414 protein-coding genes, 7 pseudogenes and 1 riboswitch are annotated in these 451,226 nt (G+C 66.5%); of the genes and pseudogenes, 203 read left to right on the forward strand and 218 right to left on the reverse strand.

Going from position 1 to position 451,226, the window contains the following annotated elements; translation table 11 throughout:
* The 4 genes from ACA097_RS00005 to ACA097_RS00020 all read left to right on the forward strand — a co-directional run bounded on the left by ACA097_RS00005 (position 1) and on the right by ACA097_RS00020 (position 3,298).
* Entirely contained in the window at positions 1-888 is an 888-nt protein-coding gene (locus ACA097_RS00005) for a TIGR02285 family protein (RefSeq protein WP_043252205.1), read from the forward strand.
* Between the two features lie 309 nt (positions 889-1,197).
* A complete protein-coding gene (locus ACA097_RS00010; RefSeq protein ID WP_371367597.1) occupies positions 1,198-2,397 on the forward strand; it encodes an MFS transporter in 1,200 nt (399 codons plus the stop codon).
* A gap of 135 nt (positions 2,398-2,532) precedes the next feature.
* Positions 2,533-3,096 (forward strand): GNAT family N-acetyltransferase, encoded by a 564-nt coding sequence (locus ACA097_RS00015; RefSeq protein ID WP_052355267.1) that lies wholly within the window; start codon positions 2,533-2,535, stop codon positions 3,094-3,096.
* Between the two features lie 16 nt (positions 3,097-3,112).
* Positions 3,113-3,298 (forward strand): hypothetical protein, encoded by a 186-nt coding sequence (locus tag ACA097_RS00020; protein WP_043252201.1) that lies wholly within the window; start codon positions 3,113-3,115, stop codon positions 3,296-3,298.
* 31 nt (positions 3,299-3,329) lie between these two features.
* Here the strand turns inward: ACA097_RS00020 and ACA097_RS00025 are convergent, their stop codons facing one another.
* The 3 genes from ACA097_RS00025 to ACA097_RS00035 all read right to left on the reverse strand — a co-directional run bounded on the left by ACA097_RS00025 (position 3,330) and on the right by ACA097_RS00035 (position 5,307).
* On the reverse strand, positions 3,330-3,566 hold the full coding sequence (locus ACA097_RS00025; RefSeq protein WP_043252199.1) for a hypothetical protein: 237 nt from the start codon (positions 3,564-3,566) through the stop codon (positions 3,330-3,332).
* Positions 3,567-3,581: 15 nt separating this feature from the next.
* The gene (locus ACA097_RS00030) at positions 3,582-4,478 is read right to left on the reverse strand and encodes a universal stress protein (protein WP_043252198.1); all 897 of its coding nucleotides are present in this window, start codon (positions 4,476-4,478) and stop codon (positions 3,582-3,584) included.
* Positions 4,479-4,572: 94 nt separating this feature from the next.
* Positions 4,573-5,307 (reverse strand): hypothetical protein, encoded by a 735-nt coding sequence (locus ACA097_RS00035; protein WP_371367600.1) that lies wholly within the window; start codon positions 5,305-5,307, stop codon positions 4,573-4,575.
* Positions 5,308-5,512: 205 nt separating this feature from the next.
* On the opposite strand from ACA097_RS00035, the gene ACA097_RS00040 reads away from it, so the two are divergent.
* Positions 5,513-6,070 carry an Hsp20/alpha crystallin family protein gene (locus tag ACA097_RS00040; RefSeq protein WP_371367603.1) on the forward strand — a complete coding sequence of 186 codons (558 nt, stop codon included), beginning with the start codon at positions 5,513-5,515 and terminating at the stop codon, positions 6,068-6,070.
* A gap of 142 nt (positions 6,071-6,212) precedes the next feature.
* Positions 6,213-6,959: a fumarate/nitrate reduction transcriptional regulator Fnr gene (fnr, locus tag ACA097_RS00045; RefSeq protein ID WP_371367605.1), complete on the forward strand. Its 747-nt coding sequence runs from the start codon at positions 6,213-6,215 to the stop codon at positions 6,957-6,959.
* A gap of 74 nt (positions 6,960-7,033) precedes the next feature.
* On the opposite strand, the gene ACA097_RS00050 is transcribed toward fnr, so the two are convergent.
* The 14 genes from ACA097_RS00050 to flgB form a co-directional block, all read right to left on the reverse strand.
* Positions 7,034-7,639, reverse strand: coding sequence for a DUF4157 domain-containing protein (locus ACA097_RS00050; protein ID WP_052355266.1), 606 nt, complete (start codon positions 7,637-7,639; stop codon positions 7,034-7,036).
* 344 nt (positions 7,640-7,983) lie between these two features.
* Positions 7,984-8,310, reverse strand: coding sequence for a tryptophan synthase subunit beta (locus tag ACA097_RS00055; protein ID WP_371367607.1), 327 nt, complete (start codon positions 8,308-8,310; stop codon positions 7,984-7,986).
* A gap of 115 nt (positions 8,311-8,425) precedes the next feature.
* Positions 8,426-9,466, reverse strand: coding sequence for a hypothetical protein (locus ACA097_RS00060; RefSeq protein WP_371367609.1), 1,041 nt, complete (start codon positions 9,464-9,466; stop codon positions 8,426-8,428).
* A gap of 12 nt (positions 9,467-9,478) precedes the next feature.
* Positions 9,479-10,393: a flagellar hook-associated protein FlgL gene (gene flgL / locus ACA097_RS00065; protein ID WP_160287024.1), complete on the reverse strand. Its 915-nt coding sequence runs from the start codon at positions 10,391-10,393 to the stop codon at positions 9,479-9,481.
* Between the two features lie 23 nt (positions 10,394-10,416).
* Entirely contained in the window at positions 10,417-11,781 is a 1,365-nt protein-coding gene (flgK, locus tag ACA097_RS00070; protein WP_371367611.1) for a flagellar hook-associated protein FlgK, read from the reverse strand.
* Positions 11,778-12,773 carry a transglycosylase SLT domain-containing protein gene (locus tag ACA097_RS00075; RefSeq protein WP_371367613.1) on the reverse strand — a complete coding sequence of 332 codons (996 nt, stop codon included), beginning with the start codon at positions 12,771-12,773 and terminating at the stop codon, positions 11,778-11,780. The genes flgK and ACA097_RS00075 overlap by 4 nt, the downstream gene beginning before the upstream one ends.
* Positions 12,774-12,782: 9 nt before the next feature.
* Positions 12,783-13,886 carry a flagellar basal body P-ring protein FlgI gene (locus tag ACA097_RS00080; protein ID WP_371367615.1) on the reverse strand — a complete coding sequence of 368 codons (1,104 nt, stop codon included), beginning with the start codon at positions 13,884-13,886 and terminating at the stop codon, positions 12,783-12,785.
* A gap of 13 nt (positions 13,887-13,899) precedes the next feature.
* Positions 13,900-14,574, reverse strand: a complete 675-nt coding sequence (flgH, locus tag ACA097_RS00085; RefSeq protein ID WP_371367617.1) for a flagellar basal body L-ring protein FlgH — start codon at positions 14,572-14,574, stop codon at positions 13,900-13,902.
* Positions 14,571-15,356 (reverse strand): flagellar basal-body rod protein FlgG, encoded by a 786-nt coding sequence (gene flgG / locus ACA097_RS00090; RefSeq protein ID WP_043252179.1) that lies wholly within the window; start codon positions 15,354-15,356, stop codon positions 14,571-14,573. The genes flgH and flgG overlap by 4 nt, the downstream gene beginning before the upstream one ends.
* 54 nt (positions 15,357-15,410) lie before the next feature.
* The gene (gene flgF, locus ACA097_RS00095) at positions 15,411-16,136 is read right to left on the reverse strand and encodes a flagellar basal-body rod protein FlgF (RefSeq protein ID WP_371367620.1); all 726 of its coding nucleotides are present in this window, start codon (positions 16,134-16,136) and stop codon (positions 15,411-15,413) included.
* Positions 16,137-16,145: 9 nt separating this feature from the next.
* Complete coding sequence (gene flgE / locus ACA097_RS00100) at positions 16,146-17,336, reverse strand: flagellar hook protein FlgE (RefSeq protein ID WP_371367622.1); 1,191 nt, start codon at positions 17,334-17,336, stop codon at positions 16,146-16,148.
* 23 nt (positions 17,337-17,359) lie between these two features.
* The gene (locus tag ACA097_RS00105; protein ID WP_371367624.1) at positions 17,360-18,022 is read right to left on the reverse strand and encodes a flagellar hook capping FlgD N-terminal domain-containing protein; all 663 of its coding nucleotides are present in this window, start codon (positions 18,020-18,022) and stop codon (positions 17,360-17,362) included.
* Positions 18,019-18,450, reverse strand: coding sequence for a flagellar basal body rod protein FlgC (gene flgC / locus ACA097_RS00110; RefSeq protein WP_043252175.1), 432 nt, complete (start codon positions 18,448-18,450; stop codon positions 18,019-18,021). The genes ACA097_RS00105 and flgC overlap by 4 nt, the downstream gene beginning before the upstream one ends.
* A gap of 2 nt (positions 18,451-18,452) precedes the next feature.
* Positions 18,453-18,821, reverse strand: coding sequence for a flagellar basal body rod protein FlgB (gene flgB / locus ACA097_RS00115; RefSeq protein WP_043252174.1), 369 nt, complete (start codon positions 18,819-18,821; stop codon positions 18,453-18,455).
* A gap of 80 nt (positions 18,822-18,901) precedes the next feature.
* Here flgB and flgA point away from each other — a divergent pair, with 80 nt between their 5' ends.
* Both flgA and ACA097_RS00125 read left to right on the forward strand, forming a co-directional pair.
* Positions 18,902-19,702 carry a flagellar basal body P-ring formation chaperone FlgA gene (flgA, locus tag ACA097_RS00120; RefSeq protein ID WP_371367626.1) on the forward strand — a complete coding sequence of 267 codons (801 nt, stop codon included), beginning with the start codon at positions 18,902-18,904 and terminating at the stop codon, positions 19,700-19,702.
* Positions 19,703-20,196: 494 nt separating this feature from the next.
* Positions 20,197-20,664, forward strand: coding sequence for a BRO family protein (locus tag ACA097_RS00125; RefSeq protein WP_043252173.1), 468 nt, complete (start codon positions 20,197-20,199; stop codon positions 20,662-20,664).
* 101 nt (positions 20,665-20,765) lie between these two features.
* On the opposite strand, the gene ACA097_RS00130 is transcribed toward ACA097_RS00125, so the two are convergent.
* From ACA097_RS00130 to ACA097_RS00145, 4 genes are read right to left on the reverse strand one after another with little or no spacing between them, the layout of a single operon-like run.
* The gene (locus ACA097_RS00130) at positions 20,766-21,362 is read right to left on the reverse strand and encodes an acyltransferase (protein WP_371367628.1); all 597 of its coding nucleotides are present in this window, start codon (positions 21,360-21,362) and stop codon (positions 20,766-20,768) included.
* Positions 21,359-22,102, reverse strand: a complete 744-nt coding sequence (locus ACA097_RS00135; protein WP_371367630.1) for a methyltransferase domain-containing protein — start codon at positions 22,100-22,102, stop codon at positions 21,359-21,361. The genes ACA097_RS00130 and ACA097_RS00135 overlap by 4 nt, the downstream gene beginning before the upstream one ends.
* Positions 22,078-23,238 (reverse strand): dTDP-4-amino-4,6-dideoxy-D-glucose aminotransferase VioA, encoded by a 1,161-nt coding sequence (gene vioA / locus ACA097_RS00140; RefSeq protein ID WP_371367632.1) that lies wholly within the window; start codon positions 23,236-23,238, stop codon positions 22,078-22,080. Before vioA ends, ACA097_RS00135 begins: the two co-directional genes overlap by 25 nt.
* An 11-nt stretch (positions 23,239-23,249) precedes the next feature.
* Positions 23,250-26,786, reverse strand: a complete 3,537-nt coding sequence (locus ACA097_RS00145) for a glycosyltransferase (protein WP_371367634.1) — start codon at positions 26,784-26,786, stop codon at positions 23,250-23,252.
* A 346-nt stretch (positions 26,787-27,132) separates the two neighbouring features.
* Here ACA097_RS00145 and lafA point away from each other — a divergent pair, with 346 nt between their 5' ends.
* From lafA to ACA097_RS00160, 3 genes are all read left to right on the forward strand, one after another.
* A complete protein-coding gene (gene lafA, locus ACA097_RS00150) occupies positions 27,133-27,996 on the forward strand; it encodes a lateral flagellin LafA (protein ID WP_043252167.1) in 864 nt (287 codons plus the stop codon).
* Between the two features lie 225 nt (positions 27,997-28,221).
* Positions 28,222-29,055, forward strand: coding sequence for a transcriptional regulator (locus tag ACA097_RS00155; RefSeq protein WP_371367636.1), 834 nt, complete (start codon positions 28,222-28,224; stop codon positions 29,053-29,055).
* Positions 29,052-29,513 carry a hypothetical protein gene (locus ACA097_RS00160; RefSeq protein WP_043252163.1) on the forward strand — a complete coding sequence of 154 codons (462 nt, stop codon included), beginning with the start codon at positions 29,052-29,054 and terminating at the stop codon, positions 29,511-29,513. Before ACA097_RS00155 ends, ACA097_RS00160 begins: the two co-directional genes overlap by 4 nt.
* Here the strand turns inward: ACA097_RS00160 and ACA097_RS00165 are convergent.
* The 17 genes from ACA097_RS00165 to ACA097_RS00245 form a co-directional block, all read right to left on the reverse strand.
* Complete coding sequence (locus ACA097_RS00165) at positions 29,507-30,538, reverse strand: OmpA family protein (protein WP_371367638.1); 1,032 nt, start codon at positions 30,536-30,538, stop codon at positions 29,507-29,509. The genes ACA097_RS00160 and ACA097_RS00165 overlap by 7 nt on opposite strands.
* Positions 30,535-31,407, reverse strand: a complete 873-nt coding sequence (gene motA, locus ACA097_RS00170) for a flagellar motor stator protein MotA (protein WP_043252161.1) — start codon at positions 31,405-31,407, stop codon at positions 30,535-30,537. The genes ACA097_RS00165 and motA overlap by 4 nt, the downstream gene beginning before the upstream one ends.
* Before the next feature lie 3 nt (positions 31,408-31,410).
* Complete coding sequence (locus tag ACA097_RS00175; RefSeq protein WP_043252159.1) at positions 31,411-32,145, reverse strand: FliA/WhiG family RNA polymerase sigma factor; 735 nt, start codon at positions 32,143-32,145, stop codon at positions 31,411-31,413.
* A 10-nt stretch (positions 32,146-32,155) separates the two neighbouring features.
* Positions 32,156-32,653, reverse strand: a complete 498-nt coding sequence (locus ACA097_RS00180) for a flagellar basal body-associated FliL family protein (protein WP_043257254.1) — start codon at positions 32,651-32,653, stop codon at positions 32,156-32,158.
* A 43-nt stretch (positions 32,654-32,696) separates the two neighbouring features.
* Positions 32,697-33,899 (reverse strand): flagellar hook-length control protein FliK, encoded by a 1,203-nt coding sequence (locus ACA097_RS00185; RefSeq protein WP_371367643.1) that lies wholly within the window; start codon positions 33,897-33,899, stop codon positions 32,697-32,699.
* A gap of 2 nt (positions 33,900-33,901) precedes the next feature.
* A complete protein-coding gene (locus tag ACA097_RS00190; RefSeq protein ID WP_371370587.1) occupies positions 33,902-34,225 on the reverse strand; it encodes a hypothetical protein in 324 nt (107 codons plus the stop codon).
* Positions 34,209-34,604 carry a flagellar export chaperone FliS gene (gene fliS, locus ACA097_RS00195; protein WP_371367645.1) on the reverse strand — a complete coding sequence of 132 codons (396 nt, stop codon included), beginning with the start codon at positions 34,602-34,604 and terminating at the stop codon, positions 34,209-34,211. Before fliS ends, ACA097_RS00190 begins: the two co-directional genes overlap by 17 nt.
* Entirely contained in the window at positions 34,601-35,908 is a 1,308-nt protein-coding gene (gene fliD, locus ACA097_RS00200) for a flagellar filament capping protein FliD (protein ID WP_371367647.1), read from the reverse strand. The genes fliS and fliD overlap by 4 nt, the downstream gene beginning before the upstream one ends.
* 446 nt (positions 35,909-36,354) lie before the next feature.
* Positions 36,355-36,795 (reverse strand): flagellar export chaperone FlgN, encoded by a 441-nt coding sequence (gene flgN / locus ACA097_RS00205; protein ID WP_371367649.1) that lies wholly within the window; start codon positions 36,793-36,795, stop codon positions 36,355-36,357.
* On the reverse strand, positions 36,792-37,076 hold the full coding sequence (flgM, locus tag ACA097_RS00210) for a flagellar biosynthesis anti-sigma factor FlgM (RefSeq protein WP_371367651.1): 285 nt from the start codon (positions 37,074-37,076) through the stop codon (positions 36,792-36,794). The genes flgN and flgM overlap by 4 nt, the downstream gene beginning before the upstream one ends.
* Before the next feature lie 74 nt (positions 37,077-37,150).
* On the reverse strand, positions 37,151-37,573 hold the full coding sequence (locus ACA097_RS00215; RefSeq protein WP_043252137.1) for a flagellar FliJ family protein: 423 nt from the start codon (positions 37,571-37,573) through the stop codon (positions 37,151-37,153).
* Positions 37,570-38,922, reverse strand: a complete 1,353-nt coding sequence (gene fliI, locus ACA097_RS00220; RefSeq protein ID WP_371367653.1) for a flagellar protein export ATPase FliI — start codon at positions 38,920-38,922, stop codon at positions 37,570-37,572. The genes ACA097_RS00215 and fliI overlap by 4 nt, the downstream gene beginning before the upstream one ends.
* A gap of 2 nt (positions 38,923-38,924) precedes the next feature.
* Positions 38,925-39,620, reverse strand: a complete 696-nt coding sequence (gene fliH / locus ACA097_RS00225) for a flagellar assembly protein FliH (RefSeq protein ID WP_371367655.1) — start codon at positions 39,618-39,620, stop codon at positions 38,925-38,927.
* Between the two features lie 7 nt (positions 39,621-39,627).
* Positions 39,628-40,671 (reverse strand): FliG C-terminal domain-containing protein, encoded by a 1,044-nt coding sequence (locus ACA097_RS00230; protein WP_043252132.1) that lies wholly within the window; start codon positions 40,669-40,671, stop codon positions 39,628-39,630.
* On the reverse strand, positions 40,643-42,352 hold the full coding sequence (fliF, locus tag ACA097_RS00235; RefSeq protein WP_371367657.1) for a flagellar basal-body MS-ring/collar protein FliF: 1,710 nt from the start codon (positions 42,350-42,352) through the stop codon (positions 40,643-40,645). Before fliF ends, ACA097_RS00230 begins: the two co-directional genes overlap by 29 nt.
* Positions 42,353-42,372: 20 nt before the next feature.
* Positions 42,373-42,705: a flagellar hook-basal body complex protein FliE gene (locus ACA097_RS00240; RefSeq protein WP_043252128.1), complete on the reverse strand. Its 333-nt coding sequence runs from the start codon at positions 42,703-42,705 to the stop codon at positions 42,373-42,375.
* A gap of 15 nt (positions 42,706-42,720) precedes the next feature.
* Positions 42,721-44,109: a sigma 54-interacting transcriptional regulator gene (locus tag ACA097_RS00245; protein ID WP_371367660.1), complete on the reverse strand. Its 1,389-nt coding sequence runs from the start codon at positions 44,107-44,109 to the stop codon at positions 42,721-42,723.
* A 511-nt stretch (positions 44,110-44,620) separates the two neighbouring features.
* Between ACA097_RS00245 and ACA097_RS00250 the strand changes: the two genes are divergently transcribed.
* The 7 genes from ACA097_RS00250 to ACA097_RS00280 are packed head-to-tail and all read left to right on the forward strand — an operon-like array spanning position 44,621 to position 50,888.
* Positions 44,621-45,460, forward strand: coding sequence for a FliM/FliN family flagellar motor C-terminal domain-containing protein (locus tag ACA097_RS00250; protein ID WP_043252123.1), 840 nt, complete (start codon positions 44,621-44,623; stop codon positions 45,458-45,460).
* The gene (locus ACA097_RS00255; RefSeq protein WP_043252121.1) at positions 45,457-45,816 is read left to right on the forward strand and encodes a flagellar motor switch protein FliN; all 360 of its coding nucleotides are present in this window, start codon (positions 45,457-45,459) and stop codon (positions 45,814-45,816) included. Before ACA097_RS00250 ends, ACA097_RS00255 begins: the two co-directional genes overlap by 4 nt.
* Positions 45,813-46,568, forward strand: a complete 756-nt coding sequence (fliP, locus tag ACA097_RS00260) for a flagellar type III secretion system pore protein FliP (RefSeq protein ID WP_371367663.1) — start codon at positions 45,813-45,815, stop codon at positions 46,566-46,568. Before ACA097_RS00255 ends, fliP begins: the two co-directional genes overlap by 4 nt.
* A gap of 7 nt (positions 46,569-46,575) precedes the next feature.
* The gene (locus ACA097_RS00265; RefSeq protein ID WP_043252117.1) at positions 46,576-46,848 is read left to right on the forward strand and encodes a flagellar biosynthetic protein FliQ; all 273 of its coding nucleotides are present in this window, start codon (positions 46,576-46,578) and stop codon (positions 46,846-46,848) included.
* 14 nt (positions 46,849-46,862) lie between these two features.
* Positions 46,863-47,663: a flagellar biosynthetic protein FliR gene (fliR, locus tag ACA097_RS00270; protein WP_371367665.1), complete on the forward strand. Its 801-nt coding sequence runs from the start codon at positions 46,863-46,865 to the stop codon at positions 47,661-47,663.
* Positions 47,656-48,795, forward strand: a complete 1,140-nt coding sequence (locus ACA097_RS00275) for a flagellar biosynthesis protein FlhB (RefSeq protein ID WP_371367667.1) — start codon at positions 47,656-47,658, stop codon at positions 48,793-48,795. The genes fliR and ACA097_RS00275 overlap by 8 nt, the downstream gene beginning before the upstream one ends.
* The gene (locus ACA097_RS00280; RefSeq protein ID WP_371367669.1) at positions 48,792-50,888 is read left to right on the forward strand and encodes a flagellar biosynthesis protein FlhA; all 2,097 of its coding nucleotides are present in this window, start codon (positions 48,792-48,794) and stop codon (positions 50,886-50,888) included. Before ACA097_RS00275 ends, ACA097_RS00280 begins: the two co-directional genes overlap by 4 nt.
* Positions 50,889-50,890: 2 nt before the next feature.
* On the opposite strand, the gene ACA097_RS00285 is transcribed toward ACA097_RS00280, so the two are convergent.
* A complete protein-coding gene (locus ACA097_RS00285) occupies positions 50,891-51,238 on the reverse strand; it encodes a PilZ domain-containing protein (RefSeq protein WP_043252109.1) in 348 nt (115 codons plus the stop codon).
* 309 nt (positions 51,239-51,547) lie between these two features.
* On the opposite strand from ACA097_RS00285, the gene ACA097_RS00290 reads away from it, so the two are divergent.
* The 4 genes from ACA097_RS00290 (at position 51,548) to ACA097_RS00305 (ending at position 60,355) form a co-directional block, all read left to right on the forward strand.
* A complete protein-coding gene (locus ACA097_RS00290) occupies positions 51,548-54,607 on the forward strand; it encodes an EAL domain-containing protein (protein ID WP_371367672.1) in 3,060 nt (1,019 codons plus the stop codon).
* A gap of 89 nt (positions 54,608-54,696) precedes the next feature.
* Positions 54,697-56,349 (forward strand): VRR-NUC domain-containing protein, encoded by a 1,653-nt coding sequence (locus ACA097_RS00295; RefSeq protein ID WP_371367674.1) that lies wholly within the window; start codon positions 54,697-54,699, stop codon positions 56,347-56,349.
* Entirely contained in the window at positions 56,346-58,736 is a 2,391-nt protein-coding gene (locus tag ACA097_RS00300) for an ATP-dependent DNA helicase (protein WP_371367676.1), read from the forward strand. The genes ACA097_RS00295 and ACA097_RS00300 overlap by 4 nt, the downstream gene beginning before the upstream one ends.
* Positions 58,737-58,858: 122 nt before the next feature.
* Positions 58,859-60,355 (forward strand): diguanylate cyclase, encoded by a 1,497-nt coding sequence (locus tag ACA097_RS00305; RefSeq protein WP_371367678.1) that lies wholly within the window; start codon positions 58,859-58,861, stop codon positions 60,353-60,355.
* On the opposite strand, the gene ACA097_RS00310 is transcribed toward ACA097_RS00305, so the two are convergent.
* The 7 genes from ACA097_RS00310 to ACA097_RS00340 form a co-directional block, all read right to left on the reverse strand.
* Positions 60,352-60,969, reverse strand: a complete 618-nt coding sequence (locus ACA097_RS00310) for an START domain-containing protein (RefSeq protein ID WP_160286996.1) — start codon at positions 60,967-60,969, stop codon at positions 60,352-60,354. The two genes, ACA097_RS00305 and ACA097_RS00310, sit on opposite strands and share 4 nt — an antisense overlap.
* Positions 60,966-61,769 (reverse strand): transcriptional regulator, encoded by an 804-nt coding sequence (locus ACA097_RS00315; RefSeq protein ID WP_160286995.1) that lies wholly within the window; start codon positions 61,767-61,769, stop codon positions 60,966-60,968. The genes ACA097_RS00310 and ACA097_RS00315 overlap by 4 nt, the downstream gene beginning before the upstream one ends.
* On the reverse strand, positions 61,766-62,257 hold the full coding sequence (locus tag ACA097_RS00320; RefSeq protein ID WP_371370588.1) for an RNA polymerase sigma factor: 492 nt from the start codon (positions 62,255-62,257) through the stop codon (positions 61,766-61,768). Before ACA097_RS00320 ends, ACA097_RS00315 begins: the two co-directional genes overlap by 4 nt.
* 152 nt (positions 62,258-62,409) lie before the next feature.
* The gene (locus ACA097_RS00325) at positions 62,410-62,967 is read right to left on the reverse strand and encodes a tetratricopeptide repeat protein (RefSeq protein ID WP_043252100.1); all 558 of its coding nucleotides are present in this window, start codon (positions 62,965-62,967) and stop codon (positions 62,410-62,412) included.
* A gap of 113 nt (positions 62,968-63,080) precedes the next feature.
* On the reverse strand, positions 63,081-63,368 hold the full coding sequence (locus tag ACA097_RS00330; protein WP_160286992.1) for a hypothetical protein: 288 nt from the start codon (positions 63,366-63,368) through the stop codon (positions 63,081-63,083).
* 69 nt (positions 63,369-63,437) lie between these two features.
* Positions 63,438-63,908 carry a GNAT family N-acetyltransferase gene (locus ACA097_RS00335; RefSeq protein WP_371367681.1) on the reverse strand — a complete coding sequence of 157 codons (471 nt, stop codon included), beginning with the start codon at positions 63,906-63,908 and terminating at the stop codon, positions 63,438-63,440.
* Positions 63,909-63,980: 72 nt separating this feature from the next.
* Complete coding sequence (locus ACA097_RS00340) at positions 63,981-65,714, reverse strand: diguanylate cyclase (protein WP_371367683.1); 1,734 nt, start codon at positions 65,712-65,714, stop codon at positions 63,981-63,983.
* A 239-nt stretch (positions 65,715-65,953) separates the two neighbouring features.
* On the opposite strand from ACA097_RS00340, the gene ACA097_RS00345 reads away from it, so the two are divergent.
* The 3 genes from ACA097_RS00345 (at position 65,954) to ACA097_RS00355 (ending at position 73,444) form a co-directional block, all read left to right on the forward strand.
* The gene (locus tag ACA097_RS00345) at positions 65,954-67,645 is read left to right on the forward strand and encodes an EAL domain-containing protein (protein ID WP_371367685.1); all 1,692 of its coding nucleotides are present in this window, start codon (positions 65,954-65,956) and stop codon (positions 67,643-67,645) included.
* 45 nt (positions 67,646-67,690) lie between these two features.
* A complete protein-coding gene (locus ACA097_RS00350) occupies positions 67,691-72,175 on the forward strand; it encodes a PAS domain S-box protein (protein WP_371367687.1) in 4,485 nt (1,494 codons plus the stop codon).
* 93 nt (positions 72,176-72,268) lie between these two features.
* Positions 72,269-73,444 carry a GGDEF domain-containing protein gene (locus ACA097_RS00355; protein ID WP_371367689.1) on the forward strand — a complete coding sequence of 392 codons (1,176 nt, stop codon included), beginning with the start codon at positions 72,269-72,271 and terminating at the stop codon, positions 73,442-73,444.
* Positions 73,445-73,456: 12 nt separating this feature from the next.
* Here the strand turns inward: ACA097_RS00355 and ACA097_RS00360 are convergent, their stop codons facing one another.
* A complete protein-coding gene (locus ACA097_RS00360) occupies positions 73,457-74,245 on the reverse strand; it encodes an alpha/beta fold hydrolase (RefSeq protein WP_371367691.1) in 789 nt (262 codons plus the stop codon).
* A 226-nt stretch (positions 74,246-74,471) separates the two neighbouring features.
* Between ACA097_RS00360 and ACA097_RS00365 the strand changes: the two genes are divergently transcribed.
* Positions 74,472-74,933: a hemerythrin domain-containing protein gene (locus ACA097_RS00365; protein ID WP_371367693.1), complete on the forward strand. Its 462-nt coding sequence runs from the start codon at positions 74,472-74,474 to the stop codon at positions 74,931-74,933.
* A 69-nt stretch (positions 74,934-75,002) separates the two neighbouring features.
* Here ACA097_RS00365 and ACA097_RS00370 read toward each other — a convergent pair whose 3' ends face one another.
* The 6 genes from ACA097_RS00370 to ssuE all read right to left on the reverse strand — a co-directional run bounded on the left by ACA097_RS00370 (position 75,003) and on the right by ssuE (position 79,890).
* Positions 75,003-75,218, reverse strand: a complete 216-nt coding sequence (locus ACA097_RS00370) for a molybdopterin-binding protein (protein ID WP_043252087.1) — start codon at positions 75,216-75,218, stop codon at positions 75,003-75,005.
* Between the two features lie 43 nt (positions 75,219-75,261).
* A complete protein-coding gene (ssuB, locus tag ACA097_RS00375) occupies positions 75,262-76,086 on the reverse strand; it encodes an aliphatic sulfonates ABC transporter ATP-binding protein (protein WP_371367695.1) in 825 nt (274 codons plus the stop codon).
* Positions 76,083-76,871 carry an aliphatic sulfonate ABC transporter permease SsuC gene (gene ssuC / locus ACA097_RS00380; protein ID WP_043252083.1) on the reverse strand — a complete coding sequence of 263 codons (789 nt, stop codon included), beginning with the start codon at positions 76,869-76,871 and terminating at the stop codon, positions 76,083-76,085. The genes ssuB and ssuC overlap by 4 nt, the downstream gene beginning before the upstream one ends.
* Positions 76,872-76,947: 76 nt before the next feature.
* Positions 76,948-78,096, reverse strand: coding sequence for an FMNH2-dependent alkanesulfonate monooxygenase (ssuD, locus tag ACA097_RS00385; protein WP_371367698.1), 1,149 nt, complete (start codon positions 78,094-78,096; stop codon positions 76,948-76,950).
* 152 nt (positions 78,097-78,248) lie between these two features.
* Positions 78,249-79,220 carry a sulfonate ABC transporter substrate-binding protein gene (locus ACA097_RS00390; protein ID WP_371367700.1) on the reverse strand — a complete coding sequence of 324 codons (972 nt, stop codon included), beginning with the start codon at positions 79,218-79,220 and terminating at the stop codon, positions 78,249-78,251.
* A 76-nt stretch (positions 79,221-79,296) separates the two neighbouring features.
* Positions 79,297-79,890 (reverse strand): NADPH-dependent FMN reductase, encoded by a 594-nt coding sequence (ssuE, locus tag ACA097_RS00395; protein ID WP_371367702.1) that lies wholly within the window; start codon positions 79,888-79,890, stop codon positions 79,297-79,299.
* A 287-nt stretch (positions 79,891-80,177) separates the two neighbouring features.
* On the opposite strand from ssuE, the gene ACA097_RS00400 reads away from it, so the two are divergent.
* Positions 80,178-81,170, forward strand: a complete 993-nt coding sequence (locus ACA097_RS00400) for a sulfate ABC transporter substrate-binding protein (protein ID WP_371367704.1) — start codon at positions 80,178-80,180, stop codon at positions 81,168-81,170.
* A 51-nt stretch (positions 81,171-81,221) separates the two neighbouring features.
* Here ACA097_RS00400 and ACA097_RS00405 read toward each other — a convergent pair whose 3' ends face one another.
* The 3 genes from ACA097_RS00405 to ACA097_RS00415 form a co-directional block, all read right to left on the reverse strand.
* Positions 81,222-81,701, reverse strand: a complete 480-nt coding sequence (locus ACA097_RS00405; protein ID WP_371367706.1) for a cytochrome C — start codon at positions 81,699-81,701, stop codon at positions 81,222-81,224.
* 13 nt (positions 81,702-81,714) lie between these two features.
* Positions 81,715-82,323, reverse strand: coding sequence for a TetR/AcrR family transcriptional regulator (locus ACA097_RS00410; RefSeq protein WP_371367708.1), 609 nt, complete (start codon positions 82,321-82,323; stop codon positions 81,715-81,717).
* A gap of 361 nt (positions 82,324-82,684) precedes the next feature.
* Positions 82,685-83,266, reverse strand: coding sequence for an RBBP9/YdeN family alpha/beta hydrolase (locus ACA097_RS00415; protein ID WP_371367710.1), 582 nt, complete (start codon positions 83,264-83,266; stop codon positions 82,685-82,687).
* A 244-nt stretch (positions 83,267-83,510) separates the two neighbouring features.
* On the opposite strand from ACA097_RS00415, the gene oscA reads away from it, so the two are divergent.
* The 5 genes from oscA (at position 83,511) to ACA097_RS00440 (ending at position 87,630) form a co-directional block, all read left to right on the forward strand.
* Positions 83,511-83,693 carry a sulfur starvation response protein OscA gene (gene oscA / locus ACA097_RS00420; RefSeq protein ID WP_043252066.1) on the forward strand — a complete coding sequence of 61 codons (183 nt, stop codon included), beginning with the start codon at positions 83,511-83,513 and terminating at the stop codon, positions 83,691-83,693.
* A 123-nt stretch (positions 83,694-83,816) separates the two neighbouring features.
* Entirely contained in the window at positions 83,817-84,815 is a 999-nt protein-coding gene (locus tag ACA097_RS00425; RefSeq protein ID WP_371367712.1) for a sulfate ABC transporter substrate-binding protein, read from the forward strand.
* 119 nt (positions 84,816-84,934) lie between these two features.
* Complete coding sequence (gene cysT, locus ACA097_RS00430) at positions 84,935-85,753, forward strand: sulfate ABC transporter permease subunit CysT (protein WP_043252062.1); 819 nt, start codon at positions 84,935-84,937, stop codon at positions 85,751-85,753.
* Between the two features lie 10 nt (positions 85,754-85,763).
* Positions 85,764-86,636: a sulfate ABC transporter permease subunit CysW gene (cysW, locus tag ACA097_RS00435; RefSeq protein WP_043252061.1), complete on the forward strand. Its 873-nt coding sequence runs from the start codon at positions 85,764-85,766 to the stop codon at positions 86,634-86,636.
* Between the two features lie 10 nt (positions 86,637-86,646).
* Entirely contained in the window at positions 86,647-87,630 is a 984-nt protein-coding gene (locus ACA097_RS00440; protein ID WP_160286979.1) for a sulfate/molybdate ABC transporter ATP-binding protein, read from the forward strand.
* A gap of 19 nt (positions 87,631-87,649) precedes the next feature.
* Here the strand turns inward: ACA097_RS00440 and ACA097_RS00445 are convergent, their stop codons facing one another.
* The 3 genes from ACA097_RS00445 to ACA097_RS00455 form a co-directional block, all read right to left on the reverse strand.
* Positions 87,650-88,036, reverse strand: a complete 387-nt coding sequence (locus ACA097_RS00445) for a DUF488 domain-containing protein (RefSeq protein ID WP_160286978.1) — start codon at positions 88,034-88,036, stop codon at positions 87,650-87,652.
* The gene (locus ACA097_RS00450; RefSeq protein ID WP_043252058.1) at positions 88,033-88,485 is read right to left on the reverse strand and encodes a thioesterase family protein; all 453 of its coding nucleotides are present in this window, start codon (positions 88,483-88,485) and stop codon (positions 88,033-88,035) included. The genes ACA097_RS00445 and ACA097_RS00450 overlap by 4 nt, the downstream gene beginning before the upstream one ends.
* 69 nt (positions 88,486-88,554) lie before the next feature.
* Positions 88,555-88,863 carry a putative quinol monooxygenase gene (locus ACA097_RS00455; protein WP_371367716.1) on the reverse strand — a complete coding sequence of 103 codons (309 nt, stop codon included), beginning with the start codon at positions 88,861-88,863 and terminating at the stop codon, positions 88,555-88,557.
* A 107-nt stretch (positions 88,864-88,970) separates the two neighbouring features.
* Here ACA097_RS00455 and ACA097_RS00460 point away from each other — a divergent pair, with 107 nt between their 5' ends.
* From ACA097_RS00460 to ACA097_RS00470, 3 genes are all read left to right on the forward strand, one after another.
* Entirely contained in the window at positions 88,971-89,930 is a 960-nt protein-coding gene (locus ACA097_RS00460) for a GlxA family transcriptional regulator (RefSeq protein WP_371367718.1), read from the forward strand.
* Positions 89,931-90,095: 165 nt separating this feature from the next.
* Complete coding sequence (locus ACA097_RS00465; RefSeq protein WP_160286974.1) at positions 90,096-90,707, forward strand: RNA polymerase sigma factor; 612 nt, start codon at positions 90,096-90,098, stop codon at positions 90,705-90,707.
* Positions 90,701-90,928 (forward strand): anti-sigma factor, encoded by a 228-nt coding sequence (locus tag ACA097_RS00470; RefSeq protein ID WP_160286973.1) that lies wholly within the window; start codon positions 90,701-90,703, stop codon positions 90,926-90,928. The genes ACA097_RS00465 and ACA097_RS00470 overlap by 7 nt, the downstream gene beginning before the upstream one ends.
* Positions 90,929-91,024: 96 nt before the next feature.
* On the opposite strand, the gene ACA097_RS00475 is transcribed toward ACA097_RS00470, so the two are convergent.
* Positions 91,025-91,351 carry a hypothetical protein gene (locus ACA097_RS00475; protein WP_371367722.1) on the reverse strand — a complete coding sequence of 109 codons (327 nt, stop codon included), beginning with the start codon at positions 91,349-91,351 and terminating at the stop codon, positions 91,025-91,027.
* Between the two features lie 202 nt (positions 91,352-91,553).
* Here ACA097_RS00475 and ACA097_RS00480 point away from each other — a divergent pair, with 202 nt between their 5' ends.
* On the forward strand, positions 91,554-92,276 hold the full coding sequence (locus ACA097_RS00480) for a transglutaminase-like cysteine peptidase (protein ID WP_160286971.1): 723 nt from the start codon (positions 91,554-91,556) through the stop codon (positions 92,274-92,276).
* A gap of 45 nt (positions 92,277-92,321) precedes the next feature.
* Here the strand turns inward: ACA097_RS00480 and ACA097_RS00485 are convergent, their stop codons facing one another.
* Positions 92,322-93,260: a p-hydroxyphenylacetate 3-hydroxylase reductase component gene (locus ACA097_RS00485; RefSeq protein ID WP_371367724.1), complete on the reverse strand. Its 939-nt coding sequence runs from the start codon at positions 93,258-93,260 to the stop codon at positions 92,322-92,324.
* A gap of 142 nt (positions 93,261-93,402) precedes the next feature.
* A complete protein-coding gene (locus ACA097_RS00490) occupies positions 93,403-94,572 on the reverse strand; it encodes a p-hydroxyphenylacetate 3-hydroxylase oxygenase component (RefSeq protein WP_371367726.1) in 1,170 nt (389 codons plus the stop codon).
* A 337-nt stretch (positions 94,573-94,909) separates the two neighbouring features.
* On the opposite strand from ACA097_RS00490, the gene ACA097_RS00495 reads away from it, so the two are divergent.
* The gene (locus tag ACA097_RS00495; protein WP_371367728.1) at positions 94,910-96,115 is read left to right on the forward strand and encodes an MFS transporter; all 1,206 of its coding nucleotides are present in this window, start codon (positions 94,910-94,912) and stop codon (positions 96,113-96,115) included.
* 56 nt (positions 96,116-96,171) lie between these two features.
* Here the strand turns inward: ACA097_RS00495 and hpaA are convergent, their stop codons facing one another.
* Positions 96,172-97,086, reverse strand: a complete 915-nt coding sequence (gene hpaA / locus ACA097_RS00500; protein ID WP_371367730.1) for a 4-hydroxyphenylacetate catabolism regulatory protein HpaA — start codon at positions 97,084-97,086, stop codon at positions 96,172-96,174.
* Between the two features lie 27 nt (positions 97,087-97,113).
* A complete protein-coding gene (gene hpaR / locus ACA097_RS00505) occupies positions 97,114-97,536 on the reverse strand; it encodes a homoprotocatechuate degradation operon regulator HpaR (protein ID WP_371367732.1) in 423 nt (140 codons plus the stop codon).
* Positions 97,537-97,803: 267 nt separating this feature from the next.
* Here hpaR (ACA097_RS00505) and ACA097_RS00510 point away from each other — a divergent pair, with 267 nt between their 5' ends.
* The 7 genes from ACA097_RS00510 (at position 97,804) to hpaI (ending at position 103,883) form a co-directional block, all read left to right on the forward strand.
* Positions 97,804-98,469, forward strand: coding sequence for a fumarylacetoacetate hydrolase family protein (locus ACA097_RS00510; RefSeq protein WP_371367734.1), 666 nt, complete (start codon positions 97,804-97,806; stop codon positions 98,467-98,469).
* Between the two features lies 1 nt (position 98,470).
* Positions 98,471-99,241: a fumarylacetoacetate hydrolase family protein gene (locus ACA097_RS00515; protein WP_371367736.1), complete on the forward strand. Its 771-nt coding sequence runs from the start codon at positions 98,471-98,473 to the stop codon at positions 99,239-99,241.
* 14 nt (positions 99,242-99,255) lie between these two features.
* Entirely contained in the window at positions 99,256-100,716 is a 1,461-nt protein-coding gene (hpaE, locus tag ACA097_RS00520; protein WP_371367738.1) for a 5-carboxymethyl-2-hydroxymuconate semialdehyde dehydrogenase, read from the forward strand.
* Between the two features lie 114 nt (positions 100,717-100,830).
* Entirely contained in the window at positions 100,831-101,754 is a 924-nt protein-coding gene (hpaD, locus tag ACA097_RS00525) for a 3,4-dihydroxyphenylacetate 2,3-dioxygenase (protein ID WP_371367740.1), read from the forward strand.
* A 10-nt stretch (positions 101,755-101,764) separates the two neighbouring features.
* Positions 101,765-102,175, forward strand: coding sequence for a 5-carboxymethyl-2-hydroxymuconate isomerase (locus ACA097_RS00530; protein ID WP_371367742.1), 411 nt, complete (start codon positions 101,765-101,767; stop codon positions 102,173-102,175).
* Positions 102,176-102,182: 7 nt separating this feature from the next.
* Positions 102,183-102,986, forward strand: a complete 804-nt coding sequence (hpaH, locus tag ACA097_RS00535; RefSeq protein WP_043252029.1) for a 2-oxo-hept-4-ene-1,7-dioate hydratase — start codon at positions 102,183-102,185, stop codon at positions 102,984-102,986.
* 90 nt (positions 102,987-103,076) lie between these two features.
* Complete coding sequence (gene hpaI, locus ACA097_RS00540; RefSeq protein ID WP_371367744.1) at positions 103,077-103,883, forward strand: 4-hydroxy-2-oxoheptanedioate aldolase; 807 nt, start codon at positions 103,077-103,079, stop codon at positions 103,881-103,883.
* A 33-nt stretch (positions 103,884-103,916) separates the two neighbouring features.
* Here the strand turns inward: hpaI and hpaR (ACA097_RS00545) are convergent, their stop codons facing one another.
* A complete protein-coding gene (hpaR, locus tag ACA097_RS00545; RefSeq protein WP_043257227.1) occupies positions 103,917-104,339 on the reverse strand; it encodes a homoprotocatechuate degradation operon regulator HpaR in 423 nt (140 codons plus the stop codon).
* 114 nt (positions 104,340-104,453) lie between these two features.
* On the opposite strand from hpaR (ACA097_RS00545), the gene ACA097_RS00550 reads away from it, so the two are divergent.
* The 12 genes from ACA097_RS00550 to ACA097_RS00605 all read left to right on the forward strand — a co-directional run bounded on the left by ACA097_RS00550 (position 104,454) and on the right by ACA097_RS00605 (position 114,867).
* A complete protein-coding gene (locus tag ACA097_RS00550) occupies positions 104,454-104,894 on the forward strand; it encodes a heme-binding protein (RefSeq protein WP_371367747.1) in 441 nt (146 codons plus the stop codon).
* A gap of 124 nt (positions 104,895-105,018) precedes the next feature.
* Positions 105,019-106,317 (forward strand): FAD-binding oxidoreductase, encoded by a 1,299-nt coding sequence (locus ACA097_RS00555; RefSeq protein WP_043252023.1) that lies wholly within the window; start codon positions 105,019-105,021, stop codon positions 106,315-106,317.
* 35 nt (positions 106,318-106,352) lie between these two features.
* Complete coding sequence (locus tag ACA097_RS00560) at positions 106,353-106,718, forward strand: cupin domain-containing protein (protein WP_371367749.1); 366 nt, start codon at positions 106,353-106,355, stop codon at positions 106,716-106,718.
* 134 nt (positions 106,719-106,852) lie between these two features.
* Positions 106,853-107,527, forward strand: a complete 675-nt coding sequence (locus ACA097_RS00565; RefSeq protein ID WP_371367751.1) for a response regulator transcription factor — start codon at positions 106,853-106,855, stop codon at positions 107,525-107,527.
* 59 nt (positions 107,528-107,586) lie between these two features.
* Positions 107,587-108,408: a molybdenum cofactor biosynthesis F family protein gene (locus tag ACA097_RS00570; protein ID WP_371367753.1), complete on the forward strand. Its 822-nt coding sequence runs from the start codon at positions 107,587-107,589 to the stop codon at positions 108,406-108,408.
* Positions 108,401-109,198: an SDR family NAD(P)-dependent oxidoreductase gene (locus tag ACA097_RS00575; RefSeq protein WP_371367755.1), complete on the forward strand. Its 798-nt coding sequence runs from the start codon at positions 108,401-108,403 to the stop codon at positions 109,196-109,198. The genes ACA097_RS00570 and ACA097_RS00575 overlap by 8 nt, the downstream gene beginning before the upstream one ends.
* Complete coding sequence (locus ACA097_RS00580) at positions 109,195-109,962, forward strand: SDR family oxidoreductase (protein WP_371367758.1); 768 nt, start codon at positions 109,195-109,197, stop codon at positions 109,960-109,962. The genes ACA097_RS00575 and ACA097_RS00580 overlap by 4 nt, the downstream gene beginning before the upstream one ends.
* Positions 109,963-110,109: 147 nt before the next feature.
* Positions 110,110-111,096: a LuxR C-terminal-related transcriptional regulator gene (locus tag ACA097_RS00585; protein ID WP_052355252.1), complete on the forward strand. Its 987-nt coding sequence runs from the start codon at positions 110,110-110,112 to the stop codon at positions 111,094-111,096.
* 103 nt (positions 111,097-111,199) lie between these two features.
* Positions 111,200-112,069, forward strand: coding sequence for a transporter (locus ACA097_RS00590; RefSeq protein ID WP_371367761.1), 870 nt, complete (start codon positions 111,200-111,202; stop codon positions 112,067-112,069).
* A gap of 10 nt (positions 112,070-112,079) precedes the next feature.
* The gene (locus ACA097_RS00595; RefSeq protein WP_371367763.1) at positions 112,080-113,237 is read left to right on the forward strand and encodes an MFS transporter; all 1,158 of its coding nucleotides are present in this window, start codon (positions 112,080-112,082) and stop codon (positions 113,235-113,237) included.
* 12 nt (positions 113,238-113,249) lie between these two features.
* Positions 113,250-114,362 (forward strand): class II histone deacetylase, encoded by a 1,113-nt coding sequence (locus ACA097_RS00600; protein WP_371367765.1) that lies wholly within the window; start codon positions 113,250-113,252, stop codon positions 114,360-114,362.
* A 166-nt stretch (positions 114,363-114,528) separates the two neighbouring features.
* Positions 114,529-114,867, forward strand: coding sequence for a hypothetical protein (locus tag ACA097_RS00605; RefSeq protein ID WP_160286950.1), 339 nt, complete (start codon positions 114,529-114,531; stop codon positions 114,865-114,867).
* Between the two features lie 7 nt (positions 114,868-114,874).
* On the opposite strand, the gene feaR is transcribed toward ACA097_RS00605, so the two are convergent.
* The 3 genes from feaR to ACA097_RS00620 form a co-directional block, all read right to left on the reverse strand.
* The gene (feaR, locus tag ACA097_RS00610) at positions 114,875-115,822 is read right to left on the reverse strand and encodes a transcriptional regulator FeaR (RefSeq protein ID WP_371367768.1); all 948 of its coding nucleotides are present in this window, start codon (positions 115,820-115,822) and stop codon (positions 114,875-114,877) included.
* Positions 115,823-115,975: 153 nt separating this feature from the next.
* Entirely contained in the window at positions 115,976-116,554 is a 579-nt protein-coding gene (locus tag ACA097_RS00615; protein ID WP_371367771.1) for a DUF3156 family protein, read from the reverse strand.
* A complete protein-coding gene (locus ACA097_RS00620) occupies positions 116,535-118,034 on the reverse strand; it encodes an APC family permease (protein ID WP_371367773.1) in 1,500 nt (499 codons plus the stop codon). The genes ACA097_RS00615 and ACA097_RS00620 overlap by 20 nt, the downstream gene beginning before the upstream one ends.
* 318 nt (positions 118,035-118,352) lie before the next feature.
* Here ACA097_RS00620 and ACA097_RS00625 point away from each other — a divergent pair, with 318 nt between their 5' ends.
* Complete coding sequence (locus ACA097_RS00625; protein WP_371367775.1) at positions 118,353-119,852, forward strand: aldehyde dehydrogenase family protein; 1,500 nt, start codon at positions 118,353-118,355, stop codon at positions 119,850-119,852.
* A gap of 158 nt (positions 119,853-120,010) precedes the next feature.
* Entirely contained in the window at positions 120,011-120,577 is a 567-nt protein-coding gene (locus ACA097_RS00630; RefSeq protein ID WP_371367777.1) for a hypothetical protein, read from the forward strand.
* Positions 120,578-120,590: 13 nt separating this feature from the next.
* Here the strand turns inward: ACA097_RS00630 and ACA097_RS00635 are convergent, their stop codons facing one another.
* Entirely contained in the window at positions 120,591-121,034 is a 444-nt protein-coding gene (locus ACA097_RS00635) for a LytTR family DNA-binding domain-containing protein (protein ID WP_371367780.1), read from the reverse strand.
* Between the two features lie 212 nt (positions 121,035-121,246).
* On the opposite strand from ACA097_RS00635, the gene ACA097_RS00640 reads away from it, so the two are divergent.
* Together ACA097_RS00640 and ACA097_RS00645 are read left to right on the forward strand one after the other, a co-directional pair.
* Positions 121,247-121,465, forward strand: a complete 219-nt coding sequence (locus ACA097_RS00640) for a hypothetical protein (RefSeq protein ID WP_371367783.1) — start codon at positions 121,247-121,249, stop codon at positions 121,463-121,465.
* A 48-nt stretch (positions 121,466-121,513) separates the two neighbouring features.
* Positions 121,514-121,714, forward strand: a complete 201-nt coding sequence (locus ACA097_RS00645) for a hypothetical protein (protein ID WP_043251994.1) — start codon at positions 121,514-121,516, stop codon at positions 121,712-121,714.
* Positions 121,715-121,972: 258 nt separating this feature from the next.
* Here ACA097_RS00645 and ACA097_RS00650 read toward each other — a convergent pair whose 3' ends face one another.
* The gene (locus ACA097_RS00650) at positions 121,973-123,259 is read right to left on the reverse strand and encodes a putative porin (RefSeq protein WP_371367786.1); all 1,287 of its coding nucleotides are present in this window, start codon (positions 123,257-123,259) and stop codon (positions 121,973-121,975) included.
* A 587-nt stretch (positions 123,260-123,846) separates the two neighbouring features.
* Here ACA097_RS00650 and ACA097_RS00655 point away from each other — a divergent pair.
* From ACA097_RS00655 to ACA097_RS00665, 3 genes are all read left to right on the forward strand, one after another.
* Positions 123,847-124,584, forward strand: a complete 738-nt coding sequence (locus ACA097_RS00655) for a hypothetical protein (RefSeq protein ID WP_371367788.1) — start codon at positions 123,847-123,849, stop codon at positions 124,582-124,584.
* Between the two features lie 151 nt (positions 124,585-124,735).
* Positions 124,736-125,074, forward strand: a complete 339-nt coding sequence (locus tag ACA097_RS00660) for a hypothetical protein (RefSeq protein ID WP_371367790.1) — start codon at positions 124,736-124,738, stop codon at positions 125,072-125,074.
* A gap of 187 nt (positions 125,075-125,261) precedes the next feature.
* Positions 125,262-125,747, forward strand: coding sequence for a hypothetical protein (locus tag ACA097_RS00665; RefSeq protein ID WP_371367792.1), 486 nt, complete (start codon positions 125,262-125,264; stop codon positions 125,745-125,747).
* Between the two features lie 98 nt (positions 125,748-125,845).
* On the opposite strand, the gene ACA097_RS00670 is transcribed toward ACA097_RS00665, so the two are convergent.
* From ACA097_RS00670 to ACA097_RS00680, 3 genes are all read right to left on the reverse strand, one after another.
* Positions 125,846-126,280: a hypothetical protein gene (locus ACA097_RS00670; protein ID WP_043251986.1), complete on the reverse strand. Its 435-nt coding sequence runs from the start codon at positions 126,278-126,280 to the stop codon at positions 125,846-125,848.
* Positions 126,281-126,307: 27 nt separating this feature from the next.
* The gene (locus ACA097_RS00675) at positions 126,308-127,075 is read right to left on the reverse strand and encodes a membrane protein (RefSeq protein ID WP_043257222.1); all 768 of its coding nucleotides are present in this window, start codon (positions 127,073-127,075) and stop codon (positions 126,308-126,310) included.
* A 412-nt stretch (positions 127,076-127,487) separates the two neighbouring features.
* Complete coding sequence (locus ACA097_RS00680; RefSeq protein ID WP_043251984.1) at positions 127,488-128,237, reverse strand: SDR family oxidoreductase; 750 nt, start codon at positions 128,235-128,237, stop codon at positions 127,488-127,490.
* Between the two features lie 180 nt (positions 128,238-128,417).
* On the opposite strand from ACA097_RS00680, the gene ACA097_RS00685 reads away from it, so the two are divergent.
* Together ACA097_RS00685 and ACA097_RS00690 are read left to right on the forward strand one after the other, a co-directional pair.
* Positions 128,418-129,341, forward strand: coding sequence for a LysR family transcriptional regulator (locus ACA097_RS00685; RefSeq protein WP_160286938.1), 924 nt, complete (start codon positions 128,418-128,420; stop codon positions 129,339-129,341).
* A gap of 61 nt (positions 129,342-129,402) precedes the next feature.
* Positions 129,403-129,750, forward strand: coding sequence for a VOC family protein (locus ACA097_RS00690; protein ID WP_043251981.1), 348 nt, complete (start codon positions 129,403-129,405; stop codon positions 129,748-129,750).
* A gap of 3 nt (positions 129,751-129,753) precedes the next feature.
* On the opposite strand, the gene ACA097_RS00695 is transcribed toward ACA097_RS00690, so the two are convergent.
* On the reverse strand, positions 129,754-130,245 hold the full coding sequence (locus tag ACA097_RS00695) for a GNAT family N-acetyltransferase (RefSeq protein WP_043251979.1): 492 nt from the start codon (positions 130,243-130,245) through the stop codon (positions 129,754-129,756).
* A gap of 311 nt (positions 130,246-130,556) precedes the next feature.
* The gene (locus tag ACA097_RS00700) at positions 130,557-131,513 is read right to left on the reverse strand and encodes a GlxA family transcriptional regulator (protein WP_043251977.1); all 957 of its coding nucleotides are present in this window, start codon (positions 131,511-131,513) and stop codon (positions 130,557-130,559) included.
* Between the two features lie 115 nt (positions 131,514-131,628).
* Between ACA097_RS00700 and ACA097_RS00705 the strand changes: the two genes are divergently transcribed.
* From ACA097_RS00705 to ACA097_RS00730, 6 genes are all read left to right on the forward strand, one after another.
* Complete coding sequence (locus ACA097_RS00705) at positions 131,629-132,630, forward strand: SLAC1 anion channel family protein (RefSeq protein WP_371367795.1); 1,002 nt, start codon at positions 131,629-131,631, stop codon at positions 132,628-132,630.
* Between the two features lie 65 nt (positions 132,631-132,695).
* Entirely contained in the window at positions 132,696-133,022 is a 327-nt protein-coding gene (locus ACA097_RS00710; RefSeq protein WP_043251973.1) for a multidrug efflux SMR transporter, read from the forward strand.
* A 559-nt stretch (positions 133,023-133,581) separates the two neighbouring features.
* Positions 133,582-134,136, forward strand: a complete 555-nt coding sequence (locus ACA097_RS00715) for a helix-turn-helix domain-containing protein (RefSeq protein WP_043251972.1) — start codon at positions 133,582-133,584, stop codon at positions 134,134-134,136.
* A 168-nt stretch (positions 134,137-134,304) separates the two neighbouring features.
* On the forward strand, positions 134,305-135,081 hold the full coding sequence (locus ACA097_RS00720; protein WP_371367798.1) for a gamma-glutamyl-gamma-aminobutyrate hydrolase family protein: 777 nt from the start codon (positions 134,305-134,307) through the stop codon (positions 135,079-135,081).
* Between the two features lie 36 nt (positions 135,082-135,117).
* A complete protein-coding gene (locus ACA097_RS00725; RefSeq protein ID WP_043251970.1) occupies positions 135,118-136,482 on the forward strand; it encodes an aspartate aminotransferase family protein in 1,365 nt (454 codons plus the stop codon).
* Positions 136,483-136,610: 128 nt separating this feature from the next.
* On the forward strand, positions 136,611-136,736 hold the full coding sequence (locus ACA097_RS00730; protein ID WP_371367801.1) for a hypothetical protein: 126 nt from the start codon (positions 136,611-136,613) through the stop codon (positions 136,734-136,736).
* A 38-nt stretch (positions 136,737-136,774) separates the two neighbouring features.
* Here the strand turns inward: ACA097_RS00730 and ACA097_RS00735 are convergent, their stop codons facing one another.
* Both ACA097_RS00735 and ACA097_RS00740 read right to left on the reverse strand, forming a co-directional pair.
* Positions 136,775-137,227, reverse strand: a complete 453-nt coding sequence (locus ACA097_RS00735; protein ID WP_160286934.1) for a hypothetical protein — start codon at positions 137,225-137,227, stop codon at positions 136,775-136,777.
* A 129-nt stretch (positions 137,228-137,356) separates the two neighbouring features.
* Positions 137,357-137,995 carry a TetR/AcrR family transcriptional regulator gene (locus tag ACA097_RS00740; protein WP_160286933.1) on the reverse strand — a complete coding sequence of 213 codons (639 nt, stop codon included), beginning with the start codon at positions 137,993-137,995 and terminating at the stop codon, positions 137,357-137,359.
* Positions 137,996-138,115: 120 nt separating this feature from the next.
* Between ACA097_RS00740 and ACA097_RS00745 the strand changes: the two genes are divergently transcribed.
* A complete protein-coding gene (locus tag ACA097_RS00745; RefSeq protein ID WP_043251964.1) occupies positions 138,116-138,451 on the forward strand; it encodes a hypothetical protein in 336 nt (111 codons plus the stop codon).
* Between the two features lie 134 nt (positions 138,452-138,585).
* Here the strand turns inward: ACA097_RS00745 and ACA097_RS00750 are convergent, their stop codons facing one another.
* A complete protein-coding gene (locus ACA097_RS00750; RefSeq protein WP_160286931.1) occupies positions 138,586-138,948 on the reverse strand; it encodes a hypothetical protein in 363 nt (120 codons plus the stop codon).
* Between the two features lie 382 nt (positions 138,949-139,330).
* Between ACA097_RS00750 and ACA097_RS00755 the strand changes: the two genes are divergently transcribed.
* The 3 genes from ACA097_RS00755 to ACA097_RS00765 all read left to right on the forward strand — a co-directional run bounded on the left by ACA097_RS00755 (position 139,331) and on the right by ACA097_RS00765 (position 142,282).
* Positions 139,331-140,104, forward strand: coding sequence for an ABC transporter substrate-binding protein (locus ACA097_RS00755; RefSeq protein ID WP_371367804.1), 774 nt, complete (start codon positions 139,331-139,333; stop codon positions 140,102-140,104).
* A 67-nt stretch (positions 140,105-140,171) separates the two neighbouring features.
* On the forward strand, positions 140,172-141,284 hold the full coding sequence (locus ACA097_RS00760) for a succinylglutamate desuccinylase/aspartoacylase family protein (RefSeq protein ID WP_371367806.1): 1,113 nt from the start codon (positions 140,172-140,174) through the stop codon (positions 141,282-141,284).
* A 65-nt stretch (positions 141,285-141,349) separates the two neighbouring features.
* Positions 141,350-142,282 carry a MurR/RpiR family transcriptional regulator gene (locus ACA097_RS00765; RefSeq protein ID WP_371367808.1) on the forward strand — a complete coding sequence of 311 codons (933 nt, stop codon included), beginning with the start codon at positions 141,350-141,352 and terminating at the stop codon, positions 142,280-142,282.
* A gap of 60 nt (positions 142,283-142,342) precedes the next feature.
* Here the strand turns inward: ACA097_RS00765 and ACA097_RS00770 are convergent, their stop codons facing one another.
* The 5 genes from ACA097_RS00770 to ACA097_RS00790 all read right to left on the reverse strand — a co-directional run bounded on the left by ACA097_RS00770 (position 142,343) and on the right by ACA097_RS00790 (position 148,160).
* The gene (locus ACA097_RS00770; protein ID WP_371367810.1) at positions 142,343-142,825 is read right to left on the reverse strand and encodes a Bro-N domain-containing protein; all 483 of its coding nucleotides are present in this window, start codon (positions 142,823-142,825) and stop codon (positions 142,343-142,345) included.
* A 265-nt stretch (positions 142,826-143,090) separates the two neighbouring features.
* Positions 143,091-144,602 carry a flavin monoamine oxidase family protein gene (locus tag ACA097_RS00775; RefSeq protein WP_371367812.1) on the reverse strand — a complete coding sequence of 504 codons (1,512 nt, stop codon included), beginning with the start codon at positions 144,600-144,602 and terminating at the stop codon, positions 143,091-143,093.
* Positions 144,603-144,621: 19 nt separating this feature from the next.
* Entirely contained in the window at positions 144,622-145,572 is a 951-nt protein-coding gene (locus ACA097_RS00780; RefSeq protein ID WP_052355246.1) for an extracellular solute-binding protein, read from the reverse strand.
* A gap of 309 nt (positions 145,573-145,881) precedes the next feature.
* The gene (locus tag ACA097_RS00785) at positions 145,882-146,934 is read right to left on the reverse strand and encodes a polyamine ABC transporter substrate-binding protein (RefSeq protein WP_084166791.1); all 1,053 of its coding nucleotides are present in this window, start codon (positions 146,932-146,934) and stop codon (positions 145,882-145,884) included.
* Positions 146,935-147,335: 401 nt separating this feature from the next.
* Positions 147,336-148,160 (reverse strand): nuclear transport factor 2 family protein, encoded by an 825-nt coding sequence (locus ACA097_RS00790; protein WP_043251952.1) that lies wholly within the window; start codon positions 148,158-148,160, stop codon positions 147,336-147,338.
* 419 nt (positions 148,161-148,579) lie between these two features.
* On the opposite strand from ACA097_RS00790, the gene ACA097_RS00795 reads away from it, so the two are divergent.
* Entirely contained in the window at positions 148,580-149,326 is a 747-nt protein-coding gene (locus ACA097_RS00795) for an SDR family NAD(P)-dependent oxidoreductase (protein ID WP_371367815.1), read from the forward strand.
* Between the two features lie 64 nt (positions 149,327-149,390).
* On the opposite strand, the gene ACA097_RS00800 is transcribed toward ACA097_RS00795, so the two are convergent.
* A complete protein-coding gene (locus ACA097_RS00800; protein WP_371367817.1) occupies positions 149,391-149,924 on the reverse strand; it encodes a cytochrome b in 534 nt (177 codons plus the stop codon).
* Positions 149,921-150,985 (reverse strand): catalase family peroxidase, encoded by a 1,065-nt coding sequence (locus tag ACA097_RS00805; protein WP_052355245.1) that lies wholly within the window; start codon positions 150,983-150,985, stop codon positions 149,921-149,923. Before ACA097_RS00805 ends, ACA097_RS00800 begins: the two co-directional genes overlap by 4 nt.
* Positions 150,986-151,501: 516 nt before the next feature.
* On the opposite strand from ACA097_RS00805, the gene ACA097_RS00810 reads away from it, so the two are divergent.
* The 8 genes and pseudogenes from ACA097_RS00810 (at position 151,502) to ACA097_RS00845 (ending at position 160,597) form a co-directional block, all read left to right on the forward strand.
* Positions 151,502-152,302, forward strand: a complete 801-nt coding sequence (locus ACA097_RS00810) for an EAL domain-containing protein (protein WP_052355244.1) — start codon at positions 151,502-151,504, stop codon at positions 152,300-152,302.
* Positions 152,299-153,240: a diguanylate cyclase gene (locus tag ACA097_RS00815; protein WP_371367820.1), complete on the forward strand. Its 942-nt coding sequence runs from the start codon at positions 152,299-152,301 to the stop codon at positions 153,238-153,240. The genes ACA097_RS00810 and ACA097_RS00815 overlap by 4 nt, the downstream gene beginning before the upstream one ends.
* Before the next feature lie 208 nt (positions 153,241-153,448).
* A pseudogene (locus tag ACA097_RS00820) lies at positions 153,449-154,552 on the forward strand (PAS domain S-box protein); the annotation flags it as partial.
* A 411-nt stretch (positions 154,553-154,963) separates the two neighbouring features.
* Positions 154,964-155,135: pseudogene (locus ACA097_RS00825) on the forward strand (methyl-accepting chemotaxis protein); the annotation flags it as partial.
* A 323-nt stretch (positions 155,136-155,458) separates the two neighbouring features.
* The gene (locus ACA097_RS00830; RefSeq protein ID WP_371367822.1) at positions 155,459-155,941 is read left to right on the forward strand and encodes a formate dehydrogenase subunit gamma; all 483 of its coding nucleotides are present in this window, start codon (positions 155,459-155,461) and stop codon (positions 155,939-155,941) included.
* On the forward strand, positions 155,935-157,494 hold the full coding sequence (locus ACA097_RS00835; protein ID WP_371367824.1) for a formate dehydrogenase beta subunit: 1,560 nt from the start codon (positions 155,935-155,937) through the stop codon (positions 157,492-157,494). The genes ACA097_RS00830 and ACA097_RS00835 overlap by 7 nt, the downstream gene beginning before the upstream one ends.
* Positions 157,491-160,379: a formate dehydrogenase subunit alpha gene (fdhF, locus tag ACA097_RS00840; protein ID WP_371367826.1), complete on the forward strand. Its 2,889-nt coding sequence runs from the start codon at positions 157,491-157,493 to the stop codon at positions 160,377-160,379. Before ACA097_RS00835 ends, fdhF begins: the two co-directional genes overlap by 4 nt.
* A complete protein-coding gene (locus ACA097_RS00845; RefSeq protein ID WP_043251935.1) occupies positions 160,376-160,597 on the forward strand; it encodes a formate dehydrogenase subunit delta in 222 nt (73 codons plus the stop codon). The genes fdhF and ACA097_RS00845 overlap by 4 nt, the downstream gene beginning before the upstream one ends.
* A gap of 99 nt (positions 160,598-160,696) precedes the next feature.
* Here ACA097_RS00845 and ACA097_RS00850 read toward each other — a convergent pair whose 3' ends face one another.
* Together ACA097_RS00850 and ACA097_RS00855 are read right to left on the reverse strand one after the other, a co-directional pair.
* Positions 160,697-162,439, reverse strand: coding sequence for a diguanylate cyclase domain-containing protein (locus ACA097_RS00850; RefSeq protein ID WP_371367829.1), 1,743 nt, complete (start codon positions 162,437-162,439; stop codon positions 160,697-160,699).
* A 364-nt stretch (positions 162,440-162,803) separates the two neighbouring features.
* On the reverse strand, positions 162,804-163,772 hold the full coding sequence (locus ACA097_RS00855) for a phytanoyl-CoA dioxygenase family protein (RefSeq protein WP_371367831.1): 969 nt from the start codon (positions 163,770-163,772) through the stop codon (positions 162,804-162,806).
* A 143-nt stretch (positions 163,773-163,915) separates the two neighbouring features.
* Between ACA097_RS00855 and ACA097_RS00860 the strand changes: the two genes are divergently transcribed.
* The gene (locus ACA097_RS00860; RefSeq protein WP_371367834.1) at positions 163,916-165,499 is read left to right on the forward strand and encodes a bifunctional 3-(3-hydroxy-phenyl)propionate/3-hydroxycinnamic acid hydroxylase; all 1,584 of its coding nucleotides are present in this window, start codon (positions 163,916-163,918) and stop codon (positions 165,497-165,499) included.
* A 65-nt stretch (positions 165,500-165,564) separates the two neighbouring features.
* Positions 165,565-166,197, forward strand: coding sequence for a TetR/AcrR family transcriptional regulator (locus tag ACA097_RS00865; protein ID WP_160286912.1), 633 nt, complete (start codon positions 165,565-165,567; stop codon positions 166,195-166,197).
* A 4-nt stretch (positions 166,198-166,201) separates the two neighbouring features.
* On the opposite strand, the gene ACA097_RS00870 is transcribed toward ACA097_RS00865, so the two are convergent.
* From ACA097_RS00870 to ACA097_RS00880, 3 genes are read right to left on the reverse strand one after another with little or no spacing between them, the layout of a single operon-like run.
* Positions 166,202-167,434 carry an NADH:flavin oxidoreductase/NADH oxidase family protein gene (locus ACA097_RS00870; RefSeq protein WP_371367837.1) on the reverse strand — a complete coding sequence of 411 codons (1,233 nt, stop codon included), beginning with the start codon at positions 167,432-167,434 and terminating at the stop codon, positions 166,202-166,204.
* Positions 167,435-167,438: 4 nt separating this feature from the next.
* Positions 167,439-168,632 (reverse strand): amidohydrolase family protein, encoded by a 1,194-nt coding sequence (locus tag ACA097_RS00875; protein ID WP_371367839.1) that lies wholly within the window; start codon positions 168,630-168,632, stop codon positions 167,439-167,441.
* 8 nt (positions 168,633-168,640) lie between these two features.
* On the reverse strand, positions 168,641-169,714 hold the full coding sequence (locus ACA097_RS00880; protein ID WP_371367841.1) for an amidohydrolase family protein: 1,074 nt from the start codon (positions 169,712-169,714) through the stop codon (positions 168,641-168,643).
* A gap of 250 nt (positions 169,715-169,964) precedes the next feature.
* Between ACA097_RS00880 and ACA097_RS00885 the strand changes: the two genes are divergently transcribed.
* From ACA097_RS00885 to ACA097_RS00915, 7 genes are all read left to right on the forward strand, one after another.
* Positions 169,965-170,579 (forward strand): TetR/AcrR family transcriptional regulator, encoded by a 615-nt coding sequence (locus tag ACA097_RS00885; protein WP_371367843.1) that lies wholly within the window; start codon positions 169,965-169,967, stop codon positions 170,577-170,579.
* Positions 170,580-170,661: 82 nt separating this feature from the next.
* Positions 170,662-171,753: a VOC family protein gene (locus ACA097_RS00890; protein WP_371367845.1), complete on the forward strand. Its 1,092-nt coding sequence runs from the start codon at positions 170,662-170,664 to the stop codon at positions 171,751-171,753.
* Between the two features lie 143 nt (positions 171,754-171,896).
* Positions 171,897-172,850: a fumarylacetoacetate hydrolase family protein gene (locus ACA097_RS00895; protein WP_371367847.1), complete on the forward strand. Its 954-nt coding sequence runs from the start codon at positions 171,897-171,899 to the stop codon at positions 172,848-172,850.
* Positions 172,850-174,751, forward strand: coding sequence for an acyl-CoA synthetase (locus tag ACA097_RS00900; RefSeq protein ID WP_371367849.1), 1,902 nt, complete (start codon positions 172,850-172,852; stop codon positions 174,749-174,751). The genes ACA097_RS00895 and ACA097_RS00900 overlap by 1 nt, the downstream gene beginning before the upstream one ends.
* A gap of 189 nt (positions 174,752-174,940) precedes the next feature.
* Entirely contained in the window at positions 174,941-176,782 is a 1,842-nt protein-coding gene (locus ACA097_RS00905; protein ID WP_371367851.1) for a DUF1302 domain-containing protein, read from the forward strand.
* A gap of 13 nt (positions 176,783-176,795) precedes the next feature.
* The gene (locus ACA097_RS00910) at positions 176,796-178,154 is read left to right on the forward strand and encodes a DUF1329 domain-containing protein (protein WP_160286904.1); all 1,359 of its coding nucleotides are present in this window, start codon (positions 176,796-176,798) and stop codon (positions 178,152-178,154) included.
* A 137-nt stretch (positions 178,155-178,291) separates the two neighbouring features.
* On the forward strand, positions 178,292-178,630 hold the full coding sequence (locus tag ACA097_RS00915) for a hypothetical protein (protein ID WP_160286903.1): 339 nt from the start codon (positions 178,292-178,294) through the stop codon (positions 178,628-178,630).
* 136 nt (positions 178,631-178,766) lie between these two features.
* Here ACA097_RS00915 and ACA097_RS00920 read toward each other — a convergent pair.
* Positions 178,767-178,877 (reverse strand): annotated as a pseudogene (locus ACA097_RS00920) (methyl-accepting chemotaxis protein); the annotation flags it as partial.
* Between the two features lie 95 nt (positions 178,878-178,972).
* Between ACA097_RS00920 and ACA097_RS00925 the strand changes: the two are divergent.
* Positions 178,973-179,637, forward strand: a pseudogene (locus ACA097_RS00925) (M24 family metallopeptidase).
* A 209-nt stretch (positions 179,638-179,846) separates the two neighbouring features.
* Positions 179,847-182,564, forward strand: a complete 2,718-nt coding sequence (locus tag ACA097_RS00930) for a cation-transporting P-type ATPase (protein WP_371367855.1) — start codon at positions 179,847-179,849, stop codon at positions 182,562-182,564.
* 82 nt (positions 182,565-182,646) lie between these two features.
* Here the strand turns inward: ACA097_RS00930 and ACA097_RS00935 are convergent, their stop codons facing one another.
* From ACA097_RS00935 to ACA097_RS00965, 7 genes are all read right to left on the reverse strand, one after another.
* Positions 182,647-182,958: a hypothetical protein gene (locus tag ACA097_RS00935; protein WP_371367857.1), complete on the reverse strand. Its 312-nt coding sequence runs from the start codon at positions 182,956-182,958 to the stop codon at positions 182,647-182,649.
* A gap of 15 nt (positions 182,959-182,973) precedes the next feature.
* On the reverse strand, positions 182,974-183,948 hold the full coding sequence (locus ACA097_RS00940; protein WP_371367859.1) for a hypothetical protein: 975 nt from the start codon (positions 183,946-183,948) through the stop codon (positions 182,974-182,976).
* 217 nt (positions 183,949-184,165) lie between these two features.
* Entirely contained in the window at positions 184,166-185,425 is a 1,260-nt protein-coding gene (locus ACA097_RS00945; RefSeq protein WP_371370589.1) for a DUF6396 domain-containing protein, read from the reverse strand.
* A 25-nt stretch (positions 185,426-185,450) separates the two neighbouring features.
* On the reverse strand, positions 185,451-186,653 hold the full coding sequence (locus ACA097_RS00950; protein WP_371367861.1) for a DUF6396 domain-containing protein: 1,203 nt from the start codon (positions 186,651-186,653) through the stop codon (positions 185,451-185,453).
* A gap of 86 nt (positions 186,654-186,739) precedes the next feature.
* Positions 186,740-188,641 carry a phosphatidylserine/phosphatidylglycerophosphate/cardiolipin synthase family protein gene (locus ACA097_RS00955; RefSeq protein ID WP_371367863.1) on the reverse strand — a complete coding sequence of 634 codons (1,902 nt, stop codon included), beginning with the start codon at positions 188,639-188,641 and terminating at the stop codon, positions 186,740-186,742.
* Positions 188,638-191,367, reverse strand: coding sequence for a type VI secretion system Vgr family protein (locus tag ACA097_RS00960; RefSeq protein ID WP_371367865.1), 2,730 nt, complete (start codon positions 191,365-191,367; stop codon positions 188,638-188,640). The genes ACA097_RS00955 and ACA097_RS00960 overlap by 4 nt, the downstream gene beginning before the upstream one ends.
* A 426-nt stretch (positions 191,368-191,793) precedes the next feature.
* On the reverse strand, positions 191,794-193,050 hold the full coding sequence (locus ACA097_RS00965) for an MgtC/SapB family protein (RefSeq protein ID WP_371367867.1): 1,257 nt from the start codon (positions 193,048-193,050) through the stop codon (positions 191,794-191,796).
* A 183-nt stretch (positions 193,051-193,233) separates the two neighbouring features.
* Between ACA097_RS00965 and ACA097_RS00970 the strand changes: the two genes are divergently transcribed.
* The gene (locus ACA097_RS00970) at positions 193,234-193,635 is read left to right on the forward strand and encodes a DUF2501 domain-containing protein (RefSeq protein ID WP_371367869.1); all 402 of its coding nucleotides are present in this window, start codon (positions 193,234-193,236) and stop codon (positions 193,633-193,635) included.
* 170 nt (positions 193,636-193,805) lie between these two features.
* The gene (gene cax / locus ACA097_RS00975) at positions 193,806-194,876 is read left to right on the forward strand and encodes a calcium/proton exchanger (protein ID WP_371367872.1); all 1,071 of its coding nucleotides are present in this window, start codon (positions 193,806-193,808) and stop codon (positions 194,874-194,876) included.
* Between the two features lie 17 nt (positions 194,877-194,893).
* Here cax and bcsC read toward each other — a convergent pair whose 3' ends face one another.
* From bcsC to ACA097_RS01085, 22 genes are all read right to left on the reverse strand, one after another.
* Positions 194,894-198,457 (reverse strand): cellulose synthase complex outer membrane protein BcsC, encoded by a 3,564-nt coding sequence (bcsC, locus tag ACA097_RS00980; RefSeq protein ID WP_371367874.1) that lies wholly within the window; start codon positions 198,455-198,457, stop codon positions 194,894-194,896.
* The gene (bcsZ, locus tag ACA097_RS00985; RefSeq protein ID WP_371367877.1) at positions 198,445-199,536 is read right to left on the reverse strand and encodes a cellulose synthase complex periplasmic endoglucanase BcsZ; all 1,092 of its coding nucleotides are present in this window, start codon (positions 199,534-199,536) and stop codon (positions 198,445-198,447) included. Before bcsZ ends, bcsC begins: the two co-directional genes overlap by 13 nt.
* Before the next feature lie 2 nt (positions 199,537-199,538).
* Positions 199,539-201,842, reverse strand: coding sequence for a cellulose biosynthesis cyclic di-GMP-binding regulatory protein BcsB (bcsB, locus tag ACA097_RS00990; RefSeq protein WP_371367879.1), 2,304 nt, complete (start codon positions 201,840-201,842; stop codon positions 199,539-199,541).
* Positions 201,839-204,445, reverse strand: a complete 2,607-nt coding sequence (gene bcsA, locus ACA097_RS00995; protein WP_371367881.1) for a UDP-forming cellulose synthase catalytic subunit — start codon at positions 204,443-204,445, stop codon at positions 201,839-201,841. Before bcsA ends, bcsB begins: the two co-directional genes overlap by 4 nt.
* Positions 204,442-205,152, reverse strand: a complete 711-nt coding sequence (bcsQ, locus tag ACA097_RS01000; protein ID WP_371367883.1) for a cellulose biosynthesis protein BcsQ — start codon at positions 205,150-205,152, stop codon at positions 204,442-204,444. The genes bcsA and bcsQ overlap by 4 nt, the downstream gene beginning before the upstream one ends.
* Positions 205,149-205,361 (reverse strand): cellulose biosynthesis protein BcsR, encoded by a 213-nt coding sequence (gene bcsR / locus ACA097_RS01005; protein WP_371367885.1) that lies wholly within the window; start codon positions 205,359-205,361, stop codon positions 205,149-205,151. Before bcsR ends, bcsQ begins: the two co-directional genes overlap by 4 nt.
* An 8-nt stretch (positions 205,362-205,369) precedes the next feature.
* The gene (bcsG, locus tag ACA097_RS01010) at positions 205,370-206,962 is read right to left on the reverse strand and encodes a cellulose biosynthesis protein BcsG (protein ID WP_371367887.1); all 1,593 of its coding nucleotides are present in this window, start codon (positions 206,960-206,962) and stop codon (positions 205,370-205,372) included.
* Positions 206,955-207,155: a hypothetical protein gene (locus ACA097_RS01015; protein ID WP_371367889.1), complete on the reverse strand. Its 201-nt coding sequence runs from the start codon at positions 207,153-207,155 to the stop codon at positions 206,955-206,957. Before ACA097_RS01015 ends, bcsG begins: the two co-directional genes overlap by 8 nt.
* A complete protein-coding gene (locus tag ACA097_RS01020; RefSeq protein WP_371367891.1) occupies positions 207,152-208,690 on the reverse strand; it encodes a BcsE family c-di-GMP-binding protein in 1,539 nt (512 codons plus the stop codon). Before ACA097_RS01020 ends, ACA097_RS01015 begins: the two co-directional genes overlap by 4 nt.
* A 137-nt stretch (positions 208,691-208,827) precedes the next feature.
* Positions 208,828-209,610: a cyclase family protein gene (locus ACA097_RS01025; RefSeq protein WP_371367893.1), complete on the reverse strand. Its 783-nt coding sequence runs from the start codon at positions 209,608-209,610 to the stop codon at positions 208,828-208,830.
* Complete coding sequence (locus ACA097_RS01030) at positions 209,607-210,587, reverse strand: NAD-dependent epimerase/dehydratase family protein (protein ID WP_371367895.1); 981 nt, start codon at positions 210,585-210,587, stop codon at positions 209,607-209,609. The genes ACA097_RS01025 and ACA097_RS01030 overlap by 4 nt, the downstream gene beginning before the upstream one ends.
* Positions 210,578-211,570 carry a fumarylacetoacetate hydrolase family protein gene (locus ACA097_RS01035; protein WP_371367897.1) on the reverse strand — a complete coding sequence of 331 codons (993 nt, stop codon included), beginning with the start codon at positions 211,568-211,570 and terminating at the stop codon, positions 210,578-210,580. Before ACA097_RS01035 ends, ACA097_RS01030 begins: the two co-directional genes overlap by 10 nt.
* Positions 211,567-212,139: a cupin domain-containing protein gene (locus ACA097_RS01040; protein WP_371367899.1), complete on the reverse strand. Its 573-nt coding sequence runs from the start codon at positions 212,137-212,139 to the stop codon at positions 211,567-211,569. The genes ACA097_RS01035 and ACA097_RS01040 overlap by 4 nt, the downstream gene beginning before the upstream one ends.
* Positions 212,140-212,150: 11 nt before the next feature.
* Positions 212,151-212,924, reverse strand: a complete 774-nt coding sequence (locus ACA097_RS01045; protein ID WP_371367901.1) for an SDR family NAD(P)-dependent oxidoreductase — start codon at positions 212,922-212,924, stop codon at positions 212,151-212,153.
* Positions 212,921-214,111, reverse strand: a complete 1,191-nt coding sequence (locus ACA097_RS01050; RefSeq protein WP_371367903.1) for an MFS transporter — start codon at positions 214,109-214,111, stop codon at positions 212,921-212,923. The genes ACA097_RS01045 and ACA097_RS01050 overlap by 4 nt, the downstream gene beginning before the upstream one ends.
* A 138-nt stretch (positions 214,112-214,249) precedes the next feature.
* Entirely contained in the window at positions 214,250-216,733 is a 2,484-nt protein-coding gene (locus tag ACA097_RS01055; protein ID WP_371367905.1) for an RND family transporter, read from the reverse strand.
* Between the two features lie 3 nt (positions 216,734-216,736).
* On the reverse strand, positions 216,737-217,792 hold the full coding sequence (locus ACA097_RS01060; RefSeq protein ID WP_371367907.1) for a WD40/YVTN/BNR-like repeat-containing protein: 1,056 nt from the start codon (positions 217,790-217,792) through the stop codon (positions 216,737-216,739).
* Positions 217,793-217,915: 123 nt separating this feature from the next.
* Positions 217,916-219,283, reverse strand: coding sequence for a DUF1329 domain-containing protein (locus ACA097_RS01065; protein ID WP_371367909.1), 1,368 nt, complete (start codon positions 219,281-219,283; stop codon positions 217,916-217,918).
* Positions 219,284-219,297: 14 nt separating this feature from the next.
* Positions 219,298-220,980, reverse strand: a complete 1,683-nt coding sequence (locus ACA097_RS01070) for a DUF1302 domain-containing protein (protein ID WP_371367911.1) — start codon at positions 220,978-220,980, stop codon at positions 219,298-219,300.
* An 87-nt stretch (positions 220,981-221,067) separates the two neighbouring features.
* A complete protein-coding gene (locus ACA097_RS01075; RefSeq protein WP_371367913.1) occupies positions 221,068-222,192 on the reverse strand; it encodes an FAD-dependent oxidoreductase in 1,125 nt (374 codons plus the stop codon).
* A 138-nt stretch (positions 222,193-222,330) separates the two neighbouring features.
* A complete protein-coding gene (locus ACA097_RS01080; RefSeq protein ID WP_043251907.1) occupies positions 222,331-222,681 on the reverse strand; it encodes a Rieske 2Fe-2S domain-containing protein in 351 nt (116 codons plus the stop codon).
* Positions 222,682-222,684: 3 nt separating this feature from the next.
* Complete coding sequence (locus tag ACA097_RS01085; RefSeq protein WP_371367916.1) at positions 222,685-223,626, reverse strand: VOC family protein; 942 nt, start codon at positions 223,624-223,626, stop codon at positions 222,685-222,687.
* Between the two features lie 279 nt (positions 223,627-223,905).
* Here ACA097_RS01085 and ACA097_RS01090 point away from each other — a divergent pair, with 279 nt between their 5' ends.
* Positions 223,906-224,853, forward strand: coding sequence for a LysR family transcriptional regulator (locus ACA097_RS01090; RefSeq protein ID WP_371367918.1), 948 nt, complete (start codon positions 223,906-223,908; stop codon positions 224,851-224,853).
* A 41-nt stretch (positions 224,854-224,894) separates the two neighbouring features.
* On the opposite strand, the gene pobA is transcribed toward ACA097_RS01090, so the two are convergent.
* The gene (gene pobA, locus ACA097_RS01095; protein ID WP_371367920.1) at positions 224,895-226,079 is read right to left on the reverse strand and encodes a 4-hydroxybenzoate 3-monooxygenase; all 1,185 of its coding nucleotides are present in this window, start codon (positions 226,077-226,079) and stop codon (positions 224,895-224,897) included.
* Positions 226,080-226,242: 163 nt separating this feature from the next.
* On the opposite strand from pobA, the gene ACA097_RS01100 reads away from it, so the two are divergent.
* The 7 genes from ACA097_RS01100 to ACA097_RS01130 all read left to right on the forward strand — a co-directional run bounded on the left by ACA097_RS01100 (position 226,243) and on the right by ACA097_RS01130 (position 232,702).
* Positions 226,243-227,115 (forward strand): helix-turn-helix domain-containing protein, encoded by an 873-nt coding sequence (locus ACA097_RS01100; RefSeq protein ID WP_371367922.1) that lies wholly within the window; start codon positions 226,243-226,245, stop codon positions 227,113-227,115.
* Positions 227,112-228,041 (forward strand): pca operon transcription factor PcaQ, encoded by a 930-nt coding sequence (pcaQ, locus tag ACA097_RS01105; RefSeq protein WP_160286871.1) that lies wholly within the window; start codon positions 227,112-227,114, stop codon positions 228,039-228,041. The genes ACA097_RS01100 and pcaQ overlap by 4 nt, the downstream gene beginning before the upstream one ends.
* 120 nt (positions 228,042-228,161) lie before the next feature.
* A complete protein-coding gene (pcaH, locus tag ACA097_RS01110) occupies positions 228,162-228,881 on the forward strand; it encodes a protocatechuate 3,4-dioxygenase subunit beta (protein ID WP_371367924.1) in 720 nt (239 codons plus the stop codon).
* A gap of 11 nt (positions 228,882-228,892) precedes the next feature.
* Entirely contained in the window at positions 228,893-229,498 is a 606-nt protein-coding gene (pcaG, locus tag ACA097_RS01115; RefSeq protein ID WP_371367926.1) for a protocatechuate 3,4-dioxygenase subunit alpha, read from the forward strand.
* Between the two features lie 19 nt (positions 229,499-229,517).
* A complete protein-coding gene (locus ACA097_RS01120; protein WP_371367928.1) occupies positions 229,518-230,876 on the forward strand; it encodes a 3-carboxy-cis,cis-muconate cycloisomerase in 1,359 nt (452 codons plus the stop codon).
* Between the two features lie 62 nt (positions 230,877-230,938).
* The gene (gene pcaC / locus ACA097_RS01125) at positions 230,939-231,334 is read left to right on the forward strand and encodes a 4-carboxymuconolactone decarboxylase (protein ID WP_043251887.1); all 396 of its coding nucleotides are present in this window, start codon (positions 230,939-230,941) and stop codon (positions 231,332-231,334) included.
* A gap of 210 nt (positions 231,335-231,544) precedes the next feature.
* On the forward strand, positions 231,545-232,702 hold the full coding sequence (locus ACA097_RS01130) for an alpha/beta hydrolase family protein (RefSeq protein ID WP_371367931.1): 1,158 nt from the start codon (positions 231,545-231,547) through the stop codon (positions 232,700-232,702).
* Between the two features lie 672 nt (positions 232,703-233,374).
* Here the strand turns inward: ACA097_RS01130 and ACA097_RS01135 are convergent.
* Positions 233,375-233,755 carry a nuclear transport factor 2 family protein gene (locus tag ACA097_RS01135; protein WP_371367933.1) on the reverse strand — a complete coding sequence of 127 codons (381 nt, stop codon included), beginning with the start codon at positions 233,753-233,755 and terminating at the stop codon, positions 233,375-233,377.
* A 261-nt stretch (positions 233,756-234,016) separates the two neighbouring features.
* Here ACA097_RS01135 and ACA097_RS01140 point away from each other — a divergent pair.
* A pseudogene (locus ACA097_RS01140) lies at positions 234,017-235,360 on the forward strand (amidohydrolase family protein).
* A 2-nt stretch (positions 235,361-235,362) separates the two neighbouring features.
* A complete protein-coding gene (locus ACA097_RS01145) occupies positions 235,363-235,809 on the forward strand; it encodes a heme-binding protein (protein WP_371367935.1) in 447 nt (148 codons plus the stop codon).
* On the opposite strand, the gene ACA097_RS01150 is transcribed toward ACA097_RS01145, so the two are convergent.
* The 7 genes from ACA097_RS01150 to ACA097_RS01180 form a co-directional block, all read right to left on the reverse strand.
* A complete protein-coding gene (locus ACA097_RS01150; RefSeq protein ID WP_371367937.1) occupies positions 235,800-236,729 on the reverse strand; it encodes a LysR family transcriptional regulator in 930 nt (309 codons plus the stop codon). The two genes, ACA097_RS01145 and ACA097_RS01150, sit on opposite strands and share 10 nt — an antisense overlap.
* A gap of 84 nt (positions 236,730-236,813) precedes the next feature.
* Positions 236,814-237,239, reverse strand: a complete 426-nt coding sequence (locus ACA097_RS01155) for a VOC family protein (protein WP_160286814.1) — start codon at positions 237,237-237,239, stop codon at positions 236,814-236,816.
* A 193-nt stretch (positions 237,240-237,432) separates the two neighbouring features.
* Complete coding sequence (locus ACA097_RS01160) at positions 237,433-238,320, reverse strand: LysR family transcriptional regulator (RefSeq protein ID WP_371367939.1); 888 nt, start codon at positions 238,318-238,320, stop codon at positions 237,433-237,435.
* 2 nt (positions 238,321-238,322) lie between these two features.
* Positions 238,323-238,631: a DUF202 domain-containing protein gene (locus ACA097_RS01165; protein WP_371367941.1), complete on the reverse strand. Its 309-nt coding sequence runs from the start codon at positions 238,629-238,631 to the stop codon at positions 238,323-238,325.
* Entirely contained in the window at positions 238,628-239,008 is a 381-nt protein-coding gene (locus ACA097_RS01170) for a YidH family protein (RefSeq protein ID WP_371367943.1), read from the reverse strand. The genes ACA097_RS01165 and ACA097_RS01170 overlap by 4 nt, the downstream gene beginning before the upstream one ends.
* A 1-nt stretch (position 239,009) precedes the next feature.
* On the reverse strand, positions 239,010-240,362 hold the full coding sequence (locus ACA097_RS01175; protein ID WP_043251868.1) for a DUF1329 domain-containing protein: 1,353 nt from the start codon (positions 240,360-240,362) through the stop codon (positions 239,010-239,012).
* Positions 240,363-240,378: 16 nt separating this feature from the next.
* The gene (locus ACA097_RS01180) at positions 240,379-242,229 is read right to left on the reverse strand and encodes a DUF1302 domain-containing protein (RefSeq protein ID WP_371367946.1); all 1,851 of its coding nucleotides are present in this window, start codon (positions 242,227-242,229) and stop codon (positions 240,379-240,381) included.
* Positions 242,230-242,518: 289 nt separating this feature from the next.
* Between ACA097_RS01180 and ACA097_RS01185 the strand changes: the two genes are divergently transcribed.
* Positions 242,519-243,454, forward strand: a complete 936-nt coding sequence (locus ACA097_RS01185) for a LysR family transcriptional regulator (protein ID WP_371367948.1) — start codon at positions 242,519-242,521, stop codon at positions 243,452-243,454.
* Here the strand turns inward: ACA097_RS01185 and ACA097_RS01190 are convergent, their stop codons facing one another.
* The 3 genes from ACA097_RS01190 to ACA097_RS01200 are packed head-to-tail and all read right to left on the reverse strand — an operon-like array spanning position 243,455 to position 247,511.
* Positions 243,455-244,729, reverse strand: coding sequence for an MFS transporter (locus tag ACA097_RS01190; RefSeq protein WP_371367950.1), 1,275 nt, complete (start codon positions 244,727-244,729; stop codon positions 243,455-243,457).
* Between the two features lie 53 nt (positions 244,730-244,782).
* Entirely contained in the window at positions 244,783-245,952 is a 1,170-nt protein-coding gene (locus tag ACA097_RS01195) for an acyl-CoA dehydrogenase family protein (RefSeq protein WP_371367952.1), read from the reverse strand.
* An 11-nt stretch (positions 245,953-245,963) separates the two neighbouring features.
* Positions 245,964-247,511 (reverse strand): class I adenylate-forming enzyme family protein, encoded by a 1,548-nt coding sequence (locus tag ACA097_RS01200; RefSeq protein ID WP_371367954.1) that lies wholly within the window; start codon positions 247,509-247,511, stop codon positions 245,964-245,966.
* Positions 247,512-247,797: 286 nt separating this feature from the next.
* Between ACA097_RS01200 and ACA097_RS01205 the strand changes: the two genes are divergently transcribed.
* Together ACA097_RS01205 and ACA097_RS01210 are read left to right on the forward strand one after the other, a co-directional pair.
* Entirely contained in the window at positions 247,798-248,856 is a 1,059-nt protein-coding gene (locus ACA097_RS01205) for an extracellular solute-binding protein (RefSeq protein ID WP_371367956.1), read from the forward strand.
* A gap of 177 nt (positions 248,857-249,033) precedes the next feature.
* Positions 249,034-249,300, forward strand: coding sequence for a DUF2790 domain-containing protein (locus tag ACA097_RS01210; protein WP_371367958.1), 267 nt, complete (start codon positions 249,034-249,036; stop codon positions 249,298-249,300).
* Positions 249,301-249,359: 59 nt separating this feature from the next.
* Here the strand turns inward: ACA097_RS01210 and ACA097_RS01215 are convergent, their stop codons facing one another.
* The 5 genes from ACA097_RS01215 to ACA097_RS01235 all read right to left on the reverse strand — a co-directional run bounded on the left by ACA097_RS01215 (position 249,360) and on the right by ACA097_RS01235 (position 255,565).
* Positions 249,360-250,286, reverse strand: coding sequence for a LysR family transcriptional regulator (locus ACA097_RS01215; RefSeq protein WP_371367960.1), 927 nt, complete (start codon positions 250,284-250,286; stop codon positions 249,360-249,362).
* A 100-nt stretch (positions 250,287-250,386) separates the two neighbouring features.
* Positions 250,387-251,325: an aldo/keto reductase gene (locus ACA097_RS01220; protein ID WP_371367962.1), complete on the reverse strand. Its 939-nt coding sequence runs from the start codon at positions 251,323-251,325 to the stop codon at positions 250,387-250,389.
* A gap of 97 nt (positions 251,326-251,422) precedes the next feature.
* The gene (locus tag ACA097_RS01225) at positions 251,423-252,841 is read right to left on the reverse strand and encodes an efflux transporter outer membrane subunit (protein WP_371370590.1); all 1,419 of its coding nucleotides are present in this window, start codon (positions 252,839-252,841) and stop codon (positions 251,423-251,425) included.
* 88 nt (positions 252,842-252,929) lie between these two features.
* Entirely contained in the window at positions 252,930-254,429 is a 1,500-nt protein-coding gene (locus tag ACA097_RS01230; protein WP_371367964.1) for a DHA2 family efflux MFS transporter permease subunit, read from the reverse strand.
* A 2-nt stretch (positions 254,430-254,431) separates the two neighbouring features.
* Positions 254,432-255,565 (reverse strand): HlyD family secretion protein, encoded by a 1,134-nt coding sequence (locus ACA097_RS01235; RefSeq protein WP_371367966.1) that lies wholly within the window; start codon positions 255,563-255,565, stop codon positions 254,432-254,434.
* A gap of 318 nt (positions 255,566-255,883) precedes the next feature.
* Between ACA097_RS01235 and ACA097_RS01240 the strand changes: the two genes are divergently transcribed.
* The gene (locus ACA097_RS01240) at positions 255,884-256,507 is read left to right on the forward strand and encodes a TetR/AcrR family transcriptional regulator (protein WP_043251841.1); all 624 of its coding nucleotides are present in this window, start codon (positions 255,884-255,886) and stop codon (positions 256,505-256,507) included.
* Positions 256,508-256,518: 11 nt separating this feature from the next.
* Positions 256,519-257,040, forward strand: a complete 522-nt coding sequence (gene mug / locus ACA097_RS01245) for a G/U mismatch-specific DNA glycosylase (protein ID WP_371367968.1) — start codon at positions 256,519-256,521, stop codon at positions 257,038-257,040.
* A 19-nt stretch (positions 257,041-257,059) separates the two neighbouring features.
* Here the strand turns inward: mug and betA are convergent, their stop codons facing one another.
* From betA to speB, 4 genes are all read right to left on the reverse strand, one after another.
* On the reverse strand, positions 257,060-258,745 hold the full coding sequence (betA, locus tag ACA097_RS01250; RefSeq protein WP_371367970.1) for a choline dehydrogenase: 1,686 nt from the start codon (positions 258,743-258,745) through the stop codon (positions 257,060-257,062).
* Positions 258,746-258,782: 37 nt separating this feature from the next.
* Positions 258,783-260,288: a cytosine permease gene (locus ACA097_RS01255; protein ID WP_371367972.1), complete on the reverse strand. Its 1,506-nt coding sequence runs from the start codon at positions 260,286-260,288 to the stop codon at positions 258,783-258,785.
* A 133-nt stretch (positions 260,289-260,421) separates the two neighbouring features.
* Complete coding sequence (locus ACA097_RS01260) at positions 260,422-261,930, reverse strand: aldehyde dehydrogenase family protein (protein ID WP_371367974.1); 1,509 nt, start codon at positions 261,928-261,930, stop codon at positions 260,422-260,424.
* A 63-nt stretch (positions 261,931-261,993) separates the two neighbouring features.
* Positions 261,994-262,965 carry an agmatinase gene (gene speB, locus ACA097_RS01265; RefSeq protein WP_160286792.1) on the reverse strand — a complete coding sequence of 324 codons (972 nt, stop codon included), beginning with the start codon at positions 262,963-262,965 and terminating at the stop codon, positions 261,994-261,996.
* Positions 262,966-263,362: 397 nt separating this feature from the next.
* Here speB and ACA097_RS01270 point away from each other — a divergent pair, with 397 nt between their 5' ends.
* The 8 genes from ACA097_RS01270 (at position 263,363) to lipA (ending at position 274,453) form a co-directional block, all read left to right on the forward strand.
* Complete coding sequence (locus ACA097_RS01270) at positions 263,363-264,277, forward strand: LysR family transcriptional regulator (RefSeq protein WP_043251833.1); 915 nt, start codon at positions 263,363-263,365, stop codon at positions 264,275-264,277.
* A gap of 27 nt (positions 264,278-264,304) precedes the next feature.
* Positions 264,305-265,825 carry a sigma-54-dependent transcriptional regulator gene (locus ACA097_RS01275; protein WP_371367977.1) on the forward strand — a complete coding sequence of 507 codons (1,521 nt, stop codon included), beginning with the start codon at positions 264,305-264,307 and terminating at the stop codon, positions 265,823-265,825.
* Positions 265,826-266,156: 331 nt separating this feature from the next.
* On the forward strand, positions 266,157-266,534 hold the full coding sequence (gene gcvH, locus ACA097_RS01280; RefSeq protein ID WP_371367979.1) for a glycine cleavage system protein GcvH: 378 nt from the start codon (positions 266,157-266,159) through the stop codon (positions 266,532-266,534).
* Positions 266,535-266,544: 10 nt separating this feature from the next.
* On the forward strand, positions 266,545-269,418 hold the full coding sequence (gcvP, locus tag ACA097_RS01285) for an aminomethyl-transferring glycine dehydrogenase (RefSeq protein WP_371367981.1): 2,874 nt from the start codon (positions 266,545-266,547) through the stop codon (positions 269,416-269,418).
* Between the two features lie 62 nt (positions 269,419-269,480).
* On the forward strand, positions 269,481-270,734 hold the full coding sequence (gene glyA / locus ACA097_RS01290) for a serine hydroxymethyltransferase (protein ID WP_371367983.1): 1,254 nt from the start codon (positions 269,481-269,483) through the stop codon (positions 270,732-270,734).
* A gap of 111 nt (positions 270,735-270,845) precedes the next feature.
* Positions 270,846-272,222 (forward strand): L-serine ammonia-lyase, encoded by a 1,377-nt coding sequence (locus ACA097_RS01295; RefSeq protein ID WP_371367985.1) that lies wholly within the window; start codon positions 270,846-270,848, stop codon positions 272,220-272,222.
* A gap of 50 nt (positions 272,223-272,272) precedes the next feature.
* Positions 272,273-273,394 (forward strand): glycine cleavage system aminomethyltransferase GcvT, encoded by a 1,122-nt coding sequence (gene gcvT, locus ACA097_RS01300; protein WP_371367987.1) that lies wholly within the window; start codon positions 272,273-272,275, stop codon positions 273,392-273,394.
* A 99-nt stretch (positions 273,395-273,493) separates the two neighbouring features.
* Positions 273,494-274,453: a lipoyl synthase gene (gene lipA, locus ACA097_RS01305; protein ID WP_371367989.1), complete on the forward strand. Its 960-nt coding sequence runs from the start codon at positions 273,494-273,496 to the stop codon at positions 274,451-274,453.
* Here lipA and ACA097_RS01310 read toward each other — a convergent pair.
* Entirely contained in the window at positions 274,450-274,842 is a 393-nt protein-coding gene (locus ACA097_RS01310; protein ID WP_371367991.1) for a GFA family protein, read from the reverse strand. The genes lipA and ACA097_RS01310 overlap by 4 nt on opposite strands.
* Before the next feature lie 331 nt (positions 274,843-275,173).
* On the opposite strand from ACA097_RS01310, the gene ACA097_RS01315 reads away from it, so the two are divergent.
* From ACA097_RS01315 to ACA097_RS01345, 7 genes are all read left to right on the forward strand, one after another.
* Positions 275,174-275,611 carry a hypothetical protein gene (locus ACA097_RS01315; RefSeq protein ID WP_371367993.1) on the forward strand — a complete coding sequence of 146 codons (438 nt, stop codon included), beginning with the start codon at positions 275,174-275,176 and terminating at the stop codon, positions 275,609-275,611.
* A gap of 303 nt (positions 275,612-275,914) precedes the next feature.
* Entirely contained in the window at positions 275,915-276,292 is a 378-nt protein-coding gene (locus tag ACA097_RS01320; protein ID WP_043251818.1) for a sulfite exporter TauE/SafE family protein, read from the forward strand.
* A gap of 214 nt (positions 276,293-276,506) precedes the next feature.
* Positions 276,507-277,367 carry a sulfurtransferase gene (locus ACA097_RS01325; RefSeq protein WP_371367995.1) on the forward strand — a complete coding sequence of 287 codons (861 nt, stop codon included), beginning with the start codon at positions 276,507-276,509 and terminating at the stop codon, positions 277,365-277,367.
* Between the two features lie 422 nt (positions 277,368-277,789).
* A complete protein-coding gene (locus ACA097_RS01330) occupies positions 277,790-278,272 on the forward strand; it encodes a Bro-N domain-containing protein (protein WP_371367997.1) in 483 nt (160 codons plus the stop codon).
* A 295-nt stretch (positions 278,273-278,567) separates the two neighbouring features.
* The gene (locus tag ACA097_RS01335; RefSeq protein WP_371367999.1) at positions 278,568-279,926 is read left to right on the forward strand and encodes a glutamine synthetase family protein; all 1,359 of its coding nucleotides are present in this window, start codon (positions 278,568-278,570) and stop codon (positions 279,924-279,926) included.
* Positions 279,927-279,969: 43 nt separating this feature from the next.
* Positions 279,970-281,067, forward strand: a complete 1,098-nt coding sequence (locus ACA097_RS01340; RefSeq protein WP_043251813.1) for a polyamine ABC transporter substrate-binding protein — start codon at positions 279,970-279,972, stop codon at positions 281,065-281,067.
* 14 nt (positions 281,068-281,081) lie between these two features.
* Complete coding sequence (locus tag ACA097_RS01345; RefSeq protein WP_371368001.1) at positions 281,082-282,377, forward strand: NAD(P)/FAD-dependent oxidoreductase; 1,296 nt, start codon at positions 281,082-281,084, stop codon at positions 282,375-282,377.
* 211 nt (positions 282,378-282,588) lie between these two features.
* Here ACA097_RS01345 and ACA097_RS01350 read toward each other — a convergent pair.
* Positions 282,589-283,730, reverse strand: a protein-coding gene (locus tag ACA097_RS01350; RefSeq protein WP_371365441.1) for an IS3 family transposase whose coding sequence is annotated in 2 segments (ribosomal slippage) — positions 282,589-283,478 and positions 283,478-283,730 — 1,143 coding nt in all. Because the reading frame shifts where the segments join, the coding sequence is not laid out codon by codon here.
* A gap of 198 nt (positions 283,731-283,928) precedes the next feature.
* Here ACA097_RS01350 and ACA097_RS01355 point away from each other — a divergent pair.
* Positions 283,929-285,062 (forward strand): IS481 family transposase, encoded by a 1,134-nt coding sequence (locus tag ACA097_RS01355; RefSeq protein ID WP_371365690.1) that lies wholly within the window; start codon positions 283,929-283,931, stop codon positions 285,060-285,062.
* A 535-nt stretch (positions 285,063-285,597) separates the two neighbouring features.
* On the opposite strand, the gene ACA097_RS01360 is transcribed toward ACA097_RS01355, so the two are convergent.
* Positions 285,598-286,614, reverse strand: coding sequence for an IS110 family transposase (locus ACA097_RS01360; protein WP_371367040.1), 1,017 nt, complete (start codon positions 286,612-286,614; stop codon positions 285,598-285,600).
* A 137-nt stretch (positions 286,615-286,751) separates the two neighbouring features.
* Entirely contained in the window at positions 286,752-287,633 is an 882-nt protein-coding gene (locus tag ACA097_RS01365; protein WP_371368003.1) for a helix-turn-helix domain-containing protein, read from the reverse strand.
* Between the two features lie 199 nt (positions 287,634-287,832).
* Here ACA097_RS01365 and ACA097_RS01370 point away from each other — a divergent pair, with 199 nt between their 5' ends.
* Complete coding sequence (locus ACA097_RS01370; RefSeq protein ID WP_371368005.1) at positions 287,833-288,813, forward strand: helix-turn-helix transcriptional regulator; 981 nt, start codon at positions 287,833-287,835, stop codon at positions 288,811-288,813.
* Positions 288,814-288,912: 99 nt separating this feature from the next.
* Here the strand turns inward: ACA097_RS01370 and ACA097_RS01375 are convergent, their stop codons facing one another.
* The gene (locus tag ACA097_RS01375) at positions 288,913-290,838 is read right to left on the reverse strand and encodes a tyrosine-protein phosphatase (RefSeq protein ID WP_371368007.1); all 1,926 of its coding nucleotides are present in this window, start codon (positions 290,836-290,838) and stop codon (positions 288,913-288,915) included.
* Positions 290,839-291,087: 249 nt separating this feature from the next.
* Here ACA097_RS01375 and ACA097_RS01380 point away from each other — a divergent pair, with 249 nt between their 5' ends.
* From ACA097_RS01380 to ACA097_RS01410, 7 genes are all read left to right on the forward strand, one after another.
* On the forward strand, positions 291,088-292,002 hold the full coding sequence (locus ACA097_RS01380) for a LysR family transcriptional regulator (protein ID WP_043251804.1): 915 nt from the start codon (positions 291,088-291,090) through the stop codon (positions 292,000-292,002).
* Between the two features lie 3 nt (positions 292,003-292,005).
* Positions 292,006-292,908: a LysR family transcriptional regulator gene (locus ACA097_RS01385; RefSeq protein WP_371368010.1), complete on the forward strand. Its 903-nt coding sequence runs from the start codon at positions 292,006-292,008 to the stop codon at positions 292,906-292,908.
* 136 nt (positions 292,909-293,044) lie between these two features.
* Complete coding sequence (locus tag ACA097_RS01390; RefSeq protein WP_371368012.1) at positions 293,045-293,671, forward strand: glutathione S-transferase family protein; 627 nt, start codon at positions 293,045-293,047, stop codon at positions 293,669-293,671.
* Between the two features lie 54 nt (positions 293,672-293,725).
* Complete coding sequence (locus ACA097_RS01395) at positions 293,726-295,768, forward strand: pyridoxamine 5'-phosphate oxidase family protein (RefSeq protein WP_371368014.1); 2,043 nt, start codon at positions 293,726-293,728, stop codon at positions 295,766-295,768.
* 12 nt (positions 295,769-295,780) lie between these two features.
* The gene (locus ACA097_RS01400) at positions 295,781-295,972 is read left to right on the forward strand and encodes a hypothetical protein (protein ID WP_371368016.1); all 192 of its coding nucleotides are present in this window, start codon (positions 295,781-295,783) and stop codon (positions 295,970-295,972) included.
* A gap of 135 nt (positions 295,973-296,107) precedes the next feature.
* A complete protein-coding gene (locus tag ACA097_RS01405; RefSeq protein ID WP_371368018.1) occupies positions 296,108-297,514 on the forward strand; it encodes a DUF2252 domain-containing protein in 1,407 nt (468 codons plus the stop codon).
* Positions 297,515-298,618 carry a hypothetical protein gene (locus tag ACA097_RS01410; protein WP_043251793.1) on the forward strand — a complete coding sequence of 368 codons (1,104 nt, stop codon included), beginning with the start codon at positions 297,515-297,517 and terminating at the stop codon, positions 298,616-298,618. It abuts the gene before it with no gap.
* Positions 298,619-298,639: 21 nt separating this feature from the next.
* Here ACA097_RS01410 and ACA097_RS01415 read toward each other — a convergent pair whose 3' ends face one another.
* Together ACA097_RS01415 and ACA097_RS01420 are read right to left on the reverse strand one after the other, a co-directional pair.
* Positions 298,640-299,287, reverse strand: a complete 648-nt coding sequence (locus tag ACA097_RS01415; protein ID WP_371368020.1) for a TIGR02466 family protein — start codon at positions 299,285-299,287, stop codon at positions 298,640-298,642.
* A gap of 274 nt (positions 299,288-299,561) precedes the next feature.
* Positions 299,562-300,767 carry an NAD(P)/FAD-dependent oxidoreductase gene (locus ACA097_RS01420; protein ID WP_371368022.1) on the reverse strand — a complete coding sequence of 402 codons (1,206 nt, stop codon included), beginning with the start codon at positions 300,765-300,767 and terminating at the stop codon, positions 299,562-299,564.
* Between the two features lie 140 nt (positions 300,768-300,907).
* On the opposite strand from ACA097_RS01420, the gene ACA097_RS01425 reads away from it, so the two are divergent.
* Positions 300,908-302,428, forward strand: a complete 1,521-nt coding sequence (locus ACA097_RS01425; protein WP_371368024.1) for a PLP-dependent aminotransferase family protein — start codon at positions 300,908-300,910, stop codon at positions 302,426-302,428.
* A gap of 32 nt (positions 302,429-302,460) precedes the next feature.
* Positions 302,461-302,738, forward strand: a pseudogene (locus ACA097_RS01430) (ArsB/NhaD family transporter); the annotation flags it as partial.
* 122 nt (positions 302,739-302,860) lie between these two features.
* Here the strand turns inward: ACA097_RS01430 and ACA097_RS01435 are convergent.
* Positions 302,861-304,636 (reverse strand): acyl-CoA dehydrogenase C-terminal domain-containing protein, encoded by a 1,776-nt coding sequence (locus ACA097_RS01435; RefSeq protein WP_371368026.1) that lies wholly within the window; start codon positions 304,634-304,636, stop codon positions 302,861-302,863.
* A 57-nt stretch (positions 304,637-304,693) separates the two neighbouring features.
* Positions 304,694-306,316 (reverse strand): acyl-CoA synthetase, encoded by a 1,623-nt coding sequence (locus ACA097_RS01440; protein WP_043251785.1) that lies wholly within the window; start codon positions 306,314-306,316, stop codon positions 304,694-304,696.
* Positions 306,317-306,520: 204 nt separating this feature from the next.
* Between ACA097_RS01440 and ACA097_RS01445 the strand changes: the two genes are divergently transcribed.
* The 4 genes from ACA097_RS01445 (at position 306,521) to ACA097_RS01460 (ending at position 312,465) form a co-directional block, all read left to right on the forward strand.
* Positions 306,521-308,776 carry a PAS domain S-box protein gene (locus tag ACA097_RS01445; RefSeq protein ID WP_371368029.1) on the forward strand — a complete coding sequence of 752 codons (2,256 nt, stop codon included), beginning with the start codon at positions 306,521-306,523 and terminating at the stop codon, positions 308,774-308,776.
* Between the two features lie 11 nt (positions 308,777-308,787).
* Positions 308,788-309,420: a response regulator transcription factor gene (locus ACA097_RS01450; RefSeq protein ID WP_043251781.1), complete on the forward strand. Its 633-nt coding sequence runs from the start codon at positions 308,788-308,790 to the stop codon at positions 309,418-309,420.
* A gap of 596 nt (positions 309,421-310,016) precedes the next feature.
* Positions 310,017-311,396, forward strand: coding sequence for a cytosine permease (locus ACA097_RS01455; protein ID WP_371368031.1), 1,380 nt, complete (start codon positions 310,017-310,019; stop codon positions 311,394-311,396).
* Between the two features lie 271 nt (positions 311,397-311,667).
* Positions 311,668-312,465: a class I SAM-dependent methyltransferase gene (locus tag ACA097_RS01460; protein ID WP_043251780.1), complete on the forward strand. Its 798-nt coding sequence runs from the start codon at positions 311,668-311,670 to the stop codon at positions 312,463-312,465.
* A gap of 187 nt (positions 312,466-312,652) precedes the next feature.
* Here the strand turns inward: ACA097_RS01460 and ACA097_RS01465 are convergent, their stop codons facing one another.
* Entirely contained in the window at positions 312,653-313,729 is a 1,077-nt protein-coding gene (locus ACA097_RS01465; RefSeq protein WP_043251771.1) for an ATP-binding protein, read from the reverse strand.
* Positions 313,726-314,460: a response regulator gene (locus ACA097_RS01470; RefSeq protein WP_043251772.1), complete on the reverse strand. Its 735-nt coding sequence runs from the start codon at positions 314,458-314,460 to the stop codon at positions 313,726-313,728. The genes ACA097_RS01465 and ACA097_RS01470 overlap by 4 nt, the downstream gene beginning before the upstream one ends.
* A gap of 273 nt (positions 314,461-314,733) precedes the next feature.
* Here ACA097_RS01470 and ACA097_RS01475 point away from each other — a divergent pair, with 273 nt between their 5' ends.
* The 5 genes from ACA097_RS01475 to chrA all read left to right on the forward strand — a co-directional run bounded on the left by ACA097_RS01475 (position 314,734) and on the right by chrA (position 322,999).
* Positions 314,734-315,777, forward strand: a complete 1,044-nt coding sequence (locus tag ACA097_RS01475; protein ID WP_236658373.1) for an efflux RND transporter periplasmic adaptor subunit — start codon at positions 314,734-314,736, stop codon at positions 315,775-315,777.
* Positions 315,778-315,793: 16 nt separating this feature from the next.
* Positions 315,794-318,931, forward strand: coding sequence for a multidrug efflux RND transporter permease subunit (locus ACA097_RS01480; protein WP_371368034.1), 3,138 nt, complete (start codon positions 315,794-315,796; stop codon positions 318,929-318,931).
* On the forward strand, positions 318,931-320,367 hold the full coding sequence (locus ACA097_RS01485; RefSeq protein ID WP_043251778.1) for an efflux transporter outer membrane subunit: 1,437 nt from the start codon (positions 318,931-318,933) through the stop codon (positions 320,365-320,367). The genes ACA097_RS01480 and ACA097_RS01485 overlap by 1 nt, the downstream gene beginning before the upstream one ends.
* Positions 320,368-321,069: 702 nt before the next feature.
* Entirely contained in the window at positions 321,070-321,552 is a 483-nt protein-coding gene (locus ACA097_RS01490) for a Bro-N domain-containing protein (RefSeq protein WP_043251770.1), read from the forward strand.
* 82 nt (positions 321,553-321,634) lie between these two features.
* On the forward strand, positions 321,635-322,999 hold the full coding sequence (chrA, locus tag ACA097_RS01495; protein WP_371368037.1) for a chromate efflux transporter: 1,365 nt from the start codon (positions 321,635-321,637) through the stop codon (positions 322,997-322,999).
* 5 nt (positions 323,000-323,004) lie between these two features.
* On the opposite strand, the gene ACA097_RS01500 is transcribed toward chrA, so the two are convergent.
* From ACA097_RS01500 to ACA097_RS01510, 3 genes are all read right to left on the reverse strand, one after another.
* A complete protein-coding gene (locus ACA097_RS01500; protein ID WP_371368039.1) occupies positions 323,005-323,442 on the reverse strand; it encodes a YqaA family protein in 438 nt (145 codons plus the stop codon).
* Between the two features lie 81 nt (positions 323,443-323,523).
* Positions 323,524-323,811, reverse strand: a complete 288-nt coding sequence (locus ACA097_RS01505; protein WP_371368041.1) for a metal-sensing transcriptional repressor — start codon at positions 323,809-323,811, stop codon at positions 323,524-323,526.
* A gap of 73 nt (positions 323,812-323,884) precedes the next feature.
* On the reverse strand, positions 323,885-324,235 hold the full coding sequence (locus ACA097_RS01510) for a DUF3147 family protein (RefSeq protein ID WP_371368043.1): 351 nt from the start codon (positions 324,233-324,235) through the stop codon (positions 323,885-323,887).
* 495 nt (positions 324,236-324,730) lie between these two features.
* Here ACA097_RS01510 and ACA097_RS01515 point away from each other — a divergent pair, with 495 nt between their 5' ends.
* Positions 324,731-325,534, forward strand: a complete 804-nt coding sequence (locus ACA097_RS01515; RefSeq protein ID WP_371368045.1) for a lytic transglycosylase domain-containing protein — start codon at positions 324,731-324,733, stop codon at positions 325,532-325,534.
* Positions 325,535-325,705: 171 nt separating this feature from the next.
* Here ACA097_RS01515 and ACA097_RS01520 read toward each other — a convergent pair whose 3' ends face one another.
* Both ACA097_RS01520 and ACA097_RS01525 read right to left on the reverse strand, forming a co-directional pair.
* Positions 325,706-326,662, reverse strand: a complete 957-nt coding sequence (locus ACA097_RS01520) for a DMT family transporter (protein WP_043251761.1) — start codon at positions 326,660-326,662, stop codon at positions 325,706-325,708.
* Positions 326,659-327,231 carry a TetR/AcrR family transcriptional regulator gene (locus tag ACA097_RS01525; protein WP_043251759.1) on the reverse strand — a complete coding sequence of 191 codons (573 nt, stop codon included), beginning with the start codon at positions 327,229-327,231 and terminating at the stop codon, positions 326,659-326,661. The genes ACA097_RS01520 and ACA097_RS01525 overlap by 4 nt, the downstream gene beginning before the upstream one ends.
* A 606-nt stretch (positions 327,232-327,837) precedes the next feature.
* Here ACA097_RS01525 and ACA097_RS01530 point away from each other — a divergent pair.
* Positions 327,838-328,635 (forward strand): GyrI-like domain-containing protein, encoded by a 798-nt coding sequence (locus ACA097_RS01530; protein ID WP_371370591.1) that lies wholly within the window; start codon positions 327,838-327,840, stop codon positions 328,633-328,635.
* A gap of 610 nt (positions 328,636-329,245) precedes the next feature.
* On the opposite strand, the gene ACA097_RS01535 is transcribed toward ACA097_RS01530, so the two are convergent.
* The 4 genes from ACA097_RS01535 to ACA097_RS01550 form a co-directional block, all read right to left on the reverse strand.
* Positions 329,246-329,755 (reverse strand): ProQ/FinO family protein, encoded by a 510-nt coding sequence (locus ACA097_RS01535; RefSeq protein WP_371368048.1) that lies wholly within the window; start codon positions 329,753-329,755, stop codon positions 329,246-329,248.
* An 80-nt stretch (positions 329,756-329,835) separates the two neighbouring features.
* Complete coding sequence (locus tag ACA097_RS01540) at positions 329,836-330,150, reverse strand: EthD family reductase (RefSeq protein WP_371368050.1); 315 nt, start codon at positions 330,148-330,150, stop codon at positions 329,836-329,838.
* Between the two features lie 398 nt (positions 330,151-330,548).
* Positions 330,549-331,970: an IS1182 family transposase gene (locus ACA097_RS01545; protein WP_371368052.1), complete on the reverse strand. Its 1,422-nt coding sequence runs from the start codon at positions 331,968-331,970 to the stop codon at positions 330,549-330,551.
* Between the two features lie 99 nt (positions 331,971-332,069).
* Positions 332,070-332,996, reverse strand: a complete 927-nt coding sequence (locus tag ACA097_RS01550; RefSeq protein ID WP_371368054.1) for a cation diffusion facilitator family transporter — start codon at positions 332,994-332,996, stop codon at positions 332,070-332,072.
* Positions 332,997-333,293: 297 nt separating this feature from the next.
* On the opposite strand from ACA097_RS01550, the gene ACA097_RS01555 reads away from it, so the two are divergent.
* The 3 genes from ACA097_RS01555 to ACA097_RS01565 all read left to right on the forward strand — a co-directional run bounded on the left by ACA097_RS01555 (position 333,294) and on the right by ACA097_RS01565 (position 335,994).
* A complete protein-coding gene (locus ACA097_RS01555; RefSeq protein WP_160286754.1) occupies positions 333,294-333,635 on the forward strand; it encodes a YciI family protein in 342 nt (113 codons plus the stop codon).
* Positions 333,636-333,948: 313 nt separating this feature from the next.
* On the forward strand, positions 333,949-334,638 hold the full coding sequence (locus ACA097_RS01560; RefSeq protein WP_371368057.1) for a GNAT family N-acetyltransferase: 690 nt from the start codon (positions 333,949-333,951) through the stop codon (positions 334,636-334,638).
* 315 nt (positions 334,639-334,953) lie between these two features.
* Entirely contained in the window at positions 334,954-335,994 is a 1,041-nt protein-coding gene (locus ACA097_RS01565) for a sterol desaturase family protein (protein ID WP_371368059.1), read from the forward strand.
* A gap of 248 nt (positions 335,995-336,242) precedes the next feature.
* On the opposite strand, the gene ACA097_RS01570 is transcribed toward ACA097_RS01565, so the two are convergent.
* Both ACA097_RS01570 and ACA097_RS01575 read right to left on the reverse strand, forming a co-directional pair.
* On the reverse strand, positions 336,243-336,599 hold the full coding sequence (locus ACA097_RS01570; protein ID WP_084166789.1) for a YkgJ family cysteine cluster protein: 357 nt from the start codon (positions 336,597-336,599) through the stop codon (positions 336,243-336,245).
* A gap of 213 nt (positions 336,600-336,812) precedes the next feature.
* Complete coding sequence (locus ACA097_RS01575; protein WP_043251741.1) at positions 336,813-337,043, reverse strand: hypothetical protein; 231 nt, start codon at positions 337,041-337,043, stop codon at positions 336,813-336,815.
* A gap of 445 nt (positions 337,044-337,488) precedes the next feature.
* Here ACA097_RS01575 and ACA097_RS01580 point away from each other — a divergent pair, with 445 nt between their 5' ends.
* Genes ACA097_RS01580 through ACA097_RS01605 form a run of 6 tightly spaced genes read left to right on the forward strand, consistent with a single transcriptional unit; the run spans position 337,489 to position 343,202 of the window.
* A complete protein-coding gene (locus ACA097_RS01580; protein WP_160286752.1) occupies positions 337,489-338,154 on the forward strand; it encodes a GntR family transcriptional regulator in 666 nt (221 codons plus the stop codon).
* A 60-nt stretch (positions 338,155-338,214) separates the two neighbouring features.
* A complete protein-coding gene (locus ACA097_RS01585) occupies positions 338,215-339,024 on the forward strand; it encodes an ABC transporter substrate-binding protein (protein WP_160286751.1) in 810 nt (269 codons plus the stop codon).
* Between the two features lie 11 nt (positions 339,025-339,035).
* Complete coding sequence (locus tag ACA097_RS01590; RefSeq protein WP_371368062.1) at positions 339,036-339,803, forward strand: amino acid ABC transporter permease; 768 nt, start codon at positions 339,036-339,038, stop codon at positions 339,801-339,803.
* Position 339,804: 1 nt separating this feature from the next.
* Positions 339,805-340,584, forward strand: a complete 780-nt coding sequence (locus ACA097_RS01595; protein WP_371368064.1) for an amino acid ABC transporter ATP-binding protein — start codon at positions 339,805-339,807, stop codon at positions 340,582-340,584.
* Positions 340,585-340,600: 16 nt separating this feature from the next.
* On the forward strand, positions 340,601-342,217 hold the full coding sequence (locus ACA097_RS01600) for a gamma-glutamyltransferase family protein (protein ID WP_371368066.1): 1,617 nt from the start codon (positions 340,601-340,603) through the stop codon (positions 342,215-342,217).
* Between the two features lie 22 nt (positions 342,218-342,239).
* Positions 342,240-343,202: an aldo/keto reductase gene (locus tag ACA097_RS01605; RefSeq protein ID WP_371368068.1), complete on the forward strand. Its 963-nt coding sequence runs from the start codon at positions 342,240-342,242 to the stop codon at positions 343,200-343,202.
* Positions 343,203-343,237: 35 nt separating this feature from the next.
* Here the strand turns inward: ACA097_RS01605 and ACA097_RS01610 are convergent, their stop codons facing one another.
* Positions 343,238-343,888: an HD domain-containing protein gene (locus ACA097_RS01610; RefSeq protein WP_371368070.1), complete on the reverse strand. Its 651-nt coding sequence runs from the start codon at positions 343,886-343,888 to the stop codon at positions 343,238-343,240.
* A gap of 97 nt (positions 343,889-343,985) precedes the next feature.
* Positions 343,986-344,627, reverse strand: a complete 642-nt coding sequence (locus ACA097_RS01615; RefSeq protein ID WP_160286745.1) for an HD domain-containing protein — start codon at positions 344,625-344,627, stop codon at positions 343,986-343,988.
* A 112-nt stretch (positions 344,628-344,739) separates the two neighbouring features.
* Between ACA097_RS01615 and ACA097_RS01620 the strand changes: the two genes are divergently transcribed.
* On the forward strand, positions 344,740-345,726 hold the full coding sequence (locus ACA097_RS01620; protein ID WP_371368072.1) for a GlxA family transcriptional regulator: 987 nt from the start codon (positions 344,740-344,742) through the stop codon (positions 345,724-345,726).
* Between the two features lie 307 nt (positions 345,727-346,033).
* Here the strand turns inward: ACA097_RS01620 and ACA097_RS01625 are convergent, their stop codons facing one another.
* The 8 genes from ACA097_RS01625 to ACA097_RS01660 form a co-directional block, all read right to left on the reverse strand.
* Positions 346,034-346,381 carry a RidA family protein gene (locus ACA097_RS01625; RefSeq protein WP_236658372.1) on the reverse strand — a complete coding sequence of 116 codons (348 nt, stop codon included), beginning with the start codon at positions 346,379-346,381 and terminating at the stop codon, positions 346,034-346,036.
* Between the two features lie 96 nt (positions 346,382-346,477).
* Positions 346,478-347,896: an aldehyde dehydrogenase family protein gene (locus ACA097_RS01630; RefSeq protein ID WP_043251725.1), complete on the reverse strand. Its 1,419-nt coding sequence runs from the start codon at positions 347,894-347,896 to the stop codon at positions 346,478-346,480.
* Between the two features lie 12 nt (positions 347,897-347,908).
* Positions 347,909-348,952: a homoserine dehydrogenase gene (locus tag ACA097_RS01635; protein ID WP_043251724.1), complete on the reverse strand. Its 1,044-nt coding sequence runs from the start codon at positions 348,950-348,952 to the stop codon at positions 347,909-347,911.
* A 195-nt stretch (positions 348,953-349,147) separates the two neighbouring features.
* Entirely contained in the window at positions 349,148-349,585 is a 438-nt protein-coding gene (locus tag ACA097_RS01640) for an Lrp/AsnC family transcriptional regulator (protein WP_043251723.1), read from the reverse strand.
* Positions 349,582-350,967: a threonine synthase gene (thrC, locus tag ACA097_RS01645; protein ID WP_371368075.1), complete on the reverse strand. Its 1,386-nt coding sequence runs from the start codon at positions 350,965-350,967 to the stop codon at positions 349,582-349,584. Before thrC ends, ACA097_RS01640 begins: the two co-directional genes overlap by 4 nt.
* 19 nt (positions 350,968-350,986) lie before the next feature.
* Entirely contained in the window at positions 350,987-351,877 is an 891-nt protein-coding gene (locus ACA097_RS01650) for a LysR substrate-binding domain-containing protein (protein ID WP_371368077.1), read from the reverse strand.
* A 47-nt stretch (positions 351,878-351,924) separates the two neighbouring features.
* Positions 351,925-353,364, reverse strand: a complete 1,440-nt coding sequence (locus ACA097_RS01655; protein ID WP_371368079.1) for an amino acid permease — start codon at positions 353,362-353,364, stop codon at positions 351,925-351,927.
* 144 nt (positions 353,365-353,508) lie between these two features.
* Positions 353,509-354,768, reverse strand: a complete 1,260-nt coding sequence (locus ACA097_RS01660; protein WP_371368081.1) for a cystathionine gamma-synthase family protein — start codon at positions 354,766-354,768, stop codon at positions 353,509-353,511.
* 502 nt (positions 354,769-355,270) lie between these two features.
* Here ACA097_RS01660 and glsB point away from each other — a divergent pair.
* Positions 355,271-356,179, forward strand: coding sequence for a glutaminase B (gene glsB, locus ACA097_RS01665; protein ID WP_043251714.1), 909 nt, complete (start codon positions 355,271-355,273; stop codon positions 356,177-356,179).
* A 112-nt stretch (positions 356,180-356,291) separates the two neighbouring features.
* Here glsB and hemH read toward each other — a convergent pair whose 3' ends face one another.
* Entirely contained in the window at positions 356,292-357,317 is a 1,026-nt protein-coding gene (hemH, locus tag ACA097_RS01670; protein WP_371368084.1) for a ferrochelatase, read from the reverse strand.
* A gap of 282 nt (positions 357,318-357,599) precedes the next feature.
* Between hemH and ACA097_RS01675 the strand changes: the two genes are divergently transcribed.
* The 3 genes from ACA097_RS01675 (at position 357,600) to ACA097_RS01685 (ending at position 360,050) form a co-directional block, all read left to right on the forward strand.
* Entirely contained in the window at positions 357,600-357,815 is a 216-nt protein-coding gene (locus ACA097_RS01675; protein WP_043251710.1) for a TIGR02450 family Trp-rich protein, read from the forward strand.
* A gap of 93 nt (positions 357,816-357,908) precedes the next feature.
* A complete protein-coding gene (locus tag ACA097_RS01680) occupies positions 357,909-358,871 on the forward strand; it encodes a YbgA family protein (protein WP_371368086.1) in 963 nt (320 codons plus the stop codon).
* Between the two features lie 234 nt (positions 358,872-359,105).
* Entirely contained in the window at positions 359,106-360,050 is a 945-nt protein-coding gene (locus ACA097_RS01685; RefSeq protein WP_371368088.1) for an L-threonylcarbamoyladenylate synthase, read from the forward strand.
* A gap of 38 nt (positions 360,051-360,088) precedes the next feature.
* Here ACA097_RS01685 and ACA097_RS01690 read toward each other — a convergent pair whose 3' ends face one another.
* Complete coding sequence (locus tag ACA097_RS01690; RefSeq protein WP_371368090.1) at positions 360,089-362,536, reverse strand: YbcC family protein; 2,448 nt, start codon at positions 362,534-362,536, stop codon at positions 360,089-360,091.
* Complete coding sequence (locus tag ACA097_RS01695) at positions 362,533-364,065, reverse strand: NADH-quinone oxidoreductase subunit L (protein WP_371368092.1); 1,533 nt, start codon at positions 364,063-364,065, stop codon at positions 362,533-362,535. Before ACA097_RS01695 ends, ACA097_RS01690 begins: the two co-directional genes overlap by 4 nt.
* 103 nt (positions 364,066-364,168) lie before the next feature.
* Between ACA097_RS01695 and ACA097_RS01700 the strand changes: the two genes are divergently transcribed.
* Positions 364,169-365,041 (forward strand): LysR family transcriptional regulator, encoded by an 873-nt coding sequence (locus ACA097_RS01700; RefSeq protein ID WP_043251702.1) that lies wholly within the window; start codon positions 364,169-364,171, stop codon positions 365,039-365,041.
* Here ACA097_RS01700 and ACA097_RS01705 read toward each other — a convergent pair.
* Entirely contained in the window at positions 365,001-365,306 is a 306-nt protein-coding gene (locus tag ACA097_RS01705; RefSeq protein ID WP_371368094.1) for a hypothetical protein, read from the reverse strand. The two genes, ACA097_RS01700 and ACA097_RS01705, sit on opposite strands and share 41 nt — an antisense overlap.
* Before the next feature lie 193 nt (positions 365,307-365,499).
* Here ACA097_RS01705 and ACA097_RS01710 point away from each other — a divergent pair, with 193 nt between their 5' ends.
* Together ACA097_RS01710 and ACA097_RS01715 are read left to right on the forward strand one after the other, a co-directional pair.
* Positions 365,500-366,801, forward strand: a complete 1,302-nt coding sequence (locus ACA097_RS01710; RefSeq protein ID WP_160286732.1) for an MFS transporter — start codon at positions 365,500-365,502, stop codon at positions 366,799-366,801.
* 16 nt (positions 366,802-366,817) lie between these two features.
* Complete coding sequence (locus tag ACA097_RS01715) at positions 366,818-367,594, forward strand: substrate-binding domain-containing protein (protein WP_371368096.1); 777 nt, start codon at positions 366,818-366,820, stop codon at positions 367,592-367,594.
* On the opposite strand, the gene ACA097_RS01720 is transcribed toward ACA097_RS01715, so the two are convergent.
* Positions 367,580-368,488, reverse strand: a complete 909-nt coding sequence (locus ACA097_RS01720; RefSeq protein ID WP_371370592.1) for a LysR family transcriptional regulator — start codon at positions 368,486-368,488, stop codon at positions 367,580-367,582. The two genes, ACA097_RS01715 and ACA097_RS01720, sit on opposite strands and share 15 nt — an antisense overlap.
* Positions 368,489-369,218: 730 nt before the next feature.
* On the opposite strand from ACA097_RS01720, the gene ACA097_RS01725 reads away from it, so the two are divergent.
* Positions 369,219-369,632, forward strand: coding sequence for a nuclear transport factor 2 family protein (locus ACA097_RS01725; protein WP_197539250.1), 414 nt, complete (start codon positions 369,219-369,221; stop codon positions 369,630-369,632).
* A gap of 72 nt (positions 369,633-369,704) precedes the next feature.
* On the opposite strand, the gene ACA097_RS01730 is transcribed toward ACA097_RS01725, so the two are convergent.
* The gene (locus ACA097_RS01730) at positions 369,705-370,583 is read right to left on the reverse strand and encodes a LysR family transcriptional regulator (RefSeq protein WP_043251686.1); all 879 of its coding nucleotides are present in this window, start codon (positions 370,581-370,583) and stop codon (positions 369,705-369,707) included.
* A gap of 107 nt (positions 370,584-370,690) precedes the next feature.
* Here ACA097_RS01730 and ACA097_RS01735 point away from each other — a divergent pair, with 107 nt between their 5' ends.
* Positions 370,691-371,692, forward strand: coding sequence for a zinc-dependent alcohol dehydrogenase family protein (locus ACA097_RS01735; RefSeq protein WP_371368098.1), 1,002 nt, complete (start codon positions 370,691-370,693; stop codon positions 371,690-371,692).
* 140 nt (positions 371,693-371,832) lie between these two features.
* Here the strand turns inward: ACA097_RS01735 and ACA097_RS01740 are convergent, their stop codons facing one another.
* Complete coding sequence (locus ACA097_RS01740) at positions 371,833-372,393, reverse strand: nitroreductase family protein (RefSeq protein ID WP_043251682.1); 561 nt, start codon at positions 372,391-372,393, stop codon at positions 371,833-371,835.
* 202 nt (positions 372,394-372,595) lie between these two features.
* A complete protein-coding gene (locus ACA097_RS01745) occupies positions 372,596-373,090 on the reverse strand; it encodes a Bro-N domain-containing protein (protein ID WP_371368102.1) in 495 nt (164 codons plus the stop codon).
* A 255-nt stretch (positions 373,091-373,345) separates the two neighbouring features.
* Here ACA097_RS01745 and ACA097_RS01750 point away from each other — a divergent pair, with 255 nt between their 5' ends.
* A complete protein-coding gene (locus ACA097_RS01750) occupies positions 373,346-375,610 on the forward strand; it encodes a hypothetical protein (protein WP_371368104.1) in 2,265 nt (754 codons plus the stop codon).
* Positions 375,611-375,874: 264 nt separating this feature from the next.
* Here ACA097_RS01750 and ACA097_RS01755 read toward each other — a convergent pair whose 3' ends face one another.
* The 3 genes from ACA097_RS01755 to ACA097_RS01765 all read right to left on the reverse strand — a co-directional run bounded on the left by ACA097_RS01755 (position 375,875) and on the right by ACA097_RS01765 (position 380,914).
* Positions 375,875-377,695 (reverse strand): ATP-binding protein, encoded by a 1,821-nt coding sequence (locus ACA097_RS01755; RefSeq protein ID WP_371368106.1) that lies wholly within the window; start codon positions 377,693-377,695, stop codon positions 375,875-375,877.
* Between the two features lie 369 nt (positions 377,696-378,064).
* Positions 378,065-378,535 (reverse strand): hypothetical protein, encoded by a 471-nt coding sequence (locus ACA097_RS01760; protein ID WP_371368108.1) that lies wholly within the window; start codon positions 378,533-378,535, stop codon positions 378,065-378,067.
* Between the two features lie 174 nt (positions 378,536-378,709).
* Positions 378,710-380,914 carry an OsmC domain/YcaO domain-containing protein gene (locus ACA097_RS01765; RefSeq protein WP_371368110.1) on the reverse strand — a complete coding sequence of 735 codons (2,205 nt, stop codon included), beginning with the start codon at positions 380,912-380,914 and terminating at the stop codon, positions 378,710-378,712.
* A gap of 180 nt (positions 380,915-381,094) precedes the next feature.
* On the opposite strand from ACA097_RS01765, the gene ACA097_RS01770 reads away from it, so the two are divergent.
* The gene (locus ACA097_RS01770; protein ID WP_371368112.1) at positions 381,095-382,279 is read left to right on the forward strand and encodes an NAD(P)/FAD-dependent oxidoreductase; all 1,185 of its coding nucleotides are present in this window, start codon (positions 381,095-381,097) and stop codon (positions 382,277-382,279) included.
* Here the strand turns inward: ACA097_RS01770 and ACA097_RS01775 are convergent.
* From ACA097_RS01775 to ACA097_RS01820, 10 genes are all read right to left on the reverse strand, one after another.
* Positions 382,276-383,196: an NTP transferase domain-containing protein gene (locus ACA097_RS01775; RefSeq protein WP_371368114.1), complete on the reverse strand. Its 921-nt coding sequence runs from the start codon at positions 383,194-383,196 to the stop codon at positions 382,276-382,278. The genes ACA097_RS01770 and ACA097_RS01775 overlap by 4 nt on opposite strands.
* A gap of 10 nt (positions 383,197-383,206) precedes the next feature.
* Positions 383,207-384,709 (reverse strand): aldehyde dehydrogenase, encoded by a 1,503-nt coding sequence (locus ACA097_RS01780; protein ID WP_371368116.1) that lies wholly within the window; start codon positions 384,707-384,709, stop codon positions 383,207-383,209.
* 18 nt (positions 384,710-384,727) lie between these two features.
* Positions 384,728-385,768 (reverse strand): aminoglycoside phosphotransferase family protein, encoded by a 1,041-nt coding sequence (locus tag ACA097_RS01785; RefSeq protein ID WP_371368118.1) that lies wholly within the window; start codon positions 385,766-385,768, stop codon positions 384,728-384,730.
* A 5-nt stretch (positions 385,769-385,773) separates the two neighbouring features.
* On the reverse strand, positions 385,774-386,118 hold the full coding sequence (locus tag ACA097_RS01790; RefSeq protein WP_043251667.1) for a cupin domain-containing protein: 345 nt from the start codon (positions 386,116-386,118) through the stop codon (positions 385,774-385,776).
* Between the two features lie 274 nt (positions 386,119-386,392).
* Positions 386,393-386,758 carry a cupin domain-containing protein gene (locus tag ACA097_RS01795; RefSeq protein WP_371368120.1) on the reverse strand — a complete coding sequence of 122 codons (366 nt, stop codon included), beginning with the start codon at positions 386,756-386,758 and terminating at the stop codon, positions 386,393-386,395.
* Positions 386,751-388,037, reverse strand: a complete 1,287-nt coding sequence (locus tag ACA097_RS01800) for a nucleotide disphospho-sugar-binding domain-containing protein (protein ID WP_371368123.1) — start codon at positions 388,035-388,037, stop codon at positions 386,751-386,753. The genes ACA097_RS01795 and ACA097_RS01800 overlap by 8 nt, the downstream gene beginning before the upstream one ends.
* A 32-nt stretch (positions 388,038-388,069) precedes the next feature.
* Complete coding sequence (locus tag ACA097_RS01805; protein WP_371368125.1) at positions 388,070-389,149, reverse strand: ABC transporter ATP-binding protein; 1,080 nt, start codon at positions 389,147-389,149, stop codon at positions 388,070-388,072.
* Positions 389,142-389,948, reverse strand: coding sequence for an ABC transporter permease (locus ACA097_RS01810; RefSeq protein ID WP_371368127.1), 807 nt, complete (start codon positions 389,946-389,948; stop codon positions 389,142-389,144). The genes ACA097_RS01805 and ACA097_RS01810 overlap by 8 nt, the downstream gene beginning before the upstream one ends.
* Complete coding sequence (locus tag ACA097_RS01815) at positions 389,941-390,813, reverse strand: ABC transporter permease (RefSeq protein ID WP_160286716.1); 873 nt, start codon at positions 390,811-390,813, stop codon at positions 389,941-389,943. The genes ACA097_RS01810 and ACA097_RS01815 overlap by 8 nt, the downstream gene beginning before the upstream one ends.
* 169 nt (positions 390,814-390,982) lie before the next feature.
* On the reverse strand, positions 390,983-392,032 hold the full coding sequence (locus tag ACA097_RS01820) for a spermidine/putrescine ABC transporter substrate-binding protein (protein WP_371368129.1): 1,050 nt from the start codon (positions 392,030-392,032) through the stop codon (positions 390,983-390,985).
* A 213-nt stretch (positions 392,033-392,245) separates the two neighbouring features.
* Here ACA097_RS01820 and ACA097_RS01825 point away from each other — a divergent pair, with 213 nt between their 5' ends.
* The 3 genes from ACA097_RS01825 to ACA097_RS01835 all read left to right on the forward strand — a co-directional run bounded on the left by ACA097_RS01825 (position 392,246) and on the right by ACA097_RS01835 (position 396,382).
* Positions 392,246-393,178: an FCD domain-containing protein gene (locus ACA097_RS01825; RefSeq protein WP_371368131.1), complete on the forward strand. Its 933-nt coding sequence runs from the start codon at positions 392,246-392,248 to the stop codon at positions 393,176-393,178.
* Between the two features lie 90 nt (positions 393,179-393,268).
* Entirely contained in the window at positions 393,269-394,552 is a 1,284-nt protein-coding gene (locus ACA097_RS01830) for a nucleotide disphospho-sugar-binding domain-containing protein (RefSeq protein WP_371368133.1), read from the forward strand.
* Positions 394,553-394,657: 105 nt separating this feature from the next.
* Complete coding sequence (locus ACA097_RS01835) at positions 394,658-396,382, forward strand: SulP family inorganic anion transporter (RefSeq protein ID WP_371368135.1); 1,725 nt, start codon at positions 394,658-394,660, stop codon at positions 396,380-396,382.
* Positions 396,383-396,389: 7 nt separating this feature from the next.
* Here the strand turns inward: ACA097_RS01835 and ACA097_RS01840 are convergent.
* The 4 genes and pseudogenes from ACA097_RS01840 to ACA097_RS01855 all read right to left on the reverse strand — a co-directional run.
* Positions 396,390-396,494 (reverse strand): annotated as a pseudogene (locus ACA097_RS01840) (hypothetical protein); the annotation flags it as partial.
* 31 nt (positions 396,495-396,525) lie between these two features.
* A complete protein-coding gene (locus tag ACA097_RS01845; RefSeq protein WP_160286711.1) occupies positions 396,526-396,903 on the reverse strand; it encodes a sulfite exporter TauE/SafE family protein in 378 nt (125 codons plus the stop codon).
* 28 nt (positions 396,904-396,931) lie between these two features.
* Positions 396,932-398,299 (reverse strand): sensor histidine kinase, encoded by a 1,368-nt coding sequence (locus ACA097_RS01850; protein ID WP_371368137.1) that lies wholly within the window; start codon positions 398,297-398,299, stop codon positions 396,932-396,934.
* Positions 398,277-398,969, reverse strand: a complete 693-nt coding sequence (locus ACA097_RS01855; RefSeq protein WP_043251646.1) for a response regulator transcription factor — start codon at positions 398,967-398,969, stop codon at positions 398,277-398,279. The genes ACA097_RS01850 and ACA097_RS01855 overlap by 23 nt, the downstream gene beginning before the upstream one ends.
* A gap of 137 nt (positions 398,970-399,106) precedes the next feature.
* Here ACA097_RS01855 and ACA097_RS01860 point away from each other — a divergent pair, with 137 nt between their 5' ends.
* Entirely contained in the window at positions 399,107-399,832 is a 726-nt protein-coding gene (locus ACA097_RS01860; RefSeq protein ID WP_160286709.1) for a response regulator transcription factor, read from the forward strand.
* Between the two features lie 205 nt (positions 399,833-400,037).
* Here the strand turns inward: ACA097_RS01860 and ACA097_RS01865 are convergent, their stop codons facing one another.
* From ACA097_RS01865 to ACA097_RS01905, 9 genes are all read right to left on the reverse strand, one after another.
* Entirely contained in the window at positions 400,038-400,253 is a 216-nt protein-coding gene (locus ACA097_RS01865; RefSeq protein WP_371368139.1) for a co-regulatory protein PtrA N-terminal domain-containing protein, read from the reverse strand.
* Positions 400,254-400,444: 191 nt separating this feature from the next.
* Positions 400,445-401,461: a DUF2955 domain-containing protein gene (locus ACA097_RS01870; protein ID WP_043251640.1), complete on the reverse strand. Its 1,017-nt coding sequence runs from the start codon at positions 401,459-401,461 to the stop codon at positions 400,445-400,447.
* Complete coding sequence (locus ACA097_RS01875) at positions 401,451-402,566, reverse strand: HlyD family secretion protein (protein WP_371368141.1); 1,116 nt, start codon at positions 402,564-402,566, stop codon at positions 401,451-401,453. Before ACA097_RS01875 ends, ACA097_RS01870 begins: the two co-directional genes overlap by 11 nt.
* Positions 402,563-404,083 carry an efflux transporter outer membrane subunit gene (locus tag ACA097_RS01880; protein ID WP_160286706.1) on the reverse strand — a complete coding sequence of 507 codons (1,521 nt, stop codon included), beginning with the start codon at positions 404,081-404,083 and terminating at the stop codon, positions 402,563-402,565. The genes ACA097_RS01875 and ACA097_RS01880 overlap by 4 nt, the downstream gene beginning before the upstream one ends.
* A 16-nt stretch (positions 404,084-404,099) precedes the next feature.
* Positions 404,100-405,203 carry an AI-2E family transporter gene (locus tag ACA097_RS01885; protein WP_371368144.1) on the reverse strand — a complete coding sequence of 368 codons (1,104 nt, stop codon included), beginning with the start codon at positions 405,201-405,203 and terminating at the stop codon, positions 404,100-404,102.
* Positions 405,204-405,287: 84 nt separating this feature from the next.
* Positions 405,288-407,030: a monovalent cation:proton antiporter-2 (CPA2) family protein gene (locus tag ACA097_RS01890; protein ID WP_084166609.1), complete on the reverse strand. Its 1,743-nt coding sequence runs from the start codon at positions 407,028-407,030 to the stop codon at positions 405,288-405,290.
* A gap of 102 nt (positions 407,031-407,132) precedes the next feature.
* Complete coding sequence (locus ACA097_RS01895; protein WP_043251634.1) at positions 407,133-407,804, reverse strand: DUF3313 domain-containing protein; 672 nt, start codon at positions 407,802-407,804, stop codon at positions 407,133-407,135.
* A gap of 50 nt (positions 407,805-407,854) precedes the next feature.
* Positions 407,855-408,676: a polyphosphate kinase 2 gene (gene ppk2, locus ACA097_RS01900; RefSeq protein ID WP_043251633.1), complete on the reverse strand. Its 822-nt coding sequence runs from the start codon at positions 408,674-408,676 to the stop codon at positions 407,855-407,857.
* Positions 408,660-408,953: a hypothetical protein gene (locus ACA097_RS01905; protein ID WP_160286704.1), complete on the reverse strand. Its 294-nt coding sequence runs from the start codon at positions 408,951-408,953 to the stop codon at positions 408,660-408,662. Before ACA097_RS01905 ends, ppk2 begins: the two co-directional genes overlap by 17 nt.
* Between ACA097_RS01905 and ACA097_RS01910 the strand changes: the two genes are divergently transcribed.
* Positions 408,952-409,134, forward strand: coding sequence for a hypothetical protein (locus ACA097_RS01910; protein WP_160286703.1), 183 nt, complete (start codon positions 408,952-408,954; stop codon positions 409,132-409,134). The two genes, ACA097_RS01905 and ACA097_RS01910, sit on opposite strands and share 2 nt — an antisense overlap.
* 3 nt (positions 409,135-409,137) lie before the next feature.
* On the opposite strand, the gene ACA097_RS01915 is transcribed toward ACA097_RS01910, so the two are convergent.
* Entirely contained in the window at positions 409,138-409,539 is a 402-nt protein-coding gene (locus ACA097_RS01915) for a hypothetical protein (RefSeq protein WP_371368147.1), read from the reverse strand.
* Positions 409,540-409,925: 386 nt separating this feature from the next.
* On the opposite strand from ACA097_RS01915, the gene ACA097_RS01920 reads away from it, so the two are divergent.
* From ACA097_RS01920 to ACA097_RS01935, 4 genes are all read left to right on the forward strand, one after another.
* Positions 409,926-410,942, forward strand: coding sequence for an alpha/beta hydrolase (locus tag ACA097_RS01920; protein ID WP_371368149.1), 1,017 nt, complete (start codon positions 409,926-409,928; stop codon positions 410,940-410,942).
* 214 nt (positions 410,943-411,156) lie between these two features.
* Entirely contained in the window at positions 411,157-411,813 is a 657-nt protein-coding gene (locus ACA097_RS01925; RefSeq protein ID WP_043251627.1) for a hydrolase, read from the forward strand.
* Between the two features lie 57 nt (positions 411,814-411,870).
* A complete protein-coding gene (locus tag ACA097_RS01930) occupies positions 411,871-412,413 on the forward strand; it encodes an antibiotic biosynthesis monooxygenase (RefSeq protein WP_156958022.1) in 543 nt (180 codons plus the stop codon).
* Positions 412,414-412,437: 24 nt separating this feature from the next.
* Positions 412,438-414,276: an amidohydrolase gene (locus ACA097_RS01935; protein ID WP_371368153.1), complete on the forward strand. Its 1,839-nt coding sequence runs from the start codon at positions 412,438-412,440 to the stop codon at positions 414,274-414,276.
* Positions 414,277-414,313: 37 nt separating this feature from the next.
* On the opposite strand, the gene ACA097_RS01940 is transcribed toward ACA097_RS01935, so the two are convergent.
* The 4 genes from ACA097_RS01940 to ACA097_RS01955 all read right to left on the reverse strand — a co-directional run bounded on the left by ACA097_RS01940 (position 414,314) and on the right by ACA097_RS01955 (position 419,187).
* Complete coding sequence (locus ACA097_RS01940; RefSeq protein WP_043251623.1) at positions 414,314-415,387, reverse strand: ABC transporter ATP-binding protein; 1,074 nt, start codon at positions 415,385-415,387, stop codon at positions 414,314-414,316.
* Positions 415,384-416,886, reverse strand: a complete 1,503-nt coding sequence (locus tag ACA097_RS01945; protein WP_371370593.1) for an ABC transporter permease — start codon at positions 416,884-416,886, stop codon at positions 415,384-415,386. The genes ACA097_RS01940 and ACA097_RS01945 overlap by 4 nt, the downstream gene beginning before the upstream one ends.
* A gap of 103 nt (positions 416,887-416,989) precedes the next feature.
* A complete protein-coding gene (locus ACA097_RS01950) occupies positions 416,990-418,006 on the reverse strand; it encodes an iron ABC transporter substrate-binding protein (protein ID WP_371368155.1) in 1,017 nt (338 codons plus the stop codon).
* A 260-nt stretch (positions 418,007-418,266) separates the two neighbouring features.
* Entirely contained in the window at positions 418,267-419,187 is a 921-nt protein-coding gene (locus ACA097_RS01955; RefSeq protein ID WP_043251619.1) for a LysR family transcriptional regulator, read from the reverse strand.
* A 152-nt stretch (positions 419,188-419,339) separates the two neighbouring features.
* Between ACA097_RS01955 and ACA097_RS01960 the strand changes: the two genes are divergently transcribed.
* The gene (locus tag ACA097_RS01960) at positions 419,340-419,594 is read left to right on the forward strand and encodes a hypothetical protein (RefSeq protein ID WP_043251617.1); all 255 of its coding nucleotides are present in this window, start codon (positions 419,340-419,342) and stop codon (positions 419,592-419,594) included.
* 38 nt (positions 419,595-419,632) lie between these two features.
* Here ACA097_RS01960 and ACA097_RS01965 read toward each other — a convergent pair whose 3' ends face one another.
* Both ACA097_RS01965 and ACA097_RS01970 read right to left on the reverse strand, forming a co-directional pair.
* The gene (locus ACA097_RS01965) at positions 419,633-420,739 is read right to left on the reverse strand and encodes a WD40/YVTN/BNR-like repeat-containing protein (RefSeq protein ID WP_371368158.1); all 1,107 of its coding nucleotides are present in this window, start codon (positions 420,737-420,739) and stop codon (positions 419,633-419,635) included.
* Between the two features lie 20 nt (positions 420,740-420,759).
* Positions 420,760-421,029, reverse strand: coding sequence for a MoaD/ThiS family protein (locus ACA097_RS01970; protein ID WP_371368160.1), 270 nt, complete (start codon positions 421,027-421,029; stop codon positions 420,760-420,762).
* 177 nt (positions 421,030-421,206) lie between these two features.
* On the opposite strand from ACA097_RS01970, the gene ACA097_RS01975 reads away from it, so the two are divergent.
* The 3 genes from ACA097_RS01975 (at position 421,207) to ACA097_RS01985 (ending at position 424,424) form a co-directional block, all read left to right on the forward strand.
* Positions 421,207-421,395: a hypothetical protein gene (locus tag ACA097_RS01975; RefSeq protein ID WP_043251610.1), complete on the forward strand. Its 189-nt coding sequence runs from the start codon at positions 421,207-421,209 to the stop codon at positions 421,393-421,395.
* A 164-nt stretch (positions 421,396-421,559) separates the two neighbouring features.
* Positions 421,560-422,924: a glutamine synthetase family protein gene (locus ACA097_RS01980; protein ID WP_371368162.1), complete on the forward strand. Its 1,365-nt coding sequence runs from the start codon at positions 421,560-421,562 to the stop codon at positions 422,922-422,924.
* Between the two features lie 186 nt (positions 422,925-423,110).
* On the forward strand, positions 423,111-424,424 hold the full coding sequence (locus tag ACA097_RS01985) for an NAD(P)/FAD-dependent oxidoreductase (protein WP_371368164.1): 1,314 nt from the start codon (positions 423,111-423,113) through the stop codon (positions 424,422-424,424).
* Positions 424,425-424,671: 247 nt separating this feature from the next.
* Here the strand turns inward: ACA097_RS01985 and ACA097_RS01990 are convergent, their stop codons facing one another.
* Both ACA097_RS01990 and ACA097_RS01995 read right to left on the reverse strand, forming a co-directional pair.
* The gene (locus ACA097_RS01990; protein ID WP_371368166.1) at positions 424,672-425,583 is read right to left on the reverse strand and encodes a GTP-binding protein; all 912 of its coding nucleotides are present in this window, start codon (positions 425,581-425,583) and stop codon (positions 424,672-424,674) included.
* Positions 425,580-427,328, reverse strand: coding sequence for an amidohydrolase (locus tag ACA097_RS01995; RefSeq protein ID WP_371368168.1), 1,749 nt, complete (start codon positions 427,326-427,328; stop codon positions 425,580-425,582). Before ACA097_RS01995 ends, ACA097_RS01990 begins: the two co-directional genes overlap by 4 nt.
* A 103-nt stretch (positions 427,329-427,431) precedes the next feature.
* Between ACA097_RS01995 and ACA097_RS02000 the strand changes: the two genes are divergently transcribed.
* The 6 genes from ACA097_RS02000 to ACA097_RS02025 all read left to right on the forward strand — a co-directional run bounded on the left by ACA097_RS02000 (position 427,432) and on the right by ACA097_RS02025 (position 433,447).
* Positions 427,432-428,475 carry an AraC family transcriptional regulator ligand-binding domain-containing protein gene (locus tag ACA097_RS02000; RefSeq protein ID WP_371368170.1) on the forward strand — a complete coding sequence of 348 codons (1,044 nt, stop codon included), beginning with the start codon at positions 427,432-427,434 and terminating at the stop codon, positions 428,473-428,475.
* Positions 428,476-428,481: 6 nt separating this feature from the next.
* Entirely contained in the window at positions 428,482-429,405 is a 924-nt protein-coding gene (locus ACA097_RS02005) for a LysR substrate-binding domain-containing protein (RefSeq protein ID WP_371368172.1), read from the forward strand.
* 123 nt (positions 429,406-429,528) lie between these two features.
* On the forward strand, positions 429,529-430,614 hold the full coding sequence (locus ACA097_RS02010) for an ABC transporter ATP-binding protein (RefSeq protein ID WP_371368174.1): 1,086 nt from the start codon (positions 429,529-429,531) through the stop codon (positions 430,612-430,614).
* 53 nt (positions 430,615-430,667) lie between these two features.
* Positions 430,668-431,783 (forward strand): ABC transporter substrate-binding protein, encoded by a 1,116-nt coding sequence (locus ACA097_RS02015; RefSeq protein WP_371368176.1) that lies wholly within the window; start codon positions 430,668-430,670, stop codon positions 431,781-431,783.
* Positions 431,784-431,793: 10 nt separating this feature from the next.
* Positions 431,794-432,627, forward strand: a complete 834-nt coding sequence (locus ACA097_RS02020; RefSeq protein ID WP_043251590.1) for an ABC transporter permease — start codon at positions 431,794-431,796, stop codon at positions 432,625-432,627.
* 4 nt (positions 432,628-432,631) lie between these two features.
* On the forward strand, positions 432,632-433,447 hold the full coding sequence (locus tag ACA097_RS02025; RefSeq protein WP_371368179.1) for an ABC transporter permease: 816 nt from the start codon (positions 432,632-432,634) through the stop codon (positions 433,445-433,447).
* Between the two features lie 159 nt (positions 433,448-433,606).
* On the opposite strand, the gene mqo is transcribed toward ACA097_RS02025, so the two are convergent.
* Positions 433,607-435,244: a malate dehydrogenase (quinone) gene (mqo, locus tag ACA097_RS02030; protein ID WP_371368181.1), complete on the reverse strand. Its 1,638-nt coding sequence runs from the start codon at positions 435,242-435,244 to the stop codon at positions 433,607-433,609.
* A 566-nt stretch (positions 435,245-435,810) separates the two neighbouring features.
* Here mqo and ACA097_RS02035 point away from each other — a divergent pair.
* The 14 genes from ACA097_RS02035 to ACA097_RS02100 all read left to right on the forward strand — a co-directional run bounded on the left by ACA097_RS02035 (position 435,811) and on the right by ACA097_RS02100 (position 450,834).
* Positions 435,811-438,852: a type VI secretion system Vgr family protein gene (locus ACA097_RS02035; RefSeq protein WP_371368183.1), complete on the forward strand. Its 3,042-nt coding sequence runs from the start codon at positions 435,811-435,813 to the stop codon at positions 438,850-438,852.
* The gene (locus ACA097_RS02040; protein WP_043251582.1) at positions 438,849-439,268 is read left to right on the forward strand and encodes a hypothetical protein; all 420 of its coding nucleotides are present in this window, start codon (positions 438,849-438,851) and stop codon (positions 439,266-439,268) included. Before ACA097_RS02035 ends, ACA097_RS02040 begins: the two co-directional genes overlap by 4 nt.
* Positions 439,261-441,126: a phosphatidylserine/phosphatidylglycerophosphate/cardiolipin synthase family protein gene (locus ACA097_RS02045; RefSeq protein ID WP_371368185.1), complete on the forward strand. Its 1,866-nt coding sequence runs from the start codon at positions 439,261-439,263 to the stop codon at positions 441,124-441,126. The genes ACA097_RS02040 and ACA097_RS02045 overlap by 8 nt, the downstream gene beginning before the upstream one ends.
* Positions 441,126-442,415 (forward strand): DUF6396 domain-containing protein, encoded by a 1,290-nt coding sequence (locus ACA097_RS02050; protein ID WP_371368187.1) that lies wholly within the window; start codon positions 441,126-441,128, stop codon positions 442,413-442,415. The genes ACA097_RS02045 and ACA097_RS02050 overlap by 1 nt, the downstream gene beginning before the upstream one ends.
* Positions 442,416-442,517: 102 nt before the next feature.
* The gene (locus ACA097_RS02055; protein WP_043251575.1) at positions 442,518-442,883 is read left to right on the forward strand and encodes a DUF5329 domain-containing protein; all 366 of its coding nucleotides are present in this window, start codon (positions 442,518-442,520) and stop codon (positions 442,881-442,883) included.
* Positions 442,884-443,146: 263 nt separating this feature from the next.
* Positions 443,147-443,250, forward strand: a riboswitch (guanidine-I (ykkC/yxkD leader).
* Positions 443,251-443,294: 44 nt separating this feature from the next.
* Positions 443,295-444,302 (forward strand): ABC transporter substrate-binding protein, encoded by a 1,008-nt coding sequence (locus ACA097_RS02060; protein WP_160286685.1) that lies wholly within the window; start codon positions 443,295-443,297, stop codon positions 444,300-444,302.
* Between the two features lie 47 nt (positions 444,303-444,349).
* Entirely contained in the window at positions 444,350-445,372 is a 1,023-nt protein-coding gene (locus tag ACA097_RS02065; RefSeq protein ID WP_371368190.1) for a fatty acid desaturase, read from the forward strand.
* Between the two features lie 2 nt (positions 445,373-445,374).
* The gene (locus ACA097_RS02070) at positions 445,375-446,250 is read left to right on the forward strand and encodes an EamA family transporter (protein ID WP_371368192.1); all 876 of its coding nucleotides are present in this window, start codon (positions 445,375-445,377) and stop codon (positions 446,248-446,250) included.
* Positions 446,251-446,261: 11 nt separating this feature from the next.
* Positions 446,262-447,014: a creatininase gene (locus ACA097_RS02075; protein WP_371370467.1), complete on the forward strand. Its 753-nt coding sequence runs from the start codon at positions 446,262-446,264 to the stop codon at positions 447,012-447,014.
* Positions 447,011-447,640, forward strand: a complete 630-nt coding sequence (locus ACA097_RS02080; RefSeq protein WP_371368194.1) for a cysteine hydrolase family protein — start codon at positions 447,011-447,013, stop codon at positions 447,638-447,640. Before ACA097_RS02075 ends, ACA097_RS02080 begins: the two co-directional genes overlap by 4 nt.
* On the forward strand, positions 447,637-448,413 hold the full coding sequence (locus ACA097_RS02085; protein WP_160286679.1) for an N-acyl homoserine lactonase family protein: 777 nt from the start codon (positions 447,637-447,639) through the stop codon (positions 448,411-448,413). The genes ACA097_RS02080 and ACA097_RS02085 overlap by 4 nt, the downstream gene beginning before the upstream one ends.
* Complete coding sequence (locus tag ACA097_RS02090; RefSeq protein ID WP_371368196.1) at positions 448,410-449,138, forward strand: hypothetical protein; 729 nt, start codon at positions 448,410-448,412, stop codon at positions 449,136-449,138. Before ACA097_RS02085 ends, ACA097_RS02090 begins: the two co-directional genes overlap by 4 nt.
* 14 nt (positions 449,139-449,152) lie before the next feature.
* A complete protein-coding gene (locus tag ACA097_RS02095) occupies positions 449,153-449,986 on the forward strand; it encodes an ABC transporter permease (protein ID WP_052355234.1) in 834 nt (277 codons plus the stop codon).
* Positions 449,987-449,991: 5 nt separating this feature from the next.
* Positions 449,992-450,834: an ABC transporter ATP-binding protein gene (locus tag ACA097_RS02100; protein WP_371368198.1), complete on the forward strand. Its 843-nt coding sequence runs from the start codon at positions 449,992-449,994 to the stop codon at positions 450,832-450,834.
* A gap of 17 nt (positions 450,835-450,851) precedes the next feature.
* Here the strand turns inward: ACA097_RS02100 and tusA are convergent, their stop codons facing one another.
* Positions 450,852-451,091, reverse strand: coding sequence for a sulfurtransferase TusA (tusA, locus tag ACA097_RS02105; protein WP_043251558.1), 240 nt, complete (start codon positions 451,089-451,091; stop codon positions 450,852-450,854).
* Positions 451,092-451,226: the final 135 nt, after the last annotated feature.

Raw genomic sequence — 451,226 nt, forward strand, 5'->3', positions numbered from 1 at the left:
GTGCGACACCGCTTCAGCGCCTTTCTGCTGATCGCCGCCCTCACCCAGGCCGCCCAGGCGGCCCCTGCCCCGACGGCCCCCCCAACCGTCCGCTGGCTCATCACCGACTTCCCGCCGCAATTCATCCTCACCGGCCCGAACCAGGGCCAGGGCCTGGCGGAGATCGCCCAGCGGATCGCCGAGCGCCGGCTGACCGCCTACAGGCACATCCAGGAAACGGTGCCGGCGAACTATCCGCGCATCGAGCGCGAGCTGAAGACCCGCGACAACGCCTGCTTCGCCGCCTTCCTCAAGACCCCGGAGCGCGAACGCGCCTTCGCCTTCAGCGGCTCCTATCGGGTGATGCTGCCCATCGAACTGTTCGTGCCGGCCGACCGCGAGCAGCCGCCCACCCGCGACGCCAAGGTGGACTTGCGGGCACTGCTGCAGGACGGCAACTTCCGCCTGGGCGTGATGGGCGGACGCAAGTACGGCCCGGGTATCGATAGCACCCTCGACCAGCACCCGCACGACGCCGCGGTGTACCGCCGCCTGGCCCAGGACCAGCTCGAAGGTCTGCTTAACATGATGGCCACCGAAGGCCGGCAGATCGACGGCGTGCTCGCCTACCCCAACGAGCTGGAGCAACGCCTCGCGCTCTCGGGCAAGACGGCGCCGGCCATGCGCCGCTACGCCATCGCCGGCACGCCGGAATACCTCGAAGGCTACATCGCCTGCTCGCAGAGCCCGCTCGGCCGCCAGGTGGTGCAGGACATCAACCGCCTCCTCGGCGAAATCCGCCCAGCCGTCTCCGCCGCCTATGCCGCGCAACTGCAAGGCGAAGACCGGGAGCGCTACCAGGCACTAGTGAAAAAGGTGTTCGGCGCGGCGGAAACGACACCGCCGTAGGATGGGTTGAGCGAACCCCATGCGGCGAAAGCCTCGCACCGGACTTATCCCGGAACCCGCCCCGCATTCGCCCCGTTGAAGCGCGTTGCCGAAGCCCACGACGACAGCATGGGTTTCGTGCCTCAAGCCATCCTACGGCCCCTGGCGGAGATTTCCCGCCCATCGCCAAACCGCGCGCCAGACGCATTCACCAGCCCATCGACCGGACGGTTCTGCTATCCTGCGCGTCCTTCTGCTGTTGGCCCGCCTTGCCCGTGCCCCGCAAGACAGCCGCGCCTCGGCGCACCTCATAAGACCAAGGAATCCCTGATGACTACCCGCAAAACCGAACCGCATCGCGGTACGGCGCTGGTGCTATTCGCATTGGCCGTCGGTGGCTTCGCCATCGGCACCACCGAGTTCGCCACCATGAGCCTGTTGCCGTACTTCGCGCCGGCCCTGGGCATCGATGCGCCCACCGCCGGCCATGTGATCAGCGCCTACGCCCTTGGCGTGGTGGTGGGCGCTCCGCTGCTCGCCGTGCTGGGCGCGCGCCTGCCGCGGCGCACCCTGCTGGTGCTGCTGATGGGCCTGTTCGCCCTCGGCAACGGCCTCAGCGCGCTGGCGCCGACCTACCACTGGATGCTGCTGTTCCGCTTCATCAGCGGCCTGCCCCACGGCGCCTACTTCGGCATCGCCGCGCTGGTCGCCGCCTCCGTGGTGCCGCCGCACCGGCGCACCGTGGCGGTCGGGCGGATGTTCCTCGGCCTGACCGTCGCCACCATCGTCGGCGTGCCCCTGGCCAACTGGCTGAGCCAGGCCGTCGGCTGGCGCTGGAGCTTCGCCCTGGTCGCCGCGCTAGGCGTGACCACCATGCTCTGCGTCCGCCTGTTCGCCCCCTACTCGCCCGCCGAGGCCGATGCCAGCCCGCTGCGCGAGCTGGGCGCGCTCAAGCGCGGCCAGGTGTGGCTGACCCTGGGCATCGGCGCCATCGGCTTCGGCGGCCTGTTCGCCGTGTACACCTACCTGGCCGACATCCTCGGCGCCGTCACGCATGTCTCGCCGACCCTGGTGCCGCTGGTGCTGGCGGTGTTCGGCGTCGGCATGACCCTCGGCAACATGTTCATCCCGGTGCTCGCCGACCGCGCCGTGATGCCCACCGCCGGCGGCCTGCTGGTGTGGAGCGCGGTGGTGCTGGCGATCTTCCCGTTCACCGCCGGGAACATCTGGACCGTCTCGATCTGCGTGTTCTTCGTCGGCTTCGGCGGCGCGCTGGGTACCGTGCTGCAAACGCGCCTGATGGACGTTGCCGAAGACGCCCAGGGCCTGGCCGCGGCGCTGAACCACTCGGCCTTCAACTTCGCCAACGCACTCGGCCCCTTCCTCGGCGGCCTGGCCCTGGCCGCCGGCTACGGCTGGACCTCGCCCGGCTGGGTCGGCAGCCTGCTGGCCATCGGCGGCTTCGTGCTCTGGTCGATCTCCGTGGCCACCAGCCGCCCGGCGAAGAGCGCCCTGCAGGGCGACTGCTGACCCCTCGGCGCCGTTCGGCTGCGAACGGCGCTGACCTCCTCGGCTTTTGATCCGGATCAATCCGCGATTCAACGCCCGGCGTAGAAGTGATCCGGCGGTACTCGCCTACACATCCGCCGATGCCAGGAGGTTTCCATGCCCGCTTCCCCCGCAACCCTGCCCGCCCAAGATCCCAGCGGCGAACACTGGGTCGAATCCCTCACCGACGGCACGCACGTGCTGATCCGCCCGTTGCGCGCGGAAGACCGCCAGCGCGAAGCCGACTTCATCGCCCGGCTGTCGCCGGAGGCCCGGCACTTCCGCTTCCTCTGCAGCATGCGCGAGGTGAGCCCGGCCCTGCTCGACCAGCTGATGGCGGTGGACTTCCACGACAGCGTTGCCTACGTCGCCCTGGTCCATCAGGACGGCGAGCTCATCGAGGTCGGCATCAGCCGCTACTCGGTGGGCCAGGACAAGCAGCAGTGCGAATGCGCAGTCACAGTCGCGGACGACTGGCGCGAGCGCGGCCTGGCCGTCGCGCTGATGCGCCACCTGATCGACTGCGCACGACGCAATGGATTGCAGCAGATGTTTTCAGTGGACTCGGCGGCCAACACGGCCATGCATGACCTGGCGCGTTTCCTCGGCTTCAGCAGCCACCAGGACCCCGAAGACGCCACCCAACTGATCCATACCCTGAAGTTGCAAGCGGCGTCCTGAGCCGCGGGAGGTTTCCATGCGCATCCAGTTGCTCACCATCGACGGCCACTGCTACGTGCAACTGGACGAATGGCGAGTACCCTTCCATGACGAGCGCCAGGCCCGCGACTACCTGGCCCGGCTGGAACAGCGCATCGCCGCGCCGCATGTCCTGCCTGCAAGCGCGTCGCACCTCTCGCCGAAGCTGCGCCGACCCGCCTGAAACTCCCGATTGAACGCGAAGCGCCGACGGCCTAGGGCCGCGGCGCTTCGCGCGTCGTACCGTCCTGTTGCACCCAGAGGGTGCGCAAATCGCAGATGATCTTCGAGGGAGACGCCGGGGAAACCAGGCACAGCCGGTTCTCCCAGCGATCCCAGAGGAACACGTACTGTGAATCGCCGCCGGCCGGCGTATAGCGATACTCCATCCAGGCCACACAGGCGGCGGCCCAGAAAGAGAACAGCAGACTGAGAAAGGCGACCACCTTCATGCCGGAGCCCCCTCCTCAGGGGCGAATCGCCAGGATGCTCGACTTAACCTTGTATAGCGCCTGTTCCGTCGTACTGCCGATAATCTTCGCCAGCCCGGCGTGGTACAAGGTGCCCATCACCACCACGTCCATGTGCTGTTCGGCGGCGAACTCGGCGATCACCTTGGTCGCCTGACCTTTCACCACGTGCTGGAAATTCAGTGGCACGCCAAAACGCTCGCCCAGGCGAATCATGCGCTGGTGCGCGCGACCGGTGATTTCCTCCTGCACTTCGGCATTCCACGACACCGGGCCGGCGGCATACGCGAGGAAGCTTGGCGACAAGTCGTAGGCTTCGAGCAGGTGCAGTTCGGCATCGCACTGTTCGGCGAGTTGCTGCGCCGCCTCGACGATACGATCGTTCAGGGTGTCGACCTGCGGATCGTCCTGGGACAGGTCCAGCGTCGCCACCACTCGCCGCGGCAGCGGGTGCTCAGCCAGGCTGACCAGATGCAGCGGCGCCGGGCAGACGCGCAGCAATTGCCAGTCCAGCGGCGCCATCAGCGCGCGGCTCAGCGCCGGTTCGTACTGACTGTCCTTGATCAGCAGGTCGATGGAGCGCTCATTCACCAGCTGCAACACCTCCTGCAGCGGCTCTTCGCTCCAGATGGCCTCGGCGCTGGCCTCGATGCCATGGCCGCGCATGAGTTCGACCTGATTGCGCAGCCAGATCTGCTGGCGCTCCAGGGCCTCCTCGCGAGCGCGGATCTGCAGGCTGTTGTCGAGAATGCGCAGCCCGACCGGCAGGCTGCCGAGCGCCACCATGTGCAAGGTGGCGCCGCTGGAGCCGGCCAGCGCCTGGGCGCGGGCCATGGCGGGGGAATAGTGCAGGACCGGGTCGCAGATCAGAAGCAGACGCTGATAGGTACTCATGATGACCTCCGCATGGGTGGCACCCCGCTAGGGGCATGCTCGTTGGATCTTGCTCAAGCCTGGGCCGATCGCCCGGCTGTCGATTTGATGTGCATCAAGTCCGACCCCGTCCCGCCGGTGGATAGCGATCCAGGCGGAAGACCGGGCCCTCCTCCGCCGGCGGACCGTCGATAGGCGGCAGGACGTCGGCGCGCAACCAGATGTTCCTCTCGGCCACTCCGTGGCGTAGGCACAGCTCGGCGCAGGCGAGGCTGAAGCGCTGCGAACCGCTACAGAACACCAGGTCCGGGGGCTGCGCGCGGAGCTGCCCTTCGAGTCGGTCGAGCAAGTCGCCGCAGTGCCAGTCCGGATTGGCCGCCGGCGCCAGCCCCAGCGAGCGCAGCCAACCACGGCATTCCTGCGGCAGGCGCTCGAAGCACTGCGGTTCGCAGAGCAGGCGCAGCGTTACCCAGGGCATCCAGCAGCCGAGTTCGTCGACCAGCGCGGCCAGGTTCAGAAGGCCATTGTCGGTCACCAGCAACAGCAGGTGGCTGGCGTGCAACGGCAACGGCCAGCCGCAGCCCAGAGGGCCTCGGTAGTCGAGCCGCTCGCCCACCGAGACGGCAGAGCGCGCACCGTCCACGGCGACCATGAAGCAACCGTCGTGGTCAGGCAGGCTCACGTAGCTGCAGGCCTGCGGCACCAGCCCCGGTCCGGAGAGGCGGCAATACTGGCCGGGAGCCACTGGCTCGAAGTCGGCATCCTCCAGGCACAGGCGCAGGCAATGCACGTCCTGGCCCAACGCGATCCGCTGCATCACCCGCACGTGCCCTTCGCTTACCGTCTGCATGACGCTCCTCCTCGACCATCCAGGCCGCTGTTTCTTCAGGCTACGGAGGACAACCGCGGGCGACTTGATTGCCATCAACATTCCGCCGTCGAACGGTAGCGGCGATGGGCTTCGAAATTTGATCATGATCAAGATCGGCACCCGAACGGCTTTGCAGAATCGACTCGACCCTCAACCGGGCAAGCCTCAAACGGAGGAAGCCGTCATGTCCAACATCGCGAAGAAAGTCCCCGTTACCCCCGTCCCCAGTCAGAGCAGCAAAGCGCCGGTGCCCAGCAGCGGCCCGTCCGATTTCTGGCATCCCTTCGACAACCTGCGCCGGCAGATCGACAGCCTCTTCGACGACTTCGGCCGCGCGCCGCTGCGCCTGCCTTTCGGCCACAGCGCCTTCGACGTCGAACCGTTCTGGCATCGCGAGCCGTTTCGCCACATGCCGGCCGTGGACCTCAGCGAGCACGCCGAGGAATACCAACTCAGCGCTGAGCTGCCGGGCATGGACGAGAAGGACATCGAGATCAAACTGAGCAACGGCAACCTGGTGATCAAGGGCGAGAAGAAGGAGCAGAAGGAAGAGAAGCGCAAGGACTACTTCCTCTCCGAACGCCGCTATGGCTCCTTCGAACGGGTCTTCCGCCTGCCCAAGGAAGTCGATGCCGACAAGATCAACGCCCAGTTCGCCAAGGGTGTGCTGCAAGTGCACTTGCCCAAGCGCCCCGAAGCCGTTCATCCGGAAAAGGTGATTCCGGTAAAGCCGGCTGATTGAGCCGGACCGGCCGCGCGCGCTCTGGGAAGGACGTGCGCGCGGCACCCGGGCACCGCGATTTTCTGCCCCTCATCCGACGAACCCGCATGCTCATACCGCAGGGCTATAGTGAATAAACTCACTAAATCGTTGCGGGTTTGTCATGCCTGAAGAGCGCCCCCTTCCCCGTCTCCAGGTCACTTGTCAGGCCTGTTCACTGAGTCGCCTTTGCTTGCCGGCGAGCCTCAGCAACAGCGAAGTCGAAGAGCTCGACCACATCGTTCGGCGCAATCGTCCGCTGCACAAGGGCGAGTACCTGTTCCGCGCCGACGACCTCATGCAGCACGTCTACGCGGTGCGCTCCGGCGCCATCAAGACCTACCTGCTGGATGCGAATGGCGAAGAACAGGTGACCGGCTTCATCCTCCCCGGCGAGATGCTCGGCCTCGACGCCATCGGCGCCGAGCGATTCCGCGGCTACGCCACGGCCCTGGAGACCTCGCTGGTCTGCGCCATCGGCCTCGATCAGCTGGAAGAGCTTTCCGGACGCATCCCCGGCCTGCGCCACCAGTTGCTGCACATTCTCAGCCAGGGCATCCACGTTGAGCACGAACACATCCGCCATAGCCGAGAACGGGCCGAACAGCGCCTGGCCACCTTCCTCCTCGGGCTGTCGACCCGCTATCACCAGCGTGGCCTGTCACCGGATGCCTTCATCCTGCCGATGACCCGCGCGGAAATCGGCAACTACCTCGACCTCACCGTGGAAACCGTCAGCCGGCTGTTCACCCGCTACGCCCAGGCTGGGCTGATCGAGTGCCATGGCCGCGAAGTGCGCCTGCTCGACCGTGGCGGCCTGTGCCGGATGGGCGGGCAGCACGAAACCCACAACCCGACGCAGAGCACCTGAAACCCCGAACCAGAGGCCCAACGGCGCTGCGCGAGTAGATCAAGCGGACCTTCCAGTTGCCTTGAGCGGCGAGGTCAGTTGCTGCGCGATGCGGTATGCAGGCCCTTTTCGACCTGGTTCTGGATGGCGTAGGCCGGGTCTTCAAGGGTGTGGTAGTTGCGCACGTACTGCTGGGCAAAGCCGTTCACGCCCAGCTCGCGGTATTGCTGCACGTGCTTGAGTTCGTGGGCCCAGAGCGCCAGGTCGCTTAGCGCGTCGTCACGATTGCGGAACACGATCACGTCCACCAGGGTCACGGCGACCACGTCCTGGTTCTGCAGCATGGCGCTGGCGGCATCGACGTCGTCGCCCTGGCCGACGCGGTAGCGCACGCTTTGCAGCAAATCGTCCGGGTACCAGGCCTGCAACTTCACGCGCAGATCCAGCGGAATGGGCTCGGCGCCGGCGGCCAGCGCCTGCTCGCGCGACTGGTTCAGCCACAGCGCCAGGGCGGGCGCGGCGACTTGCCGGGCGCTCTCCTGCAGGCCGCCCAGCGTGCCATCGGGATCGGACACGCAGATGCATTCGCCCATGCAGATTTCCGCCTGGCCGGCCGGGCAGGCATAGAGAGATGCGCTGAGACTGAGGCAGGCCGCTGCAACGAAGGAAAGCAACGGGCGTGAGGCAAGAGGGATCGACAAGCGGGGCTCCGGGATCAGGCAGGCGGGCGAGTATACCCGCGCTACCTAGGACAACGGCCGGAGCCGAATTGCTCACTGGGAGGGAGCGGACGAGCGGTGTTTCCCGCCGAGCTGCAGAGCGTTGAGCGGGAAAGGCACTGCACCGATCCAGCTGTAGGGTGCATAACCGCGTAAGCGGTTATGCGCCGCCGCCCGGCGCGAAATCGGCGGATAACCCCTTCGGGGTTATTCGCCCTACAGGGGAGCACCGTGCCGTGCGGTTCGCAAGCAAGCTCGCTCCTGCGGAGTGCGCAGGAGCCTTTGGGATAAGCAGCGAAAATCGGCGAAAACAGCCTATTGGGCGACTATTCGTCGCCCGGATGGTCGGCCAGGCCTTCCAGCTCGGCGCGCGCGACGGCGCGGTCGTCGAGCTTGCGGCGGGCCGCTTCGGGCAGGTCGGTGTAGCGGATCACGCCGCGCTCGACCAGCACGTTGACCACGTCTTCCAGCACGCGGACCAGGTCCAGGTCGGAGTGGCGCAACAGGTCCAGGCGGCTGCGCACCTCGGTGCGGGCCTCCAGCCAATCCTTGAGTTCGTCGCTCTGGTAGGCCAGCGTGTCGTTCATGCCCTCGAACGGCTGGCTCTCAACCCTCAACAGATTTCCTTGTCCATCACGTTGTACGTAAACCATGCGGATCGCCTTCACCGTCTGTGCCTGAGGTACACGCGGGGCCTGTCCCTTGCCTCCGCCGCATGCTCGGACCGTCGAACGGTCCATTGGTTCGACGGAGCTTAACAAGGTCGACTCAAGAAAGCAGGCTGACCACCGTGAATCGGCTCAAGTTCGCTTGCGCGACCACGGTCTGGGTCACCGCGGCGTAGCTCGAACCGCTCTGGCGGACCAGGTCGAAAACCGACTCGGCGTAGTCCTGCGCCCACTGCTGTTCGTCGCTGCCGGCCTGGCGTGCAAGGAACTCGCGAATCTCGTTCTGCCGCTGGCGCAGCTGGTCGCGCAGGGTGCCGATGCGGTCCAGCGCGTCGATCACCTGGTCGAGCATCTGCCGCAGCTCGCGCTGGCCACTGCCGGCCAAGCTTTGCGGCAGGTCCAGCAGACGCTGCTCGCGGGTCTGCGCCCGGCTGGTGCGGTCCTTGGCGAAGCGCTTGCCCTCGCCTTTCACGTTCAGTTCGCCGCCGTTGCGCTGCCAGTCGGTCTCGGCCATGGAGAAGGTCAGCTTGCCGTCCGCGCCGACTTCCGCGCGAATGCCCGCGGACGCCAGGCCCAGATTGAAGCTGCGCAGGATCTGCTGGTCGCTCATGGCGTCGTCGAGCACCACCACGCCCGGCTCGGTCTGGCTGCGCCCGGCGCTGAACAGCAGGCTCTCGCGGCCGCCGCTGCGCGCCTGGTCAAGGGTTTCCAGGCCGTCGATGGAGAAGCGCGTGCGCGCCGGCTCGTGCAGGCGCAGTTCGAGGTTGGCGTCGAGCCCGCCGGCACTGCGCTCGCTGCGCTGGTCGAGCAGGTCGGCCGCCTGCTTGAGCGGTTCGTCCAGTTGCTTGCGGCTGCTGCCCTGGCTGGACGCCAGTTCGCGGCCGAGGCTGAGCTTGAGCTGATTGAGACGGTCGGACAGCTCGCCCAGGTAGCCCTCGGCGCTCTGCATGGCGCTGAGTTGCTGGTTGAGCTGGATGCTGAAGCCGGCGGCCTTGCCCGGACCGCGCTCGACCTGCACGGCATCGCTGGCACCAGCGCTCTTGCGCTGGCGTACGCCGCCACGGCCGGACAGCGGCACCGGCGTGCGGCGCTCGTTGCCCTCGATGGCGGCGACCGCCGGAAACGGATTCTCGACCTTCATCGCCGGGGGACCTTAGAGGATGCTGAACAGCGACAGCCCGTTGACCGTCACGTAGGTCTTCTGGGTCGCCTGCAGCGCCAGCTTGTAGTTGTTCAGGTCGATGCTCGCCTTGCCGTAGTCCAGCGCCGAGAGGTCGCCCTCGATCTTCTGGTTGACCAGCGACACGTCCTGGTTGCTGTTGTCCAGCAGGGTCAGGGTGTTCTGCCGGCCGCCCAGGTCAGTGATGGTCGAGAGCACCTTGCCGTGGCTGTCGTCCAGCAGGTTCATGGTGTCCTTGATGCTCTGCAGGACGGTCGGGTCGGTGGTGTCCAGCGCCGGGTCCTGCAGCTTGGCGACCAGGCCGTGGAGGCTGTTGAGGAAGTCCATGCTGCTGCCGAAGATCGGCTGCACGGCGACGTTCTCGTCGACCAGCACGCCGTTGGCCACGGCGGCCTGGCGGGTCTTGGCGTTGCCGGTGGCCGAGTAGGTGCCGGTGGTCGAGTCGTAGGTCACCGCCGGCTGGTCGGTGAGGGTGCCGGAGAACAGGTAGCGGCCCTCCTCGTCCTGCACGTTGAGGTAACTCACCAGGGTGGTTTCCAGGGTCGACAGCTGCCCGGCCATGGCGCTCAGCTCTTCCTTGCCGTTGGAGCCGTTGGAGGCCCACAGCAGCAGGTCGCGCACGTCGAGCATGGTGTCGGAGGTCGACTGCAGGTTGGTTTCCTGGATCGACAGGCTGCCGGACAGGCTGGAGATGTTGCTGCCGTACTGGGTCAGGCTGGCCTCGGCGCGCTGCACGCGCATGATGCTCACGGAGGCGATGGGGTCGTCCGAGGGGTGCAACAGGCGGTTGCTGCTCGACATCTGCTGCATCAGCTGCGACAGCTTGTCGTTGTTGCGGGTCATCGAGTCCAGCAGGATCGAGGTGGTCTGCGAATTGGTGATGCGCATCGGGCGTTTTCCGGTCAGGCCGCTCAGAAGGCGGCGAGCATGCTGTCGAACAGGTCCTTGGCGGTGCTGATGACCTTCATGTTGGCCTGGTAGGCCTGCTGGTAGGTCATCAGGTTCACCGCTTCTTCGTCCAGGTTCACCGCGCTGACGCTGTCGCGCTGCGCCTGCGCCTGGGTGGTCACGGACTTGGCGGTATCCAGGTCGCCCTGGTTCTGCCGGCTGGCGCTGGCGACCTCGCCGATCATCCCGGCGTAGGCGTCGTTCAGCGACGCGGCGTTGCCATCGAGGGTGATGGACTGGTTCTTCAGGTCGATCAGCTTGAGCAGGTTGCCGTTGTTGCCCGCCTCGCCGACGCTGTCCGACAGCGCCAGCTGGCGGGAGGTGAGGCCGGTCAGGGTCAGCATCTTGGTGCTGCCGGCGTTGTACTGCAGCAGCGGCTGGCCGGCGTTGCCGTCGAGGTCGAAGCCACCGGCAAGGGTGTTGTTCACCAGGTCGGCAACCTGCGAGGCCATCTGCCCGAGGCGGTCCTGGTTCGGCCGCAGGGTCTGGTATTCGGTGTCGTAGAGCGCGCCCATGCCGCCGCCCAGGCCCTGCTGGTCGATGGAGAACTGGGTGCCGGCGAAGGACAGGCTGACATTCTGCTCCCCCGTTGAGGTCAGGCTGACCTTCAGTTGCGCGGCGGAAGCGCCGGCCACCAGCGGCTGGCCGTTGGCCAGGGACACCGAGATCGAGCCGTCGTCGGCAGTCGCGGTGCGGATGCCGCTGTACTGGCTGAGCTGGGTGATCAGCGCATCGCGCTGGTCCTGCAGCGCCGAGGGATCGGCGGCGGCGGACTTGGCCGCGACTATCTTCTTGTTCAGCAGGGCGATGTTGGAAGTCAGCCCGTTGATCTCGCCGACCATGCTGCTGCGCTGCTCCTGCAGCGACTTGAGCTGGGTGTCGATGTTGCCGGAGAGCGTATTGAAGCGCTGCGCCAGGTTGCCGGCCTCGGTGATGATCTGCTTGCGCAGGGCATCGGAATCCGGCGTGCCGGTGGCTTCGCTCAGGGCGGTGAAGAAGTTGTCCAGGCCGACGTTGATGCTGGCGCCGTCGCTGGACATCAGGTCTTCCAGCGCGCCCAGGTACTGCTGCGAGTCGCTGTAGTAGGTCTGCGCGGTGGTGGCGCGCCACAGCTGCTGGTTGTGGAAGTCGTCGGACATGCGGCGGATGCTGCTCACCGTGACGCCGCCACCGGGGTTCGACATGCCCTGCCCGCCCAGCGAGCTCATCACCGTGGACAGCCGGCTGAAACCGGGGGTGTTGACGTTGGAGGTGTTCTGCCCGGTGACCGACAGGGCGATCTCCGAGGCGCGCACGCCGCTGTAGGCGATCTGCGTCAAATTGCTCACGACTGCTTCCCTTTCGGCTGAAGGCGGATCGGTTGGGCGAAGGCGGCGGACAGCGCCTGATGCTGTGCGCCCTGTTGCTGATAGGCGACGGGATCGGCCTGCGGCTTAAGCGGCGCTGCCGGCGCACTTTCATTGCTGCGCGCCGGAGCCGTGGCGGCATGGCCGCGGCGGGCCAGGTCGTCGAGGATGCCGCGGGTGTAGTTGCGGGTTTCGTCGTAGGGAATGCGCTGTACCCAGGTGTCGATATCGACTTCGCCGTTGCGCGGGTCGCCATTGGTCTTCAGCCACTCGTCGACCCGCGCCGGGCCGGCGTTGTAGGCAGCCAGTGCAAGTGCGCGCTGGCCGTCGTAGCGCTGCAGCATCTCGTCCAGGTAGGCGCTGCCGAGCTGGCGGTTGTACGCGCCGTCCTGGGTCAGGCGCTGCTCGTCGAAATCCAGGCCGAGCTTGGCCGCCATGTCCTTCGCGGTGTCCGGCATCAGCTGCATCAGGCCGCGCGCGCCGCGCGAGGACACAGCGGCGACGTCGCCGGACGATTCATGGGAAATCAGGCTTTCGACCAGGTCGGAAAATGCCGCGCTACCACGCTGCCAAAGGCGCCCGACGCTCTGCACGCTGCGCTGCCAGTCCGCCGCCACCGCCTGCTGCAGGCTGCGCGGCAGGCCCAGGCGGTCGCCGCCGGCCAGCGCCTCGCCCTGCCCTTGCGCGTCGTGCCCGGAGAGCTGGCGCACCAGCATGTCGGCGATGCCGGTCTGTTTCTTCTGCGCCAGGTCGTCGGCCATCACGCCGTCGTAGAAGTCACGCATGGTGTCCAGGTCGCGGCTGCGCAGCATGCTGCCGGCGGAAAGCACGTCGCTGGCCTTGCGCATCTGCTTGAGGATCTGCTGCAGGAACAGCGCCTCGAACTGCTCGGCCGCGGCCTGCAGGCGCGCCTGCGGGTTGGCCTGCTGGCCACGTGCGACATTCAGCGCGGTGGGTAGGGAAACGATGCTCATGGCCCGGCCTTAGATGACGATGAGTTCGGCGTTCAGCGCGCCGGCCTTCTCCAGCGCCTGGAGAATGCTCATGACGTCGTCCGGCGTCGCGCCAAGGCTGTTCACGGTGTCGATGATGCTCTGCAGGTTGGTGCCTTCCGGCCAGCGGAACATCGGCTTCTTGTCCTGGCTGACGTTGACGCTGGACTGCGGCGTGACGGTGGTCTGGCCGTTGGAGAACGGCGCCGGCTGGCTGACCTGCGGGTTCTCGCTGATGGTCACGGTGAGGCTGCCGTGGGACACGGCGGCGGCCTTCACGCGCACGCCCTGGCCGATGACCACGGTACCGGTGCGGCTGTTGAAGACGACCTTCGGCCGCTCGCGGCCTTCCTTCACCTCGACGCCTTCGAGCAAGGCCATGAAGCTTGTGCGCTGGTTCGCCGAGACCGGCGCGCGCACGCTGACCTTGGTGCCGTCGAGCGCCTGGGCGCTGCCGGCGCCGAGCATGCCGTCCAGCGCGGTGACGATGTTGGTGGCGGTCTGGAAGCTCGGCTGGCGCAGGTTGAGCATGATGTCCGGGCGCGTGGTGAAGTCGCTGGGGATCATCCGTTCGATGGTCGCGCCATTGGGGATGCGGCCGCCGTTGGCGGTGTTGATCGCCACGCTGGAGCCGCTCTGGCCGCTGGCGTTGAGGCCGCCGACGGCCACCGCCCCCTGGGCCAGGGCGTAGGTTTCGCCGTCGATGCCGCGCAGCGGCGTGAGCAGCAGCTGGCCGCCGCGCAGGCTCTTGGCATCGCCCAGCGAGGAAACGGTGACGTCCACCGTCTGGCCGGGGCTGTAGGACGGCGGCACCTCGGCGGTGATGCTCACTGCCGCCACGTTCTTCAGCTTGGGATCGACGTTGGCCGGCAGGTTCACGCCGAACTGCTTGATCATGTTCACCACCGACTGGCTGGTGAACTTCACCTGGTTCTTGTCGCCGGTGCCGTCGAGGCCCACCACCAGCCCGTAGCCGATCAGCTGGTTGCCGCGCACGCCCTCGATGTCGACCAGGTCCAGCAGCGGCACCGCGCGGCTCGCCAGCGGCCATAGGAGCAAGGCCGCGGGAAGGAAAAGCTTGAGCGTCAGGCGCATGACCGGTCTCGTCTCACAGGGGGAAGATGGGGTGGGTGAAGAAGCGCGTCAGCCAGCCGGCCGAGTTGCTGTCGTTGAGCACGCCGCGCCCGGCGTAGGAGATGTTGGCGTTGGCGACGTTCAGCGAGGACACCTGGTTGTTGCGGTTGATGTCCTCGACCCGGACCATCCCGGTCAGGCGGATGAACTCCGAGCCCTGGTTCAGGCGCAGGTTCTTCTCGCCGCGGATCAGCAGGGTGCCGTTGGGCAGCACCTGGTGCACGGTCACCGCGATGGAGCCGCGCAGGGAGTTCTGCTGCTCGCTCTTGGCGTCGCCCTTGAAGTCGCGCTTGCCGCTGGCCGAGCTTTCCAGGCGGTCGTAGTCGTGGCCGAGGATCTTCGGCACGCCGATGCCCAGGCTCGAGCTCTTGTCGAAGCTGGTGCCGGCGCTCTTGCTCGACTGGGTCTGCTCTTCCAGCACCACCGTGAGCACGTCGCCCACGCGCAGGGCGCGCTGGTCCTGCACCAGGCCGCCGTAGAAGCCGGTACGGTACAACCCGCCGGCGGTGGTCGGCGGCATGCTGTAGTCGAACTTCGGCGGCTGGTAGGCGCTGGAATCCTCTTCCGGAAGCATCTCGTTGAAGCTCGCGCAGCCGCCCAGCAGGAGCAGCGCGGCAAGCAGCATCGGCAGGCGGATCATGGCGGTCATACGGTCTGGTTGAGGAACTGCTGCATGCCGGAGGCGGCGTCCAGCACCTTGGCGTTGGCCTCGTAGGCGCGCTGGATGGCGATCATGTTCACCATCGCTTCCACCACCTGCACGTTGGAGCCTTCCAGCACACCCTGCTTGAGCGTGCCCAGGCCCTCCTCGCCCGGCGTGCCTTCCACCGGTTGGCCGCTGGCGACGGTCTCGCGGTAGAGGTTGCCGCCCAGGGCTTCGAGGCCGGCCGGGTTGGTGAAGTTGACCAAAGTGATCTGGCCGAGCTGGGTCGGCTGGGTCTCGCCCGGCAGGATCGCGGTGACGGTGCCGTCGCTGCCCACGGTGAAGCTGCTGGCGCCGGCCGGTACTTCGATATTGGGGATCAACGGCAGGCCCTGGGCGTTGACCACCACGCCATCGGAATTGAGCTGCAGCTGGCCGTTCTCGGTGTACAGGGTGTCGCCGTTGGGCGCTTCCACCTGGAAGAAGCCGCGGCCGACGATCGCCAGGTCCATCGGCTGGCCGGTGGTCTGCATGCTGCCTTCGGTGAACACCTTCTGCGTGCCGGCGACGCGCACGCCGCTGCCCAGCTGGATGCCCGAGGGCACGGTGTTGACCTGGTCGGCCTGGGCGCCGGGCTGGCGGTCAATGGAATAGAACAGGTCCTCGAAGACCACGCGGTCGCTCTTGAACCCGTTGGTGTTGACGTTGGCCAGGTTGTTGGCGACCGCCGACAGCGCGGTGTCTTGCGCCGCCAGACCGGTCTTGCTGACCCAGAGTGCCGAACTCATGTGGATGCTCCTTCACGGCCGCGCCCTACGCGACCTCAAGTTGTACGGGTGGCGTCAGTCGCGCAGCAGGCGATCGCCGGCGGACGCCATGTCCTCGGCGGCCTTCATCATCTTCACCTGGGTCTCGAACGTGCGATTCAGGCTGAGGGTCGCGGTGAGCTGGTCGATCGACGACACGTTGCTCGCCTCCAGGTAGCCGCTGACCAGGCGCACGTTCTCCGTGGCCTGGGCCGGCTGACCGTCCTTGCGCACCAGCAGGCCGGCGGCGTTCTTCTTCAGTTCGGCGGCCGGCGCGTCGACCAGCTTGATCTTGTCGACCTCGGTCATCAGGTAGTCACCGCGCGGCATCACCGAAATGGTGCCGTCTTCGCCGATGCTCACGTTGTCGTACTCGGGCAGCACGATCGGGCCGCCCTCGCCCATCACCTGGCGGCCGTTGATGGTCAGGCGTCCCTCGCTGTCGACCACCATGCTGCCGTGGCGGGTATAGGCCTCGCCGTTGCCGTCCTGCAGGGCGATCAGGCCCTGGCCGCGGATGGCGAAGTCGAGGTCGCGGCCGGTCACCGTGAGGGTGCCCGGGGTCATGTCGACGCCGTCGTTCTTCACGGTTGCCAGGTGCCGGCTGTCGTAGCCGTAGCCTTTGATGTCCACCGCCTGGGCGCTTTCCATGTCGGCACGGAAACCCGGGGTATTGGCGTTGGCCAGGTTGTTGGCGCGCACCGAGAGCGACTCCAGGGTGCGGTTGGCGGCGGTCATCGCGGTGTAGGCAAGGCGGTCCATGGGTCAGCCTCAGATGGCGCCGAACAGCGCTTGGGTGAGTTCCTTGTCGGTGGTCAGCACCTTGGTGTTGGCCTGGTAGTTGCGCTGGCCTTCCATCAGGTCCACCAGCTGCGCGGTCAGGTCCACGTTGGAGCCTTCCAGGGCGCCGGCCACCAGGTCGCCGAACTGGCCGTTGCCAGGCGCGCCGACCAGCGCGCTGCCGGAGGACGAGGTCTCGGTCCAGGCAGTGCCGCTGACCGCTTTCAGGCCCTGCGGGTTGGTGAAGTTGGCCAGTACCACCTGGCCCTGCAGCAGGCGCTCGCCGTTGCTGTAGTTGACGTAGACCATGCCCTGGTCGTCGACGGTCAGGCCGGTCTTGTCACCCGAGGCGTAGCCGGTGGGGGCGTTGGTGGTCACCGCGAAGTCCGAGCCGTACTGGGTGGTGCCGGTGAAGTCGACGGCGATCGACAGCGGCGCCACGCCGCCGGGCAGGCCGGCGACGCTGAGGGTGGTCGGGGTGGTCGGCGAAGTCAGCATGCCGGCCGAGTCGAAGGTCAGCGCCTGGCTGCCGGCGGCGGTGCCGTCGACGTAGTAGTTGCTGGTCCAGTCGTTGGCGGCGTTCTTCACGAAGTACTGGGTCAGGGTGTGCTGCTTGCCCTGGGAGTCGTAGATCTTCGTGGTGTAGGTGGAGTTGTAGCTGGCCTTGGTCGCCGGATCGAAGGGCGTGGTGGTCGGCACGGCTTCGTCGGCGTCGAGGTTGGCGACGAAGGACAGCGCGTCGGTGGCCTTGGCCGGCAGGCTGGCGGTCTTCACCTGCAGGTCGCCCACGGTGCCGGACTGCAGGTTGCCCGCGGCATCGGTCATGTAGCCCTGCAGGCGCTGGCCGGAGGCGTTGACCACGTAGTTGGCGTTGTCGGTGTTGAACACGCCGGCGCGGGTGTACTGCGTCTCGCCGGTGCCGCCCTTGACCATGAAGAAACCGGCGCCGGAAATCGCCAGGTCGAGGTTGCGGCTGGTGTTGGTGATGCTGCCGCCGAGGCTGATGCTCTGGGTGTTGCCGAGCACTTCCACGCCCATGGCCTGGCTGTCGGCGTAGACGCTGCCGAACTCGGTGCGCGAGGACTTGAAGCCGGTGGTGCCGACGTTGGCGATGTTGTTGCTGACCGCGTCCAGTTTCTCGCTGACTGCGTTCAGGCCGGTCAGGGCGATGTTGAAGCTCATCTGGGGTTGCTCCTAGGAAGGGCTCAGGCAGCGCCGCTGCCGAATTCGACGATGTTGTAGAAAGGCACGGAACCCACGCCGTCAACGTCCAGTACCGGGCCATTGCTGCTGACCCGCACGTTGCTGACCTTGCCGCCGATCTCGACCTTGGGCTTCTCGCCGCTGCTGGTCTGCACCTCGACGGCGTACTTGCCCGGCGCCAGGCCGAGCTTCTCGGGATCGACGGTGAACATCACGGTGCCGGCCTCCTGCGGGCCGAGGGCGACCTCGGTGACCTCGCCGGTGGCGCTGCTGGTCAGCTTCAGGGTGGTGCTGGTGGAGGCGTGCTCCAGCTGCACCTGGCCGTCGATGGCGGCATCGTCCAGGCTCAGGCTGTCCGCCGAGACCATCACCTGGTGGCCCACCAGCCCGGCGGCGGTGAGGTTCTGCAGGTTGTCGGCGAGCACCAGGCTGTTCTTCTGGATGGTGTTGAGGTTCTCCAGGCTCTGCACCTGCGACAGCTGCGAGTACTGGTTGACGAACTGGGTGCTGTCCACCGGATCGGTCGGGTCCTGGTACTGGATCTGCGCGACCATCAGGCTGATGAAGTTGTTCTGCAGCTGGCTGACGTCCGTCAGGTTGGCAGTCGGGCTGCTGCTGGTGCTGTCCGTGGAACTGCCGGACGTGGTGCCGTTGACGGTGGTCATGCCTCTTCTCCGAGCTTCAGCAGGCCCTGCTGCATGCTGCGTACGCGGTTGAGGACGTCGACGCTGTTCTCGAAGCTGCGGGTGGCCGACATCATGTCGGTCATTTCCTCGATCTCGTTGACGTCCGGGTAGAACACGTAGCCGTCGCGGTCGGCCAGCGGGTTGTTCGGCTCGTAGCGGCGTTGCGGCTGGCGGCCGGAGGTGACCACGTCCATCACCTGCACACGCGCGCCGCCCATGCCGGCGCCGCGGGTCAGCTCGTCGTTGCCGTAGACCGCGGCGAACATCGGCTTGCGCGCCTGGTACACGGCGCTCGCGCTGGAGGCGGCGGAATCGGCGTTGGCCAGGTTGCTGGCCACGGTGTTCAGGCGCACGGTCTGCGCGGTCATCGCGGAACCGGCGATGCGGTAGATGGAATCCAGTGCCATGGTCAATGTCCTTCGATGGCTTGCTTGAGGCCGCGGAACTGCATGCCGAGGAAGGTCAGGCTGGTCTGGAAGCCCATGGCGTTGCGCGAGAACTCGGCCTGCTCGACACCCTGCTCGACGGTGTTGCCGTCTTCGGACGGCTGGTTGGGAATGCGGTACTTCAACTGCGCCGGGCTGTCGGCGGACACCAGGTCGGCGTCAGCGCCCTGCGGATCGAGGCGCTGCATCTCGCCGGCGAAATCGATATCGCGGGCGAGGAAACCCGGGGTGTCCTGGTTCGCCAGGTTGGCGGCGAGGATTTCGCTGCGCTCGCCGCGCACCTGCAGCGCGCGAATGTGCACGCCCAGCGATTCTTCTACCCGTATGCTCATCGTTCGTGTCTCCGGCCTGACTCTTGCTGGGATCCCCTTCAGCAGGAACCGTGCCTATCTTGAGAACAGCGAGCAAAACCTTGATTTCATTGACTTTCAGCCAGCAGGAAGGACAACAGGCACAACGCCGCCTTCCGCTTTCGCGTCGTTCGGCGACGGCAGGCGGAAAAGCCATTTCCGCCCTCTTCCTCCTCTTCGCCGGCCTCTGCTGCGCGCCGGTGAGCGAAGCTGCCGACGGCGTGCGTGCCCAGGTCGAACAGGCGGTGAGCGCACAGCTTTCGGCGCAACTGGCCGACGAGGCGCAGCGCAATGGCTGGCAAGGCGCCCGCAGCCAGTTCAGCCACGAACTGCTCGGCGCACTGCCGCCGACACCCTGCGCCACCCCGCTGCAGGTGCTGCGCCGCAGCGACGAGCCTTCGGTGCTGGCTCGGCAGCGCTATGAAGTGCGTTGCGGCGATGGCTGGTCGCTCGTGGTCAGCAGCCAGGCGGAAGTCTTCCTCCCGGTGCTGGTGACCGGCGCCGTGCTGGAGCGCGGCCACGCCCTGGAAGCCGGCGACCTGCAGCTAAAGGCCCAGAACATCGCCCGCGCCCACCATGGCTTCTACGTGCGCGCCGACCAGGTGCTCGGCCAGGCCCTGCGCCGCCGAGTACGCGCTGGCCAACTGCTGACCCCGGCGCTGCTCACCGAGGCCGCGCAGGTAAAACGCGGCCAGCAAGTCCGCATCAGCGCCAGTCGCGACGGCATCCAGGCGAGCATGCCCGGCGAGGCGATGGCCAACGGTCAGCAAGGCGAAGTGATCAAGGTGCGCAACCTGAGCAGCCAGAAGGTGATCCAGGCCAAGGTGATCGACGCCGGAGTGGTCAGCAGCACCTTCGAATGAAGAAAGGGGCAACGTATCCGCAGGATGGCGTTGAGCGAAGCGAAACCCATGCTGCCCGCGGTCGCCCCCCCTCCAATGACGAACACAGCGCGAACGTCACCGACGACCGCATGGGTTTCGTGCCTCAACCCATCCTACGGTTTCCAGCCCAGCCCCGACGTGGCTGCGGCAGGCGAGAAAAAGGCTCGTGCCGCCTACCAGGCGAAATTTCCTACGCTGTAACTGCATTGCGGTCCTACAAGCTCTCTGCGTAGTTTTCGCCCGCCGCGATTTTCGCGGTCAGGTGTGGAAACCTGAGCTATTACCTACGCGCCATAGCAGAGAGGGTCAGGCCTTAAACAAGCCGGGCCTTCTCTGGCTGTCTATGGCGGACCGTGCAAGGCGGGCTTCGGCCCGGCCGGTCTGGTAATAGCCGGTTTTCCACCCTTGCACGGTCCGCCTCCCCTCCCGGCATTCCGGTGGCGGCTTCTTGAATACAGCAAGGAGCGACAGCAATGAGCCCTTCCGATTCCGTCCTGATTCCCTCCACTTTCCTGCGCTACCACCGCCAGCTGCGCGTCGTGTTGATCGAGCGCCAGGCCTGGTTCGTCGCCCGCGACCTGGCGCGGCTGACCAACAGCCACGTCACCGAACGGGTGATCCATCGCCTGGACCCGGACCAGCACCGCAAAGCCCTGCTGATGGGGCCGCGAGGCGCAGCCGAAGAAGAGCTGCTGGTCAGCGAGAGCGGTGTCTACGCGCTGCTGGCGGTCAACTTCTACCATCCGGAAAACCGCAGCCTGCGCCAGTGGCTGAGCAACGAAGTGATACCGGTGCTACGCGACGAAGAGCAGCACAACCAGCACTTGCCGCGCCGCCGTTATGGCCAGGCGTTGGGCCGCGAGCTGGGCCTGCTGGACTGGCAAGGCACGCTCTGGGTGCGGGCGAAGGACGCGCTGACGCTGCTGGAAACCAGCCCGTAGGCTGGGTTGGGCCCATTGCTCCTGCGAAAAGCAGCATCCCGCGCCCTCCTCTGCGCGTCATCCCCGCGAACGCGGGAACCCAGAAAACCGAGCGCCACCTTTCAGCCGTAAAGCGCCCGCATATCTGGCGGCACCAGCGGCTCGAAGGGTCGCTCGGCCATCAGCTCGCGCTCCAGGCGCAGGATGGTTTCCGACTCGCGCGCTTTCAGCCGGCGCGCAGGTGCCCCCAGGTAAACACCCCAGGGCTCCAGCGACTTGCCGACCACCGAGTTGGCGCCCACCGCGGTTCCCTCGCCAATATGCACGCCCGGCAGGATGCTGCAGTTGGTGCCGACCAGCGCGTGGCGTCCGAGGTGAACGAACGAACGCTTCACGCTGCGGTACTGCGCCGGCACCGTGGGATTGGTCAGGCCGCCGCCGAGGAAATCGTCGCTGCCGGCAATGATCCGCGTACCGGACGAAAGTGCGGAAAAGTCCTCCAGCACGGCCGCGCCGCCAGTTATGGAGACGTACGAGGCGATATGCACGTAGCTGCCGATGTACACCGGCGCGGTGGCGTAGATCAGCACGAAGTCGTCGATGATCACGTTGCTGCCGATATGGATGTTCTCGCAGCCGATGATCTTCGCGCCGGGAAAGATCCGCACGTTTTCGCCGACGTGCTTGAAGCCCATGCGGCTCACATCTAGACAGGTCATCCGTCGTTCCTCGATTCAGTTTTGCGGCCAATGTAGAGCACCGATTGCTCGGTGATGCCGTGCTGGCGGAACACCCCTTCGCCGAAGGTCGCGCTATCCAGTTCGAGCACCTCGAAACCGCCCCGACGCAGGCGCGCCAGGTAGTCCTCGCGGGCGTACATGCGCACATGGTCGTCCTGGCCGAAGCGCCGCCAGCGCTCGTTGACGTCGTCCACTGCGGGGTCCTCGTCGGTTGCGTCCCGCCCCAGCAGGATCGGCACCATGAGGATCGCCGCGCCGCCCGGGGCCAGCACCCGGTACAGCTCGGCGATGGCCTTGGCGTCATCCGGCACGTGCTCCAGCACATGCGAGCAGAGGATGAAATCGAAGGACGCATCGGCGTAGAGCGCCATGTCGGTGATGTCCACCTGGTCATCGGCCAGCGGCGAACAGAGGTCGGCGGAGCGGTAGTGAACGTGGTTCAGGCCGCTGAGCAGGCGCGACAGGGCCGGCGCCGGCGCGATGTCGAGAATGCGCATCGGCTGCTCGCCGCCCCACTGCAGGCAGGCACGCACGAAGAGCGCGTAGAGCCGCTCGCGGTCCGCCGCGCCGCAGCTCGGGCAGCTGTACTGGCCGACATTCAGCGTCTCGAAGTCTTCCAGCGAATAGTCGACCTCCAGGCGGTTGAACAGGCGCACCAGGTTATCGGGCAGGGGCAGGAAATTCGGCACCTGGCTCAGGCACAGGGAACACTGACGCATGGGGCTTGGCTCGCGAAGGCTGGAATGGCGCAGGCACGCAGCACATCGATCACGCGCTGTTGCTGCTCGTCGGTCAGGTCGGGGTAGATCGGCAGGCACAGCACCCGCTCGGAAATGCCGGCGGCCACCGGCAGGTTGCCGCTTTGCGCCGAAGGCAGGCCGCGGTACATCGGGAAATCGGAGATCAGCGGGTAGAAATAGCGCCGCGCGTGGATGCCGTGTTCGCGCAGCCGCGCGTAGAGCGCATCGCGGGACAGCGGGTAGCCGTCCTCGACCAGGATCGGGAAGTAGGCGTGATTGTCCCGCGCAGCCCCGTCGCGCGGCAGGCAATGCAGGCCGGCCACTTCGCCGAGCGCATCGCGGTACTGGCGGTCGAGTTGCCCACGACGCTCGATGGCAGCATCCACGTGCTTGAGCTGGAGCATGCCGAAGGCGGCGTTGATCTCGCTCATCTTGCCGTTGATGCCCGGCGCCACCACCGTCACCTCGTCGACGAAACCGAAGTTCTTCAGGTGGTCGATGCGCTGCTTGGTCTTGGCGTCCGGGCAGACGATGGCGCCGCCCTCGAAGGTGTTGAACACCTTGGTGGCGTGGAAGCTGAGGATCGCCAGGTCGCCATGGCGCAGCACGCTGCCGCCGGCGTCGCGCACACCGAAGGCATGCGCGGCGTCGTAGATGACCTTGAGGTTGTAGTTGTCGGCGATGCGCTGGATCGCCTCGACGTCGCACGGCCGGCCGTAGCAGTGCACCGGCAGGATCGCCGTGGTCTGCGGGGTGATGGCCGCCTCGATCTGCCGTGGATCGAGATTGAGCGAGTGCGGGTCGATGTCGACGAACACCGGCTTGATGCCGTTCCACAACAACGAGTGCGCCGTCGCCACGAACGAGTATGGCGTGGTGATCACCTCGCCGGTGATGCGCAGCGACTGCAGCGCCGTGACCAGCGCCAGGGTGCCGTTGGCGAACAGCGCGATGTGCTCCACGCCCAGGTACTCGCACAACGCCTTTTCCAGCTGCTGGTGGAAAGGGCCGCCATTGGTGAGGATGCGTCGCTCCCAGATTTCCTCCAGGTACGGCAGGAACTCCTCCAGCGGCGGCAAGTGCGGCTGGGTGACGTAGAGGGTCTTGTCGGTCATGGCAGTTTCCCTCAGCCCGGCAGCCAGGCTTGCAGCCAGCGTTCGAGGTTCGCGCCTTCGAGCATGTAGTCGCGGCGGATGGCCGCTTGCAGCTCGTCACCCATGCGCGCGTTGGCGTCGAGGTCGGCCAGGTGCATGCGGATGGCGTCGACCCAGTCCTTGAAGCGGTTCTTCACCCGCGTCACCGGCAGCTCGCCCTGGTAGCAGCGCACGTCGCTGGCGATCACCGGGAAGCCGCAGACGCCGTACTCCAGCAGGCGCAGGTTGCTCTTGCACTCGTTGAACAGGTTCTGCTCCACCGGCGCCAGCGCCAGGTCGAGGTTCAGCGCCGCCAGCGCCGCCGGATAGCGGGCGATGGGGATGCCGTGATGGAACTCGTGCACGTAGGGGCGCAGCTTCTCCGGGCACATGCCGAAGAACACCCACTCCACTTCGTTGGCCAGTTCCTTGACCACGTCGGCGATCAGCTCCAGGTCGCCGGTGTGGCTGGAGCCGCCGGCCCAGCCCACGCGAGGCTTGGCTGACACGCGCCGCTCGCTCTTCAGATCGCCCCACCACAGCGGATCGAGGCAGTTGCGCATCACCCGCACGTCGCTGTGCAGGTGGCCCAGGGCCTCGGCCAGCGGCTCGGTGGAAACTACGAAACGGTCGACGTAGGACAACCCGCGACGCAGGTAGCGGGTCATGTCGCTGGACACGAAATGCTGGCGGTGGATGCTCTTCATCGGCACGCCGGGCAGGTAGTCGTCCAGCTCGTAGACCTTGAAGGCGCGGGAGAATGCCTGGTAGCGGCGCATCGCTTCCAGGCGCTGGTCGCCCAGTTGGCGCTGCAGCAGGATGATGTCCGGCTGGTAGCGCTCCAGGCTCGGCACGTCGAGCAGGGTCAGCGACATGCTGCCGTCGAGCGCCCCCTCGGCACGCAGCGCGTTGAACGGCTGGATCACCCGGTAGTGGCCGCAGCCATGCAAGTCGCCAGGGTGCGCCAGCAGGCTCGGCACCGGCTGCCAGCCCTGCAGCGGACGCCAGGCCTGCACCGGGTCGCCGAGGGTGTAGCCCTGGTCGCCGCCGAGGGCGAAGCCGGCGTTATAGGAAGGGTCGCGCGCCAGCAGCGGCAGCCAGCGCTGGTACATGGCGTCCTCTTCCTCGACGCTGGCGGCCGGCTGCGCGGGCATGTCCATCATCAGGTACGCGCGCGGCGTCCAGACGTTCAGGTAGCCGGCCTGTTGCAGGCGCAGGCACAGATCCACCGCCGCCCAGCGCGACAGCTTCGGCTCGCGCTCGAAGCCACCGGCCTCGAGGAACAGCGCCTTGCGTAGCAACAGGCAGTCGCCGCTGAGCGCAGCGTGGTTCTGGTCCACCAGCAGTCGGCTCATGTAGCCCGGCGCATCCATAGCAGCGCCGTGGAAGGCGCTGCCCACCGGCGCGCCCAGGCCGAGCAGCAGTCCGCCCTGGCGCACGGTGCCATCGGCCGCCAGCAGCTTGCCACCGACCGCGCCGACCTCCGGACGCAGGCCGTGGTTGAGCAACTGCTGCAGCCAATCGCGCTGGAGGATGCCGGCGCCGGCGCCCAGCCAAAGCAGGAAGTCGCCCCTGGCCGCCTGCGCCGCCTCATTGCAGGCCGCCTCGCGACCTTCACCGACTGGCTGGCGCAGCACGCGCAGGCGCGCCTGGCCCAGGCCCTCGATGCCGCGCAGCCAGGCACAGGTCTCGGCGTCCTGGGCACCGACGCAAACCAGCAGCAGTTCGTAGTTCGGGTAGGCGGTCTGCTCCATCAGGGTCTGCACGCAGCGCTGCAGCCGGCCCAGGTCACCCTCGACGACCACCAGCACGCTGACGGCCGGGGCCGGGGCATGCCCGTAGTCGATTTCGTAGCGCCCCGGATAGCGCGATTGCACCTGCGCCTGCGGATAACCGCGCTCGCCGAGATGGCGCTGCAGCACCCGGCGCTCATCGGCGCTATCGGCCAGCGGCGGATGCTCGGCGAGCAGCAGCGGCTCGCTGATGTGGCCGAACGAGGCGAGACCTTCGCGCTCGATTAGGCGCAGTTGGTAGTCCAGCTCGAAGGCCTCGCCCGCTGCCTCGTCGAAACCGCCGGCCGCCTGCAACGCCTCGCGACGGAACAACCAGTGGCGCGCCAGGCCGGCGGGGAAGCTGAGCAGCAGGTCGAGGTTGACGTCCGGGCGCAGGGCCAGGCCGAGCTCGCCCTCGCCGACACGCAGCACCTCGTCGGCGTATGCCGCGCGGCAACTGTCCGGGGCTTCGAGCAGATCCAGCGCTGCCACCAGCAGGCCGCCGGGGGTGAACTCGACTCCGGCGTCCGCGATCAGCAGCCAGTCGCCCGTGGACGATGCCAACGCACGGTTGACCGCCCTGACCGGCGCCTCGCCCGCCAACGGCAGGCACTCGACGCCCAGCCCGGCCAGCCGCTCCGGCGCATCGCTCAGCACGCGCACGGCGTAGCGCCGGTAGCCGTTGCGCTCGGCCAGGCTGTCCAGGCTGCACCGCACCCTATCGGCAGCGCCAAGAAGATCGAGCAGCAGAATCTCGATCTGCGGACCGCCGCCCCGCTCCGCCAGGCGCTGGTCGATCAGCCGCTGCTGGGCTGGGGTCGGCTGGCGAACGCCCAGCCAGGAGGCCAGCGAGAAACCGCCATGGCCGGCCGCCTGGGCGATGGCCGTGAGCAGGTCGACGCTCCTGAACGCACGCGTCTTGACCCGGGTAATGGGCGCCACTTGCAACCAGTGACAGGTCGCGACCGGTCGATTCCAGCCGAGATCGCGCAGCGCCTGCTTGAACTGCTCGTGGCACGAGAGCCACAGCGAGGGATCGTCGCGCCCCTGCTGGGTCACCTGGCTGGCAGTCACCCGGTAGTCCATCAGCGGTTCGGCGAGCAGCGCCAGGTGGCCATTGCGCAGGAGGTTCACGTACAGCGCCAGGTCGCCGACCCAGGAGATGCGCTCACCGTTCAGCGACATCAGCTCGTCGCCCAGCGCCAGCAGGTCGCTGCGCCGGCAGAGCACGGCACTCGGCTCGCCGATGAAGTTGACCAGGTGCTCGGCGAAGAAGCCGCCAACGTCCTGGCCGTCGATCAGCACGTCGCCGGCGAAGGGGAAGGCCGTCTCGCGAATGTCTGGCAACGGTGCGCCGGCCTCGTCGATGCGGCGGCGCCGCGAACTGGCGAGCACGACATTGCTCTCGCGGCGCATCACATCCAGCAAAGCCTCGACACAGCCAGGCGCGAGGCGGTCATCGTCATGGAGGAACTTGATGTACTCGCCGCTCGCCAGCGCCACGCCGGCAGCTGTGTTGAGACGCTCGCCGAGGGCCTCGGCATTGTGCTTGTAGACGATGGGAAAATCGGCCTGGGCGCGGAAGTCGTCGACCAGCGCGCGCACCGCATCGCTGCGGCAGTCGTCGGAAACCACCAGCTCGAGCGGCCGGTAGGTCTGCAGCAGCACGCTGCTCAGGGCATCGGCAAGGAAGTCGGCGCGATACGCCGGGATCACCACGCTGACCAGCGGGCCGGCTTCGTTGGAGTGACTCAACACACACCTCGGGGCAAAGAACTCGTTTGCCGCGTGGTGCACAAAGCGCGCCACCCTGCAGAGCAGGCCTAAACAATTGATTTTATTGGGCAACCAGGCACAGGCAGAGGAGTTGCGCTTCCGCCTGCGCAGCCTTGGCGAGCATAGGCGGAAGTCCGGCTTCCGCGCCCTGGACAGGCACCCCAAAAGGCGACAAGGCGCGGTTCGCCGGGCTTCTTCCGGCGTTTCTCGAGTGCTGCGAAAAAATTTTCGAACGCCATTTAAGTGCCGCCGAAAGTTCGTCGCCCTACCCCTTCAGCAGCCGAGCTAAGCCGGCTTCGACAGCCCACTCCTACGAAGGATCAAGTCCATGGCTCTCTCGATTCATACCAACTATTCCGCTCTCGTTACCCAGACCAACCTGAGCAAGACCAACTCCAAGCTGGCCACCAACCAACAGCGCCTGGGCACCGGCTTCCGCGTGAACAGCGCCGCGGACGACGCCGCCGGCCTGCAGATCGCCACCCGCCTGGACGGTCAGTCCCGCGGCATGGCCGTCGCCACCCGTAACGTCAACGATGCCGTTTCCCTGCTGCAGACCGGCGAAGGCGCCTTCAGCGAAATGACCGACATCGTTCAGCGCATGAAGGACCTGGCCACCCAGGCCGCCAACGGCACCAACAGCCAGACCGACCGTGATGCCCTGCAGTCCGAGTTCGACGAACTCGGCAAGGAAATGGGCAACATCATGAACAACACCAGCTACGCCGGCGACAAGCTGTTCGCCACCGGCGGCAAGTTCACCGCCAACGTCGACTTCCAGATCGGTTCGAGCAGCGGCGAAACCCTGAGCCTGGACGCTTCGGCCAACGTCAGCGGCGTTTCCACCGCACTGAGCGGCATCTCCGCCACCTTCGGCGGCACCAGCGGCGGCACCGAGCTGTCCACCGCTTCGGGCGCCAACGCCATGATCGACAAGATCGCCTCGGCCCTGGACAGCATCGGCACCCTGCGTGCCCAGTTCGGCGCCAACATCAACCGCCTGAACCACACCGCCAACAACCTGGCCAACATGAAAGACAACACCGACGTGGCCAAGGGCACCATCATGGACGCCGACTTCGCCTCCGAATCGGCTTCCATGACCAAGAACAGCATGCTGATGCAGTCGGGTATCTCGATGCTCAAGCAAGCTGGCCAGATGCCTGGCATGGTGATGTCGCTGCTGGGCTGATCCGCCGCGTAGCACCTCCCACGACAAACGCCCCGACTGCTTCGGGGCGTTTGTCGTTGCTTGGCGAAAAGTTTCGTCGGAAAGGTCTGCCACCCATCCATGTCAAGCCCCAGAGATTCAGAAATGGGACTTGTCTCTACATTTTGTTGACGCCAAAATGTCGGCCCTTTCTTACAAACGTCGAACAATTCCTACAAGAACGGGCCGGCGCAGCACCCCATGCACATGAGTCAGATTCCCCAGGCCCCCGAGGTCCGACCCGCTCCCCTGGGCAGCATCCGCACCGGGCTGGGCGACGGCTGCATCGCCCATTTCCATCCGGAGCTGTATCAGCTGGTCCTGCGTCGCGACGGCTACGAGGAAAAGGTAGAGCTGGGCTTTTCCGGCAGCCGCCTGCTCGAGCGACTGATGCGCGAGCCCGGCGAAGTGGTAGCGCGCGACGAACTGCTCTCCCACGCCTGGAGCGACCGGGTGGTCGGCCAGGGCAGTCTGAACCAGCAGATCTATACCCTGCGCCAGGTCCTGGGCGACGAAAAGCGCCGCGAGATCATCCAGACCCTGCCCCGCCGGGGCTACATGCTCAATCCGCAGTACGCCAGCCGCACCCCGCCGCCGGAAGCCCAGCCCATCGAAGCGCCGGAGCCGCTCAAGGCGATTTCCCTGGAGGAGGTCCTGCCGCCCGCGCTACGCCGCCGGCCAGTGGACTGGTTCGCCCTGGCGACGCCGCTGCTGCTGATCGTGCTGACCCTGGCCGCCGCGCTGCACCTGTTCAGCCAGCAGCCGCGCCTGGCCCGCGAAGAAACCAGCGTCGGCAACAAGCACTTCATCTATCTGGATGCCGACCACGACCGCCTGCGCCAGTTGCGCGAGCGGACCGCCGAACTCAGCGTGCGCCTGGGCGCCCTGAGTACGGCCGCCATGAATTTCACCTTGTCACGGCACGCCGGGTTCTACGAGATCGCCTGCAGTGACGCCGACGGCGCCACGCGCCTGCTGGTGGTCCACCAGGACCGCCTGGCCGCCCTCGACATCGGGCAACTGCGGAGCTGCCTGCCATGAAACCTGTACACCGGCTCGCCGCCAGTGCGGCGATCAGCCTCTGCCTGGCCGCCGGATTGCTCGGCGCCTGGTTCGAATACGGCTCCGCCAGCGAGTTCGCCGGCCGCTACCACAGCAGCGGCAAACTCTTGCTCAGCGACGGCCGCGACCTGCGCCTGGAATACAGCCTGCTGCTGAAGAACGACCGCTTCTACGCCATGACACGCCAGGGCGACACCGTGCAGCGCAGCGCCGGCAGCGTCGAATCGAGCTTCCTCGGCCACCTGCGCCTGCGCGTGGACAAGAGCGAGCTAAGCGAACTCACGCAGGCCGGCGCAACCGACAACGAGCTGCTTTTCGACCTGCTTTACGGCGGCGAGAGCAACAACGTCATCGACCTCGTTCCGCAAGGCGATTGCCTGTTCGCCGAGGAAACCCGGCAACTGTTCTGCCCCGAGCGCTACGCCGGCGATCACTGAGCCTTGACCGCTGCGGCGGGTGCAGCAGGCGCCGCGACTGTCGCTGCAGTTGCCGCTGGAGCCGGGCCCTGCCCTTCCTTCACACCCGGATCGCGCGGCGCGCTGAACGAAGCGCCGTGCGGGCCGAACTCGATCTGTGCCTGGTCTTCGCTGAACAGCTGGCGATAGAGCTTCTCCGCGCTGTCGGTCAGCAGCAGCAATTCGATGCGGCGGTTGGCGCCGTTCTGCGGGTCGGCCGGCAGCAAGGGCATGCCGTCCGCCTGGGCCGTCACCTGCAGCACGTTGGTCGCCGGCAGGCCCGACTCCACCAGCACGTTGCGCGCGCGCAGGGCGCGGTCGCCGGACAGGTTCCAGTTGTTGTAGCCATTGGCGCCACGGTACTGCACCGCATCGGTGTGGCCGCTGATGATCAGCTTGTTCTCGACCTTCGCCAGCACCGCGCCCAGGGCCGTCAGCAAGGTGCGGAAGTGCGGGTCGAGGTTGGCGCTGCCGCGCTCGAACATGAAGCGCTTCTGGTCGTCCTTGATCAGCACACGCAAGCCCTGCGGCACCACCTTGATCTCGACGTTGGCCAGCGCATCGACCTGTCCGGATACGGCGCGGATCAGCGCGGCCAGCTCTTGCAGGTCGACATTCGAATCGTAATGGCGCGGCTCTTTCGCGGTGTTCGGCTGCTGGTCGCCATTCGCCTCGGGCGTCGCCGTGGCGGCAGGCTGTGCCGGACGGGTCGGATCCTGCGGCTGCACTGGCATGGGCAATCCATCCAGGGCGATCGGGCTGCGGCTGGAGCCGTCGAAAACGCCGGCGCCGCCATCCACCAGCGGGTTGCTCTGCAGGTCGCCGGAAGACGGGTTCTGCAGCGCGCTGCGCGGCTGCACGATCCACAGCACCATGAACAGCGCCATCATCGCCAGGGTGAAGTCGGCAAAGGCCACCTTCCAGGCGGAGCTGTGCTCCTCGGCGTGGCCCTTCTTGCCGCGCCGCTTGATGATGATCTCGTGGTTCTGTTCGGCGCGCTTCCTCATGCCGCTTCCCTTTCATCCTCGTACTGGTTGACCCAGGTCTCGAGCTGGCGGAAGGCCGGCTTGACGTCCTGCTCGATCAGCTTGCGCCCGGCGTCCACCGCCAGCAGCGTGGGCTTGCCGGCGACGTGGGCGACCAGCGTGGTGCGCACGCACTCCAGGGCCGACAGCTCGGTCTTCACCCGCTGCGCCATGGCGTTGGAAAGCGGATCGAGCACGCAGTAGCAGAAGAAGATGCCGAGGAAGGTGCCGACCAGCGCGGCGGCGACGTGCGCGCCCACCTCGGCGACCGTGCCGCCGATGCTGCCCATGGTGATGATGATGCCCATGATCGCGGCGAGAATGCCGAAGCCAGGCATCGCCTCACCGACCTTGTGCAGCGACTTCGACGGCAGCAGCAGCGCGTGCTCCATGGCGTCCAGCTCCTGCTCGAGGAAGCCTTCGAGTTCGTGCGCGCTGATCTTGCCCATGGCCATCAGGCGGAAGTTGTCGGCGATGAACGCCATCAGGTTGTCTTCCTCGAGAATCAGCGGATAGCGTGCGAACAGCTCGCTCTGGCTGGGGTCCTCGATGTGCTCGTCGAGCACCTTCAGGCCGCCGACCTCGACCATCTCCAGCAGTTGGTAGAGGAGCATCAGCAGCTGGCGCTGGAACTCCTCGCCACGGCGCTTCTGGACGAACACGCCCTTGAGCTGGTGGAGCATTTCCACCAGCACTTCACGCGGGTTGGCCACCACCAGGCTGCCGAGACCGGCGCCGAGGATGATGAGCACTTCCGCCGGCTGCCAGAGCACGCCCATTTCGCCATGGGACATGGCGTAGCCGCCCAGGACGCAGGCGACGATGATCAGCGCGCCTATGACTTTCTGCATGATTCAGCTTCTCTCGCTCAGGTAACGGCAGGCCTTGTTCAACGCCTGCTTGCTCAATTGACAGACCCGGGCGTCGCTCACGTCGAGGACCAGGGCGATTTCCTTCAGGCTCAGCTCGTGCTGGTAGTACAGGGTCAGCACCAGGCGTTCGCGCTCGCTCAGCTGCGCCAGGGCCTGGGCCAGCATGCGCTCGCGCAGCACCCGCACCTCCAGTGCCGACTCGCCGTCGGCCAGGTGCTCCAGGCCCTCGCCGAGCAGCGCGTCGAGGCTCTCGATGGCCTCGGAAGTCTCAGCCTGCAGGTAGTCCTGGTAGCCGCGCTCGTCGAGGCCGGTGTGGGCGAGGATTTCCTTCTCGCTGGGCGCGCGGCCCAGGCGTCGGGTCAGCTCACGGATGCTGTCGCGCACCTTGTGCGCCTGCAGGCGCACCTGGCGCGGACGCCAATCCTGGCGGCGCAGCTCGTCGAGGATGGCGCCGCGGATGCGCAGCACGGCGAAGCCGGCGAAATGCTCGTCGGGCGTGCCGTAGCGGCGCAGGCTTTCGAGCAGGCCCATGAGGCCGATCTGCTCCATGTCCTCGCGATCCAGCACCTGGTTGGCCTGCAGCGACAGCTGGCTGACCACCCGCTTGACCAACGGCAGGTAGCGCAGCAGCCACTGCTGTTCGGCGCCGGGCGCGATGGCCGGATGACCGGCAGCCGGTGCGTGGTTCTGGTAGTCGAGGGCGCAATGGGCATTCATGGCCGTGGCCTTACTGGACGATCAGCTTGCTGACCAGCACATGCTGGAAGGGCGCGATCACCTTGCGCGTGGCGAAGTCGGCGAGCAGCACCTGCTCCAGCTCCGCCTGCAGCGCCGGCACGCTCTTGCCGCGCAGCTGCTCGAAGGTCAGCGCGCTCAGGTGCGCCACCGCCGAGTTGCGCACCATCGGGTCGATCTGCTCCAGCTTCTTCTGCGCCGTGCCCTGCTCCGCCTGCAGCACCAGGTCGAGCACGAAGTAGTGCTCGCGGCCGTCGCTGCCCGGCAGGCTGACGATGATCTTGGTGACCGGGAAGAACTCGAACTCGGCCGGCTCCTGCTCCTTCTCTTCTTCCTTGCCCTTGTCCTTGTCCGCGCCAGCCTTGGCCGCTTCGGCCTGGGCGCGCTCGGCCAGCAGCGGCCGCGCCAGGAACCAGGTCGCCGCCACGCCACCGCCGGCGACCAGCAGGTTGAGCACGGTGACCAGCAGCATGATCCGCGGCATTGTCATAAAGGGTTTGCGAACCTCGATTTCATCCATTGCTTGCTCGTCCTCAGACGGTTACCAGCACGTCGCGCGGGCGCCGTTCGGCATCCTCGGCAGTGCCCTGCTCGCCATTCGCGGCGCGCACTTGTGTTTCTTCCAGCCAGGGCGCCGGGCGCCCCTGCTGGGCCTGTTGCTGCGACCCCTGCTGCGCGGTGCGACCGTCGGAGACCTGCACATCGACCACCTGCAGGCCGTTGCCGGCGATGTCCTGGCGCAAGCGCTCGGCGCCCTGCTGGATCATTCGCGCAACGTCGCTCTGCTGGGCGTGGATCTGCACCGTCAGGCGTCCGGCCTCCTGGCTCAGGTGGATGTCCAGGCGCCCCAGTTCCGCGGGGTCGAGGCGAATGCTCGCGCTCTGCTGGTTCTGCTTCAGTTGCAGCTCGACGTTGTCGCGCAGCGCATCGAGCATCTGCTCGCCCCAGCGCTCGGCTGGGGCCTGCAGGCTCAACTGACGCTCCGGAACGGGCATCGATGCGGGCGCTGTCGAAGGCTGTGCCGGCGCTGTCGGAGCGCTAGCTACAGGCGTGGTTCCAGCGGGTTCGCCAGCCTGGGCGGCGAGCTTGTCGAGCTGGCTGCGCAGGGTGTCGTCGAGCGTGGAGTCGGTCTTGCCCGGTGCGGCATCCGGCGTGGCATGCGCCTCTTTCGGCAAGGCCGCCAATGGCAGCGCCTGGCCGCCTGCCGGCTGCACCGGCATGGCCTGCACGGCCGGCAGGCCGGAGCGCCACTGCGGCAATGCGCTGGCGGCCGCCTGCGCGGCTTTCAGCACGCCCTGCGCAACGCCAGACGCATCGGCGCCCGAGTCGCGCGCCTGCAGGGTCACTTCGCGCTGACCCAGCATGCTCGCCAGCCATTGCTCGGCCGCGGGCACGGCAGATTGCGCCGGATCGGCCTGGGGCACATCGGTCGGCGTCGGCGTCGCAGCCTGGGCGTCCTGGGGCGTATCGGCACCGGTCGCCTGGACCGGCACTGCGTCCTGCGCGGCATCCGCCTGCAAGGCCAGTTGAGCACCGAAAACATCGCCCGGCACAACCGCATCGGTGGCGCCATCGCGCGCGGCTTCCGCCTTGCCCTTGGCGCCTTTCGCATCCTTGGCATCTCGGTCGCCGTCGGCACGGCCCATGGCCGGCACGCTGCCCAGTTGCGCCGCCGGCAGCGGCGCGTCGTTGCCCGGCGTCGCTTTCGCCGCCAGGCCGGGATTCACTTGCAGCACCCTTACCTCCCAGCCAACACGCGGTCGATGTGCATGTACGCGGAGCGCCCTTCGGCGTACTCCAGATGACTCATGAGCAATTGCCGCAGGCGCTCCAGCTCGCGCGAACCTTGCTGCCGAGCCTGCTCGTGCAGGGCCTGCAGGTCGCGCTTGGCGGCCAGCGCGGCGTCATCCAGCGCCGGGCCGGCGGCCAGGCGCTCGAGCAGCGTGCGGATCAACTGGTCGATCTCGCCCAGGCGCTGCCAGTCGCCGAGCGCCAGCACTTCGGCCAGGCGCGCATGAACTTCACGCAGTGCGCGCACGACGTTGTCAGCCACGGGCGGCATGGACACCGGCCCACCCCTCGCGGAGCGTGCCAAGCAGCCCGACCACTTCGTCCAGGCCTTCCAGGGACAGGCTCACGCTGACCTCGGAAAGCTTGTAGATGCAGTAGTCGTAGAGGCGCGCCAGGTCCTGCACGACCTGCCCACCGGCGTCGAGGTCGAGGGCGCTGGAGAGGCCGTTGAGGATGTTCATGCACTTCTCCAGGGAACGGCCCTTCTGCTGGAAGCGCCGCGCCTCGATATGGCCGCGCGCGCGGGCCAGCTCGTCGAGCAGGCCGTCGAACAGCACCAGCACCAGTTCGTAGGGGGAAGCGGCGGCGGCGCGAGCCTCGAGGTCCACCGAGCGGTAGCTGTCGTAGCCTTCGTTCATCGAGTAGGTCATGTGAACATGCTGGAGGTCTGGTCCATGGAATTCATGACTTGCATGAGGTTGGTGTACTGCTTCAGGTAGCGGTTGTAGGACGCGTCATAGCGGGTCTGCAGCGCATCGAGCTGGTCGCTGACGTCACTGAGCTTCTGGTTCAGGCTGTTCACCCGCGAGGTCAGCAGGCCGCTGCTGGAACTGGTGTAGGTCTTCAGCGTGTCGTGCAGGCTGTCGATCAGGTTGCCCTTGCCGCTGAACAGGTTCTCGAAGCCTTCGGCGTTCTGCGCCAGGGCCTTGTCGAACTTGCTGCTGTCCACGGTCAGCTTGCCGTTGCTGTCGGCGCTGATGCCGTAGGCGATCAGGTTGGCGCCGCCGAAGCTGGTGCGGATCAGGCCGTTCACCGCCGACTTGATCGCCTGCACGCTGGAATCACCGGCCAGCGCGCCGCGCGAACTGCTGCTGGAGCCGCTGGCGGTGAGCGTGGAAAGGCTGCTCACCAGGGCGTTGTAGGCGTCGAGGAAGGTCTGCAGTTTCTTGGTGGTGCCGGCCTTGTCCTGGCCGATGTCCAGGGTCAGGGGCGAGCCGGCCGGGTCGCTGACCTTGTTGAAGGTCAGGCTCACGCCGTCGATGGCGTCATCGAAGGTGTTGCTGCCGTTGCGCAGCTCGATGCCGCCCTGCCCGCCCAGGTAGACGATGGCGTCCTTGGCGCTGGTCAGTTGCTTGCGGCCGTCGATGGAGGTCTGCACCGCGGTGTTGCTGCTCGACACGCTGATGGCCTGGTCGGCGCCGGTGTCGTTGCTGGTCAGCACCAGGTTGACCGCGCCGTTGCTGCGCACCAGGGTCGCGGTGAGGCCGGTGTTGTCGCTGGCGCCGTTGATCTTGGTGGCCAGCGCCGAAAGGCTGGTCACGCCGGTCATGTCGACGTTGAAGGTCTTGCCGTTCTGGCCGAGGGTCAGGCTGCCGCTGCCCAGGTCGCTGTCGCTCAGGCCCTGCAGGGCGAACTGGTCCTTGGACGCCAGCTGCTGGACGAAGAACTGGTAGCTGCCGGCGGTCGCAGTGGCGCCGACGGTGGCGGTGGCATAGCCGTCGTCGCTGAAGGTCGCGCTGTTGACCAGCATGCTGCTGGCGCCGCTAGTGGTGCTCTTCAGGCCCGTCACTGCCGAGTCGAAGGTGCTCAGGGCGGTCTTGAGCTGATTCACAGCACTGAGCTGGTTGTTGTAACTGGTCTGATTACGGTTCAGCCGGGTCTGCGACGCCTGGATGTCGTACTTGGCCAGCTGCGTGGCCATGCTCTGGACGTAATCGGAATCTATGGTTGCCATGGTCAGGTACCCCTTTGCGAGCCTTAGAGCAATATCGATGCCAACGCCTGAAAGCCCCATGAAACGGGGCTTCCAGACATCCGCAGGGTGAAAGGACACTTCCGCCAGAAGAAACCGGAAGCCAGCCCGGAAACGGCGTTTCCGCCTGCCGGGAACGGAGCTGCTCCCCTCTACAGGCGACGCGCAGAAGGCGGGGCTTAAGCGGTGGGATAGGGGAAATCCCGTAGGAGCGAGCTTGCTCGCGAACCGCACGGCACGACGCCCCCTGTAGGAGCGGCCCATGGCCGCGATTCGCGCGCATGGCGCGCTCCTACGAGGGGCATCGGTACGGGGATTTTCGCGGATGAGTTCCGCTCCTACGGGGGATGCCGAAGGTTCGTGGCGGGCGCTTTGGCAGGGGCAGCAGGCAAAAAAACGGCGCCCTGGGGCGCCGTATAGGAATGGATTCAGTAGACGGGCGAGTAGACCCCGTGCCCGCCTCTGTCGGCCAGTAGCTGGCCGAGGATTTCGTGGTGCATCGCCAGCAGGCGGCCGTTGCGTTCGTTGAGCAGGCGGCATTCCTCGACCTGTTCGCCCAGTTGCTGCCAGTCGCGCTGCAGGGCTTCGCGGCCGGCGCCGGGGAAGTGTTCGAGCAGGCGCTGCATGCCGGCGCGGTCGATGTGCAGGCCGAATGCCTGGAGGACCTTGGTGCGGCGTTCGGCGCGTTCGCGCACGCTGGCCACCAGCTCTTCGATGCGCTGGTTGCCGCGGGCGATGGCTTCGCTGTCACGGGCCATCAACTGGTCGTGCAGCTCCAGCAGCGCCGCGCGCAGGTACAGGTAGTCGGCCCGGTCGAGGCGGACGTCGGCCTCGATCAGTTGCAGCAGGCGGGCGCGCTTTTCGCTCATGCACCGCCGCCGTGGAAGTCGAGCATGCTGCGCGACAGCGCCTCGGGGTCGAGGGAGATCTCGCCGCGCGCCAGGGCGTCGCGAATCGCCGCGACCTTGTCCAGGTCGACGTCCGGCAGCGCGCCCAGGGCGTCCTGCAGTTGCTCGACCGGCAGGGTCGCGGCAGTGCCGGTGGCCTGGCTGGTAGCGCCTTGCGCCGTGGCCTGGGTGGACGCGCGCGAGGTCGCGGCGGTCTGCACCGGGGTGCCGAGGGCGGGCTTGAGTTGGCGGGTGATTTCCATGCTCGAATCCAGAATAAGGGGGGCCTATCGACCCACAGGCGACCCATGCGCCGAAGAACTTAAATGCTGCCTCATCAATCCTGCCCGCGCCACCACGCCTGGGCGGCCAGGCCGTCCTGGATCTTCTGTTCCTGGCGCGCCAGCTGCGCCTGCCATTGCTCCAGGCGCGATTCGATGACGTGCTCCAGCACCTTCTCGCCACGCATGGCCTGCAGCAGTTCGGCCTGGATGCGCTCCAGGGTCTGCTCGGCCACTTCCAGCTCGCGCTGCTGCAGGGCCAGCATCTTGAACAGCGTGGCCTTGTACTGCTGCTGGTTGCCGCGTTGCAGCGCGGTGCTGGTCGGCACCACGAAGCCGCACAGGCGGTTCAGGCCGGTGATGTTGTTGCGGTAGCGCTGGCACAGGCCGCGCTGGTAGTTGACCCGCCCGAGCATCTCGCGCACGCGGTTGCCGCGCACGCCGGCGAGCCGGCGCAGGGTGTCGATCTGTTCTTTCATCCGCGCAGTACCGTTTGCAGGGTTTCACGGCTGGCCGCGAGGTCGGCGCCCTCGCCCACCTCCTGGCGCAGGAAGCGTTCCAGGGCCGGGGCCAGTTGCACGGCACGGTCGGTGCGCGCGTCGAGCCCCGCCGTATAGCCGCCGAGTGGGATCAGCTCGCGGATTTTCTCGAAGGTGCCGTGAAACTCCTTGAACTGCCGCGCCGCGCGCAGTTGCTGCGGGTCGCCGACCTGCGCCATGCAGCGGCTGACCGAAGCGCCTATGTCGATCGCCGGGTAGTGGCCGATATCGGCCAGGCGCCGCGACAGCACGATGTGGCCGTCGAGGATGGCCCGCGCGCTGTCGGCGATCGGGTCCTGCTGGTCGTCGCCCTCGGCGAGCACGGTGTAGAGCGCGCTCAGGCTGCCGCTGCCGGCCACGCCGTTGCCAGCGCTTTCCACCAGCTCCGGGAGCATGCCGAACACCGACGGCGGGTAGCCCTTGGTCGCCGGCGGCTCGCCCAGGGCCAGGGCGATCTCGCGCTGGGCCATGGCGTAGCGGGTCAGTGAATCGACCAGCAGCAGCACGTCGCGGCCCTGGTCGCGGAAATAGGCGGCGATGCTGTGGCACAGCTCGGTGGCCTTCAGGCGCATCAAGGGCGACTCGTTGGCCGGCGCGACTACCACCACGGCCTTGCGCCGGCCTTCCTCGCCGAGGGAGTGCTGGATGAATTCCTGCACTTCGCGGCCGCGCTCGCCGATCAGCCCAACCACCACCACATCGGCCTTGGTCTGCCGGGTGATCATGCCCAGCAACACGCTCTTGCCCACGCCGCTGCCGGCGAACAGGCCCACGCGCTGGCCCTTGCCGAGGGTCAGCAAGCCGTTGATGGCGCGCACGCCGACGTCCAGCGCCTCGGTCACCGGGCGGCGCTTGAGCGGGTTGACCGTTGGCAGCTGGGTCGACAGCGGATCGCGCCCGCCGAGCCGGCCGAGTTCGTCGAGAGGCTCGCCGAGGCCGTTGACCACGCGTCCCAACCAGGACTCGTCGATACGCAGCGCGGCCTGCTCTTCCGCCGGGAACACCCGCGAGCCGGCGGCCAGGCCGACCGGTTTCTTGAACGGCATCAGATAGGTGGTGTCGCGGTTGAAGCCAACCACCTGGGCGTCGAGCAGGCTGCCGTCGGCCTGTTCGACCATGCAGCGCTGGCCGGTGGCGCGGCGGCAACCGAGGCTCTCCAGGAGCAACCCGGAGACCCGCACCAGGCGCCCGCTGACCTTCGCCAGCTGGACTGCATCGAGCGAGCGCAGGGCGCCGTCGAGATCGAGGTCGCGGTCGAAGCCGAAGCCGAAGCCGTCGCCCAGGGCCATGGTCAGGCTTCGCCCAGCAGGTGCTCGTCGAGCACTTGCATGCAGCTATCCAGGCGCTGCTGGCAGCCGATATCGGTTTCCTCTTCGGCGGTCAGCAGCCGGCACTCGCCCAGCGCCAGGCGCTCGTCGGGTACCAGGCGCCAGGCCGCCGCACGCTCCGGGGCCAGCTCGCGGATGCGCGCGCACTCCTCGGGGTTGAGCAGCAGCTGCACGCTCTCCGGGCGTTCCGGCATCGCCGCCAGGGCCTCGTCGGCCAGGCTCAGCAATTGGGTCGGATGCAGGGTCAGCTCGCAGCGGATGACTTGCCGGGAAACCTTCTGCACCAGCTCCAGCAGCTGCTCGCGGCGCTGCGCCTCGAACTGCTCGGCGAAGCGGCGGAACTCCTGGCACAGGCGATCCAGCGGCTGCGCCGCGGTTTCGAACACCTGGCGCCCCTCGGCACGGCCTTCCTCGCGGCCCAGGCGCAGGCCTTCCTGGCGACCGCTGCGCAGGCCTTCCGCGTGGCCGGCTTCGCGCCCTTGTTCGAGGCCTTCGTGGTAGCCCTTCTCGCTGCCCTGCTGGTAGCCGTCCGCTACGGCGCGTTGCAGTTCGGCCGGATCGCCGCCCTGCCACTGCTCCTGCAGGGCCCCGCTGCAACGCGGCGGGAATCGGTACGGCCGCCACTCGCGGGTGCTGCCGCGGATAACCTTGACCGTCATGTTCGCCTCACTCCACCGTCTGTTCGCGGAACAGCTGCAGCTGGATTTCGCCTTCGGCGGCCAGCTCGCGGACCATGCCCATGATGTCGCGGCGCACCTGCTCGACGCGGCTCAGCGGCACCGGACCCTGGCGGCGCTTGATGGAGTCCATCTGCTGCGCCTGTCGCTTGGGCATGGCCGCCTGGATGGCCTTGACCAGCGCCGGCTCGGCGCCCTTGAGCGCGACCACCCACTCTTCCAGGGGGATGGCTTCGAGCAGCGCCTGCAGGGTGTCCTGGGACTGCCGGGAGAGGATGAAGAAGTCGTACATCTCCTCCTCGATGCGCTCCACCAGGTCCTCGCTGTGCCCGCGCAGCAGCTCGAACATCTGGTTCCGGTCGCCCTTGAAGCGGTTCATGATGTCCGCCGCCTGCTTGATGCCGCGTACTTGCGAGCCCTGCGCGGAAAGCACCTGCAGGCTGCGGTCGATCAGTTGCTCGAGTTCGGCGATGACTTCGCTGCTGACCTCGCTGAGGTTCGCGATGCGGTAGAGCAATTCGTCCTGGCGCTCGGCCGGCAGGCATTCGAGCACCTCGCTGGCCATCGACGGCGGCAGGAAGGCAAGGAACACCGCCTGCATCTGCGCGTGCTCGTTGGCGATCAGCGCAGCGAACTGCTTGGGATCGAGCCATTCCAGGCGGGCCATCTTGGCGCGGATTTCCTCGCCGTAGATGCTGTCCAGCAGGCTGCGGGTGATGTCGCTGCCCAACGCCTTGCCGAGCATGCCGGCGAGGTAGCCGCGCGAGGCACCCTTGATGCTGCTCTGCTCCTTGTAGTCCTCGAAGAAGCGGCCGATGACGTCCGAGACCATCGGCAGCTTGACGTTGTTCAGCCGCGCCATGGCCTGGCTGATGCTGATGATCTCCTCGCGGGAGAAGTGTCGCAGCACGCCGGCGGAGGTTTCGTCACCCATGCTCAGCATGAGGATCGCCGCCTGTTCCATGGAGCTCATGTTGCGCCGGCGCGCCGGTACGCGCGGCTCTTCAGCCGACGGGTTGGAGGTCTCGCTCATTGCGCCCTATCCATTGCTTGATCACTTCGGAGACCCGCTCGGGATCGTTCTTGGCCAGCATCTGCAGGTGTTCGATCTGGTGCTCCAGGCCCGAGCCGGGCGCCGGCAGGCGAATCTCCGACAGCGGGTTGAGTTCGCTGAACACACCCAGCGCGCGCGGTTCGTCGCCGACCCGGGCGAGCAGGCGCTCGGCGGCGCGTTCGCCGCTGAGCAGCGGCGCCAGGCCGTCGTTGTCGTCCACTGCCACGCCCGACGCCGGACGGTTGCTCAGGCTGCGGACCGCCGGGCGTACCACCAGCAGCACCAGCAGCAGGCTGACCAGGGTGAAGGCACCCAGCCGGGCCCAGCCCTGCAATTGCGGGTCGGCCCACCAGGGGCTCGCCGCGTCAACGGGTTCGGCGGCGACGAAGGGCAGCACCGAGATCGACAGGCTGTCGCCACGCGCGGCGTTGAAGCCGACGGCGTTCTTCACCGCCTGTTCCATCTGTTTGCGCGCCTCTTCGTTCCAGCCATCCTTGGGCGCGACGTTGGCGTTGATCATCACCGCGATGCTCTGCTGGCGCAGGTTGAAGGGCGCGCGCTTCACATGGGTGACGGTCTGGTCGTAGTCGATCTGCCGGTTGGATTCCTGGCGCAGCGAGGTGGCCGACTTGTTCTGGCCCTTCTCGCCACCAGCACCATTGGCGCCACCGGCTGCGGCCGCCTGCGCATTGCCGGCGCCCTGCTGCGGGTCGTTCGGCTTGGCCGGGGCCAGGTTGCTCAGCGAGCCGGGCACGCCCAGGGCGAGCTCGTCCAGGGTGCGGTCGTCGCGGGTGGTCTCGCGGCGCAGGCGCGGGTTGTCGCCGTAGGTCTGGCGGGTTTCCTCGGCCTGGCTGAAGTCGATGTCGGCGGCCACGCTGACGCGGTAGTTGCCGGCGCCGAGGATGGGCGCGAGGACCTGCTCGACGTTGGCCACGGCCTTCTGCTGGAAGTCGTCGACCAGTTGGCCGTTTTCCTGCGAGCCGCCCCAGGCGCTGAGCCCGCGCGACAGCAGCACGCCGTGCTGGTCGACCACGCTGACGCTCTCCGCCTGCAGCTGCGGCACGCTGTTGGCCACCAGGTTGACCACCGCGGCGACCTGGTCCGGCTTGAGCTTGTAGCCCGGCGCCAGTTGCAGCATCACCGAGGCCTTGGCCGGGTCGCGCTGGCTGACCACGAAGGAGCTGTCCTGCTCCAGGGCCAGGTGTACACGCGCCTGCTGCACGCCTTCCAGGGTCATCACGGTGCGCGCCAGCTCGCCTTCGAGGCTGCGTTTCAAGCGCACGTCCTGGACGAACTGGCTGGTGCCCAGCGGCTCGTCCTTGTCGAACAGTTCGTAGCCAGCCGGCACCGCGACCTTCACACCCTTGGCCGCCAGCAGCATGCGCACGTGGGCCAGCTGGTCGTCACGCACCAGCACCTGGCCGCTCTGCGGGTGCAGGCGATAGGCGACGCCCTCGGCGTCGAGCACCTGCATGACCTCGGCGGCCGGGAAGGCTTCGCCTGCGCCATACAGCGGATGGAAGGCGCCCTGGTCGCGCCACAGGTACCAGGTGCTGCCCAGGGCCAGCAACGCGGCGCCGCCGGCCAGGCCGAGCAGGCTCAGGCGCGGGTCGAAGCGCAGCTTTTCCAGGGGCAGGCGGGTTTTGATCTTCTGCAGCACGGTTCAGCCCTTGTCCGCCGTCACAGCGGCATGCTCATGATTTCGTCGAAGGCGCTGCTCAGCTTGTTGCGCACCTGCAGCAGCGCACTGAAGGAGACGCTGGCCTTCTGGCTCTCGATCATTGCCCCGGCCAGGTCATCGCTCTGCCCGCTGTCTACCGCTGCCATGGCCGCGCTGGCCTGGTGCTGCTGGGCGTCCACGGCGCGCAGCGCGTCCTCGAAGGCATTGCCGACGCCGGCCTCGGCGACCGCGCCGTCGATCTGCGCGGCCGGGCGGATCGGCGCCGCGGACAGCTCGCGCATTTGTTCCATCTGCCCGAGCATGTCGTTACGGGCCTGCAGAATTGGGTTCATTCACGGGGTCTCGGGTCAGAAGGACAGGTGCACGCCCTGCTCGCGCATGGCATTGAGCCGGTAGCGCAGCGCGCGCGGCGTCATGCCGAGGCTTTCGGCGGCCTTGGTCTTGTGCCCGCCGAAACGGCGGATGGTGTCGATCACGTGCTGGTACTCGGCCCACTTGCCGCTGGCGCGCAGCGCAGCCTTGCCGCCTTCGGCCGGCAGCTGCGCCACCGGGGCGGCTTCCACCAGCCCGGCAGGCGGTGCGAGGCCCAGGTCGCGGGGCTGGATGAACAGCCCGGCGCGCAGCACCAGGGCGCGCTGGATGACGTTTTCCAGCTCGCGCACGTTGCCCGGCCAGTCGTGGGCCAGCAGCGCCTGGCGGGCCGGCTCGGTGAGCAGCTCGGCGTGGCGCTCCTGCGGCGCGTACTGGCCGATGAAACGCTGGGCCAGGGCCAGGATGTCGTCCTTGCGCTCGCGCAGCGGGCTGATGTGCAGCGGCAGCACGTCGAGGCGGAACATCAGGTCGGAACGGAAACGCCCGGCGGCCACTTCGTCCTGCAGGTCACGGTTGGTCGCGGCGATGATGCGCACGTCCAGGCGAATCTCGCGCTGCCCGCCCAGGCGCTCTACGCGCTGCTCCTGCAGCACGCGCAGCAGCTTGGCTTGCAGGCCCAGCGGCAACTCGCCGATCTCGTCCAGCAGCAGGGTGCCGCCGTTGGCCTGTTCGAACTTGCCCGGCTGGGCGCTGACAGCGCCGGTGAACGCGCCGCGTTCGTGGCCGAAAAGAATCGATTCGAGCATTTGTTCGGGGATTGCCGCGCAGTTCACCGCGACGAAGGGCGCCTGCGGATCGGCGGAGAAGCGATGGATGTAGCGCGCCATCAGCTCCTTGCCGGTGCCGGTTTCGCCAGTGATGAGGATGGGCGCGCGGGTCTGCGCCACGCGCTGGGCCATGGCCAGCAGGCGGCGGCCGGCGCGCGATTGCGAGACGAAGCCCTCGCCGGCGGCCTGGGCCTGTTCGTGGCGGTGCAGTAGCGCGGCCAGCTGACTTTCGCTGAAGGGCGCCAGCAGGTAGTCGACGCAGCCCAGCTCCAGCAGCTGCGCGGCCACTTCCTGGTCGGCGTACTCGACCACCGGCACCAGGCTCAGCTGCGGCACCCGCTGCAGCAGCTCGGCGATGTGCGGGAAAGTGCGCGCCGGTTGGCGCTCGGCGAAGACGAACACCGGGCCGAACGCCTGCAGGTCGTAGCCGTCCAGCTCGGCCGGATGGCGTACCCGCAGCACCTCGCGACCGAGTCGCGCCAGCCCCTCGTTGAGCAGGTCCAGGCCGATCTCGCCGGTCCCGCCGACGATCACCACCTGCTGCTCGGCCGGGGTGATCCGGGCCGCCTGACTGGACAATTGATTGAACTGTTTCAATGCAACTTTCCTGCTTCTCGGCTGCCTTGGGCAGCACTCGTTTATTTCATCGCCCGCACATCGACGATGAACTTCCGCCGTTTATGGAGGTCATTTCCCTGGCAACTTTCCGGCCTTTTATAAAGACCCTCGAAAAGTTCACCTCTTTCTTCAGTTCTTTCTTCGACAGGGCTTAAGAAGTTCCACTTCCCGGTCGCCCTGCTCATTCACGGGCTGCTTTTTGTTGCGCACCCCGTCACTGCCGCAACGTTAACCAGATCACAGCGAAACTCCCCAGTCAGTTCTCGTCAAATTCGCTTAGGCGCCCTCCGCTGACGATCAAAAACGTCATTTGATATCTATTGATTTAACCGCAAGCCCCCGCCGCCATAGACTTCCGCCCATCTGCAGAGGCTCCCCGGTGATTTTCCCGACGGCCCCGGCGAGCACCTCAGGTTCGTCCTGCCCGGCACCGTCCGGGAGCGCCGCGAACGCCTTGAGCAGCCCCAACTTCCGGAATTCGACACAACCCATGACTGGCCCATCCAAAGTCCACCACGGCGTGCCCTCGGAAAGACTCACGCGCTTGCAGCCACACAAGTTGGGCCGGCATCACCATCGCGTTCCGCAATATATTCGCGAGATCGTCCATAAATATCCGCGGACCATCAGCGACTATTTCCTGCGCAACTACCGGATCAACCTGGAGTTGCAGAAGATCGAGGTCCACGAGCAGGCGCCGCGACCGGCCGAATGCGTGTTCAGCTGCCCCGGCGGCAAGGTCGGTTTCGCCATCGATCGCCCGCTGCTGACCGAGGCCCTGGAGTGCTACTACGGCGGCACCTCGCTGCCGAGCCACGACACCCCGCCGATCAGCACCTCCGAGCAGCGCATGCGCAAGCGCCTGGGGGTGGACGTCAGCCAGCTGTTCGCCCGCTCGCTGCTGCTGGGCGACACCTTTGGCGAGCTGAGCCCGCACGACAACGACTACGAGATCGTGCAGTGGGAATACGTCGCCGAGTTCCAGTTCCTCAGCCACATCACCGGCAACACGGCAGCGCTGCACATCTACCTGGACGGCGAGCTGACCGACGAACTCACGGCGCGCCTCTCCGGCCCGCCGCCGGCGCGGCTCAACGGCGACCCCATGCAGCACCTGCTGCACCTGCCGGTGCGCCTGGATTGCGTGATCGCCGCCCTGCAGCTGCCGTTGAACCAGGCGCTGGACCTGCGTCCCGGCGACATCATCCCGGTGCGCATGCTGGAGCGCTGCGACGTGCAGGTTAACCAGCAGAAACTCTTCCGCGGCAGCCTTTTCGAAGAAGATGGCGGCCTTTTCCTGACCTCCCTGGAAAGCGTGACAAGCCCATGAGCCAAGTGACCGACAGCGAACTGGACAACCTGCTCAACGATGCGGGCCTGGCCCTCGACGAGCCGTCCATGCCCAGCCCCGAAGCCTCCCCGGCGGCGCGCCAGGACCTGAGCTTCTTCGGCAAGATCCCGGTGAACCTGACCCTGGAGGTCGCCTCCACCGAGATTTCCCTGAAGGAGCTGATGGAGGTCGACACTTCCAGCGTCATCGTCCTCGACAAGCTGGCCGGCGAGCCGCTGGACCTGAAGGTCAACGGCGCGCTCTTCGCCAAGGCCGAGGTGGTGGTGATGAACGGCAACTACGGCCTGCGCGTGCTGGAACTGTGCGGCGCCGGGCTGGACGACCTGACCCGATGAACCGCGCGCGGCACTGGCTGGCGCTGGGCCTGGGGCTTGCCGGGATGCTTCCCGGCGTGGTCCTGGCCGCCGGCGGCGAGGTTTCGTTGCTGAGCCTGAACGACACTGGGCATGGCCAGGAACTGAGCGTGAAGCTGCAGATCCTGGTGATGATGACGCTGCTCGGCTTCCTCCCGGCCATGCTGCTGATGATGACCAGCTTCACCCGCTTCATCATCGTCCTGTCGATCCTGCGCCAGGCCCTGGGCCTGCAGCAGAGCCCGCCGAACAACATCCTGGTGGGCATCGCCCTGTGCATGACCCTGCTGGTCATGCGCCCGGTGTGGAAGGAGGTCTACACCGAGGCCTACGTGCCCTTCCAGGCCGACAGCATCACCCTGGAAGAGGGCCTGGGCCGCGCCAAGGGCACCCTGAGCCGCTTCATGCTCGCGCAGACCTCCAAGACCTCGCTGGACACCCTGCTCGCCCTGGCGGGCGAGAAGATGCCGGAGAACAAGGCCGATCTCGACTTTTCGCTGCTGTTGCCGGCCTATGTGCTCAGCGAGCTGAAGACCGCCTTCCAGCTCGGCTTCATGATCTTCGTGCCCTTCCTGGTCATCGACCTGGTGGTGGCCAGCGTGCTCATGGCGATGGGCATGATGATGCTCTCGCCGATGATGATCTCGCTGCCGTTCAAGCTCATGGTGTTCGTCCTGGTCGACGGCTGGGCGCTGCTGATGGGCACCCTCACCTCCAGCATCCAGCCGTTCTGAGGCCGCCATGCTCACCCCGGAATACGCCGTCGAGTTCATCGCCAACGCAGTGCACATCACGGCCATCGTGGTTTGCGTGCTGGTCGTGCCGAGCCTGCTCGGAGGCCTGCTGGTGAGCATTTTCCAGGCCGCCACGCAGATCAACGAACAGATGCTCAGCTTCCTTCCGCGCCTGCTGATCACCCTGGGCATGCTGGTGTTCGCCGGGCACTGGATCCTGCGCACGCTGAGCGACCTGTTCATCGAGACCTTCAAGCAGGCCGGACACCTGGTCGGCTAGGCAGGACGCGACGGATGCTTGCCAACGAGTCGCTGCTTGAGGCCAGCCAGTACCTGCAGGAGATGCAGCGCTACTGGTGGCCGTTCTGCCGGATCATGGCGCTGGCGACCACCGCGCCGGTGCTCGGCCACAAGTCGCTTCCCAAGCGCGCCCGGGTTCTGCTCGTCCTGGCGCTGACCCTGGCGCTGTCCACTGCCCTGCCCCGCCCTCCGCAACTCGACGCGCTGTCGGCCGCCGGCATCCTCGCTGCCATCGAGCAGGTCGCCGTGGGCGCCCTGCTCGGCCTGACCCTGCAACTGGTGTTCGTGATCTTCAGCGTGGTCGGAGAGATCGTCTCGACCCAGATGGGCATGAGCATGGCGCGCTACAACGACCCGGTGAACGGCGTGTCCTCGTCCTCGGTGGTCGGCCAGTTGTACTTCCTGCTGATCGCCCTGCTGTTCCTCGCCAGCGACGGCCACCTGCTGGCGGTCAGCGTGATCTACCAGAGCTTCGTCTATTGGCCGGTGGGCAGCGGCCTGAGCTACGCCGGCTTCGCCACCTTCATCTACGCCATGGCCTGGGTGCTGTCCGCCGCCACGCTGCTCAGCCTGCCGCTGGTGTTCGCGCTCTTCCTCGTGCAGTTCTGCTTCGGTTTGCTCAACCGCATCTCGCCGGCGATGAACCTGTTCTCCCTGGGCTTCCCCATGGCGATCCTGGCGAGCCTGGCATGCATCCACCTGACCCTGCCGGAGCTGCCGGAAAACTACTTGCACCTCTCCCGCGAGCTGCTCGACAACCTCGGCCACCTGCTGCGGGAGGCCAGCCATGGCTGAGAACAGCTCCGGGGAAAAGACCGAAGAGGCCAGCGCGCACAAACTGCGCAAGAGCCGCGAACAGGGCCAGGTGCCGCGCTCGAAGGACCTGGCCGGCACGGTCGCGCTGCTCTGCACCCTGCTCGTGCTCAAGGCCTGCGTCGGGCGCTTCTGCCAGGGCCTGGAGGACAGCTTCCGCTTCTCCTACCTGGACCTGAAGCACAGCGAGATCGGCCTGAACGACCTGGCGCTGATCCTCGGCCAGCACATCTGGCTGCTGGTCCAACTGCTCCTGCCGCTGCTGCTAACGCCCTTGCTGGTGGTGACCTTCGGCATGGTGCCTGGCGGCTGGATCTTCGCTTCCGCGAACCTGGCCTTCAAAGCCGGCAAGATCAACCCGATTTCCGGCCTGGCGAAGATGTTTTCGCCGCAGAACCTCACCGAATTGCTGAAATCGCTGCTGAAGATGGCCGTGCTGCTGACAGTGGCCTGGTATCAGTTGCAGGAAGCGATCCCGGAGCTGATCCAGCTGCAGCGCGGCGACATCCGCACGGCCATCGGCGGCTCCCTCGGCCTGCTCTACGACACCCTGATCGGCCTGCTCATGGTCTTCGTCCTCTTCGCCTTGCTCGACGTGCCGCTGCAGCGCTTCCTGTTCCACCGGCGCATGCGCATGACCAAGCAGGAGCGCCGCGAGGAGCACAAGAACCAGGAAGGCCGCCCGGAAGTGAAGGCGCGTATCCGCCAGGTGCAGCGGCAGATGCTGCAGCGGCAGATCAACCGCGTGCTACCCAAGGCCGACGTGGTGGTGACCAACCCCACGCACTTCGCGGTGGCGCTCAAGTACGACCCGAAGAAGGCCCAGGCGCCCTACGTGCTCGCCCGCGGCATGGATGAGATGGCCCTGTACATCCGCCAGGCCGCCGCCAAGCACCAGCTGGAAGTACTCGAGCTGCCGCCGCTGGCCCGCGCCATCTACTTCAGCACCCAGGTCAACCAGCAGATCCCGGCCGGCCTGTATACCGCCGTGGCCCACGTGCTGACCTACATCCTGCAGCTGCGTGCCTACCGCCAGGGGCGCCGGCAACGCAAGCCGGAACTGGCCACCCACCTCCCCATTCCCGACAGCCTGGCAAGCAGAGGCCACCCATGAATTTCCTCGAGCAACTCCTGCCGACACTGCGCAGCGGGCGGATCGGCATCCCGCTGGTCGTCCTCTCCATCCTGGCGATGATCATCCTGCCGCTGCCGCCGCTGCTGCTGGACGTGCTCTTCACCTTCAACATCGGCATCGCCCTGCTGGTGCTGATGGTCAGCGTGTCCTCGCGCAGCCCGCTGGACTTCTCGCTGCTGCCGACCGTGGTGCTGGTCACAACCCTGTTGCGGCTGTCGCTGAACGTCGCCTCCTCGCGCGTGGTGCTGCTCGACGGCCATACCGGCTCGGGCGCGGCGGGCAAGGTGATCGAGGCCTTCGGCCACGTGGTGATCGGCGGCAACTTCATCGTCGGCATCATCGTCTTCGTGATCCTGACCATCATCAACTTCATGGTCATCACCAAGGGTGGCGAGCGGATTTCCGAAGTGACCGCGCGCTTCACCCTGGACGCCCTGCCCGGCAAGCAGATGGCCATCGACGCCGACCTCAACGCCGGCCTGATCGACCAGGCCGAAGCGAAGAAGCGCCGCGCCGAGGTGGCCAAGGAAGCCGACTTCTACGGTGCGATGGACGGCGCCTCGAAGTTCGTCCGCGGCGACGCCATCGCCGGCATCCTGATCCTGCTGATCAACCTCTTCGGCGGTGTCGCCATCGGCGTCTTCGTCTACGCCATGGCCGGCGGCGAGGCGTTCCGCCAGTACGCCCTGCTGACCATCGGCGACGGCCTGGCGGCGCAGATCCCGGCGCTGCTGCTGTCCACCGCGGCGGCGATCATCATCACCCGGGTCAACGAGTCGGCGGAGATCACCGCGCTGGTGCGCCGGCAGATGCTCGCCTCGCCCTCCATCCTTTATACGGTGGCCGGCATCGTCACCGTCCTGGCCATGGTGCCGGGCATGCCGCACCTGGCGTTCTTCAGCTTCGCCGCGCTGATCGCCTTCGTCGCCTGGCGCGTGTCGCTGGCCGAGCCACCGAGCGAGGCGCAGGAACTGGACAAGGTCGAAGCCCTGGGCAAGGCGATGGACCAGGAGCGCGTGCAGAACCTCGACTGGGACGACATCCCGCTGGTCGAGCGGCTGTCGGTGTCGCTGGGCTACAAGCTGGTCGGGCTGGTCAACGAAGCCGGCGGCGCGCCGCTGGTGCAGCGCGTGCGCGGAGTGCGCCAGACGCTCTCGGAAAGCCTCGGCTTCCTCCTCCCGGAAGTGCATATCCGCGACAGCCTGCGGCTGAAGGCCGGGCAATACAGCATCCACATCAGCGGCGAGCGCATCGACGGCGCCGAACTGCACGCCGACCGCCTGATGGCGATTCCCTCGGCGGAACTCTACGGCGAGATCGACGGCATCCTCGGCCACGACCCGGCCTACCAGATGCCGGTGGTGTGGATTCGCCCGGAAGACAAGCCGCGCGCGCTCAACCTCGGGTACCAGGTGATCGACTGTGCCAGCGTCATCGCCACGCACCTGAACAAGGTGATCCGCGAGCACCTGCCGGAAATCTTCAAGCACGACGACGTCGAGCAGCTGATGCAGCGCCTGGCCAGCCAGTCGCCGAAGCTTGCCGAGCACCTGCGTTCGCAGCTGAGCTTCAGCCTGCAGCACCGCGTCTACCGCCAGCTGCTGCAGGAGCAGGTGCCGCTGCGCGACGTGGTCAGCATCGCCACCACCCTGGTGGAGTCGGCGGAAACCACCAAGGACCCGGTGCTGCTGGCCTCCGACGTGCGCTACGCGCTGCGCCGCAGCATCGTCTCGGGCATCGCCGGCGAACGCGGCGAGCTTTCGGTGTTCATCCTCGACAACAACCTGGAGAACACCCTGCTCAGCGCCCTGGCCATCGCCCAGCAGGCAGGCCCGGTGAGCCTGGACAACATCCCGGTGGAGCCGAACCTGCTCAACCAGTTGCAGAACACCATGCCGGTGGTGAAGGAAAAGCTGCGCAAGGACGGCCACCCGCCGATCCTCACCGTGATGCCGCAACTGCGCCCACTGCTGGCGCGCTATGCCCGCGTGTTCAGCCCCGGCCTGCACGTGCTGTCGCAGAACGAAATCCCCGAGCGCGTGGCGGTGAACATCCTCGGCACCCTCGGCTGAGGTCAGCCCGGCGCCGGCGTGCGACGACCGGCGCGCAGTTCGTTCATCAGCTCGTTGAAGGTGACCGAGGGCAGCTCCAGCTTCAGACCGGCCTCGTACTGGCCGGTCTGCGCGTTTTCCCGCGCCCAGACGCAGCGCATCTTCACTTCGGCCACGCGCATGCGGTCCTCGCGGTCACGCATGCGCAGGCGCAGGTCGAGCAGGCTGTCGACCTCCAGCAGTACATCGCAGCGCAGCTTCAGGCCGCTTTCCGAGACATCGGCGGCATAACCGATCAGCGCGCCGCTGGCGGCGTCGTGGACACGAATACGGAACATCGAGCGGAAAGCAATTCGGTCGTGCTGGCGCATGGGAAACCTGGTCGTTGGCGGACTCTTCGGAAAAGAGGGCGACCGCCGGACGGTCTCGCTTAAGTCCATCGCGATGCCAAAATGCCGCAATACCGGATATTGTGACTGGCATCACAGGAATGCTCTTACAGACTTCGCTCGCGACCGCCTGCCGAAGGTCGAAATGACGACCTCGGCTCCGCGCTGACAGACTCGGCGCCGGCACGCTTGAACCAATCTGCAATGAGCCAGAAGCCACGGGCTGAACACCGGCGAACGGCGCCGATCATGCCGCTATCGTGGCAACCACGCACACACAGGAAGTGATGGATGGCAATGTCTCCCCGCGGACGATTCGTCGGTCTCGCCGCCAGCGGCTACGCGCTGGCTTCCCTGGCCTGGATCTACTGCTCGGATCGTCTGCTCGCCGACCTGGCCAGCACCCAGGCGATGGTCTGGCTGTCCATGGCCAAGGGCGGCTTCTTCGTCATCCTCACCACCGCCCTTCTCATCTATGCGCTGAACACAGTGCCGCCGGCGGCGACCAGCATCACCGATAGCGCCCCCTTTGCCGACGCATCGCAGCGCGGTCTGCTGCAACGCTCCGCCAGCTACCTGTTCGCCGCCCTGGTGACCCTCGCCATGCTGCTGGTGCACCACAGCCTGGCCGGACTTCTCGACCACCACACGCTACCGGTCCTGCTGCTCCTGCCCATAGTCGTCAGTGCCTGGCTGGGCGGTTTCGGCCCCGGCACGCTGGCCACCCTGCTGGCCGGTCTTGGCCTGGACTACCTCGCCCTGCCACCGCTGAACAGCCTGCGGATCGATAGCGACCATGACCTGCTGCAATTCACCGTCCTCTGCATCAGCGGCCTGGCCATCAGCCTGCTCAGCCACCTGCGCCTGCGCACCCAGCGCCACCTGAACGCACAGCGCCAGCTGCTCGACGCAGTGGTCACCGGCACTACCGACGCCATCTTCGTCAAGGACCGCGACGGCCGCTACCAACTGGCCAACCGCGCCTTCGCCGAGCTGCTGCGGGTCACCCCGGAGGAAATGCTCGGCAACGATGACAGCCTGCTGTTCTCCGACAAGCAGGCGCGCCAACTGCGCGAGGAAGACCTGGCCCTGATGCGCGAGGCGCGCACTCACAGTTGGGAGAAGAGCCTGACCATCCGCGATGGCCGCGTCCTCGACTTCCTGGTCACCAAAGGGCCGATCTACGACGCTGCCGGCCAGGTCCGCGGCGTGTTCGGCATCGCCCACGACATCACCGCTCGCAAGCGCACCGAGGAAGCCCTGCAGCGCAGCGAGACCGCCATGCGCATGGCCCAGCGCCTGGCCAACGTCGGCAACTGGGAGTGGGACGCCGCAAGCGACCGCCAGCTGTGGTCGGAGCAGACCTACCGCATCTTCGGCCTGCCCACCGACCAGCCTCCGCCGCCGTTCTCCGAACTGCGCCACTGGTTCGGCGAGAAGGACTGGACATTGATCGAGGAGGCCGCGAGCAAGGCCCTCTCGCAGGGCGAAGACTTTGCCGTCGATGCCGAGTTGCGCGACCAGGCCGGTGTACAGCACTGGGTATCGGTGCGTGGCTATGGCCGCCGCGGCAGCGACGGCAAGGTTCGCCAGCTCTATGGCGCGCTGCAGGACATCACCGAGCGCAAGCTCGCCGAACTGGCGCTGCACCAGGCGGCAATGGTCTTCGACAGCAGCCACCAGGGCATCATCGTGGTCGATCCGCAGATGCGCATCAGCCGGGTCAACCCGGCTTTCACCCGGATCACCGGCTACACCGCCGAGGAAGTCGTCGGCCAGCGGCCCAACGTGCTTTCCTCCGGCCTGCATGACCCCGCCTTCTACAGCGAGCTGTACGCAAGCCTCGCGCGCGACGGCTATTGGAGCGGCGAAGTGTGGAACCGCCGCAAGTCCGGCGAGACCTATCCGGAAATGCTCTCGATCAGCGTCGCCCGCGACGACCAGGGCCAGCCGCTGCACTACATAGGCGTGTTCAGCGACCTCACGCAGATCAAGAGCCAGGCCGACCAGCTCGACCGCATGGCCCACTTCGACCCGCTCACCGGCCTGCCCAACCGCCGCCTGCTCGGCGACCGCCTCGACCAGGCCATCGCCCGCAGCCTGCGCTCGTCGCACTCACTGGCGGTGTGCTACCTGGACATCGACGACTTCAAGTCCATCAACCAGCAAGGCGGTACGGCCCTGGGCGACAGCCTGCTGGTAACGGTCGGCGACAACCTCAAGCATGTGCTGCGCAGCGAGGACACCCTGGCGCGCCTGGGCGACGACGAGTTCGTGGTGCTGCTGACCGAGATCGAGTCGGTGGAGGACTGCTCGTCCTCCCTCGACCGCATGCTCGCCGCCATCAACGCACCCATCGCCACCGAAGCCGGTGAGTTCCGCCTCTCGGCCAGCATCGGCGTGTGCATCTACCCCGACGACGACGTCGATGCCGGCCTGCTGCTGCGCCACGCCGACCAGGCCATGTGCCTGGCCAAGGCCGCCGGGAAGAACCGCTACCACCTGTTCGACCCGGACAGCGACCGCAAGGCGCACGCCCGGCGCAAGCTGCTCGACCGCGCACGCAGCGGCCTGGAGGCCGGCGAGTTCGTCCTCCACTACCAACCCAAGGTCGACCTCGACAACGCCGCGCTGGTCGGCGTCGAGGCACTGGTGCGCTGGGCCAACCCCGACCAGGGCCTGCTGATGCCTGGCCTGTTCCTGCCGGCGCTGCAGGGCAGCCCGCTGGACATGCACCTCGGCGAATGGGTGATCCGCACGGCCCTGGCCCAGGCCGAAGCCTGGCGCCTCGAGGGAAAGCCGGTAGCGATCAGCGTCAACGTCAGCGCCTGCCACCTGCTCGACCAGCATTTCCCGGAGTGGCTGGGCGGCTGCCTGGCGCGCTACCCCGACCTGCCGCCGGCAAGCCTGGAGCTGGAAATCCTCGAAAGCGTCGCCATCGACGACATGGCCCGCGCCATCCAGGTGCTGCGCCAGTGCCGCAAGCTGGGCGTGCATTTCGCCCTCGACGACTTCGGCACCGGCTACTCCTCGCTGACCTACCTGCGCCAGCTGCCGGTGGACACCCTAAAGATCGACCAGACCTTCGTCCGCGACATGCTCCACGACGGCGACGACCTGGGCATCGTCGAAGGCGTGATCCGCCTGGCCGAAACCTTCGACCGGGAGGTGGTCGCCGAGGGCGTGGAAACCCTCGAGCACGCCCGCCAGCTGCGACGCATGGGCTGCCGTTTCGGCCAAGGCTACGGCATCGGCCGGCCGATGCCGGCGCAGGAGCTGCCGATCTGGCTGGAAAGCTGGCGCCAGCAGAGCCCGGCGCTGCACCTGGAGGCCAGCGGGCAGCAAAGCTGAGTCGAGCGCGCGGGCCATCCATCCCGCGCGGATTGCCATTCGGCGCTCTGGCTGATATCTGTATAAAAATACAGCCTTTGCCTTCAGACATGTCCGCCCTTTCCGACCCGCGTTTCTATTACCTCGCCAACTTCCACCGGGCCATTGCCTGGCTGGAGGAGCGTTACGACGACCTGTTCGACGCCGATGAACGTCGATTCCTCGCCGAATTCCAGCAAATGCCCCTGGAAAGCCGGGCCTTGCTGGTACGGCTGGTCATGCGCAAGGGCCCGCACTTCCGTGCCAGCAAGCTGGACTACGCCGAGATCGGCTGCCCGCGCGCTGCCGCCGCGCCGCTGCTGGAGGCCGGCTGGCTGGACGGTCGCGCCGCACTAGGCCTGGAGGAGTTGTTCGGCCTGTTGCGCAAGGACGAGATCCTCGACTGCTTCGGTGCGCGCCTGTCCAGCCGCCAGTTGCGCAAGCCGGAGCTGCTTGCCGAGCTCGCCGAGCAGGAGGCCGAGCCACGCCCCTTCGCCGACTGGTGCCCGCAGCTGGACGACCCGGTCTACAGCCTGGCCATCGGCGAGCGCATCGAGCGCCTGCGCCTGATGTTCTTCGGCAACCTGCGCCAGGACTGGAGCGAATTCGTCCTCGCCGACCTCGGCATCATGCGTTACGAAAGCGTACCGCTGACCCGCGAATCCCGGGGGTTCGCCAGCCGCGAGGAGATCGACGGGCACCTTTTCCTGCAACGTTGCCGCGAAGCCTTCGAGCTGGGCGCCGATGCGGCAACGCTGCTTCCGCTGATCGCCGCGCTCGACTGCTCGACCGCCAGCCTGGAGCGCCGGCGCGGGCGCCTGCTGTATCACATCGGCCAGCAGCTGGAACGCGAAGCCGACTGGGAGGGTGCGCTGCCCGTCTACGCCGCCAGCGGCCACTCAGCCGCGCGGCAACGCCAGGTGCGCGTGCTGGAACGCCTGGAGCGGCATGCCGATGCCTATGAACTGGCCGTGCAGGCCGAAGCCGAGCCGCAGGACGCCGCCGAGGCCCAACTGATCGAGCGCGCCCTGGTCCGCCTGCGCCGCCAGCTCGGCCTGGCCCAGCCTGCGAAAACCAAGGCCGCGCCGCCCGCGCGCATCGATCTGGAACTGGAGCCAGTGCCCGGCCTGAGCGTCGAACAGTGCGTGCAACTGCACCTGCAACGTCCCGATGCCCCGGTGCATTACGTGGAGAACACGCTGATCTGCAGCCTGTTCGGCCTGCTCTGCTGGGACGTGGTCTTCGCGCCCCTGCCCGGCGCCTTCTTCCACCCCTTCCACAGCGGGCCGGCGGACCTCTTCGACAGCCGCTTCCGCGCCCGCCGTGCGGAACTGTTCGCGGAGCGCCTGGCGCTGCTCGACAGCGATGCCTACGCCGACGAGATACGCCGCATCCACCGCGCGAAACAGGGCCTGCAGTCGCCCTTCGTCTATTGGGAGCTGCTCGACGAGAACCTGCTGGAACAAGCCCTGGCCTGCCTGCCGGCGGCGCACCTGAAGGCCTGGTTCGAGCGCCTGCTGCAGGACCTGCAGGCCAACCGCGCCGGGATGCCCGACCTGATCCAGTTCTACCCCGCCGAAGGCCGCTACCGGATGATCGAGGTGAAAGGCCCCGGCGACCGCCTGCAGGACAACCAGAAACGCTGGCTGGCCTTCTGCGCCGAGCACGGCATGCCGGTGGAGGTCTGCTACGTGACCTGGGCTGGCGCGGACGACTTAGCATGAACTACCAGGTCGCCGTGCGCGCGCTGTGCGAATTCACCGCCAAGGTCGGCGACCTCGACCTGCGCTTCACCCCCTCGCCCACCGCCCAGGAAGGCATGGCCGGGCACGCCACCGTGGTCGGCAGGCGCGGCCCCGGCTACTGCGCCGAACTACCGCTGGCCGGCGCCTACCGCAACCTGGTGGTGCGCGGCCGCGCCGACGGCTATGACCCGGCGCGCAACTGCCTGGAAGAGATCAAGACCCATCGCGGCGACATCGCTCGTATTCCCGACAACCACCGCCAGCTGCACTGGGCCCAGGTGAAGGTCTACGGCTGGCTGCTCTGCGCCCTGCAGGACCTGGAGGAGATCGACCTGGCGGTGGTCTACTTCAACGTCATGACGCAGAAGGAGACGGTGTTCCAGGAAAGCTTCACGGCTGACGAGTTGCACGCCTTCTTCGAGCTGCAGTGCCAGCGCTTCATCGTCTGGGCCGAACGCGAGATGGCCCACCGCGAGGCGCGCGACCAGGCCCTGGAGACGCTGCAATTCCCCTGGCCGCAGTTCCGCCACGGCCAGCGCCAGCTCGCCGAGGCCGTGTATCGCGCCGCCCGCGACGGTCGCCACCTGATGGCGCAGGCCACCACCGGCATCGGCAAGACCCTCGGCACCCTCTTCCCCCAGCTCAAGGCCATGCCGGGCCAGGGCCTGGACCGGCTGTTCTTCCTCAGCGCCAAGACCCCCGGCCGGCGCCTGGCGCTGGAAGCCCTGGCCAGCCTGCGCCAGGACGACCCGCACTTGCCGCTGCGGGTGCTCGAACACGTGGCGCGCGACAAGGCCTGCGAACACCCGGACAAAGCCTGCCACGGCGATTCCTGCCCGCTCGCCAAGGGCTTCTACGACCGCCTGCCGGCCGCGCGCCAGGCCGCCCTGGACAGTGCCTGGCTGGACCAGGCGCGGGTCCGCGAAGTGGCCCGCGAGCACGCCATCTGCCCCTACTACCTGAGCCAGGAGCTGAGCCGTTGGGCCGACCTGGTGGTCTGCGACTACAACTACTACTTCGACATGAGCGCCCTGCTCTACGCGCTCACCGCGCTCAACGAGTGGAAAGTGGCGCTGCTGGTGGACGAGGCGCACAACCTGGTCGAGCGCGGCCGCAAGATGTACACGGCCGAGCTCGACCAGGCCGACTTCCAGGACCTGCGCCGCGTCGCCCCGACCAAGCTGAAAGGCGCACTGGAGCGCGTCGGCCGCCACTGGAACCAGCTGCACCGCGACCAGGAAGTGGAATACCAGGTCTACCCGCTGGCACCCGAGCTGTTCATCCTCGCGCTGCAGAAGGCGGTGACCGCGATCACCGACCACCTCAGCGAGCAACCCGACGGTAACAGCCTCGAACTGCTGAGCTTCTACCTCGATTCCATGGCCTTCTGCCGCCTGGCCGAGGCCTTTGGCGAGCATTCGATCTTCGACATCACCCGCCGCGAGAGCGAAAGCGGCCGGGTCTACTCGACCCTCTGCCTGCGCAACGTGATCCCGGCGCCCTTCCTCGCCCCGCGCTTCGAGGAGGCGCACAGCTGCACGCTGTTCTCCGCCACCCTGACCCCGGCTCACTACTATCGCGACCTGCTCGGGCTGCCGCAGGACAGCGCCTGGCTCGACGTCGAGTCGCCGTTCCGCGCCGAACAGCTCAGCGTGCAGGCGGTGCGCAACCTCTCCACCCGCTACCAGCACCGCGCGCAGTCGGTGCGACCGATCTGCGAGCTGATGGCACGGCAGTACCGCGAACGGCCGGGCAACTACCTGGCCTTCTTCAGCAGCTACGCCTACCTGGAGCAGGTGCGCGAGCGCTTCGTCCGCGACGAGCCGGACGTGCCGGTCTGGGTTCAGGCGCGCAATATGGACGAGACGGCGCGCGAGGGCTTTCTCGAACAATTCCAGGAAGGCGGTCGCGGCATCGGTTTCGCCGTGCTCGGCGGCGCCTTCGGCGAAGGCATCGACCTGCCGGGCGAGCGCCTGATCGGCGCCTTCGTCGCCACCCTCGGACTGCCCCAGGTCAACCCGGTGAACGAGGAAATCCGCCAGCGCATGCACAGCCAGTTCGGCGACGGCTACGACTACACCTATCTCTACCCCGGCCTGCAGAAAGTGGTGCAGGCCGCCGGCCGGGTGATCCGCACCCAGCAGGACCAGGGCGTGGTCTGGTTGATCGACGACCGCTTCGGCCAGGGCGCGGTACGCCAGCTGCTGCCGCGCTGGTGGAAGGTCGAGAACTGCCGCCTGGCCTTGCCGCCGCCGGAGGCCGAACCGGTCTCGCGGTCGACGACCTCCCAGGCGCCCAAGAGGCCAAGCCGTGAGCGCCCGCGTCCCGAGCAGCGCCAGGGCGAACTGGGCTTCGACGAAGGTTGAGGCGGATCAGTCTTCGATCGGCCTCCGCGTGCAACAATCTGGCTACCTGCTATATGCGATGAAGGCTCTGATTTAGTTGTCAGGCCATTCGCCCGGGCACCCGTCCGGCGAACCCAATCGCAATGGGCCCGTCCGCCATGCTGTTCCGCCGCCCCCATGTCATTCTCTACATCAGCCTGGCCCTGGCCGTGGCGATCTCGGCACTGACCGCCGCAGTCATCCTGCAGATGCGCCAGGACGCCCTGGCAATCGCGCGTGACAGCGGCCACAACATCGCCTTGCTGGTCGAGCGCGACCTCAAGCACAACATCGATGCCTACGACCTGGCTTTGAACACGGTGCTCCACGCCTATCGCGAACCGAGCGTGCTGGCGCTGCCGGCGACGGTGCGCAACGCGCTACTGCAGGACTACGTGGCGACCACCAAGGGCATGGGCTCGATCTTTCTCACCGACGAAAACGGCAAGGTCATCTTCCAGTTCGGCAAACGCATGCCGCAGCCGGCCAGCCTTGCGCTGAACGAGCTCTTCGCCAGCCAGCGCATCGCCGGCGACGATGCGTTGCACATCAGCCAGCCGTTCCTGCCGCTGGTCGAGGGGGCCCAGCGCAGCATCGCCGTCAGCCGCCGCCTGACCTCATCCGACGGCAGTTTCGCCGGGGTGGTGGCGGCGACCCTGGAACTGGACTACCTGCGCGAACAGTTCAGCGGGTTGTCCCTGGGCAAAGGTGGCGAGGTCACCTTGCGCATGCTCGACGGCACGCCCCTGGTGCGCTGGCCGGTGCTCGACACGCCCATTCCCGACGACCGCGACACGCCTGCGTTCAGCCGTTTCCTGCTGTCCAGCCGCGGCGACTTCATCGAGACATCGCACGTCGATGGCCAGCAAAGCTGGTACAGCTTTCGCCGCGTCGGCAACTACCCGCTGGTGTTCAGCGTCGCCCTGCCGGAGCAGCAAATCTTTCTGCGCTGGCGGCTGCGCGCCTGGACCATTGGCCTTTTGGCCGCCGGGCTGGACCTCGCCATCATCGGCCTGGCGCTACTCGCCGCACGCCAGATGCGCAAGCGCACGGCGCTGGTCAGCGAATTGCGCGAGGAAGCCCACACCGACGCGCTCACCGGCCTGAACAACCGCCGCGCCTTCGACCGCCGGGCCGCCGAAGAGTGGTCACGCACGCAGCGCAGCGGCGAGCCGCTGGCCCTGCTGATGCTCGATATCGACATGTTCAAGGCCTACAACGACCACTACGGCCACCCACAGGGCGACGTGGCCCTGCGGCTAGTGGCACAGACCATAGGTGGCCTGGCGCGACGCCCCAGCGACTTCGCCGCCCGCTACGGTGGCGAGGAGTTCGTGGTCCTGCTGGGCGACAGCGACCTGGCCAAGGCCCTGGCGCTCGGCGAGCAGATCCGCGCCGCCGTACAGGCCCGCAGCCTGCCCCACGAACGCGGCCCGCTGGGCATCCTGACGCTGAGCGTGGGCGTAGCCAGCACCTCCGAATGCTCCGCAGGGAGTCTGGAAGAACTGCTGGAAGCGGCGGATGGGGCGCTCTATCGGGCCAAGTCCGAAGGTCGCAACCGCGTCGCCAGCTACAGCGCAGGCGCGGTCGCAGCCCACTAGGGCGTGCGCGGCGCCTGGCGCTCTGCCACCGCGCGCAAGGTGCGCAGGGTGTCCAGCGGCGCATCCACCACGAAGCTGTTGGCCAGCCAGGACGGCACGCTGCCGCCGGGTTCGGCGCGCATCTGGTAGGTCACCCGGGTGCGCCCGTCGGGCAGCGGCGCCAGTTGCCAGATACCGGCCAGCATGGGCACGCGGATCTGCCCCGGCACCGGCGGCAGGTAGTCCGGCACTGCCTGGATACGGCGCAACAGGCCGCCGTCGTCGCTGTGCTGAGTCGTCACCCGCAGCACCATGTCGCGCGGCTGCGTCGGCCACGGCAGCTCGGTGCGCATGTAGAGCCAGACGTCATCGCCGCTGGCCTTGAGCAGGCGCAGCTCGGCGCAGGCATACAGCCATTTGCAGGCGACCCGCAGGTTCTCTTGCAGGTCGACCAGGGTCTGCACGTTGGCGCGGATATCGACCACCCCGCGATAGCTCTGGTACTGCGAGCCGGGCACCGGACTCAGGTAGACGCGGATGCCGTCCTCTTCACGGGACAGGCGCCAGCGCTCCTGCGCACTCACCTGCCCTCCTGCTGCACAGAGCAGCAGGAGCGCCACCAGCAGCCGTTTCATGCCCCACCGCCCGTCCCCAGGCGTTCGCGCAGGCCGGCCGCCATGGATTGCAGGGCCTGGGCCGGGCTATGGCCGATCAGCAGGTAGGCGTGCCGGGCATCCTTCCAGTAGACCAGGTTCATGCCTTCGCGACGCTCCTGCTCCAGGGCCGCCGGCTGCCCGTCGCCGCGGGTGATGCACAGCGCCATGGGGCCGTAGCGCTCGTCCAGGTAGGTCAGCTGGGCGATGGGCACGCCGTCGTACTCGAGGATCTGCGCGCGGCGCAGGCTGGCTCCGTCCAGGTCCAGCGCCGGCGCCGGCAGGGCCAGGTCCAGGCGCGCGCCGACCGCGTTGAGCTGCGCCTGGCGGGTATCCAGGTCGCCCGGCAAATGGTCGAGGGTCTGCACCGTGTACAGCGACATGTAGTCGGCCACGCGCTGGCGCCAACTGGCCGATTCGTCGTGTGTCTGTACGGCCAGGCCGCCGAGCAGCAGGTGGTCGAGGGCCATGCCCAGCACCAGGCAGGCGGCAGCCGCCAGCGCCAGGCCACGGCGGCCGATACCGCGCGGCGCCGGCTCCGCCGGTGGCAGGGCAGCCAGTCCGGCGCCCAGGCGCTCCATGGGAGCCTGCTGCAGCAATTGGTCGAAGGCTTCGGCCAGCCCCCGGTCGCCCTGGCACAGGAGGTCGAAGCGCTGGGCCAGTTCGGCGTCTTCAGCGAGTTTCAGCTCGATCTCGCGGGCCTGGGCGAAGTCCAGCTCGCCATCGATGAAGGCCACCAGGGTTTCGTCGGACACCCGCGGGTGATTGTCACGTTCGCTCATCGCGGACCTCCCCTGGCAAGCTCCGCGTCTTCTGCCGCGGCATCCGCCAGTTTCAAGCGCGCCGCCGCCAGGCGGCTCATCACGGTGCCGATGGGCACCCCGAGAATCTGCGCCACCTCGCGGTAGCTCAGCCCCTCGATGTAGGCGAGGAACAGCGTCTCGCGCTGCGCCTCGGGCAGTTCCGCCACGCGCCGCAGGACCTGCCCGGCAAGCACTTCGGCCTGGGCCTGGCGCTCGCCGTCGACGACCAGTTCGCCCTCGGCATCGACCACCCCGAAGCCGCTGCGCACCCGCCGTGCGCGCACTTCGTTCAGCCAGATCGAGCGCAGGATGGTGAACAGCCAGCGGTCCAGCCGGCTCCCCGCGGTGAATTGCGCGGCGCGCTCCAGGGCGCGCACGCAGGTGGCCTGCACCAGGTCGTCAGCGACGTGCGTCTGCCGCGACAGGACCATGGCGTAGCGCCACAGGCGCGCCAGGTGCTGGCCAATCTCGGTGCGGATATCCGCTGGCTGTGCGATGGTTGCCTCCGCGATGCTGCGCAGCCGCCTGCTCGGCGGCGCGGGTGGATGACGCTCGGTCGCGGCAGCCGGGGCCCGCGGATGCTCCCATGGCGAAGGCCGCAGGGGCTGGGGGAACTCTCTCATAGCTGCCGTGACTGATCGATGGCCTCGGCCAGATCACGATACTCCTCGCAACCGGTGCCGCAGATGCCGCGGATGCTCTGCAGCTGCTCGCGGGCCAGGTCCAGGCGACCCTTGGTCACGTAGGCTTCGCCGAGGTACTCGCGCACCTTGGCGTAATGCGGATCCAGGCGTACCGATTGCTGATAGTAGCCGATGCCTTCGTCGACGCGACCGAGCTTGCGCGTGGCGTAGCCGCGGTAGTTGAGCGCCTCGGGGGTGTTCGGCTGGCGCAGGGTGTCGAGCAGCGCCAGGGCTTCCTGGTAACGGCCGGCCTTGGCCAGGCGATAGGCATATTCGGCGCGGTCGGCGTCCGGCAGGCGGCTGCTGGTCTGGTCCAGGCAGCGCTGCTCGGCGGAGTCGCGCACCTGGCCGGCCGGGCAATCGGGGGCAAGCTTGTTCTTGTTGTCGTCGTCACTGCCGCCGCCACTGGCCGAAACCGGCCCAGCGTGGAGGGCGGCGCCGAGGCAGGCCAGCAACAGCAACGAAGGAAAACGCAGGAAAGGACGCGGGCTCATCACGGTATCTCCGGGCAGTGGCGGGATCGCTAGCAATGAACACCGCAGCGAGGCGGATTATTCGCTGCCGAAGCGAGTTTTTTCGTCCGCTCGCTCCGGCACTCGGCGCAGCCTCAGCCCAGCAGCTCCGGCTCGACCATGTCGGACTCGAAGCTCAGCCAGCCGCCCTTGGGGTCGGCCTGGCCGTCGACGATCGGACCGTAGTAGGCCAGGCCGTTGTCCAGGGTCACGCAGACGTGGGTGGCTTCTTCCGGCGCCGCCAGCTGGCCGTTGAAGCTCAGCTCGAAGACGCCCGGCGACAGGGTGCGCAGGCCGACATCGATGGCGGGATTGTCGACGGCCTCGGTTTCACGCCCCCAATGCTCGGCGCTGACGGTCACGGTGGCGGTGTATCGGGGCATGGAGGGCTCCAGGGAAGAGAAAAACGGGCCGCCAATCTGCCCGCCGGCGGCGCTGCTGGCAAGTCCCGCTCAGGCCCCCGGCGGTGGCACGCGGAAACGCAGGCGCAGATGCGGCCAGTGCGGTGGCTCGTCGATCAGCGCCGGCCGCGCATCCACCGGCAGCAGCTCAGTCCAGAACGCCAGCGCCCGGCGGTTCGCCGGCAACACGCTCAACGCCCAGTCGCCCGGATGCGCGGCGAACAGCGCGCGCACCGCCGCCCGGCCGACACCCTGCCGACGAAAGGCGGCGGCGACATAGAACTCGGCCATTTCGAAACGGCCCTCCTCGTCCAGCCAGCGCACCAGGGCAAAGCCGGCCAGCGCGCCGTCGGCGCGGATCAGGTAGGGAAAGCGGCCGGCCTCGACCCAATACAGCGCCAGGTACGGATAGGCCAGCATGCCCACGCCCAGCTCGCGCAGGTAGACCGGCAGCATGGCAGCCAGCAGCGGCTCTTCTTCGGGCGCGGCAAGCCGCACCTCGACCCGGATACTTGCGCTCACGGCCCGCCTCGCCCCGTCACCTGTGTTCCCTGACGTTAGCCGATCGCCGCAGCCGCCACCGCGCCGGGAGGCTCAGAGCGCCTCGATGCGATTGCGCCCGTTCTGCTTGGCCCGGTACAGCGCCATGTCGCTGCGGGAAAGCACGGCTTCCACCGAGGTGTCGTCGGCGCTCATGGCGGCTACGCCGATGCTGATGGTCAGCGGGATGCGCTCACCGTCCAGAACCAGCGGCGACTCGTCCAGTTGCTGCTGCAGGCGCTGGGCAAAGGTGATGGCGCTTTCGCGGTCGGCATCGCTCAGGACCACCGCGAACTCCTCGCCGCCCATGCGCCCGGCGCTGTCATTGCGCCGGATGATGCCGGCCAGGATGGTCGCGAAGTGGCGCAGCGCGTGGTCGCCCACCGCATGGCCCCAGCGGTCGTTGATCGCCTTGAAGTGGTCGAGGTCGCACATCAGGATCGCCGCGCTGCGCTCGCTGGCGCGCTGCACCCGGGCCAGCTCCGACTCCAGGTGGAGCATGAAGCAGCGGCGGTTGGGCAGTTGCGTGAGGAAGTCGGTGGTGGCGAACACCTGCAGCTCGGCTTCGATGCGCTTGCGCTCGGTGACGTCGGTGATGAAGCCGTGCCAGATCACCCCGCCATCGGGCTGGCGGCTGGGGTGCGCGCTGCCCTGGCGCCACTGCACGCCCTGCCCCGGCAGTTGCACGCGGTACTCCAGCGACCAGGGCACCAGGTCCTTGGCCGAGGCCTCGAGCGAGGCCTGGTAGCGAGGCAGGTCCTCGGGGTGGATGAGCGCGCGGATGCGTTCGGCGGGCACCTCGGCCATCTGCTCCGGGCTCAGGCCGAAGATCTCCTGGCTGCCCGCGCTGACATAGGGGAAGCGTGCCGTACCGTCGGGCTTGCGCTGGAACTGGAAGACCATCCCGGGGATTTCGTTGGTCAGGTTGGTCAGCAGCTCGATCCCCTGGCGCAGCCGCTCGGACATCTCGCGCAGGGCGGTGATGTCGGTGGTGGTGCCGATCATGCGCAGCGCACGGCCTGATGGATCGCGCTCGACCACCTTGCCGCGGCTGGACACCCACATATAGCTGCCGTCCTTGCGGCGGATTCGGTGTTCCACCTCGTAGAGCGGCGTGCGCTGCTCGAAATGCGCCAGGATGGTGGCCCGCACGTAGCCGAGGTCGTCCGGGTGGATACGCGTGTAGCTTTCGTCGACGCTGTCGCCGACCTCCGTCTCGTCGTAGCCCAGCAGCGCCTTCCAGCCGGTGGAGTAATGGATCTTGCCGCTGGGCACGTCGCGATCCCAGAGGCCGGTGCCGCTGCCATCCAGGGCCAGCGCCATGCGCCGTTCGCTTTCGCGCAGGCGCGCCTCGACGCGATCCTGGCTGAGGATGGCCATGGCCAGCGCGGCGAATTCGCCCAGGGCTTCCTGTTGCGGCGCATCGAATTCGCGCAATTGCTCGTCGAACAGGTGCAGTACGCCCAGCGCTTCCCCCTGCGGGTCGAGCAAGGGCTGCATCAGGTGCAGGCGCAGGCGCTTCGCCAGCCCGCGCCAACGCCGGTCGCTGCGCAGGTCGCGCACTTGCGCAAGGCCCGAGGCACAAGCCAGGTCGCCGTCCAGGCTGCACAGGCAATCGACCTCTGCAGCGGCCAGGCCAACGCTGCCGCACAACTGCGCCGATGCCGCGCCCGTACGGGTCACCGCCGCCGCGCTTACCGCGAAATGGCGCAACGCCAGGCGCAACAGGCCTGCATAGCGTGGCTCTCCGGCGCTCTCCGACGCCCTTTCAGCACCTACCGACTGCATCTGCACACCGCTCGCTAAGGCACAAGGGGAGCTGTCCTAGGAATATTCGGACAATTGCTCGCAATCTAACCATAATGGCAATCTGGCGTCATCGCTGGCCATCGGTAATTCTCCCCACGTCATCGCCCGCTGCCTGGCGGCCAGAGACCGCAGGCGACGGCGCCCTGATGCAGGATTGATACGCTGGTCTAGCCTGATCCGACAGACACTTCGTTCAGATGTGCGCGCGGAGCGAGGGAATGCCCGAAGACACTCAGCCTTTCGACACGATCATCCTGATCGTCGATGACCAGGTCAGCGACATCCAACTGCTCGGCGAGGCCGCCAAGGGGCTGGGTGTCATCCATTTCGCCAGCAATGGCTGGCAGGCCCTGGAGATGGCCCGGCGGCTGCGCCCGGACGTCATCCTGCTGGACATCGAGATGCCCGACATGGACGGCTTCGAGGTCTGCCAGGCGCTGATGGCCGACCCCAAGCTGTGCGATGCCGCGGTCATCTTCGTCACCGCCTACAACCAGGTTTCCCACGAACTGCGTGCCCTGCAGCTGGGCGGCGTGGACTTCATCTCCAAGCCGCTGAACCTGCCGGTCGCCCGCGCGCGCATCCGCACCCACACGCGGCTGCGGCGGATGGCGAAGATCCTCGCCAACCAGGACCCGCTGACCAACCTGCCGAACCGCCTGCTGCTCACCGACCGCCTGGCCCAGGCCATCGAGTCCGCGCGACGCAGCGGCCAGCGCGTCGGCCTGCTGCTGCTCGACCTGGACAACTTCAAGGCGGTCAACGACGGCGAAGGTCACGCCATCGGCGACGCCATCCTGCAGGAAACCGCGCGCCGGCTGACCGAGCACTCGCGGACGATGGACACCGTGTGCCGGCCCGGCGGCGACGAGTTCGTCATCCTCCTGCCGGAGGTGCAGGGCTTCGAGGCCGTCGGCGATTACGCCGAGCGCCTGCAGGCGCTGATCGGCGAACCCTACGTCGTGCGCAACAACAGCTATCACCTCTCGGCCAGCATCGGCATCAGCCTCTACCCCGACGACAGCCAGGACCCGGAGTCGCTCTACCGGCACGCCGACAGCGCCATGTACCAGGCGAAAACCTCCGGGCGAAACGGTTACTGCTTCTTCTCCTCGGACATCGAGCAGCGCATGCGCGCCCGCCACCTGCTCGACCGCAACATGCGCCTGGCCCTGGAGCTGGGCGTGTTCGAGGTGTTCTACCAGGCCAAGGTCGCCGCCGCTGACCAGCACATCGTCGGCGTCGAGGCGCTGATCCGCTGGCGCAACGGCGAAGGCCGGCTGATCCCGCCCGCGGAGTTCATTCCGCTGGCCGAGGAAACCGGGCTGATCGTGCCCATCGGCCAGCAGATCCTCCTGCGCGCCTGCCAGGACACGCGGCGCTGGAACGACGCCGGCCACGACCTGCGGGTCAGCGTGAACATCTCCGCCGTGCAGTTCCGCGACGAGCGCTTCGTCGCCCAGGTCGCCGACATCCTCGCGCAGACCGGCGTGCAGCCGCAGCGAGTGGAGCTGGAGATCACCGAAGGCGTGCTCGCCAGCGACAGCCTGGGCTCGCGCCAGACCCTGGCCGCCCTGCGCGAACTGGGCGTGCGCATCGCCATCGACGATTTCGGCACCGGCTATTCCAGCCTGGCCTACCTCAAGCGTTTCCCGGTGGATGTACTGAAGATCGACCAGAGCTTCGTCCGCGACATGCTCCACGACCACAGCGACGCCGCCATCATCGAGGCCATCGTCATGCTCGGCGAGGCCCTCGACCTGGAACTGGTGGCCGAGGGGGTGGAAACCCGGGCGCAGGAGCAGGCCCTGCTCGCCCTCGGCTGCGACGTCATGCAGGGCTATCTGTACTGCCGGCCGATTCCCTGCGAGGCGATGACCGAACTGTTGCTCACCGGCCTGCCGCACTGAAGCGGCGCCAGCTGCCTTCGCTCCCCCTGATCAGGAAAGTACCGGGTGAAAACGACGACGCCAGGCAATCTGAAATTCAACCGCTGGGCCTGGGCGGCCCTGGCCCTGGGCGTGTTCTGCTCCGCTCTGGGCGCCGTGCTGTTGCAGCACAGCAACCAGCAGCAGGCCGCCAGCGCCGTGGCGCAGGAGGCGCAACGCCTGGCCGACACCGTGCTGAGCCGCATCGCGTTGTACCAGTACGGGTTGCGCGGCGCGCGTGGCGCGGTGCTCACCGCCGGCGAGGACGGCATCAGCCGCGCACTGTTCCTGCGCTACAGCCGGACTCGCGACCTCACGCGCGAGTTCGTCGGCGCCCGGGGCTTCGGCTTCATCCGCCGGGTGCCGCACGAGCGCGAGGAAAGCTTCCTGCGCCAGGCCCGCGAAGACGGCGCACCGGACTTCGCCATCCGCGAGCTGAGCGCCAATCCGGGCGAACGCTACGTCATCCAGTACATCGAGCCGCAAGCCTCGAACCTGCAGGCGGTGGGCCTGGACATCGCCTCCGACGACAGTCGCCGGCAGGCCGCAGTGGCCGCCATGCGCAGCGGCGAGGCACGCCTGACCGCGCCGATCACGCTGGTCCAGGCCACGGGCGAATCCCTGCAGTCGTTCCTCTTCCTGATGCCGATCTACCGGGGCGGCGTGACGCCAGCGAGCGTCGACGAGCGCGAACGCCAATTGTTCGGCTGGAGCTACGCGCCGCTGCTGATGAGCGAAGTGCTCGCCAACCTGCTGCCCAGCAGCGAAGACGTGTATTTCCAGCTCAGTGACATCACCGAAGGCGCCCCGGTGCGCACCTTCTTCACCGGCAGCGACGATGCCAAGGCGCCACGCCTGTTCAACCAGGTGCTGCAGCGCGAGGTGTTCGGCCGGCACTGGCAGATCGAATTCGGCGCCCACCCGGCATTCGTCCAGCGCCTGCACCAGGTATCGCCGCTGCTGGCCTTCGCCCTCGGCAGCCTCGCCAGCCTGCTGCTCGCCGCCCTGCTCGGCGCGGTCTCGGTGAGCCGCCGGCGCCGCCACAACATCGTCGAGCAGCAGGCGCGCCTGGCCGCCATCGTCGAATCCTCGAACGACGCCATCATCGGCACCGACCTGCGCGGCGAGATCAGCACCTGGAACGCCGGTGCCGAAAAGCTCTTCGGCTACAGCGCCGAACAGGCCGTCGGCCGCTCCATCGCGCAGCTACTGGTGCCCCAGGAAGCCGCCGAGGAGGAAAGCCGCATCCTCGCCGTGGTCGCCCGTGGCGAAAGCGTCCAAAGCTTCGATACCCAGCGTTTGCACCAGGACGGCCGGCGGATCGACGTTTCGGTCAGCGTGGCGCCGATCCGCGGGCGCAAGGGCAACGTCGTCGGCGCCTCCAAGACCCTGCGCGACATCACTGCCAAGAAGGCTGCCGAGGCGCGCATCCACGAACTCAACAGCAACCTCGAACAGCAGGTGGCGGCGCGTACTGCCGAGCTGCACGAGTCGAACCTGCTGCTGAGCAACGTGCTGCGCTCGGCTTCCGAGCTGTCGATCATCGCCACCGACGTGCAGGGCAACATCCGCATCTTCAACCACGGAGCGGAGCGTCTGCTCGGCTACAGCGCCGACGAGATGGTCGGCCGGCACACGCCCAGGAAACTGCACGTCGAAGAGGAGCTGGAACTGCGCGCCGCGCAACTGAGCCGTGAGCTCGACGAGTCGGTCGAGGGCTTCCACGTGCTTTCCCGCCCGGCCGAGCGCGACGGCGCCGAAGTGCGCGAGTGGACCTATGTGCGCAAGGATGGCTCGCGCGTGCCGGTGAACCTGATGGTCACGGCGATCCGCGACGACCAGGGCAGCCTCACCGGCTACCTCGGCATCGCCACCGACATCACCGAGCGCAAGGCCGCCGAGGAGCGCCTCAAGTCGGCCCGCGACCAGCTGGCGCTGGCCGCCGAAGTGGCCAACCTGGGCATCTGGAGCTGGGACCTGGCCGACGACTCGCTGCAGTGGAACGAACACATGTTCGCCCTCTACGAACAGTCGCCGCGCCTGGCCGGCGCCGGCCTGAACTTCGAGCACTGGCGCGAGCGCCTGCACCCGCAGGATCGCCAGGCCACCCTCGACAGCCTGCGGGCGGCCGTCGAAGGCAGCGGCGCCTACGTGCCGACCTTCCGCCTCGTCCTGCCCAGCGGACGGGTGCGCTACGTCCAGGCCGGCGCGCGGGTCGAACGCGCGGCCGACGGCACGCCGCTGCGCGTCACCGGGATCAACCTCGACATCACCCACGAGCGCGAGATGCAGGCCACGCTGCGCCTGGCCAAGGAGCAGGCCGACGCCGCCAACGCGGCCAAGTCGTCGTTCCTCGCCAACATGAGCCACGAGATCCGCACGCCGATGAACGCCGTGCTGGGCATGCTCTACCTGACCCAGCAGACCCACCTCGATACCCGCCAGCGCGACTACGTCGACAAGGCGCACTCCGCCGCCACCTCGTTGCTCGGCCTGCTCAACGACATCCTGGACTACTCCAAGATCGAGGCCGGCAAGCTGCAGCTGGACCTGCACCCCTTCGAGCCGGAAACCCTGCTGCGCGACCTCGCCGTGGTGCTCTCGGGCAACCTCGGCGACAAGGACGTCGAGGTGCTCTTCGACATCGACCCGGCGCTGCCCGGCAGCTTGCTCGGCGACGCCCTGCGCCTGCAGCAGATCCTCATCAACCTTGCCGGCAACGCCATCAAGTTCACCGATAGCGGCCAGGTGGTGGTCAGCGTCCACCCGCTGCGCCGCGAAGGCGACTGCCTGCATCTGCGCATTGCCGTCAGCGACAGCGGTATCGGCATCAGCGAAGAACAGCTGCAGCGCATCTTCGAGAGCTTCACCCAGGCCGAAGCCTCCACCACCCGGCGCTTTGGCGGCACGGGCCTGGGGCTGTTCATCTGCCAGCGCCTGGTCGAGCTGATGGGTGGCAAGCTGCAGGTGGAGAGCCGCCTGGGCGTCGGCAGCCGGTTCTGGTTCGACCTGCCGCTGCCGGTCGTTGCCGAGACCGTGGCCAAAGCACCGGCCACGGCCCCGCAGCGCCCCCTGCGCCTGCTGGTGGCCGACGACAACGCCAGCGCCGGCGAAGTGCTGGTGCGCACCTGCGAAGCCCTCGGCTGGCGGGCCGACCTGGTCAGCGGCGGGCTGTATGCGGTGCTGCATTACCGCGAGGCACGGCGGCAGGGCATCGACTACGACGTGGTGCTGATGGACTGGCGCATGCCCGACCTCGACGGCCTGCAGGCTGCCCGGCAGATCCAGCGCGAGGCCAGCCCGCTGGCGCCGCCGACCATCATCATGATCACCGCCTACGGCCGCGAAGTGCTGGCCAACGAGCAGGACGGGCCGAGCGCGCCCTTCATGGACTTCCTGACCAAGCCGGTGACGCCACGGCAACTGGCCGACTCGGTGCGCCAGGTGCTCGGCGAGCTGCCCGCGCCCGCCGCCCCTGCCCCGCGGGAGAAGCCGCGGCGGCTGGCCGGACGGCGCCTGCTGGTGGTGGAGGACAACGCGCTGAACCGCCAGGTCGCCGCCGAGCTGCTGGCCAGCGAAGGCGCCACCGTTCTGCTGGCCGAGGACGGGTTGGCCGGGGTGAGCCAGGTCTGCGCCGTCGCCACGCCGCCGGATGCGGTGCTGATGGACATGCAGATGCCCGGCATCGACGGCCTGGAAGCGACCCGGCGGATCCGCGCGGACGGCCGCTTCGCCGAGCTGCCGATCCTCGCCATGACCGCCAACGCCTCCCAGGCCGACCGCCAGGCCTGCCTCGACGCCGGGATGAACGACCACATCGCCAAGCCGATCGACAAGGAACAGCTGGTGCGCTGCCTGCTCGCCCAGCTTGGCGCGCCGGCAATCCCCGGCGAACTGCGCGTGGCATCCAGCACCACCGGCCTGGTGGAAAGCCGCGAAGCGATCCTCGACCGCTTCGGCGGCGACGAGCAGCTTGTCGTGCGGGTGCTGCGCACCTTCGAGCCGGAAATGGAAAAGCTCCTCGCGCGCTTGGAACAGCAGCAGCTGGCCGGCGACGCGGAAACCCTCGGCGGCACCCTGCACACGCTCAAGGGCAGCGCCGGCACCATGGGCGCCCGCGTGCTCGGCGAGCGCGCCGCGGCGCTGGAGGCCGAACTGCTGCAACGCGCCACCGAAGATCCGCGCGCCAACCTGGAGCCGCAATGCATCCAGGAACTGCGCCAGTTGCTCGGCAGCAGCGTGCTCGAGTTGCAGGGGCAGTTCAGCCCCCCCGATCCCTTCGCGACGCCAGGCGAGCGCCCGGCGTTGAGCCGGCCGCAGGCGCGCCAGCGGCTCGACGAAGTCCTCATGCTGCTGGAGGCCGGCAACCTCGAAGCCGTCGCCCGTTTCGACGCCCTGGCGCGCCACCAGCACCCCTGGCCGAAGCACTTCAAGCGCCTGCACGAGCGCATCCAGTCGCTCGACTTCGGCAGCGCGCTGCGGATCGGCCGGGAAATGTTCGAGGAACTCTGAAACCGCCGTACCAAGGCGGTTCGGCCGGCTGGACGCTGGCCGACCGCCTCCCTACACTGGCCCTTGGCCATAACTCGGGCAACGCACTTCTCCATGACCGTCCTTGAAACCCCTGCCCGCCCCCGCACCGGCCAGATCCCCGACGACCAGCGAGCGGCCTTCGCCGCCTACGTCCTGCAGCACTATCGTGGCTTCCTGCTGGCGATCAACTTCATCGCCATGGCGGCGTACGACTCCTACGTGTTCGCCGACGCGCTGCTGATCCCGGACATGGCGCTGACCTCCCTGCTGCTGCGCGGCGGGCTCAGCCTGGTCGGCCTGCTGAACATCTTCCTGGTGTTCCGCTACAGCCGCAGCGTGCTGCTGATGGACATGCTGATGCCGCTGCACGACATCGTCTCGACGGTGGCCTGGTTCGAGTTGCTCAAGCGCAGCGCCTCGCCGGACGTGCCGACCTTCCTCTACGCCTCGGTGGTGTTCATCCTGCTCGGCAACCTGGGCGTGCGCTATTCGTTCCGCGGCATCCTGGCCTGCTCGCTGGTGATCTCGGCGATCATTCTCTACAACGTCTCGCTGATCCATGCCGGCGACCCCAAGGCGTTGCTGGTGTTCACCCTGGTCTACCTGCCGGTGGCGCTGTTCAGCCTGTTCATCAGCTGGACCAACATCCGCGGCGTGCGCCAGGCCTTCCTCGCCGATCTCGAAGGCAGCCGCCAGCGCAGCGAGCTGGCGGCGCTGAACCTGCGCCTGCAGGAACTGGCCGCCACCGACGCCCTGACCCAGGTCGGCAACCGCCGCGCCCTGGACCTGCAACTGGAGCAGAACTGGCGGCAGGCGCGGCAGAACGGCCGGCCGTTCGCCCTGCTGCTGGCCGACATCGACTACTTCAAGCCGTTCAACGACCACTACGGCCACCCGGCCGGCGACCAGTGCCTGTGCGAGGTCGCCAGCTGCATGGCCGATACCCTGCGCAACGGCCAGGCGCAGATTTTCCGCTACGGCGGCGAGGAATTCGTGGTGATGCTGCAGGTCACCAGCCGCGAGGAGTTGCAGCGCATCGCCGAGCGCCTGCGCGAGCGCGTTTCCTCGCTGTCCATCGAGCACCTGTATCGACCGGACGCGCTGCGCCACCTGACCATCAGCCTGGGCGGCGCGCTCTCCTCCAGCGAAGGGCTACAGCAGCCGGCCGACCTGCTGGCCTGCTGCGACCACCTGCTCTACCGGGCCAAGCAACAAGGCCGTAACCAGACCTGCCTGGCACCGGCCTGAGGCGCCGGCAACTCAGCCCCGCGCCGCGAGAAAGCGCGCCACCGCCGCCAGCACCGTTTCCGGCTGCTCGCGATGCGGCACGTGGTGAAGCTCCGGCAGGATCAGCATTTCGGCATCCGCTGCCAGCTCGGCAATCAGCTGCGGATGGCGCGACGAGCCGTACTCGTCCTCGCTGCCGTGCAGGACCAGCAACGGGCACTCCAGCTGCGGCAAACCTGCCGCCAGCATCCAGGGCGCGAAGGCATCCGACAGCCAGGTCTCGGCCCAGGCCGCCAGCACCCAGGCCGCCTTGTCGCCGTGGTAGCGGACGAGCCGATCCAGCTGCCCCGGCTTGGCAAATTCATCGCGCGCCTGGGCAATGCCGTCGCGCGTGCGCTGCTCGACGAAAGCCTGTGCCGACTCGGTAACGAGCGCCTGGCAACGCTGCGTGAAAAGCGCGGCGCAGTGCGCGGCCATGGCGCCGCCGACGCTGTGACCGAAGGCGATGAAGTCGTCGATGCCCAACTGCTCGCACAGCAGCGGGAAGAACTGCGCCGCCTCCTCGCCGATGAAGCGGGTCGACAGTAGGCCGGGATGTGCATCCGAGCGGCCGAAGCCCAGGCGGTCGTAGGCGATCACCGTGCGCCCGGTGGCGGCGGCGAGCCGTTCGGGAAAGTCGCGCCAGAGTTCGACGCACCCCAGGGAATCGTGGAACAGCACGATGGGCGCCGCCACGGCATTCGCGCCTGGCCAGCGCCGGGCGAACAGGCGGCCGCCGGGTGTGGCGATCCACTGGTCTTGCGGTCGAAGGCTGTCGGTCATGCGGGCTCCCCTGCGAATCGGCCACTCGGCGGCGCGGCCCGGCGATGCGCCGGCGAGGCCGAGGGCGGAACTATACTTGCATCAGCCCACTGAATGCGCAGGACGCGCCATCTTTACACAGGCGATTCGCATGTCCTTCGCATCGCTGGCATGGCCGTAAGCCCGGCGCTCGAAGCCGCTATCGACGGTACGGCGGGATGTGCGAATCCACTCCCGAGGATCGATCATGAATCGCCTGCTGCGCGACCTGCGCGAGTACCACCACGACGTCGGCATCCACATCAATCGAATCAAAGGCCTGCTCGGCGCCCTCAAGGATGCGTCCTGCACCGACGCCGACTGCAAGCAGCTGTTTCGCCAGCTCGATGCGCTGCACGGCGTCCCCGAGATGCTGCACCACGAGAACGAAGAGCTGATCCGCCGCGCCCTGCTGCGCACCGATGCGCCTATCCACCCGCGGGTGAAGGATATCGAGCGCGATCACCTGGCCTTCGAACGCATCGCCACGCAGCTGCGTGCATTGGAAGGCTCCGGCCACAGCCCACGGGAGATCGCGGCGATCGTCGAAGACTTCCTCGGCAAGTATTTCGACCACATGGATGGCGAGGAGAACATCTTCTTCCCGATGGCCGAAGAATGGCTGTCCGACGAGCAATGGGAAGAAGTCAGGCACCTCTGGCGATACTGAGGGCCGAAGCGAACACGCCCCGGAACGGCGAAACCCGTCCGGGGCGTGGCTTGCGATAACCGCTGCCGATCACAGCTTGGCGATGGACACTTCGGTCGACTTCACGAAGGCGATCACTTCGCTGCCTACCTGCAGTTCCAACTCGCGTACCGAGCGAGTGGTGATCACCGAGGTGACCACGCCGGCGGCGGTTTGCACGTCGATTTCCGACAGTACGTCGCCGATCACGATTTCCTTGATGGTGCCCTTGAACTGGTTGCGGACGTTGATGGCTTTGATGGTCATGGCGTTTCTCCTTGGGGGAATGGGTCTTGCGCGGATGAAGGATTCAGAGCGCCCAGCGCAATTGCGTGGGCAAGGGGGATACGGGTTCCGGCTCGGGCGGCAGCGGCGGTAGCGACAGCACGCGGTCGAGCACTTCGGCCTCGAGCGCGGCCAGGCGCGCCGAGCCACGCGAACGTGGCCGCGGCAGGTCGACGGCCAGGTCCAGGCCGATCTCGCCGTCCTCGATGAGGATCACGCGGTCGGCCACGGCCACCGCCTCGGCGACATCGTGGGTCACCAGCAGCACGCTGAAACCGTGCTGTTGCCAGAGGCGTTCGATCAGTTGCTGCATCTCGATGCGGGTCAGCGCATCCAGCGCGCCCAGCGGCTCGTCGAGCAGCAGCAGGCGCGGCCGGTGGATCAGCGCGCGAGCCAGGGCTACGCGCTGCTTCTGCCCACCGGACAGGCTCGCCGGCCACTCGCCGGCGCGGTCGGCCAGGCCGACCGCCTGCAGCGCTTCCAGGGCCTGCTGGCGCCAGTCGCCCTTCAGGCCGAGGCCGACGTTGTCGATCACTCGTTTCCACGGCAGCAGGCGCGAGTCCTGGAACATCAGGCGGGTGCCTTCGCGGGCGTCTTCCAGCGGCGCAGCACCGGCCAGCAGTTGGCCCTCGCTGGGCGCATCCAGGCCGGCCAGCAGGCGCAGCAAGGTGCTCTTGCCGCAGCCACTGCGACCGACGATGGCGACGAACTGCCCGGCGGGGATGCGCAGGTCGATGCCCTTGAGCACCTCGCGCTCACCGAAGCGCTTGACCACGCCTTCGAGCGCCAGCGGGATGCCCTGCTTGAGCTGTTGCGGCGTGCTCGGCGCCAGGTTGCTCAGCGCGTTCATGCCGCACCTCCCTTGTGCTGATAAGCCGGGTGCCAGCGCAGCCAGACGCGTTCCAGGCCGCGCGCGGCGAGGTCGGCGAGCTTGCCCAGGACCGCGTAGAGCAGGATCGCCAGGACCACCACGTCGGTCTGCAGGAACTCGCGGGCATTCATCGCCAGGTAGCCGATGCCGGAACCGGCGGAAATGGTCTCGGCGACTATCAAGGTCAACCACATGAAGCCCAGGGCGAAACGCACGCCGACCAGGATCGACGGCAGCGCGCCGGGCAGGATCACCTGGCGGAACAGCCCGAAGCCCGACAGCCCGTAGCTGCGCGCCATCTCCAGCAGGCCCGGGTCGATGTTGCGGATGCCGTGGTAGGTGTTGAGGTAGATGGGGAACAGGGTGCCGAGGGCAACCAGGAAGATCTTCGCCGACTCGTCGATGCCGAACCACAGGATCACCAGCGGGATCAGCGCCAGGTGCGGCACGTTGCGGATCATCTGCACCGAGCTGTCGAGGAGGCGCTCGCCCCACTTCGACAGGCCGGTGATGAGCCCCAGGCTCAGGCCGATGGAGCCGCCGATCAGGAAGCCGAGGGCCGCACGCCAGGTGCTGATCGCCAGGTGCTGCCAGAGCTCGCCGCTCTTCACCAGCTGATAGCCGGCCTCGAACACCGCGCTGGGCGCCGGCAGGATGCGCGTGGAGAGGAAGCCCCCTTCCACCGCCACCTGCCAGGCCAGCAGCAGCGCTACCGGCAAGGCCCAGGGCGCTAGGCGCCGGGCCAATCGATTGGAAACGCTCATTGCAACTCTCCGAATCCTTCGCAAGGCGGATAACCGTTCGCGGTTATCCGCCGCGCCCCAACGGGGGCCATCGTTTTCAGCTCGCCGCTGCCGCCTTGGGCAGGATGTCGTCGGCGATCATCTCGCCGAAGGGGCTGATGTAGCCGCGGCCCTCCGGCTGCGCCGGGCGGGCGACGTCGAGGTGCGGGAAGAGCAACTCGGCGACCCGGTAGGACTCCTCCAGGTGCGGGTAGCCGGAGAAGATGAAGGTGTCGATGCCCAGGTCGGCGTACTCCTTGACCCGCGCGGCCACGGTCGGGCCGTCGCCGACCAGCGCAGTGCCGGCACCGCCGCGCACCAGGCCGACCCCGGCCCAGAGGTTCGGCGAGACTTCCAGGTTGTCCTTCTTGCCGCCGTGCAGCGCGGCCATGCGTTGCTGGCCCACGGAGTCGAAGCGCGCCAGGGAGGCCTGGGCGCGGTCGATGGTGTCCTGGTCGAGGTGGCTGATCAGGCGGTCGGCGGCCTTCCAGGCTTCCTCGTTGGTTTCGCGGACGATCACGTGCAGGCGGATGCCGAAGCGCACGCTGCGGCCCTGCCGGGCGGCCTTCTCGCGCACCTGGGCGATCTTCTCGGCCACCGCGGCCGGCGGCTCGCCCCAGGTCAGGTACAGCTCGACCTGCTCGGCAGCGAGGTCCTGGGCGGCCTCGGAAGAACCGCCGAAGTACAACGGCGGGCGCGGTTGCTGGATCGGCGGATAGAGCAGCTTGGCGCCCTTCACCTGGATGTGCTTGCCATCGTAGTCGACGGTCTCGCCTTCCAGCACGCGGCGCCAGATGCGGGTGAATTCGACGGAGGCTTCGTAGCGCTCCTCATGGCTCAGGTGCAGGCCGTCGCCGGCCAGCTCGTCCGGGTCGCCGCCGGTGACCAGGTTGAACAGCGCGCGGCCGTTGGACAGGCGGTCCAGGGTCGCGGCCTGGCGTGCGGCCACGGTCGGCGAAATGATCCCCGGGCGCAGCGCGACCAGGAACTTCAGGCCCTGGGTCACCGGGATCAGCGAGGCGGCAACCAGCCAGGAGTCCTCGCAGGAACGTCCGGTGGGAATCAGCACGCCGCCGAAGCCGAGACGGTCGGCCGCCTGGGCGATCTGCTGCAGGTAGCCGTGGTCGACGGCGCGGGCGCCCTCGGCGGTGCCCAGGTAGTGGCCGTCGCCGTGGGTGGGAAGGAACCAGAAGATATTGAGGCTCATCGCTTTAACTCCAGGTGAGCGCGCCGGCGTGGCGTAGCCGCGCGATGATTCGTTGTGTGCGTTTGGTGTCGTTGTCGCCGTAGGCGGATCTCATCCGCGAATCGCGCCGGGATCTCCGGCATTCGCGGACAAGGTCCACTCCTACAGGGCGGTCATTGGGTGGTAGCGACCTTGGCACCGGCCGGCGGCGTCCAGATCACGTCCTTGATGCTCAGCGGCTTGGGAATCAGCTTCAGGCGGCTGAAGGTGTCGGCGATCTTCTGCTGCTTGGTCACCACCTCGGGGGTGATGAACTGTGCGCCGAAGCCCTGGCGTTCGACTGCCTGGCGGGTGATCTCCGGCGACAGGCCGAGCAGCGGGGAGACTTGTTCAGCGACCTGCTGCGGGTTCTGCTTCGACCACTCGCCGACCGAACGCACTTCGTCGATCAGCGTGGTCAGCACTTGCGGATGGTCCTTCGCGTAGGTACGCGTGGCGAGGTAGAACTGGTGGTTGTCCGCCAGGCCCTTGGCATTGACCAGGGTGCGCGCGTTGAGCTGCTTCTCGGCAGCCGACTGGTAGGGCTCCCAGATCACCCAGGCGTCCACCGAGCCGCGCTCGAAGGCGGCGCGGGCGTCGGCCGGCGGCAGGTACACCGGCTGGATGTCGCTGTACTTCAGGCCGTTCTGCTCCAGGGCGCGCACCAGCAGGTAGTGCACGTTGGAGCCCTTGTTCAGGGCGACCTTCTTGCCCTTGAGCTCGCTCACCGATTTGATCGGCGAATCCTTGGGCAGCAGGATGGCCTCGCTGGCCGGCGCCGCCGGCTCGTTGGCCACATACACCAGGTCGGCGCCGGCGGCCTGGGCGAACACCGGCGGGGTTTCACCGGTCACGCCGAAGTCGATGCTGCCGACGTTCAGTCCTTCGAGCAGCTGCGGGCCGCCGGGGAATTCGGTCCATTGCACCTGGATGCCCTGCTCGGCCAGGCGCTTCTCCAGCGTGCCGCGAGCCTTGAGCAGCACCAGGGTGCCGTACTTCTGGTAACCGATGCGCAGGGTATCGGCTTGTGCTTGCGAGAAGGCGCCGTAGGAGATCGCCGCGGTAAGCAGGGCGAGCAGACTCCGGCGCAAAGTGTTGGCGCCCATGGCGACCTCCTTTGCTATTGAGTGTGTGCGTGCCTGCTGGCCCGTTGGCGGGCGAGTAAGGACGGATTTCGGTGGATCAGATACTCCAGCGGGCCTTCACCAGCCGGTCGTTCAACACGTGCGGATCTATCGATCCGGGGCGACGCGCCAGGGCGGCGAGCAGTTGCTCCACCGACTCGTCCAGGCGCTCGCGCAATTCGTCATCGATGCGCGCGGGCTGCGCGCCTTCGGCGTAGGCGATCTGCTTGTCGACGCCGAACACGCCGGGCAGGATTTCCTGCGCCTTGAGCGCACCCAGCACCGGTTTCAGCGCGTAGTCCACCGCCAACAGGTGCGCGGGGCTGCCGCCGCTGGCCAGGGGCAGGATCACCTTGTGCGCCAGGGCTCGCTCCGGAAGCAGGTCGAGCAGCACCTTGAGCGCACCGGAGAAGGAAGCCTTGTACACCGGAGTAGCCACCACCAGGCCATCGGCGCTCGCCACGAGCTTCTGCAGGTGCTGCACCGCTTCGCTGGCGAAGTCCGCGTGGAGCAGGTCCTGCGCGGGGAAATCGCGCAGCCTGACTACGCTCACTTCCAGTCGTTGCGCTTGCAGGCGCTGGGCGACATGGTCGAGCAGCAGCTCGGTGCGCGAACGCGCCGCAGGGCTGCCGGAAAGGAGGACGACGTGCATGGCCGCTCCTCAGCGTTGCCGAGCGACGAGCCACAGGGGCTGCGGCGTATCGGCGTCGCGATGCAGGTAGTAGCGCTGGCTCATGGTTGCGGTCCTTCCGGGTCGTTGTGGGAGCCACTATGCGCAGAAACGAAAAGAATTAGAACGAATAAATAATTATTTTGTTAGATCATTAATGAATATTCAGGTTTTGCGTTTAATGCATAAGCACCCAACAAATGATTCTTTTATCGAATAAAGAGAAACGCCTATAGTCCGGCGTTGCTCAACCCCCAGAAGGATCTCCGATGAAACGCCTACTGCCCCTCGCCGCCCTCGCCAGCTTCGCCCTGGCCGGCAGCGTCCAGGCCGCGTCACTGCTCAACGCCTCCTATGACGTCATGCGCGACTTCTACAAGGACTACAACGCCGCCTTCCTCAAGCACTGGCAGGCCGAAGGCGGCAAGCCGCTGACCATCCAGATGTCCCACGGCGGCTCGAGCAAACAGGCCCGCGCGGTGATCGACGGCCTGCCGGCCGACGTCATCACCATGAACATGGCCACCGACATCAATGCCCTGGCCGACAACGGTGGCCTGGTGCCGAAGGATTGGGCGACCCGCCTGCCCAACGACAGCGCGCCCTTCACCTCCGCCACCGTGTTCATCGTCCGCAAGGGCAACCCCAAGGGCCTGCACGACTGGCCGGACCTGCTCAAGGACGGCGTGCAGGTCGTAGTGCCGAACCCGAAGACCTCGGGCAACGGCCGCTACACCTACCTCTCCGCCTGGGGCTACTCGCTCAAGCACGGCGGCGATGAGGCCAAGGCGAAGGCATTCGTCGGCCAACTGTTCAAGCACGTCCCGGTGCTGGACACCGGCGGCCGCGCCGCCACCACTACGTTCATGCAGAACCAGATCGGCGACGTGCTGGTGACCTTCGAGAACGAGGCCGAGATGATCGCCCGCGAATTCGGCCGTGGCGGCTTCGAGGTGGTCTACCCGAGCGTCTCCGCCGAAGCCGAACCGCCGGTGGCGGTTGTCGACAAGGTGGTCGACAAGAAAGGCACCCGTGCCGAAGCCGAGGCCTACCTGAAATACCTGTGGTCCGACGAAGGCCAGCGCATCGCCGCCGAGAACTACCTGCGCCCGCGCAACCCGCAGGTGCTCGCGCAGTACGCCGACCGCTTCCCGAAAGTCGACTTCTTCAACGTGAACCAGACCTTCGGCGACTGGCCGAGCATCCAGAAGACCCACTTCGCCGACGGCGGCGTGTTCGACCAGATCTACACCGCCCAGTGACGCCCTCGAGCCCGGCCCAGCGCCGGGCTCGATGTTTCTGCACTCGCACTTTTACGGGAAACGCACCACCGGCCCCGTCGGCGCACCGCCGGGCGGCACATAGGCCGGCGCGGGTTCCCCCGCCGCCCCCATCGCTCGCGTGTACGCATAGATCGCCTTGAGGTCGGCTTCGCTCATCGAACGCAGGTTGAACCAGGGCATTGGCGGCCGCGGCTGCATGTTGCGCACCAGGTGCAGCCACTGCTCTTCGCTCAGGCCGGCCAGGCGCAGGCGCAGGTTGGTCGCGTAGGTCGTGCCCCAGGGGCCCGACCAGCCGAGGCGGTCGCCGGTGAGCCAGAGCTTCTCGTCGACCTGCCCCAGCGACGGAGCGTAGTTCGGCGTGTGGCAATCGTTGCAGCCGGCGATGCGCACTAGGTAGCGGCCACGCTGGACCGGATCGCTGGAGTCGGTTGGCGCCGGGTCGGCCGCGAGGCCGGCGGTACAGGCGGCGAGCAGCGCCGCCGCGCAGGATGCCTGGACGTGGGGTTTCATCAACTGCCCTCCTCTATCGGGATTGCGGATCGACCGCCCGGACCAGTGCGCGGATAGCCCAGCGCCTGACCCGGCGGGCCTCGGCATCGTCGAGTTGCAAGACATCCTTGAACACGATCATCGCCTCCGGCCCCATCACCAGGGCCAAGGCATGCCTGAGGTTCTTCAGCGCCGCCGGGGTGAAGCGCGCGTACAGCGGCTCCAGTGCGGCATCGATCAAGGGCGTGCGGCGGTTCTGCCGAACCGGCAGCACGGCATCGGACTCACCTCGCGCGCTCAGCTCCAGTGACTGCGCGAGCATCATGCGCAAGGCGACCTCGTTGGCCCGCGACATGGCATCCAGCGCATCGTCGACCCGCCGCAAGCGAGCCACCGCATCGCGACCGGAAACCCCGGCGAGCACCTGCTCGGCCTGGGGCGTATCCACATCGATGGAAGCTTCCAGGTAGAGCGTCTCGATCTTCGGGAAATAGCGATAGGCCGTGGCCCGCGAAACCATCGCCTGTGCCGCGACCTCCTCCAGGGTCGGCCGTCCGCCCTGGCTGAGCAACGTGGCCGCCGCCTGCAAGAGCGCCTGGCGCGTGCGCTGCTTCTGCTGTTGGCGCAGGTTCGACGGACTCATCGCCCCACCTCCGACTGCAACCGTTCGGAGCGCCCCTGCGTGGATTCCGGGTAGATCAGCGCCATGCGCGGCTCCCTTGGCGAGTTTGAGTTCGGAGCGTTTCGTGAGACTAAAATCTCTTAAAGATATTTATTGCTCACAAAATAAACAGACTCAAGCACCAATGAAAGCGTGGCGACGGATGGTGGATTGGAGGTCACGACGCCTCGTCTCCTGGGCCCGGCGTTCGCGGGGAAGACGAAGGAGAGCAAGGCCCCTATCCGCTGATGTCGTTTCCGCGGACGCGGGCTCCTGCTTGATCGCTGACAACAAAAAGCCACCCGAAGGTGGCTTTCGTTTAGCTCGCAGTGATTGAAGGAAATCACGCCCGCTTGCGCTCGTCCTGCTCGATGCGTCGCTGCAGGCGGTAGAGGAAGGCGAAGCCTTGCTCCCATTGCTGGTGGCCGGATTTCACGTTGATGTGCCCGGCGCCGGGCAGGATTGCTGCCTGAGCCCCCCAGTCGGCGGCCAGCTCGATGGCGCGTGCGGCGCTGGCGGCGGGGTCGCTGTCCGAGCCGACCAGCTGGCTGGGGAATGGCAGCGCGTCCCGCGGGATGGGCGCGAAGCCCTGCAGCGGCGCCGGGCAGTTCGGCCGCTCGACGTCGGCCGGCGCCACCAGCAGCGCGCCGCGAACCTTGTTCAGCGAGGCCCAGGATGCCTGTGCGGCCCAGTGGGCCACCGTGATGCAGCCCAGGCTGTGCGCCACCAGGACCAGCGGCGAGCGGCTGGCTGACACGTGCCGCTCCAGGGTTTCGACCCATTGCTGCAGGTCCGGGTTGACCCAGTCGGCCTGCTCCACCCGGCGGGCATTGGGCAGGCAACGCTGCCAATGGCTTTGCCAATGCTCGTCCGGCGAACCCTGCCAGCCCGGCAGGATCAGGTAGTGCGTGGATGTGCTGGCCATGGCTTGAAGCTCCCTGAAGGTAATGGGGCGCAGTCTAGGCAGGCGAACGAAAAGAGTTAAGGAATAAGAATTCATTTGCTTATTCCAATGATCCAGATCAGCCCCGCTTCATGGACAGGCCCTCAAATAGAACATAAAGGAATATATAAATGAATATTAAGTATTTTTAAGAATAATCACCCCTCTCTACTATCCGCTCCAAGCCCGCCCCGAAGCGCGGGTATCCGTCCAAGGAGCAAAGAACATGAGCGCCCCACTCAGAAGCCTCGAAGGCAAGGACGAAGCCGACGTCCTCCACGACATCCAGGCCGCCCTGCAGGGCCTGCGCTTCGGCTCGGTGGAAATCACCGTGCACAACGGCCAGGTCGTGCAGATCGAGCGCAAGGAAAAATTCCGCTTGCAGGCCCAGGCCCCCAAGCGCAGCTGACACCCCCAGCATCCCTACCAGACCACTGATGGGCATGACGACCCCGGCGCCGGCCAGCGAATCCCGCCTGACCGCGCAGTGAAAACAGAACAAACGCCAATAAGCATTTCCAGGAGCCGTACCATGTCCATCCGCCGTTTCGCCCTGGCCGCCCTCGCCAGTGCCCTGATCGCAGGCCCGGCAGCCGCCGCCACCCAACTGCTGAACGTTTCCTACGACCCGACCCGCGAGCTGTACCAGGCCTACAACGCCGCCTTCATCAAGCACTGGAAGGCCCAGGGCGGTGACGACCTCGCCGTGCAGCAATCCCACGGCGGCTCGGGCAAGCAGGCCCGCGCGGTCATCGATGGCCTGAAGGCCGACGTGGTGACCCTGGCCCTGGCCGGCGACATCGACGAGCTGAGCAAGAACGGCAGCCTGCTGCCGGCCGACTGGCAGGCACGTCTGCCGAACAACAGCACCCCCTATACCTCGACCATCGTGTTCCTGGTGCGCAAGGGCAACCCCAAGGGCATCAAGGACTGGGCCGACCTGACCAAGAATGGCGTCGAGGTCATCACCCCGAACCCGAAGACCTCCGGCGGCGCCCGCTGGAACTTCCTGGCCGCCTGGGCCTGGGCGAAGAAGCGATACGGTAGCGACGAGAAGGCCGAGGCCTACGTGAAGGACCTGTACAAGCACGTTCCGGTGCTGGATACCGGCGCCCGCGGCTCGACCATCACCTTCGTCAACAACAACATCGGCGACGTGCTGCTGGCCTGGGAGAACGAAGCCTTCCTGGCGAAGAAGGAACAGGGTGGCGAGAACTTCGAGATCGTCGTGCCTTCCCTCTCCATCCTGGCCGAGCCGCCGGTGGCGGTGGTCGACAAGGTGGTCGACAAGAAAGGCACCCGCAAGGTCGCCGAGGAATACCTGAAGTACCTGTACAGCCCCGAAGGCCAGCGCATCGCCGCGCAGAACTTCTACCGCCCGCGCGACGCCAAGGTTGCCACCGAGTTCGCCAAGCAGTTCCCGAAACTCGACCTGGTGACCATCGACAAGGAGTTCGGCGGCTGGAAAGTCGCGCAGCCGAAGTTCTTCAACGACGGTGGCGTGTTCGACAAGATCTACCAGGCGCAGTGATGCGCCACTCGCCCGGTTCCGACCGGGCAACAGACCTCGGCGGCCGGTGCACCGGCCGCCACGGTGAAAACCCCCGCCCCAGGGCGGGGGCTCAACGCGTTAACGAGTAAGGACAGACGATGTCACGACGCATCTCCCCGGTCATACCCGGCTTCGGGCTGACTCTGGGCTACACCCTGGTGTATCTCAGCCTGTTGGTGCTGATTCCCCTGGGTGCCTTGTTCCTCAAAACCACCCAGCTTTCCTGGGACCAGTTCTGGGCCGTCATCACCGCGCCTCGCGTGCTCGCCGCGCTCAAGCTGAGCTTCGGCACCGCGCTGATCGCCGCGCTGGTGAACGGCGTGATCGGTACCCTGCTGGCCTGGGTGCTGGTGCGCTACCGCTTCCCCGGTCGGAAGATCATCGACGCCATGATCGACCTGCCCTTCGCCCTGCCCACCGCCGTCGCCGGTATCGCCCTCACCGCGCTCTACGCCCCGGCCGGCGCGGTCGGCAAGCTGGCCGCCGAATTCGGCCTGAAGATCGCCTACACCCCGCTGGGCATCACCCTGGCGCTGACCTTCGTGGTCCTGCCCTTCGTCGTGCGCACCCTGCAGCCGGTGCTGGCAGACATCCCGCGCGAAGTCGAAGAGGCCGCCGCCTGCCTGGGCGCCAAGCCGCTCCAGGTGTTCCGTCACATCCTCGTGCCGGCGCTGCTGCCGGCCTGGCTGACCGGCTTCGCCCTGGCCTTCGCCCGCGGCGTCGGCGAGTACGGCTCGGTGATCTTCATCGCCGGCAACATGCCGATGAAGACCGAGATCCTGCCGCTGCTGATCATGGTCAAGCTGGACCAGTACGACTACACCGGCGCCACCGCCATCGGCGTGCTGATGCTGGTCGTGGCCTTCGTCCTGCTGCTGCTGATCAACCTGCTGCAACGCCGTATCGAGACCCCGTGAGGAGCGCGCCATGACATCCGCATCGCTTTCCGCCGCGCAAGCGGCGAACGCTGCCCGCCGCGGCAACCTCTGGGGCCGCCGGGCGCTCATCGGCCTGGCCTGGCTGGCCTTCACCCTGTTCCTGCTGCTGCCGCTGCTGGTTGTGCTGAGCGAGGCACTGAAGCAGGGCCTGGGCGTCTTCGTCGAGTCCATCCTCGAACCCGACGCCATCGCCGCGCTCAAGCTAACGCTGCTCGCCGTGGGCATCTCGGTGCCGCTGAACCTGGTGTTCGGCGTGGCCGCCGCCTGGTGCGTGAGCAAGTTCGAGTTCCCCGGCAAGAGCCTGCTGGTGACCCTGATCGACCTGCCGTTCTCGGTCTCGCCGGTGATCGCCGGCCTGATCTACGTGCTGCTGTTCGGCGCCCAGGGCTACTTCGGCAAATGGCTCAGCGACCATGACATCCAGATCGTCTTCGCCGTGCCCGGCATTGTCTTGGCGACCATCTTCGTCACCTTCCCCTTCGTCGCCCGCGAACTGATCCCGCTGATGCAGGAACAGGGCACCCAGGAGGAAGAGGCTGCGCGCCTGCTCGGCGCCAACGGCTGGCAGATGTTCTGGCACGTGACCCTGCCGAACATCAAATGGGGCCTGATCTACGGCGTGGTGCTGTGCACCGCGCGGGCGATGGGCGAGTTCGGCGCGGTGTCGGTGGTTTCCGGGCACATCCGCGGCGTCACCAACACCCTGCCGCTGCACGTCGAGATCCTCTACAACGAATACAACCATGTCGCCGCTTTCAGCGTCGCCACCCTCCTGCTGCTGATGGCGCTGGTCATCCTGCTGCTCAAGCAGTGGAGCGAGTCGCGTCTGTCCCGCCTGAAAGTCAAAGCTGACGAAGAGTGAGAGCCACACCATGAGCATCGAAATCCGTAACGTCAGCAAGCATTTCAACGCCTTCAAGGCGCTCGACGAAATCAACCTGGACATCCACAGCGGCGAACTGGTGGCCCTGCTCGGCCCGTCCGGCTGCGGCAAGACCACCCTGCTGCGGATCATCGCCGGGCTGGAAACCCCGGACGCCGGCAACATCGTGTTCCACGGCGAGGACGTATCGAAGCACGACGTGCGCGACCGCAACGTCGGCTTCGTGTTCCAGCACTACGCGCTGTTCCGCCACATGACGGTGTTCGACAACGTCGCCTTCGGCCTGCGCATGAAACCGAAGAAAGAGCGCCCGAGCGAATCCCGGATCGCCGAGAAGGTCCACGAACTGCTCAACATGGTGCAGCTGGACTGGCTCGCCGACCGCTACCCCGAACAGCTTTCCGGCGGCCAGCGCCAGCGTATCGCCCTGGCCCGCGCGCTGGCGGTGGAGCCGAAGATCCTGCTGCTCGACGAGCCTTTCGGCGCCCTCGACGCCAAGGTGCGCAAGGAGCTGCGCCGCTGGCTGGCGCGCCTGCACGAGGAGATCAACCTGACCTCGGTATTCGTCACCCACGACCAGGAAGAAGCCATGGAAGTGGCCGACCGCATCGTGGTGATGAACAAGGGCGTGATCGAGCAGATCGGCTCGCCCGGCGAGGTCTACGCCAACCCGGCCAGCGACTTCGTCTACCACTTCCTCGGCGACGCCAACCGCCTGCACCTGGGCGATGACGAGCACGTGCTGTTCCGTCCCCACGAGATCGAGCTGTTCCGCAGCCCCGAAGCCGGCCTGACCGGCGGCGAGGTACGCGACATCCGCCCGTTGGGCGCGACCACCCGGGTTACCCTCAAGGTGCCAGGCCAGGACGCGCACATCGAAGCCGAAGTGACCGCCGAGCACGCCAGCCTCGCCGGCCTGGCGCGTGGCGACCAGCTGTACTTCCGCCCGCGCAACCAGCGCGCGCCCAGCTGAGCCAGACGGCGCCGGCCGCTCAAGCGAGGCTGGCGCCGCGCTCCTGCAGCAACTCTCGCAATACCGAGCGGTGGCAGCGCCGCTCTTCCTCGCAATAGCACCCCAGCGTCATGTCCGAGTCATGCGACAACAGCGCCAGCAAGTCGAGCAGTTGGCTGGCCGCAGGCTCCGCCATTTCGCGACGGAAGCGCTTGGTGAAACGCCCCCACTCTTCCTCCGATTCCACCGCCCTGCCCTCGGCCATCAACTCGGCGCTGGGCGCCAGAGCCGGTAGCCAGGTGTCGTAGAAATCGCGGCTGGCAAATTCGGCCTTGGGCACGCCGCGCGGTGGACGACGCACGGTGCCCAGGCGCGGCCCTTCGCCCGGTGAGCGCGGCGACCCCAGGCGCAGGATGTGGATGCTCATGAATCCCCCTTCAGGCTCGACGGCAGCACTTCGCAATCGACGCCCTCGGCCAGCGTGCGCAGGGCTGCCAGCAAGGCCGGCGGCGGCGCGGTCAGGCGGCGCTCGGCGAGGTTGAGCCAACCCACGCTGGAGACCACCCGCGCCACCGTCTTGCCATCCGCACGCAGGAACTCGTTGCGCATGCGCATGCGGCTGCCGTCTTCCGCCAGCCCGATGATTTCCAGGCGGACGACCAGCCGGTCCAGCAGGTGGGTCTCGCGGAAGTACTCGATCTCGTCCTTCATGACCACCGGCCCCAGGCGCAGGCGGGCGAACTCGCTCATGGGGAAGCCGTGTTCGGCGAAGAACAGCATGCGCACGTCGGCGGACTTGTCCAGGTACGCTGTGTTGCGCATGTGCGCGTTGAAATCCATGTCGCCCCAGCCGGCCATCAGCTCTTGTTGGTACATGGCGATCCTCCTCGTTCGGGGTTGATTGAAAGGGCCGCGGACCTCGCTCCGCGGCCTTGTCGCGGCGGCTCAGCAGACGCCGGTGTTCTTCAGGCCGAGCACCTCGATGGGCTCGATGCTCGGCGCACCGACCAGCAGCTCCGGGGCCTTGGCCATCAGCGCGGCGGCGATCGGGCCGTTCAGGTGGGCCTGGCGGCCTTCTTCGTCGGCGAAGGCATCGAACACGCCGAAGGTACTCGGCCCCAGGCGCAGGGCGAACCAGATCGGCGTGCGTTCTTCCTGGTTGGCCAGCGCCAGGCCGGTTTCCAGCAGTGCGGCGACCTCGGACTCCTTGCCGGGCTTGGCTTCCAGGCGGGCGAACAGGGCGAGCTTGATCATGAGTGTCTCTCCGGTTGGGCGATCCCGAATGGGAACCCGACCACTGTACGGTTGCCGGCAAGCGTGCTCCTATTGGCAAGATTGACAACTTCGATAGGGATCTTGCCGTGAAGCTGCACCTCCTCGCCCTCGATGGCGTCTTCGATACCGGCCTTTCCGTGCTGCTCGATGCCTTCACCACGGCCAACGAACTGGCGGCCATGCAGGGGCTGGAATCGTTGCGCTTCGACGTCACCCTGGGCGGTGTGCGCAAGCGCGTACGCAGCGCCCAGGGATTCACCGTACCGGTGTGCGAAGCACCCACCGACGCACGCCCCGACTGGGTGGTGGTGCCGGCCATCGGCTACAAGATGCCCGACGCCCTGCAGCAAGCCCTGCAACGGCCGGACGTGCGCGACGCGGGAACCCTGCTGCGCACCAGCGCCGAGCAAGGCGCGAACGTCGCCGCCGCCTGCATCGGCACCTTCGTGCTCGCCGAATCGGGGCTGCTCGACCAGCGCCCAGCGACCACCACCTGGTGGCTGGCGCCGCTGTTCCGCCAGCGCTATCCGCGGGTGCAGCTGGACGAGTCGCGCATGCTGGTCAGCAGCGAAGGCCTGGTCACCGCCGGCGCTGCCCTCAGCCACATGGACCTGGCGCTCTGGCTGATCCGCCAGGAGAGCCCGGCGCTGGCGGCGTTGGTGGCCAATTACCTGGTGGTCGACTCGCGCCCGGCGCAATCGGCCTACGTGCTGAGCGATCACCTGGCCCACGCCGATCCGCTGGTCGCGCGTTTCGAGCAATGGGCGCGGCACAACCTCGCGCAGGGCTTTTCCCTCGATAACGCCGCAGCGGCGCTGGCGACCAGCAAGCGCACCCTCGCCCGGCGCCTGCACGACTGCCTGGGCAAGACGCCGCTGTCGTACTTCCAGGACCTGCGCGTGGAGCGCGCCGTGCACCTGCTCAAGACCGGTGACGGCAATATCGAGCAGGTCGCCACGCAGGTCGGCTACGCCGATGGGGTCACCCTGCGCACACTGTTGCGTCGCCGCCTGGGGCGCAGCGTGCGGGAGATTCGCCAAGGCTGAAACGCGCGCCTTCCCGCCCCTTCCACGGACTATTCGACGAGCGGACCGCCGCCGGCGCGAAAGCCGGACCAGCGGCCATCAGAACGGCCCCCGAAACCTGTCTAAGCATACCGGCGAGGGGACGCCCCTGCGGTTCTGTGGCTCGGGGGAAGGATGGCAAAGGGAATGAAGAACGAAGAGGAGTTGGTCAGGCGACTGCGCGAGGGCGAAAGCGGCGCCTTGCATGAAGCGATCAAGCTGCACCATGGGTTTCTGCTGGTCATGGCAAGGACCCTGGTGGGCCCGGCGCTGGCCGAGGATGTGGTGCAGGAAACCTGGCTGAAGGCACTCGCCTCGGTGGGCAAGTTCGAAGGTCGCGCCAGCTTCAGGACCTGGCTCGCCCGCATCGCCATCAACGAGGCCCATGCCCTGCAGCGCAAGCAACGGCGGGAACTACCCCGTCAAACCGCCGAGCGCAACCACGACAGCGGCTCGCCGATAGGCTCGCTGTTCGACCAGGCCGGCGCCTGGCGCGTGTCGCCGCCGCAATGGCACCACGACACGCCGGAGGAACTGCTGACCGAGGCCGAGCTGCACGCCTGCATTCGCAAGCACCTGCAAATGCTCCCCGGCGACCAGCGCACCGTGGTGATGCTGCGCGAGCTGGCCGGGCTCGACTACGAGGAGATCGCCCAGGCCCTGGGCCTGGGCGAGGGCAATATCCGCGTGCTGCTGCACCGTGGCCGCCAGCGCATGCACGCGATGCTCGCGCGTTTCCAGGAAGAAGGCACATGCTGAGCTGCCGGGAGCTCTCGGAGCTGGGCTCGGCGATCATCGAAGGCGAGCTGGAACAGGACACCGCCCAGGCGGTGTCCTGTCATTTGCAGGACTGTCCGCGCTGCGCGGCCTACGTCCGCCAGCTGCAGGTCACCTCGCAACTGCTGCAAGGCCTGGACCTCGCGGACTCGTCCATCGACACGCAAGCCGTCGTCCGGAAATTGCTGGGCGGGGCCGGATGACCCGGCCGTGCGGAAACGCTCGGAGCACCTCCCTGTGCTCGTGGCGCATGCCGCTCGCGAAACGACGTGCGCCTGGTCCGTTGCTCGGGCCTCTGCCTACTTCGGTGTGCCGTAGATATCGCGGTCGCGCTCGATGGGCGTGGCGTAGTGCGGCAGGGCCTGGTCGGTCGGCGGCTGCATTGCCTGGTACTGCACGTCGTCCGCGTCCTGCATCGCGCTGATCGGACCGGCCGCAGTGGGTTGCGCCTCGACCATCTGGGCGAAACGCTGCGCGGAATCGCTCGGTTGCTCTTGGGCCGCCAGGGGCTGCGCCCCGAGGTGTGAATCGAAAACACGATCACCGCCACTTTCGGCCAGCGCCGGGCCGGCGGCAGTTCCCATCACCATGGCGATAAAGGCCACATTACTGATGAGTGATCTCATGGTGTCATCCTCCTTAACTAAGTCCCCCCTTCGACTTGAGCCCCGTAATTGGATGCGCGAGGTACTGCCTTGTTACAGACCGTTCGGAGGCAAAACCGGGACGGCGCAGGGACGCCTTGCCCGTTGCCGGAAGGCAGGCCTATGGTGTCTGGACTCGCCCTGGGCCGACGGGTGCCCAGCGGCCGCTGAGGAGGGTTCGCGCATGACCGGACTGCCGTTTCTCGGCTCGCTCCTGCTGGGGCGCCGCCGGCACATCCTCGCCGGGCTGGTGGTGGGCGGCAGCCTGATCATGGGCGCGGCGAAGGCCAGCACCGCCCATCCGAAGACCGCACAACGCAACGCCGCGCAAAGCGCCGCCCGTCAGGAACTGCTGGAGCTGGTACGCAACGCCGCCGGGCTGAGCGACGCGGAGAAGCTGGAGCGGGTGAACCAGTTCTTCAATCGACGCCTGCGCTATGGCGAGGACATCCAGGTCTGGGGCCGCCTCGACTACTGGGCCTCGCCGCTGGAGACGCTGGAGCGCGGCGCGGGCGACTGCGAGGACTTCGCCATCGCCAAGTACTACGTCCTGCGCCTGCTCGGCATCCCCGAGAGCAACCTGCGGCTGATCTACGCCACCCTCGACGCCACCCGCCAGGCGCACATGGTGCTCGGTTACTGGAGCGATGGCGCGCAGGTCCCGCTGGTGCTCGACAGCCTGGTCATGGAGATCCGCCCGCTGTCGCAGCGCCACGACCTGCTCATGCAGTTCGCCTTCGATACGGAGCACCTCTACCGCTTCGATCACGACCGCCTGGTGACGGTCGGCGACGCGCAACTGATCCCGCGCTGGCGGCGCCTCCAGGAGCAGGTGCTGGCGGAGCGCCTGGTCGCGCCGGAGCCAGTGCGGATGGCCAGCGCGACAGCGGGCGCGCCGACGAACTGACGAACGCCACCCGGCGCTGGCGGGCGGCGTCCTGACTGGAGCGGATTACAGCGGCTGGGCGATGCCGCGCAGCACGGCCTTGAACGTCTCGATCTGCTCGCTGCTGAAGCGCGCGAAGACCTTGGCCTGCTGCTCCTCGGCGATGCTCCAGAGGGTTTCGGCCTGGTCGATGCCCGCAGCAGTCAGCGCGCAACCGCCCTCGCCCACCTGCAACAGGCCCTTGCGTTCGAGGTTGGCCCGCGCCTCCTCGATCTCGCGCAACGGCATGGCCACCAATTGCTGCAGCGCCAGGGTGTCCAGGCTGGCGTCCTTCTCCATCACCATCAGCATGCGCGCCTCGCTGGTGCGCAGGCCGCTGGCCATCTGCCGCGGCTGGTATTCCGCCTGGTAGCAGCGCACGGCCTGGGTCATCAGATAGTAGAGGTTGTGGTTCAGCCGGCCCTGGAAGGCCGTGCGCGGCGCACCGGCCTGGACCTCGCGCAGACGCGGATGCGGCAGCACGCTGGAATAGACGCCCTGGTGGTACAGCAGCGGCGTGCGACCAAGGTCGTCGAAGGCCAACACGCGACCGATGAGAATCCAGTGGTCGCCGCCATCCACCCGCTGGTGCAGCTCGCACTGGAAGCGCGCCGCGCAGTCCGGCAGCAGCGGCGCGCCGCCGGCGCCCTCCTCGCAGGCCACGCCGGCGAACTTGTCGGCGCTGGGCCGGGCGAATTGATTGGAAAGGTCGATCTGGTCGGCAGCCAGCACATTCACCGCGTAGTGGCTGGCACGCTCGAAGACCTCGAGGCTGCTGGAGCGCTTGTCGATGCTCCAAAGCACCAGCGGCGGATCGAGGGAGACCGAGTTGAAGCTGTTGGCGGTGACGCCGACACGCTGGCCATCAGCGGCGGCGGTCATCACGGTGACGCCGGTGGCGAAATTGCCCAGGGCACGGCGGAAGGCGCGCGGGTCGAGGCCCGCTTCGTTGTTGTTCTGGCTCATGGCGTTTTCCTCCGCGCCGGCGCGGGGCCGGCGGGACAAGGCTTGATTGTTTTTTTGTTGGGTCCCCGCGTTCGCGAGGAAGACGAAGAGATATCCCGTTCCACCGTCATCCCCGCGCACGCGGGGAACCAGAAAAATCGACTCAGACCATGCTCGGGTCCGGCTCCAGGCCCATCAGCTCGCGGCCGAGGATCTGCGCGCAGACGTCGTAGTCGGTGTAGGCATGGGCGCCGGTCATGTGCGAGTCGCGGAACAGCCGCTGCATCTCGTTGCTCTCGAACCAGGCGGTGCCGCCGGCGGCCTCGAACAGGCGGTCGACCGCCTGGATGCACATCTTCACCGCGTAGGCCTGGTTGGTGCGCCAGAAGGCCAGGGTCTCGCGGCTGGGGTACTCGTGGCGCTCGCCATGCTCGGCGTGCTCCTGCCAGGTCTTCTCGAGAAAGGCGCGGGCGGCGGCGACCTGGTGAGTCGACTCGGCCAGGCGCATCAGCGCCGGGGTGGCGGTGCCGACGCTGACGCCGGTGTAGGCGCGCACGCGGTTGCGGGTCTTCTCCTTGAACGCCTCCAGCATGCGCTCGGCGACGCCCAGGCTGATGGAGGCGAAGCCGCTGGCGAAGTACGGGCGGTACGGGGTGTAGAAGATCTTGCTGTAGGGGTAGAGACCGAAGCCGGCGGACTTGCCTTCCATCATGTCCTTGGCCGACTGGATGCGGTGGTTGGGCACGAAGGCGTCCTTCACTACCAGGGTCTTGGTACCGCTGCCCTTCATGCCCATGGCGTACCAGTCGTCGCGGATCTCGTAGTCGCTGCGCGGCAGCACGGCGAAGCAGTACACCTGCTCGCCTTCGGCGTTCTGCCGGCGGCAACCGAGGATCGCCCACTCGGCATGGTCGCTGCCGCTGCTCCAGCCCATCTCGCCGTTGAACAGGATCCCGCCCTCGACTTCCTGGATGCGGCCGAAAGGCGCGATGCTGCTGCTCGCGGTGGCGTCGGGGTTCTCGCTCCAGACCTCGTCCTGCAACTGCTTGGAGAACATCGCCAGCTGATGGCTGTGGGTGCACAGCAGGCTGAAGGCCCAGGCGGTGCTGGCGCAGGCGCCAGCCAGGGCGATCACGCAGTCGGCGAACTCGGGCAGGGAAATTTCCATGCCGCCGTAGCATCTCGGCTGGAAGGCGCGGTGCATGCCGATGCCCTTTAGCAGGGCGATGTTCTCGGCGGGCACCATGCGCGCCTGTTCGGCGCGGGCGGCATTGGCGGCGATGGCCGGCAGAATGGATTTCAAGTCTTCGAGCAGGGGGTTTGGCTTTTTCATCTGGGCGGCCCTTGATTGTTATTGGAGGCTTGCCGCAGCTCCGGTCCGCCGCATGGGGCGGTAGAACGACTGCCGGCAGGGCTCTCGAACCGTTGGCGAGAGTGTCGGAGCCGATTATGGGAGCGCTCTGCCGGGGCCTTGAATGCAACTTCCGAGGACTCGATTGCACTTTTCATGGGAAATATCCGACAGGCATGACCGCTGCCTACAGTCCGAATTTCCCTACGACGCAGGCGCCACGCGGGCCCCAGGCAAAAATTAGTTAACATCTGAACGTTATGCCGGAAATTCGCTATCATGGCGCCCGTCTCTCCCCCACTACTCGCCCGAGCCATCGATGCCCGCTGCCCGCTCCTGGCCCAATGGCCTGCGCGCCCTGCGCCACCGCAACTTCCGCCTGTACTTCAGCGGCCACGCGATATCCACCCTGGGCACCTGGATCCAGCAGGTGGCGCTGGCCTGGCTGGTGTACCGGCTGACCGGCTCGGCGGCGCTGCTCGGCATCACCAGTTGCGTGGCGTTGCTGCCGCAACTGTTCATCGGCCCGCTGGCCGGCGCCTGGATCGACCGCCACGACAAGCGCCGCCTGCTGCTCATCAGCCAGAGCCTGATGGCGGTGCAGGCCGCCGGCCTCGCCGCGCTGACTGCCAGCGGACTGATCACCCCGGCGCTGATCGTCGGCATGTCGGCGCTGCTCGGCGTGCTCAGCGCCTTCGACACGCCCTTGCGGCAGTCGCTGCTCAGCCGCTTCGTCGACGACCGCGCCGACCTGCCCAACGCCCTGGCGCTGAACGCCTCGCTGTTCACCTGTTCGCGCTTCGTCGGCCCGCCGCTGGCCGGGTTGCTGCTGGGCCTGACCAGCGAAAGCCTGTGCTTCGCGCTCAACGCGCTGTCCTACCTGGCGCTGGTGATCGGCCTGCTGCTCGTACGCCTGCCGCCGGCGATCCGCGCCAGCGGCAGCATGGGCAGCGTGTTCCGCGAAGGCCTGGACTATGCCCTGCGCACACCCAACGTGCGGGGGATGATGTTCGGCGTACTGGTGGTCAACGTCACCGCTTCCAGCTACGCCGCGCTGTTGCCGGTGTTCGCCCGCGACGTCTTCGCCGGTGATGCACGCACCCTCGGCTGGCTGTGGGGCGCGGCCGGACTGGGTTCGCTGCTGTCGAGCCTGTTCCTGGCCCAGCACCAGGACCCGGCACGCCTGCCGCGGATCATCCTGCTCTCGGCGCTGGCCAGCGCCGGCGCGCTGCTGCTGTTCGCCGCCAGCCGCCACCTGCCGCTGTCGCTGCTGGCGATGGCGGCACTGGGCTTCGGCGTCACGGTGAACAACGTCGGCACCAACATCGTCCTGCAGAGCAGCGCACCAGAGGAGTTACGCGGTCGCGTGGTGTCGATCTACACCGCGACCCGCTTCGGCTTCGACGCGATCGGCGGGCTGACCGCCGGGCTGCTCGCCGCGCATTTCGGCGGGCCCTGGGCGATGGCGGCGGCTGGGGTGGTGCTGTTGGCGTATTGCGCCTGGCAGGGTCTTTCCCGCCTGTAGGAGCGGCCCATGGCCGCGATTCGCGCGCATGGCGCGCTCCTACATACGGCGGATGCTCAACGCCAGGCCTCTTCCTTGTCGTCGGCCTTGCGCTGGCGGTATTCCCCCGGCGCCATCCCGGCGTTGCGCGCGAAGAAGCGACTGAAGTAGGCCGGGTCCTTGAAGCCGAGCTGGTAGCAGATCTCGTTCACCGAACTGCCGCTGAACAGCAGCAGGCGCCGCGCCTCCTGCATCAGCCGCTCGTGGACCAGGCGCTTGGACGGCAGCCCGGCGACGCGCCGGCAGATGTCGTTCAGGCGCGCTTCGGTGACACCGATGCGTTCGGCGTAATCCGCCAACGGCCAGTGCTCGGGGTAATGCTGCTCGATCAGTTGGTTGAAGCGCTGGAAGCAACGCAGGTCCTCGCGGCGCATCGGTTGCGCCTTCAATGAACGCGAAGACAGGCGCAACAGACTCACGAAGATCAGCCGCACCAGGTCGGCCAGGGCGATCTCGCGCCCCGGGCGCTCGCCCCTGAACTCGTCGCGGAGCATGTCGAACAGCCCATCCAGGCGCTGCACGTCACCAGCGAAGGATTCGTCCAGCTGGTCGAAGGCCACGCATACCGGGGCTATGACCGGCCCCTCGGCCAGCCCCTTTTCCGGCGCCAGCAGCGGCCAGAGCAACTGCTGGCGCACGGTCAGCACGTGGCCGTCGGCATCGTTCTCGGTGACGAAGGCGTGGGGGATGGTCGGCGGCGTGAGGAAGAACAGCGGGCCCTGGCGGTGGTAGAGCTGCTCATCGAGGTAGACGCGCACCGAACCGCTCTTCACGTAATGCACCTGGAAGAAGCGGTCGTGCCGATGCACCGGCATGTTGCGACCGAAGAAGTCGGCCAGCTTGCCCAGCTCCTCGTAGTGCACCTCGGCCTCGGCGTAGCGCAGGTCGTAGACCTGGCCGATGTCGATATTGGGAATGGGCGTGCGGGCCATGGGGTTACCAACCTTGCAGAAAAGCCATCAGGGCTTGATCTGTTTCAGCTCGTTCAGCAACTCCAGCAGCTGCTGCAGCTTGTCCTCGCCGAACTGCTCGAGGATGCGCCGGTAGTTGTTCTCCATGTCCTCGCTCATCTGCACGAAGCACTGCTGGCCCTGCTCGCTCAGGCACACCAGCACGCGGCGCTGGTCGAGCTCGGACTTCCAGCGGCGCACCAGGCCATCGCGCTCCATGCGCGCCAGCACGCCGGTCATGCTCGGCTTGAGGATGCAGGCCTGCTGCGCCAGTTGGTAGATCTCCATCTCCCCCTGCTGGCGGAGGATGCGGATGATCCGCCACTGCTGCTCGGTCAGCTCGTGCTGGTTGAGCGACGGCCGGAAGAACGCCATGGCGGCCTCGCGGGCCTGCAGCAGGGTGAGGGTCAGGGACGGGCGCGGATTGGACATGGGTGCAAGTGCTCTACCGAAGATGAGGAAGATTTTAACCACCATCGCAGGCCCTCGGGCAAACCCCTCCGGGCGGTTCTGGCAGTGGCGATCAAGGCCCTGGCAGTCCTGGACAATCACTGCCGGTGGGGAGCTGCTGGAATGCCTCCAGCGAAGTCCGACCCTGGCTGCCAGGGTTGATCATAGTTAACATATTAACTATAAACGCTAACATGTTAACGATCCCGGCCGCCGATGGCGTTCCGGGAGGAACCAGGAGAAGAAGCCATGCGTCGCGCTGTCAGCGAAGTCGCAACCGGGACCCTGTTCGGCGTCGCGCTGAACTACCAGGGCCTGTTGCAGAGCCGGCTGGAGGAATTCCAGCAGCCGCCCTACCAGAAACCGCCGGTCAAGCCGGTGCTGTTCATCAAGACACCGAACACCCGCAACGGCGACGGCCAGGCCGTGGTCTTCCCCGCCGGGGTCGAGCGCCTGCAGCCGGGCCCGGCGCTGGGCGTGGTGCTCGCCCGTGACGCCAGCCGCGTCAACGAAGCCGAGGCCATGGACTACGTGGCCGGCTACGTGATCGTCAACGAATTCAGCCTGCCGGAAGACAGCTACTACCGCCCGGCAGTGAAGGCCAAGTGCCGCGACGGCTTCTGCCCACTGGGCAGCGAAGTGGTTGGCCGCGAAGAGATCGCCGACCCGCACGCCCTGCCGGTCCGCCTGTTGGTCAACGGCGAAGTGCGCCAGCAGAACAGCACCGCCAACCTGGTGCGCAGCATTCCCAGGCTGATCGCCGAGATCAGCGAGTTCATGACCCTGCATGCCGGCGACGTGCTCATCACCGGCACCCCCGAGGGCCGCGTCGACGTGCAACCCGGAGACGAGGTGGTAGTCGAGATCGAAGGTCTCGGCCGCCTGCGCAACACCGTAGTGGCGGAGGAAGCCTGAGATGAAACACGCACGCATCCGCTACCAGGGCGAAGTCCATGCTGTCACCGTCGAGGCTGACAACGCCGTGCGCCTGGCCGATGGCCGCCTGCTCGGCGAGCACGAGGTCGAGTGGCTGCCGCCGGCGGCCGGGACCATGTTCGCCCTCGGCCTGAACTATGCCGATCACGCCGCCGAACTGGCCTTCAAGGCGCCCACCGAGCCGCTGGCGTTCATCAAGTCCAAGGGCACCTACACCGGCCATAACCAGGTCACCTGGCGCCCGGACAACGTCGCCTACATGCACTACGAGTGCGAGCTGGTGGCGGTGATCGGCATGCCCGCGCGCAACGTGAAACGCGAAGACGCCCTCGCCTACCTCGCCGGCTACACCGTCTGCAACGACTACGCCATCCGCGACTACCTGGAGAACTACTACCGCCCCAACCTGCGGGTGAAGAACCGCGACGCCACCACCCCGGTCGGCCCGTGGATCGTCGATGCCGCCGACGTGGCCGACCCGTCGCAGCTGAAGCTGCGCACCTGGGTCAACGGCGAGCTGAAGCAGGAAGGCTCGACCTCCGACATGATCTTCGACATCCCCTACCTGATCGAATACTTCTCCAGCTTCATGACCCTGCAGCCGGGCGACATGATCGCCACCGGCACGCCGGAAGGCCTGGCCGACGTGGTCCCGGGCGATGAAGTGGTGGTGGAAGTGGAAGGCGTCGGCCGCCTGGTCAACCGTATCGTCAGCGAGGCCGAGTTCTTCGCGAACCGCGCCCGCGTGTAACTGGAGTCAGCAGCATGATCAAGCACTGGATCAACGGCCGCGAGGTCGAGAGCAAAGAAGTCTTCACCAACTACAACCCGGCCACTGGCGACGCCATCGGCGAAGTCGCCAGCGGCGGCGCGGAGGAAATCGCCCTGGCCGTCGCGGCGGCCAAGGAAGCCTTCCCGAAATGGGCCAACACCCCGGCCAAGGAACGCGCCAAGCTGATGCGCAAGCTGGGCGAGCTGATCGATGCCAACGTGCCGAACCTGGCCGAGCTGGAAACCCTCGACACCGGCCTGCCGATCCACCAGACCAGGAACGTGCTGATTCCGCGCGCCTCGCACAACTTCGAGTTCTTCGCCGAGGTCTGCACGCGCATGGACGGCCACAGCTACCCGGTGGACGACCAGATGCTCAACTACACCCTGTACCAGCCGGTGGGTGTGTGTGGCCTGGTCTCGCCCTGGAACGTGCCATTCATGACCGCCACCTGGAAGACCGCGCCGTGCCTGGCGCTGGGCAACACCGCGGTGCTGAAGATGAGCGAGCTGTCGCCGCTGACCGCCAACGAGCTGGGCCGCCTGGCCCTGGAAGCCGGCATTCCGCCGGGCGTGCTCAACGTGGTGCAAGGCTACGGCGCCACCGCCGGCGACGCCCTGGTCCGCCACCCGGACGTACGCGCCATCTCCTTCACCGGCGGCACCGCCACCGGCAAGAAGATCATGCAAACCGCCGGCCTGAAGAAGTACTCCATGGAACTGGGCGGCAAGTCGCCGGTGCTGATCTTCGACGACGCCGACCTCGACCGCGCCCTGGACGCCGCGCTCTTCACCATCTTCTCGCTCAACGGCGAGCGCTGCACCGCCGGCAGCCGCATCTTCATCCAGGAGACGGTCTACGACCGCTTCGTCGAAGAGTTCGCCGCCCGCGCCAAGCGCCTGATCGTCGGCGACCCGCAGGACCCGAAGACCCAGGTCGGCTCGATGATCACCCAGGCCCACTACGACAAGGTCACCGGCTACATCCGCATCGGCATCGAGGAAGGCGCCACCCTGCTGGCCGGCGGCCTCGAGCGCCCGGCCAACCTGCCGGCGCACCTGAGCAAGGGCCAGTTCATCCAACCCACCGTGTTCGCCAACGTCGACAACCGCATGCGCATCGCCCAAGAAGAAATCTTCGGCCCGGTGGTCTGCCTGATGAAGTTCAAGGACGAAGCCGAAGCCCTCAGACTGGCCAACGACACCGAGTACGGCCTGGCCTCCTACATCTGGACCCAGGACATCGGCAAGGCGCATCGCCTGGCGCGCGGCATCGAGGCCGGCATGGTATTCATCAACAGCCAGAACGTCCGCGACTTGCGCCAGCCGTTCGGCGGCGTGAAGGGCTCGGGCACCGGCCGCGAAGGCGGTCAGTACAGCTTCGAAGTCTTCGCCGAGATCAAGAACGTGTGCATTTCCATGGGCAGCCACCACATCCCCCGCTGGGGCCTGTGAAGCGCGAGCCGATGACAGAGCGGCCCCTCGAGGCCGCCGACATCGCCGGCGTGCATCCACAATGAGAACAATCCGGGCGCTCCATCGAGGGCGCCCGCCGCTAGGAGAACCGTCATGGGCAAACTCGCTCTGGCTGCCAAGATCACCCACGTTCCCTCGCTCTACCTCTCCGAACTGCCCGGCCCGCGCCAGGGCTGCCGCCAGGCGGCGATCGACGGGCACCGCGAGATCGGCCGCCGCTGCCGCGAACTGGGCGTGGACACCATCGTGGTGTTCGACACCCACTGGCTGGTCAACGCCGGCTACCACGTCAATTGCGCGCCGCACTTCCAGGGCCTGTACACCAGCAACGAACTGCCGCACTTCATCGCCAACATGGAGTACGACTTCCCCGGCAACCCCGCGCTCGGGCGCATCCTCGCGGACGGCTGCAACGCCCTGGGCGTGGACGTGATGGCCCACGATGCCACCAGCCTCGGCCCGGAATACGGCACCCTGGTGCCGATGCGCTACATGAACGAGGACCGCCACTTCAAGGTCATCTCGGTCTCGGCGCTGTGCACCGTGCACTACCTGAACGACAGCGCGCGCCTGGGCTGGGCCATGCGCAAGGCGGTCGAGGAACACTACGACGGCACCGTCGCCTTCCTCGCCAGCGGCTCGCTGACCCACCGCTTCGCCCAGAACGGCCAGGCCCCGGACTTCGCCGACCGCGTCTGGAGCCCCTTCCTGGAAACCCTCGACCACCGGGTGGTGGAGATGTGGAAGGCAGGCGACTGGCAGACCTTCTGCGGCATGCTCCCGGAGTATGCGGCCAAGGGTCACGGCGAAGGTTTCATGCACGACACCGCGATGCTGCTCGGCGCCCTGGGCTGGTCGAAGTACGACGGCCAGGCCGAAGTCGTAACGCCCTACTTCGGTTCCTCCGGCACCGGCCAGATCAACGCGGTCTTCCCGGTCACCGCGCAGGACGGCTCGGCGATCCCCGCCGCCCAGGCTTCCGACCCGGCCAACCGCAGCCTCGCCAGCCGCCTGTAGGAGCGCCGCCATGCCCCATCTGGTCCTGCTCTATAGCCCCGACCTGGAAGCGGAAACGGACATGCGCGGCCTCTGCCGCGCACTGGCCGACTGCATGCTCGAACAGCGCGACGAAGCCGGCAAAGCCGTGTTCCCGAAAGGCGGCACCCGCGTGCTGGCCTACCCCGCCGCGCACGCCGCGATAGCCGACGGCCAGGGCGACTATGGCTTCCTCTACGCCAACCTACGCATGGGCGCCGGGCGCAGCGCGGCCGTGCACAAGCAGGTCGGCGACAGCCTCCTGGCGGTGCTGCGTGGCCACCTCGACGCCCTGCTGGAACGCCGCCCGGTCGGCGTCACCCTGCAGATCGACGAAAGCCCCGGCCAGGTCTATGACGCCAAGCACAGCAGCCTGCACCCCCTGTTCGCGAAGAATTCCTGAGGTTCCCATGCTCGACCCGCAACTGATCCAGCAAGCCGCCGCCCGCCTCGACGCCGCCGAGCGTTCGCGCGAGCAGGTCCGGCAGTTTTCCCTCGACTACCCGGACATCGCCATCGAGGACGCCTACGCCATCCAGCGCGCCTGGGTGGCTCAGAAAATAGCCACTGGTCGCGTGCTGAAAGGCCACAAGATCGGCCTGACCTCGCGCGCCATGCAGGTCTCCTCGAACATCACCGAGCCGGACTACGGCGCGCTGCTGGACGACATGTTCTTCGACGAAGGCAGCGACATCCCCTTCGAGCGCTTCATCGTGCCGCGCGTGGAAGTGGAGCTGGCGTTCATCCTCGGCAAGCCGCTGAAAGGGCCGAACGTCACCCTGTTCGACGTGCTGGAAGCCACCGAATGGGTGATCCCGGCACTGGAGATCATCGACGCGCGCATCCAGCAGGTGGACCCGCAGACCAAGGCCACCCGCAAGGTCTTCGACACCATCTCCGACAACGCGGCCAACGCCGGCGTGGTCATGGGCGGCCGCGCCGTGCGGCCGACCGAGATCGACCTGCGCCGCGTGCCGGCAATCCTCTACCGCAACGGCGTGATCGAAGAGTCCGGCGTCTCCGCCGCGGTGCTCAACCACCCGGCCAAAGGGGTGGCCTGGCTGGCCAACAAGCTGGCGCCCTACGACGTCACCCTCGAACCCGGCCAGGTGATCCTCGGCGGCTCCTTCACCCGCCCGGTGGCGGCGGCGCCCGGCGACACCTTCCACGTCGACTACGACCAGCTCGGCAGCATCTCCTGCCGTTTCGTCTGACCATGAGGTAACGGCCCGGCCCTGGCCACGAGTCTGGCAGCTCGCGGCGGCCAGGTCCGGGTCGTTCCTCGCCCTTCGCAGGACTTCCCCATGAACGTCCCCGTCAACACCTTCAAGCAACGCCTGCTCGCCGGCGAAGCGCAGATCGGCCTCTGGCTCGGCCTGGCCGACCCCTACTGCGCGGAACTGGCCGCCAACGCCGGCTTCGACTGGCTGCTGATCGACGGCGAACACGCGCCCAACGACCTGCGCAGCCTGCTCGGCCAGCTGCAGGCGGTGGCGCCCTACCCGTCGCAGCCGATCATCCGCCCGGTGCTCGGCGATACCGCGCTGATCAAGCAGTTGCTCGACATAGGCGCGCAGACCCTGCTGGTGCCCATGGTCGACAGCGCCCAGCAGGCCGGTGAACTCGTCCGCGCCATGCGCTACCCGCCGTTCGGCGTGCGCGGTGTCGGCAGCGCCCTCGCCCGCGCTTCGCGCTGGAACAACATCCCCACCTACCTGGCCGATGCCGACGAGCAGATGTGCCTGCTGGTGCAGATCGAGAACCTCGAAGGCCTGGCCAATCTCGACGCCATCGCCGCCGTCGAGGGCGTGGACGGAGTATTCATCGGCCCGGCCGATCTCAGCGCCGCCATGGGCCATCGCGGCAACCCCGGCCACCCCGAGGTGCAGGACGCCATCGAAGACGCCATCGCCCGCATCCGCCGAGCCGGCAAGGCTGCCGGCATCCTCAGCGCAGACGAGAAGCTGGCGCGGCGCTACCTCGAGCTGGGCGCGAGCTTCGTCGCCGTGGGCGTCGATACCAGCCTGCTGATGCGCTCGCTGCGCGAGCTGGCCGGGCGCTTCAAGGGCACGCCGGCCCCCGTCGCGCCGAGCGTGCCCTCGGTCTACTGAACCCCAGGCCCCGGCTTCGGCCGGGGCGCTCGTTCAGGGTCGCAAACCCTTCAGCTCGTGCAGCAGCGTGTGCAGAAGCACCACCTTGTCCTCGCCCAGGCGCTGTTCGAGCAGCCGATAGTTCTCTTCCATCTGCCCGCGCATCGATTCGAAGCACGCCAACCCCGCCGCCGCCAGGCTCACCAGGCTGCGGCGCTGGTCGCGCGCGTCGCGTCGCCGGCACACCAGACCGGCTTCCTCCAGGCGCGCCAGCACGCCACAAAGGCTCGGCGGCAGGATGCAGGCGAGCGGCGCCAACTGGCCGCTCTCCAGCTCGCCGTGCTGGTGCAGCAGGCGGATGACCCGCCACTGCTGCTCGGTCAGGCCGTGCTCGGCGAGGTGCGGACGGAAGAAGCGCATGGCCGCCTCGCGCGCCTGCAGCAGCGCGAGGGTCAGGGAAGGGGGAGTACTCGGCATGAAGAAAACCATCGACAACAGAACTGCCGGCCATTGAAAGGCCGCGCGCGCCGCCGGTCATGACCCAGCCTGCCAGGCGCCATGCACCGGCCTGCCATTCGTGAGGAATACCCGATGTCCGCGTACCTTCGCCAACAACCGCAAATCACCCTCAAGCTCGCCATGCAGGCGCTCCAGGCCGCCCTCGAACAGGCCGAATTTCGCGGCCTGCGGGTCAGCATCGCGGTGGTCGATGCGGGTGGCCAACCGATCCACTGCGCGCACATGGACGGCGCCCCGGCGCCCTGCCGCGAGATCGCGCTGAACAAGGCCCGCACCGCCGTCGCCTTCAACCTGCCCACCGGCGACTGGCAGGCGCGTCTGGAACGCTGCTCCCCGGCGGTACGCCAGGGCCTGCCGCTGCAGGCCGGGCTGGCCCTGTTCGGCGGCGGCGAGCCGCTGCGCCTGGGTGACGTCTGCATAGGCGCAATCGGCGTTTCCGGTGCCTCCGAGGCGGACGACACACTGTGCGCACAAGCCGCCGCCGAGCGTGTGCGCCAGTTGCTGGCCGGCTGACGCGTCAGCCCCGGACAAGAAACCGGGCAGCCTGGGTCAAGACAGCCGAGGCCACCCGAGCCCCTAATAGGCCATCCGCGCGGCAACATCCGCGCTCCGTTCAATCCGGTTCCAGGCTGCAGTCATGATCAACATCGAGACCCCCACCTACTACACCGCGACCAAGAAATACGACCTGTCCTTCCCCTCGCTGGAAGCGGACCTGGAAGCCGACGTGGTCGTGATCGGCGGCGGCTTCTCCGGCATCAACACCGCCCTGGAGCTGGCCGAGAAAGGCATCACCAACATCGTCGTCCTGGAAGCGCGCTACCTCGGCTTCGGCGGCACCGGGCGCAACGGCGGGCAGATCATGGCCGGCATCGGCCACGACCTGGAGAAGATCCGCAAGGACGTCGGCGAGGACGGCCTGCGGCAGATCTTCGAGATCAGCGACCTGGGCGCCGACATCATCAAGGGCCGCATCCAGAAGTACGGCATCGACGCCGACTTCTGCCACGGCTACGGCTACATGGGCTTCAATGCGCGCCAGGCGAAGACCCTGCGGACCTGGGAGAAGGAGTTCAAGTCGCTCAATTCCAAGCACGAGATCCGCTACCTGGACGGCTCCGAAGTGCGCCAGATCATCGGCTCCGACGCGTATTCCAGCGCCCTGCTGCACATGGGCGGCGGCCACGTGCACTCGCTCAACCTGCTGCTGGGCGAAGCCAAGGCGCTGGCCAGCCACGGGGTGAAGATCTTCGAGTACAGCCCGGCCCTGGACGTGCAGTACGGCGAGCGCATCACCGTGCGCACCGCCAAGGGTTCGGTTAAGGCCAGCAAGCTGCTCTGGGCCTGCGACAGCTTCCTCAACAAGCTGGAGCCGGAGCTGCACAAGAGCACCATCAACACCTACGCCTTCCAGATGATGACCGAGCCGCTGTCGGACGAACTCATCCAGCGCATCAGCCCGATCCGCGGCGCCTACAGCGACATCCGCCCGGTCATCGACTACTACCGCGTGACCAACGAGAACCGCCTGCTGTTCGGCGCCGCCACACCCTTCATCGAGCACATCCCGCGCGACCTCAAGGCATGGAACCGCGCGCTGATGCTGAAGATCTTCCCGTACCTGGAAAACGTGAAGATCGACCTCGCCTGGGGCGGCCCGATGGCCTGCAGCCCGAACCTCTTCCCGCAGATCGGCAGCCTGCCGGGCCGCCCCAACGCCTTCTTCGTGCAGGGCTACTCCGGCTTCGGCGTCACCCCCAGCCACATCATCTGCAAGGTGCTGGCCGAGGGCATGAGCGAAGGCTCGGCGCGCTACGACCTGATCAGCTCGGTGCGACGCATCCGCGTCCACGGCAAGGACCAGATGCGTCCGCTGCTGCTCAGCGCCGGCAAGACCTGGCACCAGGTGTCCGGCTACTGGTCCGGCCGCCGCTGATCCACCCTTTCCCCCACTCGTACAGGAGCACCACCATGGCCCTCACCGCCATCAAGCAAGGCATCACCCTCGACCAGCTGGACGCCTGGGGCACCGTCGCCGACCTCGGCTCGGAAATCCTCGAAGGCGAGGTCCGCGCCTTCGGCAAGATGACCGCCGGCGCGCCCACCGACCCGGTCAGCGCGGCCTATTTCGGCACCACCAAGGGCAAGTTCCGCATGACCTACCCGTTCAACGAACAGGCCACCGTGGTCAGCGGCGAACTGCGCCTGACCGACGAATCCACCGGCCACAGCCAGACCTACAAGACCGGCGACACCTGGTTCGTCACCAAGGGCACCCCGGTGCTCTGGGAAGTGCTGAGCGACAGCTTCGTGAAGCACTACTACGCGGTGGTCTAAGCCCTCCGCGCCGCCTGGTTCGCGAGCAAGCTCGCTCCTACAACGTCCGCGTCGGAACCGATCGGCCCTTCGTAGGAGCGAGCTTGCTCGCGAACGGTTACCCTCTGCTCCACAGCCGAGGAGCCCACCACACCATGCCCACCCCCGAACAGATCGGCCAGCGCTGCCTGCACGCCTTCGACCAGTTGGTGCCCGCCGCGCAGTCCGCCTTCTACCGCATCGACGCCGACCTTCAGGCCTGCGACTTCCAGCTGCAGCGCATGCGCCCGCAGATGCACGCCGACTACCTCGCCCACTACCGCCCGCTCGACCCGCTGCAACCGGCCAGCTGCCTCGCCACCGGCCTGCCCGTGGTGCCGCTGGCGGTCGGCATGGCGCAACAGTCTTCCGAGCGCAGCCAGCGCTACGGCGGCTTCCTGCGCCAGCACGGAGTGATCGACGTAGTCGAGATCATCGCCGCCGACAAGGGTCGCCCGCTGGCCGGGCTGTCGCTGCTGCGCCGGGTCGGAGAAGCGCCCTTCTCCGCCGACGAACTGAATCGCCTGCACGCCCTGCAGAGCCTGCTCGAACTCGCCGCCCAGGGCCTGCCTCGCGCCAACGCGCAGGCAGCGTTGGAGCAGCTCACCCCGCGCGAACGCGAGATCGCCCTGCTGCTGCGCGACGGCGCCCGCAACAAGGACCTGGCGCGCCAGCTCGACCTGGGGCTGGCGACGGTGAAGACCCACCTCATCCACCTGTTCCGCAAGACCGGTGTGGCCAGCCGTAGCGAACTCATCGCCCGGCTGTTCCTGGATCAACCATCCGGTTGATGTTGCGCGCGGCGCCCGCCGCGCAGCATGGGGGCTCCACAAACAAAGGAGTTCCACCCATGACCGCTTCCTCCGACTGGATCACCGTTGGCGCCCTCGCCGAGGGCTTCGCCCCCGAAGCCTTCATCCTGCCCCGCCTGGCCGACCTCGCCGGCCAGCGCATCGAGCTGAACTTCGCCAACGGCTGGCGCATCGAGCACCACTTCGACGCCGAGACCACCCGCTGGAAAGCCGCCGACGGCCACTCCGCCGGCGAGGCCCCCTACCGCGCCACCTCGGTGCGTCCGGGCATCGTGCTGGTCGACTTCATCAAGCACGAAGGTGGCCAGGCCTGGTCGATCAGCCTGGTGCTGGACCGCCACAGCCAGTCCTTCACCGCCGTGCTGGGCCGCCTGCCGGAAGCCGCCGAAACCCACGAGGGCCTCTACCACCGCGCGCTGGCCGGCAAGGACCTGACCGGCGTGCAGGTCGAGTTCCTCCACGGCAGCCTCGACCGCCCCTGGCAGGATGGCGCCTGCCCGCACGCGCCCACGGCCGATCTGGTCGGCCTGCGCAACCGCTATCGCTACAGCCCCAGCGAGGTCTACGAGCACATCTACCTCAACGAGAACTACTACAGCTGGCAGTGCCTGCGCGGCGTCGAGGCCGGGCTGTGCGACACCGACCGCTGCCACTACTACAAGATCGCCGACCAGCTCTACCTGTTCGTCTGGCGCGAGAAGATCGTCCCGACCCTGGGCCTGGTGATGATCGACATGCAGCAGCACCGCAGCGACGGCAAGATCTTCGGCTACGCCGGCGCGAGCTTCGATGAGGTGTCGAACTTCCCGGTCAGCTCCTATTGCGACGTACTCAACCGCACGGACTATGGCCATGAGTGACGCCCGCACGGTGGTCATCACCGGCGCTGGCAGCGGTATCGGCGAGGCCTGCGCGCGGCGCTTCGCCGCCGAAGGCGCCAACCTGGTGCTGGTCGGCCGCCGCCGCGAGGCGCTGCAGCGGGTCGCGGCGGAAACCGGCGGGCTGGTGCTCGCCGGGGATGCCGCCGACAGCGCGACCTGGCGTGGCTTCGTCGAGCAGATCAGGGCGCAATTCGGCGGCATCGACGCACTTATCGGCTGTGCCGGCGGCCACGGCCTCGGCAGCGCCCTGCAGACCAGCGACGAAGGCTGGCAGGCCGCGATGCGCGGCAACCTCGACAGCGCCTTCCAGAGTGCCCGGGCCTGCCTGCCGGATCTGATCGAACGGCGCGGCAGCATCGTCCTGGTCGGTTCCATCGCCTCGCTGGCGGCCGGCCCGGAAGTGTGCGGCTACACCACCGCCAAGCACGCGCTCATCGGCCTGGTGCGCTCCCTGGCGCGCGACTATGGCCCAGGCGGCGTACGGGTCAACGCAGTGTGCCCGGGCTGGGTGCGCACGCCCATGGCCGACGAGGAAATGCAGCCGCTGATGCAGCACTACGGCGAGAGCCTGGACGCCGCCTATGCGCGGGTAACCGCCGAGGTGCCGCTGCGCCGCCCGGCGCGCGCCGAGGAGATCGCCAGCCTCTGCCGCTTCCTCGCCAGCGACGAGGCGTCCATCGTCACCGGCGCCTGCCTGGTCGCCGACGGCGGCTCGACCATCGTCGACGTGCCGACCCTCGCCTACGAACGCCTGGGAGATGCCGGATGAACGCCCGCTTCGACTTCACCGGCAAGACCGTGCTGGTCACCGGCGGCGCCCAGGGCATCGGCCGGCGCATCGTCGAACGCTTCGCCGCGAGCGGCGCGCAGGTGTTGATCGCGGACCTGCAGATCGAGCCCGCCGAAGCGCTCGCCAGTGAGCTGCGCGCGCAAGGCCGGGACGTACAGGCTGCGCAGGTTGACCTGGCCAAACTTCAGGCCATCGCCGGTCTGTTCGCCGGCCTGGCGCAACTGGACGTGCTGGTGCACAACGCCGCGTACTTCCCGCTGACGGACTTCCAGGCGATCACTCCGACGCTGCTGCAACGCACCCTGGACGTGAACCTCGGCGCGCTGTTCTGGCTGACGCAAGGCGCCCTGCCGCTGTTCGAGCGCCAGGGCGGCGGCTGCGTGCTGGCGACCTCCTCGGTGACCGGGCCACGCGTGGCCTATCCGGGGCTGAGCCATTACGCGGCGTCCAAGGCTGGGGTGAACGGGTTCATCCGCAATGCGGCGCTGGAACTGGCGCCACGCAAGGTGCGCGTCAACGGTGTGGAACCGGGCATGATCCGTACCCCGGCCATGGCCAACCTCGGCGACGACCAGCTCAACGCGAACATCGCTGTCGGCGTGCCGCTGGGCCGTCTGGGGGAACCGGACGACATCGCCAGCGCCATGCTCTTCCTTGCCTCCGACCAGGCGGCCTACATCACCGGGCAGACGCTGGTGGTGGACGGCGGCGCAACCCTGCCGGAGACCGCCGCGCGCACCTGACGAATACCCCTGCCATCCTGCATCTGCAGGATGGCAGGGGGCGCATATGGCGCGGATACTCGACTCCAAGGCCCTGCCCCGTCGCACTGACGCCCGGCCGCTCACTGATGACTGACAACAACAAATAAAGTCGCAGCAGGGGTATCCATGAGCAGCACCCAAGACCTGACGCTCAGCGCGCGCCGCTTCGGCGAATTCAACACCCTGGTGCTGGACCTCCAGCGCCTGGCCCAGGAATGCGCCCTGCCCGGTTTCCACGACAGCGCCATGCGCCGCCTGCAGCAACTGCTGGACTTCGACATGGCCTGGTGGGGCCGCGCCGGGCTGGTCGACGACCTTCCCTACGTGCACAGCAGCCACCTGTTCCAGCTGCCGGACAGCTACCTCGACGACTGGCGGGCGATCCTCGACCAGGACATCACCGTCAGCCGCGTCTACGCCAACCCCGGTCACTCGGTGCGCATCGACACCCGCGCCGCCGACTGCACGCCCGGCCTACGCTGGTTGGCCGAGAGCCACGGTTTCGGCGAATTCCTCTGCATCATCCACATCGACCCGAGCACCCAGCTCAGCCTGCACCTGAGCCTGTACCGGCGCATCGGCGCCCGGCCCTACGACGAGCAGGATCGCTTCCTCGTCGACCAGTTGATGCCGCATCTGGTGGCAGCCGAAGGCGCCAACCAGATCCGTGCGCTGGTCGCCCTGCGCGAGCGCCTGGACGCGCCGAATCCCCTGGCGCTGGCGGTGTGCGACCGGCACGGCATGCTGCATTACGCCGAGCGTGGCTTCGTCGGCCTGCTGCTGCGGGAGTGGCCGCGGTGGACCGGCCCTTGCCTGCCCACTGCGGTCGACCCGGCCGCTGGCTACAGCGGCCAGCACCTGCAGCTACAGGCCACCGCGGTGCACGACCTGCTGCTACTCAGCGCCCGCCTGCGCCCAGCCATGGCCCGCCTGAGCACCCGCGAGGCCGAGGTCGCGCAGCGCTTCGGCGGCGGCAGCACCTACAAGGAAATCGCCCGCGACCTGGGCCTCGCGCCGAACACCGTGCGCCATCACATCCGCAGCATCTACAGCAAGCTCGGCGTCAACGGCAAAGCCGGCATCGCGCAACTGCTGCATCACCCGCCCGGCTGATCGCCGACCGCTTTCCCCACCGCCTCCAACGCCTGACGCCGCGCCCGCGCGCGACGCCCGGGGAGGCTTTCGCTCGCCCCACCGTCAGAAGAAGAAAACCTCCATGAGACTGCACAGAAGCCTTTCGCTCTGCGCCCTTGGCGCACTATCCCTCGGCCACGCGCAGGCGGCCGACCTCAACGCCCGCGACTTCGTCACCGCACCGGTCGGCACCACGGTCGGCGTCACCTACCTGCCGCTGACCCGTTCCGAGGACTTCCACGGCGACGCCGACGCCAACGGCAAGGCCGACCTCAAGGTCAACGCCCTGGCCTACCGCCAGCTGTGGTTCAGCGACATCTGCGGAACCCTGTGTACCCCGCAGTTCATCGTGCCTTACGCCGACATCGAAGCGCGCACGCCCGGCGCCAGCGAGCACAGCCACGAAAGCGGCCTTGGCGATCCGCAGGTGGGCGGCACGCTGTTCTTCATCAACGACCCGCAGGCGCGTACCTACAGCGGCCTGCTGGTGCTGCTCGGCCTGCCGCTGGGCGAGTACCACGCCAAGGATCCGGGCGTCTCGCCGGGCGCAAACCGCTGGAGCCTGGACCTGAACTACAACTACACCCAGGGCGTCGGCGAGAAGTGGATGCTGGAAGCCAACCTCGAAGCCCAGCTCTACGGCGACAACGACGATTACCTTGGCGCCACCCTCGAACAGAAACCGCTGTACCGCCTGCAAGCCTTCGCCTCCTACGACTTCACCCCCAGCACCTACGGCGCGCTGCGCTTCATCGCTGCCGACGGCGGCGCCCTGCGCCTGGGCGGCCACGACCTCGACGACAGCCACCAGCGCTACACCCAGGCCGGCTTCGAGGTCGGCCACTGGCTGGACGCCCAGAACCAGTTACTGCTCGGCCTGACCGCACCACTTTCCACCGACAACGCCTATGCCCAGGACAACCTGCTGCTGCGCTTCGTCCACGTATTCTGAGGACCCCGTCATGACCCTCTCGCGCAATTCCTCGCCGGCTCTGCTGGCGGCCGTGGTGCTGTTCGCCGCGATCACCCCGGCGGTGCTGCTCACCGCGCCCGCCATCGCCAGCCAACTGGCCGTCCAGCTGCAGCTGGAACCGGCGCGCATCGGCGACCTGTTCGCCGTCGAGCTGGGCGCCATGAGCCTGGCCACCCTGCCCTCGCTGTACTGGCTGAAGCGCGTCGACTGGCGCCTGGCCGGCCTGCTCGCGGCGCTGGGCTTCATCCTCGCCAACCTGGCCTCGGCACAGGCTGTCGACTACCACACGTTGCTCGGCCTGCGCGGTCTGAGCGCCTTCTGCGGCGGATCGCTGATGATCCTCTGCCTCTCCTGCGCCGCCGGCATGCCCAACCCCAGCCGCGCCTACGGCATCTGGGTGCTCGGCCAACTGGTGCTAGGCGCCATTGGCCTGGCCTTACTGCCTCGGCTGTACCAGGCATACGGCCTGGGCGCAGGCTATCTGGCCCTCGCCGCACTCATGCTGCTGGCGCTCCCACTGGTGCGCGCCTTCCCGGCCGGCGCAAGTGCGGTCGCAAGGGGCGGCAGCCAACAGCCGGCGCCCGCGCGCTGGAAGGTGCTGACGGCAATCCTCGGGCTGTTCGGCTTCTACGTCGCCCTTAGCGCCGTCTGGACCTTCGTCGGTGCCATCGGCGCGCGCGCCGGGTTGTCCGCCACCCTCGGCGGCGAGGTACTGGCCGTGGCCACCCTGGCCGGCATCGTCGGGGCCGGCTGCGCGAGCCTGATTGGCGAGCGCTGGCGTCGCGAACGCCAGTTGGTCGCCGGCTTCTCGCTCATGGCCCTGGCCATCCTCCTGCTGCTCGGCGACCCGCCCCTGGCGCGCTTCGCCCTGGCCGCGCTGCTGTTCAAGTTCACCTGGACCTACGCCCTGCCGTTCATCCTCGCCAGCCTCGCCGAACTCGACGCCAGCGGCCGCCTGATGAGCCTGAGCAACCTGGTGATAGGCGCAGGCCTGGCCCTCGGCCCGGCCATCGGCGGGCGCCTGATCGGCGCCGACGGCAGCTTCCAGAACCTGCTGCCGGCCGCCGCCGCGCTCACCGTCCTCGCCCTCCCGCTGATCCTCGGCAGCCGCCCGCGCGCGGCTACCGCCACGCCCCAACCCCTCTGAATGGAGCTTCCCATGAGCCGACGCACTGCGTTCTTCTTCGATGAACTGACCCTCTGGCACAGCGCCAGCCAGCACGCCCTGTTCCTCCCCGTGGGCGGCTGGGTACAGCCGCCGGCCGGCGGCGGCCACGCCGAATCGCCGGAAAGCAAGCGCCGGCTGAAGAGCCTGATGGACGTTTCCGGCCTGACCCGTCGCCTCGACCTGCGCAGCGCCGAACCGGCCAGCGAGCAGGATCTGCTGCGCATCCACCCGGAGCACTACCTGCAACGCTTCAAGGCCCTCAGCGACGCCGGCGGCGGCGAGCTGGGCGACCACGCGCCCATCGGCCCGGGAAGCTACGAGATCGCCAGGCTCTCCGCCGGCCTGGCCATGGCAGCGGTGGATTGCGTGCTGCGCGGCGAGGCGGACAACGCCTACTCGCTGTCGCGCCCGCCGGGCCACCACTGCCTGGCCGACCAGGCCATGGGCTTCTGCATGCTGGCGAACATCCCCGTCGCCATCGAGGCAGCCAAGGCACGCCACGGTCTCGAACGGGTGGCGGTGATCGACTGGGACGTGCACCACGGCAACGGTACCCAGGCGATCTATGAGGAGCGCGGCGACGTCCTGAGCATTTCCCTGCACCAGGAGAACTGCTTCCCGCCGGGCTACGGCGGCGTCGCCGACCGCGGCCGCGGCGCAGGCCTGGGCGCCAACCTGAACATCCCGCTGCCCGCCGGAAGCGGCCACGACGCCTACCTGCAGGCACTGGACGAAATCGTCCTGCCGGCGCTGCAGCGTTTCCGCCCGCAACTGATCATCGTTGCCTGCGGCTACGACGCCAACGCAGTCGATCCGCTGGCTCGCATGCTGCTGCACAGCGGCAGCTTCCGCGCCATGACCGCGCGCCTGCGCGAGGCGGCCGAGCAGCTGTGCGACGGGCGTCTGGTGCTGGTCCATGAAGGCGGCTACGCCGAGGCCTACGTGCCCTTCTGCGGCCTGGCGGTGCTGGAGGAAATGAGCGGCCTGCGGACCGCGGTGGAAGACCCGCTGCTGGAATTCATCCAGTTGCAGCAGCCCGGCAGCGAAGCAGCTGCCTTCCTCCGCCAGCGTGTGCATGAGCTGGCGAAGCAACTCGCCGACTGACCGTCCGGCTGCCACGGCGGGCGCCGGCGCGGCGCCCGACCGTCCGCCGCAAAAGCGATGACGGTCACGCCGCCAGGCGGGACAATCGAAGCTGGAGCCGATCCTCGGTCTGACTCTTTTGAAGGCTGGGCAACACCTTGCCCGCCATCATGCAGGAGGCCATGCCATGAGCACCCTGACCATCGAGGGCTGGTGGAAGCCCAGCCCGGACGCCATGTCCACTCCCATCGAAGACATCCACTTCTACATCAGCGGCGCCGACCACCGTCGGTTGGAAGAAGCAGAAGAAAAGCTGCAGCGGACCCACGAAAAGGAATGCTGGGTAGACGTCGACATGAGCACCCTGGAGCTAGAGGTGCCGGAGGGCTACGGCCCGCTGAAGGATTGCCAGTTGCGCGTGTACCTGGACTTCGAGGAACGCGGCCACTTCCACCTGGTCGGCCACCGCGCCAACGACGGCAGCCTGATCTATACCAACGCCGTGCTCGTCGACCAGTTGCACTGAGACAACGTCAGGCCGCGCCTTGCAGCGCGCCGGCGCGAAAATCCTTGGGCGAACGCTCGAAGTGTTTCTTGAAGGCGCGGCTGAAGTGCGCCGAGTCGGTGAAGCCCCACTTGTAGGCGATGGTGGTGATCGACTCGCCCTTGAGGAATGGGTTGGCCAGGTCGTCGGCGCTGCGCTGCAGGCGCGCGCGCTGGATGTAGCGGCAGACGCTGTCGCCCTGCTCCTCGAACAGCCGGTACAGGTGGCGCACCGAAATGTTCAGGCGCTGCGCCAGGCCGACCGGCGTGAGGTTGGGTTGGGTGAGGGATTCGTCGATGACCTTCTGCACATAGCTGCGCAGGTTGGAGCCTTGCAGCGCGACGCCGCCCGAAGGTTCCGGGGTGCCGGCGGAAAGCGCCGGGCCCAGCAGGCTGATGAAGGCGTTCACCAATGCCTCGCTCTCGGCGCCGTGCTGGGTCGACTCCGGTTCGCGGCAGAGCTGGTCGACCAGCAGGTGCAGCATGCGCCCGCTGGCGCACGAAGACGACACCTTGCCGAACTTGCTGCGCCCCGGCAGCACCTTCTCCACTGCCGCGCGCGGCAGGTGCAGGGAGGCGTGTTCGATTAGGCCGAAGGGGTTGATCTCGCAGCTGCCCACCGAATCCATCAGCAGCAACTCGCCGGGGGCCAGCTGGATGTTCACGCCGTTCTGGCTGATCTGCGAGAAGCCGCTGCGCTGGCTGATCAGGAAGCAGTGACGGTCGTCGTCCTGGTCCGCATTGAGGCGCTTGCGGGCGATCAGCCCGGCATTGGTGCGCAGGTGCGCCATGGTCAGGCCGGAGTGCGATTGCGCGTGGATCTCGCCGATGAACAGCGAGCGGCTGAAGGCCAACTCGGTCTCGAATTGACCGCAGATCGAGCGCAGGGCCGCGCTCCAGCCTTCCAGTCCGACTCGTGCCGCGTGTTGGGCTTGCATACGCACCTCCATGGGGTGGCCTTGTTTTTGTTGCAAAACAGTTAACATGTTATCTATTTGCTCGCAACGAATTTCTGACAGCCCTTTCCTACGCAAATCGGATGCCAGTCGCGCTCGATAACCTGTAAATGAAAAGAGAGCGGCGAACCGCTCTCAGAAGTCGCCCAGCACCCGGCGCAAGTGGAACAGCGCGCGCAGCAGGTAGTCGCGCTGCTCGCGGCTCAGGCGCAGGTAACGGCGGAAGTTGGGCAGGCGGTTGACCACCTCGCTGGCCGCCATGTGCTCCAGGCGGATGGTCCAGCGACCGGCGGTGCGCTGCAGCTGCAGGCGCTTGAAGTCCAGCGGCAGCAATGCGCATTGCAGGTGCTCGTCCTGCGCCAGGCGCTCGGCGAGTCTCTCGCCCAGCGCGGCATCGCCGTCGCGCACCTTGCAGGCGATGCCCTGGCGGCGCAGGGCGCCGGTATGGCGCAGCTCCAGGGTCGCCGCCTCGTCGCCCAGTGCCGGCCCTTCGACGACGAACTCGGTCAGCACCAGGTGCATGAGGAACTGCGCCTGCGGCTTCTCGTGCAGCTCGAAGACCAGGCCGCCGTCCACCGTGGCGAAGCGCCCTGCCCCCGGCGCCAGCGCCTCGAACGCCAGGCCACCGAGGTTGCGCCGCGCCTGCTCCAGGGTCACCCCCGGGCGATAGCCCGAGGGTGCCTGGTTCCACCAGTCAGACAGCCTTGGAAGCATGGCCGTAGAACTCGCTGGAATGGATGCCCGGCTCGTTGCGGAATTCCTTCTCCAGCACCTCCTCCACCGGCACAGGACGGAACGGGTTGACCTTCTGCACCAGCAGGGTCCAGCCCAGCGCGTAGACGGCGGTCAGGCCGAGCATCACGGCGAAGGGCACGTAGATGTCGGCGGGGTTCATGCCCGGCGGGGTGATGTACCACATGCCGATCAGGATGCCGACGCTGGAAACGATCTGCGGCAGCGGGAACCACGGCGAGCGATAGGCGCGCGGCAGGTCCGGGCGGCGGATGCGCAGGCTGACCACCGAGATTGTCACCAGCAGGTAGGCCACGCCCCAGGCGCAGACCGCCGCCAGCACCAGGTTCATGATGTGGTCGGTGTTGCCGCGCAGCCAAAGCGCGTGGGCGCACGGAATCAGCACCGCCACCAGGATGCAGATCACCGGGGTCTTGAAGCGCGGGTGCAGGTAGGTGAAGAACTTCGGCAGCGCGCCGTCCACCGCCATGCCGTACATGATCCGCGGCACGCCGGCCATCAGGGTGTTGATGGTGGCGGCGCCGGCGAACAGGAAGCCCAGGCCCAGCCAAAGCGGACCGACGTGCCCCATCACCTGCTCGGCGAATTTCGGGATGGCCATGGGGGTGTCGAGCAAGTGCACGCCGGCGGCGGCATCGAGCAGCACGTTCTCCACCTGGCGCTTCATCGCCGCACCGTAGATGAACATGCACGCCGCAACGCCCACCAGGCCGAGCGCCATCGCACGCGGCATCACCTTCGCCGAGTTGCGCAGGTCGGGCGCCAGCGGGGTGACGAACTCGCAGCCGACGAACATGAACATCGCCATGCCCACCAGCGACAGCACGGTCTGCAGGTCGGTGCCCACGGTCGAGGCGCCGAACCAGCCGTCCAGCTGCACCGCGGGTGCCTGCATCAGGCCGAGCACGCCGAACACCATCAGCGTGGTCCACATGCCGAAGGTCAACACCACCTCGGCCTTGCCGAAGGCGTTGACGCCGAACACGTTGAGGATGCCGAACACCACCACGAAACCCACGCCCAGCAGCCAGGAACCGCCGGCCGACTCGGCCAGGGTGTTGAGGTGCTCGAAGTTCACCAGCGCCATGACCCCGGAGAGGATGGTCTCGGCGGTGCCGGCGAAGACGTGGACGATCAGGTAGGCGGCGATGGTCCCGGTGATGGCGAAGAAGCGCCCCATCCCGCAGGAGATGTAGTCGTACACCGAACCCGTGGTGGGCAGCACCGAGGCGGCTTCGGCGAAGGTGGTGGACTGCGCCAGCATCATCAGCATGGCGATCAGCATCGCCGCGGCGAAGGCGCTGCCGCCGATGCCGAAGCCCATGGTCGCGGTGAGGATGACGGGGCTGGCCATGATCAGCCCGATGGCGCTGGCCAGCGCGGTGGGGAATCCGACCGAGCCGCGTTGCAGGTGCTCGCTGAGCTTGTGGTTGATCGACATCTTGGTGGGCCTCTAAGCAGATGTTTTCGATTCTTGTGGGCTTAGGCATCAAGGGGCGGAGCCCCGCTACGACGGCGCGGCCGATTGTTGTGGAAGCGGGCCGCGATCCACCGGCACCGGCGCAGGACGCGGTCCGGTGAATCTTGCCAAACACTCTGCGCCTGCGCGCCGGCCGGTTCTTGCCCACGGCTGCCGGCGAATTTGTTGCTGGCTGCCAGGGCCGGCAGCCCGGGTCATGCGCCGCTGGCAGGCTCAGACAAGCCGCCCCTGCGGCGGCCTGGATAGCCTGAACGCCTACTTCGTTTCGGGAGCCACCCCATGACCAGCCAACTGATCCAACCCCTCGCCAGCGTCGAAGCCTTCCTCGCCCGCCGCCACGCCTCCTTCATCGACGGCGAGCAACGCCCGCAGGGCGACGAAGCCGTGCGCGTGCTGCGCAACCCGGCCGACGACAGCGCCCTGGCGGAAACCTGCCAGGCCGACCTCGCGCAGGTCGAGGCCGTCGTCCAGTCGGCGCACCGCGCCTTCCGCTCCGGCGCCTGGAGCCGCCTGGCGCCGGCCGAGCGCGAACGCACCCTGCTGCGCTTCGCCGACCTGGTGGAACAGCACGGCGAGGAACTGGCCCAGCTGGAAAGCCTCAACCAAGGCAAGTCGATCCACATCGCCCGCGCGATCGAGGTCGGTGCCACCGTCAATTACATGCGCTACATGGCCGGCTGGGCGACCAAGATCGAAGGCCAGACCCTCGACGTCTCCATCCCCATGCCCGCCGGTGCGCGCTTCAACGCCTACACCCGCCGCGAGCCGGTGGGCGTGGTGGCCGGCATTGTGCCGTGGAACTTCCCGATGATGATCGCGCTGTGGAAGGTGATGCCGGCGCTGGCCTGCGGCTGCACCATCGTCATCAAGCCCGCTGACGAAACCCCGCTGACCGTGCTGCGCCTGGCAGAACTGGCAATCCAGGCGGGCATCCCCGCCGGCGTGTTCAACGTGCTGCTGGGCCGCGGCTCGGTGGCCGGCGCGGCGCTGGTGGCGCACCCGCTGGTGAGCAAGGTGTCCTTCACCGGCTCCACCGAAGTCGGCAAGCAGGTCGGCGGCACGGCGCTGCAAAACATGACCCGCTTCACCCTCGAACTGGGCGGCAAGAACCCCATGCTGGTGCTGCCCGACGCCGATCTCGACAAGGCCGTGGCCGGCGCCATCGGCGGCGGCCTGCTGAACCAGGGCCAGGTGTGCGCGGCAGCCTCGCGCTTCTTCGTCCACGCGAGCTGCTACGATGCCTTCGTCGAACGCCTTGGTGCCCAGGTCGCGGAACTGAAGATAGGCGCGGGCATGGACCCGCAGGCGCAGATCAACCCGCTGGTCTCGCGCCGCCAGCAGGAAAGCGTGCTGCAGCACCTGCAGGTGGCCCGCGACCAGGGCGCGCGCATCGTCTGCGGCGGCAACCGCCCGGAGCTGCCCGGCTACTTCGTCGAGCCGACCGTGCTCGCCGGCGTTAACGCCGGCATGGCCTGCGCCCGCGAGGAAATCTTCGGCCCGGTGCTCTCGGTGCTGAAATACGAAGACCTCGACGTCGCCGTGGCGCAGATCAACGACAACCCCTACGGCCTGGCCGCGAGCATCTGGAGCAACGACCTGGGCAAGGTGATGGACCTGATCCCGCGCATCGAGGCCGGCACCGTCTGGGTCAACAACCACGTCCCGCTCGACCCCAACCTGCCCTTCGGCGGCTTCAAGCAATCGGGCATCGGCCGCGAATTCGGCCGCGCGGCCATCGAAGGCTTCACCGAAAGCAAATCGGTGTGCATCACCTATTGAGGGCGACCGGCAGGGCAACCATGGGGCTGCCCTGCCAGCGACTAGACTGCCCATGGGCAACCGAGCCGAATACGGATCCGATGCAAGTCGCGAAGGCCTGGGTTCCGTTGCATTTCGCTTCTTCGAGTGGCCGCAAATTCACAGAAGGAGAAAGGCCAATGCTTGGAACCACACCCCTTGAAGTGAGGGACCAGCTCCCCCTTCTGGACGAAGTGCTGGATTTCCACGCGGCCCAGCTGGGGCGCGACTTCACCGCCTACCGCAACCACGCCTATCGCATCGCCAACCTGTGCTTGGCGATGGTCACGGGCTCTGACGAAGACGAACGACTGACGCGCACGATCAGCCTGGCAGCCGCTTTCCACGACCTGGGCATCTGGACCGACGACACCTTCGACTACCTCGCGCCATCCCGGCGGCTGGCGCGGGACTGGATCGCGGCGAAGGGATGTCCGGTGGACACGGCGGAAATCGAGTCGATGATCGAGCAACACCACAAGATCACCCCGTTCAGGGGCGAAGGCGGCCGATTGGTCGAGGCGTTCAGGCGCGCCGACTGGGCCGACGTGTCATTGGGGATACTGTCTTCGGGGCTGGCGCGAGACTTTCTGCGCAAGCTCCACGCTGCCTTTCCTGCCGCGGGTTTCCACCTGCGCCTGCTGCAACTGACCGGCAAACGCACCCTCAAGCACCCGCTGAGCCCGCTGCCGATGATGCGGCTCTGATCGCCGGCGCTGGCTACCACTCCCCGCCGCTGAAGCACAGAAGCGGTTCGTAGCCGTTGCTGGCCTCGATCAGATGCGCCTGCTCCCCAATGGCTGAGCCCACTTGCCGAATGCGCAGGGTGCTGACCGGCGGGCCCTCGATCAGGGATCGCACATACGCGCATCGAGGTCGGGCCACCGGTATTCGCTCCTCGCATCCCCGGAGCGAAACGCTGGCCAGATAGCCATTCCAGCGAAGACCGAGCAACTCGCTCCTGCGCACCAGATGGCTGCGATGGATACGAACGAAATCCGCAGCGAACTCCTCTTCCAGAGCCTTCAGCGTCCCTTCGAAACACACACTCTTCGTCAGCGTGTGGGCGACGATGTACTTGTCTTCAGCGGCGAAACGAATGACATCCTGGGTTTCGACGATAAGTACGCAGTTCCCGATCTTGCTGCAGATCTTCTGTCGCATGGCACATACCACCTTGTTTTTTCTAATGAATACCTGGTCATGCGTGAAGGCAATGTAGTGGCACGCGGCGGTAGCGTCATCCGACGACCTGGTACGAGCGGCTGTAATTGATCGGATTCCGTCTGCAATTCGTCCGTTCGCGAAGCCGGCCCTAATCCCGACTGTATTCATCAGCTATTTCCTCTTGGAGTGTCCTCATCGGGAGCTGAACAGTGAGCGCAATGACTGAGCAGTTTCGCCGCACGATTCGCACCACGGCTTTCAACAATGCCGCGGCAGCCGAATTGCTGCGCAAGGTTTCCAAGTACGTGGCGGAGGACTGGCTGGCCAGCGAACTCGAAGCGGCCGCCGTGCAGCTGGAGATCGATGCCGACTCCCTCGACGTCTTCGCCGCCGAGATCCAGGAAGGAAGAATCACCCGCTGTCCGTGAAACGCACGCCAATCAACTCCAGCTAGTTGCGAAGTAGGAGGGTCAGCGATGGAGGACGCCTGCGACAAACAGCGCCTGATGGCGGAATCGGTTGCCGCGCATCAGCGCCTGCTGGAATTTCTTCACCGCGTCACGATTCCGATCACGCCCGCACAACGCGTCGAATTCGAGCGACTGATCGGCGAAGCGGCCAGTGCCCACAGGACCCTGACCAATGCATTTGGGCGATCGGTGGAAATAACCTACTGATCGACTGGCCGGCTGGCGTCCTGCCGAAAGTTGCGCCCTGAGTGCTCAACGCCAGAATAAAACAGGCCGCCAAAGCGCATGGGGTCGCTGTGACGGCCAAGGGGAAAAACGGATGATGAAGTTACCAGCAGCGCTCCGCCGACTCTCTCCACAAACTTTGAAAGTCAGGCAAAGAGAGTCCTTGTCGATTTCAGCTGGATACTGAAACCGTACGCTTGATATCAGGCGTTGGCGGAGCGGTATTACAGAAGGAAGCGATTAGAACTTGGCTTCCAGATCCAGTTGCAGCGTATCGATATTGGCATCCTTGCGCGTGCCGCTGGCGGCGTCGGATTCGGCCATGTAGTAAGTGGCGCCCAAGGCGAAGTTCTTGTCGATGTCGTAACCCACCTTGAACTTGTGACCGCGCGAGGCGGTATAGCCGTTGGCGAAGTCCGAATCGGTGAAGGCCCCGACTACCGCATTACGCTGAACGTCGCGGTAGTTGTAGTCGAAGCTGAAATCACCCACTTTCGACTTGGCGCCGGTCAGCCAGGCAGTGTCCTGGTTGCTATTGGTCGCCTCGTTGACCACGTACTGGCCGTACAGCGACAGCGGGATCGGCAGGTTGGCGAAGTCCAGCTGGCCGAAGCCTTCGTAGAGGCGGAAGTCCTTGGTGGTGTTGCCGTTGGCGGAGAGCTGGCACGGCGTGGTGGTCGAGGTGCCGCAAGCACTGTTGTCGCCGTTGTCGTAGGCGTAGACGCTCGCCCCCAGGGTCGCCTTGACGCCGTCGATGGGCGCGAAGCGCGTGCCGAGCTGGCCGCTGTACAGGCGCAGGTCATGCTGGAAGGCGTAGCCGTCGCCATCGACGTTGTCCTTCAGGTTGAAGTAGCCGGCGCTGCCGAACAGTTCGGCGCTACCGCCCAGCGGGTACTTGTAGGTGGCGGCGAAGCCTTCGGGGTTGATGTCGCCGTCCCAGATGATGTCGCCTTCGCTGACCCAGGGCTGGTTCATCTTGCCGCCGATCAGGTGCAGGTTCTTGATCGCGGTGGGGTGGAAGTCGATGTACGCCTGGTCCAGCCACAGCTGCTTCTTGTCGAAGTAGTTGTCCATGCTCTGGTTGGTCGAGCGGGCGTCGTCGCCGCTGCCGGTAGCGATGCGGATGCCGGTGTCGACCTGCGGGTTGATCTGGCTGTAGAAGCCGACCCGGGCGCGGATGCGCTGGCGGTTCTGGTCGCCCTTGGTGCCGCTGTTCTGTGCATGCACGGTTTCCTGGCGAACACGCACGTCGCCCTTCACCTGGGTCTTCGCGGCCCAGGCCAGGCTCTGCTCGAAGGCGCTCATCTGGTCGCTCTTGGCCTTGGCAGCCTTGGCTTGCTCGGCGGCAACCTGGTTCTCCCGCTCCAGTTCGCCCTTGAGCTCGGAGTACTGAGCGGCGGTGATCGAGCCGTTGCTCTTGAGCATCTCCAGCAACTTGGCATCGACTCCTGCATGTGCCGGAGCGCTCAGGACGAGCAGCGCCCCCGTACAAATCCCCATACCGCTCAGTGCAGAAATACTACGCATCAAGACTCTCCTGATCATCAAGAAAGGCGGCACTTTCCGCCCAAGAAGTTTGGTTCTCGCAAAGCTCCGACTCATGCGAAGTCCTTGTCCCCAAACTGCGGCGGAATATTGTTTTTCGAATATTTCAGAACGATGTCAAAGCAACTAGAAAAGTTTCCGCACCAGGAAAACCCAATAGCCATACACCTGCGCAGCCCTTGAAATACGGGGATTCACAAACTATTGGGTAATAGTGTTTTACCGATTAAAATATATTTTGCGGAGAGAGAAATAATTAGAATTGCACGAGTGAAGAACCAACTTACGTGCCGAATCAAATAACTTCTATTTACTATGCTTGCATGACTTCATGAGAATTCGGCAACCCTTCGAATAGCCAATCCCGGATTCACGCCCATGCGCAGGCCGCTGCCTTGGTGCCAGAGGTGAACCACCGCAGAAAACGGCGCCGGTTTTTGCTCCGTTGCGAACAACGTCGATCCTGGCAAGGGCCATAATCCCTCCAAGCCCAAATGCCCAATCCAAGGCTGGATGGGTCAACAAGGAGACGCTGCGTGAATCGGACGCCAACGATCATCGCCAGGTGCATGTCCGTGACTGCACTCCTGTCCTTTACCGCAAGTGCCCAATCGCCCACGGACTTCCTGCAGGGGCGGGTCTACGAACTGCGCCGGAACGCCGCGCCACCGCAGTGCCACGAATGGCCGCAAGGGCTGCCCGATGGAATCTGGGGCGATGCCGGCAGCTATGACCGGCAAACCTCGAAGCTGAGCGACGATGGCGCCGTCCTGGTTGCCTCGGCGACCTACAAACCCACCGGCGAAACGCTTGCCTACCGCTTCTACAAAAGCCGAACAGCCTGCGAAAACGCCCTGGCCAAACAGCCGCCGGCCACGCCGACCCGAAAGCTGCTTGCCCCATCGACACAGGCCCCCGGCCCTGTGGCAGGGCCGAGTTACGTGGAGAAGCTGCAGCGCGATTTCGGCCCACGGCTGCATTTCAGTTCACCGCAGGCCGAGGCGACCGTGAGGAAGATCAACATCGACTGCAAATCCAGCGATGGCCGCAAGCTTCCGCTCTACAACGCCCTCCTCGCCCGCCTCCATGAAGGGAGCGAACCTGAAGCCTGGATGGAATCCCGCGTGGTCAACGCGGGCAACAACCTGCGCATCTACGACAGCGTGCACTTGAAGAGCGGCAAGGTACTCGACCCGCAATTGGTACTGGAGATCGACCAATGGGGCGGCGTGAATGCGCACAGCGTCCGGCGCGACGCCCTCGAAAACGCCTGCGTTGGCGCTTACGGCCCGATCTGGAAGTTCTAGGTTCTGCGCGCAAACCGCTGTTGCCTGCATCGGCACGGCGGAAGCGGCGCGGGCGGCCCGGCAGAAAAATCGAATCTTGGACGCCGGCCTCGGTCAGAAAACTCTGAAGGCCGGGCAAAACCCTGTCCGCCGTCGAACGGGAGGCCACGCCATGAGCACCCTGACCATCGAAGGCTGGTGCAAGACCAGCCCCGACGCGCGCTCGACGCCCATCGAGGACATCCACTTCTACCTCAGCGGCACCGACCACCGGCGCCTGGAGCAAGCCGAGGAAGAGCTGCAACGCACCCATGAAAAGGAATGCTGGGTGGACGTCGACATGAGCACCCTCGAACTGCAGATGCCCGAAGGCTACGGGCCCCTGACCGACTGCCAGCTGCGCGTCTACCTGGGCCGCGACGAGCGCGGCCAGTTCCACCTGGTCGGCCACCGCGCCAGCGACGGCAGCCTGATCTACAGCAACGCCGTACTCATCGACCAGCTGATCTGAGCAGCGTCGGCACTTGTAGGGTGCAGGCCCCGGGCGGGCTCATGCGCCCTACTCCCCTGGGCGTCGAAATCGCTTCACGCGCCGGGCGCAGGTATCCGCTTCGATACCAAGTCGATAACAAATCACCCTCAACGTTTTCGCCCGATGGCCGCCACTTCAGGGGTCGACCATCAGCCGGAATCGCCCCATGTCCAGCATCAGCTCCCTGAGCAACATCAACATCAGCTACCCCACTTCCTCGGCCTCTTCCTCTACCGCCACCACCTCGACCAATGACGATGGCAGCACCACGTCCGATGCCACGAGCACGACCCAGGCCAATGCGAGCGGCTCGACGCAGAGCGCGGGTGGCGCTGGGGGAGCAGGCGCAGCCGGAGCGAGCAGCGGCAGCTCCAGCAGTTCCTCCGACAGCACGCTGGAAAAACTGAAACAGGCCATCGAGCAGGCGCAGAAAGAACTGCAGGAAGCCGAGCAGGAACTGGCGAAAGTCGACAAGGGCAGCGGCAATGAAACCGCTGAGGAGAAGCAGACTCGACAGGTCGCGGAGCAAGCCGCGCAAGCGCGCGTTTCGACCGCATCCGCGGCAGTGGCAGCGGCCTACTCCGCCTATGCAGAAGCGCTGACGGAATCCGGCAGCAGCACCAGCGGTACTTCGGTGAGCACCACGGCCTGAGCGATCCCGAGCGAGCGGCTGGCATGCGATGACGCAATGCTCGCCCCGCTCGCGGATCAAGCACTCAGCACCGCTCGTTCAGGGAGCTTTTGTGTAGCTCAGGCCTTGCCCTGAAGGCTGTCGAAAGCCTGCAGCAGGTCCGACATGGCGGCTTTGCAGTTGGCCTGTTGCGGGCTGCTGTCACGCAACGCATCCAGCGCGCGGTCGATGGCCTTGTCGAGCACATGCCAGTCGCTCGCAGCGCGCGGCTTGAGGCCGGCTTCCGCCTCGTCCCACGCCGACTCCAGGTCCTTGATTCGGTGCTTCGCGTTCTCCAGTTCGTTCTTGTCCACCAGCGCGGCAACGTCGCTGGCAATGACGCGGAACTCGGACAGATCGCCCAATTTGGAAGCGGCGTGCTGGGCCGCACCGCTCTGCAGATCGGTGCCGGGCTTCGGCGGCTCCGCCGGTTTCGAGCAGGCCGCCGCCAGGCTGAGCAATGCAATGGCCGAGGCGAGCGACGCTTTACAGATCACTTTCTTGAAAACATTCATGTTCATTTCCAACCAAAGCCAGAAGAGTTATTGAGAAAGCTGTTTTCTGCTGTTGGCGGCGAACTGCGCGGCAGCCACCAGAACAACGATTACGCAGAGGAAGATCACGCTGGTCCAAGTCGCCCCGATACCCAGTCCGCCGTACTTGTGCGCTTGAGTCAGCAGGTCGCCCAGCGAGGCGCCCAGCGGGCGGGTCAGGATGTAAACGACCCAGAAAGCGGGCACGGCGTTGAGGCCGTAGCGCCAGGCGACACCGGCCAAGGCGATTAGAGCGGCGAAGATCATGGCACCGAGCGTGAAGCCCAGGCCCAGCGCCTCGGTCGCGAGATCGCCGGCGGCGGTGCCCAATGCGAAGGTGCAGAGCACCGTCGTCCAGTAGAAGAGCTCGCGACGGGGCGTGATGATTTCCCTGATGGAGAGGTTCTTCTCCACCGCGTACCAGACCGCGAAGTTGACTACCAGGAGCCCGGAGAAGACTGCGGTACTTGTGTAGAGGCTGACATCCAGCACATCGGTGAGGATGTCGGTCAGTTGCGTTCCGACGATGCTGACCAGCACTACCGACAGCCAATAGATCCACGGCGTGTAGGTGCGGCCGCGAACCTGGACGACCAATGCAACGGCCAGCAGTGCAGCCATGACCGCACTCGTTATTCCAAGGCCAAGCCCGGCGTCGACGGCAAGAAAGTCCGCGAAAGTTTCGCCCACCGTGGTGGACATGATCTTGATGACCCAGAAGGCCAGAGTCACTTCAGGCACTTTGTTGAGCCAGTCGTGAGTGGTCATTTTCGTCATGTCGTATTTTCCCTTGTGCAAGGCATTGCGTGGGCGGAGGAAGTCCTTGGACATACACCGCTTCCAGCCCCCGACGATTGTCTCGATGCGTGCAAAACGAAGCTTCGCTTCAGCTGCGGCCAAGTTCGGATGGCGCAAGCCTATCGAGATGCGAATGAATGACTTATGAACGCGCCGCTAAGGAATGCCGGCGCTCAGTTCCGCGCCCCTGGCATTGCACCGATGGGGTGGGATTGCTTCGCTGAGGTAGCGCCGGGGCGCGCACTGAAGTTGATGGGCCGGTGCCGTTCGGGCTTCAGGCCACAACCGGACAAGGCAAAAAGGGCGGATTCATGCCCCTGCCTTGAATCCGCCCGAGAGCCGGCTCGAAAGCAGTCGCATGAATCCGCCCTTCCGGGTTTCTGGCGGGCGCTTACACCTGAGCCATCCCGCCATCGACGAACAGCTCGATGCCGTTGACGAAGCTCGATGCCTCGGACGCGAGGAAGACCACGGCCTTGCCGATCTCCTCCGGCTCGCCGAGGCGACCCAGCGGCACTTGCGCGGCCAGCGCGTCGAACAGCCCCTGGCGCGCTTCATCAGGCACCAGCCCGCCGAGGCCCGGGGTACGGACGGGGCCGGGGCTGACCACGTTCACGCGGATGCCGCGGTCCTTCAGGTCCAGCGCCCAGGAGCGGGCGAAGTTGCGCACGGCCGCCTTGCTCGCGCTGTAGACGCTGAAGCCGGCGGTGCCCTGCACCGAGGTAGTAGACGCGGTGAGGATGACCGAGGCGCCATCGGTCAGCAGCGGCAGCGCCTTCTGCACGGTGAAGAGCACGCCGCGCACGTTGGTGCCGAAGATGCGGTCGAAGTGCTCCTCGGTGATCGCGCCCAGGGGCAGCATGTCGCCGCCGCCGGCGTTGGCGAAGAGGATGTCGAGCTTGCCGGCGCTTGCGGCGATCCGGGCGTAGACCGCGTCCAGGTCGGCGAGCACCGAGGCATCGGCGCGGATGCCGGTAGCTGCAGGGCCGATTGCCTCAACAGCCGCATCGAGTTCCGCCTGGCGGCGGCCAGTGATGAACACCCGCGCGCCCTGGGCGGCGAGCTCCTGGGCGGCGGCCAGGCCGATGCCCGTGCTGCCGCCAGTGACGAGTGCGATCTTGCCAGTGAGTTGCTTGTTCATGATGAGCTCCAGATAGCTGAATGTGAGAGGTCTGCCGCGTCTGCCGAGATCGCTATTCGTCGTGGCTCGTCGTCAGGCATGGCGCTACTCTAGGGCCCGTCGATTAACCGAAAAAGCGCATACAATGGAATGACTATCCATGCACATGGATAATCAAGAACCCGTTTGGAGCCCTTCTCGATGGATCAGCTGATGGCGATGCGCGCCTTCGCCCGCGTCGTGGAAGCCGGCAGCTTCACCCGCGCCGCCGACTCGCTCGACATGCCCAACGCCACCCTGAGCAAGCTGGTGCGGGAGCTGGAGGCGCACCTGGACGTACGTCTGCTGCAGCGCACGACGCGGCGGGTCACGGTGACACCGGAAGGCCAGGACTACTACGCGAAGGCCACGCGCATCCTGCGCGACCTGGAGGACATCGACTCGTCCTTCAACCTGGCGCGCGGCAAGCCCCGTGGCCATCTGCGAATCGACATCGGCGGCTCGACCGCACGCGATGTACTCATTCCCCTGCTGCCGGATTTCCTGGCGCGCTACCCCGACATCCGCATCGACCTGGGTGTGTCGGACCGCGCGGTGGACCTGATCAGCGACAGCGTCGACTGCGCGATCCGCGGCGGGCCGCTGGACAACTCGTCGCTGGTCGCGCGAAACATCGGCCACGCCGAGATGATCACCTGCGCGAGCCCCGGCTACCTGCGCCAATGCGGCGTACCGGCCTACCCGGAAGAGCTGAAGAACGGCCACCGGCTGGTGACCTACCTGTCCCCCCGCAACGGCCGGGCCTTCCCCTTCCGCTTCGAGCACGATGGCGAGAAAAGCGAAATCAAGCTGGAGCACCGCGTAGGCGTCAACGAAAGCAACGCCCACCTGGCCGCCTGTGTCGCCGGGCTCGGCATCATCCAGACGTTTCGCTATGCGGCAGCGCAAGCGCTGCGCGAAGGCGCGCTGGTGGAGATCCTGCAGAAGTGGCAACCCGCGCCCTACCCCTTCCACGTCGTGTACCCGCAGAACCGCCACGTCACGCACCGCTTGCGGGTCTTCATCGACTGGCTGGTGGAGCGCTTCCCCGAGCGGCTGGCGGGCGGCGAAATACGCCAGGACTAGCACTCGCCCGGGCTATGCTCCCGCACGAAGATCGTCCAACCATTCCATTTCGGGAGCTCGTATGCCGCTAGTCGCCCTGCTTCGCTGCAATGACCTGGACCTCACCCGCGAACACTACCGGGACGCGCTGGGCTTCGAGGTGAGCGAAACCGCCGAAGGGACCCTCAGCGTCCGCCTCGAAGACTGCCGTGTCGTCTTCACCGCACAAGACCTGTGGGCCGCTCCGGCTGCCTGCTCGGGCACCTTCTACTTCCACATCACCGACGTCGAAGGCTACTTCGCGAAGGTGCAGGACAAAGCCCGGATCGCCTGGCCGCTGCAGGACATGCCCTACGGCTCCCGCGAGTTCGGGGTGCGCGACTGCAACGGCTATCACCTGGCTTTCGCGCAGAGCGCAGCCGCGAGCTGACGCCTACAGCGCCATGACCATTTCGTGCCAGGCCATGCCGCCATGGTCGGAGGCGGACGGGCGCACGTACTGGTAGCCGTACCGGCGATACAGCTCGACGTGGCGCTCCTTGCACATCAGGTGGATGGTCTGTTTGTGCAGGGCGCGCATGCGCTCGATGAAGGTACGCATCATCAACGAGGCATAGCCCTTGCCCTGCTGGGCCGGGTCGATCACCACCGACATGATGACCACGTTCGGCGCCTCGGCATCGTGGCCGACCAGTTCCTTGAAAGCCTCGTCGGACATGACGACTTCGTATGCGCAACCGCAGTTGATGAAGCCGATCACCTCGCCGTCCAGCTCCATGATCAGGAAGCCCTGCGGATACTGCGCGATGCGCGTGGCGATTTTCTCGCGGGTGGCCGCCTCGTCGCCTTCGTAGGCCGAGATTTCGATCGCGTAGCAGCGGTCGGTGTCTGCTGGCGTGGCGATGCGGAAGGTGGGTGCGCTCATGGCTTCTGTTCCTGACAGCTGGGGTATTACGAAGGGAAATCGGGAAGGGATGATAGCGAAGGTCGCGGGCGCCTTTCATAGTCGCCGGCTCCGATCACCCGTTCACCCTGCCGCGTCGGGCAGCAATGCAACTGAGCAGCGCCGCGCCGGAGCTTCAACGCACCGCTGGATGCGGGAGCAGATGCTGTTGGCGCTGGGTATCGACGAGGCTAATTCCAACGCGGGGTTACTGCGGGGCCCTGCGGACCTTGGGTCGACTGCGGCCTGTTGCAGCGGGCAGAGAACAGCCAGAAGCGCACGATGAAGTCACATCACCCCGAGGAAAAACGCTTTCGATAATCACTTGGGCCCACCCCAAGACGGCGCATAAAAGCCCTTCTGAACCCATCCGTATTGGCATAGCCGACTGTATCGGCCAAGCGTTTGAGTGATACGTCGGAGTCTTCGATCAGCCGCCTGGCCGCATCGATGCGCGCCAGTTCGACAAATTCGGCCGGGGTCGAGCCGGCTTCGGCCTTGAAGGTTCGGGCGAAGTTGCGCTCGCTCATACCGGCGCGCGCGGCCAGGCTGGGAACGCTCAAGTCGGCCTTCAGGTGCGTTACCACATAATCCTGCACGTCTCTGATAACGCTACGTTCGGCGGTTTGCGCTGCCAGTTGCGCGCTGAACTGCGATTGCCCGCCAGGTCGTTTGAAGAACATCACCATTTCACGGGCAACGCTGAGCGCCAATTCTCGGCCGTAATCTTCTTCGACCAATGCCAAAGCCAAGTCCATGCCCGCGGTAACGCCGGCCGAAGTGTAGATGTTGCCATCCTTGATAAAGATGCTATCCGGATCGACCTGTGCTTGCGGATGCTCCTTCGCGAGTTTCGCGCTGGAATTCCAATGGGTGGTAACGCGGCGCCCGTCGAGAAGACCAGTAGCGGCCAGCAGAAATGCTCCGCTACAGACTGATCCAATACGACGTACGGATTTAGCTTGCCGACGCAGCCAATCTTGCAGTGCAGGGTCCCGCGCAATTTCATCGATGTGTGGGCTGCCCGCCACGAGCAAGGTGTCGATCTTGCCTTTATAGGTTTCGAACGTTTCGTCGATGGCCAGCTTCAATCCGTTCGAGCCTTTGATCATCCCCTTGACGGTACCAATGACTTCAACCCGATAGGCGCGCGGATTGCCCAGTTGCTTGGCCGCTTCGGCGAAGACGTCGGCCGGCCCGATTACGTCCAGCAACTGCACACGGGGGAATGCCAGGAGGGTTATGCGCATGATGTCTGTCCCCGTCGAGTCATTGGCTGAATACGTCGCACTGCGACTATTTCAGCCAGTGCATGTTTGGCTGAAAATATCTCCAACAGCAAATTCAGTCAAACGGGAGACTGCCATGAACACTGTATACCCCCCCACCACCGATGTTGCTCAAGCGGTCACCACCAGCAAGACATCGATCAAAAACCTGCCTATCAATTTGTTCGGATCAGTCATGGGTTTGGCCGGCCTGGGACTGGCCTGGCGCTTGAGCGGCCAGTACTACGGCGTCGGCGGCGCGCTGGGTGAAGCGATTGGCGCCTTGGCCGGCCTGGTGTTCGTGCTGCTGACCTTAAGTTACCTGGCAAAATGGGTGAAACATCCAGAAGCGGTAAGGGCCGAGTTCGGCCATCCGATCGCCAGCAACTTTTTTGGCACCGTCACCATTGCACTGTTGCTGCTTTCGGCAGTCGCGGCGCCCCACAACGCGTTACTCGGACAGGCGCTCTGGATACTGGGTAGCGCACTGACGGTGTTGCTCGCAGGCCTCGTAGTCTCCCGTCTCTTGTCGGGCAACCAGGATTCGTCGAATGCCGTACCTGCCTGGCTGATTCCTGGAGTTGCCACCCTCGATATCGCGGTAACCGGTGCGCACATGCCAATGGCCTGGGTCGCTGAATTCAACCTGTTTGCCCTCGCCGTGGGAGCGGTACTGGCACTGGTTTTCTTCACCCGGATCTTTTCGCGACTGACGCATGAGGCAGTGCTCGCCAAAGGCATGGTTCCTTCGCTGATGGTCCTGATTGCGCCGTTTGAAGTAGGTTTCCTGGCGTACACCAACGTGTTCGGTCAGATCGACCAGTTTGCCAGCGTGTTGTTCTATTTCGGCCTGTTCCTGTTCGTGGTGCTGAGCTTCAAAGTGTTCCGTCGCGATGTGCCCTTTGCCCCTTCGTGGTGGGCAATCAGCTTTCCCATCGCGGCCCTGAGCAATGCGGCGCTGAGATATGCACATGCCCACGACAACACCGTGCTGACGGTAATCGCTGCTGTGATCCTGCTGTTTCTCACTGTGGCGCTGACCGTGCTGATGGTGAAAACCCTGAACAGCCTGTTCAGCGGCAAACTGTTGGCCAACTAGCCTTTTACCTCTCTTTGGCGAGCCTTCATCGGCTCGCTTTTTTTTACCCAGATAGGTTTCATCGAATGACTTACAACACATCCTGGCTGCTGCTGATCGTTGCCGGATTCCTGGAAATTCTCTTTGCGGTTGGGTTGAAATCTGCAAATGGCCTTGAACGGCCCTGGCTGCTGGCCGGCACGGTCGTAGTATTGGCCGGCAGTTTGTCCTTGTTGACGATGGCGTTACGGGTGCTGCCCGTTGGAACCGCCTATGCGGTCTGGACCGGCATAGGCGCTGCCGGCACAGCCATCGTCGGAATGTATTGGTTGGGTGATGCAGTATCGTTGTGGAAACTTGTCTGGATCGGCTTGATCCTGTTGAGTGTCGCCGGACTACGCTGGGTGGCCTGAACAGAGCGATTACTTGATTGATTCGATGAAAAGCCGATGTCGAAGAGCATTGAGAAAGAAGGATTCTTGTCGTTCGTGCGAAGAAGCGACAGCTAAAGCAATTCCCTTGGCGAACGGCAGCCTGGGGGCCGAAAGAAGCCATCTCTCCTTTCGCCCATCCCGAGAAGTTTTCTCGCTTGGCCCCCATCCCCTGAACGAATCCGCCAAACTCTCCTCGCCAAGGCAATGCCCTCCAGGACAGCGCCGAGGTAAAGGCCGTATCGATGGGGTGCGGCCTTTTTCATTTCTGCGCCGGCACGGATTTCCAGCTTGCCGGCGCGGCCTTCCCCGCCCAATCCGCACCTGCAGCATCGAACGCCAAACGCACATTCAACGCTGCGTCGGGCCAGCGCATCACTCCCTCCTGGCACGCCTGACTGGCGCGGGTCCTTCAACCGGCGCGCTCCCGCATTTTCGTCCCCTCTGATCGCAAGGGCTTGCCTCGTGAAAATAATAATGTATATTTTCATGAAATAATTTATGTGAAATTTCACAGACACCCTCGCCCACGGAACCCCTCATGAAGATGCAAGAAGAAGTCGAAGGTCTGGCGATCCTGATCCGCGACCTGCGCAAGTTCAGGGGGCTGACGCTGGCCGAGCTGGCCGAACGCATCGACCGCTCGCTCGGTTTCCTGTCGCAGGTCGAACGGGGTGTCTCGCGGCCAACGGTGGCGGACCTGACCGCCATCAGTGAAACCCTCGGGGTGTCGACCGCCTATTTCTACAACCTGAAAAAGCCACGGGACCTCCACTGGGTCACTCGCCCGCAGGAACGGCGCACGCTGTATCTGGGTGGCGGCATTACCGACGTGCTGGCGTCGCCGTCCATCTCCGGTGGTTTTTCCATGCTAGACAGTCGCCTCGAACCCGGTGCCAGCAGCGGCGAAGCGTATTTGAGCGACCGATCGGAACAGGGCTGCTTCGTGCTGGAGGGCGAGCTGACGGTCTGGCTGGACGAAGCCGACGCGGTGACGCTCCACGCCGATGACAGTTTTCAGCTGCAACCCCACGCCAAGTTCCGCTACGCCAACCTGACGGACCGGCTCACCCGCGTGCTCTGGGTATTCAATTGAATGGGTGATGCGCTGCCGCGAAAGGAAAAGTTGGACCTGCTGAATTAAATCAATACCCGCAAGTACCGATGACTCTTGCATAACTCAATAGCGAGAGCGCTTTTCCACACCCGTTATCAGCCAATTTGAATACCACTCGAAATATTGTTTTGCCGGAGGATGACCTATATGCCACGCGTGCCTGTTATCGGCATCACCGCATGCACCAACATGATTGAGCAGCACGCAGCCCAGACTATTAACGAGAAATATATTCGCGCTGCAAAGAACGCAGCGCGCGGACTGCCGATTGTCATTCCCTGCCTGGGCGAGCTGGTTGATGCGGACGACATCCTCGATACCGTGGACGGGCTGATCTTCACCGGCTCGCCGTCCAATATCGAACCCTTCCACTACAACGGCCCGGCCAGCGCCGCGGGTACCCAGCACGACCCTGCGAGGGACGCCACCACCTTGCCGCTGATGCGCGCGGCCATTGCCGCGGGCGTGCCGGTGCTGGGCATCTGCCGTGGTTTCCAGGAAATGAACGTGGCGCTGGGCGGCACCCTGCACCAGAAGGTCCACGAGACCGGCCGGTTCATGGACCATCGCGAAGGCCAGGACGAGTCGATCGACCAGCAATATGGCTTCCGCCATCACGTTCACGTGCAGCCTGGCGGCTTGATGCAAGGCATGGGTCTGCCGGCGGTTATCGATGTCAATTCGATTCATGGCCAAGGCATAGATGTATTGGCCCTGGGTTTAAGAGTTGAAGCTGTTGCTCCCGATGGTTTGGTAGAAGCCATCTCGGTTGAAAAAAGCAAAAGTTTTGCGCTGGCCGTTCAATGGCACCCGGAGTTCAAGGTGCTGGATAACCCGCATTACCTGACCATTTTCCAAACATTCGGCAAAGCCTGTCGACAACGCGCGGCCCTGCGCGAGCCGATGTTGAAAGCATTCGCCTGATCATTTGCTGTTTTGAATAAATAAAGAGAGATGAACATGACCCAGAAGAATTCCCAGACCCTCGCCTGGCAGGCCATGAGCCGTGACCACCACCTGGCACCCTTCAGCGACGTAAAACAGCTGGCGGAGAAAGGCCCGCGGATCATCACCTCGGCCAAGGGCGTCTACCTGTGGGACAGCGAGGGCAACAAGATTCTCGACGGCATGGCCGGCCTGTGGTGCGTGGCGGTCGGTTACGGCCGCGACGAGCTCGCCGACGTAGCCGCCCAGCAGATGAAGGAACTGCCCTACTACAACCTGTTCTTCCAGACCGCCCACCCGCCGGCGCTGGAGCTGGCCAAGGCGATCTCCGATGTCGCCCCCGCCGGCATGAGCCACGTGTTCTTCACCGGCTCCGGCTCCGAAGGCAACGACACCGTGCTGCGCATGGTCCGCCACTACTGGGCGATCCAGGGCAAGCCGAGCAAGAAGGTCATCATCGGCCGGATCAATGGCTACCACGGCTCCACCGTCGCCGGCGCGGGCCTGGGCGGCATGAGCGGCATGCACCAGCAGGCTGGCCAGATCCCCGACATCGTGCACATCCCGCAGCCGTACTGGTTCGGTGAAGGCGGCGACATGTCCGAAGCCGACTTCGGCGTCTGGGCCGCCGAGCAACTGGAGAAGAAGATCCTGGAAGTGGGCGAGGAGAATGTCGCCGCCTTCATCGCCGAGCCGATCCAGGGCGCCGGCGGCGTGATCATCCCGCCGTCGACCTACTGGCCGAAGGTCAAGGAGATCCTCGCCAAGTACGACATCCTGTTCGTCGCCGACGAGGTGATCTGCGGCTTTGGCCGTACCGGCGAATGGTTCGGCTCCGACTACTACGACCTCAAGCCGGACCTGATGACCATCGCCAAGGGCCTGACTTCCGGTTACATCCCCATGGGAGGCGTGATCGTGCGCGACAAAGTGGCCAAGGTGATCAGCGAAGGCGGTGATTTCAACCATGGCTTCACCTATTCCGGCCACCCGGTGGCGGCGGCGGTGGGCCTGGAAAACCTGCGCATCCTGCGCGACGAAAAGATCATCGAGCAGGTCCACGCCGACACCGCGCCCTACCTGCAGCAACGCCTGCGCGAGCTGGCCGACCACCCGCTGGTGGGCGAAGTGCGCGGCCTGGGCATGCTCGGCGCGATCGAGCTGGTGAAGGACAAAGCGACCCGTGCGCGTTACGAAGGCAAGGGCGTGGGCATGATCTGCCGCCAGCACTGCTTCGATAACGGCCTGATCATGCGCGCCGTGGGCGACACCATGATCATCGCGCCGCCGCTGGTGATCAGCCGTGCCGAGATCGACGAGCTGGTGGAAAAGGCTCGCAAGTGCCTCGACCTGACCTACCAGGCCATCCAGCAGGCCTAACGGCATAGAGGGACGAGCCCGCTGCCGCAGTGGTCCGGTGAACGCCGACACCCTGTGGCAGCGGGCTCTTTCCGTTTCAGCACGCGCAACCTCATGCCGGCGAGCACTGCCGGCAAATACAGGGATTGATGCAGGCCTTCGGCGGCGCCAGCCTCATCCGGCTGCGCGGGCTGGTGTTCACGATCAACTTCCTCGCCACACTGGGGCTGTGGGTCGTCGTGCTGCTTTCCTTCCAGGCGGGCGCCGCAGCCTGACGGCCGGAAACCCAGCCGACGCGCCCTGCCCCCTTTGGCTATTTCGCCGCGCCTTCCTGCCGAATATCGCCGCAGAAAATATCGAAGCTGCCATCGGTCGCGGCAGTCTGCAGCACGATGGAGTACTCACCGGCAAGCAAGGTGGACAGAGGGACGGGCGCCACCCTTGAAAGCGTCCAGCCGCGCACGGGTTCGCGCTTGGTGTTGACCAGATCATTCATCGCGTAGGCAACCGGCCCGCGTTTCTCGCAACTGCCTTTGTAGATGAAGGAGTTCAGCCGCAGCGGCAGCGTGACGCCGCTGGGTGCGCCGCTGATGAAGAAACTGAGGCCGGTCTGCTTGTTCCAGTCGCTAAGGACGACGTTGCCAATCTGGCCGGCGTTCTGCCGTGTGGCCACCAAGGTAACGTTGACGGACCGGCTTGATGACGTGGCGCAGCCGAGCAGGCTTGCGGTGATCGCCAGCACTGCAAGTGTCTTCGTGGATTTCATAGCCATCCTCCCGTACCGGGGCGCTGCGAACCTAGATTAGCGGGTATAGCTCACGCCCTCGTTTTCCGCCGGCAGCGGTCGGTTTGGATGGGCCGCTATCGGCACGCTCCGCAGAAACGCAGCTCGGGTTCAACGCTCGCCCCAGTAATACCCCAGCACCAACTGCACCAGCGCTTCCTCGATACCTTCGCGCCGCGCCGGCGCCATGGCGTCGGGCTCTTCCAGCAGGGCTCGCAGCACGCCGCTGACCGCATGGGCGAGGACGAAGGCCTGGGCTTCGCCGAGGTTGCGCAGTTGCCGATCGGGGCCGGTCACGCCGCGGGCGACCAGGTGCGCCATGATGCTGCCGCGCAAGCCGGGCAGCGGATTACCGCCGCCGCGGGTGAGCAGGTATTGCATCAGCGCCCGGTGTGCGCCGCTGCGGCCGCCATAGGCGCTGACCACGGCATGGATCACCGCGCGAATCCGCTCGCCGGGCGCCTCCGCCGGGCGGTCGCCCAGCGCTTGCATGATGCCGGCGGTCAACTGCGCCAGCTCGTGCCGCGCCAGCTCGTCGAGGATGCGGTCCTTGTTGGGGAAGTACTGGTACAGGGTGCCGACGCTGACGCCGGCCAGCTCCGCCACGTGGTTGGTGGTGAAGCCCTCCAGGCCGTGGCGGTCGAGGATGCGCCGCGACGCCTCCAATATGAGTTCGATCTTCTCCAGCGCCCGCGCCTGACGCGGGCGGCGTCGACTATCTGGCTGATTTTCCGAAGGTTTTCTGGCCATCGGGGGCTTCCGGGAAAGCGAGTACAGGAACGCGCGGGTCCTCCCTATCATGGCAGCCACATCGAGACCGGCAAGCCAAGCGGACCAGCCGCAACGCCGGCGCAGCGGAGAACCCCCGACATGAGCAACAAGACCCACACCGCCCACCTGGACGACGACATCTGCGTGCACATCTTCGCCGCGTCCGGCGCCATGGTCGGCGTGTGCCTGACAGTCGTCAGCGTGCTGCGGATCATCGTCGGCCAGCACCGCATCGACCTGATCGGCCAGGACATGCTCGCGCTGAACACCGTCATCTACCTGGCCACCAGCCTCACCGCCTACTTCGGCCTGCGCACCCGCAAGCTGCAACGCAACCCGCGCCTGGAACGCGCCGCCGACCTGCTGTTCCTGCTCGGCCTGATCCTCACCACGCTGACCACGACCTTCATCGCCTGCGCCATGTCCTGCAGCTGATAGCGAGAAAAAGGGGGCGGATGCGCCGCCCTCCCCCCCGCCGCCACCAGGCACGCGGAGCCATACGCTCCTCGTTCATCAACCGAGGCAACGCCCGATGCTCGGGATCGTGCAGGCCTCGGTGCGCACGTCAGTCATGGCGTCGCCTCCCGCAGCCCCTCAGGGCCGGCACCCTCCGATAAGAGTTCGCTCGCCAGGCTTGGCGCATCCAGGCCCCCGTCGCAGACCGCCTCCAGGCACAAGCGCGAATCGCCAACCGGCCAGCAGACGAAAAATCCGCCGCGCTTCTGCAACCCGACCCGGAACTTCCATTCGCACTCCGGCAGGTGGTCCAGATCGCAAAAGCCAGGCGGCAGCTCGATCAGCGCGTAGAAGCCGACGGGCGTCCGGACCCGCTCCAGTACGCGCGTCGCCGCACTCAGCAGCGCCTCGTCGATCGACGGGCGGTGCGCGATGAGTTTGCCCAGGGCAAACCGCTCCAATCCGTTCAGTTGCATCTCTCTTCTCGCATGCCAGATGTCCGGCCCTCAAAACCCGCGCCGGCCGCTCGAACCGCAACCACCCGGCTGAAATCGCGGCGCAGATGTCCCTACCGAATCACGCGAAGCGGGCGTTCATCTCCCCTCCCAGATCCGCGCACCGCTCCACGCACGGGGCCTCACCCCTAAAATGACATGATTTTTTTCAGACAAACACGTAGTTGACACATATTTTTTTACCGCCTAGCCTTCCGTCACGAACGGAAAGCCTCGACCTGCCGGTTCGGATTCGGCGCGCCCAGCGGTGCGCCAACGGAAAGACCGTCAGCTCTGCAGTCCCTCGCCACTTCTTTTTCCAGCTCGTCACGACGGGCACGACAGCCACGACAGGAGTAACAAGATGAACAAGATCGCTCTGCTCGGCGCCCTGGTACTGGGCACCTGCGCCACGCTGGCCCAGGCGCAGGAGACCCTGCGCATCGGCATCGAGGCGGCCTATCCTCCCTTCGCGTTCAAGACGCCGGATGGAAAGATCAGCGGCTTCGACTACGACATCGGCAACGCGCTCTGCGCGCAGATGAAAGTGAAATGCGAGTGGGTCGAGCAGGACTTCGACGGCCTGATTCCCTCGTTGAAGGTCAGGAAAGTGGACGCGGTGCTGTCGTCCATGTCGATCACCGCGGACCGCCTGAAGTCCGTGGACTTCACCCACAAGTACTACCACACCCCCGGCAAGCTGGTGATGAAGGCGGGCAGCGTGGTGAAGGACCCGCTGGCGGACCTCAAGGGCAAGCGGGTCGGCGTGCAGCGCGCATCGACCTACGACCGCTACGCCACCGACAACTTCGCCCCGGCCGGTATCGAAGTGGTGCGCTACGGCTCGCAGAACGAGGCCTTCCTGGACCTCACCTCCGGACGCATCGACGCCACCCTGGCCGACATCGTCAACATCAGCGAAGGCTTCCTCAAGACCGACCCCGGCAAGGGCTTCGCACTGGTCGGCCCCGACTTCAACGATCCCAAGTATTTCGGCAATGGCGCGGGAATCGCCGTGCGCAAGGGTGACACCGCGACCGCCGAGCGCTTCAACCAGGCCATCGCGGCCGTGCGCGCCAACGGCAAGTACCAGCAGGTGCAAGGCAAGTACTTCTCCTACGACATCTACGGCCAGTAAGACTGGCCTGACACCGGGAAGCCGGCCCTCGGGCCGGTCACCTTCTGACGCGGAACAAAGGCCACCCATGCAGCAGATCGATCATCCCTTACCCTGGAACAGCCCGGGCGTGGAGCGCCGCCTCACGGTCCTGCGCTTCGGCAACGGCCCCCGCAAGGCATACATCCAATCGGCGCTGCATGCCGATGAACTGCCCGGCATGCGCGTCGCCGTGGAGCTGAGGAGACGCCTGCTCGAACTGGAAGCATCGGGTCGCCTGCTCGGCGTCGTGGAACTGGTACCGGTGGCGAACCCCATCGGCCTCGCCCAGGTATTCCAGGCCACCCACCAGGGACGTTTCGACTTCGCCAGCGGGCAGAACTTCAACCGCGACTTCCCGGACCTGGCCGAGGCAGTCCGTACCCGGCTCGAAGGTGTCCTCGATAACGACGCGACCGGCAACGTCACGACGATCCGCGCGCACATGCGCGAAGCGCTGGCGCAGCTCCCCGCTCCGCGCACCGCGCTGGAAGGGCTGCATCGGCTGCTGCTGGGCCATGCCTGCGACGCCGACGTGGTACTCGACCTGCACTGCGATTTCGAGTCGGTGACCCTGCTCTATGCCCTGCCGCAATCGTGGGAGCGCCTGTCGAGCCTGGCCGCGCGCCTGGATGCCCGGGCCGCACTGCTGGCCGAAGACTCCGGCGGCCAGTCGTTCGACGAATCCTGCGCCGCGCCCTGGCTGAAACTGGCGCGAGCCTTCCCCGACGCGCCGATTCCCGCCGCCTGCCTGGCGACCACCCTCGAGCTGGGCGGGATGGCCGACACCGAAGCGGAGCAGGCGCGGCGCCACGCGGACGCGATTCTGGGCTTCCTCTTCGACCAGGGATTCATCGACGGCGCATGGCCCGCCGCGCCGGAGCTGCACTGCACGGCCACGCCCTTTGCCGGCGCCCAGTACGCCTACGCGCCGCACCCCGGCGTGGTCAGCTACCTGCAGCCGCTGGGAGCCCGCGTGAGCATCGGCGACCCACTGTTCGAAGTCATCGATCCGATCACCGACCAAAGCAGCCTCGTGCATGCCACCACCGACGGCCTGCTCTACGCACGGGAACGCATCCGCTTCGCACAGCCCGGTCTGTGGCTCGCCAAGGTCGCCGGTTCCATCCCCTTGCGCGAGGGTCGCCTGCTCAGCGATTAGCGATGCCGCACCGGCAAATTCATCGGATACACTGCCGAACCCGTCTAGCAAGAAGCTCCCGCGCCATGACTCCAGCCTCTTCCGATCTGACCGTCTACACGTCCCCCGTGATGCGCATGCTGGCCACCGCCTCGCCGGAGCTTCAACCCTCGCTGCGCAAGGTGGCGGACTTCATCCTGCGCCATCCCCTGCGCGCCGCGACCCTGACGATCGAAGAGCTGGCGAAGGAAACCGAGACCTCCCCGGCCGCCGTCAATCGACTCGCGCGAGCCCTCGAGCTCAGTGGGTTCAGCGCCCTGAAGAGCGCCCTGGTGAGCACGCTGCAAGACCTGATCTCGCCGGTCGACAAACTGCGCAACGAGCTGGCCCAGCGCCCCGACGGCGCCTTTGGGCTGCACGAGCAGATCCAGGCCGCCAGCGCAAACCTGAGCGCCGCCGCGAGCAGCAACAGCCCGGCCGGATTCGAGGCATTCGTCGATCGCCTGGTGAAGGCCCGGCGCATCTACATCCTGGGCTTCGGCAACAGCGCCTACATGGCCGGGCTGGCGGCGGCCAACCTGATGCCCTATTGCGCCGACGCCGTAGCCATCTGCATGGAGGGCGGCAACGAAAACGCCGCCTACCGGCTGGCCGCGATCACCGACCAGGACGTATTGCTGGCGATCTCCCTGCCGCGCTATTCGCAAGACACCATCCACCTCGCCCGCTTCGCCAACGAGCGCGGTGCCGGCGTGCTGGCCATCACCGATTCCCCGGCATCGCCCCTGGTGCAACTGGCCGAACATGTCCTGTTCGCACCCGCCGAGCATCCGGTGCTGATCAGTTCCAACACCGTGGTACTGGCACTGATCGAAAGCCTCGTCGCCGGCGTGATGACCCGCAACAAGGAAGCGGTGAAACTCGCCGAGGAACTGACCGAAAGCGTGCTGTCCTACCTGCACATACCTGCAGACCCGCCCAAGGCTCGCAAACCCGTGCGCAAGCGCAGGGCTTCATAGGCCAGTCGACGCAGCACGCCGGGGCGGGCACAGCATCCGCCCGCTGCAAGCCGATTCACCTCACCCCCGCCGCCACCAGGCACGCGGCGCCATACGCTCCTCGTGCATAAACCGAGGCAACTGCGCCAAGGCCACCCACAACTCCCCCTGCCAATCCAGCAACCCCATCGCCGGCCCCTCCCCCTTGGCCAGCAACCGCCGAGGGCTGCCCGCCGCCAGCAAGGCCTGGTCACGCAAGGTCGGCAGCACATGCCCGGTCAGCCAGCGACGCAACTCGCGATGCTCGGGATCGCGGTAGCGCTGCAATACGTAAGAGATGCCGAAGTCGTTGATCAACCAGACCTGCTCCTCGCCCGTGGCGGTGGTCAGCCAGGCCTGCCGGCGCAGGTCTTCGTCGAGACGGTTGACGACGTAATGCTCGACCCGCTCGCGAATCAGGTAGCCCAGTTCACGGGCAACGATCCAGGGCTGGTTGTCGATGAGGGTGCCGCGGAGGGAACGGTTGTAGCGGTGGAATACGGTGGGGGTGAAGACTTGATCCATGGGGCTGGCCTTGACGACTGTCCGTTGAACACGACCGCATCGACAGAGCGCTGCCGTAGAAACGACGCAGTGCTGCCAACACGAAACTTTATGGACTTATCAGGTCGCCAAACCCGGCCCTTGTCGCTTTCACAAGGGCGACGGGAGGGTATGGGGAAGTGGGGGATGGGTCAAGGTGGGGGATGTCGCAGCAATGCCAGCCGACGTTCGATTGGCGAACGAGCCGAGAGGTAATGGCTGAATCTCCCTCGGCCGTTGCGCAACACTAACGGGAAGACAGCACTTCAGTGGCGGCACGAAGACCGGAAGAGTAAGCACCGTGGACGGTCTGGTAATAGTTCTCGTCAGTGGCCTCTCCGGCAAAGAACAACTTTCCGTCTATGGGCAAAGCAAGGTCTTTACGCATCGGAGGTGTCGAGCCCATGACATTGCAGGAGTACGAACCCAGGGAATAGGGATCGCTGCCCCATCGAGTAATCACCCAACCAGTGGGCTCTGGCACTTCACGGAACATCTTGCGCAGGGTCCTCATTGCGCTCTGGACAATCTCTGCGTCCGTCCAACCCTCGATCTCCCGGCCGAAGTCGGCCGCATTGAAACCGATGAGCACCGGCGCTCCTGTCGAACCGGCCAGGCTTATCCACTCGGCCCAGCGGCCATACTCGTCCGGCACATAGTTGATCCAGTCAAACGCTGGCTCCCAGAACACTTCAGGGAACTTCAGGCAGCACTTGTTCAGCACACCGACGCCTATCCCGTCGACGGCCTTGGACTTGCGGTCAGGAAGTTCCGGAGAAAACGCTATCGCGCCGCTCTTGAGCACACCCAGGGGCACCGTCACTATTACGTGCCGGGCGCGGTAGACCTGCCCTTCCGTCTTCACGAGTACATCTTCGCCGCGGCTATCGATGGCGTTAACCACTTCACCCAGTTTGATGGTCAAGCCCTTGGCGAGGTGATCGACCAGCACCTGGTAGCCGTCCAGAAACAGCGAATCGCTACCGGGATACGCATCACCGCTGGCAAACCAGCGGACCGAGAGCGCCTCCGCGCTGGCACCGTACTCATGCTCGTAAGTCGTATTCAGTATGAAGTCCACGCGTTTCCTTTGAGCTGGGGTGAACTTCGAATAGCCCAGGCCCGCCCGCACGGCATCTTGCAAAGAACGATCGACATCGCGCTCCTGCGCCTCGGATATGACCTCTTCGATCCTCTCCCTGAGGTTCTCCATCGCTTGCAGATCAGATGCTCCATATCGCCGTCCGTCGCTACCGAAGACTTCCGCATTCTCGCCCGGCGTGGGTACGAGCCTGGCACCCACCTTTTTAGCCAGCTGCGCGATCGGGTTGCTCTGGCTGGCCCCGTGAATCCAGGTCGCGCCCAGATCGAGCTTCGCCCCTTCCCACTCCCGATGAGTCAGAAGGCGCCCGCCCAAACGGTCGCGGGCTTCCAGCGTTACAACGCGAAGCCCCGCATCGTGCAATCGCCTGGCCGCTCCCAATCCTGAGATCCCGGCCCCCACGACCAGCACGTCGATATTCGAAACGTCTTGGCCATTCAATGCAGCGCGCTCCGTGCGGAAGCTACTGCCACTGACACCAGCAATGGGAATAGCCGCCCCCAACAAGCTCCCGGCAGCGAACATGAATCTTCTTCGTCTCATCTGTTGGCCCTTATGCGGATTAGTGACTTCGTCACCTTCAACTGCAGCGTCGAGCCAACCGTTCGAGCCAATAGCGAAAGTGAACTCATGGAGTGGTACATCGATGAATTCCAATACAACTGCCTGGTGCCACTCACTTCCCCGTCATGACGCCTTTCCAGATACGTGCGCGCAGCCGCGCCACATTCGGAGGAATGGCTTCCATGGCATACAGCCTTTCGAATACTTCGGGAGACGGATAAATCCCACCGGCTGTCTTGAGCGCTCGCTCACTGACGACGTCGGCAGCCGAGCGCCCGTTGGCGTAATCGACCGCGTTGGCAACCGAGGCCAGTACCGCAGGTCTCAGCAGGTAATTCATGAAGGCATAGCTGGCATCTTCATTCGGGGCGTCCGTCGGTATAGCCACCATGTCGAACCAGGTAGGTACCCCTTCGCGCGGCACCACATATTCAATCTGAACGCCATTCCCCGCCTCGGAAGCGCTCTTCGCGGCTTCAAGGACATCACCCGAGAAGCCCACCACCAGGCAGACATCGCCACGGGCCAAGTCAGCCGCATACTTCGAGGCATGGAAATACGAAACATGGCGGCGCATTTGCCTGAGCAGGTTTTCGGCCTTCTTGTAGTCGCCCACCTGGGTGCTGTGATGCGGCAGCCCCAGGTAATGGAGCGCGATGGAAAGCATTTCAGGAGCACTGTCCACCACAGCCACTCCTTGCGTTGACAGCTTCGCCAGGATGTCCGGGTTGAAGATCAGCTCCCAACTGTCCAACGGCTGGTCCGAACCCAGGATGGCGCGGACCTTCTTGACGTTGTAGCCAATGCCCGTGGTGCCCCAGGCGTAGGGAAAACCGTACTCATTACCGGGATCGTTCACGGCCGTTGCATCAAGCAGGCGAGGATCCAGGCTCTGCCAATTCGTCAGCCTGGACTTATCCAGTTTCTTCAGCACGCCGCCTTTGATTTGCCCGGCCATGAAGTGGCTGGAAGGAAACACCACATCAAATCCGGAACGCCCCGCCTTGAGTTTCGCGGCCAATCGCTCGTTGCTGTCGTAGGCTTCATAGAGTTTTTTCAGCACGAATTACCCCTTTTGCTTTTTCCAGGCCGCCGCTCACAAGAGGCAAAAAGGGAAACCACCACCGACACAGGATCTCTTTATTGAATCCCGAGACTCAGGCGAAGGACTTACCACTCAGCCTTATTAAAAAACGAAAACAATGCCGGGAGCACCGCTACCGGCTCAGGAAAGAAGTGCAGATGAACTCTTACTCAGCGCTTGGCAAAGCAGGAAGCAGCCGACTTCACTTTCGAAGCGGCTGCGCCCTGCCACCTTGAAGTCATACAGCCAGTGCCGACCTAACAGAGAAGGCCGGCAGGCCGCATCCAATTACTTCCCGGTTATGACGCTGTTCCAGATACGGGTGCGAAGCCGATCAATGTTTGGCGGAACCGCTTCCAGGGCATAGAGTCGTCCGAATATTTCCGCAGACGGATATACCTTGATGTCAGACCTGAGAGCAGGATCGACCAATGTATCGGCAGCCTGGTTTGCATTGGCGTATTTGATTGCATTGGTAACCGAGGCCATCACTTCCGGCTGCAGCAGGAAGTTCATGAAGGCATAGCCCTCTTCTTCGTTCGGAGCGTCCGCCGGCATGGCCACCATATCGAACCAGGTCGGTGCACCCTCTTTCGGAACCACATAGTCGATATGGATCCCGTTCTTTGCCTCGGCGGCGCTGTTCGCCGCCTCGAGGACATCGCCCGAGAAGCCGACCACCAAGCAGATATCACCATTCGCCAGATCAGCCACGTACTTCGACGAGTGGAAGTAGGTGACATTCTTGCGCATTTGCTTGAGCAGGACTTCGGCTTTCTTGTAGTCGTTCACGTTGGTGCTGTGGTGCGGCAGGCCCAGGTAATGCAGGGCGATCGGCAGCATTTCCGGCGCATTGTCAACCACTGCCACTCCGCACTTGGACAACTTTTCCAGAAGCTCGGGCTTGAAGATCAGGTCCCAGCTATCCAACGGCTGGTTGGAGCCGAGGACGGCACGGACTTTATCCACGTTATAGCCAATCCCGGTAGTCCCCCATACATAAGGAAATCCGTACTGATTACCGGGATCATTGACCGCTGTCGCCTGAAGCAACTTCGGATCCAGATTTTTCCAGTTGGGCAGCTTTGATTTATCCAGCTTCTTCAGTGCACCACTTTTTATCTGCCGGACCATGAAATGACTGGACGGGAACACCACATCATAACCGGAGCGACCGGTCATCAACTTGGCATCCAATATCTCATTACTGTCATACACATCATAGTGCGCATTGATTGACGTCTGCGCCTTGAACTTGGCCATGGTATCTTCCGCGACATAGCCACTCCAGTTGTAGATACGAACATCACCGGCGGCATGACTCAGCGATGCCACGAGCATGAGAGGGAGTATTTTCTTCAGCACGGTATTACCTCGTTGATTTTTATTTTAGGCAGCTACTGAAAATCAGCGCACGCAATAACATACAAAGCCCACTGCTCATGGACTTCCGCTCTTCGCTCCATGCATAGACGGTATTAATGCGGCCACCGGCTTATCGACGGTGCCATACGGCGGACTCACCATTAATCGGGATGCAAGTGCCTCACCCCAAAAAATAAGGCAGCAAGAAACCACCGCTTGTACGGCGCAGCTATCGCAAAGCAAGCCGAGAGAAATGAAGTTCCCAACTTTCCCGGAGGCATACACACTGCCGATGAAGCCTCGAGCGATTCGTGGGTACGCCCGAAGCCCATCGGAGTGTTCGCCAGAAGTGGCAAGACGAAGGCTAGTGAAACGCCTCAGCGCCTGTCTTGTGCGCGGACCCGCGTAGAAATTTGCTTCAGGTATTCCTTGGGCGTCACGTGCATGCGCTCGCGGAAGCATTTGTAGAACGCGGAAAGCGAGTTGAAACCAGCAGCGAAGGCCAACTCGTCCACCCGCTTGGGATTGCTGTGCTCCTCCAGGCTGTCGAGCAGGTGCTGAAGGCGCGCCTGGTTGACGTACCGGTAAAAGCTCTGCCCCAGCACTTGATTGAGAAGGTGCGAAATCTGATTTCGTGTGTAGCCGGTCGCTTCAGCCACTTGCTGCAGGTTCAACTCAGCGTCCAGGTAAGGTTTCTGGCGTTGAAAGTAGTCCTCCAGGTCGCCAGCCATGATCCCCATCTGGCGTGCCGAGAGTCCCAACCGGCTAAGCGCTGGACGGCCATCCGCCGAAGCGGCCTCGCCGACGTCGGTTCGCTCGATATTGGCGTACTCCGAAACCCGCCAGACCAGGCCATCGCGTACGGTAATCGCCTCGCTGGCACGGAACGAAACGAGGTCGTTACCGCCACGCAAGCGGATTCGGTATTGGATGAATGCCGTATGACCATCGATGCGAATACGGTCGGTGTGTTCCAGCAGCTCGCCGCTCAACTGCGGCATGCTTGAACGCACGAAATCTCGGAGCTCGTGCAGACGCATCATCCGATTGCCCGCGAAGTCGTAGTACTCGACATCCGGGTGGTACAACGCCAGCACAGCCTCCAGGTCACACGTCTTCCAGCCCTCGCGGTATCGCAGGATAGTCTCTCGGGTACGCTCGGTTTGCGCGGCATCATCGGGCAGCGACGGAACTTGGCTCATACGTAGTGGCTCATGTACTTGAGGCTGGAGCCGCGAATGATAATTCGAAAGGTCGGGATATTCGGAACATCCAGCTGACCAAAGGTGCCAAATACCTGCCCCTCGTCTCCGGCGACGAAAAGGTGGATCGGTGCAGGAGCCACCTTGAACCGGCTCTCTTCTGTAGCGAATGCGCTGTGGCGTCGCCCGCAGTCAAAATGACCCCACTAGAGTCAAAGTAACCACAGACCGCAAGGGTCATTCTGACTACTAAAAATATAAGTTATTGATTTATAAATAATAAAAGTTGGCATAAAGGCTGAATTCACTGTCAGGCCCGGTCGTTTCGAAATCATCGGTCCAGGCAAAGGTGTCCATAACGTCAGCTCCAGACCACTGGAGCTCCCATTCAGACCTTCATGCAATCAAGGAAAAGAACGATGCCAATCAGTGAATCCCCGTCGCCCGTCGCAGTAGTCACCGGCGCCAGCTCCGGCATTGGCCTGGCGGTAGCCGAACGCCTCTTGCAACAAGGCGTGCGGGTACTGGCCATGGCGCGACGCAGCGATCCACCGGCCTCGCTTCAGGCGCAGTCAGGCACGGGGCTGTTCTGGCTATCCGGCGACGTGACCCGCGCGGCGGACCTGGACAGGCTCGCGCAGCTTGCCCGCGAGCTCGGTCCTATCGACTATCTGGTGCCCAACGCGGGTATCGCCCAGTTGGCCGACGGCCTGGACAACGAGGCGTTCCAGCACCAGTGGGCAGTCAACGGTGCAGGAGCGCTAAACACCCTGGCGGCGTTGCGGGACCAGTTGAACCAACCGGCTGCAGTGGTCTTCATCGGCACCTTCCTGTCGCAGGTCACCTTCCCGGGACTGGCGGCGTACATTGCGTCGAAATCCGCGCTCAAGGCACAGGCGCGGACATTGGCTGTCGAGCTGGCGGCGCAACGGATACGCATCAATCTGGTGTCGCCAGGGCCGACCGCCACGCCGATCTGGGGCACGCTGGGCCTGGATGAAAGCCAGCTTGCGAGTGTCGCCGACTCCGTGAATCAGCGCCTGCTAGACGGCAGCTTCCTGGAAGTGGGCGCCGTAGCCGACGCCATCCTCTTCCTGCTGTCGGACGGCGCGCGTGGCATCCACGGGCAGGACCTGATCGTGGATAACGGTTACACGCTGCGCTGAGGACGGCAGCAACGGGGGCGGTTCATTCAGGAGACCTGATCCCGCCCCCGGCCGCGCCGTCGATTCAACGCAGGCGCCACATGCTCGAGAACACGCCATCGCGGTGGATGAGCCCATGAACCAGCGCCGCCGCGCCATGCAGCAGTATCAGGGCGAACAGCGCCAGCCCGAGCCAGGCATGCACGGCGTGCAGCAGGCCGTAGAGGTCGGCGTCCTGGCGAACGAGGGCGGGCATCAGCCAACCGGCGAAGCGCAACGGGTAGTCCGCGGCCGACTGCATGGCCCAGCCGACCAGGGGCTGCGCCAGCAACAGGGCATACAGTGCCAGGTGCATCAGGCTCGCCATTCGACGTTGCCAGCCCCCCACTGTGGAGGGAAGCGAAGGCTTGGCCGTCACCCGACGCACCAACAGTCGAATGACGACGAGCAGCAGGAGCGCCAAGCCAACCTGCTTGTGCCAATTGACCAGCTGCGGTTGATAGCTGGCGAGACTCGCCACCATGGCTACGCCGATGAAAAGCATCCCGATCACCAGGATGGCCATCGCCGCATGCAGCAGCCGCAGGATCGGGTTGTAGGCACCGACAGACACTTTCATTGCTGCGCCCCCTCGGCGGATTCAGTGGGTTTTCCCTCGGCGGTGCGCCGTCGATAAGACTCCGCGTAGGCCGCGGATCGAGCTCGCAGAATCGCGTCGCCACTGGGCTCCACGCCATCGGGAAGTACCAGCGGATCGAAGTTGAAGCCGTAGCAATCGCCTTCCAGTTGGGCACGTGCCTGCTCCACGACCAGTGTCCCGGCATCGACCCGGGGGCGAGTCTCCGGCCACGCATGTGTAGGGTCGTCCACCGGATCGCTGGCGTCGGCGAGCGTGAACCGCCATTGCCAGCGCAGTGGCCCGGCAGCCAGGCGTTCCAGCAGGTCACGCTGAAGCAGGTCGGCCGCAGGCTGTTGCTGGGTCAGCGGCGTGGCGGCCAGCTCCGGCACCATCGACCAGCGCACCGGCTGACGGCGGCCCTGCGCATCCACGAGCACGAAGGCATTGATGCTGTTGAAGCCGGTGCTGGCGAAACTGTCGCTGGGCCGATACGACGACGCCCAGGCGCGGAACTCGGCGCTTTCCGGGTGTGCCTCGAAGAACGCCTGCAGCTTCCGTGGGTCCGGCTTGCCTGTGGCCGGATCGGGGCGCATGGCGCCCAGTTGCTGGTAGAAATCCTCCGGCGTGCGGACCGCCAGCACCGGGGGATTGTTCATCGCCATGCGCCACTGCTGGCCATCGGCTTGTCGCAAGAGCAGCGCCATGCTGCGCACGGGGACGCTGGTATCGCCCGCGTGGGGATTGCCGGCCCCGACCGAGAACCGCCCCAGGACCTCGACACGGCCGGCGCCGAGCAATCCCGCACGGGACAGGGAAGCCAGGGCTCCGGTGCCCTCGATATGCCCCTTGAAGCAGATGCCGCGGGGATGGGCGCGTCGATAACCGGGATGTACCCCGGCGTTCTGTTCCATGCGCCCTATCAGTCGGGCGGTGGTCAGCCTGTCCGTACCGAGCCAGCCGGCCGCCCAGGCGAAGGTGGCGGCACAGCCGGCAATGCCGGCGGCGATGGCGACGGTTCGGAAGAGGTGCTGTCCATGGGTCAGCGGTCGATTCTGTTGCATGGCAGTTGCTTCAAAGGTCTTGGTTCGGTGGGGAAAAGGGTGGCACTGCAGGCTCGGGCAGCCCCGCTGACAAGGTCACGGCCATCCTGGACGGCGCCCTGTATACCAATTTTGCATACACTTATCTATACGCAACTTAATACCTGTACACATTAGGCAACATTCTCTGCACCCTGCCCCCGCGCGCCTTACACAGCCCATCGAATGCATGTCATTGCCGCCACACCTCACTCTCACCGCCGACCCCGGGGCCTCTGCGCTTGCCTGGCTTGTACAGGCAAACGAGATGAAGATGCCATTTATGCCATGCGCCCCATGCAAATGGCGCTTTTGCCACTCAAACAGAACGAAAATGTTGTACAGAAAACTATCTTTGTACAACTAAAGCACGCATACTGGCCTCGCAATCAGAGTGCCATCACGCAGCCGACGCAGCGGAGCAAGCCGATTCAGCGGACGAATGCGAGAAGGCATCGTCCGTAACGTCTGCCGCCAAGACACCCAGAGGTGCGAAACATGATTCCAACCGACCCTGTCCTCGTAACGGATCGCCCGATCGGCTGCCGCAACTGCAGAGACGGTCGGAAGCTGTCGTTCGAATTCAGCATGGCGTTCCAGCCCATCGTCGATGCGAGAACCAAGCGCGTCTTCGCTTACGAATCACTGGTTCGTGGAACCGATGGAAGCGGCGCGGCCGGGATTCTCGGGATGGTCTCGGAAGACAACCGCTATGCCTTCGACCAGGCCTGCCGGGTAAAGGCGGTGGAGTTGGCGGCGCGGCTCGCGGTGCCCTGCTACTTGAGCATCAATTTCCTGCCCAACGCCGTCTACCAGGCGGCGACCTGCATCCGCGCCACGCTGGAAGCGGCGAAGCGATTCGACTTTCCAACCCGGCGCATCATCTTCGAGATCACGGAGAACGAGCAGCTGGTGGAGAAGCAGCATCTCAAGGACATCCTGCTCGAATACAAGCGGCAAGGCTTCCAGACCGCGATCGACGATTTCGGCGCGGGGTATTCCGGCCTCGGGCTCCTGGCGGAGTTCCAGCCCGACATCATCAAGCTCGACATGCACCTCATCCGGAACATTCACCAGGACAAGGCCCGGACAGCCATCACCGAAGGCATTCTCGACATCTGCAAGGCACTGGGCATCCAGGTGGTCGCCGAGGGTGTCGAAACGGCAGGGGAATTCGCGAAGCTGCGCAGCCTGGGCGTGGACCTGTTCCAGGGCTACCTGTTCGCACGCCCCCGGTTCGAAGCCTTGCCAGCGGTCGCCTGGCCGGATGATGCGAATGTCTTGGAGCGCGAAGCATGAGCGAGGTCGTCGATTTCGAATCGGCCGTACGCGAGGCGCTGGTGTTCCTCAAGCAGGCCTTTGGCTTCGACCAGTGGTTCGTCACCCGGCTCGATGATGGCGAATGCATCGTCATGCAGGGGCTCGAGGACCAGGCCATGCAGCCCGGCCACACGCTGTGCTGGAGCGATACGCTGTGTTCGAGGATGGTGGCGGGTTCGGCTCCGCGGATCGTCCCGGACCTGGCGGAGCATCCGGGGTGCGTGGACGCGGCGTTCATCCGCGACAGCGCCACCCGCGCCTACATGGGTTTCCCGCTCTACAAGGGTGACGGCGAGCTCTACGGAACCCTCTGCGGCATCGCCGCGCAGCCGCAACCGGAACCGTCCGCGCTGCAGGTCCAGCTGTTCGAACTGCTGGGCAAGCTGCTCAACGCCCTGCTGCAGATGGAGCTCCGCGCCGAGACCCAGACCCGCCGCGCCGAGCGATTCGCCGCCCAGGCGCTGCAGGACGCGATGACCGGTCTGTTCAACCGGGCCGGCTGGGAGCAACTGATGGCGAAGGAAGAACAGCGCTGTCATCGCCACGGCAGATCGTGCGTGGTGATCGCGATCGACCTGGACGAGCTCAAGCAGATCAATGACAGCAAGGGCCACAACGCCGGCGACCGGCTCATTCGCCAGACGGCCAAAGCCCTGACGCAGGCTACCCGCAGCGAAGACGTGGTGGCGCGGCTGGGTGGCGACGAGTTCGGAATCATCGGTGTCAATTGCGATCTCGACGGCGGCCGCGAATTGCTCAAGCGCGTGCTGGCGAGCCTGGCCGAGCACGGCATCGCCGCTTCGGTCGGCATGTCGTCACGACCGGCGAAGGGCGACATACGAAGTGCCTTCGTAGAGGCGGACCTGAAGATGTACGAGCAGAAACGCCTCAAATCATCCAGGAGCCTTCAGGGCTGACGCCCGCGAAGCCGGCCCCCAGGCCGCCCCGGGAACGGCCTTCGCCTTTCCGGACGCCGGCCGGCAGCCCACGCCAGGGCGACGCCTCCCCGTTCGGTCGCGTGCTCCTTCGGCGCAGGCATGCGAACGGGCGAAGCGACGCTTTGCCTGACCCGTATCCATACCGTCGCCACGAACAGGCGGCGGCGTACTTCCGAGGAAAGACCCGATGCTCACTCTCTTCCGCCGAAACCGGTCCCAGGATGTCTTCAAGGCTCTCGACCAGACCCTGGGCGTGGTGGAGTTCGATCCCGACGGCACCGTCCTGCATGCCAACCGGCCGTTTCTCGACCTGCTGGGCTACTCCATCGACGAAGTGCGCGGGCGTCCGCATCGCCTGCTCTTCCCGTCCGATGAAGCGGACAGCCGCGACGCTCGGGGCTTCTGGCAGGCACTGTGCGAGGGCCGGCCGCAAAGCGGGACCTTCAGGTACGTCGGCAAGCGGGGGACCTGCGTGTGGATCCACGCCACCTATACGCCCATCGTCCGCCGCAAGCGGCTGGCGCGCATCGTCGGGCTGGTCACCGACATCACCGCGCAGGTCGCCGAGCAGGCGCGCTTCGAGTCACGGATGGCGGCGATCGATCGCGCCCAGGCGGTCATCGAGTTCAGCCCGGACGGCACCATCCTCGACGCCAACGAGAACTTCCTGAAACTGATGGGCTACGGGATCTCCGACATCCGCGGGAAGAAGCACGCCATGTTCGTTCCCGCCGCCCAGCGCGAATCCAGGGCCTACGCCGAGTTCTGGCAGAAGCTGCGCTCGGGCCGGTTCGAGACCGCCGAATTCGAACGCATCGCCAAGGACGGCCGGTCGGTCTGGATCCACGCCACCTACAACCCGATCCTGGGGCCGCAAGGCGAGGTGGTCAGCGTGATCAAATTCGCCAGCGACATCACGGCCGAGGTTCTGCGCAACAAGGAATTCAAGCTGCTTTCGCTGGTGGCGAACGAAACCGACAACGCCATCGTCATCACCGACGCAAAGGGCTTCATCCAGTACGTGAACCGCGGCTTCACGGAACTCACCGGCCATGAACTGGAAGAGGTCCGCGGCAAGAGACCCGGCCCGCTGTTGCAAGGGCCCGCGACCAGCCGGGAGACCGTCGAGCGAATCGGCCAGGCCTTGCGCAATGGCCAGCCGATCTACAGCGAAATCCTCAACTACAGGAAGTCCGGCGAGCACTACTGGATCTCCCTGGCCATCAATCCGGTGTTCAATGAAGCCGGGGAGCTGGAACGCTTCGTGTCCATCCAGGCCAATATCACCCAGACCAAGGAGATCTCGCTCGAGGCCGAGAAGCGCTTCACCGCCATCAGCGTGAACAACGGCGTCGCCGAGTGGGATATCGATGGCCGGCTGGTTTCGGCGAACGACTATCTCGTCCGCCACCTGGGTCACCAGAGCCTGCCGGAGCTGCTCGGCCGCCGGCACAACCTGGGCACCCTGCTGGGAAGGGAGCGTTTCTCGACGCTGCTGGGCGGGCAGCAGTTGCTCGGCGCGCTCGACATGCCCGGCAAGGACGGCAAGCCCATTCGCTTCGACAGCGCCCTGTGCCCCATCACCGACTCGGTCGGCCGGATCAAGCGCATCGTGTCCTATGGCATCGACGTGCAAGCCAAGTTCGAGGCGTCGCAGGTCACCCACCGGGAAATGCGCCTGGTGCAGGATTCGAGCGCGCGCATCGCGAAGATCATCGACAGCATCGATACCATCACCGAGAAGACCAACCTGCTGGCCCTCAACGCCGCCATCGAGGCCGCCCGGGCCGGCGAATCGGGCCGCGGATTCGCGGTGGTGGCCGATGAAGTCCGCAAACTCGCCCAGCAGTCCGCGGCCTCCGCGCGGGAGATCACCCACCTGGTGAACGAGAGCACGGAGCGCATCGATCGCCTGAATACGTCGCTGGCCGAGTTGCTGACCTCAGCCTGACCTGCCCGCGCGTCTACGTCCTGTCGGTTTCAGGACGCGCAGCGTCGTTCGGGTGCAAACTGCCTGCAATGGGGATGGCAAGCTTCCATACTGTTAGGACCAGGCGCGCCCAGATGCCTGGCCAGATAACAAGAATGGCGCCCCGAAGAGCCACGCAGCCGTGACGTGGCCGGTACGCCGCAGCCGAAGAGTTCCGAACCGCTGCCGGGGGACGGCAGGTGAGTTCGCGATGCCGAGGTGTGCTGTATGCCTGATGATTCGCTTCACCTGCCCTTTGTTCACGATGTGCTGGAACGGGAGAAGGCCACCCCTGGTGCGCTGCTGCCGGTCCTGCACGCCATCCAGGATGGCGTCGGGTACGTGCCCGATTCCGCCGTTCCCGAGATCGCCCATGCCTTGAACCTCAGCGTTGCCGAGGTGCGAGGGGTGATCAGCTTCTACCACGACTTCCGCACCGCCCCGCCCGCTCGCCACACCCTGCGTCTATGCCGCGCCGAGTCGTGCCAGAGCATGGGGGCCGAGCACCTGGCCGCGCAGCTGCGCGAGCAGCTTTCCCTGGACGATCACGGCACCAGCGCCGATGGGCAGATCGCCCTGCGTCCGGTCTATTGCCTGGGTGCCTGCGCGTGCTCGCCGGCACTTGAACTGGATGGCCGCGTGCATGCGCGGCTCACGCCCGAACGCCTGCGCGAGCTGGTGAACGGCTGCCTGGAGGACGGAGCATGCTGAAGCTCTTCGTCCCCCGTGACTCGGTGGCCCGCGCCGTGGGCGCCGAGAACGTCGCCGCCGCGCTGGTCCGCGAGGCCGAGCGGCGCCAGATTCCGCTGGATCTGCAGCGCACCAGTTCCCGTGGCCTCTATTGGCTGGAGCCGCTGGTGGAGCTGGAAAGCGCCAATGGCCGGCTGGGCTTCGGTCCGCTCACGGAAGCCGACGTCCCTGCCCTGCTCGACGCCCTGGCCGGCGACCCGGCCAGCCATCCGCTCGCCCTCGGGCCGGTGGAAGAAATTCCTTATCTGAAGTCCCAGCAACGCCTGCTGTTCGCCCGTGCTGGCATCACCCGGCCGCTGTCGCTGGACGACTATCGCGCCCATGGCGGCTTCGAGGGCCTGGCCCGCGCGGTCGGCATGGACGGTGCCGAGGTGGTCGCCGCCGTGCTCGATTCCGGCCTGCGCGGCCGGGGTGGCGCGGCCTTCCCCGCCGGCATCAAGTGGCGCACCGTGCGCGATGCCCAGGCCTCGCAGAAATACGTGGTGTGCAACGCCGACGAGGGCGACTCCGGCACCTTCGCCGACCGCATGCTGATGGAGGGCGACCCCTTCCTGCTGATCGAAGGCATGGCCATCGCCGGCCTCGCCGTTGGCGCCAGCATGGGCTACATCTACGTGCGCTCCGAATACCCGGACTCCATCGCCACCCTCAACCAGGCCCTGGAGATCGCCCGCGACGCCGGCTATCTCGGCGAGGATGTGGCGGGCAGCGGCCGAGCCTTCGACCTGGAAGTACGGGTCGGCGCCGGCGCCTATATCTGCGGCGAGGAAACCGCTCTGCTGGACTCCCTGGAAGGCAAGCGCGGCGTGGTTCGCGCCAAGCCGCCGCTGCCGGCGCTGGAGGGCCTGTTCGGGCTGCCGACGCTGGTGCACAACGTACTCACCCTGGCCTCGGTGCCGATCATTCTGGCCAAGGGTTCGCAGTTCTACCGCGACTTCGGCATGGGCCGCTCGCTGGGCACCATGCCCTTCCAGCTGGCCGGCAACATCCGCCACGGCGGGCTGGTGGAACGCGCCTTCGGCCTGACCCTGCGCGAGCTGGTGGAAGGCTACGGCGGCGGCACCGCCAGCGGTCGCCCGCTGAAGGCCGCGCAAGTCGGCGGCCCGCTCGGCGCCTGGGTGCCGCCCACGCAATTCGACACACCGCTGGACTACGAGGCCTTTGCCGCCATGGGCGCCATGCTCGGCCACGGCGGTGTGGTGGTCGCCGACGACACCCTCGACATGGCGCGCATGGCCCGCTTCGCCCTGCAGTTCTGCGCCGAGGAATCCTGCGGTAAATGCACGCCCTGCCGGATCGGCTCGACCCGTGGCGTTGAGGTGGTGGATCGGCTGATCGCCGCCACCGACATCACTGCTCGCGAGGAGCAGGCCGAGCTGCTGCTGGACCTCTGCGACACCATGCAATACGGCTCGCTCTGCGCGCTGGGCGGGATGACCTCGTACCCGGTGACCAGCGCCCTCAAGCATTTCCCCGCCGACTTCGGCCTGGCGACCAAGGAGGCCGACCAATGATCAATTACTTCGATCCTGCCAGTTCCAGCGCCAGCGAAATCGACCTCGGCACCCCTGCCCGCGAGAGCGACGTGCAGGTCAGCCTGAGCATCGACGGCCGCGAGATCAGCGTTCCCGCCGGCACCTCGGTGATGCGCGCCGCGGCGCTGCTGGGCACCAGCATTCCCAAGCTCTGCGCCACCGACAGCCTGGAAGCCTTCGGCTCCTGCCGCATGTGCCTGGTGGAAATCGACGGCATGCGCGGCTACCCCGCGTCCTGCACCACGCCGGTCACAGAGGGCATGGTCGTGCGCACGCAGACGCCGAAGCTCGCCTCACTGCGCCGCAACGTCATGGAGCTGTACATCTCCGACCACCCGCTCGACTGCCTGACCTGCCCGGCCAACGGCAACTGCGAGCTGCAGACGGTGGCCGGCCAGGTCGGCCTGCGCGAAGTGCGCTATGGCTACGAAGGCGCCAACCACCTGAGCGATGAGAAAGACGTCTCCAACCCCTACTTCGACTACGACCCGAGCAAGTGCATCGTCTGCAACCGCTGCGTGCGCGCCTGCGAGGAAACCCAGGGCACCTTCGCCCTGACCATCGCCGGGCGCGGCTTCGAGTCGCGCGTGGCAGCGGCCGGCGGCGAGAACTTCCTCGACTCCGAATGCGTCTCCTGTGGCGCCTGCGTGCAGGCCTGCCCCACCGCCACGCTGATGGAGAAGAGCGTGGTCGAGATCGGCCAGCCCGAGCGCAGCGTCATCACCACCTGCGCCTACTGCGGCGTGGGCTGCTCCTTCCGCGCCGAGATGAAGGGCGAGCAGCTGGTGCGCATGGTCCCGGACAAGAACGGCCAGGCCAACCACGGCCACTCCTGCGTCAAGGGCCGCTTCGCCTGGGGCTATGCCACCCACCCGGACCGCATCACCAAGCCGATGATCCGCAAGCACATCGACGACCCCTGGCAGGAAGTCAGCTGGGACGAGGCGGTGAACTACGCGGCCAGCGAGTTCCGCCGCATCCAGCTCAAGTACGGGCGCGACTCCATCGGCGGCATCACCTCCAGCCGCTGCACGAACGAAGAGACCTACCTGGTGCAGAAGCTGGTGCGCGCCGCGTTCGGCAACAACAACGTCGACACCTGCGCCCGAGTCTGCCACTCGCCCACCGGCTACGGCCTGAAACAGACCCTCGGCGAATCCGCCGGCACCCAGAGCTTCGACTCGGTGATGAAAGCCGACGTGGTGCTGGTGATAGGCGCCAACCCCACCGACGCCCACCCGGTGTTCGGCTCGCAGCTCAAGCGCCGCCTGCGCGAAGGTGCGCAGCTGATCGTCATCGACCCGCGGCGAATCGACCTGGTCGACTCGCCCCACGCCCGCGCCGAGCTGCACCTGCAGCTGCGTCCGGGCACCAACGTGGCGATGCTCAACGCGCTGGCCCACGTAATCGTCACCGAAGGCCTGGTCAACCAGCCCTTCGTCGATGCGCGCTGCGAGGCGGCGGACTTCGCCCGCTGGCGCGACTTCGTCAGCCTGCCGGAGAACTCGCCCGAAGCCCTGGGCCCGGTGTGCGGCGTGCCACCCGAGGAAATCCGCGCCGCCGCCCGGCTCTATGCCACCGGCGGCAACGCGGCCATCTACTACGGCCTGGGCGTCACCGAGCACAGCCAGGGCAGCACCGCGGTGATGGGCATCGCCAACCTCGCCATGGCCACCGGCAACATCGGCCGCGAAGGCGTGGGCGTGAACCCGCTGCGCGGCCAGAACAACGTCCAGGGCTCGTGCGACATGGGCTCCTTCCCCCACGAGCTGCCCGGCTACCGGCACATCTCCAACGAGACGGTGCGCCACCAGTTCGAGCAAGCCTGGGGCGTGACCCTGCAGCCCGATCCGGGCCTGCGCATCCCCAACATGTTCGAGGCAGCGCTCGACGGCTCCTTCAAGGCGCTGTACTGCCAGGGCGAGGACATCGCCCAGAGCGACCCCAACACCCAGCACGTCACCGCCGCCCTCTCGGCGATGGAATGCGTGGTGGTGCAGGACATCTTCCTCAACGAGACGGCGAAGTTCGCCCACGTCTTCCTGCCGGGCAGCTCCTTCCTCGAGAAGGACGGCACCTTCACCAACGCCGAACGGCGCATCTCCCGCGTGCGCAAGGTGATGGAGCCGCTGGGCGGCAAGGCCGACTGGGAAGCCACGGTGGCGCTGGCAAATGCCTTGGGCTATCGCATGGACTACAAGCATCCGTCGGAAATCATGGACGAGATCGCGCGGCTGACGCCGACCTTCACCCGCGTCAGCTACGCCGAGCTGGAGCGCCACGGCAGCCTGCAATGGCCGTGCAACGACGCCACGCCGGACGGCACCCCGACCATGCACATCGAGCAATTCGTGCGCGGCAAGGGGCGCTTCATGCTCACCGGCTACGTGCCCACCGAAGAGAAGGTCAACAGCCGCTACCCGCTGCTGCTGACCACCGGGCGCATCCTCAGCCAGTACAACGTCGGCGCCCAGACCCGGCGCACCGACAACGTCGCCTGGCACGAGGAAGACCGCCTGGAGATCCACCCCGAGGACGCGGAAAGTCGGGGCATCCACGACGGCGACTGGGTCGGCGTGGGCAGCCGCGCCGGGCAGACGGTGCTGCGCGCGAAAGTCAGCGAGCGGGTGGCGCCGGGGGTGGTCTACACGACCTTCCACTTCCCCGAATCCGGCGCCAACGTGATCACCACCGACAACTCCGACTGGGCCACCAACTGCCCGGAATACAAGGTCACGGCGGTGGAAGTCACCCGCGTCTACCACCCCTCCGAGTGGCAGAAGCGCTACCAGGCGTTCAGCGACGAACAACGGCGCCTGCTCAAGGAACGCCGCCACGCCGAGAAAGCCGAGGTGCGCCGATGAGCGTCGACAACCTGATCAAGATGGCCAACCAGATCGGCCTGTACTTCGCCACCGAGCCGGACCGGAAGGTGGCGGTACAGGGCGTGCGCCAGCACCTGCAGAGCTTCTGGACCCCGGCCATGCGCCGCGAGCTGAAGGCCTGGCTCGACGAACACCCCGGCACCGACCTGCACCCACTGGTGCAGGCAGCGCTGACGGAGGCTACGGAGAAGGCCTAGCGCGCCGATCTCATCCGCAATGCCGGCGCATAACCCGCTCGGGGTTATGCGCCCTACCAAAGCGCATCGGGCTGGTTTTGTAGGAGCAGTCTCCCGTTCTCAGGAAGACTCTTGCGCGTACGCCTTGTGCCGTTGCTTGTCGCGGTACATGCCCTTGTCGGCATGCTTGAGCAGACCCTCGATGCTGTCGCCATCCTGCGGGTAGATCGCCACGCCCACGGCGGCGCCCACCCTGACCTGCCGCTCGCCGACATGCTCGCGCAGGGTCGCCAGCGGTGCACCCAGGTGCCGCTCCAGCTTGTCGCGGACCTGCGCCACCTGCGCCGCATTGCCGGTGCGCCAGAGCACGATGACGAACTCGTCGCCGCCCAGCCGCGCCACCAGGTCGCTGCTGCGCACCGTGTCGCGCAGGCGCCCGGCCACTTCGACCAGCACCAGGTCGCCGACCTCGTGGCCGTAGGTGTCGTTGATCGCCTTGAAGCCGTTGAGATCGATGAACAGCAGGGCGAACTCGACCGCCGCCGGCGGGCTGAGAATGACTCGCTGCAAATGCCCCTCCAGCGCCGTGCGGTTGCTCAGCCCGGTGAGCCGGTCGGTGCCCAGCTCGGCCTGCATGTTCTCCAGCGCCGCGGCCAACTGGCCGATCTCGTCGCGCCGGCCGATGTGCAGCGGGACGTCGAACTGGCCCTGGCCGATGCGCTTGGCGGCGCTGGACAGGCGGGCGATGTCCGCAAGAATCCAGGTGCCGATGTACACGCCAAGCAGAATTGCCACCACCACCGCCAACAGCGCCACCAGCACCGTGTGCAGCACGTTCCGGCCCAGGTCGCCCATGAAGTCGCTGCTCGGCACCGCCACCACCGTCAGCCAGGCGAGGCCGGCGTCGTCGCGAACCCAGCTGTAGGCGACGTGCATGGCCTGGCCCATGGCGCTGTCGAAATGGAAAGTGCCGCCCGGCAAGGCGCTGTCGCCGGCGTTGAGCCGGCGGACCAGTTGCTTGTAGGTCTCGCGCACCAGCGGGTCGGGGTCGTCCTTGGCGTTGAACCGCTGCGGGCCGATATGGCGGTCGACGATCAGGTTGGCGCCCTTCGACGATGCGACCAGCTTGCCGTCCGGCTCGACGATGAAGGCCAGGCCATGCGGGCTGATGTCCAGGCTGTGGACCAGGTTGTTGAGCTGGTGCAGGGAAACGTCGGTGGCCACCACCCCTTGCAGACTGCCATCGGCCGAACGCAGGCCCCGCGCGCGGGTGAGCACCAGGTCGTGGGTGCCGAAATCGATGTACACCGGCGTCCAGGTATCGCCACGGGCCTGCGCGGCCTGCACGTACCAGGGCCTGAGGCGAGGGTCGAACAGCGTCGGCTCGACGCCGTTCGCCACCGGCGCAGCGCGCGGGCCAGCCAGCCGATAGAGCCTTCGGTGGTCCGCGGGATCCCACTTGATGCGCAACTCGGCCTCGCCGGCGGCACGGCGCAGCAGGCCGAAGGCCAGGCCGTCGCGGCTGCCGTAGTACACGTAGTTGTTGAGATCCCGGTTCAGCGAAGCGGCCGTCCAGAAGCGCTCGATCAGCGACCGCTGCTCGCCGCGAAGGTCGGCCGACAGCGGCACGCCCTCGGGCATTGCCGCGCCCAGCACCAGAGCCGCAGTGCCCAACTGCTGCTGCACGCTGATGCCGATGCGCTGCACCGTTTCCGCGAGCAAGTGCCGGGCGACCTCCTCCACGCTCTGGCTGCCCGAGCGGTAGGAAAACACCCCGATCACCAGTGAAAGCCCCAGCACCAAGGCGATGTAGGGCAGCAACAGGACCCGTTGTAACGAGGGAGACAGGCGCAGCAGATGCATTCGGCAATTCCGTCAGGACAACACATGCCAAGGGCCGTCCATGATTCCGCGACCGCAACCCCGAAGGCCGAAGTGCCGCCCACATCCTGAATTGTGAAGCGGCGCGAGCATGCATGAGCCCGTCGGTGAAATGAATCCTGCGAAAGAATGAAGGGGCGGCGCGGCTCGCCAAACCGTCCTTTCGCGTCCCCCCGTCGGCCTGGTTCAGCGGCTGCGCAACCACTCCACAAAAGCGCCGAGCGGCCGCATCAGACCGCGATTCAAGTGCTGGCCGACAGATTCGCCGACAGCGCGTCGGCTGGCACAGATGGAACGGCCGCCACTGGCCAACCGCGGGCGGGGCCGGCGCCCCGCCCGCCTCACCTCAGGGGCGCGTCCAGGTCTGGCGCAGCCCCTTGCCCTTGTCGCCGTGCAACGACAGCCGCGCCGCCGCCAGCGCATTGTTCAGCGAAGAGGACAATATCTTCAGCACCGCCGGCCGTTCCGGGGTCAGGCGCGCCGCTCGTTCCAGCGGGTCCATCACGGGCAGGATGCGCGGGAAGGCCGCGCCGCGCAGCGGTCCGCCGGGCACCGAGGCGTGGTCGAAGTGGACCGGCATGCGCTTGGCCGAGGGCGCGTAGACCACGTCGTCGCCGGTCCAGCGCAGCGCCAGGGCGCGACGCCGGCGAGTGCGCGACTGGTTGCCGTAGGAGCCGTGCAGGGTCAGCGGGTGGAACATCAGGATGTCGCCCGGCTGCATGTCCCAGTCGAGCAGTTCGTAGCGCTCCGGGTGGGCGTTGATGTCGGGGATGTCGTCCATCGCCTCGTCGATGATCGCCGCCACGTAGTCCGGCGACACCGCCTTGAAGCGCTGCGGCCACTTGTGCGAGCCCTTGACGTAGAGCAGCCCGCTATTCTCCCGGTTGACCGGGTCGCAGGGAATCCAGAACGAACAGATCTGCTCGCCGCGGATCGGCCAGAAGCTCAGGTCCTGGTGCCAGGGCGTGGGCGCGTCGGTGCCCGGTTCCTTGACGAACATCTGGTCGTAGAAGAAGCGCACCTCGTGCGTACCCATCAGTTGCTGCGCCCAGCGAGCGAAAGGCCCGTAGTAGATCAGGTCGCGCAGGGCGTCGATGCGCTTCCAGAGAAAGATGTCCATCTGGTAGCCCTCGACCTTGCGCGACATGAAGCGGCCTACCAGAGAGGCATGCGCGCGCGCCTCCTCGATGCCGCTCTCGACCAGCGCCATCCAGTTCGGATCGATGGCGCCGCGGATCATCACCACCCCGTCGTCGTGATAGCGCTGGATCTCCTCGTCGGTGAGGACGCGGGCGGGGTATGCGGGAAAGGACATGCGGGACTCCCTCGGCACAGAGTGCTCGGCTTGTTGTTGGAATGGGATTTATGCCTTTAATCTCAATATTGATAAGTTCTTCATTTTTGAATAATCTGCCGGAAAAGCCAAGCCCATTCCTCCAACAACGACAAGGGACGCCCATGCACCACGAGAAGAACCCGCTACCGCAAGCGGTCGACGTACTGATCATCGGCAACGGCCCGGTTGGCGCCGCGCTGGCCGCCCTGCTCGGCCGCTACGGCGTGCAGGCCCTGGTGCTCGACAAGGCCCATGACATCCTGCCGATGCCGCGCGCCATCGCCCTGGACAACGAGGCGCTGCGTATCCTCCAGCTGGCCGGGCTGGCCGAGGACGCCTTCGACAAGATCGTCATCCCCGAGGTGCGCATGCACTGCCCGATGGTCGGCCAGTTCGGCCGCGCCAACACCAGCGGCAGCCTCGACGGCCACCCCAAGCTGGTGACCTTCTACCAACCGGACCTGGAGCGTTCGCTGCGCGCGCAGCAGCGCCGTTTCGACAGCGTCCGCAGCGTCGGCGGCTTCGAACTGCAGGACCTGGCCCAGGACGCTGGCGGCGTAAGCGCCACCCTGCTCGGCGAGGACGGCATGCAGCAGACGGTTCGCGCGCGCTACCTGGTCGGCGCCGACGGCGCCAGCTCCAGAGTGCGCAGCCTGATCGGCCAGGACTTCCAGGGCCGCAGCTACAGCGAGGACTGGCTGATCGTCGACGCTTCCGGGCGCGAGCGGCAGGCCATTGATCACGTCGAGTTCATCTGTGACCACCGCCGCCCCACCCCGCACATGCCCGCGCCCGGTGGTCGCGAGCGCTGGGAGTTCATGCTGCAGGCCGGCGAGACCCGCGAGCAGATGGAGAGCGACGAGCGCATCGCCGCGCTGCTGGAGCGCTGGATCGCACGCGACGACCTGAAGATCGAGCGCAAGGCCGTGTACCGCTTCCACGCGCGCTGCTGCGAACGCTTCCAAAGCGGCCGGGTATTCCTGGTCGGCGACGCCGCGCACATCACCCCGCCCTTCGTCGGCCAGGGCCTGGTAGCCGGTCTGCGCGACGCAGCCAACCTGGCCTGGAAGCTCGCCTGGGTGCTGGACGGCCGCGCCGCGCCGGGCATCCTCGACAGCTACGACGAGGAACGCCGCCCGCACGCCCGCGAGATGATCGGCCTGGCCAAGCTGATGGGTCGCCTGGTGATGCCCAGCAGCGCGCCCATGGCCCTGCTCGGCCACGGCCTGATGCGCGGCCTGCGCCTGGTGCCGCCGCTGCGCCGGCACTTCGAGGAGCTTGAGATCAAGCCGAAGAACGTCTTCCGCAACGGCCTGTTCGTGCCACCTGCCCGTGGCCGCCGCCTGCGTCGCGGCGGCCTGTTCCCGCAGGGCCTGGTGCGCGCGTCGAACGGCGCCATCGGCCTGAGCGACGACGTCCTAGGCGACCGCCTAACCCTGGTCGGCCTCGGTGTCGATCCGCGCGCGCAACTTGATTCCGCCCTGCAGCGGCGCTGGGAGAAGGCTGGCGGCGCCTACCTGCAGGTCGGCCTGCACGGCCAGAAGGGCAATGCCGCCACGCCCTTCGTCGAGGACATCGGCCAGGCACTGCTCGGCGGCGGCTCGGCCGGCTCGCTGGCGGTGGTGCGGCCGGACCGCATCGTCATGCACGAGGGCCTGCACGGCGCCACGCTGCTGCACGAAAGCCTCGCCCTGCTCGGCCCGTGACGACCCCTGCCCCGATGCCAACGCATCCACTATCATCGGGGCCGACTTCCCGGACGAGCGGCCCGATGAGCAAGACAGCCAAACCCGACGCCCCCCTGACCCGCGGCCACAAGAAGCGCGAGCGCACGCGCCAGGGCCTGATCGACGCAGCGCTGCGCCTGTTCGCGCGCAAGGAGGTCGGCGAGGTCGCGCTGCTGGAAGTGGCCAGCGAGGCGGAGGTCGCCAGCGGCACCATCTACAACTACTTCCGCACCCGCGACGAGGTGGTCGAGGCCGTGGGCCTCGCCCTCGCCGACGAGTTCTCCGCCACCATCTCGGCGCTCAGCGCCGGGGTGGGCAGCGGTGCCAGCCGCCTGGCGATCGGCGTGCGGATGTTCATCCGCCGGGCCCTCGCTGATCCGGACTGGGCCAGCGCGGTGATCCGCGTGGTGCATTTCGACCAAGCGATCCGTTCGCAGATCGCCGGCTACGTGCTCGCCGACCTGCGCGCCGGCACGCAGGAAGGCGTGTTCGACTATGCAGACGAGAGCATCGCCCTGGACCTGGTGGTGTCCTGCGGCATCGGCGGCATGCGCGCGGCGGTGGAGGGCCGCGGCGTCGAGGAGCACGACAGCAAGGTCGCCGAAATGGTCCTGCGCGCCCTGGGCTCGACCCCGGCGCGCGCGCGCAAGCTGGCCCGGCAGCCGCTACCGGGCTGAGCCCTCAGTCGATCTCGCTTACCCAGCGCCGGTAGTCGCGCGCTTGCCGGCGGGTCTTCAGCTGGTTGCCGAGCAGCGCCAGCAGCGGCGAGGTGCGTGGCCGGGTAGGCTTGCCGCGGCTGAGCAGGGCCAGTTGCTTCTTGACGATCGACTGGGTGGCCGCCGAGGCGAACGCCTTGTTCTTCCAGGCCACCACGATCGGCTCCACCCCGGCCTCCTCGCCGGCCTGCCAGCGCCGCGGCAGGTTGGGCTCGACCGCCAGCGCGGTGGCCATGCCGACCATCTCCACCTGTCCCTGCAGCACCCGCTCGGCCACCGCGCGGCGGCGGATGCCTCCGGTGACCATCAGCGGCATGCGCGCCGTCGCCGCGATACGCTCGGCGAACTCGAGGAAATACGCCTCGCGCGCCAGGCTGCTGCCGTCGCGGGCCTGGCCCTGCATCGCCGGACTCTCGTAGCTGCCGCCGGATAACTCGACCAGGTCCACCGCACGCTCGTTGAGCATGCGCACCACGGCGGCGGCGTCCTCGGCGTCGAAACCGCCGCGCTGGAAGTCCGCCGAATTGAGCTTCACCGCGACGCAGAAGTCCGCCGCCACCGCCGCGCGCACCGCCTCCACGGTAAGCAGCAGGATGCGCGCGCGGTTCTCCAGGCTTCCGCCCCAGCGGTCGGTGCGGCGGTTGGACAGCGGCGAGAGGAACTGGCTGAACAGGTAGCCATGCGCGGCGTGGATCTGCACGCCGCTGAAACCGGCGCGCTCGGCGAGCACCGTGCTGGTCACGTAGCGCTCGATCAACCGCTCGATCTCGCCCTCGCTCAGTGCGCGCGGCTGGGCGAACAGCTTCTCCAGGCCAGGAATGTTCACCGCCACCGCCGACGGGCCGAGCGCCGGCTGGCCGAGCTCGGCCATCAGTTGGCGGCCAGGATGGTTGATCTGCATCCAGGCATGCGCGCCGCGGCTGCGGCAGGCCTGCGCCCAGGCAGCGAAACGCGGCAGGTGGCGCTCATCCTCCAGAACCACGCCGGCCGGGCCGGTCAGCGCATGGCGGTCGACCATCACGTTGCCGGTGAGGATCAGGCCGGCGCCGCCTTCCGCCCAGGTGCGGTAGAGGCGGATCAGCGCATCGCCCGGCGCATGGTCGGCGTCGGCCAGGTTCTCTTCCATGGCGGCCTTGGCCAGGCGGTTGCCGATCACCTGGCCGTTGGGCAGGCGCAGCGGTTTGAACAGCTTGCTCATGGGTTCAGTCCTTCAGGCGCTGCGCCAGTGCGGCGAGCAGTTGGGTGGCGGTCCGCCCCAGCCGGTGCAGGGTGGACTCGGAACGGTTGACCGGCGCGGCGACTACCGCCTCGCCGCGGGCGGCGAAGCGCGGGAACAGGCTCAGCGCATGGCCGCGGGCAATACCGGCAAGCTGTGCCGCCGACCACGGCGAGGCCGCGCCGAGCACTTGCAATTGCTGCTCGACCAGCGCGGCCGAGGCGAACGGGAAGTCGCTGCCGAACAACACCTGGCCCGGCTCGACCAGCTCGCGCAGCACCGCCATCGAGGGCGCCGCTGGCGCCAGCGCGGTATCGAAGTAGAACCGCCGCAGATAGGTCATCACGCCTTGCGGTGCCCGCTCCTGGAACTCCGGCAGGGCGTTGGCGAGCGAGATTCGCCAGGCCGCGTAAGGCAGGAAGCCGCCGCCGTTGGCGAGAATCCAGCGGATGCGCGGATAGCGCTCCAGGGTGCCGGTGAGGATCAGGTTGACCGCCGCACGGCTGGTGTCGCAGACCAGTTCGACGAGGAACCCCGGCGTCTGCAGCGCCAGCTCTTGGCTGCCCGGGTGCAGGTTGGGATGGACGAACACGGTTGCCGCGCGGCGTTCCAGTTCGACCATCAGCGCCTCGAGGCGTGGATCGCCGAGGAACACCCCGGCATTGCTGGCGAGCAGCACCACACCGTCGGCGCCGAGCGTGTCCAGCGCATGGATCGCCTCGGCGCAGGCGGCATCAGTGTGCGGCAAGGGCAGCGCGGCGAAGCTGCCGAAGCGGCCGGGATGGCGCTGCCCGAGATCGGCGGCGTACTCGTTGCAGCGCCGCGCCAGCTCGGCGGCGGCGCGTGCCTCGCCGAAGCAGACGCCGGGCGCGGACAGCGAGAGGATCGCCGCCTGCATGGCGCGCTCGTCCAACAGCGCCAGCGACTGTTCCGGCGTCCAGGCCGGCAGCGGCACACCGGCGATGTTGTCCAGGCCCTGGCGACGCAGCGCCTCGGTGTAGAACGGCGGCAGCAGATGATGGTGCACGTCGATGCGCCCGAGCGCCCGCCCCGGCACCTGCGATACGCCGTCGGGCAAGGCTTGCGCCGACTCCGGCGCGCCGAGCGCCGGCACGCCGTCGACCAGCAGCGAGGCGCCGGCGAGCACGCCGGCGCCGACCACGAATTCACGTCGGTTCATGAGAGACCTCAGCGGCTGCGCACGCGCTCGACGAAGGCGCCGACTGGCCGGGTCAGGCTGCGCTTCAGGCGGCTGGAGAAGGATTCGCCGGCGTAGATCGGCGCCGGGATCACCTGCTCGTCGGCCTGGCGGTACTGCGGGAACAGGCTCAGGGCGTGGCCACGGTGAATGCCGTAGAGCTGCTCGGCGGACCACAGGGGGTTCTCCTCCAGGGTCTGGCACTGCAGCGTGGTCAGCGGCGCCGGGGCGAAGGGGAAGTCACTGCCGAAGAGGATTTGCGAGGGCTCCACCAGCTCCTTGAGCGCCGCCATCGAGTAGCGCGACGGCGACAGCGCGGTGTCGAAGTAGAAGCGCCGCAGGTAGGTCATCACCCCTTGCGGCGCCTTGTCCTGGAACTGCGGCAGGGCATTGGCCAGAGACACTCGCCAGGCCACGTAGGGCAGGAAACCGCCGCCATGGGCGAGGATCCAGCGGATGCGCGGGAAGCGCTCCAGGGTGCCGGTGAGGATCAGGTTGACCGCCGCGCGGGTGGTGTCGCAGAGGAATTCGATGAGGAAGCCCGGCGCCTGCATGCCCAACTGCTCGCTGGTCTGGTGCAGGTTGGGGTGGACGAAGACCACCGCGGCCCGGCGGTCCAGCTCGGCCATCAGTTCGTCCAGGCGGGGATCGCCGAGGAACACGCCGTCGTTGCTGCCGAACACCACCACGCCGTCGGCCCCGAGCACGTCAAGGGCATGCACGGCCTCAGTGCAGGACGCCTCGGTGAACGGCAGCGGCAGCAAGGCGAAGCTGCCGAAGCGCTGTGGGTGCCGGCTGCGCAGGTCGGCGGCGAACTCGTTGCAGGCGCGCGCCAGGCTGGCGGCCTGGGCGACACCGCCGCCCAGGTGGGCGCCCGGGGTGGTCAGCGAAGTGATCGCCCGCTGGATGCCGTTCAAGTCCATCACGTCGAGGGACTTCTGCGCCGACCACTGCGGCAGCGGCGCGCCGGCGTGCAGCTGCAGGCCGTGGCGGTAGATGGCCTCGGCATACACCGGCGGGATGATGTGGTGGTGAACGTCGATGCGGCCTTGCTGGATGCTCATTGTTGTTATGCCTCGCCTGTCGATGCGCCGAACAGCGCAAAACAATGATGAACATCAGTGTTCAACTCAGTCAACCGAAATACAGTCATGAACAGCAGGAATCAAATTTATAAACCGCCTTCACCCTTTGAATTGCTGGCACGAACCTCTTCAAAAGGGGATTCCGCTGACCTTCCGACGAAAACCGCTGTTGACTAATAATGAACATGAGTGTTCAATCAACCCAGGTTCGATTCTGGAGTCATTCCCCGTGGAAGTTCTCAATCCCGTGCAGCGCCGTATTCACCAGGCCGCGCTGCGCCTGTTCGCCGAGAAGGGCGTCAGCCAGGTCAACATCAGCGACCTGGCGCAGGAGGCCGGCGTAGCGCGCGGCACCATCTACAACAATGTGGAGAACATCGAGCAGCTGTTCCACCAGGTCGCCAGCCAACTGAGCAAGGAGATGCACCTGCGCGTAAGCAAGAGCTTCGCCGACCTGCAGGACCCAGCCGAGCGCCTGGCCAACGGCATCCGCTTCTTCATCCGCCGCACCCACGAGGAACCCCAGTGGGGCGCCTTCCTCAACCGCTTCGCCATGAGCGACTCGGCGCTGCGCGAAATGTTCTACAGCCAGGCCACCACCGACCTGCTCAGCGGCTTGCAGGGTGGCCGCTACCGCTTCCGCCAGGACCAGTTGGTAGTGGTGATCTCGCTGGTCGCCAGCGCCACGCTCGGCTCCATGTTCCTGGTGATCGAGGGCCTGAAGACCTGGCGCGAGGCCGGCAGCGACACCGCCGAACTGGTGCTGCGCTCGCTGGGCGTGGACGAGGCGGAAGCGCGCCGCTTGGCGACCACCGAGCTGCCGCCGCTGCCCGCGCTGGACTGATCCCGAACTGACGACAACGACCCCGCCCGGCGGGGTCGCGGGCCCGGCTTTGCCCGCAGAAAGGCCACGGAGAACAACAACAATGACCCAAGGCACTACCCGCCCCATGCTCGCCACGCCCCAGCCGGCAAGACATCCGCAGCCCACGGTGCGGGCGCGGACGCTGGCCCACCTGATCTTCGCGCGGCCGGACCTGGCCACCGCCGAGCGCTTCCTGCTCGACTTCGGCCTGCGCCCGGCGCGCCTCGACGGTGACTGCCTGTACCTGCGTGGCACCGGGCCGGCACCCTACTGCTACCGCATCGAGAAAGCCGAGCAGGCGCGTTTCCTCGGCTTCGGCCTGGCGCTGGACAGCCGCGCCGACCTCGAACGCCTCGCCCGCCTGCCCGGCGCCTCGGCCATCGAGCCGCTGGCCACGCCCGGTGGCGGCGAGTGCGTGCGGCTGCGCGACCCGTCCGGCTTCCTCGTCGAGGCGATCCACGGCCAGCAGCCGGCGGCGGCCCTGCCGCACCGCGCGGCGCTGCCGTTCAACGCGGTCGACGAAATGCCGCGGATCAACGCCACCCAGCGTCCGCCGATCGCCCCGCCGGACATCGTCAAGCTCGGCCACGTGGTGCTGGAAGTGGCCGACTACCAGGCCACCTGCGCCTGGTACACGGAGCACTTCGGCTTCATACCCAGCGACGTGCAGGTGCTGCCCGACGGCTCGCCGGTGGTGACCTTCTTCCGCCTGGACCTGGGCGACACGCCGGCCGACCACCACACCCTCGCCATCGCCCAGGGCTTCATGGCCGCCTACAGCCATAGCGCCTACGAGGTGGTCGACGCCGACGCCGTGGGCATGGGCCAGCGGGTGCTGCGCGAGCGCGGCTGGAAGCACGCCTGGGGCATCGGCCGGCACATCCTCGGCAGCCAGATCTTCGATTACTGGCAGGACCCCTGGGGTGACAAGCACGAGCACTACTGCGACGGCGACCTGTTCACCTCCGAACGCCCCACCGGGCTGCACGCGGTCAGCCCGGAAGCCATGGCGCAGTGGGGCCAGCGCATGCCCAAGAGCTTCACCAAGCCGGTGATGAACCTCGCGGCGTTCCGCGCCCTGGTGCACAACCTGCGCCACAGCCCGGACCTGACCCTGCGCAAGCTGGTCACGCTGGCGCGGATGTTCGGCTAGCCCGCACCGTGCGCCGCCGCGAACTGCTGCGGGGCGCCGCCCTGCTCGCCACCGCGGCGCTGCCGGGACGACCCGCACAGCCCAGACAACCCACGACAATCGCCGCCCCGCCGCGGCCCACCGCAGCACCAGGAGTCGCTTCCATGCCCGTCCACGTCGTCCGCTACGAACACCAGAACGCCATCCGCTGGGGGGTGATCCGCCAGGGCCGCATCGCGCCGATCCCCGGCGACTACGCCACGACCGGCGAGCTGATCCGTCAGGTGCGCGTCGACGACCTCGCCGCGCTGCCGGACGGGAACCTGCCTGCGGCCGAGGTGCGCCTGCTCGCGCCGGTTACGCGCAACCAGCAGTTCGTCTGCCAGGGCGCCAACTACCGGCAGCACATGATCGAGTCGGGCATGGACCCGGACGCCAAGCACTTCAACATGATCTTCACCAAGGCGCAGAGCTGCATCGTCGCGGCCGACAGCGAGCTGATCAAACCGCGCGGCGTGCGCTTCCTCGACTACGAGATCGAACTGGGCCTGGTGCTGCGCCGGGCGATCAACGCCAAGGTCGCGGTCAGCGACGCCAACCTGCACGAATTCGTCGCCGGCGTGGTGATCGTCAACGACTACTCCGCGCGCGACATCCAGATCCCGCAGATGCAGTTCTACAAGGGCAAGAGCTTCCGCACCTTCGGCCCGGTCGGCCCCTACCTGTGCCTGCTGCAGTCCGCCGACATGCGCTACCTGAAGAACCTGCAGCTGCGCCTGACCGTCAATGGCGAGGTACGCCAGAACGACAGCACCGCCAACCTGGTATACGGCCCGGCGGAAACGCTCAGCGAACTGTCCGGCGTGCAGGACTTCGAGGCCGGCGACCTGATCGCCACCGGCACCCCGGCCGGCTGCGCGCTGTCGATCCCCTCGCCAGCCAAGCAGCGCATCGGCGCGCTGCTGCCGGAGCGGATCAAGTGGCAGGCGTTCATGAAGGCCCAGGCCGAGCGCAGCCAGTACCTCAAGGCCGGCGACCTGGTCGAGGCGAGCATCCGCAGCGTCGACGGCGTCATCGACCTGGGCACGCAGCGCAACCGCGTGGTGGAGGAAACCTGATGGCCGTCCGCAACCTTGCCGACATCCACGCCCTGGAGGCCACGCCGCTGGAACGCCGCGGCCTGCCGCCAAGCACCTACGAGGCACTGCGCCGCTGCGCCGCGGAACATGCCGAGCAGACGGCACTGAGCTTCTTCCTCGACGCCGCGAGCTTCGCCACCACCCACGACTGGAGCTATGCCGAGCTGTTCGCCGACATCACCCGCGCGGCCAATGCCTTCCACGCCCTGGGCGTGCGTCCGGGCGAGGCGATCGGCTTCGTCCTGCCAAACCTGCCGGAAACCCACTTCACCATTTGGGGCGGCGAGGCCACGGGCATCGTCATGGCGATCAACCCGCTGCTGGAGGCGGCGCAGATGGCCGAGCTACTGCGCGCTGCCAAGGTCAAGGTGTTGGTGACCCTGGCACCGACCCCGGGCAGCGACCTCTGGCCGAACCTGGCCGGCCAGCTGCACACCCTGCCCGACCTGCAGCATGTCGTCTGGGTCAGCCTGGCGCCCTACCTCAGCCTGCCCAAGGCCCTCGCCCTGCGCTGGCTGGCGCGGCGCGAGAAAGCCCGCCACCCGCGCCTGCCGATCCACGACCTGCGCACGCTGATGAAGCGCCAGGGCGGCGAGCGGCTGGCCAGCGGCCGGCGCATCCAGGCCCACGAGCGCTCGTCCTACTTCTGTACCGGCGGCACCACCGGGCTGCCAAAGATCGCCGCGCGCACCCACGGCTCGGAAGTCTTCAACGCCTGGGCGATGGCCGCCAACATGCAGCCGCGCGCCGCCGGCCAGACGATCTTCTGCGGCCTGCCGCTGTTCCACGTCAACGGCCAGCTGGTCACCGGCCTGATGCCCTGGACCCACGGCGACCGGGTGATTCTCGGCACGCCCCAGGGCTATCGCGGCGACGGCGTGGTGGCACGCTTCTGGCCGATGGTCGAGCACTTCGGCGTCAACTTCTTTTCCGGCGTACCGACCGTTTACGCCGCGCTGCTGCAGCAGCAACCGGAGCGCCACGACCTGTCCAGCCTGCAATATGCGCTGTGCGGCGCGGCGCCAATGCCGGTGGAGCTGTTCCGCGAGTTCGAGCGCAAGACCGGCGTGCGCATCCTCGAAGGCTACGGCCTCACCGAAGGTGCCTGCGTGTCGTCAAGCAACCCGCCCGAAGGCGAACGGCGCATCGGCTCCATCGGCCTGCGCCTGGCCTACCAGCAAATGCGCGCGGTGCTGCTCGACGAGGACTGCGGCTACCTGCGCGACGCCGGCGTCGACGAGATCGGGGTGATCGCCATCCACGGCCCCAACCTGTTCGACGGCTACCTGGAGGATGGCCACAACCGTGGTCTCTGGCTGCAGATCGACGGCCAGCGCTGGCTCAACACCGGCGACCTCGGCCGCCAGGACGACGACGGCTACTTCTGGCTCACCGGGCGCAAGAAGGAACTGATCATCCGCGGCGGCCACAACATCGATCCGAAGCTGATCGAGGAAGCCCTCCAGGCGCACCCGGCGGTAGCGCTGGTGGCGGCGGTCGGCAGCCCCGACGCGCACGCCGGCGAGCTGCCGGTGGCCTACGTGCAGCTGCGCCCCGGGCAGACCTGCAGCGCCGAGGAGCTGCAGGTGTTCGCCAGCCGCACTATCAGCGAGCGCGCCGCGGTGCCCAAGCGCATCGAGCTGCTCGACGCCCTGCCGCTGACCGCGGTGGGCAAGATCTTCAAGCCAGCCTTGCAGCAACGCGAGATCGCCCGGGTGATCGAGCAGGAGGCCGAGCGCTCGGGGCTGGCCCAGGTCGCCGTGGAGGTGGTCCAGGACAACCGCCGCGGGCTGGTCGCGCGGGTCGCCGCCGGCACCCAGCGCGAACGTCTGGCGCCGCAACTGGGACGCTACAGCTTCCAGATCGACTGGCTCGACTGACGCCCCGGGAGACCGCCATGCCACGCCTGAACGACGCACTCGACATCCGCCGCTAGGGCTCGGCCCTGCCCCCTTTCACATCGATACCGGCCGACGCCCGCGCGGCCGGAACGGGTCGCCGCATGCTGGCGAAACGGCGGGCCGCCACGTGCACCGCGCGCAGAACAACAACAAAAAAGAGGAAGCGACATGAACCGCAAGCAGCCACCCCTGGGGCGCCTCGCCCTGCCCCTGGCCCTCGGCCTGGCCAGCGCCTCGGCGCAGGCCTTCACCTTCAGCCTCGGCGAGATCGAGGGCCAGTTCGACTCGAGCCTCTCGCTCGGCGCCAGCTGGTCCACGCAGAATCCCAAGGCCAACTTGCTGCACAGCCACAGCTCGGATGACGGCAAGCGCAACTTCCGCGACGGCGACGAGTTCTCCCGGGTGTTCAAGGGCATCCACGACCTGGAGCTGAAATACGGCGACTCCGGGGCCTTCGTCCGCGGCAAGTACTGGTACGACTTCAAGCTCAAGGACGACGACCTGCGCTTCAAGAACATCGACGACCATGGCCGCGAGGAAGGCGCCAAGGCCTCCGGCGGCGAATTCCTCGACGCCTTCCTCTACCACAACTACGAGATCCACGACCTGCCCGGCACCGTGCGCTTGGGCAAGCAGGTGGTGAGCTGGGGCGAGAGCACCTTCATCCAGGGCGGCATCAACGCCATCAACCCGGTGGACGTCGCGGCCTTCCGCCGGCCCGGCTCGGAGATCAAGGAAGGCCTGATCCCGGTGAACATGTTCTACGTCTCGCAGAACCTCAGCGAGCACTTCGCCACCGAGGCCTTCTACCAGCTCGACTGGCAGAAGACGGTGATCGACAACTGCGGCACCTTCTTCTCCACCGTCGACGTCATCGCCACCGGCTGCGACGGCCTCGCCGCCGGCCCGGTGATCAACCAGAACGCCCTCGCGCGCCAGGCCCTGGAGCCGCTGGGGGTGAACCTCTCCGACGAGGGCATCGTGCTGCCGCGCGGCCGCGACCACGACCCGCGCGACAGCGGCCAGTGGGGTATGGCCCTGCGCTGGTTCGCCCCGGAGGTGGACAGCGAGTTCGCCGCCTACTTCATCAACTACCACAGCCGCCAGCCATACATGGGCGCGCGCACCGGCCCGCACGCCGCCGACCTCGGCTTCGCCCCGCAGCTGTGCGGCAACCTCGGCCTCTCCGGCGCCGGCTGCGCCGGGCTGATGGGCTCGGCGGCCGGCCAGTTGCTCGGCCAGGCCTATCGCCTGGGCAGCGGCGAGTACTACGTCGACTACCCCGAGGACATCCACCTCTACGGCCTGAGCTTCAGTACCAGCCTGCCCACCGGCACCACCCTGGCCGGCGAGATCAGCTACCGGCCGAACATGCCGATCCAGGTCAGCCCGGTCGACCTGATCAGCGCCACCCTCGGCGTCCCGGCCATGAGCCCGCTGTACGGCGCCGGCCTGGCGGTGGCCAACGACGAGGACATCCAGGGCTATCGGCGCAAGGAAGTCACCCAGGCGCAGGTCACCGCGACGCACTTCTTCGACCAGGTGATGGGCGCCGACCGCCTGACGCTGATCGGCGAGGCGGGCATCGTCCACGTCGGCGGCCTCGAAGGCCACGGCGGCCTGCGCTACGGCCGCAGCCCGGCGTTCGGCCAGGGCGCGCTGCAGGACAACACCCTGTGCACCGCCAACAGCGCCACCCCGGAGTACTGCAACGACCAGGGCTTTACCACCAGCACCTCCTACGGCTACCAAGCACGGGCGATCTGGGAGTACTCCAACCTGGTCGACGGCGTGACCTTCAAACCCAACCTCGCCTGGTCCCAGGACCTCCACGGCTACGCCCCGGAACCGGGCTTCAGCCAGGGCGCCAAGGCCGCCAGCGTGGGCCTCGACGCCATCTACCTGAACACCTACAACGCGAGCCTTTCGTACACCAACTTCTTTGGCGGCAAGTACAACGTCAACACCGACCGCGACTTCCTGGCCCTCAGCCTTGGCGTGTCGTTCTAAGCGGAGAGAACCGATGAACAAGAAAAACCTGGCGTGCGCATCCCTGCTGTTCCTCACCCTGCCTCTGGCCGCCCACGCGGCGGTGTCCGAAGCGGAGGCGGCAAAGCTCGGCAGCAGCCTCACCCCGCTCGGCGCCGAGAAGGCCGGCAACGCCGACGGCAGCATCCCGGCCTGGACCGGCGGCCTGCCGGCCAACGCCGGGCAGCGCGGCGGCGACGGCCGGCTGGGCGATCCCTTCGCCGCCGACAAGCCGCTGTTCACCATCACCGCGCAGAACATGGCGCAGTACGCGTCCAACCTGACGCCTGGCCAGCAGGCGATGCTCAAGCGCTACCCGGACTACCACCTCACCGTGTACCCCAGCCACCGTTCGGCGACCTACCCGTCCACGGTGCTCCAGGCCGTGGCCAGCAACGCGCGCCACGCCACCCTGGTGGCCGGCGGCAACGGCCTGCAGGACTTCCAGACGGCCATCCCCTTTCCCATCCCGCAGAGCGGCCTGGAAGCGCTGTGGAACCACATCACGCGCTACCGCGGCGGCAGCGCCGAACGCCTCCACGTGCAGGCGACGCCGACCGCCACCGGCACCTTCACCCCGGTCTACTTCAAGCAGCAGTTCACCTACCGCGACCAGCTGACCGACTACGCCGCCGACAAGGACAACAACGTCCTCTTCTACTACAAGCAGCTGGTCACCGCGCCGGCACGCCTGGCTGGCGACGTGGTGCTGGTCCACGAGACCCTCGACCAGGTCAAGGAACCGCGCATGGCTTGGGTCTACAACGCCGGCCAGCGCCGCGTGCGCCGCGCCCCGCAGATCGCCTACGACGGCCCATACCCGGCCTCCGACGGCCTGCGAGTGGCCGACAACCTGGACATGTATAACGGCGCCCCCGACCGCTACGACTGGAAGCTGGTGGGCAAGAAGGAAATCTTCGTGCCCTACAACACCTTCGAGCTGGAGTCGCCGAAGCACAAGTACACCGACCTGGTGAAGACCGGCCACCTGAACCAGGACCTGGTGCGCTACGAGAAACACCGCGTCTGGGAACTGGAAGCCACCCTCAAGCCGGGCGAGCGGCACATCTACGCCAAGCGCGTGCTGTTCCTCGACGAAGACACCTGGCAAGCCGTGCTCGCCGACCACTACGACGGCCGCGGCACCCTCTGGCGCGTGGGCGAAAGCTTCATGGTGCCGCTGTACGACAAGCAGATCCCCTGGCTTGGCGTGGAAGCGCTGTACGACCTGATCAGTGGCCGCTACCTGGTCTCGGGCATGACCAACGAGGAGAAGAGCCAGGTGGAGTTCGGCTTCAAGGCCAGCAGCGCCGACTACACGCCGACGGCACTGCGGAACGAAGGCATCCGCTGAGGCGCGAGGGAGCCACGAGCGGAATCGTGGCTCCCTCCAGGAGTCCTTGGGGGCAGCCGGGGCGATGAATCCGCCCCTCCTTGCCGGAAAACGAGCCCGCCCGCTAGCATCGCACCCTCGATTGCAAGGATGCCCCGATGCCCGGATCGCCCCGTTTGCCGTTGCTGCTGGCCATCGTGCTGGCAGCCGCCTCGTTCCACGCCGATGCCACCAATACGCCCTGCTCTGGCCACAAAGGCGGAATATCGCGCTGCGACGGCGAACTCTTCCTCTGCAACGACGGCTCGATCAGCGGCTCGAAGAAGAGCTGCCCGGCCTATCTCGGCGTCCCCAGCGGCCGGGCCGCTCCATCCGTGCAGCAGTTCGGCGACACCTCCGGCGAATGCCTGTGCGGTTCCGGCTCGTTCTGCACCGGTCCTCGTGGCGGCGTCTACTGCCTGACGTCGGACGGGCGGAAGAGTTATGTGAGGAAGTGAGCGATACAGCCCACTCCGTCATCGAAAGTGCGAGGCGAAATGGGCCGTCCAAGTTCCGCATGCGAACCGCGGTGGCCACTGCCCAGGCCAATCAGCCTCGCCACTCTCCGCGGGCGCCCCTGGCGCCTGAGCATCTCTCCTGCATAGCGCCGCAGGTTCGGCGGGCGAGGCTTTTCACTTCGTCGGCGACCACCGAGAAACCGTGCCCTATATCGCCTGCACGTACTGCCTCGATAAGCGCCCGCAGCCCCTCCCTACTCCTGGGTGAATTCGACTTGCGTCCGGCTTACGCAATATAGAACTCTATACATCGAAATCCCGACTGCCCTGCAAGGAGCTCCGATGACGACTGCCGCATACGCCAAGGAAGCCGTAGGCGCCGCCTACGAAAAGGAATTGATGCAATACGCTCAGGTGCGTACCTGGGAAGCCGTGGAGGCTATCGCCGACGCCATCCGTCCAGGCATGTGCGAGTCCGAGGCCACTGCCCTCGGCAAGCAGGTCCTGGCCGAACTGGGCATGGAGCGCATCTGGCATCCGCTGCTGATCCGTTTCGGCGGCAACACCCTGAAGACCTTCAAGCAGCGCTCCGACGGCGACCCGATGCTCGGGGCGAACGACATCTACTTCATCGACATGGGTGTGGTCTGGCGCGGCCACGAAGGCGATGCCGGGGCGACCTTCGTGGTTGGCGACGATCCGGACATGGCCGCCTGCGCCGCCGCGGCCAAGACCCTGTTCGACCGTGTCGAGGCGCACTGGCGCGAGACCCGTTGCAGCGGCGTGGCCCTCTACGACTTCGCCCATGCCGAGGCCAAGGCGCTGGGCTGGCAGCTCAACCTCGACATCAAGGCCACCGGGTCAGCGACTTCCCCCACGCGATATACCGCGCCGGCGACCTCGGCGACTACCTCGAGCGGCCCAATGGCGGCCTGTGGATCCTGGAAATCCAGATCGCCCACCCGCACAAGCCCTACGGCGCCTTCTACGAAGACCTGCTGGTCTGAGCCGGAGCGCCAGTGCGAAGGATCGCCGTGGGTTGCGTGGGGCGTTAGCAGAAGGCCGGCGGCGACGCATGCCGCTCGGCACTTCTCGAACCTGTTCGAGAGAACATTGAGCTAGTGCAGGCATCGTTCAGGTACAGGGGTCTACCCTGCTAGCAGTTCCACTCTGCAACCCACTCCCTCTCATATGACGCAGGAGGCAGGAGACCAGCATGGGCGCTATCGAACCTACCGACCGCGGCACCGCCGCACCCCGCACCGAACAGTGGTACCGCTGGAGCGTCGAGCAAACCCTCGCCGACCTGCAGACCAGTACTACCGGCCTCACCCCCGACGAAGCCAAGGCGCGCCTGCTGCGCGACGGCCCGAACGCGCTGCCGAGCAAGGCCGCCGACCCGGCCTGGCTGCGCTTCGCGCGGCACTTCAACGACGTGCTCATCTACATCCTCCTGGCCGCCGCGGTCGCCACCGCGCTGATGGGCCACTGGACCGACACCCTGGTGATCCTCGCCGTCGCGGTGATCAACGCCGCCATCGGCTTCTTCCAGGAGAACAAGGCCGAGAAATCCCTCGCCGCCCTGCGCGGCATGCTCAGCAGCACCGCCCATGTGGTGCGCAACGGGCAGAAGATGGAAATCGACGCCAGCGAGCTGGTGCCCGGCGACCTCATCGCCCTGCGTCCGGGCGACAAGATTCCCGCCGACGTGCGCCTGATCGAAGTACACCACCTGCAGGTCGAGGAATCGATGCTCACCGGTGAATCGCTCACCGTGTCCAAGCAGGTCGAGGCGCTGGACGCCGAAGCCCAGCTGGCCGACCGCACCAACCTCGGTTTCTCCGGCACCAACATCAGCGCCGGCAACGCCAAGGGCGTGGTGATCGCCACCGGCGCGCACACCGAGCTGGGCAAGATCAACCGCATGATCGCCACCGTCGACGAGAACGAAACCCCGCTGTTGCGGCAGATCGCCCTGCTCGGCAAGCGCATCTTCCAGCTCATCCTCGGCATGATGGCGGCGCTCTTCGTCATCGGCTTCTTCTGGCACGACTACCCGTTCGGCGAGCTGCTGCTGTCGCTCATCAGCCTGGCCGTGGCCTCGGTGCCCGAGGGCCTGCCGGCGATCGTCTCGATCATCCTGTCCCTCGGCGTGCAGCGCATGGCGCGCAACAAGGCGATCATCCGCAAGCTGCCGACCGTGGAAACCCTGGGCGCCATGAGCGTGATCTGCTCGGACAAGACCGGCACCCTGACCATGAACGAAATGACGGTGAAGAACGTGCTCACCGCCAGCAACATCTTCGCCGTCGAAGGCCAGAGCTACGAGCCGCGTGGCCGCGTCACCCTGGCCGGCGCCACCGAGCCGGTGGTATGGGCCGAGCACGGCAACCTCGCGGCCTTCGTCCGCGCCGTCGACATCTGCAACGACGCCAGCCTGCAACGCGGCGAAGACGGCCGCTGGAGCGTGGTCGGCGGCCCCACCGAAGGCGCACTCAAGGTGCTGGCGCGCAAGGCCGAGCTGCCGCAGGCGGAAGTCGAGCGCTTCGCCAAGATCCCCTTCGACTCCGCCTACAAGTACATGGCGCGTCGCTGCGACGTGGACGGTGAGAGCCTGATCTACCTCAAGGGCGCCCCCGACGTGCTGCTGCGCATGTGCGACCGGCAACTGGGCGCCGACGGCATCCAACCGCTCGACCGCGCCTACTGGGAGCGCGAGATGGGCCACATCGCCAGCCAAGGCCTGCGCATGCTGGCCGCGGCCTACAAGCCGACACCCGGCGCCGGCCATGAGATCGACCACGATGACCTGCAGCAAGGCATGGTCTTCCTCGGCGTCGCCGGGCTGATGGACCCGCCGCGCCCCGAGGCCATCGAAGCCATCGCCATGTGCCGGCAGGCCGGCATCCAGGTGAAGATGATCACCGGCGACCACCCCGACACCGCCGTCGCCATCGCCGGCATGCTCGGCATGGGCAACGACCTGCGCGCCATGACCGGCCAGGAGCTGGAGCAAACCAGCGACGCCGACCTCAAGGCGGTGGCCATGCAGTACTCGGTGTTCGCCCGCACCAGCCCCGAGCACAAGCTGCGCCTGGTCCGCGCCCTGCAGGCCAGCGAGCAAGTCGTGGGCATGACTGGCGACGGCGTGAACGACGCCCCGGCGCTGACGCAGGCCGACGTCGGCATCGCCATGGGCATCAAGGGCACCGAGGTGACCAAGGAAGCCGCCGACATGGTGCTCACCGACGACAACTTCTCGACCATCGCCAACGCGGTGCGTGAAGGCCGCCGCGTCTACGACAACCTGAAGAAGACCGTGCTCTTCGTCCTGCCGACCAACATGGCCCAGGGCCTGCTGATCGTCATGGCGATCCTCGCCGGCGCGGTGGTGCCGCTGTCGCCGCTGCAGATCCTCTGGATGAACATGGCGACCTCCACCACCCTGTCCTTCGCCCTGGCCTTCGAGCCCGGCGAGCCGGGGATGATGAAGCGCCCGCCACGGGACGCCCGCGAGTCGATCCTCAACGGTTTCGCCGTGTGGCGCGTGCTCTTCGTCGGCGGCCTGCTGACGGCAGCGGCCTTCCTGCTGGAGTCGTGGATGGTCGCGGGCGGCCAGGACACCGACCACATCCGCACCATGATCCTGCACACCCTGGTCACGGCGCAGTGGGCCTACCTGTTCAACTGCCGCCTGCAGGACCAGTTCTCGCTGAACGCCGCCCTGCTGCGAAACGGCGCGCTGCTGACGGTGACCCTCGGCCTGATCCTGCTGCAATGCCTGGTGATCTACGTACCCTTCATGCAGACGGCCTTCCACACGGTCGCCCTGCCCTTCAGCAGCTGGCTGATCGCACTGGGCATCGGCGTGCTGGTGTTCTTCGCCGTGGAGCTGGAGAAACTGGTGATCCGCCGCTGGAAAGCGCGCGGCTGATCGACAGCCCTGCAAAGCCAAACGCCCGGGCAGTGTCCGGGCGTTTTCGTTTTCGCTGAGAGAAAGATGCGCTCCTGTAAGGCTAAGCCTCACCGAGCATCACCCATCTGACGTACTCAGGGCCTTTGATGATCTTGTCCGGCAATGGCCAGATTCGGCTGATCCGTCGCTCGATCACCATGGTGGGCATGCGCTCGCCTTGCTGGAAACGGCGAATGGTGCTGCCTTCCACGGCTATCCAGTAGTTGTCCACCCCAATGAGTTCCCAGTAGCCGCCGCGCGGGCAGGCTTTGCCGCTGTAGCATTGGGGGCGTGGCGACGGGAGGCGAACGAAGTTCGGCGATGCCGGCAACGGCCGGCCATTTGTGGGATCGAGCTGCTCGGCATTGGCCATTACATCAGACCCTTATTAATAGCTGTTCTCCCGAAAATAACCAAAATCCATATCAACCAGGTAAGCTCTTTTGTCATATGAATAACCCTGATTAAACTGGCGCAACTCGTAAAATTTTTCGCCAGAAAACAAATAAGTACGTCCAACACTCAAGAACATGAAGGTACCAGATGAAAACTTGCCACGATATACATCAATTCCATCCCTTCGCAAGTACACCACATCCTTCCCTATCCATCCAAGCACTCCACCATCGTAGCCCAAATATTTAAATTGATACTCTGGATCTTTTTTTGATGTACAGGGAAGCTCATGCCCCGGGCACTGAACCGGTACGAAATAATTAAATCTCTCAAGCTCAACATTTTCGGAGAGTTTGCCTTCCATGAAAAGCAGCCCATTACTCCTGGAAACGCTAAATACATTCCATTTATCTTCAATTCCAAATGGAAATATCACTGAAAAATCATTTGGACTGGCGCGCTCAATTTTTTTGCCCTCAAAGTAAACAGAGGCATTATCTGATGCGTAGCTCTCCAGCTGATCGCGCTGCCACCTTGGTGCTTTGGGATCATCAGTCTTTAGAGCACGAAACTTCGGGGAGTAGCTAGCTACAAATCGCAGAACATATTCTTTAGTGTAATAAACTCGATTGCGCTCCTCTACCCAACATCTGGGAGAAAACATCGCCCCTATACCGGTCATATCACCACTACTGGAGTAGCACGGAACCTCTGAACTCTCATGCAATCTCACCCAATAGATCTTTCCATCCATCAGCGCGTAATTTCTGGATATCATTTTCATATCTGGGAAGCACTTTTTCCCAAACATATTTCTTGTTGACTCCTTGCAAACCTCATCCCCCTTATACATCACATCCATTGACGCATCCCGCTCATCACAAGAGATCAATAAAGCACTCAAAACAACAAGACCAAAGAGTCTAAACCCCCTCATGGAATCCTTGCCCCTCAGCAGCATTAGCATGATTAATAAATCCATAATATCGGGTAGATTTTTTCTTTTGAGCAATCATCGATCCGCAAGCATTTACACTTTTTTGAACTGATCGTAATTGCAGGTAAAGGCCAGGTTGGCGCGAATCTGGGTGAGTGGGTCCACGGCGAGCTGCGGGGACGGCGCGGCACCGCTGCCCGCATCGCACGCAGACAGCACCATCCCCAACAGGCAGACGCCTCCCAACTTAGGCCTCACCGAGCATCACCCATCTGACGTACTCAGGGCCTTTGATGATCTTGTCCGGCAACGGCCAGATTCGGCTGATCCGTCGCTCGATCACCATGGTGGGCATGCGCTCGCCTTGCTGGAAACGGCGAATGGTGCTGCCTTCCACGGCTATCCAGTAGTTGTCCACCCCAACGAGTTCCCAGTAGCCGCCGCGCGGGCAGGCTTCGCCGCTGTCGCATTGGGGGCGCGGCGACGGGAGGCGAACGAAGTTCGGCGATGCCGGCAACGGCCGGCCATTTGTGGGATCGAGTTGTTTGGCCTTGGCCATTTCGCGGATCAACGCTTCGTCCGGCTTGGGCGGCGGCACATTGGCCTTGCGCTCCTCCAGCCATTTCAGCTTGCCGTCCCACGGCGGCAGCTTGGCCGGAGGCAGCGGGAGGATTTCGTTGATCTCGGGGACTTTGGGGGAGGCGTAGGAATACCTGGCGAGGATGCGCCAGATTTTTTCGTAACGGTCAGCCCGTTCGAGGTCTTCCTTCAGCCCAAGGTAATTCAGCGTGTCCGAAGGTGGTGGGTTACGAAAAGCGTCGCCTAACCATCCTGCGGAGGTTTCATCGCCAGCCGCAACGCCCAGTTGGAATGCCTCAACTGCCTCTTGAAAGCGCGTTTGCTCTTGAAGATCGACTCCAAGATCGCTGGCGGCCGATCTGTTGCCCTGCTCCGCAGCACAACGGTACATCTGTTGTGCAATATCGGACGCCATACTATTCGGGGCTAACTTCTCAGCCACATAAGCCTGTGCCTCGGGGCTTCCCATATCGGCAGCCTTGCGGTAGTACCGCAAGGCCATCTCCTTGTCCTGCAGCAGCCCGACTGCACCTTGCTTGAGGAAGATGGCGACGAAGGCGTAACCGGCGGCGACTTTCGCATCGATGAGTTCCTGCGTAAGGCGCATATGTTCGGCGCTGCGCAGCTTGAACCGCCCCTGCATAGAACCGTTCTGCAGGTTGATATTGGCCTTGGCATGTCCATGTTCGGCGGCGATGCGGTAGAGCCGTTCCACCTGCGCATCCACGGCGGGGTCTTCCTTCAGCAAGTTGTTCTTCTGCAGCCAGCGGGCGTACTTGAACAGCTTGTCGCTGTCCGCCGTCGGCTCGGGGAATTGCTCATGCTTGCAGGTAAAGGCCAAGTTGGCGCGAATCTGGGTGAGTGGGTCCACGGCGAGCTGCGGGGACGGCGCGGCACCGCTGCCCGCATCACAGGCAGACAGCGCCACTGCCAACAGCCAGACACCTCCCGACTTAAGCCTCACCGAGCATCACCCATCTGACGTACTCAGGGCCTTTGATGACCTTGTCCGGCAATGGCCAGATTCGGCTGATCCGTCGCTCGATCACCACGGTGGGCATGCGCTCGCCCTGCTGGAAACGGCGAATGGTGCTGCCTTCCACGGCTATCCAGTAGTTGTCCACCCCAACGAGTTCCCAGTAGCCGCCGCGCGGGCAGGCTTCGCTGCTGTTGCATTGGGGGCGTGGCGACGGGAGGCGAACGAAGTTCGGCGATGCCGGCAAGGGCCGGCCGTTTGTGGGATCGAGTTGCTTGGCCTTGGCCATCTCGCGGATCAGCGCTTCGTCCGGCTTGGGTGGCGGCACATTGGCCTTGCGCTCCTCCAACCATTTGAGCTTGCCGTCCCATGGCGGCAGCTTGGCCGGGGGAAGCGGGAGGATTTCGTTGATCTCGGGGACTTTGGGGGAGGCGTAGGAGTAGTTGGCGAGAATGCGCCAAATTTTTTTGTAGCGATCAGCCCGCTCGAGGTCCTCCTTCAGGCCGAGGTAATTCAGCGTGTCCGAAGGCGGCGGACCACGAAAAGCATCGTCCAGCCATCCCGCTGACGTTTCATCCCCCGCTGCCACTCCGAGCTGGAAAGCCTCCACTGCTTCTTGAAAACGCTTTCGCTCTTGAAGATCGACTCCAAGATCACTGGCGGCCGATCTATTGCCCTGCTCCGCAGCACAGCGGTACATCTGCCTTGCAATATCCGGAGCCATGCCACTGGGGGCTAGTTTGTCGGCCACATACGCCTGTGCCTCGGGACTTCCCATATCGGCAGCCTTGCGGTAGTACCGCAGCGCCATCTCCTTGTCCTGCTGCAGCCCGACTGCGCCTTGTTCTAGGAAGATAGCTACCAAGGCGTATCCGGCGGCGACCTTGGCGTCTATCAACTCCTGCGTCAGGCGCATATGTTCGGCACTGCGTAACTTGAACCGGCCCTCCATGGAACCGTTCTGCAGGTTGATATTGGCCTTGGCATGTCCATGTTCGACGGCAATGCGGTAGAGCCTTTCAACCTGCACATCCACTACTGGGTCCTCCTTGAGCAAGTTGTTCTTCTGCAGCCACCGGGCGTACTTGAACAGCTTGTCGCTGTCCGCCGTGGGCGCGGGAAACTCCTCGTGCTTGCAGGTGAAGGCCAGGTTGGCGCGAATCTGGATGAGTGGGTCCACGGCGATTTCCTTTTCCGGGGTAGGCAGGGCGCTGCCGGAATCACAGGCAGCGAGCAATAGGCAGGCAAGTACTAGAAGGCGGCGCATCAATCCTTGTTCTCCAACTTCTTCTTGCCGTAATAGAACTCGACCAACGGGGCGTAAGGGAGCATCGGTACGTCCATGTTTTGACGCTTTTTGTTCTTTTTGATGATTTTCTCCCAAGCCTTGAACGCCTCCGCCGGATCATCCTGAGCCCCCTCACCAGCCGTATGCAGTTCCCACAAACGCCGACGCATGGCCTGAGTCACGCTGGCCCGTTCGTGGGCGATGTTCAGTTCGCTGTCCACCTGCATGCTGCGGGTGTTGATGTTGGCGGAGCCGTGGGTGGTGAAGACGTCGTTGACGATCATCAACTTGGAGTGGATGTACACCGGCATCCAGGCGCCGGGCGGGGAGTCCTTGGAGATCAGCGAGCAGACGTGGACTTTCAGGCCGGGACGGCTCTCTGGGCGATTGACCGGGTTGCTTTTGATGGCCGCGATTTCCGCTTTGAGAATTTGCTGGCGTTCGCGCTCGGCTTCGACGTCCTGCTGCTGGGCTTCGTGAGCCTTCCCCGCCAGCTCGGTAGCGCCCAGGGTGTCAGCAAGCGAGGTCGCCGCTTCCAACGCCTTGCGTTCCAGATTCTCGTGCCAGGTCGGCTCCAGTTCGGCGGCACGCTTCCTGGCTTCTTCGATGCGGCGCAGTTTGGTGAGTTCTGGAATGGTGTCCTCGCGGCCCAGGCGTTCGAGCATGCGTTGGGTGTTCACCGTGCCCTTGCCGATGCCGTCGTCGATGACGTTGGTGATCACGAATAGGTGCAATGCGCCGTGCTCGCCGGGGTCGCGACCCGCGCGTGTCTGCGCCTCGGCCGCCGCGAGGATGGCGTCGGCCAAGGGCGGCCAGCGGAAGTACTGGTTCTCGATGTAGATGAACTGGGTGGCGTTGTTGACGGCCTGCAGGTAGAGCTTTTCGATATCGCGCTTGCCCTCCTGGGCCTGGGTGCGCAGCAGTTGGGCCATGATCGGCTCGTCTTCCTGGCCCAGTTGCAGCTGCTGGGCGATAGCCTGGGCATTGCGCGCAACGAACAGGTCTTCTCCGGTTTCCCGGCGCCAGGCGCTGGCGAAGTTATGGTGCAGGTGGGCCAGGATCGGGCCGGTGATGCGGCTGGAAATGTCCTGGCGCGGCAGGCTACCCGTTGGACCGCGGTTGGGTGCGGGACGGTCGTAGACCCCACGGTTCAGTGCGGTGTGGGCATCGGTGTCCCAGTACTCGTCGAGCATGTTGTGGCCCATGACGAAGCCGACGGCGCGCTCGGGCACTTCGTAATCGACCAGAACGGTCTTCTGGTGGTGGGTGGCGGCAGCGGCCAGCAAGCCAAGCGTCGGTAGGCTGAGGTCGGGGTCGAGGCTATGCAGTGCGGCCTGATAGGCAATTTCGGTCCGCTGGAGGGTATCGAAGCCACGGCTGACAAAGACCGGGCAAGGCTTGATCCAGTTCGCTGCCTGGTTGTCCTTGGCCGAACATTCGAAGAACCATTTACGGTCGAAGGCGTATTGCGTTTCGGTAGCGGTCTGACCCGCGCGGTCCCTGATCCGGAACCCTCCCTTACCCGGCAAGTTGGCTTCGCCGGCGGCGCCGGCCGAGTTGAAGGGATACTCCCAGCCCAGGATGCGCACACGAACACCCTCCTTGGCCTTGCTCATCAGCAGCTCGCCAATGCACGGCGCCTTGCCGTCGCGGATGAAATACATCGACGGCTGGAAGCCCCAGCAGATGATGTCGACGGTTTTCGTCGCCCGGGCGATGGCCTCGTGCACGGCGCGGAAGGCTTCCTCGCCATTGATCAGCGGCTTGTAGGTGGCCGGGCGCGGGCGGTATTCGCTGTTGATCACGAACCAGGGCGCCGTGCACATCGCTTCGTTGGTGTGCTGCAGTGCCAGCGGTACCACGATCTCGCGTTGGGTCATTGCTTCGCTCCTGTTCTTCTGGCGATTTCTTCGAGCAGCCAGGCGTAGTCGTTGCGGTGGTCGGTATGCGCGGCGAGTGGGCCAATTTCGCCGTCGTCGCTGGGCGCCGGGTGGTTATGCAGGCCGCGATTGGCCAACTGGCCTTGCTCAGGGTTGCGGTAGTCGGTGGGGACCGGCACCTGGTAACGGATGCCATTGGCCAGTTCCACGCTGTACTGCCGGGTGACGACCTGGTGCTCGAGGGTCAGGTGGCCGCTGTCATCCAGCACGCCTTTCTGCAGCGGAGCACCGTCGACGTAGAGGGTGTAGGGCATGCCGGCCCAGCTTCCCTGCGGGGCGTTCGGGGTTTGCGGGAGGCGGAGTTTTACGCGCTGCGCGGACTGCAGCTTCGGGTAGTCCGGGTGTGTAGCGTCCATGCTGGCCTTGGTCTTCACGTAGTCGAAATGCGAAGACTTGATCCGGTGGTCGCCCTGGGTGCCGTACTCGATGCTGAAGCGGTCGAGGGTGACGTAGCTGCCGCCGGCGTTGAGGACGATCCTTTTCTTCGCCGTGATCTGGATTCCACCTTCGGTGCACGTGATCTCCAGGCCGTGGCGGGCAAGCACCTGCATGGCATCGTTCTGCGCCTGGATCTGCACCGCGCCCTGGTTGGCGATCAGCTTCATGCCCAGCTTGCGCACGAACAGGCTCAGGCCCTGGCCGACGCCAATGAATAGGCGTTTCACCACGCTCATGTCAGCATTCGCGCCGGCGTTGAGCATCAGGTTCTGCTGAGCCGCCAGTTGCAGGTGCTGGCCGCTGGCGAGGGCGATGCCCTGTGGGGCGCTGAGCAAGGCGACCGCTGCTTTGAGCTGATCCAGCTGATCGCGCACCAGGGTTATCTGCGCTTGCACATCGGCCGGATCGGCGTTGGCGTTCTGCGCATCGGCGGACAGCTTTTGCATCTCGTCGCCGGCCTGTTGCAGGCGCTCGATGGTGCTAGCCATTTCCAGCACCTGGCCCTGCGCCCGTGGCTGTTCATCAGCCGTGATGAACAGCCCCTTGCCGGCCCGAATGGCGCCATGGCCATCGGTGCGCAGCTCGAAGCCGGCGCCACGCGGATTGGGGTTCGGCCGCTGGCCATCGACCATGTGCCCGAGGCTCAGCTGGCTCTTGCCGCTGTGCTCGGTACTGAGCTTGACGTGCTCTTTTCCGCGCTCGTCGTCCATCCGCAGCTTGTTGTTGGCTGGCGTGCGCAGGACGTTGCGCTTGTAGTTGTAGAGAGTGACGTGGTCGGGGTTGCGGCTGTCGTGCAAGGCGTGGGCGATGTAGGGGCGATCCGGGTCGCCCTGTTCGAAGGCCACCGCCACTTCGGTGCCGGCCAGCAGCGGCAGGTGCAGACCGTGGGTGTCGCCGGCGTAGGGACGGGCCAGGCGCAGCCACATGCTTTCCTGACCGGCGGGCCAGGCGTCGCGGTCGAAGAGGAAGTTGACCTTGTAGCGGCCCTCTTTATCGATGTGGCCATAGGGGTCGTTCTTGCGCGTGCTGGTCACGCGGGCCAGAACGGTGCCGGCGATGCTCGGCTTCCTGGGCAGCGGCGGGCGGAAGCTGTAGTGGTCGGCGTCGGGGATCGCTTCGAAGGTGACTTCGTAGCTGCTGTCGCGGGCGGCCTTGCAGGTCAGACTGACAATCAGCGCGCCCTTTTCGAAGGCCTGCGGCGCGCCGCCGTCGATCTTTAGCACCTGGCCGGGAGTCAGGGTCGCGCTGCTGCTGGTGCCGCTCAGGCGGGTCTGCTGGTTGAGGTAACGCTCGTGGGCCAGGCGCGCGTGGAAGAAGCTTTCGTCGCTGCGGTGCTCGTGGTCGAAGGCGAAGGCGTCCCCGGGTTTGGTGTAGGGCTCGGCGTAGTGGTAGGCCTCGCCATAGGTGGTTTTCGCGCCGCGAGTGAGGTCGACTTCGGCATCGAGATCGGCCCAGGCCTCGCGGGGGTTGTAGCTGCGGGCGAAGATGCTGGCTTCCACCACTTCGTGGCTCGCTTGCAGGTTCCACACGCTGTCGGCGGCGTTGCTCTGCAAGCCCGACTGCGGGCGCAGCGGCAGGCTGTGGCCGTACTCGTACTGCTGCCGCGAGTCGCCGATCTCCATTACCTCGATGCCCAGGCGCTCGTCGGTGGTGATGCGGTAGTAGAGGCCACTCTCGGCGAGGATGCGCTGGACGAATGCCAAGTCGCTCTCGCCGTACTGCATCACCTGTTCGCGACGCGGATACTCCCGGCTCAGGGTGAAAAGGAAATCCTGTCCGCGCCAGTTGTGAGGTGCCGCTCGCAGGACCTGCTCGACGATCTCCGGCACGCTCAGGTTCTGGTAGATGCGGTACTGCACGCCGCGCTCGAGCAGGGCCAGGCGCGGCTGCAGGCGCACTTCGTAGCGGGCTTCGTCACGCGAGCCGGACAGGCGTTTGAAGGCGGTGATCACGCCATTCAGCGTGCGCAGCGGCAGAACCGACTGGGGGTTGAAGCTGAACTTCGGCGAGGGGTCGGGCGCCGCGTACAAGCTGAAGCTGGCGCGCTGGCCGAGCATGGCGTCGGCGGCGATATCGCCAACGCTGCTGGTGAATTCGATGTGGTAGCTGAACGGTTGGCTCAGCCCTTCTTCGCCGGTGAAGGCGAGGACGTCGAGGGGAGCGTCGCAATCGCTGACACTGAGCTTGTGGCGGGAATGGTCGAAGAACGGACGGATGTGATCGAGCACGAACGGAGCCTCCTTTGCGATGCCGCAGCCGAGGCAGAAATCCGTGGATCAGTCGGGCCAGGGCTCTACCTCGAGCCTCTCGCGGCAGTGCCTCGCCGCGTTGGAGGCAGGAGTTAAAGCGCCGGTCTGCAACAATTCAATGCAAAGCCGCAGGCTTATTGTCGATTCGGAAAAGTCCCACGAACTACCACATCCGATCCCTACAGGCCTGGGCAAAGAGGCGAAAGCGAATTTGCCGAAAGGCACGAGAGACGAAGCTGAGCACGACAGATGGGATGCAGCGATACCCAGGTTGCAGAATCCGCCCCGCGCTGCCGAGTCAACACGCACGGCCCTCCACAGGCTGGGGATCGGAGACCCGGGCGATGGGTCAGGCGAAGCGGCGCATAACCGCGAACGGTTATACGCCCTTGCGATCCGGGATAGTCACACCAGTAGCAACGCCAACCCGCCCGCCGCCAGCGCGAGCAGGAACACCAGGCTCTGCACGCCGGCCCGGCGTTCGGCCAGGACGAAGGCATAGACGCCCTTGGCCAAGTTGTTGCTCGCCGCCGCTATGACGATGGCGGCGCTGGCCACTGGCAGCGGCGTGAGGCTGTCGGCCGACTGGGTCATGCCCATGATGAAGGGGTCGACGTCGGTGACGCCCATCAGCGTCGCCAGGCTGTACACGCCGGCGTGCCCGAGGTGTTCGACCACCAGCCGGGTCGCCACCAGCATGCCGACGAAGAGCGCGGCGAAGAGCAGCGCGGCGCTGATTTCCAGCGGGTTCTTCGGCTCCATCGGGGCCATGCCCGATGCGGCTTCGACCTCGCCGCGGCGCGACCACAGCCAACCCGCCAGCACCGCGATGCAACCCAGCACCACGAAGGGCAGCGACAAACGCATCATCAGCGCACGGTTGAACAGCGCCAGCAACGCGGCCAGGCGCAGGTACATCATCCCGCTGGCGACCAGGATGCCCCCGGCATAGAGATGGGCCTGGCCGGATTCGCGCGAGCGCCGGGCAAGCACCACCGTGGTCACGGTCGATGAATAGGCGCCGCCGACCAGCGCCGAGAACAGCACGCTGCCCTGCGCCTTGGTCAGCCGCTGCAGCACGTAGCTGCCGTAGGAAACGGCGCTGACCGCCACCACCACCAGCCAGGCCTTGAACGGATTGATCTGGAACTCGGTCAGCGCCTGGTTCGGCAGCAGTGGCAGGATCACCGCCGAGAGCAGGAGGAACTTGGCGAAGGTGAGGATATCGGTGGTCTCGATGCGCTGGGCCAGGTTCTCCAGCTGTGCCTTGAGCTCCAGCAGGATCACGCTCGACACCGTCAGCGCCGTGGCCAGCCAGTACATCTCGTGGAAGATCAGCGCGCCCACCAGGTAGGTGGCCAGCCCCGACATCTCGCCGGCCACGCCCGCGTTGCCGGACACCGCCAGGCGGTGCCAGTAGGCCATCAGCAGGAAGGCCGCCACCACCGCGAACCCCGCCGCCTGCGGCAGCAGTTCGCCGCGGGACAGCACCGCGATGCAGTAGCCGATCAGCCCGATCAGCGGAAAGGTGCGCACGCCGCCGAAGGCGTACTGCTCATCGCTGATCTTGCGCTCCTCACGCTCAAGGCCGATGAGGAAGGACAGGAACAGCACGAAGAGGACGCGGGTGGCATCCGGTGGCAGCCAGGTGAACAGGTCCATGCGGCATCCCGAAGAGGTCTGTCGAATCAACTATAGGTCGGCGGCCGAGGTGCTCCGTCCGGTGATCAGCATTCGGCCCCAGGCGGAGGTATTGCGCCTTGCTCTGCGTCAATCCCGCCGCCGCCCGCCAGCGGGAGGGGCTGCTAGGCTGACACGGGTTCCCATCCAGGAGTTCGTCCCGTCATGAAGACCCTCACCTTCCTCCGTTGCGCAGCGCTGGGCCTTAGCCTGGCGTCCCTGGCTTCGCTCCCGGCCCACGCGGCCAACGCCCTGAGCGGAATTACCGGCAACCTGCCGATCGGCTCGCTGACTTCCAGCAGCGCCGGCAATGCCGCCGGTGTCCTGGAGTTCTGCGTGAAGAACAACTACCTGAACGCCGACGCCGCCTCCTCGGTGAAGAGCGCGCTGATGAAGAAGGTGCCCGGCGCGTCCTCCGGTGCCGACAGCGGCTACAGCGACGGTGCCAAGGGCATCCTGCACAGCCCCGGCGGAAAGACGCTCGACCTCAGCGGCAGCAGCCTGAAGGACAAGGCCACCAAGCAGGTCTGCGAGAAGATTCTCAGCCAGGGCAAGTCGCTGATCTGATTCGCAGACGGCGCCGCGAACAGCGCTTTCCCTAGCGGACCAGCCGCTGCACCTGACTTCGATGGATTTCTTGTTCTGCATCAATTCGGCGCGCCAGGGCTCCCCTCCAATGGAAACAAGCTGCCTGTCGCTTCCAGGTAGCGCCGGCGAACCCTCCAAGGAGCTCCATCATGCTCAACTGGCTGCTGGTCTTCGTTCCCCTGTCCATCGCCCTGGAGTACCTGGCGCCCGCCCACTACCTGCTGGTCTTCGTCAGCGCGGCCCTGGCCATCCTGCCCCTGGCCGGCTGGCTGGGGCGGGCCACCGAACAGCTGGCCGCGCACCTGGGCGAAAGCGTCGGTGGCCTGCTCAACGCCACCTTCGGCAACGCCACCGAGCTGATCATCGGCATCGCCGCGCTGCAGGCCGGGCTCTATGACGTGGTCAAGGCGTCGATCGCCGGCTCCATCATCGGCAACATCCTGCTGGTCATGGGTTGCGCCATGCTCATGGGCGGCCTGAAGCACCATGAACAGCACTTCAACGAGATTGGCGCGCGCTCGCAATCGACCCTGCTCACCCTGGCGGCCATCGCCCTGGTGCTGCCGGCGGCCTACAAGGCTTCCACTGTGACCAAAGTGGAATCCGGCTCGCACTACCTGAGCCTGTCCATCGCCGTGGTCCTGTTGGTGGTCTACGCCCTCTTCCTGTTCTATTCACTGGTCACCCACAAGCAGCAGTTCAGCAGCGAGGAGGCGGAAAGCCACGAGGAAGGCGCCGCGCCCTGGTCGGTCGGCAAGGCGCTGCTGGTGCTGGGCGTGTCCACCGTGCTGGTGGCCTGGGTGAGCGAGATCCTGATCGGCGCCATCGAGCCGAGCACCCATGCGCTGGGCCTGAACAACATTTTCGTCGGCGTCTTCGTGGTCGCCATCCTCGGCAACGCCGCCGAGCACGCCAGCGCCATTTCCGCGGCGATGAAGAACCGCATGGACCTGTCGCTGTCCATCGCCATCGGTTCCAGCGTGCAGGTCGCCCTGTTCGTCGCCCCGACCCTGGTCCTGGCCAGCCTGCTGGTCGGCCCGGCCGCCATGGACCTGGCCTTCCCGCCGGGCCTGGTGCTGTCGGTGCTGCTGGCGGTGCTGATCACCGGCGAGGTCGCCGATGACGGCCGCTCCGACTGGTTCAAGGGCGTGCAGCTGCTGGCCGTCTACCTGGCGCTGGGGCTGGCGTACCTGTTCTTCGCCGCCTCGCCAGCCGCCTGAGTCCTCGGGCGAAGCCCTCAGCGAAACTCGGCGTAGGGCTTGAGCGGGTTGACCGGCAGCGGCAGGTTGCCCTGCCAGGGGTCGAAGCTGTAGCGCAGGTAGAGCAGCACGCGGTTCGGCGCGTAGTCCTTGCTGCGCTGCGCGGTGAAGCCGCCGCCCAGCACCCAGTGATCGTCGACACGCCGCTCGGCCAGGGCCTGGGCCAGGTAGCCGACGCCGTTGTTGTCGTCGCCGCCGCGTATCTGCTCGATGTTGCTGGAGGTCAGCGGGCCGTACTGGGCGAGGATGTCGTCGTTCACCGAACTCACCGGGAAGGCCCGCTCATCGTCGCTGTGCGCCCAGGAGTAGCTCATCGAGCCTTCGAGGTACACCGACCAGTCGGCATCGCGCCAGGCGTAGCTCACCGGCACGCCGAACGACAGGTAGCGCTGCGGGCTGTAGTAGCCGCCCTGGCCGAGGGTGTAGCCGCTGAGGTTGCGCTGGTAGTGCCAGGCCATGAGGCTGGCGCCGACGCGCAGCTGCTCGTCCACGCGGTTGACCAGCCGGTAGTAGTAGCCGCCCATGGCGCGGGCGCGGGTGTTGTCCTCGACGTTGTGGCCGCGCAGCCAGTGGTAGCCCAGGCTTGCCCAGAGGCCGTCGTCGCCGCCCTGGTCGCGGCTAAGCCCGAGGGTCGCGCCGTTGGCGGTGACGCCGCCCCAGTCGATGCCGGTGCGCGGGTCCTTCACACCGGCGTAGGACAGCAGCGAGTTGTTCATCGGCCGCCGCGAGGCGGTCAGCGACCAGCCGGTGCCGAGGGTCTTGCCGCTGTAGGTGATGCCGCCCAGCCAGTTCTGCTCCTCGAAGCCCAGCGGCGAGGTGCCGAGGTCGGCGCTCAGGCGCTCGTCCTGCCAGCCCAGCGCCAGGCCCGTGCCATCCGCGCTCTCCGAACCGCCCGGGCAGCCGGTGGGAATCGGCCCCGCTGCCGTCGATCCCCGGAACGAACAGCTGCCGAAGGCCTCGCGGTGCAGGCCGTCGGCATCGGTGTCGAAGTTCGCCGTGCGCAGCGCGACCTGCTCGACGCGAGCGAAGCCCCTGCCCTCGCCCACCGGCATCTCGGCATGCACCATGGTCGTCGAGGTGGTCAGGTCGGAGATGCCCGAGGCGCCGGAGTTGTCGCGCCAGCCGTAGTCCTGATGGATCGTCACCGTGGGGCTCTTCCACTGGTACAGCCGGTCGACATCGCTGCGCAGGCTGCGCTTGAGCCAGTCGTCGTCATCCTTGGCGCGGCTGGCGGTGGTCAGCGCGATGTCGTCGCGCGGGCTGGCCTGCTCGGCGCTCAACAGGCCGGCATCGCGCATGCCCAGGGCGTAGTAGTCCAGCGCCTGCTCGGCGTTGCTGCGCGGCTGCAGCTGGGCCAGGTCGCGGTAGAGCAAGGCATCGGGCTTGTGCTGCTCCTTGGCGAGGGCCGCCAGTTGGGTCGCTGCCCGCTCCCGTTCGCCGACCGCGGCCCAGGTGTTGGCCAGGCGCCGGCGGGCGTCGAGTTGGCTGTCGTCGAGGCGTGGCGGATTGGACAGCAACTGCTGACGCGCGGCATCGGTTTCGCCGCGAGCGATCTGCGCCTCGATGCGGCCCAGGCGCGCGTCACCGTCGTCCGGCTGCAGGGCGAGGATGCGCGCGTAGTAGCCGTCGGCGGCGTCCAGGTCCTGGCGCTGGCGGGCCCAGCCGGTCAGTTGGCGCAGGTCGTCGAGCTTCTGCCGGGGATCGTCGGTGGCGGCGATGCGCCGTTCCAGCAAAGCTTCGGCGCCCTGGGTATCGCCATTGGCGTAGAGCGTGCGTGCGTGTTCCAGATCGACCTGCCGCTGCAGGCGCTGCTGCAGCTGACGCATGCCGTTGTTCCAGGCGCTTGGCGGCACGCGCTGCAAGCTGTCCAGGCCGGCCTGGTAGCGGCCGCTGGATTCCAGATAGAGACCCTGGGCGAAGCGCGCCTGCGGGTCGTCGCCCCGACGCGCCACCAGATCAGCGAACACCGCGTCGGCGTCGGCGGTACGGCCCTGCATGCGCAACGCCCGGGCCAGATCGGCAGCCAGCCAGGGATCGTTCGGCGCGCGCTCGCGGGCCTGGCGCAGCAGGCTGGCGGCGGTCGGCCAGTCCTGCCGGTCCAGCGCCTGTTTCGATTCCGCGCGCAGGCGCTCGAGCTGCGGATCGCCTCCGCCGCCCTTGCTGCCGCCGGATGCGCCGCCGATGGCCTGGCGCTGCTTGGCCGGCAGCGTGGCGAGGAAGCTGGCGTAACGCTGCGGCGACTGGCCCTGGTAGACGCGCGCCAGGCCACGGGTGGCGCCGTCGTTGCCCGGTTGCAGACGCAGCGCTTGCTGGTAGTAGGTTTCCGCCTGGGCGCGCTGGCCGCGCGCCAGGGCCACGTTGCCCAGGCCGAGCACTGCCTGGGGCTCTTTCGGGTCCTGCTGCGCGGCCTGCTGGTAGGCCTGTTGCGCGTCGTCGTATTTACGCGCCGCGAGGGCCTGTTTGCCGCGCTGCAGCAGTAGCCAGTACTCGGTGGAGGCCAGCAGGTCATGCCACTTGCTGAGGATGTAGGTGTCCTGCTCCTCGGCCACCGCCTGCTTCAGCCAGCCGACGGCTTCCTCGCGCTTGCCCTGGCGGGCCAGCGCCAGGCCCAGGTAGCCCTTGAGCGTGGCGTCCTTCGGGTAGCCGGCCAGGCCCTGGCGCAGCTTGGCTTCGGCCTGGGCCGGGCTCTTGCGCTCGACCAGCAGGCGGATGCCCTCCTGGCCGGCGCGCCAGGCCGCATCGCCAGTGAGCTTCTGCTGCTCGGCGAGGATGTCCCGCGCCTGGGCCGCGTGGCTGTCGCCGGGGTAGCGTTCGAGGTAGTCCTGCCAGGCCTTCACGCTGGCATCGCTGGTCTTCTGCCGGCTCAGGTAGGCGTACTCCAGATCGGCGGCGAGCCCACGCGACTGGCTCTGCCCGGACATGCGCCGCAGCACCGCCAGCGCCTCGTCGTTGCGTTTGGCGCGGAACAGCTGCTCGGCCAGCAGCTGCTGCAACTCGGGGCTGCCGGGGTACTGCGCGTCGAGCTTCTGCAGGTGCTCGATGCTGGTCGGCAACTGCTCGGGCAGGCGGCTGCGGATGCGCCAGTACTCCAGGGCCAGTTCCAGCGACGGCGGCTCGCCCTTGCCGAAGGCCGCCTCGTAGGTCTTCAGCGCCTCGTCGAAGCGGCCGGCGGCGGCATACAGGCGCATCTGCTGCAGGGACTTCTCGCCTTCGCCGCTGTTCATCTCCAGCAGGCGCGCCATCTGCTTTTCCTGGGGGCTGCCCGGGGCGATGCGCTGCAGGTCGCCGTAGAGCGCGCGGGCGCGGTCGATCTCGTGGACGCGCAGGGCCTGGCGGATCGACGCGGTGAGTGCGTCGAGGTTGTCCGGTTCGAGCAGGCGCAGACGCGCCAGCGAATCCTCCACCAGCGACTCGCGGTGGGTCGCCTCGCCCAGGCGAATCTGCTGCATCAGCCATTCGCGCTGTTCACTGCGGTTGGCCGGCTGGGCCAGCAAGGTCGCCGGCAGCATGCCCAGCAACAGGCAGGTGGTCAGTGTGCGCATGCGGCATCCCAGCGAATCATCAGTCTTCCCTTCTCGTCGAAACGGTAGCGCTGCGCATCCCAGCCCTGGCCGAACAGCCCCAGCACCCGGTTGTAGTAACCGCTGGGCGGGGTCTGCGCCAGGCGCTGGCGCTGCGCCTTCAATCCTTGGGTTTCACCCAGCGCGGCGAGCAGCGGCAGCAAGGCCGCGGAGAAGCCTACCGGCCCCTTGCCCTCGCCCTTGCCGCTGACGATGTCGACCTTCTCCGGCGGCAGGCCCGCCGCCAGGGTCAGTGCGGCCATCGGCCGGTAGCGCTGCAGCAGTTCCGCGCGGCCCGGTGCTGCCGGGGCGAGCATGCCGAGCCAGAGGTAGACGCGGATGGCGTCGTAGCTGCCGCGCGTGCCGGTGTCCGGGTCGCTGGCGACCCGACTGTCGTTCGTCCACAGCAGCCAGTCCGGGGCCAGGCCGTGGGGCGCGCTTTGCAGCAGCAGCGTCCGGCTGTTGCTCGCCAGATCGGTCCAGATCGGCGCCACTTCGCCGAAGCGGTCCAGCAGCTGCGGCGGCAGGTAGCTGGTGTTGAGCCGCGTGCCCTTGGCGCCGACGAAGCCACGGTCCCCCGGCAGCAGCATCAGGCCCAGGCCGGGCAACGGTCGCATTGTCTGCGCGGCGACGCGCCAGAGGATCTGCTCGGCCAACACGCGGTACTCGCCCACCGCCCACAGGCGGCTCGCTTCGAGCAAGGCGTAGGCCAGCCAGAGGTCGGCGTCGCTGGCGTTGTTGTCGTCCAGCACGCGCCAGGCGCCCTTGGCGTCGCGCCCCCATTTCCAGGCCGGCAGGCGTTTGCGCAGGTCGCCGCCGGCGAGGTTGTTCTCGGTCCAGCCGAGCAACTGGCGGAAGGCTTCGCGGTCGTTGCCGACCAGGGCGAAGAACAGCCCGTAGGCCTGCCCTTCGGAGGTGGTGATGCCGCCCTGGTAGGGGTCGATGACGCGGCCGTCGTCCTTTACCAGCTCGACCTTGAAGGCGTCCCAGTCGGCCCAGCAGGACGCCGACGCCACAGGCGCCAGCGCCCAGAGTCCGAAAGCGAGCAGCAGCGCACGCATGCTCAGACCCGCAACCGCCGCCGCGCCACCCAGGCCAGCAGGCGCCAGGCCACGATGCCCAGCAGCAGCATGCTCAGCGCCGCGCCGAAGGCGAGCAGCACCGGGTAGTGCGAAAGGTGGAACCACAGCAGCATCCACCACGGCAGGTGGCCGATGTAGTAGGTGTCGCCGACGTAGTGGCTGCTCACCCCGCTGCTGCGGATCAGGCTCACCGAGCCGTAGACGAAGTCATTGAGCCGGCCCTGGTCGGTCAGGGTCGCGCGCAGCAGCTTGTAGTCGGCGTCGTCGCTGGCGAGCAGCGCGACAATGCTGCGCTGGCCGTGGAACGGCGACTGCAGCCCGGTGATCGCGGCGATGGGCGCGCGCGCCTGCACCTCCACCTGGCTGACCGGCACGCTTCGCCCGCTCTCGCGCAGGCGCTGCGAGCTGGGCACGTCGGCCGGCCAGGGCGAGCGCGCCTGGCGCAGCCAGTCGCCGGAGCGGCCGAGCAGCAGGTTGAGTTCGCGGCCGCTGCGCAGGTCGTCGGGCAGCGGGCCGAGCAACAACAGGTCGGCGTCTACCTTGGCCGCGCCGGCCCAGTCGTCGGACAGGCGCAGGCCCAGCGCCGGGTAGCCGATGCGCGAGGCCATGCCGCCGACCAGGTCGAGCAGCGTGCCCACCTGCATCTCGTTGGGCTTCTGCGGCACCAGCAGCAGGGTCTGCGAAAGATCGGCCAGGCGGCTGAAGGGGAAGGCGCTGCGGGCGAAGGCCGCGAGGTTCGGCATCGCCATGTAGTGGTAGTAGCCGGACAGGTCGATGTTCGAGTTCTCGTCGATGGCCGCGCGCACGTCCGGCGGCAGGTAGGTCTGGCACTGGCCGTTCTGCGCGTTGCCGATGCGGCTGGCGAAGCTGAAGTCGTAGCGCAGGCGGTTGCGGTCGCCGACCTTCAGCGCCGGCACCAGGGTCTTCTCCGAGAGCGTCGAAGTGTCGCCCGGAGTGACCTGCGCGCGCAGGCTCTGCAGGGTGCCGCCGAAGCCGTCGGAGCCGGGCAGCGGGACGCTGTCGATGAAGTGGTCGTTGAGGCTGATGGTCAGCCGCGATTCGTCGGTCACCACCGGCGGCGTGTAGCGGTACAGGGTGCGCAGCGGGATGCCCTGGTTGCGCCAGACGAACAGGTCCGGCGGCAGGTTCAGCGACAGCTCGATGGGCGCCGGGCGCAAGCCCGTGGCCTGCAGCTGGCCGGGGTAGTCGAGCAGCTCGGCGAGGCGCACCGGGCGGTCGGTGCGCACCCAGTTGGGCGCGTCGTAGGGCACCCGCGGTTTCAGCTCGCGCACCTGCTCCACCGCCACCCGCGAACCACGGAACAGATCGGTGCCCACGGCCAGCGCCGAGGCGGCCTTGATCAGGTCGTCGTCGTTGCGCCCGAGCACCAGCAGCACCTTGCCGAAGCGGTTGTCGGGGTGGCTGATCTGCTGGATCACCGGCCCTGCGACATCGGGGAAGCGCTCCTTGTCGGCGAGGAACGAGGGCCGCTTGTCATTGGTGGCGAAGACGATGCTCGGCACCGGCTGCAGGTCGGTCTGCGCCGGCAGCTGGTCGAACAGCACCGGGAAGGTCGCCATGCGCCACTTGGCCAGGCCGCCGAAGTAGGACGCGAGTATGGCCGCGGCCTTCTGCTCGCCCAGGCTGGGGCTGGCGGCGAAGACGAAGGGCACGCTGAGCTTGTCGGTGTCGCGCGCATCGAAGTACGGCAGCGGGAAGTAGGCCAGGTCGTTGTCGGTGACCAGCGCCTGCTCGTTGACGATGATCCGGCTCTTGCGGCTGACGTTGAGCCACAGCGAGCTGTGCGCCGGGTCTTCGCAGATGTCGGTGTAGTGGCCGACGAACTCCAGGCGCACGCGGTTGAAGTCCTGCACCAGGTGCGGGTCGAGCTTGAGCTTGAAGTCGCGCTGCTGGCCGACGTCGTCCTCGCTGACCGGCACCACGCCCATCAGCTCGTCGTTGAGGTAGACCCGCAGGTGCGACAGGCGCGGCACCAGCGCCGGCGACGGGGTGAACTGCAGGTCCAGCTCGACGTCGGTGGCCAGGCGGTCGCGGCGCAGGCCGAACTCGATCTGGTCGCTGTTGCGCACGCCCAGCAGCAGGCTGTCGCTGCCACGCCCGAGGTTCTCGAAGGTCTGGCTGCGCAGCCAGTGCGGCACCTGCGGCGCCGCTTCCGTGGCCGCCTGCGCAGGTTCGGGAGTCGGTTCCTGGGCCGCCTGCGCAAGGGAGCCGGCGGCGCCCAGCAGCAGGGCCAGGACCAGGGGAGTCAGGCGCGAAGGCTTCATGTCGTGCTCTTCCGTAAGTCGGGTGAAAGGGGGCGCGGCAGCCGCGGGCGGAAGCTGAGCAGCCAGCGTCCGGCCAGGGCCAGCGGGCGGAACGGCAGGCGCAGCCAGGCCGGGGCGTACTCGACCACCCGGTAGTAGCCGAGCACGCCGAGCGCCAGGACATCGACGAAACTGCGCAGCGGTCGGTCCGGCACGTGGCTGTCACGCCAGCCCAGCCAGTTGTCGGCGCGGGCGAAGGTGCATTGCACGTAGTCGATGCGCTGCTGCTGGTCGAGGCCGGCGAGGCTGATGCCGAGGTTGCGGCCCTGGGTGCGGATGACCCGCCCGGGGAAGGCGAATTCGCGGTCGGCGCGCTCCAGCAGCAGGGTCACTTCGCTGTCCAGCGGCAGCTCCCGCGCTTCGTGCAGCTCCAGGCCGACGCCGCCGTCGGAGTAATCGCAGAGCGAGCCGGGGAACAGGTGGCCGTCGGCCAGGCGCACAGCCGCTGGCAGCTTCACCGGCACCCGGTGGAAACGCCGCACCTGGCGCGCTTCCGCCGCCACCGCCAGGGCCGCGCCGATCAGCAGCAGGTTGTAGAGCACCCACAGCGAGCTGACCACCACGGTGCCGTATTCGTCGGCCGGCCCATAGGCGAAGCGCCAGGCGGCAAAACCCAGGCCGACGAAGTTGAGCGCGGCCAGCACCAGGTAGGGCTTGGCCACCTGCCAGTCGAGGCGGTCGGCGTCGGTCTGCCCGCCCTTCAAGGTGACGTTGAAGGCGCCGCGCTTCGGCGAGATGAGCGCGGCCAGGGTCGGCCGCGCGATGTACCAGGCCAGCACCGATTCGTAGACCTCGCCCCAGAACGTCTGCCGGTACGGCCCCTGGATACGCGAGTTGACCAGGCTGGCATGGACCATGTGCGGCAGCACGTAGAGCAGCAGGAGCACCGCCGGCGCGTAGATCACGTAGGCATGCAGATAGAGGAAGGCCAGCGGTGCGGTGAGGAACACCAGGCGCGGCAAACCGGAGAGGAAGTGCAGCATGGCGTTGGCGTAGCAGATGCGCTGGAACAGCGTCAGGCCCTTGCCCAGCAGCGGGTTGTCGGTGCGGAAGATCTGCACCATGCCGCGCGCCCAGCGGATGCGCTGGCGCACGTGGGCGGCCAGGCTGTCGGTGGCCAGGCCCGCCGCCAGCGGGATGCGGATGTACGCCGAGTTCCAGCCGGCGCGGTGCAGGCGCAGCGCGGTGTGGGCGTCCTCGGTGACGGTCTGGGTGGCGAAGCCGCCGATGTCGTCCAGCGCGGCACGGCGCAACACGGCGCAGGAGCCGCAGAAGAAGGTGGCATTCCACAGGTCGTTGCCGTCCTGGATCAGCCCGTAGAACAGCTCGCCCTCGTTGGGCTTGCGGCGGAAGGAACCGAGGTTGTGCTCGAAGGGATCGGGCGAGAAGAAGTGGTGCGGCGTCTGCACCAGGGCCATCTTCGGGTCGGCGAGGAACCAGCCGACGGTCATCTGCAGGAAGGCGCGCACCGGGATGTGGTCGCAGTCGAACACCGCCACCAGCTCGCCATGCATGCGCGCCAGGGCGTGGTTCAGGTTGCCGGCCTTGGCGCCCTTGTTGTCGCGGCGATCGATGTAGCCGATGCCGACCTCGGCGGCGAAGCGCTTGAAGCTCTCGCGGGCGCCGTCGTCGAGCAGGTGGATGCGCAGCTTGTCGCGCGGCCAGTCGAGTCCGAGCGCGGCCATCACCGTGGTGCGCACCACCGACAGGTCCTCGTTGTAGGTGGGGATCACCAGGTCGACGCTGGGCCACAGCCGCTCGTCCTCGGGCAGCTGCGCGAGCTGCCGGCGCAACGGCCAGATGCTCTGCACGAAGCTGAGGATCAGCACCAGCCAGGAGTAGGTCTCGGCCAGCAGCAGGGTCACGCCGAGCAGCAGGTCGACACCGTTGGTCCAGTTCAGCGTCGAGGTGTAGCGCCACCATAGGTAGCGGCAGGAAATGGTGATCGACAGGATGATCAGCATCAGCGTGGGGAAGCGCCCGGGCATGTAGCGCATCAGCATGGCCAGGGCCCAGAGGGTCAGGACGAAGGTCAGCTGCGCCTGAAGGTCGAAGGGCGAGGTCACGCAGAGCACCGCCATGAGCAGGCCGAGCACGCCGAGGGTCCAGTAGAACAACCGCTGCACGGTCGCCCCGCCGGCCTTTAGCTGGCGCTGGGTCTGCGCCAGCGCTTCGCTGCGGTCGATGCGCCGGGGCAGCGCGCGCAGCAGCCGCACCAGGCGCAAACGCAGGGCGCGGATTTGTGCGAAAAGCCATGCCACGCCACGCCGCAGACGGCCCGGTGTGAGGCTACGAGCACCCGCAGGCGCCGGGTGCGGTCTGCGCACCAGCAGCAGCCAGAGGGTCTGGATCACTCCGCGCAGCGGGTCGCCGAGGCTCGGCTGCTTTTCCGCCAGTTGCGGGTAGAAATGCTGGCGATGGTGCAGGATGCGCTGCCAGGCCGGCGCCTCCAGGCGCAGCAGCAGCCAGCACAGCAGCACGCCGCCGCTGAGCACGGCGGCGGCCGGCACGCTGGCGCCGCGCTGCCGGTAGTCGCGGTAGCTGCCCAGGCGCGCCGGATTCATCGTTGTGCCCCCCACTGCGCCATGCACCAGGTCGCCAGGCTGCGTACGTCCTGCGCGGCGAGCGAGTCGCCGGCGTAGTAGCCCAGCGGGCTTTTCCAGGCCAGGGCGCCGGCCATGGCCTCGTCGCGGTGGACCACCTGCGGCACCAGGCGGCCTTCCAGGCGCTCGCGCCAGAGCAGCAGCAGGTCGCGCTGCAACTGGCTGAGCGGATCGAAACGGTTGATCAGCAGCGGCGCCTCGCCCGCGCCTTCGACGTGCAACACGGCATGGCAGGCGGCATCGGCCTCGATCACTCGAAGACGCGCCACACCATCGCCCAGGTCGGGCGCGGCCAGGGTCACGCCGGGCACTTCCGGCGGCAGGTCGAGCAGCACCCAGTCGAAGCGCCGTTGCAATTGCTGCAGGCGTTGCGCCCAGGGCACGTCAGCAGGTGCGCCCGTCTCCGGCCTGCCGTGGGGCAGCAGGTAGAGTTCGCCGACCACCTGCAACAGCGCATCGCTCCAGCTCCCCTCGCCCCTCCGCTCGCTGCGCGCCCAGCCCTCGACGGACTCCAGCGGCAGGTTGCAGTGCAGGCGCAGCAGGTCGCGCGGGCAGAGGTCGAGCAGCAGCACGCGCTGCCCCATCGCCTGCAGGGCGAAGCCGAGCCCGGCCACCAGCGAGGTGGTGCCGACGCCGCCGCGGATGCCGCTGAGCGCGAGTACGGTCATGCGTTCTCCGTGCGTGGGTCGAAGGTCGCCGGGTCCGGACCGAGGCTGCCGGCCACCCCTTCGCTTTCCGCGAGCAGCGGCCAGCGCCGGCAGATTTCGTGCAGCTCGGCCTGGCGGCTGATGTCGTGGTAGCGCATCCCTTCGTCGCCCAGGTGCTCCTTGAGGCGGGCGATGTCGTCGCTGTGCTGCGGGTGCTCGTCGTTTTCCATCGGGTTCCTCATTTCGGATAGGGCATCCACTGCGACTGCCCTTTCAGGCGCACGTAGGGCAGCCCCTGGAACTCCACCACCGCCGAATCGGAGTTCTCCGAGACCGCCGCCGTGGTCGGCAGGTCGTGGATCAGCGCCGGCAGGTCGAGCGGCCCGCCCTGCTGGGCGTAGAGCCGCGCAATCAGCTCGGAGACGGCCAGGTAGCTCGCTGGCGTGGTGACGTGCAGCGGCGCCTGGCCCTCCTCCTCGCCCATGTTGATGAGCTTGATGCCCACCGGCACATGGGTGATCGAGCGCGAGGGAATCTCGCGCATCCCGGAAATCTGCATGCGGTCGCCATGCACCGCCGCGCCGTGCTCGGGCACCAGCACCAGGGTTACGCGGCGACCGCTTTTCTGCAGCAGGTCGATGAAGCGTTCCAGGTCGCCGAGGAAGGTCTTCGCGCGCTCCTGGAACGAGGCCCGGCGCGTGCTGCCGTCGGGGTTGGTGATGCGGTTGCCGTCGTGCAGGGTGATGGTGTTGTAGAACAGCGAGATGGCCGGCTTGGGCTCCTTCAACCGGTGCTCCCACCAGGCCTGCAGCACGTCCAGGTCGCGGGCGATGCTGGCGCCGTCGTAGGCCTTGAGCGCGGCCGGGAAGTCGTCGCTGTTCATCCAGCGGTCCGGCAGGTGCTGGCCGGCGAGGAAGGTCATGTACTTGCGGGTGATCGGGCCATTGTGATTGAGCATGAGCTCCGGGCTGTAGCCGAGCTTGGCCAGGTTGTCGAAGAGCATGCACTGCTCGTTGGCCGGCTCGTAAAGGTCGTTGTGCCGGGGCTGGCCGCAACTGGCGCGGAGCATGCGGATGGCCGCCGGTCCGCTGTAGGAGGTGGCCGAGTTGAAGTTGTCGAAGACGATGCTCATCTGCCGGAACAGCGCGTTGTCGCGCATGCCGGCGTCCTCCAGGTCGTCCCAGGCCAGGGAGCAGACGTTGAGCACCAGCAGGTCGAACGGCTCGCCCTTGTCGCTGCGCGCCGGGAAGCGCGTCATCTTGCCGGCCTGCTCGCGGTAGAACTGGTCGAGCCAGGCGTCGATGGCGTTGCTGCCGGCCACCTGCCCGCCACCCGACTCACCGCCGGCGGCGGCCACCGAGATCGGCGCGACGTTGAAGGCCGGCAGCGTGCCGGCCAGGTAGACCCACAGCAGCAGCGCGACGTTGAGCAGCGTCAGGCGCAGCCAGGGCGCGATGAACAGGAACGCCACGACCAGCGCGAAGACCACCCCAACGACGTCCCAGTTGACGAAGCGGCTGAGCAGGTCGGCAACGTACTCCGGGGTGAAGGCCAGCACTTCCTTCTGCTCGAACAGCCGGCGGATCGGCGGATACCAGGTGTCCTTGTAGAACAGTGCGATGCCCAGCGGCACCGCGATCAGCTGGCGCAACCGCGGCAGCCAGACGCCCGGCAGCGGCAGCAGCACGCCGGCGGCGAGCAGCAGGTTGAGCAAGGCGTTGAAGTCGAGCATGCCCATCCACAGCAGGACGAACTTGACCAGGAAGTACAGGTTCCACAACCCGAGCTCCGGCCAGTGCCACTGCTGCCGGGGGGCAAGTGCTTCACTCATGCGCGCCCTCCTTTGCCGGTTCGTCGTCGTTCCTGCGCACTTCGCGCCAGCCGCGCGCCACCAGATGACGCGGCGGCAACTGCCAGCGGCCCCAGGCCCACAGGCGTTTCGCCAAGCCAAAGAGCAGCACGGCGGCCGGCGCGGTCAGCAGCGCGGTGAGGCCGATCACCCAGAGCAGCTGGTCCTGGGTCATGGGCGTTCCTCCAGCGTCGAGAGGCCGATGCGCTTCGGGCGCAAGGCCTGGAACGCCTCGTGGTCCGGCGCGGCGGCCTGGGGCTCGACCGGCGTGGCCGACGCCGTCGGGATGCTGTCGGACTGGAATTCCACGCCGGGCAGCACGCTGTAGGGCGTCACCGTTTCGTAGCCTTCGAGCAACTCCTGCCAGGGCAGCCGGAAGACGTTGCGCAAGGCCGCGTCCAGCGCCGAACTGCTGCAGGCGAAGAGGAACAGGTAGACGCGCCCGCCGGCGACGCAGGCGAGGTCGCCATCGCGGCTGAGTTGCATCTGCTGCAGGACCTGCTCGCCATCCAGGGCCGGCAGCGGCTGCAGGCGCAGGAGCTGGTTGCGCACTTCGGTGCCGGCGGTGTTGTCGGTCATCTTCTTCACCGCGGCGGCGAAGGCGCGCGGCGAGAGGCTGCCGCGCAGCGGCAAGGGGCGCAGGCGCATCAGTACCGCCGAAGGCTCGGGGGCCAGGACACGCTGCCAGCGCTGCCCCTGGATCGAACGCAGCAACGCCAGGAAGCGCAGGAAGGGCGCGGCGGCCGTCACCACCAGGTTGGCGCCGTTGGCCAGCAGCAATTGCTCGTCGTTCTGCCGCAGGCACGGCTGCACCTCCCGCACCGCAAGCTTGAGCGAGCGCCCGCAATGCTTGCGCAACTGGTGCAGGTGGCCGGCGAGCGCAGGGATGTCATCGCTGCTGCCGAGGGCGAAGACCACGGTCGCCGCCTGCGCGGCCAGGGCCTGGTCGAGAAGCTCGGCAACGTCGGTGAACAATTGCCACAGCGGCGTGGGCAAGGCCTCGCCGCCGAGGACCTCGGCCTGGGCCAGCACCTGGCGTTGGTCGTCGGCGGTCGGCGTGCCCTCTTCCGCCTCCGGCCGCGGCAGGACCCGGAACCCCTCGCCCTCGCGCGGCATCAGGTAGTCGTGCGGCCCGCTGATCCCCGCATCGCCGCGCCAGAAGTGCTGCAGCAGGTGCCGCTCGCCCTGGCCGATGTAGACCTGGCCGAGCCCGGAAATGCAGTCGTTGTGGCGCAGCAGGATGTCGAGAAGCGCCGGCGGCGGCTGGTCGCCGATCACCAGCAGGGCGCTGCCGACCGAGGCCAACCAGGCCTGGGCACGGCGGCACCAGTCGGCCAGGGATTCGGCCACCAGCTCGTCCCAGTCCTTGAGCGAGACGCGGATCAGCCACAGCGCCCGGTCGCCCTCGCGCACACGCGGCACGTCCTTGAGCAGCGCCTGGATCAGCGGCACGGGCGGGCGCGGCCGCAGGTCGAACAACCCCAGGCGCCCAGGCCCCTGCTCTTCCGGCAGCCCAGCCAACAGCTCGCGCACGGAGCCGGCGGCGTTCACCAGCAACGCCCGCGTCGAGCCGGACAACCCGGCGATGACCTGGCGACACAGGCGATCGGCGGTCTCCTGCGACTCGCAGGTCAACCAGTACAACCCCCCCGCACGCAGTCCGGCCTGCCGTTCCGGCAGACCGGGCAAGCCCAGCGTCACTGCCAGCACATGCACCTCCCTGAACGCCCACCTCGAATCAGTGCGCGCCGGCGCGGGTCGAACAGGCGACCACCAACCGGCGAGCACAGAGAACTGTAGACGCAATCACCCGATTCAGAGAGGCGCGAGTGAAATTTCCGTGAAGATCAGGTGAAAATCGCTACAGCCCTGACGAAGCCGGCAGAGGCGTGGCGGATCTTGTAGGGAAAGCAACTGACCAGGAAGCCATCGGGCGGCAACTGCTCGAGATTGGCCAGTTTTTCCATCTGCCCATAGCCGATGTCGCGGCCGGCCTTGTGGCCTTCCCAGATGATCGAGGCATCGCCCGATTCGGCGAAGCGCTCGCGGGTGTATTTGAACGGCGCGTCCCAGCTCCAGGCATCGGTGCCGACCACCCGCACCCCGCGCTCCAGCAGGTAGAGCGTGGCTTCGCGGCCCATGCCCACGCCGGCCTCCAGGTAGCCGGGCTTGCCGAACAGGCTGCCGGCACGGGTGTTCACCAGGACGATATCCAGGGGCTGCAGGACATGACCGATGCGCGCCAGCTCCGCTTCCACCTCGGCGGCCGTCACCACATGGCCGTCGGGCAGGTGGCGGAAGTCCAGCTTCACGCCCGGTTGCAGGCACCAGTCCAGCGGCAGCTCGTCGATGCCGAAGGCCGGCTGGCCGCCGTCGGTGGTCGAGGCGTAGTGCCAGGGCGCATCCATGTGGGTGCCGCTGTGGGTGGTGATCTGCAGGCGCTCGGCAGCCCAGGACTCGTCGCCCGGCAGGTCTTCCTTGCGCAGGCCGGGGAACATCGCGGCCATCTCCGGCCAGCCCTGCTGGTGGTCCATGTAGTCGATCTTCGGCAGCAGCGGCGGTGGATCGGTGTAGGGGTTGTTGTCGAGGGTCACGGACAGGTCGAGCAGACGGCGCTTGTTCAGGGTCATGCGGAAACTCCTTTGCGGGCGGCGGCGCGGCGGCGCGGCGAGAGGTCGAGGGCATTGCGCAGCAGCGCGGCGGCCGATCCATCGTGGCGGAAGCCCAGGGCACGGGCCTGCGGTGTGCGCAGCGGCGGGAAACGGCCGAACAGCGCTTCCAGCGCCGCGTCGGGCGCGAAGGCGATGTGCTCGCGGCGGGTCTCGCCATAGGCGGCGGCCAGCGCGTCGAGCACCTGGGCGATGGACAGTTGCAGCACCGGCAGCTGCCATACGCGCTCGGCGCCGGGCTCGCGCAGCTCGGCGGCGTGCAGCAGGTTGTCGACGCAGCAGCGCGCCGACATCCACCAGGCCGTGGCCTGCGGCGACACCGGGCAGGTGTAGGCGTCGCCGGCCGCATAGGCGTGCAGCAGGTCGCTCATGAAGGCCGAGCGCAGGCCGTTGGGTTCGCGCGGCCGGGCCACTATGCCCGGCAGGCGCAGGGCGCGACCGTCGACCTCGCCGCGTCGGGCCAGGTCGTTCAGCGCGGTCTCCACCATCAGCTTATGCGCGGCGTAGGACAGCTGCGGGTTCGGCGCCTGGCCTTCGTCCATCCGCGCCGGCAGCTCGCCGCCGTAGACGGCCACGCTGCTGGCGTACACCAGCACCGGCGGGCGCTCGCGCCTGCGCAGCTGCTGCAGCAGCTCCAGGCTGGCCTGCAGGTTGACCTGGTAGCCCAGCTCGTACTGCGCCTCGGCGGCACCGCCGGGGATGCTCACCAGGTGGAAGACCACGTCGATGCCGTCGGCCAGTGCGCGGCGCAGCAGCGCCGGGTCGGTGACGCTGCCGAAATGCCGGCGCAGGCGGCGGTCGTCCGGCTGGCCGTCCAGCTCGCGGTCCAGCAAAAGCAAGGCCTCGATGGGCTGGCCGCGCAACTCGCCCGCCTCCAGCAGGCGACGCACCAGCTCGCGGCCGACGAAGCCGTTGGCGCCGGTGACCATCACGCGCATGGCAGGCCTCCTTGCACCACGCGCTGGTCGATGGCGCCGAACAGCGGCTCGCCGTCCTCGCCCTTCGCTTCCATGCGCACGCGGTCGCCGAAGCGCATGAAGCCGGTGCGCGGCGCGCCGTGGGCGATGGTCTCGATGGCGCGGCGTTCGGCGATGCAGGCCGAGCCCACCGAGCGGTCGGCGTTGGACACGGTGCCCGAACCGATCAGGGTGCCGGCGCTCAGTCTGCGCGTCATGGCTGCATGCGCGATCAGCTGGTGGAAGCCGAAGTGCATGGCGCCGCCGTGAGGGTGGCCGAACCATTCGCCGTTCCACTCGACATTCAGCGGCAGGTGCACACGGCCTTCGCGCCAGGCGTCGCCCAGCTCGTCCGGGGTCACCGCCACCGGAGCAAAGCTCGACGACGGCTTGGCCTGGAGGAAGCCGAAGCCGGTCTTCATCTCGCGCGGCGCCAGGGCGCGCAGGCTGACGTCGTTGAGTTGCAGGACCAGGCGCACATGCCGCAACGCCTGGTCCGCCGGGCAGCCCATGGGCACCGCGTCGACCAGCACGGCGAACTCGCCTTCGAAGTCAATGCCGTGGGCTTCGCTGGGCAGCGGAATATCGGCACGCGGGCCGAGGAAGTCGTCGCCCGCACCCTGGTACATCAGCGGGATGCTCTCGGCGCCGTCGATGGGTTCGAGGTTGAAGGCCTTCTGCATCAGCTCGCCGTGACTGAGGAAGCAGGAGCCGTCGAGCCATTGCCAGGCGCGCGGCAAGGGCGCGGCCAGGCGCGCAGGATCGAGCTCGAAGGCGCCCGCTACGTCGTTGGCATTGAGGCGCTGGTAGAGCCGCTGCAGGTCTGCCTCCACGGCGTTCCAGTGATCCAGCGCGGCTTGCAGGGTCGTCGCGATGCCGCTGGCATCCACCGCCCTTTGCAGGTCGCGGGAGACCACCAGCAGGCAGCCATCGCGGCTGCCGTCATTCAGTGTGGCGAGCTTCATGGCAGCAGCTCCTTCAGCGCGTCGGCGTACTGGCCGTCGAGCAGGATGAAGACCATCCGCGCCATCGCTTCGGTGCGGTTGCTCCAGGCGTGGTTGGTGCCGCGCTGGACCACGATGTCGCCGCGTTTGAGGTGGACCTCGCCGTCATCCAGCACCAGCCACACCTCGCCCTCGGTGACGATGCCGTAGTCGAGGGTTTCGGTGCGGTGCATCAACTTGTGTTTCGACTCGGCCTTGCCGGTGCCGGCATGGGCTTCGCCGATCTCGGCGAACGCCGCCGCGGCATCCTCGGCGCTGACCTGGTTCTGCACGCTGTCCGGCGGGATATCGACCACGCGGATCACGCTGCCCAGCGGGCCGGGGCTCAACTGCAACGGCCGAGCCGTGGGGTCGTCGCCGTTGTCCAGCGGGGCCGGGCTGCCGAGGCTGTTCCACACCTCATAGAACACGGTGCCGGGCACTGCCTTGAGCGGGAAGTTGTTCGGCGTGGGGCCACAGCTGGCGACCACCGCCTGGCCGCGGGCGTCGTGGCCGGTGACGACGCGCTTGAATGCAGGAAGCTGTTGCATGGGGTCTCCTTTCAATTGCCGTCGCCGATGGTCGTGCCACCGTCGACGATGAGGTTCTGTCCAGTGATGAAGGCGCCACCCGGTGCGGCCAGCAGCAGCGCCAGGGCGGCCACCTCTTCCGCACGGCCGACACGGCGCAGCGGCGTGAGCGCCAGGCGGCGCTGCATGACTTCGGGGTTGTCGGTGAGCGGGCGGGCGAATTCGGTGTGGATCACGCCGGGGCTGATGGCGTTGACGCGGATGTTCGCCGGCCCCCACTCCACCGCCAGGTTGCGCGCCAGTTGCGCGAGGCCGGCCTTGGACAGGCCGTACAGGCCCAGGCCCTTGTTGCCGCGCACGCCGGCGATGCTGGCCATCAGCACCACGCTGCCGCCGCCGTGCTCAGCCATGACCGGCAGCAAGGCGCCGGTCAGCCAGAGCGCGCTGCGCAGGTTGACCGTGAAGGTCAGCTCCCAGTCGGCATCGCTGGCCGTGGCGATCGGCCCCAGGTGCGGGGCCACGCCGGCATTGCACACCAGCGCGTCGAGACGGCCGAAGTGCGCGAGCGTCCGCGCGGCCAATGCCGCTACGGCCTGTTGCTCGCGAAGGTCGGCGGGCAGCGCGATAGCGTCGATGCCCTCTTCGACCAGCGCAGCAACGGCGTGGGCGCAGTCCTCGGCGTTCTCGCTGCTGATGACCAGGCGCGCGCCGGCGCAGCCGTATTCGCGGGCAATGGCCAGGCCGATGCCGCGAGTGGCGCCCGTGATGAGCGCGGTCTTGCCGGCTAGCGAAAAGAGCTCGCTCATGCGGCCTCCAATGCCGGGCGCTTGCCCACGCGGCGCAGCAGAGCCAGGCATAGTGGCGCCAGGGCCAGCTGGACGATGGCGACCGCCAGCAGCGCGCGCGGCAGCAGCGGGTTGTCGCCGCCGGTCAACGCCAGCACCAGCAGCGGGCTGACGAATTCGCCGGCGAAGATGGAGGCGGTGAAGCCGCCGGTGGCGCGGCCGCGCTGGGCGAAGTCGACCTGCAGCATCACCTGGGTGATCAGCGTCGGCAGCAGCAGGCCGATGCCCAGGCCGTTGACCAGCACCGCCACCACGACGGGCGCGTGGCTGTCGGCCAGGGCCATCAGCGCTCCACCGGCGCCGGCGGTGGCGAAGCCCAGGGCCAGCAGGCGCGGCGCCGGCAGGCCAGCGAGCAGGCGGAAACCCAGCGCCCCGGCGAGCACGCCGAGTTGGTTGGCGCCCATGGTCATGCCGATCTGCTGCGGTGCGTCGACGTGCAACAGCTGCAGCAAGAAGCCGGCTTGAACGGGGACGATGAACAGGCTGACCCCGGCCAGCAGCGTCAGCAGGTACAGCGGCGCCAGGCTGGCCCAGGGGAAGCGCGAGTCGCTGGAGGCCAGCGGCTTTTCGTGCCGGCCCTGCGGCTCCCAGAGCAACGCGGCCATCAGCGGCAGGCACAGCAGGCCCACGGCATAGAGCGCGAAGGGCGTGCGCCAGCCGCTCTCGCCCAGCGCGCCGCCGAGGCCCATGAACAGCGCGGCGGACAGCGAAGTGGCGACCATCTGCAGGGCGAACAGCCGCTCGCGGCGCTGGCCGTCGAAGTAGTCGCCCATCAGCGTGGTGCAGCAGGTCATGATCCCCGCCTCGGCCAGGCCGATGCCGGCGCGGCTGGCGACGATCAGCGGCAGCGATTCCAGCCACAGCGGCAGCAGCCCGCAGAGGGTGTAGAGCAGCATGCTGGCGAGCAGCAGCGAACGCCGCCCGATGCGGTCCGCCAGCACGCCCGCCAGCGGTGCAAGGAAGGCGATCACCAGCGCCGGCAGGGTCAGGGCGACCGGCACCAGCACGGCGGCGCCGGGGGTGTCGGCGAAGTGCGCCTGCATGCGCGGCAGCACCGGCGCGATCAGTACGGCGCCCAGCACCGGCAGGCAGCTGCCGAACAGCAGCAACAGGGCTTGCGCGCTCCCGGCGCGGCGTTCAGCGCTCATTGCGCACCTCCGCGCTGCAGCACAGGCAAGCGCCATATTGGGCGAGGCCTTGGCGCAGTCCGGCGCAGAGACCGAGCAGCAGGTTCTTCAGGCAAGGCATGGGGCAGTCCTCGTTGTCGTTGTGCTTGTAGGAGGGACTCAACGGCCCTGGCCGGCGACCAGGGGCAGGCCGGCGTGCTGCTCGCAGCACTGGCGGCTGTGGTGCACTTCATCCAGGGGGTGCGCGGCGGCAGGCAGCGCCTCGGCGCGGGCCTGCCGGTGCGGCAGCAGGAAGTAGGCGAGTGCCGGCAGCAGGACCAGGGCGCCGACCATGTTCCAGACGAACATGAAGGCCAGCAGCACGCCCATGTCGGCCTGGAACTTGATCGGCGAGAAGATCCAGGTGCCGACGCCGATGGCCAGGGTCACGCCGGTCAGCATCACCACCTTGCCGGTGAACAGCAGCGCCCGGTAATACGCCTCGGACAGGCTCACGCCCTGGCGCAGCTGGGCCAGCACGATGCTCATGACGTAGAGCGCGTAGTCCACGCCGATGCCCACGCCGAGGGCGATCACCGGCAGCGTGGCGACCTTCACGCCGATGCCAAGCGCGACCATCAGTGCCTCGCAGAGGATCGAGGTGAGCACCAGCGGCAGCACCGCGCAGAGCACCGCGCGCCAGGAACGGAAGGTCACCAGGCAGAGCAGGATGACCGCGCCGTAGACCCACCAGAGCATGTCGTGGTTGGCCTGTTTCACCACGATATTGGTCGCTGCCTCGATGCCCGCGCTGCCAGCGGCGAGAAGGAATTTCGCCTGCTCGGAATCGTTGTCCTTGCCGAAGGCCTGCACGCTGTCCACCACGCGGTTGAGGGTGTCGGCCTTGTGGTCGGTGAGGAAGGCGTAGAGCGTCAGTAGGCTGCAGTCGTCGTTGTACAGGCCGCGCGGCGCGTTGGCGGTGACCATGTTCAGGGTCGCCTGGTTGTTCACCAGTTCGTACCACTTGGGGTTGCCTTCGGAGAGGCCGACCAGCACGCGGCGGTTGAGCAGCGCCAGCGAGTTGGTCGAATCCACGCCCGGCAAGCCGCGCAGTTGCCAGTCGAGGTCGTCGACGCGCTTGAGGGTGTCGTAGCTCGAGCAGGCGCCGGCCGGGGTCTTCACCATCACCGCGAAGACGTCGCTGCTGGCGCCGTAGTGTGCGGTGACGAAGGCGTTGTCGCGGTTGTAGCGCGAGTCCGGGCGCAGCTCGGGGGCGCCGGCGTCGAGGTCGCCGATCTTCAGGTTGAGGCTCACCGCGTAGCCGCCGGCCGCCAGCAGCGCGGCGAGCACCACGCACAGGCTGGCCCAGCGGCGCCGGGTGAAGAGGTCGAGGAAGCGCCACACAGCATGCTTGCCCTGCCCGCTCGCCTCGGCTTCTTCGGCCCGCAGGCTACGGCGGGCCGCCTTCGGGCTGACGCCGATATAGGACAGCAGGATCGGCAGCAGGATCAGGTTGGTGAAGATCAGCACCGCCACGCCGAGGCTGGCGATGACCGCCAGGTCCTGGATCACCTGGATCTTGATGATCATCAGCACGGCGAAACCAACGGCGTCGCACAGCAGCGCGGTGAGCCCGGCGAGGAACAGCCGGCGGAAGGTGAAGCGCGCGGCGACCAGGCGATGCATGCCGCGGCCGATGTCCTGCATGATGCCGTTCATCTTCTGCGCGCCGTGGCTCATGCCGATGGCGAACACCAGGAACGGCACCAGCACCGAGTACGGGTCCAGCCCGTAGCCCAGCAGCGGCAGCAGGCCGAGCTGCCAGATCACCGCCACCAGCGAGCAGACCACCACCAGCGCGGTGCTGCGCACGCAGCGGGTGTACCAGTAGAGCACCGCGGCGGTGATGGCGATGGCGGCGGCGAAGAACAGCAGGATCTGCTTCAGCCCGTCGATGAGGTCGCCGACCACCTTGGCGAATCCGGTGATGTGGATCTCCACGCCCTGCGCCTGGTACTTGCCGCGCAGGCTTTCCAGTTCGTGGGCAAAGGTCGTGTAGTCCAGCGCCTGGCCGTCCGGGGTCTTCTCCAGCAGTGGCACGTAGAGGATGCTCGAACGCTGGTCGAAGGCCACCAGCTGGCCGATCTCGTTGGAGCGTTCGACGTTGCGCTTGAGCGCTTCCAGGCTGGCGCTGCCGCCGTCGTAGCCGTCGGGAATCACCGGGCCGCCTTCCAGGCCTTCCTCGGTGACGCCGGTCCAGCGGGTGGACGGCGTCCACAGCGACTTCATCGCCGCGCGGTCCACGCCCGGCAGCAGGTACACCTCGTCATTGAGTTGCTGCAGCACCTGCAGGTAGTGCTTGTCGTAGATGCCGCCCTGCGGGTTGGCCACGGCGATGCGCACGGCGTTGCCCAGGCCGGCCAGCTCCTGGCGGTGGGCCAGGTACTCGAGGATGAAGGGGTGCTCTTTCGGGATCATCTTCTCGAAGCTGGCGTTGAGGGTCAGGCGCGTGGCCTGCCAGCCCAGCAGCAGAGTCGCCGCCAGGCACAGCAGCAGGACCAGGCCGCGATGGTTGAACAGCGCGCGTTCCAGCAGCGAGCCGGAGGCGGAATCGAAGTCGTCGAGGCGGCCGCTGGACGGCGCGGGGGAAGTTGGGGCGTGCATGGTTCAGTCCGCCTTGGTGGGTGAAGAGGTGGAAGCCAGGCGGCGCGCGCCGGCCATGCCGACGGCCACCAGGGTGCCGTCGGCGGCCTCGGTGGCAGCGGTCAGCGGCAGGCCATCGGAGACCGGAAGCGGCTGCGCGGCGAAGCCTTGCAAGCCGCTGCGCAGGAGCAGTCCGGCCTGGTTCACCAGCAGCAGTTGCTCGCCGGCGACACGGATACCGTTGAGCGATGCCGGGATCGGGTTGGCCAGGGCCTGGAAGGTCGCACCCTGGTCGGCGGAGGCGAACAGCTTGCCGCGCAGCCCGCCCACCAGCAGGCGGTCGTCGGGCAGCACGGCGGCGGCGAAGTAGCTGCCTTCATAGGGGCCTTGCAGCGCTTCGAAGTGAGCGCCGGCATCGCGCGAGCGCAGCAATAGGCCCTGCTCACCGGCGATGTAGAGTTCGTTGCCTTGCCGGGCCAGGGCGTAGAGATGCAAGCCGCGCGGATTGGGAAGATCGCCCATCCGCGACTGCCAGCTGCGACCGCCGTCCTCGGTGCTCAGCGCCAGACCGTAGGCCCCCACGATCAGGCCATGCTGGGCGTCGGAAAAGCTGAGCGCGAGAAAGGGCTTGTCGGCGCCGTCAGCGACCAGGCGCTGGGCGGCGGCGATGCGACCGGCCTCCCCCGCCGCCTCGGCGGCCTGCAGTTCCAGCGCGGCGGCACGCTTGCCGTCCAGCTGCAGGCTCCAGTGCTCGCCGCCGTCGTCGCTGTGCAGCACCGCTCCAGCGTGGCCCAGGGCCCAGCCGTGACGGGCATCGGCGAACTGCACGGCGGTCAGGCTGACGCTCACCGGACTCGGCGCCTGGCGCCAGTGCCGGCCGTTGTCGTCGGAGAGCAGCACCACGCCGCGCTCGCCCACTGCCACCAGGCGGTCGCCGGCGCGGGTCACGTCCTGCAGCACCGCCTGCAGGGCCTGGGGACCGAGCACGGCGGGCTGCGCCAGGACATCCACAGTGCCCGCCCAGGCCGGCGGCACCGCGCAGCAGGCCGCCAGCAGCAGGCCGGAAAGCATCTTCTTCATCGCACGCAACCTTTGTTTTCTTGTAATCGGGCCCGAGGGCCGGGTACAGCGAGGCCCCCGTAGGAGCGGGCCATGCCCGCGATTCGCGCATGGCGCGCTCCTACAGGAGTCCGGTGCGAACGATCAGCGCACGCCCTCGCCCGCCATGGCGTCGGCGGTGAACACCGAGTCCTTGTAGGCCGGCACGATGCGGTACTGCTCGTTCTTCCCGGCGAACAGGTCACCGGCGAACCAGGCCCCGGAGAGCAGGTCGTAGAAGCCGTTGGTGAGGGTCACCACGCCCGGCAGGTCGGGCAGCACCACCGGCGAGGTCCAGAGCACCTTGGCCAGTTGGCCGCGGGCGTCGTAGCGCTCGCCGAGCACGGCGGCCCAGGTGTCCTCGTCGAGGTAGTAGGTGCTCTTGGGCATCACGTGGCGCTGGCCGCTCTTCAAGGTCGCTTCCACCACCCAGACGCGGTGTTTCTCCCAGCGCAGGGTGTCGGACTTCAGGTGGTGCGCGTCGAGCAGCGCTTCGGGGCCGCTGGCGGTGAACACCTTGTTGGCGTTGTAGGGGATGTACATCTCCTTCTTGCCCACCAGCTTCCAGTCGAAGCGGTCGACGCGGCCGTTGAACACGTACAGCTCGTCGAAGCTCATGACCCCGGCGGTGGCCGGCGTCGGCGTGTCGCAACAGGCGTTGGGCAGGCGGCGCACGCGGCGCTGGCCGGGCAGGTAGGTCCAGACCGAGGCCTTGTCGGCGTTGAGGTTCTCAAGCCCGGTGATGGCCTCGCCGGCGCGCAGCGGCGGGCCGTCGTTGATCATGCGGATCGACCAGAACACACCCTTTTCGCCGCTGCCGCCGGGCAGGTACCAAGGCATCTGCAGGTCGGCGCGCGAATCGTTTGTCAGCACGTGCTTGCCGTCTGCGGTGGTCAGGTACTGGGTGAAGCTCGCGTGCCAGGACGCGCCGCGCCAGCGCAGCAGGTGGTTCCAGATGGCCTCGACACCGCTCTGCGGAATCGGGAACGGGATGCCGCCGGCGGCGCTCTCCGGCATCGGTCCGGCCGGGCCGTCGACCAGCTTGCCGCTGGTGGCATTGGCGAAGGTGGCGTCGTACACCGACTGCGGCGCGGCGGCGCTGCGGTGGGTCGGGTAGACCTCCAGGCGGTAGCTGTCGGGGTACTTCTTCAGCATCGCCTGGATGCCCGGGGTGAGCTTGTCGGCGTACTGCGCCATGTTCTGCGCGGTGATGGTGTAAAGCGGCTTGTCGCTGGCGTAGGGGTCGCCGCGCTTGCCGCCGTCCTTGTAGGCCGGGTCGACCTGGGTGAAGCCGCCGGTCCAGGCCGGGATGCTGCCGTCGGCGTTGCCGGCGCGCTCGCCGCCCAGGGGCGTGAGGGTGGTTTTCAGCTTGGCCGCCTCATCGGCGGAAACGGCAGCCATGGCGCCATGGGCGAACAGCAGGGAGGCACTCAAGGCAGTGAGCAGGGAAACGACTTTGTTGTTGTGTTTCATCGGGCAGTCCTCGGTCAGAAGGTGCGGCTGACGGTGAAGGCGATGAAGTCGCGGTCTTTCAGCGACTGTTCGAAGGTGTAGTTATTGCTGGCGTCGAGGAAGGTGTTCTCCGGGCCGTAGTAGTGCGTGTACGTCAGGCCCAGGTTCCAGGTGTTCAGGTAGTTGCCCTTGAGGCCGATGTTCAGGTCGCCGCCGTGGTCGGTGCCGAAGCCGGTGCCCAGCGCCTCGGAGGCGCCGTTGGTGTAGCTCGCGCCGATCGGCACCGAGAGGTCGAGGCCGGGGTAGATCTGCCGGTACATCGGCTCGTAGACCAGGCGCAGGCTGGTGGCGTCGCGGTCGGCGTTGGGGTCCACCGCATCGGCGTTCTTGGTGACGCTCATCACCCGGTTCCAGGCGATCTCGCCGAGGAAGCTCGACTCGGGCGCGATGAGGTTCGGCTCCAGGCTCGCCAGCCAGGAGAAGTTGGCATGCAGGGTGCGGCCGGTGGCGTAGAGCGGGTCGTCGCTGTTGTTGATCGACTCGCCCACCGCCAGGCTGTGCTGGTTGGTGGAGGCCAGCGGCTGGTTCCAGCGGGTGGAGACTTCACCGGCGACGTTGAAGTTGCCCAGGGTGGTGGAGAAGCTGCCGCCCAGGGCCTCGATGCCTTCGGGGTAGACCCAGTAGTACTCGCCGGCCTTGCCGGTCAGCGGGTTGAGGTTGGCGAAGTCCGGGCGCACGTTCAGCTGCGGGTTCTTGTCGTGGAAGCGGATGGCGTAGACGCCCCAGTCCACCGTCTCGGTGCGCCAGCGCAGTTGCACGCCGCCCTGCCCCGAGTCCTTCGCCTCCTTGTCGTTGCCGTGGTAGAAGGCCAGCGGCTGGGCGCCGGGGAACAGCGGCGCGCCGATGAACATGCGCTCGTTGCCCTCGCCGAAGAAGTCGTCGGTGGAGAAGTAGCTGCCGGAGGCCGGCAGGCGGTTGGCCTCCCACTCGAACTGGTAGTAGGCGCCGATGGACACGTCGGGGGTCAGCTGCAGCTGGCCGGAGACCTGCTTGACCGGCCGGATCAGTTCCTTGAACTGGGTGTTGGGCACCGACAGGCCCTTGACCACGTCGATCGGCGCCATGCCGCCGGCGATGCCGTTCATGCCGTAGAACAGGCTCTCGCCCCACTGCATGGCGTACTGGCCGAGGCGCCCGGACAGCGGCATGTCGCCCAGTTCGGTCTTGCCGAAGACGAAGGCGTCGAGCAACTCGCCCTTGCGCCCGTGCAGGGTGCGGGTGTCGTCGGTGAATTCGTCGTAATCGACCGAGTAGGCGTTGGCGCGGCTCGGGTCGTTGTTGTCGGTGCCGCGGTTGTAGACGTCGTCGTACCAGGCCGCGCCGCTCAGGCGCGCGCCGACGTCCTTGTACGTGAAGTCCATCTCCGAGAGCAGGTCGACGCGGTTGGAGATCAGCCCCTTGTCGAAGTTGCGGTCGCCGTCGTCCAGGTTCAGCGAGGTCTGGCCCTCGGTGAGCTTGCTGCTCTGGCCTTCGGTGCGCCAGGCGGCGCTGTACTTCAGAGTGTTGTCCCAGCGCGCCCGCAGGTCGGGGTTGCCGGTGTCGAATTCGAAGGCATGCGCATCGGGCAGGCCAGCCGCCATGGCGATGATCGAAACGGCCAGGGCGAGGGGTTTGAGCGCGGGCAGCGTCGGCTGCCCAGCGGACTTGTGGGTCGACATCGAAGGCACCTCTTTATTGTTCTTGTGCGTGTGTGTTGGCGATGACCCCGGCACGCCGGCAAGGCAGGGCGCGCCGGGCGAGAGTGGTCAGATGGGGCGCGCGGTGACCTCCAGCATCTGCTTGACCAGGCCGATGCGGTCGAAGGCGGGGTCGCGCTGCATTTCCTTCTCGCCGGCCAGCAGGGACTTCTCGGCGATGAACTTGCAGCGCTCGAAGCGCCGTGCCATGAAGCGCTGCAGCTGCTCGGCGAGGCTTCCGCCGGCGGTCAGCTCCTCGGCCAGGACCACGGCGTCCTCGATGGCCATGCCGGCGCCCTGCCCCAGGTGCGGGGTGGTGGCGTGGGCGGCGTCGCCGATCAGCAGCACCCGGCCGCGATACCAGGGCTCGTCGACGAACACCGCTTCGAGCGGCTTGTAGACGACTTCGGCACTGTCGGTGATCTGCTCGCGCAGCTCGCCGATCAGCCCGCCGAAGCCGGCCAGGCGCTGGCGCAGTCCTTCGGCCAGGCCGGCCGGGTCCATCCAGGGATTGCCCGGCTCGTGGGAGGTGGTGAAGAGGTACATGAGGTCGTCGGCCAGCGGCACCAGGCCGGCGTTGCCGGACGGTCCCTGGTAGTTGGCCAGGTGGTCGATCTGCGCCACGCGCTTGAAGTTGTGGCGCCACACCGACTGGCCGGTGAAGCGCGGCTGGTACTTGTCGCCGAACAGCAGGCCACGGACTTTCGAGAACAGCCCGTCGGCGCCGACCACCAGGTCATAGCGCCCCTGGCTGCCGTCGCTGAACAGCACGTCCACGCCGCCAGCGTCCTGCTCGAAGCTTTCCACCGACGTCCCCAGGCGCACCTGGGTGCCCAGCTCGATGGCGGTTTCGCTGAGCACCTTGTGCAGGGCACGGCGCGAGATACCGACGTTGGCCGGGTAGTCCGGGCCGGCCAGGCGCTGTCCGGGAATGCGCGCCAGGGGCTGGCCGTCGGTGGTGTAGATGGCCACGTCCTCGAAGGCGTAGGCGGCATCGAGGTAGGCGTCGAGCAGGCCCAGGCGGTGCATCTCGCGGACCACGTTGCTCTGCTGGATGATGCCCACGCCATAGACGGTCCATTCGGTCTTCAGCTCGACCAGCTCGACCGCGATTCCCTTGCGGCGCAGGGCGATGGCGGCGCACAGCCCGCCAATGCCACCGCCGACGATCAGCACGTTGCTCACAGTGTTCATGGCATCTCTCACGTCTTGTTCTTGTTGTCCGCTCCGCTGTGCGGGCGGCCGTTTCCTGTGCCTGGGCACAGCTTCCCGGCGGCGCCGGGATTTGACTAATCGAGTCCTCGGATGCGACCTATCGCGCCGCGCGATACCTCAGGGCGCCAGTTGCGCCAGCGGCACTAGCAGCCAGCCGTCCTCCACCCGGTACTCCAGCGCCCGCAGCGACTCGCCCAGGCACGGGCCGTAGACGCACAGCCCGCTGTCGGGGAGGAACTCGGCGCCGTGGGCGTAGCAGCGGATGCGCTGGCCATCGACCGAGAGGAAGCGGTCCTTGCGGTACTCCATGCGCACGTCCAGGTGCGGACAGCTGTTGCGGTAGAGCCGCAGCTGCCCCTGGTGACGCAGGGCGAACAGGCTGTCGCGCCCGCGTCCCTGCGGGTCGAATCCACGCGCCTGGCCCTCTTCCACATCCTCGGCACGGCACAGCGCCGCGCACTCGTCCATGGCTCAGCCCTGCTTCGGCGGCGGGCCGCCCGGCGCCCACTTCTCGCGCGAGGTGAAGAGGAAGAGTTGCGAGTTGTCCGCCGACATCGGCGCCTGGCGCGCGGCCCAGGCGTCGTCGTGCTTGTCCATGTCGGCGTCGTACTCGATGTGGCAGCCCAGCGGGCTGTTGAAGTACCAGAACCAGTTGGAGCCCAGCAGGTGGCGGCCGGGGCCCCAGAAGCTGGTCCAGCCCTTCTGCTCGAAGCGCCGCCCGGCCAGCAGCACTTCGGTGCCGCTGCCCATGTGGAAGGTGAAGTGCTCGCAGCCCTGCATGTGCGGCGGGGTCTGGATCATGAACAGGCAGTGGTGGTCGTCCATGCCGGCGGTGCGCATGAAGGGGCCGACACCGATGAAGCTGTCGGTGGTGACGAAGCCCAGGCGATCGCGATAGAAGGCCTCGCCCTTGGCGGCATCGGGCACGAAGTACACGACGTGGGACAGGGTGCGCGGCACGGCCGGCATGTCAGGGGTGATGCCCAGCTGGTTGAGCGGGCGCTGCGGCGCGCTGCCGGGGGCGTTGGTCAGGTCGGCTGGCGCGCTGAACGCGCGGCGGCAGCTGACCTGGAAGGCGATGGCGAAGCCCAAGTCGTCGACGCTGTGCAGCACGCCCTCGGCGTCGCGGCGAACTTCGCGGTCGCGGCCCAGTTCGTCGGCGATGGCGTCGAGGTCGTCGGAGGCGGCCACGCCGTAGACGGTCTCGCGCAGCGACGGGGTCTGGCCGAGCGCTTTCGGCAGGCTCGGATCGTCGCCACGGCGGATGACGATGGCGGTGCCGTCGAGCGCTTCGAAGCGCCCGCCGTTCTCGTCGAGTTGCACGGCCGTTAGGCCGTAGTCGCGCAGGCAATCGGCACAGGCCTGGATATCGTCGACGCCGAAGACCAGGGCATCGAGGCCAAGGATGTTCATGGCTACCACTCCATTGAAATTATGCTTGGGCGCCGTGGGACGGCTGCCGGTGGTGAGTCACTGCAGCGCGGGGCTGCTCGACTGGGGCGCAGAGTGGAGCGGGGAAAGTTCGCTGACTAATCGCGAGTGGGGATGCGAGGCATCGGCAATCGCGATACCTGGCGGCGCAGGCACTACGCCGGGCGATTGCCGCCCACTGGCGTGGCGATGGGGTTGACGTATCGGGAGTGCGGCAGGAAGGTATCGCGAAAATAACTACAACAAGCCTGAGCCATCGCCATGCGCTTCCACCACCTGGATTTGAATCTGCTGGTGGCGCTGGATGTGCTGCTCGAAGAGCAGAACATCACCCGCGCCGCCGAACGCCTGCACATGACCCAATCGGCCACCAGCGGCGTGCTGGGCCGCCTGCGCACCTTCTTCGAGGACGAGCTGCTGGTGCAGGTCGGGCGCAAGATGCAGCCCACTCCCTACGCCCTCGAACTGGCCAAGCCGGTGCGCGAGGTGCTGCTGACGATTCGCTCGTCGATCACCGCCAAGCCGGTGTTCGACCCGGCCAGCAGCAAGCGCCACTTCCGCCTGATCACTTCCGACTACCTGATCAGCGTGCTCTTCGCCCAGGTGATCCAGCGCATCCACCAGGAGGCGCCGCACATCACCTTCGAGATGCTCAGCCCCGGCGACAACAGCGCCGAGCTGCTGATGCGCGGCGAGATCGACCTGATGATCGTGCCCGAGCGCTACATCATCGAAGGCCACCCGGCGCAGTTGCTGTTCGAGGAGGAACACGTCTGCGTGGTCTGGCGCGACAACGCCCTGGTCGGCGACAGCCTCACCCTGGAGCAGTACATGCAGATGGGCCACATCTCGGTGGGCTTCGGGCGCAACCGGCACCTGAGCATCGAGGACTGGTTCATGAGCCAGTACGGCTTCAACCGCCGCCTTGAAGTGATCACCAACGACTTCAACACCCTGCCCCAGCTGCTGGTCGGCACCCAGCGCGTGGCCACCATGCACCGCCGCCTCGCCGAGCTCTACGCCCAGTACCTGCCGCTGCGCATGTTGCCGCCGCCGGTGCAGATCCCGGTGATGCGCGAATACATGCTCTGGCACCGCAGCATGGAAGGCGACCCCATGCACCGCTGGCTGCGCGAGCGCATCAGCGCCTTCATCCAGCGCCTGGACCGCCCGGCGGAAGCCGCCGAGCCGGCAGCGGCCATGGCCTGAAGCCTGTGCGCGCGACGTTGCACCGCGCGCATTTCGTGGGCTCAGGCCACTTCTTCGAACGGCAGGCCGACGTAGTTCTCGGCGATGCAGGTGCGCCCGGCCTCGGACTCCAGGTAATAGGCCAGCTCGGTGTCGAGCATCTTGCGGGTGAAGGCGTCGCTGTCGGGGAAGCGGTGCAGCATGCTGGTCATCCACCAGGAGAAGCGCTCGGCCTTCCAGATGCGCCGCAAGGCCAGTTCGGAGTAGCGCTCCAGCAGGTCGATGCGCCCCTCGCCATACACCTTCACAAGAATCCGGTAGAGGCTGTTCACGTCGCTGGCCGCGAGGTTCAGGCCCTTGGCGCCGGTGGGCGGGACTATGTGCCCGGCGTCGCCGACCAGGAAGAGCCGGCCGTATTGCAGCGGCTCGACCACGAAGCTGCGCAGCGGCGCGATGCTCTTCTCCAGCGACGGGCCGGTGACCAGGCGCGCGGCGGCGTCTTCGGGCAGGCGGCGCTTGAGTTCGTCCCAGAAGCGTTCGTCGGACCAGTCCTCGACCTTCTCGTCCAGACCGACCTGCAGGTAGTAACGGCTGCGGGTGTTCGAACGCATGCTGCTGAGGCTGAAGCCGCGCTCGCTGCTGGCGTAGATCAGCTCGTGGTTGACCGGCGGGGTGTCGCTGAGCAGGCCGAGCCAGCCGAACGGGTAGACGCGCTCGTAGGTCTTCAGCGTCTCGGCGGGGATGCTCTGCCGCGACACGCCGTGGAAGCCGTCGCAGCCGGCGATGTAGTCGCAATCCAGGCGCACCTGCTCGCCGTCCTTGCTGAAGGTGACGTAGGGCTTCTCGCCCTTCACTTCGTGCAACTGCACATCGCTCGCTTCATAGACGCTGAGGCCGCCGCTGGCCTGGCGCGCCTGCATGAGGTCGCGGGTGACTTCGGTCTGGCCGTAGACCATCACCGTCTTGCCGCCACTGTGGCGCTTGAGGTCGATGCGCTCGCGGCGGCCATCGAGCACCAGCTCGAAGCCATCGTGAACCAGCCCTTCGGCGTCCATGCGCTGGTGGGCGCCGGCCTCGCGCATGAGGTCCACGGTGCCCTGTTCGAGCACCCCGGCGCGGATGCGGCCGAGCACGTAGTCGGGGGTCTGGCGTTCGAGGATGACGTTGTCGATACCGGCGCGCTGCAGCAGCTGGCCGAGGAGCAGGCCGGACGGACCGGCGCCGATGATGGCGACCTGGGTTTTCATTGTTGTTGTCCTCATTGTCGCGCGCCGGGGCTTTATCGAAGGCACGCCCGTGGCGACGCTGTTGTTGTTTGGATCCTGCATTTTTGGTGGATGAATCGCGCCACAGAAGGCAATATCCAACAGATTGCATGGACTTTTCGTGGATAGCCTCGGCGCCCTATAGATGCACAAGACGTCCGCTCCGAATCCGGTTCCGGTGTTCCAGCTGTACGGCGAGACCCACGCCTGGCCGACGCCTGACCCCATCCATTGCGAATCGATTCCCTCGCGCAGCAGCCTGTACGACTGGGAAATCCGCCCGCATCGCCACGCCGACCTGGTGCAACTGCTGTATGTGCGCAGCGGCGAGGCCGAACTGGAGGTCGAAGGCGTCGTCACCCATGTGCGCGAGGCGACGTTGCAGGTCTCCCCGCCCCTGTCCGTGCATGGTTTCCGCTTCACCGCGCAGATCGACGGCTACGTGCTGAGCCTGGCCCAGCCCTTCGCCGAGGAATTGGCGCGCCTGCTCGACAGCCCGGTGCTGGAGGAGTCGCAGTGCTATGCGGCGGGCGAGGACGAGCGCTACCTGAGCACCCTCTTCGAATCCATCGACCGCGAATACGCGCGCCACGAACCGGGCCGCGAGCTGATGCTGCGCTCGCTGGTGAGTGCCCTGCTCGTCTGGCTCAGCCGCCGCCACCTGCAAGCCAGCCATGCCGCCGGCCCAGCGCTGGATCGCGGCCGCGAGCACCTGCAGGCGTTCCGCCGGCTGGTCGAGGCGCACTTCCGCGAACATCTGCCGATCGAGCGCTACGCCCAGCGCCTGGGCATCAGCACGGCGCACCTGAACGCCCTGAGCCGGCGCCTGGCCGGGGTTTCGGCGTTGCAGCTGATCAACCAGCGCCTGCTGCTGGAGGCCAAGCGCAACCTGGTCTACACCGGCATGACCGTGCAGGAGGTCTCCGACCAGCTGGGCTTCTCCGAGCCCGCCTACTTCTCGCGCTTCTTCAAGCGCGGCACCGGGCAATCGCCCAAGGCCTTCCGGGAAAACCGATGAACATCGACTCACGCATCAAGTTCCGCCACCTGCAGTGCTTCCTCGAGGTGGCCCGCCAGGGCAGCCTGGCGCGCGCCGCCGACCGCCTGGCGGTGAGTCAGCCGGCGGTATCCAAGACGCTCAAGGAACTGGAAGAAGTGCTCGCCGCGCAGCTGTTCGAACGCGGCAAGGGCGGCGCCGTGCTGACCGAGGCCGGCATGGCCTTCCTGCGCTACGCCGGGCCCTGCGTGCAGGCCCTGCGCGAGGGCGTGGAAAGCCTGCGCGGCGGCGAGTACCAGGCCAGCAGCGCGCGCCTGGGCGTGCTCTCGACCGTCGAGGGCGCCTTCCTCCCGGAGGTGGTGCGGCGCCTGCACGAACGCCATTCGGCGCTGGTGGTCAGCGTGGTCACCGGGCCCAGCGCGCACCTGCTCTCGCAGCTGCGCGTCGGCGAGCTGGACCTGGTGGTCGGGCGCATGACCGACAGCCCGCAGATCCAGGGCCTGACCTTCGAGCACCTGTACAACGAACCCCTGACCCTGGTGGTGCGTGCCGGCCATCCGCTGCTCGGCCAGCCGTTCGACACTGCCGCTCTGGAAGACTTCCCGATGGTGCTGCCGACCGCCGGCACCACCATCCGCAAGCGCATCGACAGCCTCTTCGTCGAGCACGGCCTGCGCCTGCCGCAGCGGCGCCTGGAAACGCTGTCGCTGAGCCTGAGCCGGCGCTACGTCGATGACAGCGACGCGGTCTGGGTGGCACCGACCGACGCGGTGCGCGCCGCCCTGGGCAAGGGCGAGCTGGCCGAACTGGCGCCGCAGATGCAGGAATCCGGCGGCTCGGTGGGCATCTGCAGTAACGCCTCGCTGCCGCTCTCCCTCGGTGCGCACTGGTGCCAGGAGGTGCTGCGCGAGGTGGGTCAGGCGTACCGCGAAGGCGCTTATCCATAACCAATTGGTTATGGATCTAAGGCTCCTTTTCAATTTTCAGACACACGGAGCTGACAGAAACTGCGGCGACTGCCTGATATCTCTTACAGGTTCCTATAACTCCAACAACAGGAGACCGCCATGTCCGAAGTGGACAGCAGCCGTTTCGTCATCCGTGACCGCAACTGGCATCCCAAAGCCCTCACGCCCGACTACAAGACCTCCATCGCCCGCTCGCCGCGGCAGGCGCTGGTGAGCATCCCGCAGTCGATCTCGGAAACCACCGGTCCGGACTTCTCGCACCTGAAGTTCGGCGAGCATGACAACGACCTGCTGCTCAACTTCAACACCGGCGCCCTGCCCATCGGCGAACGCATCCTGGTCCACGGCCGCGTCGTCGACCAGTACGGCAAGCCGGTGCCCAACACCCTGGTGGAAATGTGGCAAGCCAACGCCGGCGGCCGCTATCGCCACAAGAACGACCGCTACCTGGCGCCGCTGGACCCGAACTTCGGCGGGGTCGGCCGCGCGCTGACCGACAGCGAAGGCCGCTACGTCTTCCGCACCATCAAGCCCGGCCCCTACCCCTGGCGCAACGGCCCGAACGACTGGCGCCCGGCGCACATCCACTTCTCCATCAGCGGCCCGTCGATCGCCACCCGGCTGATTACCCAGCTGTACTTCGAGGGCGACCCGCTGATCCCGATGTGCCCGATCGTCAAGTCGATCGCCAACCCCGAAGCCGTGCAGAGCCTGATCGCGCGCCTGGACATGGGCATGGCCAATCCCATGGACTGCCTGGCCTACCGCTTCGACATCGTCCTGCGCGGCCAGCGCCAGACCCACTTCGAAAACCGCTGAGGAGGTTCGTCATGCCCGTTCAACTGCTCCCCGAAACCCCCTCGCAGACCGCCGGCCCGTACGTGCACATCGGCCTGGCCCTGGCCGCCGCCGGCAACCCGAGCCGCGACCTGGAAATCTGGAACGAAATGGCCAAGCCCAACGCCCCCGGCGAACACATCCTGCTGATCGGCCATGTCTACGACGGCAACGGCCACCTGGTCCGCGACTCCTTCCTGGAGTTCTGGCAGGCCGACCACGAAGGCCAGTACGACAGCTACTACGACCTGGAAAAGCCCTTCAACGGCTTCGGCCGCACCGCCACCACCTTCGACGCCGGCGAATGGACGCTGAAGACCATCAAGCCCGGCGTGGCGAAGAACGCCGCCGGCCAGGACCAGGCGCCGCACATCAACGTGTCGCTGTTCGCCCGTGGCATCAACATCCACCTGCAGACCCGCCTGTACTTCGACGACGAGGCCACGGCCAACGCCAAGGACCCGGTGCTCAACCTGATCGAGCAGCCGCCGCGCCGCGAGACCCTGGTGGCCAAGCGCTGCGAAGTGAACGGCCAACTGGCCTATCGTTTCGACATCCGCATCCAGGGTGAAGGCGAAACCGTGTTCTTCGACTTCTGAGCCCGCCCCCGGAGGGTCCATGAGCACACCGAGCAACCGACTGTTCGACGCCTACTTCACCCAGCCGGCCATGCGCGAGCTGTTCTGCGACCGCGCGCGCCTGCAGGGCATGCTCGACTTCGAGGCCGGCCTGGCTCGCGCCGAGGCCCGCGTCGGGGTAATCCCGGCCAGCGCCGTGGCGCCCATCGAGGCCGCCTGCCGCGCCGAGTTGTACGACTTCGACGCCCTCGCCACGGCCATCTGCAGCGCCGGCAACTCGGCCATCCCGATGGCCAAGGCGCTGGGTCGCCAGGTCGCCGCGAACGACGCCGAGGCCGAGCGCTACGTGCACTTCGGCGCCACCAGCCAGGACGCCATGGACAGTGGCCTGGTGCTGCAACTGCGCGCCGCCGTCGGCCTGCTGGAAGACGACCTCGCACGCCTCGCCACGGCCCTGGCCGAACAAGCCTGGCTGCACGCGGCCACGCCCATGGCCGGGCGCACCTGGCTGCAGCACGCCACGCCGGTCACCCTCGGCATGAAGATCGCCGGCTGGCTGGGGGCGATCACCCGCCACCGGCAGCGCCTGGCCGAACTCAAGCCGCGCCTGCTGAGCCTGCAGTTCGGCGGCGCCTCCGGCAGCCTCGCGGCGCTGGGCGACGACGGTTTCGCCGTGGCCGAAGCGTTGGCCGAGGAACTGCGCCTGCAACTGCCCGACCAGCCCTGGCACACCCAGCGCGACCGCCTCGTCGAGTTCGCCGCCTGGCTCGGCCTGGTGGCCGGCAGCCTGGGCAAGCTCGGCCGCGACCTCAGCCTGCTGATGCAGACCGAGGCCGGCGAAGTCTTCGAACCCTCCGCGCCCGGCAAGGGCGGCTCCTCGACCATGCCGCACAAGCGCAATCCGGTGGCCGCCGCCGTATTGATCGGCGCAGCCACCCGCGCGCCAGGCCTGGTCGCCACGATGCTTGGTGCCATGCCCCAGGAACACGAGCGCAGCCTCGGCCTGTGGCACGCCGAATGGGAGAGCCTGCCGGAGCTCTGCTGCCTGGTTTCCGGCGCATTGCAGCAGGCGCTGCTGGTCGTGCCGGGCCTGGAAGTGGACGCCGAACGCATGGCCCGCAACCTCGACCTGACCCGCGGCCTGGTGCTCGCCGAGGCAGTAAGCATCGCCCTCGCCCACCGCATCGGCCGCGACGCCGCGCATCACCTGGTCGAGCAATGCTGCCGCCAGGCGGTCGCCGAAAGCGCGCACCTGCGCCAGGTGCTGGGCGGCAACGCCGAGGTCCGCGCGCAATTGAGCGAAGCCGAACTCGACCGACTGCTGGACCCGGCGCATTACCTCGGCCAGTGCCGCCGCTGGGTCGAACGCGCCCTGGAAGACCACGCGCGCCTCGGCTGAGGCGCATCCCTTTTATCGTCGCCGGTCCACGCCCCGGCGGCGCTTTTTCAAGAGAGAAGCCAATGGACGAGAAAGAACGCTACGAAGCCGGCATGCAGGTCCGCCGCGCCGTGCTGGGCGATGCCCACGTCGACCGCAGCCTGCAGAACCGCACCGCCTTCAACGAAGAATTCCAGGAAATGATCACCCGCCACGCCTGGGGCGATATCTGGACCCGCCCCGGCCTGCCGCGCCACACCCGCAGCCTGATCACCATCGCAATGCTCATCGGCATGAACCGCGAGGGCGAGCTGAAGCTGCACCTGCGCGCCGCGCGCAACAACGGTGTGAGCCGCGAGGAGATCAAGGAAGTGCTGCTGCAGAGCGCCATCTACTGCGGCATCCCGGCGGCCAATGCGACCTTCCACCTGGCCGAGGAAGTCTGGAACGAGCTGGGCACCGAGTCCCTGGAAGGCTGAACCCGCCACCCTCCCCGCACACGGGCGCCGCCCGGCGTCCGTGTCTTCGCGCTGCCTGCGCGTCCCTGCATCGCGATTCGCGATACCTCGCATCCCCACTCACGATTGGCCAAGCTTCTTCGCGCTCCCTAACGTGCTGAGCAACCGCGCCCCCTTGCCTGTGCAGTTCCATCGGGCGCCGCAGTCACGCACGGAAAAGGACAAGAAGAAATGTTCCGCTACTTCCCCACCAACTACGTCTGGAACCTCTCGGTCGACCTCGCCATCGAGATGGGCGCCCGCCTGGGCGAGATCGAGGAAATGTGTGCGCCCCTGCAGGAGGCCGCCAAGCAGCCCGACGCCGCCGGCACCCAGGCCTTCCGCGAAACCTGGTCGAAGATGGCCGACAAGCTCTGCGGCCTGGCCGAGGAAGACGAAGCCGCCGGCCGCCTGTTCTCGGCCGGCGAGAAGTACAACCGCGCCGCCACCTACTACCTCACCTGCGAGCGCCTGCAAGCCCACGGCGCGCCGGGTCGCGAAGCCCTGTACCAGCGCTTCCTCGACACCTTCGCGCGCGGCATCGCGCTGTCGAAGGAGAACTGCGAGCGCGTCGAGATTCCCTACGAGGGCAAGCACCTCTCCGGCCTCTACGTGCGCGCCGAAGGCGTCGAAGGCCCGGCGCCGATCCTGGTGCAGGTCAACGGCCTGGATTCGACCAAGGAAATGAAATACCGCGTCGGCCTGCCCGCCTGGCTGGCGAAGCGCGGCGTGTCCTCGCTGATCATCGACCAGCCCGGCACCGGCGAAGCCCTGCGCCTGCACGGCCTGACCGCGCGCTACGACAGCGAGCACTGGGCCAGCCGCGTGGTCGACTGGCTGGAGACCCGTGCCGAAATCGACGCCAAGCGCATCGGCCTGGAAGGCGTATCCCTCGGCGGCTACTACTGCCCGCGCGCAGTGGCCTTCGAGCCACGCTTCGCCTGCGGCGTGGTCTGGGGCGCGAACCACGACTGGCGCGACGTACAGAAGCGCCGCCTGGAAAAGGAAGGCAACTTCCCGGTGCCGCACTACTGGGCCCACGTGCAATGGGTATGGGGCGCGAAGGACATGGACGAATTCATGACCATCGCCGAACAGGTCCACCTCGACGGCGTGCTCGACCGCATCAAGGTGCCCTTCCTGGTGACCCACGGCGAGAAGGATTCGCAGATCCCCCTCAAGTGGGCCCACCGCACCTACGAGCAACTGGTGAACAGCCCGAAACGCGAACTTAAGATCTTCACCGACCGCGAAGGCGGTGTGCAGCACTCCAGCTTCGACAACAGCATCAACGCCGGCCAGTACATAGCCGACTGGGTAGCCGAAACCCTCGGCGGCCGCATCGCCTGACGCTCAAGGCGCCGAGTCACGCCGGCGCCTGCTCCAGCGGGGTTGTGGCCCCGCCCTCACGGCGACGGATGCTGAGGTCCGTCGCCGTTTTCTTGTTTGCCAAATGCCGCCTCGGCATTGCGTAGGAGCGAGGGGGACGCCTAGCTCTTGCTCGCGAACCTGGGCCCGCGCCGATCCGCCCCCTCGTCTTCCCCGCGAACGCGGGGACCCAAGGACGTCCTGTTCGGTGTATCGCGCCGCTTCGGCGTGATCGGATGTTTCTTGTTTCGCCCCCTCGGGCGACCCACTTTGTCAAACGACACAAAGTGGGCAAAAGTCTTGCCCCGACATACGGGTCCGGCGGAGCCGGACTTCCCTCGCACATCCCCACGCACCTGGAGGCCCGCCCCGACAGCACGTCCCTGTACTGGTCGGGGCTTTTGCGACATCCATGTCGCGCAACCTCCTCTGCGTGGGCTTTGCTCGGCCTTCTGTAAGGGGCGGTCCGGAGTGCGCGGGTGTTTCGCTGGAAGTCCCATTTTTCGTAGGAGCGAGCTTGCTCGCGAACCGATTCGGCACGCGGCCGTTCGCGCGCAAGCTCGCTCCTACAGGATGACGTCGAACCCTCCGCCCACGCCGAACAGCCCCTCTCCCGCTTGCGGGAGAGGGTTGGGGACAGGGGCTCTGGCTCGGCTACGCCGGCGAGCGGGTGCCGTGGAAGGAAGCGATGCGCCAGCCGTTCTCCTCCTTCACCCACAGCTGCGTGGCAAAGCCCTCGGCGCGCACCGGTTCGCCGCCGCCGCGCTTCTGCAGCAGGTTGCACTGCGGGCCGCTCATCAGCGCCAGGCCGTCGCCGAACAGGCGCACTTGCAGTTCGCCGCGTTCCACCGCCAGGTAGCGCACGGCGTTGCAGGCGTACTCCAGGTATTGCGCCTTGTCCTGCACCAGGCCGGTGGTGTGGACGTACAGCAGGTCGTCGGCGAACAGGGTGTCGAGGCGGGCGTGGTCTTCTTCCACCAGGGCGCGCTGGCGTTCCTGTTCCAGGGCCAGCAGTTGGTCGCGGATATCACTCATTGGGCATTCCTCTTGGGTTGATAGGCGCGCGCATCCTCGCCTCGCGCCGGGCACCCGGAAAAATCGCCATTGGCCATGCCAGGCATCGCCACTCCCGATACTCGCGGCTCTTACCCCAGCGCTCAGTCGCAGCCCACGAAGCGCGCGGCTTGCGCGAGGTATCGACGCCATCGATGGCCGCGCATCGACAGCATCTGTTGGTCAGCCGCCGCGCCCCACCCCTAGCCTGCCGGCACAACAAGAACCGAGGAGATACCGCCCATGGGCGCCCTGCACCTGCACTGCTCCACCCTGTTCGACGGCACCGGCCTGGAGGCTCGCCGCGAGCAGACGCTGATCATCGAGAACGGCCTGGTTCGCCACGTCGGCCCCACTTCCCAGGCGCCACGCCCACAACCGGGCGACCTCGAGGTGCGCGGCGAGTTCGTCATGCCCGGACTGATCGACGTGCACACCCACCTGGCCTTCGGCAACGCGCAGAGCGAGGAAGACATCGATATCTGGACCAGCGACGAATTCCGCGCCCTGCGCGGGCTGTTCTTCGCCCAGCACGTGCTCGCCGCCGGGGTCACTTCGATGGTATGCCCGGGCGACAGCGGCCAGCTCAGCATCGCCGTGCGCAACAGCGTCAACGCCGGGCTCTTCGAGGGGCCGCGTATCGCCGCCAGCAGCCGGGTGATCACCAACCGGCAAAGCCTCAACGACTGGTTCCCCAGCCGCGTCGGCGCGCCGGAATACTTCACTGCCGCGCTGGTCACCAGCCGCACCGAGGCCATCGCCGAGATCCGCAAGCAGGCCAAGGACGGTGTCGACCTGATCAAGATCGCCATGGACGGCACCCACCGCCGGCCCAACGGCGAGATCATCGCCGCCTTCACCGCCGACGAGACCCGCGAGATGGTCGAGGAAGCCCATCGCCTGGGCTGCAGGGTCGCCACCCACGCCTATGGCCGCGAGGCGGTGATGTACGCGGCGAAGGCCGGGGTCGACCTGGTCTTCCATGCCTTCTACATGGACGACGCCTGCATCGAGGCGCTGCTGGAGGCCGGCAGCGTGCTCGCGCCGACCATGACCTTCCCGCAGAACACCGTGGACTTCTGCCAACCCCACGACCCGGCCATTTCGACGGGTTACGCCGGCTACTGCGCGCGCACCCTGGAGCTGGGCACGCCGGTGCTCAAGCGCGCCAAGGCCGCCGGCATCCCCTTCGCCTGCGGCAGCGACAGCGGCTTCGCCGTCACCCCCTACGGCGAATGGCACGCCCGCGAGCTGGAGCTGCTGGTGACGCGCCTGGGCTTCACGCCCGCCGAAGCGCTGTAAGCCGCGACCAACGTCGGCGCCCGCTTGATGCCGCGCGGCGAAACCCTGGGCAGCCTCGAACCCGGCAAGCAGGCCGACCTGCTGATCCTCGACGCCTCGCCACTGGACGACATCCGCGTACTCCAGGACCGCGCGCGTCTGCAGGCCGTGTACAAGGCCGGCCAGCCGGTGCGCCTGGAACGCACGGCGTACAACCCCAAGCAGGTGTCGGACTTCAACTCGCTGAAGTGGACCGACCTCTACACCCGCGACCGCGTCGCCCAACTCGGCAAATGGAGCCTCTGAGCATGACCGCCCTCCTCGACTTCGAACGCGCCGCGCAGTTGGCCGCTTCCACATTGCGCCATGCGCGCGAATTGGGTGTGCGCCCATTGGCGGCTGCCGTACTGGACGCCGCCGGCCACCCGCTGGCAATGCTGCGCGACGAGCAGGCCAGCTTCCTGCGCCCGCAAATCGCCACCGGCAAGGCCCGCGGCTGCCTGGGCATGGGCTTCGGCGGCCGCGAGCTGGCGCGCCGGGCCCAGGCGATGCCGGTGTTCTTCGATGCGATCAACAGCCTGACCGGCGGCGAGGTAATCCCGGTGCCTGGCGGCATCCTGCTGCGTGATGCGGAGGGTCGGTTGCTCGGTGCCATCGGCGTGAGTGGCGACACCTCGGACAACGACGAGCGCTGCGCCCTGCTGGCGATTGAAGAGATTGGCCTGCACGCCGACACCGGCGACGCTCAGGGCTGATCCAGCGCCCCGGCCTGGCTGACCATCAGCTCGCGCAGCCAGGCCAGGGCCGGCTCCAAGTCGCGCTGCGGGTGCCACTGCAACACCTGCGGCGCCGCCGGAAAGGCCAGCGGCGCCGGCAACACACGCAGCGGATAGCGCCGCGCGAGCGCCTCGGCCTGGCGGCGGAACAGCGTGGCGACGCGCGGAGTACCGACGATGAATTCCGCCATCAGGGAAAAGCTCTGCACGGCCACCGCGACACGCCGCGCGATGCCCAGTTCATGCAGGTGCAGCGCGTCCATGGCGAGGTTCTGGCCATCGGCGAACTCGCGCAGCACATGGTCGGCGGCGCAGTAGCCGGCCAAGTCGATGCCGTCGCGATACGCCGGATGTTCGGCGCAGACGATGCAGCACAGTTCGTCGCTGAGCAGCACCTGCTGCGGATAACGCGGGTTGACCCGGCGCTGCGGCACTATCACCAGGTCGCTGCGGCGGTATTCCAGGGCCTCGCTGACCACGTCGCCGTCGCGCGGCAGCGGCAGGTCTCGCACCGAAAGGCTCGCCCCCGGCGCCAGGCGCGCGAGTTCGCGGCTGACGGAGGGTAGCAGCACGGCGGCGATGTAGTCGGAGGCGACCAGGGTGAAGCGACGGTCGCAGCCGGCCGGCTCGAAGCGCACCGAGGCATCGACGATCTCGCCGGTCAGCGTCAGCGCCGCGCGCACCTTGGGCGCGAGCCCGCGCGCCAGGGCGCTGGGTTCCAGGCGGCGGCCGACGGGAATCAAAAGCGGGTCGTTGAAATGCTCGCGCAGGCGCGCCAGCGCGGCACTGGTGGCGGACTGGCCGAGGTTGAGGCGCTCGGCCGCGCGACTGACGTTGCATTCGTCGAGCAGCGCGTCGAGGGCCACCAGCAGGTTGAGGTCGAGACGGCGATAGCGCATGGGCGCCTTATGGCATCCACCGTCCACCCGGTCCAGGCGCGTTTCGCGCTGCCAGGTATCGCGCGCGTCGATACCTGGCCGGCATCACTTGGCGAACAGCTGGCCGATGTCCTTGAACGCCTTGAACTCCAGGGCGTTGCCGCAGGGGTCGAAGAGGAACATCGTGGCCTGCTCGCCGACCTGGCCCTTGAAGCGTACGTAGGGCTCGATGACGAACTGCACGCCGAAGCCGCGCAGGCGCTCGGCCAGGGCTTCCCATTGCGCCCATTCCAGCACCACGCCGAAGTGCGGCACCGGCACGTCATGGCCGTCCACCGGGTTGCAGTGTGCGCTTTCCTGGGAGGCGGTCTTCGGGTGTTCGTGGATCACCAGCTGGTGGCCGAAGAAATCGAAGTCGACCCAGTGGTCGCTGGAGCGCCCTTCCGCCAGGCCGAACACCTCGCCGTAGAAGCGGCGCGCGGCGGGCAGGTCGTAGACGGGAATGGCGAGGTGGAACGGGGACAGGCTCATGGGCGGCTCCAGGGCGGACTGGGACGAAAAGGTGCCCGGGCCGATGCGAGTCAGGCCAGCGCACGCAGATGTTCTAGAACGCGATCGACCGCCTTGTCCAGGCAGCCCTTGAACAAGTGCTTGGCGCCCGGGAACAGCCACAGCGGCGGCTGCCGAAGGCGTTCCCGGCAGCACCTTCTGAACCCATGCACGCTCAGGCCAGCGCCAACAGCTTCTCCGCCAAGGCCTCTGCCAGCCCTTCCAGCCGCTGTGCGCAAGGCGAATCGGCACAGGCATAGAGTGCGACGGGACACTCGACGGACCTGGCCAACGGCAATGCCGCGCTGCGCAGGCTTAGCACCTTGGCCATGCGTGCTGGAAGCGTCGCCCCCAGCGGATGCCGATCCAGCATCAGGCGGGCGGCCAGGGCGCTCTGCACGCGCACGCCTATGGTTCGTCGCAGGCCCATCAGGCCCAGTTGAAGGTCGACCGGCGATAGACCACCGCGACGCGTCGAGACCTGTATCTGCGGCTGCCGCAGATACGCCTCCAGCGTCCGTGGCGGCTCTTCCAGGGCAGTGCCATGGGCGAACACGTAGACGTCGATGAACAGCGGTATGCGCCGGATCGGGTAACCGGAGGGCACGACCTGGTCGATGTCCAGCAGCAGGTCCAGGCGTCCTGTCAGCAACTCGTCGAAGGCGGCGCGACGGGCAGGCTGGTAGAAGCTCACCTGCCAGCCTTTGGCGAGGCAGCCCAGCGTGCTGTCGAGGAACAGCGGCTGCAGGCAGTCCGCGCAGCTGACCTTCAGGTCGCCCGGCGCCTCCTGCTGCGCAACAACGTGCCGCCAACCTTCGCGCAGGCTTTCCAGCGCCATGCGCACATGGTCGGCGAAGCGGTGCCCGGCGGGAGTCGGCGTCACGCCCAGGTGACTCTTGGTGAACAGCGGATCGCCGCAATGCCGCCGCAACCGTGCCAGGGCATTGCTCATCGCCGGCTGGCTGAGCCCCATCAAGTGTGCCGCGCGGGTAATGCTGCGCTGCTGGTAGATGGCATCGAAGACGGTCAGCAGGTTCAGGTCGAGGGCGTAGAGGTCGCGCAAGGTCAACGCTCCAGAACCAGCCCAAGGGTGAGTCCGGCGACCAGCATCAGGGCGATGCTCGTCAACGCCACCCAGAGGCCGTTGCCGCACCCCGCCCCGACGGCCAGTGCCAGGACGCGGCGGCGGTAGCGCTCGGCCTGGTGCGCGAGGCTGCAGAGCATGCCGACCAGGAGCAGCGCCGCCGGCCACCATGCGATGGCCGGCAGCGCGTCCAGGCGACGCAGCACCAGGCTGGCGAGCACCAGCATCAGCAACTGCGTGCGCGTCCAGGCCAGCGCGGTGCGCTCGGCCTGCAGGCCCTCGTCCCTCATCGCTGGTAGCCGATCAGGCCGGCAGCCAGGAGCACGCAGGCGACGACCAGCACCGGCAGCATCAGCGGCAACGGCAGCGGTCGGTCCTGGCGCAGCGCGCGCTCCACCTCCAGCCAGCGCAGGCCGGCGGCGCCGGCGCCGACCAGGCCGAGTCCGGCCAGGAAGGCGGCCAGCGATGCCCTGCCCGGCGCCGCGAAGACCTGGTCGCTGAAGGCGTCCACGGCGATGGCGCCGGCCAGCAGTGCCATCGCCGTGCGGATCCAGGCCAGGAAGGTGCGTTCGTTGGCCAGGCTGAAGCGCGGGTCCGGCTCCTGGCCGCCACCGAGCAGCCGCCGGGCCAGGCGCCCGCGGCGCGGCAGCGCAGGCTGCCCGCCCATCTCAGCGGATCCCCAGCCCGCGCAGGGCGCCGGGCGAGTAGTCGGAGCTGTTCGCGCGGTAGCTGAAGTCGTAGCCACGGGCCTGCTCGTTGGTCATGTTCGAGGCGATGTAGCGCCCGGCCTGCAGGTCGTAGAACACCTGCATGGCGGAGAGCGTCACCTGCGGCGTGCCCTGGTAGAAGGTGTGGTTCTCCCCTACCCGCCACAGCTCGCCCCGGCTGTCGTAGAGGTCGTTCTCGACGATGGTCCAGCTGTCCTCGTCCAGGTAGAAGCGACGCTTGGAATAGATGTGGCGGGCGCCGGGCTTGAGCGTGGCTTCCACTTCCCAGACGCGGTGCAGCTCGTAGCGGACCGGCGCCGGATCGACGTAGCCGGACTTGAGGAAGTCGGCGTACTTCAGCTCCGGAGAGGCCAGGCGGTAGCTGTTGTAGGGGATGTACAGCTCCTTCTTGCCGACCAGCTTCCAGTCGTAGCGGTCCGGCGCGCCGTTGTACATGTCGCGGCTGTCGGCGGTACGCAGCCCCGCCGTGGTCGGGCCGGCGGCGTCATAGGCGTTGTCCGGCGAACGCCGCACGCGGCGCTGGCCGGCGCTGTAGACCCAGGACAGGCGCGGCTGCTTGACCTGGTCGAGGGTCTCGTGGACCAGCACGACCTCGCCCACCTGGCGCGATGGCGCGGTGATCCGGTGGCTGTAGTAGAAGAGCATGTTGTCGGCCTTGCCCGGCTGGTAGTCGGTCACCTGGTCGGCCATGGTGAAGCGCTGCTCGGTGGTGGTGATGACGAAGCCGCCGCCAGCCTGCGGCGCCGCGCTGTCGCTCACCGTCATCAGGCTGCCGCCGCGATAGCGGGTGATGTGGTTCCAGATGGCTTCCAGGCCGTCGCGGGGGATCGGGAAGGCCAGCGCGCCCTGGAAGTTCTCCAGGCCGTTGCCGCCGTTGACCAGGCGGGTGTTCGCGGCGTTGTGCGCCGCCCAGTCGCGCTGCGGGTCGGCGACGCCCACGCTGCGATGGCTCGGGTAGACCGGGATGCGGTACTGGCCCGGGTAGCGTTGCAGCATCGCCTGCTGCCCGGCGCTGAGGTTGGCCTGGTACTGCCGGAAGTTGCTGGCGTCGATCACGAACAGCGGTTTCTCACCGGCATAGGGGTCGGCCGCGGTGCCGTTGCCCAGGTGCTTGAGCGCGTCGGCGGCAAGCCCGCCCTGCCAGGCGGGGATGCGCCCGTCGGCGCTGCCGGCGCGCTCGGCGCCCAGCGGGGTCAGGCGCCCCTGCAGCTCGGCGGCCTCCTTGGCCGGAACCGCGCCCAGGGCGCCCTGGGCAATGAGAGTGGCGGACAGCAGGCAGAAAAGTCGATTCATGGTGCGAGGCTCCACGTCAGAAGTTGATGCCGACCGACAGCGAGACGAAATCGCGGTCGCCGCGGGTGCCGTAGTCGCCATCGAAATAGTTGGTGTAGGAAAGGCCGGCGGTGTAGGTGCTGTTGAAGTCCGCATCCAGGGACAGGCCGACGGCCTTGGAGCCTTCGTTGAAACCGGACACCTCGGCCGGCGCGTAGCCCTTCACGTCCTGCGACCAGGACAACCCCGGCTTGAGGTCGATGCCGGCGATGGCATTGGCGTAGCTCCAGATGGCGCGGGCCCGGTAGCCCCAGGCGAAGGGCGTGACGAAGCCTTCGTCGTTGCAGTTCTGCGGTGAGCTGGAGATCGCCAGGCACACGCTGTTGTCGCGGAGCTCGCCAGGGCCGAAGGTGCTGTTGCGGCCGTAGCGCGGCCCGTACTTGCCTTCCAGGCCGCCGACGTAAGTGGCGCCGACCTCGGCCACCAGCGCCAGTTGGTCGGCGCCCATGACCTGGCTGAAGGTCTGGGTGGCGGTGACCTGGGCCTGGCTCACTTCCTTGCGCCGGTAGCCGTCGGAGGCGGCATTGTCGGCGTAGACCAGGGCGCCGCTGGAGAGCAGCGGCGTGCGCAAGGGGTCGCCCAGCGCCGCCTGGACCAGGTCGGTGCCGTTGAACTGCAGCGGCAGGTTCGGCCGGTAGCTCAGCTCGCCCTGCAGCGCGGTGCCGCTGGACAGGGTGGTGGAGAAGGTCAGGCCGTACAGGCGGATGTCCTCGGGGTACTCGACGAAGTAGCTGGAGGTGCCCATGCGCAGCGCTCCGGCCAGCGTCTTGCCGGCGCTGCTGGCGAGCAGCCCCCGGCAGGCGGCGCCGGACAGGCCGAGGTTGCCGCACAGCGGGCCGGCGAAGCTCGTGTTGGTCAGGTAGGGGCTGCTGATCGAGCCGGTATAGGGCAGGCGGCTGTGGTAGACGGCGGCATAGGCGCCGAACTCGGTGTCCAGTGCCGGCACGAACCAGTGCATGGACAGGCCCCACTGCCCGCTGTTGCGTGCATCGCGGTCGGCGGCGCGGTGAAGTTCGATGCCCTCCTCGGTGAGCTTCACCCCGAATGGCGAGAGCGCGCGCACGGCAGCGGCATTGCCGGTGAGGTTGCCGCCCACGTCCAGGCCGGTGCAGCCCTCGGGGATGTAGTCGTTGCCGGAGAAGAACGTGCCGCAGTTGTCGAGGTTGGTCTGCTGCCAGTCCAACTGGTAGAAGAAGTCCGCCGAGACGTTCTCGTTGAGGTTCTGGGTGACGTAGAACAGGTTCACCGGCACCAACCCGTCCTTGACCTCCGAGCCCGGCCGGCGCAATGCCGACAGGTTGGTCGGGTTGATCACGTTGAGCCCGCCGGGGATGAAGGTGCTCTCGCCCCAGTTGACCACCTGCTTGCCCAGGCGCACCGAACCCGGCTCGTCGGCGATGGCGAAGTTGTGATAGACGAAGGCGTCGAGCAACTCGGCCCCGGCGGACTTGTTCGAGGTCACCCGGCCGGCGTCCTCGACGTTCTTGAAGCGCTGGTTTTCGTCGCGCAGCGCGTAGTCGTACCAGTAGCTCCCGCGCAGGAAGACGCCGCTGTCGCCGTAGCGAAGCTCCAGGTCGTGACGCCCGCGAAACAGCTTGGAGAAGACATCGCCGGCCTCGTAGTTGCGCCGTCCGTCATCGCCCGAAGCGCTCTTCATCAGGCGCTGCTCGGGGTTGTGGAGGGAGATGCTGGCACCCAGCGACAGCGACGAGTCGAGCTGGCCCTGGACTTCGCCGAGTTCAAAGTTATATGCCAAGGCGTTATGGCAGGTGCAGCTGGCGCCCAGTACCCAGGCACTGCGCAGCAGCAGGCGGACTTTCGGCTTCATCACTCTTATCCTCTTTATTCTCGAGCGATTTTCGGCCAATAACTTTCCGTCACCGGGCAGTTTCAAACCACCCAGAACCATAGACAAGTCATTGATTTTATTTGAATAGATATATTTATTGAGCCGTATTCGAAATGCCCAGGCGGCAACTTCCGATACGCTGGCAGGGCCTTTGTGCAAGGCCTTGATTTATTGCTCAGGGCCGATACTAAATAGCCCTCCCCGCCTGGAACAAATATCGTCTCCCTATGGCACCCATAACAAAGCAGCATGGGCACGAGATACCGACATGACGTTGAAGCAGCTGCGTTACCTGATCGTCATCGCCGAGGCCGGCAGCTTCTCCGCCGCCGCGCGCAAGGCCTACATCGCGCAGCCGGCGCTGAGCCGGCAGATCGGCATGCTGGAAAGCGAACTGGAAATGCAGCTGCTGGTGCGCCAGCACGACGGCGTGGACCTCACCGATGCCGGACGACGCCTCTACGAGGTGGCCCGCTCGGTGATCCAGAAGATCGATTCGGTGAAGGACGAACTGGTGTCGAGCCGCGGCAACCCGCGCGGCCGGGTATCCATCGCCATCCCGGTGACCTCCTCGGCGCTGCTGCTGCCGGCGATCATCCGGCGCGCCCGGGAGAAGTTCGAAGGCATCGAGCTGGTGGTACGCGACGGCTTGAGCAAGGAAGGCGGCGAGGCCATCGAACTGGGCAAGGTCGATTTCGGCATCGTTCCCAATGCCGAGGAACTGGAAGGCGTGATCGCCGAACCCATCTTCATCGAGCGGCTGTACTGGGTGGGCCAGCAGGCGCCGGCGGGCGACGGCGACATCATTACGCTCGCCGACGCGGCGACCCAACCCCTGGTAATGCCGCCGCGCAGCCTGCACCTGCGCAGGCGCATCGAGCAGGCGGCGATGGCCGCCGGAGTGGAACTGGACGTGCGCTACGAGCAGCAGTCGGCCTATGGCATCGCCGGGCTGGTGTCCAGCGGCCTGGCCGCGACCATCAGCAACTGGCCGCCGATCGACGCGCCGTCGCACCCCATGGCCCGGCGCATCGTCGAGCCGGAAATCCTGCGCACCGTGTCGATCGCCCACTCGGCGCACAAGCCGCTGTCCTTCGCGGCCTCGTGCATCCACGACCTGGTGCGCGAACTGCTGGTGGAATGCGTGCGCAACGGCGCCTGGAAGGGCGAGCTGATCGAACGCTCGCCCCGTGGCGCCGACTGATCAGCCGGCGCCGACCAGGCAGCGGTCCAGCTGCGCGCGCGAGCGTTGCGGGCGCAGCCAGGCCAGGCCGACCACCCCGGCCACCAGCAGCAGCACGCCGCTGACGGCGAAACCGTGGGCGTAGCCGGCGCCGTCCAGGCCACCGGAACGCTGCACCAGGAAGCCCGTGACGATGGGCGCGCTGAGCCCGGCCAGCGACGAGAAGGCGTTGCCGATGGCGAGGATGGCGCCGCGCTGCGTCGAGGGCGTGACCTCCGCGAGCATCGCCGGGCCCACCGAATACATCACCAGCGCCAGGCCCCCGCTGAGGGTCATGTAGGTCATGCGCAGCCCAACCGGCAGATCGGCCAGCAGGCTGATCGACAACGCCCCGCTGGCCAGCAGGCAGAGCGAGACGAACACCCCGCGCGCTACGCGCGACGGCAATCCGGCGCGCAGCAGGCGCTGCGACAGCCAGGCCAGGAACAGGCTCAGCGGCATGGTCACCAGGACGAACAGGCCGAACAGCCGCCCGGCATTCATCGCGCTCAGGCCCAGGCCGCTCTCCAGGTAGGCCGGCACCCAGGTGAGGGTCAGGGCCAGCGACCAGTTGGCGGCGAAATGGCAGAAGTAATTGGCCAGCACGGTGCTGTCGCTTAGCAGGCGGCGGTAAGGCAGGCGTTCAGCGGACGCCTGGCCGGGCACCGTCTCGCCCACCCGCCCCTCCCGGCCGAGCAGGAACCAGGCCACGCACCAGGCCAGGCCCAGCACGGCGAGGATGGCGAAGTTGCTGCGCCAGCCGTAGTGGGTGCTGACCCAGGGGATCATCAGCCCGGCGATCAGCAGGCCCATGGCGCTGCCCGAATGCAGCAGCGCCACCGGCAGGCTGCGCCGGTCGTCGGGGAACCACTTGTACAGGGCGTGGGTGGCGACCGGCGACGCCGGCCCCTCGCCCACCCCCAGCAGCACGCGGCAGGCCACCAGCGTCCATAGCGAAGTGGCATAGAGCATCGGCAACTGCACCAGGGCCCAGAAGGCCCCCATGCCCAGCAGCAACCAGCGGGTGGAGCGGCGGTTGGCGAGGAAGCCGCCGACCACCGCGGAGATGGAGAACAGCCAGTGCAGGCTGCCGCCGACGAGACCGAACTCCGACGGGGTCAGCTGCAGCTCCTTCATCATCGGCACCGCGACCAGGCCGGTGACGACCTTGTCGAGGAAGTTCACCAGCATCATCGCCGCCAGCAGCAAGGCGACCGTCCAGGCCCGTCGGGGCTGGTAGGCAGGGGAATCGTACATGTCGCGTGTCTCTCTCTTGTTATGGCCGCGCGCCTCGCTCATGTGCGGGACGCTCAGTCGGGCATCAGGATGCCCTTGGCAATGGTGTTGCGCTGGATCTCGCTGGTGCCGGTGAGGATGCGCATCATACGGGTCGCGCGGAACAGCCACTCGACCGGATGGCCGTTGATCAGCCCGGCGCCGCCGTGCACCTGCACCGCGCGGTCGGCGATGCGGAACGCGGTCTCCGAGGCGAACACCTTGCACATCGACGACTGGGTGCGGATGTCGCCGCCGGCGTCGTAGCTCGCCGCGGTGGCGTACATCATGCTGCGCGCGGCGTACAGCTCGGTGGCCATGTCGGCGATCATGTGGCTGACCGCCTGGAACATGCCGATCGGCCGGCCGAACTGCACCCGCGTGCGGGCGTATTCGACCGACAGGCGCAGCGCCAGGTCGGCCATGCCGAGCATGGTCGCGCAGTGCAGCAGGCGGTTCAGGGTGATGCGCCCCATGGCCAGCTTGAAGCCCTTGCCCTCCTCGCCGATGCGATGCTCCACCGGCACTTTCACGCCGTCGAGGAGGATGTCGCCGTGGGTGCCGGGGCCGGACATGGCCTGGTAGTCGGAAACGACTTTCGCCCCTGGCGCGGCCAGGTCGACGAAGAACGCCGAGATGCCCTCGGCGCCCTTGCCCGGCCCGGTCACCGCCAGCAGCACGGCGAAGTCGGCATAGGGCGCACCGGAGATGTAGCGCTTGGCGCCATCCAGCACGTAGTGATCACCCTCGCGGCGCGCGCTGGTCTTGATCGCGGTCGCGTCGGAGCCGGCCTCGGCTTCGGTCAGGGCGAAGCACACCGCCTTCTCGGCGCGGCACACCGGGCGCAGGAACTGCTCGATCTGCACTTCGCTGGCGACGCGGAACAAGTGGCCGATTCGCGGCGGGCCACTCAGCTCGCCCAGCACATGGGCCGCCAGCACGGCGCCGCTGCTCGCCGCCGCTTCCTTCACCGCGCACAGGTCGGCGATACCCAGGCCCGCGCCGCCCAGTTCCTCCGGCAACATGATGTTGTAGAAGCCGCGCTCGCAGGAGCGCTTCCAGAGATCGCGCAGCAGCCCGCGGTCGTGTTTCTCGCCGAAGCGGATGCCTTCGCGCTGCTCCAGCGGCAGCAGTTCGTCGCGGATGAAGCCCCGCAGGTCCTCGATGATGCCCTGCGCCTTGGCGCTCGCCTGAATCGGTTGCATGGTCATTCTCCTCAGATCCGCCGTTCCTGGTTCTGCCAGTAGGGTTCGCGCACCAGGCGCCGGGCGATCTTGCCGTTGGGGTTCTTCGGCAGTTCATGGACGAAATCGACGCTGCGCGGTTTCTTGAAGCCGGCCAGCTGCGCGGCGCACTGCTCGATGATGCGTGCCTCGTCCAGCTGCATGCCGGGCTTGAGTACCACCACCGCCTTCACCGCCTCGCCCCACTGCTCGTCGGGCACGCCGACCACCGCCGCCTCGTAAACCTCCGGCAGGCTGTAGAGCACCTGCTCCACTTCGGTCGGATAGATGTTGAAGCCGCCGGAAATGATCATTTCCTTCTTGCGGTCGACGATGAACACGTAGCCGTGCTCATCCACCGTGGCGAGGTCGCCGGTGAGGTAGTAGCCGTCGCGCATGACCTCGGCAGTGAGCTCCGGGGCCTGCCAGTAGCCCTGCATGATGTCCGGGCCGCGCACGACGATCTCGCCGATCTCGCCGGCCTTCACGTCCTCGAAGTCCTCGTTCACCACCCGCAGGTCGGTGTCGAAGTAGCAGCGGCCGCAGGACGCCAGGCGCTTGGGATCGTCCAGCGCGGCCAGGTGGTCCTGCTCGGTGAGCACGGTGACCAGCGAACAGGTTTCGCCGGCGCCGTAGCCCTGCGCCAGGATCGGCCCGAAGACCTGCATGGCCCGGCGCACCAGGGCCGGCGCCATGGGCGCTGCGCCGTACATCACCAGGCGCAGGCTGCTCAGGTCGTAGGACTCCACGCCGGGGAAGTTCACCAGGCGGTTGATCATCGCCGGCACCAGGAACAGCCGGGTGACGCGCTCGCGCTGGATGGTCTCCAGCAGCAGGCGGTCGTCGTAGCGCTCGACCAGCAGGTTGCAGGCGCCGGCGGCGAGCAACGGCATGATCTGCATGCCGCTGGCGTGGGTGATCGGGCCGACGTGGGCCATCACGTCGCCGGGGCCGGAACGGCAGGTCGGGCTGGCGATGCTCTTGCGCACCAGCGCCTTGCGGTTGCCGACGCTGAGCATGGCGGCCTTCAGTACCCCGGAGCTGCCGGAGGTGTAATGCAGCACGGCGAGGCAGTCGTCCGCCGGATCGCAGCTGACGTGTTGGTCGCTGCCACGCGCCAGCACCTGCTCGTAGGGCACGTCGGCCCCGGCTTCGGCCAGCGGGATGACCAGGCGCAGGTCCGGCAGCGCCGCGCGGCGCTCGGCGATCAGGGCCGCGAACGGCCCCTCGGCGATCACCGCCTGGCTGCGCGAGTCCTGCAGTACCCGCAGCACCTCGTCGGCGGCCAGGCGCGCGTTGATCGGCACCTTGACCATGGCGTTCTTGTAGAGGGCGACTTCCGCCTCGACCAGTTCCACCCGGTTCGGCGCGAGGATCGCCACGTGGGCGCCGCGCGCCAGGCCGAGCGCCTGCAGGCCGGAGGCCAGGCGGTTGGTGCGGCGTTCGAGTTCGGCGAAGGTGATGCGGTTGCGGCTGTCGACGACGGCCTCGTGATCAGGCCAGTAGAGCGCACTACGGCGCAGGATTTTTCCCAGGTCCACTTGTTGTTCTCGTTGTCAGGGGAGACACGGGAAATGCTAAGAGCCGGGCACGGCGTGCGGCCAATATCACATGTCGATGCGAGCCATGCCGGAATGCGATGGCGCCTGCGCGCCGCAGCGACCTGGTGCGCGAATCCGCCAACTTGGCACCCAGGCACAACGACTTGGCCGCCTCGAACAAGCTTCTCCCGGTGAAAGGCACTTGAATCCCGCTCCTCGGCTCGTGGGAAGAGCCCGTCGGGCATGCTGCCGCGGCACGTGCCTCAACTTCACCGGAGTTGTCGTCATGAAGCACTTGCTTTGCCTGCTTGCCCTGTTCGCCTGCGGCGTCGCCCACGCCGAGGAAACGTTGCGTTTCTACAACTGGAAGGACTACGTCGACCCGGCGGTGCTGGAGGACTTCCACAAGCAGACCGGCGTTCGGGTGGAGTACCACTCGTTCACCACCACCGATGAGCTGATGCAGACGATGGCCAATGGCGAGGTCTACGACGTCGTCGTGCCGACGCACTTCATGCTTCGGCAACTGCTCGCGGAACATCGGTTGGCAACGCTCGATACCCAGCGCCTGGCGAACTACCGCAACCTCGATCCCTGGGTGATCTCCGCGCTAGCCGGCATCACCGACGCCAACCAGCATGTCGTTCCGTACCTGTGGGGATCCATAGGCCTGCTGGTCAACCCGAAACTCGCCCAGGCCGCCTACGGCAGCGCGCTGCCCAACAGCTGGAGCCTGCTGTTCGACGAGCAGCAGGCCGGCCGCCTGGCCCATTGCGGCCTGGGCATGCTGGATGCCGCCGAGGAGTCCACCTCACTGCTACTCAACTATCGAGGCCGCAGCCTGGCGACCAGCAGCGGTCGGCAAATAGATCGCACCGTGCAAAGCCTGCAGCCCATCGCCCGGCAATTGCGTGTGCTGAGCAGCTGGGACTACATCGACGAGGCCGCCGCCGGCAAGCTGTGCCTGAGCATGAGCTGGAGCGGACACGCCGTGCTGGCCAAGGAGAAGAACCCGCAGCTGGCCTACCTGATTCCGGACGAAGGCGCGGCCATCTACATCGACACCCTGGCCATCCCGGCCAACGCCCCGCACCCGGAGCTGGCCTACCGCTTCATCGACTTCCTCATGGCCCCGGAAAACGCCGTGCGCAACGCCCGCTTCACGCGCTTCTACGCGCCGCTGCCGAACACCTCGGCAGCCATGCAGGCAATGCTCAAGGATGCGCCCGGGCAAGTGCTGACCGTCGAACAACGGCGGCGCAGCTACCTGCTGGAGAGCCTGCCGGAAGCCCAGCGCAAATCCCTCGACACCGCCTGGCAGCAGCTCAAGGCGAGCCGCGACTGAGGGCGCCGGCAACAGCCATTCCTGCATTTTTCGCCAACAGTGTTTGTCCGGCCGGAGTCTGTGTCGGCGCGGGGGTTGTACCTAGTATCGAGCCATCCAAGGGAGCGAATGAGCGAGCCGTCCAGGCGCTCCCGAGGTGCACGTGAAGTCCCACTTCCCATCGATACGGTGAACGCCATGAGCCTCCAGAAAACCGCCCTCTTCTTCGCCCTCCTCGGCGCCGGCATGCCGCTCTTCGCGGCCGAGAGCCCCTCGACCGCAGCCAGTGCCGCACCCATCGAGAACTACACCTACGCGACCAAACTGGATATCCAGAAGGTGGTCGGCACCAGCGAGATCCCGGACCAGTGCGGCGCGGTGCCGGTGCGCATGACCTACGAAGACTCGCACGGCCAGCAGCACACCCTGCAGTACCTGGTGATGGGCCAATGCTCGAACGGCTGAGTCCGCTGCACGCTTGATGGAGGGTCGACACTCCATCCTTTCTGCACCGCTCCCCCGCTTCAGCCCTTCGCGATCTTCTCGTCCACTTCGAGCATGCGCGGTATGCAGGCCTTGAGGAACTCGATCCAGGTCCGCGTCTTCGCATCGACGAACTTGCGTGACGGATACACGGCGAACAGGCCGAACTCCTCGAACCGGTAATCCGGCAGCACCCGCACCAGCGTCCCCGCCTTGAGTCCCTCTATCGCCGATGCAACGGGCTGGATACCTATGCCCATGCCACGGCTCAGCGCGATGGTCATGCCGTCGGCCGTATTGATCTGGAACGGCGACGACGGGGTGTCCACCACTTCCACCCCGTTCGCGCCCTCGAAGCGCCAGTGCTCCACCGGCATCACCGTGTTCACGATGCGCAGGCAGTCGTGGGTGTAGAGATCGCTTGGCGCAGCGGGCACGCCCCGTCGCTTCAGGTAGGCCGGCGAGGCGCAGAGGATGCTGTAGGTCATGCCGAGGCGCTGGGCAACGAACCCAGAATCCGGGAGTTCCTTGGCCAGCACGATGGACATGTCGTAGCCCTCCTCCAGCAGGTCCGGCACCCGGTTGGTCAGCACCAGGTCGAACATCACCGAGGGGTAGCTTTCGCGGTATTGCGCGATGGCGTCGATCACGTAGTGATTGCCGACCGCCGCCATGGCGTGGATCTTCAGCCGGCCTATTGGCGTGCTGTGGCTGCTGCCGGCTTCTTCGTCGGCCTCGCGCACGTCGTTGAGGATCTTCTCGCAACGCTGCAAGTAGCGAACGCCCGCCTCGGTCAGCGCGAGGCGGCGCGTGGTGCGGTTGATCAGGCGGGTGTGCAGGCGGTCTTCCAGGCTGGAAATCACCTTGGAAACGGTGGTCGTGCTGGTGTCCAGCTGCTGCGCGGCGGCGGTGAAGCTGCCGCACTGCGCGACCGTCACGAAGAAGCGCATGCTCTGCAGGATGTCCATGGTGTCTTCCTCGAGGGGCCGGGCCGGCGGTGCGGGAACCGCCGCCGGCCTCTTCACGCTAGTCCATTCGGGGTGCGGATGCCGATCCCCCCGACAGCAGCTACTTCTTGCGCGGTATGAAGCCGGGCACGCCGGTTTCCACCACCGAGTTGAAGCGCACGCGCGTCTCGATCCTTTCGCGGATTTCGTCCATGGCGCTTTCGGGCAACGGCTCGAGGGCGAAGTTCTCGCGCATGTGGGCCGGCGAGGTGGAGGTGGTCAGGAAGGCCACGCCGCGCTGCACCGACCAGGCCAGGGCGACCTGTGCCGGCGTGCGCCCCAGGCGCTGGGCGATCTCGGTGAGCACCGGCTCTTCCAGCACGTTCGGCTCCATGGCATGCCCCAGCGGCGCAAAGGCCAGGACGACGATGCCGTGCTGCCGGCAGAACTCCACCAGCTCCCACTCGGGCAGGTACGGATGCGCCTCGATCTGCACCACCGCCGGCTTGATCCGTGCTTCGGCGACTATGGCCTGCAACGTCGGCAGCGAGACGTCGGACAGGCCGATGGAGCGGCAACGGCCGCTGTCCACCAACTGTTCGAGCGCGCGCCAGGTGTCGAGCAGCGTCACGCCGGTGTCGTAGATCACCCGCCCCTGCTCGTCGCGCGGGTCCTGCTCCTCGCCAGGCTGGAAAGCGAAAGGCGTATGGATCAGGTAGCTGTCGACGTAGTCGACCTGCAGCCGCCGCAGGCTCGCTTCGAAGGCCGGCAGCACGCGCTCGGGACGGTGGTTGGTGTTCCACAGTTTGGTGGTGATGAACAGTTCTTCGCGGCGGACCTTCCACAGGTCCATGGCCTCGCGGAAGGCCACGCCTACCTGCGCTTCGTTGCGGTAGCGCTCGGCGCAGTCGAAGTGGCGGAAACCGGCGTCGAGCGCCGCGCTGATCGCCTCGGTGGTGACCGAGAGATCGCGGAACAGCGTGCCGAAGCCGACGGCGGGCATCGCGCCCGCCCCGTGCAACAGCGGGAATCTGGTGTCGCGGAATGCATGGCTGGCCATGGTCTTTCTCCTCTGGATGAAACCCGGATGACGCGCACGACACGGGGCGCGACCCCGCCGCTGGCGGGGCCGTACCTGGGGCATGGCGAAGGTGGAATCAGGAACGCGGGGCTGGCTTGCGCGCTTCGGCGCCCGCGACTTGCTGCTCGAAGACGCCGACCGAGTTGCCGCCCAGCGCGACGAACAGCTGCACGGTGTCGAGGTAGCGCGCGGTCCTGGCGCGGATGTCGCCGAGCAGCGCCTGCTCATAGGCCCGCTCGGCCTCCAGCACCTGCAGCACGCTGTTCTCGCCCTGGGCGTAGGCCTGCTGGTTCAGCTGCCGGCTGGTGGCCGCGGCCTGCAGCGCATCGGCCTGGGCCTGGCCCTGCTCGGCGTCGTGGTTCATTGCCTGCAGGGTATCGGCGACCTGGCCGAAGGACTGGATCAGGGTCTGCCGGTAGCCGGCGAGCGAGGCCTGGTAGCCCGCGACCGAGGCCTGGCGCTCGGCCTCGCGGGTGCCGCCGTCGAACAGCGGGCCGGCCACGCCGGCGACCAGGTTCCAGAGCGCCGCGCCGCCATTGCCGGCCGCCGACATGGCCAGCGATGCCGACAGCTCGACGTGCGGATAGAGGTTCGCCGTGGCGATGCCGATCTCGGCGCTGGCCATGTGCAGCTCGGCCTCGGCCTGCAGCACGTCCGGGCGCTGGCGGGCGAGCTCCGAAGGCAGGCTGAGCGGCACGTTCGACGGCAGGCTGAACTCCGTCAGCGCGAAGTCCGGAGCCACCCAGTCCGCCGGCCCGTTGCCGGTCAGGATCGCCAGCGCATGGCGCGCCGCATCGCGCTGCTGGGCGAGCGGCGGCAGCAATGTGCGGTCCTGGGCGAGGCGCGTTTCGGCCAGCGAGACGTCGATCTGCGTGGTGCTGCCGTTGAGCTTCGCCAGGCGCACGAGTTCGAGGTTCTTCGCATCGTTGGCGAGCAGTTGCTGCACGGCTTCGATCTGCGCATTGGCCGAGGCGATCAGCAGGGCTTGGCTGGCGACGTTGCCGGTCAGGGTCAGGTAGGCGGCCTCGTAGCGATGCTTCTGCAACTCGGTCAGGGCGTCCTGCCGCTCGATCTGCCGGCGGGTGCCGCCGAAGGCATCGAGGTCGAAGTTCACCTGCGGCCCTATCGCATAGAAGTTGGCGACCGTGGGCTCCGGGCCGTTGTGCGTGCGCTGGCGTCCGCCCGTGGCGCCCAGGTTCACCTGCGGATACAGCGCCCCTTGCGCGGCGGCGACCGACGCCGCCGCCTGGCGGATGGTCGCGTCTGCCGCTGCCAGCTCCAGGTTGCCGGCAATCGCCCGGCGCACTACGGCGTCGAGCTTGGTCGAGCCGAAGGCGCTCCACCAGTCGCCGCTGACCGGCTTGCCGGAGTCGATGCGCTGGTCGTTGCCCTCGCCCTGCCCCAGGCGCTGCTCGGCCTGGCGGTCGTAGTGCTGCGACGGGCTGGGTGCCGGCGTCTTGAAGTCCGGGCCGACCGTGCAGGCCGACAGCGCCATGAAGGTTGCAAGCGCACTCGCCTTGAAGAACGGGCGCTGGCTGTTGCGAATCGATGCGTGAGTGTTCATCTGCCTGACTCCACGAAAACTAGCTGGCCGGGTTCGGCTTGCGCAGGAAAGGAACCAGCGGTGCGACCGCCAGCATCGCCAGCATCAGCACCTTGAACTGGCCGAGGACCGAGACGAAGGCGGCCTGCCCGGTGAGCATCTCGTTCAGCCCGACCAGCGCGGGCGAAGCGCTCGATGCGGCGAGGGCCGCGCCGGCGCCGTGGAACGGGGTGAGATTGCCGCCCAGCGCCAGGTGCATCGCCTGCATGTTGTTGAAGAAGTACGTCTGCACGATCGCGATGCCGAGGGTGCTGCCGTAGATGCGCGCCAGGTTGAACAGCCCGGTGGCTTCCGGACGGAACTGCGGATCGAGGGTGCTGAATGCGACCTTACTGATCGACGGCATCAGCACGCCCAGGCCGATGCCCTGGAGCGCGCCGGCGACGGCGACCGGCCGCCAGTCCATCAGCGGCGAATAGCCGAGCATCAGCCAGTTGGCGTAGGCGACCAGCGCCACGCCGGCCGCGACCACCAGGCGCGGGTCGATGCGCTCGGGCATGCGTGCGGCAAGAAGGAATGCACCGACCAGCCCCGCCCCGCGCGGCAGCGTCAGGCAGCCGGTGGTGATCGGTGGGTAGCCGAGGATTTCGTCGAGCATCGGCGAGGTCAGCGCCAGGGTCGGCAGCAGCACGAAGCCCAGGGCGAAGAAGATCAGCGTCGACAGCACGAAGTTGCGGTCGCGGAACAGATGCTTGCCGAGGAAGTGCGTCTTCGCGGTCAGCCGGTGCACGGCGAACAGGTAGAAGCCCAGCGCGCTGGCCAGTGCTTCTACGCAGATTTCCGTCGAGGCGAACCAGTCCAGGCGCTCGCCCCGGTCGAGCAGCAGCTGCAGGCCAATCACGCCCAGGGTGAAGCTGCCGTAGCCGAAGAAGTCGAACGGCGGACGCTGCGCGGCCTTCTTCTCGGCGAGCGACAGGCCCATCACGAGGACGATGTAGGCCGTCACCGGCAAGCCGAGGTAGAACATCCAGCGCCAGCCGAACAGGTCACTGACCCAACCGCCGATGCTCGGCCCGGTGGCGATGCCCGACATCACGATGGCCGTGAGCACCACCCCGAACTTCGCACGCCGGGCGGCGGGCAGCGTCTCCAGCGCGATGGCCATCGACAGCGGCCCCAGCACGCCGCTCGCGGCGCCCTGGATGATGCGCGCGCCGCTGAACGCCAGTGGCGTGGTCGACAGCGTCGCCAGCACCAGGCCGACGGCGAACACCGCCAGCGCCAGCAAATAGACCCGACGCAGGCCGAAGCGCGCGGCAAGCCAGGAGGCAATCGGCAGGGTGATGGCGCTCGCCGCGAAGTAGGCGGTGAAGATCCAGCCGACCTGGTCGTCGGCCATCGACAGGCTGCCCTGGATGAAGCGCAGCGCGGCGTTGGGCAGCGGGAGGTTCACCGATTGCAGGTAGGTCGCCAGCAGTGCCGCGTAACGCAGCGCTCGCGCACCCTCCTCCGCCGGGTTGGCAATGGCTTTGGCGTTCATGCTCAGGTCCCCGCGGTGAACAGCGATTTCAGCGGATGCCACCAGGGCGCGCTGTAGCCGGTATCGACCTTCACCGTGGCGCTGATGCCGGAGTACAGCGGCAGGAAGGGGTCGACCTCGTCGAGTTCGAGGCGCACCGGCACCCGCTGCACGACCTTCACCCAGTTGCCCGTGGCGTTCTCCGGCGGCAACAGCGCGAAGTCCGAGCCGGCGCCGGGGCTCATGCTCACCACGTGGGCCTTGAAGCGGTGGTCCGGATAGGTGTCCAGGCTGATGCTCGCGACCTGGCCGGGGCGCATGTGGGTGACTTCGGTCTCGCGGAAGTTCGCCTCGACCCAGACCTTGCTGCTCGACAGCAGGGCGAAGGCCGGCGCGCCATTGTTCAGGTAGTTGCCCACCTGCAGGTCGTCGACCTTGGCGACGATGCCGTCGTCCGGCGCATAGACGCTCGTGTAGGAGAGGTACAGCCGCGCCTCGTCCAGCTGGGCTTTCGCTTCGCGCACGGTCGGGTGGCTGTCGACATCGATGTTCGGATTGCCGCTCAGGGCAACCACCGTGTTGGCGATCTGCTGCTCGATGGAGGCAATGCGCTGGCGGGCGACCTTGAGATCGGTGTTGGCGCGGTCGTAGATCGCCTGGGAGACGAACTGACTGGCAACCAGCGCCTGCTTGCGGGCGAATTCCTTCTGGTCGAAGTCGGCCATTTCGCGGGCGCCCTGCAGATCGGCCTGCTGCTGGCGGTAACTCGCCTTGAGCCCTTCGATGCGCAGCCGTGCATTGGCCAATTGCGCCTCGGCACGGTCGACCGTGATCTGGAACGGCTCGGGGTTGATGCGGAACAGCAGCTGGCCCTTGCGCACGCGCTGGTTGTCTTCGACCGCTATTTCCACGACCTGCCCGGAAATGCGTGCGTTGACTGAAGTCCGCGCCACCCGCGCATAGGCGTTGTCGGTGGAGACGAAGGGCTGGTTCGCGCTGTGGTAGGCGTAGCCCGCTGCCGCCAGCAGCAGGGGGAAACCCGTCATGAGCCACGGCCGCAGCCGCGCTTTCAGGGGTTTGCGGGTCGGCTTGCCGGCCGCGTTGGGCGCAGGCTCCTCAAGAGCAGCGCCAGCTTTGATGTCGATTTGGCTAGTCATGATCGTATGCACCTGTTACCGGGATTGCGGGCGGACACCTGCTCGGTCGCCTGCGGCCCTGACGTCAATCGTTACTGTGAGGAATCAAGCCCGGTGGAACTGGCACTGCGTTCGACGCCCAGCCAACCGCTCCCACAAATCCGGTCGCACCGCGTGCGGCCAGGAGGATCGCTCCGCCGCACCGGTCCAACCGCTTGGGCGCCCCGTTCGGGCGCCGTCACGACAAGCCTGGAAGACGGGAACTTGTGCTTCCCGAATTTTGTGCGACGATGTCAGAATATCCCCAACCCGAACGACGCTCAAGGATTTTTGTACACCATGGCACAAAAAAATACCGACGAGAAAAAGGGCCGCGGCCGCCCGCGCGCCTACGACCCCGATGCGGCGCTGCAGCAGGCGCTGGGCGTGTTCTGGAATACCGGGTACGCCGCCGCTTCCCTGGACAGCATCGCCACCGCGGCCGGCATGAACCGGCCGAGCCTGTACGCGGCCTTCGGCGACAAGCACGCCCTCTACATCAAGGCGCTGGAGCAGTACTGGAAAACGGCGGCAGCAGCCATGCAGGCGGCGCTGGCCGACAGCAGCCTGTCCCTGCGCGAGGCCCTGCTGCGCTTCTACGAGGGCCAGCTATCGATTTATTTCTCCGGCGACGGCCAGCCGCGCGGCTGCTTCGCCATCGGCACGGCGACCACCGAATCCGTCGAAGACCCGGAGATACGCGCGATCCTCGCGCACCTGCTGAACAAGCTCGACGCGGACCTCGAACAGCGCCTGCGGGTGGCGGTCGAGGCCGGCGAGCTAAAGGCCAATGCGGACCCGGCGGCCCTCGCCGTGCTGTCCTCGGCTCTGCTGCACAGCATTTCGATCCGCGCACGGGCCGGCGTGCCACGCGCCGAGCTGAGCGAGCTGGCGCGCAATGCGGTCGAAGTGATCTGCAGTTAGCGAGGTCCGGTGTGGACGCAAGACTGGAAGACATCGTCGCCGAGCACCTGGCAGTGCTCTTCTGCGGCATCAATCCGGGGCTCAAGGCGGCGGCCCAGGGGCATCACTTCGCCGGCAGGAGCAATCGTTTCTGGCGCACCCTGCACCTCGCCGGATTCACCCCCGAGGAAATGCGCCCGGAACAGGACCGGACGCTCCTGCAATACCGTTGCGGGCTGACGGCCGTGGTCGAGCGACCAACGGCAAGCGCCGATCAGCTTTCCCGCGAGGAATTCGAAGCAGCAGCGGCGGACTTCGAAGCCAAGGTCCGCCGCTTCGCCCCGCGCTTCGTGGCCTTTCTCGGCAAGCCGGCCTACAGCGCCTTGACCGGCCAGAGCGATGTCGCCTGGGGATTGCAGCCGGCGCGCTTCGGCGGCGCCCAGGCCTGGGTCCTGCCCAACCCGAGCGGCCGCAACCTGGCCTTCTCGCTCGATCAACTGGTAGCCGCGTACCGCCAGCTCCATCTGGCGGCATTCGCGAACGGGCCGGCCTGACGCGACCGGCCCGCTGCCATCAGGCGCTGACCTGGCGCACCGGCGCGCGGCTGCGCTGGTTCTCCTCCCAGTCCTCCACCACACCGACCGGCACGTTCGCCGGCGCCAGCATCTCGCGGCCGCGCACCAGGTCGGAGGCGCGCTCGGCGAGCATGATGGTCGGCGCGTTGAGGTTGCCGTTGGGCTCGGTGGGGAACACCGAGGAGTCGATCACCCGCAGGCCCTGGATGCCGCGCACGCGCAGCTCGGAGTCGACCACCGCCAGCTCGTCCTCGCCCATCCGGCAGGAGCCGCACGGGTGCATGGTGCTTTCCATGTTGGCGCGGACGAAGGCGTCGATCTCCTCGTCGCTCTGCACCTGCGGGCCGGGCGCCAGTTCCTCCCCGCGGAAGCGGTCCATGGCCGGCTGGCCGATGATCTCGCGGGTCAGGCGCACACAGCGGCGGAAGCCCTCGCGGTCCTCCTCGCTCTCCAGGTAGTTGAAGCGGATTTCCGGGTGCTGGTACGGGTCGGCCGAAACGGCGCGCACGTAGCCGCGGCTCTTGGGCTTGTTCGGCCCGGTGAGGATCATGAAGCCGTGGCCCTTGAACGGCTTGTCGCCGTCGTAGCGCATGGCTGCGGGCAGGAAGTGGAACTGGATGTCCGGCCAGCGCAGGCCCTTGGACGAGCGGATGAAGCCGCCGGCCTCGAAGTGGTTGCTCGCCCCCAGGCCGTCCTTGAACAGCAGCCAGCGCAGGCCGATCAGCGCCTTGCCCAGCAGGCTCATCTTGCCGTTGAGGGTGACCGGCTCCTTGCAGGCGTACTGGATGTAGATTTCCGAGTGGTCTTGCAGGCTCTCGCCGACCCCGGGCAGGTCGTGGCGCACCTCGATGCCGGCCTTGCGCAGCACCGCCGCCGGGCCGATGCCGGAGCGTTGCAGCAGGTGCGGCGAGCCGATGGGCCCGGAGCTGACCAGCACTTCGCGCTCGCAGTAGACGGTGTGGGTCTTGCCGCCCTCGTCGTACTCCACCCCGATGGCACGCTTGCCTTCGAGGAGGATGCGGCGGGTCATGGCGTGGGTGACCACGGTCAGGTTCGGCCGCTGCATGGCCGGGCGCAGGTAGGCGTTGGCGGTGGACCAGCGCACACCGTCCTTGACCGTCATGTGCATGGCGCCGAAGCCTTCCTGCATGTAGCCGTTGCAGTCGTCGGTCTTGATGTAGCCCGCCTGCGCGCCAGCCTCGACCCAGGCGCCATACAGCGGGTTCTGCATGTTGTTGCCGTTGTTTGTGGCCAGCGGGCCTTCGGCGCCACGGTAGTCGTCGCCACCGAACTTGTAGCCCTCGGCGCGCTTGAAGTACGGCAGGCAGTTGCGATAGCCCCAGCCCCTGGCGCCGAGGGATTCCCACTCGTCGAAGTCGTAGGCGTGGCCACGGATGTAGACCAGCCCGTTGATCGACGAGGAGCCACCCAGCACCTTGCCGCGCGGGCAGTGCAGGCGGCGGCCGTCGAGGTGCTGCTCGGAGGCGGTCTCGTAGTGCCAGTTGTACTTCTTGGTGTTCATCGGGATGGAGAACGCGCTGGGCATCTGGATGATCACGCTGCGGTCGCTGCCGCCGAACTCCAGGACCAGAACCGAGGTACGCGGGTCTTCGCTCAGGCGATTGGCCAAAACGCAGCCGGCCGAACCCGCACCAATGATGATGTAGTCGTATTTGTTGGTCATTTCGGATCTCGCTAGGCGCGGCGAGCGCGCCATTCGGTTACCAGGTCTTGCCGGTGGAGAAATGCGGGGAGGTGCTCTCGATGTGGCGAATGAGCTTTTCCTCTTTCTCCAGGTCGAGCGACAGGCACAGCAGGTAGTAGGCGACGCCGGAGACGATCAGGCCGACCAGCCAGGCCATGTCGACACCGCCGATGGCCTTCGCCAGGGGCCCGACGAAGACCTCGTCGGCGCCGTTGTAGATGGTGAAGAACGGGATCATCACCACGAAGCCGATCAGGTAAGCGACCAGCCCACGGCTACCCCAGTGCCCGTAGATGTTGTCGTGGGGCAGGAAGAAGTGCGGGATGGCGTAGCGGCCCTTGCGCACGAAGAAGTAGTCGGTGAGGTTGACCGCGGTCCAGGGCACCAGGAAGTACAGCATCACCACCAGGTACATGTTGAGCATCGACAGGCCGGAGCCGGAGGCGTTGATGGCGATGGCAACGCCCAGTTGCAGCACCACCACGAAGAGGATCGCCCAGATGCGCACGCGCGGGGTCGGCTTGATCTTCTTGAAGGAGTCCACGCCGGTAATGGTCGTGAGCTTGGCGCTGTAGATGTTCATCGCGATCACCGGCAGGAACGCCAGGATGGTGACGGCCACCACCACGGTGCCCAGCTGCGGCGCGAAGCTGGCACCCACCGCGTTCAGCGCGACCAGTACGTCGGTGGCGTGCAGGTGCTCCGCCAGCCAGCCGCCGACGGCGATCATCCAGGCGCCGGACAGCGAGGCCCCGACGAACACGGCGGCGATCAGCTTGCCGCTGGAGGTGTTCTTCGGCAGGTAGCGCGAGTAGTCCGAGACGTAGGGCGCGTAGGCGATGTTGTAGCTGGCGCCGGCGGCGAACTGGGCGACGAAGCCGGTCCAGGTGAAGCCCAGGGCGACGGTCTCAGGCGTACCCGCGGCAGCCGGCGTGGAGTGGATCCAGCCCATCAGCACGGCGACCGAGATCAGCCCGTAGAGCGGCAGGGAAAGGAACAGCGACCACTTGAAGGTCTTGTGCATCCAGTCGTGGCCGAGGATCGCCAGCAGGGTCGCCGGCACCGAGACCGCCAGGGCCACCTGCATCGGCCCCCACTGGAACAGCGTATGCAGCCCCTGCATCATCAACACGAGGTTGACGATGTTGAAGCCGGCGAAGACGAACAGCGTGGCCAACAGCACCAGGATGACCCCGCGGTAGCCGAACTGCGCGCGCGACTGGATCATCTGCGGCAGGCCCAGGTGCGGGCCCTGGGAGCCGTGGAAGGCCATGAACAGGGTGCCGAACATGATCCCGAGGGTGCCGGCGATCATCGTCCACATGGCGTTCAGGCCGACGCTGGGGCCGACGAAGCCGATGGTCATGGTGAAGAAGGTGAAGTTACCGACGAACCAGAACGGGCCCTGGGTCGAGAGCTTGTCGGTGCGCTCGTGTTCCTCGATGAAATCGATGGAGTGTCCTTCGATTTCCAACCCGCGCTGCGCCTCGGGGAGCGGCAGCACTTTCGGATCTGACTTCATGGTTATCTCCTCTCTTGTTTTCGTATGGAGTCTCACCAGACAGGTCCTGCGCCCGATCACCCAGTCTCGGATGAGCGGGGCGCCGGGTACAGGACCTGGCGTCAAGCGGTAGGGATATTTCGTCGGCTGCCGGTCAGGGCAGCGTGATCCACACCGCCTTGGTCTCCAGCAGGTAGTCGAGCTGTTCGGCACCCAGGTCCTTGCCGTAGCCGGACTGCTTGTAGCCGCCGAACGGCATGCTCGGGTCGAGGGTGCTGTGGGCGTTGACGTAGACGGTGCCGGCGCGCAGGCGCGGGATCAGCCCGTGGACCTTGCCCAGGTCGTTGGAGTAGATGGCCGCGGCCAGGCCGAATTCGGAGTCGTTGGCCAGCGCCACGGCCTCCTCCTCGTCATCGAAGGGCGCGGTGACCAGCACCGGGCCGAAGATCTCCTCGCGGACCACGCGCATGTCGTTGCGGCAGTTGGCGAAGATGGTCGGCTGCACGAAGAAGCCCGGGCCCTCGACCGCCTCGCCGCCGTAGTAGACCTCGGCGCCCTCCTCCTTGCCGGCCTGGATGTAGGCCAGCACGCGCTCCTGCTGCTGCTTGGACACCAGCGGGCTGATGAAGCAGTCGGGGTCCAGGCCCGGGGCCATCTTCAGGCTCGCGGTGTAGTCGGCCAGCTCGCGCAGGAACTCGGCGTAGATGCTGCGGTGCACGTAGGCGCGGGTGCCGGCGTCGCAGACCTGCCCGGAGTTGAAGAACACCCCGTTGGCCACGGCCTGGGCGGCCGCCTTGATGTCGGCGTCGGCGCAGACGATCACCGGCGACTTGCCGCCCAGCTCCAGGGTCAGGCGCTTCATCTGGTCCAGCGCCGCCTTGCCGACATTGCAGCCCACCGGGGTCGAGCCGGTGAAGCTCAGCTTGTCGATGCCCGGGTGCTCGGCCATGGCCGCACCGACCACGCTGCCGCGGCCGCTGACGATGTTCACCACGCCGTCAGGGATGCCGGCTTCCTGCACCAGTGCGGCGAAGCGCAGCGCCGACAGCGAGGTCAGCTCGGCGGGCTTGACCACCACGGTGCAGCCGACGGCCAGGGCGGCGCCGAGCTTCCAGGCCATGGTCTGCAGCGGGAAGTTCCACGGCACGATTACGCCGACCACGCCGACCGGCTCCTTGCGGGTGTAGGCGACGTAGTTGCCCGGCAGCGACGGCTCGACGCTGCGGCCGTGGATCTTGCTCGCCCAGCCGGCGAAGTAGCGGAAGGTGTCGACGCTGCCCTGGATATCGACCGCGCGGGCCTGGGCCACCGACTTGCCCATGTCGATCGATTCGATCTCGGCCAGCTCCTCGGCGTTGGCTTCGAGCAGGTCGGCCAGACGGTGCAGCAGGCGCTCGCGCTCCAGCGGCTTGAGCTGGCGCCAGGGGCCGCCGTCGAACTGCGCGCGGGCCGCTTGCACGGCGCGGTCGAGGTCGGCCGCGGTGCCCATGGGAATGCGCGTCAGCGCGGTTTCGGTGGAAGGCTCGATGACCTCCGCCGTGGCGCCGTCGCTGGCATCGACCCAGGCGCCGCCGATGAACATTTTCTGCGCCTTCGACAGGAAGCGCTGGGTCGCTTCGGAGATGCCGTAGCGCTGCAGATACTCTTTGACCTTGGTGTCCACTCTCATGTCCTCGTAACGGGGCGAGCGCTGATGCCCGCCGGTTGCATGAAGGCCGGGCCGGGCTCAGCGAGCCTGGGCGCGGGCATGGAAGATGAAGCCGATGCTGTTCATCAGCAGCTGCGCGGCGAGGATCGAGGTGACCCCGGTGGGGTCGTAGGCCGGCGCCACTTCCACCAGGTCCATGCCGACCACGCGGCCGTGGCTGCGCTTGGCCAGCGCCTGGATGATTTCCAGCACCTCGTAGTAGAGGAAGCCGCCGTGGCTGGGGGTGCCGGTGCCGGGGGCGATGGACGGGTCGAAGCCGTCGATGTCGATGGTGATGTAGTAGTCGCGGCCCTGCGGGATCATGTCGACCACCGCGTCGCAGCCCAGGCGGCGCACGTCGCGCACCGAGAGGATCTGCGAGCCGGCCTCGCGGGCGGCGTCGTAGTCGGCGCGGTTGGACGAGGACACGTTGCGGATGCCCATCTGGGTCATGCCGACGATGTGGTCCATCTCCGAGGCGCGGCGCAGCGGGTTACCGTGGCCGTAGCGCACACCGTGGCGCTCGTCGACGAAGTCCAGGTGCGCGTCGAAGTGCACGATGTGGATCGGCCCGCGGCCCTCGAAAGCCTTGATCACCGGCGCGTGGATCGAGTGGTCGCCGCCCAGCACCACCGGCATGGCGCCGCAGGCGAGGATCTGGCGCACGGCCGATTCGATGTTGTCGTTACTGCTTTGCATGTCGGTGTGCACGATGTCGGCATCGCCGACGTCGACCATGCGCACCTGGTCCTCGGTGAGGTAAGTGGCGTCGTCCTCGTGGTCGTAGGCGCCGGAATGACCGAAGGAGAACAGCGTGGATGCCTCGCGGATGCCGCGCGGTCCGAAGCGCGCGCCGGAGCGCCACTGGGTGCCCATGTCGTTCGGTGCGCCGAGGATGGCGACGTCGGCGTCGATGGCGTTCCAGTCGGTGCAGATGGGCGCCTTGGCGAAGGTGCAGTGCCCGACGAAGGGCAGGTTCAGGCGACCGGATTCATAACCGTGCTTGGCCATGTTCGTGCTTCTCCAATTCTTGTTCTTGGTGGGGAGGCGGAGCGGACGCTGCGACCGCCGTTGGACCGAATATGGGCGCAGGCGGCCGCCTGAAAAATGCGCAAGTACAGATACTCACATCGCCGATCCCGAAGTATCGAACCCACCCTTTCCCCATCATCCACGCGCGAGCGGGAGCGCCCGCGCGCTGTCTGCAGCGGGGCTTTCGGGGTCAGTCGGATACTCGTTTGGAAAGCGCTCGGACGCTACAAGTCCGGGAATTCCGGCACGTTCGTACAGGCCCGGCGGCGGCAACCGGCGTTGCCGCCGGCGGCGCCCGCGGTTTACCTTGGAAAAAACAAGTCGATCCAACGCTCATATCAGCCCGGGCGATGTGAAAGTTGGACGGGAGGCCCGCGTGATCCAGCTGCACGACGTCGACCTGAAACTCCTCAGGGTGTTCGCCACCATCGTCCGCTGCGGCGGCTTCTCCGCCGCCCAGGCCGCGCTCAACGCCGGCCAGTCGACCATCAGCGAACAGATGACCCACCTGGAGACGCGCCTGGGGGTCAAGCTCTGCCAGCGCGGGCGCAGCGGCTTCCGCCTCACCGAGCAGGGCGTGGCGATCCACGAGGCGACCCTGCGCCTGCTGGCCGCGGTGGAAGGCTTCTGCCTGGACGCCGACGTGCTCAAGCAGCACATCAGCGGCAAGCTCAACCTCGGCATCATCGACTCGACCCTGACCGACCCGGACTCGCCGCTGCCGCGCACCACCCAGCGCTTCGTCTCGCGCGGCCACGACGCCCACCTCAACGTCTACATCGGCGCCCCGGCGGAGCTGGAGGAGCGCGTGCTCGACGGCCGCCTGCACCTGGCCATCGGGCACTTCCCGCTGCGCGTGCCGGGGCTGTCGTACCTGCCGCTGTACCAGGAGGCCCTGGGCCTGTTCTGCGGCCGCCGCCACCCGCTGTTCGCCAGCAAGGAACAGAACGGCCGCCTGCTCGAAGAAGTGCGCGCCTGCCGCATAGTCGCGCGCGGCTACATGCAGCAGTACGACCTCGAACAGCTGGGCGTGAGCAAGGCCGCCGCCACCGTGGAGAACATCGAGGCGGCGGCGATCCTGATCATCTCCGGCGCCTACATCGGCTTCCTCCCGGCGCACTTCGCCGAGCAGTGGGTGAAGACCGGCGAGATGCGCCGCCTGGGCGCCAGCGCGCTGAACCTTATGTCGCCGTTCGACGCCATCACCCGCCGCGGCGTGGCGCCGCCGCCGATCCTGCGCGCCTTCCTCGAAGACCTCGCGGCCAACACGCGCCAGCCCGTGCACGGCTGACCTCCCCCTTTCACGCAGGACCCATTCATGCGCATCCACGTCAGCTTCATCGACCGCGTCGGCATCACCCAGGAAGTCCTGGCCCTGCTGGTCGGCCGCAACCTCAACCTCGACGCCGTGGAGATGGTGCCGCCGAACGTATACCTGGACGCCCCGGCGCTCAGCTTCACGGTGTTCGACGAACTGCGCGAGGCGCTGCTGCAGGTGCGCGGCGTGCAGACGGTGACCGTGGTCGACATCCTCCCCGGCCAGCGCCGCAGCCTGCAGCTGGACGCCCTGCTCGCGGCCATGAGCGACCCGGTGCTGGCGGTGGACCGCGACGGCCTGGTGCTGCTCGCCAACCCGGCGCTGCAGCAGCTGTGCGAAGAGCCGCCCGAAGGCCGCCCGCTGGCCGAGCTGTTCGACGATCCGGCGCTCGCCACGCAACTGCTGGAACAGGGCTTCCGCCTGCCGCTGAGCGAAGTCACCCTGCGCGGCCAGGCGCTGCTGCTCGACGCCATGCCGATCCACGAGAACGACACCCTCACCGGCGCGCTGCTCACCCTCTACCCGCCGAACCGCATCGGCGGGCGCCTCGCCGCGCTGCACCACGACCATGCCGAAGGCTTCGACGCGCTGATCGGCGATTCCCAGCCGGTCCGCGCGCTCAAGGCCCGCGCCCTGCGCGTCGCCGCCCTGGACGCGCCGCTGCTGATCCACGGCGAGACCGGCACCGGCAAGGAGCTGGTCGCCCGCGCCTGCCACGCCGCCAGCGCCCGCTGCGACCAGCCGTTCCTAGCGCTGAACTGCGCGGCGCTGCCGGAGAGCCTCGCCGAGAGCGAGCTGTTCGGCTATGCGCCCGGCGCCTTCACCGGCGCCCAGCGCGGCGGCAAGCCGGGCCTGCTGGAGCTGGCGCACCAGGGCACGGTGTTCCTCGACGAGATCGGCGAGATGTCGCCCTACCTGCAGGCCAAGCTGCTGCGCTTCCTCAGCGACGGCTGCTTCCGCCGCATCGGCGGCGACCGCGAGGTGAAGGTCGACGTGCGCATCCTCAGCGCCACCCACCGCGACCTGGAGAAGATGGTCGGCGAAGGCAGCTTCCGCGAAGACCTGTTCTACCGCCTCAACGTGCTCAACCTGGAAGTGCCGCCGCTGCGCGAGCGCGGCCAGGACATCCTGCAACTGGCGCGGCACTTCATGCGCCAGGCCTGCACGCAGATCCAGCGGCCGCCCTGCCGGCTGGCGCCCGAGGCGTTCCCCGCGCTGCTGGGCAACCGCTGGCCGGGCAACGTGCGCCAGCTGCAGAACGTGATCTTCCGCTCCGCCGCCGTCTGCGAGGGCACGCGGGTCGAGCTGGCCGACCTGGACATCGCCGGCACTGCCGTGGCGCGCCCCGGCAGCGGCGAAATCGGCAGCCTGGAAGAAGCCGTCGAGGGCTTCGAGAAGGACCTGCTCAGCCGCCTCTACGGCAGCTACCCGTCCACCCGCCAGCTCGCCGCGCGCCTGTGCACCTCGCACAGCGCCATCGCCATCCGCCTGCGCAAGTACGGCATCCCGGCAAAGGCCTGACCCCGCTCGCGGGCCTCAAGGACGGGCGCTTCCGGCGCCCGTATCGATTTCAATACGCCGTATCGATTTCAATCCAAAGCACGCAACGCCAGGCACCACGCGGGGTGCCCGGCAATGCCCGGCATGCGGACGGCACCAGGCGTATGGGATTCGATACGCGCAAGCCCATCCCGATATCCCGAATAAATTTCAAGTCATTGTTTCTATTGAATAAATAGAGATTGGCACCGCCCTTGCTCTTTCCTCCTCGAGACCGCTCGCTGCCCGGCACGAGCCCGTTAACCATCGCCCGCCAGAAGAAGCGGCGAACCCCACCTCGAGGAGTCACCCCATGAGCGAAGTACGCTTTACCGTCGAACACGAATGGCTGCGCCTGGAAGCCGATGGCCTGATCACCGTCGGCATCACCACCTACGCCCAGGAGGCGCTCGGCGACGTGGTGTTCGTGCAGCTGCCGGAGCCGGGCACCTACGGCGCCGGCCAGGAAGTGGCGACCCTGGAATCGGTGAAGGCGGCGAGCAACATCACCATGCCGCTGGATGGCGAGGTGGTCGAGGTCAACGCCGCCCTGGAAAGCGCGCCGGAACTGGTCAACGAAGACGCGCTGAACGGCGGCTGGTTCTTCCGCATGCGCCCCAGCGACGCCGGCCAGTTCGGCGAACTGCTCGACGCCGCCGCCTACCTCAACCTCACCCAAGCCAACGCCTGAGGCCCGCGCCATGTCCAAGCACACCGGTGCCCCGGGCACCTCCGGCGAATTCGTCGGCCGCCACATCGGACCGCGCGAAGGCGACGTCCGCGCCATGCTCGAACTGCTCGGCTATGCCGACCTCGAGGCGCTGACCGCCAGCGTGATCCCCGAAAGCATCAAGGGCACCAGCGTGCTGGACGGCGCCGAAGGGCTGAGCGAAGCCCAGGCGCTGGCCGAGATCCAGGCCATCGCCCGGCGCAACCATCTGCTGCGCAACCACATCGGCCAGGGCTACTACCCCTGCCACACGCCCTCGCCGATCCTGCGCAACCTGCTGGAAAACCCGGCCTGGTACACCGCCTACACCCCGTACCAGCCGGAAATCTCCCAGGGCCGCCTGGAGGCCCTGCTGAACTTCCAGACCCTGGTCAGCGACCTGACCGGCATGCAGATCGCCAACGCCTCGCTGCTCGATGAGGCGACCGCCGCCGCCGAGGCCATGACCTTCTGCAAACGCCTGGCGAAGAACAAGGCGGCCCAGGCTTTCTTCGCCTCCGCCCATTGCCACCCGCAGACCCTTGCCGTGCTGCGCACCCGCGCTGAACCGCTGGGCATCGAAGTGGTGGTCGGTGACGAAGCCGAGCTGCGCGACTTCAGCCCCTACTTCGGCGCCCTGCTGCAGTACCCGGCGAGCAACGGCGACGTGTTCGACTACCGCGTGCAGATCGACGGCTTCCACGCCGCCGGCGCCCTGGTGGCGGTGGCTGCCGACCTGCTGGCCCTGACCCTGCTGACCCCTCCGGGCGAATTCGGCGCCGACGTGGTCCTCGGCAGCGCCCAGCGCTTCGGCGTGCCGCTGGGCTTCGGCGGCCCGCACGCGGCCTTCTTCGCCACCCGTGACGCCTTCAAGCGCGACATGCCCGGCCGCCTGGTCGGCGTTTCCATCGACCGCTTCGGCAAGCGTGCGCTGCGCCTGGCCATGCAGACCCGCGAACAGCACATCCGCCGCGAGAAGGCCACCAGCAACATCTGCACTGCGCAGGTGCTGCTCGCCAACATCGCCAGCATGTACGCCGTCTACCACGGCCCGCAGGGCCTGCAGCGAATCGCCGAGCGCGTGCATCGGCTGGCCGCGACACTCGCCCTGGGCCTGGCCAAACTGGGCGTGGCGGTGGAACAGGAATACTTCTTCGACACCCTGACGCTCATCCTCGGCAGCAGCCGGCAGGTCGTCGAACTGCATGCGCGGGCTCGCGCCGCTGGCATCAATCTGCGTGAAGTCGATGCCCTGCGCGTCGGCATCTCCCTCGACGAGACCAGCACCCCGGCCGACGTCGAGCAGCTCTGGGCGCTCTTCGCCGAAGGTGGCGCACCGCTCGCCTTCGACACCCTCGCCGCCTGCGCCGCCAGCCGCCTGCCGGTGGCCCTGCTGCGCCAGTCGGCCTTCCTGCAGCACGAAGTGTTCAACCGCTACCACTCGGAAACCGAGCTGATGCGCTACCTGCGCAAGCTGGCGGACAAGGACCTGGCGCTGGACCGCAGCATGATCCCGCTGGGCTCCTGCACCATGAAGCTCAACGCCGCCAGCGAGATGATCCCGGTCACCTGGGCCGAGTTCGGCAACCTGCACCCGTTCGCGCCCGCCGAGCAGAGCCAGGGCTACCGGCAACTGACCGACGAGCTGGAAGCCATGCTCTGCGCCGCCACGGGCTACGACGCCGTGTCGCTGCAGCCCAACGCCGGCTCCCAGGGCGAGTACGCCGGCCTGTTGGCCATCCGTGCCTACCACGCCAGCCGTGGCGAAGGGCATCGCGATGTCTGCCTGATCCCCTCCTCCGCTCACGGCACCAACCCGGCCACCGCACAGATGGCCGGCATGCGCGTGGTGGTCACCGCCTGCGACGCCAAGGGCAACGTCGATATCGACGACCTGCGCGCCAAGGCCGAGGAACACCGCGAGCGCCTGGCGGCGATCATGATCACCTACCCCTCGACCCACGGCGTGTTCGAGGAAGGCATCCGCGAGATCTGCGCCATCGTCCACGACAATGGCGGCCAGGTTTACATCGACGGCGCCAACATGAATGCGATGGTCGGCCTCTGCGCGCCGGGCAAGTTCGGCGGCGACGTGTCCCACCTGAACCTACACAAGACCTTCTGCATCCCCCACGGCGGTGGCGGCCCGGGTGTCGGCCCGATCGGCGTGAAGGCGCACCTCGCGCCCTTCCTGCCGGGCCATGGCGAACAGCTGGAACGCAAGGTCGGCGCGGTGAGCGCCGCACCGTTTGGCAGCGCCAGCATCCTGCCGATCACCTGGATGTACATCCGCATGATGGGCGGCGCTGGCCTGCGCCGCGCCTCGCAGATGGCGATCCTCAACGCCAACTACGTGGCCCGACGCCTGGAGGAGCACTACCCGATCCTCTACACCGGCGAGAACGGCCTGGTGGCCCACGAATGCATCCTCGACTTGCGCCCGCTCAAGGAGTCCAGCGGCATCAGCGTCGACGACGTGGCCAAGCGCCTGATCGACTACGGCTTCCATGCGCCGACCATGTCCTTCCCGGTGGCCGGCACCCTGATGGTGGAGCCGACCGAGAGCGAGTCGCAGCAGGAGCTGGACCGCTTCTGCGACGCCATGATCCGCATCCGCGAGGAAATCCGCGCAGTGGAACGCGGCGAGCTGCACGCCGATGACAACCCGCTGAAAAATGCCCCGCACACCGCGGCGGAGCTGGTCGGCGAGTGGTCGCACCCGTACAGCCGCGAGCTGGCGGTATTCCCGGTCGCCAGCCTGGTCGACGGCAAGTACTGGCCGCCGGTGGGCCGCGTGGACAACGTCCACGGCGACCGCAACCTGATCTGCGCCTGCCCGTCCCTGGAAAGCTACCAGGAAGCCTGAAGCTGCCCGGCGCGCCCGGCGTTGGCCGGGCGCGCCTCACCCGACATTCGTGAGGTAATCCCATGTTCAGCAAGCATGACCAGATTCAAGGCTACGACGACGAACTCTTCGCCGCGCTGGCCGACGAGGAAGCCCGCCAGGAAGACCACCTGGAGCTGATCGCCTCGGAGAACTACACCAGCAAGCGCGTCATGCAGGCTCAGGGCAGCGGCCTGACCAACAAGTACGCCGAAGGCTATCCGGGCAAGCGCTACTACGGCGGCTGCGAGCACGTCGACAAGGTCGAGCAGTTGGCCATCGACCGCGCCAAGCAACTGTTCGGCGCCGACTACGCCAACGTGCAGCCGCACTCCGGCTCCTCGGCCAACAGCGCCGTCTACCTGGCCCTGCTTAACGCTGGCGACACCATCCTCGGCATGAGCCTGGCCCACGGCGGTCACCTGACCCACGGCGCCAAGGTCTCGTCCTCTGGCAAGCTGTACAACGCCGTGCAGTACGGCCTGGACACCAAGACCGGGCTGATCGACTACGACGAAGTCGAGCGCCTGGCCGTCGAGCACAAGCCGAAGATGATCGTCGCCGGCTTCTCCGCCTACTCGAAGACCCTCGACTTCCCGCGCTTCCGCGCCATCGCCGACAAGGTTGGCGCGCTGCTGTTCGTCGACATGGCCCACGTCGCCGGCCTGGTCGCCGCCGGCCTGTACCCGAACCCGCTGCCCTACGCCGACGTGGTCACCACCACCACCCACAAGACCCTGCGCGGCCCGCGCGGCGGCCTGATCCTGGCGCGCAGCAACGAAGAGATCGAGAAGAAGCTCAACTCCGCCGTCTTCCCCGGCGCCCAGGGCGGCCCGCTGATGCACGTGATCGCCGCCAAGGCGGTGTGCTTCAAGGAAGCGCTGGAGCCCGGCTTCAAGGACTACCAGGCCCAGGTCATCAAGAACGCCAAGGCCATGGCTGAAGTCTTCATCGACCGCGGCTACGACGTGGTCTCCGGCGGCACCGACAACCACCTGATGCTGATCAGCCTGGTCAAGCAGGGCCTGACCGGCAAGGAGGCGGACGCCGCCCTCGGCCGCGTCGGCATCACCGTGAACAAGAACGCCGTACCCAACGATCCGCAGAGCCCCTTCGTCACCTCCGGCATCCGCATCGGCACTCCTGCGCTGACCACCCGTGGTTTGAAAGAGGAACAGTGCCGCGAGCTGGCGAGCTGGATCTGCGACGTGCTCGACCACCTGGGCGACGCCGACGTCGAGGCCAAGGTGGCCACCCAGGTCGCCGGCCTCTGCGCCGACTACCCGGTCTATCGCTGAGATTCCCCGAGGCGCCTTTCGTAGGAGCGGGCCATGCCCGCGAAAAGCATCGCGGGCGCGGCCCGCTCCTACCGGTAGAGCGCCACGATTCGAGACTTCAGGAGCCTTTCCATGTCACTCAGCGTCTTCGACCTGTTCAAGATCGGTATCGGCCCATCCAGCTCGCACACGGTCGGGCCGATGCGCGCGGCGGCGCGTTTCGTCGATGGCCTGCGCCGCGAGGGCCTGCTGGCGAACACCCACAGCTTGCGCGTGGAGCTGTACGGCTCGCTGGGCGCCACCGGCAAGGGCCATGGCAGCGACAAGGCCGTGCTGCTCGGCCTTGAGGGCGAGCTGCCCGACAGCGTCGATACCGAGGCCGTCGAGCCACGCCTGCAGGAAATCCGCCGCAGCGGCCAGCTGCGCCTGGGCGGCGAACGCCTGATCGGCTTCGTCGAGAAGGAGCACCTGGCGCTGATCCGCCGGCCGCTGCCCTACCACCCCAACGGCATGATCTTCCGTGCCTTCGATGCCGCCGGCCTGCAGGTCCGCAGCCGCGAGTACTACTCGGTGGGCGGCGGCTTCGTGGTCGACGAGGAAGCGGCCGGGCACGACCGCATCGTCGCCGACCGCACGCCGCTGCGCTTCCCCTTCCGCACCGGCGGCGAGCTGCTCGACCAGTGCCTGACCCACGGCCTGTCGGTCAGCGACCTGATGCGCGAGAACGAGCTGGCCTGGCGCAGCGCCGGGGAAACCAGCGCGGGCCTGGCGCGCATCTGGCAGGTGATGCAGGACTGCGTGCGCGCCGGTTGCCGCAAGGAAGGCATCATGCCCGGCGGGCTCAAGGTGCGGCGCCGCGCCGCCGCGCTGTACCGCCAGCTCAGCGAGCGCCCGGAAGCCAACCTGCGCGACAGCCTCAGCGTGCTCGACTGGGTCAACCTCTACGCCCTGGCAGTGAACGAGGAAAACGCCACTGGCGGGCGCGTGGTGACAGCTCCCACCAACGGCGCGGCCGGCATAGTCCCGGCGGTGCTGCACTACTACAGCCGCTTCGTGCCCGGCGCCAGCGACGACGGCGTCGAGCGCTTCCTGCTCTGCGCCGCCGCCATCGGCATCCTCTACAAGGAGAACGCCTCCATCTCCGGCGCCGAGGTCGGCTGCCAGGGCGAGGTCGGCGTGGCCTGCTCGATGGCCGCCGGGGCGCTCTGCGAAGTCCTCGGCGGCACCCCGCAGCAGGTCGAGAACGCCGCCGAGATCGGCATGGAGCACAACCTCGGGCTGACCTGCGACCCGGTCGGCGGCCTGGTCCAGGTGCCCTGCATCGAACGCAACGCCATGGGCGCGGTGAAGGCCATCAACGCCGCGCGCATGGCCCTGCGCGGCGACGGCCAGCACTTCATCTCGCTCGACAAGGTGATCCGCACCATGCGCCAGACCGGCGCGGACATGAAGAGCAAATACAAGGAAACCGCGCGCGGCGGCTTGGCGGTCAACATCATCGAATGCTGAGCGCACCGCCCGCCCCACCTATCCCGAACGTACCGAGAGCGGAACCCGACATGACTACCGAAATCCTCGCGCAAACCCCGCTGCACGCCCTGCACCTCGAACTGGGCGCCCGCATGGTGCCCTTCGCCGGCTACGAGATGCCGGTGCAATACCCGCTTGGGGTGCTCAAGGAGCACCTGCACACCCGCGAAAAGGCCGGCCTTTTCGACGTCTCGCACATGGGCCAGATCATTCTGCGCGGCGAGGACGCCGCCCACGCCCTGGAAAGCCTGGTGCCGGTCGACATCCTCGGCCTCGCGCCGGGCCAGCAGCGCTACGCGCTGTTCACCGACGCCGAGGGTGGCATCCTCGATGACCTGATGGTGGCCAACGCCGGCGACCACCTGTTCCTGGTGGTCAACGCCGCCTGCAAGAAACAGGACCTGGCTCACCTGCGCAAGCACATCGGCGCCCGCTGCGAAATCCAGCCGCTGTTCGAGGAACGCGCCCTCCTCGCCCTGCAAGGCCCGGCCGCCGTCGAGGTGCTCGCGCGCCTCGCCCCGCAGGTCGCGCAGATGACCTTCATGCAGTTCACCCGCCTGCCGCTGCTGGGTGCCGACTGCTACGTCAGCCGCTCCGGCTACACCGGCGAGGACGGCTTCGAGATTTCCGTACCGGTCGAGCACGCCGAGTCCCTGGCTCGCGCCCTGCTGGCCGATCCCGACGTGCAACCCATTGGCCTCGGCGCGCGTGACTCGCTGCGCCTGGAAGCCGGCCTGTGCCTCTACGGCCACGACATGAACCCCCAGACCACGCCCATCGAAGCGGCGCTGGCCTGGGCGATCTCCAAGGAGCGCCGCGCAGGCGGTGCGCGCGTTGGCGGCTTCCCTGGCGCCGAGCGGGTCCTGGCCCAGCAGGCCGAAGGCGTGGCGCGCAAACGTGTCGGGCTGCTGCCTCAGGAGCGCATGCCGGTGCGCGAAGGTGCGGAGATCGTCGATGCCGACGGCCAGGTGATCGGCCAGGTGTGCAGCGGCGGTTTCGGTCCGAGCCTGGGTGGGCCGGTCGCCATGGGCTACCTGCCCGCCGAGTTCAGCGCCCTGGGCACCGAGGTCTGGGCGCTGGTGCGCGGCAAGCGCGTGCCCATGCAGGTGGCGCGCACGCCCTTCGTGCCGCAGCGCTACTACCGCGGTTGAGCCTTCACTCAACAACCGATCCTTGAGCGGCTTGCCCGACGAACTCGTTACCGAGTCCGTTCGCGAGCAAGCTCGCTCCTACAGAAAGAGAGCCCCACCATGGAATCCACGAAGTCGGCCTCCAAGGTCGAGGTAGGCGTGAAGCTGCGCGGCGCCGAGAAGGTCGCGCGCATTCCGGTGAAGATCATTCCCACCGACGAGCTGCCGAAGAAGCCCGACTGGATTCGCGTGCGCATCCCGGTTTCGCCCGAGGTCGACCGCATCAAGCAGCTGCTGCGCAAGCACAAGCTGCACAGCGTCTGCGAAGAGGCGTCCTGCCCGAACCTGGGCGAGTGCTTCTCCGGCGGCACCGCGACTTTCATGATCATGGGCGACATCTGCACCCGCCGTTGCCCGTTCTGCGACGTCGGCCACGGCCGGCCGAAGCCACTGGATCTCGATGAGCCGAAGAACCTCGCCATCGCCATCGCCGACCTGCGCCTGAAGTACGTGGTGATCACCTCGGTGGACCGCGACGACCTGCGTGACGGCGGCGCCCAGCACTTCGCCGACTGCCAGCGGGAAATCCGCCTGCTGTCCCCCGGCATCCAGCTGGAAACCCTGGTCCCGGACTACCGCGGACGCATGGACATCGCCCTGGAGATCACCGCCAACGAGCCGCCGGACGTGTTCAACCACAACATGGAAACCGTGCCGCGCCTGTACAAGTCCTCGCGCCCGGGCTCGGATTTCGAGTGGTCGCTGGACCTGCTGCAGAAGTTCAAGCAGATGGTTCCGCACGTACCGACCAAGTCCGGCCTGATGCTCGGCCTGGGCGAGACCGACGACGAAGTCATCGAGACCATGCAGCGCATGCGCGAGCACGACATCGACATGCTGACCCTCGGCCAGTACCTGCAGCCCTCGCGCAACCACCTGCCGGTGCAGCGCTTCGTCCACCCGGACACCTTCGCCTGGTTCGCCGAAGCCGGCGAGAAGATGGGCTTCAAGAACGTCGCCTCCGGCCCGCTGGTGCGTTCCTCGTACCACGCTGACCAGCAAGCGCACGGCCTGGGCTAATCCTCGGAGCGGCTGCTGCCCTCGCGATCGCGCTCGTAGTGGTGCTTGAGCGGGAACGCCGGCAGCCATGCCTCGCGGCGGATGGTCCAGAGCTCGTAGGTCGGCGTCAGCTGGTCCGGGGCGTCGAGCGCGCCGAGGTTCACATTGACCTCGTCGCCGGAGAGGGAAAACACCGGCGAGCCGCAACGGGGACAGAAATGCCGCCCGTCGTAGGCGCGCGTTTCGCCCTCGATGGTCACCGCCTCCTGCGGGAAGACCGCCGAGGCATGGAAGAGCGCGCCGTGGTGCTTGCGGCAATCGAGGCAATGGCAAAGGCCGACCCGATACGGCCGGCCCGTGGCGCGGAGACGGACGTCGCCGCACAGGCAACCGCCGGTGAATGTGTCCATGGTGCACCTCGTCTGGATATGCGCAGGGAGGAAGCTTAGCGCCTAGGGGCCGCCTTGGACGGCAAGCGCCTCCTGCTCCAGCCAGCCGAGGAATTCGGCGAATCCGCTCGGCTTTCGTACGGCCGCTTGGGGTCGGTTGCAGCCACTCGCGACTGGCCGACACCGGCCAGAAGCAGCCAATCGGCGGCGACTCGGGGTTCGGCACGCAAATTGACCTAGCGCAAGGCTAAGACGCTCATCATCTTCAAAATTGGTTCCGTTTAGTGCTGAACGACTATTAGCACGATGCAAAAGACGTCAATTCACCCCCAATCAGTGGGAGGGTAGTGTTATGCGCCGAATCATTGCAGCCTCTGTGATTGCCGGACTCGTGTCCGGTTACGCCTGTATGGCCGTTGCCGAAGACCAGGAGAGGAAACAGGATCAAACGCAAGATCGAACCCAGACCCAGACCCAGACCCAGACCCAGACCCATGATCGTATCTATGGCAGTCAGCTCATGACGCCGCAGGAGCGCAGTGAGTATCAGCACAAGATGCGCAACGCCAAGACCGCCGAGGAACGCGAGCAAATACGCCAGCAGCATCATGCCGAGATGCAGAAGCGAGCCAAGGAGAAAGGCATGACATTGCCCGATGCGCCTCAACCCGGAAAAGGCGGCATGGGGCCCGGCATGGGAGGTGGTCAGGGAGCGGGGGCCGGTAAAGGCGGTGGACAGGGCGGAAATGGAGCGGGCGGCGGAAACGGCGCTGGCAAGGGGGGGAGTTAGCGCACCTTTAAGGGGATTGCCACTCAGGTCCGTGGAGGTGCGGTGTAGGCCACTGCGCTTCCTGTCAAAAGATTTAGGTGGCGTGGCCAAGCAAAAACTGGACACTGGTTTCCGCCGCCTCTACCGGGGCGAGGCGAGCCGTAATACACCGGGAAACAGGCTGGGACTGAGCATGGTGTCGGCAGTGGCGCGACTGCACGGCATGAGCCTGGAGATTTATGACGCGCCGCCTGGTTGTCGCACGGAAATGATTAGTAAGGCGGCGCCCCGGTGAATCCCTTCACGCACGAGAGGGAGAGGACCATGCCTGCATGGCTGGTTTTTGTAGTGATAGGTACCGTCAGCGGAGTGGCGGCAGGTTTGTTCGGCGTCGGAGGCGGGCTGATCGTCGTGCCAGCGCTGATCTACTGGGCGGGCTTTCCCCAGCACATGGCCACTGGAACCTCGCTCGCCGTGCTATTGCCTCCGATCGGCCTCGCCGCGGCGCTCGAGTACTACCGCAATGGCAACGTGGACGTAACGGCAGCGATAGTAATCGCAATCACCATGTTCCTCGGAGCATGGCTTGGTGCTCGCATCGCCAGCCATGTCAGCGGGGCGCACCTGCGCCTGTTGTTCGGCATCTTCGTGTGTTGCCTGGGCATCTACCTCGTCTACGGCGCCTATGAACGTCTGCGGTGATTGCGTGAGTCCGTGAACGTCTACGCCCCGCGCCAATTCGGTAAAGGACAGCTGTACGACGAATAAAGCTGTGCTGCTGAAGTTGATTCACATCAATGAGCTCTTTGCTAGTTGCCCCACATTGAAATTTTCCACTTCGCCTCAGAGAGAAGGCGGATGGATGACGGAATTTTTCTTTCCTAGGCTGGCACTGTCCCGCTGTGTGAGGCGCTTCATGAACAACAGAGTTCTCGTTTCACCGTCCGAATTGGCGGCAATGATCAATCGTGAGCCCATGGTACTCATCGACACCCGAGATGCCGCGAGTTACGCCGAGGCTCATCTACCGGGCGCGGTAAACATCCACGAAATATTTACCTACTTGGCGACCACCACTCCGGAAGGCTTGGTCGCATTGCGCGATACATTCGCCCAAGCATTCGCAAAGGCCGGTTTGTCTGGCAGGGAAACAGCGCTCGTATATGAGCAGTCCATGACCACCGGCTTTGGGCAGTCTTGCCGCGGCTACGTGCTGCTCCGCTATCTCGGCTACCCTCGCGACAAGATCAGGATACTGCACGGCGGCTACAACGCCTGGCGCAATGCAGGACTTCCCAGCACCAGTGAAACTTCCTCACCGGCTCCTGCCACGTTCCCCTCTGGCGAAGGAGGGCGGAGCCTCTTTGTCGATCTCGCCGAGATGAAGCGGGTGGTTGCCGACCCCCATGTCGTCAAACTTGACGTACGTGATGTCGATGAATGGATAGGCGAAAGCTCGTCACCCTATGGCAAGGATTTCTGCCCGCGCAAGGGCAGAATTCCAGGGTCGGTCTGGCTGGAGTGGTACCGGATGATGAAGCCGACGGCTCAGGGGCCGATGTTCAAGTCACCCAGTGAGATTCTCGCGGAATGCGCTACGGTCGGAATCGGCCGCGATACGCCTGTGGTGGTCTTTTGCTTCAAGGGCGCACGTGCCTCAAATACCTTTGTGGCATTGGAAGAAGCAGGAATCAGGGACGTTCGCCTCTACCTGGGCTCCTGGAACGAATGGTCCCGAGATCCGACCTTACCAATTGAGGAAGGTTTGCCCTACTAATAGCGATCAGGGGTGGCCAGCTGCAATGGGTCGATAGCTGTCGTTGGAAATGGCCCCGGCATGCAGCCTGAATCGGCCATCCGTAGGGGCGAGAAAGAAGCTGCGTTCCCACAGACGCCAGGCTTTGGGAAACTTCCTACTCGCCTATGGCGTTGCGGTCCTACAAGCCCCCTGCGTAGGGTTTCGCCCGCCGCGGATTTGCCGCGGTCAGGTGTGGAAACCTGAGGCGTTTACACGACCGCTGTAGCGGAGAAGGCCCTGCCTTAAGCAAGCCGGGCCGTATCTGGCTGTCTATGGCGGACCGTCAAGGCGGGCTTCGGCCCGGCCGGTATTCGTGTAACGTCCCGGTTTTCCACCCTTGCACGGTCCGCCTCCCTTTTCTTCCCGGTGGCGGCTTCTTGATTGCATGCAAGGAGCACAGCATGAACCCTGCCCTTTCCTTCCCTACCGATTCAGCCCTGATTCCCACCGTCTTCATCCGTCACCACCGGCAACTGCGCGCCGTGTTGATCGAGCAGCAGGCGTGGTTCGTTGCCGGCGACCTGGCGCGCCTGACCAACAGCCATATCAACGAACGCATCGTGCACAAGCTGGATGCCGACCAGCACCGCACGGCGCTGCTGCTCAACAGCCACGGCGAATGCGAAGAGGAACTGCTGCTCAGCGACAGCGGCGTCTACGCGCTGCTGATGGTGAACTTCTACCACCCGGAAAACCGCAGCCTGCGCCAATGGCTGAGCAACGACGTGCTGCCGGCATTGCGCGACGCCCAGCAGCACAATCCGCATTTGCCGCGCCGGCGCGTTGCCCCGGCGCTGGGCCGCGAGCTGGGTTTGCTGGAGTGGCAGGGCTCGGTGTGGGTGCGGCTGGGGGATGCCGTGCGGATGATGGAAATCGGCAGCTGATCGAGCCGGCAGAAAAAGCTCGGCCGCAGCCAAGCACGAGGTATGAGCGGCTGGCGGAGGTTCTTCTCCGCCAGCACTTGGGCAGGGTTACTTGACCTTCACGACGTCATCCGGCTGGTCGTAGAACGCGTCTTCGGTGCCGTCCAGTTGCAGGGCGACCGGGAATGGTCTGGATGCATGTGTGCGGAAAGTGGATAGAACCGCCCCGCCCCTGCGACGGAAACTAACCCTGCGACCTTCAGCCACAGGCTGCGGCGCACTTTCTTTCCGAATCCCTGAACCTTTCGAGGCTTGTATGAGCACCCCCGCCGAGCAACTGGAGCAACGGCTGAAACAAGAAAAAATCACCGAAGTGGAATGCGTGGTCAGCGACCTGACCGGCATCGCCCGCGGCAAGATTTCCCCCACCAACAAGTTCCTCGGCGAGGGGGGCATGCGTCTCCCCGAAAGTGTTCTGCTGCAAACCGTCACCGGCGATTTCGTCGACGACGACATCTATTACGACCTGCTGGACGAAGCCGACATCGACATGGTCTGCCGTCCCGACCCGAACGCCATCTACCTGGTGCCCTGGGCGCTGGAACCGACCGCGATGGTCATCCACGACACCTTCGACAAGGTCGGCAACCCCATCGAACTGTCGCCGCGCAACGTCCTCAAGCGCGTGCTGAAGCTGTATGCCGACAAGGGCTGGAGCCCGGTCGTCGCACCGGAAATGGAGTTCTACCTGACCAAGCGCAGCAGCGACCCGGACTTCCCGCTGGAAGCCCCCGTGGGCCGCTCAGGGCGACCGGAAAGCGGCCGCCAGAGCTTCTCCATCGACGCCGCCAACGAGTTCGACCCACTGTTCGAAGACGTCTACGACTGGTGCGAACTGCAAGGCCTGGACCTGGACACCCTGATCCACGAGGACGGCCCGGCGCAGATGGAAATCAACTTCCGTCACGGCGACGCGCTGAGCCTGGCCGACCAGATCACCGTGTTCAAACGCACCATGCGCGAAGCGGCGCTCAAGCACGACGTCAGCGCGACCTTCATGGCCAAGCCGATCACCGACGAGCCCGGCAGCGCCATGCACATCCACCAGAGCGTGATGGACATCGCCACCGGCAAGAACATCTTCGCCAACGAAGACGGCTCCATGAGCCAGCTGTTCCTGCAGTTCATCGGCGGCCTGCAGAAGTACATCCCCAAGGTGCTGCCGATGTTCGCGCCGAACGTGAACTCCTTCCGCCGCTTCCTGCCGGACACCTCCGCGCCGGTGAACGTCGAGTGGGGCGAAGAGAACCGCACCGTGGGCCTGCGCGTACCGGCCGCCCCGCCGGCCGCCATGCGCGTGGAAAACCGCCTGCCCGGCGCCGACGCCAACCCCTACCTGGCGCTGGCCGCCAGCCTGCTGTGCGGCTACCTGGGCATGATCGAAGGGGTCAACCCGAGCGCCCCGGTGCAAGGCCGCGCCTACGAGCGCCGCAACCTGCGCCTGCCGATCACCATCGAGGACGCCCTGGCGCAGATGGAAGAGTGCGCGGTGCTCAAGGAATACCTGGGCCACAAGTTCGTGCAGGGCTACGTCGCCGTGAAGCGCACCGAGCACGAGAACTTCAAGCGGGTGATCAGCTCCTGGGAGCGCGAGTTCCTCCTGCTGAGCGTCTGATCCGCCGCACCGCCCCATTCACAACAACAATTCGGGAGTCCCCATGAGACTGCTGCGCACCCTTGCGCCCTTCGCCCTGGCCACGCTGGCCCCGCTACTGGCTGTAAGCGCCCACGCTGAACCTACGGTCAGCGTCTACAACTGGACCGACTACATCGCCCCGGACACCCTTGCCGGGTTCCAGAAGACCACCGGGATCAAGCCGGTCTACGACGTCTTCGATTCCAATGAGACCCTGGAAGGCAAGCTGCTGGCCGGCCGTTCCGGCTACGACGTGGTCGTGCCCTCCAACCACTTCCTGACCCGCCAGGTGCAGGCCGGGGTGTTCCTGGAGCTCGACCGCAGCAAGCTGCCGAACTGGAACCACCTGGACCCGAAACTGCTCAAGCTGCTCGAGCAGAACGACCCGGGCAACAAGCACTCGGTGCCCTACCTGTGGGGCACCAACGGCATCGGCTACAACGTCGAGAAGGTCAAGCAGGTGCTGGGCGTCGATCACATCGACTCCTGGGCGGTGATGTTCGAGCCGGAGAACCTGAAGAAGCTCAACCAGTGCGGCGTCGCCTTCATGGACTCCGCCGACGAGCTGATCCCCTCGGTGCTCAACTACCTGGGCCTGGACCCCAACAGCACCAACCCGGCCGACTATGAGAAGGCCGAGGCCAAGCTGCTGCAGCTGCGCCCGTACGTGACCTACTTCCACTCCTCGAAGTACATCTCGGACCTGGCCAACGGCAACATCTGCGTGGCCTTCGGCTACTCGGGCGACGTGTTCCAGGCGGCCGCGCGGGCCAAGGAAGCCAAGAACGGCATCCAGATCGCCTACGCCATTCCCAAGGAAGGCGCGAACCTCTGGTTCGACCTGATGGCCATTCCCTCCGATGCGAAGAACCCGGACCAGGCGCTGGCGTTCATCAACTACATCCTCGAGCCCAAGGTGATCGCCGGGATCAGCCAGTACGTCGGCTACCCCAGCGCCAACGCCGACGCCAAGGCCCTGCTCGACCCGGAAATGCAGAACAACCCCGAGGTCTACCCGAGCCAGGCCGTGCTCGACAAGCTGTACATCGCCAAGGCGCCGCCGCCCAAGATCATGCGCCTGATGACCCGCAGCTGGAGCAAGATCAAGTTCAACCAATGACTCGAGAACGACCCATGACTCACTCCGACGAGCACGCCGCGTCCTACTACGCCGCCACCGCCCGCGACAAACAGCAGTACCCCTCGCTCGCGGGGGACGTTCGCGCGGACATCTGCGTGATCGGCGGCGGGCTGACCGGCGTCAACACCGCACTGGAGCTGGCCCAGCGCGGCCACTCCGTGGTGCTGCTGGAGGCCCGGCGTATCGGCTGGGGCGCCAGCGGGCGCAACGGCGGGCAACTGATCCGCGGCATCGGCCACGACGTCAGCGGCTTCGCCAAGTACGTCGGCGAGGAAGGGGTTCGCTATCTGGAACAAGCCGGTGTGGACTCGGTGGCCCTGGTCGCCGGGCGCATCCGCGAGCTGAACATCGACTGCGACCTGCGCTGGGGCTTCTGCGAGCTGGCCAACACCCCCGCGCAGTACGCCGCGATGGTCGAGGAAAAGGCAGCGCTGGATGCCGCTGGTTACCCGCATCAAACCCGGCTTGTAGCGCCGGGCCAGATGCACGAGGTGGTGGCCAGCGACCAATACGCCGGCGGCCTGATCGACATGGGCTCGGGGCACCTGCATCCGCTGGACCTGGTGAAGGGCGAGGCCCGCGCGGCGGCAAGCTTCGGCGCGCAGATCTTCGAGCAGAGCCCGGTGCTGCGCATCGAGCACGGCAAGTCGGCGGTGGTGCATTGCGCCAATGGCCGGGTGATCGCGAACACCCTGGTGCTCGGTTGCAACGCGCACCTCGACGAGCTCGAACCGAAGCTGACCGGCAAGGTGCTTCCCGCCGGCAGCTACGTGGTGGCCACCGAGCCGCTGTCCGAAGCGGCCGCGGCGAAGCTGATCCCGCAGAACATGGCGATGTGCGACCAGAAGGTGGGGCTCGACTACTACCGCCTGACGGCCGACCGCCGCCTGCTGTTCGGCGGCGCCTGCCACTACTCCGGGCGCGACCCGAAGGACATCGGCGCCTACATGCGGCCGAAGGTGCTCAAGGTCTTCCCGCAGCTGGAGAACGTGCGGATCGACTACCAGTGGGGCGGCATGATCGGCATCACCGCCAACCGCTTCCCCCAGGTCGGACGACTCAAGGCGCACCCGAACGTGTTCTTCGCCCAGGGCTACTCGGGGCACGGGCTGAACGTCACGCACTGGTCGGCCAAGCTCCTCGCCGAGGCCATCCACACCGGCCAGAGCAAGGGCCTGGACCTGTTCAGCGCGGTCCCGCACCTGACCTTCCCCGGCGGCAAACGGCTGCGCTCGCCGCTGCTGGCGCTGGGCATGGCCTGGTACCGGATGCGCGAAATCATTGGCTAAGCACTGAATGCGGTAGCACTACTTCAGCCCCCTTCATGGGGGCTTTTTTTTCCGCGCGCCGATACCCCTGTAGGAGCCGCGCCATGCGCGCGATCGCGGCCATGGGCCGCTCCTACAAGGAAACACCGTGCCGTGCGGTTCGCGAGCAAGCTCGCTCCTACGAAGGGCAGATGGTTGAAGTGGTCAAGTAAAACTGGACACTGGTTTAGGTCTATCCAGCCAGCTCTTCACGCCGTGCCGGTGTCTGGTAATCGTTGTGACTGTGTGGCCGTTGGTGGTTGTAGTAGTCGGTGACGTAACGCAGCACGTCGGCTTCCGCCTGGGGCTGATCGACGTAGCCGGAGGGCGGTATCCATTCCGACTTGAGGCTTCTGAAGAATCGCTCCATCGGCGCGTTATCCCAGCAGTTTCCTCGACCGCTCATGCTTTGCCGAATGCCGTAGCGCCAGAGCATTTGGCGAAATTCGAGGCTGGTGTAATGACAGCCCTGGTCGGAGTGAAACATCAGTTGCTGTGGCATGCCCCTGGCTTCGTAGGCCACCCGCAGAGCGCGCCCGGTGAGTTGTGAGTCGGGCCGGTTGGACATGGCCCAGCCGACGATCCGACGTGCATACAGATCCATCACGGCGGCCAGGTAGATCCAGCGGCCACCGGCCCAGATGTACGTCACATCCCCGCACCACACCTGGTTGGGGCGGCTCACATTGAACCGGCGCGCCAGCTCATTGGCCGCGATGGCACTGTGCTCCTTGGCAACCCGGTAGCGATGTTTACGGCGTTGTGTACTGACGAGCCCGGCCTCTTTCATCAACCGGGCGGCAAGGTAACGGCCTGCAGGAAAGCCCTCGTTGCGCAAGGCGGCCGATAGCGTTCGGGCACCGGCCGCGCTGCGGCTCTGGGCATGCAGTTCCACCACGCGCTGGCGTAACGCTTCTCGTCGACTGCAGACGCGTGCCTGCCGCTTTCGGGCCGCATAAACACTGCTGCGATTTACCTGGAATAACCGGCACAGTTCCGTACGCGAATACTGCTCGCCCAATGCCTCGACCAGCCTGACTAGTCGAGGGCGTCCGACATCAAGAGAGCGGTAGCCTTTTTTAGAATCTCTTTCTCCCGCTCCAAGCGGCGGACTTGCGCCTCCAACTCCTGAATGCGCCGCTGATCCTCTGTCAGCGCCTTGCTATGCGCAGGCGTCTGGCCGCCACGCTCCAGTTGCAACTGCGCCACCCAGCGACGCATCGCCGTGGGCCCCACCCCCATCGCCTTGCAGGCGGCCGGCACCGTATAGCCTTGATCCACCACCAAGCGGGCGGCTTCCAGTTTGAAATCTGGACTGAATGATCTTCTGCTCATGAACACCTCAGCTGTGGGCGAAGCTTAACGCCCTATCGGGGTGTCCAGAATCATTAGGCCACTTCAGGTGCTTCTGGGATGTAGTGGCGTTGCGAGGGGACCCCGCTCCTGTTCTGCCGGGAGACATGGGTGACAGGTGTCGGGAGACATAGGTAACGCATTTAGGATCACGGTGTAGCCGTTTCGGGAGATCGAGCGATGCCGTGGAAGGAGTGCACACCTGTGTCCAGTCGATATGAGTTCGTTCTTCTGGCGAGGCAGCCAGACACCAATGTGCGCGAGTTGTGTCGTCGCTACGGGATCAGTCCGAAGACGGGCTACAAGTGGATTGAGCGCTATCGAAAGCAGGGCGAGTCGGGGCTGCTGGATAAGTCTCGACGGCCCTTGAATAGCCCTCGCAGTTGCAGCGATGAACTGGAGAAAGCGGTCTTGGCACTGCATGACGAATACCCCGCCTGGGGCAGTCGCAAATTACGCAGCTTGTTGAGCAGCGACTTGCCGTTGCCGCACCACAGCACTATCGATGCGATCCTGCGGCGCAATGATCGGCATCTGCGCTATGGCGCCGATACTGGCCCGGCGGCTACGTCTCGTTTCGAGCATGACGCGCCCAATGACCTCTGGCAGATGGACTTCAAAGGCCATTTCGCCTTGTTCGGCCAGCGTCAACATTGTCATCCGCTGACCTTGCTCGACGATCACTCGCGCTTTGCGTTGTGCCTGGCAGCTTGTGCCAATGAACGGCGCGAGACGGTCCGCCAACAGTTGATCCGTGTGTTCAGGCGCTACGGCCTGCCGCGGCGCCTGACCAGCGACAACGGTCCACCCTGGGGGTCAACCCGACGTGGTGGAATCTCGGCTCTGGAGGTCTGGCTGATGCGCTTGGGCATCAAGGTCGGCCACAGCCGCCCCCACCACCCACAGACACAAGGCAAACTCGAACGCTTCCATCAGACGCTGAAGCGGGAGCTGCTGCACGACGCGCATTTCCGCACGCTGGAGCAGTGCCAGGCCGGTATGGACCGCTGGCTCGAACAGTACAATCAGCAACGCCCGCACCAGGCCTTGGGCCAGAAACCACCGCTGACGCGTTATCAGAGCAGCCCCAGGCCATACCCGGAACAACTGCCGGAAGTGGAATACGAGCCGGGAGAGTGGGTGCTGACAGTGCATACCAAGGGCCAGATCCGCCTCAATGGCCAAATGGTATTCGTCAGCGAAGGCTTGGCCGGCGAACGCGTCGCCATCCGCCCGGCCAAGGAGGATGGCGTGCTCGATATCATTTTCATCAACAGAACGGTCCGGCAGGTCGATCTCCGGCAGCCGGAGTGAACATGGGCAACCGTTACCCATGTGTCCCGACAGGCGTTACCTGTCTGTCCCGGCAGAACACTCCCTCTCCCCAACCCTCTCCCTGAAGGGAGAGGGGGCTGTTCGGCATGCGCTGAGGGTTCGGCGTCATCCTGTAGGAGCGGATCTTGTCCGCGAAAATCCCCGCACCGATCCACCCGTAGGGCGCATAACCGCGTTCGCGGTTATGCGCCGCCGCACCGCACGAAAATGGCGGATAACCCCCACGGGGTTATTCGTATATGGACTCCTCCCGGTTTGCCAGTGTTTGGCGGGGATTTCGAACCTAGGTACGACTGCGTCCGTATATCCGGCTTCATGGAGCGGTGTGGCAGCTCCCGAGCCCTGATGAAATGCGCGCCTGTATGTCTGATCGCCCTAACGGCTTTGCTTCACGGCAGCAGGGAGCCCGCGGATAACCCAGGTTTCATACAGGCCGGTTCGACCGGTTCGTCATCAATGCCATTCACTGTGCAATCGTGGTGGAGCGTTTCTACAGCGGTGTTGCCGGTAACGCTCAGGCGGGTTGGTAGGTGGTTTCCCGACTGAGCAGGGCCCAGACGATCCGGGCATTCTTGTTGGCCAGGGCAACGGCGACGGCGTTGGCATTGCATCGTTGCAACAGGCCTTGCAGCCAGCGACTGCGAGCATCGGTCTTGTTGGCGCAACAGCGTACGACCGAGCGGGAGCCATGGGTGAACAAGGTGCGCAGGTAGGTATCGCCACGCTTGGTGATCCCGCCCAGGCGCTGTTGCCCGCCCGTGGAGTGTTGCCGTGGCACCAGGCCCAGCCAGGCGGCGAACTGACGCGCCGTGCGGAATTGCCGGGCATCGCCGACCGCTGCCACCACCGCGCTGGCGGTGAGCGGGCCGATGCCTTCCACGGCCAGCAGGCGCTGGATGCGCGCATCCTCGCGCGCACTGCGCTTGATCACTCGCTCCAGTCGTTCGATGCGGGCATCCAGCGCCTGCAACTCCTCTTTCAAATCGCTCAACAACTCGCCCATTGGCGCCGGCAAGGGCACCGGCTCGGCAGCGGTGACCGTCTCGAGCAGTTCGACGGTCGCCGCGCGCCCGCGTCGGCTGGCGATCAGGCCAAATTCGCCGAGCAAGCCGCGAATTTCGTTGCACAGTGCCGTACGGGCCCGGACCAGACGGCTGCGAATGCGATGCACGGACTGCCCGGCCTGCTGCTGCGCACTCTTCACCGGCACAAAGCGCATGCTCGGACGGCTGGCCGCCTCGCAGATCGCTTCGGCATCGTGGGCATCGTGTTTGTCACCCTTGACGTAAGGTTTGACGAACTGCGGTGCGATCAAGCGAACCTCATGCCCCAGCCCCTGCAGCTCTCGCGCCCAATAGTGCGCACTGCCGCAGGCCTCCATCGCTACCAGGCAGGGTGCCAGCTGGCGAAAGAAATCCAGCATCTGCGCCCGCTTGAGCTGCCGGCGGCACACCACGCGCTCGTGGCTATCGACGCCATGTACCTGGAATACCTGCTTTGCCAGATCCAGACCAACGCGACTAATGTTCATGCTGACTCCCCCTCCGGGACTTGTGGCTACACCATCAGTCTGGCGCTTGACGCCGTAGGAGGGAGGAGTCCATTTCATTGCCCTACAGGTTCGGTATTTGCGGTGGGCGGTTCGCGAGCGGATGCAGCGCGTCGGCCTCAGGACCGCCCGCCGTGTTTGACGGTGGCCTTGGGGTACTCGCCGAACAGCGCGTGGTAGGACTGGGAGAACCGCCCCAGGTGCCAGAACGACCACTTCATCGCCACGTCGGCCACGCTCATGCCGGTCTCGGCGGCGTTGAGCAGGTCGCGGCGGGCGGCGTTCAGGCGGCGGTTGCGCAGCCAGACGATGGGCGGGATGCCCGCGTAGCGCAGGAAGGATTGCTGCAGGCTGCGCGGCGAGACGCCGGCTTTTGCGGCCAGCTCGGTCATGCCAAGGTTTTCCTCGGGACAATCGTTCACCACCTCCTTGACTCGCTGCACCACGCGCTTGGCCTGGACGATGGAGCGCGAACGCTGGGCGTCGCTGGGCGGCGCTTCGCAGAGCAGGGAGAAGCAGTTGGAGACGATGCCTTGCGCGATGCCGGGCGCATCCATGGCCTGCTGCTCGCCGTGGGCGCCGGTGAGCAGGTTGCTGAGCGAGGTCGCGACCTGGCTGCAGTGGTCGGAGCGCAGCGGCGTGAGCACCAGGTCGGCGAAGGAGTCGAGCGCCTGGCCCCACTGCCCGGCTTCCTTGATCACCACCGCCACCTCGCGGTAGTTCTCCGGGGTGACCCAGGCGTTGCGGGTCTCGCCGTCGAGCAGGTAGAGGGTGTTGTCGGACATGTCGAAGCTGAACACCAGGGCCCCGGGCGGCGCGTGGAACTCCTGCTCCACGCGCAGGTTCATCTGCTCCTCGAAGAGCTCGATACCCTCGACCTCGGCATGCAGGATCCGCCCGGCGAAACGCCCCGCGGACATCTGCGTGTACTGCTGTTCCCAACCGGGAATCGCAATGCGCTGCTGATCGACTTCTTGTGCTTCTACAACCCTGACCGACATACCCAGACCTGGCGGTTTTCCTGGCCGGGAAGGCTATCAACCGGCCCGAGCCGCGTGCAAGCGCCGCGCGCCCGCGGCCACGACCTTTCATCCAGCCGTTGCATCATGGTGCTGTCATCCACGGCTGCTAGATTGCGCGCCCACTATCTGCTCGCAACGCACCGAGCAGGCCGCAACCGCGCCGTATGGATGACTGGACATGAAGCTGGACTCGGGCTCTTCGCGCACGCCATTCCTGATCCGCTCCGAAGACATGGACGCTGACGAGTTCGGTGCCCTCTTCACGCGGATGTTCGGCAACCTCTATTCGGGGCTGCCGCGTCCGGAGCGCAAGGTCGCCATCGCCGGGGTCTACGGCCGCCACGACGGCCTGAGCTTCCGCCGCCTGAGCTTTCGCGGCGATTTCACCACCGCCATGCCCGACCAGGACGACGAGATCACTTTCGTCTTCCCCACCGCCGGCAAGATCGTCTTCAACCAGGCGAGCGAGACCGTCGGGGTGCCGACGGTTGGCCTGGCGATCGAGAAATCCTCGGTGCGCTCGGCGAGCTTCGTCGATGGCCACGCGCAGCACGGGATCTCGGTGCGCCGCGCCCTCTTCGCCCGGCGGCTCTCGACGCTGCTGGGCAAGCCGGTGGTGCACAAGGTGCGCTTCCAGCCCGTGGTCGACCTCAAGGTGGAAGCCTTCCAGGGCATCAAGGCGCTCATCGGCATGGCCACCGGCTCGGAGTTCGACCTGCTGATCAAATCCAGCGCGCTGATGCCCGCGCGTCTGCAGGAGATGCTGGTCGACGCCGTGCTGGAGAACTGGCCGCACAACTACAGCGAAGCGCTACAGAAGCCGGGCCCGATGATCGCGCCGCGCCATGTGCGGCGGGCCGTGGAGTACATCCAGGCGCACCCCGAGGCGCTGCTCAGCGGCACCGAGCTGGCCGAACTGACCAATGTCAGCCTGCGCGCGTTGCAGGAGGGATTCCGCCGTTTCATGGGCAGCTCCATCGTCGCCTACCAGCGCCAGGTGCGCCTGGAGCGGGCGCACGCCGCGTTGCTGGAAGATTCGCCGCAGTCCATCCGCGATATCTCGCTGGGCCTGGGCTTCAGCAACCTCGGGCGCTTCTGCCAGTACTTCCAGAGCGCCTACGGGGTCAGCCCGGCGGACCTGCGCAAGGGCCGCGCGTAGCCCAAACGATAAGGGCGCGCTGCCGGTGAGGCAGCGCGCCCTTGCCGAAACCCGCCCGATCCGCCGTGGGGATGCCGGCGGATCGGGCGACGTGGTCGATCAGAACTGGTAGCTGGCCTTGAGGCTGCCGCTGTAGCCGTGGCTGCCGCTGCCGCCGAGGGCGCCGACTTCCGCACCCACGCTCAGGTCGCCGAGGCTGGCCATGGCGTTGACCGCGGCGCTGACCTGGTCGCGGTTGTCGAAGGCCGCACGCTGGGCTACGTCCAGGCCCAGCAGGTGGCCGTCGCTGTTGACCTTGTAGTCGCCCAGCGCGTGGTCATAGCCCAGGTCGATGCCCGGCACCAGCTGCCAGCCGCCGCTCAGTGCGACCGGCATGAAGCTCACCTTCAGGTTGGCGATGGCGCTGCGGCGGGTTTGCTCGATGCCGTCGACGTCCAGCGCCAGCTCGCTGCCCTTCTCCTGGAAGCCGGACAGGTCCAGGTGGCTGATGCGTACGCCCAGGCTCGGTTCGAGGATCGCGTCCTTCACCGGGATGCGGTAACCCAGCGACGCGCTGCCGCCGCTTAGTGTGCCGTGGCTGTCGCCCTTGGCTGTGCCGAGGCCGCCACCCAGTTCGCGCTTGCTGTCGTAATCCAGCCAGCCGGCGCTGAGGTCGGCATCGACGAACAGGCCCTGCTCCAGGCTGCCAGGGGCGAAGCGCGCGCCCGCGCGGAGGAAGGTCAGGTCGGTGTCCACCTTGCCACCCGCCCCGCCCACGCTGCCACGGCTGTAGCCGAAACCGGCGGTGGCGCTGAGCTGATCGGAGAAGCGCTGGGTCAGGCCGATCATGGTGCCCTGGGTGTGCTCGTTGCTGCTTGCGGCCTGGGACGAGCCGTCGTTGCCCTGGTAGCCGGCCAGGGTGGTGGTCCACAGGCGGCGCTGGCCGGTCTTCAGGTCGGTGCCGCTGGTATAGGGGGCGGCAGCGCGGTCGATCAGCGCGTCCTGGCGCAGCAGGTAGCTGGCGGCGTCGGCGTGCACCTGGCCACCGACGGTGGATTCCACGCCGCCGAGGGTGCCGGCGTCGATAGCCGATTGCAGGTAGTAGTTGTACGCCGTGTAGTTGCCCGAGAGGCTGCTGTTCTGCAGTTGCAGCAGCAATTGCGCACCGGCGGCGGCGTTGCCGGAAAGGCCGGCGGTGCCAGGCAGGCTGCTGTAGTAGACCATCTTGCCGCGCAGCACGTAGATGGTTTCCTGGGACAGGCCCAGGCCTTCCTTGAGGTAGTTGTCCATGCTGCCGTACTCGGCGACCACCTGGTCCAGGCCGGCCTGCAGGTAGCTGGCCTGCACGCCGAGCAGCGGCGCGTAGATAGCCGCCATGCTCGGCGGCATCTGCGCCAGGGTCGCGGCAACGCGGGCGGCGGTGTATTCGTTGGTGGCCAGGTAGTCGGACATGATGGTCGCGCTGTCCACCCCGGCGATGCTCAGCAGCACGGCGGCGGTCCAGCCGGTGCGGTCCTTGCCGGCGGTGCAGTGGAACAGCGCCGCGCCGTCGGCCGATGCCAGCTCGTTGAACAGCGTGGCGAACTGGCTGCGCATCCCGGCATCGCTGACGAAGGAGCGGTTGGTCTGTTCCATCATCTCGATCGCCTGGGCGGCGCTGGTGACGGAGATATTGGTGATGTCGGCTCCGGAGGTGGCGCTGCCAATGATGTCGATGTTCTGGTAGCTCGCCCCGCTGGGCAGGGTGTCGGGCGTAGACGCGATCTCGCTGGCGGTGCGCAGGTCGAAGACTTCCTTGATGCCCAGGGTGTTCAGCGTGGCCAGGTCGGCGGCCGACGGGGTCAGCGCGTTGGAGCGGTAGAACACGCCCGCTCGCATGGTGCCGTCGTTGCGGGTGGTGTACGCGGTGGTGGTGCCGGCCACGTCGCGGAAGTTGTCGATGCCGGTCAGGCGCGGGGTATCGAGGGTGTAGGTCTCGGTGGCCTGGGCGGTAGCGATGGACAGGCTGAGAACGGACAGCGAACAGCAGAGAACTCGATTTAGCACGGTGTAGCCTCGTCGATGGAAATGCGGATTGAGCGGGCTACTTTCGGTGGCGATCCGCTATCGAATATGACAGGACGCCGGCAAAGCCAAATGGCTGCGCATTCTGTCCGCGGGGTGCGTTATCTGTCCGTGCCGGTCAGAAATGACGAGCGATTTGCCGAATCGCCCGCCGCCGGAGATTGGCGGGATGCCAAGGACCAACTATGTTCCCCGGCATCCCGAAGAGTTCACGGCGCGAAGTGGTGAGGCATGGACAGGTTCCAGGAAATGAAGGTGCTGCTGGCGGTGGCCGAGGCGGAGAGCTTCGCCGGCGGGGCGAAGCAATTGGGCCTGTCGCCGCCCAGCGTGACCCGCGCCATCGCCGCGCTGGAGGAGCGCCTGGGCACCCTGCTGCTGGCGCGCAGCACCCGCAGCGTGCGGCTGACCGAGGCGGGCCGGCGCTACGCCGAGGATTGCCGGCGCATCCTGCAGGAGCTGGAGGAAGCCGAGGAGCTGGCCGCCGGCAGCGCGCTGCGCCCGCGCGGCAACCTGACGGTGACGGCGCCGGTGCTGTTCGGCGAGCTGTACATGGTGCCGCTGATCGCCGAGTTCCTCGCCGCCCATGCCGAGGTGTCGGTGCACGCGCTGCTGGTGGACCGCCTGGTGAACCTCATCGACGAAGGCGTCGACGTCGCCGTGCGCATCGGCCATTTGCCGGAGGGCGAGATGAACGCGCTGAAGGTCGGCGAGATCCGCCCGGTCATCTGCGCCGCCCCGGCCTTTCTCGACAAGGTCGGCCGCCCGGCCACCCCCACCGACCTGCTCGACGCGCCGGTGGTGATGTCCGCCTCCAGCACCCTGCTCACCGACTGGCAGTTCGTCACAGCGGACGGCGCCGTCACCCTGCGTCCACAGGCACGCTTCGTGGTCACCTCGAACAATGCCGCCATCCACGCGGCGAAGCTGGGCTGGGGCTTCACCCGCGTGCTGTCCTACCAGGTCGCCGACGCCGTCGCCCGCGGTGAGCTGGAGATCGTCCTCGACGCCTTCTCCATCGCCCCGCTGCCCATCCACCTGCTGCAGCCGGGCGGCGCGCGGGCCTCGGCCAAGGTTCGCGCCTTCATCGAGTATTGCGCCGAGCGCCTGCGCAACGACCCGGCGCTACGCCTGGCCGCGCGGGAGTAGTCCTTGGACCGCTATCGCGAAATGCAGGTGTTCGATGCCGTGGCGCGCACCGGCAGCCTGGCCGCCGGTGCGCGGCTGCTGAAGCTGTCCACTGCGACAGTGATGCGCGTCGTCGCCGCGCTGGAAACACGCCTGGGCTGCGAGTTGCTGCTGCGCGGCCCGCGCGGGGTCAGCCTGAGTGACAGCGGAGAAGCTTTCGCCGCGAGCTGCCGGCAGATACTCCTGGCGCTCGCCGAGGCGGAAAGTTCGGCCGCCGGCCTGCACGCGCATCCGGCCGGGCAGCTGACGGTCTCGGTGCCGCTGCTGATGGCCGATCAGGTCTTCGCCCCCATCGCCCTCGACTACCTCGCCGCCTTCCCCGAGGTGCGCCTGCGCCTGCAGGTCCACGAGGAACCACCGCGGCTGCTGGAGGACGGCATCGACGTGGCCCTGGTGATCGGCCACCAGCCCGACTCCTCCGGCTTCGCCCTGCCGGTCGGCCAGGTGAGGCCCGTCGTCTGCGCCGCCCCGGACTACCTGGCACGCCACGGGCGACCGACGACGCTCGACGCGCTCAAGGCGCACCAGTGCATCGCCGTGAGTGCCGTCCACGCCAGCAGCGAATGGCGCTTCCGCCAGCAGGAAGCGGCCCGTTCAGTGCGCCTCGCGCCTCGCCTGACCTGCAGCACGGTCCAGGCGGCGATCCGCGCCGCGACCCTGGGCCAGGGGCTGGCCCGCTGCCTCAGCCACGAGGCGCATCAGGAACTGCGTAGCGGGCAGCTCGAAGCACTGCTGCAAGACTTCGCCGGCCCCGCCCTGCCCGCCCAGCTGATCTACCGCGAGGGCCGCCGCGCCGCCGCCCGCGTGCGCACCTTCCTCGACTTCGTGGTGCCGCGCCTGCGCGCCCACCCGGCCCTGCGCGGCTGACATTCTTGCGATTTCTGAAACGCTGGATTGCCGGCCCTGGCGATTCTGCGAAAACGCCTGTGGGCGCAGCATGGTCCCATCAGCGCGAGACACTGACTCGGCGCTGCCTTCCCCCACTTGCCACGGAGTCACTCGCATGTCGCACGCCATCAAGCTCTACCGCCACCCGCTGTCCGGTCACGCGCACCGCGTCGAGCTGCTGCTTTCGCTGCTGCAGCAACCCACCGAACTGGTCTTCGTCGATCTCGCCAAGGGCGCGCACAAGCACCCCGAATTCCTCGCCCTGAACACCTTCGGCCAGGTCCCGGTGATCGACGACAACGGCACCGTCGTCAGTGACTCGAACGCCATCCTCGTCTACCTGGCGAAGAAATACGGCAACGGCCGCTGGCTGCCGGAAGACCCGCTGGGCGCCGCCCGGGTGCAGCGCTGGCTGTCGGTGGCCGCTGGCCAGCTTGCCTTCGGCCCGGCCGCCGCGCGGCTGATCACTGTGTTTGGCGCGCGCTTCAACGCCGAGGAAGTCCTCGCCCGCGCCCATGCGCTGTTCCAGGTGATGGAAAGCGAGCTGGCGAAGTCGCCCTTCCTCGCCGGCGACAGCGCGACCATCGCCGACATCGCCAACTACGCCTATATCGCCCACGCGCCGGAAGGCAACGTATCGCTGCAGGACTACCCGCACCTGCGCGCCTGGCTGGCACGCATCGAGGCCCTGCCCGGCTTCGTGCCGATGCAGCGCACCGCCGCCGGCCTGCTGGCCATCTGAGTCCATTCGCCCGCTGCCGGGGCCGCCCGGCAGCCTCCCCGCGAGGTGTCCGCCATGGAGCATCTTCCCAAGCACCGCCACTCGCCCTGGCATGCCGGTGAACGCGCGATCCAGGAACGGGTCGGCGTGGCCGAACGCATGGAAGTCTTCGGCCAGAAGGTGATCCGCGACTACATGCCCGACCAGCACCGCGAGTTCTATCACCAGTTGCCGTTCATCATCGCCGGCGCGGTGGATGAGCAGGGCCGCCCGTGGGCAACGCTGCTCGAAGGGCCGGAAGGCTTCGTCACCTCGCCCGATCCGAAACGCCTGCTGCTGGAAACCGCACTCGACGCGCAAGACCCCGCTGCCAGCGGCCTGCAGCCAGGCAACGCCATCGGCCTGCTGGGCATCGAGCTGCACACCCGGCGGCGCAACCGCATGAACGGCATCCTGCAGCAGGCCGACGAGGGGCATTTGGCTGTCGCGGTCGAGCAGTCCTTCGGCAACTGCCCGCAGTACATTCAGCGCCGCGAATGGCATCGCGACGAACGCCCGGCCAGCCAGCGCTCGGCGCGTCAGGACTTCACCGCGCTGGACGAGGCACTGGCGCAAAGAATCCGCAACGCCGACACCTTCTTCGTCGCCAGCTACGTCGAGCACGAGGACGGGCAACGCTCGGTGGACGTCTCCCATCGCGGTGGCCGCCCCGGCTTCGTCCGCGTCGAGGGCAACCGCCTGACCATCCCCGACTACGCCGGCAACCTGCACTTCAACACCCTGGGCAACCTCAGGAGCAATCCGCAGGCCGGGCTGCTCTTCGTCGACTTCGCCAGCGGCGATGTGCTGCAGGTCTACGGACGCACCGAGCTGCTGTTCGACAGCCCGCTGATAACCGCCTTCGAAGGCGCCGAACGCATCTGGACCCTCGACGTGCAGCAGGCCGTGCTGCGCCCCGGCGCGCTGTCGATCCGCTGGGATTTCCAGGACTACGCGCCGACCAGCCTGATGACCGGCACCTGGGCCGAGGCCGACGCCAAGCTGGCCAGCCGCGAACAGCGCCAACAGTGGCAGGAATGGCGGGTGGTGCGCGTGGAACAGGAAAGCGAGGCGATCCGCTCCTTCTACCTGCAACCCAGTGACGACACGCCGGTGAGCTTCGCGCCGGGGCAGCACCTGCCCATGCGCCTGCAGATCGGCGATCAGGCGCTGGTGCGTACCTACAGCCTTTCCAGCGCACCCTCGGACGGTGAGCTGCGCATCAGCGTCAAGGCCCAGGGCCTGGCCTCGCGCCACCTGCACGAGCAGGTGCGGGTCGGCGACCGCCTGCAGGTTCGCGCGCCCACCGGCCGCTTCACCCTGGCCGACGATTCCAGCCGCCCGGTGGTGCTGATCGGTGCGGGCGTCGGCATCACCCCGCTGCTGTCGATGCTGCGCGAGCTGGTGGCGCAAGGCGGCGAGCGGCGCATCCACCTGTTCCAGTCCGCACGCAATCTGCGCCAGCTGCCGTTCCGCGAGGAAGTCGACGCGCTGCGCCAGGGTTGCCCGGATCGGCTGCAGGTCCTGCGTGCGCTGAGTGCTCCGGACGACGATGCGGTCGCAGGCCGCGACTACGAACTCGCCGGGCGCCTGGAGATCGCCGCGATCAAGGCCCACCTGCCGCTGGACGACTACGACTTCTACCTGTGCGGCCCGGGGGAATTCACCCAGTCGCTCTACGACGGCCTGCGCGCGCTGAACATCGCCGACGCGCGCATCCACGCCGAAACCTTCGGCCCCTCGACCCTGCGGCGCAGCGACCAGACGCACCTCGCCACACCGCCGCAGCCCCCGGCGGCGAGCGTCCCGGTGCCGGTGTACTTCTCTGCTTCAGCCAAGGAAGCGCGCTGGCAACCGGACGGCGGCAGCCTGCTGGAGCTGGCCGAAAGCCGCGGCCTGAACCCCGATTTCAGCTGCCGTGGCGGCTCCTGCGGCACCTGCAAGACGCGGCTGGTCAGCGGCCAGGTGCACTACCCGGTACCGCCGGCGGAAATGCCCGAGCCCGGCTCGGTGCTGATCTGCTGCGCGGTGCCGGCGCAAGACGAAGGCGGCGTGAAGCCGCTGGTCCTGGACCTCTGAGGAGATAACCCTATGCATACGGCGGAGCGGTTGCCCTACTGGGAAGACGAATACCTGCAAGAACCGATGGCGACGCCTTGCACCACCGGCGAGGCGGAAGTCGGCTATCTGCTCCCGCAGTTGCTCGCCACGCCGGACTGTCCGTCGCGCTCGCGGGTATTCCCGCCGGTACTCGACTGGCTGAGGCGCGCTCATCGCGGATGATCCGGATCAAGGCAGGCAGAGGTTCGCTCGCAAGGGTGCAGGCCGGTGTGCGCTGGCAGGACAGAATTGATCTAGCTTGAAGAGACCGGGTTTCGCCACGAACCCGTTCCCCTGCGCATCGGTGACGACAGCATCATGGCCAGCCATAAGAAATCCACCCACAAGAACACCAGCAAGAAGTCCCTGCCGACGCCGGTATTCCGCTCCCGCGAGGAGCGCCTGGCCATCGGCAAGCAATTGCGCGACAAGGTCCCTCGCGAGAACCATGCCAAGTGGAAGGCACCCGGCCGCCAGCGCGACGTCATCGCCATCCTGGAAAAGTCCAACCGCGACCGGCTCAAGGAACTGGTGCCGATCCGCTACGGGCGCATGCTGCGCACGCCCTTCACCTTCCTGCGCGGTTCGGCGGCGCTGATGGCCCACGACCTGGCCATGGGGCCGGACATCGGCGTGCGCTTGCAGGCCTGCGGCGATTGCCACCTGCTCAACTTCGGACTGTTCGCGACCCCTGAGCGCAACCTGGTATTCGACCTCAACGACTTCGACGAAACCTTGCCGGCGCCCTGGGAATGGGACGTCAAGCGCCTGGCCGCAAGCTTCGCCGTGGCGGCGCGCGACAGCAGCGTCTCCGATGCGCGCGCCCGTGACGCCGCAGTCGCCTGCGCGCGTTCCTACCGCGAGAACTTGCGTACCTACTCGAAGATGAGCCCGCTGGAGGTGTGGTATTCGCGTCTCGATGCGCAGACGCTGCTGGAGATGGCCCCCGACGCCAAGGTGCGCAAGTTCCGTCAGCAGCTGATCGACCGCGCCCGTGAGCGGGTTATGGAAAGCGTCTTCCCGAAGATCGCCGGACAGATCGCCGGGCATCCGCGCATCGTCGACCAGCCGCCGGTCATCCAGCACGTTGCCGACCCCGGGTTCATGAAGCGTGCACACGAGGCCCTGGTCCTGTATCGCCGTAGCCTCTCCGACGAACGCCGCGTGCTGCTCGACCGCTATCACATGGTGGATGCCGCGCTCAAGGTCGTGGGCATCGGCAGCGTCGGCACGCGCTGCTTCATCGTGCTGCTGTTCTCGGAGGAGAACCATCCGCTGATCCTGCAGATCAAGGAGTCCTGCCGTTCCGTGCTGGAACCCTACGCCGGCAAATGCCAGTACGAGAACCAGGGCCAGCGCGTGGTCATGGGACAGCGCCTGATGCAGTCGTCCAGCGACATCTTCCTCGGTTGGACGAGCGGCCGCGCGAGGCGCGACTTCTTCGTGCGGCAATTGCGCGACATGAAGCTCTCCATACCGGTCGAGCACATCACGGCTTCCCAACTGGAGCGCTATGCGGACCTCTGCGGTCTCACCCTCGCGCGCGCCCACGCCAAGTCCGGCGACGCCGCAACCATTTCCGGCTACCTCGGCAACGGGGACGCCTTCGACGAGGCCTTGGGCGATTTCGCCTTGCTCTACGCGGACCAGACCGAGCGCGACCACGCGGTACTGGTCAAAGCGGCACGCGCCGGGCGCGTGAAAGTGCTGAACGAGGAAGAATAGGTGGCGCTCCTGCCGCCCCGCCGGGCGCCACTTCGCAGCGTACTGCCGGCCGCCAGCCTGGCCGCCCTCCTGGCCCTCGGCGCATGCAGCCACATGGGGCCGGGCACGGTGGCCGTGGACCGCTTCGACTACAGCTCGGCGGTGGCCGACTCCTGGAAACAGCAGACGCTGCTGAATATCGTCAAGCTGCGCTACATGGACCTGCCGGTGTTCGTCGACGTGGCCTCGATCGTCGCTGGCTATTCCCTGGAAACCGGCGGCAGCCTGGGCGGGCAGATCTCCTCGGCGGACGCGGTGCAAGGCAACAGCGTGCTGCTCGGCGCCACCGCCAAGTACACCGACCGCCCGACCATCACCTACGTGCCCCTGACCGGCGAGCGCTTCCTCGCCGGCCTGGTCACCCCCATCGACCCGAAGAACATCTTCTCCATGCTGCAATCGGGCTATGCGGCGGACTTCATCCTCGGCCTGACCGTGGACTCGCTCAATGGCGTACGTAATCGCTCGGCGGTGGCGGGCAATATCCGCGAGGCGGACCCCGAGTTCATCCGCGTGCTCCAGCTGATGCGCGAAATCCAGGCCGCCGGCGCGGTCGGCATGCGCGTGGACGAAGACAAGGTCAAGGGCAGGACCGCCGTGCTGTTCATGCGGCGCAACGACGTCGCGCCGGAGATCCTCGCCAAGCAGAAGGAGCTGCGCACCCTGCTCCACCTGCCCGAGGATCGCCAGCACTTCATCCTCCGCTATTCACCGGTGCGCGGCGAAAACGACGAGCTGGCTGTCAGCAGCCGCTCGCTGCTGCAGATCATGACCGCCTTCTCCAGCTACATCGACGTTCCGCAGGAGCATCTCGACGAGCACAGCGCACTGCCGACCTTCCAGGATGGCGAGGCGAACAGTTCGGGCTCGCGCATCCATATTCGCAGCGGCAAGGAAAGGCCGAAGCATGCCTACGCCGCCGTACCCTACCGGGACTACTGGTACTGGATCGAAGACAGCGACCTGGCCGCCAAGCGCGCACTGGGTGCGGTCATGTTCTTCTTCACCCTGGCCGAAACCGGCAGCAGCGAGAAGGCTCCGCTGGTGACCATCCCCGCGCAGTAGCTGCGGGTAGCCGTAGCCGCCTCAGACGCCGAAGTTGAAGGCCACCGAGATGCGCTCGCCCTGCCCCAGGTACGGCCGCACGCGGTGCAGCAGCCAGGACGGGAACATGAGCATCCGCCCGCTGCTCGCCGCCTCGCTGGTGCAATAGCCCGCGCTCAGGCATTCCTCGATGCGCATCCGCAGCTCCGGGCGGTAGATCGACGGCAGCATGCCGCGCGGGTCCTGGAATTCCAGGTCGCCGTCCACCGCCGGGTCCGCCGCGCGACCGCCATCCTCGACCCAGTAGACCCCGGACCAGAAGGCGCCGGGATGGCCGTGCAGGACGTTGCTGTCGCCCTGCCGGTTGATGTTGGCCCAGACGTTGTACTGCCATTGCTGCTCGTAGTGGACCAGCCCGCTGCCGTCCAGGTGCATGGCGGTAAGGCTGCTCGCCAGGCACCAGGCCGTATCCAGCAGGCGTCGACCGGCCTCGCCCGCCCATTCGGCGAAGTCACCGTCCGACTGCCAGCCGCCCTTGTTGCTGTGCGTGACGCCCGGCGTGGCAGCGCGCCGCGCGAGGATGCGCGCCTTGAGTTCGCGATTGAGGCTGTCGCTATCGGCAAGCCAGTAGCTGGCCACGGGGGTCGGGAAAAGCTTGCGGATGTGGATGTCTTCGTCGTTCAAGCGCATGCCCTGGTCCCTCGCGAATCACATTGATGCGGGGCGCTGCTTGGCCACCGTTGCTGGCGGCGAATGATACGGACAGTCGCCGACGATCTCAGTCGAGATTCGCTTACAAAAAACCGGCGAAATGCGCCTTACTGCATCGATCCGGACACATTCGAGCAGCGCTGTATCAACCACCGGGCAATTCCGCCCACCCGCGCGAACAGCAACCTTCGGCGCACGAAAAAAGGCCCCGGAGGGCGATAACCCTCCGGGGCCTGGCTGGCATTGCCCGACGTCAGGCGACGACCGGGATCAGCGGGTCCGCCGCGGCCAGTGCTTGCGCGCGGTCGGCCGCCGGCGGGTAGATCCACTGGGTGTTGATCTGCATCTTCAGCTGCTTGGCCTCATCGCCTACCAGCACCACCTTGCGGTCCCAGCCCTCGCTGTACACCGCGCCCCAGGCGCCGAGGTCGACGCAGGTCACGTACTTGGGCTGGCTATAGGGGATGGGCGCCACGCCCAGCAGGTCGGCGGCGGCGTTGTTGCCCGCCGAGCGGCCCAGGGCGATGGCGTGCTGGCAGCTCATCAGGGCGAAGTTGCCGATATCGTCCGAAGCCGCGTAGGCGGTATCGCCGCTGGCGTAGATGCGCTCCTGGCCGAGCACCTTGAGGTTGCGGTCCACGTGCAGGCGGCCGCGTCCGTCGCGCGGGGCGTCGATCTGCGCGGTGAGCGGCGAGGCCTTCATGCCGGCCGACCAGATCACCGTGAGCGCCTCGATGCGCTCGCCACTGCCGAGGGTCACGCCGCCCTCGTCCACCGCGGCGACCTGCTCACCGAGGCGCCACTCGATGCCCAGGCTGTCGCTGGCCCGGGCGACCACTTCGGCGATCCCGTCGCCGAAAGCCGCGCCGACGCGCTGGCCCGGGTCGATGACGATCACCCGCGCCGCCACGTCTTCGCCAAGGATCGCCCGCAGCCGGGCGGGCATCTCGGTGGCGCCTTCGATGCCGGTCAGGCCGCCGCCGACCACCACCACAGTGTTGCGCGCCGGGCTGTCGGCCAGGGCGGCGAGGCCGAGCAGATGGGCTTCGAGTTTCAGCGCCGACTCCAGGCTGTCGACATCGAAGGTATGGCGGTCGATACCGGCGCTGGCCGGACGCGCCACTTCGCTGCCGGTGGCGACGATCAGCCGGTCGTAGTGCAGCTCGCCCGCCTGGCCGCTGCCGTTGACGTAGGTGACCCGGCGCGCCTGGCTGTCGATGCCGGTGGCGCTGCCACGCACGAAGTCCACGCCCACCGCGTCGAACAGCTCGCCCAGCGGGGCGCTGCAGGTGCTCAGGTCGGGTTCGTAGAAGCGCGGGCGGATGCGCAGCTCGGCCTGGGGCGCGAGCAGGGTGACGGCGACGTCCGTGCGTTTGTGCAGGTCCAGCAGGCGTTGCGCGCTCAGGGCGCTCCAGAGACCGCCGAAACCGGCGCCGATAATCAGAATTCGCTGTTGCATGGCTCGCTCCTGAAGAGGGGGGAAGAGAGAGAAGATCCGGCGGGCTTCGCCGTACCACGGAGCCGATTCTGCGAGCACAAGTGGATCGTGTATTGATCCATTTCGCACTAACATGACTGGTCCACTTCAGGAGCCCCGCCATGCCTGCCCACAAAGCCGCCCCGCTGGTGCTGTCCCTGCCCCTCGGCGAGCCCGAGCCAGGCGCCGGGCTACAGCGCTGGCTGTACGACGCCCTGCGCCATTGCATCCTTGGCGGCCGCCTGCCGGCCGGCAGCACATTGCCCAGCACCCGCGCGCTGGCCGAGCACTACGGCCTGGCGCGCGGCACCGTGCAGGCGGCCTACCAGCAGTTGCTGTCGGAGGGCTACCTGGAGTCGCGCACCGGCAGCGGCACCCGCGTCAGTGCCGTTTTGCCGGATGCGACCCTGCGCAGCGGCTACGTGCAGCGCAAGGTGACGCCCGGCAGCGAAACGCCGCGGGCGGCACCACGTACGCCCTGGATCGAGCGCCTGGAATCGATCTCGCCGGTCTTCGCCAAGCGCGCGGTGGCGCCGGGCACGCGGCCGTTCTTCCCGCACCGCGGCGATGTCCGCAGCTTCCCCATGGACCTCTGGCGCAAGCTGCACCAGCAACACCTGCGCGCCTCGCGTTCGAGCCTGCTGCTCGACGGCGACCCGGCCGGCCTCCCCGCCCTGCGCGAGGCGATCGCCGAGTACCTGCACATCGCCCGCGGCGTGCATGCCAGCGCCGAGCAGATCCTCGTCCTCGGCAGCGTGCAGCAGGGGCTGGACCTGTGCCTGCGCCTGCTGGTCCCGCCGGGCGAGCGAGTGTGGCTGGAAGACCCCGGCTACCCCGGCGCGCGGCAGCTGCTGGAAGTTGCCGGGGTGAACCGGGTGGACGTGCCGGTCGACACCCAGGGCCTGCGCGTGGAAGACGGCATCCGCCAGGCGGCGGACGCCTGCCTCGCCTGCGTCAGCCCCTCGCGCCAGGCGCCGCTGGGCGTGGAGATGTCACCGGCGCGGCGCCTGGCGCTGCTGCGCTGGGCGACACAAAGCGGCGCCTACATCTTCGAGGACGACTACGACAGCGAGTACCGCTTCATCGCCAAGCCGATCCCGGCACTGCGTTCGCTGCCCGGCGCGAGCAGTTCGGTGATCCTCGCCGGCACCTTCAGCAAGCTGCTGTTCCCGGCGATCCGCCTGGCCTACCTGGTGCTGCCGGAGCAACTGGTGCAGCCCTTCACCCGCGCCACCGCCCTCACCGCCCGGCACGCCAACAGCCTGGGCCAGGCAGTGCTCGCCGACTTCATCCGCGAAGGCCACTTCGACCGTCACGTGCGGCGCATGCGCAAGCTCTACGCGACCCGCGCCGAAGTCTTCGCAGAGGCCGCGCAGCGTCACTGGCAAGGGCTGATCCGCGTGCCGGAGGTCCGCGCCGGCCTGGACATCGCCTGCACCCTCGAAGCCCACACGGAAGCCGACGCCTTCGCCCGCCTCAATACCGCTGGCATCGACGTGCTGCCACTGTCGCGCTACTGCGTAACGCCACGCCCGCCCGGCCTGGTGATGGGCTTCGCGCCCTACGACGAGCAATCGATAGCCGAAGCCGCCAAGGCGCTGGAGCAGGCCTTGCGCGCTCCACCCTCCACCGGCACCCCGTAGGATGAGTTGGGCCTGCGTTCTGCCGGCACCACGGCCGGCGCCTGTTTGCCTTCTGCGTGCTGCTCGGCGCTGTTCACCAACGACGGCGCGGCGCTGATCCTCACGTCCATCGTCATCTCCATGCTGCTGGCTCTGCGCTTCTCCCGCGCCGCCATCCTTGCGTTCGTCATGGCCGCCCGTCATCGCCGACACCGCGAGCCTGCCGCTGGTGGTGTCGAACCGGGTGAACATCGTCTCCGCCGACTACTTCCACCTCGGCTTCTCCGAGTACGCCGCAGTGATGGTGCCGGTGAACCTGGCCAGCATTGCGGCCGACAGGTACTGAGCCGATACCGCGCTGGAAGCCTGCTTGCATCGGCCGGAAGAACTGCCATCAAGAAAAAAGCGTGGCCAACATTGACGACTGGCCACGCAATCACGCTCAACTGAAATTCAGAACTGCTCGGCACGCAGCTCGAACAGGCTGTCGCTGCCGGCGCGGATCGAACTCGCCAGGGACTCGATACGCGGCAGCAGGCGGGCGAAGTAGAAGCGAGCGGTGGCCAGCTTGCCGTCGTGGAAGTCGTCTCCCTTGCCCAGGCTGGCCTGCGCCATGCGCGCCCACATGTAGGCATAGGCGGTGTAGCCGAACAGGTGCAGGTACTCCACCGAGGCCGCGCCGATTTCCTGTGGCTGGCTCGCGGCGCGCTCGCGGACGTGGCGGGTGACGGATTCGAGCAGGTCCAGCGCATGCAGCAGCGGCACGCTGAAGGCGCCCATGGCCGCGTGGTCGGCAGCATCGGCGAAGGTACGGATTTCCCCGGCGAACAGGGCAAGCGCCTGGCCGCCGTCGGCAACCACCTTGCGGCCGAGCAGGTCCAGCGCCTGGATTCCGTTGGTTCCCTCGTAGATCTGCGCAATGCGCACGTCGCGCACCAACTGTTCCTGGCCCCATTCGCGGATGAAGCCGTGGCCGCCGAACACCTGCTGGCCGTGCACGCAGCTTTCCAGTCCGGTGTCGGTGAAGAAGGCCTTGGCGACCGGTGTCAGCAGCGCCACCAGCGCCTGGGCGGTTTCGCGTTCGGCAGCGTCTTCGGCGTACTTGGCGAGGTCCAGTTGCCGACCCACGTAGGTGGAGAAGGCGCGACCGCCTTCGGTCAGGGCCTTCATGGTCAGCAGCATGCGGCGTACGTCGGGGTGCACGATGATCGGGTCGGCGGCCTTGTCCTTCGCCACCGGGCCCGTGGCGGCGCGGCTCTGCAGGCGTTCGCGGGCGTAGGCCACGGCGCTCTGGTAGGACATCTCGGCGCAGCCGATGCCCTGGATGCCGATGGACAGGCGCTCGTAGTTCATCATGGTGAACATCGCCGCCAGCCCCTTGTTCAGCTCGCCCACCAGCCAGCCGGTGGCGCCGTCGAAGTTCATCACGCAGGTAGCCGAGGCCTTGATGCCCATCTTGTGCTCGACCGAGCCGCAGGAAACGGCGTTGCGCGCACCCAGCGAGCCGTCTTCGTTGACCATCACTTTCGGCACCAGGAAGAGCGAGATGCCCCGCGAGCCGGCCGGGGCGTCGGGCAACTTGGCCAACACCAGGTGGACGATGTTGTCGGTGAGGTCCTGCTCGCCGCCGGTGATGAATATCTTGGTGCCGGTGATGCGGTAGCTGCCGTCGGCCTGCGGCTCGGCGCGTGTGCGGATCAGCCCCAGGTCGGTGCCGGCGTGGGGCTCGGTCAGGCACATGGAGCCGGCCCATTCGCCTGCGTACATCTTCGGCAGGTAAGTGGTCTTGAGCGCCAGGTCGGCATGGGCGTCCAGCGCCAGGCAGGCGCCGGCGGAGAGAGTGGAGTAGAGGCTGAAGCTGGCGTTGGCGCCGTACATCATTTCCTCGAACTGCACCGAGAGCATCTTCGGCATGCCCATGCCGCCGTACTCGGGGTTGCCCGCCAGCCCGACCCAGCCACCTTCGGCGTAGGTCGCGTAGGCCTCGCGGAAGCCGGCGGGCGTGCGCACGTCACCGTCGATGAACTGCACGCCTTCCTCGTCGCCGCTGCGGTTGAGCGGGGCTAGCAGGCCACTGGTGATTTTCGCCGCCTCCTCGAGGATGGCATCGGCGGTGTCGGCGTCGATGCGCTCGGCCAGCGCCGGCAGGCGAGCCCAGAGGGCAGAGGCGTCGAACACTTCATCGAGCAGGAAGCGCATGTCGCGCAGGGGAGCGTTGTAGTCAGGCATGGCGGACTCCGGCGCTCCCCCATGGAGGGAGCGCGCAATGGCAGGCGAAAGGTCGGGTCAGAGGGCGTTTGCCCAGTCGCGCAGGACGAACTTCTGGATCTTCCCGGTGGACGTCTTGGGCAATTCGGTGAACACCACGGTGCGCGGCACCTTGAAGCCGGCCAGGTGCTCGCGGCAGAAGTTCATGATTTCCTGCGCCTCGACCGCGGCGTGCTCACCCTTGAGGGTAATGAAGGCACAGGGCGTTTCGCCCCAGCGCTCGTCCGCGCGGGCCACCACGGCGGCCTCCAGCACGGCCGGGTGGCGGTAGAGCACACCCTCGACCTCGATGGTGGAGATGTTCTCGCCGCCGGAGATGATGATGTCCTTGAGGCGATCGCGGATTTCCACGTAGCCGTCCGGGTGCCAGACCGCCAGGTCGCCGGTGTGGAACCAGCCGCCGGCGAAGGACTCCTCGGTGGCCGTGGGGTTCTTCAGGTAGCCCTTCATCACGGTGTTGCCGCGCATGAAGATCTCGCCGATGGTCAGGCCGTCGCGCGGTACCGGCTCGAGGGTCTTGGGGTCGGCGACCATCACGCCTTCCAGGGTCGGGTAGCGCACGCCCTGCCGGGACTTGATGCGGGCGCGCTCGTCCAGCGTCAGTTCGTTCCATTCCTCGTGCCAGGCGCAGACCGTCACCGGGCCGTAGACCTCGGTCAGACCGTAGACGTGCGTAACCTTGATGCCCATTTCCTCCACGGCACCGATCACCTTGGCCGGCGGCGCCGCGCCCGCGACCATGGCGTGCACCGGATGGTCGATGGAGGCCTTGGCCGACTCGGGCATGTTGATCAGCGCGTTGAGCACGATGGGCGCGCCGCACAGGTGGCTGACCTGGTGTTCGCGGATCAGCGTGAGGATCTTCTGCGGATCGACCCGGCGCAGGCAGACGTGGGTGCCGGCCAGCGCGGTGACGGTCCAGGGGTAGCACCAGCCGTTGCAGTGGAACATCGGCAAGGTCCAGAGGTAGACCGGGTGCTGGCCCATGGACCAGGTCATCTGGTTGCCCAGGGCGTTCAGGTAGGCGCCGCGGTGGTGGTAGACCACGCCCTTGGGATTGCCGGTGGTGCCGGAGGTGTAGTTGAGGGAGATGGCGTCCCATTCGTCCTGCGGCCACTGCCAGGCGAACTCCGGGTCGCCCTCGGCAAGCAGCGCCTCGTAGTCCAGCGGGCTGACGGCCTGGCCTTCGCCGTACTCGGGGTCGTCCACGTCGACCACCAGCGGCGGGTGGTCGAGCATGCCCAGGGCGGCGTGGATCACGTCGTGGAATTCGCGGTCGGTGATCAGCACCTTGGCTTCGCCGTGCTGCAGCATGAAGGCGATGGCTTCGGCATCCAGGCGCACGTTGAGGGTGTTGAGCACCGCGCCGATCATCGGCACGCCGAAGTGCGCCTCGATCATCTGCGGGGTATTGGGCAGCATCACCGCCACCGTGTCGCCACGGCCGATACCACGGGCGGCAAGCGCGGAGGCCAGGCGGCGGCAGCGCTGGTAGGTTTCCTTCCAGGTACGGCGCAGGCTGCCGTGGATGATGGCGGTACGCTCCGGATAAACGGAGGCGGTGCGTTCGATGAAACTCAGCGGCGACAGCGCGATGTGGTTGACGGCCGCGCGCGGCAGGCCCTGCTCGAAGATCGACATGAGGACACCCTGTGGCTGATTGTTAGCTCATTGTTCTGTTGTGACCCGTGGAGCGCTTGGCAGCAGGCGGGTCGTGACCGGTGCGGCAGGCTGTCGCCCGGTCATTGCGGTGATTTATAGCAATGTCGACTTTTATATGGAAGTACAACCTAAGGTGTATGGTATAAATACCATATTCACCTGCAATCCCTTCGAGCCTCTCCCATGTCCGAGTTGAACACCTTGGTGCGCCTGGTCCGTGAACAGGCGCCCGTCGCCGTGCAGGCTGACGCCTTGCAACGACTCTGCCTCGAACGCGAGGGCGTGGAGCGAGCGCTCTACGTCGAGTGGCAGCCGCGCAGCCAGAGCTTCGAAGCGATAGCCGGCGCGTCCCGCCTGCCGCCGGGCAGCGGCGATCCGCTGCAGGCCAATGACCTGGCGCTGGTCGGGCGCCTGGGCGAACGCACTCAGCTTCCGCTGCCGGACCTGCTGGAGGTGCCGTGCTGGCTCAGCGGTCGGCTGCACCGTGGAGGCTGGAGCCAGGGCCTGGCGCTGGTCCTGCCGTTGCGGGCCGGAGGGCTGGGGTTGCTGCTGCTGCAAAGCGCCCGGCCGGACGCCGAGGGTTGGCTCGGCTGGATCGGTGAGCTGCTCGGCGAAGTGCTTGCCCTGGCTCATCGGGCCAGGCGTGCTGCACCGCTGCTCAGCGCCGATCCGCAGCCGGCCCTGGTGCTGGACGACGCGGACGCGCTGGTCGACTGCAACCAGGCCATGCGCCAGTTGCTCGCGGACTTTCCCGGGAGCGATCCGCGCGACCTGCTGCCGAGCAACCACGCGCAATTGCTGCAGACCTGCCTGGAACAAGGGCGAGCGGTGCACGAGGTGGTCGGCGAGCGCGAGGGCCGGCAGTTCCTCTGGACTTTCGTGCCGATGCCAGCCGAGCGGCAACTGCTGGCCCACGGTCGTGAGGTCACCGCGCAACTGCGCGAGCAGCGCGAAGCGGCCAAGGCCAGCCGGCTGTACCGGCAGATCATCGAGAACACCACCGACCTGATTTCCCGCCGCACCCTCGATGGCCGCCTGCTCGATGTGTCGCCGGCCTCCTGGACGCTGCTCGGCTACTGGCCGGAAGAGCTGCGCGGCAAGCCACTGTTGCCGCTGCTCCACGACCAGGACCGCCAGCGGGTCGCCGATCGCACCCGTGACGCGTTGGTGCAGGACGGCTACGTGACCCTGACCTATCGCCTGCGCCATCGCGACGGTCACTACCTCTGGTTCGAGACTGCCAGCCGTGCCATCCGCGAGACCTACACCGGCCATGTGATGGAGGTGGTCAGCGTTTCCCGCGATATCACCGCCCGAGTGCGAGCCGAGGAAAGCCTGCGGCGGTTGGCCGAGGTCGTCGAAGCCAATACCGATCTGGTGCTGTTCGTCGATCCTGCCGGGCGAATCACCTACGCGAACCCCTCGGCGCGCCGTGCCCTGAGGCTGGCCGGCGAGACGCTGCCGGAGTCCGTCGCCACGGTACTCGACGACGGCCTGCTCGCGGCGCTCGAGCATGACGGCTGGGAGACCGCCCGGCGCGAGGGCGTATGGAGTGCCGAAGGCCGGCTGCGCGCGGGCGACGACCGACATACCGTGCCCCTCTCGCTGGTCCTGCTGGCGCACAGCGCGGCGGACGGCCAGCGCTACTACTCGCTGGTGGCTCGCGACATGACCGAACGCGAACTGCGCGAGAACCAGCAGCGCCGTCACCAGGACGAACTGGCCCACACCGCGCGCCTGGTGACCCTCGGCGAACTGGCCTCGGGCATCGCCCACGAAATGAACCAGCCACTGGCCGCCGTGATGAACTACGCCAGCGCCAGCCTGCGCTACCTGAAGAACCTCGACAGCCAACCGGAAGCGGCGCAGCGCGTGGCCCAGGGCTTGGCGCGGATCGTCGAGCACACCACCCACGCCTCGGAGGTGATCCGCCGTCTGCGTGCCTTCCTGCGCAAGGGGCAGCGGCGCATGCAGGCCCTGGACCTCAACCAGGTGGCGCGGACCTCGCTGGGCCTGTGCGCATGGGAGGCGGCCCGTGCGGAGGTGGCGATCAGCGAGGCGTTGACGGAGCGCCTGCCGCCCGTCTACGCCGACCGCGTGCTGCTGGAGCAGGTATTCCTGAACCTGCTGCGTAATGCTGTCGAGGCCAATCGCGAGCGGCATGCCGGCGAGCCCTCGGGAGTGCGTATCGGTAGCCACCGCGAGGAGGATGGACGGCTGTGCGTCTGGGTTGAGGACGAAGGTCCGGGGGCGAGCAATGCGACGCTGGAGCAGATGTTCACGCCGTTCTTCACCAGCAAGCCGGAAGGGCTGGGATTGGGGCTGTCGATGAGTCGCGGTATCGTCGAAGGCTTTGGCGGCACGCTGGATGCCCGTGCCGCGGCCACCGGAGGCCTGCGCCTGGAGTGCCGGCTGCCGGCAGGGAAAACCGAACAATGACGGAGACAAAGATGGAAACGGCGGTGGTGTATGTGGTGGACGATGACCAGCGGATGCTCGACTCGACAGTCTGGCTGCTGGAGTCGGTCGGCCTGAAGGCGAAGGCGTTCACCAGTGGCCGCGAGTTCCTCGACGCCTGCCCGGTCGATACCCACGGCTGCGTCCTGCTCGACGTGCGGATGCCCGGGCTGGGCGGCCTGGCGGTGCAGGAAGAGATGCGCCGGCGCGGCATCGAGCTGCCGGTGATCTTCGTCAGCGGCCACGCCGATGTGCCCATCGTGATCCGCGCCTTCAGGGCGGGAGCGGTGGATTTCGTCGAAAAGCCCTACAACGAGCAGTTGCTGCTCGACAGCGTGCAGCAGGCGCTCAGCTCTCGCGAGCGGCAGCATGCTTCCCGTTCCGGGCTGGGCGAGCTGGAAGCACGCCTGGCTGCATTGACGCCCCGCGAACGCGACGTGTTCCTGCCGCTGGTGCGCGGCTATACCAGCCGCGAAGTCGCCGAGCAGCTGGAAATCAGCGTGAAGACTGTCGACCTTTACCGCGCGCGGGTGATGAAGCGCATGCAGGCCGCGACACTGCCGGACCTGGTGGGCATGGCCATCGCGGCCGGATTGGTGGACCCGCTGCGGCTTCGCCCCAGCTAGCGCGCGTTCCCGGAGGGACGCCCTGCCATCCATGGATCGAGCGTCCTGCTGCCTCTGGCCAGTGGCGCTGCCGACCCGAAGCATCCGCTCCCGCTACCTACGAATTCTCGGCCGCCCCTTCCAGCTGATCGGCACGCTTTTTCCAGGCGCGGTTGACTGGGCTCTCAGGCGTCAACGCCGCTTTAGCCTGGTCGTAGTCCCCGCGGCCCTGCATCTCCATGACATTGGATACGGCATGCACCGCCCAACCATCCTGCGAATTCAGGGAGACGGCTTCGTGCCCCCTGCCCTTCCGCCTGCTGGCAACGGCTCGCAAACGAGGAAAGTCCTGTGACGGCTCCTGACCGACGCTTGTCTCCACCACCAGCAGATTGCGCCTCGAAGCTGGCGGCGGCGGGAGCCAGCCCTGGGTCAGATCGAACGGGAACGCCCAACAACTGCAGGCGTCTTCGTGCGGCAGGAAGGTCCTTGGCGACGCCAGGGGCGCACAAACCGCTTATCGCATCGGTCGCTGGTAGCTACGAGATGTTCGCGACCAGGCCGAATAGCCCTCGATAACCTATTGATAATCGGAGGGAAAGAATAAGGAGTCGGTCGTGAAGCTTGAAAAGCGCAGTATCGAGTTTGTCCCTCACGCTGAGCGCTATGGCACGCCCAGACGATTGTTCACCATCTGGTTCAGCTCCAATTTCCAGGTGACCGCGCTGATGGTCGGCACCCTGGGCATCGCCTCGGGGTTGAGCTTCGCCTGGACAGTGCTCGGCCTGCTGATCGGCAACCTCGTCGGCACCGTCTTCATGGCCGCGCACTCCGCCCAGGGCCCGCACCTGGGCGTCCCGCAGATGATTCAGAGCCGGGCGCAATTCGGTGTCTACGGCGCGGCGATTCCCTTGCTGGTGATGGTCACGGCGGCGGTGCTGTTCCTGGCCGCCAGTGGCGTGCTGATGCGCGATGCCTTGAAGGCGCTGCTGCCCATCGGCGATGACCAGGCCATCGTGGTGGTAGGCATACTGACCTTCGTCATCGGTTTCGTGGGCTACGAACTGATCCACCGCCTGGGGGCGTGGATGAGCCTGATGTCGACGCTGGTATTCGCCGGCGCGCTGGTTCTGATCCTGCTGCACCCCGGCGACGCGATGTCGACGACGACAGCAAGCGCGGGCTTTTCGCTGACCGCCTTCAACCTGGTGGTCGCGCAGGCGGCCTCCTGGACCTTGGGTTACGGCCCCTACGTGGCGGATTACTCGCGCTACCTGCCGGCCCACGTCAACACACGCACCACGTTCTGGACCACCTACTGCGGCTGCGCACTGGGCTCTTTCGCCATGATGGCCCTGGGCGCCCTGGTGGCCGTTGCGATCCCCACCATGCTGGGGCATGACCCGGCAACCGCCATCGCCACGCTGTTCGGCCCCTGGGCCCCCTTGGCGCTGGCCGTGATCGCGCTCGGGGTGATCCAGTACAACGTGCTCTGCCTGTACAGCGCCTACATGTCCACGGTCACGATCTTCGGGGCCTTCGGTGGGCTGCGCTACGTCACGGCCACTGCAAAAGCGTCGGTCATGGCAGTGCTGACCGTGGCTGCAACGCTGATCGCCATCGCCACCCAATATCGTTTCGACACCTTCTTCGCCGACATCCTGATCGGGCAGCTCTACCTGCTGATCCCCTGGAGCGCGATCAACCTGGCCGACTACTACTGGGTATGCCGCGGTCAGTACGACGTGGGCGAACTGTACGACCCCAAGGGCCAGTACGGACGCTTCAATCGACGCACGCTGGCGGTGTATGCCGTCTCGATCATCGGCACGATTCCGTTCATGAAGCTGTCGTTCTACACCGGCTTCGTCGCGAACTGGCTGGATGCGGACATCAGCTGGGCAGTGGGCCTGGTACTCGCAGGCGCGCTCTACTGCATGGTTAACAGCCAGCCCGCAGCCGCGCGACGCCAGTTCCGCTCCCCTGCTCCCGACTGATCCCTTGGCGACAGGGGGACATCACGCACTGAGGCCAACCCGGTCTGCACGATGGAAAGGTGCGGTTGTCCCGATTACGCCAGGCAGAAGTCGGCCAGGAGTTGCCCGCGGCCCGAGGCAGTTATCGATCCGTTGCGGACATGAAACCTGAGCGTTCCGGCATCGAATCAGGGCACGGGCGCGGGAGGTAACCTTCCTTTTTTGACGAGTTGCATCTTGCGGCAAACAATTCAATCGTTGCCTCAATCGCCGCTGCAAAGAGGTGTACGCCGTGTCAAACGATCCGTTTGCCCAGCTCAAGGCCATTCAGCGAGAGGGATGGTCGCTCTTCGCACCGCTCGAAGCCGTCACGACGACGACGGCAGCGGTGCTCGTCAAACATGCGTGCATACGCGCAAACCAGGTGGTGCTCGATGTCGGCTGCGGCACTGGCGTGGGGGCGGTGACGGCGGCGCGCGTGGGCGCGAAGGTCTGCGCGCTCGACCTTTCGCCTGTATTGATCGAGCACGGCAGGCAGCACGCCGCCCTTGCGGGCGTCGAGATCGACTTCACTGAGGGTGATGTAGAAGCCCTGCCATACGGGGACTCGACCTTCGATGTGGTGATCAGCCAGTTCGGGCACATGTTTGCGCCCAGACCGGACGTAACCACTGCCGAGATGCTGCGTGTACTCAAACCGGGCGGAACGCTTGCGTTCTCAACATGGCCGCCGGAGCACTACGTGGGGCAGATGTTCGCGCTGGTTGGCAAGTTCGTTCCGCCACCTCCAGGCGCAGCCGCGCCTCCGCAATGGGGAGATCCAAACATCATCCGCCAGCGGCTCGGAGATGCCGTGACAGACATAGTGTTTGATCGCTCAGTCATGGTGTTTCCTGCGTTAAGTCCGCAGCACTATCGCAAAGGCATAGAGGAAACCCTTGGCCCGGTGGTGAAACTGGTTGCTGCTTTGCAAGATGAACCGGCCAAACTCGCGGCCTTCAGGGCGGAGCTCGACAGTTTTGTCTCACGTTACTTTGAGAACAACATGGTGCGTCAGCACTACTTGATGACTCGGGCAACGAAGAAATAGCTCTACCCGCTGCCGGGTAGAACGCCCAGCATCGCTGGATCAACAACGCTTCGTAGGGGCTGATCAACCGATCATCCGACAGGCCGCTATTGGCCGGTTTCTGCCACTCACGAATGGCTGCAATGGGTCGACTTCTGTCGATCACGATAGGCAGAGATCGGCCAATTGCGGACATTTGGTCAAGAGACTATGTCTGAGCAACCGGCTTGCTTACCGGCCAAGAAACAATGAACAAACTTCCCATTCCAGATGCCTGGCATATCGCCTGACCACCATGGGCCTCTGCGATAGCTTTGACCACGGCGAGCCCCAGGCCACTACCGCCGCTTTTTCGAGAGCGCGAAGGATCGCCACGACGAAAGGCCTCGAAGATCTCTCTGGTCAGTTCGCTATCAATGCCGGGGCCATCGTCTTCCACGCTCAACTGACAGTCGTCGCCGACCTTTTGCAGACGCACTCGCAGGTTGCCCGGATCGGCATGGCGCAGTGCGTTCTCCAGCAAAGCCATCAGCGCCTGACGGATGCGTAGCCCATCACACTCCACTAGCAAGTTGGCATCCAGTTCGTCGTGTAGGTGGAAGCCCTTGGCTGCCATCGGCTCGGCGAAGGCCCGTAGCACAGTGCCGAGTTCATCGGCCAGACGGACGCTGGTGCGCTGTATATCCAGGTGGCCGCTATCCCTGAGACTCAGCACGCGCAGGTCTTCGATCAAACGGTTGAGTCCCTCCACCTGGCGTAGCAGGCCTTCGAACAGCTCATTGCTGGGATCGAACACGCCTTCTGCCAGGCCCTGCAGGCGGCCGCGCAGAATTGTCACCGGTGTGCGCAGCTCGTGGGCGATGGCTGCGTTCCAGAATTCGCGCTCGCGGGTCATGCACTGCAGGCGCTCGGCCATGAGGTTGAAGTCGCGTACCAGTTGCGCTGTCTCGCCCGTGGCCTGCTCGTCCAGCGGTGCGCGTGCCGTGAGATTGCCCTGGGCCACTTCGCGCAGGCTGTGTGCCACCGAGTTCAGCGGGGTGATTAGGCGCCGCGACAGGCGGATGGCGACGAACACTGCCATGCCCAGTGCGGCGGCAATGGTGCAGCCAATCCAGATCATCTCTACCCGCGAGGGCACCCAGGTATCCGAGATGCTGCCCGGCATGTAAGCCGTAGCGATGGCATAGAAAACGTAGGAGCCGAACACGGCGATGAAAATGATGCTCAGCGCCATCACCGCCAGGGACTGGATGAACTGCCGGCGCAGTCCGGTTGCCGGCTTCATGCGTCGCTGCCGAAGCGATAGCCCACGCCCCAGACACTGGCCGGCACGCCCTGGATATCGTGCGCTTCAAGCTTCTTGCGCAGTTTGCTGATGTGGCTGTCCACGGTGCGTTCCTGGGTGTCACCTTCGGGCAGGCAGTTGACCAACAGTTCGGCACGGCTGAACGCCCGTTTCGGCGCGCGCATCAGGCAGGCCAGCAGTTTGAACTCGGTCAGAGTCAGATCCAGTGTGTGTGTTTGGCCATGCTGCTGCACGCTGGCTTCATGGCTGTCCAGGTCGATCTGGAAGGCGCCGACGCGCAGGATCCGGGTGGCGGCCGGCGCGCTCGCCCGCGTGCGCCTCAGCACCGCCTGAACACGTGCCACCACCTCGGCCGGGTTGAAGGGTTTGACCACGTAGTCGTCGGCGCCCAGGCGCAGCCCCATCAGCTTGTCGATGTCCTGGTCGAGCGCGGTGAGCATGATCACCGGCGTATCGCCACGGGAGCGGATTTCGCTGAGCACGTGCCAGCCATCGAGATGGGGCATCTGAACGTCCAGCAGCAACAGATCCGGCTTGAGCGTCTGGTGCATGGCCAATGCCTGGTGGCCATCGCAAGCATGCTGGGTGCGCAAACCGCTACGTTGCAGATAGGCGATGAGGATGTCGGCGATCTCTGCCTCGTCCTCGGCGATCAGCACCAGTGCCGAGGCGTGGGAGGTAAGGCTAGTGCGCGCATTAAGATCGGCCATGAACAGTCTCGCAGACGGTGGCGCCGAATTTTATAGCGCTCTCCATGCTTTCTCCACAAAGCCTCGAATCATTCGCAATAGCCACGCCCCAGACTGCAGCCTCGATCAGCTCCCGGCCGACATCAGGTCGGCCTGGGCGTAGCGTGCAACGAGGAGTGGGTTATGGGCAGTAAACAGCGGCCTCTGGGCGTCGTGTTCGCAGGACTTGCCGTATTGGCTCTGGCAGGTTGCGATGCGGCGCCACAGGAAACCGCAGCACCGGCGCCTGTCCAGGTGTCGGTACTGACACTGCAAGCGCACGAGCTGGCCATCAACGAGGTTCTCCCCGCGCGCGTGGCAGCCGTACGCAGCGCCGAGATTCGCGCGCAGATCGGCGGCATCGTGCAGCGTCGTCTGTTCGAGCAGGGCGCCGAGATCAAGGCCGGTACCGTGCTGTTCCAGATCAACCCGGCGCCGTTCAAGGCCGAAGTCGATAGCGCCTCCGCGGCCTTGCAGCGTGCCAAGGCAGTCTTGGCGCGGGCGCGCGTGCAGGCCGAGCGCCTCAACCCATTGATGCGCGCAGAGGCGGTCAGCCGCCAGGTGTATGACGATGCCGTGGCGCTGCGTGAGCAGGCCGCCGCCGATGTTGCCCAGGCCCGGGCAACGCTGGCTCGGCGCAAGCTGGACCTGCAGTTCGCCAGCGTCGAGGCGCCGATTGCCGGGCGGATCGACCAGGCGCTCGTCAGCGAAGGCGCACTGGTGTCGCCGAGCGATGCCACGCCCATGGCGCGCATTCAGCAAATCGACCAGGTGTACGTCGATGTGCGCCAGCCCGCTTCAGTGCTGGACGCGCTGCGTCAGCGGGCTGGTGAGGCGTCGCCGGAACTGAGCGTGGACATCCTGGGCAGCGACGGCAAACCGCTGGGCATGCGCGGGCGCGTCCTGTTTTCTGGCGTTGAGGTGGATGCCGGAACCGGCGACGTTCTGCTGCGGATACTGGTGGACAACCCGCAACGCCGCCTGCTGCCCGGTCTCTACGTGCAGGCGCGGATTCCGCGAGCTCATTACCCCGCCGCTGTCAGCGTGCCGCAGCAGGCGGTGACCCGCAGCGCGGGCCAGGCCAGCGTGTGGGTGGTGGATGCTCAGGGCCGGGTACGCCCGGTGCCCATCGAGCTCGGTGAACTGGTCGAGCGTCACTACCGCGTGGTGTCCGGAGTCAACGCCGGACAGCAGGTGGTGGTCGAGGGGATCGAACGCCTGAGTCCCGACGCCCAGGTCGCCACACGCCCCTGGCAGCCCGCCACCAACCACGAACAGCTCAGCGCTGTCGCGCGCTGAGTCCGGAGAAGCTGTCATGCCGCAGTTTTTCATCAACCGCCCAGTGTTTGCCTGGGTGATCGCCCTGTTCATCGTGCTGGGCGGCGTCATCGCCATCCCGCAATTGCCCATCGCCCGATATCCGTCGGTGGCGCCGCCGTCGGTGACCCTCTACGCAAGCTATCCGGGGGCCACCCCGCAGACGCTCAACGACTCGGTGGTGAGCCTGGTCGAGCGCGAGCTGTCGGGGGTGAAGAACCTGTTGTACTTCGAGTCCTCGGTGGATACCTCGGGCTCCGCGCAGATCACGGCCACCTTCAAGCCGGGCACCGATACGGAGCTGGCTCAGGTGGACGTGCAGAACCGCGTTAAGGCCGTCGAGCCACGCCTGCCCCAGGCCGTAAGGCAGAACGGCCTGCAGGTGGAGTCCGCCGCCTCGAGCTTTCTGATGATGGTCGGCATGACCTCGCCCAACGGCCAGTTCGATGAGGTTGCCCTCAACGATTATCTGGCACGCAATATCGTCCAGGAGCTGCGTCGTATCGACGGCGTGGGGCGTGTGCAACTGTTCGGCGCCGAGCAGGCCATGCGGGTCTGGGTCGATCCGAACAAGCTCACGGCCTACGGCCTGACCATGAACGAACTGGCACAGGCCATCGAGCAGCAGAACGCGCAAATCGCCCCCGGCCGGATCGGCGACGAGCCAGCATTGCCCGGTCAACGCCTGACCGTGCCGCTGACCGTGCAAGGACAGCTGAGCACGCCGGAACAGTTCGCCGCCATCGTCCTGCGCGCTGGCGCCGATGGCGCCAAGGTGGTGCTCGGCGACGTGGCTCGGATCGAGCTGGGCGCTGAGTCCTACGCCTTCTCCAACCGCGAGAACGGCGTGGCGGCGACCAGTGCCGCGATCCAGTTGTCGCCTGGGGCCAACGCCGTGCGCACCGCTTCAGCCGTGCGCGAGCGCCTGGCCGAACTGGCGCCGAGCATGCCGGCCGGCATGGCCTACTCGGTGCCGTTCGACACCGCGCCCTTCGTCAAGGTGTCCATCGAGAAGGTGATCTACACCCTGTTCGAGGCCATGGTGCTGGTGTTCCTGGTGATGTTCCTGTTCCTGCAGAACCTGCGCTACACACTGATCCCGGCCATCGTCGCGCCCATCGCACTGCTCGGCACCTTCGCTGTGATGCTGCTGGCGGGGTTCTCGATCAACTCGCTGACCATGTTCGGCATGGTGCTGGCCATCGGCATCATCGTCGACGATGCCATCGTGGTGGTGGAGAACGTCGAACGGCTGATGGCAACCCAGGGGCTGTCGCCGAAAGAAGCCACCTCACGGGCGATGCAGGAAATCACCGGCGCGGTGATCGGCATCACCCTGGTGCTCACCGCCGTGTTCATCCCCATGGCCTTTGGCAGCGGCTCGGTGGGGGTGATCTACCAGCAGTTCACCCTGTCAATGGCAGTGTCGATCCTGTTCTCGGCTTTCCTCGCCCTGAGCCTTACGCCTGCACTCTGCGCCACGCTGCTGCGCCCGGTGAGCGCCGACCATCATGAAAAACGTGGCTTCTTCGGCGCCTTCAACCGCGGCTTCGAACGTCTCACCGCGAGCTACGGCGCGCGGGTAGCACGCCTGGTCGGGCGCAGCGGACGAATGATGGCGGTCTTCGCCGTGCTATGTGCGGTACTGGCAGCCGCTGCCACGCAATTGCCGTCTTCGTTCCTGCCCGAGGAGGATCAGGGCTACTTCATGACTTCCATCCAGCTGCCCACCGGCGCTACCAGCGAGCGCACGCTGGACGTGGTCAAGGCCTACGAGGCCCACGTCGCCTCGCGCCCGGGGCTGGACGCCAACCTGGTGGTACAGGGTTTCAGCTTCGCCGGCTCCGGCCCCAACGCGGCCATGGCCTTCACCATGCTCAAGGACTGGGATCAGCGTGATGGCGCAACGGCCGCCGAAGAGGCCGCGCTGGCGCAGCAGGCCATGGCCGACAACGTCGAAGGCACGGTGATGAGCTTGATGCCTCCGGCCATCGACGAGTTGGGCACGTCCTCCGGTTTCACCATGATCCTGCAGGATCGTGCCAACCGTGGCGAAGCTGCATTGCTGGCCGCGCAGGCACAACTGCTGGAACTGGCCGCGCAGAGCGCGGTGGTCAGCGATGTCTACCCCGATGGCTTGCCGTCCGGCGAGAGCATCCGTCTGGAGATCGACCGGGAGAAGGCCGAGGCCATGGGCCTTTCCTTCGCGGCCGTGAGCAGCACGCTGTCGGCGGCCATGGGCTCGCTGTACGTCAACGATTTCCCCAATGCCGGACGCATGCAGCAGGTCATCCTGCAGGCCGACGCCCCCGCGCGCATGCAACTGGACGACGTGCTCGGCCTGCGCGTTCGCAACGTCAGCGGCGGCATGGTGCCGCTGCGCGAGGTGGTGACGCCGGTGTGGAGCGAATCACCGCAGCAGATGCTGCGTTTCCAGGGCCTCCCGGCGGTACGTATTTCCGGAGGAGCGGCTCCCGGCGTATCCAGTGGCGCAGCGATGGCCGAAATGGAACGCCTGGTGGCGAAGTTGCCAAAGGGCTATGCCGCAGCCTGGACGGGGGCGTCATTGCAGGAACGCCAGTCGGCGGCGCAGGCACCGCTGCTGATGCTGTTGTCGGCACTGGTGGTGTTTCTGGTGCTGGCGGCGCTGTACGAGAGCTGGTCGATCCCGCTATCGGTGATGCTGGTGGTGCCGCTGGGCCTGCTCGGCGCGGTAGCCGCGGTGATGTTGCGCGGCATGCCCAACGATGTGTTCTTCAAGGTGGGCATGATCACCATCATCGGCCTGTCTGCGAAGAACGCCATTCTCATCGTCGAGTTCGCCCGCCAGTTGCATGCCGAGGGGCGCACGCTGATCGACGCCGCCGTGACCGCTGCGCGCCTGCGCCTGCGGCCGATCCTGATGACCTCGCTGGCCTTCACCCTCGGTGTGGTGCCGCTGATGCTGGCGTCCGGTGCCAGCGCCGAAACCCAGCACGCCATCGGCACCGGGGTGTTCGGCGGCATGCTCAGCGGTACCTTGCTGGCGGTGTTCTTCGTGCCGGCCTTTTTCGTCTTCGTCATCGGCACGCAGGAGCGCTTCAGCGCCTGGCGTGCGCAGCGTGGCAGTGCCGCGCTGACCCGGGAGAACCCCTGATGCGCCTGTTCCTGATCCTGCCGCTGCTCGCCTGCCTCGGCGCCTGCTCGCTGACGCCGACCCTGGAGCGCCCGGCCGCACCCGTGCCGGCGCGCTTTGCCATGGGCGCTACCACACCGGCCTCGATGCTGCCGCCCAGTGCCTTGGGCTGGCGCGCGATGTTCGGCGATCCGCGCCTGCAACGGCTGATCGCCCTGTCGCTGGCCAATAACCGCGACCTGCGCCTGGCCACCCTCAACGTCGAGGCGGTGCAGGCGCAGGCGAACATTCAGCGCGCCGCGCGCTTGCCGGCCGTTGAGTTGGACGCAACGAGCACGCGCGAACGCGTCCTAAACACTGATGCCAATGATCGCGCCAACCATGAAGTGAACCAGCAGACTGGGGTGAACGTCGCCCTCAGCGCCTTCGAAATCGATTTGTTCGGCCGTGTACGTGCACTCTCCGATGCCGCATTGGCGCGCTACCTGGCCAGTGAGCAGGGGCGCGACGCGGCGCAGATCGCTCTGGTCGGTGCGGTAGCCGAGGCCTACTTCGCCCAGCGCCTGGCTGACGAGCAACTGCAGCTCACCGAGCGCACCCTGGCCGACTGGCAACAGTCGCTGGAGCTGGCGCGCCTGCTCAAGCAGGCCGAGCAGAGCAGCAGCCTGGACGTGGCCCAGGCCGAAGGGCAGGTGGCCCTGGCCGAAGCCGACCTGGAGGCGCGTCGCCGCGCCCAGGCGCAGGCGGACAATGCCCTGCAGCTGCTAGTTGGCAGTGAGCTGCCGGGCGACCTGCCACCTGCTTTGCCGTTGGAGCGCCAGCCGTCGGTCGCACGTCTGCCAGCCGGGTTGCCGGCCGACCTTCTGCTGAGCCGGCCGGATCTGCGTCAGGCCGAGCAGATGCTGGTGGCTGCCAATGCCGATATCGGCGCGGCGCGGGCGGCATTCTTCCCGCAGATTTCCCTGACCGCGTCGTTCGGTTACGCCAGCACCTCGCTCGGTGGCCTGTTCGACCCGGCCCGGCAGGTCTGGCGCTTCGCCCCGCAGATTTCCCAGCCGCTGTTCCAGGGCGGTCGCCTGCGCGCCGAACTGCGCCTGGCCGAGGTGCGCAAATCCGAGGCGGTCGCCCAGTACGAGCGCGCCATCCAGACGGCCTTCCGCGAAGTGGCCGATGCGCTGGCGGGAACGGCTACCTTCGACCATCAGATCGAGGCGCAAATGCGCGCTGTGACCGCTGCCGAGCGGCGCCTACGACTGTCCGACCTGCGCTACCGTGCCGGCGTCGACGGCCGCCTGGAACTGCTCGATGCCCAGCGCCAGTTGCACGCTGTGCAGCAGGCGCTGCTGGAGCTGCGCCGCGCGGAAATCACCAATCGGGTGGCGCTGTACAAAGCGCTGGGTGGTGGCCTGCATGAGCGTGATATTACGAAGACTGCCGCTGTCGCGGTGGCTCACTAGAGTCGACCCAAATGGTCAAACCTTAGCCTGTCCCGGCTAGATCAAAGAGAGCCGGATCCCGCGCTCATTCTGCAATTTGAAGCCTTACTCGGATGGCCCAGATATCTTTCAAGCAGAGTTGGGTTTCTGCTCGACCCGTCTTTCTTTGCTCCAAAGCTGGCGACAGCAAGTAGCGCTGGTGTTCGCGACAAGTCGTCCACCAGTGTGCTGATAAGGATGGCTACTCGGAGTACTGGCCGCTAACCGGGAAGATGGAGACCTATTTCCTAGGTCCGCTTCTGGCCGATTGCAGCCAAAAGCAACAGGTCACACCGGGCGGATAGTCGCCTCTCGCAATTGCCCCCTCCGGGCCGCATGAGCCGGGCCAGACGGCCCGGCGAGAAAGAATCTGCGTTCCCACACATGCGGAGGCTTTGGGAAACTTCCTACTCGCCTATGGCGTTGCGGTCCTACAAGCTCCCTGCGTAGGGTTTCGCCCGCCGCGGATTTGCCGCGGTCAGGTGTGGAAGCCTGATTACCGTAATACGCCATAGCAGAGCTCATCAGGCCACCAAAGCCGGGAGAGTTCTGGCGGTCTATGGCGGACTGTGCAAGGCAGGCTTCGGCCTGGCCGGCCTTACGGTATCCCGGTCTTCCACCCTTGCACGGTCCGCCTCCCTTTCTCCCGGGGGCGGCTTCTTGAATGCATGCAAGGAGCACAGCATGAACCCTGCCCTTTCCTTCCCCTCCGATTCCGCCCTGATTCCTTCCGTCTTCCTCCGTCATCACCGGCAACTGCGCGCGGTGCTGATCGAGGACCAGGCCTGGTTCGCCGGGCGCGACCTGGCGCGCCTGACCAACAGCCACATCACCGAGCGCATCGTCCACAAGCTGGATGCCGACCAGCACCGCAAGGCGGTTCTGCAAAACAGCTGTGGCGAATGCGAGGAGGAACTGCTGATCAGCGAAAGCGGCGTCTACGCGCTGCTGATGGTCAACTTCTACCACCCGGAAAACCGCAGCCTGCGCCAGTGGCTGACCAACGAAGTGCTGCCGATGCTGCGCAACGCCCAGCAGCACAACCCGCACCTGCCGCGCCGGCGCATGGCCCCGGCGCTGGGCCGTGAACTGGGGGTGCTGGAGTGGCAGGGCCAGGTCTGGGTTCGCCTGGACGATGCGGTGCGAATGATGGCGACCAGCGCCTGATCGGGTCGCTCGCCCGGGCGTGTTTCTTTCGCCACCCGGGCTCCTGTATACGTAGTCGCCTTTGCACACGACGAGAACAGTGATGACGGAATCCCCCTCGCCCAGCGCCGAGGCTGCGGCGGCAAGCCGAGCGCCGGTCGGCCTCTTCGAAGCCTTCCTGTTCTGGCTGAAACTGGGCTTCATCAGCTTCGGCGGCCCGGCCGGGCAGATCGCGATCATGCACCAGGAGCTGGTGGAGCGCCGCCGCTGGATCAGCGAAAAGCGCTTCCTGCATGCGCTCAACTACTGCATGGTGCTGCCCGGCCCGGAGGCCCAGCAGCTCGCCACCTACATCGGCTGGCTGATGCACCGAACCTGGGGCGGCGTGATCGCCGGGGGGCTGTTCGTGCTGCCCTCGCTGTTCGTGCTGATCGGCCTGTCGTGGCTCTACGTCGCCTTCGGCGAGGTGCCGGTGGTGGCCGGGTTGTTCTACGGCATCAAGCCGGCGGTCACCGCCATCGTCGTCCACGCGGCGCATCGCATCGGCTCCCGCGCGCTGAAGAACGGCTGGCTGTGGGCGATAGCCGCGGCCTCCTTCGTGGCCATCTTCGCGCTCAACCTGCCCTTCCCGCTGATCGTGCTGGCGGCCGCCGTTATCGGCTACATCGGGGGGCGCCTGCTGCCCGGCAAGTTCGCCCTCGGCGGCGGCCATGGCGCGGCGAAAACCAGCTACGGCCCCGCGCTGATCGACGACGACACGCCAACGCCCGAGCACGCGCGTTTCCGCTGGCCGCACCTGCTGCGCCTATGCGTGATCGGTGCCGCGCTCTGGCTGCTGCCCATGGGCCTGCTGGCGGCCGCGTTCGGCTGGCAAGGGACGCTGACGCAGATGGGCTGGTTCTTCACCAAGGCCGCCCTGCTCACCTTCGGCGGCGCCTACGCGGTGCTGCCCTACGTCTACCAGGGCGCGGTCGGCCACTACGGCTGGCTGTCGCCGACGCAGATGATCGATGGCCTGGCCCTGGGCGAAACCACGCCGGGCCCGCTGATCATGGTGGTGGCGTTCGTCGGCTTCGTCGGCGGCTACGTCCACCCGATGTTCGGCGCCGACCACCCGTTCCTTGCCGGAGCCGTCGCCGCCAGCCTGGTCACCTGGTTCACCTTCCTGCCGTCGTTCCTGTTCATCCTCGCCGGCGGCCCGCTGGTGGAATCGACGCACAACGAGCTGAAGTTCACCGCGCCGCTCACCGGCATCACCGCCGCTGTCGTCGGCGTGATCCTCAACCTGGCGCTGTTCTTCGGCTATCACGTGCTCTGGCCGCAAGGTTTCTCCGGCGCCTTCGACTGGCCCTCGGCACTGATCGCCGTCGCGGCGGCGGTTGCGCTGTTCCGCTTCAAGCGTGGGGTGATTCAGGTGCTGTTCGCCTGCGCGCTGGCGGGGTTGGCGGTGCATTTGCTGCGGGGTTGAGTCGCTCAGCCCCACCCCAGCGTGACGGCGCAAAGCACTGCATAGCGCGTAGCCTTGGCCAGCGTGACGATCAGCAGGAAGCTCCACAGCGGCTCGCGCATCAAGCCGGCGACCACGGTGAGCGGGTCGCCGATCACTGGCGCCCAGCTGAGCAGCAGCGACCAGCGGCCGTAGCGATGGTAAGTGCCCTGGACCTTGGCCAGCCGCTCGGGGGAAACAGGGAACCAGCGCTTGCCCTGCCAGTGTTCCAGGTAGCGCCCGAGCACCCAGTTCACGACCGACCCGGCGACATTGCCGAGCGTGGCCACGAGCAGGAGCGCAAGCGCCGGATGCTGCTTGGCGAGCAGCAGCGCCACCAGCACCGCCTCCGATTGCAACGGCAGCAAGGTCGCGGCGCCGAAAGCCGAGGCGAACAGCCCCAGGTATCCACTCGTTTCCCACATACGGAATCAGCCGCCCACCCCGATGCCCTCGCGAGCCGTTTCGAGTTGTCGACTGTCGACGATGCCTGACATTGGCGAACCTCAGAGGTACTTGGTGATCTGCTTGAACTCGTCCAGCGGCGCTCGCTCGCCGCGGCCCAGCGCGCCGACGCTGTCTTCCAGGCAATGGTCGATGTGATCCTGGATCAGCGTGCGCTTGGCCTGGCAGACGGCCTTTTCCACCGCATGAAGCTGCTGGGCGATATCCACGCAGGCGCGTTCGTTCTCGATCATCGCGACGATGCTGCGCAGGTGCCCTTCCGCGCGCTTCAGGCGCTTGATGATGGCGGCGTGCGTCTGGTGGGTATGGGGATGGTCGGTCTTGCTCATGGGCGAAGTCCCTGTCGGTAGACGATGGGCGAGTATCCCCCAGGAGGTGATACCTCATGCAACCCGGTGCGGCTCAGAGCAACTCGATGCCGAAGCGCCGCACGAACAGGGCGAACAGCCCGAAGCAGGCCATCGTGAGGACGATGCAGCCAAGCAGCGTCGGCCAGAAACCCAAGCGCGGCAGCATCAGCGGAAAGGCCAGGAACATCGGCAGCGTCGGCACCACGTACCAGAAGGTGTACCAGGCGTGGTTGGCGATCTTCTCCTGGCTTTGCTGCTCGACGTACAGCCAGATCAGCGTCAGCACCGTCACCAGCGGAAGCGCCGCCACCAGGCCGCCCAGCTTGTCGCTGCGCTTGGCCAGCTCGGAGACGAGCACCACGATTCCGGCGGTCAGGATGTACTTGGTGATGAGCCATGCCATGGCAGCTCCCGCACGAGCGCCGAGGCGGTCGATCCGCTTCGGAACGCTGGCGATAATATCCTCCCCCGAGGGATATGACCAGACTACACCCAACGCGCCAAGCGACCGTTTGCTGCCACGCCGGACGAAGAAGCGAAGACGGGGACGGATTCACTCAATCGCTCTAGTCCCGACCTCCCAGGCAGCACGAGGGGGAAAAACGAATCCGCCCCCTTCTCGTCCCTGCGAGCGTCGGCAGCCCGTACGTCAATCCAAAATCCAGGGCCGGTTACAAGGGGTATAACTAGCGGAGCAAAAGCTGGAGCGCCGCGGACAGGCGCCCCAAAGGCAGCGCCTGGCAAGCCCAGGGAGCCTGCCAGTCACAGGAGCACGGCAAACGTGCGCAAGGCTCGCTTGGGGCTGCCGCCGGCAACGACCGTCCCAGTTGTGTGTTTCCCGATTGCCCGCGCCAGGTTCGCCCTGGCCTGATCGGCGCCTGTGGCGCGGAGCGATGCGATGGGTTCCAGTGCACGATGGGCTCGCAAGAGCCTGCTTGGCTGCATCGGGTTGGCCGTGCTGGTCGCCCCCCTGTGCGCCGGCGCCCAGTTCAAGTGCCAGGCCAAGGACGGAACCCTCAGCTACACCAGCCACGCCATCGCCCACGCCCACTGCACGCGCCAGGATGGCAAGGCGAGCGCCGCTGCAGGCGCCAAGGCAAAGGCCCGGCCAAAGCTTGCGCGGGACGACAGCCCAGGCCCGGGGCGGATTCGCGTGTACACGTTCGTCTACAAGGGTGTTCGCCAGTACGTGAGCCGGCGCCCCGTCGGGATCTCCGCGCGGGTCGATGTGCTTGAGGTCAGATACATCAAGGGCTGCTACCTGTGCGCGGCGCCGAAGGGCTTCAACGTCGCCTCAGTGCGCCTGGATACCCGCTCCTATCGGCGCGAGATCGAGGCTGCCTCGGGCCACTACGGTGTCGACAGCGCGCTGGTCCGCGCAGTGATGCATGCCGAATCGGCGTTTCAACCCAACGCCGTTTCCGAAAAAGGCGCCCAGGGGTTGATGCAGTTGATGCCCGCCACCGCCGAGCGCTTCGCCGTGGACGATCCGTTCGATGCGCGGCAGAACATCCGTGGCGGCGTGCGCTACCTGGCCTGGCTGCTCAAGCGCTTCAACGGCAACCAGACGCTGGCGTTGGCCGGCTACAACGCCGGCGAGGCGTCCGTAGCCGAGTACAACGGGGTGCCGCCCTACGCCGAGACGCAATCCTACGTCTCCCTCGTGCAGTCCTTGACCGAGCGCTACCGCAGGCAGCGCTGATCACGGGGCGCACAAGAAAAGCGGGCGTAATTGCGCTGACTCGATCGCCCGCCTGCATTCCTCCCGACCAAGCATTTGCATTCACGCTGACCACCGCTCGCATACGGCTTGACCCGTCGCACCGTAGTAGCTACCGGCTGCAACCTACCCGAAGCGGACGGTCCCGACGGGTCAACTGCTGCCTTGGCGACGACGTTGGTCAGCACGGTAGAACTGCCGAATGGCCACGGTCACGCCGAGGAAAAGGGTTGCTGTCCCCAGCGCCTCCAGTGGCGATGGCCAGCGATGCTGGATGAGGAGACCGAAGGTGGTGGCGTAGAGCGTTTCGCTGGCAATCAACTGCCCACCCAGCGCTAGAGGAATGCTCCGCGTCGCGATCGACCAAGCCCAGGCTCCTCCGAGGGTTGCCCCCAGCCCCTGAACCAGGCCACAGAAAAGCACCGCCGAGGTTCCTTTCAGAGCGCCGCCGTGGCTCACGAAACTGGACAGCTTCAGGTACAGCCCCACGGGCAGGAATGCGGCCATTTCGATGCTGCACGTCAGGATGAGCAGTGCCGACCAGAGCAACGGATCCATGCCCGGTCGTGTGCTGAGGGCTCGCTCGTTTAGCAGACCGAAGGCGGTCCAGAATCCGATCGCCAGCAGGGAAATCAAGATGCCCACCAGTACCATCGCCGCGGGTTGCGAGGCTTGCCCATCGGCGCGCTCGAAACTGCTGGCATTGACCATCATGATGCCCAGCGCGCCCAGCAGCAGTGGGGCCGCAATGCTGCGCCAGGGAATCGCCTGGCTACGCAGATTGCCGGCGATGGCCAGGACTATGGGCACACAACCCAGCATGACCGGTGGAATGACCGGTCCGGCGGCGATAACGGCACTGGTGATCAGGAAGAAGTAACCGATGTAGCCCAGGAAGCCCAGCAGGCCGACCGTCAGCCAGTCGCCAAGCGTCAGAGTCGTCAACTGTCGACGGAACCTTGCCAGCACACCTAGCGATCCCAGGCCGGCAAACGCGTAACTGACTACCGCCAGGTCAAAGGTGCTGTATTCCCCGATCAGGTTCGGCAACAGATAGAGCAAGGACCAGGAAAAGGTGGCTGCGATGGCAGCGATCAACCCTCCTTTCATGTGCGTTGCTCCTCGTGAGGCTGGGACTGCAGCCACTGCCTGGCCATCTGCCGGGCCGTATCGAAAACTGCCGTCGAATCGCCGCGCGCGGCGCTGACGAAGCTGCCCTCCAGGAGCAGAAACAGACTCTCGGCGATCTGTCGCGGGGCGTTGAACTTCGCCTGCCTGGCCAAGGCAGCCAGTTGCTCGCGCACCCCCTCTTTGTGCCGCTCGACAGCCCGGAACACCGGGTGACTCATCGAGGAGAACTCAGCGGCACTGTTGACGAACAGGCAACCGCGATGGCTGTCGCGCTCGACATAGCCTTGGTAGAGATCGAAGAACGCCAGAAGTGCCTCCAGTGGATCGGGCAAGTCGTCACGCAGCTGCTCGACCCTCGCTCGCCAGAGGCGATCGCGCTCCTCCAGACAGGCCACGATCAGGGAGTCCTTGGATGGAAAGTGCCCGTAAAGCGTCATCTTGGTGACCCTGGCCCGAGCAGCAATGGCCGCTACCCCAGTGACATGCAGTCCCTGGCTCAGAAACAGCTCCAGGGCGGCGTTGATCAGTCGCTGGCGAGTCTCTTCCATGGTGGTTGGCCGTCGAATTGAGGGGAGGTGATGCGACTATACCGACCGGTAAGTACCGATCGCGCGCAAAAGCGACTACTCCCAAGTCGCCAGCGACACTGGCCACTGAACTGATGTTGTCGAGGATGCAGTGAAGGGCAGCCTGTGGCCGTCAGCTGTCGCTGGCGACAGCCCACGTTGGGTCGGTACCCTCCTCGATAACGATAACGACAACGAACGTCGAGACGCCGCGGAAACGGCTCGTGACGCTCGGAATCATCCTCTGCTCGGTGGTCGTGCCGGTGCTGGAGCTCGTAGCCGTATGGCAGCTCGATGGTGCTCAGCGACGGCACGGAAAAATGCTACCGGGCGTCAGTCCGGGACCGCTTACCTACACGCTCGCCGCCCTCACAGCTGTCGACGCCTTGATAACGGACAGTCGTAGCCGCCCCGCAGGGGAGAAGGCCCGCGACGGGCGTAACCTGAGCAAGCCCGGCTAGGTGCCCCCACTGCGGGCTGGGTCATTCTGTCGTCGACCGCATAACCAGGAGCCTCCACCCGGTGCCCGAAATTCCGACCGCCTACGCCAAACGATTCGACGCCGTGCTTGCCTACATCGATGGCCACATGGAGGGTGACCTTTCAGTGAAGACCTTGAGCGAAGTGGCGCATTTCTCGGCGTTTCACTTCCATCGGCAATTCACCACCTACGTGGGTGTGCCGGTTGCGCGTTATGTGCAGCTGATGCGCCTGCGGCGTGCGGCGCATCGCCTGGCGTCCGGCGCGAAATACTCGGTGCTGGACGCCTCGCTCGACGCCGGCTTCGACAGCCCCGAGGCGTTCAGCCGGGCCTTTCGACGAGACTTCGGCACGGCGCCCAGTGCATTCCGAAAACAGCCGAACTGGCAAACCTGGCATGCGGTTTTCGCCATCCCCCATTTTTCCAGGAGCATCACCATGCAGTTACGTATCGTCGACTTCGCCGAAGTCAGGGTCGCCGCCCTCGAACACTGCGGCCCTCCGGCACAACTCGACGCGAGCGTGCGCCAGTTCATCCAGTGGCGCATGGGCAGCGGGCAGTCGCCGGTGGGGGTGAGCCGCACGTTCGGCATTCCCTACGGCAACCCCGACACGACACCATCGGAAGCGTTTCGCTTCGATATCTGCGGCGAAATTGGCGAAGCCGTTGCGCCGAACGATTACGGCGTCCGCGAGCTGGTCATTCCCGGCGGCCGCTGCGTGGTCGTTCGTCACGTCGGCTCGCCTGATCACATCGGCGAAAGCATCTATCCGATCTATCGCGACTGGCTACCCGGCAGCAACGAAGAACTCCGCGACCACCCGCTGTTCTTCCACTACCTGAGCGTCTTCCCGGAGACGCCCCTGGAAGAGTGGCAGACGGATATCTATATCCCGCTGCAATAGCACGGGCTCTCGCGCCTTGTCGTCGTCCGAACAGTTCGTGCCGGCGCAATTCTGTGCTGCCTGGTCCCATTGACGGCCAGGTGCATTGACTCCAATGCGTCCATCGTTCCGTCTTGACGCCCGGGGTCGATGGCAAGCCGCTACCGCCCCATTGCGGCCTTTCGCTCAATGGGCGCAGCGATGAATCAGCCAGGCAATGAACGCTACGAATGGGGCGAACAGAATTCAACTACCGACAGCGACTGACCAGCCCCAGGCAAAGCCGCTATCTCCCCTGAACCGGCCGCCGCTCAGAAAGCGCAATACGCGGACACCGATGCGGTGTGCCAGATGGTTGAGTATGAAGTCTTCGAGGAAGCCCATCTGAGTATCGAGGTTGGCGATTTCAAAGTGGGCGAATGGAGTAAAGTTCAGCTTTCAGGTGGTCGGTGGCTGCCGTCCGCTGTTGGCAGATTGCTGGCGTTCGCGATCGTCAGCGTCCGCCCCGAAGCTGCCGGTCGCGAAGGGCAGAGGCGGCCAACCGCAGCCCTTCGCTTCTCCTTGCCAGCACATCGCACGCCTTGCCCGCCATCCGAGTGGTTGGGCGATTCCATGCAGGGCGCGCGTGAGTTCAGTCCGCGCTCTGTTCCGCTGGGGTATCGGCGGCGGGGGCTTGGACACTCGCTTTTTGCTTCGCTCGATTTCGGCGGTCCAGGCTGCGCTGCCGCGATGCCTGCTGCTTCGCATACTGCGCCTGAGTGGCCGTCACGGTACCCGCTGCTTGGCCATTCAAGTCCAGGCGCGGCGCATTCTCCACCATGCATGCCCAGTAACGTGTTCCCTTGCACCAGGAGGTGATGCCCAGCTTGAGCTGTTCGCTGGTTATTCCGAGCAGCTCCAGGTGCTGCTCGGCATCCTGGAGGATGCCCAGCTTGAGCGGAACCTTGGGCGCCGGATTGACAGGGAAAGCCAAGGGGAAGTGCTTTTGCAATCGCCAGATCGCTTCCACCGCGGGGTCCTGGTCACGCGGCTTCGCCTTCGGGGCGGGCCTCTGCTTGGGGCGCTTCGCGCTATCGGTCTTTGCCTGCTCTTTTTCAGCCCGCAGGCGGTCACGTAGTCCAGCTAGTTGTTCAAAACCCATCGTTCAATTCACAGCTTCGAGGTTGATTCGTGGCGCAAGGGTATTCCAAATGGCCTTCGGGATCAGCTGAATCAGGACGATCAGCCCACAACTACCTCACTGATCTGCAGCACTGGCGTCTGGTCGGTGTAATTCGCGATGTCCGCCAGAATCTCTTTTGCGTGTGGACCGAAGCCCGCCTGGAAGGCCTCCACGGAGTCACAGAAGATGTGGCACATCCCAACGTATGTCGCCGGGGCTCCGGGCTCTCCACCGGCCAGTCCCTTATCGATCGTGTAGTACTTGCATTTGTCCCCCATGCGTTCCTTCACCAGAGGCATATGGATGTCTCGGTAATAGTCGTGGTCGAATCGAACGCCTGGGGCATTGGGGTACATCACGCTAACTTTGATCATGGGCAAGTCTCCAACGATTAGGACCGGGTTGCATTCCTGCCTATCATGCCCGCTTGCGGCCACGGTTGGCAGCAATCTGGCCTTTGCCCTCACGCGCCAGCCCGCCACCCCCTGCGTCAATGCGGCTTCAGCGACCATTTCTGGCCGTTCTCCGCCGTTCGCCTCCTGGGCATGTACGGATCAAGCCGGGTGCAAACGGCGGTCAGCACGGATGCAACCGACTGGTCAGCGGCAATGCGATTGGTTGGTCAGGTGCGATGCAAGCCCGTGCCTGTCTCGGCCCCCCTGCCCCTCTGATCGCGGCGTGAAGCGCCGCAATCCAGACTGTGTGAAAACACACTGTGAGCAAGGCTTAGCAAGCGCCCCGACTGGTTCGGGGCGTTTGCTTTTCTGAGGGTTTATCCCATCAACTCGATCAGGCGACGCGCGCCGAGTACCTGAATCGCGCGTTTGAGGTTGTAGGCCTGTACTGCCAGGGCCATTTCCGTTCTGGCGCCCGCTAACTGCCGCAGCAGGAAGCGGCCGTTGCCGAATACCCACTGTTTCAAGTTGCCAAAGGGGTGTTCGACGATCGCTCGGCGCTTGGTCATCATCTCCGGCCGGGCCTTCAGGCGTTGCTGCATGCGCTCGAAAGCTGACTCATGGGCATGACGGCTGAGATGGCGACGCTGGCTATTCGTGCAACGCGCCTTCAAAGGGCAAGCGCGGCAGTCGCCGGCGATCGCATAAAGCCTCTCTGTGCCTCGTACCTGTTTGAGCGGGAGGCACTGGCCTGCCGGGCACTGATAGCGGTCATGATCCACGTCGTAGGTAAAGGCGCTGCGATCGAACAGCGCCGTGCCGTTGCCATGATTGTTAACGCCACGGTTCGGCGGTACATACGCCGTGATGCCCGCATCCTCGCACGCCTGGAATTGCTCGCCATTGGAGTAACCGGCGTCCGCCGTGACCGTGAGTTGCGCCTGCTCCAGAACCGCTTGGGCGGCTTCGGCCATCGGCTGCAGTTGGCGCGTGTCATTGCCGTCCTGGGTCACCTCGTGGTGCAGGACCAGGCAGTGCTTGTCATCGACCGCGCTCTGCACGTTGTAGGCGACCCGCGCGCCCTGCGGGGTTCGCATCAACTGGGCATCGGCCTCGCCGATCACGAATTGCTCGAGCCCCTGGGCCTGCATCAGTACCTGGCAGGTCAGGTTGTCCGCGTGTTGAGCCTGCAACTGCTCCAGCGCAGTCTTCACGGCACTCCGGTCGACCCCATCGCCCGCTTCGGCGCGGTCGGCCTCATCCAGGTCGCTCAGATAGCGGGCTATCTCGGCCTCCAGCTTGGCTTGCTGACGCTTGAGCCGCGCCAGGCTCAGGTGCTTGCGCCGTGAAGCCACCGCCTGGAATTTGCTGCCATCGATGGCCACCAACTGACCACCGAGCAACCCGACCTGGCGGCAGAACTGCACGAAAGCACGACAGGTCGCCTGAAACGCCGAACCATTGTCTTTGCGGAAGTCGGCAATGGTCTTGAAGTCCGGCGACAGGCGACCCAGCAGCCACATCACTTCGACATTGCGCTGGCATTCGGCTTCCAGTCGGCGCGAGGAGCGAATTCGCTGGAAGTAGCCATACAGGTACAGCTTGAGCAAGTCGGCCGGATCATAGGCCGGGCGCCCCGTCCGGCTCGCCTGCGCCTTGCTGAAGCCCAGCCGCTGCAAATCCAACCGCGCCACGTAGGCCTCGATCACGCGGACCAGATGTTCTTCGGGAACCAACTCATCCAGCGACACTGGAAACAAGCTGCCCTGATCACGCCCTTCACCGCGGATATAGCCCATGAACGACAATGCCCGTATCGATCGATACGGGCATTGTCTTTGGCTTGTGCTCAGACGGCTAGGTTTTCACACAGTCTGGATCCAGCGGCCTGAGCGGGGTTACTTGGTCCAAAGCGGATCGGTGGTGAAGGTGATGGTCAGCCAGCGGTTGGGGCCTTCGCCGCCGATGGCCTCGCCGATTTCGTCGCGCAGCCGGTCCCACTCGTCCAGGGTCTGTGCCGGCCAGCCCTGTGGGACGATGAAGTACAGCTCGATCTGCTGCGCCCGCCCGACCTTGGCGACATAGGCCTCATAGTCAACGAAGCCGTGTTTCGAGACAGTGGCCGCGGCCACCTCGTCGACGTGCTGCTTCAGGTCAGGCGGGGTGACCAGCAGGATGTCCTTGAAGGCCTGGCGAATGGTCAGCAGCGGTATCGGCAGGATGGCCAGGCAGATCAGCGCCAGGACCGCCGGGTCGACATAGGGGCCGATCTGCGCATGGCCACTCGCCGTGGCAACGTCGCCGACGACGAAGGCGATCAACAGCGCCAGGGAGATGCTGCCGGACATCACCCAGGACTTGGCGTCGAGGGCGACGAAGTCCGAGCCGATGCGCCGATTGGCACGGAATTGCACGGCGGCCAGGGCGAAACAGGCCACGGTTGCGACCGCCGCATAGAGCATGGCGAAACCGAACTCCAGCGCGTGACCGCCGCTGAGCAGCCGGCCTATGGCGTTGATCAGCGCGTACAGCGTCACGCCGCACAGCAGCGTGCCGTTGAGCGCCAGGACCATCGGCTCCAGGTGCCAGAAGCCCATGTTGAAGCGCTCGGCCAGGCGCCGGCTGGCGTCGCCTTCGGTAGTGTGGCGGCGGATCAGCGTCGCCACCATCAGCGCCAGGCCGCTCATGCTGGCATCGGCCAGCGAGTAGACGCCGTCGAAGACGATCGAGAAGGAGCCCGAAAGCAGGCCGACGACGATACCGAAACCGGCCAGCAGCACGGTCACGAGGATGGAAAGGCGCAGGATGCCTTGTTCGGTTTTCATTGCAGGGGCTCCTTGCGCCTCCGGGGTCACGTCGCCCGATGCAGGCCTGGCTGGCGCTGGTGGCTTCGCTGGGGGGCGCGACTATAAGCCAGGGCCCAAACCGTGGCTATCGGCGCCCGGGCAATGTCGCTATGCATTGTCGCAAGTGCGCTGGCCGCTATTCGGGGCATGCCCATCCACCCCATGGCAACTCCGCGAGGCATGCCGCTACCGGCCGGAAGCGAAGCCTCGCGGACGCGAACGCCTGGCCCATAATCCTCACGCCACGACCGTCATCACCCCCGAGGAAAGCGCACCATGGCCAAGTACCTGATCTCCTTCCCCAGCGCCGCGATGATCGTGCCCGACGGCGAGCTGGAGGCCGTGGGCCGCGACGCGCGAGCCGTGATCGAAGACGCGAAGGCCGCCGGCGTCTACGTCTTCGCCGGCGGCATCGACGAAGCCGTGCCGCCCCTGCTCGTCTGCGCCGACGGTTCGTTCGCCGAGGGCGGCTACCCCTGGGCCCCCTCGCTCGACGGCGGCTTCACCGTGCTCGAACTGCCCTCTCGCGAGGAGGCCATCGCGTGGGCCGCGCGTATCGCGAAGGCCTGCCGGTGCCAGCAAGAACTTCGCGTCTTCGGGTTTGACCCGCAGTCCTGAGGGGTTGTTGGCTGCTCCAGGCATGGACCGCAGACCCATGCCGCCCACGGATAGTCCCCGGCCGGCGAACCAACATGCGGTGCGCTCGACACCCCGCCCCGCCTTCGCGCAAGCGCCCCCCACTGAACGCCAGCTCCAGCGCAGCAGGTGCCGATCAGCCTGGAGCGGTCCGGGCAGCCCCCCGGCGGGCCGAGACGCAGGGGGCGAAGGCATGCGAGGGATGTGGCGAGCCCGCAACGCTCACCGCGCGCGGGCGTTACAATGGCGCCCCTCCCCGATCCCCCGGATCGGGCACGCCCGGAGCCCGCTGCAGATGTTCACCCTCGTAAACCTGGACACCACCCCGCCCGAAGCCCTGAAGAGCCAGGTGCTGCAGATGGTGGTGGACTACTTCAGCGACATCAGCCCGGTACCGCTGACGCCCAGCAACCCGCTGTACCAGCTGTACCAGTACGTGATCGGCTACGAGGTGCACCTGTATCTGCAGACCATGAACGGCACCCCGGAAAGCCCCGCGCGCCTGATCCTGGCACTGGCTGACGAAGACCCGTCGCAGGTGCTGGGTTTCGCCCTGTACCTGCCGAGCCAGGACGATGCCGAAGCCTGCACCCTCGCCTACCTGGCCGTGCAGGCCAGCCACCGCCGGCACGGCATTGCCCGGGCCCTGTTGCAGCAGATGATCGAGCAGCGCCCGCATGTCGAGCTGGCCTGCGCGGCGAGCAAGGTGCCGGTGTTCGAGTCGCTGGGCTTCCGGGTATTGGCGGCGCAGGGGCCGCACGTGCTGCTGAACACCCGCGAGCACCGCTCGAACGGCATGGTCGCCGTGCAGGACCTGGCGCCGATCTTCCAGTCCAAGGAAGTACGGCAGATCCACGCCTACCTGCTGCAGCAACGCGGCAAGAAGGCCATGAGCGAGGCCGAAGACAAACGCGACCGCCTGCTCGACCAGATGGCCTACCAGGCCCAGGCGCTGGTTAAAGAGCGCTTCCCTACGATTCACTGACGCCCCGGGGGCGAAGCCTGCCGCCCCATCGGCATCCAGCCCAAGCGAAACGCGCTGACGCGCCGTGCCGTTTGACGTTAGGAATCACTAACAAATAGGATTGCGACTCACGCAAGATCCACCCCAAGGCGCGCGTAGCCCGAAGCGCATCGTCGCCGCGCCGGCGCGGTCGGTGGATCGCCGCAAAAACAAGAAGCGATCCTTAAGGCACTCAGAGCCACAACCGAACAGGGTCGAGCCTGCTGCCCGGTCCGCCCCAGCACCCGCGGGCAGGCCGGTTACTGGCCACTGCCCTTCGACGAAGACCGATTCGCCGTGAATGATTTCTCGCAGATCTACCACCACCTGAGCGAACTGGTGATCGAGCCCGTCTCCAACCAGTTCTGCGGCATCTTCGACCTGAACGGTCGCCTCGGCGTGCTCTTTCTCTTCATCTCCTATGCAGTCGCCTACGGCCTGTACCGATCCAGGAAGCAACGCGGGCAGACGGACGCCCCTTCGTTCTGGCAATTCATCGGCGGCAACCGCGTGCACTTCCATCGCTCGGCGTTGCTGGATTACCGCTACTACTTCGTGCGGGCCATCCTGACCGTCGCCTGGGTAGTGCCCATCGCGGGTCTCGTCGATCCCTACATCCTGGAATCGGCCGACTACATCGCCTTCTTCACCCGCCTGTGGGGCGAACGCCCACGCACGGGCGCGGGCCTCTCCCTCTCGCTGCTGTACGGGCTGGGGTTGTTCCTGCTGAACGACCTCAGGAACTACTGGGTCCACCGGGCGTTTCACAGCCGCTGGCTGTGGGCGTTCCACAAGGTGCACCACTCGGCGCCCGTGCTGGTGCCGGTGACGGCGAGTCGCATCCATTTCGTCGAAGACATCGTTGAAAAACTGGTGACGTCCATCACCGTTGGCGCCTACGCGGGGGTCTTCTGGTACCTGTGCGGCGAAGAGGTCAGCCGCTACACCCTGTTCGGCGTGACCTACCTGGTCTTCATCTTCAATGCCTTGGCCTCGAACCTGCGCCACAGCCATGTCTGGCTGTCGTTCGGGCCGATCATCGAGCACGTGCTGAACAGCCCCGCCCAGCACCAGGTGCACCACAGCGACTCCCCCCGGCACTTCAACAAGAACTTCGGCACCAACCTGTCGGTGTGGGACTGGATGTTCGGCACGCTCTACGTCACCAGCCCAACGCCCGAGCACATCCGCTTCGGCGTCGGCGAGCAGCATGAAGACCGCTACCTGACGATTTACAGCCTGATCGCCGCGCCCTTCGTGGAAACGATCCGCAAGCTCCGCCCGGCGAAGGAGCCCAAGGCTGCGCCGACCGAGGCAGCGTCTACGCAGTATTCGTAGCGGGCGACGAGCGAAACGGCAGCCCGCGATGACCCTGAACGTCGCGTCGCCCGCCAGGCAAGCGCTTGTCGCTCACGTCCAGGGTTGGGCAATACCAGGCGCCCTGCATCTGCGCAGCCCTGCTCCCTTCTGTTGTGCAGCCCTGCCAGCAAAGGGCCCGGGAGCAGGACGTTCAACGTGACCAGGAGTCCATGCAGCCGGTGCGCTGCCGATTCATCCAGCGTGGCGATGAACTTCGCGCAGGTCCGCTAGACCAGCACTTGGCGGGTGCTGGCAATCAATTCATGCACCTGGCGTTCGACATGCGCCTCCGTCGGCGTTTCCGGACCGCGACCGCGTGGGCAGGGCAAGCTCGGAGTAGTCCCGAACAGGCGGCAGATCAATGGGCGCTCCTCGTAGACTTCGCAGCCGTTCGCCCCCAGATGCACACAATTCCATTGCGCCAGGGCCGCGTCATGCTCAGCGTCGCTTTTCACGGGGAGTCGCGACACTTCTTCGGACGAGGCGGTCACCGGCCCACAGCAGTCGTGGCAGCCTGGCACGCAGGCGAAAGCCGGAATCTGCCGACGCAAGTGCTCGATCTTTCGACGGGTTGTACAGCTCACTTGATTGGCCAACTCATTTCGTCATTCATCGTTAGCGGAAGCCAGGCGGTGCCTCGACGCGCGCCTTGCGCTCGCCAGGAACTCCCAGGCGCAGCGCTCGTGGCCAAACCGCACCAGGCCGATTCCCGGGCAGACCATCCAGAACCCTTCACCCTGGCCGGTCAGCTGCTCGCGTTTCACTGGCCAGAAAGGCGCATACCAATGGCCGGCAACTCAGATATGGATCTCTGCGCTCTTGATTCCGAGGTCGCGCAGTTCGTGGATCAGGTCATCCAGGTGCGCGAACGACTCGACTTCCTCGTTCTCATCCACCAGGAAAAAGCTTCTCCCGGCGTTCTTCTTGAAGAACACGATCCACTCTTTGGTGTTGGTGGGATTGGCAATCACATGGGTGTCGAAGGATACACCCTCGGCATGCCGGGCCCTCACGTCAGTTCGTCTCATTCATTGCACCCCTCTGCGTCTTGCTACTCGGCGGCCCGGTGGCTGCGGCAACCGGGGACTCACCTCAGCACCGGCCGGCCTTCCTGCTGGAGCCGCCAGCGCCGGGCATCAACCATTATCATTACATGATAATGCAATTCACATTCCGCAGTTGATGAGCCTGAGTTGACTGCGGTACCCGGGCTGCGAATGGGGACGGGGCGATGTTCCTTGCCGGGTCATCCCGGAGGCCTGTTACGAAGAAGCCCGTCACGCACCAGAACAAGGCCATGCGTGCACACCATCGTTACATTCCACCCCAGCCCCCCGCCTTCAGGCAAACCGCCCTCCCCTGATCAATCTCTGCAAAATCAATTACTTGAATCCATTCACAGGCTCGTGGCATGGGTTTTGCCTTTTTGAATTCATGGATAATTGGATCCAAACATCCAAAAGGAGCGACCCCATGCGCCTGGTACCTGCCCCGCGCCAACCCATGAGCGCCGAAGACGAGGCCTACGACTACCTGCTCGAAGCCATCTGCACCGGCCGCTACAAGACCGGCGACCGCCTGGTCGCCGAAGACATCGCCAGCGACATCGGCATGAGCCGCATGCCGGTGCGCGGCGCCTTCAAACGGCTGGACGCCGAGGGCCTGGTTACCCTGCGGCCGAACCGCGGGGCCATCGTCAGCGGCCTGAACATCGAGGAGATGCACGAAGTCTTCGAGATGCGCAGCGCCCTCGAAGGGCTGGCGATCCGCATCGCCGTGCCCAAGCTCACCGAGCGCGACATCGCCCGCCTGGAGCGGATGCTCGACGAAATGGACGACTACCGCGACGACAGCGCCGAATGGGTCAGCCGTCACCGCGCCTTCCACGAATACCTCTGCAGCCTGGCCGGGCGCCCGCGGCTGATGCGCCAGATCACCGCGCTGTACTCGGTGATCGAACCGCACATGCGCCTGTGGCTGCAGCACGTCGACAAGCCCATGAGCGCCCGCGAGGAGCACGCCGTGATCCTCGACGCCCTGCGCTCGGGCGATGCCCGCGAAGCCGAGCGGGTGCTCTGCGAGCACATCGAGGGCACCGTGCCCTCGCTCACCCGGTTCCTCGAAGCAACGGGCGCTTGAGACCCGACCTTCGCCTGTCCCACTGAACTGCCCCGGCAACCTCACCCACTGGAGCTGAACATGTTCGTACGCAGGATTCCGCAGTGCCTTATCGCCCTTTGCCTGGCCGCCCCGCTCGCCCACGCCGACACGGTGAAGATCCCCGACCGTCTGCAGACCGCCGACAAGATGGTGTTCTGCGGCGGCATGGACTCCCCGCCCATGGGCTTCTACGACAGCTCGCAGAAGCTCACCGGGGTCACCGTCGACCTCGGCGAAGCCATCGCCAAGCGGCTGGGCGACAAGAAGATCGAGTGGCGGGTGACGCCCTTCTCGGGGCTGATCCCGGCGCTGCTGGCCAGGCAGTGCGACATGCTGGTCGACCAGCTGTTCGACAAGCCCGAACGGCGCCAGGTGATCGACATGGTCAACTACATGTACTCCAGCCAGGCCGTGGTGGTGACCAAGGGCAATCCCAAGGGGATCCACACCCTGGACGACCTCTCCGGGAAGAAGGTCGCGGTGCTCAACGGCTCGACCATCCGCACCCTGCTCGACGCCCATAACGAGCAATTGAAGAAGGCCGGCAAGGCACCGATGACGGTGGTCGTCTACAACACCGACACCGACGCCTTCCAGGCCCTGCGCATCCAGCAAGCCGACGCCTACGGCACCACCGTGGAGACGGCGGGCTATTACCAGGGCATGGCACCGGACCTCTTCGAGATCGGCGTACCGGCATTCGCACGCATCGGCACCGGCCTGGGCATTCGCAAGGAAGACAAGCAGCTGAGCGAAGCCGTGCAGCAGATCATCAAGGACATGCAGGCCGACGGCAGCTACCACGCGCTGCTCGCCAAGTGGCATATCGAAGGCGACAAACTCGACTGAGGTGACCGGCCATGAACTTCAGTTGGGACGTGTTCTGGCAATACCTGCTCAAGCCGAGCGACATCTACCTGTACGGCCTCTGGCTGACCTGCGTGATCGCTGTCGCCGCCATGCTCCTGGGCTGCGTGCTGGGGCTGCTCGCGGCGTTGATGCGGCTGTCGTCCAACCCGCTGCTGCAATACCCGGTGCGATTCTACGTGTGGCTGATGCGCGGCACGCCGCTGCTGGTGCAGATCGTCTTCCTCTACACGGCGCTGGCCGCCGGCGGGGTGTTCCGCTTCGAGGACCTGAACCTCGGGCTGTTCATCCTGCCCGGCAACATCCAGGCGGCGATCATCGCCCTGGGCCTGAACGAGGGCGCCTACATGGCCGAGATCATCCGCGCCGGCATCGGCGCGGTGGACAAGGGCCAGTACGAGGCCGGGCGTTCCCTGGGCATGACCTTCGCCAAGCTGATGCGGCGCATCGTCCTGCCCCAGGCCTTCCGCGTCATCGTTCCGCCGCTGGGCAACGAGTTCAACGTGATGCTGAAGAACACCACCCTGGTCAGCGTGATCGGCGTGCAGGAACTGCTGCTGAGCACCCAGATGGTCACCTCGGCGACCTTCCGCGTGTTCGAGCTGTACCTGGTGGTGGCCATCTACTTCCTGCTGCTGACCACGCTCTGGGGCTTCTTCCAGCGCTGGCTGGAGACGCGCTTCGGCAAGTCCGAGGGCCACGCCCCGGCGCCTAGCCGGATGTTCGGCCAGCAGGCCATGAAACTGCTGAGGGGGCGTTGAGATGATCCCGACCGCGAAAGACGTGGTGATCCAGGCCCGCGACGTGCACAAGGCCTTCGGCGAACTGGAGATTCTCAAGGGCGTGTCGCTGGACGTACACAAGGGCGAGGTGGTGGTGCTGATCGGCGCCTCCGGCTCGGGCAAGACCACCTTCATCCGCTGCATCAACCTGCTCGAAGACATCCAGGGCGGCAGCATCCGCGTCAACGGCGAGCTGATGGGCTACCGCGAGCGTGCCGACGGCAAGCTCGTGCGCGACTCGGAAAGCAACATCGCCCGGCGCCGCCGCGACATCGGCATGGTGTTCCAGCGCTTCAACCTGTTCCCGCACATGACGGTGCTGGAGAACATCATCGAGGCGCCGGTACAGGTGCTCGGCGTACCGCGCGGCGAAGCCATCGAACTGGCCCGCCGCCTGCTCGCCCGGGTGCGCCTGTCGGACAAGGCCGAGCACTACCCTGCCCAGCTCTCCGGTGGCCAGCAGCAGCGCGTGGCCATCGCCCGCGCCCTGGCGATGAAACCGCAGGCGATGCTCTTCGACGAACCCACCAGCGCGCTCGACCCGGAAACCGTGGGCGAGGTGCTGCAGGTGATGAAGGAGCTGGCCGAGGAAGGCATGACCATGGTGGTCGTCACCCACGAGATGGGCTTCGCCCGCGAAGTGGCGGACCGCGTGGTGGTGCTGCACCAGGGCGAGCTCATCGAAGAAGGTCCGCCAGCCCAGGTGTTCGGCAACCCCCATCATCCGCGCACGCGGGAATTCCTCAGTCGCGTGCTGTGATTCAAGGACTCTCTCCATGCTGAGCTTTTCTGCCCACGAATACCCCTATGCCTCCCAGCGCCAGAGCGTGTTCGCCCGTAACGGCATGGTCGCCACCTCGCAGCCGCTGGCCGCCGAGGCCGGCATCGCCATGCTGCGCGCCGGCGGCAATGCCATCGATGCGGCCATCGCCACGGCTGCGGCGCTGACGGTGGTCGAGCCCACCGGCTGCGCCATCGGCGGCGACGCCTTCGCCCTCGTCTGGATCAAGGACCGACTGCACGGCCTGGACGCCAGCGGTTACGCCCCGGCCTCGCTGTCCATCGACAAGGTGAAGGCCGCGGGCCACGCCACGATGCCGGTGCACGGCTGGCTGCCGGTCACGGTTCCGGGCATTCCCTCGGCCTGGGCCGAGCTGTCCGAACGCTTCGGCAAGCTACCCTTCGCCGACCTGCTGCAACCGGCTATCGCCCTCGCCCGCGACGGCTTCCCGGTGTCGCCAGTTGTCGCCCACCAGTGGCGCATCGCCCAGGCGGAATACCAGGCCAGCCGCGAACGCGAGCCGGTGCTGCAAGCCTGGTTCGACACCTTCCTGATCGACGGCCAAGCGCCCAGGGCCGGCCAACTGTTCCGCAACCCGGCGCAGGCGCGGACGCTCGCCGAACTGGCCGAGACCCGCTGCGAAAGCTTCTATCGCGGCAGCATCGCCCAACGCCTGGCAGCACATTCGGCGGCCACCGGCGGCCAACTGAGCGCAGCGGACCTCGCCGGCTACCGGCCGAAGTGGGTCGAGCCGATCAAGGTCAATTACCGTGGCTACGACGTCTGGGAGATCCCGCCAAGCGGCCAGGGCCTGATCGCCCTGATGACCCTGAAGATCCTCCAGGGCTTCGACTTCGACCAGCGCGACAGCCAGCTCACCTGGCACCGCCAGCTGGAAGCGATGAAGAAGGCCTACGCCGACGGCCTGCACTACATCACCGACCCGGAACACATGCGCGTGGCGGCCAGCACCCTGCTGAGCGACGACTATGCCGCCCGCCGCCGCGCCGAGATCGGCGAGCGCGCCCAGGCCCCACAGCACGGCGACCCGCACGCCAGCGGCACCGTGTACATCGCCACCGCCGACGGCGAAGGCAACATGGTCTCGTTCATCCAGAGCGCCTACCACGGCTTCGGCTCCGGCGTGGTGCTGCCCGACAGCGGCATCGCCCTGCAGAACCGCGGCTCGGAGTTCAGCCTCGACCCGGCCCACGCCAATGCGCTGGCCCCGGGCAAGCAGACCTTCCACACCATCATCCCCGGCTTCCTCAGCAAGGACGGCGTGGCGGTCGGCCCGTTCGGCGTCATGGGTGGCTACATGCAGCCGCAAGGCCACGTGCAGGTGGTGATGAACCTGGTGGACTTCGGCCTCAACCCGCAAGCCGCGCTGGACGCCCCGCGCTGGCAATGGCTGGGCGGGATGAAGGTGGGCATCGAGCAGAGCGCCTCGCGCGACCTGGCCTTCGCCCTCGCCCGCCGCGGCCACGAGGTGGAGATCGCCTGCGACCTGACCGACTACGGTCGCGGCCAGATCATCGTCCGCGACCCGCAAACCGGCGTGCTCTGCGGCGGGACTGAACCACGGGCCGACTCGCACATCGCGGTCTGCTGACAGCTATCGGCCAGGAGCCAACATGCCCCTCAAATCCATTCCGGCCAGCGAACTGGCCATTTCCCCGCTCGTCCTGGGCGGCAACGTGTTCGGCTGGACGATCGACGAGAGCCGCTCGCTGCGCCTGCTCGACACCTTCCTCGATGCCGGACTGAACAGCATCGACACCGCGGACATGTATTCGACGTGGGTGCCAGGCCACAGCGGCGGCGAGTCCGAACGCATCATCGGCAAGTGGCTCGCCTCCCGGCCCGGGCAGCGCGACCGCATTACCTTATTCACCAAGGTAGGCGCCGAGCTCTCGCCGACCCGCAAGGGACTCTCGCGACGCTGGATACTGCAGGCGGCGGAGGATTCGCTGCGACGCCTGCAGACCGACTACATCGACCTCTACTTCTCGCACTACCCGGACCCGCAGACGCCGCACGAGGAAACCCTGCGCGCCTACGAGGACCTGGTCACCGCCGGCAAGGTCCGCGCCATCGGCGCCTCCAACTTCAGCCCGGCCCAGTTGCAGGCGGCCAGGGCGACCGCCGACGAACTGGACCTGCCGCCCTACTCGGCGCTGCAGGTGGAATACAACCTCTACGACCGCGCGGGGTTCGAGTCCGAAAGCCTGCCAATCGCCATCCAGCAAGGCTGCGCGGTGGTGACTTATTTCAGCCTCGCCTCCGGCTTCCTCTCGGGGAAGTACCGTCGCTTGGCCGACCTCGGCGACAGCGCCCGCCGCGAAGACCTGGAGAAGTACTTCGACGCGCGCGGCATGCGCATCCTGGCCGCCCTCGACCAGGTCGCCGAAAGCCACGGCATCGCCCCCTCGGAAGCCGCGCTGGCCTGGCTACGCCAGCAGCCGGGAATCACCGCCCCCATCGCCAGCGCCACCAGCGAAACCCAGATGGCCAGCCTGATCCGCGCCAGCACCTTGCAGCTCGATAGCGAAAGCCTGGCACTCCTGAACGGCGCCAGCCGCGCCACAACGGCGTAGAGAAGGCGCTCCGTGCTGGGCGAGCCGGCCAGCGCTCAGCACGGTTTTTCCCACCGGGAATGGAGAATGATGTTGCACAGGTCCACCCGCTCGAAGGTGGGATCCCGGTGGGCGAGGAAGTCGTCGTTGAAGGTGCCGAAGGTGCTCGCGGGGCGGTGCTTCATGCCCTGGTAGAAGGTGTCGATCATCCGGTTGGCGAAATCGCGCTCGCGGGGATAGTCCGCCAGCACCAGGCTCCTTTCTTCATCGGTGAACTGTTCGAATCCCCGCCCGGCCACGTCCATGCCCGCCCCCGCCTGCAGCAGGGCGATTTCGGCATGCATGTGCTCCGCAATCCCCGGCGTGGTATGCAGCGCGACGGCATTCCAGACCTTGTCGATGTCGGATTCGCTGATGCGATGGCTGCGCAGGAAATCGCGTGCGGCGTTCGCCCCATCCACCTCGAAGCGCAGCTGGCTGTCGCGATAGAGCGCCGTGAGGCCGATGTCGTGGAACATGGCGGCGACATAGAGCAGTTCGGGGTCGAAGGTCAGGCCCCGTCGCTCGCCGAGCAACGCGCCCCACAGATAGACGCGCGTGGAATGCGCGAACAGCAGTTCGCTGCAGGTGTCCCGGATGAGCTGCCTGACCTCGCGTGCCAACTGGCTGTCCGGCAGCGCAGCGCCGCGCGTGGTTTTCGTTTGCATGGTCACTACCTCCTTCGTCTGGTTCATCTACCTGCTTACCCCGACGTTGCCGAGGGAGCGGGCAACGCCGGGGGCGTTCATCTCCCGGGCGGCCCGCTCAACCCTTCCAGGCCGATGCGCGGATCACGCTGCAGAAGTTGCCTCGATGGAAATGCGGCTCCTTGTCGCAAATCACATCGGCCTTGACGTTGCCGAAGGTGGTCTCGGGCTTGTGCCGGATACCGTCGTAGAAGGCCTGGATGATGTCCTCCTTGAACTGCTCGGTACGCGGATGCTCGTGCACCACGGCTTCGCGGTCGGCCTCGGCGAAGCTGTGGTAGCGGATGCCGAGCACATCCATCTCCACGCCTGCCGTCACCAGCGCGATCTCCGGCGCCATGAACTCGGGAATGCCCGGCGTCGTGTGCAGGGCGATGGCGGTCCAGACCTTCTCCACCTCGCGTTCGCCGATGCCGCGACTGCGCAGGAAGTCCGCGGCCGCATTGGCGCCATCCACCTCGAAGCGCTTGTCATGGCTGCTGTGCGCAGCGGTCAGCCCCATGTCGTGGAACATGGCGCCGGCGTAAAGCAGTTCCGCGTCGTAGCGCAGCCCGCGATGCCGGCCCGCCAGCGCCGCCCAGTAGTAGACGCGGCTGGAGTGGTGGAACAGCAAAGGCGATTCGGTATCGCGCACCAGCTCGGTGATTTCGCGGGCCAGCTTGCTGTCGGGAATGGCGATGTCGCCGAGTGTGAGGCTCATGGTCGACTCCTGTTCGGTGGGGGTTGTGTCGAGTCTATGAGCCGCCGCACAATGTCCTCAATCGTATTAATACGACGAATCGAGCCATCCACGAACATTCCGGACACCCGCCATGCCTACCGCACGCAACATCGGCCTTCTGGCCATCGAAGGCTTCCAGTTGCTGGACATATCCGGCCCGCTCGACGTCTTCGCCGAAGCCAACGTGCAAGCCGGCGCCGAGATCTACCGCCTGCAGGTGGTAGCGCTGCGCCACGGTCCGCTGCGGGCGTCGTCGGGCGCCAGGCTGCTGCCGGACATCGTGATCGAGGACGATCCCCAAGCGACGAGCCTGCCCAGGTTCAACACGCTGCTGGTCGCCGGCGCGCCGCACGTGGGCGACGCGCCCGCCGAGCCGCGGGTGCTCGACTGGATACGTCGCACGGCGCCCCTGGCCCGCCGCTTCGGCTCCGTCTGCAGCGGAGCCTACCTCCTGGCCGAGGCCGGCCTGCTCGATGGCCGGCGCATCACCACGCACTGGGCGGTGGCCGATCCACTGGCCAGGCGCTATCCGCAGGTGACGGTGGATGCCGATGCGATCCACGTGCGCGACGGCAAGCTGCGCACGGCAGCGGGCGTCACCGCCGGCATGGACCTGGCACTGGCCCTGGTCGAGGAAGACCTGGGCCGCGACATCGCCCTGAAGGTCGCCAGCCAGCTGGTGATGTACTTCAAACGCCCCGGCGGCCAGGCGCAGTTCAGCCGCCGCGAAGCGCCCGCGGCGGCGAATCGCTCGGCATTGCAGGAGCTGCAGCGCTGGGTCGCGGCACATCCGGCGCAACCCCACGATGTGCGGAGCCTGGCGGCGCGCATCGGCGTCAGCCCAAGGCACCTGTCGCGTCTGTTTCGCGACGAAGTGGGCTTAACGCCTGCCAGCTGGGTTGAGGCCGCGCGGGTGTCGGCGGCGAGGCTCCTGCTCGAGGAGGGAAACATCGTGCCCAAGCAGGTGGCGGCGGAATGCGGCTTCTCCAGCGTCGACACGTTGCGGCGGGCGTTCATGCGCGTCGTGGGGGTGACGCCGGCGGAGTATCGCAAGCGTCACGCAACGGTGCTGGAGTGAGACAGGATGCCCTGTCCGGTATTCATTGCGGGGCTGCTGGCGCCTACGTGGTCGCGTTACGCAAGGCAGGCCTGGCCGGCGCTGGCGGCTTCGCTGGGGGCGCGACCATTAGCCAGGGCCATCGGCGCCAGGGCAAAGTCGCTGCGCATGGCCGCAAGAGCATGGGTGGTTCCCGGGCGAGTCCATAACAGCACCAGGCCAGCCCTTCGCGGCATACCGCCATGGTCTGTTGCGTCAACCGGTTGAATCCATGGCCCGCCTTCCCCCCAGGAGGCTGGCGATGCTCCAGCCAGAGGCGCCAGGCGAGCTAGACAGCGCGGATGGCAAACACCTGCACTTCCACCTGGTAGCCCTCCCCCAGATCGGCGCCGACGCAGGCGCGAGCGGGCTTCGGATAGCCCTGCAGCCAGGCGTCGTAGATGGCGTTGACCTGATCGAAGTGGGCGTAATCGGCCAGCCAGATCTGCACCCGGGTCAGTTGCTCCTTGCCGACACCCGCCTCGGCCATCAACCCGTCGATGGTTGCCAGGACCTCCCGGAGCTGCCCCTGCACATCCTGGCTCGTATCCTCCGCCGCCACGCCGGCGGTCTCGAAAAAGGGCCCGAAGGCCACCGCCAGGGACATCCTGGCGCCTTCTGCATAACGCGTGATCATCGCTTGCTCCCTGTCGATGCGCTGAAAAAACACCGGGTGGCGCGGCGAGCGGACCCACCCGGTGAAAATGACGGCCGTGAAGGTCGTCAGCCGAACTCAATCGAGCTGGTTGATGCACACCACCTTCGGCTGGGTCATGTCCTCGTAGGCGAAGCGCACGCCTTCGCGGCCGAGGCTGCCGTACTTGGAGCCGCCAAAAGGCATGGCATCGAAGCGGTAGTCGGAGGAGTCGTTGACCATCACCCCGCCGGCCTCGATGCGCCGGGCCAGCGACAGCGCCAGGGACAGGTCGCGGGTGAACAGGCCGGCGTGCAGGCTGTACTCCGGCGCATTGGCCGCCGCCACCGCCTGCTCCAGGTCGTCGAACGGCTCCAGCATGACCACCGGGGCGAAGGCCTCCTCGCGCCAGAGGCGACTGTCGTGGCCGACATTCTCCAGCACCGTGGGCGCGTAGAGCGCGCCCTGGCGCTTGTGCCCGCACAGCAGGCGCGCGCCCTCGACCAGCGCCTCGCTCACCAGCTGCTCGGTCCGCCGCGCGGACGCCTCGGTGATCATCGGGCCGATATCGGTCTCGCGCCGCCCCGGATCGCCGAGCACCATGGCGCGGGTCAGTTCGACGAAGCGCTCGCGGAACTGCTCGTAGATCGACGCCTGGACCAGGATGCGCTGGGTGCCGATGCAGTTCTGCCCGGCCGCCCAGAAGGCGCCCGATACACAGGACTCGACGGCGGCGCCCAGGTCGCAGTCCTCCAGCACCAGGACCGGGGCGTTGCCGCCCAGGTCCATGGCGAGCTTCTTCAGGCCGGCGCCCCGTGCGATCTGCTCGCCGGTGGCGAAACCGCCGGTGAAGGAAATCATGCGCACCTCGCGCACCGCCACCAGCGCCCGGCCAAGGTCGGCGCCCCCCGTCGCGACGGTCACCACCGATTCCGGCAGGCCGGCTTCCACCAGGTACTGGACCAGCTTGAGCGCGGACAGCGGCGCCAGCTCCGAAGGCTTGAGGATGACCGAGTTGCCGCCGGCGATGGCCGGGCCCAGCTTGTGGGCGACCAGGTTCAGCGGGTCGTTGTAGGGCGTGATGGCGAGGATCAGCCCCAGCGGGTCGCGGGTGAACCAGCCATGGCGCGATTCCGAGCCCTCATAGGCGTCGAAGGGCACGACCTCGCCGGCATTGCGCCGCGCTTCCTCGGCGGAAAGCTTCAGCGTGTTGATGCAGCGCTTCACTTCCTTTTCCGCCTGGCGCAGGGTCTTGCCCGCCTCGTCGACGATCAGCCCGGCGAAATCGGCGGCATCGCGTTCGATGAGCTGCGCGGTGCGCTCGAGGATGCTCGCGCGGCGGTGCCGTGGCAGTGCCGCGCTTTCACGCACGCCCTGGCGGGCGATGGCGAGCAGGCCCGGGACGTCCTGCGGGCCAAGGCAAGGCACGCTGCCGACCAGGCTGCCGTCGAAGGGGCTGAACACGTCGATCTGGGTGGGCTGCGGGGTCGCGGCCAGGGATGCGGTAGTCGGGCTCATGGGCTTCGTTCCTCAGGCCTTGTGGCGGGATGCGTGGATGGCAACGATGTCCGAGAGCAGCGCGAAGGCCGTCTCGATGCGTCCGGCGCCCGGTCCGGAAACGGTCACTGCGCCCAGCAGCGCGGTCTCGAAGGACACCGCATTGGTGGCGCCGGAAATGCCGATCAGCGGGTGCCAGCTCGGCAGCAGGCGGGCCTCGACGCTGGCGCGCACCGAACCGTCGTCCTCGCGGCGGGCCGAACCGATCAGCTTCCAGCGCGCGCCCGAGTCACGCACCCGCTCGATGTCGGCGGAGCTGATGCCACGGATGCCGTTGCAGGCGACGTCGCTGACCTGCAGGTGCGCATCGAGCAGTTCATTGGCCAGGATGACGACCTTCAGGCGCACGTCATAACCATCCACGTCGGCGCTCGGATCGGCCTCGGCGTAGCCCAGTTCCTGGGCCTTGGCCACCGCCTCGTCGAAGCTCAGGCCCTCCTCCATGCGCGTCAGCACGTAGTTGGAGGTGCCGTTGAGGATGCCTTCGAAGCCACGCACCTCGGCACCGGCCAGGGTCTTGTTCGCCAGGCGCAGGACGGGGGTGCCGCTCATCACCGAGCCTTCGTACTCGAAGGCCACGCCGTTGGCCTTGGCCAGTTGCTTGAGCTCGGCGCCATGCAGGGCGATCGGCCCCTTGTTGGTGGTGACCACGTGCTTGCCGGCCTCCAGGGCCCAGCGGCAGAAGGTCGCCGCCGGCTCGCCGTCCACCGGGTTGGTGAAGGTCGCTTCGGCGACGATGTCGGCGCCGGACTGCTTGATCACCGCTTCGTTGAAGGCTTCGGCGGAGCCGCCGGGCAGTTGCGCGAAGGCGCCCTTGGCCGCCGGCAGGCTGGCCAGGGTCGAGGCGTCCAGGCCGTTGCGGTCGATGATCGAGCCCAGGAACAGGTCGGTGACGCCGACGATGCTCAGGCTGAAGCCCAGCTCGGCCTGCCAGGTGGCGTTGCGCTCGGCGATCAGTTGGGCCAGGCCACGGTTCACACCACCAAAGCCAACGAGGGCGATCTTGTATTCGGTCATGGTTTGCCTTCCTCCAGGCTGTTGTTCGATGGAGCTCAGCCTAGGGTTCGGGCCATGGCAGTTGAATAGGTCAAAACGCTGTATTTGTTGGGCGTTTTGCCCAGTCCCGGGCAGCCCGCGCCACAACGAAAAAACGCCGCCCGGACAGTGCCCGGGCGGCGTTGGCGATACAGCGGTCGGTTGGGGCGGTAAGGGTCAGATCACCGCCGAGAGAACGAACGAAGTCACCGTGTTCTCGACGCCGGGCATGGCGGCGATTTCCTTCCAGACCAGGTGCACGCGCTCGGGGCTCGCGGCCTCGACCCGCAGCATCAGGTCGAACTCGCCGCTGAGCACCTCGCACTGCACGATCTCGGGGATGCCGCGCAGCGCGTCGAGCACCGCCTCGCCGCGCATGCGGTCGTAGCGGTAGACGAAGATCACCGCGCTGATCAGCGAGGCCGGGCGCCGGCCTTCGCCGATGCGCAACGTGTAGCCCTGGATGGCGCCATCGCGCTCCAGGCGCTCGATGCGCTGGCGCACGGCATTGCGCGACAGGTTGACCTTCGCGCCCAGCTCGGCGTGGGCGATCCGCGCGTTGGCCGTGAGCTCGGCGAGGATGCGTTCGTCGAGCGGGTCGAGGATTCGCTTCATCGGCCGGCCTGCAACTGCGCCAGGATTTCGCCGAGACCCTGCAGGTCGTCACGGCCTAGCACCCGCGCCGGGGCGCCGAGGGCGGCGCTGGCCGGCACCTCGCCGTGCCAGGCCCCGAGCTCGGCCAGCAGCGCCGCCGACTTCTCCGGCGCGATCTGCCCGAGCGTCACCATGGGCGCGCCGATGTTGCGCCGGTGCAGGCGCCCGGCGAAGGCGCCCGTGGCTGTGTGCGGGTCCACCGCGCAACCGGTTTCGCGGAACAGCGTGGCGATCTCCTCGCGGGTCTGGGCATCGCCCACCGCGTAGGAGTCGAACAGCATGCGGGCTTGCAGCCACTGGCGGTTGCCGATGCTCAGCTCGCCGCATTGCTCGAAGTGCTCCATCAGGGCGCGGGTCGCCGGGCCGTTGCGCTCGTAGAGCTCCCAGACGAAGCGTTCCAGGTTGGAGAACAGCGAGAAGTCCATGGCCGGCGATAGCGTGTGGCTGGATGAGCCCGTGTTGTAGCGGTTGCTATGGATGAACTGGTGCAGCGCGTCGTTGCGGTTGGTGGACACGATGATCTGGTTGATCGGCAGGCCCATCTTCTGCGCGATGAAGCCGGCGTAGATCTCGGCGAAGCTGGCCGCCGGCACGCTGAAGCCCACCGGGCGCAGCCCCCCGCCCAACTGCAGCGCGGCGTGGAAGTAGAAGACGATCTGCGCCAGCACGCCGACCCAGTTGGTGGAGTTGAAGCTGATAGGCACCACGCCCGGCAACGGCCATTCGCGGAACAACCGGGAAACCAGCGACTGGCAATCGTCGAAGCTGCCGTCCACCGCCAGCGCGCAGACACGCCCGGAATCCGCCGCCTGCAGGATCGCCATGCGGTCGCCCGGAGTGCCGGTGCGCGGATAGAGCGCCAGCAGCCTGGCCCCCGGGCAGGCATCGAGCGCCTCGATGGCCGCCACCGCCGTATCGCCATTGCTCGCACCGACCAGCATCGCCCGGTCGCCGTTCTCGCCGAGGAAATGCTGCACCAGGCGCATCTGCAATTGCGCGGCGAAATCCTTGGACGCGCGGGTCGGCCCATGGAACAGCTGCAAGACCCATTCGTTGTGGCCGATCTGCTGCAGCGGGGCGATGGCCCGGTGGCGGAAGCGGCTATAGCTGTCGCTCACCAGCGACCTCAGGCTCGCCTCGTCGATGCTGTCGCCGACGAAGGGCGAGATGACGCGCCAGGCCAGCTCGTCGAACGGCAGCCAGGACCAGTTGGCGATCTCGTTCGCGCTGAACTGCGGCAGCGACACCGGTACGTAGAGCCCGCCGTCCTCGGCCAGGCCGGACAGGACCACCGTGCGAAAATCCACTCGTGCCGCGGCGCCGCGCGTGCTTGTGTACTGCATCGTCACTCCAGGTTCGTACTCATGTTTGGCGGTGGACCATCGCCACCAGCCAGTTGGAAAAGGCCTGTGCGTCCGAGGTCAGCGCCTCGCCCAGGCCGCGCACCAGGTAGAACGACTCGCTGGCCTCGATGCGCTGGGCGAAAGGCGCCACCAGGCGGCCTTCGCGCAGCAGGTCCTCGACCAGCGACGAGCGCGCCAGGGCGACGCCCAGCCCCAGCTCCGCCATGCGCAGCGTGGAGACCAGGGTGTCGAACTGCATGCCGCTCGAATAATCCACATCGCCGGCCCCGACCCTTTTCAGCCAGTAGCCCCAGCCCTCCTCGTAGCCCAGCACGTGGAGCAGCGGCAGCCGCGCCACATCGCGCGGCTCGCGCAGGCCGGAGGCGCTCATCAGCGCCGGCGAGCAGACAGGCACCAGGTAATCCCAGGTCAGTCGCTGCGCCTCGACGCCGGCCCACTGCCCGCTGCCCCAGCGGATCTCCAGGTCGTCCTCGGCATCGAGTTCCTTGACCCACAGGTTGCTGATGTAGCGGATGTCGACCTGCGGATGCGCCCGGCGGAAGTCCTCCAGGCGCGGCGCCAGCCAGAAGTGCAGGAACGAGAGGCTGCCGCGCACCTTCAGCGGCCGGCGCTGGCGTTGCCCGAAGATCTCGTTGGTGCCCACCGCCAGGCGGCTGATGGCGTCCTGCACGACCGGGAGGTACGACTGCCCCTCCTCGGTCAGGCCCAGCCCCCGGGGCAGGCGCTTGAACAGCGCCACCCCGAGCTGGCCTTCCAGCTGGCGGATCTGCTGGCTCACCGCGCCCTGGGTGAGGTGCAGCTCCTCCGCCGCGTGGGTGAAGTTCAGGTGGCGCGCCGACACTTCGAAGGCGCGCAGCCAGTTCAACGGGGGCAAGGCTTTCTGGCTCAACGACGGCTCCTCATGGCGACTGTTCCAGCAGCCTAGTATCGCGTCGCTCAGGCAACCTCGGAACCGCCGACCGCCGCCAACTGCGACGCCTTGCGCTGCTCGCGGCCCTTGCGGGTGAGCCAGAACACGAAGTAGCACCAGGCGATGTACGGCAAGCCGAAGTACAGCGCCACCCGCTGCGACGGATCGAAGGCGATGCCGACGCAGGACAGCACGCAGCAGAACAGCGCCGCCAGCGGCACGAAGGGGTAGCCGCGGACGCGGAACTTCAGGTCCTCCACCTTGCCGCCGTTGGCCACGTAGTGGCGGCGGAAGGCGATCTGGCTGGCCGCGATGCTCATCCACACCACCACCACGGCCAGGCCCGAGATCGACACCAGCGCGAGGTAGATGGTGTCCGGCGCGAACACGCTGCTCAGCAGGGAAGCCATGCCGCCGGCCATGCTCAGCACGATGGCGTTGAACGGCGTACCGCGACGCGACAGCGAGGCGTAGCTGCGCGGCATGTTGCCCTGGTCGCTCAGGGTCCAGAGCATGCGCGCGGCGGCGTAGAGGCCGGAGTTCGCGGCCGACAGCAGCGCGGTGATGATGACGAAGTTCATGATGTCGGCGGCGTAGGGAATGCCGATCGTCTCGAAGACCATCACGAAGGGGCTTTCCACGACGCCGGCCTGCTCGCGCGGCAACAGGGTGGCCAGGACGAAGATGGTGCCGACGAAGAACAGCGCCAGGCGCAGCACCGTGGTGCGGATGGCCTTGGGCACGTTCTTCTGCGGGTCGCGGGTCTCGCCGGCGGCGATGCCGATCAGCTCGGTGCCGGAGAAGGCGAAGGACACCGCCAGCAGGGTCATGGCGATCGACCAGAAGCCTGTCGGGAACAGCCCCTCGCGGGTGAAGTTGCCCAGCCCGACGCTATGCGCCTGCTTGATGTCGAAGATGCCCAGGATGGCGCCACCGCCGATCACCAGGAACGCGATCACCGCGAGCACCTTGACCAGCGACAGCCAGAACTCGGTTTCGGCGAAAGTGCGCACCGAGACGATGTTGCTGATGAACACCGCCATGCCGAACAGCGCGCTCCAGATCCACACAGGCGTATCGGGGAACCAGCGCACCATGAGCATGCCGGCGGCGGTGAACTCGGAGCCGATGGCCACGGTCCAGGTCAGCCAGTACATCCAGGCCACCGTGTAGCCGGTGCCGGGGCCGAGGTAGCGGGTGGCATAGCTGCTGAAGGAGCCGACTTCGGGCATCTGCACGGCCAGCTCGCCCAGGCACATCATGACCAGGTAGACCATGATCGCGCCGATGATGTAGGCGATCACGGCGCCCAGCGGTCCGGCCTGGTTGACGGTGTAGCCGGAGGTCAGGAACAGGCCGGTGCCGATGACGCCACCGAGCGCGAGCATGACGATATGGCGGGTTTGCATGTCCTGTTTGAAGGAATGCGCCGGCGCATTTTTGCTTGTTGTGGTCTGCACGGACATTGTTGGACTCTCATGAAAGTGGGCGGGCCAGGACGTAGCTACGACCTGCATCTGGGCAGAGCGAATCGAATTGCCTTGGCGTCTTGTTGTTGTTCGACTTCATGAATCGACGCCCGCCGAGCGGCAGGCGTCGCAAGACAGGTCTCAGACCTGTGGCTCGGGGTGGCGAACCACCGCTTCAGCCTCCCTGGCCAGTTCCTCGCGTACCACGGCGCAAGCCTGCGCGAGATCCGCCAGCAGGTCGGCGGTGTCCTCGATGCCCACGGATATCCGCACCAGCCCTTCGGAAATTCCGAGGGCCAGGCGTTCCTCCAGGGTGTTCTCCACGTGGCTGGTGGTGCGCGCCGGTCCGTAGATGGTTTCCACCGCGCCCAGGTTGCCGGCCCGGTGGGCGAACTTCAGGCGCGGCAGCAGGCGGGTCACGGTCGGCATGCCGCCCTTGAGCACGAAGCTGACGATGGCGCCGAAGCCGCGCATCTGCGCCCGCGCCACGGCGTGCCCGGGGTGCTGCGGCAGGCCCGGATAGTTCACCGACTCCACCAGCGGCTCGTGGCACAGGTACTCGGCGAGCGCCTGCGCGCTGGCCTGCTGCTGGCGAAGGCGCAGGGCCAGGGTCTTGATGCCGCGAATGATCAGGAAGGCGGAGAATGGGTCGAGCGACGCGCCGTTGATCTCGCGGTAGTGACGCACCTGCGCCATCAGCGATTCGGCGCCACAGACCACGCCGCCCAGCACATCGCCGTGACCGGAGAGGAACTTGGTGGCGCTGTGCACCACCACGTCGACGCCCAGCGCGAGGGGGTTCTGGTTCAACGGCGTGGCGAAGGTATTGTCGGCAACCACCAGGGCACCGACGCGCTTGGCCGCCGCCGCGAGGCGCTGGATGTCGAGCACCTTGAGGGTCGGATTGGTCGGTGTTTCCAGGTACAGGACGTCGCAGCCGCGGGCGATTTCCCGCTCGATGGCCTCGGTGTCCAGGGTGTCGCAAAGGCAAACCTGCACGCCCATGCGCGGCAGGAACTCTTCGAAGATCTTGTTGGTGCCGCCGTAGCTGTCGCGGGTCGAAACCACGCGCTTGCCAGTTGCCAGGAAGGTGTGCAGCACCGCGCTGATGGCGGCCATGCCACTGCTGAAGGCCACCGCCGATTCAGCCTGCTCCAGATCGCAGAGCTTGGCCTCCAGGGTCGCCACCGTGGGGTTGCTCATGCGGCTGTAGATGTAGCCCGGCTGCTTGCCCAGGGCGACGTCGTACCAGGCATCGATGTCCTGGTAGCCGTAGGCGGCGCTGACCACGATCGGGGTCTGGGTCGCATTGTACGGATGCTGGACCTGCTCGCCGCCCCAGACCACTCGGGTCTCGATGCTGGCGGTGTTGCCCTGTTCGACTTCCACTTTCTTGTTCATATCCGGTTCCCGCAACGCTGAGATGACTTCACTGACCCGTGGGTCTGTCTGCGGGGACTATAGGGAGGCGGCGGAGCGGTGAAAAACGATGTTATCCGGGTCTAAGAGCCGTTTTTTTTAATGGCTCCGGCTGCCCTCCGGTTTCGGCTGGCGGGCCACCTGCCGGCCGTGGCATCTCCTGGACCTGCAGAACTCGATCGCGGGTGCGCAGGGCCCGGGCCCTCGCTTGGTCGACGGCCACCAGGAAGCCGCGACAGGTCTCACGGCGAATCCCAGCCCGGGCAGGATGAACGCCTATCGCCGATGCCGGCCCGTTGCAACGCCTGATGGAGATTCACGGCGACAAAGCCGGCAGGGTGCTGCATTGCGCCCTGCCGCAAACGGAAAAATGAATCCGTCCGCTTGTCCTTTTCCGGAGTCGGAATGTGTGATTTCTCCTACGCAACCTGCGTCAAGGATGCTACCCCGCTCCGTTGTCTGGGGACTGCTAACAGGGCCTTCCATGCAAACGCTGTTGAACGAGATTCTCGAAGAAGTGCGTCCCTTGATCGGCAAGGGCAAAGTGGCTGACTACATTCCCGCGCTGGCCGACGTGCCGGCGCAGCAGCTGGGCATCGCGGTTTATGGCAACGATGGCAGCTATTACTGCGCAGGCGACGCGCTGGTGCCGTTTTCGGTGCAGAGCATTTCCAAGGTGTTCAGCCTGGTCCAGGCGATTGGCCACTCCGGCGAAGCCATTTGGGAGCGGCTGGGTCATGAGCCCTCGGGCCAGCCGTTCAACTCGCTGGTGCAGTTGGAGTTCGAGCGCGGGCGCCCGCGCAATCCCTTCATCAATGCCGGTGCGCTGGTGATCTGCGACATCAACCAATCGCGCTTCGCCGCCCCCATCTTGTCGATGCGCGATTTCGTGCGCCGCCTGTCGGGCAATCCGCACGTGACGATGGATGCCCGTGTAGCCGACTCGGAGTACCAGTTCCGCGCGCGCAACGCTGCCATGGCTTACCTGATGCAGTCTTTCGGCAACTTCCATAACGAGGTCGAGACGGTGCTGCGCAGCTACTTCAGTTACTGCGCGCTGCAAATGAATTGCCTCGATCTGGCCCGGGCATTCTGTTTCCTGGCCAACGATGGGTTCTGCAAACACAGCGGTGAGCAAATCCTCACCCGGCGCCAGACCCAGCAGGTGAACTCGATCATGGCGACCAGCGGGCTGTATGACGAAGCGGGAAATTTCGCCTACCGCGTGGGCTTGCCGGGCAAGAGCGGCGTGGGTGGCGGGATCGTGGCAATCGTGCCGGGTCAATTCAGCGTATGCGTGTGGTCGCCGGAGTTGAATGCCGCGGGCAACTCCTACGCCGGGATGGCGGCGCTTGAGTTGCTGAGTGCGCGGATCGGCTGGTCGGTGTTCTGATCAGCAGGAAGGGGAAGATTCATTCCATTGACGCTGAGCCTGGCCACCACGACAACGTGGGAGCAAGAGCAATGAATCGGCCCCCTTTCCCCTTGCCCTTTTCCCGCCCCCTCTAGCGCTCGCGCGGCACGCGGCTCACCAGCTCGGTCAAGGCCCTGACCCAGGCGGGATGGTCGTTCAGGCAGGGCACCAGAACCAGCTCCTTGCCTCCCGCGGCGAGGAAGCGCTCGCGCCCTCGGTCGCCGATCTCCTCCAGCGTTTCGATGCAGTCGGCGACGAAGGCCGGGCACATGACCAGCAGCTTCTCGACGCCCGCCGCGGCCAGCTCGTCGAGGCGGCTCTCGGTATAGGGCTCGATCCACTTCGCCCGCCCCAGGCGCGACTGGAAGCCCACCGACCAGCGACCGGCCTCCAGCCCGGCCGCCCGGGCCAGGCCCTCGGCAGTCCGCATGCACTGCGCGCGGTAGCAATTGGCAAGCACCTCGCCGCACGCCCGCTGGCAACAATCCGGGTTCTTGAGGCAGTGCTTGCCGCTGGGGTCGCTGCGTTCGATGTGCCGCTCGGGCAGGCCATGGAAGCTCAGCAACAGGTGGTCGTAGCCCTGCTCCAGGTAGGGGCGTGCACTATCGGCCAGCGCCTGCAGGTACAGCGGCTCGTCGTAGAACGGCGGGAGAACCTGCAAGCGAAGCGTCAGGCCGTGCCTGCGAAGCACGCGCCTTGCCTCCTCCACAGCGGTCGTAGTGGTGCTTTGGGCAAACTGCGGATACAGCGGAGCGAAGACGACGTCCTCGACGCCCTGCCCGGCCAGGCGCAGCAAGACCCGCTCGATGGACGGCTCGCCATAGCGCATCGCCAGGTCGACCACGCCGCATTGCCAGGACTGCTCGACGGCCTCCTTCAGGCGCTGGCTGAGCACCACCAGCGGCGAGCCTTCCGGCCACCAGATCGAGGAATAGGCATGTGCCGACTGGGCGGGCCGGCGGGCCAGGATCAGCGAAACCAGCAGGCGGCGCAGCGGCCAGGGCAGATCGATCACGTTGGGATCCATCAGGAACTGGTTCAGGTAGCGACGCACATCGGCCACCTGGGTAGAGGCTGGCGAGCCTAGGTTGACTAACAGCAGTGCCTGCTTGGCCATGGGAGATTCCTGACGGTATGGGACTGAGCCTGCGCGCCGGGGCGGCGCCAGGAGGCGAACCGAAGCGGTCCGCAGGCCGGCCGGACTCCCCGCTATGCAGGGAAACGAGCGGACGACCCGAGCGGCGATGTTATACAAAATAAAAATAATGTACAGTTTTAGCCTTCATCAATACGGCGTAAGCCTGGCGTCCGGGCGTCCGCCCAGGTGTATTCGTCGTCCGACCGTCCCGCGCCGGGCGAGGCACGCAACAGCCACCCTCAGCCGCCCGAGGAACCCCTGATGAATCGCTTCGCCCCCGCGAAACTGAAGCTCTCCAAATGGACCGCGCGGCACCCCCAGAACCGCGAAAGGCATTTCCTGGTGACGGACCTGGAGTTCGACGACGATGGCGTCCTGCTGCGCGTGGAGCTGCAAGCGGTGCACAGCGGCCGCAGCCAATGGCTGGACTGGCGAACGCTGCGCGACGCGGAGACCTGGATCATCGGCTGGCATTGATAAACTTGTACAGCGCAACTTAAATGTACAATTATTGACCCCTAAAGGTCATTGCCGCACCCGATCATCTCGCCTTGCCCGTACGAGGTCCCCATGCCCTGCCCCACCCCTGCCCCCATCCGCCTCGGCATCAGCGCCTGCCTGCTGGGGAAGCCGGTCCGCTTCAACGGCGGCCACAAGGAATCGCGCCTGTGCAGCGAAATGCTGTCGCAACACTTCGAATTCGTGCCGCTGTGCCCCGAGGTGGCCATCGGCCTGGGCACGCCCCGCGAGGCCATCCGCCTGGTGGGCGACACCCGTGCGCCGCGCGCGGTGGGCAGCCGGCGCCCCGAGCTGGACGTCACCGCGGCGCTGGACGCCTTCGGCGAGCGCATGGCGGGTGAGCTGGAGGACATCTGCGGCTTCATCCTGATGCAGAAGTCGCCTTCCTGCGGCATGGAGCGGGTCAAGGTCTACCAGGCCGACGGCCATCCGGCGCAAGCGGGCGGCAGCGGGATATTCGCCGCCGCCCTGATGCGCTGCCGTCCTGAACTGCCGGTCGAGGAGGACGGGCGGCTGAACGACCCGGTGCTGCGCGAGAACTTCCTGACGCGGGTCTACGCCTACGCGCAGTGGCGCGACCTGCGCCGGGCCGGCCTCACCCGCAAGGCGCTGATCGCCTTCCACAGCCGCTACAAGCTCCAGCTGCTGGCCAACAGCCCGGCGCATTACCGGAGCCTGGGCCGGAAGCTGGCCAACCTGGCCGGACAGGATCTCGAACGCCTGGCCGACGATTACTTCGCCGAGTTCATGCGCGGCCTGCGGGTCAACGCCAGCCGCGGCACGCACACCAACGTGCTGCACCACCTGGTCGGCTACCTGCGCCGTCGGATCAGCCAGGAGGAACGGCAGGAACTGCGGCACCTGATCGACCAGTACAGACAAGGCATCGTGCCGTTGGTGGTGCCGTTGACCCTGTTCAAGCACCACTTGCGCCGCCACCCCGGCTCCTACGTCGACGGCCAGGCCTACCTGCAGCCGCACCCCGAAGCGCTCAGCCTGCGCAATGCGATCTGACAGCCAGCCCCGCCCTGGCCGGCCTCTGCGCCGGCGGCGTGCCCGGCAAACGGCCAGGCACGGAGCGGCTCGATCCGCTCGCCACTGCGCTCGACCGCAGCGTCGCACAAGGGGCTTCACCACGGCTTCAATACCCCTAGAATCGCGACCGGAAATCTGAACCCCGGGCGCGCCTGCCAGAGGAAAGCCTTCACGCGGCAGCATCCCGGTCGCCAACTCGATCGACATCCGAACATGCCAACCATCACCCACAGCATCGACACTTGCGCGCGCATCCTGCGAGCCGGCCAATTGGTCGCCATGCCCACGGAAACCGTCTACGGCCTGGCGGCCGACGCACGGCAGGAAGAGGCCATCCAGCGGGTCTTCAGCCTCAAGGGGCGCCCGAGCAGCAATCCCTTGATCGTTCATCTGGAAGACGCGGAACGGGCCGCGCAGTGGGCAAGCCTGATCCCCCCCGAAGCCGAGCGCCTCATGGCCGCGTGCTGGCCGGGGCCCCTGACCCTGGTCCTGCCGGCCCGCGACGAGGTATCGCGCAGCGTCACCGCCGGACAGGACAGCGTGGCGCTCAGGGTGCCGGCGCACCCCGTGGCGCGCCAGCTTCTGCGCGCCTTCGGCGGCGGCCTGGTGGCGCCCTCGGCCAATCGCTACATGTCCATCAGCCCTACCAGCGCGGACCATGTCGCCCGGCAATTCGCCGACAGCGACCTGTGGATCCTCGACGGCGGCCCCTGCCAGGTCGGCCTCGAATCGACCATCGTCAGCTTGCTGCCGGGCGACCGTCCGCGCCTGCTCAGGCGCGGCATGCTCGGCCAGGCCCACCTGGAGGCCGTGCTTGGCCAGCCGCTGGCGGATCGCGCGGGCGGCGTGCGCGCGCCCGGCCAGCATCATCGGCACTATGCGCCGAACACTCCGACGCTGGCCTTCGACCAGGCTCCCGTGGACGCGCTCGCCTCGCCACGCTGCGGCTGGCTATGGTGCGGCCGGCCACAACCCAGCCGTGGGCCGGCGATCGACCTGGGCGATGCCGCGCAGGACTACGCGGCCGGCCTGTACGCAGCGCTCTACCGGCTGGACGCCATGGGCCTGGAGCGCCTCTACGTACAGCTGCCGCCCCGGGAAGACGATTGGGCAGCGGTACACGACCGCCTGGCCCGGGCCTGCCAGCGGCCGGACTGACCGGCGATCCGCCCAACGTCGGGGTCGGCAAGGGCGCCTCAGGCCTGTTCCAGCGCTTTCCAGCCCGAGGCCACGCGCTGTTCCAGTCGCGCCGGACTGCCATCCAGGCGCAGCAGGTACAGCCAGCCGTGATCGACCAGGTGGCGCACGACCTCATGCTTGTCGATCACCTTGTCGATCATGTTCCGCGGCGCCTCGATCACCACGCTCAGGCGCAGCGGTCGATGGACCCAGCGCTGACCGTCGTGCAGCGACTGGCGTGACAGGCCGATGCGCAAGTCGCCGCCGTTGCCCTCGAACACGCCGATATGCCCGCCCACCACGTTGTGCAGCACCTTGTTGCCGCTGCCGAAGCGCAGGTTGTCGGTGGTCGAGGTGAAGTACTGCAGGTTGATCCAGTGCGCCACCACCATGGGCGCGGTCATGATCAGCTCCAGCAGCTGGCCCTCGCCGTCCTGGCGCCAGTCGTAGTCGTGCAGGAAGGCGCGGCCCTGCAGATCCACGCCGCGGGTGCGCGCGCGGGGCGCGGCGATGAATGCCGCGTTGCCCGCCAGCCCCCATTCCGGGCGGGTTTGCGCCCAGTCGCGGGCGCGGCGGCGAAGCGTGGCAAGCAGCTTTTGCGGACGCTCCGCCAAGTGCGCCAGCCCCAGGCGCCCGGCCCGCTCGCGGCGCACCCGGGCGCCCGCCTCGTCCAGCGCCTGGCGTACTCGCTGCCAGGCCGGTTGCAGCGCGGGCGGCACGGTCTCGGGAGCGAACACCTGCACTTCGTCGGTGCTGGTGTTGTGCAGGCCGGCGAGCACATGGCAGTGGTCCGGCAGGTCCAGGCCCTGTTCGCGCAGCGCGCGGCGCACCTCGGCATCGTTGAGCAGGTCGGCGAGCAGGCGGGCGTTGACCTCGCCGCTCTGGCCGCAGCAGGCGCCGCAGTCGAGCCCTGCCGCCTGGGGATTGTTGGCGCTCTGGCTGCCGTGGCCGAGCAGGACCAGGAGCGGCGGCACCGTCGCGCCAAGCCCCATGGCGCGCAGGATGCGTGCGGCCAGCTCGGCCTTCTGGGGCAGCGTCAGCGCCGGCAGCACCGGCTTGAGCCGCTGCCACTCCGCCCCGCGCCAGGCGGCCCGGTGCGCTTCGCCGCTGTCCTTGAGCAGCCCCCAGGTGCGCCCGAGCAGTGCGCCGGCATAGCTCAGTCCGATGCTTTCCACCAGGGTGAAGGTCGACGCCGGCAGGCGCTCGAACAGCCGCCAGCGTCCATTGCGGGCAAGGCGGGCCTGGCGCCGCTGCGCCAGCAGATGGTCCTGCCGCGCATCGCCGGTGCTGTCGCCGACCTGCAGCTGCGGCGCGAGCAGGCCGGGCAGTTGCGGCCGCGTGGCGGCGGTTCCCAGCGGCGTGTAGGCGATGGGCAGGCCGAAGAATCCGGCGAAGCCGCCGGTTTCCAGATCCGGGCAGACCGCTTCCAGCGCACGGCGCAGGGGCTCGGAACGCACGTCGATGCAGAAGAACAGCTTGGCCAGTGGCGCCTGCACCGGCGCGGGCGCCTCGGCACGGCACAGGCGCCGCTGCAGCTGCTCCTGCCAGGCCAGCTCATCGGCCCGCTGCCAGAGTTGCAGCGCTTGCCAGGCCGTTCCGGGCGATTGCCGGCGCGCCGCCTGCCAGGCCGCCCGCCAGCCGTGCCAGCGGCTTTGCGGCTCGCGCTGGCGGTCGTCCACCAACCACTCCCAGGCCGCGCGAATGGCCAGCAGATCCAGCAACGTATCGTCGTCGCCGCCCTGCAGTCGCGCCTGCCAGCGCCGGTAGGCGCACCAGGAGGCCCAGCCGATGCTGCGCAACAGCAGGCAGTCAAACCATTCATCCCACTCCTGCGCAGCCAGGCCCAGGTGCTGCACCGCCGCTTCCAGGGCCGCCTCCGGCGCCTCAGGCAGCTCCGTGATGCGCTCACCCAGACGCGGGCAGTCGCTGAGCACGCTCAGGCCCCGGTCTTCCCGCAGGGTCGCCCGCCAGGCCCGGTAGAGCCCGCCCGCCTCGTCCGGACGCCAGTCGGCCTGCTCCCGGTCGAACCAGGCCGCGCAGCACTGGCCGATCTGCTGGGTGATCAGCACCGGCCAGCCCGGCAGAGGCAGGCCAGGCTCGGCCACGTCTTCCAGCAGCGGCAGGCGGCGGGCCTGCGCTGCCGGGCCGTCGAGGGCCTGCAGCAGGTGCGCTGGAGTCCAGTCCAGCCCGGACTCGGCGAGGGCCTGGCGCAGGTGGCGCTCGGCGATATGCCCCTCCTGCCAGGCCTGGCGATAGTCGTCGGGCCCCAGGGTCAGGCGGCTGCCGGCACGTCGCCAGAGCTGTTCGGCGACTTCGCCCCAGGGCTGCTCGCGGCGTTCCCAGAGCGGGCTGACGGCGATCATGCGGTCCAGCGGCCAGGTCGGCGCAATGCGCGCGCAGGCCTGGCGAGCGGCCGCGAGCAGGGCATCCCGGTGGAGGTTGGCGAGGGGTTCGAGCGCGGTCATGGGCGGTCTCCGGCGAAGGACGGGGTGGACTGGGGCTGGCGCACCGGCCACAGGCGGAAGGTCAGGCGGGTGAAGTGCTCGTCCAGGTAGAAGCCGGCGAAGGCCTGGGTGTACAGCCGGCCAACCAGCGCCCCCTGCGGGCGGGCAAGGATCACCGCCTGCAGCAGGTAGAGCGCGGCGAAAAGCAGCAGCGCCAGCAGGGTCAGGTACGGCGGATGAACCGTGTGTGCGGGGCTCGCACCGAGGATCCAGGCCGCGGCCTGGTGCCAGAGCAGGTAGGCCCCCAGCAGCAGGCTGAACATGGCCAGCCCGTACAGCCAGCTACCCTGGCGCAGGCTCCAGGGCGCCAGGCCGATGGCGAGAATCACCAGGGCCACCTGGGGCAGCGCGTATCCCGGAAGCAACAGCTGCCAGGCCGCCTGAACCAGCAGCAGCCCCACGGCCGCCAGCAGCAGCGCCAGCAGGAACCCGCCCAGGCCTATCGCGGGGGCTTGCGGTTGCAGCGCATGGTGCCGCGCCTGGGCGACCGTCTCGCCCGCCGCCAGGAAGGCGTGCGCCTTGTAGAGCGAGTGGGCCAGCAGGTGAACCAGGGCCAGCTCATAGAGCCCCAGGCCGCACTCCACCAGCATGAAGCCCATCTGCGCGCAGGTGGACCAGGCCAGGCGGACCTTGATGCTGATGCGCGTCATCATCACCAGGGCAGCGAGCACCGCCGTGAGGCCGCCGATGACCACCAGCAGCGTCTGAGCGGGCGGCGCGACGGAGATCAGCGGTGCGAAGCGCAGCAACAGGAAACCGCCGAGGTTGACCAGCCCGGCGTGCAGCAGCGCCGAGACCGGGGTGGGCGCTTCCATCACCTGGATCAGCCATCCATGCACCGGCAGCTGCGCGGACTTGAGGATCACCGCCAGGGCCAGCAGCACGGCGGCCAGGTGCAGGTCCCAGCCCAGGACAGCGGACGCCTGCAACCGGGTCGAGACCTGTTCGAGAATCACCTCCAGGCTGCTGCCGCCGGCCGCGCGCACCAGCAACAGGGTCGCCAGCAGCATGCAGGCATCGGCCAGGCGGCTGGCGAGGAACTTCTTGTGCGCCACCACCAGGGCCATGGGACGGTCGGGGTAGAAGGTGAGCAACTGGTGCAGGCACAGGCTGGAGACGATCCAGGCGCCGACCAGCAGCCAGAGATCGCCGGCGGTCACCACCGTGGCCACCGCGCTCAGGGTGCCCAGCAGCGACAACACATAGCGCCGCTGGCCCGGTTCGCCCTCCAGGTAGCGCCGGGAATATTCGACGATGACCAGCGCCAGCAGGCTCACCAGGCCCGCCATCGCCAACCCCAGGCGGTCGTTGTCGCGCCCGTCCAGCGCCGCCTGCAGCCAGGCGCCCAGCACCAGGACCAACCCCAGGTGAGCGGCCACGCGGGCGGGCAGCCAGAAGCGCGCCGGGCTGCGGCTGCAGGTCGCCGGTAACAGCGCCAGGGCATAGACCCAGGGCAAGAGCGCAGCGAGGTGGGAAAACACGGTTGGCATCGGAGCATCTCCACGGCGAATCGATGGCAATAGTCTCCGGCAGGGCTTGATCCATGAAAAATAGATAGATCAGAATCTATCGTTCCCTTTTGAAGAACAGACCATGCGCCGACTGAACTTCCACCACCTGCACTACTTCTGGGCCGTGGCCAAGGAAGGCAACCTCACCCGTGCCGCACAGTCCCTGCACGTTTCGCAGTCGTCCCTGTCGACCCAGATCCGCGCGCTGGAGGAACAGCTCGGACACCCGCTGTTCATCCGCTCCGGCCGGAGCCTGCAGCTGACCGAGGCGGGCCGGATGGCCCTGGACTACGCGGACACCATCTTCGCCCTCGGCAGCGAGCTGCAAACGACACTGCAGGGCAACCAGCAGGCCAGCCAGGCGCTGCGCATCGGTGCCGTGGCAACCCTGTCGCGAAACTTCCAGGAGAATCTCCTGCGCCCCTTCCTGGGCCGCGAGGACCTGCGCATCACCCTCGAATCCGGCAGCCTGGACGAGCTGCTGGAACGCCTGGCGTTGCACAAGCTGGATGTCGTGCTGACCAACAAGGCCGTCAGCGCCGACGCCCAGCGCACCTGGCAATGCCGCCTGCTGGATCGCCAGACCCTGTGCCTGGTCGGGCCGCCGCGGCAGGCCGGGCAAGCCTTCGAACTGAGCCGCGACCTGGACCGGGCGCGCCTGATCGTGCCGGGGCGCAGCAGCGATATCCGCAGCCAGTTCGAGGTCTACTGCAATAGCCACGGCCTCGCTCCGGTGATCTGCGCAGAAGTCGACGACATGGCCATGCTGCGCCTGCTGGCCCGCGACTCGGGCGATCTGGCGCTGCTTCCGGCGGTGGTGGTGCAGGATGAACTGCAGAGCGGCTCGCTCCAGCTCTACGCGGAAATTCCCGAGATCGCCGAACAGTTCTTCGCCGTCACGCTGCAACGACAGTTCAGCCTGAGCATTCTCGACGAGCTGCTTCGCGCAGGCTAAAGGCGTCCGGGTGGCCAAGTGCGGCGGCCAGGCGGCGCATGCCCCGGCGGGTTGTGCGCCCGTGTTTCTGGGCCCCCGCGTTCGCGAGGGTGACGAGGTGAAGCGCCGACGCCCCCACGTCATCGAGGTTGCGCACGGCGCGCTTCCCCAGCCAGGCATTCATCGACTTGCCCAGATCCCGCACGACGAACCACGCCTGCCCGTCGATCGACAGGGCGCGCAGGCGGTGTTTGTGGTGGAAGAAGGACGCGAAGCAGCCGCTCATGGCTCGCCCGAGCCGAAGACGGTTTGCAAAGACGACAGCGGACCGCGTGTTCGATGCCCGGCAAATGAACAATTGATAACTTCCATGCATCAATGGATGCAAACATAGCACTTATCGTTTCAAAGTGTGTCGAGCAGAATCCAGCGACCGCAAGCGCCAACAAGCCTAAATAAGATCGCTGGAGAACAACCCCATGCATGCCTCTCCCCATCCCGGCTCGTCACCTGCCCGCTCCAAGGCGGGCGCCGTGTTCCGCGTCACCTCGGGCAATTTTCTCGAACAGTTCGATTTCTTTCTGTTTGGCTTCTACGCCACGCAGATAGCGGCCGTTTTCTTCCCCGCGTCGAGTGAATTCGCGTCGCTCATGATGACCTTCGCCGTGTTTGGCGCAGGTTTCCTGATGCGTCCGCTGGGAGCGGTGATTCTCGGGGCGTACATCGATGATGTTGGCCGCAGGAAGGGCTTGATCGTCACCCTGTCGATCATGGCCAGCGGCACCCTGCTGATCGTCCTGGTGCCGGGCTATTCCAGCATCGGCTTATGGGCGCCTTTGCTCGTGCTGGCAGGACGACTGCTCCAGGGCTTTTCGGCCGGCGCCGAACTGGGAGGCGTCTCGGTCTACCTGGCGGAGATGGCCACGGCCGGGCGCAAGGGCTTCTATACCAGTTGGCAATCCGCGAGCCAGCAAGTGGCGATTGTCGTTGCGGCAGCCCTGGGTTACGGGCTCAACCAACTGATGTCGCCTGCGACTATCGCGGACTGGGCCTGGAGAATTCCCTTTGCCGTCGGCTGCATGATCGTCCCGTTCATCTTCGTGCTTCGTCGCAGCCTCGAGGAAACCGAGGAGTTCGCACGCCGCTCCCAGCGCCCGAGCATGAAGCAGGTGTTCGCCACGCTGGGTGAAAACTGGCGTGTCGTCCTGGCAGGCCTGCTGATGGTGGCCATGACGACCACGGCCTTTTACCTGATCACGGTATACGCGCCGACCTTCGGCAAAACGGTCCTCAACCTGAGTACGACCGACGCCCTGCTCGTCACGCTGCTTGTCGGCATCTCGAACTTCGTCTGGCTGCCCATCGGCGGGCATCTGAGCGATCGGTTCGGACGCAAGCCCGTGCTCGTCGCAATGACCGTGCTGGCCATTTTCACGGCCTATCCAGCGCTGTCCTTCCTGGCTCAGGCCCCGAGCTTCGGCCACATGCTGCAAGTGCTGCTCTGGCTTTCGTTCATCTACGGCCTCTACAACGGGGCGATGATTCCGGCGCTCACCGAAATCATGCCGGTGGAGGTTCGGGTCGCCGGCTTCTCGCTGGCCTACAGCCTGGCGACCGCCGTGTTCGGCGGATTCACCCCCGCCATTTCCACGTGGCTCATCCATCTGAGCGGCGATAAGGGCGCACCTGGATACTGGATGACCTTCGCCGCCCTCTGCGCGCTTTGCTCGACCCTGGTGCTCTACCGCGGGAGCTCCTCGCGCACCCCCATTCCTGCCTGATCGAGGAGCATCCCGAATGAAAGCACTGACGAAGCACCTTGCCGCATTGACAATCGGCCTCTGCGCGCTGAACACCGCCGCGCATGCAGAAGAGCTGGATGTGATGACGTCGGGTGGGTTCACCGCAGCCTTCCAGCGGCTGAGTCCGAAGTATGCCCAGGACAGCGGCGACAGCATCCAGACCATCCTCGGTCCGTCCATGGGCAAGGCGCCGGAAGCGATCCCCAATCGCCTGGCGCGCGGGGAAAATGCCGATGTGGTGATCATGGTCGGCTACGCGCTGGATGAACTCATCAAGCAGGGCGTGGTGGATCCGGCATCCAGGGTGGAACTGGCGGACTCGCGCATCGGCATGGTGGTCAGGCAGGGCGCGCCCAAGCCCAGGATCGATTCGGAAGAAGCGTTCAGGAAAAGCCTGCTGGACGCCGGGTCGATTGCGTACTCGGACAGCGCCAGCGGGGTCTACATCAGCGGCAAACTGCTCAGGAAGCTTGGATTGGAGCAACAGGTCGGCGCAAAAGCGAAGATGATCGAGCGGATTCCGGTTGCCTCGGTCGTTGCGTCGGGCCAGTACGAGGTCGGTTTCCAGCAGGTCGCCGAGCTGCTGCCGGTTCCCGGGGTGACCTTCGTCGGCAAGATTCCTGAAAGCCTGCAATCCGTTACCCGCTACGCCGCCGGCGTCCCGCGCCATGCGAAACACCCGGAGAAGGCGAAGGAACTGTTGTCGTACCTGTCGTCTGCCGCTGTGCAGCCCATCGTGCAATCCACCGGCCTGGACTCAGTCCCCCGGTGATTTCACCGGCGTACTTCTGAGAAGCCGCTCAAGCTCTAGCGCGGCGGGCGTCAACGTGCGCCCGCGGTGCTTGATCAAGCCTACGCTACGCACCACCTCAGGCTCCTCCAATGCAACGGCCTTGAGGATGGGGTGGCTGGTCCGGGGCATGGCTATGGAGGGCACGGCTGCCACACCCAGGCCGGCCTCCACCAGCCCGATCGCGGTCGTGACATGCCGCGTTTCGCAGATGCTGTGCCTGGAGGGGGAAATGCGTTTCAGCGCCTGGCTCAGGATGAGCCGGTTGCCGGAGGTCCTGTCCAGTGAGATGTAGTCGTGCTCATACATCTCGGACCAGGTCACCGCGTTTCGACTGGCCAAGGGATGATCGCGTCGGCACGCCATCACGTAGCGCTCTTCGAGCAACAGGTCGAAGCTCACTTCCGGGCTCAAGTTGCCACTGAAGGTCACGCCAAAATCGGCTTCGCCAGTCGCCACCGCGACGTTTACCTCATGCGCGCTGGCGTCCACCACCATGATCTTGATGCGTGGGTACAGGCGATGGAATTCGCTGATGACGGTGGGCATGAAGTAGTAGGCAGCCGATGGCACGCAGGCGATGGTGACGCGCTCCATCCTGCTGGAGGCGACGTCCGCAATGCTCATCAACGCATTGTCCAGCTGGTCGAGCACCCGCTCGACCTCTGGCACGAAGGCACGGCCCACAGCGGTCAGGCTGACCTTGCGGGTCGTCCTGTCGAACAGCCGCACGTTCAAGGCGGATTCCAGCTTCTCGATACGCCGGCTGAGCGCCGGCTGGGTGATCTTCACCGCCTCGGCAGCCTTGCGAAAACTGCCGTTTTCAACGATGGCCCGGAACGCCTGGAGATCGTCTAGATCGAAGTTGATGCTCATCGGATCGAACGGGGATTGATAATTGAACGGCATCAATAACACGTTCGGTCGCGCTCGGAAAAGCGCAGCGATTCGGTGACGACGTCAGCGCTCGCCGCCACCGGTGGCCCTTCGCCGTGCCGATGCCGTTGCCAGGCATTTCCGGATGCCAAGCGAAGATCCGAGCGCTCGACCTGGCTGAACAACTGAAGCGAACTGCCTAGGCAATGGCGCCTGGAAGCAACGTCGCCGGGCCGGTCCGCATCGACGGCCCCGTCCTGTGGGCAAGGGGTGAGATGCGCCGGCCATAGGTCGGAAGGGCCCTGCTCCATCGCCGTCGTTTCTGGGCCCCCGCGTTCGCGGGGGTGACGAGGTGAAGTACGGACGCCCCTACATCATGTCCGCGAACGCGGCGCTTAGGCGAACAGCGCTGATCCGGCACCTCGTTGGCTGCGCAATCTACTCTTGGGCGTCTGTACAAGGGCGAGGTAGGCAGGCTTTCCCGCGAGTCTGCCCGGCGCGCTTGAATCCGCCGATTTCAGTCGCGTCGCCCCGGTTGTCGGACGCATGCCATCTGCTCCGTATTTTTTCCGCCAATCTGAGCCTGTCCCGCCCCCGCTTCGTCACCCCATAGTCGCCCGCTTTGTACCCGCCTTGCGGTGGCTCAAGAGGTGGCGGGATGTATACCAAGCACGGGTATGCGAGAGGGTTGCCCCCTTCACGCCGCTTTTGAGCATTGCGCGATGCAGCCATGGATCTCATGTGGCTGCAGCGTCACTTTCAACCAAACAAGACTGGCAGCATGGGAGCTGATGCGATGACCCCGGAGAAAGACAACCTGCACAGGGTCGCTGATGCCCTGATCGGCGCTACCAATGCATTCGACGTCGAGGGTGTTCTGAAACTGTTCACAGCGGATGCGTTGATCGATGACCCGTCCACCGGGCATCGGTTCGACGGCCATGCGGGCATTCGCACTTACGTAGAGCAGTACTTCATTGGCTACAAGACGGTGACTCGCATGCTGTCGATCGAGCCTCTGGGCGCCAACCGTGCCAGCGTGCGGGTCGACTTCACCGGAGATTTCGGCCACGAGATCGGCGTGCTGCAAATTGCCGTCAACAGTGACGGGCTGATCATTCGCATCGACGCTGATCTGGAGTGAACGCCTGCCCTGAACACGGGCTGCTCGCGGGGTCGTTTCCCGGGAAACCATCCCCGGCAGCGTCGGGCGAACCTACAAGTGCACGCGAAGAAAGTCGATGAAAGCCATAGTCCGCGCCGACCGTCGCCGTTCAGGACTCAGGACAGCGCTGACCGGCAGCGCAGTGGTCTGGTAATCGTCGAGCAGGCTGCACACGCTGCCTTGTTGGAGATCCGCGGCGAACAGCCAATCCGGCGAGAGTGAAACGCCCAGGCCGCCGAGGACCATTTCCCGAATGGCCTCGCTGCTGTTGCTGGTGACGTTGCCCTTGATGACGACATCCAGCGCTTGCGCACCGTGGCTGAAGTGCCAGCGGTCGTAGTGCTCCAGCAAGGTGAAAGCGATGCAGTTGTGGCCTGCCAGTTCGGCGGGCTCGCGTGGCAGGCCGTGGCGCTGCAAATAGGTGGGCGAGGCATAGACCCGCCGGGTGCTGGTGCCGAGGGACACGGCCACCAGCCCCTCGCTCTTCACCACGCCGATGCGGATGGCCAGATCGATGTTTTCCTTGAGCAGGTCTTCGTTGTGATCGCTCAGGCGCAGGTCGATCCGCACCTCGGGATAGCGCTGCAGAAAACCCGGGATCAGCGGCGCAATGCACAGCCGCCCATAGCTGACCGGTGCGGTGATGCGCAGGGGGCCGGCGATCTGCTCCTGGCCGCTGGCGAAGCTCCGGGTGGCAGCGTCGAGCTGGCCGAGGATCTCCTGGCAGTGCCTGTAGAAACCTTGCCCCTGGTCGGTCAGGGCCAAGTGCCGGGTACTGCGGGCGAATACCGGGCCGCCCAGGTATTGCTCCAGGGCGCGGATCTGCTTGCTGACGGCCGGTTGCCCCAGGTTCAGTTCGCGCGCAACCGCCGAGAACGAACCGCGCTCCACGACGCGGACGAAGATGCGCATGCTGTCGAACAGATCCATCGCCATTAGGCCTCTTTGGGGAATAAGTCATATCCGAATTTAGTTTCTTATCGGAATTGGCAAGGCGGGGCAATCTGGAGGCGTCCATTCAATCCGAGGTCCCCGTCATGAATCAGACCATGCTTGCCGCCATCGCCGAGTCCGCCCAAACCCCTCTGGCTGTGCGCCACATCGCCCGCCCCGTTCCCGGCAAGGGGCAGGTGCTGGTCAGGGTTCACGCCGCGGGGGTCAACCCCCTCGACACCAAGATCGCCACCGGCGCAGGGGCGCATGCCCGCCAGGCGCTGCCGGCGGTGCTCGGGCTGGATCTCGCCGGCACGGTGGTCGAGTTGGGCGAGGCGGTCGAGGGCTTCACGCCAGGGCAGGAAGTCTTCGGCATGGCCGGTGGCATTGGCGGAGCCCAGGGCACCATGGCCGAGTACATCGCCGTGGATGCCCGGCTGATCGCGGCAAAGCCGCACGCTCTGAGCATGCCCGAGGCAGCCGCCCTGCCGCTGGTGTTCATCACCGCCTGGGAAGGCCTGGTGGATCGCGCCAACGTCCGCGCCGGCCAGCGGGTGCTGATTCATGGCGGCGCAGGTGGCGTCGGCCAGGTCGCGGTGCAACTGGCCAAGGCGCGTGGTGCCGAGGTGTACGCCACCGGTTCGGCGGCGAGTCTCGACTTCATTCGCTCGCTTGGCGCCACGGCGATCGACTACCAGGCGCAGAGCGTGGAGGCCTATGTCGAGCAATACACGGCCGGCGAAGGTTTCGACATCGTCTACGACACGGTAGGCGGCAGCACCCTGGATGCCTCCTTCCAGGCCGTGAAGCCCTATACCGGGCACGTACTGAGCTGCCTCGGCTGGGGCCAGCACAGCCTCGCGCCGCTGTCGTTCAAGAGCGCCACCTATTCGGGCGTCTTCACGCTGACGCCGCTGCTCACAGGCAAGGGACGGGAACACCACGGAGCTATCCTGCGCGCGGCGGCTGAGCTGGCCAACAACGGGCAACTGACGATCCGAGTGGATCAGCAGCCCTTTGCACTGAATGAGGTCAATGAGGCGTTTCGTCAGGTCGCGGAAGGTCGCGGCAAGGGCAAGACGGTCATTCGATTGGTGAGTGAATAATCGCCAGACCCTTTCTCGATAAATGCCCATGGCCGGAAGCTTCCGCTTCCGGCCGATCCCTGCCTGTCACGACCTGCAGAAACCGGCCAGACGCTCCTTGGCCTGCCGCCCATGATTCAGGCAACCCGCAGTGCAGGCCCTCAATCCAGCCACATCACCTCCGCCGCCTTGCGCGAAACCGGCAGCGGCACCGACCTCGGGCGCCCGACGATGATCGGCGCCACCGGTTTCCACTGCGCCGGAATGCCTAGCGCGGCCTTGCCTTCCGGCGTGTCGAGGTAGCGTTGGGCGAAGCCGATCCAGCAGGTGCCCAGGCCGTCGGCGTGGGCAGCGAGCATGAGGTTCTCCGCGGCCAGGGTGCAGTCCTCGACGATCCAGGGCTCCTCGGCCCGGCCGGATACCAGGATGAGCGCCGGCGCATGGTGGAAGATCTGGAAGCCCGCGTCGCCGAGCATCGAGCGCAAGCGCTCGGACTGGGGAACGGCGGGCAGGTTCTCCAGCATGTACGCCTTGGCGTCGTGGGAGATGCGCTCCAGCAGCGCCTGGTTGCGCACCACCGTGAATGTCCACGGCTGCTCGTTGACTGCGCTGGGCGCCTGGATGGCCGCATCGATCAGGCGCCGGATGAGCTCATCGTCGAGCGGTTCGGCGCTGTAGTTACGGACCGAACGGCGGCCGTAGAGGGCTTCGTAGATGTTCATGGACGGGGGCTCCCTGTTGCCGAGCCTCCACGTTGCGCTCCCTGGCGGAGGCATTCTTGATGCCGATCAAGTCGGGGCGAGACAGCGGGCTCTTCCGGGCTCGATCCCGAGCGGGACATGACCCAGGCCAGGCGGCGCATAACCCGGAGGGTTATGCGTCCTACGTTCCCGGCGAGTTCTCCGTAGCCGGGCGATGCCGTGCTTACGAACCGATCCGCATCACCTGCGGCAACTCACCCAACGGCACCCACATCTGCCCCTGCCAGTCGAGCACGCTCAACTGCTGCTGTTCCCAACGCAGCAACCGCCGACGCGGCACCTCCCCCGGCGCGGCTTGCGCCACATCCCGCAGGCTCGGCAACACCGAATGGCTGAGCCACTGCCGAATGCAGCGGTTCTCCGGATGGTGGAAGTGAATGAGCGTGGCATACACACCCGACTCGCTCATCAGCTCAGCCTCCTCGGCCAAGCCGTTGTCATCGCGAATAACGGCACGACAAACCTGATCCGCATCGAGGTTGCGCACGGCGCGCTCCTCCAGCCAGGCATTCATCAACTTGCCGAGATCCCGCACGACGAACCACGCCTGCCCGTCAATCAACAGAGCACGCAGGCGGCGTTTGTGGCGGTAGAAGTGGGTCGGAACGAGAGGTGCAGCGAGGGACTGCGCGGGGGCAGTAAAGGTATTCATGGTCATTTGTGCGGTTTCCTGAAAGTCAGGTGATTCGCATGCTGTCGGGCATGGAGGGACCGCTACGAGAGGTGTGTTCAGCACCGGGGGCGGAATCTAGACGGTTGTGGGGAGGGGGTCAACGGGCAGAAACAGGGCCGTCTGAGAAACTCGGTTTTCGGCGGAAGCGGTCTTTGCGACCACGGTGATACCGGAAACTCTCACCAATATACAGATTGTCCGATGCGACTATATTCTTACTAAAAATCCACGGAATTTCTTATGTTCAATCTGCATACGTTGGGCTGGCATAGCTTCCAGCAATTGTGCTTATCCGTTTCAAGAGAAGTACTCGGCCAAACCGTCCAGTCCTTTCTCGACACAAATGACGGTGGTCGAGATGGAGCATTCTCAGGCACATGGACACCAAGAAATGGCGAGTCGTTGCTAGGTCAGTTTGTCATTCAATGCAAATTCACTAGCCGCGCCGGATACACCCTTAAACCGTCAGACATCAAAGAGGAGATCAATAAAGCCAAACGATTAGCTGGCAAGGGAGAATGCGACATCTATATCCTAATGACAAACTCAGGAATTTCTGGTGAGACCGAGATAAAGCTCAAGGAAAAATTTAAAAAAGTTGGCATAAAAAACACCCTAATATTTGGTGCCACCTGGATTGAAGATCAGATTCGGGAGAGCAAGAGCTTAAGAATGATGGTTCCGCGAGTTTATGGACTCGGGGACCTAAGCCAAATCCTAGATGAACGAGCATATGCCCAGGCCGCAGCGGTGCTCGAGTCTATGCGCGATGAACTGGCCAAGGTTGTTCTGACGGAATCCTATCGAAAGGCCGCGAGAGCACTCGACGCTCATCATTTCGTGCTTCTTATTGGTGAGCCAGCGTCAGGGAAAACAACCATAGCCTCTTTACTCGCAATGTCTTCTGCTGACCAATGGGGCGCATCTGTGGTTAAGCTAGCAACTCCGAGATCCGTAGTTGACCATTGGAACCCGCATGAAAAGTCCCAGTTTTTCTGGGTTGACGACGCCTTTGGAGTAACTCAGTACGAACGTAGTCTTGTCTCGGATTGGAATCAAATTCTCAATGAAGTGAAAACGATACTTCGCCAGGGAAATAGGGTGGTAATGACGTCGCGCGACTACATATACAATCGTGCGCGACAAGATTTGAAGGAGGGTGCCTTCCCTCTATTTCAAGAGAGCCAAGTTGTAATTGACGTTCATGATCTCACAGGAGACGAGCGGCGGCAGATTCTCTATAACCACATGAGAATGGGAAATCAATCTCATGAATTTCGAACTACTGTAAAACCATATTTGGAAGCCATTGCACAGCACGACAGATTCATTCCGGAAATTGCCAGAAGGCTGGCAGACCCATTCTTTACCAAAAACCTTCACTTATCCGAGAGAAGTTTGGCGACGTTTGTAGAAAAGCGCGAGCAGTTGCTCATAGACATCTGTAAAGAGCTCGACGCAGATAGTAAGGCAGCATTGGCCCTTATCTATATGTCCAATGGACACCTGTCGAGCCCAATTTCACTAACGACCGCTGAAGAAGACGCACTGAGGCGGTTGAACAGTGATTTAGGCTCGTGCACAGCAGCACTCGAAGCACTACGCGGCAGCCTAGCTGTTCACCTGACCTCAGATGGAGAACCCTTTTGGACCTTCAAACACCCCACCATTGGGGATGCGTATTCTGCGATGCTTCGAGCGAGTCCTGAGTTACTAGGTATTTATGTACATGGCAGCGATACCGAAAAGTTGATGCGACAGGTAACTTGCGGTGACGTAGGTGTCAAGGGGGCCGTAGTGCTTCCAAGTTCCTTGTTTCCCCTCCTCACTTCTCGACTTACAGCGTACAAAACCAGCTCTGAGTACAAGACTGAATGGTTATCCACTTGGAGGGCTCGACGAAACCTTCTGGAGTTCTTGGCAGAGCGATGCAACAAGCAGTTTCTTCAGGAATATCTTTCAGCAGATCAAACACTGATTGAGTCCATTACAAAACCAAATCTTTACTTAGAGCATTCCGTCGAAATTGATCTTGCTGTTCGCTTATTCAAACTCAACCTCTTACCAGAGCAAGCGCGAAAATCCTTGATCGATACTGTTATCAAATACGCGCTTAATGGAGAGGACGCCCGTATACTTAACGACCCAGAGTTACGCTCGCTTCTAACTGATAAAGAACGGACAAGACTGCGAGAAGGCATTCGAACTGAAGTGCTGCCTCGAATTGAGGAAATACGGCTTGAACATCAAGCAGGCCGCACCCCAGAAGATGACTCTGAATTTCACATGAGGCGTTTTACACAATTACTCTCTTCCATAGCAGAAGAATACCCACAAAGCAGGCGCATCAGAAACATCATTAAGAAAGAACACTTACGAGTTCAAGCCTGGATTGAAGACAATCCAACAGAAGAGGAGCAATTCACGTCGAGGAACATCACGATCAATGAATCGAGTGCCAGCCCCGAGACCAGCCGCAGCATCTTTGATGATGTAGATGAATGATGACAAGTATCCAGGCCGAGATTTGAAGATTTATTTTTCACTCTAAATATCGAACTCTGGCAATGCTATACAAAAGAAAAGGCATAATTTACCTCCGCGCCCTGAACATACACTACGGGCAATCCTCTGCCCGTAGTGATTGACGAAAGTAAACCCAAGGGGTACGTCTAGCCTTAAAATTTCTCATTTCCCCGATCAAAAAGTCCGAGTAAAGATTTTGAAATTTTACTGAAGATGCTCAACTTGGAGCTATTTTGGTCATCGTTATAGCATCTCAGCAATACGGCGAAGCCAAGACTTCACTTCTCCATCAGGATCTCGCTCGGCAATACGCTCTGCCGTCATCCTGGGAAAGGCCTTTTCTGCCAGCCGTTGCTTCGCCTTTGTATCGCCCATAGGCGCATCGGTGTTTTGCTTCGCAAAGAATGCCTCAGAAAATAATTTCGGCACTGCTTTTTTCTCATCGTTGGGTTGGTCGGCAACGGCCACATCAACATCGAAGGCGTCACGAATAGCGTCAGCATGAAGGTAACACTCGATTTCATGCTTTCTGGTCAGCACTGCCCAAGACCCATCGCCCCTTGCATTGACTGCATCCACCGACTTCCCATATTTCGGCACATCACTGTCGTAAATATGGACTTCCCGTCGTTTGAGGGCCCGAAGATAGTGTTCGGATACCCAATGCCCTAAAGTTGATCCACCCAGTAATACGAAGGCAACTCGATCATCAGAACTCAAGTCTGGCAAGGTCTTGTCAACAGCATGGAGGGCTTTGCTGAGGTGCTTCAATGCCGAAACATCTGTCGGCCCCTCAACGCACAAAAGCACCTTCACACGACTGTCGGGCACGACGCCAAGAGTTTCCGCGACCGGGCCAAAGACGTCTGCACCATCCAATACCGCAGGCTGCTCATCGGCTCGAGTAACAAATCTGATGCTTTCAGTAGGCAGCTCCGAAGCGAACCCCGGACTATGTGTCGTCAACAGGACCTGGCAACCTACTTCCGAGGCTAGAGATTTGAAAGAGTCGATCAAAATCCGCTGGTTATTTGGGTGCTGTGCGGTTTCAGGTTCCTCAATGGCATAGATGATGCTGCGGCTGTGGCCCGATTTCAGGCGCCGCTCTGCCTCCGCTTTAAAAAAACTAACCAGCACCAACCGACGCACACCACTTCCGCGTTTATTCAAGGGAATTCCGTCGTCAGTATCCATGCCCACGGCAAACAAACCTGTCCATTTTGACGCGGTTGGCGGGATGAACTGCGGCTTCAACTCTTTGGCCAGGCCCGGATCTATGGTTTTGAGAGCCTCATGAGTATTGGCTGCAATCTCCTCGGCTTTTTCCTGCACCTTGGCCTGGATGCGGCTAATGTCCTCCTGCATCTCTGCAATAGCTGCAGCGACGGCAGCCTTCATCGGGTTCTGCACCTCACCATCGGAATCGCGACTGCTACGATCGCTCTGGAAAAGGGCATACATCGGCAGGTAGATCTCCAGCTTCTCCCAGATGCGCTTAGTGTCTTCCTTCGGCTTCGAAACAGGTACTGCTACCTCTTGTAAGAGCAAGTTTTCCTCTGCCTTCCAGAGTGCCTGGCGCATCGCTGGGTTCCCCTTCAGCCCAACATCGATGCCTTTCTCTTTGATGAGTTTTTGCAGGTCCTTTTCTTTGAGTTCAAGCAGACCAGAAACACCCTCTGCTGTCGGGTGATTAGCGAGGATGAATACCTCACAGCTGGGCGTTTTCTTGCTGCAATCGAATACCTTCTTGATCTTTAAGGAACCGCTCGGAGATAGCAGGAACTCAGCCGCTAAGCTGGTTTCAGCACCGGAGTCGAGTGATAGGGACTCAGGAAGTTCAGAGAATTCACAGGTAATCGAAACGCTGGAGCTTTCGCTGTAGATGTTGGCGTCGCCAGGCTCGATCTTCACGACTTCATTATTGAAAAAAATCTCCAACGCTTCCAAAAGTGAAGATTTACCGATGTCATTCTTTCCAACAAAAGTAGTGAGGTCGTTTATCGAAACTTTTATCTCGTGCTGGTAGCAACGAAAGTTCTCAACTGAAACAGAATTGAGTCGCATCCCTTACCTCATCCCTTCGTTAATTAATTTTCTTTAAAATCTAGCAATCCTGAGTCCAAAAGTTCCATAGCGCTACTGGATAGACGGCCTGCGTCAATGGCCGCCGGCCGATTGCTGCAAGTATCAATGGACTCAATCATCCGTCACCGTAGATGGCCGCGTAGCTTGATCGCTAGCTGACAAACTCTTCAACCGACATCAGCGACTAGTTACGAGACAGCCGTTAAGGGCGTCGTTGACGCTCACAGCTGGAGCCCCCGTTATCGAGCCTCAACGCTGCCCGCCCCCGCAAAGGGTAATCTTGACGCCGGTCAATTCAGGCCAAGACAGCCCCCCTACCCAAATGCCGCACGCCTCAGATCTAGGCCCTCACGGACTCACCTGATACCCCCTCCCCTGCAAACAACTGCTGTAAGCCGTAGCACTAGCCGAACTCTGCGCTTGTGCCGAGGTACGCCGATCCTGCCGCCGCTCCTGCCGTTGCCGCGAGGCGCCCACTGCGGCTCCGGCTGCGGCGGCTTGGCCGGCTTGGTTCTGCCGGTACTGCTGCTTGGCGTCGTCACTGGCGCGGTCGTAGATCTCTTCGTGCTGGTTGCCGCGTACTTGCGCGCCTACTGCGCCTGCCGCCGCTCCTGCTGCTGCGCCGCGCACGCGGCCGCCGACTTGGGGGCTGGTGGTGGTGCTTGTGCTGCTGGCTGCGTTGGCGGCTACGCCGTTGCAGTAGCTCATGTCCTGCTGCATCTGCTGACTGCTCTGGCCTTTGAGCGGCACGACCGTTTGTGCCTGGGCCGGCACTGCGATGACCAGTGCCAGCCAGTAACCCCAGGTGAAGGTACGCATGGCTCATCTCCATCGGATGAATTGCCTGCGTTTAAGGATAGTGAGCGAATGCGGCACACCTCGGTCGGGCCGTCGACCGGTCATGCGGCTAGGTGCAGGGCTGAGTGGGGCGATTAGCCCCGCGCAAAAAAGAAAAGGCACCCGAGGGTGCCTTTTCTTCGCTTGCTACCCGGCTTAGCGGGACGCAGCCGCCGCGCGGGCGCGGGCCTGGTGCAGCTTCTTGTAGCTTTCGATCAGGCGCAGGTGCTTGTCGAGGCCTTCCAGCTTCGTGCTGGTCGGCGTCAGGCCGTAGAAGCGCACGCTGCCGTCCACCGAGCCCAGGGCCGCGTCCATGCGTTCGTTGCCGAACATACGGCGGAAGTTGGCTTCGTAGTCGGCCATCTCCAGGTCGTCGTCCAGCTGCACTTCCAGCACCACGTTCAGGGCCTGGTAGAACAGGCCGCGCTCGACGGTGTTGTCGTTGTACTGCAGGAAGGCTTCCACCAGCTCTTTTGCCGGCTCGAACTTCTTCAGCGCCAGGTAGATCAGCAGCTTCAGTTCGAGGATGGTCAGCTGGCCCCAGACCGTGTTGTCGTCGAACTCGACGCCGATCAGGGTGGTGATGTCGGTGTAGTCGTCGACCTCGCAGTTCTCCAGGCTCTTGAGCAGCGACTTCAGGCGCATGTCGTTGAGGCTGTGCAGGTTGAGGATGTCCGAGCGGAACAGCAGCGCCTTGTTGGTGTTGTCCCAGACCAGGTCTTCCACCGGGTAGATCTCCGAGTAGCCGGGCACCAGGATGCGGCAGGCGTTGGCGCCGAGGTCGTCGTAGACCGCCATGTAGACCTCCTTGCCCATGTCCTCGAGGATGCCGAACAGGGTGGCGGCTTCCTGGACGTTGGAGTCCTCGCCGTGGCCGGAGAAGTCCCACTCGACGAATTCGAAGTCGGCCTTGGCGCTGAAGAAGCGCCACGACACCACGCCGCTGGAATCGATGAAGTGTTCGACGAAGTTGTTTGGCTCGGTCAGCGCCTGGCTCTCGAAGGTCGGCGGCGGCAGGTCGTTCAGGCCCTCGAAGCTGCGGCCCTGGAGCAGCTCGGTGAGGCTGCGCTCCAGCGCCACTTCAAAGCTCGGGTGCGCGCCGAAGGAGGCGAACACGCCGCCGGTGCGCGGGTTCATCAGGGTCACGCACATCACCGGGAATTCGCCGCCCAGGGAGGCGTCCTTGACCAGCACCGGGAAGCCCTGCTCCTCCAGGCCACGGATGCCGGCGAGGATGCCCGGGTACTTGGCGAGTACTTCCTGCGGCACGTCCGGCAGCGCCAGTTCGCCTTCGAGGATTTCGCGCTTCACCGCGCGCTCGAAGATTTCCGACAGGCACTGCACCTGCGCCTCGGCCAGGGTGTTGCCGGCGCTCATGCCGTTGCTGAGGTAGAGGTTCTCGATCAGGTTGGACGGGAAGTACACCACCTCTTCGTCGGACTGCCGCACGAACGGCAGCGAGCAGATGCCGCGTACCTTGTTGCCCGAGTTGGTGTCGTAGAGGTTCGAGCCGCGCAGTTCGCCGTCGGGGTTGTAGATCTCCAGGCAGTACTCGTCGAGGATCTCTTCGGGCAGCGAGTCACCCGGGCCGGGCTTGAACCAGCGCTCGTTCGGGTAGTGGACGAAGTCCGCGTTGGCGATCTCCTCGCCCCAGTACTGGTCGTTGTAGAAGAAGTTGCAGTTCAGCCGCTCGATGAACTCGCCCAGCGCCGAGGCCAGCGCGCTTTCCTTGCTCGCGCCCTTGCCGTTGGTGAAGCACATTTGCGACTGCGAATCGCGGATGTGCAGCGACCAGACGTTGGGCACGATGTTGCGCCAGGAGGCGATCTCGATCTTCATCCCAAGGCCGGCGAGGATTCCCGACATGTTGGCGATGGTCTGCTCCAGCGGCAGGTCCTTGCCGAGGATGCAGGTGCGCGCGCCGCTGTCGGTGCTCGGCATCAGCAGCGCCTGGGCGTCGGCGTCGAGGTTTTCCACTTCCTCGATCACGAAGTCCGGCCCGGTCTGCACCACCTTCTTCACCGTGCAGCGGTCGATGGAGCGCAGGATGCCCAGGCGGTCCTTCTCGGAGATGTCCGCCGGCAGCTCGACCTGGATCTTGAAGATCTGCTTGTAGCGGTCTTCCGGGTCGACAATGTTGTTCTGCGAGAGGCGGATGTTCTCGGTGGGGATGTTGCGGGTCTGGCAGTACAGCTTGACGAAGTAAGCCGCGCACAAGGCCGAGGAAGCCAGGAAGTAGTCGAACGGACCCGGCGCCGAGCCATCGCCCTTGTAGCGGATCGGCTGGTCGGCGATCACCGTGAAGTCATCGAACTTGGCTTCCAGGCGAAGGTTGTCGAGAAAATTGACCTTGATTTCCATGCGGGGCTACCACGAGAAGAAACGGAGAAACGAAAGGGCCGCCATTATCCGGACAAATGCCCCTCGGGGATATCCCGACCGCGCTCGGCCTTCCGGACGGCACAGCCGGCGGGCCCGCCTTGGGGTAAGATGCGCGGCTTTGTGCCGCCTGCCAGGCACCCCGTTCAAGAGGAATCCGCCGTGCTCACACCCCAGGTCATCATCATCGGCGCCGGCGCCGCCGGGTTGATGTGCGCCATGAGCGCTGCCGCGCGCGGCCGCCGGGTGCTGTTGCTGGACCACGCCAACAAGGCCGGCAAGAAGATCCTCATGTCCGGCGGCGGGCGCTGCAACTTCACCAATATGTATTGCGAGCCGGCCAACTTCCTCTCGCAGAACCCGCACTTCTGCAAGTCGGCATTGGCGCGCTTCACCCAGTGGGATTTCATCGCCCTGGTGGCCAAGCACGGCGTGCCCTACCACGAGAAGAAGCTCGGCCAGCTGTTCTGCGACGGCAAGTCCAGCGACATCCTCAACCTGCTGCTGGCCGAGTGCGACCAGGCCGGCGTCGACATGCGCCTGGACACCTCGATCAGCGAAATCGCCCGTATCGAAGGCGGCTACCAGTTGCAGACCAGCATCGGCATGGCCACGTGCGAGTCGCTGGTCATCGCCACCGGCGGCCTGTCCATCCCGACCCTCGGCGCCACCGGCTTCGGCTACCAGGTCGCGCGCCAGTTCGGCCACGAGCTGCTGCCGACCCGCGCGGGCCTGGTGCCTTTCACGATCACCGACCCGCAGCTCAAAGCCCTGTGCAGCGAGCTGTCCGGCACCTCGGTGGAAGACTGCCGGGTGAGCTGCAACGGCCAGAGCTTCGTCGAGAACATCCTGTTCACCCACCGCGGCATCAGCGGCCCGGCGATCCTGCAGATCTCCTCCTACTGGCAGCCCGGCGACACCATCAGCATCGACCTGCTGCCGCGCATCGACCTGCCGACCTGGCTCGTCGAGCAACAGCGCGAGCGCCCCAACAGCGAGCTGAAGACGCTGCTGGCCGACCTCTTCACCAAGAAGATGGCGGGCCTGCTGGCCGAGCAGTGGTTCGTCTCCAAACCGATGAAGCAGTACACGCCCGCCGAGCTCAAGGCCATCGCCCAGCGCCTGGGCGACTGGCAGCTGGTGCCGGCGGGCACCGAGGGCTACCGCACCGCCGAGGTCACCCTGGGCGGCGTCGATACCCGCGAGGTGTCGTCCAAGACCATGGAGTCGCTGAAGTCCCCCGGCCTGTACTTCGTCGGCGAAGTGCTGGACGTCACCGGCCACCTCGGCGGCTTCAACTTCCAGTGGGCCTGGGCCTCGGGCTACGCGGCGGCGCAGTACGTCTAGCGCCCCAGCCGGCTGAACGCCGCCACGCGCGTTCCCGCGGCGAGGCGCACGCCCGGGCCGAAGACCACGCAGGGCTCCACCGTCACGTCTTCGGCCCATTGGGTATCGGCGCTGAAGTAGACGGTTTCGGCATCTAGCAGCGTGACGCCGCTATGCAGCGCTTGCCGGCGGCGGCGCTGCTGGAACAGCCGTTCGGCTTCGTGGAGTTGCTGGCGGTCGTTGACCCCGAGGATTTCCTCTTCCTGCACTTCCACCACCGCTACCTTCTTGCCCGCCGCGTTGGCGTGGGCGACGGCGTCGGTGAGGTAGTACTCGCCCTGGGCGTTGTCGCGGCCGATGCGTTGTAGCAACCACAGGCAGTGGTCGGCGCGGAAGGCCATGACGCCGCCGTTGCACAGGTCTACCGAAAGCTCTTCAGGGCTGGCGTCACGGGCTTCGCGGATGGCCTTGAGGTTGCCCTCCTCCATCAGCAACCGCCCATAGCCGCCCGGTTCGCGGGCGCGGAAGCCGGCCACCGCGACGGCGGCGCCCTCCTCCAGCGCGGCACGCAGGCGCAGCAGGGTTTCCGCCTGCAGCAGTGGCGTGTCGCCGAACAGCACCAGCACGCAGCCTTCGGCGAAGTCGCGCAATGCGCCCTCCGCCGCCAGCACGGCGTGGGCGGTGCCCAGGCGTTCGCGCTGGATGAAGCGCCGCGCGTGCGGCGCCACCTCCGTCACGTAGTCGCGGGCTTGGTCCGCGTCCGGCGCGAGCACCACGGCCAGCTCGTCCACGCCGGCGGCCGCGCAGGTCGCCAGCACGTGGCCGAGCAGCGGGCGGTTGCCCACCGGGTGCATCACCTTGGGGATGCGCGAACGCATCCGCGTGCCCTGCCCGGCGGCGAGGATCACCGCCAGGGTGGGGAATGCCGTGTCGCCCATGGCGGCCTCCTCAGGCGCGGTAGAAGACGTCGTCCGGGTACGGGTACCACCAGTCGTGGACCTTGGGCTGGTGGTCGATGATCACCATCTTGCTGCGGCGGAAGGCGTCCAGCCCTTGGCGGCCCAGCTCGCGGCCCAGGCCCGACATCTTCCAGCCGCCGAAGGGCAGCGCGTCGTTGTCGATCAGCGGGTTGTTGACCCAGACCATGCCCGCCTCCAGGCGGTCGGAGGCTTCCATCGCTTCGGCGAGGTCGGTGGAGAACAGCGAGGCGCCGAGGCCGAAGGGCGAGTCGTTGGCCAGGCGGATGGCTTCGTCGAAGTCCTTCACCTTGCAGATCGCTGCCACCGGGCCGAAGCATTCCTCGTGGAAGATCGCCATGTCGGCGGTGACGCCGGTGAGGATGGTCGGTTCGTAGTACCAGCCCACCGGCAGGTGCGGCGGGATGCGTCCGCCGCAGACCAGGGTGGCGCCTTTTTCCAGGGCGTCGTCGACCAGGCGCATGACTTTCTCGCGGGCCGCCTCGCTCACCAGCGGGCCGATTTCCGAGCGTTCCAGGCCGTGGCCGATGCGCAGCTGGCGGGTGCGTTCGGCGAAGCGCGCAACGAACTCGTCGTGGATTTCATCGACCACGAAGAAGCGTTCGGCGGAGGTGCAGATCTGCCCGCTCAGGTGGAAGGCGGCGGTCACCGCGCCCGCCGCCGCCACTTCCAGCGGCGCGTGCTTGGAGACGATCAGCGGGTCGCTGCCGCCCGCCTCGATCACTGCCGGTTTCATGCGTTCGGCGCAGGCCACGGCCACTGCCTTGCCGGCCGCCACGCTGCCGGTGAAGGCCACCGCGTGGGTGCCTGCGGACTGCACCAGCAGCTGCGCGGTTTGCGCATCGCCCGGCAGGCAACTGACCAGTGCGGCGGGCAGCACCTTGAAGTGCTCCATCAATTTCAGCGTGCACAGGCTGGTGCTTTCCGCCGGCTTAACGATGCAGGCGTTGCCGGCGGCCAGGGACGCGGCCAGCGTCCAGCACATCAGCAGGATCGGGAAGTTGAACGGCATGATGTGCACGCTCACGCCGTAGGGCTCGTAGCGCACGTGCTGGAAGGAGCCGATCTGCGTGGTGCCGGCGACCTTGCCGGCATCGTCGCGGGCCATTTCCGCGTAGTAGCGGAAGATCGGCGCGCAGTTGGCCAGCTCGCCCATGGCCTCGGGGAAGGGTTTGCCCATTTCCAGGGTCATCAGCCGCGCGACTTCGCGCTGGGTGGCCTGGTCGGTTTCGATGGCGTTGGCCAGCTGGTGCAGCAGCGCAGCGCGGCTCTTCGCATCGACCTGGCGCCACTGGCGCTGGGCGGCGTTGGCGGCGGCTACCAGGGCTTCGACATCGGCGGCGTCGCCGAGGGCGATGCGCCCGACGTGGCTGAGGTCGGCCGGGTTGATGATGTCACGGACCCGTTCGCTGGCCGGAGCCTGGTACTCGGGGTTGACGAAGCGCAGCGGCAGGTCGGTATGGAAAGCGGGCATGGGGTTCTCCGCGAAGGGTCAGTCGGTGGCCAGGCGCTGGGCGAGCACGTCGGCGTGCAGCGGTTCGCGCCAGTTGGGCAAATGGTGGTCGAGCAGTTCGCGCAGCGGGCCCAGGGCCTCGGCCTGCAAGGCACGCTGGAACAGGCCGAGCACGCGCGGCAGGTGCGCCAGGTAGCCGCGCTTGCCGTCGCGCTTGGCCAGGCGCACGAAGATGCCAAGCACCTTGGCGTGGCGTTGTGCGGCGAGCGCCTGGTAGTCGGCCATGAAGGTGCGCGCGTGCAGCTCGGGACGTTGGGTCAGGTACTGGCTCAGCAGGCCGACGCGCAGGCCTTCCGGCACGTCGCGGCGGGCATCTTCCAGCAAAGACATGAGGTCGTAGGCCGGCGCGCCGCAGAGGGCATCCTGGAAGTCCAGCAGGCCGCAGGCAGCGACGCCGGGGCGGCCCTCGAGGTACATCAGGTTGTCCACGTGGAAGTCGCGCAACACCAGCACCTCGCGACGAGTCGCCACCGCTCGGCAGGCTTCGGCGAAGGTCGCCAGGTAGCGCTCGCGCAGTTGTGCAGCGGCAGCATGGCCTACCAACAGCGGCGCATACCAGTCGATGAACAGCGCGCACTCGTCGGCCAGCCGCGTGGCGTCGTAGGCCGGCAGCCCTTCCGCCGCTGCCGGACCTGCGCGATGCAGTTCGACCAGCGCGTCCACCGCCAACTGGTACAGCGGCGCCACCGCGTGGCCGCCAGCGAACAGCCGGGTGTAGGTGGCCTGGCCGAAGTCCTCGATCAGCGCCAGGCCCTGCTCGGTGTCGGCCGCCAGCACGCGTGGCGCGGACAGCCCGCAGGCGTGCAGCAGCTCGGCCACCTGCAGGTAGGGCGCCAGCGGTTCGGCGCCGGGCGGCGAATCCATCAGCAGCAGGCCCTGCCCGCCGAGGCGGAAGTAGCGGCGCGCTGAGGCGTCCGCCGGCAGGGCGTCGAGGGCGTGGCCGGCATGGCCGCTGCGAGCGAGGAAGGCCTCACGCACGGCGGCCCGGGCGGCGCATTCGGTTGGCAGGCTCGGGGTCATGGCGCTCACCGGATCATGTAGACCTTCTTGATGGTCTCGTACACGGTGCACACGCCCTTCCAGTCCTTGGGGAAGAAGGCGGCGGTGTCCGGGGTGATCTCGATCACCTCGCCGGATTCGTGGACGTAGGTGCAGCGGCCTTCGAGGAAGTGGCAGAACTCGTCGCTGGTGACATGGCAAAACCACTTGCCCGGCGTGCAGTGCCAGATGCCGCATTCGGATTGGCCTTCGGGGCCTTTGTGCAGCACTACACCGCTGACCTTGGACTCGCCTTCGAGCATGGTCGGGATCACGCCCCAGTCCTTGAGTTCGGTCACTTGCAGCGGGCGGTGGATTACGGGGGTCTTCATCGTTCACTCCTGAAAACGTGTTCATGCACTCGGGGCATCACCCGAGCTCTGGTAGGGCGAATAACCGTTCACGGTTATCCGCCGAGGGTCTGGATGGATTGCGATGGCGGATAACGCGTACCGCGTTATTCGCCCTACGGCTCAGGCGAGCATGTAAACGGGGACCTTCATCGTTCACTCCTGAAGCGCGTTCATTCGCTCGGGGCATCGCCCTAGCTCTGGTAGGGCGAATAACCGTTCGCGGTTATCCGCCGAGGGGTTGGGTGGATGAGGCTCAAGCCAGCATGTAGAGGTTGCGCAGCGTCTCGTGGACGGTGCATTCGCCCGCCCAGCCGGCCGGGAACAGCACCAGGGTGTCGGGCTCGACCTCGATCACCTCGCCTGCGTCCGAGCGGTAGGTGGCGCGGCCGGCGACGAAGTGGCAGAGCTCGTCGCGCGGGATTGCGAGGCGCCAGCGCCCCGGCGTGCAGACCCACAGGCCGGTCTCCGGGCTGTTGTTCGGCCCCTTGAACAGCAGGCGCCCGCTGGAATGCGAGACGCCTTCGATGGCATCGGACTGCACGCCCCAGTCGACGAGATCGTCGTACTCACGCGCGCCACGAATGTGCGGAGCGCTGCTGCTTCCGTTGAACTCAGGCATTGGCGAGCACCTTGTCGAGGATCTGTGCCGCATCCTCCGGGCCCTTGCGCGAACGCATGGCGGCGCTGGTGCGTGCGAGGCGCTCGCCCATGCGCGAGTCGGTGAGCAGTTGGGCGATGTTGCTGGCCAGGTCTTCCTCGCTCCAGTCGTAGCGGTCCATGCGCAGGCCGTGGCCGCTCTCCTGGGCGCGCATGGCGTTGTCGTGGCCGTCCCACACATAGGGCATGACGATGGCCGGCTTACCGAAGAACAGGCACTCGGTGAAGCTGTTGTTGCCGCCGTGGTGGATCACCGCGTCGACCTGGGCGATCACCGAAGGCTGCGGGTACCAGTTGGAGACGATGACGTTGTCCGGCAGGTCGGTGTACTTCTCCACGTGCTCGCCGACGTTGAACAGCGCGCGGTACGGCAGCTTGCCGATGGCGCGCACCAGGCGCTGCAGCAGCTCGACGTCGCCGGAGCCGAGGCTGCCGAAGCTGACGTAGAGCAGCGGCTTGTCGTTGTTGGCCTTGAACTGCGGAATCTCGTAGGGCTTGTCGGTGCGCACGCAGCCCTGCAGGTAGTGGAAGCGCTCCGGCGGCAGCGGATGGCGGCGCTCGAACTTCACCGGGTCCGGATACAGCAGCAGGTTCATGTAGGGCGACTCCTCGAAGAAGACGCCCAGCGGGTACGGCTGCTCGCCGCATTCGCCGAGGAAGGCGTTGAAGTCGGCGTGGATGGGCGCGATCACTTCCTCGAAGCGTTTCTGGAAGCGCGCGTGACCTTCCTTGTCGTCGATGCTCATGCCCGAGAGGTACGGCGGGATGTCCGGGTCGTGCACCTCGTTCTCCGAGCAGGAGATGATCCGCACCCAGGGCTTGCCGTACTGCTTGATCGCCGGGAAGAGGATGACGTTGTCGACGCAGATCAGGTCCGGCTTGATCTTGTCGAGGATCGCCGGCAGTTCCTTCTGCGCCCACTTGGCGGTGGAGACGATGGCCTCCCAGCACTCCTTCACGTAGTTGTCGAGCTGGTCGATGGGCGCCTTGCGGAAGTTGGGGATGTGGCCATTGATGAAGTCCGTCCAGTAGCGCGCCATCTCCTCCGGCGGCATCGGCTCGGACATGTTCACGTAGTGCTCCTCGAAGCCGTAGGCCGAGTACACCCCGGTCATGCCCGGATCGGTGAGGAAGACCGCCTTGTGCCCCAGTGCCTCGCAGGCCTGGGCGATACCGACGGAGTTCAGGGCCGGGCCGTAGGCGGCCTCGGGGAAGAAGGCGATGACCTTGCGTTCACTCATGGGTTGCTCTCCTGGTTCTTGTTGTTAGGCAGTCATTGGCTCAGCACGCGGGCGTGGCGCGCGTCCCAGCCCAGGCGCACCGGCGTGCCGGCGGCCAGGCGCAGGTGGTCGTAGTCCGAGGACGGCACGCGGACGATCAGCGGCCGGCTGGACAGCGCGGTTTGCACGTGGAGGTTGGTGTCGAGGCCGTGGTAGGCGATTTCCGCCACCTCGCCCTGTACCTGGTTGTCGGTGGCGGGCGTGGCGTCGGTGAGTACGCGCAAGCGCTCCGGGCGCAGTGCCAGGGTGACGTTCTGCGGCCCCGCCTCGGCGCCGCGCTCGATGTTCAGCAGCTGGCCGCCGGCCTGCAGGCGGTCGGTGCCCACGCGCTGGCCATCGATCAGGTTGCTGACACCGATGAAGTCGGCGACGAAGCGGCTGTTGGGGTTCTCGTAGAGTTCGCTCGGGCTGCCGCACTGGCAGACCTTGCCGTCGCGCAGCACGGCCATGCGGTCGGACATGACCAGGGCTTCTTCCTGGTCGTGGGTGACCATGATGAAAGTGATGCCGCTCTCGTGCTGCAGGCGCTTGAGCTCCAGCTGCATCTTCTCGCGCAGCTTCTTGTCCAGCGCGCCGAGGGGTTCGTCGAGCAGCAGCACGCGCGGGCGCTTGACCAGCGCGCGGGCCAGGGCCACGCGCTGACGCTGGCCGCCGGAAAGCTGGTCGGGACGGCGGTTGGCCATCTGCCCGAGCTGCGCGGTTTCCAGCACCGCATCCACTCGCTGGCGAATCTCGGCGGCGGGCAGCTTTTCCATTTCCAGGCCGTAGGCGATGTTGCCGCGCACGGTCATGTTGGGGAACAGCGCATAGGACTGGAACATCAGGTTCAGCGGCCGCTTGTTCGGCGGCAGCGGCGAGATGTCCTGGCCGCCCAGGTAGATGGCGCCGGCGCTGGGCGTCTCGAAGCCGGCGATCATCCGCATCAGGGTGGTCTTGCCGCAGCCCGACGGCCCCAGCAGGGCGAAGAACTCGTTCTCGCGGATGCTCAGCGACACCCGGTCCACCGCGGTCAGGCCCTCGCCGTAGGATTTGCTCACCTGGTCCAGGACCAGCAGGTCGGAAGACTTAGTCATGGGCTTTGGGCACCTTGTTCAGACGTTGGGAAGCGAAGAGCGCGGTGAAGCTGACCAGCATCACCAGGGTGGCGAGGGCGTTGATCTCGGGGGTCACGCCGAAGCGGATCATCGAGTAGATCTGCATCGGCAAGGTGGTGGAGGCGCTGCCGGAGCCGGCGTTGAAGAAGGCGATGATGAATTCGTCCACCGACAGGGTGAACGCCAGCAGCCCGCCCGCCAGCACGCCGGGGAAGATCGCCGGCAGCAGCACCCGCCGCGCGGTGGTGAACCAGCCAGCGCCGAGGTCGATGGAGGCTTCGAGGATCGAGTAGTCGAAGTGCTTCAGGCGCGTGCGCACCACCGCGCAGACGAAGGCGATGTTGAACACCACGTGGCTGAGGATGATCGAGTGCAGCCCCAGGCTCATCTTCAGCAGGTTGAAGAAGCTCAGCAGCGCGATGGCCAGGACGATGTCGGGGATGATCATCGGCGCCATCAGCAGGGTGTCGGCCAGGTTGCCGCCCTTCCCCGTTCCCTTGTTCCGTGCACGCATTTCCACGCCCAGTGCCAGCAAGGTGCCGAGCAGACAGGCGATGAAGGTGGAGCTCAGCGCCACGATCAGGGTGTTCAGCGCGGCGTGCTGGATCGAGGCGTTGGCCAGCAGCTTGGCGTACCACTTCAGCGAGGCGCCGCCCCAGGCGGTGGGCAGGCCGCTGGCGTTGAACGACAGCAGGATGAGCACGAGGATCGGCACATAGAGGAAGGCGTACACCAGCCACAGGTGCGCGCCGAGGGCGATACCGGAAGGGTTACGCATGGCGTTCGCCCTCCGCGCCCTGGGCCCGGCGCGAGACCAGGGCCTGGATGAACAGCAGCACCAGCATGATGCCGATCAGGAAGAAGCTCAGCGCCGAGCCGAACGGCCAGTCCCGCGCGGTAAGGAACTGCGCGTAGATCAGGTTGCCGACCATCTGCACCTGCTTGCCGCCGAGCAGGTCGGCGGTGATGAAGTTGCCGATCGACAGCACGAAGACGAACACCGCGCCGGCCGCCACGCCGGGCACCGAGAGCGGCAGGATCACGCGGCGGAAGGTGGTCCAGCCGGAGGCGCCGAGGTCGCGCGAGGCTTCCCACAGCTCGCGGTCGATGCGCGACAGCGAGGAGTAGATGGCGAGGATCACGAAGGGGATGTAGTTGTAGACCAGCCCGAGCACCACGGTGGCGTCGGTGTACAGCAGGTTGATCGGCTCGCCACTGTAGCCCAGCAGGTTGAACAGGCGGTTGAGCAGGCCCTCGCGGTTGAGCAGGACGATCCAGGCGTAGGTGCGGATCAGGTAGTTGCTCCAGAACGGCAGCATCACCAGGAACAGGTACACCGCTTGCCGGCGCGGCGTGGCGCGGGTGATCGCGTAGGCCGCCGGGTAGCCGATCAGCACGGCGAAGAGCATCGCGGTGCCGGCGATCTTCGCCGAGCGCAGGAGGATGTCGAGGTACAGCGGGTCCACCGCGCGGCGGTAGTTCTCCCAGGTGAACACGTAGTCGATGCCGCCGTAGGCACCGCGTTCGAGGAAGCTGTACAGCAGCACCAGCAGGCACGGCAGCAGCAGGAACAGCGCCAGCCAGCCCAAACCGGGTGCGAGTAGCCAGGCCGACAGTTTGCGGTCGGCGGACAAAGCAGTCATGCAGGGTTCCCCCAACCCCGCGAGGCGGGGTGGTTTTCTTCACTGAAGTTTCGGGGCGAGCGAGCTAGAGCGAGGCAAGGCGAGAACAAGCGTGGGCGCGGAGTTTAGGCCGCTAAATGAGCAAGCCCGCGCTTGTTCTCAACGCCGCATCGCCGACGCGCAGCCGGCCTTACTGAGCAGCCATGATTTCGGTCACGGCGCGGGTATACGCCTTTTGCGTGTCGCCACCGACGTCACGCAGCTGTTGCTGCTTGACCAGGTCGGCCGGGGTGGTGGTGAGGTTGGGGTACTTGGCCAGCAGATCGGGCTTCAAGGTCGCCATCGCCGCCTGGTTGGGCACCTTGTAGAGGATGTTCTCGGCGACCCACGCGTGGTTGGCCGGTTCGAGCATGTAGTTGATGAAGCGGTAGGCGGCGTCCGGGTTCTTCGAGCTCTTCAGTACCACCATGGTGTCCACCCAGAGGTCGGAGCCCTCCTTGGGCACCACGAACTTGATCGCCGCGTTGGCCTGGGTGCCGTAGTTGCACCAGCCGTCCCAGGCGTGGGCCATCAGCGCCTCGCCGGAAGCAAGCTTGGAGTAGAAGGTGGTGTCGTCGAAGGACAGCAGGCGCTTCTTGGTGGCGATCAGTTGGTCACGCACCTTGCCGATCTGCGCAGGATCAGCGTCGTTCACCGACCAGCCGTTGGCGAGGAAGCCGGCGCCGAGCAGCCAGCGGTCGGTGGCGAGCATGGTGGTCTTGCCCTTGAGCGCATCGCTGGGCTTGAGCAGGTCGTTCCAGCTGGCCGGCGCCGTGGCGATCTTGTCGGAGCGGTAGCAGATGCCGGTGGTGCCCCAGGTGTAGGGCACGGAGAAGTGGTTGCCCGGGTCGTACTCGAGCTTCTGCGCCTCGGGGTAGAGGTTCTTCAGGTTGGGCACCTTGGCCGGATCGATGTCGGCCAGCAGGCCCTGCTTGTGCAGGATCTCGGCGAATGGGGAGGAGACGAACACCACGTCGTAGCCTTCGCCGCCGGAGGCCATGAGCTTGCCCATGATCTCTTCGTTGGTGGCGTGCAGGGACTTGTCGGCTTCAAGGCCCGTGGCCTTCTGGAACTTCTCCAGCGCATCGGGGGCCATGTAGCCGTCCCAGATGGAGATCACCAGATCCTTGGCGCTGGCCGTGGCGGCGGACAACGTGAGCGCGAGGGTGGCCCCCGCGTAGAGCATGGTCTTCAGCTTCATCTTGCGCACCTGACGATGGTTGTTGTTGTGTCGAAGGCAGCGGAGCGAAAAGCGTACTACATGTCTTTTTTCAAAAATAAAAACCACAACACTGGCGAAGTCAACACTTTCTTCCATCCTTGTTGAGCCCCGGTGGCTGTGGCATAAAAAGCTCCCACGCCGCCCGGCACCGCCCGCCGCACGCGGCAAAGGCCCGACACAGAGGGATCCGGCTTGAGCAACGAGAGCGAAAAAAGACCTCGCACCAACCACCTGGAACTGGCGCGCAAGATCATCGAGCACGCCCAGGAACAGGGCCTGGCCGCCGGCGACGGGCTCTCCGAGCAGCAGTTGGCGCGCACTTTCGGCGTGTCCCGCACGCTGATCCGCGCGGCCCTCGCCCTGCTGCTCGAACAAAAACTGGTGCAGCACGAGGCCGGCAAGGGCTACCACCTGAGCGCCGACCCCTCCAGCCAGGTGCTCGGCCCCGCCCTGCCCCAGGCCGAGGAAGAGGCGCTGGCCGCCTCGGTGCTGCGCGACCGCATGGCCGGCCGCCTGGGCAACAGCCTGGGCGCCAGCGAGCTGATGCGCCGCTACGACATTTCCCGGGTGGCGGCGCAGAAAGTCCTGGCGCAGCTCAGCGAAAGCCAGGTGCTGGAACGCGGCGCCGGGCAGAGCTGGAGCTTCCGCCCGCTGCTGAACAACCTCGCGGCACTGGAAGACAGCCTGCGCTACCGCCTGATCCTCGAACCCGAGGCGCTGCTGAGCCCCGGCTTCGAGCCGGACCTGGCGCGCCTGGCGCTGCTGCGCGGCGCCATGGAGGAGCTGCTGGCGATGCCGGTGGAGCGCTTCGACGTGGTGCAGTTCCGCGAGCTGGACATCGGCTTCCACGAACTCATCGCCCAGGGCTGCGGCAACCGTTTCATCGCCGACGCCCTGCTGCAGCACCAGAAACTGCGGCGCCTACCGAACCTGCTGCCGATGGTCAGCGTGCACCGTTTGCAGGAAGCCCTGCGCGAGCACCTGCGAATCATCGAGCAGATCGAGCGCGGCCAACTGGAAGTGGCGGCCGACCTGATGCGCCTGCACCTGCGCCTGTCCGCCGCGCAGCGGCCGCAGACCGCCAACCGCGGCATTCCCCAGGGCGTGATGGGGATGCGCCGCTGATTTTTCGCTGACGGGTGTTTTTTTTCAGAAAAAAATGCAGTATCCGTTTTACGCAGCAAGGCCGGTCCCCTTCCGGCCGTGGAAGTGCCCATGACTCCGAGACCTCGCACCATCGCCCTCTTCCCCGAGGCCAGCTTCGGCGCCGCGCTGAACTGCATCGGCATCGCCCAGGCCCTGCGCGACCTGGGCGCGCGCCCGGTGTTCATCTGCCATGCGCACTTCCAGGGGATCTTTGCCGAGTACGGTTTCGCCGAGTACCCGCTGCAGCTCGACTCGCCGCTGTCCGCCGAGGAGCACCAGCACTACTGGGAACGCTTCATCGAGCGCAACGTGCCCTACTTCGACCAGACCCCGCTTGCGCAGATCGACAGCTACGTGGCGCCGGCCTGGGAAGCCATAATCGACACCGCCATCGAATCGGAAAAACCGCTGCAGCAACTGCTCGCACGGCTCAAGCCGGACGCCATAGTGCTCGACAACGTGGTGGCGTTCCCGGCCATCGCCCGCGCCGGTTGCCCCTGGGTACGCATGGTGTCCTGCGCCGAGACCGAACTGCCCGACGCCGCCGTGCCGCCCTACCTGTCCGGCGCCAGTGCCAGCGACCCGCAGGCTTGCGCGACCTTCCGCGAGCACTACCTGAAGGCGGTGAAGCCGGCACATGAGCGCTTCGCACGCTTCCTCGAAGAATGCGGTCATGCGCCGCTGCCAGCCGGGCAATTCCTCGAAGACTCGCCCTGGCTGAACCTGCTGCTCTCGCCCACTCCGGTGCGCTACGAGCGCGCCAAGCCGCTGCCGGCCGAGCGCTACCTGTATCTCGACGGCTGCGTGCGCAGCGAGGCGCCCTACGTGCCGCCGCAGTTCCCGCGCCACAACGACGCGCCTTTGATCTACGTGAGCTTCGGCAGCCTCGGCGCCGCCGACGTGGGCATGATGCAGCGCCTGATCGATGCGGTGGCGCAGCTGCCCTACCGCTTCCTGATCAACGTCGGCGCCTACCGCGAGCACTACGCCAGCGTGCCTGACAACGTCTACCTGGACAGCTGGTTCCCGCAGCCGGCGGTGCTGCGCGAGTGCCAGCTGTTCATCCATCACGGCGGCAACAACAGCTTCTGCGAGGCGCTCTACTTCGGCCTGCCGTCGGTGATCATCCCCTACTGCTGGGACGGCCACGACAACGCCCGGCGCGCCGAGGAAGTCGGCGTGGCGCGCTACCTGCCGCGCTTCGACGCCCCGCTGCAGGCCCTGCCGCAAGCGCTGGCCGAGCTGCTCGCCGACAGCGCCATGGCCGCGCGCCTGGCGGCGGTCCGCGCGCAGATGCAAGGCTCGCGCGGCACCGAGGCGGCGGCGCGGGCGATTCTCGGCATCTGCGACTGACTGATCGACCGGCCACGCGGCGCAGGCCCGCCCTGATCTACGCTGAATGACGGACACGCCCGTGCCACGGGCGCTGCATCCCATTTGCCCAGGAGCCCTTGCCGCATGGCCGCCCCGCCCCCCTCGCCCACCTCCTTCGACTGGCGCCGCTGGCTGCCCGGCCTCGCCACCCTGCTGAACTACCAAGCGGCATGGCTGCCGAAGGACTTGGCCGCCGGACTGGTGCTGACCACCATGCTGGTGCCGGTGGGCATCGCCTATGCCGAGGCCTCCGGCGTGCCGGGCATCTACGGCCTGTACGCAACCATCATCCCGCTGCTGGCGTATGCGCTGTTCGGCCCCAGCCGCATCCTCGTGCTCGGCCCCGACTCGTCGCTGGCCGCGCCCATCCTGGCGATCGTTGTGCAGTTCGCCGCGGGCGATCCGCAGCGCGCCATCGCCGTGGCCAGCCTGATGGCGCTGGTCTCCGGGGTGGTGTGCATGGCCGCCGGGCTGCTGCGCCTGGGCTTCGTCACCGAACTGCTGTCCAAGCCGATCCGCTACGGCTACATGAACGGCATCGCCCTGACCGTGCTGATCAGCCAGCTGCCCAAGCTGTTCGGCATTTCCATCGACAGCGACGGGCCGCTGCGCAACGTCTGGCACCTGGTGCAGGCCCTGGCCGAAGGTCGCGCCAACTTGCCGAGCTTCGCCGTCGGCGCCGGCAGCCTGGCGCTGATCCTCGTTCTGAAACCCTACCAGCGCCTGCCGGGCATTCTCATCGCCGTGGTCCTGGCGACCCTGGCGGTGAGCCTGCTCGGCCTCAACGACCTGGGCGTCAAGGTGCTCGGCGAACTGCCCCAGGGCCTGCCCACCTTCAGCCTGCCCTGGCTCAGCGGGGTCGACCTGGTGGAGATCCTGCTCGGCGGCATCGCGGTGGCGCTGGTGTCCTTCGCCGACACCAGCGTGCTATCGCGCACCTACGCCGCGCGCCTGAAGACGCCGGTGAACCCGAACCAGGAAATGTTCGGCCTGGGCGTGGCCAACTTCGCTTCCGGGCTGTTCCAGGGCATTCCCATCAGCAGCAGCTCGTCACGCACACCGGTGGCTGAGGCGGCCGGTTCGAAGACCCAGCTGACCGGCATCGTCGGCGCGCTGGCGGTAACCGCCCTGCTGCTTGTCGCGCCCAACCTGATGCAGTACCTGCCCACCAGCGCGCTGGCCGCCGTGGTGATCGCCGCGGCCCTGGGGCTGTTCGAATTCGCCGACCTCAAGCGCATATTCCGCATGCAGCAGTGGGAGTTCTGGCTGTCCATGACCTGCTTCGCCGGCGTCGCCGTGTTCGGCGCCATCCCCGGCATCTGCATCGCCGTGGTGATCTCGGTGATCGAGTTCCTCTGGGACGGCTGGCGCCCGCACTTCGCGATCCTCGGGCGAGTGGACGGCACCCGCGGCTATCACGATATCAAGCGCCACCCGCAGGCCCGGCGCATCCCTGGTCTGGTCCTGTTCCGCTGGGATGCCCCGCTGTTCTTCGCCAACGCCGAGCAATTCCAGGCCTGCATCCTGAAAGCGGTCGACGAATCGCCCACGCCGGTGCAACGCCTGATCGTGGCGGCCGAGCCGGTGACCAGCATCGACATCACCTCCGCCGACATGCTCGCCGAGCTGGACCGCGAACTGGAGGCCCGTGGCGTGGAGCTGCAATTCGCCGAGATGAAGGGCCCGGTGAAGGACAAGATGAAGCAGTTCGAGCTGTTCGAACGCATGGGCGAAGCCGCCTTCCACCCCACGGTCGGCGCTGCCGTGGAAACCTACCTCGCCGAGTCGGGGGTGGACTGGGAGCCCTGAGCAACCCCTAGCGGAAGCGGTATTCCAGCCCCGCCCCCGCGTACCAGGAGCGCCCTGGCGCCGCTTCGTAGTAGCGCCCGTTGCTGTCGTCGACGATCACCGAGGCGACGTACAGGGCTCGTCCGTACCGAAGGCGGCCCGGATCACCCCAGGCGCTCGTACGCGCCGTAGACGAGGTAGACGCCCAGGCAGCACACGAAGAGTCCGAACATCAGGCGCAGGTGCGGCCCGCTGACGTGGCTGGCGAGGCGCGCCCCAATCCACGCGCCCAGGAACATGGTGATGGCGATCAGGATCGCCGCGGGCACGTCGACGTTGCCGTTGCGGTAGTACTCGAACGCCGCGGCGAGGCCGATCGGCGGCAGCAGCACCGCGAGCGACGTCCCGGTCGCCATGTGCTGGGAAAAGCCCGCCCAATAGATCAGCGCCGGTACCACGATCAGGCCACCGCCCACGCCGAACAGTCCCGCCGCAACCCCACTGGCGATGCCGATCGCCACGTACACCAGCCATGCAGACATAAGCCTCTCCCTCATCGCTCTGTTGGACTCACCCGGCCACCGCCTTGCCGATCATTTCCATGCGGCAGCCGGGCTGTGCGTCGTGGATATCCAGGGTCATGTCATGGAGCCGCGCCACGGCCGCGACCATGCTCAGCCCCAGCCCGTTGCCCGGCGTGTTGCGGCTGGCCTCGCCGCGATACAGGCGGCGGAATACCGCCTCCTGCTCCTGCGCGGCGATGCCCGGGCCGTTGTCGGTGACGCTCAAGCCGCTATGGCCGGCCTCGGCAATGACCCGGACTTCCACCCGCCCCTCGACGGGAGCGAACTTGAGCGCGTTGTCGACCAGGTTGCAGGTCGCATCGAACAGCAACTGCGCATCGCCGGCGACGCACGCCGGGGCGGCGGCGGCCACGAACTGCAGCTGTATGCCGCGCTCTTCCGCCAACGGCTCGAAGAGCTCGACGGCATCGGCCCCAATCCGGTTCAGGTCCACCACGGCGAAATCGCTGCGGCGTGCGCCGACCTCGATCTGGGAGATGCGCAACAGCGCCCGGAAAGTCTGCATCAGGCCCCTGGCCTCTTCCAGCGCCTCGTCGACGGCCTCTGCGTATTCGCTTTCGCTCGGGCGATGGCGCCGCGCCCGCTCCAGGCCGCCGATCAGCCGTGTCAGCGGGGTACGCAAGTCATGGGCGATGTCGTCGCACACGCCCTTCAGCTCGCCCATCAGGCGCTCGATGGCATCCAGCATGCCGTTGACCACTTCGGAAAGACGGTCGATATCGTCGCCATTGCCGCGCACCGGAAGCCGGCGTCCCAGGTCCCCGTCGACGATTCGGCGGATCGAGCGGGTCAGGCCGTCCAGCCGGCGCCGCGCCGAATACCCCAGCGCCACCGCGCCGATGAGGCCGACCAGGAGCAGCAGCAACCCACCGGAGAGCAGCGCATTCACCAGCAGCTCGTGGAACTCGCGGATGTCGCGGATATCCTCGGCCACCACCAGCGTCGATCCGTCCGCCAGGCGGTGAGCGATGAAGCGCAACGGCCGCTCATGACCGCCGGGGGCGGCCCAGCGGAACTCGTAGGGCTGGTCGAAATGATCGAAGCGCGGAACGGCCTGCAGCGGGCCGACGACGGAATGGCCATCGGCATCGAACAGCGTGAACGGGACCAGGTTGCCGGGATCGCCCTTGGCGTGGTCGATCAGCTCCTGCAGGCGCACAGGCGCAGGTTGCCGGCTGCGAATTTCGATGGCGCGATGCAGCTCGCCGTCGACCTCGTTGAGCAGGTACCCGGTGGTCTGCCAGTAGATGTAACCGAACAGCGCCAGGAACGAGCAGATGAACAGCGCCAGGAAGATCAGCGCCGTGCGGAAGCTGATGGTGCGCGGAACGTCACTCAGGCGAGCGAAGAACATAGCCGGCTCCGCGAATGGTGTGCAGCAGCGGGACGTCGCCCTCGCCATCGAGCTTGCGCCGCAAGCGGCCGATGTGCACGTCGATGACGTTGGCCTGGTCGTCGTACTGGTAGTTCCAGACCGCCTCGAAGAGCATCGTGCGCGTCACCACCTGGTCGACATGCTGCGCGAGATATTCCAGCAGGGCGTATTCGCGCGGCAGCAGGTCCACCTGCCGCTCGCCACGGCGCACCGTCCGGCGCAGCAGGTCGATCTCCAGGTTGCCGACGCGCACCCGGTTGTCTGCGGGCTGGTTCGTCGAATGGCCGTGGCGGCGACTGAGGGCATCCAGGCGAGCGGTCAGCTCGATGAACTCGAACGGCTTCGTCAGGTAGTCGTCGCCGCCGGCCCGCAGACCGCGAACGCGCTCGTCGAGGTTGCCGAGGGCGCTCAGGATCAGCACCGGGGTCAGCACGCCCGAGGCCCGCAGCGCCGTCAGCACGCCCAGGCCATCCAGGCTGCCGGGCAGCATCCGGTCGAGCACGATGAGGTCATAGCCGCCGGCGGCGGCCTGCAGCAGCCCGTCGCGGCCGTTGGCGACCGCGGTGACTGCGAAACCGTGGTCCTGCAGGGCCGACTCGATTTCACGCGAGGTTTTAGGGTCGTCCTCGACGACCAGTACATGGGTCATGGCGGTTCAGCGCTTTCCAGAGGTGGCAATGCTCGCAGCACGGTGCGTTTCCATCCGATAGCCTAGTTTGAGAATGTCCGGTCTCGCCGTTGCGCAAAGCCGCCGGCGGATGAATCCACGCCCCTGTCGAGGTCCGTTTGCGAATTCTCCTGATCGAGGACGACAAGCGCACGTCCGCCCATTTGCGCCGCGGCCTGACCGAGGCCGGGCACGTCGTCGACGTCGCCGGGGACGGCGCAACCGGGTTGGCCATGGCGCTGGAGGGCATCTACGACGTCGCCGTGGTGGACCGCCGCCTGCCGGTCATGGACGGCCTGGCGGTGGTTCGGGAATTGCGCCGCCAGGGCGAAGCGCTTCCCGTGCTGATGCTCAGTGCCCTGGCCTCGACGGAGCAGCGCGTCGAAGGGCTGCAGGCTGGTTGCGACGCCTACCTGGCGAAGCCTTATGCGTTCATCGAGGTACTCGCCCACCTGGAAACCTTGCTGCGGCCCCGCAACCCTGCGCCGGGAAACAGCCCGGGGCGGCTGCAGGTCGGCGAGCTGCAACTGGACCGCTCCCAGCACCTGGCCATTCGCCGTGGCCGCAGCATTGCGCTTGGCCCGCGCGAAACGCTGATCCTGGAGAAACTCATGCTTCACCACGGCCAGGTCGTCACCCGCACGATGCTGCTGGAAAGCGCCTGGGACTACGACTTCGACCCCAACGACAATGTCATCGACAACCATATCCATCGCCTGCGCCGCAAGCTCGACCAGGGATTCGAGCCGTCGCTGATCGTGACCATTCCGGGCGCCGGCTACCGGCTGGACATTCCCGCCGCGGCCCAAAGCCCTGGCCTTGCGAACAACGCCGACGAGCCATGAGCGACCTCGCTCCGCGTGGACACACGGCGCACGCTGGTGTCCACGCCGCGGGCGCCTGGTGCCCGCCAAGGCAGGCAGCGGTGGCCGCACGGCTCGCCCGCTCCTGCGAGAGGACTGGTGGAATCGCAGCCCTCGACCGGTCGCGTCGCTCACAGCGCGCGCCCGGCAGAACGCCAACCAGCCCGGTCTTGCTGAACGCTCACCTTCAGTTGGTGTGCTCTACCCGATGCGCAGCCTGACCCTGGTTGCTGGCCACTGCCTGGGCATGGGCATGCATCTGCTCGACCTGCGCGTAATGCTGCATTGCCGTGTGACGCAGGGCATCCATTTGCGCGACGACCCGGTCGCCGCCGTCTTCCGCCATCGCCGCCGCGGAAACACCCAGCAGAGTGGCGATCAGGGCAATTTTGAGAGTTTTCATGGCAAACACTCCTGTTTCGGGGACTCCGGCACCGCCCGGTGTCGGCTCAAGCTCTAGGCTTGGAATCAGCTTATCCAGAGCCCCCTGGCATCCCGCTCCCGGCAACCTGAAACTTTTGACAGAAAGCGAGGCGCCCCCGCTGACGCTGCCGGCAACGCACAAGTAGCGATCCACATCGAGCCGAAGGTCCCCTAGGCCACCCTCACCCGCGCCCTGCGGCTGTCGATCCACACCACCATCGCGCTGGCGTACAGCGACACCGCCAGGAACAGCGCCATGCGGATGGCGAAGGCGCGGTAGACGTCCTGGCCTGCTTCGCTGTCCTGCACCGATTGGCCGAGCAGGATGAGCATGGTGGTCATGCAGCCGACCCAGTAGGCCGGGGTCTGGCGGTTCGGCACCGCCTGGTAGAGACGGCGGGACTGCCAGAGGATGAACAGCAGGGTCCAGAGGAAGAACATCCAGAGGTGGACGAACAGGCTCAGGCCGCCCCACAGCAGGATCGCCAGCAGCCCGGCCAGCAGGGTCGAGCCGACCAGTTCGCGGGCGGCGTGGCGGGCGCGGGTTTCGCAGGTCTGCTGGCCCAGGCTCATCGCTTTCATGATCAGCGGCATGAACTGGTCAGGGGCGATCAGCGCCAGGAGGAAGGCCGGCATCACCACCAGGGTGGCGCGCAGGGCGATCCAGTTGACCTCCCCGGCATCCAGCCGTGGCGGCACTGGCGGTGCCGGCGCATCGGCCGGTTCGGGGAAGAGCACGTGGGCCACGACCGCGCCGAGGACGGCCAGCAGCATGCCCTTGGCCAGCGCCTCGACCACCGAGAGCGCCAGGGTGAAGTCGCCGGTGCCGGCGGCGGAAACCATGCTCAGGCCGATCACCAGCAGGTTCGCCAGCAGGCCGTTGCCGCCCTGCAGCAGGTAGCGGAAGCAGAGGAACAATCCAAGGCCGACCAGCAGCACGCCGCTTGCCGGTGCGTTGCGCAGCAGCGGGATCAGCAGCAGGCCGCTGCCAGCGCTGAACAGCACCAGCAGCGCGAGAGCCGGCGCCGCACGCAGTGGCAGCGCCTGGGCACGCATGGCCAGCAGCAGCACCGCCAGCACCGGCGCCAGGAACGGCACCGGCAAGCCCACGCCGAAGCTCGCCGCCAGGGTCAGCGCGGTGCCCCAGGCCAGGCGCAACGCGCGCAGGCGACGCAGCTCAATAGGCATACGACAGCCAGCTCATCAGCCACATGAACAGCCGGCCGAGCAGGTTCAGCGGATTGCCCTCGGTGGGCAGCGCCATGACTTCGGCCTGGCCGCCGACCCGCAGGTTCTCGGGGCCCGACAACTGCTCGCGATCGAGCCCCACGATCACCGGGAAGCGCTGCGCCGAGCGCAGCCACTCACGGCTGTTCTGCACCGTCGGCAGCGAACCCGGCGGCGCGCTCTGCCCCACGCTCACGCCGTAGCCGATGCTGCGGATGCTCCCGTGCAGGACTTTCCCCGGCAGCGCATCAAGCACGACCAGTACCGGCGTGCCCTGGCGCAAGTGGCCGAGGTTGTTCTCGGTCATGTCGGCGCTGATCCACAAGTCGTGGATGGCGATCAGCGTCATCACCGGGCTGCCGGGGCCTACGTAGTGGCCGACGTCGGTGCGCAGGTCGGTGATCAGGCCGTTCGAGTCCGCACGCACCTGGGTCCGGGCCAGATCGAGCCGGGCTTTCTCCACATTCGCAGCGGCGCTGCGCAGTTGGGCGTTTTCGGCCTCGTTGCCGCCCTGCTGCTCGCGCGCCCGCTCGACTTCCGCGCGGGCCGCCGCCACCTGGCTGGCCGCCTGTTCGCGGGTGGCCTGGGCGCCTTCCAGGCGGCGCACGGACACCGTGCCGGGGTCTTCCTGGTACAGCCGCTGCAGCCGTTCGGCGTCCTGCCGTGCCTTGCGCTCGTTGGCTTGCGCGGCGGCCAGCGAGGCCTGCGCCGAGTCGATCCCGGCGGTGCTCGCGCCTATCTGCCGACGCACCGTTTCCAGGTCCGCCTCGGCGCGCGCCAAGGCGATGCGGTACTGCTCCTGGTCGAGTTCAAAAAGCACGTCGCCCTTGCGCACTTCCTGGTTGTTGCCCACCGCCACGCGCTTCACCTGGCCGGCCACCTCGGCGCTCACCGGCACCACGTAGGCCTGCAGGCGCGCCTGCTGGGTGTAGGGCGTGAAGCGGTCGGCGAGCAGGTACCAGAACAGGCTCAGGGCGATCAGGATCAGCACGCCCTTGATCCCGCGGTCGGGCGACGCAGCGGGTGCGGCTTTCTTCGGCGCTGGCGCTTCGGTGGTTTCGCTCATTTCCCTTCACCCTTGTCCTGGCTCGTCGGGGCCGGCTCGTCGAGCAGGTCGCCCCAGTCGGTTCGTTGCTGCATCTGCTTGCGGGTCGCCGCATCGACGGGTGGGCGCTTGCTGTCCCAGCCGCCGCCGAGGGCCTTGTACAGCGCCACCAGGTTGCTCACCGCGTTGCCGCGGCTGACCAGGTAGCCGTCCTGCTGGGTCAGCAGAAGTTGCTGGGCGTCGAGCACGCGCTGGAAGTCGGCAAAGCCTTCGCGGTACTGCGAGCTCGCCAGGTTCAGCGAGCGCTGTGCGGCCTGCGAGGCCTCCTGGCGGATATTCGCGCTCTGCACTGCGCGGACCAGGCCGCTGGCGGCGTCGTCGGCCTCGCGCGCGGCTTCGCGCACGTCCTGGTGGTAGAGCTCGATCAGCTGTTGCAGGCGCGCATCCTCGACGCGCACGGCGTTCTCGCGCCGGCCGTAGTCGAAGGGGTTCCAGATCAGGCTTGGCCCGGCGGCGAGGTTGAAGCTGTCGGGCAGGTTGTGCGCCGAGACGAAGGTCCAGCCGATGCTGCCGAGCAGGCTGATTGACGGATAGAGGTCAGCCTCGGCGACGCCGACCAGCGCCGACTGCGCCGCCACCGCCTGCTCGGCGGCGCGGATGTCCGGGCGGCGCTGCAGCAGGCTGGCCGGTACGTCCTGCAGCACCGCGCCGTCGGGCAGCGGCAACTGGCCGTGGCGTGCGGCAAGCTCCGGCATCGGACCCGGCGGGCGGCCGAGCAGCGAGCAGAGCACGTTGCGCAGGGCGTTCACCTGGTTCTCGAATTCGGGGATGGTCGCCTTCGTCGCCAGGTACTGGGTGCGCGCCTGCTGCCAGTCCAGCTCGTCGTTCTCGCCGTGGCGGAACAGACGCTCGGTGATCTCCAGGCTGCGCTCCTGGCGCCTGGCGTTCTCGCGGGCGATGTCCAGGCGCGCCTCGGCGGTGCGCAAGCCGAAGTAGGTATCGGCCACCTGCGCGCGCATCAGCAGCATGGCGTCGGCGTAGTTGGCCTGGGAGGCGAAGTAGACCGCGTCGGCGGATTCGATGGCGCGGCTGAAGCGGCCCCAGAAGTCGATTTCCCAGCCGACGTTGGCGCCCAGGCTCGACTGCCAGAACACCGAGTCGCGAGCGCTGGGCGCGCCGGACTGGTTCTGCTTGAGGTAAAGGCTCTCGGCGCTCAGCTGCTGCAGCTGCGGGTAGCGTCCGGTCTGGGCGATTTCCAGTTGCGCGCGTGCCTCGACGATGCGCAGGCCGGCCACGCGCAGGCTGGTGTTGTTGGCGTCGGCCTCGGCGATCAGCGCGTCCAGGGTCGGGTCGGCGAAGACCGTCCACCACTGGCTGAAGTCCGGGGCGACGCCCCTGTGGCTCCCCTCCTCCAGCGCTGGCGTGCTCCAGCCGCCCAGCCAGGGATCCTGCGGCCGCTGGAAGTCCGGGCCGACCTGGGTGCAGCCGCCCAGCGCGGCGACGAAGCTCAGCGCCAGTCGGTAAGTGCGTGCCGGCATGGGCAGACCCGGCTGCTCAGGCCGACGGCCCGGAGTCGGCGTCGTCGTCCGGCACCCTCTCGTCGACCCACTGCCAGAACAGCGCGTAGGCCACCGCCAGGATCACCGGGCCGATGAACAGGCCGATGATGCCCTTGACCACCATGCCGCCGAGGGCGCCGATCAGTACCACCGGCATCGGCACGTCCACCCCGCGGCCGAGCAGCAGCGGCTTGAGCACGTTGTCGACCAGGCCGGCGACGAAGGTATAGATGGAGAAGACGATGGTCGCGGTGGAGAAGCCTTCGGTGCCGAGCACGTAGGCGATCACCGGGACCGTGATCAGCGTCGCCGGCGCCTGCACGATGCCCAGGATCAGCACGGCGATGGCCAGGATGCCCGCCCCCGGCACGCCCTTGACCACGAAGCCGACGCCGATCAGCAGCATCTGGATGAAGGCGATGCCGATCACGCCCTGGGCAACGGCGCGGATGGTCGCGGTGCACAGCTCGACGATGCGCGAACCGCGCTCGATGCCCGAGATGCGCTGGGCGATACGCACGGCGCTGGCCTGGCCCGTCTCGCCGAAGGCCATGATGATCCCGGCGATGATGATCGCGCCGATGAACAGCAGGAAGGCGCCGCCGGCACTGGCTGCCGCGCCCAGCAGCACGCGGCCGGTTCCCTTGAGGTGCGGCGCCAGCTTCTGCAGCGCGCTGGTCAGGTCGCCGGATGCCGACAGCCAGACCTCATGCAGGCGCGGTCCGATCAGCGGCCACTGGGCCACCGAATCCGGCGGCGCCGGCAGGCTCCAGGTGCCGCCCTTGAGGGCCGCCACCACGCCTTCCAGGGAGTCGCCGATAGAGGTCACCAGCAGGAAGATCGGCACCAGCAACACCAGCAGCGCGATCACCACGATCAGGGTGCCGGCGCGGCCGTCACGCATGCCGAAACGCTCCTTGAGCAATCGGTGCAACGGGTAGAGAGTCACCGCGAGGATCAGCGCCCAGAGCATCAGCTCGAGGAACGGCTGGAACACCTGGAAGGAAAAGACCACCAGCGCGGCGATCAGGCCGGCCTTGATGAAGACGTCGAGCAGGCCCCGCCAGAGGTTGCTGTCCAGTTTGAATATCGGCTGCATCGCTAGCCTCCAGACCGGCCGCGACGGACCGGATTGTCATTGATGTTGCGTTGCCCATTCCCATGCGCCCGCAGGCGCCGAGCGTCAGCCCGCGGATGGATCGTCAACGTCGTCGAAACACCCTGCACCCTTCTGCTTGTGCAGGTCGCGCAGGCGGTCTTCCTCGTACTTCTGGTAGCGCCGTACCCAGGCCCCGGCCTGCTCCTCGCCCACGCCCAGCTCGACGAAGGCGCGGCGCGCCATTTCCAGGCTGGAGTGGAAGGTCTCGCGCACGGGGTTGGCACCGAGGTCAAGCAATTGCAGCACCTGCTGGCGATTGCGCGCCCTGGCGATCACCCGCGTGCCGGGATACAGGCGCGCGAGGACATTCGCCGTCTCCAGGTTGATATGCGGATCGTCGGTGGCGACTATCACCAGCTCGGCTTCGCCGACCTTGGCCGCGTGCAGGATTTCCGGGCGCCTCGGGTCGCCGTAGAACACCCGCACGCCCTTCTCTCCACGCTTGGCCACGAGGGCTTCCACCGAGGTGTCCAGGGCCACCAGCGGCACGCCCTGGGCATGCAGCAGGTTGGCGATCACCCGGCCCATGCGGCCCATGCCGGCGATCACCACCTTGGGTTCGCCGTCCACCGCCGGCGGTCCTTGCGGCTCTTCGGCGGCGCCTGATTCATCCTTCAGCAGGCGCGCCAGCGCGATCATCACCAGCGGCACCACGGCCATCGACAAAGTGATGGCGAGCACCAGCAGGTCGTGTACCTGGCGCTCCAGCAAGCCCTGGTCCAGCGCCAGCTTGAATACCACGAAGGCGAACTCCCCGCCCGACGCCAGCACCACGCCCAGGCAGGTGGCGCCGGCGCGGGTCAGGCCGCCAGCCAGCCGACCGATGGCGTACAACAGCGGCAGCTTGATGCCCACCAGCAGCAGGGTCAGGCCGAGTACCTGCAGCGGCAGGTTGAACAGCAGGCGCAGGTCGGCGGTCATCCCCACGCCGACGAAGAACAGCCCGAGCAGCAGGCCCTTGAAGGGTTCGATCTGCGATTCCAGTTCGTGGCGGAAATGCGACTCGGCCATCAGCAGGCCGGCGAGGAAGGCGCCCAGGGCCATGGACACGCCGACGTGCTCCATGATCCAGGCGGTGCCGAGTACCACCAGCAGCGCGGTGGCGGTGGACAGGTCGCGCAAGCCGGTGCTGACTGCCCAGCCGAACACCGGACGCAACACATAGCGCCCGCCAACGACCACCAGGCCGATTCCCACGGCCACCGCCAGCAGGGGGCGCGCGTTACCGCTCTCGGCGGCCTCGACGCCGCCCAGCAAGGGCACGATGGCGATCAGCGGAATGGCGGCGATGTCCTGGAACAGCAGGATGGCCACGGCCAGGCGACCGTGCGGCTGGCCCAGCTCCTTGCGCTCGGCCAGCATCTGCAGGCCGAAGGCGGTGGACGACAGCGCCAGGCCCAGGCCGAGCACCAGGGCGGCGGCAGGCGACTGGCCGAATACCAGGTAGGCCAGCAAGCCCAGGATGAGCGCGGTCAGGCCCACCTGTAGCGAGCCGACGCCGAACAGGGAGTTGCGCATCATCCACAAACGGCGCGGCGAAAGCTCCAGGCCGATGATGAAGAGCAGCATCACCACGCCCATTTCCGAGAGCTTCCCGACGTTGTGCGGGTTGCTTACCAGGCCCAGCACGGACGGCCCGATCAGCATGCCCGCCAGCAGGTAGCCGGGCACGGCGCCGAGCCTCGCGCGTTGCGCCAGCGGTACGAGAATCACCACCGCCAGCAGGAAGATCACCGTGGCCTGCAGCAGGCTGCCATCATTGGGCATCCGCCCTCCTCCTTGAATCCGTTGCGTAAATCGTTGTGCCGGGGCGCTCCTGCGATGGCGGGCACGCCGGCCGCTGGCGACCGGGCACCCGCTGGCAAAGCCTTACTTCAGGGTGCGCAGCTTGGTGTAGGACAGCCGCATGTCCTTGGCCCAGCCGTCGAGCACGCCCTTCAAGTCGTTGGCGGTCAGGGCCTGGCTGGAGTTCTCCAGCGGATGGCCGGTGCCCTTGCGCACCACTTCGGCGACCACCTTGCTGTTGCCGCCGTCGATGAACGCGGCCTCGGTAGCGATCACGGTGTCCTGGTCGCGGATGCCGGTGGCGGTGCTCACGCCTGCCGCGATCAGCGCGATCGGGATCACTTCATAGGCGTGCAGCGATTGCGTATGGCTGCTCACGCCAGTGATGGCCGCACGCACCACCAGGGTGTCCGTTACCGGCTGGTCGACCACCCGCAGTACCTGGCCGAACTCGCGCTTGAGCACCTGGTTGTAGTAGGCGGAGATCTGGTCGAGGGTCTGCTGCGAGATCTTGTCGGTGGGGTTGGGCTTGGGGAAATACTGCGTCGGCTCGATGTAGACGCTGGTGTAGCGGGTAAGGTTGAGATTCGGGTCGATCCAGGCCTGCACCTTGGTGCCGGAGGCATTTTCCTGCTCGGTCAGGCGCGAATAGTCGCCGAGGAAGCCCGAATAATCCTCGGGGGCCACCTTGTTGCTCGAGCAACCGAACAGCAGCGGAAGTACCAGCAGGGGTACCAGGACCGCGTATTTCTTCATTTTCATCTCCTGATGGGCGGATTTTCTTTGCTCTGCGACGGTGGCGGGAATCAGAACCGCTCCTCGACCACCTTGAAGGGATAGGGAACGGCCTTGTACTTGCCGATCCGGCCGCGCTTGGGCAGCTCGACGACTCGCTCGCCGGTGACGTCCTTGTAGGGGATGCGCGACAGCAGGTGGCTGATGATGTTCAGGCGCGCACGGCGCTTGTCGTTGGAGTGCGCCATGAACCAGGGGGCCCAGGAGGTATCCGAGGCGTTGAACATCTCGTCGCGGGCGCGGGTGTAGTCGTCCCAGCGGGTGTAGGACTTCAGGTCCATGGGCGAGAGCTTCCACAGCTTGCGCCCATCGTTGATGCGGTCCTGCAGGCGGCGGGTCTGTTCGTCGGCGCTGACTTCGAGCCAGTACTTGATGAGGATGATCCCGGACTCGACCATCATCTTCTCGAACAGCGGAACCACCTCGAGGAACTTGGTCGCCTGCTCGTCGGTGCAGAAGCCCATGACCCGCTCGACGCCCGCGCGGTTGTACCAGCTGCGGTCGAAGATCACGACTTCGCCGGCGGCGGGCAGGTGGGTCAGGTAGCGCTGCGCGTACATCTGCGACTTTTCCCGCTCGGTCGGCGCCGGCAGCGCCACGACGCGGAACACCCGTGGGCTGACGCGCTCGGTGATGGCCTTGATGGTGCCGCCCTTGCCTGCGCCGTCGCGGCCCTCGAAGACGACGCAGACTTTCAGGCCCTTCGCGACCACCCACTCCTGCAGCTTCACCATCTCCACATGCAGGCGCTTGAGCTCCTTTTCGTAGGCCTTGCGGTCAAGCCCTTCGGCTGGGGCCTTCTTCTCGGTTTTCTTCTTATCCGCTTTGGACATCGTTCTCTCCTGAAGTCATGACCAGCTGGTAGGGGGCAAAGCGCGCGAAATGAGTATGGTTGATCCACGGCCGTTTGCCGGGCCGCGAGCTTAGGCCGAGTCCGCCCTTGGCGCAGCACAACGCCGGAAGATTCAAACGTTTACGATCGGCCGCAAATGGCACCGCAGAGGCACTGTCGTTCAGCCCTGGAACGGGGCCGCTCGTCGTGTAGCGGCGCAGCGCGCGACGAATGCGTATTTGCTGATGGAATCGCAGCGCACCGGAGAGATTCGACATGTCGCGGCTCACCTTCCTCCTCCTGCTCGCGCCGCTCGCCGTGGCGCTGAGCGGGGCCTCCTGCACCGAGCACGGCGACGACCAGGCGGACCAGCAAGCCGCGCCCGGCGCGCGTTCGAGCAGCCAGATGATTCCGCGTCAGCAGATCGACCCGCGCGTGCAGTCGCTGCCGCGCCGTTGAGGCTCAGGCGTCGCGCAGCAGGTCGAAGGAATCGAGCAATCGCCAGGCGATTTCCGGCGTGCGCTCCAGGCCGCGGCGGATGGCGGCGGGAATGGCCTGGCGGGTCTTGCGGCAGAGCCCCGGCAGCGGCTCGATGCGGATCTCGATGCCGCGCATGCTGCGCACTTCGTTGAAGCCGGGGGCGATGGTCAGGCGCAGGCCGAGTTGCTCGAACATGCGCCGCTGCATGTGCTCGAGATCGTCCAGGTCGCGGATGCACGCCAAACGCTCGAGCAGGCGCTGCTCCTCCTGGCGGGTCAGGCGCAGGATGCGCAGGTCGCCACGGGGGTCTTCCAGCAGCGCCTCGCGCCCGCAATCACAGGCGCCCGGCGGGCAAGGTTGGCGGAGCGGGATGGCGGAGGTCATGGCTGCCGAGCATAGCCATTCGCCCTCCTCCGCGCTCCCTTCTGCCGACGAAATTTCCTACAGGGTGTGCAGCGCTGCTTCGTCGCCATCCGGGTGATCGTCTCCCCCGATGGCGGCGGCTTCCAGGGCATCACCGGCAGGGCCTGGCCATGCTCCACTCGTAGTCCAGCCTGGCGATATGGCTCCCGGCTAGACCCAGGCGCCATCGGAAGTCTCGGTGTAGCGGCGGATAATCGTGAACGGTTATCCGCCAATCGAGGTGTCCGCACGCCCCTTGCAAAACTGCAAAGCGACCCTGCAAAGCTGTCTGTTCCGCGGCTTCCAGCCCTGGGCAATGATGTTCCTGCGCTTCACGACAAGCCCCCCACTGCACAGGAACCCGCACCATGAACGCCAAGAAGCATCTGCTCGCCGCCACCCTCGCCCTCGCTATCGGCAACGCCTTCGCCGCCGGCAGCCCGGGCGTCGAGCACACCACCCAGGCCTTCCTCGAAGCCCTGGAAGCCGGCGGCGGCAAACCGCTGGAAACGCTCTCGCCGAAGGATGCCCGCGCCGTTCTGACCGGCGCCCAGGCCTCGGTGAAGGTGGACCTCTCCGGCACCAACGTCAGCGAGAAGACCATCCAGGCCGATGGCCAGGCCATCAAGCTGACCATCGTCCGCCCGGCCAACGCCAAGGGCACGCTGCCGGTGTTCATGTTCTTCCACGGCGGCGGCTGGGTGCTCGGCGACTACCCGACCCACGCCCGGCTGATCCACGACCTGGTGGTGAACTCCGGCGCGGTGGCCGTCTACGTCGGCTACACGCCCTCCCCCGAGGCGCACTACCCGGTGGCGATCAACCAGGCCTACGCGGCAACCAAGTGGGTCGCCGAACACGGCAAGGAGATCAACGTCGACGGTTCGCGCCTGGCGGTGGCCGGCAACAGCGTGGGCGGCAACATGGCCGCGGTGGTCGCGCTGATGGCCAAGGACAAGGGCACGCCCAAGCTGCGCTTCCAGGCCCTGCTGTGGCCAGTGACCGACGCCAGCTTCGAGACCACGTCGTACAACCAGTTCGCCCAGGGGCACTTCCTCACCAAGCCGATGATGCAGTGGTTCTGGGACAGCTACACCACCGACGCGAAACAGCGCGCCGAGACCTACGCCTCGCCGCTGCGCGCCACACCCGAGCAGCTCAAGGGCCTGCCGCCGGCGCTGGTGCAGACCGCCGAGTTCGACGTGCTGCGCGATGAAGGCGAGGCCTATGCCCGTCACCTGGACGCCGCCGGCGTACCGGTCACCGCCGTGCGCTACAACGGCATGATCCACGACTACGGCCTGCTCAACCCGCTGGCCAAGGTCCCGGAAGTCCAGGCCGCCATGCGTCAGGCCGGCGTGGAGCTGAAAGCCCACCTGAAGTAGCCGCGAATGTCCCTCCGGTGTCCGCGCAACCCAGGTGTGGCACGGCCCGGAGGGCCCCTTGCAAAACTGCAAGGTGACCCTGCAAAGCTGTCTGTTCCGCGCATTCCGGCAGTCGGTAAAGATGGCTCCACGGTTCGGCTCAACACGCCCGATACCGAGCAGAAACGACGTGAAAGACCCCACCCAATCACGCAACGACAGAAGGAACCTCACCATGACCGCAATCGCCAAGGCCGCTCCCGGCAAGACCCTGCTGAACCCGAACGATCACACCCTGATCATGATCGACCACCAGTCGCAGATGTCCTTCGCCACCAAGTCGATCGACGCCGTCACCCTGCGCAACAACGCCGCGCTGGTCGCCAAGGCGGCCAAGGAATTCGAGGTTTCCACCATCCTCACCACCGTTGCCGAGAAGAGCTTCTCCGGCCCGATCTTCACCGAGATCAAGTCGGTGTTCCCGGACCACAACGTGATCGACCGCACCAGCATGAACACCTGGGAAGACCCGCGCATCGCGGTGGAAGTGAACAAGTTCGGCAAGCAGAAGATCGTCCTCGCCGGCCTCTGGACGTCCGTGTGCATCGTCGGCCCGGCCCTCTCCGCCATCGACCAGGGCTTCGAGGTCTACGTGATCGCCGACGCCTGCGGCGACGTCTCCACCGAAGCCCACGAGATGGCCCTGCAGCGCATGATCCAGCTCGGCGCCCGCCCGATGACTTCCCTGCAGTACCTGCTCGAACTGCAACGCGACTGGGCCCGTGGCGAAACCTACGACCAGACCGTGAAGACCTCCATCGAGCACGGCGGCGCCTACGGCCTGGGCCTGATCTACGCCAAGACCATGTTCAACGCCAGCGAAGGCCACTGACGGCCGGCCGCCCCCGGTTCGCCGGGGGCGTCTTTACTGCATGCGGAGGTGCACGCCATGACCCAAGAATCCGTGACCCTGATCATTCGCCACAGCGCCCGCCCCGACAGCGTCGCGGCCTACGAGGCGATCCTGCGCGAGCTGACCCGCGCTGCCAGCGAGTTCCCCGGCCACCAGGGCGTGGACGTGCTGCGCCAGGGCGATCGCTTCACCTCGGTGCTGCGTTTCGCCTCGGCCGGCCAACTGCAGGACTGGCTCGACTCACCGCAGCGCCGCGAACTGATCGAACGCGCCGAGCCGCTGCTGCTCGACGGCGACAACCAGGAGCGGCATGACGCCCACGAGTTCTGGTTCACCCCGGCCGAGACCGGCCAGAAGCCGCCGCCGCGCTGGAAGCAGGTGATAGTCACCTACCTGGTCATCCTGCCGCTGGTGATGCTGGTGCCGCAGCTGTGGAAGCCGCTGTTCCAGGTGCTGCCGTGGCTGGGCGGCTTCCTGCTCAGCAACGTGCTGATCACCCTGACCATCGTGGTGCTGGTCGTGTACCTGTTCATGCCCCGCGTGACCCGCTTGTTCGCCGGCTGGCTCAACGCCCGCTGACCGCCTACCTCGAAGGACTCCGCCATGTATGCCGACCTGATCCTCTACAACGGCCGTTTCCACACCGTCGACCGCGAAAAACCCAGCGCCACCGCCGTGGCCATCAAGGACGGAAAATTCCTCGCCGTCGGCAACGACGCCGAAATCATGCCGCTGCGCGCCGGCGCCACCCAGGTCATCGACCTCAAGGGCCGCACCGTCATCCCCGGCCTCAACGACTCGCACCTGCACCTGATCCGCGGCGGGCTCAACTACAACCTCGAACTGCGCTGGGAAGGCGTGCCCTCGCTGGCCGATGGCCTGCGCATGCTCAAGGAGCAGGCCCTGCGCACCCCGTCGCCGCAATGGGTGCGGGTGGTGGGTGGCTGGAGCGAGTTCCAGTTCGCCGAGAAGCGCCTGCCGACCCTCGAGGAGTTGAACCAGGCCGCACCGGACACCCCGGTGTTCGTCCTGCACCTGTATGACCGCGCCCTGCTCAACCGCGCCGCCCTGCGCGTGGTCGGCTACACGAAGGACACGCCGAACCCGCCCGGCGGCGAGATCGTCCGCGACAGCAACGGCGAACCCACCGGCATGCTGATCGCGCGGCCCAACGCGATGATCCTCTACGCCACCCTGGCCAAGGGGCCGAAGCTGCCGTTCGAATACCAGGTCAACTCGACTCGCCAGTTCATGCGCGAGCTCAACCGCCTGGGCGTCACCAGCGCCATCGACGCCGGCGGCGGCTTCCAGAACTACCCGGACGATTACCAGGTGATCGAGCAGCTGGAGAAGGACAACCAGCTCAGCGTGCGCATCGCCTACAACCTGTTCACCCAGAAGCCCAAGGAAGAACTCGCCGACTTCAAGAACTGGACCAGCAACGTCAAGTACGGCCAGGGCAACGACTTCCTGCGGCACAACGGCGCTGGCGAGATGCTGGTGTTCTCCGCCGCCGACTTCGAGGACTTCCTCGAACCGCGCCCGGACCTGCCGCCGAACATGGAGACCGACCTCGAGCCGGTGGTGCGCCACCTGGTCGAGCAGCGCTGGCCGTTCCGCCTGCACGCCACCTACGACGAATCCATCTCGCGGATGCTCGATGTGTTCGAGAAGGTCAACCTAGACATCCCGTTCAACGGCCTGCACTGGTTCTTCGACCACTGCGAGACCATTTCGCCGAAGAACATCGAACGGGTCCGCGCGCTGGGCGGCGGCATCGCCATCCAGGACCGCATGGCCTTCCAGGGCGAATACTTCGTCGACCGCTACGGCGCGAAAGCCGCCCAAGCCACCCCGCCGATCAAGCGAATGCTTGCCGAAGGCGTACCGGTAGGCGCCGGCACCGATGCGACTCGCGTCTCCAGCTACAACCCCTGGACCTCACTGTACTGGATGGTCAGCGGCAAGACCGTTGGCGGCCTGGAGCTGTACCCCGAGGGCCTGTCCCGCGCCACGGCGCTGGAGCTGTACACCCACGGCAGCGCCTGGTTCTCCAACGAACAGGGCAAGAAAGGCCTGATCAAGGTCGGGCAGCTGGCGGACCTGGCAGTGCTCTCGGCGGACTATTTCAGCGTCGAGGAAGAGGCGATCAAGCGCATCGAGTCAGTACTGACCGTGGTGGATGGCCGGGTGGTCTACGCCGACGGCGATTTCGAGCGCTACGGCCCGCCGACCCTGCCGGTGCTGCCGGACTGGTCGCCGGTGGCCAAGGTCGCCGGGCACTGGCGCCCGCAGGCACCGTTGGCCCAGGCAGTGCACCAGTGTGCCGGGGCATGCACGGTACATGGCCACGGCCACGAGCGGGCGCGCCAGTCGAGCGTGCCGATCAGTGATTTCCAGGGCTTCTGGGGTGCCTTCGGCTGTTCCTGCTTCGCCTTCTGAAAACCGGCGCGGGCCTGGCGGCCCGCGCCCTTTTCATTCAGGGGCGGAACAGGTGGGATTGGCCGCTGGCGAACAGGTGCACGCGGCTGCCCAGGTCCGGCGAATCGAGCGCCGAGACGCGGACCGGCAGGCGCCACTCGCCGCCGCCCCAGTCGGCTTCTCCAGCGTCGTCCAGGCGGACGGTCACCGTGCACTTGTTGCCGCCGAAGTCGCTGCCCACCACGGTGCCGAAGCAGCCGTCCGCGCTGTTCGCCGGCAGCCCTGCCGGGCTCAGGTGCAGTTGCTCCGGGCGCAGCAGAATACGCGCCCGCCCTGCACTCTCGCCCTCGCCGACCCGCACGCGCCCCAGCGGGCAGCGCGCCCAGCCGGCTTCCACGCTGGCCGGCAGGACCAGGGCGTCGCCCAGGAAGAACGCGGTTTCCTCGTCCGCCGGTCGCAGGTACAGATCCTTCGGCGCACCCGCCTGCACCAGCCGGCCCTGGCGCAAGACGGCCAGTTGATCGCCGAATGAAAGCGCCTCTTCCTGATCGTGGGTGACCAGGATCGCGGTGACGCCGGCGTCGCTCAGCACCTGGGAAACCGCCTTGCGCATCGACACGCGCAGGCCGCTGTCCAGCGCCGAGAAGGGTTCGTCGAGCAGCATCAGCCTGGGGCTCTGCGCCAGCGCCCGCGCCAGCGCTACGCGTTGCTGCTGGCCGCCGGACAGCTCGTGCGGCCAGCGCCGCCCCATGTCACGGTCGAGCGAGACCATCTCCAGCAGCTGGTCGACCCGGCGCTGTTTTTCCGCTGCGTGCCCGTCCAGGCCGAAGGCGATGTTCGCCGCGACGCTCAGGTGCGGGAAGAGCGCGCCGTCCTGCGGTACATAGCCGATCACCCGACGGTGCGCGGGGATGGCGCTGGTCTCGTCGGCCAGGGTGACGCCGTCGAAGGTGATGCGCCCGGTGTCGGGGAATTCGAAGCCGGCGATCAGCCGCAGCAGGGTGGTCTTGCCCGAACCCGAGGGGCCGACCACGGCGGTGCGGCTGCCCGCCGGCACCGACAGGCTGAAGGTTTCCAGCGCCGCGCTGGCGCCGAAGTAGCGAGAGACTGCATGGATCTCGAGGGTACTCATCGACCTGCTACCCGTCTGGATTGGTGGTAGAGAAGCCCGGTCAGCGGCAGCGACAGCAGCACCATCAGCAGCGCGTAGGGCGCGGCGGCGGCGTAGTCGATCTCGCTGGTGTGGGCCCAGAAGCTGGTGGCCAGGGTGCTGGTGCCGCTGGGCGACAGCAACAGGGTCGCGGTCAGTTCGTTGACGATGGCCAGGAACACCAGCGCCACACCGGCAGCGGCGCCCGGCGCGGCGAAGCGCAGGGTTACCCGCCCCAATGCCTGGGCCGGCGTGCGCCCCAGGCTGCGGGCGATGTTCTCCAGCTCCACCGGCACCTGGGCGATGCCGGCGCGCAGGCTGACAAGAGCCCGGGGCAGGAACATCAGCAGGTAGGCCAGGAGCACGGTGAACAGCGTCTGATACAGCGGCTGCGCGAAGCGGATGGTCAGGCTGACCAGGGCCAGCGCCACCACGATGCCCGGCAGCGAACTGGCGATGTAGTTGCTGCCTTCGAGCAGGCGCTGCAAGCGGCTCGGTGCGCGAATCGAGATCCAGGCCACGGGGATTGCCGCGAGGGTCGTCAGCAGCGCGCCGGCGGCCCCCAGCAGCATGGTCTGGCCCAGCGCCGGGAGCATTTCGTCGAAGCGCCAGACCTCGCGGCCGCCGGCCCACAGCCACTGGCCGAGGGTGATCAGCGGCACGCCCAGGGTCAGCAGCGTGCTGCCAACGGTGAACACCAGGGCCAGGCCCAGTTGCCAGGCGTGCAGGCCGTACAGCCGCTGCGCGCGCGGGCTGCCGGAGCCGACGCGGGCGTAGCGTGCCTTGCCGCGCAGGCCGGCCTCGAGGGTCAGCAGCAGCAGGCAGCCCAGCGCCAGGACCCCGGCCAGCATGTTGGCCGCGGAGCTGCTGAAGGACGACTGGAACTGGTCGAAGATCGCCGTGGTGAAGGTGTCGAAACGGATCAGCGCGTACAGCCCATACTCGGCCAGCAGGTGCAGGCCGACCAGCAGCGAGCCGCCGCAGATGGCCAGGCGCAGCTGCGGCAGCACCACGCGGCGGAACACCGGCCAGGGTCGTTGGCCGAGGGATTCGGCGACGTCTTCCAGGACCGGGTCGAGGCGCCGCAGGGACGCGGCGGCCGGCAGGTAGATGAACGGCGAATAGGCGATCACCGAGATCAGCACAGCCGGGAACAGGCCGTTCAGCGACGGCGCCAGGCTGATCCAGGCATAGCTGTGGACGAACGCCGGGATCGCCAGCGGGGCGATGGCCAGCAACGACCACAGCCGCCGTCCGGGCAGCTTGCTGCGCTCGGTCAGCCAGGCCATGGCCACGCCGTGCAGCACGCACAGCGGGATGGTCAACAGCACCAGCAGCAGCGTATTGCCCAGCAGTTCCGCCACGCGCGGGCGGAACACCAGCTTGACGATGGTGGCCCAGCCCGCCTGCACGCTGGCGCCGGCAACGAACGCCAGCGGCAGCAGCGCGAACAGCGCCACCAGCAGCGCCGCGCCCAGCAGCCAGCGCGGCGGCTGGCCCTGGCGCTTGCGCCGACGTGGCAACACCGCCACCTCGGTGGCGGCCCGGGAGCCCGGTTCGGGCCCGAATGCTTGCGCGGTCACGTTACAACAGGCCTGCCTGGGTCATGAGCTCGACGACCTTCTTGCTGTCGAGCTTGGAAGCCTCCACCGCCGGCGCATCGAGCTTGGCCAGCGGCACCAGCTTCGCGTTGGACTCCGCGCCGACGCCCACTGCGTACTCGAACGACTTGCCGTCGCGCAGCACCGCCTGGCCCTGTTTGCCGGTGATCCACTTGAGGAACGCCTGGGCCTGCTCCTGGTGCTTGCTGGAAGCCAGCACGCCGCCGCCGGAAACGCTGGTGAAGGCGCCCGGGTCCTTGTGCCCGAAGTAATGCAGCGCGGTGTTCTTGCTGTTCTCGCCGGTCTTGGCCTGGTCGCCGAACCAGTAGTAGTGGTAGATCACGCCGGAATCGATCTGGCCGGCGTTCACCGCCTTCATCACGGAGACATTGCCGCGGTAGAACTTGGCGTTGCTCTTCATAGACTCCAGCCAGCTCAGGGTCGCGGCCTCGCCCTTCTGCTCCAGCAGCGCGCCGACGATGGCCTGGAAGTCGGCGCCGGCCGGCGATGCGGCCCAGCGTCCGGCCCATTCCGGCTCCGCCAGGTCGAGCAGCGACTTGGGCAGGTCGGCTTCCTTGATCTTGTCCTTGTTGTAGACGAACACCGTGGAGCGCGCGGCAATGCCCACCCAGTGGCCGTTGGCCGGGTGGTAGGTCGGGCCGACCTGGGCCAGGGTGGCCGGGGCGACCGGCGCGAGCAGGCCGGCGTTGTCGACCAGGACCATGGCCGGGGAGTTCTCGGTGAGGAAGACGTCGGCCGGAGAGGCCTTGCCCTCCTGGACGATCTGGTTGCCCATCTCGCTGTCGTCGCCGTTGCGCAGGGTGACCTTGATGCCGGTTTCGCGGGTGAAGCCCTCAACCCAGGCCTTGGTCAGGGATTCGTGCTGGGCGTTGTAGACCACGATGCCCGCCTCGTCCGCAGCCACGCAGGCGCCGGCGAAACCGCCCAGCGCAACGCCGAGCACTGCCATCTTGATCAACGAGAATCTGCCGCTCTTCATCGGTTTGCCACTCCAGTCAGTCATGCGTTTGCAGGCGGCGCCCGGCGCGTGCGACTCGATCGGTGTCGAATCCGTGAGCGCGCGGCGACTGCCCGTCCGTCCCGGCGGCGATGATCGTCGCTCGGTTGTTAAAGAATTGTGATTCTCACTTACATTTCAATCTACATAGGCTGCTGTTCGTCGGCTTGTTGCCCACGACAGGGGCGCGCGCCCCGGTGGCGGGCGCGGCGCGGTGTCTGTTTCGGGGATTGCGGGACGGATCAGCCTTGTACCGATGCGCTCAGCTGCAGGTCGCGGCAGGCCAGGTTGGCACCGCTGAACTGCGCGGCGTCCTGGTCGAAGATGTCGCGCAGCCAGTTGGCCACCGCCTGGAAACGGCCGATGCGCCCGGCGTCGCGGTGGCTGAGCAGCCAGATCTCGCGCGCCACCACCGGCCCGCTCAGGCGCACCAGGCCGTTACGCTCGCCGAGGATGCACGGCAGCAAGGCCATGCCCAGACCGGTCTCGCAGGCGTGGGTGAGCGTGGTCACGCTGCTGGCCCGCAGGGCGTAGCTGGCGTTCGGCGCGAAGTTGCGCAGCCACTGCATCTCCGGGGTTTCGTCGAGTTCCTCGCCATAGGCCAGCCAGGGCTGCTGCGGCCAGTCGCATGGCGGCAGCTGGCTGAAGGCGGTGGCGGCGTACACGGCGAAACCGATGTCGGCGACCTTGCGCATCACCAGCGCGGCGTCGTCCTGCGGGCGCGCCAGGCGCAGGGCGAAGTCGGCCTCGCGGCGGGTGAAGGACAGCGAGCGGTTGGCCGGGATCAGTTGCAACTGCAGGTTCGGGTAGGTCCGCGAAAGCTGCGGCATGTGCTGCACCAGCCAGTGGCTGAAGAGGAAGTCGATCGAGGTGATGCTCACCGAGCCGCTGATGGCGCTGGCCTCGCTGCGCGCCTCCAGCAGCATGCTCTGCACATCGCCGAGGATGCGCTCGCCGTACTCGATGAAGGCCAGGCCGGCGTCGGTCGCCTGGTAGCCGTTGTTGTCGCGGATGAACAGGCGTGTCTGCAGCGCAGTTTCGGCCGCCACCAGGCGCCGGCTCATGGTCGAGGGATCGACACCCAGCGAACGGCCGGCGGCGCTCAGGCTGCCGTGGCGGGCCAGCGCCAGGAGGATGGGAATGTCGTTCCAGTCGAAGTTCATCGCGCGCGTCTCCCTGCAGACGTCCAGACGGTGTGGGGCCGACTACCTTAGCAGCCGCGCGCCGGCCGTTGCGAGCGACCGCTCGGCTGCCCGTGCGCCGTGCTGCTGGCAGCGGCGTAGTCTGGAGCCCAGACAAGAACGAGGAAGAAGCGATGCGGCAGAACAGTCACTTCCACGGCCTGCACGGCCCGCAGCGCGAAACGCTGCTGCGCTGGGCCGACATGGCGCAATGGTTCGGCATGGTCATGCTGTTGCTGACCGTCGGCCTGGCCGCGCTGACCGACAGCATCGGCGATAGCACCGGCGTAACCATCGTCACCCTGTGCGGAGTCATCGGCCTGTTGGCGCTGGTGGCTGCACGCCTGATCATCGGCGCCGAGCATTCGGACGACGAACCACCGCACTGAGCGCGAAGCTCAATGCATTTCAACTGCCTGAAGCCGCCTCAACCGAAGCGCACGCAGTAGATCGGCGGCAGGTGCGCGGACAGGCACTTCCAGTGGTCGCCACCATCTTCCGACAGCCACAGCCCACCGGTGGTGGAGCCCAGCGCCAGGCGCTCGCCGTCGTCGTCCACCGTCAGGCCGTGGCGGTAGATCAGGTCGTAGCACGGCGACTCTGGCAGGCCCCGGTCCAGCGCCTCGAAGGTCTTGCCGCCATCGCGCGTTCGGTTGACCAGGAAGCGCCCGGCCACCGGCACGCGGCAGGCGTCCTTGGTCGCCGGGGCGAACCAGGCGGTGTCCGCCCGGGTGGGATGCACCGCGACGGCGAAGCCGAAGCTGGAGGGCTGCGCCGGCACGTCCTGCCAGTTCTGCCCGCCGTCGCTGGAAACGAAGATGCCGTTGTGGTGCTGCACCCATAGCCGCTCCGGCTGCGCCGGGCAATGCACCAGGCGGTGCGGGTCCTGGATGGCGCCCTCCTCGCGCAGCTCCGGCGGCATGTAGTCGGCGTACATGCCGCGCGTGGTGTTGACCCAGTTGGCGCCTGCGTCATGGCTCTGCCAGACGCCGCCGCAGGACACCCCGACGATGAGATGGCTGCTATCGCGCGGGTCGACGCTCACCGAGTGGATGCCCGGCCAGTCGTAGCCGCCGCCGAACCAGCGGGCGCGCTCGGGGCGGTCCCACAGCGGGCGGTTGAGGCTCCAGCTGGCGCCGCGGTCGTCGCTGCGGAACAGCCCGCCGGGGATGGTCCCGGCCCAGAGCGTGCCGCACTGCTCGGTGCCGCCGGTCTCCAGGCACCAGATCAGCTGCAGGCTCCAGGGCGCCTGCGGGGCCTCGCCTTCGGCCGGCGTCGGCAGCGGGTCGGGCTGCGGCGGGTAGACCGGCACCGCGCATTCCTCCCACTCGCCGTCCGCGTGCCGACGCCAGAGCTTGCAGCCGAAGTGGCCGAGGTCGAGCGCGGCGTAAAGGGTGTCGTCGCGCGCATCGGGCAGGACCATGTTGACCGGCTCGCCGAGGAAGTCCTGGCGTGCCTCGCGCCAGGCGCCGTCGGCATCGCGCAGGTAGGTGAACAGGCCCTTGCGCGTGGCTACCAGCAGTCGATCGTCCATCTGCTCTCTCCTTGTTGGGGTCAGCCGCCGGACAGCGCCTGGACCACATAGACCTCGCTTTCCACCGCCAGCGCATCGCTCAGGCCAAGGCGGTCGCGCAGGCGCAGGCCGTCGATGAAGACGGTGACGTGGCGACGCAGCCCGCCCTGGTCGTCGAGCAGGTAGCCGCGCAGCCGCGGGTATTGCGCGAACACCTCTTCCAGCAGGCCGCCAAGGGTGGCGCCGGGCAGGTCCTGCTCGGGGATTTCGACGTGCCGCTGGATCGACGGGGCGAAGACGATATGGGCCATGGAGGCGACCGGCCGACGGGTTTCGCTCAGTGTAGGAGGCACCCGCGGCGTGGGGGCGTGGATCGACCGGACGGGCATTCAGTTTCGATTTCGCTCAACCAAGTGTCACTGAATTCAGCTTTAAAGCACCCATTGCCTGTGCGAGGCTCCTTGGCATCGTCCCCATTGCAGCCCTCCATGCACCTTCTGCTTCAGCCCTTCGCCGCCGCCAGCGCCTCCGCCTCCCAGGCCGGAGAGACCCTGCGACTCCCGCGCGAACGCTGCCGCTGGCGGGTCCTGCAACCGCTGACGCTGCCCCTGGAACTCGCCTTCTGGGCCCTCTGGCACTGCCGTCACGCGCGTCCACCCGATAACGCCGCACGCTGACGGGCGCCCGCGCCCGGCCACCCGACGCAACTACGCTGAACGGAGCGCCGATGCTCCGCGACCAGCCGTAGCTGTTGCCATGCTTGCCTGCCCCAGCCCCGCGCGCCTTTCGTGCGGAACGGCAGGTCATCAGCGCGCCCCACGGCGCTATGCGAGAACAAAAAATGAAATTCGCTCCCGTGCAAGAAGCCCAGGACTTCCTGGCCGCCAACCCCGACATCGAAATGGTCGAGCTGTTCATCCTCGACGCCAACGGCGTGCCGCGCGGCAAGCTGCTGCATCGCGAGGAACTGCTGGCGGTCTACCAATCCGGCCGGCCCTTGCCGAGCACCATCCTCGGCCTGACCCTGCACGGCGAAGACGTCGAAGACTCGGGACTGGTCTGGGATGTCGGTGATATCGACTGCCGCGCCTACCCGTTGCAAGGCAGCCTGGTGCGCCTGCCCTGGCGGCAGATTCCCACCGCCGCCGTGCAGGTCAGCATGCACCCGGTCGAAGGCAAGCCGGCCGACATCGCCGATCCGCGCCATGTCCTGATCCAGGTGATCGATGGCCTCAAGGCCGACGGTTTCCACCCGGTGATGGCCTGCGAGCTCGAGTTCTACCTGCTCGACGCCAAGCGCGACGCCAATGGCCGCCCGCAGCCGGCGCTGGATGCCGACGGCGGCCGCCCGCGCTCCACCCAGGTCTACGGCCTGCGCGAACTGGAGCAGATCGAGCCGTTCCTGGCCGACCTTTATGCCGCCTGCAAAGCCCAGGGCATTCCGGCGCGCACGGCCATTTCCGAATACGCCCCCGGCCAGGTGGAAATCACCCTGGAGCACGGCGACGCCCTCCTCGCCATGGACCAGGCCGTGCGCTACAAGCGCCTGGTGAAAGGCGTGGCGCACAAGCACGGCATGCAGGCGTGCTTCATGGCCAAGCCGTTCGACGACCTGGCTGGCACCGGCATGCACATGCACGTGTCCCTGGCCGATGCCGAAGGCAAGAACCTCTTCGGCAGCGAAGACCCGGCAGGCACCCCGCTGCTGCGCCAAAGCGTCGGCGGCATGCTCGCCAGCCTGCTCGACTCGCTGCTGCTGTTCTGCCCCAACGCCAACTCCTACCGCCGCTTCCAGGCCAACAGCTATGCGCCGCTGGCGCCGACCTGGGGCTGCGACAACCGCACCGTCAGCCTGCGCGTACCCGGCGGCCCGGCGCACACCCGGCACGTCGAGCACCGCATCTGTGGCGCCGACGCCAACCCTTACCTGGCTGCCGCGGCGATCCTCGCCGGCATCCACCGCGGCATCCGCGAGAACATCGACCCGGGCGCGCCCGTCGAGGGCAACGGCTATGCCCAGGCCAAGGAACTGCTGCCCACCGACTGGCTGACCTCGCTGCGCGCGCTGGAGCGCTCCAGCTGGGCCCGTGATGCCCTGGGCCACGAATTCCTCGGCGTCTACCTGAAGGTCAAGCAGGCCGAGTACCGCCAGTTCATGGGAGAGGTCGGCGAGCAGGATTGGCGCTGGTATCTGACCCAGGCATGAGGCCAGTTTGCTGGGCCCCCGCGTTCGCGGGGGAGACGAATCTTTCCACCGTCATTCCCGCGAACGCGGGACGCAGCTCCATCGCGAACAGCGCTTGCGCTGGCCCGAAGGGGAATAACCCAGAGAAACAAGACTTCATCCCGCGCCCCAGGGCTCGGGAAAACGAACAACAACAGGAACACCGCAATGAACGCCGCAGTAAAACCCGCCAAAGCCGCCCCCGAGCGCGCCCCGTCCTACTACTCCGCCAGCCTGGCCGTGGAGACCGACTACCCCACCCTGCAAGGTGAGGTGAACGTCGACATCGCCATCATCGGCGGCGGCTTCACCGGCGTGACCACCGCCGTCGAGCTGGCCGAGCGCGGCTACAAGGTGGCGATCGTCGAGACCAACAAGGTCGGCTGGGGCGCCAGCGGGCGCAACGGCGGCCAGGTGACCGGCAGCCTTTCCGGCGACAGCGCCATGCGCAAGCAGATGCAGCAGTGGCTCGGCTCGGACGTCGACGACTTCATCTGGCACCTGCGCTGGCGCGGTCACGAGATCATCAAGAACCGCGTGGCCAAGTACGGCATCAACTGCGACCTCAAGCACGGCCACCTGCATGCGGCGATGAAGCCCTCGCACATGGCCGAGCTGGAAGCCTCCTATGAAGAAGCCGTGCGCCGCGGCATGGGCGACGAAGTCACCCTGCTCGACGGCGCCGGTGTGCGCCAGCACCTGCAGAGCGACCTCTACTGCGGCGCCATCAAGAACATGCGCAACATGCACCTGCACCCGCTGAACCTGTGCATCGGCGAAGCCAAGGCGCTGGAAAGCCTGGGCGGGCTGATCTTCGAGCACTCCGAGGTGCAGGACATCATCCACGGTGCGCGCCCGGCGGTCGTCACCACCCAGGGGCGGATCAACGCCGCACAAGTGCTGCTGGCCGGCGACGTGTACCACAAGCTGGAGCGCAAGAAGCTCAAGGGCATGATCTTCCCGGCCATGGGCGGCATCGTCACCACCAAGCCACTGGGCGAGCTGGCCAAGCAGATCAACCCGCAGGACCTGGCCGTCTACGACTGCCGCTTCGTCCTCGACTACTACCGCATGACCGGCGACGGCCGCCTGCTGTTCGGCGGCGGCGCCAACTACTCCGGGCGCGACTCGCGCGACATCGCCGGCGAGCTGCGCCCCTGCATCGAGCGCACCTTCCCGGCACTGAAAGGCGTGGAAATCGAGTTCCAGTGGAGCTGCGCGATGGGCATCGTGATGAACCGCATCCCGCAGCTGGGCAAGCTTTCGGACAACGTTTGGTACTGCCAGGGCTACTCCGGCCACGGCGTGGCGACCACCCACATCATGGGCGAGATCATGGCCACGGCGATGACCGGCGACCTGGAGAAGTTCGACAGCTTCGCCCAGTGCAAGCACGTTAAGGTGCCGCTGGGTGATGTGTTCGGCAATCCGATGCTGGCCGCCGGCATGTGGTACTACCAGCTGCTGGAAAAATTCCGCTGAGGTCCAAAGCGCCTTTGTAGGAGCGGACCTTGTCCGCGAATCGCGCGGCACGGTGTTTCCTTGTAGGAGCGGCCCATGGCCGCGATTCGCGCGCATGGCGCGCTCCTACAGGGTGGCTTCGGTGCGGGGATTTTCGCGGATGATATCCGCTCCTACGGGGTAACGCCGGTTACCCCCGCCGCGCCGAACAGCTCCCTCCCCCGTTTGCGGGAGAGGGAAAGGCGCCAGGCATATCCGTGGGGCACCTTCACGCCGCCAGGCACTGCTCCAGCCCGGCTTCCAGGCTCTCGCGCAGATGGGCATTGGCGCTGGCGATGAACACCAGGCAGTTGTCGCCCTCCTCCGCCTGCGCCGCGAGGAACTGGCTGCGACCGCCGACGTACTGCAGCCACAGCGGTTGTTCGCGGCCACTGACCTGGATGCGGCCTTTCAGGCGGAACAGCCCTTCCGGCAATTGATCGAGCCAGGCGCGCAGGCGCTGCGGGTCGAGCTGGCCGTTGTGGCGCCAGGTCCAGCTGTCGAACATCTCGCCGTGGTTCACGCCGCTGGCCGGCAACAGGCGTTGCGGTCTGGCATCCGGGCGTTCGCCGTAGAGCAGTTCGTCCGGAAGCTGCGCCTGCACCGTTTCCAGCATGCGCCGCGGTTCGCCGAAGCGTTCGCGCAGCGCATGCAGTTGTTCCGGCGTCGCAATGTCGGCCTTGTTCAGCAGCAGCAGGTCCGCTGCCGCCGCCTGGCGGCGTTCCAGCTGCGCGTACTCGCCCTCTAGCGGCTGCAGGCGCGCGGCGTCTACCAGGGTGATGAGCGCGTCCAGGTGCATGTGCTTGCGCAGTTGCGGGTAGCCCAGCGCCTGGATGATCGGTTGCGGATCGGCCACGCCGCTGCATTCGATGACGATGCGTTCCACCGGCGGCTGCGTCGCCGCCAGGCGGCCGAGCTGGGCCAGCAGGTCGTCCTGCATGGTGCAGCACAGGCAGCCGTTCTGCAGCGCGTACACCGCATCGCTTTGCTCGGCGATCATCTCGGCGTCGATGTTCAGCTCGCCGAAGTCGTTGACGATCAGCGCCAGGCGCTGCCCGGCGCATTGCTGCACCAGGCGGCGCAGCAGGGTGGTCTTGCCGGCGCCGAGGAAGCCGGCGACCACGGTCACCGGGATGCTCATTGCGCCTCTCCCATGATCTTTGGCACTTCGCCCTGCCAGACCGAGCGCAACGGGCTGTCGGCGAAGGTGCCCTGCTGGTCGTACACCGGACGGCCCTCGACGAAGGTCAGCTGCACCTGGGTGCGGTGGATGTAGTTGCGCGCCGGCTGGGCGAAGAGGTCGCGGTCGAGGACGATGAAGTCCGCCGACTTGCCGGCCTCGATGCTGCCGGTCAGGTGCTCCAGGTTCATCGCGTGGGCGCCGTTGAGGGTCACCACCTTCAGCGCCTGCTCCAGGCTGATCGGCTCGCCGAAGCAGGCCGGGTCGTCGTTCCACGGGTTCTGCCGGGTGACGATGGTTTCCAGCGCCAGCCAGGGGTCGATGGACGCCACCGGCCAGTCGGTGCCCATCACCGCGAGGCCACCGGCGGCGAGCACGCCCTTGTAGTCGTAGATGCGCTTCAGGCGTTCGGCTCCGTAGCCCGAGCGCGCACCGCTTGCGAACGGCGTCGGGTACCAGGCTGCCGGGGAGAACTCGGCGATCACGTCCAGTTCGCGGAAACGCTTGAGGTTGCCCGGATGCAGGAGGGTGCTGTGCGCGCACTGGTGGCGGATGCCACTGAAGCCGTTGCGCCGGCGGGCTTCGGCCACCGCATCCAGGAACACGTCGGAGGCGCCGTCGCCGGTGCAGTGGGCGATCACGCGGATACCGCGGCGGTCCATGTCCACCACCATGTCGGTGATGTGCTCGGGGGTCAGGTTGAGCTTGCCGCGCCAGCTGTCCTCGCCCGGCCAGGGGGTGATGAGGAAGGACGAGCGCGGTTCGACGGTGCCGTCGAAGTGGAACTTCACCGCGTTCGCCGACAGCCGCGCGCTGCGGTAGTAGTGGCGCTCGCCACTGAGCAGCTCCCAGCGCCGGCGCACCGGGAAAATGTCGTCCTGCCAGCTGATCGCCGCTTCCACGCGCAGGGTCAGTTGGCCGGCGTCGTCCAGCTCCTTGAGCGCCTGCAGGCGATGCTCGCAGACGTGCACGTACTTGCTCGCGGTGACGCCGCGGGCGCTCTGGAAATGCACGCCGTCGCGATAGGCGCGGCGCAGCACGTCCACCGGGGTCGGCGGCATGGCGGCGTGGATCAGCGCGTAGGCGCCGTCGATCAGCAGGCCGTTGGGCTCGCCGGTCAACTCGTCGCGCTCCAGGTAGCCGTTGCGCGGGTCCGGCGTGTTGGCGTCGATGCCGGCCAGTTCGAGGGCGCGGGAGTTGACCATCATGGTCCCCCACATGCGGTCGAGCAGCGCCACCGGGCGGTCCGGCATGACGCTGTCGAGCCACTCGCGGCCCGGCTTCAGCCCGGCTTCGCGGAAGGTGTAGCGGACCCAGTACTGGCCATAGACCCAGCCGTCGCCGGGGTGGCTGTCGGCGTAGGCGTGGATGGCCGCGGCCAGTTGCTCGGGGGTCGGGTCCTCGATGCCGACGTCGAGGTCGTCGGCGTAGCGCGGCGCCAGGGCGAGGTCCGGGTGGGTGTGCATGTCGTGCAGGCCGGGCATGCAGAAGGCACCGTCGAGATCGCGCACCAGGGTCTGCGGACCGACCAGGTACTGCAGCTCCTCGAAGCAGCCGACGGCGATGAAGCGGCCGTCGCGAATGGCCACCGCCTCGGCCCACGGCAGCGCCGGGTCGAGGGTGTAGAAGCGGCCGTTGCGCAGCAGCAGGTCGGCGTGTCGGTTGGCAGGTGAATGGGAAGAACGGAAGGTATCGGGCGCCGTCATGGTCGGAGCTCCTCTTGTTGTTTTGGCCGAGTATAGGGAGCTGCCAATGCCGCCTGACTAGCATAAGATGACAACTCGCTAGCTCCAGACGACAACCTTCGCCATGCCCGATCAGCAGTCCGACATAGACTACGCCGCCCGCCAGCTGTACCAGCGTTTCCTCGAGGAATGGCAGTCCCGCCCCGGCCTGCCGCCGCTCGCGCCGCTGCTCGCCGGGCTTGGCGTGGCTCCGGCCGAGGCCGCAGCCGGTATGACCTTCGCCCGCTACTACCGCCTGCTGCGCCAGGCCGCCGGGCTGCTCGGCGCCAGCGACTTCTTCCTGCGCCTGGGCCAGCGCTACAACCTCTTCGACCTCGGGGTGATCGGCTACGCGCTGATCAGCGCGGCCAACCTGCGGCGCTCCTGGGACATCTCCCTCGGCCAGCCGTCCAGCCTGCTGCCGCACCCGATCCACGTCGCCCGCGAAGAAGACGACAAGCATCTGGTGCTGGCCCTGGAGTTGCCGCCGTTCAGCGCGACGGAAGCCCAGGCGCTGACCGAGGAATGGTTCAGCAGCACCTGGCGCTGGCTGTGCCAGCGCCTGCCGGAGCTGGCCGACTGCGCCGGTATGCAGGTCCGCCTGCCCTACCCCGCGCCGGCCCATGCGGCGGTTTATGCCGAGCTCTTCCCCGGACGCATCGAGTTCGCCGCGCCGCGCGCCGAATTGCGCATCCCCCGGGAATTCCACGAGCGCCCCTTCTCCACCTCCAACCCCTCGGTGCTGCGCCTGTGCCAGGCCCAGGGCGCGGTCACCCTGGCCAGTTTCGAGAGCGGCGAGGCGCTGCCCGACGACCTGCGCTTCTACCTGCTGCAGAACGCCCGCGTGCCGCTGCCGGACCTGGAGCAGGCCGCCGCGCACTTCCGCCTGCCGCCGCACACCCTGCAGCGGCGCCTGCGCGCCCACGGTCTGACCTTCAAGGGCGTGGTCTACGAGGTGCGCATGGCGCTTGCCGAGCGCTACCTGCTGGCCAGCCGGCTGAGCCTGCAGGAGATCGCCTTCCTGCTTGGCTACGAACACGTCACCAGTTTCCACCGCGCCTTCCTGCGCCATGCCGGGACCACCCCGGAAGGCTTCCGCCAGCAACGCGCGCGATCCAGCCAGGAGTAACCCGCCATGCGTTTCCCCTCAATGACCGCCCTGCGCGTGCTCGACGCCGTCGCCCGCCTCGGCAGCCTGTCGGCGGCCGCCACAGAGCTGAGCCTGACCCGCAGCGCCGTCAGCCACCAGCTGCGCAGCCTGGAGGAATGCCTGGACACCGCGCTGATCGAAAAAGCCGGGCGCGGCATCGTCCTCACCTACAACGGCGAGTGCTTCGCCCGCGAGACCCAGCGTGCGCTGGCGATCCTCAACGAGGCGCGGCGCTTCACCGATGCCGAGGAAATCGCCGGACGCCTGTGCGTGAGCTGCACGCCGGGCTTCGCCACCTACTGGCTGTGCCACCAGATCGGCAAGTTCCAGCGCGCCCATCCGCGCGTGGAGCTGAACCTCGTGTCGCCGCGCATCCCCGACGACGTCAGCGAGCGCGACGTCGACCTGTTCATCGCCTACGGCGTGGGCGACTGGCCGGACCTGCACGTGGAGCTGATCGCCACCCTCGACACCTTCCCGGTCTGCAGCCCCTCGCTGCTCAACTCCGCCGGTGGCCTGGATTCGCCGGAAGACCTGGCCAACCTGCCGCTGCTGCACATGGTCGACCACTCGGACTGGCTGCTGTGGGCGGCTGCCGCCGGCGTGCGCGACCTCAACGTGCGCAACGGCATCGTCTTTTCCGACGCGCACCTGGTGCAGTCGGCAGCCATCGCCAGCCAGGGCGTGGCCATGGGCGATGCGCTGGTCAGCGGTGACGCCATGGACAAAGGCCAGCTGGTGCGGCTGTTCAACGTCGCCATCGAGCCGCCGAACCGCTACTACTTCGTCACCGACGCGGCCAAGAGCGAACGCCCCGACGTGCTCGCCTTCAAGGCCTGGATGCTGGCCGAATTGCGGCTCTCCGAGCAGTTCCGCAAGGGCAGTCGCACCAGCCTGACTGGTGAATGAAATTGAACAATGACGGCGAAAAATCGCGATTGAAGCGAAGGGGGATTTGACAATACTGCGCAAAAGGGTACTGACCGATCAGTCGGTTCCCACACAAGAACAAGAAAAGACGAGGTCAGCGCAGTGCAGCAACAGACCCAGCTCCGTGCCATTGACATCGGCAAGCGTTACGGCGGTTTCCATGCCCTGAGCGATGTTTCCATCGATATCCAGCAAGGTGAATTCCTCACCCTGCTCGGCCCCTCCGGTTCCGGCAAGACCACCTTCCTGATGATCCTCGCCGGCTTCCAGGACCCCTCCAGCGGCCGCCTCGAAGCGCTCGGTGCGGACATCACCCGGCGTCCGGCGGAGAAGCGCAATTTCGGCATGGTGTTCCAGGGCTACGCGCTCTTCCCGCACATGACCATCGACGAGAACGTCGCCTTCCCGCTGAAGATCCGCGGCATGAAAGCCGAGGAACGCAACCGCCGGGTGCGCCGCATGCTCGAAGTGGTCGGCCTGGGCGAACACCTGGGCAAGCGCCCCGGCGAGCTCTCCGGCGGCCAGCAGCAACGCGTGGCCATCGCCCGCGCGCTGGTCTTCGAACCTGACCTGCTGCTGCTCGACGAACCGCTCTCGGCGCTCGACAAGAACCTGCGCGAGCAACTGCAGCAAGAGCTGCAGCGCATCCACCGGCAAGTCGGCACCACCTTCGTGTTCGTCACCCACGACCAGAACGAAGCCCTCGCCCTGTCGACCCGCATCGCCATCTTCAACCGTGGCCGCCTGGCGCAGATCGACACCCCGCACGCCATCTACAACCAGCCCAGCAACCGCTTCGTCGCCGAGTTCCTCGGCAAGATGAACCTGTTCCCGCTGAGCCAGGTCGGCCGCGCCGGCGAGCTGGCCTGCGGACGCTTCGGCGATGCCCAGCTGCACGCCGAATTCTCGCCCGCGCTGGATGCCGCCGCGCCGCTGCTGGCGGTACGCCCGGAGCACATGCAACTGCACGATGCGCCGCCGAGCCTGAGCGGCCACAACGTCGTGCAGGCCGTGCTGACCAGCAAGACCTACCAGGGCGCCAGCACCGAACTGGGCCTGGCCACCGCCGCCGAAGGCGCGTTGCCGATGAGCCTGGCGGTACACGCCGAACACCGCGCCGCGCACCTCGACCACGGCTCGCGCGTGTGGCTGAGCTGGCCGATCGAAAAGAGCCTGCTGCTGGCCTGATCGCCCCGCGTCTTTCCTTTATTCGCCATCCCCTCTGCCTGGGAGCTGCCCACATGTTCAATCCGCACCAGCAAGACTGCATCGAAGTCCTCATGGAAAAGGCCAAGCGTGGCCAGATCGACCGCCGTACCTTCCTCAAGGGCATGGGCCTGATGGCCGCCCTGCCGCTGGCCCTGCGCAGCGGCGTGAGCTTCGCCGCCGGCGACAAGCCGCTGGTGGTGGTGAACTGGGGCGGCGACGCCATCAAGGCGTTCGGCAAGGCCTGGACCGAAGGCTTCTCCAAGGCCACCGGCATCCCGGTGAAGATCGACGGCAGCGGCCCCACCGAAGGCGCCATCCGCACCCAGATGAGCAGCGGCCGGGTGAGCTGGGACGTGGTCGATGCGGAAAGCTCGATCCTGCAGAACCTGGGCAAGGAAAACCTGGTCGAGCCGATCGACTACAGCATCGTTTCCAAGGACAAGGTGCTGCCCGGCTTCGCCTACGAATACGGCATCGCCGACTACATGCTCAGCTACGTGATCGCCTACGACAGCGAGCGTTTCGGCGACAAGGCGCCCAAGACCTGGGCGGACTTCTGGGACGTGAAGACCTTCCCCGGCAAGCGCACCCTCTACAAGTGGATGAACGGCATGCTCGAGGCCGCACTGCTGGCCGATGGCGTCCCGGCGGACAAGCTCTACCCGCTGGACGTGCCGCGCGCACTGAAGAAGATCGACGAGCTCAAGCCGCACGTGCTGGCCTTCTGGGGCTCGGGCGCCGAAACCCAGCAGCTGCTGATCGAAGGCGAAGTGAGCATGGGCGCGATCTGGAACACCCGCGCCAAGGTGATCACCGAGGACAGCGAGGGCCGCATCAAGTGGACCTTCGACAACGCCCTGCTCGGCTGCAGCAACTGGGGCGTGCTCAAGGGCAACCCGGCGGGCAAGGACGCGGCCATGCGCTTCATCGCCTATGCCCAGGACCCGCAGTCGCAGGTCGAGCTGTTCAAGCTGTTCTGCAACGGCCCGGCCAACCCGGCGGCGGCCTCGCTGATCCCGGCCGACAGCCGCCACCTGAACTGCACCGACCCGGACAACCTGCCCAAGCAGGTGATGCTCAGCCACGAGTGGTACACCGACCACTACGCGGTGGCGCTGGAACAGTACCTGACCCACGTCTCCAAGTGAGGTGACGGCCATGGCCGAGAATCCTTCGCGGCTCAAGCTCGCGCTGCTGCTCGCGCCCTTGCCAGTGGTGCTGCTGCTGTTCTACGTGCTGCCCTTCGCCGGGGTGGTGGGCTGGAGTTTCAGCCTGCCCACCCCGGGCGTGGAGCAGTACCAGCGCATCGCCAGCGACCCGGCGATCCACGACGTGCTCTGGCGCACCTTCCGCCTGTGCACCACGGTCAGCGTGCTGGCCCTGGTGATCGCCTACCTGATGGCCTACTGCTGGGTGTTCAGCCCGCCGTTCTGGCAGCGCATGGTGGAAATCTGCGTGTTCATCCCGTTCTGGCTGTCGGTGCTGGTGCGTGCCTTCGGCTGGCTGATCGCCCTGCGCAGCAACGGCCTGCTCAATGGCTGGCTGCAGAGCCTGGGGATCATCAGCGAGCCCTTGCAGCTGACGCGCAACGAGCTCGGCGTGGTGATCGGCATGGTCCACTTCATGGTGCCCTTCGCGCTCTTCCCGCTGGTCTCGACCATGCGCCGCCTCGACCCGCGCGTGCTCCTCGCCGCGCGTGGCCTGGGCGCCGGGCAGCTGCGCACGTTCTGGAACATCTTCGTGCCGCAGACCATTCCCGGCATCCTCGGCGCCTTCATCATCGTCTTCGTGTTCTGCCTGGGCTTCTTCATCACCCCGGCGATCCTTGGCGGTGGGCAGACGGTGATGGTGGCCGAGTACGTCTACCTGCAGATGTTCCAGACCAGCAACTGGGGCCTGGGCGCTGCACTGAGCGTGGTGCTGCTGGCGCTAGTGGCGGGGCTGATCTGGGCGCTGCTGCGCATGACCCGCGTCGACAAACTGGTGGGCTGAGACGATGAACGCACACGAAAGCCGGGCGCCCAGCCGCCTGCTCGCCGCCATGGCGATGATCTTCATGGTCTTCCCGCTGCTGGCGGTGATCCCGGTGTCCTTCACCAGCAAGCGCTTCCTCTCGATGCCCGACGGGCACTGGTCGCTGCGTCACTACCAGGCGCTGCTGGACAGCCCCGAATGGCTCTCGGCGATCGGCCAGAGCCTGGCCGTAGCCAGCATCACCTGCGTGATCGCCAGCGCCCTGGCGGTGAGCTTCGCCCTCGGCATCTGGTACCTGCGTTCGCGCTGGGCCACGCTGCTGATCGGCTTGGTGCTGTTGCCCATGGCGATCCCGCCGATGATCTCGGCGATGGTCCTGTACTTCATGGAAACCACGGTCAGCAAGTACGCCCCGGGCCTGGGCTACGACACCCTGGTCGGCCTGAGCATCGCCCACATCGTGATGGTGGTGCCCTACGGCGTGGTGACCATGCTCGTGGCGCTGAGCCAACTGGACCGGCGCATCGAACTGGCCGCGCGCAACCTCGGCGCGAGCCTGGCGCAAACCACCTTCATGGTGGTGCTGCCCAACCTCAAGCTGGGCGTGGCCAGCACCGCGCTACTGTGCTTTGCGCTCTCCTGGGAAGAAATCGCCGTGACCCTGTTCGTCACCAGCACCGAGGTCAACACCCTGCCCCGGCAGATCTGGTCGGGCCTGCGCGACAACATCGACCCGGCGGTGGCGGCAATCTCGGTGCTGCTGATCGCCATCACCCTCCTCGCCCTGCTCGGCCGCATGCTCGCCCAGCGCGTCGCCGCCAAGCCCGCCGGGCACTGAATCGCAGGAGGGGACGGCCGCGGCGCTGCCCGACTTGTCGGCGCAACGGACAACGCCGCGGCCGCCCCCTCCTGCGCCCTTCCCCGACGAAAAAGGCCGGCACCCAAACGGGGGCCGGCCTTTTTTCCATCAGCCTGTCCTGGTTGCCCAGTGCGCGGCTTAGAGCGCCATGTCGCTGGACGCCTTGGCCGGCACCGGCGCTTGCGATGCAGCGGACGGGCCGGACGTGGCCGGAGCGATGGCCGGCGGCGGGTCCAGCTGCAGCACCTGGCTGGTGTAGCTCCACTCCTCGAAGGTTCGCTCGGCGCTGTCGTTCAGCTTCGTCCCGTAGCTGGGCACGATCTGGCGGACCTTGGCCTGCCACTCGGGGGTGGCCAGCTTGTCCTTGAACACCTTCTCCAGCACGTTGAGCATGATCGGCGCGGCGGTCGAGGCGCCGGGCGATGCGCCCAGCAGGCCGGCGATGCTGCCGTCGGCCGAAGCGACGATCTCGGTGCCCAGCTTCAGCACCCCGCCCTTCTCCGGGTCGCGCTTGATGATCTGCACACGCTGCCCCGCCTGCCACAGGCGCCAGTCTTCCTTCTTCGCTTCAGGGAAATACTCGCGCAGGGCCGCCATGCGGTCGTCGTCGGAAAGCATCAGCTGGCCGGCCAGGTATTCCACCAGCGGGTACTCGTCGATGCCCACGCGGGTCATCGGCCAGACGTTGTGGGTGTTGGTGCTGGCCAGCAGGTCCAGGTAGGAACCCTGCTTGAGGAACTTGGTGGAGAAAGTGGCGAACGGCCCGAAGAGGATCACCCGCTTGCCGTCCAGCACGCGGGTATCCAGGTGCGGCACGGACATCGGCGGCGCGCCCACCGAAGCCTTGCCGTATGCCTTGGCCAGATGGCGCTGGGCGATCGCCGGGTTGTCGGTCACCAGGAACGAGCCGCCCACCGGGAAGCCGGCGTAGTCACGGGCCTCGGGGATACCGGACTTCTGCAGCAGGCGCAGCGCGCCGCCACCGGCGCCGATGAAGACGAAGCGCGCGTCGGTCTGGGTGACGCTGCCGTCCTTCAGGTTCTTGTACTCCACCCGCCAGGAACCATCGGCATTGCGGGTGATGTTCTCGACCTCGCTGGAAAGCTTCATCGCGAAGTTCGGCTGCGCCGTCAGGTAATCGGCGAACTGGCGGGTGATCTCGCCGAAGTTCATGTCGGTGCCGATGGGCGTCCAGGTCGCGGCGACCTTCTGCTTCGGATCGCGGCCTTCCATCATCAGCGGCACCCATTTGGCGATCTGCGTCGGGTCCTCGGAATACTGCATCGGGCGGAACAGCGGGCTGGCCTGCAGCGCCTCGTAGCGCTTGCGCAGGAAGGCGACGTTCTCGTCACCCCAGACGAAGCTCATGTGCGGCGTGGAGTTGATGAACGAACGCGGATTCTTCAGCACGCCGTTGCGCACCTGCCAGGCCCAGAACTGCCGGGATATCTGGAAGGACTCGTTGATCTCGACAGCCTTGGCGATGCTGACCTTGCCGTCCTTGTCTTCCGGGGTGTAGTTCAGCTCCGCCAGGGCGGAGTGCCCGGTGCCGGCGTTGTTCCAGCCGTTGGAGCTTTCCTGGGCAACGCCGTCCAGGCGCTCGACCAGTTCCATGGACCAGTCTGGCTGCAGCTCGTGCAGCCAGACGCCCAGGGTGGTGCTCATGATGCCGCCGCCGATCAGCAGCACGTCGACCTTGCGCGGCTCGGCGGCCTGCGCGCAGGTGAAAGCGGATACGGCAAGGCACAGCAGTGCTCCGCTCAGTTTCTTCAGCATGTGGGATTCCCGTTGGATGGAGCCTGATCTGCCCCGCCGGCTTCTAGGCGGGCGAACCCGGCCGCCGGCCGCGCGAAAGCGCGCGCCAGGATGGCGTCCGGGACGGCTGGGACAGGGTTGCGACCCTCCGAGGCCTGCGGGTTTATACGTTGCTATGCGTCAGCTGGAGGGGGGTTGCAGCAGCGGGGGCCAGAGGTACGGCAGGTGGACCGGGAAACTGGGTGAAGCGCGCTGAAACGATTGAGCATTCTACCCGAGCCGCCCTTGATCACCAACCGCCGAGGGTCGGCCGCCGGCATCTTCCGAAGGCACCGCCCCTGCCCGCCTGCCAGCACTTCCCCTCACCTCAAGGCCCAATCGCACAGGGATTCGGCGCCAATTCATGTAGGACTTGTCTGAATCCAAGGCAAGCATGCGACTTCCTATTGAGTTGTTGCGGGCCGGCGAATTTACTCCTGCCCCCATCGCGGCGAGGTAGTGCCGCGAACGGCTCGGGGTGGAGCCTGGCACTCGACTGATCCACGGACTTCTGCCTCGGCTGCGGCATCGCAAAGGAGGCTCCGTTCGTGCTCGATCACATCCGTCCGTTCTTCGACCATTCCCGCCACAAACTCAGCGTCAGCGATCTTGATGTTCCCCTGGACGTCCTCGCCTTCGAGGGTGAAGAGGGGTTGAGCCAACCCTTCAGCTACCGCATCGAGTTCACCAGCAGCGCGGGCGATATCGCCGCCGACGCCATGCTCGGTAAGCCCGCTAGCTTCAGCTTGTACGCCGCGCCCGACCCCACGCCGAAGTTCAGCTTCAACCCCCAGCCGGTTCTGCCGCTGCGCACGCTGAATGGCGTGATCACCGCCTTCAAGCGCCTCTCCGGCTCACGCGACGAGGCCCGCTACGAAGTGCGCCTGCAGCCGCGCCTGGCCCTGCTCGAGCGTGGTGTGCAGTACCGCATCTACCAGGACCAGAGCGTGCCGGAGATCGTCGAGCAGGTCCTGCGTCGGCATCAATTTGAGGGATACCAGTTTCACCTCGACCTCTCGCGCACCTACCCGGACCGCGAGCAGGTCATGCAGTACGCCGAGAGCGACCTGGCCTTTCTCCAGCGCCTCTGCGCGGACCATGGCATCTGGTACTGCATCCGCTTCGACGAGCGGATCAAGCTCGACGTGCTGGAGTTCCACGACAGCCCAGGCCACTACCAGCGCGGCTTCAGCTTGCCGCTGCGCCCGCAGTCGGGTTTGCAGAGCAACGCCGCCGACGGCGTGTGGAACCTGCAGGCGAGCCACCAGGTGGTGGAAGCCAGCACCTTCGCCCGCAGCTACAACCCCCGCGAGGCCTGGGCCGATCTCGATGCCGAAGTCGACCTGACCCGCGGCGCGAAATCCACCTACGGCGAGGCCTACCACTACGCCGAGCCCTACACCAAACCCGGGGACGCCTTCGCCTTCGACCACGAGCACCGCAGCGACGAAAGCTTCTTCCATGCGCGCCTGGCCCACGAGCGTTACCTCAACCAGCAAACCCGGCTGAGCGGCACCAGCAGCAGCGCCACCTTGGTTCCCGGCCAGGTGCTGAAGATCGACGGCGGCGCACCGCAAGCCTTCGAAAAGGGCGCGCTGATTGTCAGTCTGACCTGCAAGGCCGCCCGCGACAGCAGCTACGAAGTCACCTTCGAAGCGATCCCCGACGCCGACCACTACAGCTTCCGCCCGCCGCTGCCCAGGAAGCCGAGCATCGCCGGCACGGTGCCGGCCCGCGTAACCAGTACGCGCAAGAACGACCCGTACGGCCACATCGATAAGGAAGGTCGCTACAAGGTCCAGTTCCTCTTCGACCGCGACGCCTGGCCCGCCGGGCAAGAGAGCCTGTGGCTGCGCCTGGCCCGACCCTATGCCGGCGACACCCACGGCCTGCACCTGCCGCTGCTCGCCGGCACCGAAGTGGCGGTGGCCTTCGAGCAAGGCGACCCGGATCGCCCCTACATCGCCCACGCCCTGCACGACAGCAGCCACCCAGACCACGTCAATCTCTACAACTACAAACGCAACGTCCTGCGCACCCCGGCGAACAACAAGCTGCGCATGGACGACGAGCGCGGAAAAGGGCACATCAAGCTCAGCACCGAGCACAGCGGCAAGAGCCAGCTGAGCCTGGGGCATCTGGTCGATAGCCAGCGACCGAATCCCAATCCGCGCGGCGCTGGTTTCGAGCTGCGTACCGATGGGCATGGCGCCATTCGGGCCGGCAAGGGGCTGTTCATCACGGCTGATGAACAGCCACGGGCGCAGGGCTCGATGCTCGAGATGAACAGCGCCATGGAGCAGATCAACCAGGCACTGGAACTGGCACAACGCCTGATGCAAGACGCCACCCAGGCCAAGGCAATACCGGCCGACACTACTCATGCAGAGCAACTCAAGGACTCGCTCGACCAACTCCGGGACGCCGGCCTGCTGATGTCGGCACCGGCAGGCATCGCCCTGACCACACCCGGCAACCTGCAACAAGCGGCCGGCCAGAATCTGATCGCAGTAGCGGGCGGCAGCGCCGACACCACGGTGCTCAAGCGCTTCACCGTGGCCGCTGGTGAAGTCATCAGCCTGTTCGCCAAGAAGCTCGGGCTCAAGTTCATCGCCAACGCAGGGCCGGTCACGCTGCAAGCGCAGAACGATGCGATGCAACTGCTCGCCCGCCACGGGCTGGACATCATCTGCAGCGAAGGCGAAATCCATTTCACCGCCAAGAAGAAGATCGTCCTAAACGGTGGCGGCAGCTATTTCAGCCTGTCATCGGCATCGGCTGAGTTGGGCAGTGGCGACTTCATCATCAAGGCCCGTGTGAATCGCCAAGGCCCCGCCAGCATGAAGGCCACCCACCCGGACTACCCGAAACTGCAGTCCGCGCAACGCTTGAAATTCCGCCTCCCACAAACCCCGAACGCCCCCCAGGGAAGTTGGGCCGGAATGCCCTACACCCTCTACGCCGACGGCGCGCCGCTGCAGAAAGGCGTGCTGGATGACAGCGGCCACCTGACCCTCGATCACCAGGTCGTCACCCGGCAGTACAGCGTGGAACTGGCCAACGGCATCCGTTACCAGGTGCCGGTCCCCACCGACTACCGCAACCCCGAGCAAGGCCAGTTGGCCAATCGCGGGCTGCAAAAGCACGGCTCGCAAATGGATCGCCGCAATCTCTATTCGGAACTGTTGGCGGGCGACAACGAGCCATCGGTAAACCCGGAGAGCTCGACTCCAACCCAAAGCGGGCCAGGTAAATGGCTGACACAGGAAACGAACTACCACGGCGTGAGCAATGCCGGGCAGATGTTCCTCAATCGACTCGCATCCCTGGGGGATGAGGGGCGGCTGTTCGGCTCCGAAGGCAAGGATTACGAGAACACTCGACGCACCTTGGTTCAGGTCTGGCAGCCATTGGCGGAAGAGGAAAACCATCTTGCTTCAACCTCAGCGATTTACCGCTACGGGGAGCAACGACGAGTGGAGCAAGCCTTCCTGCAAGGGCCCGATGACTGGCAGTTGTCCGGCACGTCCTGGCATTGGCAACCGGTAATGGCGGACAAGGTTTACGAGAAGAAGGAGGTGACACCATGAGCCTTTCCGGCAAGCGGATACTGCGTGTCTGGGGAGCATTGGATCTGTTCCAGGTCGCCTGGTACAGCCTGCACAGTTGGAACGCGGGACGAACTCCTTTCTGGAGTGACCTATCCGGAGTCCTGGCGCTCAACGATCAGCTCGGCACTGGCCTGGCCAGTGTCGGACTGCTTGCCTGGGTGCTGCAGTGCTCCATCGTCATCAGCGCGGTGCTCTTTCTCTTCGCCCACCCGCTCAACCGCGTACTCGGGATCGCTCAGATTCCATTGCGGCTTTTCTTTCTCTCCCCGTCGGTGTCGCTGCTGTTGCCATTGGCCGGCCACGCTCCCGGTGTCGTGATGGCCGGGCTGGTCGTGGTTTCGGAAGCACTCAAGGGGTGGAGCCTGTCGACGAAAATGGAGAAGCAACATGAATGACTTGTGCGACATCGTCGTCCCCATCGCCCTTCAACACACCAACGAAGCCACCTGCACCGCGCCCTGGTTCGTGGCCGACAGCGAATACCCGCAGATGCAGGCGCGCTACAAGCCGCTGGTCAATGGCGAGGAGGCGTTTGCCGCCGTGCACCTGGCCATCGCCAAGGCCAAGCAGTCGGTGGACATCATCTGCTGGGGCTTCCAGCCATCGATGTATTTCGTTCGCGACCGCCGTTACCACGACGACCCCGATGCCTTGAGCGAGCTATGCATTGGCGAGCTGCTGGAGCGCAAGGCAAAGCAGGGCGTGAAGGTGCGTGTGCTCGGCTGGCGGATGTTCTGGAACCTCGCCGGCCTTGCGGGCGAAGCCAACCTGCCAGGTAATGCCCCGTACTTCTGGGACGCAACGATGCAGAGCGCCACGGCCGAGCAACATGACTTCGACCACAGTTGGTTTTCCAAGTACGCGGTCGCCGACGGCGAGGCAGCGGGACTGGCGGCGGCCCACCGGCCGCTGTTCGTTGGGCGCGATTTCGACGGCGACGAACGCGAGCGGATCAAGGGCCACCTGCGCGAGCACAGCGTGGACAAGGCGTTGAGCGACAGCTCGATCTGGACCATGGCCAACAGCGCCACCCACCACCAGAAGATGGTCCTGGTCGACTACGAGCTGCCGGCGGATACGGTGGGTTTCGTCATGGGCCACAACATGCTCGACGAATACTGGGACACCGATGACCACACTGCACTGCGCCGCGGGAGAACCGACAAGCCCGCTCCCAACCGTGGCCCGCGCGGCTTCACCCCGCGCCAGGACATCTCCTGCCGGGTCGCCGGGCCGATCCTGGAATACCTCCACCGCAACTTCGCCCAGGCCTGGCAGAAGGAAACCGGCGAGGAGCTGCCGTCACTGCACGATGACCTGCACGAGTCGGCCAAGCGCTTCCCCTTCCGCGGCGGCAACCAGGACGACGGCACCGCGCTGATGGCGCAACTGCTGCGCACCCAGGCGCAGGTGGGCGTGCGCGACATCGAGAAGCTCTATCTGCAAACCGTCAACAACACCACGCAATTCGTCTACGTCGAGAACCAGTACTTCCGCTGGCCACCGTTCGCCGAGGCGCTGAAGAAAACGGTCGACGCGCAGATGCGCATGGGCCGCAAGCCGGAAGAGCACGGCAACGTGCACCTGTTCGTGGTCACCAACGACACCGACGAGGGCATGGGCAAGGGCACAGTCAATACCCAGCGCATGCTCGAATGCCTGGGCCGCGCCGACACCATCCCCGAGGTGACCAAGCAGATGCTCATCGACGAGGCGAAGCAAGCGGCGCCACCGAAGCCGCGCCCGGATGGGCCCAAGGACTTCTATGGCAAGTGGCAGCTCGCCGAGTGGGAGGCTCGCTATGGCGAGGAGATCAAGGCCATCGAACAGAGCACCGTCCACTCGCAGGACATCCCCGGCCTGAAGGTCCACGTCTGCTCGCTGGTAGCTCCCGACTCCCCGCCGAGCAAGCCGTGGATGCCGGTGTACATCCACTCCAAGCTGATGATCGTCAACGACGTCTTCACCACCCACGGCTCGGCCAACCTCAATACCCGCAGCATGGAAGTGGATAGCGAACTGAACATTGCCCACGAGTGGGCGAGCGTGACCCAGGCGCTGCGGCGGCGGTTGTGGGAGCTACATACGGCGGGGATGGGGGCGCAGGATCAGCCGAAGGATGCATTCGACGCTTGGAAAAAAATAATCAAGGAAAACCGAAGGCGCCAAGGCGACAAAGAGCAGAGGAATAGTCCCTATGCCTCGCTTGTGGAGTTCCATTATGGAAAATCAACCCTGTGGAATCTCGACTGATGCGCCGTCTCCTGCTGCTTTCCAGTCTGCTATTGGCCGCTTGCAGCGCCAGCAATTCTGTTACCTATCCGAAGAAGGACTTTCACGTGGACAGGCTTTCACAGACCAAGGCCAACCTCGCCTTTACTTGCAAATACGAGACTATCCCCGCCCCTTCGGCGGACAGCGATGTGCTGTTCCAATATGCCCGCTGGCTGGAAAAGAACAACCTGCTCAAACAAGAGCCCAGTGTGTATGCGGAGATTGAGCGGCTCTACCGAATTGCTAGCGAGAACGACCATTACAAGGCCAATATCAATCTGCAGAACGGTGCGATGCGCGGGCACTACACGCTTAAAGGCGCCGAGCACCTACGTATGAGCCAGCGACTGATCGATGCGAAGGTGGCCCGAGGTTACTTCTTCATCGGCTACTTCCTGCAACAAGGCTCAGCCGGATTGCAAAAGGATCCGGAAATGGCCCTGCGTTACTTCCGTAAAGCAGCCGACGAAGGTAATGCAGAAGCTCAATACTACGTTGGTGACAAACTGGAGCCGAGCAATATGGCTCCGGAAATCGCGCTTCAGTTGTATTGGTGTGCGGCTGAGCAGGGACACGGCGAAGCAGCACTGAATCTCGGCGTATATCTAAAAGGAAATAAGCACTTTCAAACGGCTCTCGAAGCATTCCAATTAGGCGTAGCAGCTGGTGATGAAACTTCTGCAAGTTTCTTGGAGTATGGTTTTCGGGGGCCTAAGGCAACGGACGAGCTGAATTACATTGGCCAACCTGAAGACCACGAGCGCACCGAACGTTACGAGAAAATCGGCAACATGCTTTCGGGCTATTCCTACGCCCAACCCAAAGTCCCCGAGATCAACGAAATCGTTCCGCTACCGCCGGCCAAGTTGCCGCCGTGGGATGGCAAGCTGAAGTGGGTGGAAGAGCGCAAGGCCAATATCCAACCGCCCAAACCCAGCGAGTCGCTGATCCAGGAACTGGCCAAGGCCAAGCTGCTGGACCCAAAGACCGGTCGCCCCATGCCCGGTTCGCCCGCCTTCGTTCGCGCCCGTTCGCCGGAGCCCATTTGCAACAGTGGCGAAGCCTGCCCGCGCAGCGGCTACTGGCAGATCATCGGCGTGGACAATTACTGGTCGACCGTCGAAGGCAGCACCATTCGCCGATTCCAACAAGGCGAGCGCATGCCCACTCTGGTGATCGAACGTCGCTACACCCGCCTGTGGCCCCTGCCGGACAAGGTCACCAAAGGTCCTGAATCCGTGAGATGGGTACTTTACGGCGATGCGTAGAACAGCACCGCCAACAACACTTGATGGTTAGATCACCTCTCGGCGCTCTGCCCCGCAAATACCGGCACCTTTGTCATGCCTCACTGCCAAGAAGGACACGTTATGCGTCAGATTCGTAACCTACTCCCCCTGCTGCTCTGCCTTTCCTCGCTGGCTCTCCAGGCCGCACCCAGCCCCAAGGCCACTGCGGAGATCGATGCACTGCTCAACTTCGTCGAGCACAGCGATTGCCAGTTCATCCGCAATGGCAGCGAGTATTCGGGCAGCAAGGCCCGCGCTCATCTGCAGCAAAAGCTCGACTACCTGGAGAACAAGGACCTGGTGAACAGCGCCGAAGACTTCATCGAGCGCGCCGCCAGCAAAAGCAGCATGAGCGGCAAGCCTTACCAGGTCAGTTGCCCGGGCGGTAAACAGGAGGCCAGCACCTGGCTGACCACCGAGCTCAAGCGCTTGCGCCAGGGGCAATGAGCCTCGCAACCGCTGCTTCGCGCAGGTGGCCGCCTGCCTCTTCCGAAGGCACCGCCCCTGCCCGTCTGCCAGCACTTGGTGCAAAGTTCATGCACCGCGCAGGCGCAGCTGTCCGCCCTTCGTCATGACAAGTCATTGAGCGACAACGACTTATCACCGCGATGAGAAACCTGGCACCGGACTTGCTCCTGTCCCTGCGAACGGGATGAGTCCCCGCCGGCGTGGCCAGCGGCGCTCACGAAGCTCGGCACACTGGAGTTGCACCAGAGGCGAACTAGGGTTCCGGTCCACCTTGCGTGGATGGCTGGTCCGAGAGTTTTCCGGCCCTAAGGACAGGGTTACACGGCGGGAGAAAAGCCCGGGAGACGTGACGTCATCCCGTGCCGATTTCCAACGTGTAGGAGCAATGCCATGACCCAGCCGCTTTCCCTGCGTTCCCTGCGCAAGACCCTGCTCGGTGCCTGTCTGGCCACCGCCGCCGTCGTCCTGCCGTTCACCGTTCAAGCCGCGGAAAAACTCAAGATCGGCACCGTCGTCTGGGCCGGTTACGCGCCCTTCTACGTCGCCGACAAGCTCAATCTGTACAAGGCCCACGGGCTCAGTGTGCAGCTGCAGTTCTTCAACGACCCCGCGCTGATTCCCACCGCCATCGCCGGCGGCGCGCTGGACGGCGGCATGCTGACCTACGACCAGGTGGTCGGCGGCGTGGCCAAGGGGCAGGCCTACAAGGTGGTGATGCCCATCGACTTCTCCAACGGCGGCGACGCCATCGTCGCGGACAAGTCGATCACCTCGGTCGACCAGTTCAAGGGCAAGAAGATCGGCTTCAACCCGCTCTCGCCTTCGGACTTCCTCCTCGCCTACGCGCTCAAGAGCAACGGGCTGACCGCCAAGGACATCGACCCGCTGAACATGACCCCGGAAGCCATCCCCGGCGCCATGGCTTCGGGCAGCCTGCCGATCGGCGTGACCTACGAGCCGAACGTGTCGCAGATCCTCGGCATGCCCGGCAGCAAGTTCCACGTCGTCTATTCGTCCAAGCAGGCGCCCGGCCTGATCACCGACGTGCTGGTGTTCGACGCCAAGACCATCGCCAAGCGCCAGGCGGCGATCAAGGCGATGATCCAGGGCTACGTCGACGGCCTGGCCTACATGCAGAGCCACCCGGACGAATCCGCCGAGATCATCGGCAAGGTGCTCGGCGTCAGCGCCGCCGAGGCCAAGTCGCAGATGAGCGGCGTGTACAACATCCCGCTGGCCGAGATGGGCAAGAACTTCGAGAAGTCCGACGCCACCAGCTCGTTCTTCGGCAGCGGCGCGGTGATCGCCCAGCTGCTCAAGGACAACGGGCAGATCCCGGCAATCCCCGACTTCGCCCAGACCTTCGACGCCAGCTTCGTGCAAGCCATGGCCAAGTGACCCACCCGCGCCCCGCCCGGGACGGCGGGGCGCGCCCGGAGGATTCCATGTCCGCATCCCTGTATCGCTACGCCGACGGCCGCCTGCCCAACAGCCTGGCGCTGGCCTATGCCTTCGGCGGCTATTTCGCCGGCTTCGCCCTGCTGTTCGCCGGGCACTGGACGCTGAACCTGCTCGGCACGCTGCTGCTGGCGCACGCGATGATTGTCGCGGCCTACCTGATCCACGAATTCGCCCACGGCACCATCTTCGCCGAGCCGAAGAACAACAACCGTGCGGGCGAACTGTGCAGCTGGATTTGCGGTAGCTGCTACGCCACGTTCCAGGACCTGCGGCGCAAGCACATGCGCCACCACGTCGATCGCGCCGACGTCATCACCTTCGACACCAAGGTTTTCCTCAAGCGCTGCCCCGGCTGGCTGCGCAAGCTGGTGCTGGCCGCCGAGTGGGCGTACATCCCGGCGGTCGAGCTGATCATGCATTACTACGTGATCCTGCTGCCCTTCATCAGCAGCAGCGACAAGCACCGCGCCAACCGCCGCCGCGTGCTGCTCACCCTGCTGGTGCGCGGGGCGATCTTCGGCGTCGTCGCCGCTGTGTCGATCAAGGCGCTGCTGCTCTACTTCGTCGCCTGGTCGCTGATGATCGTCGTGCTGCGCTTCACCGATGCCTACCAGCACACGTACGACGCCTTCGCGGTGCTGGAAGACGACGCGCGCATTCCCGAGGACAAGCAGCGCGACCGCGCCTACGAGCAGATGAACACCTACACCAACGTGGTCTCGGTGCGCTGGCCGGTGCTCGACCTGCTGCTGCTCAACTTCGCCTACCACAACGCGCACCACGAGAAGCCGGTGGCGCCCTGGTATCGCCTGCGCAAGCTGCACCACGAGCTGTATGGCGACGGCTACGCCCAGGTGCTGCCGATGCACCTGCTGTTCAAGAGCTTCCACCAGCACCGCCTGCGCCGCGTGCTCGACGACGACTACGGGGTGGTCGAGTCCAGCGGCGAACGGCGTGCCGACGATTTCTACGGCGCAGTTGGCGTGTCCTTCCTGACGGCGGTGTGAACATGCGCGCAGAGGCCGTGCTGCTGCTCGGCGCCGCCCTCTGGGGGCTGGGCTGGATGCCGCTGGCGCACTTCGCCGGGCTCGGCCTGGCCGGCATGCCCATGGTGCTCTACACCTTCGGCCTGCTCAGCCTGCCGACGCTCGCAGTGCTCTATCGCCAGCGCCGTGCATGGTGGCCGCAACGCAGCGCCTTGCTCGGCATCGTGCTCTGCGGCGGCTGGGCTACTGCCGGGCTGGTCGGCGCGCTCTCCGAAGGCGACGTGGTGCGCAGCATGCTGCTGTTCTACCTGGCCCCGGCCTGGGGCCTGCTGGGTGGCTGGTTGCTGCTCGGCGAGCGCCTGGATGCCGTGCGCATCGGCGCCCTGCTGCTCGCCCTGGTCGGCATCGCCCTGACCCTGGGCGTGAACCGCAACACCTTCGCCGCGCTGACCGCCAGCGACTGGCTGGCGCTCTCCGCCGGCTTCGCCTTCGCCCTGAACAACCTGGCCACCCGCGCCGCCGAGCAGGTCCCGCTGGCGAGCAAGGCGATGGCCGCATTCATTGGCAGCGCCGCTTGCGCCGCCCTCTTCTGCCTGCTCGATGGCACCGCCCTGCCCTCTGCTGACGCCGGAACCTGGCTGCAGATCGCCGCCTTCGGCCTGTTCTGGCTCGCCGCCATGGGCGCCGCGCAGTACGGCTTCAGCCATGTAGAGGCGAGCCGCGCGGCGGTGCTGGTGGTGATCGAACTGCTGGTCTCGGTGCTCACCGCCGCTGCCTTCGGAGAGCGCGAGCTCGGTGTCGGCGAATGGCTCGGCGGCGCCCTGGTGCTGGCCGCCGCGCTGATCGCCGCGCGACCGCCGCGTGATTCCTTCCCTTCTGCTAGCGAGGTAAGCCCGTGACCACCGTTCGCATGGACCAGCTCAGCTGGGTCGAATACGCGCGCCGCGTGCGCGAGGACGCCACCGTGGTACTGCTGCCCTGCGGCGCCACCGAGCAACACGGCCCGCACCTGCCGCTGGGCACCGACGCGCTGCTCGCCAGCGCGATTGCCGAGGACGTCGCCGCGCGGCTTGGTGCGCTGGTCGCCCCGGCGCTCTCCTATGGCTACAAGTCGCAGCCCAAGTGCGGCGGCGGCCAACACTTCTGCGGCACCACCAGCCTCGACGGGCAAACGCTGGTAGCGCTGGTGCGCGATGCCGTACGCGAGTTCGCCCGCCACGGCGTCACCCGCCTGGTGCTGGTGGATGGGCACTACGAGAACCAGTGGTTCCTCACCGAGGGCATCCAGCTCGCCCTGCGCGAGCTGGGCGAAGGCCACCCGCTGCGGGTGATGCGCCTGGAGCACTGGGACTTCTGCACCCAGGCGACGCTCGACGCGGTATTCCCCGACGGTTTCCCCGGCTTCGCCCTGGAGCACGCGGCGGTGATCGAGACCTCGCTGATGCTGCATTACCTGCCGCAGCTGGTGCGCCTGGACCTGATCCCCGACGACGGCCCGGCGGACTTCCCGCCCTACGACATCTACCCATCGCGCACCGAGTGGGTGCCGCCGTCCGGCGTGCTCTCTTCGGCGCGTGGCGCCAGCGCGGAGAAAGGCGCGCGCATGGCCATGGACATCTGCGAGGGAATTGCTGCAGCGATCCGCACGGAGTTCCTTGGATGAGGCGCGCGCTGATCGTCATCGACATGCAGCGCGACTTCTGCGCGCCTGGCGGCTATGCCGACCGCGCGGGCCTCGACATCGGCCGCCTGCGCGCACCCATCCCGGCGATCCTGCGTCTGCTCGAAGGCGCGCGGGCCTTGGGGATGCTCGTGGTGCACACCCGCGAAGGCCATCGCCCGGACCTCTCCGACCTGCCCGAATACAAGCGCCGGCGCGCCGAGAATGCCGGCGCACCCATCGGCCACCCAGGCCCGCTCGGGCGCCTGCTGGTGCGCGGTGAATACGGCCACGACCTGATCGACGAGTTGCGCCCGCTGCCGGGCGAGCCGGTGATCGACAAGCCCGGCTACAGCGCCTTCGCGCATACCGATCTTGAGCTGCTGCTGTGCAATGCCGGGGTCGAGGAACTGGTGCTGTGCGGTGTGACCACCGAAGTCTGCGTCAGCTCCACGCTGCGCCAGGCGGTGGACCTGGGCTTCGCCTGCACGCTGGTGGGCGACGCCTGCGGCTCGGCCTATCCGCACCTGCACGAAGCGGCGCTGGAGATGGTGGGGGTGGAAGGCGGCGTGTTCGGCCGTATCCTCGACAGCCAAACCCTGCTCGCCGAATGGGAGACCCCGCGATGACCCAAGTGACCCGCCTGTGGCCGCTGCTGACCGCCACCCACCGCTACGACAAGTCGGTTTCCACCTGGCAACGCGGCCATGGCATCCAGATCCAGGCGCCGATCCTCGCCTACCTGATCGAGACCCGCCAGGGCCGCATCCTCTACGACGTCGGCTGCGACTACCGCAAGATCCACGACCCGGCGCTGCGCGAACGCTGGTACGGCGGCTTCTCCATGGACCCGCCGCAGATGACCGAGGAACAGCGCCTGCCGGCACACTTCGCGCGGCTCGGGCTGACCCCGGCGGACATCGACCTGGTGTTCCTCGGCCACCTGCACTTCGACCATTGCGGCGGGCTCTGCGAGGTCTGCGGCGCCGAGGTCCACGTGCACGCCGACGAGTTGGCCGCCGCCCGCGCCCAGGCCGACGACGCCTACTTCTTCGACGACTTCGCCGGCGATTACCGCTGGAAGGTGCAGACCGGCGAGTACGACCTGGTCCCCGGCGTGCGCGCCATCGCCACGCCCGGCCACACCGCCGGGCACATGTCGCTGCTGATCGAGCTGCCCGAGGGCCGCCCGGTGATCCTCGCTGGCGACGCCGCCGACCTGCAGGAAAACCTCGACCAGGAAATCGCCCCCGGCACCCTCTGGCAGGACCGCGAGGACATGGCCATCGACAGCATCCGCAAGCTGAAGGCACTGGCCGGCGAGACCGGCGGGCAGCTCTGGCCGAACCACGACATGGCCTTCTACCAGAGCCTCAAGCGCTTCCCGGAGTACCACGCATGAAGCCGGTGCCCGAGACTTACCTGGGCGTGTGGCAGCGCACGCTGCTGACCACCACCGCCGGCAAGCGCGACACCAGCACGCGGGTGTACTGGCTGCAGACTTCGCGGCTGTTCGCCGACCTGCGGATTCCCCTGCCGGCGCCCGCCAGCGCCGCCGAGTGCGCAACCCAGGCCGGATTCGCCGGCGTCACCGAGATCGTCGGCGACCGCTGCCAGTGGCATCGGCTGATCGACTTCCGCCCGGCCACCGGCGAGGACGACATCGGCCTCATGCGTTTCGAGAACAGCGAGTACCTGCTCGAAGACGGCCTCGACGGCAGCTACCACGAGGTCTGGGAGCGCCTGCCGGAATCTGTCGGGCGCAACTGGGGCAGTTGGCTGCATAGCGCCGATGGCCGCCAGGGTTGCCTGCTGCTGGCAGGCGATTGCTTCCTGTTCGCCGCCGGGCTGCCGCGCACCGCGCCCGAAGGCGCCGATCTCGCCGAACTGGCCGCGCAGGACCCGGGCTGGCTGGACTTCGAGCTTTCCTTCGGCCGCCACCACGGCGGCCTCACGCCCTGGCGCATCGAGTTGTCCACCCTGCCCGCGCGCATTGGCGCCGCGTTGCTGCCAGCCGAAGCCGATCCCGACCGCCCCGCCGAATTATTCGGCGCCACCTGCCTGGCGCACCTTGGCGCAAAGCCACCGGCAGGCGGCTGGAAGGTCGCACCCGATCCCATGTCCTAGACGGAGGTATGCCCATGACCGCTCACCAGGTCCTTCCCGAAACCCCGGCCGGCGCGCCGCCCCGCGCCAGTTGGTGGAGCATTCGCGGCGAGCTGCCGCGCGGCGCCGTCTGGGCGCTGGCCGCCGGCGGCCTGCTTTTGCCGCTGCTGCTCTGGTGGGCCTGGACGGCGCTCGGGCTGAGCAATGCAATGTTCCTCCCCAGCCCGGAAGCGGTGGTGCTGCGCACCGGCCACTGGTGGAGCGAGGAAGGCCTGCTCGGCGACATCGGCATCAGCGTCTGGCGGGTCATGGCGGGCTTTCTCGCCTCGGCGGTGATCGCCCTGCCGCTGGGCCTCTATATCGGCACCTACCGCCCGGTGCAGGCGTTCCTCGAACCGCTCACCGACTTCATCCGCTACATGCCGGCGGTGGCCTTCATCCCGCTGGTGATGCTCTGGGTCGGCATCGACGAGGGCTCCAAGGTGCTGATCATCTTCATCGGCACCTTCTTCCAGATGGTCCTGATGGTCGCCGAGGACGTGCGTCGGGTGCCCATGGCGCAGATCGAGGCGGCGCAGACCATGGGCGCTTCGCGCAGCGAGGTGGTGAAACTGGTGATCCTGCCCTCGGCGCGCCCGGCGCTGCTCGACACCCTGCGCATCACCTGCGGCTGGGCCTGGACCTACCTGGTGGTGGCCGAGCTGGTCGCCGCCAACTCGGGCCTGGGCTACGCGATCCTCAAGGCGCAGCGCTACATGCAGACCGACAAAATCTTCGCCGGCATCCTGCTGATCGGCGTCATCGGCCTGCTCACCGACCAGGCGTTCCGCTGGCTCGGTCGTGCAGCCTTCCCCTGGTTGAAGAGGTAAGCGCCATGCACGATTCGAAAATCCGCATCCGCAACGTCAGCAAGGTCTTCACCGGCGGTGGCCGCAACGTCCAGGCGCTGCAGGACGTCAGCCTGGACATCCGCGAGAACGAGTTCATCACTTTCGTCGGCGCCTCCGGCTGCGGCAAGTCCACCCTGCTGCGCAGCATCGGCGGGCTGGAGCGGCACAGCGCCGGGCAGATTCTGGTCGAGGGCCGCGCCATCGACGGACCGGGCATCGACCGCGCCATGGTGTTCCAGCACTACAGCCTCTACCCCTGGCTGCGGGTGATGGAGAACATCAAGTTCTGCCGGCAGCTGAAGGTGGTGTCCGACACCGTGCGCGGCGACGCAGACGTCGAAGTGGCCAGCGGCCGCGCCGATGCGCTGCTCACCCTGATGGGCCTGAAGGCCTTCGCCAACGCTTACCCCAACCAGCTTTCCGGCGGCATGCAACAGCGCGTGGCCATCGCCCGCGCGCTGATGCCCAAGCCGCAGATCCTGCTGATGGACGAGCCTTTCGGCGCGCTGGACGCGCAGACCCGCGAGGTGATGCACGACCTGATCCGCCATGTGCATCGGCTGGAGAAGAGCACCATCCTGTTCGTCACCCACGACGTCGAGGAAGCCATCTACCTGGGCGGCCGCGTCGTGCTGATGGCGCCACGCCCGGGGCGCATCGACAGCATCTACGAGGTGCCGCTGCCGGCCGAGCGCAACCAGGACATGAAGCTGACGGCGGAATTCATCGCGCTGAAGAAGGAGATCCTGGCGCGCATCCGCGAGACCTCCGGGATGAACACCGACCTGGAACTGCTCGAACAGCTGACCCGCACCGCGCCGGCCTGAAACCGGCACGCGCTGCCTCAGTCGGCCTTCTTGCGAATCCAGTAGAGGTAGGTGCCGGCCTCTTCCTGCTGCTCGACCAGTTCATGGCCGAGGAACACGCAGAACTTGGGAATGTCGCGACGGGTGGAGGGGTCGGTGGCTATGACCTTGAGCAGGCCGCCGGCCGGCAGGTCGCGCACCTTGTTGTGCAGCATCATGACCGGCTCGGGGCAGTTCAGGCCGGTGGCGTCGAGGATGGCGTCGACAGGCTGGGACATGGAGCAACTCCGCAAATCGAATGGGCCGCATTGTCGCGCAAAGCGCCCCGCGCGGTCACGCGTGGCGGGCGAACGGCATGGCGCCAACCTTTGGTCGGGCTGGCCGCGTGCCTTCACCGGGCTAAGCTCGACGCC

The organism is Pseudomonas sp. QL9 (genome assembly GCF_041409665.1).
In the GTDB taxonomy this organism is placed as follows: domain Bacteria; phylum Pseudomonadota; class Gammaproteobacteria; order Pseudomonadales; family Pseudomonadaceae; genus Pseudomonas; species Pseudomonas knackmussii.

Excerpts from the sequence above, each read along its gene's own strand:
- ACA097_RS00870 (WP_371367837.1), bottom strand. The coding sequence starts at position 167,434 with ATGAGCAAGCTGTTCAAACCGCTGCGCCTGCCCAACGGCCAGGTGATC.
- ACA097_RS00530 (WP_371367742.1), top strand. The coding sequence starts at position 101,765 with ATGCCCCATCTGGTCCTGCTCTATAGCCCCGACCTGGAAGCGGAAACG.
- ACA097_RS00130 (WP_371367628.1), bottom strand. The coding sequence starts at position 21,362 with ATGACCTGTCTAGATGTGAGCCGCATGGGCTTCAAGCACGTCGGCGAA.
- ACA097_RS01055 (WP_371367905.1), bottom strand. The coding sequence starts at position 216,733 with ATGCACGCCCCAACTTCCCCCGCGCCGTCCAGCGGCCGCCTCGACGAC.
- ACA097_RS00805 (WP_052355245.1), bottom strand. The coding sequence starts at position 150,985 with ATGCAACAGAATCGACCGCTGACCCATGGACAGCACCTCTTCCGAACC.
- ACA097_RS01325 (WP_371367995.1), top strand. The coding sequence starts at position 276,507 with ATGAACAACAGAGTTCTCGTTTCACCGTCCGAATTGGCGGCAATGATC.
- ACA097_RS01185 (WP_371367948.1), top strand. The coding sequence starts at position 242,519 with ATGACGTTGAAGCAGCTGCGTTACCTGATCGTCATCGCCGAGGCCGGC.
- ACA097_RS00685 (WP_160286938.1), top strand. The coding sequence starts at position 128,418 with ATGGATCAGCTGATGGCGATGCGCGCCTTCGCCCGCGTCGTGGAAGCC.
- chrA (WP_371368037.1), top strand. The coding sequence starts at position 321,635 with ATGACGGAATCCCCCTCGCCCAGCGCCGAGGCTGCGGCGGCAAGCCGA.
- thrC (WP_371368075.1), bottom strand. The coding sequence starts at position 350,967 with ATGCAGTACACAAGCACGCGCGGCGCCGCGGCACGAGTGGATTTTCGC.
- mqo (WP_371368181.1), bottom strand. The coding sequence starts at position 435,244 with ATGCTGAAGAAACTGAGCGGAGCACTGCTGTGCCTTGCCGTATCCGCT.
- ACA097_RS02050 (WP_371368187.1), top strand. The coding sequence starts at position 441,126 with ATGCGCCGTCTCCTGCTGCTTTCCAGTCTGCTATTGGCCGCTTGCAGC.
- ACA097_RS00785 (WP_084166791.1), bottom strand. The coding sequence starts at position 146,934 with ATGCTCGTGGCATCGCTGAGTCATGCCGCCGGTGATGTTCGTATCTAC.
- ACA097_RS01780 (WP_371368116.1), bottom strand. The coding sequence starts at position 384,709 with ATGCCCGCTTTCCATACCGACCTGCCGCTGCGCTTCGTCAACCCCGAG.
- ACA097_RS00830 (WP_371367822.1), top strand. The coding sequence starts at position 155,459 with ATGCCTGATGATTCGCTTCACCTGCCCTTTGTTCACGATGTGCTGGAA.
- hpaE (WP_371367738.1), top strand. The coding sequence starts at position 99,256 with ATGATCAAGCACTGGATCAACGGCCGCGAGGTCGAGAGCAAAGAAGTC.
- ACA097_RS00790 (WP_043251952.1), bottom strand. The coding sequence starts at position 148,160 with ATGAGCCAAGTTCCGTCGCTGCCCGATGATGCCGCGCAAACCGAGCGT.
- ACA097_RS02100 (WP_371368198.1), top strand. The coding sequence starts at position 449,992 with ATGCACGATTCGAAAATCCGCATCCGCAACGTCAGCAAGGTCTTCACC.
- ACA097_RS00370 (WP_043252087.1), bottom strand. The coding sequence starts at position 75,218 with ATGACCATCAAAGCCATCAACGTCCGCAACCAGTTCAAGGGCACCATC.
- ACA097_RS01975 (WP_043251610.1), top strand. The coding sequence starts at position 421,207 with ATGCACCTTCTGCTTCAGCCCTTCGCCGCCGCCAGCGCCTCCGCCTCC.
- ACA097_RS01310 (WP_371367991.1), bottom strand. The coding sequence starts at position 274,842 with ATGGACACATTCACCGGCGGTTGCCTGTGCGGCGACGTCCGTCTCCGC.
- ACA097_RS01855 (WP_043251646.1), bottom strand. The coding sequence starts at position 398,969 with ATGACCCATGTACTGGTCGTCGAGGACGACCCTAAAACCTCGCGTGAA.
- ACA097_RS00665 (WP_371367792.1), top strand. The coding sequence starts at position 125,262 with ATGTCCAGCATCAGCTCCCTGAGCAACATCAACATCAGCTACCCCACT.
- ACA097_RS00105 (WP_371367624.1), bottom strand. The coding sequence starts at position 18,022 with ATGACCACCGTCAACGGCACCACGTCCGGCAGTTCCACGGACAGCACC.
- oscA (WP_043252066.1), top strand. The coding sequence starts at position 83,511 with ATGAGCGCCCCACTCAGAAGCCTCGAAGGCAAGGACGAAGCCGACGTC.
- bcsQ (WP_371367883.1), bottom strand. The coding sequence starts at position 205,152 with ATGACCGTACTCGCGCTCAGCGGCATCCGCGGCGGCGTCGGCACCACC.
- hpaR (WP_043257227.1), bottom strand. The coding sequence starts at position 104,339 with ATGCCGAGTACTCCCCCTTCCCTGACCCTCGCGCTGCTGCAGGCGCGC.
- ACA097_RS01155 (WP_160286814.1), bottom strand. The coding sequence starts at position 237,239 with ATGAGCCTGTCCCCGTTCCACCTCGCCATTCCCGTCTACGACCTGCCC.
- ACA097_RS01960 (WP_043251617.1), top strand. The coding sequence starts at position 419,340 with ATGCGGCAGAACAGTCACTTCCACGGCCTGCACGGCCCGCAGCGCGAA.
- ACA097_RS01715 (WP_371368096.1), top strand. The coding sequence starts at position 366,818 with ATGAAAGCACTGACGAAGCACCTTGCCGCATTGACAATCGGCCTCTGC.
- ACA097_RS00190 (WP_371370587.1), bottom strand. The coding sequence starts at position 34,225 with ATGCCGCCCGTGGCTGACAACGTCGTGCGCGCACTGCGTGAAGTTCAT.
- ACA097_RS01820 (WP_371368129.1), bottom strand. The coding sequence starts at position 392,032 with ATGAAGCTGAAGACCATGCTCTACGCGGGGGCCACCCTCGCGCTCACG.
- ACA097_RS01470 (WP_043251772.1), bottom strand. The coding sequence starts at position 314,460 with ATGGCCGATCTTAATGCGCGCACTAGCCTTACCTCCCACGCCTCGGCA.
- ACA097_RS01450 (WP_043251781.1), top strand. The coding sequence starts at position 308,788 with ATGGAAACGGCGGTGGTGTATGTGGTGGACGATGACCAGCGGATGCTC.
- ACA097_RS00570 (WP_371367753.1), top strand. The coding sequence starts at position 107,587 with ATGACCGCTTCCTCCGACTGGATCACCGTTGGCGCCCTCGCCGAGGGC.
- ACA097_RS01485 (WP_043251778.1), top strand. The coding sequence starts at position 318,931 with ATGCGCCTGTTCCTGATCCTGCCGCTGCTCGCCTGCCTCGGCGCCTGC.
- ACA097_RS00340 (WP_371367683.1), bottom strand. The coding sequence starts at position 65,714 with ATGCAGTCGGTAGGTGCTGAAAGGGCGTCGGAGAGCGCCGGAGAGCCA.
- ACA097_RS01190 (WP_371367950.1), bottom strand. The coding sequence starts at position 244,729 with ATGTACGATTCCCCTGCCTACCAGCCCCGACGGGCCTGGACGGTCGCC.
- ACA097_RS00625 (WP_371367775.1), top strand. The coding sequence starts at position 118,353 with ATGACCAGCCAACTGATCCAACCCCTCGCCAGCGTCGAAGCCTTCCTC.
- ACA097_RS01070 (WP_371367911.1), bottom strand. The coding sequence starts at position 220,980 with ATGTCGACCCACAAGTCCGCTGGGCAGCCGACGCTGCCCGCGCTCAAA.
- ACA097_RS00275 (WP_371367667.1), top strand. The coding sequence starts at position 47,656 with ATGGCTGAGAACAGCTCCGGGGAAAAGACCGAAGAGGCCAGCGCGCAC.
- ACA097_RS00795 (WP_371367815.1), top strand. The coding sequence starts at position 148,580 with ATGCCAATCAGTGAATCCCCGTCGCCCGTCGCAGTAGTCACCGGCGCC.
- ssuB (WP_371367695.1), bottom strand. The coding sequence starts at position 76,086 with ATGAACGCGCTGAGCAACCTGGCGCCGAGCACGCCGCAACAGCTCAAG.
- ACA097_RS01015 (WP_371367889.1), bottom strand. The coding sequence starts at position 207,155 with ATGACCCAGGACCAGCTGCTCTGGGTGATCGGCCTCACCGCGCTGCTG.
- ACA097_RS01520 (WP_043251761.1), bottom strand. The coding sequence starts at position 326,662 with ATGAAAGGAGGGTTGATCGCTGCCATCGCAGCCACCTTTTCCTGGTCC.
- ACA097_RS00400 (WP_371367704.1), top strand. The coding sequence starts at position 80,178 with ATGAAACGCCTACTGCCCCTCGCCGCCCTCGCCAGCTTCGCCCTGGCC.
- ACA097_RS01925 (WP_043251627.1), top strand. The coding sequence starts at position 411,157 with ATGACCGCAATCGCCAAGGCCGCTCCCGGCAAGACCCTGCTGAACCCG.
- ACA097_RS01575 (WP_043251741.1), bottom strand. The coding sequence starts at position 337,043 with ATGAGACGAACTGACGTGAGGGCCCGGCATGCCGAGGGTGTATCCTTC.
- ACA097_RS01405 (WP_371368018.1), top strand. The coding sequence starts at position 296,108 with ATGGCCAGCCATAAGAAATCCACCCACAAGAACACCAGCAAGAAGTCC.
- ACA097_RS01845 (WP_160286711.1), bottom strand. The coding sequence starts at position 396,903 with ATGTCTGCATGGCTGGTGTACGTGGCGATCGGCATCGCCAGTGGGGTT.
- ppk2 (WP_043251633.1), bottom strand. The coding sequence starts at position 408,676 with ATGTCCAAAGCGGATAAGAAGAAAACCGAGAAGAAGGCCCCAGCCGAA.
- ACA097_RS01970 (WP_371368160.1), bottom strand. The coding sequence starts at position 421,029 with ATGGCCCATATCGTCTTCGCCCCGTCGATCCAGCGGCACGTCGAAATC.
- ACA097_RS01870 (WP_043251640.1), bottom strand. The coding sequence starts at position 401,461 with ATGCCTATTGAGCTGCGTCGCCTGCGCGCGTTGCGCCTGGCCTGGGGC.
- ACA097_RS01590 (WP_371368062.1), top strand. The coding sequence starts at position 339,036 with ATGAACTTCAGTTGGGACGTGTTCTGGCAATACCTGCTCAAGCCGAGC.
- flgH (WP_371367617.1), bottom strand. The coding sequence starts at position 14,574 with ATGACCGCCATGATCCGCCTGCCGATGCTGCTTGCCGCGCTGCTCCTG.
- ACA097_RS01550 (WP_371368054.1), bottom strand. The coding sequence starts at position 332,996 with ATGAAAACCGAACAAGGCATCCTGCGCCTTTCCATCCTCGTGACCGTG.
- ACA097_RS00255 (WP_043252121.1), top strand. The coding sequence starts at position 45,457 with ATGAGCCAAGTGACCGACAGCGAACTGGACAACCTGCTCAACGATGCG.
- fliI (WP_371367653.1), bottom strand. The coding sequence starts at position 38,922 with ATGGCCCTGGGCGACGGCTTCGGCTTCGGCTTCGACCGCGACCTCGAT.
- ACA097_RS00180 (WP_043257254.1), bottom strand. The coding sequence starts at position 32,653 with ATGACAATGCCGCGGATCATGCTGCTGGTCACCGTGCTCAACCTGCTG.
- ACA097_RS01745 (WP_371368102.1), bottom strand. The coding sequence starts at position 373,090 with ATGACCATGAATACCTTTACTGCCCCCGCGCAGTCCCTCGCTGCACCT.
- ACA097_RS01610 (WP_371368070.1), bottom strand. The coding sequence starts at position 343,888 with ATGCAAACGAAAACCACGCGCGGCGCTGCGCTGCCGGACAGCCAGTTG.
- ACA097_RS01555 (WP_160286754.1), top strand. The coding sequence starts at position 333,294 with ATGGCCAAGTACCTGATCTCCTTCCCCAGCGCCGCGATGATCGTGCCC.
- ACA097_RS00905 (WP_371367851.1), top strand. The coding sequence starts at position 174,941 with ATGAACCGCAAGCAGCCACCCCTGGGGCGCCTCGCCCTGCCCCTGGCC.
- ACA097_RS01400 (WP_371368016.1), top strand. The coding sequence starts at position 295,781 with ATGCATACGGCGGAGCGGTTGCCCTACTGGGAAGACGAATACCTGCAA.
- ACA097_RS01235 (WP_371367966.1), bottom strand. The coding sequence starts at position 255,565 with ATGACTAGCCAAATCGACATCAAAGCTGGCGCTGCTCTTGAGGAGCCT.
- ACA097_RS00315 (WP_160286995.1), bottom strand. The coding sequence starts at position 61,769 with ATGAGCGAACGTGACAATCACCCGCGGGTGTCCGACGAAACCCTGGTG.
- ACA097_RS00415 (WP_371367710.1), bottom strand. The coding sequence starts at position 83,266 with ATGGCCAGCACATCCACGCACTACCTGATCCTGCCGGGCTGGCAGGGT.
- ACA097_RS01035 (WP_371367897.1), bottom strand. The coding sequence starts at position 211,570 with ATGAAGCTCGCCACACTGAATGACGGCAGCCGCGATGGCTGCCTGCTG.
- ACA097_RS00895 (WP_371367847.1), top strand. The coding sequence starts at position 171,897 with ATGCCCGTCCACGTCGTCCGCTACGAACACCAGAACGCCATCCGCTGG.
- bcsB (WP_371367879.1), bottom strand. The coding sequence starts at position 201,842 with ATGAAGCCTTCGCGCCTGACTCCCCTGGTCCTGGCCCTGCTGCTGGGC.
- ACA097_RS01835 (WP_371368135.1), top strand. The coding sequence starts at position 394,658 with ATGGCCGCCCCGCCCCCCTCGCCCACCTCCTTCGACTGGCGCCGCTGG.
- lipA (WP_371367989.1), top strand. The coding sequence starts at position 273,494 with ATGGAATCCACGAAGTCGGCCTCCAAGGTCGAGGTAGGCGTGAAGCTG.
- ACA097_RS01795 (WP_371368120.1), bottom strand. The coding sequence starts at position 386,758 with ATGCCTGAGTTCAACGGAAGCAGCAGCGCTCCGCACATTCGTGGCGCG.
- ACA097_RS01345 (WP_371368001.1), top strand. The coding sequence starts at position 281,082 with ATGACTCACTCCGACGAGCACGCCGCGTCCTACTACGCCGCCACCGCC.
- flgC (WP_043252175.1), bottom strand. The coding sequence starts at position 18,450 with ATGGCACTGGATTCCATCTACCGCATCGCCGGTTCCGCGATGACCGCG.
- ACA097_RS00700 (WP_043251977.1), bottom strand. The coding sequence starts at position 131,513 with ATGCGCATAACCCTCCTGGCATTCCCCCGTGTGCAGTTGCTGGACGTA.
- ACA097_RS00965 (WP_371367867.1), bottom strand. The coding sequence starts at position 193,050 with ATGGACCTGTTCACCTGGCTGCCACCGGATGCCACCCGCGTCCTCTTC.
- ACA097_RS01810 (WP_371368127.1), bottom strand. The coding sequence starts at position 389,948 with ATGCGTAACCCTTCCGGTATCGCCCTCGGCGCGCACCTGTGGCTGGTG.
- ACA097_RS01690 (WP_371368090.1), bottom strand. The coding sequence starts at position 362,536 with ATGACCGCGCTCGAACCCCTCGCCAACCTCCACCGGGATGCCCTGCTC.
- ACA097_RS01045 (WP_371367901.1), bottom strand. The coding sequence starts at position 212,924 with ATGAGCGAGCTCTTTTCGCTAGCCGGCAAGACCGCGCTCATCACGGGC.
- ACA097_RS01640 (WP_043251723.1), bottom strand. The coding sequence starts at position 349,585 with ATGAAGCGAATCCTCGACCCGCTCGACGAACGCATCCTCGCCGAGCTC.
- ACA097_RS00310 (WP_160286996.1), bottom strand. The coding sequence starts at position 60,969 with ATGAAACGGCTGCTGGTGGCGCTCCTGCTGCTCTGTGCAGCAGGAGGG.
- gcvP (WP_371367981.1), top strand. The coding sequence starts at position 266,545 with ATGTCCAAGCACACCGGTGCCCCGGGCACCTCCGGCGAATTCGTCGGC.
- bcsG (WP_371367887.1), bottom strand. The coding sequence starts at position 206,962 with ATGAGTGAAGCACTTGCCCCCCGGCAGCAGTGGCACTGGCCGGAGCTC.
- betA (WP_371367970.1), bottom strand. The coding sequence starts at position 258,745 with ATGACCAACAAATACGACTACATCATCATTGGTGCGGGTTCGGCCGGC.
- ACA097_RS00650 (WP_371367786.1), bottom strand. The coding sequence starts at position 123,259 with ATGCGTAGTATTTCTGCACTGAGCGGTATGGGGATTTGTACGGGGGCG.
- ACA097_RS01025 (WP_371367893.1), bottom strand. The coding sequence starts at position 209,610 with ATGACCCTGAACAAGCGCCGTCTGCTCGACCTGTCCGTGACCCTCGAC.
- ACA097_RS00660 (WP_371367790.1), top strand. The coding sequence starts at position 124,736 with ATGAGCACCCTGACCATCGAAGGCTGGTGCAAGACCAGCCCCGACGCG.
- ACA097_RS01790 (WP_043251667.1), bottom strand. The coding sequence starts at position 386,118 with ATGAAGACCCCCGTAATCCACCGCCCGCTGCAAGTGACCGAACTCAAG.
- ACA097_RS02045 (WP_371368185.1), top strand. The coding sequence starts at position 439,261 with ATGAATGACTTGTGCGACATCGTCGTCCCCATCGCCCTTCAACACACC.
- ACA097_RS02015 (WP_371368176.1), top strand. The coding sequence starts at position 430,668 with ATGTTCAATCCGCACCAGCAAGACTGCATCGAAGTCCTCATGGAAAAG.
- ACA097_RS01865 (WP_371368139.1), bottom strand. The coding sequence starts at position 400,253 with ATGAAAACTCTCAAAATTGCCCTGATCGCCACTCTGCTGGGTGTTTCC.
- ACA097_RS00760 (WP_371367806.1), top strand. The coding sequence starts at position 140,172 with ATGCAGCAGATCGATCATCCCTTACCCTGGAACAGCCCGGGCGTGGAG.
- ACA097_RS01655 (WP_371368079.1), bottom strand. The coding sequence starts at position 353,364 with ATGTCCGTGCAGACCACAACAAGCAAAAATGCGCCGGCGCATTCCTTC.
- ACA097_RS00845 (WP_043251935.1), top strand. The coding sequence starts at position 160,376 with ATGAGCGTCGACAACCTGATCAAGATGGCCAACCAGATCGGCCTGTAC.
- ACA097_RS00010 (WP_371367597.1), top strand. The coding sequence starts at position 1,198 with ATGACTACCCGCAAAACCGAACCGCATCGCGGTACGGCGCTGGTGCTA.
- ACA097_RS00470 (WP_160286973.1), top strand. The coding sequence starts at position 90,701 with ATGCTGAGCTGCCGGGAGCTCTCGGAGCTGGGCTCGGCGATCATCGAA.
- ACA097_RS00040 (WP_371367603.1), top strand. The coding sequence starts at position 5,513 with ATGTCCAACATCGCGAAGAAAGTCCCCGTTACCCCCGTCCCCAGTCAG.
- ACA097_RS00330 (WP_160286992.1), bottom strand. The coding sequence starts at position 63,368 with ATGCCCCGATACACCGCCACCGTGACCGTCAGCGCCGAGCATTGGGGG.
- ACA097_RS01695 (WP_371368092.1), bottom strand. The coding sequence starts at position 364,065 with ATGCCAACCGTGTTTTCCCACCTCGCTGCGCTCTTGCCCTGGGTCTAT.
- ACA097_RS01725 (WP_197539250.1), top strand. The coding sequence starts at position 369,219 with ATGGATCTCATGTGGCTGCAGCGTCACTTTCAACCAAACAAGACTGGC.
- ACA097_RS00485 (WP_371367724.1), bottom strand. The coding sequence starts at position 93,260 with ATGAGCCAGAACAACAACGAAGCGGGCCTCGACCCGCGCGCCTTCCGC.
- ACA097_RS00745 (WP_043251964.1), top strand. The coding sequence starts at position 138,116 with ATGAGCAACAAGACCCACACCGCCCACCTGGACGACGACATCTGCGTG.
- ACA097_RS00450 (WP_043252058.1), bottom strand. The coding sequence starts at position 88,485 with ATGTACCAACAAGAGCTGATGGCCGGCTGGGGCGACATGGATTTCAAC.
- ACA097_RS01800 (WP_371368123.1), bottom strand. The coding sequence starts at position 388,037 with ATGAGTGAACGCAAGGTCATCGCCTTCTTCCCCGAGGCCGCCTACGGC.
- ACA097_RS01675 (WP_043251710.1), top strand. The coding sequence starts at position 357,600 with ATGAATCGCTTCGCCCCCGCGAAACTGAAGCTCTCCAAATGGACCGCG.
- ACA097_RS00720 (WP_371367798.1), top strand. The coding sequence starts at position 134,305 with ATGCCACGCGTGCCTGTTATCGGCATCACCGCATGCACCAACATGATT.
- flgM (WP_371367651.1), bottom strand. The coding sequence starts at position 37,076 with ATGGAAATCACCCGCCAACTCAAGCCCGCCCTCGGCACCCCGGTGCAG.
- ACA097_RS01805 (WP_371368125.1), bottom strand. The coding sequence starts at position 389,149 with ATGACTAAGTCTTCCGACCTGCTGGTCCTGGACCAGGTGAGCAAATCC.
- ACA097_RS01170 (WP_371367943.1), bottom strand. The coding sequence starts at position 239,008 with ATGGGCGGGCAGCCTGCGCTGCCGCGCCGCGGGCGCCTGGCCCGGCGG.
- ACA097_RS01965 (WP_371368158.1), bottom strand. The coding sequence starts at position 420,739 with ATGGACGATCGACTGCTGGTAGCCACGCGCAAGGGCCTGTTCACCTAC.
- ACA097_RS01720 (WP_371370592.1), bottom strand. The coding sequence starts at position 368,488 with ATGAGCATCAACTTCGATCTAGACGATCTCCAGGCGTTCCGGGCCATC.
- ACA097_RS00080 (WP_371367615.1), bottom strand. The coding sequence starts at position 13,886 with ATGCGCCTGACGCTCAAGCTTTTCCTTCCCGCGGCCTTGCTCCTATGG.
- ACA097_RS00835 (WP_371367824.1), top strand. The coding sequence starts at position 155,935 with ATGCTGAAGCTCTTCGTCCCCCGTGACTCGGTGGCCCGCGCCGTGGGC.
- pcaH (WP_371367924.1), top strand. The coding sequence starts at position 228,162 with ATGTCCGAAGTGGACAGCAGCCGTTTCGTCATCCGTGACCGCAACTGG.
- ACA097_RS00930 (WP_371367855.1), top strand. The coding sequence starts at position 179,847 with ATGGGCGCTATCGAACCTACCGACCGCGGCACCGCCGCACCCCGCACC.
- ACA097_RS01585 (WP_160286751.1), top strand. The coding sequence starts at position 338,215 with ATGTTCGTACGCAGGATTCCGCAGTGCCTTATCGCCCTTTGCCTGGCC.
- ACA097_RS01785 (WP_371368118.1), bottom strand. The coding sequence starts at position 385,768 with ATGACCCCGAGCCTGCCAACCGAATGCGCCGCCCGGGCCGCCGTGCGT.
- ACA097_RS00405 (WP_371367706.1), bottom strand. The coding sequence starts at position 81,701 with ATGAAACCCCACGTCCAGGCATCCTGCGCGGCGGCGCTGCTCGCCGCC.
- ACA097_RS01420 (WP_371368022.1), bottom strand. The coding sequence starts at position 300,767 with ATGCAACAGCGAATTCTGATTATCGGCGCCGGTTTCGGCGGTCTCTGG.
- ACA097_RS01940 (WP_043251623.1), bottom strand. The coding sequence starts at position 415,387 with ATGAGTACCCTCGAGATCCATGCAGTCTCTCGCTACTTCGGCGCCAGC.
- ACA097_RS00160 (WP_043252163.1), top strand. The coding sequence starts at position 29,052 with ATGAAACCTGTACACCGGCTCGCCGCCAGTGCGGCGATCAGCCTCTGC.
- ACA097_RS01600 (WP_371368066.1), top strand. The coding sequence starts at position 340,601 with ATGCTGAGCTTTTCTGCCCACGAATACCCCTATGCCTCCCAGCGCCAG.
- ACA097_RS00165 (WP_371367638.1), bottom strand. The coding sequence starts at position 30,538 with ATGAGGAAGCGCGCCGAACAGAACCACGAGATCATCATCAAGCGGCGC.
- ACA097_RS01740 (WP_043251682.1), bottom strand. The coding sequence starts at position 372,393 with ATGAACATCTACGAAGCCCTCTACGGCCGCCGTTCGGTCCGTAACTAC.
- ACA097_RS01100 (WP_371367922.1), top strand. The coding sequence starts at position 226,243 with ATGCACAAGACGTCCGCTCCGAATCCGGTTCCGGTGTTCCAGCTGTAC.
- flgL (WP_160287024.1), bottom strand. The coding sequence starts at position 10,393 with ATGCGCATCACCAATTCGCAGACCACCTCGATCCTGCTGGACTCGATG.
- ACA097_RS01540 (WP_371368050.1), bottom strand. The coding sequence starts at position 330,150 with ATGATCAAAGTTAGCGTGATGTACCCCAATGCCCCAGGCGTTCGATTC.
- ACA097_RS00280 (WP_371367669.1), top strand. The coding sequence starts at position 48,792 with ATGAATTTCCTCGAGCAACTCCTGCCGACACTGCGCAGCGGGCGGATC.
- ACA097_RS01195 (WP_371367952.1), bottom strand. The coding sequence starts at position 245,952 with ATGCAACCGATTCAGGCGAGCGCCAAGGCGCAGGGCATCATCGAGGAC.
- ACA097_RS01950 (WP_371368155.1), bottom strand. The coding sequence starts at position 418,006 with ATGAAGAGCGGCAGATTCTCGTTGATCAAGATGGCAGTGCTCGGCGTT.
- ACA097_RS00495 (WP_371367728.1), top strand. The coding sequence starts at position 94,910 with ATGCCCGCTGCCCGCTCCTGGCCCAATGGCCTGCGCGCCCTGCGCCAC.
- bcsR (WP_371367885.1), bottom strand. The coding sequence starts at position 205,361 with ATGGAAAACGACGAGCACCCGCAGCACAGCGACGACATCGCCCGCCTC.
- ACA097_RS00670 (WP_043251986.1), bottom strand. The coding sequence starts at position 126,280 with ATGAATGTTTTCAAGAAAGTGATCTGTAAAGCGTCGCTCGCCTCGGCC.
- ACA097_RS00060 (WP_371367609.1), bottom strand. The coding sequence starts at position 9,466 with ATGAAGGTCGAGAATCCGTTTCCGGCGGTCGCCGCCATCGAGGGCAAC.
- ACA097_RS00550 (WP_371367747.1), top strand. The coding sequence starts at position 104,454 with ATGTCCGCGTACCTTCGCCAACAACCGCAAATCACCCTCAAGCTCGCC.
- ACA097_RS00440 (WP_160286979.1), top strand. The coding sequence starts at position 86,647 with ATGAGCATCGAAATCCGTAACGTCAGCAAGCATTTCAACGCCTTCAAG.
- ACA097_RS01465 (WP_043251771.1), bottom strand. The coding sequence starts at position 313,729 with ATGAAGCCGGCAACCGGACTGCGCCGGCAGTTCATCCAGTCCCTGGCG.
- ACA097_RS01890 (WP_084166609.1), bottom strand. The coding sequence starts at position 407,030 with ATGCCCAATGATGGCAGCCTGCTGCAGGCCACGGTGATCTTCCTGCTG.
- pcaC (WP_043251887.1), top strand. The coding sequence starts at position 230,939 with ATGGACGAGAAAGAACGCTACGAAGCCGGCATGCAGGTCCGCCGCGCC.
- ACA097_RS00555 (WP_043252023.1), top strand. The coding sequence starts at position 105,019 with ATGATCAACATCGAGACCCCCACCTACTACACCGCGACCAAGAAATAC.
- ACA097_RS01635 (WP_043251724.1), bottom strand. The coding sequence starts at position 348,952 with ATGACCGAATACAAGATCGCCCTCGTTGGCTTTGGTGGTGTGAACCGT.
- ACA097_RS00615 (WP_371367771.1), bottom strand. The coding sequence starts at position 116,554 with ATGCTTCCAAGGCTGTCTGACTGGTGGAACCAGGCACCCTCGGGCTAT.
- ACA097_RS00970 (WP_371367869.1), top strand. The coding sequence starts at position 193,234 with ATGAAGACCCTCACCTTCCTCCGTTGCGCAGCGCTGGGCCTTAGCCTG.
- ACA097_RS00565 (WP_371367751.1), top strand. The coding sequence starts at position 106,853 with ATGCCCACCCCCGAACAGATCGGCCAGCGCTGCCTGCACGCCTTCGAC.
- vioA (WP_371367632.1), bottom strand. The coding sequence starts at position 23,238 with ATGACCGACAAGACCCTCTACGTCACCCAGCCGCACTTGCCGCCGCTG.
- ACA097_RS00300 (WP_371367676.1), top strand. The coding sequence starts at position 56,346 with ATGAACTACCAGGTCGCCGTGCGCGCGCTGTGCGAATTCACCGCCAAG.
- ACA097_RS00075 (WP_371367613.1), bottom strand. The coding sequence starts at position 12,773 with ATGAGCATCGTTTCCCTACCCACCGCGCTGAATGTCGCACGTGGCCAG.
- ACA097_RS00230 (WP_043252132.1), bottom strand. The coding sequence starts at position 40,671 with ATGAGCGAGACCTCCAACCCGTCGGCTGAAGAGCCGCGCGTACCGGCG.
- fliS (WP_371367645.1), bottom strand. The coding sequence starts at position 34,604 with ATGACCTACTCGATGAACGAAGGCTACGACAGCTACCGCTCGGTGGAC.
- ACA097_RS00645 (WP_043251994.1), top strand. The coding sequence starts at position 121,514 with ATGGAGGACGCCTGCGACAAACAGCGCCTGATGGCGGAATCGGTTGCC.
- ACA097_RS00725 (WP_043251970.1), top strand. The coding sequence starts at position 135,118 with ATGACCCAGAAGAATTCCCAGACCCTCGCCTGGCAGGCCATGAGCCGT.
- tusA (WP_043251558.1), bottom strand. The coding sequence starts at position 451,091 with ATGTCCCAGCCTGTCGACGCCATCCTCGACGCCACCGGCCTGAACTGC.
- ACA097_RS00810 (WP_052355244.1), top strand. The coding sequence starts at position 151,502 with ATGATTCCAACCGACCCTGTCCTCGTAACGGATCGCCCGATCGGCTGC.
- ACA097_RS01815 (WP_160286716.1), bottom strand. The coding sequence starts at position 390,813 with ATGACTGCTTTGTCCGCCGACCGCAAACTGTCGGCCTGGCTACTCGCA.
- ACA097_RS01075 (WP_371367913.1), bottom strand. The coding sequence starts at position 222,192 with ATGAACACTGTGAGCAACGTGCTGATCGTCGGCGGTGGCATTGGCGGG.
- ACA097_RS01560 (WP_371368057.1), top strand. The coding sequence starts at position 333,949 with ATGTTCACCCTCGTAAACCTGGACACCACCCCGCCCGAAGCCCTGAAG.
- ACA097_RS02060 (WP_160286685.1), top strand. The coding sequence starts at position 443,295 with ATGACCCAGCCGCTTTCCCTGCGTTCCCTGCGCAAGACCCTGCTCGGT.
- flgN (WP_371367649.1), bottom strand. The coding sequence starts at position 36,795 with ATGAGCGAAAAGCGCGCCCGCCTGCTGCAACTGATCGAGGCCGACGTC.
- ACA097_RS00605 (WP_160286950.1), top strand. The coding sequence starts at position 114,529 with ATGAGCACCCTGACCATCGAGGGCTGGTGGAAGCCCAGCCCGGACGCC.
- ACA097_RS00345 (WP_371367685.1), top strand. The coding sequence starts at position 65,954 with ATGCCCGAAGACACTCAGCCTTTCGACACGATCATCCTGATCGTCGAT.
- ACA097_RS00125 (WP_043252173.1), top strand. The coding sequence starts at position 20,197 with ATGAGCCCTTCCGATTCCGTCCTGATTCCCTCCACTTTCCTGCGCTAC.
- ACA097_RS01580 (WP_160286752.1), top strand. The coding sequence starts at position 337,489 with ATGCGCCTGGTACCTGCCCCGCGCCAACCCATGAGCGCCGAAGACGAG.
- ACA097_RS01205 (WP_371367956.1), top strand. The coding sequence starts at position 247,798 with ATGAAGCACTTGCTTTGCCTGCTTGCCCTGTTCGCCTGCGGCGTCGCC.
- flgB (WP_043252174.1), bottom strand. The coding sequence starts at position 18,821 with ATGAGCATACGGGTAGAAGAATCGCTGGGCGTGCACATTCGCGCGCTG.
- ACA097_RS01885 (WP_371368144.1), bottom strand. The coding sequence starts at position 405,203 with ATGCAGCCGATATTCAAACTGGACAGCAACCTCTGGCGGGGCCTGCTC.
- ACA097_RS01755 (WP_371368106.1), bottom strand. The coding sequence starts at position 377,695 with ATGCGACTCAATTCTGTTTCAGTTGAGAACTTTCGTTGCTACCAGCAC.
- ACA097_RS01425 (WP_371368024.1), top strand. The coding sequence starts at position 300,908 with ATGCCTGCCCACAAAGCCGCCCCGCTGGTGCTGTCCCTGCCCCTCGGC.
- pobA (WP_371367920.1), bottom strand. The coding sequence starts at position 226,079 with ATGAAAACCCAGGTCGCCATCATCGGCGCCGGTCCGTCCGGCCTGCTC.
- ACA097_RS00135 (WP_371367630.1), bottom strand. The coding sequence starts at position 22,102 with ATGCGTCAGTGTTCCCTGTGCCTGAGCCAGGTGCCGAATTTCCTGCCC.
- ACA097_RS01710 (WP_160286732.1), top strand. The coding sequence starts at position 365,500 with ATGCATGCCTCTCCCCATCCCGGCTCGTCACCTGCCCGCTCCAAGGCG.
- lafA (WP_043252167.1), top strand. The coding sequence starts at position 27,133 with ATGGCTCTCTCGATTCATACCAACTATTCCGCTCTCGTTACCCAGACC.
- fnr (WP_371367605.1), top strand. The coding sequence starts at position 6,213 with ATGCCTGAAGAGCGCCCCCTTCCCCGTCTCCAGGTCACTTGTCAGGCC.
- ACA097_RS00620 (WP_371367773.1), bottom strand. The coding sequence starts at position 118,034 with ATGTCGATCAACCACAAGCTCAGCGAGCACCTGCAACGCGGCTCGGTC.
- ACA097_RS01415 (WP_371368020.1), bottom strand. The coding sequence starts at position 299,287 with ATGCGCTTGAACGACGAAGACATCCACATCCGCAAGCTTTTCCCGACC.
- ACA097_RS01175 (WP_043251868.1), bottom strand. The coding sequence starts at position 240,362 with ATGAATCGACTTTTCTGCCTGCTGTCCGCCACTCTCATTGCCCAGGGC.
- ACA097_RS00480 (WP_160286971.1), top strand. The coding sequence starts at position 91,554 with ATGACCGGACTGCCGTTTCTCGGCTCGCTCCTGCTGGGGCGCCGCCGG.
- ACA097_RS00600 (WP_371367765.1), top strand. The coding sequence starts at position 113,250 with ATGAGCCGACGCACTGCGTTCTTCTTCGATGAACTGACCCTCTGGCAC.
- ACA097_RS01625 (WP_236658372.1), bottom strand. The coding sequence starts at position 346,381 with ATGATCACGCGTTATGCAGAAGGCGCCAGGATGTCCCTGGCGGTGGCC.
- ACA097_RS01895 (WP_043251634.1), bottom strand. The coding sequence starts at position 407,804 with ATGAAGAAATACGCGGTCCTGGTACCCCTGCTGGTACTTCCGCTGCTG.
- ACA097_RS00675 (WP_043257222.1), bottom strand. The coding sequence starts at position 127,075 with ATGACGAAAATGACCACTCACGACTGGCTCAACAAAGTGCCTGAAGTG.
- ACA097_RS01595 (WP_371368064.1), top strand. The coding sequence starts at position 339,805 with ATGATCCCGACCGCGAAAGACGTGGTGATCCAGGCCCGCGACGTGCAC.
- ACA097_RS01230 (WP_371367964.1), bottom strand. The coding sequence starts at position 254,429 with ATGAACGCCAAAGCCATTGCCAACCCGGCGGAGGAGGGTGCGCGAGCG.
- ACA097_RS01535 (WP_371368048.1), bottom strand. The coding sequence starts at position 329,755 with ATGGGTTTTGAACAACTAGCTGGACTACGTGACCGCCTGCGGGCTGAA.
- gcvH (WP_371367979.1), top strand. The coding sequence starts at position 266,157 with ATGAGCGAAGTACGCTTTACCGTCGAACACGAATGGCTGCGCCTGGAA.
- ACA097_RS01955 (WP_043251619.1), bottom strand. The coding sequence starts at position 419,187 with ATGAACTTCGACTGGAACGACATTCCCATCCTCCTGGCGCTGGCCCGC.
- ACA097_RS01365 (WP_371368003.1), bottom strand. The coding sequence starts at position 287,633 with ATGTCGGTCAGGGTTGTAGAAGCACAAGAAGTCGATCAGCAGCGCATT.
- ACA097_RS00655 (WP_371367788.1), top strand. The coding sequence starts at position 123,847 with ATGTCCGTGACTGCACTCCTGTCCTTTACCGCAAGTGCCCAATCGCCC.
- ACA097_RS01875 (WP_371368141.1), bottom strand. The coding sequence starts at position 402,566 with ATGAGCGAAACCACCGAAGCGCCAGCGCCGAAGAAAGCCGCACCCGCT.
- bcsA (WP_371367881.1), bottom strand. The coding sequence starts at position 204,445 with ATGAATCCGGCGCGCCTGGGCAGCTACCGCGACTACCGGCAGCGCGGC.
- fliD (WP_371367647.1), bottom strand. The coding sequence starts at position 35,908 with ATGGCAACCATAGATTCCGATTACGTCCAGAGCATGGCCACGCAGCTG.
- ACA097_RS01630 (WP_043251725.1), bottom strand. The coding sequence starts at position 347,896 with ATGAGCCCGACTACCGCATCCCTGGCCGCGACCCCGCAGCCCACCCAG.
- ACA097_RS00940 (WP_371367859.1), bottom strand. The coding sequence starts at position 183,948 with ATGCTAATGCTGCTGAGGGGCAAGGATTCCATGAGGGGGTTTAGACTC.
- ACA097_RS01120 (WP_371367928.1), top strand. The coding sequence starts at position 229,518 with ATGAGCACACCGAGCAACCGACTGTTCGACGCCTACTTCACCCAGCCG.
- ACA097_RS01605 (WP_371368068.1), top strand. The coding sequence starts at position 342,240 with ATGCCCCTCAAATCCATTCCGGCCAGCGAACTGGCCATTTCCCCGCTC.
- ACA097_RS02040 (WP_043251582.1), top strand. The coding sequence starts at position 438,849 with ATGAGCCTTTCCGGCAAGCGGATACTGCGTGTCTGGGGAGCATTGGAT.
- ACA097_RS01040 (WP_371367899.1), bottom strand. The coding sequence starts at position 212,139 with ATGCAACAGCTTCCTGCATTCAAGCGCGTCGTCACCGGCCACGACGCC.
- ACA097_RS01500 (WP_371368039.1), bottom strand. The coding sequence starts at position 323,442 with ATGTGGGAAACGAGTGGATACCTGGGGCTGTTCGCCTCGGCTTTCGGC.
- ACA097_RS01275 (WP_371367977.1), top strand. The coding sequence starts at position 264,305 with ATGCGCATCCACGTCAGCTTCATCGACCGCGTCGGCATCACCCAGGAA.
- ACA097_RS01445 (WP_371368029.1), top strand. The coding sequence starts at position 306,521 with ATGTCCGAGTTGAACACCTTGGTGCGCCTGGTCCGTGAACAGGCGCCC.
- ssuD (WP_371367698.1), bottom strand. The coding sequence starts at position 78,096 with ATGAGCCTCAATATCTTCTGGTTCCTTCCCACCCACGGCGACGGCCAC.
- ACA097_RS00445 (WP_160286978.1), bottom strand. The coding sequence starts at position 88,036 with ATGAGCATCCACATCCTGCGCCTGGGGTCGCCGCGCTCACCGGGCGAA.
- ACA097_RS00240 (WP_043252128.1), bottom strand. The coding sequence starts at position 42,705 with ATGAACCCAATTCTGCAGGCCCGTAACGACATGCTCGGGCAGATGGAA.
- hpaA (WP_371367730.1), bottom strand. The coding sequence starts at position 97,086 with ATGGCCCGCACGCCCATTCCCAATATCGACATCGGCCAGGTCTACGAC.
- ACA097_RS02085 (WP_160286679.1), top strand. The coding sequence starts at position 447,637 with ATGACCCAAGTGACCCGCCTGTGGCCGCTGCTGACCGCCACCCACCGC.
- ACA097_RS00935 (WP_371367857.1), bottom strand. The coding sequence starts at position 182,958 with ATGGCCAATGCCGAGCAGCTCGATCCCACAAATGGCCGGCCGTTGCCG.
- ACA097_RS00755 (WP_371367804.1), top strand. The coding sequence starts at position 139,331 with ATGAACAAGATCGCTCTGCTCGGCGCCCTGGTACTGGGCACCTGCGCC.
- hpaD (WP_371367740.1), top strand. The coding sequence starts at position 100,831 with ATGGGCAAACTCGCTCTGGCTGCCAAGATCACCCACGTTCCCTCGCTC.
- ACA097_RS00900 (WP_371367849.1), top strand. The coding sequence starts at position 172,850 with ATGGCCGTCCGCAACCTTGCCGACATCCACGCCCTGGAGGCCACGCCG.
- bcsC (WP_371367874.1), bottom strand. The coding sequence starts at position 198,457 with ATGCGCACACTGACCACCTGCCTGTTGCTGGGCATGCTGCCGGCGACC.
- ACA097_RS01330 (WP_371367997.1), top strand. The coding sequence starts at position 277,790 with ATGAACCCTGCCCTTTCCTTCCCTACCGATTCAGCCCTGATTCCCACC.
- ACA097_RS00910 (WP_160286904.1), top strand. The coding sequence starts at position 176,796 with ATGAACAAGAAAAACCTGGCGTGCGCATCCCTGCTGTTCCTCACCCTG.
- ACA097_RS00290 (WP_371367672.1), top strand. The coding sequence starts at position 51,548 with ATGGCAATGTCTCCCCGCGGACGATTCGTCGGTCTCGCCGCCAGCGGC.
- ACA097_RS01850 (WP_371368137.1), bottom strand. The coding sequence starts at position 398,299 with ATGTTCTTCGCTCGCCTGAGTGACGTTCCGCGCACCATCAGCTTCCGC.
- ACA097_RS00475 (WP_371367722.1), bottom strand. The coding sequence starts at position 91,351 with ATGAGATCACTCATCAGTAATGTGGCCTTTATCGCCATGGTGATGGGA.
- ACA097_RS00765 (WP_371367808.1), top strand. The coding sequence starts at position 141,350 with ATGACTCCAGCCTCTTCCGATCTGACCGTCTACACGTCCCCCGTGATG.
- ACA097_RS00855 (WP_371367831.1), bottom strand. The coding sequence starts at position 163,772 with ATGTCCTTTCCCGCATACCCCGCCCGCGTCCTCACCGACGAGGAGATC.
- ACA097_RS00265 (WP_043252117.1), top strand. The coding sequence starts at position 46,576 with ATGCTCACCCCGGAATACGCCGTCGAGTTCATCGCCAACGCAGTGCAC.
- ACA097_RS00390 (WP_371367700.1), bottom strand. The coding sequence starts at position 79,220 with ATGGGCGCCAACACTTTGCGCCGGAGTCTGCTCGCCCTGCTTACCGCG.
- ACA097_RS01435 (WP_371368026.1), bottom strand. The coding sequence starts at position 304,636 with ATGCCTGACTACAACGCTCCCCTGCGCGACATGCGCTTCCTGCTCGAT.
- ACA097_RS01220 (WP_371367962.1), bottom strand. The coding sequence starts at position 251,325 with ATGGCCAGCCATGCATTCCGCGACACCAGATTCCCGCTGTTGCACGGG.
- ACA097_RS00580 (WP_371367758.1), top strand. The coding sequence starts at position 109,195 with ATGAACGCCCGCTTCGACTTCACCGGCAAGACCGTGCTGGTCACCGGC.
- ACA097_RS00695 (WP_043251979.1), bottom strand. The coding sequence starts at position 130,245 with ATGAGCGCACCCACCTTCCGCATCGCCACGCCAGCAGACACCGACCGC.
- pcaG (WP_371367926.1), top strand. The coding sequence starts at position 228,893 with ATGCCCGTTCAACTGCTCCCCGAAACCCCCTCGCAGACCGCCGGCCCG.
- flgE (WP_371367622.1), bottom strand. The coding sequence starts at position 17,336 with ATGAGCTTCAACATCGCCCTGACCGGCCTGAACGCAGTCAGCGAGAAA.
- ACA097_RS00770 (WP_371367810.1), bottom strand. The coding sequence starts at position 142,825 with ATGGATCAAGTCTTCACCCCCACCGTATTCCACCGCTACAACCGTTCC.
- ACA097_RS01180 (WP_371367946.1), bottom strand. The coding sequence starts at position 242,229 with ATGAAGCCGAAAGTCCGCCTGCTGCTGCGCAGTGCCTGGGTACTGGGC.
- ACA097_RS00730 (WP_371367801.1), top strand. The coding sequence starts at position 136,611 with ATGCAGGCCTTCGGCGGCGCCAGCCTCATCCGGCTGCGCGGGCTGGTG.
- ACA097_RS01150 (WP_371367937.1), bottom strand. The coding sequence starts at position 236,729 with ATGCGCTATCGCCGTCTCGACCTCAACCTGCTGGTGGCCCTCGACGCG.
- glyA (WP_371367983.1), top strand. The coding sequence starts at position 269,481 with ATGTTCAGCAAGCATGACCAGATTCAAGGCTACGACGACGAACTCTTC.
- ACA097_RS00355 (WP_371367689.1), top strand. The coding sequence starts at position 72,269 with ATGACCGTCCTTGAAACCCCTGCCCGCCCCCGCACCGGCCAGATCCCC.
- ACA097_RS01830 (WP_371368133.1), top strand. The coding sequence starts at position 393,269 with ATGACTCCGAGACCTCGCACCATCGCCCTCTTCCCCGAGGCCAGCTTC.
- ACA097_RS01985 (WP_371368164.1), top strand. The coding sequence starts at position 423,111 with ATGAACGCCGCAGTAAAACCCGCCAAAGCCGCCCCCGAGCGCGCCCCG.
- ACA097_RS00705 (WP_371367795.1), top strand. The coding sequence starts at position 131,629 with ATGAACACTGTATACCCCCCCACCACCGATGTTGCTCAAGCGGTCACC.
- ACA097_RS00365 (WP_371367693.1), top strand. The coding sequence starts at position 74,472 with ATGAATCGCCTGCTGCGCGACCTGCGCGAGTACCACCACGACGTCGGC.
- ACA097_RS01165 (WP_371367941.1), bottom strand. The coding sequence starts at position 238,631 with ATGAGGGACGAGGGCCTGCAGGCCGAGCGCACCGCGCTGGCCTGGACG.
- ACA097_RS00250 (WP_043252123.1), top strand. The coding sequence starts at position 44,621 with ATGACTGGCCCATCCAAAGTCCACCACGGCGTGCCCTCGGAAAGACTC.
- ssuE (WP_371367702.1), bottom strand. The coding sequence starts at position 79,890 with ATGCACGTCGTCCTCCTTTCCGGCAGCCCTGCGGCGCGTTCGCGCACC.
- ACA097_RS01145 (WP_371367935.1), top strand. The coding sequence starts at position 235,363 with ATGACCGCCCTCCTCGACTTCGAACGCGCCGCGCAGTTGGCCGCTTCC.
- ACA097_RS01080 (WP_043251907.1), bottom strand. The coding sequence starts at position 222,681 with ATGGACGAGTGCGCGGCGCTGTGCCGTGCCGAGGATGTGGAAGAGGGC.
- ACA097_RS02070 (WP_371368192.1), top strand. The coding sequence starts at position 445,375 with ATGCGCGCAGAGGCCGTGCTGCTGCTCGGCGCCGCCCTCTGGGGGCTG.
- ACA097_RS00410 (WP_371367708.1), bottom strand. The coding sequence starts at position 82,323 with ATGAGTCCGTCGAACCTGCGCCAACAGCAGAAGCAGCGCACGCGCCAG.
- glsB (WP_043251714.1), top strand. The coding sequence starts at position 355,271 with ATGCAAACGCTGTTGAACGAGATTCTCGAAGAAGTGCGTCCCTTGATC.
- ACA097_RS00865 (WP_160286912.1), top strand. The coding sequence starts at position 165,565 with ATGAGCAAGACAGCCAAACCCGACGCCCCCCTGACCCGCGGCCACAAG.
- ACA097_RS01225 (WP_371370590.1), bottom strand. The coding sequence starts at position 252,841 with ATGGCGCTGTCGGCCTGCACGGTCGGCCCGGACTTCAAGACGCCGGCA.
- ACA097_RS01515 (WP_371368045.1), top strand. The coding sequence starts at position 324,731 with ATGGGTTCCAGTGCACGATGGGCTCGCAAGAGCCTGCTTGGCTGCATC.
- ACA097_RS01990 (WP_371368166.1), bottom strand. The coding sequence starts at position 425,583 with ATGAGCATCCCGGTGACCGTGGTCGCCGGCTTCCTCGGCGCCGGCAAG.
- ACA097_RS01880 (WP_160286706.1), bottom strand. The coding sequence starts at position 404,083 with ATGCCGGCACGCACTTACCGACTGGCGCTGAGCTTCGTCGCCGCGCTG.
- ACA097_RS02065 (WP_371368190.1), top strand. The coding sequence starts at position 444,350 with ATGTCCGCATCCCTGTATCGCTACGCCGACGGCCGCCTGCCCAACAGC.
- ACA097_RS00055 (WP_371367607.1), bottom strand. The coding sequence starts at position 8,310 with ATGGTTTACGTACAACGTGATGGACAAGGAAATCTGTTGAGGGTTGAG.
- ACA097_RS00680 (WP_043251984.1), bottom strand. The coding sequence starts at position 128,237 with ATGAACAAGCAACTCACTGGCAAGATCGCACTCGTCACTGGCGGCAGC.
- ACA097_RS02090 (WP_371368196.1), top strand. The coding sequence starts at position 448,410 with ATGAAGCCGGTGCCCGAGACTTACCTGGGCGTGTGGCAGCGCACGCTG.
- ACA097_RS00750 (WP_160286931.1), bottom strand. The coding sequence starts at position 138,948 with ATGCAACTGAACGGATTGGAGCGGTTTGCCCTGGGCAAACTCATCGCG.
- ACA097_RS01530 (WP_371370591.1), top strand. The coding sequence starts at position 327,838 with ATGGAGGGTGACCTTTCAGTGAAGACCTTGAGCGAAGTGGCGCATTTC.
- ACA097_RS00155 (WP_371367636.1), top strand. The coding sequence starts at position 28,222 with ATGAGTCAGATTCCCCAGGCCCCCGAGGTCCGACCCGCTCCCCTGGGC.
- ACA097_RS01545 (WP_371368052.1), bottom strand. The coding sequence starts at position 331,970 with ATGGGCTATATCCGCGGTGAAGGGCGTGATCAGGGCAGCTTGTTTCCA.
- hpaH (WP_043252029.1), top strand. The coding sequence starts at position 102,183 with ATGCTCGACCCGCAACTGATCCAGCAAGCCGCCGCCCGCCTCGACGCC.
- ACA097_RS00425 (WP_371367712.1), top strand. The coding sequence starts at position 83,817 with ATGTCCATCCGCCGTTTCGCCCTGGCCGCCCTCGCCAGTGCCCTGATC.
- cax (WP_371367872.1), top strand. The coding sequence starts at position 193,806 with ATGCTCAACTGGCTGCTGGTCTTCGTTCCCCTGTCCATCGCCCTGGAG.
- ssuC (WP_043252083.1), bottom strand. The coding sequence starts at position 76,871 with ATGAGCGTTTCCAATCGATTGGCCCGGCGCCTAGCGCCCTGGGCCTTG.
- ACA097_RS00715 (WP_043251972.1), top strand. The coding sequence starts at position 133,582 with ATGAAGATGCAAGAAGAAGTCGAAGGTCTGGCGATCCTGATCCGCGAC.
- ACA097_RS01620 (WP_371368072.1), top strand. The coding sequence starts at position 344,740 with ATGCCTACCGCACGCAACATCGGCCTTCTGGCCATCGAAGGCTTCCAG.
- ACA097_RS00020 (WP_043252201.1), top strand. The coding sequence starts at position 3,113 with ATGCGCATCCAGTTGCTCACCATCGACGGCCACTGCTACGTGCAACTG.
- ACA097_RS01395 (WP_371368014.1), top strand. The coding sequence starts at position 293,726 with ATGGAGCATCTTCCCAAGCACCGCCACTCGCCCTGGCATGCCGGTGAA.
- ACA097_RS00295 (WP_371367674.1), top strand. The coding sequence starts at position 54,697 with ATGTCCGCCCTTTCCGACCCGCGTTTCTATTACCTCGCCAACTTCCAC.
- ACA097_RS01060 (WP_371367907.1), bottom strand. The coding sequence starts at position 217,792 with ATGAAGAAGATGCTTTCCGGCCTGCTGCTGGCGGCCTGCTGCGCGGTG.
- ACA097_RS02080 (WP_371368194.1), top strand. The coding sequence starts at position 447,011 with ATGAGGCGCGCGCTGATCGTCATCGACATGCAGCGCGACTTCTGCGCG.
- ACA097_RS02025 (WP_371368179.1), top strand. The coding sequence starts at position 432,632 with ATGAACGCACACGAAAGCCGGGCGCCCAGCCGCCTGCTCGCCGCCATG.
- feaR (WP_371367768.1), bottom strand. The coding sequence starts at position 115,822 with ATGCAAGCCCAACACGCGGCACGAGTCGGACTGGAAGGCTGGAGCGCG.
- fliR (WP_371367665.1), top strand. The coding sequence starts at position 46,863 with ATGCTTGCCAACGAGTCGCTGCTTGAGGCCAGCCAGTACCTGCAGGAG.
- ACA097_RS02055 (WP_043251575.1), top strand. The coding sequence starts at position 442,518 with ATGCGTCAGATTCGTAACCTACTCCCCCTGCTGCTCTGCCTTTCCTCG.
- bcsZ (WP_371367877.1), bottom strand. The coding sequence starts at position 199,536 with ATGCGTGCGCTGCTGCTCGCTTTCGGACTCTGGGCGCTGGCGCCTGTG.
- ACA097_RS01730 (WP_043251686.1), bottom strand. The coding sequence starts at position 370,583 with ATGGATCTGTTCGACAGCATGCGCATCTTCGTCCGCGTCGTGGAGCGC.
- ACA097_RS01980 (WP_371368162.1), top strand. The coding sequence starts at position 421,560 with ATGAAATTCGCTCCCGTGCAAGAAGCCCAGGACTTCCTGGCCGCCAAC.
- ACA097_RS01765 (WP_371368110.1), bottom strand. The coding sequence starts at position 380,914 with ATGGAAATCAAGGTCAATTTTCTCGACAACCTTCGCCTGGAAGCCAAG.
- ACA097_RS01480 (WP_371368034.1), top strand. The coding sequence starts at position 315,794 with ATGCCGCAGTTTTTCATCAACCGCCCAGTGTTTGCCTGGGTGATCGCC.
- ACA097_RS01090 (WP_371367918.1), top strand. The coding sequence starts at position 223,906 with ATGCGCTTCCACCACCTGGATTTGAATCTGCTGGTGGCGCTGGATGTG.
- motA (WP_043252161.1), bottom strand. The coding sequence starts at position 31,407 with ATGCAGAAAGTCATAGGCGCGCTGATCATCGTCGCCTGCGTCCTGGGC.
- ACA097_RS00175 (WP_043252159.1), bottom strand. The coding sequence starts at position 32,145 with ATGAATGCCCATTGCGCCCTCGACTACCAGAACCACGCACCGGCTGCC.
- ACA097_RS01315 (WP_371367993.1), top strand. The coding sequence starts at position 275,174 with ATGCGCCGAATCATTGCAGCCTCTGTGATTGCCGGACTCGTGTCCGGT.
- ACA097_RS00800 (WP_371367817.1), bottom strand. The coding sequence starts at position 149,924 with ATGAAAGTGTCTGTCGGTGCCTACAACCCGATCCTGCGGCTGCTGCAT.
- ACA097_RS02005 (WP_371368172.1), top strand. The coding sequence starts at position 428,482 with ATGCGTTTCCCCTCAATGACCGCCCTGCGCGTGCTCGACGCCGTCGCC.
- ACA097_RS00455 (WP_371367716.1), bottom strand. The coding sequence starts at position 88,863 with ATGATCAAGCTCGCCCTGTTCGCCCGCCTGGAAGCCAAGCCCGGCAAG.
- pcaQ (WP_160286871.1), top strand. The coding sequence starts at position 227,112 with ATGAACATCGACTCACGCATCAAGTTCCGCCACCTGCAGTGCTTCCTC.
- ACA097_RS00915 (WP_160286903.1), top strand. The coding sequence starts at position 178,292 with ATGCCCGGATCGCCCCGTTTGCCGTTGCTGCTGGCCATCGTGCTGGCA.
- ACA097_RS00710 (WP_043251973.1), top strand. The coding sequence starts at position 132,696 with ATGACTTACAACACATCCTGGCTGCTGCTGATCGTTGCCGGATTCCTG.
- ACA097_RS00360 (WP_371367691.1), bottom strand. The coding sequence starts at position 74,245 with ATGACCGACAGCCTTCGACCGCAAGACCAGTGGATCGCCACACCCGGC.
- ACA097_RS00585 (WP_052355252.1), top strand. The coding sequence starts at position 110,110 with ATGAGCAGCACCCAAGACCTGACGCTCAGCGCGCGCCGCTTCGGCGAA.
- ACA097_RS02000 (WP_371368170.1), top strand. The coding sequence starts at position 427,432 with ATGCCCGATCAGCAGTCCGACATAGACTACGCCGCCCGCCAGCTGTAC.
- ACA097_RS00595 (WP_371367763.1), top strand. The coding sequence starts at position 112,080 with ATGACCCTCTCGCGCAATTCCTCGCCGGCTCTGCTGGCGGCCGTGGTG.
- ACA097_RS00490 (WP_371367726.1), bottom strand. The coding sequence starts at position 94,572 with ATGAAAAAGCCAAACCCCCTGCTCGAAGACTTGAAATCCATTCTGCCG.
- ACA097_RS00740 (WP_160286933.1), bottom strand. The coding sequence starts at position 137,995 with ATGGCCAGAAAACCTTCGGAAAATCAGCCAGATAGTCGACGCCGCCCG.
- ACA097_RS00890 (WP_371367845.1), top strand. The coding sequence starts at position 170,662 with ATGACCCAAGGCACTACCCGCCCCATGCTCGCCACGCCCCAGCCGGCA.
- ACA097_RS01355 (WP_371365690.1), top strand. The coding sequence starts at position 283,929 with ATGCCGTGGAAGGAGTGCACACCTGTGTCCAGTCGATATGAGTTCGTT.
- ACA097_RS00635 (WP_371367780.1), bottom strand. The coding sequence starts at position 121,034 with ATGCGACAGAAGATCTGCAGCAAGATCGGGAACTGCGTACTTATCGTC.
- cysT (WP_043252062.1), top strand. The coding sequence starts at position 84,935 with ATGTCACGACGCATCTCCCCGGTCATACCCGGCTTCGGGCTGACTCTG.
- ACA097_RS01905 (WP_160286704.1), bottom strand. The coding sequence starts at position 408,953 with ATGTCGAATCTCTCCGGTGCGCTGCGATTCCATCAGCAAATACGCATT.
- ACA097_RS00735 (WP_160286934.1), bottom strand. The coding sequence starts at position 137,227 with ATGAAATCCACGAAGACACTTGCAGTGCTGGCGATCACCGCAAGCCTG.
- ACA097_RS00955 (WP_371367863.1), bottom strand. The coding sequence starts at position 188,641 with ATGACCCAACGCGAGATCGTGGTACCGCTGGCACTGCAGCACACCAAC.
- speB (WP_160286792.1), bottom strand. The coding sequence starts at position 262,965 with ATGGCCAAGCACGGTTATGAATCCGGTCGCCTGAACCTGCCCTTCGTC.
- ACA097_RS00035 (WP_371367600.1), bottom strand. The coding sequence starts at position 5,307 with ATGCAGACGGTAAGCGAAGGGCACGTGCGGGTGATGCAGCGGATCGCG.
- ACA097_RS00875 (WP_371367839.1), bottom strand. The coding sequence starts at position 168,632 with ATGAACCGACGTGAATTCGTGGTCGGCGCCGGCGTGCTCGCCGGCGCC.
- ACA097_RS01030 (WP_371367895.1), bottom strand. The coding sequence starts at position 210,587 with ATGCGCGTGATGGTCACCGGCGCCAACGGCTTCGTCGGCCGCGAGCTG.
- ACA097_RS00590 (WP_371367761.1), top strand. The coding sequence starts at position 111,200 with ATGAGACTGCACAGAAGCCTTTCGCTCTGCGCCCTTGGCGCACTATCC.
- ACA097_RS01050 (WP_371367903.1), bottom strand. The coding sequence starts at position 214,111 with ATGAGCGCTGAACGCCGCGCCGGGAGCGCGCAAGCCCTGTTGCTGCTG.
- ACA097_RS01130 (WP_371367931.1), top strand. The coding sequence starts at position 231,545 with ATGTTCCGCTACTTCCCCACCAACTACGTCTGGAACCTCTCGGTCGAC.
- ACA097_RS01240 (WP_043251841.1), top strand. The coding sequence starts at position 255,884 with ATGGCACAAAAAAATACCGACGAGAAAAAGGGCCGCGGCCGCCCGCGC.
- ACA097_RS01320 (WP_043251818.1), top strand. The coding sequence starts at position 275,915 with ATGCCTGCATGGCTGGTTTTTGTAGTGATAGGTACCGTCAGCGGAGTG.
- fdhF (WP_371367826.1), top strand. The coding sequence starts at position 157,491 with ATGATCAATTACTTCGATCCTGCCAGTTCCAGCGCCAGCGAAATCGAC.
- ACA097_RS01210 (WP_371367958.1), top strand. The coding sequence starts at position 249,034 with ATGAGCCTCCAGAAAACCGCCCTCTTCTTCGCCCTCCTCGGCGCCGGC.
- ACA097_RS00815 (WP_371367820.1), top strand. The coding sequence starts at position 152,299 with ATGAGCGAGGTCGTCGATTTCGAATCGGCCGTACGCGAGGCGCTGGTG.
- ACA097_RS00690 (WP_043251981.1), top strand. The coding sequence starts at position 129,403 with ATGCCGCTAGTCGCCCTGCTTCGCTGCAATGACCTGGACCTCACCCGC.
- ACA097_RS01750 (WP_371368104.1), top strand. The coding sequence starts at position 373,346 with ATGTTCAATCTGCATACGTTGGGCTGGCATAGCTTCCAGCAATTGTGC.
- ACA097_RS01510 (WP_371368043.1), bottom strand. The coding sequence starts at position 324,235 with ATGGCATGGCTCATCACCAAGTACATCCTGACCGCCGGAATCGTGGTG.
- ACA097_RS01135 (WP_371367933.1), bottom strand. The coding sequence starts at position 233,755 with ATGAGTGATATCCGCGACCAACTGCTGGCCCTGGAACAGGAACGCCAG.
- ACA097_RS00465 (WP_160286974.1), top strand. The coding sequence starts at position 90,096 with ATGAAGAACGAAGAGGAGTTGGTCAGGCGACTGCGCGAGGGCGAAAGC.
- ACA097_RS01615 (WP_160286745.1), bottom strand. The coding sequence starts at position 344,627 with ATGAGCCTCACACTCGGCGACATCGCCATTCCCGACAGCAAGCTGGCC.
- gcvT (WP_371367987.1), top strand. The coding sequence starts at position 272,273 with ATGACTACCGAAATCCTCGCGCAAACCCCGCTGCACGCCCTGCACCTC.
- ACA097_RS01065 (WP_371367909.1), bottom strand. The coding sequence starts at position 219,283 with ATGAAACACAACAACAAAGTCGTTTCCCTGCTCACTGCCTTGAGTGCC.
- ACA097_RS02020 (WP_043251590.1), top strand. The coding sequence starts at position 431,794 with ATGGCCGAGAATCCTTCGCGGCTCAAGCTCGCGCTGCTGCTCGCGCCC.
- ACA097_RS01995 (WP_371368168.1), bottom strand. The coding sequence starts at position 427,328 with ATGACGGCGCCCGATACCTTCCGTTCTTCCCATTCACCTGCCAACCGA.
- ACA097_RS01215 (WP_371367960.1), bottom strand. The coding sequence starts at position 250,286 with ATGGACATCCTGCAGAGCATGCGCTTCTTCGTGACGGTCGCGCAGTGC.
- ACA097_RS00305 (WP_371367678.1), top strand. The coding sequence starts at position 58,859 with ATGGGCCCGTCCGCCATGCTGTTCCGCCGCCCCCATGTCATTCTCTAC.
- ACA097_RS01360 (WP_371367040.1), bottom strand. The coding sequence starts at position 286,614 with ATGAACATTAGTCGCGTTGGTCTGGATCTGGCAAAGCAGGTATTCCAG.
- ACA097_RS00030 (WP_043252198.1), bottom strand. The coding sequence starts at position 4,478 with ATGAGTACCTATCAGCGTCTGCTTCTGATCTGCGACCCGGTCCTGCAC.
- hpaI (WP_371367744.1), top strand. The coding sequence starts at position 103,077 with ATGAACGTCCCCGTCAACACCTTCAAGCAACGCCTGCTCGCCGGCGAA.
- ACA097_RS01085 (WP_371367916.1), bottom strand. The coding sequence starts at position 223,626 with ATGAACATCCTTGGCCTCGATGCCCTGGTCTTCGGCGTCGACGATATC.
- ACA097_RS00215 (WP_043252137.1), bottom strand. The coding sequence starts at position 37,573 with ATGAAAGAACAGATCGACACCCTGCGCCGGCTCGCCGGCGTGCGCGGC.
- ACA097_RS00025 (WP_043252199.1), bottom strand. The coding sequence starts at position 3,566 with ATGAAGGTGGTCGCCTTTCTCAGTCTGCTGTTCTCTTTCTGGGCCGCC.
- ACA097_RS00630 (WP_371367777.1), top strand. The coding sequence starts at position 120,011 with ATGCTTGGAACCACACCCCTTGAAGTGAGGGACCAGCTCCCCCTTCTG.
- ACA097_RS01505 (WP_371368041.1), bottom strand. The coding sequence starts at position 323,811 with ATGAGCAAGACCGACCATCCCCATACCCACCAGACGCACGCCGCCATC.
- ACA097_RS01760 (WP_371368108.1), bottom strand. The coding sequence starts at position 378,535 with ATGCGTACCTTCACCTGGGGTTACTGGCTGGCACTGGTCATCGCAGTG.
- ACA097_RS00510 (WP_371367734.1), top strand. The coding sequence starts at position 97,804 with ATGCGTCGCGCTGTCAGCGAAGTCGCAACCGGGACCCTGTTCGGCGTC.
- ACA097_RS01255 (WP_371367972.1), bottom strand. The coding sequence starts at position 260,288 with ATGAAGTCAGATCCGAAAGTGCTGCCGCTCCCCGAGGCGCAGCGCGGG.
- hpaR (WP_371367732.1), bottom strand. The coding sequence starts at position 97,536 with ATGTCCAATCCGCGCCCGTCCCTGACCCTCACCCTGCTGCAGGCCCGC.
- ACA097_RS00015 (WP_052355267.1), top strand. The coding sequence starts at position 2,533 with ATGCCCGCTTCCCCCGCAACCCTGCCCGCCCAAGATCCCAGCGGCGAA.
- ACA097_RS01685 (WP_371368088.1), top strand. The coding sequence starts at position 359,106 with ATGCCAACCATCACCCACAGCATCGACACTTGCGCGCGCATCCTGCGA.
- ACA097_RS00560 (WP_371367749.1), top strand. The coding sequence starts at position 106,353 with ATGGCCCTCACCGCCATCAAGCAAGGCATCACCCTCGACCAGCTGGAC.
- ACA097_RS01380 (WP_043251804.1), top strand. The coding sequence starts at position 291,088 with ATGGACAGGTTCCAGGAAATGAAGGTGCTGCTGGCGGTGGCCGAGGCG.
- ACA097_RS01370 (WP_371368005.1), top strand. The coding sequence starts at position 287,833 with ATGAAGCTGGACTCGGGCTCTTCGCGCACGCCATTCCTGATCCGCTCC.
- ACA097_RS01915 (WP_371368147.1), bottom strand. The coding sequence starts at position 409,539 with ATGACCTCCGCCATCCCGCTCCGCCAACCTTGCCCGCCGGGCGCCTGT.
- ACA097_RS01680 (WP_371368086.1), top strand. The coding sequence starts at position 357,909 with ATGCCCTGCCCCACCCCTGCCCCCATCCGCCTCGGCATCAGCGCCTGC.
- ACA097_RS01930 (WP_156958022.1), top strand. The coding sequence starts at position 411,871 with ATGACCCAAGAATCCGTGACCCTGATCATTCGCCACAGCGCCCGCCCC.
- ACA097_RS01920 (WP_371368149.1), top strand. The coding sequence starts at position 409,926 with ATGAACGCCAAGAAGCATCTGCTCGCCGCCACCCTCGCCCTCGCTATC.
- ACA097_RS01335 (WP_371367999.1), top strand. The coding sequence starts at position 278,568 with ATGAGCACCCCCGCCGAGCAACTGGAGCAACGGCTGAAACAAGAAAAA.
- ACA097_RS01525 (WP_043251759.1), bottom strand. The coding sequence starts at position 327,231 with ATGGAAGAGACTCGCCAGCGACTGATCAACGCCGCCCTGGAGCTGTTT.
- ACA097_RS00575 (WP_371367755.1), top strand. The coding sequence starts at position 108,401 with ATGAGTGACGCCCGCACGGTGGTCATCACCGGCGCTGGCAGCGGTATC.
- ACA097_RS01490 (WP_043251770.1), top strand. The coding sequence starts at position 321,070 with ATGAACCCTGCCCTTTCCTTCCCCTCCGATTCCGCCCTGATTCCTTCC.
- ACA097_RS01935 (WP_371368153.1), top strand. The coding sequence starts at position 412,438 with ATGTATGCCGACCTGATCCTCTACAACGGCCGTTTCCACACCGTCGAC.
- ACA097_RS01700 (WP_043251702.1), top strand. The coding sequence starts at position 364,169 with ATGCGCCGACTGAACTTCCACCACCTGCACTACTTCTGGGCCGTGGCC.
- flgF (WP_371367620.1), bottom strand. The coding sequence starts at position 16,136 with ATGGACCGCCTTGCCTACACCGCGATGACCGCCGCCAACCGCACCCTG.
- ACA097_RS00515 (WP_371367736.1), top strand. The coding sequence starts at position 98,471 with ATGAAACACGCACGCATCCGCTACCAGGGCGAAGTCCATGCTGTCACC.
- fliH (WP_371367655.1), bottom strand. The coding sequence starts at position 39,620 with ATGACGGTCAAGGTTATCCGCGGCAGCACCCGCGAGTGGCGGCCGTAC.
- ACA097_RS00850 (WP_371367829.1), bottom strand. The coding sequence starts at position 162,439 with ATGCATCTGCTGCGCCTGTCTCCCTCGTTACAACGGGTCCTGTTGCTG.
- ACA097_RS02075 (WP_371370467.1), top strand. The coding sequence starts at position 446,262 with ATGGACCAGCTCAGCTGGGTCGAATACGCGCGCCGCGTGCGCGAGGAC.
- ACA097_RS01910 (WP_160286703.1), top strand. The coding sequence starts at position 408,952 with ATGTCGCGGCTCACCTTCCTCCTCCTGCTCGCGCCGCTCGCCGTGGCG.
- ACA097_RS02095 (WP_052355234.1), top strand. The coding sequence starts at position 449,153 with ATGACCGCTCACCAGGTCCTTCCCGAAACCCCGGCCGGCGCGCCGCCC.
- ACA097_RS00860 (WP_371367834.1), top strand. The coding sequence starts at position 163,916 with ATGCACCACGAGAAGAACCCGCTACCGCAAGCGGTCGACGTACTGATC.
- ACA097_RS00880 (WP_371367841.1), bottom strand. The coding sequence starts at position 169,714 with ATGAGCATCCAGCAAGGCCGCATCGACGTTCACCACCACATCATCCCG.
- ACA097_RS00325 (WP_043252100.1), bottom strand. The coding sequence starts at position 62,967 with ATGAGCCCGCGTCCTTTCCTGCGTTTTCCTTCGTTGCTGTTGCTGGCC.
- ACA097_RS01735 (WP_371368098.1), top strand. The coding sequence starts at position 370,691 with ATGAATCAGACCATGCTTGCCGCCATCGCCGAGTCCGCCCAAACCCCT.
- flgG (WP_043252179.1), bottom strand. The coding sequence starts at position 15,356 with ATGAGTTCGGCACTCTGGGTCAGCAAGACCGGTCTGGCGGCGCAAGAC.
- ACA097_RS01660 (WP_371368081.1), bottom strand. The coding sequence starts at position 354,768 with ATGAACAAGAAAGTGGAAGTCGAACAGGGCAACACCGCCAGCATCGAG.
- fliP (WP_371367663.1), top strand. The coding sequence starts at position 45,813 with ATGAACCGCGCGCGGCACTGGCTGGCGCTGGGCCTGGGGCTTGCCGGG.
- ACA097_RS01705 (WP_371368094.1), bottom strand. The coding sequence starts at position 365,306 with ATGAGCGGCTGCTTCGCGTCCTTCTTCCACCACAAACACCGCCTGCGC.
- ACA097_RS01340 (WP_043251813.1), top strand. The coding sequence starts at position 279,970 with ATGAGACTGCTGCGCACCCTTGCGCCCTTCGCCCTGGCCACGCTGGCC.
- ACA097_RS01295 (WP_371367985.1), top strand. The coding sequence starts at position 270,846 with ATGTCACTCAGCGTCTTCGACCTGTTCAAGATCGGTATCGGCCCATCC.
- hemH (WP_371368084.1), bottom strand. The coding sequence starts at position 357,317 with ATGGCCAAGCAGGCACTGCTGTTAGTCAACCTAGGCTCGCCAGCCTCT.
- cysW (WP_043252061.1), top strand. The coding sequence starts at position 85,764 with ATGACATCCGCATCGCTTTCCGCCGCGCAAGCGGCGAACGCTGCCCGC.
- ACA097_RS00285 (WP_043252109.1), bottom strand. The coding sequence starts at position 51,238 with ATGCGCCAGCACGACCGAATTGCTTTCCGCTCGATGTTCCGTATTCGT.
- ACA097_RS01440 (WP_043251785.1), bottom strand. The coding sequence starts at position 306,316 with ATGTCGATCTTCGAGCAGGGCCTGCCGCGCGCGGCCGTCAACCACATC.
- ACA097_RS01775 (WP_371368114.1), bottom strand. The coding sequence starts at position 383,196 with ATGGGCGACACGGCATTCCCCACCCTGGCGGTGATCCTCGCCGCCGGG.
- ACA097_RS01390 (WP_371368012.1), top strand. The coding sequence starts at position 293,045 with ATGTCGCACGCCATCAAGCTCTACCGCCACCCGCTGTCCGGTCACGCG.